At 69.6% G+C, this 457,184-nt stretch carries 414 protein-coding genes, 8 tRNA genes, 2 pseudogenes and 2 riboswitches (2 of these 426 cut by a window edge); of the genes and pseudogenes, 242 read left to right on the top strand and 182 right to left on the bottom strand.

Features of this window, described 5'->3' with window-relative positions:
• The 9 genes from guaB to MRB58_RS02350 form a co-directional block, all read left to right on the top strand.
• Positions 1-1,043, top strand: partial view of an IMP dehydrogenase gene (guaB, locus tag MRB58_RS02390; protein WP_244780056.1) — the 3' portion only. 457 nt of this gene lie to the left of the window's left edge; the window shows 1,043 of its 1,500 coding nt (coding positions 458-1,500); its start codon lies beyond the left edge, outside the window; the stop codon is at positions 1,041-1,043.
• Complete coding sequence (locus MRB58_RS02385; RefSeq protein ID WP_244780054.1) at positions 1,043-1,552, top strand: hypothetical protein; 510 nt, start codon at positions 1,043-1,045, stop codon at positions 1,550-1,552. The genes guaB and MRB58_RS02385 overlap by 1 nt, the downstream gene beginning before the upstream one ends.
• A 4-nt stretch (positions 1,553-1,556) precedes the next feature.
• Positions 1,557-2,843, top strand: coding sequence for an RsmB/NOP family class I SAM-dependent RNA methyltransferase (locus MRB58_RS02380; RefSeq protein ID WP_244780053.1), 1,287 nt, complete (start codon positions 1,557-1,559; stop codon positions 2,841-2,843).
• Positions 2,840-3,028 carry a DUF1289 domain-containing protein gene (locus MRB58_RS02375; protein ID WP_244780051.1) on the top strand — a complete coding sequence of 63 codons (189 nt, stop codon included), beginning with the start codon at positions 2,840-2,842 and terminating at the stop codon, positions 3,026-3,028. The genes MRB58_RS02380 and MRB58_RS02375 overlap by 4 nt, the downstream gene beginning before the upstream one ends.
• Positions 3,029-3,083: 55 nt before the next feature.
• Positions 3,084-3,713, top strand: a complete 630-nt coding sequence (locus MRB58_RS02370; protein WP_244780049.1) for a 2-dehydro-3-deoxy-6-phosphogalactonate aldolase — start codon at positions 3,084-3,086, stop codon at positions 3,711-3,713.
• Positions 3,713-4,624, top strand: a complete 912-nt coding sequence (locus tag MRB58_RS02365) for a sugar kinase (RefSeq protein ID WP_244780047.1) — start codon at positions 3,713-3,715, stop codon at positions 4,622-4,624. Before MRB58_RS02370 ends, MRB58_RS02365 begins: the two co-directional genes overlap by 1 nt.
• A gap of 136 nt (positions 4,625-4,760) precedes the next feature.
• Positions 4,761-4,994: a DUF2798 domain-containing protein gene (locus tag MRB58_RS02360; protein ID WP_244781871.1), complete on the top strand. Its 234-nt coding sequence runs from the start codon at positions 4,761-4,763 to the stop codon at positions 4,992-4,994.
• Positions 4,991-6,076: an S-methyl-5-thioribose-1-phosphate isomerase gene (gene mtnA, locus MRB58_RS02355; protein ID WP_244780045.1), complete on the top strand. Its 1,086-nt coding sequence runs from the start codon at positions 4,991-4,993 to the stop codon at positions 6,074-6,076. The genes MRB58_RS02360 and mtnA overlap by 4 nt, the downstream gene beginning before the upstream one ends.
• A gap of 148 nt (positions 6,077-6,224) precedes the next feature.
• Positions 6,225-7,550, top strand: a complete 1,326-nt coding sequence (locus MRB58_RS02350) for an aminotransferase class III-fold pyridoxal phosphate-dependent enzyme (protein ID WP_244780043.1) — start codon at positions 6,225-6,227, stop codon at positions 7,548-7,550.
• Positions 7,551-7,584: 34 nt separating this feature from the next.
• On the opposite strand, the gene MRB58_RS02345 is transcribed toward MRB58_RS02350, so the two are convergent.
• Positions 7,585-8,733 carry a fumarylacetoacetate hydrolase family protein gene (locus MRB58_RS02345; RefSeq protein ID WP_244780042.1) on the bottom strand — a complete coding sequence of 383 codons (1,149 nt, stop codon included), beginning with the start codon at positions 8,731-8,733 and terminating at the stop codon, positions 7,585-7,587.
• A 356-nt stretch (positions 8,734-9,089) separates the two neighbouring features.
• Between MRB58_RS02345 and MRB58_RS02340 the strand changes: the two genes are divergently transcribed.
• From MRB58_RS02340 to MRB58_RS02310, 7 genes are all read left to right on the top strand, one after another.
• Positions 9,090-9,179: transfer RNA gene (locus tag MRB58_RS02340), tRNA-Ser, on the top strand.
• A 374-nt stretch (positions 9,180-9,553) separates the two neighbouring features.
• Entirely contained in the window at positions 9,554-10,492 is a 939-nt protein-coding gene (locus tag MRB58_RS02335) for an ABC transporter permease (RefSeq protein WP_244780040.1), read from the top strand.
• On the top strand, positions 10,492-11,364 hold the full coding sequence (locus MRB58_RS02330) for an ABC transporter permease (RefSeq protein ID WP_244780039.1): 873 nt from the start codon (positions 10,492-10,494) through the stop codon (positions 11,362-11,364). Before MRB58_RS02335 ends, MRB58_RS02330 begins: the two co-directional genes overlap by 1 nt.
• On the top strand, positions 11,361-12,911 hold the full coding sequence (locus tag MRB58_RS02325) for an ABC transporter substrate-binding protein (protein WP_244780037.1): 1,551 nt from the start codon (positions 11,361-11,363) through the stop codon (positions 12,909-12,911). The genes MRB58_RS02330 and MRB58_RS02325 overlap by 4 nt, the downstream gene beginning before the upstream one ends.
• Before the next feature lie 56 nt (positions 12,912-12,967).
• The gene (locus tag MRB58_RS02320) at positions 12,968-13,588 is read left to right on the top strand and encodes a hypothetical protein (protein WP_244780035.1); all 621 of its coding nucleotides are present in this window, start codon (positions 12,968-12,970) and stop codon (positions 13,586-13,588) included.
• Positions 13,585-14,205, top strand: coding sequence for a hypothetical protein (locus MRB58_RS02315; protein ID WP_244780033.1), 621 nt, complete (start codon positions 13,585-13,587; stop codon positions 14,203-14,205). Before MRB58_RS02320 ends, MRB58_RS02315 begins: the two co-directional genes overlap by 4 nt.
• 99 nt (positions 14,206-14,304) lie before the next feature.
• Positions 14,305-15,207: an O-methyltransferase gene (locus MRB58_RS02310; RefSeq protein WP_244780032.1), complete on the top strand. Its 903-nt coding sequence runs from the start codon at positions 14,305-14,307 to the stop codon at positions 15,205-15,207.
• A 13-nt stretch (positions 15,208-15,220) separates the two neighbouring features.
• On the opposite strand, the gene MRB58_RS02305 is transcribed toward MRB58_RS02310, so the two are convergent.
• The 3 genes from MRB58_RS02305 to MRB58_RS02295 are packed head-to-tail and all read right to left on the bottom strand — an operon-like array spanning position 15,221 to position 19,704.
• Positions 15,221-16,561 carry a lyase family protein gene (locus MRB58_RS02305; protein ID WP_244780030.1) on the bottom strand — a complete coding sequence of 447 codons (1,341 nt, stop codon included), beginning with the start codon at positions 16,559-16,561 and terminating at the stop codon, positions 15,221-15,223.
• A 9-nt stretch (positions 16,562-16,570) separates the two neighbouring features.
• Entirely contained in the window at positions 16,571-17,554 is a 984-nt protein-coding gene (locus MRB58_RS02300) for a TAXI family TRAP transporter solute-binding subunit (protein WP_244780029.1), read from the bottom strand.
• Between the two features lie 38 nt (positions 17,555-17,592).
• On the bottom strand, positions 17,593-19,704 hold the full coding sequence (locus MRB58_RS02295) for a TRAP transporter fused permease subunit (protein ID WP_244780028.1): 2,112 nt from the start codon (positions 19,702-19,704) through the stop codon (positions 17,593-17,595).
• A 134-nt stretch (positions 19,705-19,838) separates the two neighbouring features.
• Between MRB58_RS02295 and MRB58_RS02290 the strand changes: the two genes are divergently transcribed.
• From MRB58_RS02290 to MRB58_RS02265, 6 genes are all read left to right on the top strand, one after another.
• On the top strand, positions 19,839-20,555 hold the full coding sequence (locus MRB58_RS02290) for a GntR family transcriptional regulator (protein WP_244780026.1): 717 nt from the start codon (positions 19,839-19,841) through the stop codon (positions 20,553-20,555).
• A gap of 450 nt (positions 20,556-21,005) precedes the next feature.
• On the top strand, positions 21,006-21,470 hold the full coding sequence (locus tag MRB58_RS02285; RefSeq protein WP_244780024.1) for a ubiquinol-cytochrome c reductase iron-sulfur subunit: 465 nt from the start codon (positions 21,006-21,008) through the stop codon (positions 21,468-21,470).
• 105 nt (positions 21,471-21,575) lie between these two features.
• Entirely contained in the window at positions 21,576-23,315 is a 1,740-nt protein-coding gene (locus MRB58_RS02280; protein WP_244780023.1) for a PQQ-dependent dehydrogenase, methanol/ethanol family, read from the top strand.
• Entirely contained in the window at positions 23,312-23,800 is a 489-nt protein-coding gene (locus MRB58_RS02275) for a hypothetical protein (protein WP_244780021.1), read from the top strand. Before MRB58_RS02280 ends, MRB58_RS02275 begins: the two co-directional genes overlap by 4 nt.
• A 67-nt stretch (positions 23,801-23,867) precedes the next feature.
• Positions 23,868-24,320, top strand: a complete 453-nt coding sequence (locus MRB58_RS02270) for a (2Fe-2S)-binding protein (RefSeq protein WP_244780019.1) — start codon at positions 23,868-23,870, stop codon at positions 24,318-24,320.
• A 3-nt stretch (positions 24,321-24,323) separates the two neighbouring features.
• Positions 24,324-26,657: a xanthine dehydrogenase family protein molybdopterin-binding subunit gene (locus MRB58_RS02265; protein ID WP_244780018.1), complete on the top strand. Its 2,334-nt coding sequence runs from the start codon at positions 24,324-24,326 to the stop codon at positions 26,655-26,657.
• A gap of 72 nt (positions 26,658-26,729) precedes the next feature.
• On the opposite strand, the gene MRB58_RS02260 is transcribed toward MRB58_RS02265, so the two are convergent.
• Positions 26,730-27,377 carry a TetR/AcrR family transcriptional regulator gene (locus tag MRB58_RS02260; RefSeq protein WP_244780017.1) on the bottom strand — a complete coding sequence of 216 codons (648 nt, stop codon included), beginning with the start codon at positions 27,375-27,377 and terminating at the stop codon, positions 26,730-26,732.
• A gap of 132 nt (positions 27,378-27,509) precedes the next feature.
• Between MRB58_RS02260 and MRB58_RS02255 the strand changes: the two genes are divergently transcribed.
• Positions 27,510-28,079 carry a carboxymuconolactone decarboxylase family protein gene (locus MRB58_RS02255; RefSeq protein ID WP_244780016.1) on the top strand — a complete coding sequence of 190 codons (570 nt, stop codon included), beginning with the start codon at positions 27,510-27,512 and terminating at the stop codon, positions 28,077-28,079.
• Between the two features lie 50 nt (positions 28,080-28,129).
• Here the strand turns inward: MRB58_RS02255 and MRB58_RS02250 are convergent, their stop codons facing one another.
• The 4 genes from MRB58_RS02250 to MRB58_RS02235 form a co-directional block, all read right to left on the bottom strand.
• Positions 28,130-29,410 carry a TRAP transporter large permease gene (locus tag MRB58_RS02250; protein WP_244780015.1) on the bottom strand — a complete coding sequence of 427 codons (1,281 nt, stop codon included), beginning with the start codon at positions 29,408-29,410 and terminating at the stop codon, positions 28,130-28,132.
• A gap of 2 nt (positions 29,411-29,412) precedes the next feature.
• Positions 29,413-29,943, bottom strand: a complete 531-nt coding sequence (locus MRB58_RS02245; protein ID WP_244780014.1) for a TRAP transporter small permease — start codon at positions 29,941-29,943, stop codon at positions 29,413-29,415.
• Between the two features lie 75 nt (positions 29,944-30,018).
• Positions 30,019-31,014 (bottom strand): TRAP transporter substrate-binding protein, encoded by a 996-nt coding sequence (locus MRB58_RS02240; protein ID WP_244780013.1) that lies wholly within the window; start codon positions 31,012-31,014, stop codon positions 30,019-30,021.
• Positions 31,015-31,164: 150 nt separating this feature from the next.
• The gene (locus MRB58_RS02235; RefSeq protein WP_244780012.1) at positions 31,165-31,890 is read right to left on the bottom strand and encodes a GntR family transcriptional regulator; all 726 of its coding nucleotides are present in this window, start codon (positions 31,888-31,890) and stop codon (positions 31,165-31,167) included.
• 216 nt (positions 31,891-32,106) lie between these two features.
• Here MRB58_RS02235 and MRB58_RS02230 point away from each other — a divergent pair, with 216 nt between their 5' ends.
• Together MRB58_RS02230 and MRB58_RS02225 are read left to right on the top strand one after the other, a co-directional pair.
• Positions 32,107-32,850 carry an SDR family NAD(P)-dependent oxidoreductase gene (locus MRB58_RS02230; RefSeq protein WP_244780011.1) on the top strand — a complete coding sequence of 248 codons (744 nt, stop codon included), beginning with the start codon at positions 32,107-32,109 and terminating at the stop codon, positions 32,848-32,850.
• A 149-nt stretch (positions 32,851-32,999) separates the two neighbouring features.
• Positions 33,000-33,158 carry a hypothetical protein gene (locus tag MRB58_RS02225; protein WP_244780010.1) on the top strand — a complete coding sequence of 53 codons (159 nt, stop codon included), beginning with the start codon at positions 33,000-33,002 and terminating at the stop codon, positions 33,156-33,158.
• A gap of 13 nt (positions 33,159-33,171) precedes the next feature.
• Here MRB58_RS02225 and MRB58_RS02220 read toward each other — a convergent pair whose 3' ends face one another.
• From MRB58_RS02220 to MRB58_RS02195, 6 genes and pseudogenes are all read right to left on the bottom strand, one after another.
• Complete coding sequence (locus MRB58_RS02220; protein ID WP_244780009.1) at positions 33,172-33,543, bottom strand: DUF1850 domain-containing protein; 372 nt, start codon at positions 33,541-33,543, stop codon at positions 33,172-33,174.
• A 10-nt stretch (positions 33,544-33,553) separates the two neighbouring features.
• Positions 33,554-35,848, bottom strand: coding sequence for a TRAP transporter permease (locus tag MRB58_RS02215; protein WP_244780008.1), 2,295 nt, complete (start codon positions 35,846-35,848; stop codon positions 33,554-33,556).
• 98 nt (positions 35,849-35,946) lie between these two features.
• On the bottom strand, positions 35,947-36,903 hold the full coding sequence (locus MRB58_RS02210; protein ID WP_244780007.1) for a TAXI family TRAP transporter solute-binding subunit: 957 nt from the start codon (positions 36,901-36,903) through the stop codon (positions 35,947-35,949).
• A gap of 139 nt (positions 36,904-37,042) precedes the next feature.
• Complete coding sequence (locus MRB58_RS02205; RefSeq protein ID WP_244780006.1) at positions 37,043-37,747, bottom strand: DUF4405 domain-containing protein; 705 nt, start codon at positions 37,745-37,747, stop codon at positions 37,043-37,045.
• Positions 37,740-38,201, bottom strand: coding sequence for a cytochrome P460 family protein (locus MRB58_RS02200; protein ID WP_244780005.1), 462 nt, complete (start codon positions 38,199-38,201; stop codon positions 37,740-37,742). Before MRB58_RS02200 ends, MRB58_RS02205 begins: the two co-directional genes overlap by 8 nt.
• A 163-nt stretch (positions 38,202-38,364) precedes the next feature.
• A pseudogene (locus MRB58_RS02195) lies at positions 38,365-38,469 on the bottom strand (aldo/keto reductase); the annotation flags it as partial.
• Positions 38,470-38,602: 133 nt separating this feature from the next.
• On the opposite strand from MRB58_RS02195, the gene MRB58_RS02190 reads away from it, so the two are divergent.
• Positions 38,603-39,493 carry a LysR family transcriptional regulator gene (locus MRB58_RS02190; protein WP_244780004.1) on the top strand — a complete coding sequence of 297 codons (891 nt, stop codon included), beginning with the start codon at positions 38,603-38,605 and terminating at the stop codon, positions 39,491-39,493.
• Positions 39,494-39,647: 154 nt separating this feature from the next.
• Here MRB58_RS02190 and MRB58_RS02185 read toward each other — a convergent pair whose 3' ends face one another.
• The gene (locus MRB58_RS02185; RefSeq protein WP_244782091.1) at positions 39,648-39,815 is read right to left on the bottom strand and encodes a hypothetical protein; all 168 of its coding nucleotides are present in this window, start codon (positions 39,813-39,815) and stop codon (positions 39,648-39,650) included.
• Between the two features lie 272 nt (positions 39,816-40,087).
• Here MRB58_RS02185 and MRB58_RS02180 point away from each other — a divergent pair, with 272 nt between their 5' ends.
• The 7 genes from MRB58_RS02180 (at position 40,088) to MRB58_RS02150 (ending at position 47,627) form a co-directional block, all read left to right on the top strand.
• Positions 40,088-41,233 (top strand): transporter substrate-binding domain-containing protein, encoded by a 1,146-nt coding sequence (locus MRB58_RS02180; protein WP_244780003.1) that lies wholly within the window; start codon positions 40,088-40,090, stop codon positions 41,231-41,233.
• A gap of 94 nt (positions 41,234-41,327) precedes the next feature.
• On the top strand, positions 41,328-41,981 hold the full coding sequence (locus tag MRB58_RS02175) for an ANTAR domain-containing response regulator (RefSeq protein ID WP_244780002.1): 654 nt from the start codon (positions 41,328-41,330) through the stop codon (positions 41,979-41,981).
• A gap of 172 nt (positions 41,982-42,153) precedes the next feature.
• Positions 42,154-43,008 carry a nitrilase family protein gene (locus MRB58_RS02170; protein ID WP_244780001.1) on the top strand — a complete coding sequence of 285 codons (855 nt, stop codon included), beginning with the start codon at positions 42,154-42,156 and terminating at the stop codon, positions 43,006-43,008.
• A gap of 88 nt (positions 43,009-43,096) precedes the next feature.
• Entirely contained in the window at positions 43,097-44,239 is a 1,143-nt protein-coding gene (locus tag MRB58_RS02165; RefSeq protein ID WP_244780000.1) for a substrate-binding protein, read from the top strand.
• A 77-nt stretch (positions 44,240-44,316) separates the two neighbouring features.
• Positions 44,317-45,150 carry a branched-chain amino acid ABC transporter permease gene (locus MRB58_RS02160; RefSeq protein ID WP_244779999.1) on the top strand — a complete coding sequence of 278 codons (834 nt, stop codon included), beginning with the start codon at positions 44,317-44,319 and terminating at the stop codon, positions 45,148-45,150.
• A gap of 85 nt (positions 45,151-45,235) precedes the next feature.
• Positions 45,236-46,924, top strand: a complete 1,689-nt coding sequence (locus MRB58_RS02155) for an ATP-binding cassette domain-containing protein (protein ID WP_244781870.1) — start codon at positions 45,236-45,238, stop codon at positions 46,922-46,924.
• Positions 46,917-47,627, top strand: a complete 711-nt coding sequence (locus MRB58_RS02150) for an ABC transporter ATP-binding protein (protein ID WP_244779998.1) — start codon at positions 46,917-46,919, stop codon at positions 47,625-47,627. The genes MRB58_RS02155 and MRB58_RS02150 overlap by 8 nt, the downstream gene beginning before the upstream one ends.
• Before the next feature lie 57 nt (positions 47,628-47,684).
• Here the strand turns inward: MRB58_RS02150 and MRB58_RS02145 are convergent, their stop codons facing one another.
• Together MRB58_RS02145 and MRB58_RS02140 are read right to left on the bottom strand one after the other, a co-directional pair.
• Entirely contained in the window at positions 47,685-48,302 is a 618-nt protein-coding gene (locus MRB58_RS02145; protein ID WP_244779997.1) for a response regulator transcription factor, read from the bottom strand.
• Complete coding sequence (locus MRB58_RS02140) at positions 48,299-49,864, bottom strand: ATP-binding protein (RefSeq protein WP_244779996.1); 1,566 nt, start codon at positions 49,862-49,864, stop codon at positions 48,299-48,301. Before MRB58_RS02140 ends, MRB58_RS02145 begins: the two co-directional genes overlap by 4 nt.
• Before the next feature lie 273 nt (positions 49,865-50,137).
• Here MRB58_RS02140 and MRB58_RS02135 point away from each other — a divergent pair, with 273 nt between their 5' ends.
• The 6 genes from MRB58_RS02135 (at position 50,138) to MRB58_RS02110 (ending at position 54,685) form a co-directional block, all read left to right on the top strand.
• A complete protein-coding gene (locus MRB58_RS02135) occupies positions 50,138-51,094 on the top strand; it encodes an acetamidase/formamidase family protein (RefSeq protein ID WP_244779995.1) in 957 nt (318 codons plus the stop codon).
• A 231-nt stretch (positions 51,095-51,325) separates the two neighbouring features.
• Positions 51,326-52,099, top strand: a complete 774-nt coding sequence (locus MRB58_RS02130; RefSeq protein ID WP_244779994.1) for an L-iditol 2-dehydrogenase — start codon at positions 51,326-51,328, stop codon at positions 52,097-52,099.
• Between the two features lie 103 nt (positions 52,100-52,202).
• A complete protein-coding gene (locus MRB58_RS02125) occupies positions 52,203-52,379 on the top strand; it encodes a hypothetical protein (protein ID WP_244779993.1) in 177 nt (58 codons plus the stop codon).
• Positions 52,380-52,433: 54 nt separating this feature from the next.
• Complete coding sequence (locus tag MRB58_RS02120) at positions 52,434-53,012, top strand: peroxidase-related enzyme (protein ID WP_244779992.1); 579 nt, start codon at positions 52,434-52,436, stop codon at positions 53,010-53,012.
• 12 nt (positions 53,013-53,024) lie between these two features.
• A complete protein-coding gene (locus MRB58_RS02115; protein WP_244779991.1) occupies positions 53,025-53,954 on the top strand; it encodes an AEC family transporter in 930 nt (309 codons plus the stop codon).
• On the top strand, positions 53,951-54,685 hold the full coding sequence (locus tag MRB58_RS02110) for a TetR/AcrR family transcriptional regulator (protein ID WP_244779990.1): 735 nt from the start codon (positions 53,951-53,953) through the stop codon (positions 54,683-54,685). The genes MRB58_RS02115 and MRB58_RS02110 overlap by 4 nt, the downstream gene beginning before the upstream one ends.
• On the opposite strand, the gene MRB58_RS02105 is transcribed toward MRB58_RS02110, so the two are convergent.
• Positions 54,673-55,068: a cupin domain-containing protein gene (locus MRB58_RS02105; RefSeq protein WP_244779989.1), complete on the bottom strand. Its 396-nt coding sequence runs from the start codon at positions 55,066-55,068 to the stop codon at positions 54,673-54,675. The genes MRB58_RS02110 and MRB58_RS02105 overlap by 13 nt on opposite strands.
• Before the next feature lie 203 nt (positions 55,069-55,271).
• Here MRB58_RS02105 and MRB58_RS02100 point away from each other — a divergent pair, with 203 nt between their 5' ends.
• The gene (locus tag MRB58_RS02100) at positions 55,272-56,165 is read left to right on the top strand and encodes a LysR family transcriptional regulator (protein WP_244779988.1); all 894 of its coding nucleotides are present in this window, start codon (positions 55,272-55,274) and stop codon (positions 56,163-56,165) included.
• Positions 56,166-56,189: 24 nt separating this feature from the next.
• Here the strand turns inward: MRB58_RS02100 and MRB58_RS02095 are convergent, their stop codons facing one another.
• Entirely contained in the window at positions 56,190-56,918 is a 729-nt protein-coding gene (locus MRB58_RS02095) for an IclR family transcriptional regulator (protein ID WP_244779987.1), read from the bottom strand.
• 481 nt (positions 56,919-57,399) lie between these two features.
• Here MRB58_RS02095 and MRB58_RS02090 point away from each other — a divergent pair, with 481 nt between their 5' ends.
• The 5 genes from MRB58_RS02090 (at position 57,400) to MRB58_RS02070 (ending at position 62,506) form a co-directional block, all read left to right on the top strand.
• Entirely contained in the window at positions 57,400-58,170 is a 771-nt protein-coding gene (locus MRB58_RS02090; protein WP_244779986.1) for an SDR family NAD(P)-dependent oxidoreductase, read from the top strand.
• Positions 58,171-58,235: 65 nt separating this feature from the next.
• The gene (locus MRB58_RS02085; RefSeq protein WP_244779985.1) at positions 58,236-59,372 is read left to right on the top strand and encodes a C4-dicarboxylate TRAP transporter substrate-binding protein; all 1,137 of its coding nucleotides are present in this window, start codon (positions 58,236-58,238) and stop codon (positions 59,370-59,372) included.
• A 93-nt stretch (positions 59,373-59,465) separates the two neighbouring features.
• Positions 59,466-59,975, top strand: a complete 510-nt coding sequence (locus MRB58_RS02080; RefSeq protein ID WP_244779984.1) for a TRAP transporter small permease — start codon at positions 59,466-59,468, stop codon at positions 59,973-59,975.
• A 16-nt stretch (positions 59,976-59,991) separates the two neighbouring features.
• A complete protein-coding gene (locus MRB58_RS02075; RefSeq protein ID WP_244779983.1) occupies positions 59,992-61,299 on the top strand; it encodes a TRAP transporter large permease in 1,308 nt (435 codons plus the stop codon).
• A 25-nt stretch (positions 61,300-61,324) separates the two neighbouring features.
• A complete protein-coding gene (locus MRB58_RS02070) occupies positions 61,325-62,506 on the top strand; it encodes a CaiB/BaiF CoA-transferase family protein (RefSeq protein WP_244779982.1) in 1,182 nt (393 codons plus the stop codon).
• Between the two features lies 1 nt (position 62,507).
• Here MRB58_RS02070 and MRB58_RS02065 read toward each other — a convergent pair whose 3' ends face one another.
• From MRB58_RS02065 to MRB58_RS02050, 4 genes and pseudogenes are all read right to left on the bottom strand, one after another.
• On the bottom strand, positions 62,508-63,614 hold the full coding sequence (locus MRB58_RS02065; RefSeq protein WP_244779981.1) for a 4-oxalomesaconate tautomerase: 1,107 nt from the start codon (positions 63,612-63,614) through the stop codon (positions 62,508-62,510).
• A 2-nt stretch (positions 63,615-63,616) separates the two neighbouring features.
• Positions 63,617-64,588: a VOC family protein gene (locus MRB58_RS02060; protein WP_244779980.1), complete on the bottom strand. Its 972-nt coding sequence runs from the start codon at positions 64,586-64,588 to the stop codon at positions 63,617-63,619.
• Between the two features lie 58 nt (positions 64,589-64,646).
• Positions 64,647-65,039: a DoxX family protein gene (locus MRB58_RS02055; RefSeq protein ID WP_371747224.1), complete on the bottom strand. Its 393-nt coding sequence runs from the start codon at positions 65,037-65,039 to the stop codon at positions 64,647-64,649.
• 112 nt (positions 65,040-65,151) lie between these two features.
• Positions 65,152-65,892 (bottom strand): annotated as a pseudogene (locus MRB58_RS02050) (PIG-L deacetylase family protein).
• Between the two features lie 501 nt (positions 65,893-66,393).
• Here MRB58_RS02050 and MRB58_RS02045 point away from each other — a divergent pair.
• Positions 66,394-66,954, top strand: a complete 561-nt coding sequence (locus MRB58_RS02045) for a TRAP transporter large permease subunit (protein ID WP_244779979.1) — start codon at positions 66,394-66,396, stop codon at positions 66,952-66,954.
• A 74-nt stretch (positions 66,955-67,028) separates the two neighbouring features.
• Here MRB58_RS02045 and MRB58_RS02040 read toward each other — a convergent pair whose 3' ends face one another.
• Together MRB58_RS02040 and MRB58_RS02035 are read right to left on the bottom strand one after the other, a co-directional pair.
• A complete protein-coding gene (locus tag MRB58_RS02040; RefSeq protein ID WP_244779978.1) occupies positions 67,029-68,390 on the bottom strand; it encodes a formimidoylglutamate deiminase in 1,362 nt (453 codons plus the stop codon).
• A 67-nt stretch (positions 68,391-68,457) separates the two neighbouring features.
• Complete coding sequence (locus MRB58_RS02035) at positions 68,458-68,976, bottom strand: invasion associated locus B family protein (RefSeq protein ID WP_244779977.1); 519 nt, start codon at positions 68,974-68,976, stop codon at positions 68,458-68,460.
• Positions 68,977-69,335: 359 nt separating this feature from the next.
• Here MRB58_RS02035 and MRB58_RS02030 point away from each other — a divergent pair, with 359 nt between their 5' ends.
• From MRB58_RS02030 to MRB58_RS01970, 13 genes are all read left to right on the top strand, one after another.
• Positions 69,336-70,037, top strand: a complete 702-nt coding sequence (locus MRB58_RS02030; RefSeq protein ID WP_244779976.1) for a GntR family transcriptional regulator — start codon at positions 69,336-69,338, stop codon at positions 70,035-70,037.
• Between the two features lie 129 nt (positions 70,038-70,166).
• Positions 70,167-71,072: an NAD(P)-dependent oxidoreductase gene (locus MRB58_RS02025; RefSeq protein ID WP_244779975.1), complete on the top strand. Its 906-nt coding sequence runs from the start codon at positions 70,167-70,169 to the stop codon at positions 71,070-71,072.
• Between the two features lie 57 nt (positions 71,073-71,129).
• Complete coding sequence (locus MRB58_RS02020) at positions 71,130-71,525, top strand: cupin domain-containing protein (protein ID WP_244779974.1); 396 nt, start codon at positions 71,130-71,132, stop codon at positions 71,523-71,525.
• A 17-nt stretch (positions 71,526-71,542) separates the two neighbouring features.
• A complete protein-coding gene (locus MRB58_RS02015) occupies positions 71,543-72,340 on the top strand; it encodes an N-acyl homoserine lactonase family protein (protein WP_244779973.1) in 798 nt (265 codons plus the stop codon).
• Positions 72,341-72,721: 381 nt separating this feature from the next.
• Positions 72,722-73,471 (top strand): SDR family NAD(P)-dependent oxidoreductase, encoded by a 750-nt coding sequence (locus MRB58_RS02010; RefSeq protein ID WP_244779972.1) that lies wholly within the window; start codon positions 72,722-72,724, stop codon positions 73,469-73,471.
• A gap of 85 nt (positions 73,472-73,556) precedes the next feature.
• On the top strand, positions 73,557-74,519 hold the full coding sequence (locus MRB58_RS02005) for a branched-chain amino acid ABC transporter permease (protein WP_244779971.1): 963 nt from the start codon (positions 73,557-73,559) through the stop codon (positions 74,517-74,519).
• Positions 74,519-76,282 carry an ATP-binding cassette domain-containing protein gene (locus tag MRB58_RS02000; protein ID WP_244781868.1) on the top strand — a complete coding sequence of 588 codons (1,764 nt, stop codon included), beginning with the start codon at positions 74,519-74,521 and terminating at the stop codon, positions 76,280-76,282. The genes MRB58_RS02005 and MRB58_RS02000 overlap by 1 nt, the downstream gene beginning before the upstream one ends.
• Positions 76,275-76,982, top strand: coding sequence for an ABC transporter ATP-binding protein (locus tag MRB58_RS01995; RefSeq protein ID WP_244779970.1), 708 nt, complete (start codon positions 76,275-76,277; stop codon positions 76,980-76,982). Before MRB58_RS02000 ends, MRB58_RS01995 begins: the two co-directional genes overlap by 8 nt.
• A 65-nt stretch (positions 76,983-77,047) precedes the next feature.
• The gene (locus tag MRB58_RS01990; protein ID WP_244781867.1) at positions 77,048-78,253 is read left to right on the top strand and encodes an ABC transporter substrate-binding protein; all 1,206 of its coding nucleotides are present in this window, start codon (positions 77,048-77,050) and stop codon (positions 78,251-78,253) included.
• A 133-nt stretch (positions 78,254-78,386) separates the two neighbouring features.
• Positions 78,387-78,767: a carboxymuconolactone decarboxylase family protein gene (locus MRB58_RS01985; protein ID WP_244779969.1), complete on the top strand. Its 381-nt coding sequence runs from the start codon at positions 78,387-78,389 to the stop codon at positions 78,765-78,767.
• 163 nt (positions 78,768-78,930) lie between these two features.
• Positions 78,931-80,268 (top strand): MmgE/PrpD family protein, encoded by a 1,338-nt coding sequence (locus MRB58_RS01980; RefSeq protein ID WP_244779968.1) that lies wholly within the window; start codon positions 78,931-78,933, stop codon positions 80,266-80,268.
• Between the two features lie 12 nt (positions 80,269-80,280).
• A complete protein-coding gene (locus tag MRB58_RS01975; protein WP_244779967.1) occupies positions 80,281-81,621 on the top strand; it encodes an MmgE/PrpD family protein in 1,341 nt (446 codons plus the stop codon).
• A gap of 11 nt (positions 81,622-81,632) precedes the next feature.
• On the top strand, positions 81,633-82,421 hold the full coding sequence (locus MRB58_RS01970) for an SDR family oxidoreductase (RefSeq protein ID WP_244779966.1): 789 nt from the start codon (positions 81,633-81,635) through the stop codon (positions 82,419-82,421).
• Positions 82,422-82,463: 42 nt separating this feature from the next.
• Here MRB58_RS01970 and MRB58_RS01965 read toward each other — a convergent pair whose 3' ends face one another.
• Together MRB58_RS01965 and MRB58_RS01960 are read right to left on the bottom strand one after the other, a co-directional pair.
• Positions 82,464-83,366, bottom strand: coding sequence for an NAD(P)-dependent oxidoreductase (locus MRB58_RS01965; protein ID WP_244779965.1), 903 nt, complete (start codon positions 83,364-83,366; stop codon positions 82,464-82,466).
• Positions 83,367-83,415: 49 nt separating this feature from the next.
• Positions 83,416-85,470, bottom strand: a complete 2,055-nt coding sequence (locus tag MRB58_RS01960; RefSeq protein ID WP_244779964.1) for a TRAP transporter large permease subunit — start codon at positions 85,468-85,470, stop codon at positions 83,416-83,418.
• 274 nt (positions 85,471-85,744) lie between these two features.
• On the opposite strand from MRB58_RS01960, the gene dctP (MRB58_RS01955) reads away from it, so the two are divergent.
• Entirely contained in the window at positions 85,745-86,752 is a 1,008-nt protein-coding gene (gene dctP / locus MRB58_RS01955) for a TRAP transporter substrate-binding protein DctP (RefSeq protein WP_244779963.1), read from the top strand.
• A 171-nt stretch (positions 86,753-86,923) separates the two neighbouring features.
• Here dctP (MRB58_RS01955) and MRB58_RS01950 read toward each other — a convergent pair.
• Together MRB58_RS01950 and MRB58_RS01945 are read right to left on the bottom strand one after the other, a co-directional pair.
• Positions 86,924-86,999: transfer RNA gene (locus MRB58_RS01950), tRNA-Phe, on the bottom strand.
• A gap of 43 nt (positions 87,000-87,042) precedes the next feature.
• On the bottom strand, positions 87,043-89,562 hold the full coding sequence (locus tag MRB58_RS01945) for a cation:proton antiporter (RefSeq protein WP_244779962.1): 2,520 nt from the start codon (positions 89,560-89,562) through the stop codon (positions 87,043-87,045).
• 669 nt (positions 89,563-90,231) lie between these two features.
• Between MRB58_RS01945 and MRB58_RS01940 the strand changes: the two genes are divergently transcribed.
• Entirely contained in the window at positions 90,232-91,356 is a 1,125-nt protein-coding gene (locus MRB58_RS01940; protein ID WP_244779961.1) for a type III PLP-dependent enzyme, read from the top strand.
• A 100-nt stretch (positions 91,357-91,456) separates the two neighbouring features.
• Here MRB58_RS01940 and MRB58_RS01935 read toward each other — a convergent pair whose 3' ends face one another.
• From MRB58_RS01935 to MRB58_RS01910, 6 genes are all read right to left on the bottom strand, one after another.
• Positions 91,457-92,755 carry a serine hydrolase gene (locus tag MRB58_RS01935; protein ID WP_244779960.1) on the bottom strand — a complete coding sequence of 433 codons (1,299 nt, stop codon included), beginning with the start codon at positions 92,753-92,755 and terminating at the stop codon, positions 91,457-91,459.
• Between the two features lie 77 nt (positions 92,756-92,832).
• Positions 92,833-93,984 carry an extensin family protein gene (locus MRB58_RS01930; RefSeq protein WP_244779959.1) on the bottom strand — a complete coding sequence of 384 codons (1,152 nt, stop codon included), beginning with the start codon at positions 93,982-93,984 and terminating at the stop codon, positions 92,833-92,835.
• A 142-nt stretch (positions 93,985-94,126) separates the two neighbouring features.
• Positions 94,127-94,630 carry a sarcosine oxidase subunit gamma gene (locus MRB58_RS01925; RefSeq protein ID WP_244779958.1) on the bottom strand — a complete coding sequence of 168 codons (504 nt, stop codon included), beginning with the start codon at positions 94,628-94,630 and terminating at the stop codon, positions 94,127-94,129.
• The gene (locus MRB58_RS01920) at positions 94,623-97,658 is read right to left on the bottom strand and encodes a sarcosine oxidase subunit alpha family protein (RefSeq protein ID WP_244779957.1); all 3,036 of its coding nucleotides are present in this window, start codon (positions 97,656-97,658) and stop codon (positions 94,623-94,625) included. Before MRB58_RS01920 ends, MRB58_RS01925 begins: the two co-directional genes overlap by 8 nt.
• Positions 97,655-97,945: a sarcosine oxidase subunit delta gene (locus MRB58_RS01915; protein WP_244779956.1), complete on the bottom strand. Its 291-nt coding sequence runs from the start codon at positions 97,943-97,945 to the stop codon at positions 97,655-97,657. Before MRB58_RS01915 ends, MRB58_RS01920 begins: the two co-directional genes overlap by 4 nt.
• A gap of 12 nt (positions 97,946-97,957) precedes the next feature.
• On the bottom strand, positions 97,958-99,211 hold the full coding sequence (locus tag MRB58_RS01910) for a sarcosine oxidase subunit beta family protein (protein WP_244779955.1): 1,254 nt from the start codon (positions 99,209-99,211) through the stop codon (positions 97,958-97,960).
• Positions 99,212-99,399: 188 nt separating this feature from the next.
• On the opposite strand from MRB58_RS01910, the gene MRB58_RS01905 reads away from it, so the two are divergent.
• Positions 99,400-100,380, top strand: a complete 981-nt coding sequence (locus MRB58_RS01905) for a GlxA family transcriptional regulator (protein ID WP_244779954.1) — start codon at positions 99,400-99,402, stop codon at positions 100,378-100,380.
• Position 100,381: 1 nt separating this feature from the next.
• Here MRB58_RS01905 and MRB58_RS01900 read toward each other — a convergent pair whose 3' ends face one another.
• Complete coding sequence (locus MRB58_RS01900; RefSeq protein WP_244779953.1) at positions 100,382-101,293, bottom strand: LysR substrate-binding domain-containing protein; 912 nt, start codon at positions 101,291-101,293, stop codon at positions 100,382-100,384.
• Between the two features lie 144 nt (positions 101,294-101,437).
• On the opposite strand from MRB58_RS01900, the gene MRB58_RS01895 reads away from it, so the two are divergent.
• The 6 genes from MRB58_RS01895 (at position 101,438) to pcaF (ending at position 110,302) form a co-directional block, all read left to right on the top strand.
• Positions 101,438-102,724: an SRPBCC family protein gene (locus MRB58_RS01895; protein ID WP_244779952.1), complete on the top strand. Its 1,287-nt coding sequence runs from the start codon at positions 101,438-101,440 to the stop codon at positions 102,722-102,724.
• A 56-nt stretch (positions 102,725-102,780) separates the two neighbouring features.
• Positions 102,781-103,773 (top strand): hybrid-cluster NAD(P)-dependent oxidoreductase, encoded by a 993-nt coding sequence (locus MRB58_RS01890; protein ID WP_244779951.1) that lies wholly within the window; start codon positions 102,781-102,783, stop codon positions 103,771-103,773.
• Positions 103,774-103,802: 29 nt separating this feature from the next.
• The gene (locus tag MRB58_RS01885) at positions 103,803-105,848 is read left to right on the top strand and encodes an NADH:flavin oxidoreductase (RefSeq protein WP_244779950.1); all 2,046 of its coding nucleotides are present in this window, start codon (positions 103,803-103,805) and stop codon (positions 105,846-105,848) included.
• Between the two features lie 293 nt (positions 105,849-106,141).
• Positions 106,142-107,860 carry an iron ABC transporter permease gene (locus MRB58_RS01880; protein WP_244779949.1) on the top strand — a complete coding sequence of 573 codons (1,719 nt, stop codon included), beginning with the start codon at positions 106,142-106,144 and terminating at the stop codon, positions 107,858-107,860.
• Between the two features lie 106 nt (positions 107,861-107,966).
• Positions 107,967-109,022, top strand: a complete 1,056-nt coding sequence (locus tag MRB58_RS01875; protein ID WP_244779948.1) for an AbrB family transcriptional regulator — start codon at positions 107,967-107,969, stop codon at positions 109,020-109,022.
• 77 nt (positions 109,023-109,099) lie between these two features.
• Positions 109,100-110,302, top strand: coding sequence for a 3-oxoadipyl-CoA thiolase (gene pcaF / locus MRB58_RS01870; protein ID WP_244779947.1), 1,203 nt, complete (start codon positions 109,100-109,102; stop codon positions 110,300-110,302).
• A 52-nt stretch (positions 110,303-110,354) separates the two neighbouring features.
• On the opposite strand, the gene MRB58_RS01865 is transcribed toward pcaF, so the two are convergent.
• Positions 110,355-111,047, bottom strand: coding sequence for a CoxG family protein (locus tag MRB58_RS01865; RefSeq protein ID WP_244779946.1), 693 nt, complete (start codon positions 111,045-111,047; stop codon positions 110,355-110,357).
• A gap of 232 nt (positions 111,048-111,279) precedes the next feature.
• On the opposite strand from MRB58_RS01865, the gene MRB58_RS01860 reads away from it, so the two are divergent.
• The 25 genes from MRB58_RS01860 to MRB58_RS01740 all read left to right on the top strand — a co-directional run bounded on the left by MRB58_RS01860 (position 111,280) and on the right by MRB58_RS01740 (position 136,180).
• Positions 111,280-112,116, top strand: coding sequence for an AraC family transcriptional regulator (locus MRB58_RS01860; protein ID WP_244779945.1), 837 nt, complete (start codon positions 111,280-111,282; stop codon positions 112,114-112,116).
• Between the two features lie 118 nt (positions 112,117-112,234).
• The gene (locus tag MRB58_RS01855) at positions 112,235-113,251 is read left to right on the top strand and encodes a branched-chain amino acid ABC transporter permease (protein WP_244779944.1); all 1,017 of its coding nucleotides are present in this window, start codon (positions 112,235-112,237) and stop codon (positions 113,249-113,251) included.
• The gene (locus MRB58_RS01850) at positions 113,251-114,324 is read left to right on the top strand and encodes a branched-chain amino acid ABC transporter permease (protein WP_244779943.1); all 1,074 of its coding nucleotides are present in this window, start codon (positions 113,251-113,253) and stop codon (positions 114,322-114,324) included. The genes MRB58_RS01855 and MRB58_RS01850 overlap by 1 nt, the downstream gene beginning before the upstream one ends.
• Positions 114,317-115,108 (top strand): ABC transporter ATP-binding protein, encoded by a 792-nt coding sequence (locus MRB58_RS01845; protein ID WP_244779942.1) that lies wholly within the window; start codon positions 114,317-114,319, stop codon positions 115,106-115,108. The genes MRB58_RS01850 and MRB58_RS01845 overlap by 8 nt, the downstream gene beginning before the upstream one ends.
• Positions 115,109-115,122: 14 nt before the next feature.
• A complete protein-coding gene (locus MRB58_RS01840; RefSeq protein WP_244779941.1) occupies positions 115,123-117,267 on the top strand; it encodes an ABC transporter permease in 2,145 nt (714 codons plus the stop codon).
• A complete protein-coding gene (locus MRB58_RS01835) occupies positions 117,264-118,094 on the top strand; it encodes a phosphoenolpyruvate hydrolase family protein (RefSeq protein WP_244779940.1) in 831 nt (276 codons plus the stop codon). The genes MRB58_RS01840 and MRB58_RS01835 overlap by 4 nt, the downstream gene beginning before the upstream one ends.
• A 49-nt stretch (positions 118,095-118,143) precedes the next feature.
• Entirely contained in the window at positions 118,144-118,806 is a 663-nt protein-coding gene (locus MRB58_RS01830; RefSeq protein ID WP_244779939.1) for a phosphoribosylanthranilate isomerase, read from the top strand.
• Between the two features lie 126 nt (positions 118,807-118,932).
• Positions 118,933-121,974, top strand: a complete 3,042-nt coding sequence (locus tag MRB58_RS01825) for a flotillin family protein (protein WP_244779938.1) — start codon at positions 118,933-118,935, stop codon at positions 121,972-121,974.
• A gap of 1 nt (position 121,975) precedes the next feature.
• Positions 121,976-122,413 carry an SRPBCC family protein gene (locus MRB58_RS01820; protein WP_244779937.1) on the top strand — a complete coding sequence of 146 codons (438 nt, stop codon included), beginning with the start codon at positions 121,976-121,978 and terminating at the stop codon, positions 122,411-122,413.
• Positions 122,414-122,424: 11 nt separating this feature from the next.
• Positions 122,425-122,724 (top strand): hypothetical protein, encoded by a 300-nt coding sequence (locus tag MRB58_RS01815; protein WP_244779936.1) that lies wholly within the window; start codon positions 122,425-122,427, stop codon positions 122,722-122,724.
• A 110-nt stretch (positions 122,725-122,834) separates the two neighbouring features.
• On the top strand, positions 122,835-123,632 hold the full coding sequence (locus MRB58_RS01810; protein ID WP_244779935.1) for a trans-aconitate 2-methyltransferase: 798 nt from the start codon (positions 122,835-122,837) through the stop codon (positions 123,630-123,632).
• A 2-nt stretch (positions 123,633-123,634) separates the two neighbouring features.
• Positions 123,635-124,081: an SRPBCC family protein gene (locus tag MRB58_RS01805; RefSeq protein WP_244779934.1), complete on the top strand. Its 447-nt coding sequence runs from the start codon at positions 123,635-123,637 to the stop codon at positions 124,079-124,081.
• 141 nt (positions 124,082-124,222) lie between these two features.
• Entirely contained in the window at positions 124,223-125,005 is a 783-nt protein-coding gene (locus MRB58_RS01800) for a xanthine dehydrogenase family protein subunit M (RefSeq protein WP_244779933.1), read from the top strand.
• The gene (locus MRB58_RS01795; RefSeq protein ID WP_244779932.1) at positions 125,005-125,487 is read left to right on the top strand and encodes a (2Fe-2S)-binding protein; all 483 of its coding nucleotides are present in this window, start codon (positions 125,005-125,007) and stop codon (positions 125,485-125,487) included. Before MRB58_RS01800 ends, MRB58_RS01795 begins: the two co-directional genes overlap by 1 nt.
• Positions 125,484-125,702 (top strand): hypothetical protein, encoded by a 219-nt coding sequence (locus MRB58_RS01790; protein WP_244779931.1) that lies wholly within the window; start codon positions 125,484-125,486, stop codon positions 125,700-125,702. The genes MRB58_RS01795 and MRB58_RS01790 overlap by 4 nt, the downstream gene beginning before the upstream one ends.
• 4 nt (positions 125,703-125,706) lie before the next feature.
• Entirely contained in the window at positions 125,707-127,464 is a 1,758-nt protein-coding gene (locus tag MRB58_RS01785; RefSeq protein ID WP_244779930.1) for a xanthine dehydrogenase family protein molybdopterin-binding subunit, read from the top strand.
• Between the two features lie 22 nt (positions 127,465-127,486).
• Positions 127,487-128,467, top strand: a complete 981-nt coding sequence (locus MRB58_RS01780; RefSeq protein WP_244779929.1) for a DMT family transporter — start codon at positions 127,487-127,489, stop codon at positions 128,465-128,467.
• A 13-nt stretch (positions 128,468-128,480) separates the two neighbouring features.
• Entirely contained in the window at positions 128,481-129,557 is a 1,077-nt protein-coding gene (locus MRB58_RS01775) for a xanthine dehydrogenase family protein molybdopterin-binding subunit (protein ID WP_244779928.1), read from the top strand.
• Between the two features lie 69 nt (positions 129,558-129,626).
• A complete protein-coding gene (locus MRB58_RS01770; protein ID WP_244779927.1) occupies positions 129,627-130,508 on the top strand; it encodes a MoxR family ATPase in 882 nt (293 codons plus the stop codon).
• Positions 130,505-130,783, top strand: a complete 279-nt coding sequence (locus MRB58_RS01765) for a hypothetical protein (RefSeq protein WP_244779926.1) — start codon at positions 130,505-130,507, stop codon at positions 130,781-130,783. Before MRB58_RS01770 ends, MRB58_RS01765 begins: the two co-directional genes overlap by 4 nt.
• Positions 130,776-131,882: a VWA domain-containing protein gene (locus MRB58_RS01760; RefSeq protein WP_244779925.1), complete on the top strand. Its 1,107-nt coding sequence runs from the start codon at positions 130,776-130,778 to the stop codon at positions 131,880-131,882. The genes MRB58_RS01765 and MRB58_RS01760 overlap by 8 nt, the downstream gene beginning before the upstream one ends.
• Positions 131,879-132,760: an amidohydrolase gene (locus tag MRB58_RS01755; protein ID WP_244779924.1), complete on the top strand. Its 882-nt coding sequence runs from the start codon at positions 131,879-131,881 to the stop codon at positions 132,758-132,760. Before MRB58_RS01760 ends, MRB58_RS01755 begins: the two co-directional genes overlap by 4 nt.
• A 129-nt stretch (positions 132,761-132,889) precedes the next feature.
• Positions 132,890-133,642, top strand: a complete 753-nt coding sequence (locus tag MRB58_RS01750; protein WP_244779923.1) for a sulfotransferase domain-containing protein — start codon at positions 132,890-132,892, stop codon at positions 133,640-133,642.
• Between the two features lie 125 nt (positions 133,643-133,767).
• Positions 133,768-134,616, top strand: a complete 849-nt coding sequence (locus tag MRB58_RS01745) for an N-acyl homoserine lactonase family protein (RefSeq protein WP_244779922.1) — start codon at positions 133,768-133,770, stop codon at positions 134,614-134,616.
• Positions 134,617-134,638: 22 nt separating this feature from the next.
• Positions 134,639-136,180 (top strand): isochorismatase family protein, encoded by a 1,542-nt coding sequence (locus tag MRB58_RS01740; RefSeq protein WP_244779921.1) that lies wholly within the window; start codon positions 134,639-134,641, stop codon positions 136,178-136,180.
• Here MRB58_RS01740 and MRB58_RS01735 read toward each other — a convergent pair.
• Positions 136,177-137,085, bottom strand: coding sequence for an AEC family transporter (locus MRB58_RS01735; protein ID WP_244779920.1), 909 nt, complete (start codon positions 137,083-137,085; stop codon positions 136,177-136,179). The two genes, MRB58_RS01740 and MRB58_RS01735, sit on opposite strands and share 4 nt — an antisense overlap.
• A 220-nt stretch (positions 137,086-137,305) precedes the next feature.
• Between MRB58_RS01735 and MRB58_RS01730 the strand changes: the two genes are divergently transcribed.
• Both MRB58_RS01730 and MRB58_RS01725 read left to right on the top strand, forming a co-directional pair.
• Positions 137,306-138,553 carry an ABC transporter substrate-binding protein gene (locus tag MRB58_RS01730; protein WP_244779919.1) on the top strand — a complete coding sequence of 416 codons (1,248 nt, stop codon included), beginning with the start codon at positions 137,306-137,308 and terminating at the stop codon, positions 138,551-138,553.
• A 233-nt stretch (positions 138,554-138,786) separates the two neighbouring features.
• On the top strand, positions 138,787-139,773 hold the full coding sequence (locus MRB58_RS01725; RefSeq protein WP_244779918.1) for a glycosyltransferase family 32 protein: 987 nt from the start codon (positions 138,787-138,789) through the stop codon (positions 139,771-139,773).
• Positions 139,774-139,792: 19 nt separating this feature from the next.
• Here MRB58_RS01725 and MRB58_RS01720 read toward each other — a convergent pair whose 3' ends face one another.
• The 7 genes from MRB58_RS01720 to MRB58_RS01690 all read right to left on the bottom strand — a co-directional run bounded on the left by MRB58_RS01720 (position 139,793) and on the right by MRB58_RS01690 (position 147,534).
• Entirely contained in the window at positions 139,793-140,686 is an 894-nt protein-coding gene (locus MRB58_RS01720) for a PfkB family carbohydrate kinase (RefSeq protein WP_244779917.1), read from the bottom strand.
• Positions 140,687-140,850: 164 nt separating this feature from the next.
• Positions 140,851-141,138: a DUF1294 domain-containing protein gene (locus tag MRB58_RS01715; protein WP_244779916.1), complete on the bottom strand. Its 288-nt coding sequence runs from the start codon at positions 141,136-141,138 to the stop codon at positions 140,851-140,853.
• The gene (locus tag MRB58_RS01710; protein ID WP_244779915.1) at positions 141,135-142,367 is read right to left on the bottom strand and encodes an alpha/beta fold hydrolase; all 1,233 of its coding nucleotides are present in this window, start codon (positions 142,365-142,367) and stop codon (positions 141,135-141,137) included. The genes MRB58_RS01715 and MRB58_RS01710 overlap by 4 nt, the downstream gene beginning before the upstream one ends.
• 302 nt (positions 142,368-142,669) lie before the next feature.
• The gene (locus MRB58_RS01705; RefSeq protein WP_244779914.1) at positions 142,670-144,703 is read right to left on the bottom strand and encodes a hypothetical protein; all 2,034 of its coding nucleotides are present in this window, start codon (positions 144,701-144,703) and stop codon (positions 142,670-142,672) included.
• A gap of 227 nt (positions 144,704-144,930) precedes the next feature.
• Positions 144,931-146,127 (bottom strand): VWA domain-containing protein, encoded by a 1,197-nt coding sequence (locus MRB58_RS01700; protein WP_244779913.1) that lies wholly within the window; start codon positions 146,125-146,127, stop codon positions 144,931-144,933.
• A gap of 40 nt (positions 146,128-146,167) precedes the next feature.
• Positions 146,168-146,401, bottom strand: coding sequence for a DUF333 domain-containing protein (locus MRB58_RS01695; protein ID WP_244779912.1), 234 nt, complete (start codon positions 146,399-146,401; stop codon positions 146,168-146,170).
• 224 nt (positions 146,402-146,625) lie between these two features.
• On the bottom strand, positions 146,626-147,534 hold the full coding sequence (locus MRB58_RS01690) for a MoxR family ATPase (RefSeq protein WP_244779911.1): 909 nt from the start codon (positions 147,532-147,534) through the stop codon (positions 146,626-146,628).
• Positions 147,535-147,868: 334 nt separating this feature from the next.
• Between MRB58_RS01690 and MRB58_RS01685 the strand changes: the two genes are divergently transcribed.
• From MRB58_RS01685 to MRB58_RS01625, 13 genes are all read left to right on the top strand, one after another.
• Positions 147,869-148,801: a hypothetical protein gene (locus MRB58_RS01685; RefSeq protein WP_244779910.1), complete on the top strand. Its 933-nt coding sequence runs from the start codon at positions 147,869-147,871 to the stop codon at positions 148,799-148,801.
• A gap of 203 nt (positions 148,802-149,004) precedes the next feature.
• Positions 149,005-149,433, top strand: a complete 429-nt coding sequence (locus MRB58_RS01680; protein WP_244779909.1) for a DUF2141 domain-containing protein — start codon at positions 149,005-149,007, stop codon at positions 149,431-149,433.
• 127 nt (positions 149,434-149,560) lie between these two features.
• Positions 149,561-151,675, top strand: a complete 2,115-nt coding sequence (locus tag MRB58_RS01675; RefSeq protein ID WP_244779908.1) for a molybdopterin-dependent oxidoreductase — start codon at positions 149,561-149,563, stop codon at positions 151,673-151,675.
• A 197-nt stretch (positions 151,676-151,872) separates the two neighbouring features.
• The gene (locus MRB58_RS01670) at positions 151,873-154,185 is read left to right on the top strand and encodes a methyl-accepting chemotaxis protein (protein ID WP_244779907.1); all 2,313 of its coding nucleotides are present in this window, start codon (positions 151,873-151,875) and stop codon (positions 154,183-154,185) included.
• Between the two features lie 128 nt (positions 154,186-154,313).
• Positions 154,314-155,165 carry an NmrA family NAD(P)-binding protein gene (locus MRB58_RS01665; RefSeq protein ID WP_244779906.1) on the top strand — a complete coding sequence of 284 codons (852 nt, stop codon included), beginning with the start codon at positions 154,314-154,316 and terminating at the stop codon, positions 155,163-155,165.
• A 130-nt stretch (positions 155,166-155,295) separates the two neighbouring features.
• Positions 155,296-156,642, top strand: a complete 1,347-nt coding sequence (locus MRB58_RS01660; RefSeq protein ID WP_244779905.1) for a FliI/YscN family ATPase — start codon at positions 155,296-155,298, stop codon at positions 156,640-156,642.
• Between the two features lie 121 nt (positions 156,643-156,763).
• Complete coding sequence (locus MRB58_RS01655) at positions 156,764-158,197, top strand: flagellar hook protein FlgE (RefSeq protein ID WP_244779904.1); 1,434 nt, start codon at positions 156,764-156,766, stop codon at positions 158,195-158,197.
• 16 nt (positions 158,198-158,213) lie between these two features.
• Positions 158,214-159,599, top strand: coding sequence for a flagellar hook-associated protein FlgK (flgK, locus tag MRB58_RS01650; protein WP_244779903.1), 1,386 nt, complete (start codon positions 158,214-158,216; stop codon positions 159,597-159,599).
• A complete protein-coding gene (locus MRB58_RS01645) occupies positions 159,599-160,636 on the top strand; it encodes a flagellar hook-associated family protein (protein ID WP_244779902.1) in 1,038 nt (345 codons plus the stop codon). Before flgK ends, MRB58_RS01645 begins: the two co-directional genes overlap by 1 nt.
• Positions 160,637-160,648: 12 nt before the next feature.
• Positions 160,649-160,999: a flagellar biosynthesis regulator FlaF gene (gene flaF, locus MRB58_RS01640; protein WP_244779901.1), complete on the top strand. Its 351-nt coding sequence runs from the start codon at positions 160,649-160,651 to the stop codon at positions 160,997-160,999.
• Between the two features lie 62 nt (positions 161,000-161,061).
• Positions 161,062-161,577 (top strand): flagellar biosynthesis repressor FlbT, encoded by a 516-nt coding sequence (flbT, locus tag MRB58_RS01635; protein WP_244779900.1) that lies wholly within the window; start codon positions 161,062-161,064, stop codon positions 161,575-161,577.
• 24 nt (positions 161,578-161,601) lie between these two features.
• A complete protein-coding gene (gene flgD, locus MRB58_RS01630) occupies positions 161,602-162,018 on the top strand; it encodes a flagellar hook assembly protein FlgD (protein WP_244779899.1) in 417 nt (138 codons plus the stop codon).
• Positions 162,018-162,284: a flagellar biosynthetic protein FliQ gene (locus MRB58_RS01625; RefSeq protein ID WP_244779898.1), complete on the top strand. Its 267-nt coding sequence runs from the start codon at positions 162,018-162,020 to the stop codon at positions 162,282-162,284. The genes flgD and MRB58_RS01625 overlap by 1 nt, the downstream gene beginning before the upstream one ends.
• 18 nt (positions 162,285-162,302) lie before the next feature.
• On the opposite strand, the gene MRB58_RS01620 is transcribed toward MRB58_RS01625, so the two are convergent.
• Positions 162,303-163,169, bottom strand: a complete 867-nt coding sequence (locus MRB58_RS01620; protein WP_244779897.1) for a LysR substrate-binding domain-containing protein — start codon at positions 163,167-163,169, stop codon at positions 162,303-162,305.
• A gap of 145 nt (positions 163,170-163,314) precedes the next feature.
• Between MRB58_RS01620 and MRB58_RS01615 the strand changes: the two genes are divergently transcribed.
• Positions 163,315-163,572, top strand: a complete 258-nt coding sequence (locus MRB58_RS01615) for a DUF1127 domain-containing protein (protein WP_244779896.1) — start codon at positions 163,315-163,317, stop codon at positions 163,570-163,572.
• Positions 163,573-163,606: 34 nt separating this feature from the next.
• On the opposite strand, the gene MRB58_RS01610 is transcribed toward MRB58_RS01615, so the two are convergent.
• The 5 genes from MRB58_RS01610 to MRB58_RS01590 form a co-directional block, all read right to left on the bottom strand.
• Positions 163,607-164,398 (bottom strand): enoyl-CoA hydratase/isomerase family protein, encoded by a 792-nt coding sequence (locus MRB58_RS01610; protein WP_244779895.1) that lies wholly within the window; start codon positions 164,396-164,398, stop codon positions 163,607-163,609.
• 185 nt (positions 164,399-164,583) lie between these two features.
• Entirely contained in the window at positions 164,584-165,456 is an 873-nt protein-coding gene (locus MRB58_RS01605; protein WP_244779894.1) for an NlpC/P60 family protein, read from the bottom strand.
• Positions 165,453-166,814 (bottom strand): M17 family metallopeptidase, encoded by a 1,362-nt coding sequence (locus MRB58_RS01600; protein WP_244779893.1) that lies wholly within the window; start codon positions 166,812-166,814, stop codon positions 165,453-165,455. Before MRB58_RS01600 ends, MRB58_RS01605 begins: the two co-directional genes overlap by 4 nt.
• 15 nt (positions 166,815-166,829) lie before the next feature.
• A complete protein-coding gene (locus MRB58_RS01595; protein WP_244779892.1) occupies positions 166,830-167,036 on the bottom strand; it encodes a hypothetical protein in 207 nt (68 codons plus the stop codon).
• Positions 167,037-167,236: 200 nt separating this feature from the next.
• Positions 167,237-169,099: a feruloyl-CoA synthase gene (locus MRB58_RS01590; protein ID WP_244779891.1), complete on the bottom strand. Its 1,863-nt coding sequence runs from the start codon at positions 169,097-169,099 to the stop codon at positions 167,237-167,239.
• 295 nt (positions 169,100-169,394) lie between these two features.
• Here MRB58_RS01590 and MRB58_RS01585 point away from each other — a divergent pair, with 295 nt between their 5' ends.
• From MRB58_RS01585 to MRB58_RS01570, 4 genes are all read left to right on the top strand, one after another.
• Positions 169,395-170,411 carry a TRAP transporter substrate-binding protein gene (locus MRB58_RS01585; protein WP_244779890.1) on the top strand — a complete coding sequence of 339 codons (1,017 nt, stop codon included), beginning with the start codon at positions 169,395-169,397 and terminating at the stop codon, positions 170,409-170,411.
• Positions 170,412-170,518: 107 nt separating this feature from the next.
• Positions 170,519-171,040, top strand: a complete 522-nt coding sequence (locus MRB58_RS01580) for a TRAP transporter small permease (protein ID WP_244779889.1) — start codon at positions 170,519-170,521, stop codon at positions 171,038-171,040.
• Positions 171,040-172,332, top strand: coding sequence for a TRAP transporter large permease (locus MRB58_RS01575; protein WP_244779888.1), 1,293 nt, complete (start codon positions 171,040-171,042; stop codon positions 172,330-172,332). The genes MRB58_RS01580 and MRB58_RS01575 overlap by 1 nt, the downstream gene beginning before the upstream one ends.
• A 5-nt stretch (positions 172,333-172,337) precedes the next feature.
• Positions 172,338-172,796, top strand: coding sequence for a DUF3237 domain-containing protein (locus MRB58_RS01570; RefSeq protein ID WP_244779887.1), 459 nt, complete (start codon positions 172,338-172,340; stop codon positions 172,794-172,796).
• A 23-nt stretch (positions 172,797-172,819) separates the two neighbouring features.
• Here the strand turns inward: MRB58_RS01570 and MRB58_RS01565 are convergent, their stop codons facing one another.
• The 9 genes from MRB58_RS01565 to MRB58_RS01525 form a co-directional block, all read right to left on the bottom strand.
• Positions 172,820-172,984 (bottom strand): hypothetical protein, encoded by a 165-nt coding sequence (locus MRB58_RS01565; protein WP_244779886.1) that lies wholly within the window; start codon positions 172,982-172,984, stop codon positions 172,820-172,822.
• Positions 172,985-173,175: 191 nt separating this feature from the next.
• Positions 173,176-174,060 carry an amidohydrolase family protein gene (locus tag MRB58_RS01560; RefSeq protein WP_244779885.1) on the bottom strand — a complete coding sequence of 295 codons (885 nt, stop codon included), beginning with the start codon at positions 174,058-174,060 and terminating at the stop codon, positions 173,176-173,178.
• A gap of 11 nt (positions 174,061-174,071) precedes the next feature.
• Positions 174,072-174,854 carry a crotonase/enoyl-CoA hydratase family protein gene (locus tag MRB58_RS01555; RefSeq protein WP_244779884.1) on the bottom strand — a complete coding sequence of 261 codons (783 nt, stop codon included), beginning with the start codon at positions 174,852-174,854 and terminating at the stop codon, positions 174,072-174,074.
• Complete coding sequence (locus MRB58_RS01550) at positions 174,851-175,801, bottom strand: 3-hydroxyacyl-CoA dehydrogenase NAD-binding domain-containing protein (RefSeq protein WP_244779883.1); 951 nt, start codon at positions 175,799-175,801, stop codon at positions 174,851-174,853. Before MRB58_RS01550 ends, MRB58_RS01555 begins: the two co-directional genes overlap by 4 nt.
• Positions 175,802-175,936: 135 nt before the next feature.
• The gene (locus tag MRB58_RS01545) at positions 175,937-176,965 is read right to left on the bottom strand and encodes an SMP-30/gluconolactonase/LRE family protein (RefSeq protein ID WP_244779882.1); all 1,029 of its coding nucleotides are present in this window, start codon (positions 176,963-176,965) and stop codon (positions 175,937-175,939) included.
• 108 nt (positions 176,966-177,073) lie between these two features.
• A complete protein-coding gene (locus MRB58_RS01540; protein ID WP_244779881.1) occupies positions 177,074-178,387 on the bottom strand; it encodes a TRAP transporter large permease subunit in 1,314 nt (437 codons plus the stop codon).
• On the bottom strand, positions 178,384-178,920 hold the full coding sequence (locus MRB58_RS01535; RefSeq protein WP_244779880.1) for a TRAP transporter small permease subunit: 537 nt from the start codon (positions 178,918-178,920) through the stop codon (positions 178,384-178,386). The genes MRB58_RS01540 and MRB58_RS01535 overlap by 4 nt, the downstream gene beginning before the upstream one ends.
• A 27-nt stretch (positions 178,921-178,947) precedes the next feature.
• Positions 178,948-179,994, bottom strand: a complete 1,047-nt coding sequence (dctP, locus tag MRB58_RS01530; protein ID WP_244779879.1) for a TRAP transporter substrate-binding protein DctP — start codon at positions 179,992-179,994, stop codon at positions 178,948-178,950.
• Between the two features lie 106 nt (positions 179,995-180,100).
• On the bottom strand, positions 180,101-181,393 hold the full coding sequence (locus MRB58_RS01525; protein ID WP_244779878.1) for a hydroxymethylglutaryl-CoA reductase, degradative: 1,293 nt from the start codon (positions 181,391-181,393) through the stop codon (positions 180,101-180,103).
• 126 nt (positions 181,394-181,519) lie between these two features.
• On the opposite strand from MRB58_RS01525, the gene MRB58_RS01520 reads away from it, so the two are divergent.
• Positions 181,520-182,911, top strand: coding sequence for a PLP-dependent aminotransferase family protein (locus MRB58_RS01520; protein ID WP_244779877.1), 1,392 nt, complete (start codon positions 181,520-181,522; stop codon positions 182,909-182,911).
• Between the two features lie 9 nt (positions 182,912-182,920).
• The gene (locus tag MRB58_RS01515; protein WP_244779876.1) at positions 182,921-183,820 is read left to right on the top strand and encodes a hydroxymethylglutaryl-CoA lyase; all 900 of its coding nucleotides are present in this window, start codon (positions 182,921-182,923) and stop codon (positions 183,818-183,820) included.
• A 29-nt stretch (positions 183,821-183,849) separates the two neighbouring features.
• Here the strand turns inward: MRB58_RS01515 and MRB58_RS01510 are convergent, their stop codons facing one another.
• The 10 genes from MRB58_RS01510 to MRB58_RS01470 form a co-directional block, all read right to left on the bottom strand.
• A complete protein-coding gene (locus MRB58_RS01510; protein WP_244779875.1) occupies positions 183,850-185,004 on the bottom strand; it encodes a DUF6492 family protein in 1,155 nt (384 codons plus the stop codon).
• A gap of 150 nt (positions 185,005-185,154) precedes the next feature.
• Positions 185,155-186,471: an NADH-quinone oxidoreductase subunit NuoF gene (gene nuoF, locus MRB58_RS01505; RefSeq protein ID WP_244779874.1), complete on the bottom strand. Its 1,317-nt coding sequence runs from the start codon at positions 186,469-186,471 to the stop codon at positions 185,155-185,157.
• Positions 186,472-186,522: 51 nt separating this feature from the next.
• Positions 186,523-187,938 (bottom strand): NADH-quinone oxidoreductase subunit NuoE, encoded by a 1,416-nt coding sequence (gene nuoE / locus MRB58_RS01500; RefSeq protein WP_244779873.1) that lies wholly within the window; start codon positions 187,936-187,938, stop codon positions 186,523-186,525.
• Positions 187,939-188,133: 195 nt separating this feature from the next.
• The gene (locus MRB58_RS01495) at positions 188,134-189,318 is read right to left on the bottom strand and encodes an NADH-quinone oxidoreductase subunit D (RefSeq protein ID WP_244779872.1); all 1,185 of its coding nucleotides are present in this window, start codon (positions 189,316-189,318) and stop codon (positions 188,134-188,136) included.
• A gap of 1 nt (position 189,319) precedes the next feature.
• Positions 189,320-189,733 carry a GFA family protein gene (locus MRB58_RS01490; RefSeq protein WP_244779871.1) on the bottom strand — a complete coding sequence of 138 codons (414 nt, stop codon included), beginning with the start codon at positions 189,731-189,733 and terminating at the stop codon, positions 189,320-189,322.
• Positions 189,733-190,350, bottom strand: a complete 618-nt coding sequence (locus tag MRB58_RS01485; protein ID WP_256461699.1) for an NADH-quinone oxidoreductase subunit C — start codon at positions 190,348-190,350, stop codon at positions 189,733-189,735. The genes MRB58_RS01490 and MRB58_RS01485 overlap by 1 nt, the downstream gene beginning before the upstream one ends.
• 1 nt (position 190,351) lies before the next feature.
• Positions 190,352-190,942: an NADH-quinone oxidoreductase subunit B family protein gene (locus tag MRB58_RS01480; RefSeq protein WP_244779870.1), complete on the bottom strand. Its 591-nt coding sequence runs from the start codon at positions 190,940-190,942 to the stop codon at positions 190,352-190,354.
• Positions 190,933-191,298 (bottom strand): NADH-quinone oxidoreductase subunit A, encoded by a 366-nt coding sequence (locus MRB58_RS01475; protein WP_244779869.1) that lies wholly within the window; start codon positions 191,296-191,298, stop codon positions 190,933-190,935. The genes MRB58_RS01480 and MRB58_RS01475 overlap by 10 nt, the downstream gene beginning before the upstream one ends.
• A 178-nt stretch (positions 191,299-191,476) precedes the next feature.
• The gene (locus MRB58_RS24905) at positions 191,477-191,728 is read right to left on the bottom strand and encodes a VOC family protein (protein ID WP_371747270.1); all 252 of its coding nucleotides are present in this window, start codon (positions 191,726-191,728) and stop codon (positions 191,477-191,479) included.
• 71 nt (positions 191,729-191,799) lie between these two features.
• Positions 191,800-191,876 (bottom strand) — tRNA-Asp (locus MRB58_RS01470).
• Between the two features lie 138 nt (positions 191,877-192,014).
• Between MRB58_RS01470 and MRB58_RS01465 the strand changes: the two genes are divergently transcribed.
• The 3 genes from MRB58_RS01465 to MRB58_RS01455 all read left to right on the top strand — a co-directional run bounded on the left by MRB58_RS01465 (position 192,015) and on the right by MRB58_RS01455 (position 194,560).
• Positions 192,015-192,091: transfer RNA gene (locus tag MRB58_RS01465), tRNA-Val, on the top strand.
• Between the two features lie 295 nt (positions 192,092-192,386).
• A complete protein-coding gene (locus MRB58_RS01460; RefSeq protein WP_244779868.1) occupies positions 192,387-193,031 on the top strand; it encodes a phosphatidylcholine/phosphatidylserine synthase in 645 nt (214 codons plus the stop codon).
• Between the two features lie 305 nt (positions 193,032-193,336).
• Positions 193,337-194,560 carry an MFS transporter gene (locus MRB58_RS01455; RefSeq protein WP_244779867.1) on the top strand — a complete coding sequence of 408 codons (1,224 nt, stop codon included), beginning with the start codon at positions 193,337-193,339 and terminating at the stop codon, positions 194,558-194,560.
• Here the strand turns inward: MRB58_RS01455 and MRB58_RS01450 are convergent.
• Positions 194,557-195,195 carry an alpha/beta fold hydrolase gene (locus tag MRB58_RS01450; protein ID WP_244779866.1) on the bottom strand — a complete coding sequence of 213 codons (639 nt, stop codon included), beginning with the start codon at positions 195,193-195,195 and terminating at the stop codon, positions 194,557-194,559. The genes MRB58_RS01455 and MRB58_RS01450 overlap by 4 nt on opposite strands.
• The gene (locus MRB58_RS01445) at positions 195,192-197,549 is read right to left on the bottom strand and encodes a Tex family protein (RefSeq protein ID WP_244779865.1); all 2,358 of its coding nucleotides are present in this window, start codon (positions 197,547-197,549) and stop codon (positions 195,192-195,194) included. Before MRB58_RS01445 ends, MRB58_RS01450 begins: the two co-directional genes overlap by 4 nt.
• A 135-nt stretch (positions 197,550-197,684) precedes the next feature.
• On the opposite strand from MRB58_RS01445, the gene MRB58_RS01440 reads away from it, so the two are divergent.
• Entirely contained in the window at positions 197,685-198,071 is a 387-nt protein-coding gene (locus tag MRB58_RS01440) for an ester cyclase (RefSeq protein ID WP_244779864.1), read from the top strand.
• Positions 198,072-198,074: 3 nt separating this feature from the next.
• Here the strand turns inward: MRB58_RS01440 and MRB58_RS01435 are convergent, their stop codons facing one another.
• The 3 genes from MRB58_RS01435 to MRB58_RS01425 all read right to left on the bottom strand — a co-directional run bounded on the left by MRB58_RS01435 (position 198,075) and on the right by MRB58_RS01425 (position 201,852).
• Positions 198,075-199,280 (bottom strand): FAD-binding oxidoreductase, encoded by a 1,206-nt coding sequence (locus tag MRB58_RS01435; protein WP_244779863.1) that lies wholly within the window; start codon positions 199,278-199,280, stop codon positions 198,075-198,077.
• Positions 199,277-200,092: an NAD(P)-dependent oxidoreductase gene (locus MRB58_RS01430; protein WP_244779862.1), complete on the bottom strand. Its 816-nt coding sequence runs from the start codon at positions 200,090-200,092 to the stop codon at positions 199,277-199,279. The genes MRB58_RS01435 and MRB58_RS01430 overlap by 4 nt, the downstream gene beginning before the upstream one ends.
• Before the next feature lie 134 nt (positions 200,093-200,226).
• Positions 200,227-201,852 carry an AMP-binding protein gene (locus MRB58_RS01425; protein WP_244779861.1) on the bottom strand — a complete coding sequence of 542 codons (1,626 nt, stop codon included), beginning with the start codon at positions 201,850-201,852 and terminating at the stop codon, positions 200,227-200,229.
• Positions 201,853-202,188: 336 nt separating this feature from the next.
• Between MRB58_RS01425 and MRB58_RS01420 the strand changes: the two genes are divergently transcribed.
• On the top strand, positions 202,189-202,911 hold the full coding sequence (locus MRB58_RS01420) for an SDR family NAD(P)-dependent oxidoreductase (protein ID WP_244779860.1): 723 nt from the start codon (positions 202,189-202,191) through the stop codon (positions 202,909-202,911).
• 50 nt (positions 202,912-202,961) lie between these two features.
• Positions 202,962-203,900 carry an acetamidase/formamidase family protein gene (locus MRB58_RS01415; RefSeq protein ID WP_244779859.1) on the top strand — a complete coding sequence of 313 codons (939 nt, stop codon included), beginning with the start codon at positions 202,962-202,964 and terminating at the stop codon, positions 203,898-203,900.
• 145 nt (positions 203,901-204,045) lie between these two features.
• Here the strand turns inward: MRB58_RS01415 and MRB58_RS01410 are convergent, their stop codons facing one another.
• From MRB58_RS01410 to MRB58_RS01400, 3 genes are all read right to left on the bottom strand, one after another.
• Positions 204,046-206,559: an SH3 domain-containing protein gene (locus tag MRB58_RS01410; RefSeq protein WP_244779858.1), complete on the bottom strand. Its 2,514-nt coding sequence runs from the start codon at positions 206,557-206,559 to the stop codon at positions 204,046-204,048.
• Between the two features lie 229 nt (positions 206,560-206,788).
• Positions 206,789-207,367 (bottom strand): OmpA family protein, encoded by a 579-nt coding sequence (locus MRB58_RS01405; RefSeq protein ID WP_244779857.1) that lies wholly within the window; start codon positions 207,365-207,367, stop codon positions 206,789-206,791.
• Between the two features lie 20 nt (positions 207,368-207,387).
• Positions 207,388-207,804: a hypothetical protein gene (locus MRB58_RS01400; RefSeq protein ID WP_244779856.1), complete on the bottom strand. Its 417-nt coding sequence runs from the start codon at positions 207,802-207,804 to the stop codon at positions 207,388-207,390.
• Between the two features lie 439 nt (positions 207,805-208,243).
• Between MRB58_RS01400 and MRB58_RS01395 the strand changes: the two genes are divergently transcribed.
• The 6 genes from MRB58_RS01395 (at position 208,244) to MRB58_RS01370 (ending at position 216,826) form a co-directional block, all read left to right on the top strand.
• Entirely contained in the window at positions 208,244-209,500 is a 1,257-nt protein-coding gene (locus MRB58_RS01395) for an HlyD family efflux transporter periplasmic adaptor subunit (protein ID WP_244779855.1), read from the top strand.
• Positions 209,497-211,629, top strand: a complete 2,133-nt coding sequence (locus MRB58_RS01390; RefSeq protein ID WP_244779854.1) for a peptidase domain-containing ABC transporter — start codon at positions 209,497-209,499, stop codon at positions 211,627-211,629. Before MRB58_RS01395 ends, MRB58_RS01390 begins: the two co-directional genes overlap by 4 nt.
• A gap of 117 nt (positions 211,630-211,746) precedes the next feature.
• Positions 211,747-211,947 (top strand): hypothetical protein, encoded by a 201-nt coding sequence (locus tag MRB58_RS01385; protein ID WP_244779853.1) that lies wholly within the window; start codon positions 211,747-211,749, stop codon positions 211,945-211,947.
• A gap of 115 nt (positions 211,948-212,062) precedes the next feature.
• Positions 212,063-213,169, top strand: coding sequence for a phosphotransferase family protein (locus MRB58_RS01380; protein ID WP_244779852.1), 1,107 nt, complete (start codon positions 212,063-212,065; stop codon positions 213,167-213,169).
• A 15-nt stretch (positions 213,170-213,184) separates the two neighbouring features.
• Positions 213,185-215,569 carry a lanthionine synthetase LanC family protein gene (locus MRB58_RS01375; RefSeq protein ID WP_244779851.1) on the top strand — a complete coding sequence of 795 codons (2,385 nt, stop codon included), beginning with the start codon at positions 213,185-213,187 and terminating at the stop codon, positions 215,567-215,569.
• Positions 215,570-215,740: 171 nt separating this feature from the next.
• Positions 215,741-216,826, top strand: coding sequence for an AI-2E family transporter (locus MRB58_RS01370; protein ID WP_244779850.1), 1,086 nt, complete (start codon positions 215,741-215,743; stop codon positions 216,824-216,826).
• 11 nt (positions 216,827-216,837) lie between these two features.
• On the opposite strand, the gene gltS is transcribed toward MRB58_RS01370, so the two are convergent.
• Positions 216,838-218,049 (bottom strand): sodium/glutamate symporter, encoded by a 1,212-nt coding sequence (gene gltS, locus MRB58_RS01365; protein ID WP_244779849.1) that lies wholly within the window; start codon positions 218,047-218,049, stop codon positions 216,838-216,840.
• Positions 218,050-218,346: 297 nt separating this feature from the next.
• Here gltS and MRB58_RS01360 point away from each other — a divergent pair, with 297 nt between their 5' ends.
• Positions 218,347-219,282: a transporter gene (locus tag MRB58_RS01360; RefSeq protein WP_244779848.1), complete on the top strand. Its 936-nt coding sequence runs from the start codon at positions 218,347-218,349 to the stop codon at positions 219,280-219,282.
• A 6-nt stretch (positions 219,283-219,288) separates the two neighbouring features.
• Here the strand turns inward: MRB58_RS01360 and MRB58_RS01355 are convergent, their stop codons facing one another.
• From MRB58_RS01355 to MRB58_RS01340, 4 genes are read right to left on the bottom strand one after another with little or no spacing between them, the layout of a single operon-like run.
• Positions 219,289-220,341 carry an ABC transporter ATP-binding protein gene (locus MRB58_RS01355; protein ID WP_244779847.1) on the bottom strand — a complete coding sequence of 351 codons (1,053 nt, stop codon included), beginning with the start codon at positions 220,339-220,341 and terminating at the stop codon, positions 219,289-219,291.
• 12 nt (positions 220,342-220,353) lie between these two features.
• Positions 220,354-221,613: a carbohydrate ABC transporter permease gene (locus tag MRB58_RS01350; RefSeq protein ID WP_244779846.1), complete on the bottom strand. Its 1,260-nt coding sequence runs from the start codon at positions 221,611-221,613 to the stop codon at positions 220,354-220,356.
• Between the two features lies 1 nt (position 221,614).
• Positions 221,615-222,901 carry a carbohydrate ABC transporter permease gene (locus MRB58_RS01345; protein WP_244779845.1) on the bottom strand — a complete coding sequence of 429 codons (1,287 nt, stop codon included), beginning with the start codon at positions 222,899-222,901 and terminating at the stop codon, positions 221,615-221,617.
• A 57-nt stretch (positions 222,902-222,958) separates the two neighbouring features.
• Entirely contained in the window at positions 222,959-224,296 is a 1,338-nt protein-coding gene (locus tag MRB58_RS01340; protein WP_244779844.1) for an ABC transporter substrate-binding protein, read from the bottom strand.
• A gap of 349 nt (positions 224,297-224,645) precedes the next feature.
• Between MRB58_RS01340 and MRB58_RS01335 the strand changes: the two genes are divergently transcribed.
• Positions 224,646-226,376 carry an alpha-amylase family glycosyl hydrolase gene (locus MRB58_RS01335; RefSeq protein ID WP_244779843.1) on the top strand — a complete coding sequence of 577 codons (1,731 nt, stop codon included), beginning with the start codon at positions 224,646-224,648 and terminating at the stop codon, positions 226,374-226,376.
• Positions 226,377-226,407: 31 nt separating this feature from the next.
• On the opposite strand, the gene MRB58_RS01330 is transcribed toward MRB58_RS01335, so the two are convergent.
• The 4 genes from MRB58_RS01330 to MRB58_RS01315 all read right to left on the bottom strand — a co-directional run bounded on the left by MRB58_RS01330 (position 226,408) and on the right by MRB58_RS01315 (position 230,566).
• A complete protein-coding gene (locus MRB58_RS01330; protein WP_244779842.1) occupies positions 226,408-227,226 on the bottom strand; it encodes an ABC transporter permease in 819 nt (272 codons plus the stop codon).
• A gap of 15 nt (positions 227,227-227,241) precedes the next feature.
• Positions 227,242-228,123 carry an ABC transporter permease gene (locus MRB58_RS01325; RefSeq protein ID WP_244779841.1) on the bottom strand — a complete coding sequence of 294 codons (882 nt, stop codon included), beginning with the start codon at positions 228,121-228,123 and terminating at the stop codon, positions 227,242-227,244.
• Positions 228,120-229,157: an extracellular solute-binding protein gene (locus MRB58_RS01320; protein WP_244779840.1), complete on the bottom strand. Its 1,038-nt coding sequence runs from the start codon at positions 229,155-229,157 to the stop codon at positions 228,120-228,122. Before MRB58_RS01320 ends, MRB58_RS01325 begins: the two co-directional genes overlap by 4 nt.
• Before the next feature lie 272 nt (positions 229,158-229,429).
• Positions 229,430-230,566, bottom strand: a complete 1,137-nt coding sequence (locus MRB58_RS01315; protein WP_244779839.1) for an ABC transporter ATP-binding protein — start codon at positions 230,564-230,566, stop codon at positions 229,430-229,432.
• 250 nt (positions 230,567-230,816) lie between these two features.
• Here MRB58_RS01315 and MRB58_RS01310 point away from each other — a divergent pair, with 250 nt between their 5' ends.
• The 6 genes from MRB58_RS01310 to MRB58_RS01285 all read left to right on the top strand — a co-directional run bounded on the left by MRB58_RS01310 (position 230,817) and on the right by MRB58_RS01285 (position 237,115).
• Positions 230,817-231,299: an ureidoglycolate lyase gene (locus MRB58_RS01310; protein ID WP_244779838.1), complete on the top strand. Its 483-nt coding sequence runs from the start codon at positions 230,817-230,819 to the stop codon at positions 231,297-231,299.
• Positions 231,296-232,198 (top strand): allantoinase PuuE, encoded by a 903-nt coding sequence (locus MRB58_RS01305; RefSeq protein WP_244779837.1) that lies wholly within the window; start codon positions 231,296-231,298, stop codon positions 232,196-232,198. The genes MRB58_RS01310 and MRB58_RS01305 overlap by 4 nt, the downstream gene beginning before the upstream one ends.
• A 110-nt stretch (positions 232,199-232,308) precedes the next feature.
• Positions 232,309-233,028 (top strand): GntR family transcriptional regulator, encoded by a 720-nt coding sequence (locus MRB58_RS01300; RefSeq protein ID WP_244779836.1) that lies wholly within the window; start codon positions 232,309-232,311, stop codon positions 233,026-233,028.
• A gap of 111 nt (positions 233,029-233,139) precedes the next feature.
• On the top strand, positions 233,140-234,816 hold the full coding sequence (locus MRB58_RS01295) for a formate--tetrahydrofolate ligase (protein ID WP_244779835.1): 1,677 nt from the start codon (positions 233,140-233,142) through the stop codon (positions 234,814-234,816).
• Positions 234,817-234,887: 71 nt separating this feature from the next.
• Positions 234,888-235,640, top strand: coding sequence for a YrhK family protein (locus tag MRB58_RS01290; protein ID WP_244779834.1), 753 nt, complete (start codon positions 234,888-234,890; stop codon positions 235,638-235,640).
• A 95-nt stretch (positions 235,641-235,735) separates the two neighbouring features.
• Positions 235,736-237,115, top strand: coding sequence for an aldehyde dehydrogenase family protein (locus MRB58_RS01285; RefSeq protein WP_244779833.1), 1,380 nt, complete (start codon positions 235,736-235,738; stop codon positions 237,113-237,115).
• A gap of 59 nt (positions 237,116-237,174) precedes the next feature.
• Here the strand turns inward: MRB58_RS01285 and MRB58_RS01280 are convergent.
• Positions 237,175-237,265, bottom strand: a tRNA-Ser gene (locus tag MRB58_RS01280).
• A gap of 140 nt (positions 237,266-237,405) precedes the next feature.
• Between MRB58_RS01280 and MRB58_RS01275 the strand changes: the two genes are divergently transcribed.
• From MRB58_RS01275 to MRB58_RS01245, 7 genes are read left to right on the top strand one after another with little or no spacing between them, the layout of a single operon-like run.
• Complete coding sequence (locus tag MRB58_RS01275; protein WP_244779832.1) at positions 237,406-238,497, top strand: site-specific integrase; 1,092 nt, start codon at positions 237,406-237,408, stop codon at positions 238,495-238,497.
• Complete coding sequence (locus MRB58_RS01270; protein WP_244779831.1) at positions 238,494-239,111, top strand: hypothetical protein; 618 nt, start codon at positions 238,494-238,496, stop codon at positions 239,109-239,111. Before MRB58_RS01275 ends, MRB58_RS01270 begins: the two co-directional genes overlap by 4 nt.
• Positions 239,112-239,150: 39 nt before the next feature.
• Positions 239,151-239,426, top strand: coding sequence for an AlpA family transcriptional regulator (locus MRB58_RS01265; RefSeq protein ID WP_244779830.1), 276 nt, complete (start codon positions 239,151-239,153; stop codon positions 239,424-239,426).
• Positions 239,426-239,668: a hypothetical protein gene (locus MRB58_RS01260; protein WP_244779829.1), complete on the top strand. Its 243-nt coding sequence runs from the start codon at positions 239,426-239,428 to the stop codon at positions 239,666-239,668. Before MRB58_RS01265 ends, MRB58_RS01260 begins: the two co-directional genes overlap by 1 nt.
• Entirely contained in the window at positions 239,665-239,892 is a 228-nt protein-coding gene (locus MRB58_RS01255; RefSeq protein WP_244779828.1) for a hypothetical protein, read from the top strand. The genes MRB58_RS01260 and MRB58_RS01255 overlap by 4 nt, the downstream gene beginning before the upstream one ends.
• On the top strand, positions 239,885-240,043 hold the full coding sequence (locus MRB58_RS01250; RefSeq protein ID WP_244779827.1) for a hypothetical protein: 159 nt from the start codon (positions 239,885-239,887) through the stop codon (positions 240,041-240,043). Before MRB58_RS01255 ends, MRB58_RS01250 begins: the two co-directional genes overlap by 8 nt.
• 47 nt (positions 240,044-240,090) lie before the next feature.
• A complete protein-coding gene (locus MRB58_RS01245; protein ID WP_244779826.1) occupies positions 240,091-240,540 on the top strand; it encodes a helix-turn-helix domain-containing protein in 450 nt (149 codons plus the stop codon).
• A 203-nt stretch (positions 240,541-240,743) separates the two neighbouring features.
• On the opposite strand, the gene MRB58_RS01240 is transcribed toward MRB58_RS01245, so the two are convergent.
• Complete coding sequence (locus tag MRB58_RS01240; RefSeq protein ID WP_244779825.1) at positions 240,744-241,151, bottom strand: helix-turn-helix domain-containing protein; 408 nt, start codon at positions 241,149-241,151, stop codon at positions 240,744-240,746.
• Between the two features lie 374 nt (positions 241,152-241,525).
• Between MRB58_RS01240 and MRB58_RS01235 the strand changes: the two genes are divergently transcribed.
• From MRB58_RS01235 to MRB58_RS01200, 8 genes are read left to right on the top strand one after another with little or no spacing between them, the layout of a single operon-like run.
• The gene (locus MRB58_RS01235) at positions 241,526-243,055 is read left to right on the top strand and encodes a terminase large subunit domain-containing protein (RefSeq protein WP_244779824.1); all 1,530 of its coding nucleotides are present in this window, start codon (positions 241,526-241,528) and stop codon (positions 243,053-243,055) included.
• Complete coding sequence (locus tag MRB58_RS01230; RefSeq protein ID WP_244779823.1) at positions 243,046-243,411, top strand: hypothetical protein; 366 nt, start codon at positions 243,046-243,048, stop codon at positions 243,409-243,411. The genes MRB58_RS01235 and MRB58_RS01230 overlap by 10 nt, the downstream gene beginning before the upstream one ends.
• On the top strand, positions 243,408-243,722 hold the full coding sequence (locus tag MRB58_RS01225; protein WP_244779822.1) for an HNH endonuclease: 315 nt from the start codon (positions 243,408-243,410) through the stop codon (positions 243,720-243,722). Before MRB58_RS01230 ends, MRB58_RS01225 begins: the two co-directional genes overlap by 4 nt.
• Positions 243,715-244,929, top strand: a complete 1,215-nt coding sequence (locus tag MRB58_RS01220) for a phage major capsid protein (RefSeq protein ID WP_244779821.1) — start codon at positions 243,715-243,717, stop codon at positions 244,927-244,929. The genes MRB58_RS01225 and MRB58_RS01220 overlap by 8 nt, the downstream gene beginning before the upstream one ends.
• Position 244,930: 1 nt before the next feature.
• Positions 244,931-245,473 (top strand): HK97 family phage prohead protease, encoded by a 543-nt coding sequence (locus tag MRB58_RS01215; protein ID WP_244779820.1) that lies wholly within the window; start codon positions 244,931-244,933, stop codon positions 245,471-245,473.
• Positions 245,473-246,003: a hypothetical protein gene (locus MRB58_RS01210; protein WP_244779819.1), complete on the top strand. Its 531-nt coding sequence runs from the start codon at positions 245,473-245,475 to the stop codon at positions 246,001-246,003. Before MRB58_RS01215 ends, MRB58_RS01210 begins: the two co-directional genes overlap by 1 nt.
• Positions 245,984-247,033: a phage portal protein gene (locus MRB58_RS01205; protein WP_244779818.1), complete on the top strand. Its 1,050-nt coding sequence runs from the start codon at positions 245,984-245,986 to the stop codon at positions 247,031-247,033. Before MRB58_RS01210 ends, MRB58_RS01205 begins: the two co-directional genes overlap by 20 nt.
• A 1-nt stretch (position 247,034) precedes the next feature.
• Positions 247,035-247,514, top strand: coding sequence for a hypothetical protein (locus MRB58_RS01200; RefSeq protein ID WP_244779817.1), 480 nt, complete (start codon positions 247,035-247,037; stop codon positions 247,512-247,514).
• 435 nt (positions 247,515-247,949) lie between these two features.
• Here the strand turns inward: MRB58_RS01200 and MRB58_RS01195 are convergent.
• The 7 genes from MRB58_RS01195 to MRB58_RS01165 form a co-directional block, all read right to left on the bottom strand.
• Positions 247,950-248,026, bottom strand: a tRNA-Arg gene (locus MRB58_RS01195).
• Between the two features lie 16 nt (positions 248,027-248,042).
• The gene (locus MRB58_RS01190) at positions 248,043-248,348 is read right to left on the bottom strand and encodes an ETC complex I subunit (RefSeq protein ID WP_244779816.1); all 306 of its coding nucleotides are present in this window, start codon (positions 248,346-248,348) and stop codon (positions 248,043-248,045) included.
• Positions 248,349-248,387: 39 nt separating this feature from the next.
• Positions 248,388-248,464, bottom strand: a tRNA-Pro gene (locus tag MRB58_RS01185).
• A gap of 62 nt (positions 248,465-248,526) precedes the next feature.
• Positions 248,527-249,039: a DUF192 domain-containing protein gene (locus MRB58_RS01180; RefSeq protein WP_244779815.1), complete on the bottom strand. Its 513-nt coding sequence runs from the start codon at positions 249,037-249,039 to the stop codon at positions 248,527-248,529.
• Position 249,040: 1 nt separating this feature from the next.
• Entirely contained in the window at positions 249,041-249,610 is a 570-nt protein-coding gene (locus MRB58_RS01175) for a cold-shock protein (RefSeq protein WP_305853225.1), read from the bottom strand.
• Between the two features lie 160 nt (positions 249,611-249,770).
• Positions 249,771-250,550 (bottom strand): Sir2 family NAD-dependent protein deacetylase, encoded by a 780-nt coding sequence (locus MRB58_RS01170; RefSeq protein ID WP_244779814.1) that lies wholly within the window; start codon positions 250,548-250,550, stop codon positions 249,771-249,773.
• A gap of 131 nt (positions 250,551-250,681) precedes the next feature.
• The gene (locus tag MRB58_RS01165) at positions 250,682-252,184 is read right to left on the bottom strand and encodes a YifB family Mg chelatase-like AAA ATPase (protein ID WP_244779813.1); all 1,503 of its coding nucleotides are present in this window, start codon (positions 252,182-252,184) and stop codon (positions 250,682-250,684) included.
• A gap of 254 nt (positions 252,185-252,438) precedes the next feature.
• On the opposite strand from MRB58_RS01165, the gene MRB58_RS01160 reads away from it, so the two are divergent.
• The 4 genes from MRB58_RS01160 to MRB58_RS01145 all read left to right on the top strand — a co-directional run bounded on the left by MRB58_RS01160 (position 252,439) and on the right by MRB58_RS01145 (position 258,402).
• A complete protein-coding gene (locus tag MRB58_RS01160) occupies positions 252,439-253,449 on the top strand; it encodes a GNAT family N-acetyltransferase (protein WP_244779812.1) in 1,011 nt (336 codons plus the stop codon).
• Positions 253,450-253,501: 52 nt separating this feature from the next.
• The gene (locus tag MRB58_RS01155) at positions 253,502-254,455 is read left to right on the top strand and encodes an NAD(P)/FAD-dependent oxidoreductase (protein WP_244779811.1); all 954 of its coding nucleotides are present in this window, start codon (positions 253,502-253,504) and stop codon (positions 254,453-254,455) included.
• Positions 254,456-254,579: 124 nt separating this feature from the next.
• On the top strand, positions 254,580-256,190 hold the full coding sequence (locus MRB58_RS01150) for a peptide chain release factor 3 (protein ID WP_244779810.1): 1,611 nt from the start codon (positions 254,580-254,582) through the stop codon (positions 256,188-256,190).
• Between the two features lie 337 nt (positions 256,191-256,527).
• Positions 256,528-258,402 carry an ABC transporter ATP-binding protein/permease gene (locus MRB58_RS01145; protein ID WP_244781864.1) on the top strand — a complete coding sequence of 625 codons (1,875 nt, stop codon included), beginning with the start codon at positions 256,528-256,530 and terminating at the stop codon, positions 258,400-258,402.
• A gap of 7 nt (positions 258,403-258,409) precedes the next feature.
• On the opposite strand, the gene MRB58_RS01140 is transcribed toward MRB58_RS01145, so the two are convergent.
• Entirely contained in the window at positions 258,410-258,766 is a 357-nt protein-coding gene (locus MRB58_RS01140) for a hypothetical protein (RefSeq protein WP_244779809.1), read from the bottom strand.
• A 283-nt stretch (positions 258,767-259,049) separates the two neighbouring features.
• Between MRB58_RS01140 and MRB58_RS01135 the strand changes: the two genes are divergently transcribed.
• Entirely contained in the window at positions 259,050-259,919 is an 870-nt protein-coding gene (locus MRB58_RS01135; protein ID WP_244779808.1) for a 2-keto-4-pentenoate hydratase, read from the top strand.
• A 29-nt stretch (positions 259,920-259,948) separates the two neighbouring features.
• Here MRB58_RS01135 and MRB58_RS01130 read toward each other — a convergent pair whose 3' ends face one another.
• Genes MRB58_RS01130 through MRB58_RS01120 form a run of 3 tightly spaced genes read right to left on the bottom strand, consistent with a single transcriptional unit; the run spans position 259,949 to position 265,345 of the window.
• Positions 259,949-263,677, bottom strand: coding sequence for an efflux RND transporter permease subunit (locus MRB58_RS01130; RefSeq protein ID WP_244779807.1), 3,729 nt, complete (start codon positions 263,675-263,677; stop codon positions 259,949-259,951).
• The gene (locus tag MRB58_RS01125) at positions 263,674-264,759 is read right to left on the bottom strand and encodes an efflux RND transporter periplasmic adaptor subunit (protein ID WP_244779806.1); all 1,086 of its coding nucleotides are present in this window, start codon (positions 264,757-264,759) and stop codon (positions 263,674-263,676) included. Before MRB58_RS01125 ends, MRB58_RS01130 begins: the two co-directional genes overlap by 4 nt.
• A 7-nt stretch (positions 264,760-264,766) precedes the next feature.
• Positions 264,767-265,345, bottom strand: coding sequence for a PadR family transcriptional regulator (locus MRB58_RS01120; protein WP_244779805.1), 579 nt, complete (start codon positions 265,343-265,345; stop codon positions 264,767-264,769).
• A gap of 205 nt (positions 265,346-265,550) precedes the next feature.
• Here MRB58_RS01120 and speD point away from each other — a divergent pair, with 205 nt between their 5' ends.
• Together speD and speE are read left to right on the top strand one after the other, a co-directional pair.
• Positions 265,551-266,012, top strand: coding sequence for an adenosylmethionine decarboxylase (gene speD / locus MRB58_RS01115; RefSeq protein WP_244779804.1), 462 nt, complete (start codon positions 265,551-265,553; stop codon positions 266,010-266,012).
• Positions 266,013-266,014: 2 nt separating this feature from the next.
• The gene (gene speE, locus MRB58_RS01110; protein WP_244779803.1) at positions 266,015-266,878 is read left to right on the top strand and encodes a polyamine aminopropyltransferase; all 864 of its coding nucleotides are present in this window, start codon (positions 266,015-266,017) and stop codon (positions 266,876-266,878) included.
• Positions 266,879-266,900: 22 nt separating this feature from the next.
• Here the strand turns inward: speE and radC are convergent, their stop codons facing one another.
• From radC to MRB58_RS01030, 16 genes are all read right to left on the bottom strand, one after another.
• The gene (gene radC, locus MRB58_RS01105; protein WP_244779802.1) at positions 266,901-267,668 is read right to left on the bottom strand and encodes a DNA repair protein RadC; all 768 of its coding nucleotides are present in this window, start codon (positions 267,666-267,668) and stop codon (positions 266,901-266,903) included.
• Between the two features lie 400 nt (positions 267,669-268,068).
• Entirely contained in the window at positions 268,069-268,884 is an 816-nt protein-coding gene (gene map, locus MRB58_RS01100) for a type I methionyl aminopeptidase (protein WP_244779801.1), read from the bottom strand.
• 59 nt (positions 268,885-268,943) lie between these two features.
• Entirely contained in the window at positions 268,944-269,684 is a 741-nt protein-coding gene (sfsA, locus tag MRB58_RS01095) for a DNA/RNA nuclease SfsA (protein ID WP_244779800.1), read from the bottom strand.
• Between the two features lie 80 nt (positions 269,685-269,764).
• The gene (locus MRB58_RS01090; RefSeq protein WP_244779799.1) at positions 269,765-270,262 is read right to left on the bottom strand and encodes an NfeD family protein; all 498 of its coding nucleotides are present in this window, start codon (positions 270,260-270,262) and stop codon (positions 269,765-269,767) included.
• Positions 270,259-271,452 carry an SPFH domain-containing protein gene (locus MRB58_RS01085; RefSeq protein WP_244781863.1) on the bottom strand — a complete coding sequence of 398 codons (1,194 nt, stop codon included), beginning with the start codon at positions 271,450-271,452 and terminating at the stop codon, positions 270,259-270,261. Before MRB58_RS01085 ends, MRB58_RS01090 begins: the two co-directional genes overlap by 4 nt.
• Before the next feature lie 144 nt (positions 271,453-271,596).
• Positions 271,597-272,493 carry a c-type cytochrome gene (locus tag MRB58_RS01080; protein WP_244779798.1) on the bottom strand — a complete coding sequence of 299 codons (897 nt, stop codon included), beginning with the start codon at positions 272,491-272,493 and terminating at the stop codon, positions 271,597-271,599.
• 95 nt (positions 272,494-272,588) lie between these two features.
• Complete coding sequence (locus MRB58_RS01075; RefSeq protein WP_244779797.1) at positions 272,589-273,047, bottom strand: cytochrome c; 459 nt, start codon at positions 273,045-273,047, stop codon at positions 272,589-272,591.
• A gap of 155 nt (positions 273,048-273,202) precedes the next feature.
• Positions 273,203-273,868: an FkbM family methyltransferase gene (locus MRB58_RS01070; RefSeq protein WP_244779796.1), complete on the bottom strand. Its 666-nt coding sequence runs from the start codon at positions 273,866-273,868 to the stop codon at positions 273,203-273,205.
• Positions 273,869-273,906: 38 nt separating this feature from the next.
• Positions 273,907-274,797 carry a 30S ribosomal protein S2 gene (rpsB, locus tag MRB58_RS01065; RefSeq protein ID WP_244779795.1) on the bottom strand — a complete coding sequence of 297 codons (891 nt, stop codon included), beginning with the start codon at positions 274,795-274,797 and terminating at the stop codon, positions 273,907-273,909.
• A gap of 203 nt (positions 274,798-275,000) precedes the next feature.
• Positions 275,001-275,165: a hypothetical protein gene (locus tag MRB58_RS01060; RefSeq protein WP_244779794.1), complete on the bottom strand. Its 165-nt coding sequence runs from the start codon at positions 275,163-275,165 to the stop codon at positions 275,001-275,003.
• Complete coding sequence (locus MRB58_RS01055) at positions 275,165-276,445, bottom strand: amidase family protein (RefSeq protein ID WP_244779793.1); 1,281 nt, start codon at positions 276,443-276,445, stop codon at positions 275,165-275,167. The genes MRB58_RS01060 and MRB58_RS01055 overlap by 1 nt, the downstream gene beginning before the upstream one ends.
• Positions 276,435-277,853: a TRAP transporter large permease subunit gene (locus MRB58_RS01050; RefSeq protein ID WP_244779792.1), complete on the bottom strand. Its 1,419-nt coding sequence runs from the start codon at positions 277,851-277,853 to the stop codon at positions 276,435-276,437. The genes MRB58_RS01055 and MRB58_RS01050 overlap by 11 nt, the downstream gene beginning before the upstream one ends.
• Positions 277,850-278,434, bottom strand: a complete 585-nt coding sequence (locus tag MRB58_RS01045; RefSeq protein ID WP_244779791.1) for a TRAP transporter small permease subunit — start codon at positions 278,432-278,434, stop codon at positions 277,850-277,852. Before MRB58_RS01045 ends, MRB58_RS01050 begins: the two co-directional genes overlap by 4 nt.
• Before the next feature lie 135 nt (positions 278,435-278,569).
• A complete protein-coding gene (locus MRB58_RS01040) occupies positions 278,570-279,703 on the bottom strand; it encodes a TRAP transporter substrate-binding protein (RefSeq protein WP_244779790.1) in 1,134 nt (377 codons plus the stop codon).
• 402 nt (positions 279,704-280,105) lie between these two features.
• The gene (locus tag MRB58_RS01035) at positions 280,106-281,683 is read right to left on the bottom strand and encodes a hydantoinase B/oxoprolinase family protein (protein WP_256461698.1); all 1,578 of its coding nucleotides are present in this window, start codon (positions 281,681-281,683) and stop codon (positions 280,106-280,108) included.
• Positions 281,680-283,755, bottom strand: coding sequence for a hydantoinase/oxoprolinase family protein (locus MRB58_RS01030; protein WP_244779789.1), 2,076 nt, complete (start codon positions 283,753-283,755; stop codon positions 281,680-281,682). The genes MRB58_RS01035 and MRB58_RS01030 overlap by 4 nt, the downstream gene beginning before the upstream one ends.
• A gap of 303 nt (positions 283,756-284,058) precedes the next feature.
• Between MRB58_RS01030 and MRB58_RS01025 the strand changes: the two genes are divergently transcribed.
• Positions 284,059-285,303, top strand: a complete 1,245-nt coding sequence (locus MRB58_RS01025) for a CaiB/BaiF CoA-transferase family protein (protein ID WP_244779788.1) — start codon at positions 284,059-284,061, stop codon at positions 285,301-285,303.
• A 20-nt stretch (positions 285,304-285,323) separates the two neighbouring features.
• On the opposite strand, the gene MRB58_RS01020 is transcribed toward MRB58_RS01025, so the two are convergent.
• Positions 285,324-286,565 (bottom strand): FAD-binding oxidoreductase, encoded by a 1,242-nt coding sequence (locus tag MRB58_RS01020; protein WP_244779787.1) that lies wholly within the window; start codon positions 286,563-286,565, stop codon positions 285,324-285,326.
• Between the two features lie 118 nt (positions 286,566-286,683).
• On the opposite strand from MRB58_RS01020, the gene MRB58_RS01015 reads away from it, so the two are divergent.
• The 3 genes from MRB58_RS01015 (at position 286,684) to MRB58_RS01005 (ending at position 289,013) form a co-directional block, all read left to right on the top strand.
• The gene (locus MRB58_RS01015) at positions 286,684-287,211 is read left to right on the top strand and encodes a GNAT family N-acetyltransferase (RefSeq protein WP_244779786.1); all 528 of its coding nucleotides are present in this window, start codon (positions 286,684-286,686) and stop codon (positions 287,209-287,211) included.
• Positions 287,212-287,302: 91 nt separating this feature from the next.
• The gene (gene purU / locus MRB58_RS01010; RefSeq protein ID WP_244779785.1) at positions 287,303-288,151 is read left to right on the top strand and encodes a formyltetrahydrofolate deformylase; all 849 of its coding nucleotides are present in this window, start codon (positions 287,303-287,305) and stop codon (positions 288,149-288,151) included.
• Positions 288,138-289,013 carry a bifunctional 5,10-methylenetetrahydrofolate dehydrogenase/5,10-methenyltetrahydrofolate cyclohydrolase gene (locus MRB58_RS01005; RefSeq protein WP_371747223.1) on the top strand — a complete coding sequence of 292 codons (876 nt, stop codon included), beginning with the start codon at positions 288,138-288,140 and terminating at the stop codon, positions 289,011-289,013. Before purU ends, MRB58_RS01005 begins: the two co-directional genes overlap by 14 nt.
• A gap of 94 nt (positions 289,014-289,107) precedes the next feature.
• Here MRB58_RS01005 and MRB58_RS01000 read toward each other — a convergent pair whose 3' ends face one another.
• From MRB58_RS01000 to MRB58_RS00980, 5 genes are all read right to left on the bottom strand, one after another.
• Positions 289,108-289,779 carry a DNA-3-methyladenine glycosylase I gene (locus MRB58_RS01000; protein ID WP_244779783.1) on the bottom strand — a complete coding sequence of 224 codons (672 nt, stop codon included), beginning with the start codon at positions 289,777-289,779 and terminating at the stop codon, positions 289,108-289,110.
• Positions 289,780-290,009: 230 nt separating this feature from the next.
• Positions 290,010-292,337 (bottom strand): xanthine dehydrogenase family protein molybdopterin-binding subunit, encoded by a 2,328-nt coding sequence (locus MRB58_RS00995; protein WP_244779782.1) that lies wholly within the window; start codon positions 292,335-292,337, stop codon positions 290,010-290,012.
• Entirely contained in the window at positions 292,334-292,819 is a 486-nt protein-coding gene (locus tag MRB58_RS00990) for a (2Fe-2S)-binding protein (protein ID WP_244779781.1), read from the bottom strand. Before MRB58_RS00990 ends, MRB58_RS00995 begins: the two co-directional genes overlap by 4 nt.
• The gene (locus tag MRB58_RS00985) at positions 292,816-293,700 is read right to left on the bottom strand and encodes a xanthine dehydrogenase family protein subunit M (protein ID WP_244779780.1); all 885 of its coding nucleotides are present in this window, start codon (positions 293,698-293,700) and stop codon (positions 292,816-292,818) included. Before MRB58_RS00985 ends, MRB58_RS00990 begins: the two co-directional genes overlap by 4 nt.
• A gap of 141 nt (positions 293,701-293,841) precedes the next feature.
• Positions 293,842-294,876 (bottom strand): GTP cyclohydrolase II, encoded by a 1,035-nt coding sequence (locus MRB58_RS00980; RefSeq protein WP_244779779.1) that lies wholly within the window; start codon positions 294,874-294,876, stop codon positions 293,842-293,844.
• A gap of 179 nt (positions 294,877-295,055) precedes the next feature.
• On the opposite strand from MRB58_RS00980, the gene MRB58_RS00975 reads away from it, so the two are divergent.
• From MRB58_RS00975 to MRB58_RS00900, 16 genes are all read left to right on the top strand, one after another.
• The gene (locus tag MRB58_RS00975; RefSeq protein ID WP_244779778.1) at positions 295,056-296,309 is read left to right on the top strand and encodes a CaiB/BaiF CoA-transferase family protein; all 1,254 of its coding nucleotides are present in this window, start codon (positions 295,056-295,058) and stop codon (positions 296,307-296,309) included.
• Positions 296,306-297,919: a thiamine pyrophosphate-binding protein gene (locus tag MRB58_RS00970; RefSeq protein ID WP_244779777.1), complete on the top strand. Its 1,614-nt coding sequence runs from the start codon at positions 296,306-296,308 to the stop codon at positions 297,917-297,919. Before MRB58_RS00975 ends, MRB58_RS00970 begins: the two co-directional genes overlap by 4 nt.
• 149 nt (positions 297,920-298,068) lie before the next feature.
• The gene (gene can, locus MRB58_RS00965) at positions 298,069-298,686 is read left to right on the top strand and encodes a carbonate dehydratase (RefSeq protein WP_244779776.1); all 618 of its coding nucleotides are present in this window, start codon (positions 298,069-298,071) and stop codon (positions 298,684-298,686) included.
• Between the two features lie 195 nt (positions 298,687-298,881).
• Positions 298,882-299,805, top strand: a complete 924-nt coding sequence (tsf, locus tag MRB58_RS00960; RefSeq protein WP_244779775.1) for a translation elongation factor Ts — start codon at positions 298,882-298,884, stop codon at positions 299,803-299,805.
• Between the two features lie 2 nt (positions 299,806-299,807).
• Entirely contained in the window at positions 299,808-300,542 is a 735-nt protein-coding gene (gene pyrH, locus MRB58_RS00955) for a UMP kinase (protein WP_256461697.1), read from the top strand.
• Positions 300,543-300,842: 300 nt separating this feature from the next.
• Positions 300,843-301,394 carry a ribosome recycling factor gene (frr, locus tag MRB58_RS00950; protein ID WP_244779774.1) on the top strand — a complete coding sequence of 184 codons (552 nt, stop codon included), beginning with the start codon at positions 300,843-300,845 and terminating at the stop codon, positions 301,392-301,394.
• A gap of 26 nt (positions 301,395-301,420) precedes the next feature.
• A complete protein-coding gene (locus tag MRB58_RS00945; RefSeq protein ID WP_256461728.1) occupies positions 301,421-302,185 on the top strand; it encodes an isoprenyl transferase in 765 nt (254 codons plus the stop codon).
• A 71-nt stretch (positions 302,186-302,256) separates the two neighbouring features.
• The gene (locus MRB58_RS00940; protein ID WP_244779773.1) at positions 302,257-303,162 is read left to right on the top strand and encodes a phosphatidate cytidylyltransferase; all 906 of its coding nucleotides are present in this window, start codon (positions 302,257-302,259) and stop codon (positions 303,160-303,162) included.
• Positions 303,159-304,319, top strand: a complete 1,161-nt coding sequence (gene dxr / locus MRB58_RS00935) for a 1-deoxy-D-xylulose-5-phosphate reductoisomerase (RefSeq protein WP_244779772.1) — start codon at positions 303,159-303,161, stop codon at positions 304,317-304,319. The genes MRB58_RS00940 and dxr overlap by 4 nt, the downstream gene beginning before the upstream one ends.
• A 102-nt stretch (positions 304,320-304,421) precedes the next feature.
• The gene (gene rseP / locus MRB58_RS00930; protein WP_244779771.1) at positions 304,422-305,552 is read left to right on the top strand and encodes an RIP metalloprotease RseP; all 1,131 of its coding nucleotides are present in this window, start codon (positions 304,422-304,424) and stop codon (positions 305,550-305,552) included.
• A 168-nt stretch (positions 305,553-305,720) separates the two neighbouring features.
• Positions 305,721-308,063: an outer membrane protein assembly factor BamA gene (gene bamA, locus MRB58_RS00925; protein WP_244779770.1), complete on the top strand. Its 2,343-nt coding sequence runs from the start codon at positions 305,721-305,723 to the stop codon at positions 308,061-308,063.
• 125 nt (positions 308,064-308,188) lie between these two features.
• Positions 308,189-309,235: a UDP-3-O-(3-hydroxymyristoyl)glucosamine N-acyltransferase gene (lpxD, locus tag MRB58_RS00920; protein WP_244779769.1), complete on the top strand. Its 1,047-nt coding sequence runs from the start codon at positions 308,189-308,191 to the stop codon at positions 309,233-309,235.
• 50 nt (positions 309,236-309,285) lie between these two features.
• Entirely contained in the window at positions 309,286-309,762 is a 477-nt protein-coding gene (gene fabZ / locus MRB58_RS00915; protein ID WP_244779768.1) for a 3-hydroxyacyl-ACP dehydratase FabZ, read from the top strand.
• 6 nt (positions 309,763-309,768) lie between these two features.
• A complete protein-coding gene (lpxA, locus tag MRB58_RS00910; RefSeq protein ID WP_244779767.1) occupies positions 309,769-310,617 on the top strand; it encodes an acyl-ACP--UDP-N-acetylglucosamine O-acyltransferase in 849 nt (282 codons plus the stop codon).
• On the top strand, positions 310,614-311,453 hold the full coding sequence (locus MRB58_RS00905; RefSeq protein ID WP_244779766.1) for an LpxI family protein: 840 nt from the start codon (positions 310,614-310,616) through the stop codon (positions 311,451-311,453). The genes lpxA and MRB58_RS00905 overlap by 4 nt, the downstream gene beginning before the upstream one ends.
• A 20-nt stretch (positions 311,454-311,473) precedes the next feature.
• Positions 311,474-312,604: a lipid-A-disaccharide synthase gene (locus MRB58_RS00900; RefSeq protein ID WP_244779765.1), complete on the top strand. Its 1,131-nt coding sequence runs from the start codon at positions 311,474-311,476 to the stop codon at positions 312,602-312,604.
• A 48-nt stretch (positions 312,605-312,652) separates the two neighbouring features.
• Here the strand turns inward: MRB58_RS00900 and MRB58_RS00895 are convergent, their stop codons facing one another.
• Positions 312,653-314,740: a ComEC/Rec2 family competence protein gene (locus MRB58_RS00895; RefSeq protein WP_244779764.1), complete on the bottom strand. Its 2,088-nt coding sequence runs from the start codon at positions 314,738-314,740 to the stop codon at positions 312,653-312,655.
• Between the two features lie 174 nt (positions 314,741-314,914).
• On the opposite strand from MRB58_RS00895, the gene gltX reads away from it, so the two are divergent.
• Positions 314,915-316,354 carry a glutamate--tRNA ligase gene (gene gltX / locus MRB58_RS00890; RefSeq protein WP_244779763.1) on the top strand — a complete coding sequence of 480 codons (1,440 nt, stop codon included), beginning with the start codon at positions 314,915-314,917 and terminating at the stop codon, positions 316,352-316,354.
• A 36-nt stretch (positions 316,355-316,390) separates the two neighbouring features.
• Here the strand turns inward: gltX and MRB58_RS00885 are convergent, their stop codons facing one another.
• Positions 316,391-317,629 carry an MFS transporter gene (locus MRB58_RS00885; RefSeq protein ID WP_244779762.1) on the bottom strand — a complete coding sequence of 413 codons (1,239 nt, stop codon included), beginning with the start codon at positions 317,627-317,629 and terminating at the stop codon, positions 316,391-316,393.
• Between the two features lie 193 nt (positions 317,630-317,822).
• Between MRB58_RS00885 and gltA the strand changes: the two genes are divergently transcribed.
• From gltA to MRB58_RS00810, 15 genes are all read left to right on the top strand, one after another.
• Positions 317,823-319,115 (top strand): citrate synthase, encoded by a 1,293-nt coding sequence (gene gltA / locus MRB58_RS00880; RefSeq protein ID WP_244779761.1) that lies wholly within the window; start codon positions 317,823-317,825, stop codon positions 319,113-319,115.
• Positions 319,116-319,272: 157 nt separating this feature from the next.
• A complete protein-coding gene (locus tag MRB58_RS00875; protein WP_244779760.1) occupies positions 319,273-320,082 on the top strand; it encodes an SDR family oxidoreductase in 810 nt (269 codons plus the stop codon).
• Positions 320,083-320,328: 246 nt separating this feature from the next.
• Positions 320,329-320,955, top strand: coding sequence for a glutathione peroxidase (locus MRB58_RS00870; RefSeq protein ID WP_244779759.1), 627 nt, complete (start codon positions 320,329-320,331; stop codon positions 320,953-320,955).
• The gene (locus tag MRB58_RS00865; RefSeq protein WP_244779758.1) at positions 320,952-321,485 is read left to right on the top strand and encodes an RNA pyrophosphohydrolase; all 534 of its coding nucleotides are present in this window, start codon (positions 320,952-320,954) and stop codon (positions 321,483-321,485) included. The genes MRB58_RS00870 and MRB58_RS00865 overlap by 4 nt, the downstream gene beginning before the upstream one ends.
• Before the next feature lie 154 nt (positions 321,486-321,639).
• Positions 321,640-322,176, top strand: a complete 537-nt coding sequence (gene rimP / locus MRB58_RS00860; protein ID WP_256461696.1) for a ribosome maturation factor RimP — start codon at positions 321,640-321,642, stop codon at positions 322,174-322,176.
• 209 nt (positions 322,177-322,385) lie between these two features.
• Complete coding sequence (gene nusA / locus MRB58_RS00855) at positions 322,386-324,008, top strand: transcription termination factor NusA (protein ID WP_244779757.1); 1,623 nt, start codon at positions 322,386-322,388, stop codon at positions 324,006-324,008.
• A gap of 35 nt (positions 324,009-324,043) precedes the next feature.
• A complete protein-coding gene (locus MRB58_RS00850) occupies positions 324,044-324,673 on the top strand; it encodes an RNA-binding protein (protein ID WP_244779756.1) in 630 nt (209 codons plus the stop codon).
• Complete coding sequence (infB, locus tag MRB58_RS00845) at positions 324,670-327,729, top strand: translation initiation factor IF-2 (protein ID WP_244779755.1); 3,060 nt, start codon at positions 324,670-324,672, stop codon at positions 327,727-327,729. Before MRB58_RS00850 ends, infB begins: the two co-directional genes overlap by 4 nt.
• 205 nt (positions 327,730-327,934) lie before the next feature.
• Positions 327,935-328,411, top strand: a complete 477-nt coding sequence (rbfA, locus tag MRB58_RS00840) for a 30S ribosome-binding factor RbfA (RefSeq protein WP_371747222.1) — start codon at positions 327,935-327,937, stop codon at positions 328,409-328,411.
• A 32-nt stretch (positions 328,412-328,443) separates the two neighbouring features.
• A complete protein-coding gene (truB, locus tag MRB58_RS00835; protein ID WP_244779754.1) occupies positions 328,444-329,472 on the top strand; it encodes a tRNA pseudouridine(55) synthase TruB in 1,029 nt (342 codons plus the stop codon).
• Positions 329,472-329,783, top strand: a complete 312-nt coding sequence (locus MRB58_RS00830) for a hypothetical protein (protein WP_244779753.1) — start codon at positions 329,472-329,474, stop codon at positions 329,781-329,783. Before truB ends, MRB58_RS00830 begins: the two co-directional genes overlap by 1 nt.
• Before the next feature lie 199 nt (positions 329,784-329,982).
• Positions 329,983-330,252, top strand: a complete 270-nt coding sequence (gene rpsO / locus MRB58_RS00825; protein ID WP_244779752.1) for a 30S ribosomal protein S15 — start codon at positions 329,983-329,985, stop codon at positions 330,250-330,252.
• Positions 330,253-330,626: 374 nt separating this feature from the next.
• Entirely contained in the window at positions 330,627-332,747 is a 2,121-nt protein-coding gene (gene pnp / locus MRB58_RS00820; protein WP_244779751.1) for a polyribonucleotide nucleotidyltransferase, read from the top strand.
• Between the two features lie 684 nt (positions 332,748-333,431).
• Entirely contained in the window at positions 333,432-335,135 is a 1,704-nt protein-coding gene (locus tag MRB58_RS00815; protein WP_244779750.1) for a class I SAM-dependent methyltransferase, read from the top strand.
• 135 nt (positions 335,136-335,270) lie between these two features.
• Positions 335,271-336,191 carry a DMT family transporter gene (locus MRB58_RS00810; protein ID WP_244779749.1) on the top strand — a complete coding sequence of 307 codons (921 nt, stop codon included), beginning with the start codon at positions 335,271-335,273 and terminating at the stop codon, positions 336,189-336,191.
• Positions 336,192-336,226: 35 nt separating this feature from the next.
• Here MRB58_RS00810 and MRB58_RS00805 read toward each other — a convergent pair.
• From MRB58_RS00805 to MRB58_RS00790, 4 genes are all read right to left on the bottom strand, one after another.
• A protein-coding gene (locus MRB58_RS00805; protein ID WP_244781858.1) for an IS630 family transposase occupies positions 336,227-337,173 on the bottom strand; the annotation gives its coding sequence in 2 pieces (ribosomal slippage) (positions 336,227-336,837 and positions 336,837-337,173; 948 coding nt in all).
• Between the two features lie 92 nt (positions 337,174-337,265).
• On the bottom strand, positions 337,266-338,471 hold the full coding sequence (locus MRB58_RS00800) for a CoA transferase (protein ID WP_244779748.1): 1,206 nt from the start codon (positions 338,469-338,471) through the stop codon (positions 337,266-337,268).
• 1 nt (position 338,472) lies between these two features.
• Complete coding sequence (locus MRB58_RS00795; RefSeq protein WP_244779747.1) at positions 338,473-340,155, bottom strand: acyl-CoA dehydrogenase family protein; 1,683 nt, start codon at positions 340,153-340,155, stop codon at positions 338,473-338,475.
• A gap of 33 nt (positions 340,156-340,188) precedes the next feature.
• Positions 340,189-340,965 carry an SDR family oxidoreductase gene (locus MRB58_RS00790; RefSeq protein ID WP_244779746.1) on the bottom strand — a complete coding sequence of 259 codons (777 nt, stop codon included), beginning with the start codon at positions 340,963-340,965 and terminating at the stop codon, positions 340,189-340,191.
• A gap of 128 nt (positions 340,966-341,093) precedes the next feature.
• Here MRB58_RS00790 and MRB58_RS00785 point away from each other — a divergent pair, with 128 nt between their 5' ends.
• The 6 genes from MRB58_RS00785 to MRB58_RS00760 all read left to right on the top strand — a co-directional run bounded on the left by MRB58_RS00785 (position 341,094) and on the right by MRB58_RS00760 (position 348,989).
• Positions 341,094-343,565: a 2-oxoglutarate dehydrogenase E1 component gene (locus tag MRB58_RS00785; RefSeq protein WP_244779745.1), complete on the top strand. Its 2,472-nt coding sequence runs from the start codon at positions 341,094-341,096 to the stop codon at positions 343,563-343,565.
• Positions 343,562-344,233 (top strand): RraA family protein, encoded by a 672-nt coding sequence (locus tag MRB58_RS00780; RefSeq protein ID WP_244779744.1) that lies wholly within the window; start codon positions 343,562-343,564, stop codon positions 344,231-344,233. The genes MRB58_RS00785 and MRB58_RS00780 overlap by 4 nt, the downstream gene beginning before the upstream one ends.
• On the top strand, positions 344,230-345,654 hold the full coding sequence (locus tag MRB58_RS00775; protein WP_244779743.1) for an FAD-binding oxidoreductase: 1,425 nt from the start codon (positions 344,230-344,232) through the stop codon (positions 345,652-345,654). Before MRB58_RS00780 ends, MRB58_RS00775 begins: the two co-directional genes overlap by 4 nt.
• A gap of 110 nt (positions 345,655-345,764) precedes the next feature.
• Positions 345,765-346,811, top strand: coding sequence for a TRAP transporter substrate-binding protein DctP (gene dctP / locus MRB58_RS00770; protein WP_244779742.1), 1,047 nt, complete (start codon positions 345,765-345,767; stop codon positions 346,809-346,811).
• A gap of 157 nt (positions 346,812-346,968) precedes the next feature.
• Positions 346,969-347,586 carry a TRAP transporter small permease gene (locus MRB58_RS00765; RefSeq protein ID WP_244779741.1) on the top strand — a complete coding sequence of 206 codons (618 nt, stop codon included), beginning with the start codon at positions 346,969-346,971 and terminating at the stop codon, positions 347,584-347,586.
• Positions 347,583-348,989, top strand: a complete 1,407-nt coding sequence (locus MRB58_RS00760; RefSeq protein ID WP_244779740.1) for a TRAP transporter large permease — start codon at positions 347,583-347,585, stop codon at positions 348,987-348,989. The genes MRB58_RS00765 and MRB58_RS00760 overlap by 4 nt, the downstream gene beginning before the upstream one ends.
• Before the next feature lie 45 nt (positions 348,990-349,034).
• Here MRB58_RS00760 and MRB58_RS00755 read toward each other — a convergent pair whose 3' ends face one another.
• Complete coding sequence (locus tag MRB58_RS00755; RefSeq protein WP_244779739.1) at positions 349,035-350,189, bottom strand: CaiB/BaiF CoA-transferase family protein; 1,155 nt, start codon at positions 350,187-350,189, stop codon at positions 349,035-349,037.
• Positions 350,190-350,447: 258 nt separating this feature from the next.
• Between MRB58_RS00755 and MRB58_RS00750 the strand changes: the two genes are divergently transcribed.
• The 8 genes from MRB58_RS00750 to gcvPB all read left to right on the top strand — a co-directional run bounded on the left by MRB58_RS00750 (position 350,448) and on the right by gcvPB (position 357,913).
• Positions 350,448-351,305 (top strand): MaoC/PaaZ C-terminal domain-containing protein, encoded by an 858-nt coding sequence (locus MRB58_RS00750; RefSeq protein ID WP_244779738.1) that lies wholly within the window; start codon positions 350,448-350,450, stop codon positions 351,303-351,305.
• Positions 351,306-351,396: 91 nt separating this feature from the next.
• A complete protein-coding gene (locus MRB58_RS00745; RefSeq protein WP_244779737.1) occupies positions 351,397-352,398 on the top strand; it encodes a nitronate monooxygenase family protein in 1,002 nt (333 codons plus the stop codon).
• 79 nt (positions 352,399-352,477) lie between these two features.
• Positions 352,478-352,574: riboswitch (glycine riboswitch) on the top strand.
• 1 nt (position 352,575) lies between these two features.
• Positions 352,576-352,671, top strand: a riboswitch (glycine riboswitch).
• Between the two features lie 54 nt (positions 352,672-352,725).
• Positions 352,726-353,847, top strand: coding sequence for a glycine cleavage system aminomethyltransferase GcvT (gcvT, locus tag MRB58_RS00740; protein WP_244779736.1), 1,122 nt, complete (start codon positions 352,726-352,728; stop codon positions 353,845-353,847).
• Position 353,848: 1 nt separating this feature from the next.
• Positions 353,849-354,217 carry a glycine cleavage system protein GcvH gene (gene gcvH / locus MRB58_RS00735; RefSeq protein ID WP_244779735.1) on the top strand — a complete coding sequence of 123 codons (369 nt, stop codon included), beginning with the start codon at positions 353,849-353,851 and terminating at the stop codon, positions 354,215-354,217.
• Positions 354,214-354,660: an NUDIX hydrolase gene (locus MRB58_RS00730; RefSeq protein WP_244779734.1), complete on the top strand. Its 447-nt coding sequence runs from the start codon at positions 354,214-354,216 to the stop codon at positions 354,658-354,660. Before gcvH ends, MRB58_RS00730 begins: the two co-directional genes overlap by 4 nt.
• Positions 354,657-355,085, top strand: a complete 429-nt coding sequence (locus MRB58_RS00725) for a nuclear transport factor 2 family protein (protein ID WP_244779733.1) — start codon at positions 354,657-354,659, stop codon at positions 355,083-355,085. Before MRB58_RS00730 ends, MRB58_RS00725 begins: the two co-directional genes overlap by 4 nt.
• A gap of 2 nt (positions 355,086-355,087) precedes the next feature.
• Positions 355,088-356,410 (top strand): aminomethyl-transferring glycine dehydrogenase subunit GcvPA, encoded by a 1,323-nt coding sequence (gcvPA, locus tag MRB58_RS00720; RefSeq protein WP_244779732.1) that lies wholly within the window; start codon positions 355,088-355,090, stop codon positions 356,408-356,410.
• 3 nt (positions 356,411-356,413) lie between these two features.
• Complete coding sequence (gene gcvPB / locus MRB58_RS00715; RefSeq protein ID WP_244779731.1) at positions 356,414-357,913, top strand: aminomethyl-transferring glycine dehydrogenase subunit GcvPB; 1,500 nt, start codon at positions 356,414-356,416, stop codon at positions 357,911-357,913.
• A 432-nt stretch (positions 357,914-358,345) separates the two neighbouring features.
• On the opposite strand, the gene MRB58_RS00710 is transcribed toward gcvPB, so the two are convergent.
• The 5 genes from MRB58_RS00710 to MRB58_RS00690 form a co-directional block, all read right to left on the bottom strand.
• Positions 358,346-359,770, bottom strand: a complete 1,425-nt coding sequence (locus MRB58_RS00710) for an amidohydrolase family protein (protein ID WP_244779730.1) — start codon at positions 359,768-359,770, stop codon at positions 358,346-358,348.
• A gap of 14 nt (positions 359,771-359,784) precedes the next feature.
• Complete coding sequence (locus MRB58_RS00705; RefSeq protein WP_244779729.1) at positions 359,785-361,104, bottom strand: TRAP transporter large permease; 1,320 nt, start codon at positions 361,102-361,104, stop codon at positions 359,785-359,787.
• Positions 361,105-361,109: 5 nt separating this feature from the next.
• Positions 361,110-361,601: a TRAP transporter small permease subunit gene (locus MRB58_RS00700; protein ID WP_244779728.1), complete on the bottom strand. Its 492-nt coding sequence runs from the start codon at positions 361,599-361,601 to the stop codon at positions 361,110-361,112.
• Positions 361,602-361,664: 63 nt separating this feature from the next.
• Positions 361,665-362,738, bottom strand: a complete 1,074-nt coding sequence (locus MRB58_RS00695; protein ID WP_244779727.1) for a TRAP transporter substrate-binding protein — start codon at positions 362,736-362,738, stop codon at positions 361,665-361,667.
• A 345-nt stretch (positions 362,739-363,083) separates the two neighbouring features.
• A tRNA-Glu gene (locus MRB58_RS00690) sits at positions 363,084-363,159 on the bottom strand.
• 121 nt (positions 363,160-363,280) lie between these two features.
• On the opposite strand from MRB58_RS00690, the gene MRB58_RS00685 reads away from it, so the two are divergent.
• On the top strand, positions 363,281-363,661 hold the full coding sequence (locus tag MRB58_RS00685; protein WP_244779726.1) for a DUF6152 family protein: 381 nt from the start codon (positions 363,281-363,283) through the stop codon (positions 363,659-363,661).
• A gap of 12 nt (positions 363,662-363,673) precedes the next feature.
• Positions 363,674-364,150 carry a DUF2214 domain-containing protein gene (locus tag MRB58_RS00680; protein ID WP_244779725.1) on the top strand — a complete coding sequence of 159 codons (477 nt, stop codon included), beginning with the start codon at positions 363,674-363,676 and terminating at the stop codon, positions 364,148-364,150.
• A gap of 111 nt (positions 364,151-364,261) precedes the next feature.
• Here the strand turns inward: MRB58_RS00680 and MRB58_RS00675 are convergent, their stop codons facing one another.
• A complete protein-coding gene (locus MRB58_RS00675; RefSeq protein ID WP_244779724.1) occupies positions 364,262-365,716 on the bottom strand; it encodes an efflux RND transporter periplasmic adaptor subunit in 1,455 nt (484 codons plus the stop codon).
• Positions 365,717-365,899: 183 nt separating this feature from the next.
• Between MRB58_RS00675 and gpmI the strand changes: the two genes are divergently transcribed.
• Entirely contained in the window at positions 365,900-367,405 is a 1,506-nt protein-coding gene (gene gpmI / locus MRB58_RS00670; RefSeq protein ID WP_371747221.1) for a 2,3-bisphosphoglycerate-independent phosphoglycerate mutase, read from the top strand.
• 45 nt (positions 367,406-367,450) lie between these two features.
• Here gpmI and MRB58_RS00665 read toward each other — a convergent pair whose 3' ends face one another.
• From MRB58_RS00665 to MRB58_RS00605, 13 genes are all read right to left on the bottom strand, one after another.
• Complete coding sequence (locus tag MRB58_RS00665) at positions 367,451-369,268, bottom strand: response regulator (protein ID WP_244779722.1); 1,818 nt, start codon at positions 369,266-369,268, stop codon at positions 367,451-367,453.
• Positions 369,269-369,283: 15 nt separating this feature from the next.
• A complete protein-coding gene (gene kaiC / locus MRB58_RS00660; RefSeq protein WP_244779721.1) occupies positions 369,284-370,807 on the bottom strand; it encodes a circadian clock protein KaiC in 1,524 nt (507 codons plus the stop codon).
• Positions 370,808-370,812: 5 nt separating this feature from the next.
• Positions 370,813-371,106, bottom strand: coding sequence for a circadian clock protein KaiB (gene kaiB, locus MRB58_RS00655; RefSeq protein ID WP_244779720.1), 294 nt, complete (start codon positions 371,104-371,106; stop codon positions 370,813-370,815).
• The gene (locus tag MRB58_RS00650) at positions 371,106-371,915 is read right to left on the bottom strand and encodes a response regulator (protein ID WP_244779719.1); all 810 of its coding nucleotides are present in this window, start codon (positions 371,913-371,915) and stop codon (positions 371,106-371,108) included. Before MRB58_RS00650 ends, kaiB begins: the two co-directional genes overlap by 1 nt.
• Positions 371,915-372,367 (bottom strand): response regulator, encoded by a 453-nt coding sequence (locus tag MRB58_RS00645; RefSeq protein ID WP_244779718.1) that lies wholly within the window; start codon positions 372,365-372,367, stop codon positions 371,915-371,917. Before MRB58_RS00645 ends, MRB58_RS00650 begins: the two co-directional genes overlap by 1 nt.
• Positions 372,364-374,967, bottom strand: a complete 2,604-nt coding sequence (locus tag MRB58_RS00640; RefSeq protein WP_244779717.1) for a PAS domain S-box protein — start codon at positions 374,965-374,967, stop codon at positions 372,364-372,366. Before MRB58_RS00640 ends, MRB58_RS00645 begins: the two co-directional genes overlap by 4 nt.
• 491 nt (positions 374,968-375,458) lie before the next feature.
• The gene (locus tag MRB58_RS00635) at positions 375,459-376,694 is read right to left on the bottom strand and encodes a phenylacetate--CoA ligase family protein (protein ID WP_244779716.1); all 1,236 of its coding nucleotides are present in this window, start codon (positions 376,692-376,694) and stop codon (positions 375,459-375,461) included.
• 11 nt (positions 376,695-376,705) lie between these two features.
• Positions 376,706-377,536, bottom strand: a complete 831-nt coding sequence (locus MRB58_RS00630) for an ABC transporter ATP-binding protein (protein ID WP_244779715.1) — start codon at positions 377,534-377,536, stop codon at positions 376,706-376,708.
• A gap of 51 nt (positions 377,537-377,587) precedes the next feature.
• A complete protein-coding gene (locus MRB58_RS00625) occupies positions 377,588-378,817 on the bottom strand; it encodes an ABC transporter substrate-binding protein (protein WP_244779714.1) in 1,230 nt (409 codons plus the stop codon).
• A gap of 70 nt (positions 378,818-378,887) precedes the next feature.
• Entirely contained in the window at positions 378,888-379,949 is a 1,062-nt protein-coding gene (locus MRB58_RS00620; protein WP_244779713.1) for a branched-chain amino acid ABC transporter permease, read from the bottom strand.
• Between the two features lies 1 nt (position 379,950).
• A complete protein-coding gene (locus tag MRB58_RS00615) occupies positions 379,951-380,844 on the bottom strand; it encodes a branched-chain amino acid ABC transporter permease (RefSeq protein ID WP_244779712.1) in 894 nt (297 codons plus the stop codon).
• On the bottom strand, positions 380,841-382,826 hold the full coding sequence (locus tag MRB58_RS00610) for an AMP-binding protein (RefSeq protein WP_244779711.1): 1,986 nt from the start codon (positions 382,824-382,826) through the stop codon (positions 380,841-380,843). Before MRB58_RS00610 ends, MRB58_RS00615 begins: the two co-directional genes overlap by 4 nt.
• Positions 382,826-383,638, bottom strand: coding sequence for an ABC transporter ATP-binding protein (locus MRB58_RS00605; protein ID WP_244779710.1), 813 nt, complete (start codon positions 383,636-383,638; stop codon positions 382,826-382,828). Before MRB58_RS00605 ends, MRB58_RS00610 begins: the two co-directional genes overlap by 1 nt.
• A 273-nt stretch (positions 383,639-383,911) precedes the next feature.
• Here MRB58_RS00605 and MRB58_RS00600 point away from each other — a divergent pair, with 273 nt between their 5' ends.
• From MRB58_RS00600 to MRB58_RS00575, 6 genes are all read left to right on the top strand, one after another.
• A complete protein-coding gene (locus tag MRB58_RS00600) occupies positions 383,912-384,556 on the top strand; it encodes a TetR/AcrR family transcriptional regulator (protein WP_244779709.1) in 645 nt (214 codons plus the stop codon).
• A complete protein-coding gene (locus MRB58_RS00595; protein WP_305853224.1) occupies positions 384,553-385,701 on the top strand; it encodes an isovaleryl-CoA dehydrogenase in 1,149 nt (382 codons plus the stop codon). The genes MRB58_RS00600 and MRB58_RS00595 overlap by 4 nt, the downstream gene beginning before the upstream one ends.
• 62 nt (positions 385,702-385,763) lie before the next feature.
• Positions 385,764-387,371, top strand: a complete 1,608-nt coding sequence (locus tag MRB58_RS00590) for a carboxyl transferase domain-containing protein (RefSeq protein WP_244779707.1) — start codon at positions 385,764-385,766, stop codon at positions 387,369-387,371.
• 5 nt (positions 387,372-387,376) lie between these two features.
• On the top strand, positions 387,377-389,356 hold the full coding sequence (locus tag MRB58_RS00585; RefSeq protein ID WP_244779706.1) for an acetyl/propionyl/methylcrotonyl-CoA carboxylase subunit alpha: 1,980 nt from the start codon (positions 387,377-387,379) through the stop codon (positions 389,354-389,356).
• Complete coding sequence (locus MRB58_RS00580; protein WP_244779705.1) at positions 389,356-391,005, top strand: AMP-binding protein; 1,650 nt, start codon at positions 389,356-389,358, stop codon at positions 391,003-391,005. The genes MRB58_RS00585 and MRB58_RS00580 overlap by 1 nt, the downstream gene beginning before the upstream one ends.
• Positions 391,006-391,631: 626 nt before the next feature.
• On the top strand, positions 391,632-391,823 hold the full coding sequence (locus MRB58_RS00575) for a hypothetical protein (RefSeq protein ID WP_244779704.1): 192 nt from the start codon (positions 391,632-391,634) through the stop codon (positions 391,821-391,823).
• Between the two features lie 121 nt (positions 391,824-391,944).
• Here the strand turns inward: MRB58_RS00575 and MRB58_RS00570 are convergent, their stop codons facing one another.
• A complete protein-coding gene (locus tag MRB58_RS00570; protein WP_244779703.1) occupies positions 391,945-393,546 on the bottom strand; it encodes a class I adenylate-forming enzyme family protein in 1,602 nt (533 codons plus the stop codon).
• Positions 393,547-394,110: 564 nt separating this feature from the next.
• Here MRB58_RS00570 and MRB58_RS00565 point away from each other — a divergent pair.
• The 5 genes from MRB58_RS00565 to MRB58_RS00545 all read left to right on the top strand — a co-directional run bounded on the left by MRB58_RS00565 (position 394,111) and on the right by MRB58_RS00545 (position 399,740).
• Positions 394,111-394,797, top strand: a complete 687-nt coding sequence (locus tag MRB58_RS00565; RefSeq protein ID WP_244779702.1) for a TetR family transcriptional regulator — start codon at positions 394,111-394,113, stop codon at positions 394,795-394,797.
• Positions 394,798-394,838: 41 nt separating this feature from the next.
• Positions 394,839-395,981, top strand: coding sequence for an acyl-CoA dehydrogenase family protein (locus MRB58_RS00560; protein ID WP_244779701.1), 1,143 nt, complete (start codon positions 394,839-394,841; stop codon positions 395,979-395,981).
• A 76-nt stretch (positions 395,982-396,057) separates the two neighbouring features.
• A complete protein-coding gene (locus MRB58_RS00555; protein WP_244779700.1) occupies positions 396,058-397,626 on the top strand; it encodes a long-chain-fatty-acid--CoA ligase in 1,569 nt (522 codons plus the stop codon).
• Positions 397,627-397,710: 84 nt separating this feature from the next.
• Positions 397,711-398,502: an enoyl-CoA hydratase-related protein gene (locus tag MRB58_RS00550; protein WP_244779699.1), complete on the top strand. Its 792-nt coding sequence runs from the start codon at positions 397,711-397,713 to the stop codon at positions 398,500-398,502.
• A gap of 65 nt (positions 398,503-398,567) precedes the next feature.
• Positions 398,568-399,740 (top strand): acetyl-CoA C-acetyltransferase, encoded by a 1,173-nt coding sequence (locus MRB58_RS00545; RefSeq protein WP_244779698.1) that lies wholly within the window; start codon positions 398,568-398,570, stop codon positions 399,738-399,740.
• Positions 399,741-399,785: 45 nt separating this feature from the next.
• Here the strand turns inward: MRB58_RS00545 and MRB58_RS00540 are convergent, their stop codons facing one another.
• Positions 399,786-400,946, bottom strand: a complete 1,161-nt coding sequence (locus MRB58_RS00540; protein WP_244779697.1) for an NAD-dependent epimerase/dehydratase family protein — start codon at positions 400,944-400,946, stop codon at positions 399,786-399,788.
• A 214-nt stretch (positions 400,947-401,160) separates the two neighbouring features.
• Between MRB58_RS00540 and MRB58_RS00535 the strand changes: the two genes are divergently transcribed.
• Entirely contained in the window at positions 401,161-402,573 is a 1,413-nt protein-coding gene (locus MRB58_RS00535; protein ID WP_244779696.1) for a mannose-1-phosphate guanylyltransferase/mannose-6-phosphate isomerase, read from the top strand.
• Between the two features lie 55 nt (positions 402,574-402,628).
• Here the strand turns inward: MRB58_RS00535 and MRB58_RS00530 are convergent, their stop codons facing one another.
• The gene (locus MRB58_RS00530) at positions 402,629-403,957 is read right to left on the bottom strand and encodes a glycosyltransferase (protein WP_244779695.1); all 1,329 of its coding nucleotides are present in this window, start codon (positions 403,955-403,957) and stop codon (positions 402,629-402,631) included.
• A 531-nt stretch (positions 403,958-404,488) separates the two neighbouring features.
• Here MRB58_RS00530 and MRB58_RS00525 point away from each other — a divergent pair.
• On the top strand, positions 404,489-405,571 hold the full coding sequence (locus MRB58_RS00525) for a hypothetical protein (protein WP_244779694.1): 1,083 nt from the start codon (positions 404,489-404,491) through the stop codon (positions 405,569-405,571).
• A 104-nt stretch (positions 405,572-405,675) separates the two neighbouring features.
• On the opposite strand, the gene MRB58_RS00520 is transcribed toward MRB58_RS00525, so the two are convergent.
• From MRB58_RS00520 to MRB58_RS00505, 4 genes are all read right to left on the bottom strand, one after another.
• Complete coding sequence (locus MRB58_RS00520) at positions 405,676-406,467, bottom strand: amino acid ABC transporter ATP-binding protein (protein WP_305853215.1); 792 nt, start codon at positions 406,465-406,467, stop codon at positions 405,676-405,678.
• A 12-nt stretch (positions 406,468-406,479) separates the two neighbouring features.
• Positions 406,480-407,790, bottom strand: coding sequence for an amino acid ABC transporter permease (locus tag MRB58_RS00515; protein ID WP_244779693.1), 1,311 nt, complete (start codon positions 407,788-407,790; stop codon positions 406,480-406,482).
• A gap of 1 nt (position 407,791) precedes the next feature.
• A complete protein-coding gene (locus MRB58_RS00510; RefSeq protein ID WP_244779692.1) occupies positions 407,792-408,892 on the bottom strand; it encodes an amino acid ABC transporter permease in 1,101 nt (366 codons plus the stop codon).
• Positions 408,893-409,048: 156 nt separating this feature from the next.
• Positions 409,049-410,074, bottom strand: a complete 1,026-nt coding sequence (locus MRB58_RS00505) for an amino acid ABC transporter substrate-binding protein (protein WP_244779691.1) — start codon at positions 410,072-410,074, stop codon at positions 409,049-409,051.
• A 68-nt stretch (positions 410,075-410,142) separates the two neighbouring features.
• On the opposite strand from MRB58_RS00505, the gene metC reads away from it, so the two are divergent.
• On the top strand, positions 410,143-411,414 hold the full coding sequence (gene metC / locus MRB58_RS00500; RefSeq protein WP_371747220.1) for a cystathionine beta-lyase: 1,272 nt from the start codon (positions 410,143-410,145) through the stop codon (positions 411,412-411,414).
• Positions 411,415-411,447: 33 nt separating this feature from the next.
• Here metC and MRB58_RS00495 read toward each other — a convergent pair whose 3' ends face one another.
• Genes MRB58_RS00495 through MRB58_RS00485 form a run of 3 tightly spaced genes read right to left on the bottom strand, consistent with a single transcriptional unit; the run spans position 411,448 to position 414,189 of the window.
• Positions 411,448-411,780, bottom strand: a complete 333-nt coding sequence (locus tag MRB58_RS00495) for a lipid-A-disaccharide synthase N-terminal domain-containing protein (protein WP_244779690.1) — start codon at positions 411,778-411,780, stop codon at positions 411,448-411,450.
• Positions 411,773-412,510: a glycosyltransferase family 2 protein gene (locus tag MRB58_RS00490; RefSeq protein ID WP_244779689.1), complete on the bottom strand. Its 738-nt coding sequence runs from the start codon at positions 412,508-412,510 to the stop codon at positions 411,773-411,775. The genes MRB58_RS00495 and MRB58_RS00490 overlap by 8 nt, the downstream gene beginning before the upstream one ends.
• Positions 412,507-414,189 carry a glycosyltransferase family 39 protein gene (locus MRB58_RS00485; RefSeq protein WP_244779687.1) on the bottom strand — a complete coding sequence of 561 codons (1,683 nt, stop codon included), beginning with the start codon at positions 414,187-414,189 and terminating at the stop codon, positions 412,507-412,509. The genes MRB58_RS00490 and MRB58_RS00485 overlap by 4 nt, the downstream gene beginning before the upstream one ends.
• Before the next feature lie 112 nt (positions 414,190-414,301).
• On the opposite strand from MRB58_RS00485, the gene MRB58_RS00480 reads away from it, so the two are divergent.
• Together MRB58_RS00480 and MRB58_RS00475 are read left to right on the top strand one after the other, a co-directional pair.
• Positions 414,302-415,126, top strand: coding sequence for a phosphodiesterase (locus tag MRB58_RS00480; protein WP_244779685.1), 825 nt, complete (start codon positions 414,302-414,304; stop codon positions 415,124-415,126).
• Positions 415,126-416,115, top strand: coding sequence for a threonine/serine dehydratase (locus MRB58_RS00475; protein ID WP_244779683.1), 990 nt, complete (start codon positions 415,126-415,128; stop codon positions 416,113-416,115). Before MRB58_RS00480 ends, MRB58_RS00475 begins: the two co-directional genes overlap by 1 nt.
• 90 nt (positions 416,116-416,205) lie before the next feature.
• On the opposite strand, the gene dgcA is transcribed toward MRB58_RS00475, so the two are convergent.
• Entirely contained in the window at positions 416,206-417,186 is a 981-nt protein-coding gene (gene dgcA, locus MRB58_RS00470) for an N-acetyl-D-Glu racemase DgcA (RefSeq protein ID WP_244779681.1), read from the bottom strand.
• Positions 417,183-418,193, bottom strand: a complete 1,011-nt coding sequence (gene dgcN, locus MRB58_RS00465) for an N-acetyltransferase DgcN (RefSeq protein ID WP_244779678.1) — start codon at positions 418,191-418,193, stop codon at positions 417,183-417,185. The genes dgcA and dgcN overlap by 4 nt, the downstream gene beginning before the upstream one ends.
• Positions 418,194-418,353: 160 nt before the next feature.
• On the opposite strand from dgcN, the gene MRB58_RS00460 reads away from it, so the two are divergent.
• From MRB58_RS00460 to MRB58_RS00440, 5 genes are all read left to right on the top strand, one after another.
• Entirely contained in the window at positions 418,354-419,523 is a 1,170-nt protein-coding gene (locus MRB58_RS00460) for an MlaE family lipid ABC transporter permease subunit (protein WP_244779676.1), read from the top strand.
• The gene (locus tag MRB58_RS00455; RefSeq protein ID WP_244779674.1) at positions 419,523-420,410 is read left to right on the top strand and encodes an ABC transporter ATP-binding protein; all 888 of its coding nucleotides are present in this window, start codon (positions 419,523-419,525) and stop codon (positions 420,408-420,410) included. The genes MRB58_RS00460 and MRB58_RS00455 overlap by 1 nt, the downstream gene beginning before the upstream one ends.
• Positions 420,411-420,460: 50 nt before the next feature.
• The gene (locus MRB58_RS00450; RefSeq protein ID WP_244779672.1) at positions 420,461-424,453 is read left to right on the top strand and encodes an MlaD family protein; all 3,993 of its coding nucleotides are present in this window, start codon (positions 420,461-420,463) and stop codon (positions 424,451-424,453) included.
• Entirely contained in the window at positions 424,450-425,034 is a 585-nt protein-coding gene (locus MRB58_RS00445; protein ID WP_244779670.1) for an ABC-type transport auxiliary lipoprotein family protein, read from the top strand. The genes MRB58_RS00450 and MRB58_RS00445 overlap by 4 nt, the downstream gene beginning before the upstream one ends.
• Before the next feature lie 222 nt (positions 425,035-425,256).
• Positions 425,257-425,724, top strand: coding sequence for a hypothetical protein (locus MRB58_RS00440; protein ID WP_244779668.1), 468 nt, complete (start codon positions 425,257-425,259; stop codon positions 425,722-425,724).
• 54 nt (positions 425,725-425,778) lie between these two features.
• Here MRB58_RS00440 and MRB58_RS00435 read toward each other — a convergent pair whose 3' ends face one another.
• The 6 genes from MRB58_RS00435 to MRB58_RS00410 form a co-directional block, all read right to left on the bottom strand.
• Positions 425,779-426,537: an ABC transporter ATP-binding protein gene (locus MRB58_RS00435; protein WP_244779666.1), complete on the bottom strand. Its 759-nt coding sequence runs from the start codon at positions 426,535-426,537 to the stop codon at positions 425,779-425,781.
• Entirely contained in the window at positions 426,534-427,388 is an 855-nt protein-coding gene (locus MRB58_RS00430; protein ID WP_244779664.1) for an ABC transporter ATP-binding protein, read from the bottom strand. Before MRB58_RS00430 ends, MRB58_RS00435 begins: the two co-directional genes overlap by 4 nt.
• A complete protein-coding gene (locus MRB58_RS00425; protein ID WP_244779662.1) occupies positions 427,385-428,296 on the bottom strand; it encodes an ABC transporter permease in 912 nt (303 codons plus the stop codon). Before MRB58_RS00425 ends, MRB58_RS00430 begins: the two co-directional genes overlap by 4 nt.
• Positions 428,296-429,336, bottom strand: coding sequence for an ABC transporter permease (locus MRB58_RS00420; RefSeq protein ID WP_371747219.1), 1,041 nt, complete (start codon positions 429,334-429,336; stop codon positions 428,296-428,298). Before MRB58_RS00420 ends, MRB58_RS00425 begins: the two co-directional genes overlap by 1 nt.
• Positions 429,337-429,408: 72 nt before the next feature.
• Entirely contained in the window at positions 429,409-431,001 is a 1,593-nt protein-coding gene (locus tag MRB58_RS00415; RefSeq protein ID WP_244779660.1) for an ABC transporter substrate-binding protein, read from the bottom strand.
• 347 nt (positions 431,002-431,348) lie between these two features.
• The gene (locus MRB58_RS00410; RefSeq protein ID WP_244779658.1) at positions 431,349-432,404 is read right to left on the bottom strand and encodes a dipeptidase; all 1,056 of its coding nucleotides are present in this window, start codon (positions 432,402-432,404) and stop codon (positions 431,349-431,351) included.
• A gap of 281 nt (positions 432,405-432,685) precedes the next feature.
• Here MRB58_RS00410 and serS point away from each other — a divergent pair, with 281 nt between their 5' ends.
• From serS to MRB58_RS00395, 3 genes are all read left to right on the top strand, one after another.
• A complete protein-coding gene (gene serS, locus MRB58_RS00405; RefSeq protein ID WP_244779655.1) occupies positions 432,686-433,966 on the top strand; it encodes a serine--tRNA ligase in 1,281 nt (426 codons plus the stop codon).
• Between the two features lie 30 nt (positions 433,967-433,996).
• A complete protein-coding gene (locus tag MRB58_RS00400; RefSeq protein ID WP_244779653.1) occupies positions 433,997-434,647 on the top strand; it encodes a protein-L-isoaspartate(D-aspartate) O-methyltransferase in 651 nt (216 codons plus the stop codon).
• A 246-nt stretch (positions 434,648-434,893) separates the two neighbouring features.
• Positions 434,894-436,066: a peptidoglycan DD-metalloendopeptidase family protein gene (locus MRB58_RS00395; protein ID WP_244779651.1), complete on the top strand. Its 1,173-nt coding sequence runs from the start codon at positions 434,894-434,896 to the stop codon at positions 436,064-436,066.
• A 70-nt stretch (positions 436,067-436,136) separates the two neighbouring features.
• Here MRB58_RS00395 and MRB58_RS00390 read toward each other — a convergent pair whose 3' ends face one another.
• From MRB58_RS00390 to purM, 8 genes are all read right to left on the bottom strand, one after another.
• A complete protein-coding gene (locus MRB58_RS00390; RefSeq protein WP_244779649.1) occupies positions 436,137-436,799 on the bottom strand; it encodes a flavin reductase family protein in 663 nt (220 codons plus the stop codon).
• Positions 436,796-437,725, bottom strand: coding sequence for an N-carbamoyl-D-amino-acid hydrolase (locus MRB58_RS00385; RefSeq protein WP_244779646.1), 930 nt, complete (start codon positions 437,723-437,725; stop codon positions 436,796-436,798). The genes MRB58_RS00390 and MRB58_RS00385 overlap by 4 nt, the downstream gene beginning before the upstream one ends.
• Positions 437,726-437,744: 19 nt before the next feature.
• Positions 437,745-438,410, bottom strand: a complete 666-nt coding sequence (locus MRB58_RS00380; RefSeq protein WP_244779644.1) for an amino acid ABC transporter permease — start codon at positions 438,408-438,410, stop codon at positions 437,745-437,747.
• Positions 438,410-439,099, bottom strand: a complete 690-nt coding sequence (locus tag MRB58_RS00375; protein ID WP_244779642.1) for an amino acid ABC transporter permease — start codon at positions 439,097-439,099, stop codon at positions 438,410-438,412. Before MRB58_RS00375 ends, MRB58_RS00380 begins: the two co-directional genes overlap by 1 nt.
• A 36-nt stretch (positions 439,100-439,135) precedes the next feature.
• Complete coding sequence (locus MRB58_RS00370) at positions 439,136-439,879, bottom strand: amino acid ABC transporter ATP-binding protein (RefSeq protein WP_371747218.1); 744 nt, start codon at positions 439,877-439,879, stop codon at positions 439,136-439,138.
• An 81-nt stretch (positions 439,880-439,960) separates the two neighbouring features.
• Positions 439,961-440,809, bottom strand: coding sequence for a transporter substrate-binding domain-containing protein (locus MRB58_RS00365; protein WP_244779640.1), 849 nt, complete (start codon positions 440,807-440,809; stop codon positions 439,961-439,963).
• A gap of 267 nt (positions 440,810-441,076) precedes the next feature.
• On the bottom strand, positions 441,077-441,694 hold the full coding sequence (gene purN / locus MRB58_RS00360; RefSeq protein ID WP_244779638.1) for a phosphoribosylglycinamide formyltransferase: 618 nt from the start codon (positions 441,692-441,694) through the stop codon (positions 441,077-441,079).
• Positions 441,679-442,713, bottom strand: coding sequence for a phosphoribosylformylglycinamidine cyclo-ligase (gene purM / locus MRB58_RS00355; RefSeq protein ID WP_244779636.1), 1,035 nt, complete (start codon positions 442,711-442,713; stop codon positions 441,679-441,681). The genes purN and purM overlap by 16 nt, the downstream gene beginning before the upstream one ends.
• A 204-nt stretch (positions 442,714-442,917) precedes the next feature.
• Between purM and MRB58_RS00350 the strand changes: the two genes are divergently transcribed.
• The 6 genes from MRB58_RS00350 to MRB58_RS00325 all read left to right on the top strand — a co-directional run bounded on the left by MRB58_RS00350 (position 442,918) and on the right by MRB58_RS00325 (position 450,543).
• Positions 442,918-443,580: a chromosomal replication initiator DnaA gene (locus MRB58_RS00350; protein ID WP_244779634.1), complete on the top strand. Its 663-nt coding sequence runs from the start codon at positions 442,918-442,920 to the stop codon at positions 443,578-443,580.
• Between the two features lie 35 nt (positions 443,581-443,615).
• A complete protein-coding gene (locus MRB58_RS00345; protein WP_244779633.1) occupies positions 443,616-445,880 on the top strand; it encodes an RNA degradosome polyphosphate kinase in 2,265 nt (754 codons plus the stop codon).
• Complete coding sequence (locus MRB58_RS00340) at positions 445,881-447,407, top strand: Ppx/GppA phosphatase family protein (RefSeq protein WP_244779631.1); 1,527 nt, start codon at positions 445,881-445,883, stop codon at positions 447,405-447,407. It begins immediately after the preceding gene.
• A gap of 101 nt (positions 447,408-447,508) precedes the next feature.
• Complete coding sequence (kynU, locus tag MRB58_RS00335) at positions 447,509-448,729, top strand: kynureninase (RefSeq protein ID WP_244779629.1); 1,221 nt, start codon at positions 447,509-447,511, stop codon at positions 448,727-448,729.
• 35 nt (positions 448,730-448,764) lie between these two features.
• Entirely contained in the window at positions 448,765-449,562 is a 798-nt protein-coding gene (kynA, locus tag MRB58_RS00330; protein ID WP_244781853.1) for a tryptophan 2,3-dioxygenase, read from the top strand.
• A 132-nt stretch (positions 449,563-449,694) separates the two neighbouring features.
• Positions 449,695-450,543 carry a fumarylacetoacetate hydrolase family protein gene (locus MRB58_RS00325; RefSeq protein WP_244779627.1) on the top strand — a complete coding sequence of 283 codons (849 nt, stop codon included), beginning with the start codon at positions 449,695-449,697 and terminating at the stop codon, positions 450,541-450,543.
• A gap of 115 nt (positions 450,544-450,658) precedes the next feature.
• Here MRB58_RS00325 and MRB58_RS00320 read toward each other — a convergent pair whose 3' ends face one another.
• From MRB58_RS00320 to MRB58_RS00300, 5 genes are read right to left on the bottom strand one after another with little or no spacing between them, the layout of a single operon-like run.
• Positions 450,659-451,366: a phosphoadenylyl-sulfate reductase gene (locus MRB58_RS00320; RefSeq protein ID WP_244779625.1), complete on the bottom strand. Its 708-nt coding sequence runs from the start codon at positions 451,364-451,366 to the stop codon at positions 450,659-450,661.
• A 36-nt stretch (positions 451,367-451,402) separates the two neighbouring features.
• Positions 451,403-452,182: a ferredoxin--NADP reductase gene (locus MRB58_RS00315; RefSeq protein WP_244779623.1), complete on the bottom strand. Its 780-nt coding sequence runs from the start codon at positions 452,180-452,182 to the stop codon at positions 451,403-451,405.
• Positions 452,183-452,200: 18 nt separating this feature from the next.
• On the bottom strand, positions 452,201-452,605 hold the full coding sequence (locus MRB58_RS00310) for a DUF934 domain-containing protein (protein ID WP_244779621.1): 405 nt from the start codon (positions 452,603-452,605) through the stop codon (positions 452,201-452,203).
• Entirely contained in the window at positions 452,592-454,265 is a 1,674-nt protein-coding gene (locus MRB58_RS00305; RefSeq protein WP_244779620.1) for a nitrite/sulfite reductase, read from the bottom strand. The genes MRB58_RS00310 and MRB58_RS00305 overlap by 14 nt, the downstream gene beginning before the upstream one ends.
• A gap of 8 nt (positions 454,266-454,273) precedes the next feature.
• A complete protein-coding gene (locus MRB58_RS00300) occupies positions 454,274-454,576 on the bottom strand; it encodes a DUF2849 domain-containing protein (RefSeq protein WP_244779618.1) in 303 nt (100 codons plus the stop codon).
• A 226-nt stretch (positions 454,577-454,802) separates the two neighbouring features.
• On the opposite strand from MRB58_RS00300, the gene MRB58_RS00295 reads away from it, so the two are divergent.
• Both MRB58_RS00295 and MRB58_RS00290 read left to right on the top strand, forming a co-directional pair.
• Positions 454,803-455,276: an Lrp/AsnC family transcriptional regulator gene (locus tag MRB58_RS00295; protein WP_244779616.1), complete on the top strand. Its 474-nt coding sequence runs from the start codon at positions 454,803-454,805 to the stop codon at positions 455,274-455,276.
• A gap of 71 nt (positions 455,277-455,347) precedes the next feature.
• Positions 455,348-455,641 (top strand): hypothetical protein, encoded by a 294-nt coding sequence (locus MRB58_RS00290; RefSeq protein ID WP_244779614.1) that lies wholly within the window; start codon positions 455,348-455,350, stop codon positions 455,639-455,641.
• Between the two features lie 16 nt (positions 455,642-455,657).
• Here MRB58_RS00290 and MRB58_RS00285 read toward each other — a convergent pair whose 3' ends face one another.
• Both MRB58_RS00285 and MRB58_RS00280 read right to left on the bottom strand, forming a co-directional pair.
• Positions 455,658-456,653 (bottom strand): GGDEF domain-containing protein, encoded by a 996-nt coding sequence (locus MRB58_RS00285; protein ID WP_256461695.1) that lies wholly within the window; start codon positions 456,651-456,653, stop codon positions 455,658-455,660.
• Positions 456,654-456,895: 242 nt separating this feature from the next.
• Positions 456,896-457,184 carry the 3' portion of a Fur family transcriptional regulator gene (locus MRB58_RS00280; RefSeq protein WP_244779611.1) on the bottom strand. It continues 137 nt past the right edge of the window, so 289 of the gene's 426 nt are visible here — the last part of the coding sequence; the start codon falls outside the window, past its right edge — the gene reads right to left on this strand; the stop codon is at positions 456,896-456,898.

Genomic DNA, 457,184 nt, shown 5'->3' with positions numbered 1-457,184 from the left:
CCAACGACATGAAGCAGCCCGTGCGCGAGCTGATGACGGCGAAGAACCTCGTCACCGTGCGCGACGAGGTGGGCCAGGACGAGGCCAAGCGCCTGCTGCATCAACACCGGATCGAGAAGCTGCTGGTGGTGGACGAAACGGGCAACTGCACCGGTCTCATTACCGTGAAGGACATGGAGAAGGCGCGCGCCTATCCGAACGCGGTGAAGGACGGCAAGGGGCGCCTGCGCGTCGCCGCGGCGACCAACGTCGGCGACACCGGCATGGAGCGCGTCGAGGCGCTGATCGACGCCGAGGTCGACCTCATCGTCGTCGACACCGCGCACGGTCACTCGCAAAAGGTGCTCAACACCGTCGCGCAGGTGAAGCGGCTGTCCAACCAGGTGCAGGTGCTGGCCGGCAACGTCGCCACACCCGAGGGCACCAAGGCGCTGATCGACGCCGGCGCCGACGCGGTGAAGGTCGGCATCGGGCCGGGCTCCATCTGCACCACGCGCGTCGTCGCGGGGGTGGGGATGCCGCAGCTCACCGCCGTCATGGAGGCGTGCAAGGCCGCGTCCGGCTCCGACACGCCGGTCGTCGCCGACGGTGGCATCAAGTTCTCCGGCGACCTCGCCAAGGCGCTGGCCGCCGGCGCCTCGTGCGCCATGGTCGGCTCGCTGCTGGCCGGCACGGAGGAGGCGCCGGGCGAGGTCTATCTCCACCAGGGCCGCTCCTACAAGGCGTATCGCGGCATGGGCTCGCTGGGGGCGATGGCCCGCGGCTCGGCCGACCGCTACTTCCAGGAGGAGGTCCGCGACACCATGAAGATGGTGCCGGAAGGGATCGAGGGGCAGGTGCCCTACAAGGGCCCCGCCGCCAACGTGATCCACCAGCTGATCGGCGGCCTGCGCTCGGCGATGGGCTACGTCGGCGCCCACACGCTGCAGGAGCTGCGCGACAAGGCGCGCTTCGTGCGCATCACCAACGCGGGCCTCGCCGAGAGCCACGTTCACGACGTCGCCATCGTGCGCGAGAGCCCGAACTACCCGTCGGGCCGGTAGTGGCGGACCAGGATCCGGACCCCGGCGCCCGCCGGCTCAGAGAGGCGCTGTTCGCCTACTTCGCGGGATCCTCGCGCGCGGCGGCGATCGGGCTCGAATGCCCGGCGCTGCGCGAACACTACGGCGCGGATGAGAATTGGGAGCGCTTCGAGGCGGCGGACGTCGCGCCGTGCGCGTTCCGCTATCGCCTCCACTGCGAAGCGAGCGGACCGTTCGGAGCGGCCCAGTTGTTGATCGGCCTGCCCGCCGGGGCCGAAGCGGCACAGGATGCGGCGCTCGACGCGGTGCGCCGCTCGGTGTGGTCGTGGGCGAGCGCTGCGCCCTACGGGGCCACCGGCCTCGGGGTTGCGCTGCCCGTGCCGTTGATGACGGTGCTTGGCGGCTTCGATGCGCATGCGGCCGAGCTGGCGCTGCGCTGGTTCCGGATGCTCGCCGACTGGTGGGATCGCGACGGGCGCGCGCTGATACCGGATGCCACGGTCCCGGCACGCGGCGAGACTAGGATCTGAGACGATGAAGCCGGCAGGCCGGATCGCGGCGGCGATCGAAGTTCTTGAGGATATCGAGGCACGTCACCGCCCGGTGGCGGACGCGTTGAAGGACTGGGGCCTGTCGCACCGCTTCGCCGGGTCCGGCGACCGCGGCGCCATCGCCAATCTCGTCTACGACGCGCTGCGCTGGCGCCGCTCGTCCGCCTGGCGGGCGGGCGCCGATACGCCGCGCGCCGTCACCCTCGCCACCTTGCGCTACCGCTGGGGCGTCGGCCTCGCCGACCTCACCGCGCTCGCCACCGAGCATCACGGCCCCGGCGACCTCACCGACGCCGAGCGCGCCGCCTTCACCGCCGACCGCCTCGCCGAGGCACCGGCCGACGTCGCCGCCGACGTGCCGGCGTGGGTGGCTCCCGCTTTCGAGGACAACTTCGCCGACGAGTGGGTGGCCGAGGCGGCCGCGCTCGCCGCCCGCGCCCCGGTGGATCTGCGTGTCAACACGCTGAAGGCCGATCGGGCCAAGGTGCTTTCGGCCCTCAAGCGCTTCGGCGCGACGGCGGGGGCGATCAGCCCGGCCGCGGTGCGGCTGCCGGCGCGCGACGGGTGGGACCGCTCGGCCAACATCGTGCGCGAGGAGGTCTACCAGCGCGGCCACGTCGAGGTGCAGGACGAGGGGAGCCAGGCGGCGGCGCTGATGGTGCTCGCCCACCCCGGCGAGCAGATCCTCGACCTGTGCGCCGGCGCCGGCGGCAAGACCCTGGCGCTCGCCGCGCAGATGGACAACCGCGGCCAACTCCACGCCACGGACGTCGACCAGAACCAGCTCGCCCCCATTTTCGAGCGAATCAAGCGCGCTGGCGTGCGCAATGTGCAGGTCCACCGCGCCGGCGCCGACCTCTCGGCGCTCGAAGGCAAAATGGACAAGGTCCTCGTCGACGCGCCGTGCTCCGGATCCGGCACCTGGCGCCGCAGGCCCGACACCAAGTGGCGCCTCACCGAGGAGGCGCTGGAACGCCGCCTCGACGAACAGGCCGCGGTGCTGGACGAGGCGCGCGCCTTCGTGCGTCCCGGCGGGGTGCTGATCTACGTGACGTGCTCGGTCCTGCCGCAGGAGAACGAGGCGCAGATCGCCGACTTCCTGGACCGCGCGTCCGACTTCACCCTGACCTCGATGGCCGATGCCTGGGTCGACATCGCCGGCGAGACCGCGCCCAGACCCTGGAGCGCGGAGGGGCTGATGATGACGATGACGCCCGCCGCCACGGGCACCGACGGGTTCTTCGTCGCCGCGCTGAAACGGACCGGATGACGGACGCCGCGGTGAGCCCCTGCAACAAGGTCTGCCGGATCGCGCCGGCGACGGGTCTGTGCCTCGGCTGCGCCCGCACGATCGACGAGATCGCCGGCTGGGCGAGGATGAGCGAGGCGCAGCGCCGCGCCGTGCTCGCCGAGCTTCCGGGGCGCGACCCCGGCGCCGTGCCGCCGCGGCGTTGACGCCCGCCGGCCCGGCATGCAGGAAGTCTCCAGGACACAAGAGGTGGATGGGCCGATGACGCTCGACGACGCGCTCAAATCGATGCCGGTGGTGGCGGTGCTGCGCGGGATTTCGCCGGACGAGGCGGAGGGCGTCGGCCAGGCGCTCGCCGATGCGGCGATCCCGGTGATGGAAGTCCCGCTCAACTCGCCGGACCCCTTCATGTCGATCCGCATCCAGGCCGACCGCTTCGGCGCGACGTCCATCGTCGGCGCCGGTACCGTGCTGGTCCCGGAGGACGTCTCGCGCGTCGCCGACGCGGGCGGGACCATCGTCGTGTCGCCCAACTTCAACCCCGAGGTGGTGAAGGCCACCAAGCGGTGCGGGCTGATCTCGGTGCCGGGTGTCTTCACCCCGTCCGAGGCGTTCCAGGCGCTGGACGCAGGGGCGGACGCGCTGAAGCTCTTCCCCGGCGACGGGCTGAGCCCCAAGGTGGTGAAGGCGATGCGCGCGGTGCTGCCGAAGGGCACGCGCCTCGTCGTCACCGGCGGCGTCGACGCCGGCAATATCGGCGAGTGGATGGCCGGCGGGGCGGACGGCGTCGGCATCGGCTCGGCGCTCTACAAGCCCGGCAAGGCCCTCGCCGACGTCGTCACCGACGCGCGGGCGTTCGCCGCCGCCGCGCGCGCCGCCATGGGCCGCTGATGGATATCGTCTGCCTCGGGGAGCCGATGATCGAGTTCAACCGCCAGGACGACGGGCGGTGGCTCGAAGGGTTCGGCGGGGACGTCTCCAACGTCGCCATCGCGGCGGCCCGGCAGGGGGCGAAGGTCGCGATGCTGACCGCGCTGGGTACCGACCAGTTCGGCGACATGATCATGGACCTGTGGCACACCGAGGGCGTCGACACCCGCTACGTGACGCGCCATCCGGATGCGCCGACGGGCATCTACTTCGTCGACCACGACGAGCGGGGGCACAGCTTCTCCTACCGGCGCGCCGGGTCCGCGGCGGCGCTGATGCGCCCGGCCGACCTCGACGCGGCGGCGATCACCGGCGCGCGGCTGCTGCACCTCTCGGGCATCAGTCAAGCGATCTCCCCCACCGCCTGCGATACCTGCTTCGCGGCGATGGACACGGCCAAAGACGTCGGGGTGCCGGTCTCCTACGACCTCAACTACCGCGCCCGGCTGTGGCCGCTGGCCCGGGCGCGCGCGGTGATCCACGAAGCCGTGGCGATGGCGACCATCGCGCTGCCGGGGTTCGACGACGCCTCGGCGCTCTCCGGCCTCACCGACCCCGCCGCGATCCTCGACTTCTACGCCGGTCTCGGCCCGCGCGTCGTCGCCCTCACGCTGGGGGCCGACGGGGCGATGGTGCGCGAGGGGGAGAGAACCCACGCGGTGCCGCCGTTCCCGACCGAGGCGGTCGACGCATCAGGCGCGGGCGACTGCTTCGACGGCGCGTTCCTCGTCAAGTGGCTGGAGGCGGGGGATGCGGCGGCGGCGGCGCGCACCGCGGCCTGCGCGGCCGCGCTCTCGGTGCGCGGCTACGGCGCGGTCGCCCCGATCCCGACCGCCGAGGCTGTCGCCGCCGCACTCGCCGCCGAGGCCTGACGCGCGGCGGAACGGCGCCGTCACCCGTACCGGCACCCGCGCGGGACGGGCCCGCGGGGTAAGGTGGTCGCCCGGTGCCCCGCCCGGCCGCGACCGGATCCGACGCGGGGCGGACATGAGAGACTGAGTGAGCGTGATGCACCCTCGATTCGCCCCTTACCTGTTCTCCCTCTTCTTGTCGGGGTTCATGTCGTTCATCGTGTCGGGCATCGCGACGGTTCGGGCGGCCGGGCTTGTGCCGCACCTTCCGTGGGTGTGGCTGGAGGCCTGGCTCACCTCTTGGGCGGTCGCGTGCCCGGTGGTGTTCGTCGTGGCGCCGATGGTCCGGCGGCTCGTGGCGTCAATGGTGCGGCAGGAAACGGGACGATGAACAACAGCCAGGACGGTTCGGCGCGGCGCACCATCTGGGCCGCGGGACACGGCACGGTCGAGATCATCGACCAGACGCTGCTGCCGCACGAATACACCACCCGCCGCCTCGCGACCGTGGAGGAGGTGGCCGAGGCGATCGCGGTGATGCGCGTGCGCGGTGCCCCGCTGATCGGCGCGACCGCCGCCTACGGCATGGCCATCGCCGCGGACGTCGACCCCTCGGACGCCGCGTTGGCGCTCGCACGGCAGATCCTCTTCGCCACGCGGCCGACGGCGGTGAACCTCGGCTGGGCGCTGGCGCGGATGGCCGCCGCGCTCGCCCCGCTACCCCCTGCCGAGCGACCCGCCGCCGCCTGGGCCGAGGCCGAGGCGATCGCCACCGAGGACGTCGCCCTCAACGGCGCCATCGGCGACCATGGGCTGGCGCTCATCGAGGCGGCGCAAAAGGCGCGCCCGCGCGGCGGCCCGGTGAACATCTTGACCCACTGCAACGCCGGCTGGCTGGCGACCGTCGGCTGGGGCACGGCGACGGCGCCGATCTACAAGGCGCACGCCGCCGGCATCCCCGTCCACGTGTGGGTGGACGAGACGCGGCCGCGCAACCAGGGCGCCTCCCTGACCGCGTGGGAGCTCGCCGAGGCGGGCGTGCCGCACACGCTGATCGCCGACAATGCCGGCGGCCACCTGATGCGGCAGGGCAGGGTGGATCTTTGCATCGTCGGCACCGACCGGACCGCCGCCAACGGCGACGTCTGCAACAAGATCGGCACCTACCTGAAAGCGCTCGCCGCCTACGACAATCGCGTCCCCTTCTACGTCGCGCTTCCGTCGCCCACGCTCGACCTCTCGCTGGAACGGGGCGACGACGTGCCGATCGAGGAACGTGCCGCGGCGGAGGTGACCGACGTGACCGGCCGGACCGCGGACGGCCGTATCGAGACGGTCTGCATCACCACCCCCGCGACCGGTGCCTCCAACCCCGCCTTCGACGTAACGCCCGCCCGCCTCGTCACCGCGCTGGTGACGGAGCGGGGCATCGTCGAGCCGATGCGTCTGCGCGAGGTGTTCGGCGGCGCCTGAGGGGCGGGCCGCGGGAACGCCCGCGGCGCAAAGGGTGCGATCGCAAAGCCGCGGTGCTATGAGGGCGCGATGAAGGTAGACGGCGCCCGACCCATGGGGCGCCGCCAGCGCGACCGGCACCGGACCATGGTGCCGGAGGGGAAACACCATGGACGCCATCGCCGACCGGCCGAACGACCTCTCCAGCTTCTGGATGCCGTACACGGCCAACCGGGACTTCAAGGGGCACCCGCGCCTGTGCGTCTCGGCCAAAGGCATGTACTACACCGCCGCCGACGGCCGGCAGATCCTCGACGGGACGGCGGGCCTGTGGTGCGTCAACGCCGGTCACGGCGATCCGCGCATCGTCGCCGCGATCCAGGAGCAGGCCGCCCGGCTCGATTATGCGCCGAGCTTCCAGTTCGGCCACCCCGCCGCCTTCACGCTGGCCTCGCGGCTGACGGAAATGTTCCCTTCGTCGCTGAAGCACGTCTTCTTCGCCAACTCGGGGTCCGAGGCGGTCGATTCGGCGCTCAAGATCGCACTCGCCTATCACCGCGCCAACGGGGAGGGGGAGCGCACGCTGCTGATCGGCCGCGACCGGGGCTACCACGGCTCGGGCTTCGGCGGCATGTCGGTCGGCGGGATCGCGCGCAACAAGCTGGGCTTCGGCGAGGGGCTTCGACCGGTCGATCACTTGGTCTCCACCCATCGGCCGGAGAACGCCTTCAGCAAGGGCGCGCCGGAGCACGGCGGCGTCGAACTCGCCGACGACCTGGAGCGGCTGATCGAGATCCACGGCGCGCACGCCATCGCCGCGGTCATCGTCGAGCCGATCGCCGGGTCGACGGGGGTCCTCGTGCCGCCGAAGGGCTACATCCATCGCCTGCGCCAGATCTGCGACCGGCACGGCATCCTCCTCGTCTTCGACGAGGTGATCACCGCGTTCGGCCGCCTGGGCGCCTCGTCCGCCGCGGACTTTTACGGCAACGTTCCCGATATCATGACGCTGGCGAAGGGCCTGACCAACGCTGCGGTGCCGATGGGCGCGGTGATGACGTCGGCCAGGATCCACGACACGATCGTGGAACGCTCCGAGACGCCGATCGAGCTGTTCCACGGCTACACCTATTCGGCGCATCCGCTGGCGTGCGCGGCGGCGCTCGCCACACTCTCGGTCTACCGCGAGGACTTCCTCTTCGAGCATGCCGGGATGCTGGCGCCGATCTGGGAGGAGCGCTTGCACATGCTCGCGGACCGGCCCCATGTGGTCGACATCCGCAATCTCGGCCTGATCGGCGCCATCGAGCTGGCCCCGCGCGAGGGGGCGCCCGGCGCCCGCGGCATGGAGGCGATGCAGGCCGCGTTCGACGCCGGGCTGATGATCCGCGTCACCGGCGACATCATCGCCCTGTCGCCGCCCCTCGTCATCACCGAGGCTCAGATCGAGGCGCTGTTCTCGACCCTGGAGAGCGTGCTCGACACGATCCGCTGAGGCGTCCGGCGCGCGCCGCGCCGGACGCTCGCGATCACAGCAGCCCGCGGCCGGCGAGGTTGGCCATCAGCTCGCGCAGACCGAAGGTCCAGGGCGGTGCCTCGGTGGAGTAGGCGACGGTGTTGGTCAGCGCACCCAGCGCCGCCGTCTCGATCGTCACGACGTCGCCCACGTGGTGGGTGAAGCCCTGGCCGGGCGCGTCGCGATCCTCCACCGGCGCGAACATCGTGCCGAGGTAGAGCACCAGGCCGTCCGGGTACTGGTGGTGCCGGCCGATGGTGGCGGCGGCCAGCTCCTCCGGCGACCGGCTGATCTTGCGCATGGACGACGAGCCGGAGAGCGTGAACCCGTCCGTCCCCTCGACCGTGAGCGCCACCTCGGCGGCGGCGACGTCCTGCGGCCCGAAGCCGTCGTCGTAGAGGCGGATGAAGGGGCCGAGGGAGGCCGAGGCGTTGTTGTCCTTCGCCTTGCCGAGCAACAGACCGGACCGCCCCTCGACGTCGCGCAGGTTGACGTCGTTGCCGAGCGTGGCGCCGACGATCGCCCCGTCCGAGCGGATCACGACGACGATCTCCGGTTCCGGATTGTTCCACGACGAGATCGGGTGGAGGCCGACGAAGGCGCCCGGCCCCACGGCGCTCATCGGCTGCGCCTTGGTGAAGATCTCCGCGTCCGGCCCGATGCCGACCTCGAGGTACTGCGACCACGCGTTCTTGGCGATCAGCGCCTCCTTGAGGGCCATCGCCTGATCCGAGCCGGGCTTGAGTGCCGAGAGATCCGTGCCGATGACCGCGGTGATCTCCGTGCGCAGCGCCGCGGCCTTGGAGAGGTCGCCGCGCGCCTGCTCCTCGATGACGCGCTCCATGAGACTGGCCACGAACGTCACCCCGGAGGCCTTGATGGCGTGGAGGTCGACCGGCGCGAGGAGCCATGGCGCCGACGGATCGCGCTCGGCCTCGACGTGGGCGAGGAGGGTGGCGAGATCGCCGATCGGCTCGCCGGCCGCCGCCTTGACGACGCCGGCCGGGTCGTCCGCCTCGGTGATGTCGCGCACGGTGGGGGTGGCTTTGCTGGTGATGTCGATCACGACGCCATCGCGCACGGTGACGACGGAGGGACCGATCCCGGGGCGGAAGGCGCGCCCCAGGAGGGTGGCGCGCGGGTCTCGAGGCGCGTGCGACATGGTTGGGATCTCCCTTGAACGTTTCGGTATCGAGCTTTTGCCGCAAGCTGCACCGAATGAGGAGCTTTGGTAACCCCGTCGCCCTTGCAAGCCACAGCGTGTCCGCCGCCCGCGTCGGCAATGCCGCCCGGCGGCGCGCCACGGGGGCAATTCGGGTCTCCTGTCATCGCCGGATGGGAGGCCCCGACGCGGCGCGAACCGGCCGGGCGGCCCGGATCGGCGGCTGTCTCGCGGGCGGCTTTCCCGCCCGGCGGGCCACGGCGACAGGCCGGGGAGAGGGTGAGGCAAAATCGGTCTGTGAACCGATCAAAAGCACCTTGCCGAAGCCGATCGGGATGATTAGGTTGCGCCGCACTGGAGAGGTGCCGGAGCGGTCGAACGGGGCGGTCTCGAAAACCGTTGACCCCTCACGGGGTCCCAGGGTTCGAATCCCTGTCTCTCCGCCATTCAGCCTTCCGCACACATCCCAACCCGTCGAACCTGCCGCGAATACCGCCGACGGGCGATGCCGCCGTCCGGCCTCGGCCGGTCGATGACCGAGCCCCGAAGTGATCGAGCCCAGAAGTGGACGGGCGTAATCTCCCAGCTGGAACGCCGTCCGGACCGCCCGTAGGGCGCGTCGGCGACGCCGCACGACCGGTTCGGCGCGGTCTCGCACGGCTTCAGCGGGGAGTGCTGCGGCAATTAGAACTATACAATGTAGAATTATCGACCTGTTCTAAGTTATTGGTCGCGGATTTTCCCGATTTTCTCGGGCCGTGACAAACGATCTGCGATCCTGTAGCGGACGTTTGGTGATCAATATTTCCGCTCTCGGCACATGATTGCGTCCATTCTCCGTCGGATCTTGTTTGCGGCCGGGTTACTGGCGGCCGTCTCCGTCTGCGGGTTCGCGCTGTTGCAGCTCATGCCGGGCGACTTCGCCGAGACGCTGCTGATGGCGCAGATGGACGGCGAGGTGCCGAGCGCGGCCGCGCTCGCCCGCTTCTCGGCGGAGCACGGGTTCGACGATCCGCTGCCGATGCAGTATCTGCGCTGGCTGGGCGGGATGGTGACCGGCGATGTCGGCGTCTCGCTGATGACCGGCGAGCCGGTCGGCCGCGAGGTCGTGCTTCGCCTTGGCAACTCGCTGATCCTCGCGGTGGGCGCGCTCGTCCTGTCCTTCGCCGTCGCGGTGCCGGTGGCGCTGTTGTCGGCCCGCTATCCGGGCAGCATCGTCGACCGGGTGAGCCGCATCCTCGCCGTGCTCGGCATGTCTATTCCGAATTTCTGGTTTGCGCTCCTCCTCGCGCTCGTCTTCTCGCTGGCGCTCGGCTGGCTGCCTTCGTCCGGCTACGGCACGTTCCAGCACGCGATTCTGCCGACGGTCGTCATCGGCACCTCGATCTGCGGCGTCACCACACGATACATCCGCAGCCTGCTCCTCGACGAAAACGGCAAGCCCTACATGCGCACCGCGCTCGCCAAGGGCCTGTCGCCGATGGGCGCGCTCGTCCACCATGCCGGGCCCAACGTCCTGCCGGCCGTCCTCACCTTGGCCGGTTTGCAGTTCGCGCGCATCTTCGACGGCGTGATCATCGTCGAGACGATGTTCGCCTGGCCCGGAATCGGCCGGCTCCTGGTCGAGTCCATCCTCAACCGCGACTTCCCGCTGATCCAGGCGACCTTCCTCGTCATCGCCGTCGCCTATGTCGTGACGAACCTCCTCGTCGATTGCGCGATCGCGGCGGCCGATCCGCGCGTGCGGGAGATCGTCTGATGCGCGCTGGTCTCCGCGGCGGCGCTCGGCCTGCGTGGCGGGGCGGACGGCCGGGCGCGCTCGCTCTCACGCTCGCCGCGGCGGTGTTGCTCGTGGCGGCGGCGCCGCTCCTCGCGCCGCACGACCCGAACTCGACCGATATCCTGAACCGCCTCGCCCCGCCGAGCCTCGACTTCCCCCTCGGCACCGACGCCATGGGACGCTGCCTGCTGAGCCGTCTCCTCTACGGGGCGAGGCTGACGATCACGGTCGCGTTCGTCGTCGTCGCCGCCGCCGCCGCCGTCGGCACGCTGGTCGGCCTCGCGGCAGGCTATCTCGGCGGGACACTGGACCGCGCCGCGATGCGCATCGTCGAGGGGGTCTCGGTCTTTCCCGTCCTCGCGGTCGCACTCGTGCTCGCCGGGACGCTCGGCATCGGTCTCACCGCCGTCATGATCGCACTCGCGGCGGTGCACTGGACCGAGTACGCCCGCGTGGTGCGCAACATGACGATGGTGGAGCGTGCCAAGCCCTACGTCTTGGCGGCCCACGCCATCGGCGCGCCGGGCCGTCACATCGTCTTTCGCCATCTCCTGCCGAACGTTTGTGGGCCGCTTCTCGTCCTCGGCGCCTACTCGCTCTCCTTCGTCATCCTCGCGGTCGCCGGGCTGTCCTTCCTCGGCCTCGGTGTCGAGCCCGGCACGGCGGAGTGGGGGCGCATGATCGCCGAAGCGCGCAACCACATGCGCTCCTATCCCCGGCTCGTCATCGTGCCGGGCTTCTCGATCATGGCGTTCGTCATCCTCGTGAACCTGTTCGGCGACGCGCTCGGCGATCGCTGGCGCGTCGACCGCGTCCTTCGACCCGGTCCCAGCATAGGAAATTCCGCATGACCCTTTGGCGACGCACGCTGTTTGCCCTGTTGGCAGGCACGACGCTGTTCTGCGCTCCCGCCCACGCCCAGGAGGCGACCGGCGATGGCGAAACCCTGGTGGTCGGCACCATGTGGGAATCGCTCCCCCTGGCGATGGCGCCCCGCCGCAGCCGCTTCTTCAACGAGAGCGAGATCCTCGATACGCTGGTCAAGCTCGACTACGACATGAACCTCGTGCCGGGCCTCGCGACCGCGTGGGAGCACGTGTCGCCGACCGTGTGGCGCTTCACGCTGCGCGAAGGCGTCGTCTTCCATGACGGCACGGCGCTCGACGCCGCCGCGGTGAAGGCCTCGCTGGAGCATGTCGTGGCGCTCCTGCCCTATGCCGCCGATCTCCTCAATATCGAGCGCATGGAGGCCATCGACCCGCTGACGCTCGAGATCGAGACCACCGAGCCATTCGCGGCGCTCCCGAACCAGCTCACCGATGCGATCACCGTGATCTATGCCGCATCCTCGTTCGATGCGGACGGCAAGTTCGTGAAGCCCGTCGGCACCGGGCCGTGGGTGTTCGTCGACTACGTGAAGCAGGATCGCACGGTCGTCGAGCGCTTCGACGACTATTGGGGGGAGCCGCCGGCGCTGGAGCGGATCGTCTATCGCTACATCCCCGACCACAACGCCCGCACGCTGGCGCTGGAGACCGGCGAGATCGACTTTGCGACCAACCTGCCCCCCGCGGAAGCGGTGCGCCTGCGGCAAGAGGCCGAGTTCGAGGTCTTTGCCGAACCGACGTCCGGTCTCTTCTACGGCGCGTTCAACACCGCGGGCGACACGCCGCTGGCCGACCGCCGGGTGCGCCTGGCGCTCAACGCCCTGGTCGACCGTGAGATCCTGGTCAAGGGTGCGCTCGACGGGATCGGCGAGCCGGCATGGCAGTTCTTTGGCCCGCAGTTCGCCTGGGTGCCGGACGGCGTGACACCCTACGAGGTGGACCGCGAAGCCGCTGCCGCACTCCTCGAAGAGGCGGGCTATCGCAAAGAGGACGGTCGATGGATGAAGGACGGCGAGCCGCTGACGCTCCGCATCCTCTCCTATACGAGCCGCACCGAAATGGCCTCGATCACCGAGGCTCTGGCGGCCCTTCTCGCCAGGGAGGGCATCGGCAGCGAGATGCAGCTCTTCACCTGGGAAGGCATGCTCGACCTCGTGCGCAAGGGGGAATACGACATCTCCGTCGTGTTCTGGACCCCGGAGATGACCGGTCATCCGGACCTGCACCTGAAGTCGCAGTTCCACTCCGCTGCGGAGATGAACTACCAGGGCTGGGCCAATGGGCGCTTCGATGCGCTGGTCGACGAGGGCCGCACCCTCGACCCCGGACCGGCGTGGGACGACACCTACCGTGAGGCGTTGCAGATCCTCCAGGACGACGCGCCGATCATCCCGCTGGTGCACAACGTCTACCTCGTCGCGACGAGCGACGACGTGACCGGGTACCGCGTCCACCCGTCCGGCTTCTTCTTCGACTTCAAGAACGTCGCGAAGGCGCCGAGCGCCGACTGACCGCGACCAGCGGGGGCGCCGCCGTCCCCGCTCCGCCGCGCCAATGGGGAGACGAGATGATGGGCCGCTGCCTCTTCCTGAGGCCGATCAAGGGGGCCGGCGGAGACCTGCCGAGCATCCTGGGCTTCGTCGACGACGCCGACGAAGTGCCGCACTATGAGCTGCATGAGGTCGCGCTCGGACGGTACGCCGCGCTGCTGCTGCCGGCGCATCTCGACCAGCGCTATTTCGGCGAGATCCGGCCGCACATCGAGGCATTCCTCGACGGCGGCGGCACGCTCGTCTTCAACGGCCACGTCGCCCGGCCGATGCTGCCGGAGTTGGAGACCTTCGTGCCGCTGGCGCGGGTCGACCTCGCGCACCTCGAGGTGCACCGCCTCGTGCCCCACCCCGTGTTCGACGGGGTCGACATGACGGACCTCACCTTTCGCCGCGGCGTCGCAGGGTTCTACGCGCGCGGTCACAACCCGCCGCCGGCCGGGGCGGTCGCGCTCCTCGGCCTCGGTCCCGACCGCGTGCCGTGCGACTGGGTCTACGAGCGTCCCGCCGGCGGCCGCATCCTGATGCACGCCGGCAACGATCTGTGGATGTACGCCGGCGCGGACACCTCCGCCGCCCGGATCGTCCCGCAGCTGTGCGCCTGGGCGAGCGGCAGGCCGGCGGGAGCGACGGCATGAACCGGATTGCGGCGCTTGACGCCGGAACCTACTACCACCACCGCACCCTCTACGAAGACCGCTACCGCACCGCCTTCGACGAGATCATCTACGCGCCGCGGCTCGATGAAGCCGATTTGTCTGCGCTCGACGTCCTCATCGTCTCGTGCCGGACCGATCCGGCGGTGCTCGTGCCGCAGCGGCGGACCATCGCGGACTTCCTCGCCGCAGGCGGCACGGTCGTCGCGATGGGCTCGACCGGGCCGCACCAGTGGCTTCCGGGCGTGGTCTGGCACGACACGGAGACGAACTTCTGGTGGTGGAAGGAGGGCGGGTCGCTGGGTCTCGCGATCGCGGCGCCGGACCATCCCCTCTTTCGCGCGATCTCGCTGGACGACGCCACGTGGCACTATCACGGCTACTTCGAGCCGCCTGCCGGTGCCGTGCCGCTGATCTCGGCGGAGGGGCGCGGTCCGATCCTGTACGAGGACCGGGTGACGACGGCCGGCGCGATGATCGTGACCTCGCTCGATCCGATGTACCATCACGGCAGCCACTTCATGCCGGCGACGACGCGCTTCCTCGACGGCTTCCTGCCCTTCCTGAGAACGTACGAGGGTCGCACCCGGCGGGCCTAGGTCGCGCCGCGCGTCGGCGCCCGTCCGCCCGCACGCCTTGTCCATCGAGCGAGAGCCGCGCTTAATGGGGCGCCTGATCAACATGCGCCGCGAGACGACATGATGCTGAAGGCGTGGAAGCGCATCGGAACGCACCTCGATCGGCGGAAGAAGGCGGCTTTTCTCGGCGATCTGCAACGACGCGGCTTCCCGGCGGCGCTGGTTTGTCCGACGACCTACCTCGTGACGCGACGCGCCGACGCCCAGACCGTGCGCGTCTCGGCGGCGGCGGAAGCACGCCGCGCGGAGATCGCCGCGACCCCCGGAGAGCCGATCGAGATCATATATTCCCCCAAGCCCGGATCGGCGCGGAACTGCGAGCGTCCCGCCGAAGGCGCGAGGCTCCTGTTCAGCTACGACCGCGTCGCGCACACTGGCAAGGACGCCAAATGGTGCACGTTCTTGTTGCTGTGCGCGCGAGAAAGCCGGGCGAGAACCGTGGTCGAGTTGGGCGCGTGCGCCGGGATTTCGGCCTACTATCTCGCCTCGGCGCCCTCCGTCGAGCGATTGGTCACGGTCGAAGGGTCGGCGGCCTTGGCCGCCATCGCGAGGGAGACGTTGCGTCCGGTCGCGGATCGAGCCGACGTCCACAACGGCCTCTTCGACGATGCGCTCGACCGGCTACTGCCCGGTCTCGGAGAGGTCGATTTCGCATATATCGACGGTCACCATGAGAGCGTCGCGACCATGCACTATTTTCGGCGGATGAAACCCCGTCTCGCAAAGGGCGCGTGGGTTCTCTTCGACGATATTTCGTGGTCGAGCGACATGCGCGACGGTTGGAATGCGATCGTCGCCATGCCCGGATTCTCGCACTGCGTCGACTACGGGACCGTCGGGGTCTGTCTCTGGAGCGGCGAAGACACGGTCGGCCGGGTCTGGGATCTTCGTTCGATCTCCGGGCACACGGCGATCGGGTCTCCCCACGGGTGGGGCCTCGACGCCGGATCCGTCGCCGACTGACGCCGCGTGCCGGTCAGGCCGCCGGCGCGAGCGGGGTGACGCGGGCGAGGACGGCGTCGATCATCGCGTCCTGCGCGCCGAGGCTGGCTTCGGTGTCGAAGACGGCGGCGGGGAGGGGGTGACCGCCGGCGGCGGCGACCTCGGCGAGGGCGCGGCCCGTGGTGCTCGCCTCGTGGCACAGGGTATGGAGGATGGTGTGGGCGCGGACGCGACCATGCTCGGCGGAGAGCGCCATCATCGCCGCCTCGGCATGGATCAGCCCGCCGGTGACATCGAGGTTGGCGGCCATTCGCGCGGTGTCGACCTCCAGCCCGGTGAGCAGCTCCGCGGCCAGCGTGGCCGCCCCCGCCGTCAGCCGTGCGGCGTCGACGATCGCGGCGCGCTCCATGTAGGAGGTGGCGATGCCGCGATCCTGGTCTTGCGTCATCGCCTCGAGCCCGGCGGCGGGGAGGGCGCGCGTGCGCCGCGCCGCCTCGACGATCGCCTCGGACATCACCGGGTTTCGCTTCTGCGGCATGGTCGACGAGCTGCCGCGTCCGTCGGAATAGGGCTCGCGCAGCTCGGCGACCTCGCTTGCCATCAGGAAGGTGATGTCACCCGCCAGCTTGGCGAGTGCGGCGCCGGCGGCGGCGAAGGCGTAGAGCGCATCGGCGTAGCGGTCGCGGCTGACGTGCCAGGTGATGGCGGGCTCGGCGAGACCGAGCCGGCGGGCGAGGCCGTGGCGCACCGCCGGCCCCTGCGCCCCGAGCGCCGACAGGGTGCCGACCGCGCCGCCGAACTGCAACGTCGCGCACGCGCCGAGCGCGGCGGAGAGCCGCTCGATGCGGCGCAGAAGCTGATCGAGCCACACCGCGCAGCGGTAGCCGAAGGTGATCGGCGCGGCGTGTTGCAGCTTGGAGCGCCCGGCCATCGGCGTGCGCCGGTGCGTGTCGGCGTGGCGCGCGAGGGTGGCGCACACCCCGTCCAGCGGGGCGAGCACGTCCGGCGCGGCGGCCTTCAGCTGCAACGAGAGGGCGGTGTCCATGGCGTCCTGCGAGGTGGTGCCATAGTGCAGCCACTCGCCCGCCGCGCCGGCCTTGTGCGCCAGCATGGCGACCAGCGGGACGATGGCGTAGCCGACCCGCGCCGCACCTTCCCGCAACGCCTCCCGGTCGACGTTTTCCAGCCGGCAGACGGCGACCAGCGTCGCCGCCGCCTCGGACGGGATGACGCCGAGCGCCCCCTGGACCTCGGCCAGGGCGCGCTCGAACATCAGATAGGCCTCGATCGTCGAGGGTTCGTCGAACCGGGTCGCCACGCACTCGTGCCCGGACGTGGCCGCGATCAGGCCCTCGGCGATCGTCGTCGCAACCATGGACGGGCCTTAATCGGCCGGCTTGATGGCGGCGGGGACGTCGAGGCCGATCTCTTCGTAATATTTCGCCGCTCCCGGGTGCAGCGGGATGAACGTGTTCTGCGTGATGTTCTCGGCGGTGGTGTCCTTCGCCGCGGCGTGGGTCGCCTTCAGCGTCGCGTTGTTCTCGAGGATCGCCTTGGTGATGTCGTAGGCGAGGGAGTCGGGCATGGAATCGTCGACGACGACGAAGTTCCACATCGCCGCCGTCTCGAGCGGCGTGTCGACCGACTTGTAGGTACTCGCCGGAATCGTGAAGGCGACGGCCGACGGGTTGGCCTCCAGGATCTTGTCGCGCGTCGCCTCGTCCATCCCGAAGATCGTCACGTCCTGGGTCGTCTCCAGTTCGGAGAAGGAGGGATGCGGAATGCCGCCGGCGAGGATGAAGGCGTCGAGGCGCCCGTCGGCGAGCTGGCTCGACTGGTCGCTGGAGCTGCCGTACTGCAGGTTGGCGTCGATCCCCATCGATTCCAGCCAACGCACCCAGTAGGTGCCGCCGGTCCCGGCGCGCGGTCCGGAGCCGACGCGCTTGCCGTCGAGGTCTTCCAGAGCGCCGATGCCGCTCGACTTCAGCGCAATCATCTGGAACGGGGTCGGATACATGGCGACGAGCGCGCGCAGCCCCTCGTACTCGACGCCGGGCGCCAGCTCTGAGGTGCCCTCCATCGCCTCGAAGGCGGGGCCGGAGGTGGTGAGGCCGATCTCGGTCTGCCCGCCGTTGAGCAGGATGAGGTTCTGCGGCGGTCCCTGCGTCTGGCGGGTGGAGGTCGGAATTCCGACCGCGTCGGTGATGATCTTGGCGAGACCCTCGCCGTAGACCGCGTAGACGCCGCCGGGGGAGGCGGTGCCGATGGTCATGGAGCTGGGCCGGTCCTGCGCACTTGCCGGAACGGCGAGGGCGAGCAGGGCGGCGGCCGCGGCACCGATGGTGAGACGCCGTTTCAGTGTGGTCATGGGTGTCCTCCTTCTCGTGGGTTGGTCTTGGCTCTTGATCAGGCCAATCGGGCGGCGCCGGCGCGATGGCGGCACCAGACGACGAGGCCGGCCGCGAGGGCGAGGCCGGCGGCGTCGGTGGCAAGGTTCGCCGTCAGCAGCAGGACGCCGGCCGCGAGTGCGATCGCCCGCTCCACCGGGCCGATCGGCCCGAACAGGTACGCCTCGCTGGCGGTGGCGAAGAGGTAGACGGCGACGAGCGCCAAAGCGAACACGGCGAGGGTGCCGCCCCACCCGCCGAGGAGCAGGATCTCGGGGCTGGTGTAGAACATGTAGGGCAGCAGGAAGGCCGCGAGACCGAAGCGCATCGCCCGCACCGACGTCGCCCACGGTTTGCCGCCGGAGAGCGCGGAAGCCGCGAATGCCGCGATCGCTACCGGTGGCGTGATCGCCGAGATCACCGCGCAGTAGAAGACGAACATGTGCGCCGCCAGCGGGGCGACGCCCATCTGCTGCAACGCCGGCGCGACGACGGACGCGGCGATCGCATAGGCCGCCGTCGTCGGCATGCCCATCCCCAGGATGATGGAGATGAGCATCGCCAGGATGAAGGCGACGAAGGTGCTTTCGCCGGCGATATCCAACAGTACGGAGGAGAAGCGGCCGCTGAGCCCCGTCAGCCCGAGCACGCCGACCACGATGCCCGCGCACGCCATCACCGCGATGAGCTGCAGCGACTTGCGCGTCGTGTCGGACAGGCCGGTGACGCAGGTGCGCGCCAGCACCGGCGCGACCCGCCACGAGCCCCGCCCCGTCGCCACCGCCGCGACCACCATCACCGCCGCGCTGACGAGACTGGCGAAGAGGCTCGCCATGTTGACCGCGACCCCGGAGAGCGGCGCCACCGTGTAGAGCACCAGCGGCACGACGAGGACGGCCGAGTGCAGCCGCAGCTCCCGCCCCAGCATCACCAGCACGGTCGACACCAGGCCCCAAGTGCCGGCGGCGATGATGGAGTAGCCGGTGAGCAGGAGGTACAGCAGGACGTAGAGCGGCAGCAGCAGGAAGACGTCGCCCCGAAGCGAGGCGAAGCGGGGCAGGTCCCGGCGGGCCATGCCGTGGATGGCGTTGCGCTGGGCGTGCTTGTCCACGTTGACGAACACCGCGGCGTAGAAGAGGAGGCACGGCAGCGCCGCGGCGAGGATGATCTCGGCATAGGGGATGCCCGTGATCTCGGCCATGATGAAGGCGCCGGCGCCCATCACCGGCGGGACGAGCTGGCCACCGGAGGACGAGGTCGCCTCGATGGCGCCGGCGTCCTCCTTGCTGTAGCCGAGGCGGCGCATCAGCGGGATCGTGAACGTGCCGGACGCGACGACGTTGGCGACGGCCGAACCCGAGATCGTTCCGAAGAAGAGGCCGGAGAAGACGGAGACCTTGCCGGGCCCGCCGCGCATCTGCCCGAAGCAGGCCATGGCCACGCGCATGAAATACTCGCCCACGCCCGAGGCCTGGAGGAACACCGCGAACGCCACGAAGATGATGATGTAGCGCGACGAGGCGGCCACCGTCAGGCCGAAGATCGCGTCCTGGCTGTAGAGGAAGGAGAAGGCGTTCGCCGTCTGAAACCCGCTATGGTGCAGGATGCCTGGGAGCAGCGGGCCGAGGAAGATGTAGGAAATGAAGACCAGCGCGATCAGCGGCAGGATCAGTCCCGACGTGCGCCGCGCGAACTCCAGGACGACGATCGTGCCGATCACACCGCAGGCGAAGTCGCCCGGTGTGGTGATCACCCCGGCGCGCATCAGCAGCATGTCGAGGTTGACGCCGACGTAGATCGTGCACCCCAGGGCGGCGAGCGCGAGGAGGATGTCCCAGGGGTAGATCCGGTCGATCCGCTCGAAGCGAAAGCCGCGCAGGGTGACGAAGGCGATGATCGCGCCGAGATTGACGTGCAGGACGCGGTACATCCACTCGTCGATCGCCCAGAAGTTCAGCACCGCGAGGTGGAACAGCGCGTAGAGGCACGAGGCGACGACGACGAGGCGCGTCAGCGTGCGACCGAGCCGGCGGTCGTCTCCCTCCGAATCGTACTGGCTCGCCTGTTCGACGGCGCCGCCCGCCGTGGCGTCTCCGGCGACGGAGTCCGAGCCGTGACGAGTGGTCTGCATCTCCCCTCCCAGGGTCGTACCGATGGCGTGGCGCCGGAACTTGTTCGAACAAGTTTTCTTGTTCGGACACTAGAGGCCGCCGCGCTCCTATGTCAAGACTGGTGGCGACGAGCTCGGGAGGCACGGGAACCAAGATGAGGCGGTCGGACCAGGTCGCGCAGGACATGATCGAGGCCTTCCGGCGCGGTGCGTATGCCATCGGCGACGCGCTGCCGCCCGAGGCGGAGCTGTGCCGTCGGTTCAAGGTCAGCCGGGCGACCGTCCGCACGGCGTTGTCGCAGCTCCAGGGGCTGGGCCTGGTCCACCGTCACCAGGGCGCGGCGACGCGGGTGATGGCGACGGAGATCGCCCCGATCTACGTCCACTCGATGCACGCCGCGGGCGACCTGATGAACTTCGCCGGCCCGACGGTGCGCAAGGTCCACCACATCGAGCCGATGATCGCCGACGAGGAGTTCGCCGCCGAGCTGGACAACCGGCCGGGCCGGCGCTGGGTTCGCGTCGGTCAGACGCGCCACGTGCTGGGTCAGGACGTGCCGGTCGCGTGGACCGACGTCTACATCGCGCACGAATACGGCGACATCGCCGACGAGGTGCCCGCCTACGGCAACCTCGTCTACACGCTCCTGGAGAAGCGCCACGGGGTGATCACCAAGGAGATCCGCCAGAGCATCGTGGCGACGAACCTGTCGCAGGCGATGGCCACCGTGCTGTGCGCCGAACCGGGCGAGAGCGCGCTGAAGCTGACACGCCGCTACATCGACATGCAGGACACCTGCTCGCTGGTGGCGATCAGCACGCTGCCGTCGCCGTCCTTCTGCTACGAAATCACGCTGCGACGGCAGGCCTAGCGGTCTCCGCCGGCGAACGGTGGGCGGTGGAGGCGTGCCTCCGGGCCATAGGATCGCGCTATGGCCGGTCGGCGATCGCGCGTCCGGGAGCGGGCGGCGAAGGTGAAGTCCGGCGGGTCAGTAAACCTTTGGGTCAAGCACGGCTTGCGACCAAAGTGCTGCACGGAACCTGACTAATAATAAGAATAATGTGCCTTCGAGTTGCCATGGTGCAGGTTTAACCTCTGAGCCAATAACAAAAGGCACCGGCGGAACGACGCCGGACGCGGCACCGGCGCGCCGCGGCCTGATAAACGCGTGGAGGAGAGGCCTGTGGTTGAAAAGCCCGACCGGGGACCTGGATCCCACGGTCCGACGAGGCGCACCCTCGTCGTCGGCGGTACGGCACTTTCAGCGTCCGCCCTCATGCCCGGCGGGGCCGCTCTGGCGGCCGGCGGCAAGCCCGATCGAATGCCGCTCCAGGCCGGGGACCGCATCCTGCTGCGCGACGGCCCGGACAAGGGAAAGCTCCTGTCGGCGGACATGCTGACGCCCGGTGCGCAGGGGGTCGAGGCCTTCCCGTTCGACCCGGTGGCCGAGGTCGAGCGCAGCCGATACCGCCTCAACCGCATCGTCGTGGTGCGTCTCGACGAAGGCGAGATGTCCGAGGACACCCGCGCGATGTCGGCCGACGGCGTGCTCGTCTACTCGGCGATCTGCACCCACCAGGGGTGCACCATCGCCAACTGGGTCCCCGAGACCCGCCATTTCAAATGCTTCTGTCATTTGTCCGAATTCGCCGCGCTCGAGAGCGGCGAGGTTCGCGGCGGCCCCGCGCGCCGGCAACTGCCGATGGTGCCCGTCACCATCGACGCCGACGGCTACGTCGTCGCGACCGACGGTTTCACCGCCAAACCGGGCGGTGCCAAGACCTGAGGCCGGAGCCGCGTTTCATCGCCCCGACCCATTGGGCAACGCAATAGCGTTGCTCCCGATAACGCGCGCCGATCACGACGCGCGGCCAAGGATTTGGAGGAACGCATGAGGCGATTGCTTTCGATCGTCGCCGCCGCCGGATGGGCTCTGTCCGGCGCCGCGAGCGCACAGACCTACAATGCCGTCACCGACCAGCGGCTCAGCAACCCGGAGCCAGGCAACTGGTTGCAGTTCCGCGGCAACTACGCCGGGTGGGGCTACAGCCCGCTCGATGAGATCACGCCCGACAACGTCTCCCGCCTGCGCCCGGTCTGGACCTATTCCACCGGGGTCACCGAGGGGCACCAGGCCGCCCCGGTCGTCAACGACGGCATGATGTTCGTCTCCACCCCGCAGAACCAGATCCTCGCCTTCGAGGCGGCGACCGGCAAGGAGCTGTGGCGCTATGTGCGCGCGCTGCCGGACGACCTCTTCCAGCTGCACCCGACCAATCGCGGCGTCGGCCTCTACGGCGACAAGGTCTACATGGCGACGGTCGACGCCTATGTCGTCGCGCTGGACGCGACGACGGGCGAGGTCGTCTGGGAGACCGAGATCGGCGACTACACCGACGGCTACTACTCCACGCTGTCGCCGCTGGTGGCGGACGGCAAGGTGGTCGTCGGCGTCTCGGGCGGCGAGTTCGGCATCCGCGGCTACATCACCGCGCTCGACGCCGAGACCGGTGCCGAGGCGTGGAAGACCTACACCGTGCCCGAGCCTGGCGAGCCCGGCTCCGAGACCTGGAAGGGCGACGCCTGGAAGACCGGCGGCGGCTCGATCTGGATGCAGGGCAACTACGATCCGGAGGGCAAGATCGCCTACTTCGGCACCGGCAACGGCGGCCCGTGGATGCCCGACACCCGGCCCGGCGACAACCTCTATACGACCTCCGTCGTCGCCATCGACATGCAAAACGGCGAGATCATCGGCCACCACCAGTACCACTGGAACGACGCCTGGGACTGGGACGAAGTCTCCGCACCGCTCCTGATCGACTACGAGAAGGACGGCCAGCCGGTGAAGGGTCTCGTCCACGCCGGGCGCAACGGCTACCTGTGGGAGATGGCCCGCTCGCCGGAGGGGCCGATCAAGTTCGTCTCCGGCCAGCCGTTCGTGCGGCAGAACGTGTTCACCGGCCTCGACGAGAGCGGCCGGCCGAGCTACGACCCGTCCAAGACGCCGGGCACGGACAAGACGGTCACCTTCTGTCCCAGCCTGTGGGGCGGCAAGGATTGGCCGCCGGAGGCCTACAGCCCCGACACCGGCCTCTTCTACATCCCCTCGCACGAGAACCTGTGCTCCGAGCTGGGCGGCGCGCCGATGGAGGCCCGCGAGCCGGGCGAACTGTGGATCGGCGTCCCGCTCGACGTGATCCTCTCCTCGCTGCGCTTCCACGAGAGCGTCGACACCTCGCAGCCGGTGCCGATCGGCAAGTTGCAGGCGTGGGACCTCGCCAAGGGAGAGCTGGCCTGGGAGCACTCCTTCATGGATACGGCCTACTGGGGCCCGATCCTGACCACGAAGGGCGGGCTGGTCTTCACCGGCGGAACCCAGGACCGCAAGTTCCACGCCTTCGACGCCGAGACCGGTGACCTCGTCTGGGAATTCCCGACCAACTCCGGCATCACCGGCGTTCCGTCCTCGTTCGAGGTGGACGGCAAGCAATATATCGCGGTGCAGTCGGGCTGGGGCGTCGATTCGGAGCGGATGCGCGCGCTCCTCGAGGACATGTTGCCCGAGGGCCGCGTGCCGGAGGTGCCGCAGGGTGGCGTCGTGTGGGTCTTCGCGCTGGACGACGCGTGATGCGCCCCGTCGGCAGCCTCGCGGCCGGGATCGCTTTCGTCGCAGGGCTCATCGTGCTGTCCGCGACGCATGGAATTGCGGCCCCGGCGGACCTGCCACGGACGGAGGACGAGCTGGCGCGCACCGTGACGCGGGCCATCGAGGGGCGGGACTACGACACGTTCGAAGCGATGGTGTTCTGGAAGGACGCGGGCAAGATCAAGAAACGGATCGTCGCCTTCCAGATCCGCAGCGGCCTGGGCCGCAAGGTGCGCAGCGTCGCGATCGAGCCCTTCGACCCGCACAAGCTGGACGCTCTCCTCGCCGACGGCCGGCACGCGGTGAACCTCGACGTCACGCATCTCGTGCGGGTGGTCTACGACGAGCCCCGCTCGGCGGTGACGGGCAAGCCGCCGACGTCGGTCTTCCTCGCCGGGCGCAAGGACGACGCCTTCCGCATCGCGCTGGTGGTGCGAACCTTCGAGGACGACGACGACGACGATTGATCGAAGGCCGCGGCGCCGGCGCCGCGGCCTTTTTCGGGTCCCGACAACAACGACAGGGGGAAACCAGATGGCGACCATCACACTCAACGGCGTCGAGACCGAGATCGACGCGCCGCCGGACATGCCGCTGCTGTGGGCCATCCGCGACATCGTCGGCCTGACGGGGTCGAAGTATGGCTGCGGCGCGGGATTGTGCGGCGCCTGCACCGTCCACGTCGACGGGGTGGCGACCCGCAGCTGCGTGACCTCGCTGGAGGCGGTGGAGGGGGCCGCGGTCACCACCATCGAGGGCCTCTCGGAGGACGGCAGCCACCCGGTGCAGGTCGCCTGGCGCGAGCTGAACGTGCCGCAATGCGGCTTCTGCCAGGCCGGGCAGATCATGCAGGCGGTCAGCCTGTTGAACGAGACGCCGAACCCGTCCGACGAGGAGATCTACGCCTCGATGTCCGGGAACGTGTGCCGCTGCGGGTGCTACCAGCGCATCGTCGCGGCCGTGCGCCAAGCATCCACGGGGGCCTGAGTCATGCGCCATTTCCTCGACGACCCGAACGAGATCCCGGCGCGGCCGCGGATCTTCGACGTCAGCCGTCGCCGCTTCCTGGGTATCGCCGCCGGCGGTTTCGCGCTCGCCGCCTTCGCCGGGCCCGCGCGCGCCTTCGCCCCCTACAAGACCGGTGGCGAGGACATGCCGCACGGCCTCGTGACCGACCCGTCCGTGTTCGTCACCATCGACGCGGACGGTACCGTCACCATCGTCGCGCACCGCTCCGAGATGGGCACCGGCTCGCGCACCTCGCTGCCGATGGTCCTGGCCGACGAGATGGGCGCCGACTGGGAGAAGGTGAAGATCGTCCAGGCACCGGGCGACGAGCCCAAGTACGGCAACCAGGACACCGACGGGTCGCGCTCCATGCGCCACCACATCCAGTCGATGCGGCAGATGGGCGCCACGATGCGCTTCATGCTGGAGAAGGCCGCCGCCGCCACCTGGGACGTGCCGATGGCGGAGGTGAACACCGGCGTCCACGAGGTGACGCATGCGCCGAGCGGTCGCCGTGCGGGCTTCGGCGAGCTGGCCGAGCGGCTGACGCAAGAGCAGCAGCCGGACATGCCGTATGTCTCGGTTCCCTCGTTCGACGAGCTGACCTTCCGCGACGAGAGCGAGTTCCGCTACATCGGCAAGGGCAACGTGCCGATCGTCGACCTGTTCGACATCACCACCGGCAAGGCCGTCTACGGCGCCGACGTGACGCTGCCGGGTATGAAGTTCGCCGCGATCGCCCGCCCGCCCGTCGTCGGCGGTCGGCCGCTGCGCTACGACGACAGCGCCGCGCGCCAGGTGCCGGGGGTCGAGACGGTGCTGGGCCTCGAGGGCTCGACCCCGCCGGCCAAGTTCGCGCCGCTGGGCGGGATCGCGGTGATCGCCGGGAACACCTGGGCTGCGATCCAGGGCCGCGACCTCCTCGAGATCGAGTGGGACGACGGCAAGAACGGCGACTATGACAGCGCCGCCTTCACACAGGCCATGCGCGAGACCGCCGCCAAGCCCGGCAAGGTGATGCGCGAGAAAGGCGACGTCGACGCCGCCTTCGCCAACGCCGCCAAGACCTTCGCCGCCGAATATTCCCAGGCGCACATGGCGCATATTCCGATGGAGCCGCCGGTCGCCATCGCCTCGGTCAAGGACGGCAAGGTGGAGATCTGGGCGCCGGTCCAGAGCCCCTACGGCACCCGGACCGACGTTGCCGCCGCGCTCAAGATGAGCCCGGACGACGTCACCGTGCATGTGACGCTCCTGGGCGGCGGCTTCGGCCGCAAGTCCAAGTGCGACTTCGTCATCGAGGCGGCGCTGCTGTCGCGCATGGTGGGTGCGCCGGTGCGCGTGCAGTGGACCCGCGAGGACGACGTCAAGCACTCGTTCTACCACACCACCTCGGTGGAGCGGATCGAGGTGGCGCTCGATGCGGCCGGCAAGGTGACGGGGTGGAAGCACAACTCGGTCGCACCGTCGATCCTGTCGACCTTCGCGCCCGATTCGGGGCATCAGTTCCCCATCGAGGCGGGGATGGGCCACGTCGATATGCCGTTCGACATCGCCAACGTGCGGGCCGACAACGGCGAGGCCTTCGCCCACACCCGCATCGGCTGGTTCCGCTCGGTCTCGAACGTGCCGCGGGCGTTCGCGGTGCAATCCTTCGCCGCCGAGCTCGCCGACGAGCTGGGGCGGGACCAGAAGGAGGTGCTCCTGGAGCTGATCGGCCCGGCGCGCAAGCTCGATCCGAAGGCCGAAGGCTTCCCCGAGGACTTCTGGAACTACGGCGAGGTCTACGACAACTATCCGATCGACACCGGCCGGCTGTCCCATGCGCTGGAGGTCGCCGCCGACGCGATCGGTTGGGGCAGGGCGCTGCCGGAGGGGGAGGGCATCGGCCTCGCCGTCCACCGCAGCTTCGTGACCTACATCGGCTGCGCGGTGCGCACCAAGATCGTCGACGGGCGGATCACGGTGCCGGAGACGCACTTCGCGGTCGACTGCGGTTTCGCGGCCAATCCGGAGCGGATCCGCTCGCAGATGGAGGGCGCCGCGGTCATGGGCATGACGCTGGCGCTGTTCAGCGGCATCACCTACGAGAACGGTCGTGTGATGCAGAACAACTTCTACGACTACGACGTCGTGCGGGCCGACAACTTCCCCGCCGACGTGTCGGTCCACATCGTGGCGAACCCGTTCTCGGTGCATGCCGCGGGCGTGGGCGAGCCGGGGGTGCCACCGTTCGCCCCGGCGCTGGCGAACGCGGTGTTCAATGCCACCGGCAAGCGGCTGCGGGACATGCCCTTCGGCGACACGCTCGCCTGAGCCGGGAGCTGCGACCGGTTCCCCGCCTCCTCCCGCGAGACTGCCCGCGTACCTTCCGGTGCGCGGGCTTTTTCATGCGCCGCCGGCCCGGCCGGGCTGGCGCTCGCGCGGCGGCGGGCGGGAGGCGGGCGGCCCCTCGATCCGGCCCAGCTCGTCGGCGAGGTCCCGGCACAGCTCCGCCATGCGGGCGGGGTCGGTCTCGCGCTGCGCCTGCACCTTCAGGCCGAAAATATAGACCTGGAGGCGGCGTGCGATCCGCTCGGCGTCGGCATCGGGCGGGATCTCGCCGGCGGCCTGTGCCCGGCGGACCGCGTCGGCGAGGCGGGCCTGGATCGTGTCGAGGTGGTCCTTGACGGCCGCGCGAAGGTCCTCGTCCTGCGAGACCTCGAGCAGCGACTTCACCAGCATGCAGGCGCTCGACGGGCGATCGCCCGGTGCGAGGTTGGCGAGCGAGACGAGGTGGCCGCGCAGGGCCTCCAGCGGCGAGGCCGCCGCGTCCAGCAAGGCGTCGAGGTCCTTGGCCATGCGCGCGCAGTATCGCTCGAGCGTCGCCCGGAACAGCGCCTCCTTGCTCTGGAAGGCGGCGTAGATCGAGCCGGGCTTCATCTTCAGCGCGCCTTCGAGATCCTTCAGCGACGTCGCGTGATAGCCCTTGAGCCAGAACAGCGTCATCGCGGCGTCCAGCGCCTGGTCGCGGTCATAGGAAGCGGTGCGTGCCATGGGGCGAAGGTAGTCGATCGGACGCGGGCTCGACAGCCCCGTGGTGAAATTATTGAGCGATCACTCAACCGTGATTTGAGCGATCGCTCAATAATGGTGATGTCTCCCCCACCCAAGTTTCAGGAGACGACCATGACAAAGCTCGACCGATACGACGAGGCGACCGCGCCGGAGGGCTCGCTGCCGCTGATCGAGCGGTCCCGCAAGGCGTTCGGCCGGCTGCCGGGGCTGCACTCGGTGATGGCCGGCTCGCCCGCGCTGCTCGAAGGCTATCAGGTGCTGCACCGGCTCTTCGCCGAGGCGACGGCCTTCGACGCCGAGGAGAAGACCGTCGTGTGGCAGACCATCAACGTCTACCATTCCTGTCACTACTGCGTGCCGGCCCACACCGGGATCGCCAAGATGATGGGCGTGAGCGACGAGATCTCCACCGCGCTGCGCGACGAGACACCGCTGCCGAGCGAGAAGCTGGAGGCGCTGCGGACCTTCACGCTGGCGATGGTCGAGAGCCGCGGCAACCCGACCGACGAAGAGCTTCAGGCCTTCTACGATGCCGGCTACGGGCAGCGGCAGGTGCTCGACGTCATCCTCGGCATCGCACAGAAGGTGATGAGCAACTACACCAACCACATCGCCGAGACCCCGGTCGACGCGCCGATGCAGAAGTTCGCCTGGACCAAGGCGGGCGCGAAGGCCGCCTGAGACGCCGGAGCCGGGAGGCCGGTGACGGCCGGCCTCCCGATCCCGGCACGTCAGTCGTACAGCGACGGCAGCCAGAGCGAGATCGCCGGGACGTAGGTGACGAGGAACAGCGCCACGAGGATGGCGAGGTAGAACGGCCAGATCGTCTTCAGCGCGTCCTCGATCTTGATGCGGCCCACCGCGCAGCCGACGAAGAGGCAGGTTCCGACCGGCGGGGTACACAGGCCGAGGCCGAGGTTGATCAGCAGCATGATGCCGAACTGCGTCGGGTCCATGCCGAGACCCTTGGCGATCGGCAGGAAGATCGGCGTGCAGATCAGGATGAGCGCCGCCATGTCCATGATCATCCCCAGGATCAGCAGGATGACGTTGATCATGAGCAGGATGATGATGGGGTTGTCGGACACGGTCAGCAGCAGGTCGCTCAGCGCCGCCGGCACCTGGTAGAGGGCCAGCAGGTAGGCGAACGAGCTGGCGAAGGCGATGAGGATCATGACCATCGCGGTGGTGCGCACCGAGCCGACGACCGACGCCACGAAGCCCGAGACGGTGAGGCTGCGGTAGTAGAAGGTCGTCAGCACCAGCGCGTAGATCGCGCCGAAGGCCCCCGATTCGGTGACCGTGAAGACGCCCGACAGCGTCCCACCGACGATGATGACCGCGGTGAAGAAGCCGGGGAGCGCGTCCGCCGCCGCCCGCGCCACCGCCCGCCAGCCCGGAAAGGGCTCGGCCGGGTAGTTGTGCTTGATGGCGATGATCCACGCCGCCACCGCGAGGCTGACGCACATGAGGATGCCCGGCAGCACGCCGGCGAGAAAGAGCTTCGACACCGAGATCCCGCCGCCGGCCGCCACCGCGAAGATGATCATGTTGTGGCTGGGCGGGATCACGATCCCCGCGATCGACGACGTGACCGTGACGTTGACCGCATAGTCCGCCCGGTAGCCGCGCTCCTTCATCACCGGGACGAGGAGGGAGCCGAGGGCGGAAATGTCGGCGATGGCGGAGCCGGAGATGCCGCCGAACAGCATCGAGGAGAAGATGTTCACCATCGCCAGGCCGCCCTTCATGTGGCCGACGAGGGCGGACGCCAGGCGCACGAGGCGCTGCGCGATGCCGCCGCGCAGCATGATCTCGCCGGCGAAGATGAAGAAGGGGATCGCCAGCAGCGAGAACACCGTCACGCCGGAGGTGGCGCGCTGGAAGGTGATCAGCATGGGGAAGCCTTCGTAGAAGAAGGCCGTGGCGGCGGCGATGCCCATCGCGAAGGCGACCGGCATGCCGATGACGATGCCGAGGGCGAAGGTTCCGAGGAGGAGGAGAAGCCCCAAGGTCAGTGCTCCGTTGCCGGCGGAGCCGGGTCGAACGACCGGAACCGCACCAGGCGCTGCACCGCGCGCAGGCCCGCGAAGAGGAAGACGAGCGCGCCGCAGGAGGTGATCGCCAGCGTGCGTACGCTCTCGGGCAGGTTCAGCATGGGAAGGCGCGTATCCCAGCCGAAGATCATCAGCGTGATTCCGGCGCTCAGCATCACCGCGCCGAACGCCGCCATCACGACGTCGACGAGGATGATCAGCACCTTCTGCACCACCGGCGGGGTGAGATCGCGAAAGAGGGTGACGCCGATGTGGGTGTTCTCACGGACCCCCGCGGCGGCGCCGAGGAAGACGATGTAGCAGATCAGCAGGAGCGCCAGCTGCTCGACCCAGGTGGGCGTCGCGTTGAGGACATAGCGCCCGAAGACGAGCCAGCCGAAGGTGATGACGAGGGTGACGAGGGCGAGCGAGGCGAGGGCGAGGCACAGCCACCGCACGCCGTCCAGCGCGCGGTCGACAAGCCCGTCGGTCCGGGAAGAAGGGGACATGGTCGCGATATCCGGGTGGGCGACAGCGTGGGGCGCCCGGCCGGCCAGCGGCGGGCGCCCGGCGAAACGCGACGGTCAGTCGGCGCTGCGCATCATCTCGACGAGGTCCGACAGGTCGGGATTGGCGGCGAGGAAGGCCTCGTAGACCGGTGCCATCGCCTCCTGGAAGGGGGCCTTGTCGGCGATGGTGTTGACCTCGGTGCCGCCGGCTTTGACGGTTTCCATGCTGGCCGCCTCGCGCTCGGCCCACAGCCCGCGCTGCAACTCGGCGCTGGCGCGGCCGGCCTCCTTCAGGATGGTCTGCTGGTCCGGCGTCAGCTTGTCCCAGGTCTTCAGGCTCATGCACAGGCACTCGGGGATGATGAGGTGCTCGGTGAGCGAGTAATATTTCGCGACCTCGTAGTGGTTCGTCGATTCGTAGGACGGCGGGTTGTTCTCCGCCCCGTCGACGACGCCGGTCTTGATCGACTGGTAGACTTCGCCGAAGGCCATCGGCGTCGCGTTCCCGTCCATCGACTCGACCATCTTGACGAAGAGGTCGTTGCTCATGACGCGGATCTTCAGGCCGTCGACGTCGGCCGGCGTGTTGATCGGGCGGACCGAGTTGTAGAAGGAGCGGGCGCCCGCGTCGTACCAGCCGAGGGCGACGATGCCGCGTTCGCGCATCCCTTCGCCGATCGCCTCGCCGACCTCGCCGTCCATCAGGCGGTGCATCTGCGGGATGCTCTTGAAGATGAAGGGGAGCGAGACGACGTTGGTGGCGTTCACGGCCTGGCCCATGGGGCCGAGGCTGAAGACGCCGAAGTCGATCACGCCGAGGCGCACCTGCTCGATCGCGTCGGGCTGATCGCCGAGCACGCCGTTGTGGTAGACGCGGCCGGTGATGGCGCCGTCGGTGCGCTCTTCGACCTCGTCGACGAACGCTTCCATGGCGATCGACACCGGGTAGTCCTCGACGTGGATGTTCCAGCCGCGCATGTCGGCAGCGCTCGCGGACGCGGTGAGCGCGAGGAGCGCAGAGCCGGCGAGAGTGCCGAGGGTGTGCGCCTTGAAGCGGTGCAGCAAAGCCATTCCATTCCTCCGATTATGATTGTGTCGCCCGCCGGTGAAGCGGGCCGGATGGCCGTCATTCCGTCCATCACAATGGATTACTAGTATGCTAGTTCGGGCAGTTGTCAACTCGCGGCTGTATCGGCGACGCTCCGGCGTCCGGTCGCCGGATCAGTCTTCGTCCGCCTCGAAGAAGTCCGCATTGGTCTGGCGCACGGCCTCGATCGTCGTATCGAGCCGGGTCAGATGCAGCATACCGACCGCCACTGCCCAGTCGACGTTGCCGGCTTTGACCGCCTTGGCCATGTCTTCATGGTCGATGATTAACTGGGGCATCCGCGCCTCGTTGGTGAGGCTGAGGATGCACAAGCGATCGACCTTCGCCTTCTCGACCGAGATCACGTCGTAGGCGTATGAAACCTGACCGATTTCGCACAATATCTTATGGAATTCGTAGTCCAGCCGCGCGAACGACTCGTAGTCGGTGTGCCGGAGGGCATCGCGCTGCTGGGCGAGCGCCGCGTCGAGGCGCAAGCCGCCGGCCTCGTCGCACGCCGCGGCGGCGCGGCGCAGCACCTCCGCCTCGACCGCGGCGCGGATGAAGCGGGATTTCTGAATCGCCTTGGCGGAGAAGCGCTTCACCGTGGTCGCGCGCTGCGGCCGCACCTGGACCAGGTCGAGCAGCGCCAGCCGGTTGAACGCGTCCCGCACCGGCTGACGCGATACGCCGAACCGCTGCGCGATCTCCGCCTCGGAAATCTTGTCGCCGGGGAGCAGGCGCAGCTTGATGATCTCGCCGTAGAGGCTGTCGACGATGTGTTCCACGCTGGTGCGCCCCTGGAGAGCGGCCGTTTGCGTCATCAATGAATCCCTCGTCCCCTGTCGCGCGGCGCCCACCTCGTGCCGTCCGCTCCGGCGCGGGCGCCGTCGCGGCCCTCGGCATGTGCCAGACTCTGGCCGGCTGTCCAACTTGGAATGCCGACCGCCGCTTGTTGTACCTGCGCATCTGGAATACTAGTAGCCCGAACAGCCGCACGGCAAGCGGCGACAGCGGCGGCCGGCGCACGGACCGCCATCATCCGCCCGGCCCGGGCCCAAAAGGAGACCACCATCATGTCGTTGAACGGAAAAACCGCGATCGTCACGGGCGCCGGGCGAGACATCGGGCGTGCCTGCGCCGTGCGGCTGGCCGAGGCCGGCGTCAAAGTCGCCGTGAACTACTTCGCCAGCAGCCAGGGCGCCGACGAGACGGTGGCCGAGATCAAGGCCGCCGGCGGCGAGGCGTTCGCCCTCGCGGGCGACCTCACCCGCGCCGAAGACGCGGCCGAACTGGTGCGCCGTACCCACGAGACGTTCGGCGCGATCGACATTCTGGTCAACAACGCCGGCGGCCTGATCGCCCGCAAGACGATGGCCGAGATGACGCTCGACCATTGGAACGCGGTCATGGACCTCAACCTCACCAGCACCTTTCACATGATCAAGGCCGTCCTGCCGCACATGACGAGCGGCGCCATCATCAACATCGCCAGCCAGGCGGCGCGCGACGGCGGCGGACCGGGCGCGGTCGCCTACGCCACCTCCAAGGGCGCCGTCGCGACGATGACGCGCGGCCTCGCCAAGGAGCTCGGCCCCCGGATCCGCGTCAATGCCCTGTGTCCCGGCATGATCGACACCGACTTCCACAACATCCACACCCAGCCCGAAGTCCGCGTGAAGGTGGAGGCCGCGACACCGCTGAAGCGCCAGGGAACCTCGCGCGACGTCGCCAACGCGGTCGCCTACCTCGCGTCCGACGAGGCCGCCTTCATCACCGGCGCCAACATCGACATCAACGGCGGCACTCTCTTCAGCTGAGCCGGCCGGGCGCTGCGAGCCGGGGCGGCCTCGTCGCGCACGCATGGCAGTGCCGCGGTGTGCGGCGGGGCATTCTGCCCCTGTGCCCCCGCGCAATCGGGACGGGCCACCTAGATAGAGGTCTGTCGCGTTGGTTGCAGAGGCCCTCGATGCGTTGGGACCTGATCGGCAAGTTGCTCGGAATGTCGCTCGTCGGCGGCGCGGTGCTGGTGGGCGGCGCGCTGCTCGCCTTCATCGGCATGTTCGCCGTCACCAGCGCCCTCAGCGTCGACGCCATCGAGTGGGTGATCCGCTTCGCGAGCGGCTGAGAGCGCCGCGGGTTCAGCCCGCGGGGCAGGGCGCCAAGGTCACCGGGTCTGCCTCGGGCGGCAGGAGCGCGGCCATCGAGCGGCAGGCGCCGTCGTGGCACAACTCCCAGTCGGCCGTCGCGCCCGAGCGGCGCAGCACCACCTCGGCCAGCGGCGGGATCGCCGGCGTCCAGGCCCAGAACCCGTCCTCGAGGTGTGCCTCCGGGGGCGGGTCCATGCCCGCGCCCGAGCCCTTGACCCGCGCCTCGACGAGGACGAGACCCTCCGGCGTGTCGCGCCAGGTCTCCTCCCAGCGCACGTGCTCCACCGAGTGTGACCAGGCGAGCGTCACCGTGTCGCCCGTCAGCGGCACGGTGAGCGCCGCGGCGAGGAGACAAAGGCTCACGCGCCGGACCTCACGCCCGGGCCGGGGTCGCGCGTCCCGTGCGCCACCAATGGATCCCCACCACCAGCGCGACGAGGGCGAAGCCGATCGGGTCGGTCACCGGACTGGCGATCACGAGCGAGGCCGCCGCCGCCACCGCCAGCAGGCGCTCCCACGCTGCGAGCGGGCCGCGCAGGTAGCCGATCGCCGCCACGCCCCACATGCCCACCGCCAGCGCCGCCTTCAGCACCATGTAGGCGACGTCGAGCGCGAAGAAGGCGCCCGATGCGCCGCCGACGGCCTGCACCATCAGCGCCGGGTCGTAGACCGCCATGTAGGGGATCACGAAGCCCGGCAGCGCGATCTTCATCGCCTGGATCGAGATCTTGAAGCCCGACTCCTTGGCGATCGGCGAGGCGGCGAAGCAGGCGAGCGCCACCGGCGGCGTCAGGTCCGCCATGATGCCGAAGTAGAAGACGAACATGTGGGAGACGATCAGCGGCACCCCGAGGTCGAGCAGCGCGGGCGCGGCGAGCGAGGATGTGATGATGTAGTTCGGGATGGTCGGGATCCCCATGCCGAGGATCAGACTGACGATCATCGTCAGCACCAGCGACAGGATCAGCGAGCTTTCGCCGACCGACACCACCCACGAGCCGAAGATCGTGCCGATGCCCGTCAGCGTCATGGTGCCGATGACGATGCCGACCGAGGCGCAGGCGAGGCCGACCGGGAGCGCTTGGCGGGCGCCGTCCGCCAGCGCAGCGCGGCAGGTGATCAGCGTCTCGCGTCCGCCGCGGTAGAGGAGGCTGAGCGCAGCCGCGACGATGACGAGGCCGAGCACCAGCGTCACCCCCAGCCACAGTGCGGTCGCCGCCAGCAGCCCGATGGCGACCCAGAAGAGAAGACGCACCGCCTGCGCCGTGATCCCCAGCGCGGCCGATCCGGCGAGGATCAGCAGCGCCGTCAGCGCCAGGCCGACCGAGCCGGCGAAGAGCGGCGTGTAGCCCGAGAACAGGAGGTAGACGAGCGCGGCCAGCGGCAGGATGAGGTGCCACTTCTCGGCGATCGCGCGGCCGGCATTGGGGAGTTCGGCCTTGGGCAGGCCCGCGAGGCCACGCTTGCCGGCCTCCAGGTGCACCGCCAGGAAGGCGGAGGCGTAGTAGAGCACGGCCGGAATGATCGCCGCCTTGACGATCTCGACGTAGGCGACGTCCAGCGTCTCGGCCATGATGAAGGCGACCGCGCCCATCACCGGCGGCATGATCTGCCCGCCCATCGAGGCCGTGGCCTCGACACCGCCGGCGAACCCGGCACGGTAGCCGAACCGCTTCATCAGCGGGATGGTGAACTGCCCGGTCGACACCACGTTGGCGACGCCCGAGCCCGAGATCGTCCCCATCAGCGCCGAGGAGAACACCGCGACCTTCGCCGGCCCGCCGCGTGCGCCGCCGAACAGGCCCATCGCGATGTCGGTGAAGAGGCCGATCATGCCGGCGCGCTCCAGGAAGGCGCCGAACAGGATGAAGAGGAAGATGTACGTCGCCGACACGTAGGTCGCGACGCCGTAGATGCCTTCGGTGCCGTAGGCCATATGCTCGACCACCTGCTCGAACGGGTAGCCGCGGTGGTTGAACGGCGCCGGCAGATACTGGCCGAACAGGCAGTAGGCGAGGAAGATCCCCGCGACGATGACGAGCGCCGGCCCCATCACGCGCCACACGAAGGCGAAGAGGAGGACGATCGCCGCCGAGCCGACGACGAGGTCGAGCGTGGTCGGGTATCCGGCGCGGATCAGCAGCGGTTCGTAGAAGGCCCACTGATAGAGGCCGACGCCGAACGCCGCCGCGCCGAAGACCCAGCCGATCGTGCGGCCGAAGCCCGTCCGGGCGCGGTGGTTGGCGAGCATTCCGCCCGCCACCAGGCCGAGGAAGCCCACGTGCAGCGCCCGCACCACCTGGCTCGGCAGCGTGCCGGAAAAGGCGTCGATCAGCACCGCCACGGCGCCGAGCGCGAGGAGGGCGACGAGGCCCTCGGCGAACGGCCGCCCCCGCGCCGCCCGTACCGCCAGCCCCAGCCCGCCGAGCGCCAGCACCACCCAGGCGAGCCGCATCGGCGTCACCGCGACGCCCAGCGCGCCGTTCAGCAGCGGCCGGTCGAGCGGCACGCCGAACGCGGTCACGATCTGGAAGGTGGAGAAGGCGACGGCGATCCAGAAGAGGATGCGGCCGGGCCAGCCGGCGCCGAAGCTCTCCGGCAGACCATGCTCCGGATTTTGGAGTTCGGCTTGGCCGGCCAGCTCCGGGTGGGGGGTCCGGTCGTCCATTCGGGAGCCCTCTGTGCCCGCGCGGGTGCGGTTGAGGTCGCGTGTGAGGCGGCCCGGTTCGCCGGACCGCCGGTGGCTCTATCGGGGAGGCTGCGGCGTCAGTTTAGGACGCCGACCTCCTTCAGGTAGCGCTCCGCGCCCGGATGCATCGGCACGGGCATGCCCTCGGCCGCGCCTTCCAGCTTGATCGCCTTGGCGGCGGCATGCGCGGCGACGAGGTCGTCCAGGTTCTCGAACAGCGCCTTCGTCATCGCGTAGGCGAGGTCGTCCGACACGCCGTCGTGCGTGACGAGGTAGTTGAGCACCGCGGCGGTCTCGACGTCGGCGTCCTGGCCGTCGTAGGTGCCGGCCGGGATCGTCTGCTTCACGAACGGCGCGCCGGCCGCGTCCGTCACCTCGGCCGGGATCGGCACGACGGTGATCGGCAGGCTGGTGGCAAGGTCACGGATCGAGGCCACGCCGAGGCCGGCGGACTGGAGCGTCGCGTCCAGCTGGCGGTTCTTGATCAGCTCCACAGACTCGGCGAACGGCAGGTACTCGACCTTGGCGAGGTCGTCGTAGCTCATGCCCGCGGCCTCGAGGATCTTGCGCGCGTTCAGCTCGGTGCCCGACTTCGGCGCACCGACGGAGAGGCGCTTGCCCTTGAGATCCTCCAGCGTGGTGATGCCGGACTCCTCGGAGGCGACGATCTGCACGTAGTTGGGGTAGATCGCGGCGAGGCCACGCAGCTTGTCGAGCTTGCGCGGGAAGCCGGCATCGGCGTCACCTTCCCAGGCCAGCGCCAGGCTGTCGCCGAGGGTGAAGGCCAGTTCGCCGCGGCCCTGTTGCAAAAGGTTGAGGTTCTCGACCGAGGCCTTGGTCGACTGGACCGACGGGCGCGCCCCCTCGATCTCCTGCGAGTAGACGTTCGAGATCGCGACGCCGAGCGGGTAGTAGACGCCCGACGTGCCCCCCGTGAGAATGCCGATGAAGTCCTGGGCCTTGGCCGGTGCCGTGGCGCCGAACATGGCGAGTGTCGCCATGGCGACGAACGCGTGGCGGATGGTCTGACGCATAGTGAAGGGCCCTCTCGATGCGGCCGCTTAAGGGCGGCGCTATTTACTCCCTGGCGCATCTATTGGCCAAGTTTGCGCCGCTGTCACGCGCCCTGTGACAATGCGCCGGCAACGGCCGGCCGCGGTCCACCGCGGCGCCCTATTCCCGTCGCGCCGCGGCGGCCCCGGCGACCTCGACGAGGCGCATCGCCATGTGGCCCGCGACCGCGAACAGACCGACGACGGCGAGCCAATGGCCGAAGAAGGGCAGCAGCGCGGCGTTGAAGTCCCACATCACGAGCGAGTAGCGGAAGGCCAGGCGCGGCCACAGGCCGAGCGCCGACCCGCTGCCCACCCCCAGCACGGCGATACCGGCCGCCAGCACCATCCCCGCCACGCGCCACCCCCTTGCGGCGAGCGACAGGCCGGTCACCCGCTTGAGGAGGCGCGAGACCTTCGGCCAGTTGAGGCCGAGATGCAGGCCGACGAGGGCGACGACCCAGTAGGCGGCGAACCAGTGCGCCTCGCGCAGGCTGAATGCGTCCGGCAGCGGCAGGACGGCGAACACCGTGCGCGAAATGGCGAGGCTGGTCGCCAGCAGCACCGCCATCGCCACCGCGAGCAGGAGCGTCAGCACGAGGCTCGCGGTGCGGCGCGCGTCGTAGCGGCCGCGGCGGACGGCGCCCCACCATGCCCGGTTGTTGGCGACATGGCGCACCAGGACGAGGAAGAAGGTCGTGCCGAAGAGTTCGTGGGCGAGGTTGCCGAGCCACCAGTAGGCGAACGCCATCAGCAGGAAGGCGGCCGCCGCGAGGTCGAGGGAGAGGCGCGGCAGGGGCCTCAGCCGGGCCGCCCGCTCACTCATACCGCCGGGCATCGTTGTAGGTGAACATGAAGTCGCGGCCCTCGCGCGCGGCATGGCAGGCGCGGCAGCGGGCGGTGTTTTCGTCCATGTTGACCGACCCGTCCGGCCAGAACCACTGGAATTGCCAGTCGTCGGTGCGGGTGGCGGCGGCATAGTCCGCGCCCCAGCCGTCCCCCTTCTGCATCACGAAGAGACGGTAGACCTCGCCCTCGCGCCAGTCCTGCAGGATGATCTGCGTCCCGTCCGGGATCTCGCCGCCGGCCCGGATCGCGTCGAGCGCGGCGCGGGAGGTGTACATGAACTCGGTGACGTCGCGGCGCGTGACGGTGGTGTAGTGCTCCAATGCGTCGAGATCGTCGGGGAACTCGACGCGGTTGGGCTCGGCACGCGCGGCGGTGGCGAGGGTCAGGCCCACCAGCAGGGCGGCGAGCGGCAGGGGGCGAGGTGGGGTCATCGGGGGTCGATCCATCGTCGGGCGCGGCGGGCGCGCGGGGGTGGTGGGTCGATGCCGGGGGCGGGGTGGCCGCCGCCGGCGGCGCGGGTCAGAGCCCGGTCATCTCCAAGACGGCCTCGGGCAGGCGCTCGCCCACCAGCGGGATCCGCGCGGCGGTCGCGTCGATCATCTCGGCGTGATCGCCCGGCGGTCCGTAAAGCGCACTCATCGACATGCAACCGAGCCCGAGGGCCGAAACGTCGAGGGTGCCGAGCGTACGTGACTGCACGGATACTTCCTTTCGAACGGACTGCGCCTGCGCGCAGCGCCCCACGACACCGGGGCGCCGACCTCAGATGGACGCCGCGCCACTCAGCGATTACCCTTCAAAATGAGATTGGCTTTATCGAAATGCAGGCATAATGGACCGCCGCGTCTTCAACGACCTGTTCGCCTTCACCGTCGTCGCGCGGCACCGCAGCTTCACCAACGCGGCGGCGGAACTCGGAATGTCGCAGTCGGCGCTGAGCCAGACGATCCGCAACCTGGAGGAGGCGCTCGGCGTGCGTCTCCTGACCCGCTCCACCCGCAGCGTCGCGCCGACGGAGGCGGGGGCGCGCCTGCTCGCCCGCCTCGGCCCGCAGTTCGGGGAGATGCAGGACGCTCTCGACGAGCTGAACGAGATCCGCGACACCCCGCGCGGTACCATCCGCATCAGCGCCGGCGAGCATCCGGCCGTGCGGGTGCTGCAACCCCGCCTCGCCGCGTTCGCGCTGGAATATCCGGACGTGGAGGTTGAGATCATCGTCGACGGCGGCATGATCGACATCGTCGCCGACCGGTTCGACGCGGGGGTGCGCCTCGGCAATCAGGTTGCGCGGGACATGATCGCGGTGCGCATCAGCGCCGACGTGACGATGGCGGTGGTCGGCGCGCCGGCCTACTTCGAACGCTACCCGATGCCCACCGACCCGGACGCGCTGACCGTGCACCGCTGCGTGCGCTCGCGTCTGCCGACGCGCGGCGAGATTTTCACCTGGCCGCTGGAGAAGGACGGCGAGACGCGCCGCGTGCGGATCGAGGGGCCGGCGGTGTTCAACAGTCTCGCCCTGCGCGTGGCGTCCGCGCTCGATGGCATCGGCCTCGTCTTCGTGCCGCTCGATCAGGTGGAGGCGCACCTGACCGCCGGTCGGCTCCTGCCGGTGCTGGCGGACTGGTGGCCCACCTGGGAGGGCTATCACATCTATTATCCGAGCCGCCGGCAGCACGGCCTCGCCTTCCGCCTGCTGGTCGAGAACCTGCGCCACCGCTGACGGCGCAGCCCCCCGCGGCCGCAGAGCCTCTTCCCGGCCGACCCGTCCCAGTCTCGCTGACGTTGATCGGCGTGGACGACAAATCCGGACGCGTAGAGCCGATCGTCGACGGTAGCCTCGACACCCGAGCGGGCAGAAGGGGCCGGCGCCGGCCTTATCCGGGTCGCGTCGGCGGCCGGCCCGGTGCGCCGGCGGCGGACAAGTGCGCGTCCCAGGCGGCCATCGCCACTTCGGCGACCGCAACGAGATCCTCGCGGTTCGCCCCATCGCGCGCCAGGATCGACATGCCGCTCTGGATCGTCTGCACGAAGCGGGCGCTCACCGGATCGGCGTTCAGCGCGCGTCCGGATCGGCGACGGGCCCGCCCGGCGGCGCGCCCTTCGCCGTATGGTCGAAATTTTGCACCGAACGATAGCTATTCAATTCGATGCCCGGATCCACGGATGGCGTGCCATCTGCCCCCGACGGCGCGAACCGCGCGCGACGGCCGCTGCGAGCGGCGCGGCAGGTCGGCCCGGCGGGGGCCGTGCCTTGTCGCGGCGCAGGTGGGCCCATAGCATCGCGCGCTTCGTGGAGTGACGGTAGGGAGGGGACGTGAGCCCTGATTCGGATGGTTGGCGCGTCGGCGTCTTGTTCTCTAGGAGCGGCACCACCGTCGTCACCGAAACCGAGCACCTGCGCGGCACCGAGCTCGCCATCGCCGAGATCAACGCCGCCGGCGGCATTCTCGGCCGCCCCATCGTGCCGACCGTGTACGATCCCGGTGCCCGCAACGCCGACTATCTGGCACTCGCCCGCCGCATGCTCGCCGAAGACGATCTCGACATCATCTTCGGCTGCTCCATGTCGGCGAGCCGCAAGACGGTGCTGCCGATCGTCGAGCGGCACAACGGGCTGTTGTTCTACCCCTCGATGTACGAGGGGTTCGAGTATTGCGAGAACGTCCTCTACTGCGGCGCCACCGTGAACCAGACGTGCCTGCCGCTGGCCGATTACCTGATCCGCCATCACGGCGGACGCATCTACTTCGTCGGCTCGGACTACATCTTCCCGCGCGAGTCCAACCGCATCATGCAGGAGCTGATCGAGGCGCGCGGCGGCGAGGTCGTCGGCGAGACCTACGTGCCGTTGGAGGCGGGGGCGGACGCGCTGGAGGACATCATCCCGAAGATCCGCACCGCGGCGCCGGATGCGGTCTTCTCCACAATCATCGGCACCTCCGCGCAGGCGTTCTATCGCCTCTACGACGCGGCCGGGTTCGACCGCGCGCGCCAGCCGATCGCGAGCCTCACCATGGCCGAGACGGAGATCGCCACCATCGGCGCGGCGGCCTGTACCGGCCACATCCTCGCCGCGACCTACGTGCAGACGGTCGACAACGCCGCCAACCGCGCCTTCGTCGAAGCGTTCAAGGCACGCTTCGGAGCCGAGGCGACCACCAGCATCTGGTCCGAGGCGGCCTACATGCAGGTCCACATGTTCGCCCGCGCGCTCGCCCGCGTCGGTGCCGCCGACCCGCGCCGCATCGCGCTCGACCCCCTGGGCGACGAGTTCGACACGCCCGAGGGCCGCGTGCGCGTCGACGCCGACACGCGCCACCTGTGGCTCACCCCGCGCATCGGTGTGGCCAACGCGCAGGGCTTGTTCGATATCGTCTGGGAGAGCCGCGTCGCCGTCCGCCCGGACCCCTACCTTGCCGCGACCCGCATCGAAGAGCGCGCGCTGGAGTCCTGGGCGTGAGCGCGATGGACCCGACGACCCGCTCGCCGACCCGTGCCGCCGCGGCACGGCGGATGCCTCTGCGATACACGGGGCAGCCGGCGAGGGGAGCGGCATGAACGATAGCCAAGGGCGGGGCGCGCGGCGCATCCTCGACGAATTGCGCCGCGCCCGCGCGCTGCTGATCCACCCGCAAGACGAGGACGGCCAGCTGCTCGGCGCGCACCTGAAGCGCCTCGGCTGCGCGGTCGGCCATGCCTGGCCGCCGCCGCTGGTGCTGCCGGACGGGATCGACACCATCCTCGTCGGTGTCGACGAGGTGGCGGTGGGCGACATGGTGCAGCTCCTCGAGGGGCACGACGTCGCCGTCATCGCCATCGTCACGTACGAGAGCCCGACGACGCTGAAGTCGATCTACGACCTCAACGCCCACGGCGTGATGAGCAAGCCGCTGCGCCCGCTGGGGATCCTGACGCAGTTCACCCTGGCGCGGTACCGCCACCGCACCGAAGGGCGGCTCAACGGCAAGATCCGCAAGCTGGAGGACACGCTGAAGGGCCGGCGCATGGTCGACCGGGCGATCCGCGTCCTGATGGACGAGCAGGGGATGGCCGAGGACGCCGCCTACCGACTCCTGCGCGACCAGGCGACGGCCGAGCGCATCCCCCTCAGCGCCATCGCCGAAGAGATCGTCACCGCGTACGAGACGATGGCGCGGCTGGGCTTGCGCCGCGGTGCGGAGGTCAAAGCGGGCGCGCCGAAAGAATAGGCAGCGTTTGGTCGAAAGTTCGGCTTGAGCCTCAATTCGAGCCGTGCCAACTTTCGCGCCACAAGAGCAGCGATGCTCGGCGGCAAGGTTGCCGTCTTCACATCAAGGCTTCGTAGCCCCTGACCTGCGGTTCACGCCGCGTCAGGGGCTTTTTGCGTTTTGGAGACCCATCATGCCCTCCGACCCCGGTTCCGGGCCCCGGCCCGGCCGCTACACGGTCGCCTGCATCCAGTTCGAGCCGAAAATCGGCGAGGTGGACGCCAACCTGGCGACCATCGAAACGAACGTCGAGGCGGCGGCCGCGCGAGGGGCGAGCCTCGTCGTGCTGCCGGAGCTCGCCCCCAGCGGCTACGTCTTCGAGAGTGACGAGGAACTCGCCCGGCTCGCCGGCCCGGTGCCGGAGGGCAAGGCCGCGGCCTTCCTGGTGGCGCTGGCGCGGCGGCTCGGCATCCACATCGTCTCGGGCATCGCCGAGGCGGCGGAGGGGCGGGTCTACAACGGCGCGCTGCTGACCGGGCCGGACGGCTTCATCGGCCGCTACCGCAAGCTCCATTTGTGGGACAAGGAGACGCTGTTCTTTGCCCCCGGCGACGTGGGCCTCCCGGTGTTCGACACGCCGCTCGGCAAGATCGGCATCGCCGTCTGCTACGACGGCTGGTTCCCGGAGACCTTCCGCACGCTGGCCGATGCGGGGGCCCAGATCGTCTGCATTCCGACCAACTGGGTGCCGATGCCGAGCCAGGACCCCGCGGTGGAGGCGATGGCCAACACGCTGCACAAGGCGGCGGCCCACTCCAACGGCATCTACATCGCCTGCGCGGACAGGGTGGGAGTGGAGCGGGGGCAGCCGTTCATCGGCCAGAGCCTCATCCTCGGTCCCGACGGCTGGCCGCTCGCCGGCCCGGCTCACCGCAGCGAGGCGGAGACGCTTCTCGCCGAGGTGGATCTGACCAGCATCGCCACGGTCCGGCAGATCAACGCCCACAACCACGTCCACGCGGACAGACGTCGCGACGTCTACCGCTGACCCGGCGCCTCGGCGCCCTCGCGCGACCCCCGTCGATCGGGGCCTTCGTGGCCTCACCTTCGCTCGTCCTGAAGCAGGAGCTGACAATATGAACACCAAGATCGCCGCCGTCCTGGCGGCCACTCTCCTCGCCGGCGCGGCGCACGCCGAGGAGCCGATCAAGATCGGCGTGCCGGTGGGCCTGTCCGGCGCCAACAGCGTCGTCGCCCCGTCCGTGGTGCAGGCCGCCGAGCTGGCGGTCGAGGAGATCAACGCCGGCGGCGGCGTGCTCGGCCGGCCGCTGGAACTCGTCGTCGCGGACGACGGGTCGGGCGCGGTGGGGGCGCAGAAGGCGTTCGACGCGCTGGTCTTCCGCGACGAGGTGGACGTCCTCATCTCGATGGAGACGAGCGCGGCACGCAACGCGGGCCTGCCGATCGTGCAGCGCGGGCGCATCCCCTACATCTACACCTCGTTCTACGAGGGGCGCTCCTGCAACCCGTTCCTCTACGTCAACGCCTGGGTGCCCGAGCAGCAGGTGCCCCCGGTGGTCGACTACCTGATGGCGGACGGGGCGACGAAGTTCTTCCTCATCGGCAGCGACTACGCCTTCGGCCGCGGCATGCTCGATTTCGCGGAGGCCTATATCGGCGAGAACGGCGGCGAGGTCGTCGGCGAGGAGTACCTGCCGATGGACGGGACGGACTGGACCGCCATCATCTCGCAGCTCAAGAACTCCGGCGCCGACGCGCTGATCACCTCCACCGCCGGCGGCGCGCCCAACGTGACGCTTACCAAGCAGCTGCGCGGCGCGGGCGTGACGGTCCCCTACGCCAACCTCGCGGTCGACGAGGGGACGGCGAAATCGATGGGCGGAGACGCGGAGGGCATCCTCATCTCCGCGTCCTACATCACCGGCATCGCCTCGGACGAGAACAAGAGCTTCCTCGCCGCCATGGAAGAGAAGTTCGGCGAGGACCTGCGCACCCCCAACGACCTCTCGGTCCCGCAGTACGAAGGCGTCTACCTCTATAAGGAAGCCGTCGAGAAGGCCGGGTCGACCGATCCGCGCGCCGTGCTGGACGCGCTCGGCGAGGTCTCGTTCACCGGCCCGCGCGGGACGATCGCGATGTCCAAGCAGCACCACGCGCCGCTGACGATGTACCTCGGCGAGGTGCAGGCCGACGGCTCGGTGAAGGTCGTCTCCTCGTTCGAGAACGTCGACCCCGGCGAGCAGTGCCCGAACCTTTGACCTGAACCCGTCGCGGCGGGGCTCCGGTCCCGCCGTTTGCGCCCGCCACCCCGCTTTCCCGCCGCGTGGAGACTGCCATGACTCTCTTCCTCGACATGGTGACCAGCTCGGCCGTCCTGTTCATCGTCGCCACCGGCCTTCTGACGATCTTCGGCGTCCTCAAGATCATCAACTTCGCGCACGGTGCCTGGCTCACCGTCGGAGGCTACTGCGCGGTGGCGACGGCCGAGATGGGCCTCAGCCCGTGGGCGGCGCTCCCGATCGCGTTCGTCGTCGGCGGCGTCCTGGGCATCCTCACCGAGCGCTTCATCGTCCGCCCGCTCTACGCGCGCCCGCTCGATGCGATCCTCGCCACCTGGGGGCTCGGCATCGTCATCGGCCAGCTCATCACGCTCGTCTTCGGCCGCGACGTGCAGTTCACCGAGAGCCTCATTCCGGGGACGATGGACGTCTTCGGCACCTCCTATTCGGCCTATCGCCTCTTCGCGCTGGGGGCGGCGATCCTTCTGGGGCTCGGCTTCGCCTACCTCATGGAGGGCACGCGCCTCGGCCTGTCGGCCCGCGCGGTCATCATGAACGAGACGCTGGCGCGCATCCTGGGGCTCGACACCGCCAAGATCCGCACCGTGACATTCATGATCGGCACCGGGCTCGCCGGCCTCGCGGGGGTGCTGCTGACGCCGCTCACCAGTGTCGACCCCAACATGGGCGTCGCCTGGCTCGTCGGCTCGTTCATGCTGGTGATGGTGGCGGGGCAGTCGTTCGGGGCGCTGGCGCTGGCGTGCCTCGTCCTGGGCGGCATGCAGGTGATCGTCTCCACCTTCGTCAGCCCCATCCTCGGCGGCGTCACCATCGCCGTCCTCGCCGCGCTCATCCTGCGCCTCTCGCCGAAAGGGTTCTCCCGTGCCTGATGTCGCCATCTCCGGCGCCGCGCCCGCCCGGCGACGCGGCCGCGGCGCGCTGCTGATCGTCCTCGCGCTCGCCGCCGTCGCGGTGATGCTGCTCGGCCCCTCCATGCTCGACCGCTTCGCCCTCAACGTGCTGACGCGGGCGATGATCTTCGCCATGCTGGCGATCACGGTGGACCTCCTGTGGGGCTTTACCGGCATCCTGACGTTCGGTCAGGCGGCGTTCTTCGGCGTCGGCGCCTACGCCACGGCAATGATCCTCACCCACCTGGGCGATTCCGCGCCCTATCTCGCGCTGGGGCTGCTGGCGGCCATCGTCGTCCCGACGCTGGTCGGCGCGGCGGTCGGCTGGCTCACCTTCTACCCCGGCTCCTCGGCCTTCTACGCCACCATCATCTCGCTGGTGGTGCCGATCGTGATCACCCAGCTCATCTATTCGGGCGGCACGTGGACGGGTTCGTCCTCCGGCCTCGTCGGCTATTGGGGGATGGCGCTGTCGCTGGAGGGGTATTTCCGTCTCGTCGGTGTGGTCCTCGTCGTCATGACGGTCGCGGCCCTCGTCTTCGTGCGATCCGACGCCGGCCGGCTGCTGACGGCGATCCGCAACAACGAGATGCGCTGCGCCTATCTCGGCATCGGCACGCAGCGCATCAAGATCCTGCTGACGGCGGTGCTGGCGGGGGCCACCGGGCTCGCCGGCTTCCTCTACGCCAACGCCTCCGGGGTGGTAGCGCCGGAGAACGCCGGGTTCGTCTTCGGCACCGAGCTGGTGGTGTGGACCGCGCTCGGCGGGCGGGGCACCATCGTCGGCCCGGTCCTGGGGGCGGTCGGCATCGGCTACCTGTCGGCGGAGCTGTCGGGCGACCTGCCGTTCCTGTGGCAGCTCTTCATCGGCACGCTCTTCGTGCTCGTCATCATCGTCCTGCCCGGCGGTCTCGCGGCCGTGGTCGCGCCGCTGAAGGCCTGGCGCAAGGCCGCGCCTGCGCCGACCCTCGTGGCGGTGGAATCGGCGCGGCTCGCGCGGACCGGCACCGCGCCGCTCCTCGAGATGACCAAGGTCGAGAAGTCCTACGGCAGCCAGAAGGTGCTGGACGACGTCACCCTCACCGTGGAGCCGGGCGAACTGGTCTCCCTCGTCGGCCCCAACGGCGCGGGCAAGACGACGCTGATGCGCTGCATGACCGACGGCGCGGCCGCGAGCGGCGGTACGGTGCGGATCGACGGCACTTCCATCGCCGGGATGCTGCCGGACGAGATCGTCGCCCGCGGCATCGGCCGCAAGTTCCAGGTGGCGAGCGTCTTCGAGGATCTCGACGTCGCCGCGTGCCTCAGGATGGCGCGCGTCTCCCACCGGGCGCCGAGCCTCGTTGCGAGGGCCGACACGCTGGAGCTGCCGCAACCGGCGATCGACATTCTGCGCCTGACCGGGCTCGACCACATGCTGGCCACCCCGGTCTCGCTCCTGTCGCACGGGCAGAAGCAGAGCCTGGAGCTGGCCATGGTGGTCTCGCTCGAGCCGCAGCTCATCCTGCTCGACGAGCCGACCGCCGGGCTCACCAAGACCGAGCGTGCCACGATCGGCACCGTCCTCAAGACGCTGACGGCCGAGCGCGGCATGGCGGCGATCCTCGTCGAGCACGACCTCGACTTCGTGCGCGAGATTTCGAGCCGCATCGTCGTCCTGCACCAGGGGCGCCTGGTAGTGGACGGCACCGTGGAGGAGGCGGTCAACGCCGACATCGTCAAGCAGATCTATTCCGGAGGCGCCCATGGCTGAGGTCATCACCGCCAAGTTGGCGCTGGAGGGGGTCACCAGCGGCTACGGCAACGTCGACATCATCAACGACCTGTCGCTCGACGTGCGTCCCGGCGAGATCTTCGCCCTGATGGGCAAGAACGGCATGGGCAAGACGACGCTGCTGAAGACGATCGTCGGCCTGCGACCCGCCCGTCGCGGCCAGATCCTGCTGGACGGCGCCGAGGTCACGCGGCGCGGCCCGAAGGCGATGGCGGATACGCGCGTCGCCTATGCGCCGCAGGAACAGCCGCTCTTCCAGGACCTGACGATCCGCGACAACCTGCGCCTCGCGCTGCCGACCGACCGCGCGCTGGCGGCGGGGCTGGAGCGCGTCTACGGCCACTTCCCCTTCCTCGCCGACCGGCTGGCGCAGAAGGCGGGCACGCTCTCGGGCGGCGAGCAGAAGATGCTCGTCATCGCCCGCGCCATGATGACCGAGCCGGACCTCCTGTTGATCGACGAGATCTCCGAGGGCCTGCAGCCGACGGTGATCGAGCGCATCGCCGCCGCGCTGAAGGACGAGCGGGCGGAGGGGACGACGATCCTCATCGTCGAGCAGCACCTCGCCTTCGCCCTCGGCATCGCCGACCGCTGGGCGGTGATGAAGCTCGGCCGGATCGACGATGCGGGGGCCAACGGCCCGGGCACCGAGGCGCGCGTCCTGGAGCACCTGCGTATCTGAGCGCCGTCGAGAGGATCATCGACGGAGCGCGTGCGGACGGGGGCAGGCGGAACGGGGTCAGGCCGGCGGGTCGATATGGTCGGCCATGCGCACGAGGTCGGGCAGCGAGCGGGCCTTCATCTTGCGCATCATGTGCCCGCGGTGGACCTTGACCGTGATCTCGCTGAGGCCGAGGGCGAAGGCGATCTCCTTGTTCATCCGCCCCTGCGCGACGAGGCCCATCACCTCGCGTTCGCGCGGGGTCAGCGCGTCGTAGCGGGCGCGCAGGTCCGCGGACGTGGCGAGCCGTGCCCTGCGCTCGCGGTCGAGCGCGATGCCGCGGTTCACCGCGTCGATCAGGTCCTGGTCGCGGAACGGCTTGGTCAGGAACTCGATCGCCCCCTGCTTCATCGCCGCGACGGACATCGGGATGTCGCCGTGGCCGGTGATGAACACGACCGGCAGGTCTGGGCCGCGCTCGCGCAGCCGGCGTTGCAGCTCCAGGCCGCTGGTGCCGGGGAGGCGCACGTCGAGCACCAGGCAGCCCGCCGCGTCGCGCCACGGGGCGGCGAGGAAGTCCTCCGTCGAGGCGAACGGGGCGACGGTGTGGCCGACCGAGCGGAGCAGGCTGGCGAGCGCGTCGCGCAGCGAGGGGTCGTCGTCGACGATGCAGACCATGGTGCCGCCTGCGATCATGCCGCCCTCCCTTCCGCGCCGGGCACGGCCGCCGGCGGCAGCGCAAAGCGTACGACGGTGCCGTGTGGGCGATTGTCGTCGGCAGCGATCCACCCGCCCGCCGCTTCGACGATCGAGCGGCAGATCATCAGCCCCATCCCCATTCCGTCCGGCTTGGTGGTGACGAACGGGTCGAACATGCGCGCCCGGATGCCGGGCTCGATCCCCGGTCCGGTGTCGGCGACGGCGACCTCGACCTCTCCGGCGGTCGACAACGCGGTGGAGATCGTGATGCCGCCGCCGCGGCTCCCGCCCGAGGCGGCCGCGTCGATCGCGTTGGCGAGAAGGTTGCCGACGACGAGTTGCAGGTGGACGCGGTTTGCCCGCACCGGCGGCACCTCGCGAAGCTCGAGCGCGATGGCGATACGCGCCAGGTGCGCATCGTCGCCGCGCGCCGCCACCACGTCGCGGATGACGGCGTTGGGGGCGACGGGGCCGTCGTCGCCGGTGTCGTCCCGGAAGAGGGCACGGATGTTGCGCACCAGCGCGCCGGTGCGATGGCCGTCGGCGACGATGCGCTCCAGCGCCGCGGTGACCTCGGAATGATCGGGCGGGGTGCGGTGCAGCCACCGCAGGCCCGCGTTGGCATTGGTGACCATGCTCGCCAGCGGCTGGTTGACCTCGTGCGCGATCGCCGCCGACAGCGCTTCCATGGCGACGAGCCGGTTGGCGCGCGCGTGCCGCTCCTCGACGAGGGACCGGGCGAGGCGGGCGTAGAGCGCCGTGGTCGACGAGAGCAGCACCACCAGCACCGTGCTCGCGGAGGCGAGCCCACACAGCCGGCCGACCCACCAGCCGACGCTGAGCCGAACCCCGCCGCTGACATAGGAGAGGAGCGCGACCTCGAAGGCGAGGGTGACGACCACCACCATGAGCCAGAGGTCGAGGATCGTCGGCCGGCCGCGCCACAGGGCGGCGAACGCGCCCGCATAGAGGAGCAGCGCCGCCGCCGGCACCACCTGCCACAGCAGCGTGACGTGGCGCGTGTCGCGCATCAGCGGCGGCAGCGCGTGCTGTGCCCAGACGACGAGCGCCGTGATCGCCGCGACGGATGCCGCCACGACGGCGATCGCGGCGACGATCGACCGGCGTCCCCGGCCGGGCGGCGCCGACGCTCGCTCGCGCAGCAACGCGTAGGCGAGGACGAAGGCGGGGAAGCCGACCCGGCGGACGGCGGCAACGAGTGCCGTCCCCTGCAATCCCGCGTCGAGCCCGATGAGGGGGAACACGCCCGGAAAGGAGAGCACCCAGGGGACGATCGTCAGGCTGCCGAAGAGGTAGCCGGACGCCAGCACCAGAACCGCGCGCGACCGCTCGACGAGGAAGATGCCGGCCAGCAGGGTGAAGGTGATGAGCTCATTGATGAAGAGGGCGGCGGCGTAGGCGGGCAGGAGCGGCTCGCTCCCCACCAGGACGGTGCGCGAGTGGGGCGCCGCGAGGGCGACGGCGAGCGCGAACCCGGCAACGACCAGGACGGCGATGCGGGCGTGCGCACCGCGCGCCGGCGCAGTGGTCAACGACACCGGCCGATCCTCGACTGGGCCCATGCGAAACCTCGTTCCCGGGCACCGCGACCCGGTAATATACCGCATCGCTACCACGCTTGTGCGACCGCGCGCGACAGCGTCGCGCACCGGGCGGCCCGCGCGCCGGTGCCGCGGCCGCCGGTGCCCACATCCTTCACAGGAACCGCCTACAATTCGGGCGCCGGCGGGCGGCGAGCGCGTGGCCGGACGCGGCCTCGGCGCTCATAGTGAGGCCGAGCGTCCGGCGCCCGTCGCGGCGTCGGGCCGAGCATGACGAAAGAGGATGACGCGATGGCGAGCCACGAGATCCCCGGCACCTATGACGCCATGTCATGGGGCTATTTCGACGCGACGACGCCGCCGGTGGCCACGGTCGCCTCCGGCGACGAGGTGACGATCCATTCCTTCCCCGCCGGCGGACCGGAATCCCTCCCCGCCGACCGCTCGATCGTGCCGCCGGCCTACCTCGAGGCGATGGAGAAGCTGACCCAGGGCTCCGGGCCGCACTTCGTCACCGGGCCGGTCTACGTGGACGGCGCGATGCCGGGCGACGTCCTGCAGGTGGACATCCTGGCGACGGAGGTGACGATGGACTGGGGGTTCATGGCGATCCTGCCGCTGCTGGGCACCGCGCCCGAGGCGTTCACCGAATACGAGACGATCCATCCGGCGATCGACCGTGCGCGGCAGGTGATGGTGATGCCGTGGGGGACCGAGATCCCGCTCGATCCCTTCTGCGGTATCATCGGCGTGGCGCCGCCGCCGGCCTGGGGGCGTTGCGGCTCGCCGGTACCCCGCGCGTTCGGCGGCAACATGGACAACAAGGAGCTGAAGCCGGGGACGACGCTCTACCTGCCCGTCTTCAACGAGGGGGCGCTGTTCTACGCCGGAGACGGGCACGGGGTGCAGGGCGACGGCGAGGTCTGCATCACCGCGCTGGAGACCGGCGTGACGGCCACGTTCCGGCTGAGCGTGCGCAAGGACCTCGGCTACGCCACGCCGTTCGCCGAGAACGCGACGCACCTCATTTCGATCGGCCTCGACGAAGACCTCGACGATGCCGCCAAGGAGGCCGTGCTGCAGATGGTGGAGCGCATCTGCGAGCGCACCTCGCTGACGCGCAACCAGGCCTACATGCTGTGCTCCGTCGCGGCGGACGTGCGCGTCACCCAGCTGGTCGACGGCAACAAGGGCATCCACGTCATGCTGCCGAAGACCGTGCTCTAAGCCGTGACGGGCCGTCGCCGGCCGCCGCGCAACGGGATGCGGCGACGGGACCTGCCGGTGCCGGCGGGACGATAATCGCGGCGCCTTTCGGATGATGCTGCTACTGTCGCGTGTCGTCATGCCGCCGGACATCGTCGGCCGCCGCGCCGGCGCGGCGTGCCCGCCGGGCCACGCGAGCGATGGCGACACGGCCGCGACCGCCGGACGTCGCGCCCAGCACGGGGGAGTGAGATGACACGTCTTGCGGGTCGATCCGCGTTGATCACGGGCGCCGCGCGCGGCATCGGCCGCGGCTTCGCCGAAGCCTATGCCCGCGAGGGGGCGACCGTCGCGATCGGCGACGTCGACCTCGACGCCGCCGCCGAGGCCGCCGCAGCGATCGGCCCGGCCGCATACGCCGTCGCGCTCGACGTGACGGACCAGGCGAGCATCGACGCCGCGATCGCGGAGGTGGTGGCGCGGGCGGGTCGGCTGGACATCCTCGTCAACAACGCCGCCCTGTTCGACCTCGCCCCCATCGTCGACATCACGCGCGAGAGCTACGAGCGGCTCTATGCGGTGAACGTGGCGGGGGTGCTCTTCACCATGCAGGCGGCGGCGCGGCAGATGATCGCCCAGGGGCGGGGCGGCAAGATCATCAACATGGCGAGCCAGGCGGGCCGGCGCGGGGAGGCGCTCGTCGCGGTCTACTGCTCGACCAAGGCGGCCGTGATCTCGCTCACCCAGTCGGCCGGGCTGAACCTCATCGCGCACGGCATCAACGTGAACGCCATCGCACCCGGGGTGGTCGACGGGGCGCATTGGGACCATGTCGACGGCCTCTTCGCCCGCTACGAAGGCAAGGCGCCCGGCCAGAAGAAGGCCGAAGTGGCCGCCGGTGTCCCCTTCGGCCGCTTCGCCACCCCCGCGGACCTGACGGGAATGGCCGTCTTCCTCGCCTCCGAAGAGGCCGACTACATCGTCGCCCAGACCTACAACGTCGACGGCGGTCAGTGGATGAGCTGACTCCCGTCACGCGGCCTTTGCTTTTAGTAGACGCTTGGTCTATTTCCGAGCGGCAGCGATCCGGCGCCGCGACCGGCGCCCGCGCGGCGTCGAAGGAGGCCCCATGTTCGACGCGATTCTGATCGACAAGGGCGAGGCCGGGCAGACGGCCTGGGGCGGCCTCGCCGGCGACATCGTCGAGCGGATCACGCTCGCCGAGGCGATCCCCGCCGCCGAGCGCCCGCTTGCCGGCAAGGTGCGCGGCCGGCTCGTCGTCCCGATCGACGACACCGTCGACTGACCGCCGTCCCACCATCCGCGCGCGCCGAGAGCCGCCGAACCGAAGAGCCCCGCCATGAGCGCCGACGACCTGCCGATCAGCCGCTTCCCCGTCCCCAGCCTCGCGCAGATGCCGGAGGATATCCGCACGCGCATCGAGGCGGTGCAGGAGAAGTCCGGCTTCATCCCCAACGTTTTCCTCGTGCTGGCGCATCGGCCGGACGAGTTCCGCGCCTTCTTCGCCTACCACGATGCGCTGATGGACAAGCCCGGCAACCTCACCAAGGCCGAGCGCGAGATGATCGTGGTCGCGACCTCGAATCTCAACCAGTGCCAATATTGCGTGATCGCCCACGGCGCGATCCTGCGCATCCGCGCCAAGAACCCGCTGATCGCCGACCAGATCGCCATCAACTACCGCAAGGCCGACATCACCCCCCGGCAGACGGCGATGCTCGACTTCGCGGTGAAGGTGAGCCGGAGCGCCGAAGCGGTGAGCGAGGCCGACATCGACGCGCTGAAGGCGCACGGGTTCGACGAGGAGGACGTGTGGGACATCGCCGCCATCGCGGCCTTCTTCGCGCTGTCGAACCGGATGGCGAACGTGTCCGGCATGCGGCCGAACGCCGAGTTCTACACCCTCGGCCGCGGCTGAGGCGGGCGGGCGGTGATCGGTGCGCTCCTCGTCGCGCTGACGCCGACGGCGCTGCTGATCGGCCTGGGGCATGTACTGCGCTGGCGCACGACGCTGCTGCCGGAGGGCTTCTGGACCCCGGCCGAGCGGCTGGCGTACTTCGTGCTCCTGCCGGCGCTGATCGTCCACAGCCTGGCGATGGCCGACTTCTCGGGCGTGCCGGTGGGGGCGATGGTCGTGGCGCTGGCGGTGCCGCTCCTCGTGGTGGGGGCGGGGCTGGTCGTGTCGCGGCGGGCGGTGGAGTTGCCGGGGCCGGCCTTCACCTCGGTCTTCCAAGGGGCGATCCGGTTCAACACCTACGTCGGCGTCACGGCGGCTATCGCGCTCTACGGCAGCGAAGGGGCGGCGCTGGCGGCGATCGCGATCGCGACCATCGTGCCGACGGTGAACGTCCTGTGCGTCCTGGTCTTCGCCCACTACGCCTCGACGGGGGCGGGCTTGCGCACGGCCATGCGCTCGATCGTGACCAACCCGCTCATCATCGCCTGCGCCGTCGGCATCGCGCTGCATGTGGCCGGGCTGCCGCTGCCGCCGGGGATCGAGGGCTTCGTGAAGTCGCTCGGCCAGTCGGCGCTGCCGCTGGGCCTGTTGTGCGTAGGGGCGGCGCTGGACCGTCGCACGCTGGGCGCCTCGCCGCGGGCGGCGCTGATCGCGTCCGGCGCCAAGTTCGCGGCGATGCCGACGCTGACCGCGATGGCCTGCCTGGCGCTGGGGCTGACGGGCGTCCCGGCGCTGATCGCGGTGCTTTTCAATGCCTTGCCAACCGCGTCCTCGTCCTATGTGATGGCGCGGCAGCTGGGGGGCGACGCACCACTGATGGCAAGCCTTGTCGCCACACAGACCGTCGCCGCGGCGGTGACGCTGCCGGTGGCGATGATCCTCGCCGAGGCGATTTTCACATGAGCGACGGCCCGGGTGACGGCGGCGGCCCGGCGGCCTGCGCCCCGTCCGGCGCCCGGCCGGCGGAGACCTCCGGCGGGGCCGCACCGCCCGCGCGTCGGCGCGGCCGCCCGCCACGCGACGCGGCGCGATTGGAGGAGGCACGCGACAGGCTGCTGCGCGCAGGTGTCGCGATGCTGACCGAACGCGGCTTCGGGGCGGTGGGGCTGGAGGAGGTGCTGGGCACGGTGGGGGTGCCGAAGGGGTCCTTCTACCATTATTTCGGCTCCAAGTCGGAGTTCGGCCTGGCGCTGATCGACTCCTACGCGGCCTACTTCGCCGCCAAGCTGGACCGCTGGTTCCTGGACGAGAGCCGCGCCCCGCTCGACCGGCTGCGCGCCTTCGTCGCCGACGCGCGGGCCGGGATGGAGCGCTTCGGCTTCGCGCGGGGATGCCTGGTGGGCAACCTTGGACAGGAGATCGGCGCGCTGCCGGAGCCGTTCCGCGCCCGCCTCTCGGCCGTCTTCGCCGACTGGGAAAGCCGCACCGCCCGCTGCCTGGAGGCCGCGCGGGCCGCCGGCGAGATCGCGCCCGAGGCCGATTGCCGGCATCTGGCGCGGGCCTTCTGGATCGGCTGGGAGGGGGCCGTGCTGCGTGCCAAGCTGGAACGCAGCGCCGCCCCGCTCGACCTCTATGCCGAGACCTTCTTCGCGCTCCTCGCCGCCGGGCGGGCGGCGGCGGATCAGCCCTCGTAGTCGGCGTCCGCCACCTTCTCCAGCCAGTTCACCGTGGATCCGTCCCGGCTTTCCTGGATGGCGATGTGCGTCATCGCGACGTGCGGCGAGGCGCCGTGCCAGTGCTTCTCGCCGGCCGGAAACCGGACGACGTCGCCGGGGCGGATCTCCTCCACCGGGCCGCCGTCGCGCTGCACGCGGCCGAGGCCGTGGGTGACGATCAGCGTCTGGCCGAGGGGGTGGGTGTGCCACGCGGTGCGTGCGCCGGGCTCGAAGGTGACGGCGGCGCCGGAGGTGCGGCCCGGCGCCTCCGCCGAGAACAGCGGGTCGACGCGCACGCGGCCGGTGAACCAGTCCGCCGGCCCCTCGGCCGAGGGCTGCATTCCGAGGCGGGTGATCTTCATGGAAAGGCCTTTCTCAAACGACGTTCGATCGGGATGTAGGCGCCGCGCGACCCGGACTAAGGCCGCGCCCGCACTACCACTCATGAACGCGGCTCATGAAACGGAGGCGGCGGCGGGGGCACCCGGCACCCGAAAATATGTCGCGGCTGGCGATGGCGGCGGGAGCGCTATAATCGACCCGGTCTCATGACGTGGGCTCATTAATGCTGCGCGAAAATATTGCCGACCTGATGTCGTTCGTGGTGGTGGCGCGGGAAGGGAGTTTTACCCGCGCGGCGGCGCAGATCGGCGTCTCCCAATCCGCGCTGAGCCATGCGATGCGCGGGCTCGAGGCGCGCCTCGGCCTGCGCCTCCTTACGCGCACCACGCGCCGAGTGACACCGACCGCGGAGGGGACGATCGTGCTCGAGCGCATCGCCCCGCGCCTCGCCGAGATCGAGGAGGAGCTGGCCGCCATCCTCGATCGCAAGGATCGTCCCGCCGGCACGATCCGCATCACCACCAGCGACTATGCCGCCGACACCGTGCTGTGGCCCAAGCTCGCCCCGGTGCTGCGCGAGTACCCCGACCTCAAGGTCGAGATCGTGGCCGACTACGGGTTGACCGACATCGTTGCCGAGAAGTTCGACGCCGGGGTGCGCCTGGGCGAATCGATCGCCGAGGGGATGATCGCGGTGCGGATCGGGCCGGACTTCCGCATGCTGGTGGTCGGCGCGCCGGACTACGTCGCCCAGCGGGGCCGGCCGGAGACGCCGCAGGACCTGACACGGCACGCCTGCATCAACCTTCGCCTGCCCACCCACGGGGGCCTGTACGCCTGGGAGTTCGAGAAGGACTCCCGCGAATTCCGCGTGCGGGTGGACGGGCAGCTCACCTTCAACTCCATCGGCCCGGTGGTCGAAGCGGCGATCGCCGGCTACGGCCTCGGCTACGTGCCGGACGGCTTGGTCGAAGGGCATATCCGCGAGGGCCGGCTCGTCTCGGTGCTGGAGGATTGGAGCCCGCCATTCCCCGGCTACTACCTCTATTATCCGCACCGGCGGCAGGCCTCGCCCGCCTTCGCGGTCATCCTGGAGGCGCTGCGCTACCGCGAGTAGGCGGGCCGCACGGCCCCCACGGGGTCAGGCGGCGGGAGCCTCGGCGCGGGTGAGACCGCGGGACTGGAGCGCGGCGTGCATGATCCGCGCGGTCTCGGGCCGGCGGTCGAGGCAGCGGGTGGTCGGACCGGCGACCACGAGCGACAGCTTCTTGTTCTGCCCCGGCACCTCCATCGCGACGCCGGCGAGGTCGGGGATGTATTCCGAATCGCTCTGGTGGTAGCCGCGCTCCCTCGCGGCGGCGAGGTCGCTCTCGATCCGTTCGATGCTGAGCGGGGTCGTGGTGGTGAACTTGTCGAACACGATCTTGCGGTAGAGGAGGTTGCGCTCCTTGGCCGTGAGCTGGGAGAGCAGGGCGCGGCCGGCGGAGCTCGCATGGATCGGCACCTTGGTGCCGACCTGTGCGAAATAGCGCACCGGATGCCGCGATTCGCACACATGCAGAAAGATCGCGTCGAGGCCCGAGATGGAGCCGATCGCCGTCGTCTCGCCGGTCTGGCGGCCCACGTCGTCGACCAGGTCGCGCATCGTCTGCGGTAGGGGATCACTGTCGCTGATGAGCTGCGTGACGGTGTGCCACCGTGGGCTGGGGTAGTAGCTGCCGCGCTGGCGGGGCTCGTAAAGGTAGCCCTTCTTGGCGAGCGTGCCGACGATGTTGAACGTGCTGGACCGCGGCCAGCTCAACTCGTCGGCGATCTCGGCGAGCGTGGCGGGGCGGCCGCGCCGCGCGAAATATTCAAGCAGATCGACCACGTTTGAAACCTGCTTGACGTCCATTGCTCGCCCCTCGCTCCCCCGCACCTGCCAAGCCGTAACGCTGCCGAGCGGGACGGTCGAGTGGTGCGGAGGAAATCGTTCAACATTTTGAATTGCGCGCGGCGGATTCGGCGTCGATTGTGCGAATTTCCACCGGAAAGCCAAGAGCGCGCCGGATTTATCCGGCAATCACCGGCCGGAGTCGCTCATCAGGCGGTTGACCGAAATTCTCACTCGTGTCTTTCTTGTTCAAAATAACGAATTGGGGAGGGGGCGCGATGATCACCGTCGTTGCGAACCCGAGGGGGAAGCCGCTGCGCCGCGGCGCCCGGGACAAGGCCACGGCCGCGCGGGGCGACCTGCCGGACGCGTCTCGACGCGCAACCTGCGGGCACGGCGCTCGCGGCAGGACGTAGGGCTCGGCCACTCTCCACTCTTCGTGTCATCGACCTGCGCTACCAGCCCTGGAGACCCGGCTTTGCGACTTCAATCCAAACTTGCAGTGATCACGGCGGCGGCGTCCGGCATGGGCCGCGCCGGCTGCGAGGCGTTCCTGCGCGAGGGCGCCGACGTGTGCGCCATCGACATCAACGCCGCCGGGCTCGATGCGCTGAAGCGCGACCTCGACCCGTCCGGCGGCCGGCTCCACACCATCGTCGCCGACTGCGGCGACGCCACCGGTTCGCGCGACAGCATCAACGAGGCGGCCGACAAGCTGGGCGGGCTCGACATCTTGTGGGCGCACGCGGGCATTCCCGGCCCCTCCGGCGTCGAGAACCTCGACGTCGCCGAGTACCAGCAGGCGCTGACGCTCAACATCCAGTCGGCGACCTTCGCCGCCGGCGAGGCGATCGGCCATATGCGCAAGCGCGGCGGCGGGGCGGTGGTCTTCACCGCATCGGTCTCGGGTCTCGTCGGGTCGATGTTCAGCCCGGTCTATTCGAGCTGCAAGTTCGCCGTCGTCGGCCTCACCAAGTCGCTGGCGCAGACCTTCGCGCCGGACGGCGTGCGCGTGAACGCCGTCTGCCCCGGCCTCGCCGAGACGCCGATGAAGGCCGGCTTCGTCGGTCGCAACAACGACGCCGCCGAGGCCAAGGCCAACGAGGAGAAGTACATCGCCCTTGTGCCGCTGAAGCGCCTGTGCCGCGCCGAGGAGGCCGCCAACGCCGTCCTGTGGCTCGCCTCGGACGAAGCCTCGTACGTGACCGGCGTGGCGCTGCCGGTCGACGGCGGCTTCAGCTGCAAATAAGGACCCCCGGCACGCGCGCGCGCCGGGGCCCGCCCCACAACAAAAACGACGTTCGGAGGAACACCATGAAGCTCGCGACACTCTCCCTGGCGGCGCTCCTCGCCGCGACCGCGCTCGGCACCGCCGAGGCGCAGACCCTGCGCTACGCCTCCGGCTTCCCGCCCGGAGGCCCGGTCAACGAGGGGCTGAAGGACTTCGTCCAGTACGTCGAGGACAACTCGGACATGAGCGTGAAGCTCTACGAGCTGTCGCTCCTCGACCTGAAGGAGACGCCTCCGGGGATCCGCGACGGTGTCGCCGACATGGGCTACGTGCTGATGCCCTATTTCCCGGCCGAGTACGCCGAGGCGAACCTCGCGGCCGACCTTTCGATGCTCTCCACCACGGGCGAAAAGGGCGCTGCGCCCGCCGTCGCCATGGCCGGCGCGCTGACCGAATATGCGATGCTCCACTGCGAGGACTGCCAGGCCCAGTTCGCGCAGGAGAACCAAGTCTACCTCGGCAGCGCCTCGACGCCGGACTACGTGCTCCTGTGCGGCCAGCCGGTGCGTGACGTCGCGGACCTGAAGGGTAAGACCTTCCGCTCCGGCGCCTCCAACTTCGGCCGCTGGGCCGAGGAGTTCGGCGGCACCAAGGTGTCGATCCCCGGCAACGAGATCTACGAGGCGATGAGCCAGGGCGTCGTCGACTGCACGATGATCTCCGCGCCGGAGCTGATCAACCTGCAGCTCATCGACGTGACGAAGGCGATCACGGTCGGCGTTCCGGGCGGCGTCTTCGCCGGGTCGGGGGCCGCCAGCATGAACAAGGACACCTGGACGAGCCTGTCGGACGAGCAGCGCGCCTTCATGCTGAAGGCCGCGGCCCACGCCGTCGCCACCATCACGCTGAAGTACAACGACGCCGCCAACGAGGCGCTCGACGCCTCGCGCGAGAAGGGCATCGAGGTGATCGAGCCGTCGGCCGAGCTGTTGCAGGCCTCCGCCGACTTCGTGAAGAAGGACGTCGACGTCATCGCCGAGGAGTTCGTGTCGACCTACGGTCTCGACGGCGTCGCGGAGAAGATCGAGACGATCTCGGGCCTGGTGACGAAGTGGAAGGAACTGGGCAAGGGCCTCGACACCGACCGCGACGCGTTTGCCGAGACGCTGTGGAACGAGGTCTACTCCAAGGTCGACGCCTCGACCTACGGGGCGATGTAGTCGCACCACGAGGGAGGACGAGCGCGTGGCCCATTTCGACCTGACGAGCCCGGCGGGCCGCGACGCTCCCTCTGCGACCGGGGAGGGGCGGCGATGATCGGGCGCCTCCTCGGCGGCACCATCGGCATGGCGACGCTGATCGGCGCCACCGCCATCGCGCTGATGATGCTGCACATCACCGCCGACGTGGTCGCCAAATTCGTCTTCTCCTCGCCGTTGCCGGGGACGATCGCCATCGTGTCGCAATATTACATGGTGGCGATCGTCTTCATCCCGCTCGCCTTCGCCGAGCGGCGCAACGCGCACATCTCGGTCGAGGTGCTGGTGGAGCATATGCCGATCGTCGTCCAGCGGCGGCTGAACTTCGCCTCGGCGGCGTTCTCGGCGACCGTCTTCGGGCTGCTCGCCTGGCGCGGGTTCGAGGAGGCGATGCGCAAATACAATGTCGGCAGCTTCATCATCGAGCAGGGCGTGCGGATCGATTCCTGGCCCGCCTACTACCTCCTGCCGCTCGGCGCCGGCCTCATGGTGCTGACGCTCCTCTACAAGATGGGGCGCGCGCTGCACGGCGGGCCCGCGTCCGACTTCACCGCACCCTTCTGACCCGGCGGACGACCCTGTGAGTGACATTCAAGTCGGCTTTGCCGGCATCGCGATCCTCCTGTTTCTGATCGTCCTGCGCTTTCCCATCGGCCCGGCGCTGATCGGCGTGTCGTTCGGCGGGATCTGGATGCTCGTCGGCGAGCGGGCGGCGTGGGGCGCGCTCGGCGTCATCCCGTGGAGCTTCGCGGCGACGTGGCAGCTCTCCTCGGTGCCGATGTTCCTGCTGATGGGCTTCCTGTGCTTCCACGCCGGGCTCACCAAGGGCCTCTTCGACGCCGCGCGCGTGTGGCTGGCGCGATTGCCGGGCGGCCTCGCGGTTGCCTCGATCTTCGGCGCGGCGGGGTTCGCGGCAGTCACCGGCTCGTCGGTCGCGTGTGCGGCGGCGATGGGCAAGATCGCCGTGCCGGAGATGATGCGCCAGCGCTATCAGGCGGGGTTCGCCACCGGCACCGTCGCGGCGGCCGGGACCATCGGCGCGCTGATCCCGCCGTCGATCCTGATGATCCTCTACGGCATCATCGCGCAGGTGCCCGTCAGCTCGCTCTTCCTGGGCGGGGTCGGCGCGGGGCTTCTGACGGTGTTCGGCTACGTCGCCGTCGTGGTGCTGCGCGCGGTGCTGGACCCGAAGGTCGCCGCACCGGTCGACACCACCACCACCTGGGGCGAGCGGTTCGCCGCGCTCGCCGAGACGTGGCCGGTGCTCCTCTTGATGTTCGGCGTCTTCGGCGGGCTCTTCGCCGGTATCTTCACGCCGACGGAGGCGGGGGCCGTCGGCTCGGCGCTGGCGATCATCATCGCGCTGGTGAAGCGCACGCTGTCCTGGCGCGGCGTGCGAGAGTCGCTGATCGAGACGCTGGTGAACTCCGCCGCGCTCTTCATCATCGCCATCGGCGCCAGCATGCTGACGCGCTTCCTCGCCTACAGCGGGGCGGGCGACGCGATCGCCGACTTCGTCAGCGGGCTCGGCACGTCGCACGGGGTGCTGCTCCTCGGGATCGCGCTCATCTACCTGGTGCTCGGCATGTTCCTGGAGCCGATCGGCGCGATGCTGCTGACGCTCCCCATCCTCCTGCCGATCATCGGCGAGGCGGGGTTCGACCTTATCTGGTTCGGTGTCCTCCTGGCGAAGTTCCTGGAGATCGGCATGATCACGCCGCCCATCGGGCTCAACGTCTTCGTCATCAAGGGGGTGGTGGGGGATCTCGCCTCCACCAGTACGATCTTCCGCGGGGTGATGTGGTTCCTGGTGGCCGACCTCTTCATCGTCCTGGCGCTTGTCCTGATGCCGCAGATCATCCTGTGGCTGCCCTCGCTCGCCCAGTAGGCGCCACACCACCACGGAGGGCGGCATGAAGGCGCTACTGAACGGCATCCGCATCGTCGACGTGACGACCATCGTCATGGGGCCGATGGCGAGCCAGACGCTGGCCGACCTCGGCGCCGAGGTCGTCAAGATCGAGGCGCCGGACGGGGACCTCGCCCGCCATTCCGGCGCGCCGGGGCCGGACGGGATGGGCGCGCTCTTCGCCAACAACAACCGCAACAAGAAGAGCCTGGCGCTGGACCTGCGCCGGCCGGCGGGCCGCGCGGTGCTGACCAAGCTGATCGCCGGGGCGGACGTGGTGATGCACAACATGCGTCCCAAGGCGGCGGAGCGGCTGGGCCTCGGCCCGGCGGCGGCGCGGGCGGCGAACCCGGCGGTGATCCACTGCGCGGCGGTCGGCTTCGGGAGCGGCGGGCCGTATGCGGGGACGGCGGCCTACGACGACGTCATCCAGGCGGCCGCGGGGCTCGCGGCACTGCCGCTGAAGGTGGGCCGCGCGCCGGACTATGTGCCGTCCATCGCGGCCGACAAGATCGCCGCGCTCCATGTGGTCTATGCGATCCTCGCCGCGCTGATGCGGCGCGAGCGCACCGGCGAGGGCTGCGACATCGAGGTGCCGATGTTCGAGGTGCTGGCCGCTTTCCTCTTCAACGAGCATCTCGACGCGGCGACCTTCGCGGCCGATGGTGCGCCCGGCTACAGCCGCCTCCTCAACCCCAACCGCCGCCCGTATGCGACCAAGGACGGGTGGATCGCGGCGATGCCCTACAGCGGCGGGCAGTGGACCCGCACGCTCGCCGAGCTCGGCCGCGGCGAGGTGGCGGACGAGGCGTGGTTCGCCACCGCCGCCGGCCGCAACGCCAACTCGCACACGCTCTACGGCATCCTCGCCGCCGCGCTACCGGCCCGCACCACGGACGAGTGGATCGAGGTCTTCCATCGGCTCGACGTGCCGCATGCGCGGGTGAACACGCTGGAGGATCTGGTGGCCGACCCGCACCTCGCGGCGGTCGATTTCTTCCGCCCGACGGACGGGCTCGCGGGGCGCCTGCGCTCGGTTGCCCAGCCGGTCGCGTTCGCCGGCCTCGCCGATGCGCCGGACCGGGCGCCGCCGGCACTCGGCGCGGATGCCGACGAGATCCTCGCCGGCCTCGGCTACGCGGCGGACGAGATCGCCGCGCTGCGGGCCGATCGGGCGCTCGCCTGAGCTATTCGGGGGGCGGTGCCGGAAACACCAGCCCGTCCATCAGCTTACGGGCGGTGCGCAGGAGGCCGGCGCCGCCGACACGCCCGTCCGCGCCGATTTCGACCAGGACCTCGAGGGCGCCGGTGGGATGCTCGATCAGGTAGCGCCCGTCGTCCGGCGGCACGGCGAGGCCGGCGGCGGGCGTGCCGGGGAGGGTGCAGGCCGTCGCCACCGAGACGCCGGCGAAGACGCCGATGGTCGCGTGGCAGCGGTGCGGGATGAAGCTGCGCGTCGCGATTGCCCCGCCGTCGCGGGGGGGCGAGACGAGCGTCATCTTCGGTACCGACTTCTGCGCGACGTCGCCGAGGTTCATCATCGGCCCCGCCCGGAGGCGAATCGCCTCGAGCCGGGCCTTGAGCGCGGTGTCGGCGTCGAGCGTCTCGCGCGTCTCGGTGCCGGCGATGCCGAGGTCGGCGGCACGCATGACGACGATGGGCATGCCGTTGTCGATCAGAGTCGCCTCGATCCCGTCGATCACGTCGACCGCGTGGCCGGTCGGCAGCAGCGCGCCGGTCATCGCGCCGGCGATGTCGGCGAACATCAGCGGCACCGCGGCGTGGCGACCGGGGACCCCGTCGATCCGTGCCGCGCCGGTGTAGCTCACCCGCCCGCCGGGGGTCGCGACGGTGGCGACGGCGACCTCGCCGGTGTTGACCATGTGGATGCGCACCGGGGTCGTATCGCCGGCGGGCGCGACGAGGCCGCGCTCGATCGCCGCCGGACCGACGCCGGCGAGGATGTTGCCGCACCCCTGCGCGTCCGACACCACCGCCTCGTCGACGAAGACCTGCAGGAAGAGGTAGTCGATATCCGCGTCCCCCCGTGTCGAGGGGGAGAGGACCGCGACCTTGGAGGTCAGCGGATCCGCCCCGCCGATGCCGTCGATCTGCCGCGGGTCGGGCGAGCCCATGACGCGCAGGAGCAGCGCATCGCGCGCCGCCGGGTCGGCGGGGAGGTCGCCGGCGAGGAAATAGGCGCCCTTGGAGGTGCCGCCGCGCATCCACAGGCAGGGGATCGCGTCGCTCACGCCGCCCTCCCGCGCGGCGAGGGGCGCCGGATCGAGGCTCATCGTCAGGCTTCCATGGTCTGGGCGGGGTCGACGGGCGGGGTGCCGTGGGTGTGGAAGGTGTCGATCGTCTTCAGGCCCCAGGCCTGGCCCTTCTTCCGGTCGGCCTCGGTCCACACCACCGGCTCCCAATCGGGTGCTAGGATCAGCCGTGCCCCGGCGTTGGCGAGTTCGATGCGGTTGCCCGCCGGCTCCCACACGTAGAGGAAGAAGGTGCCCTGGATGGCGTGCTTGTGCGGGCCGGTCTCGATATGGACGCCGTTCTGCAGGAAGAGGTCGGCGGCGCGCAGGATGTCCTCGCGCTGGTCGGCGGCGTAGGTCACGTGGTGCAGCCGGCCGTGGCCCTTGCCGTGCTCCTCGGTGCAGGCGAGGTCGTAGGTCTTGTTGTTGACGGTGAACCAGCAGCCGCCGATGCGCCCGTTGTCGAGCTGGATCATCTCGGTGACGCGGCTGCCGAGGCAGGTCTCCATGAAGAGGCGAAACTCGGCGACGTCATCGGCGAGGAGGTTGAGGTGGTCGAGCCGGCGGGGCGCGGCGCCGCGGAAGGCGGAGGCGGTGTTCTTCAGCGCCGCGCGCTCCGCCTCTGCCTTCGGGCGGAACCAGCGCGTCTCGTAATAGATCTCGAAGACGTGGCCGAACGGATCCTCGAAGCGGAAGGCGGGGCCGTGGCCGGCATCGCCGTCGACCCAGCCGATGATGGTGTAGCCCGACGCCTCGATCGCGGCGACGCGTCGCCGAAGCGCCTCCGGCGAGGCGGTGCGGTAGCCGATATGGCCGACGCCGGTGGTCGTGTGGCGCGTCAGCTTCAAGGTGGCGAACTCGTAGTCGTCCCAGGCGCGCAGATAGGCCGAGCCGTCGGCCTCCGCCGACAGCGTCAGACCGTAGACGTCGGTGAAGAAGGCGAGGCTCTCCTCGTAGCGGTCGGTGTACATCTCGACGTGGCCGAGATGGGCGATGTCATGGCAGTGTTCGCGCATGGGACCTCCGCGTGTCGGTGTGGGGGCGGTGCCGCCGCGCGGCGGCACCGCCGTCGTCTCAGGCCCGCCGCCCGACGATCCGCTCCAGCGCGATCGGCCCGCCGCCGGCGACCGCGAGGTAGAGGAAGGTGAAGGCGTAGAGCGCGGTCAGCTCGCCGCCGTTGAGCAGCGGGAAGAAGTTCTGCGGCGCGTGGACCATGAAATAGGCGACCGCGCACATGCCCGACAGCAGGAACGCCGCCGGCCGCGTGAACAGGCCGACCACCACCAACGCGCCGCACACCAGCTCGATGATGCCGGCGATGCCGCTCATGCTCGTCAACGCGGTCTCGTTCATGGGGCTGGTGGGGAAGTTCAACACCTTGGCGGTGCCGTGCTGCAGCACCAGCAGCCCGGCCATGACGCGCAGCAGTGACAGGACGAGACTCTGGACGAAGACGGGTATCATCATCGAGTGAACTCCGAATGGTTCGAGAAGCGACGCGCGGGATAGGGCGCGTCAGCATCGACCATACTGCTGCAAGCGGGCGAACCCATGACAAAGTGCGGGGGCAACCGCCGGGTCACAGCTCGTCGACGGTCCGCGGGAAGATTGACTGGAAGCCCTCGGCGTACTTCGCCGCGCGACCGCCGGACTGGCCGCCGGAGTTGCGGCGGAAGTGGTTGGCGCGGTTCTCGGCGACGCGGGTGTAGTAGTCCCAGAGGTGCTCCTGGCCTTCCATGCACTCGATGGCGGCGCGTTTGCGATCCCACACAGGGGTGATGTCGAGGAAGGTGTCGGGCTTCCAGCCCATCTGCTCGGTCTGGTGCGGCTCGAACAGGTAGAGCTGCGGCGCGCCCAGCACCGTCTGCCCCGGATTGTGGCCCCAGGCCTGGGCGACCATGCGGCACTCGAGGACGACCTCGGTGGTGTACATATGGTCGGTGTTGTACGGATCGTACTTCGAGTGGGACAGCATGAACGCCGGCTGCACGGCCCGGATGATGTCGACCAGGCGGTTCTTGTCGTCGTCGCCGAGGCGTAGCGGATAGTCGCCGAGGTCCATCGCGACGAGGTCGTGGACGCCGAGCGCCTCGGCTGCGCGCTCGGCCTCGGCCCGGCGCACGTCCTTGACGCGCTACAACGTCATCCCCGGCTCCTTCCACAGCTTGGCCGACTCGCCGCGCTCGCCGAACGACAGGCACACCACCGTCACCCGGTAACCCTTCGCGGCATGCAGGGCGATGGCGCCGCCGCAGCGCCAGACGAAGTCGGCCGCGTGCGCGCTGACGACGAGGGCGGACTTGGTGGGAGCGTCTGACATCGGGCGTCTCCGGTGCGTGGTTTGCGATCAGATGCCGTCCGCCGCGGCGCAAGCCAATTCAGAAGCGCACGAGGCGTCATAAGATCGAGCTATAGCATGCGGCGAAGCCGGCGCCGCGACGCTATCCTCGGCGGGGCACGGGGAGAGCGCGGATGGACACGGACAATCGGGACACCGGCGCATCGGGCGCGATCGGCGACCGGGCGGCCGACATGCGCGCAGACAGGGGCGGGCGCCATGTGGACGTCGCGATCATGGCGCCGGTGCGTCCCAAACGGCACCGCGTCCCGCTCCTCCTCGCCGGCGCCGACGCCGAGGAGGCCGCGGCACGCCTCTTCGCGCGGGACATGCGGCCGGCCGTGGCGGGATCGGCGGTCGGCGACGCGTCGACCGTGAAGATGCTGCGCCCGGTGTCGGTGAAGGGAATCGAGCCGTTGACGGCCGAGTGCATGCCGGCGGCGCATGAGGCGGGTGCCGCGAAGGCGGTGTTCGGGCCGGGCCATGCCGCTGATCGGGGTGATCGTCCTTTCCATCGGCGGCATCTACGTCGGCGCGTTCACGCCGGTGGAGGCCGCGGGGGTCGGGGCGGCGCTCGTCGTCGTCTTCGCGCTGATCGGCGGGGTGCTGGCCTGGGCGGCCTTCCGCAAGGCGATGCTGGAGACCGTGCGCACCACGGCGATGCTCTATGCGATCGTCATCGGTGCTAGCGTGTTGAACCCGTTCTTCGCGATCACGCACATCCCGGCCGCGCTCGGCGAAGGTCTGGCGGGGCTGGGCCTCGGAGCCTACGGCACGCTGTTCGCCATCGTCGCGGCATACGTGGTCCTGGGGATGTTCCTCGACGGGTTGTCGGTGCTGGTGGTGACGATCCCGATCGTCTTCCCGATGACCAAGGCGCTGGGCTTCGATCCGATCTGGTTCGGCGCTCTCGCCGTCATCGTCATCGAGATGGGGATGATCACCCCGCCGGTCGGGCTCAACGTCTTCGTGGTGAAGGGCGTGGCGGGGGCGTTCCGCTCGCGACGGTCTTTCGCGGTGTGTGGCCGTTCCTGGTGGCGATGATCGTCTGCCTGGTGCTGATCGTGCTCTTTCCGCAGATCGCGCTGTTCATCCCGAATACGATGTTCGGCTGAGCTTCAGACCGCCTCGCGCAAGTCGGTGAGGGCACGGCGGTAGGCGGTCGTGATCGCCTCCCGGCGGACGTGGCGTCCCTCGGTGACCATGTGGCGGCCGGCGGACCACACGTCGGCGACGCAGCGGTCCATGGCGGCGAAGACGAAGGCGTCGATGCGCATGTCGCCGGAGAGGCCGGCGAGGTCGACGCCGGAGCCGTCGAGCGCGACGAGGTCGGCGAGGGCGCCCGGGGCGATGCGGCCGCAGTCGCGCCCGGCGGCCTGGGCGCCCCCCGCGGCGACCTCCTCCCAGAGACGGCGCCCGGTGGAGCGGGACGGCTCGGCCAACATGGCGCGGCCGCGATGCTTCAGCCGCTGCGAGTGCTCCAGCGTGCGCAGTTCCTCGGCGAGCGCGATGCGGATATTGCTGTCGGAGCCGACGCCGATGCGCCCGCCGGCGGCCAGGTAGCGCACGCCATCGAAGATGCCGTCGCCCAGGTTGCTCTCGGTGATGGGGCAGAGCCCGGCGACGGCGCCGGTCGCGGCGAGGCCGAGGGTCTCGGCCGGCTCCATCTGCGTGCAGTGGATGAGGCACCAGCGCGGGTCGAGCGGCAGGTTGTCGAGCGCCCAGCGCACCGGACGGGCGCCGAGGGCGGCCTCCACCTCCACCACCTCGGGCACCTGCTCGGCAAGGTGCATGTGGATGGGGCCGTCGCCGAAGCGCTCCAGCACCTGGCGCATCGGGTCCGGCGCCACGGCGCGCAGGGAGTGGACGGCAAGCCCGAGGCGCGCATCGGGCGGCAGTGCGGCGACCGAGGTGCCGGCGGCTTCCATGAGTGCGGCGAACGCGTCGATCGCGTTGCCGAAACGGATCTGGCCGGGGGCCAGCGGCCGGCCGTCGCAGCCGCCTTGCTGGTAGAGTACCGGCAGGAGCGTCAGGCCGATGCCGGAGGTCGTCGCCGCGGCGGCGATGCGCGCGCTCATCTCGCCGAGGTTCGCGTAGGGCGTGCCGCCGGGGGCGTGGTGGAGATAGTGGAACTCGACACCGGCGCCGTAGCCGGCCTCGAGCATCTCCATCTGCACGAACGCCGCGATGGCCTCGACGTGGTCGGGAGTGAGGCGGTCGAGGAAGCGGAACATGAGCTGCCGCCACGTCCAGAAACTGTCGGACGGGTCGGGACCGCGAAACTCGGTGAGCCCGGCCATGGCGCGCTGGAAGGCGTGGCTGTGCAGGTTGGTCGGCGCAGGCAGCAGGACCTCGACGCGGCGCCCCGTCTCCGGAACGCCGCGTTCGACCGCGGTGATTCGTCCGCCGTCGAGGGTGAGGGCGACGCCGCGTGCCCAGCCGTCGTCGAGGAGGGCGTCGCCGGCCCAGATGGTTTCCATGTGCTCGCCCCGGTTCGCCGCATGAGGGATATGGCGCGGCCCGGCCGGCGGCAAGCGGGGGCGGGCGTCAGTTCGAGGCGAAGCCTTCGAGGCGCTTGTGGGCGGCGGAGAAACCGTTGAGCGAAAGCTCCAGCGCCAGCGACTCTCCCGATTGGGCGACCTGGAAAGTGGCGGTCAGAGTATCGCCCCGGCGCAGCGCGTCGAGCAGGGGCTGGGGCGGCTCGAACTGGACGAGGCATCCGGCCGGCAGGCAGGTGTGGAAGGGGAAGGTGCCGAGGTCGGTTCCGTCGGCCGCCAGGACGGCACCTTTGGCGACGTCGAGGCCGAAGGGGGTGAGGAAGACGGCGCGGATCACGCCGTCCACCTCGGTCAGCTCGAGCTGGAGGACGCGTTCCCCGCCCGGCTGGCGGGTCAGCGTCTGTTGCATCCAGCAGCGGCGGTTCTCCTCGGCGCTCTCGCACCGCACGACCCAGTCGCCGTAGGTCTCGCTGAGCGAGCTCGGCGTCTGGGCCGTGGCGGCCGGCGCGGCGGCCCCCAGCGCGAGACCTGCCGCGAAGGCGATGCGGCAGAACGTTCCTGGACCCATTCGTTTCGCTCCTGAAGCTTGGGCGTGGCAAGGCAGAGAGGTTTGGCCTCAGACGACAGCATCGGCACGAACGATGCAACGCATCGCGACGCCGGGCGCGGGCTTTTGCACCGCGGCGCGCCGCCGTGTGTGGCCGCGGTGCGGCGCACCGAGGCCGAGGGGCGAGACCGGGACGATGGTCATATCGCGACCCCACGCAGGGGCGGCTAACATGCCGACTGTCATATCGTCATTCAATCGTCCTTGCTGGACTTGGCGCGGCGGCTGGCGGATAAAACCAAGGACCAACTTCAGGATGTCGCATCCCGGCGTGCCGCTCGCGCGGCGACCCGCGCGGCAGTGACGCGAGGATTGTCGACATGAGCGAAGCCGAGGTGAGCGATCAGGCCTTTCTGGTTCCGCGCTCGGCCGCCACGCTGCGCCACAGCGTGACCGAGAGCATCCGCCAGTCGATCGCGATGGGGAAATTCCGGCCGGGCGAGCGTATGCCCGAGCGGGATCTGTGCGAGATGACCGGCGTCAGCCGCACCCTGGTGCGCGAGGCGCTGCGCCAGCTGGAATCGGAGGGGCTGATCGAGGTGATCGCCCACAAGGGCCCGGTGGTCGCGCGCATCACCGCCGCCCAGGCGATCAGCGTCTACCAGGTGCGCGAGGTGCTGGAGGGGCTCGCCGCCGAACTCTTCGCCGAGCATGCCTCCGACCGCGACCGCAAGGCGCTGCGGACCGCGCTGGAAGAGCTGCGCGGCTACGAGGGGACCGCCAAGCGCGTGATGCTGAAGAACAATTTCTACGGCTGCCTGATCGCCGGCACCGGCAACGAGGCCCTCGGCAAGGCGCTCTTCATGATGAACTCGCGCACGATGCTGCTGCGCGCCCAATCGCTCCAGGCCCCGAACCGCTGGGACGACAGCATGTCCGAGCTGGCCGCACTCGTCGACGCCCTGGAGGCGCGCGACGCGGAGAAGGCCAAGTCCCTGGCCAAGCACCACGTCCGCCGGGCCGCCGCCGCCGCGATGCACACCTTCTCGATCGACACGCGCGAGAGCAAGCGCAAATCCTGACGCGACGCCGTTTGTTGTGATTGTATTACGGCTCGCGCTTCGCTAAGCTTCCGGCAAAACAAGCGGGGGGCGCGGCAACGGACCTCCCCCGAGAACGCGACGGCGCCGAGCGCCCTCCGGGAGGACATCGTGAGCGAAACATTTGGCTTCATCGGCCTCGGCAACATGGGCCTTCCCATGGCTGGGCGGCTCATCGACGCCGGCACGCCGCTCATCGTCTACGACCAGCGCGAGGCGGCGATCGCGCCGTTCCTCGCCCGCGGCGCCGCGGGTGCGACCTCCGCCAAGGACGTCGCCGACCGGGCGACCACCGTCTTCCTGTCGCTCCCCACGCCGCCGATCGTCGAGCGTGTGGCGATGGGCGAGGACGGGCTCGCCGGCGGCACCGCGGTGAAACGCGTCGTCGACCTCTCCACCACGGGCCCGAAGATGGCGGCCGACCTCGGCACGCGGATGGCCGAGCGCGGCGTCGACTGGCTGGATTCGCCCGTTTCCGGCGGTGTCGGCGGCGCCGCGGCCGGGACGCTGGCGGTGATGTTCTCCGGCCCGGCGGCGGACTTCGAGGCGCTGCAACCGCAGCTGAAGGCGATCGGCAAGCCCTTCTACATCGGCGAGGCTCCGGGGCTGGCGCAGGTGATGAAGCTCGTCAACAACTGCCTCTCCGCCGCCGCGATGGCCCTCAGCTGCGAGGCGGTGGCGATGGGGGCCAAGGCCGGCATCGCGCCGGACGTGATGATCGACGTCATCAACGCCGGCAGCGGTCGCAATACGGCGACCATGCAGAAGTTCCCGCAGTCGATCCTGCCGCGGACCTTCGATTACGGCTTCTCCACCGGGCTGATGAACAAGGATGTGCAGCTCTTCATCAAGGAGGCGCGCGCCATGGGCCTGTCGCTCGCAGGCTGCGAGGTGGTGGCCGACCTCTGGCAGCAGGCCGAGGACACGCTGGGGGCCGATAGCGACTTCACCCGCGTGGTGACGTTGCAGGAGGCCGCCGCCGGCGTGGAGCTGAAGGGCGCGGCCGCCAAGGCCTGACCCACCCCTGACGCACGACAACGCCGGAGAAACCGGCGGACAACACGGGAGGATCCCATGGAAATTCGACGCTGCGGCGCGCTGCCGACGCGCAAGGCCCCGGCGCACGCCTTCACCGGCAACGTCTGGCAGGACCCGATCATCGAGACGCCGGAACCGGCGCTCTTGAAGTCGAACCTGGTGCAGTTCGAGCCCGGCTCGCGCACCGCCTGGCACACCCACCCGATGGGCCAGACGCTGTACGTCACCTCCGGCACGGGCCGCATCCAGAAGTGGGGCGAGGCGATCGAGGAGATCCGCGCCGGCGATGTGGTGTGGATCGCGCCGGGCGAAAAGCACTGGCACGGTGCCGGCCCCAACTCGATGATGACGCACATCTCGATGCAGGAGGGGGTGGGCGGCAACGTCGTCGAATGGCTGGAGCATGTGACCGACGAGGAGTACGGCGCCTAGCGCCGGCGAGGGACACGATGAGCATCGAGCCATATGAGGTCTTCGCCGTCCGCTACGGGCACAATGCGGCAGCGACGCGGGCGCACAACTTCTTCGGCGGGGACGCCCACGACGGGCCGATGCCGCTGGATTATTTCGTCTGGGTGATCCGCGGCAACGGGCGCACCTTCGTGGTCGACACCGGCTACGACGAGGCGATGGGGGCCAAGCGCAGCCGTGAGTTCCTGCGCTCGCCGGGCGAGGGGCTGAAGGCGATCGGCGTCGACCCGTCGGCGGTGAAGGACGTCATCGTCTCGCACATGCACTTCGACCACTGCGGCAACTACAACCTGTTCCCGGCCGCGCAGTACCATCTGCAGGACATCGAGATGGGCTACGCGACGGGGCGCTGCATGTGCCACCAGGCACTGCGCGTCCCGTTCGAGGAAGAGGACGTGGTGGCGATGGTGCGCAAGGTCTTCGCCGGGCGCGTCACCTTCCACGACGGGGAGGGCGAGGTCGCGCCCGGCATCACGGTTCACCACGTCGGCGGGCACAGCAAGGGCCTGCAGGTGGTGCGGGTGTTCACGCGGCGGGGGTGGATGGTGATCGCGTCCGACGCCAGCCACTTCTACGCCAACATGGAACAGGCGCGCGCTTTCCCGATCATGCACAGCCTCGAGGATACGCTGGAGGGGTACAACCGGCTCTACGCGTTGGCGAGCGACGCGTCGGCGGTGATTCCGGGGCATGACCCCCTGATCCTGGAGCGCTATCCGGCGGCCGCACCGGGCCTCGAAGGCATCGTGGTCCGGCTCGACGCCGACCCGACGTAGCGCGGCGGCCCGCCGGCGCCGGGCCCACGGCGCGGGGCCACCGGCGGGCACGGCAGAGAACGGTGTCGCGTCGCGGTCAGGTCTGCGGCGCGTCCGACAGGGCACCCGCGCAGCGCGCCGATCGTCCGAAAAAATGACCGGCAGCCGTGCGGGAACAGGCACGCGTCTATCCGGGCACCTCTTGCAGGCTAACTGGCTGAAATACTGGCGACCGCATATCTCGCCGGATCGAGATCACGCGAAGAATTGTGCCGAATCTTTGCCCGCTTGATGCAAATCGTTTGCACGATCATTGCTATGATTGTATGATCGACTGTGAATTCGGATGGGTCGCAACCCACCGACGAGACGCCGAAAACGGCGCGATACAGGGGAGGAACTATGGCCCGGCTCGAGGGAAAGGTGGCGTTCGTCACCGGCGCCGCCGGCGGCATCGGGCGGGAGATCGCGCTCGCGATGGCCCGTGAGGGCGCCACCGTCGCCATGTCCGACATCAACGCCGACCTGTTGGAACAGAGCGTCGCCGAGGCGGGGCTGGACACCGTCCGCGCGGTTCCGCTGGACGTTGCCGACCGCGCCGCCGTCATGACTGCGATCGACGCGCACGCCGAACGGTGCGGGGGGCTCGACATCCTCGTCAACAACGCCGTGCGCTTCCACTACGCGCCCATGGTCGACTTCCCGCCCGATATCGCCGCCCACATGCTCGATGTCGGGATCAAGGGCGTTTACTGGTGCTTGCAGGCGGCGACGCCGCATCTCGTCGCGCGCGGCGGCGGGGCGATCATCAACCTGTCGTCCATCGCGGTGTCGATGGCGATCAAGAACGGCGGCGTCTACAGCTCCATCAAGGGCGCCATCGACGCTCTCACGCGCCAGCAGGCGGACGAGCTGGGCCCCCACGACATCCGCGTCAACGCACTGGCGCCCGGCCCGGTGCCGACCCCCGGCGCCAGCGCGGTGATCGACGAAGCCGGCTGGGCCGCGCGGGCGCAGAAGTCGATGCTCGGGCGCCTGCCCACCGCGGGCGAGATCGGCGAGGCGGCGGTCTTCCTCGCCTCGGACGCCGCCCGCAGCATCACCGGCGTCACGCTGAAGGTCGACGCGGGCGTCACCATCAAGGCTGCCTGAGCCCTCCGCGCCGCACCGCCGGCGCCCCGCTAGGCCACCGGCGCCCTGCACGCTTCCCGACAAGTCCCTGACGCCGCGAGGTGCGATGACCGACACGCAAATCCTGATCGAGAGTGTGCTGCAGGCCTTGGTCGCCGGGCTTCTCATCGGCGCCATCTACGGGCTGATGTGCGTCGGCCTGGCGCTGATCTTCGGCATCATGCGCGTCATCAACTTCGCTCAGGGCGATTTCATGATGCTGGGCATGTACGCCGCCTTCTTCATATTCGGCAGCTTCGGCGTGCAGAGCCTCTTCGGCGGCATCGTCGGCCCCTATGTGGCGGTCGCGCTCGCCGGGCCGCTGCTCTTCTGCTTCGGCTGGGCGGTGCACAAGGTGCTGATCCGCCAGGTGACCGGCATCCGCACCTCCGACATGGAGGCCGAGGGCCATTACGCGCAGCTCATCCTGACGCTCGGCATCGCCCTCGTCCTGCAGAACGGCGCGATGATCCTCTTCGGCGCGCAGCTGATGTCGCTGCGCACGCCGCTCGCCAGCGAAGCGTTCATGGTGGCGCCGCTCTGGGCGGACCCCGTGGCGATCTTCCTCAACAAGGCGCGGGTCGTCTCGGCGGTGGTCTCGGTCGGCGTCATCGTCGCGCTGTGGCTGGCGATCACGCGCACGCGGCTCGGCAAATCGCTGCGCGCGGCGGCCGACAATCCGGAAGCCTCCACCTACATGGGCATCAACGTCGACCGCTCGCACCGCATCGCCTTCGCGCTCGGGACCGCGATCACCGCGGTCGCCGGCGGGCTCCTCGCCACCAACTACCCGTTCCATCCGTTCGTCGGGCTCGAATACGTCATCGTCATGTATGCCGGCGTGGTGCTGGGCGGCATCGGCAGCGTCATCGGCGCCTTCTGGGGCGGGATGACCATCGGCCTGGTGCAGCAGCTCTCGGTGCTCGTCCTGCCGACACAGCTGCAGAACGCGACGATCTTCGTCTTCTTCCTGCTGATCGTGATCCTGCGGCCGCAGGGCTTCTTCGGCCGGGTGTGGGAGCGCACGTGATGGGGTTCTGGCGCTCTCTCCTGCCGTTCTTCGTCTTCGCGGCGGTCTATCTGGCGATCTCGCTGGTCGTCACCAACTCCTATTACCAGCTCATCATCACGCTGGTCCTGGTGTGGGCGAGCTTCGGTCTCTCGTGGAACATGCTGTCGGGCTACACCGGGCTCGTCTCCTTCGGTCATGCGGCGTTCTTCGGCCTCGGCTCGTTCGCGACCGTGCTGGCACAGCGTGAACTCGGCCTCTCGCCGTGGATCATGCTGCCGGTGTCGGCGCTGATCGGCGCGGCGGCGGGCGTCCTCATCGGGCTGCCGACCTTCCGCCTGCGCGGCCACTACTTCGCGCTTTCCATGCTCGCCTACCCGCTGGCGATGCTCTACGTCTTCCAGTGGCTCGGCTACCCGGAGCTGACGGTTCCGCGGGTGCTCGACCGTCCCGCCCTCTACATGCAGTTCTCCGACGGGCGGGTGTACACCGCGCTGGCGCTGGCGCTCCTCGCCATCGTGGTGATCGTCAGCCGCTGTGTGGAGCGCACGCGCTTCGGCATGTCGTTGCAGGCGATCAAGCAGAACGAGGCGGCGGCGGACGCGGCCGGCGTCAACGTGCTGGCGTGGAAGCTGCGCGCCATCGCCGTCTCCGGCGCGATCGCGGGTGCGGTCGGCTCGTTCTACGCGGTGGTCATCCTCGTCATCACGCCTAACTCGGCGTTCGGCATGCTCGTCTCTGCGCAGGCGCTCACCGTGGCGATGTTCGGCGGGGTGGGGACCGTGTGGGGGCCGATCATCGGCGCCGCCTTCCTCATCCCCATCGCCGAGACGCTGCATGCGGAGCTGGGCTCGGTGCTGCCGGGGATCCAGGGCGTGGTCTACGGCGTGGCGATCATCGTCCTCATCATCGTGGCGCCCGAGGGGGTGTTCTGGAAGGCGCGGGACCTTTTCGGCGGGCGCCGGCGGCGCGTGGAGGCGCCGTCCGCACCGCCCGCGCCCGCGCCCGAGGTCGCGCGCGTTCCGCCCGCGCGCAGCGGACACATGGTGTCCGAGGAGGTGGTGCTCGAGGTTCGCAACATCTCCAAGAGCTTCGGCGGGCTGAAGGCGGTGGAGGACGTCTCGTTCACCGTGCGCAAGGGCGAGATCCTCGGCATCATCGGCCCCAACGGCGCCGGAAAGACGACGCTCTTCAACCTTCTCAACGGCTTCCAGAAGCCGACGCGCGGCGAAGTCCTGTTCCATGGCCGGGACGTGACCGGCGTGGCGCCGCACACCGCCTGCGAGGCCGGCATCGGGCGCACCTTCCAGATCATGCGCCCGTTCAAACGCTGGACGGTGGCGCAGAACGTGAAGGTCGGCGCCTACGTGCGCGCCGCCGGTGAGGAGGATGCCGAGCGCATCGCCCGTGAGGCGGTGGCACGAGTGGGCCTCACCCCCATCGCCGGCCGTCTCGCCTCGGCGCTCACCACCAAGGAGCTGCGGCTGATGGAGCTGGCCCGCGCCGTCGCCGGGCAGCCGGAGCTGGTGCTCCTCGACGAGACGCTGGCGGGCCTCGGCGCGGACGAGGCCAAGGAGGTCGTCGACGTCATCCGCGATCTCGCCGCCGGCGGCCTCACGGTGGTGATCATCGAGCACACGATGCAGGCGATGGTGCAGCTCGTCGACCGCTTCCTGGTCCTCGACCATGGCGAGCTGCTGACCGAGGGCCTCCCGGCCGAGATCACCAAGGACCCTCGCGTCATCGAAGCCTATCTCGGAGCCAAGTGGGCCGCCCATGCTTGAGATCGAGAACCTGCGCTCCGGCTACACTCAGGTCGACGTCCTGACCGACGTGTCGATTACCGTGCGCGCCGGCGAGTTCGTCTCCATCGTCGGCCCCAACGGGGCGGGTAAGACGACGCTGTTCAAGACGCTCTCGGGGGTGCTCACCCCGCGCGGCGGCGCCATCCGCTTCGAGGGGCGCGACCTCCTCACCGTCGCCCCCCACGACCGCCCGCACCTCGGCATCGCGCACGTTCCGGAGGGGCGACAGGTGTTCGCGTCCCTGACCGTGCTCGAAAACCTCGAGATGGGTGCCTACACCGAGGCCGGCCACAAGGCGTGGAAGGAGACGATCGAGCGCATCTTCACATGGCTGCCGATCCTGAAGGATCGGTCCGGCCAGCTCGCCGGCACCCTGTCGGGCGGCGAGCAGCAGATGCTGGCGATCGGGCGGGGCCTCGCCTCCGCGCCCAAGCTTCTCATGCTCGACGAACCGTCGATGGGCCTCGCCCCGACGATCGCCGATTTCGTCTTCGACAAGCTGATGGAGATCCGCCGCGACACCGGCCTCACCATCCTGCTCGTCGAGCAACGGGTCGCCGAGGCGCTGCAGCTCGCCGACCACGGCTACGTGCTGGAGACCGGCAAGGTCGTGCTGGAGGGCACGCACGAGACGCTGCAGGCCGACGACCGAATACGCCAGGCATATCTGGGCATGTAAACCGGGCCCGAGACCCGGTCGCCCAGTCCGAGCGAACAACGAAACGGGAGGACGACATGACGAACATGATGCAACGAGCCGGTGCGGGTCTCGCACTGGGGCTGCTGGCCGCCGCGCCGGGGGCGATGGCGCAGGACGCGGCGCCGGTGCAGATCGGGCTGATCGCGCCCGTCTCCGGCATCTACGCCCGTCCGGGGCAGGTGATGCAGATGGGGGCCGAATTGGGCGTCCAGGACGTCAATGCCGCCGGCGGCGTCGAGTGCCTGGACGGCGCGCCGCTGGAGCTGGTGCTGATCGACAGCGGCGATTCGGTCGAGAAGGCGGCCAACGCCGCGCAGCGCATGGTGGCGGACTATCCGGACCTCGTCGGCGCGACGGGCTCCTATCTCAGCTCCTTCACGCTCGCCGTGACCGAGGTGACGGAGCGCGCCAAGCTCCCCATCCTGACGCTCTCTTATTCCGACCTCATCACCGAGCGCGGGTTCGAGAACGTGTTCCAGACCTCGGCGACGGCGGGGGCGCAGGCCTCCATCGCGCTGCCGATCATCATGGATCTGGCCGAGGCGGAGACCGGCACGCGGCCCAAGACGGTGGCGATCATCACCGACAATACCGCCGCCTCGCTCTCCTCCGTGGAGCGCATGAAGGGCGGCCTGCTGGACGATCTCGGCCTCGAAGTCGTCATGGAGGAGACGTTCACGCCGCCGCTGGCCGACGCCTCGTCGCTGGTGCAGCGGGTGCGGACCAGCCGGCCGGACCTCCTGTTCTTCCTGCCGACCGTCATCTCCGACGCCAACCTGATCCTGCAGAAGATGCAGGAGTTCCGCGTCAAGGTGCCGACCATCTCGTTCGGCATCGCGATTGCAGAGCCCGAGGTGCTGAACGTCATGGACGCCTCGCTGCTGGAGGGGGTGATGTCGGCGGTCGCCAACTGGGGCGCCAAGGGGCAGGAGGAGCTGATCGCACGGCTCGAGGACACGTATGGCGAGCCGTGGATGACGCAGAACGCGATCTCCACCTACGGTGACATGTGGATCTTCAAGGCCGCGCTGGAGGAGGCGTGCAGCCGCGACCGCGAGGCGCTCGGCGAGGCGCTGCGCAACCTCGACGGCGGGCCCTCGCGATATTATCCCGGTGGCACCCTCAGCTTCGACGAGAAGGGCCGTCGCGAGGGGGCGAGCCTGACGATCATCCAGTGGCAGGACGGCGTTCCGGTGACGATCTTCCCCGATGATCTGGCGGTCGCGCAGCCGCATTGGCCGAGCAACTGACGCGAGCGCCGGGTCGGCGGGGCCTTCGTCCGCCGACCCGGGTCATTTCGGTTGCCAACACTCAGTATGATTGTATGATCGTTCGAAGTGGTCCGACGATCCGTCGGGCAAGGTTCGTGCAAGGTGGTTAAAGATGGACCAGACAATGTTCGAGAGGGGCCTGGCGAAACGCAAGGGCACACTCGGCGCGGAATACGTCGAGAAGAACCTGGCGGCGGCTGACGAATTCAGCCGGCCTTTCCAGGAGGCGATGACGGCGTGGTGCTGGGGCTTCGGCTGGGGCGACGAGACGATCGAGCCTAAGACGCGCAGCATGATGAACCTTGCGATGCTCGGCGCCCTCGGCCGCTGGCACGAGTGGGAGACCCACTGCAAGGGCGCCCTCTCCAACGGCGTCACGAAAGAGGAGATCCGCGCGATCATCCACGTCATCGCCATCTACGGCGGCGTGCCGTGCGGGGTGGAATGCTTCCGCATCGCCCGCCGCGTGCTGGAGGCCGCGGGCGAACTCTGATCGCGCGTCCGCCGCCGCGCCCCGGCGACGCGGCGGCGCGGCGCTGCGGTGGCGCGGGGGTACGGCGGTCGCATCGCGCCGTCTTGCCCGCCGGCGGCCGGCGCGCCCGTGCAGGAGAGCCGGCCCCGCCGGGGCCGACCGACGTTCAAAGGAGAGCGGCGCTGTGAGCGTGACACGAGAGCTTGCCCGCTACGTCGTCGAGAGCCGGGCGGAGGACATCCCCGCCGACGTCCGGCGCGAGGCGCGCCGGGCGGTGGTCAACATCGTCGGCTGTATGCTGGGCGGGGCGCCGGAGGCGGGCACCGGCATCGCCGCGGGCGTGTTCGCGCCGCTGTCGGGCCCGGGGACGGCCGGGATCGTCGGCCGCCGCGAGCGGATGGACATTGCGCGGGCCGCCCTCATCAACGGCATCACCAGCCACTATCACGACTTCGACGACACGCTGCCGAAGAACTACATCCACGCCAGCCCGCCCGTCGCGGCGGCGCTGCTCGCCTATGCCAGCGCGCTCCCGGTGAGCGGGGCGGACGTCCTGCACGCCTTCATCCTGGGCTTCGAGGTCACCTCTCGCATCGGCAACGCGACCTATCCGGCGCACTACGACGCCGGCTGGCACAGCACCGGGACGTGCGGCGTGTTCGGCGCGGCGGCCGCCATCGGCAAGCTCGCCGGCCTCTCGGTGGACGAGATGGTCGGCGCGTTCGGCCTCGCAGCGACCCAGGCTTCCGGCATCCGCGAGATGTTCGGCTCCATGGCGAAGCCCTTCCACGCCGGGCACGCCGCCCGGAACGGCTACGAATCGGCCCTCCTGGCGAAGGCCGGGTTCACCAGCGGCCCGCGCGCGCTGGAAGGGCCGCGCGGCTTCGCCCACGTTCTCGCCGCCGCACGCGACCTCTCCAAGGTCACCGACCGGCTCGGCGCGGCGTACGATCTGCGCCACAACACCTACAAGCCGTTTCCGTGCGGGATCGTGAACCATCCCGCCATCGACGCCGCGATCCAGCTGCACGACGAGCACGCGATCGACCACGCCGCGATCCGCGCGGTGCGCCTCGAGGTCGCCCCGCTGGTGATCGACCTGTGCGGAAAGACGGCGATCTCGACCGGGTTGGAGGGCAAGTTCTCGGTCGTCCACGGCGCCGCCGTCGGTTTGGTCCGCGGCCGCGCCGGGCTCGCGGAATACACCGACGACGCGGTCGCCGACCCGGCCGTGAAGCGCGTGCGTGAGCTGGCGGTGCGCGAGAGCGACCCGGCGATCGGCGAGGACGGCGTCCACCTCGTGGTGGAACTGGCCGACGGGACGCGTCTGGAGAAGCGCCTCGAGCATTCGCTGGGCAACCTGGAGCGGCCGCTCAGCGACGCCCAGCTCTCCGCCAAGTTCACCGACCAGGCGCTGCGGGTCCTCTCAACCGACGCCGCCGAGCGGGCGCTCGCCATGGCCTGGACGGTGGACGACCTGCCAAACGTCGCCGACCTTGTCGCCGCGACGGTCCCCGCCTGAACGAAAGAGACGATGTCCGACCACCCCGAGACCGAGCTCGCCCGGTTCGCCGCCGAGCTGACCATCGATGCCATCCCCGAGGCGGTGCGCCACGAGGCGCGGCGTTCCCTCGTCAACGTCTTCGCCACGATGCTGGCCGGTTGCCGCGAGGGGGCGATCGACATCACCCTCGGCGTGATGCGGGAGACTGCCGGCGCGCCCACCGCCGGCATCGTCGGCCGGCCGGAGCGGACCGACGCGGCGACCGCGGCGTTCATCAACGCGATGGCCGCCAACATCTTCGACTTCGACGACACGCACGAGGCGACGATCATCCACCCCGCCGCGATCCCCGCCGCCGGCCTCTTCGCCGAAGCCGAGACGCGCGGCCACTCCGGCGCGCGGCTGCTAACGGCCTTCGTCGCGGGCGGGGAGGTGGAGTGCCGGCTCGGCAACGCGGTGTCGCCGAGCCACTATGCGCGGGGGTGGCACATCACCTCCACCTGCGGCGTCTTCGGCGCGGCGGCGGGCGTCGGCTCGCTGCTGGGCCTCTCGCCCGAGCGCATGCGCCACGCCTTCAGCGCCGCCGCGGTGCAGTCGTCGGGGCTCGTCGAGATGCTGGGGACGATGGCCAAGAGCATCGGCGTCGGCGGTGCGGCACGGGGCGGGATGATGGCGGCGCGGCTGGCGGGGCAGGGGCTGACCGGCCCGCGCCACCCGCTCACCGGCCCGCGCGGCTATCTCGGCGTCGTCGCCGACCCGCCGCACCCCGAGGCGCTGACCGACGGGCTCGGCAGCCGTTGGGAGATCGCCCGCAACGCCTTCAAGCCCTATCCGACTGGCGTGGTGCTGAACCCGGTGCTCGACGCCATCCTCGCCCTCGGCGCCGAGGGGTTGCGGCTCGACGAGATCGCGGCGATCACCCTCACCGGGCACCCGCTGCTGCGCGAGCGGACCGACCGGGCGGACGTCGCCACCGGACGCGAGGGCCAGGTCTCGGCCCACCACGCCATCGCCATCGCGCTGCTCGAAGGCCGCGCCGGGTTGGGCGAGTTCACCGACGCGGCGGCGGCGCGCACCCTCGCCGCCGGCCGCCCGCCGATATCCTTCCATGACGATCCGGCGCGCGAGATCGCTTCGGCGGGCATCGTGGTTCGCCTCGCGGACGGTACCGAGCTGCGGCGCGAAGTGACGGCGGCGCGCGGCTCGGCCGTCAACCCGCTCAGCGACGCGGCGCTGGAGGACAAGCTCGCCGATTGCGCCCGCTACGGCGGCTATCGCGGCGACGTGCGAGCGCTCGCCGATGCGCTCTGGACGATCGACGAGGCGCCGGACGTCGGCGCGATCATGCGCCTCGCCACGGCGGCGGCGTGACGGGGGTGAGCGTGACCGATCTCAAAGGAAGAACCGCGCTGGTGACGGGCTCGGTCGGCGGCCTGGGCTACGCGCTCGCCGAGGCGTTGGCGGGGGCGGGGGCGAACGTCGTCCTCAATGGGCTCGCCGATCCGGCCGAGGGTGCGGCGGTCGCCGAGAAGCTCGCCGCCGAAAGGGGAGTGGCGGCCGCCTTCGACCCTACGGACCTGCGCGACGTCGGCGCCATCGAGCGGATGGTGGCCGGCACCGTGGAGCGCTTCGGCTCGCTCGACGTCCTCGTCAACAACGCGGTCGTGCGCCATTTCGCGCCGATCGAGGCGTTCACCGCCGAGGCGTGGGATAGGTCCGTCTCGGTCAACCTCTCGGCCGCCTTCCACGCCGTGCGCTGCGCGCTGCCGCACATGAAGCGGGCCGGGTGGGGGCGCATCGTCAATCTGTCATCCTACTACGGCTTCCGCGGCGCGCAGAACCGGGTGGACTACGTGACGACCAAGACCGCGTTGATCGGCCTGACGCGGGCGATCGCCATCGAGTGCGCGCGCGACGGGGTGACCGCCAACGCGATCATGCCCGGATCGGTGCCGACCGAGCCGATCCTGACGCGCATCGAGGGCATCGCCGAAGAGCGCGGCGAACCGTTCGAGGACGTCGCCCGCGCCTACGCCGAGGAGCGCAGCCCCGTCGGCCGGTTCATCGCCATGGAGAACATCGGCGCGCTGCTGGTCTTCCTGTGTGGCCCGGCGGCGGCGGACATCACCGGCACCGTGATGCCGATCGACGGCGGCTGGCTCGCCGCCTGAGCCGCCGGAAGACGGCCGGCGCGGGGGCGCCGGCCGAAAGGGTCAGTCTTCGCCGCCGACCGTGACGCCGGCCCATTCCTCGATGGGCTGGATGATCTGCGTCAGGTCCGCGTCGCCGCCGAGCTTGGCGTTGGCGATCTTCAGGAGCTCCAGCACCGAGCTTCCCACCACCATCGGCACGCCCAGCGCGTTGGCCGACTCCAGGCACAGGCGGATGTCCTTGTTGGAGAGGCCGATGGCGAAGCCGAAGTCGAACGAGCGCGTCAGCACGAACTTCGGGATCTTGGTCATCGAGGCGTTGCTCTGCCCGCTCGACACGTTGATGACGTCGACCAGAACCTTGGGGTCGAGCCCCGCCTTCTGCCCCAGCACCAGCGCCTCGGACGTGACCGCCAGCGCCGCCACGGAGAGGAGATTGTTCATGACCTTCGTCATCTGACCCATGCCGGGGTCGGGACCGACGAGGAAGGGTTTGCCCAGCACCTCGAACATCGGCATCAGCGCCTCGTAGGCGGCCGCGTCGCCCGAGGCCATCAGCGCGAGCGTTCCTTTCTCGGCCCCGCCGACGCCGCCGGAAACCGGACAGTCGACCACGGTGAAGCCCTCGGCCGAGAGGCCGGCGGCGAGCGCCTTGGCGCCCTCCGGGCCGGTGGTGGAGAGGTCGACCACCGTCTTGCCGGCGCCGGCGACGGTGCCGATCCCGTCCGCGCCGAACGCGACCGCGTCGACGATGTCGGGCGTCGGCAGCGAGAGGAGGACGACGTCGGCCGCCTCGGTGACGGCGGCGGGGGTCGGCGCGCTGGCGGCCCCGGCGGCGACGAGCTTGGCGACCGCGTCCGCGTTGCGGTCGGTGACGGTGAGCGAGTAGCCCGCCTCCATGAGGCGGCGGGACATGGGCGCGCCCATGCGCCCAATGCCGATGATCCCGAGGCGGGGAAGTGCCATTGCGGGGCTCCGTTGTTGTGGTGGGGGCGAAGGGGTGGGGACCGGCGCGCTATTCGATCTGCGCCGGCAGCCACGTCACCAGCGCCGGGTAGAAGTAGAAGAGGACCTGGAAGGCGAGGAGGATCGCCACGAACGGCATCACGCCGAAGACGATCTCGCGCAGCGGCACCGTGCCGCTGACCCCGCGCAGGATGAAGAGGATGATCCCCACCGGCGGCGTCACCAGGCCGATCTCGATCATGATCACCAGGGCGACGCCGAACCAGATCGGGTCGAGCCCCAGCGACATTATGATCGGGAAGGTGACGGGCAGCGTCATCAGCATCATCGAGATGGATTCGATGAACATGCCCAGGACGATGTAGATCGCCGCGATGATGAGGACGATGAGCCAGGGCGCCAGCTCCGCCGCCTCGACGGTGGAGACCAGCGTGCGCGGGATGCGCAGGAAGTCGAACGCCCAGCTCATGATCGCCGCGCCGGCCACGATGAGGAGCAGGAACGAGGTGACGCGCACGGTCTCGAGCGCGATGTCGAGGAGGGCGCGGGGCGTCAGCATGCCGCGCACCAGGCAGATGAGGAGCGAGGCCGCCGCGCCGACGCCGCCCGCCTCGGTCGGGGTGGCGACGCCCATGTAGAGCGAGCCCAGCACCACCGCGATGACGACGATGAAGGGGAGCACCGAGAGCGTGCCGGCGAGCTTCTCCTTCAGCGGGTAGTGCTGGCCGGCCGGCGTCGCCGCGGGGCGCAGGACCGTCCACAGCGCCACCCCGGCCATGAAGCCCAGCGAGATCAGCACGCCGGGGATGATGCCGGCGATGAAGAGCTGCGTCACCGGCACGCCCACCGTGGTGCCGTAGATGATCATGGCGATGGACGGCGGGATGAGGATGCCGAGCGTCGCGCCGGCGGCGACGACGCCGTAGGTGAGGCGCGGGGAGTAGCCGCGGTTCGTCATCTCGGGACAGGCGACCTGGCCCATGGTGGCGGCGGTGGCGAGGCTGGAACCGGAGACGGCGGCGAAGACGGCCGAGGCGCCGATGGTCGCGTGGGCGACGCCGCCGCGGGTGCGGCCGAACCAGCGGGTCAGCGCGTCGAACATCTGCGTCGTCACGCCCGAGCGGATGAGGAGCGCCCCCATCAGCACGAACATCGGCACCGCGGTGAGGGTGAAGGTGTTGACCGAGTTCCAGGAGCGTTCGGCCAGCACCGAAGGCTGCGGCATCGGCAAGAGGAACATCAGCCCCAGCAGGCCGACGAGGCCGAGCGTCAGCCCCACGCGCACGCCGAGGACCAGGAGCACCAGGAGCGTTCCCACCAGCAGCGCGCTGACGAGGGTCAGCGGTGCGCCTTTGCTGGCCCAGTAGAGTGCGCCCAGGCCCAACACGGCGGCGCCGACGGCGAGGAACATGCGCCCGCCGTTCACCAGCAGCACACCCGCCAGGAAGACCGCGACGACCGCGATGGAGCCGACGTCGAGCCGCAGTCCGGGGATCTTCATCGGCCGATCGCCGAGATAGAGGAGGCCGGCGGCGAGCCCCACGACGAGGACCGGCCCGAGGATCCGGGAGAGGCGCGGCGCGCGGCTGTCACGCAGGATGTCGGCGAGGATCGCCAGCGCGAACGCGGCATATCCGATGCTGACGGGGAGCTCCGGGATCCACTGCGGCGTGGAGAGCAGGCCCCAGTCGCGCGTGTCGTTGGCGAATTCCTGGTAGTTGAAGATCGCCATCTGCCAGCCGGTGAACAGCACGAACAGAAGGCCCAGCCAGTTGGCGTAGAGGCCAAGGCGCCGCTGCCAGTCCTTCGACAGCGAGGCGACCAGGATCTCGACCTGGACGTGAGTGCCGGCCTTCTGCGCCTGGGCGAGGCCCATGAACGTCATGCCGACGAGGATGTAGGTGGCGACGTCCGTGCCCCAGTAGGTGGGCTCGTTGAGGACGTAGCGCGAGAACACCTCGAAGCATACAATCGACGTCATGGCGATCAGCGCGAGGGCGCTGAGGACGCCGGTGGCATCGCTGAGGGCGTCGATGGCGCGCACGGTGGTGGAAGGGTGGCGTAAAGGCGCCGCTGCTGGGGCGCTCTCCCGCGGATCCTGCATGGGTTCGTCTCTCCTGCACGCGGCCGCTCGGCGAGAAACCTCGCAAAATCAGCTTCGTGAAATGCGGGAGTTTTGAGCGGTATCGTGACGTGACGAACCGTAGCATCGCGCCCCAGCCGTTGCAATCGATCAATCAGATTGTATGATTGGCAGAACGGTCGCGGCCCGGTCCGTCCGGCGCGACCTGCAAAGACGAAATCCAGGGAGGATTGGAATGCTCGGGCACGTCGCCAAAACCAATACGCGCGCAGCCGGTTCACCGGCGCGGCGGCTCATGCGTGCGCTCGCGGCGCCGGTGCTGGCGCTCGCCGCCGGCTTCGCCATCGCCACGCCCGCCAGCGCGCAGGACTTCGACCTGACGATGGGCGTCCTGCCGTCGCCCAACTCGCTCTACACCGCCATGATGGAACAGGTGCCGGAGCGGATCGCCAAGGCGACCGACGGCAAGGTGCAGGTCACGCTGAACGATTCGCTCGTCGGCGGCACGCAGATCACCGCCGCAGTGCGCGACGGGCGGGTGCCGATGTCGGGCGCGCTGCACACCTACCTCGCCGGCGAAGACCCCCGCATGGGCCTCTTCAACCTGCCCGGCCTCGTCGACAACATGGCCGAGTACGCCTACCTGTGCGAATCGTTCTGGTGCGACGATGTCGCCCAGCTGTGGGAAGAGAACTGGAACTCGGTAGTGCTGGCCGAGGGCGCCTGGTGCAGCCAGGCGCTGTTCTCCAAGGAGCCGATCCGCACGTTGGAGGACTTCAAGGGCAAGAAGCTGCGCGTGCACAACCCACAGACGGCCGCGCTGATGGAGGCGATCGGCGCCAAGCCCGCGCCGCTTCCCCTGTCCGAGGTGCCGCCGGCGCTGGAGCGCGGCGTGATCGACGGTGTCTTCACCTCGACCTGCTACGGCAACGGGCAGGAATACTGGCGCCTCGCCAAGAACGTACAGAACTGGAAGATCGGCCCGATCACCGGCTGGGTCATTCTCATCAACAAGGACACCTGGGAAGAGATCCCGCAGGACCTGCGCGCGGCGATCCGCGTGGAGATGGACGACCTGCAGCACGAGGCGCTGTACGACTTCTACACGTACGTGAACGCCGCGGTCGACGAGATGGCCGAGAACGGCGTCGAGCTGTGGACCGCGCCGGCGAGCGAGATCGCCCGCGTCACCGCCCCGGAATATTCCGAGGCCGCCTACAAGGCCTTCTACGACCGCGCCGCCGAACTCGGCTTCGACGGTGAGGCCTATGTCGCCAAGGCCCGCGGCGTCCTGGGCAAGTAAACCCGCTCGGCCGGCGAGCGGCCGCGAGGACACCTCGCGGTCGCTCGAAACATTAAGTCCGACCGCACGACGTCGCGGCCGCGACGACTCCGACCGGAAGCAGTGCGCCGAGGACGACGGCCGGATGCGGGATCGGGCCTTGGAAGGGGCGGGCTAGGGCCTTGAAAGCAATGGTGCCCAGGGGCGGGTTCGAACCACCGACACTGCGATTTTCAGTCGCATGCTCTACCAACTGAGCTACCTGGGCGGCGACGCAAATCAATGCGTCGAGGCCGGCGTTATAGTGGGGCTCAGACGGCCTGTCCAGCGCCCACCGACGATTGATTCAACGCCGATTGCAGATTTTCCGGTTTCGCCGTTCCGCGGTCGGTCTCCGCCCGCCTCCGGCGTGCCACGGCGACGATCTCGCGGCGCAGATCGTCGTTGCCGCTCAACAGGTTGCGAAAGACGCGGCCCGGCAGGACGAGGAGCTCGCCGAAGCCCAGCATCGTCACGTCGGCGCTGCGCGGGACCCCCAGAACGGCCGAGATCTCGCCCACGCAACTGCCGCGGCCGAGTGTCACCTTCAGCGTCCCGGTGTCGACCTCCACCGCGCCGGAGGCGATGAAATAGACCTCGTCGTCGGTGTCGCCGCGGCGGATGATCCGCTCCCCCGGCACCACGAAGCGCGTGCGCAGGCTGCGAACCAGCGTCGACAGCGTCGCGTCCGGCACCTTGGCGAACATCGGCACCGCCGCCACCATCGCCCGCTTGTCCACCGACAGGTCCAGCGTCAACGCGCCGGTGAAGCGCCGGTTCGCCGCGACCATCTCGTCGGCCAACGCGCTCGACACGTCCGCGGCGAGGATCCCTTCCTCGCGCAGGACCTGGTAGGCCTGATGCTCCTCGGTGAGCGCCACGCGCTCCAGGAAGCGCTGCTCCAGCCGGCGCGCGAAATGCGGATACTGCAAGGTCAGCGCGTCGAGCGCACTGGCGACGTTGGTCCGCCGCCGTTCGAGGATACGTGCGCACACCTCCGCGACGCGCTCGCCCATCACCGGGGCGATGCGGTCGGCACAGAAGGTGACCAGCTCCGACAGCACCAGGCGGTGGACGATGAGCTTCTCGAACCGGTCCGACACCACCGCCGCCAGCGGCCGCCGCACGCCGAACCACCGCTGTGCCAGGAGCGCGCCGCGGAAGGCGAGGGTGTAGCGGGTGGCCCGCTCGGCCGTCGCCAGGTAGCCGCGTCGTCCGTTCACCCGCGCCGCCTCCCGCACCCGCTGAACCTCGCGGTTCAACAATTCGGCGACGCGCGGCGAGATCACCGCGTTCTCGGCGTGGCGGGAGAGGGCGGCCCGCTCGGCCTGCGCCAGCACGACCAGTGCCAGATGCGAGCGCGCCGTCGCCGGCACGGCCTCGTGCGAACTCGCGGCGTCGCGGTAGGCCTCCAGCGCATTGTCGGCGATGTCGGCCTCAATGCCGTATTGCTCGGCGGTTGCGCCGATGCGTTCGGCGGCCCGCTGCCGGGCGAAGGCGCGGGCGCCGGCGCCCAGATGGCGCTCGAACGGTGAGAGCCGCGTCAGCCCCACGAGGCTCGTCAGCGGGCGCAGGGTCAAGCCGTTGACGAAGATGGTGAACAGCGTGAAGGCGGTCGCGAGCACCGCCACGAACTCCTGGTCCGCGGGCGCGATGGCGTCGATCTCGGTCACCGAGAGCGCCAGCAGCAGTGTCAGTCCGCCGCGCATGCCGCCCCACCACAGCAGCGCCTTGGCGCGGTGCTCGATGCTCTGCGCGAGCGCCAGACGCTCCAGGATGGGCAGGAAGCCCCACAGGATGAGGGCCCGCGCCCCGAACGCGGCGAGGACGACCACCCCGGTCGCCAGCGCCATCGCCAGATCGAAGCGCGACAGGAGCGTCGGCACTAGGAAGGCGGCGAGGACGAAGATCAGGCTGTTGGACCAGAAGGAGAGCTGCTCCCAGATCTGGTGCACGTGGCGCCAGGAGGCGACGGCCCGGCCCGACTGCGCCCGCCGCGCCGCCCACAGCCCGGAGACGACCACCGCCATCGCGCCGGAGATCCCGAGCTGCTCCTCGCACAGCACCCATGTCAGATAAGGGAGGGCGACGGTGATGGAGGTGAGCGCCGCGGCGTGCCCGCGCGTCATGGCGATGAAGAGGCTGGCGACGATCCCGGTCCCCACGCCCACCGCCGCACCGCCGATGCCGCTCACCAGGAAGACGACCACGCCGTCCGCGAAGGTCACGTTCTGCGCCGAGGACGCGGCGACGAGGATGGTGAAGAGGGCGATCGCCGCCGCGTCGTTGAAGAGGCTCTCGCCCTCGACGATTCGCACCAGGCGCGCCGGCGCGCCGACGTCGCGGAAGATGGAGAGCACTGCCAGCGGATCGGTGGTCGACACGATCGCCCCCAGGAGCAGGCAGACCGACAGCGCCATCCCGGTGACCGGCGCCAGCGCGAAGCCGATCGCGAAGGTCGACACCGCGACGGCCACCACGGCGAGGAGGACGATGGAGGCGCCGTCGTCCAGCATCCGCCGGGCGTCGATTCGGAAGGCGGCGTCGAACAGGAGCGGCGGCAGGAGAATCAGCGTCAGCGCGTCGGCCGACAGGGGGAGCTCGCGGAAGAGCTCGGCGAGCGGTGCCAGCGGTTCGGGCGCATGGCCGGCCGTGGCGAGAAGCCCCAGCACGATGCCGAGGGCGGCCAACGCCACCGACTGCGGCAGCGCAAGCCGGCTCGAAGCCGCCTGAACGAGGGCGATCAGCGCGACCAGAACGACGACGGCGGTGAGAACGAGAGCCAACGGCATGGGCGCCCATGTGCCTCATGAAGGGGCTGAAGTGGAAGCGAAATTGCGCGAGCCAGTTTTGCGCGATCGCGTGTCGATCCCCCCCTTGCAAAATGGACGCGGGTCAAGCATATACGGCCTGCCCAATTTCGCACGTGCCTGTGGTCGCGTGCCGGTCATCGCTGGGTCTGGTTGCTCTTTCGCTTCAGGAAGATCAGCCAAGTTCAGCGGGGCAATGACCGGTCTTCCGGATTGAACCGGACCCTGCGGTGAGTGTTTGGCGGCGAGGAGCCGCTTTCCCCGACCCGCAGCGCGACTTGAAGCAACGACGTAGAGGGCTTCCTTGGTCTCTTCCGGCTGTCCAAAAGCCGGGGTCACTGAAGAGGCGACTACATCCTTGCCAGGCGTGCGGGTCGCGGGGGCCTTACCCCAACTCCCAAAGCGCTAGCATCACTGGACGAAAACCCTCTGCCTTTCACGGCAGGTCACGTTTCCGTCCCCAATCGCCCCGCCGGGCCGAACTTCCTTCGGGAGGCGACGTTCGTGCGGATCGTGTGACGCGACGCGCCCCCGCCTTACAACAGGCCAGTGCGGGGGCCATTCGGTTCGAAGGACGACGGACGGCGCCTCCACAGCGTCTCCGGCGAACGACGCGCCGACGCAAACCTTCAACGCTTTGGGGTTGCGCCAATGACCGACCGCATCATGAACTTCCTCCGCGAGCGACGTCCCGAGGGCCCTTGCCTCGTCGTGGACCTCGAAGTCGTGCGCGAGAATTATCTCCGCTTCGCCAAGGCGATGCCGGACAGCCGTATCTTCTATGCGGTCAAAGCCAACCCGGCGCCCGAGATCCTGGCGCTGCTGGCCGAGCTCGGCTCCAACTTCGACTGCGCCTCGGTGCAGGAGATCGACATGGCGCTCGCCGCCGGCGCCACGCCGAACCGCGTCTCCTTCGGCAACACCATCAAGAAAGAGCGTGACGTCGCCGCAGCACACGCCCGCGGCGTGACCATGTTCGCCGTCGACTGCGAGGCCGAGGTCGACAAGGTCGCGCGTGCCGCGCCGGGCGCGCGCGTCTACTGCCGCATCCTGTGCGACGGCGAGGGCGCCGAGTGGGCCCTGTCGCGAAAGTTCGGCTGCGAGCCGCAGATGGCGATCGACGTTCTGGACCACGCTCACCGTTCGGGCCTCGTCGCCTACGGCGTGTCCTTCCACGTCGGCTCGCAGCAGAAGAACCCGCGCGCCTGGGACCAGGCGCTCGAGTCCTCGGCCGAGATCTTCCGCACGCTCGGCAACCGCGGCATCGAGCTGAAGATGGTCAACCTGGGCGGCGGCTTCGCCACCCGCTACCTCGAGGATATCCCCGAGGAGGGCGAGTACGGCCACGAGATCAACGCCTCGATCCGCGCGCACTTCGGCAACCGCCTGCCGGAGACGATCATCGAGCCGGGACGCGGCATGGTGGGCAACGCCGGCATTCTGAAGGCCGAGGTCGTCCTCGTGTCGCAGAAGGCCGAGAGCGACATCCGCTGGGTCTACATCGACGCCGGCAAGTTCAACGGTCTCGCCGAAACCATGGACGAGGCGATTCGCTACCCGATCCAGTCGTCGCGCCATGGCGAGGCGATCCCGTGCATCCTCGCCGGCCCGACCTGCGACTCGGTCGACGTGATGTACGAGAAGACCCCGTATCCGCTCCCGGTGAACCTGGAGATCGGCGACGAGCTCTTCATCGGCGGCACCGGCGCCTACACGACGACCTACGCCTCGGTCGCCTTCAACGGCTTCCCGCCGCTGGCGTCCTACGTCATCTGACGGGGCGCTTCGGCTCCGAACGAAAAAGCCCCGGCGGGATCCCGCCGGGGCTTTTTTCGTGCGCCGTGCGCTCGGCCGGGCCGCGGGCCGGGCCGTGCGCTCAGTCCGGCGCCGCTCTCAGAGGCAGCAACGCGCCGTAGACCATGCTCCGCAGCAGCTCGCGGTAGGCCGGGCCCATCCGCGGCGCCTGCATCATGAACACGACGGCGAGGTCCTCGGCCGGGTCGACCCAGAAGTAGGTTCCCGCATAGCCGCCCCAGAAATAGTCGCCGACCGAGCCGGGGAAGGGCGCCAGCCCCGCATCGGTCCGCACCGCGACGCCAAGGCCGAAGCCGTAGCCGGGGCCGGGCAGATAGCCGATCGAGGGGACGCCCTCGGGCGCGCCGTGGGGTATGGCGCCGAGGTGGTCGGACGTCATGAAGGCGAGCGTCCGAGGGCCGATGATGCGCCGCCCTTCCAGTTCACCTCCGTTCAGCAGCGCCGTCACGAAGCGCGCATAGTCCGGCGCGGTCGACATCAGGCCCCCGCCGCCGGAGAGCAGCGTCGGCTTCGTCGTCGGGTCGGCGAAGAATTCACGGCCGCCGAATGCGGTGTCCGGCGGCTGGGCGAGGCGGGTCCACTTCGCCTCGTCCTCAACCCAGAACGCCGTATCCGTCATCCCCAGCGGACCCAGGACGCGCGCCTGGAAAACCTCGTCGAGCGGCTTATCCTCGACCACTTCGATGATCGCGCCGAGGATATCGGTCGAGCGGCCGTACTCCCAGCCCGCGCCCGGCGCGAAGGCCAGGGGCGCCTCGCCGATCGCCTGCGCCTGCTCGAACGCGGTCATGTCCTCGCGGCCGGTGAGGCTGTCGCGATAGGCCTGGCGCACGGCACCGCTGCCGAAGATGCCGTAGACCACGCCCGAGGTATGGCGCAGCAGGTCCTGCACCGTGGGGGCGCGGGGGGCGAGGGTCTCGTCGAGGATGACCGGCTTGCCGTCCTCGTCCTTTCCCTCGCGGGCGACGACTGCGTTGATGAAGGAGGGGATATATTTCATCACCGGGTCGGAGAGCTTCAACCGTCCCTCTTCGACGAGTTGCATCACGACGATGCTCGTGATCGGCTTGGTCATCGAATAGATGCGGAAGATCGAATCGGGCGCCATCGCGGTGTGGCTGCGGGTGTCGCTCTCGCCGAACGCCTCCAGGTAGGCGACCTTCCCGTCCCGCAGCACCAGGAGCACCGCGCCGGGAATGCTCCCCGCCGCGATGTCCTCCTCGATGCGCGGGCCGATCGCCGCCAGGCGGTCCGCCAGCAGGCCGACGTCTACGGGAGCTGCCGTGGGAAGCGGATCGGCGGCGGCGGGGCCGGCGAGACACATGGCGGCGAGCGCCAGCGCTCCGATCGATCGGATCATCGTGGGGTCCTCGCGAAGCGATGCGCCTGGAGACCTATGCCCCGATCCCACCGCCGGCAAGTCACGATCGGCGGCGGCTACTTGCAGTAGGTCGAGCCGTTGCCGCGCGGGGCGGAATCGAGGTGCAGGTGGTCGTCGTGGAGCGGTGTGGTGCGCGGTCCGAGCACGGTCTTGAAGGTTCCGCACGCCCCCTGGCGCACCTCCGCCTGGAACGCCTTCGCGGCGCCGCCGTGGTGGGGCTCGACCATGACCACCGTCCCGTCCTTCAACCGGAATCCTGCGATATCGACCGCGTTGGCGAAGGCGTGCTCGGAGAGGCGCGTGGTGCGCGAGCCGTTGCGCCGCCGCCGACAGGCGTAGGTCGGGCCGAGGAGGTAGGCGGCGATATCCTGCTTGAAGTGCTTCTTCGCGGCCGGGTGAACGACGTCCTTCGTCCAGTCGGCGAGGGCGGTGGCGACGGGGCAGCGCAACGTGGTGCTTCCCGACAGTTGCACCCCCTCGACCGCCGAGACGGCGAGCGGCCGCGGCGCACCGCAGCTGTTGTCGCGAACCGCCGTCTTGAGCGTATAGGTCGCGCGCTTGGACAGGGCGGCCTCGCACGCCGCCCCCTCGCCGGGGTCGAGCTGCGCGGCGCGGATGCTGGTGTGGACGCTGGAGTTGGTCGGCGTCCGCTCGCGCTGTGGCGCACGGGCGGCGACGCGGGTGATCTTCGGTTTCGGGCGGGGCGTCTCGGTCTCTACCGGGTCCGCGGTCGCCGTGTCGGCGGTCGCCGGCTTCGCCTCGTCCGCCTTCTTGACGGCGGGCGCCTCGTCGGCGGGCCTCGGTGCCTTCGTGCCGGCGAGGGGGGGGAGCGGCGGGGCCGCGGCGCCGGGGGGCCCATCGGGGCTCACGTCGGGCTTCAGCTCCGGCATGGGGACGGCGAAGGCGCCGGCCACGCGCTCGTTGACGCTGGTGGGGGCGAACGCCAGCGGCCCGGTCGCGGGCGGCGGCGCGGGGATGGCCGCGCCGGGCAACGCGGCCGCAGCGGCGCTTTGCGGGGCGTGCGCCGTCTCCGGGCTCGCCGAGGCAGGCGCCGGGCTCTCCGGGGCGGAGGGCGGGCTCGCCGGGGCAGGCGGCGGGGACGGCGCGGCGGCGGCGTGCAGCACCGGCTTGGGGCGCGGCACCTGCGCAAACGCCGGCCACGCCACCGCCAGCAGCGCCAGACACCCGATCAGTACCCGTCTACCCATGCCGATCTCCGCGCCCGGCGTGGACCTTGCGCCCGTGGGCGACGAGGTCATGCGCGAGGTGCGCACTCGATTTACCGCATGGATACTTAAACGTTTAGGGTCAACGCTCGGTTACCGGATCGTGCACAATTTTCCCGGCCGGTCAGCCTGCGGCGGCCATCTCGCGGGTGGCCGCGCGCAGCAGCGCCTCGACGAAGGGGGCGAACGAGGGCCAAAGGTCCATCTCGAACCGGTCCTCGAAGCGCCACAGCACCACGTCGACGCCGTCGAAGACCGTCCGCGCGCCGCGGCCGGGCGCCATCGCCGACAGGTCGCGCGGACAGCCGTGCGCCAAGACGTCTTCCGCCACCGGCTCGGCGATCGCGAACGATACTTCGCGGTTGGTGATCTCCACCAGGCTGCCGACGATGCCGGCGCCCGCCCACGCGTCGGCGACGGAGGTGACGTCCTGCAGCGGCACGGCGAGGAACCACTCGTCCGGCGCCAGGCGCAGCGATCGCCGCGCACCGGCCTCGGCGATGGTACCGATGCGCCCGCCCAGCGGCACCGCGATCGCGGCAGCGGCCGCCTCGCGATCCGCCTCGTCGAGGCGCAGGCTGAAGCGGCCCAGCGGGGCGAGCCTGCGCACGATCTCCATCTCAGCCATCGAGGCGGGCTCCCTGCGGGTCGAAGAACACGGTGCCGGTGATGGTCACGGCATGGGTGGCGTCCGGCATGGGCACATAGAGCGTCTCGCCCGTCCGGGCATGGCCGCCGCGCACCAGCGCCAGCGCGATGGAGCGGCCGAGCGTGGCGCTCCGGTAGGAGGAGGTGACGTGCCCCAGCATGGTCATCGGCAGCGCCTGCGCCGGATCGGCGACGAGCTGGGCGCCTTCCTCCAGCACCACCGCCGGATCCTCGGTAAGAAGGCCGACGAGCTGCTTGCGGTCGTCCTTCGCCATGTCCGGCCGCGCCAGCGCCCGCATGCCGACGAAGTCCGCCTTCTTGCGTCCGAGCGCCCAGGAGAGCCCGGCGTCCACCGGCGTCACCGTACCGTCCGTCTCCTGGCCGACGATGATGTAGCCCTTCTCGGCGCGCAGGACGTGCATCGTCTCGGTACCGTAGACGCAGGCCCCGTGGGCCTTGCCGGTGGCGACGATCGCCTCCCACACGCGCCGCCCTTCGGCCGCCCCGACGTTCACCTCGAACCCCACCTCGCCGGTGAACGACACGCGCCAGAGCCGGCACGGCACACCCGCGAAGGTGCACGTCGCGACCGACATGTGCGGGAACGCCTCGGCCGACAGGTCCAGCCCGGCGACGTGCGGGGCGATGATGTCGCGCGCCTTCGGGCCGTTGACGGCGATGGTGGCCCACTCCTCGGTGGTGGAGGTGAGCCATACCTTGAGATCCGGCCACTCGGTCTGCCGATAGTCTTCCATCATGGCGAGCACGCGCGGGGCGCCGCCGGTGGTGGTGGTGACGTGGAAGCGGTCCTCGGCGATGCGGGCGATGACGCCGTCGTCGCGGATGAAGCCGTCGTCGCCCAGGAGCAACGCATAGCGGCATTTGCCGACGCCGAGTTTGAGCATCGGGTTGGTGTACATGCGGTTCAGGAACTCGGCCGCGTCCGGGCCGACGACCTCGATCTTGCCCAGCGTCGACGCGTCGAAGATGCCCGCGGCGTTGCGCGTGGTGCGGCACTCGCGCGCCACCGCCTCGTCCATCGTCTCGACGCCTTGCGGGAAGTAGCGGGCGCGTCGCCACAGGGCGACCGGCTCGAAGACCGCGCCGTTCGCCTCGGCCCACGGGTCGATCGCGGTCTTGCGCGTCACCTCGAAGGTGGCGCCGCGGCGCGCGCCGGCGAAGGCGCCGAACGTGGTCGGCGTATATGGCGGGCGGAAGGTGGTGAGGCCCACTTCGGGCGGCGTCTTGCCGAGCGCCTCCGCGGCGATCATCAGGCCGTTGATATTGGACAGCTTGCCCTGGTCGGTCGCCATACCGGTCGTGGTGTAGCGCTTGATGTGCTCGATCGAGGACATCCCCTCCGTCACCGCCAGGCGGATGTCCTTGGCGGTGACGTCGTTCTGGAAGTCGACGAAGGCTTTGCGCGCTGTGTGGTCGGCGGGGAGCGCGCCCTCCGGTGCGCCGGTCCCGGTGTGGTCGCGGGTCACGGTGTAGGCGGCCGGCGTGTCGGCGCCGACGGCCTCGGCGCCGGCGGCCGCGCCGCTGGAGAGCGCCTCGGCGAGGCCCCAGGCGCCGTTGCCGGCCCCCGCCACGAGGCAGGCTTCGAGCGTGGTATCGGGGAGGAAGCGTCCGGTCTTGGCGTCCCAGGCGAGCTTGCCCTTGGTGTGGGAGAAGAGGCTCACCGCCGGCGTCCACCCGCCCGACATGAGGAGCGCGTCGCACGCCACGTAGAACGCCTCGCCGACGCCGGCGCCGCGTCGCTCCGCGAGCCAGACGCCTTTCACGCGCTTTTCGCCATGCGTGGCGACGGGGACCGCGCCGCCGGTGACGTCGATGCCGCGGCCGGCGGCGCCGTCGCGCAGCTCGCGCGGCAGCGTGCTGCGAGTGTCGGCGATCCAGGCGACGGGGACGCCCGCGTCGGCGAGGTCGAACGCGGCGTACCAGGCGCTGTCGTGCGAGGTGACGACCGCGACGCGCCGGCCGACGGCGACGCCGTAGCGGTTGAGGTAGGTCTGCGCCGCGCCCGCGAGCATGACGCCCGGACGGTCGTTTCCGTCGAATACCAGCGGCTTTTCGACGGCGCCCTGGGCGAGCACGACGTGTCCGGCGCGGACGCGCCACAGCCGCTCGCGCGGGGCGCCTTCGGGCGGCACGGCGAGATGGTCGCTCACGCGTTGCACCAGGCCGACCATGTTCTCGTGGTCGTAGGCGATCGCCGTGGTGCGGGTGAGGATCGTCACGCCTGCCTCGGCCAGCTCGGCGAGCGTCGCCGCCAGGAAGGCCCAGGCGGCGCGGCCGTCCACCTCGGCGCCGGGCGTCGTCAGCAGGCTGCCGCCCGGCTCGCTCCCTTCGTCGACGAGGATCACGCGTCCGCCCGCCTTGGCCGCTTCTCGCGCGGCCGCCAGACCGGCGGGGCCGGCGCCGACCACCAGCACCTCGCAATGGGCGTAGCGGGCGGCGTAGTGGTCCGGATCGGGCTCGGTCGGCGCGCGGCCGAGGCCGGCGGCGGCGCGGATCACCGGCTCGTAGAGGCCGTCCCAGAAGGCACGCGGCCACTTGAACGTCTTGTAGTAGAAGCCCGCGCCCAGCAGGCGGGACAGCCGGTCGTTGACGGCGCCGACGTCGAAGGCGAGGGAAGGCCAGCGGTTCTGGCTCTCGACCTTCAGTCCGGCGACCGCCTCCTGCATGGTGGCGCGCGTGTTGGGCTCCGCTCGGCCGGGCCCGCGAACCACGTTGATCAGCGCGTTCGGCTCCTCCGATCCCGCCGTCACCACGCCGCGCGGGCGATGATACTTGAACGAGCGGCCGACGAGGTGGATCCCGTGCGCCAGCAGCGCCGAGGCGACGGTGTCACCCTCGGCGGCGACGATCTCGCGCCCGTCGAACGTGAAGCGCACGGCGGTCACGTCGTCGACGCGGCCCTTGCCGGGGATGCGGAAGGGCGCGGGGGCGACGTGATCGTAGGTGGCGGCGGAGAAGGGGGTCGTGCCCAGCGCGGCGTCGCTCATCGCCCGTCCTCCGTGCCGAGCGCCGGGCGAGGCTCGCCGGCCTTGTAGGTCGCCAGCACGCGGTCGGTCACGGTGTCGCGAATGGCGTTGAAGTAGCGCGCGCAACCGTGGGCGTGGCGCCAGCGCTCGGCGTGCGGCCCCTTCGGATTGGCACGGATATAGAGGAAATCACGCCAGGCTTCGTCCGACACGGACGGATCCGGGCGCGCTATGTGCGCCTCACCGGCATAGGCGAACTCCGCCTCGGGGAGGGTCTCGTCGCAGTAGGGGCAGTGGATCAGGATCATCGTGCGGCGCCTTCAGTGCGCGACGGCTGCGGCGGCGGCCTCGTCGATGAGGCGGCCGGTGGTGAAGCGTTCCAGGGTGAAGGGGGCGTTGATCGGATGCGGCTCGCCGGTGGCGACGGTGTGGGCGAGCACATGCGCCGCGCCCGGCGTCGCCTTGAAGCCGCCGGTGCCCCACCCGCAATTCACGAACAGGCCCGGCACCGGCGTCTTGCCGAGGATCGCCGAGCGGTCCGGCGTCACGTCGACGATGCCGCCCCACAGGCGCAGCATCCGCATGCGCGAGAACTGCGGGAACATCTCGACGATCGCGGCCAGCGTGTGCTCGATCAGCGCCATGCCGCCGCGCTGCGAGTAGGAGGTGTACTGGTCGGTGCCCGAACCGATCACCAATTCGCCCTTGTCCGACTGGGAGATGTAGGCGTGGACCGTGTTGGACATGACGACGCACGGGAAGACCGGCTTCACCGGCTCCGAGACGAGGGCCTGCAGCGGGAACGATTCCAGCGGCATGCGCACGCCGGCGGTGTCCATCAGGACCGAAGTGTGCCCGGCGGCCGATACCGCGACCTTCTTGGCCTTGATGAAGCCCTTCACCGTCTCGACGCCCGTCACCGCACCGTCCGGCCCGCGGCGGATCGCGGTGACGGGGCAGTTCTGGATGATGTCGACCCCGCGCGAGGCGGCCGAGCGGGCGTAGCCCCAGGCGACCGCGTCATGTCGTGCGGTGCCGGCGCGGGCCTGCCACGCGGCGCCCAGCACCGGGTAGCGCGCGTCCGGCCGGATGTTCAGCGGCGGGCAGATCTCCTTCGCCTCCCTGGCCGAAATCCAGCGATTGTCGACCCCGTTGAGGCGGTTCGAATGGATGTGGCGCTTGAAGGACTGCACGTCGTGGACGTTGTGGGCGAGCATCATCACGCCGCGCCGCGAGAACATGACGTTGTAGTTGAGGTCCTGCGACAGCCCCTCCCACAGGTCCACGGCGTGGTCGTAGAGCCGGGCGCTCTCGTCGTAGAGGTAGTTGGAGCGGATGATGGTCGTGTTGCGGCCGGTGTTGCCGCCGCCGAGCCAGCCTTTGTCGATCACGGCGACGTTGGTGATGCCGTGCTCCTTGGCGAGATAGTGCGCCGCGCCCAGGCCATGGCCGCCGGCGCCGACGATGACGACGTCGTACTCGGCCTTGGGCTCGGCTTCGGGCCACTGTCTGGTCCAGTGCCGGTCGCCGGTGAAGGCGCTCTTCAGGAGTTCGATGGCGGAGAAATGCGTCATGGCGGCCCTCGTCGACCGGATCGCGGAACGTGGGACCATTGCGCCGAGACGGCGTGGCGGTACAGAATATACGCGTCGCCGGCGTGGTCGAATTGCGACACGCGGACGATCGCCACGCCGCCGTCTGGCCGCTGCGCCCGGCCGCCCCGCTCCACCCCGCCGCAAGGCGTCCGAGAGAGGCTCGTCCGATGACCGCGCCCCGCCTTTCCGTCGGCTTCCTGCTGACACGCCGTTTCACGCTGTGCGCCTTCGCCAACTTCGTCGACGTCCTGCGCCTGGCGGCCGACGAGGGGGATCGCTCGCGCCCGATCCTGTGCCGCTGGTCGATCCTGTCGGCCACGATGGAGCCGGTGCGCTCCTCCTGCGGCCTCGCCGTGCAGCCGGACGCCCGCCTCGGCGACCCGGCACGGTTCGACTACATCGTCGTCGTCGGCGGCCTGATCGACGAGATGGACGGCCTCGACGCCGCCGCCATCGCCTTCCTGCGCGAGGCGGCGGGGGCGGGGGTGCCGCTGGTCGGGGTGTGCACCGGCGCCTTCGTCCTGCATGCGGCGGGGCTGATGCAGGGTTACCGCTGCTGCGTCTCCTGGTTCCACCGCGACGATTTCCTCGACCGGTTCGACGGGCTGGAGCCGGTCGCGGACCGCATATTCGTGGTCGACCGCGACCGGTTGACGTGCTCGGGCGGGGTCTCGGCCGCGCACCTCGCCGCCTATCTGGTGGATATGCACGTCGGACGGGCGGCGGCGCGCAAGAGCCTGTCGATCATGATCATCGACGAGGCTCTGCCGGCCGACCGCGCCCAGCCCTCGGCGACGGTGGATCTCAAGACCAGCGATCAGCTCGTCCGCCGGGCGCTGGGGCTGATGCGCGAGACGATGGCCGCGCCGATCCCGGTCACGGTCCTGGCCGACCGGCTGGGCGTGTCACGCCGCCGGCTGGAGCGGCATTTTCAGGCGACGCTCGGCCTCACGCCGCATGAGGCGGCCCGCAAGGTGCGCCTCGGCCAGGCCAAGGCGCTGCTCGCCTCGACCGATCGTTCGATCACTGCGATCGCCGCCGAGACGGGCTTTTGCGACGCCTCCCACCTGATCCGCGTCTTCCGCGCCGAGGAGGCGACGACGCCGGAGGCGTGGCGCCGCCAGGCGGTCGCCGGCGTCGCGAGCTAGCCTAGCTGCAACTGGCGAAGCCCTCGGTGATCCAGTCGACGAAGGCGCCGACGGTGGGAAGGTCCAGCTTGTCGCTGGCGACGACGACATGGTGCCCTTCCTCGGGCTTGACCGAGGTGGTGCCGACCCGCGCCAGCCGCCCGTCCGCCAGCGGCCGCTCGAGGAGTTGGTGCCAGCCGACGATCACCCCCTCGCCGGTGATCGCGGCGTACACGGCGTCGGAATAGTGGTTGAACGTCATCACCCCGCGGCGCGGCGTGGCGTCGATCCCGGCGAGGGCGAACCACTTGGGCCAGCTCAGCCACTGCCGCTCGCGCGGCTCGGCCTCGATCAGGGGCAGGGTGGTCAGCGCCTCCTTGCCGACCGGCGTCGGCAGCCGCTCCACCAGGGACGGACTGGCGACGGGGTAGGCCATCTCCGACAGCGAGGCGACACTGTAGCCGTCGCGGAAGGGGGGCGTGCCGTAGCGGATGGCGACGTCCGCCTCGCCCAGACGCAGGTCCACCGCGAAATCCGAGGAGAGCACCGAGAGCTTCACGTCCGGATGCGCGACGCGGAACGAGGGAAGGCGGGGCAGGAGCCAGAAGTGCGAAAAGGCGAGGGAGGTCGACACCGTCAGCGTCGTGACGTCGCGCCCCTCGCGCACCTCGTCGATGGCGGCGGCCATGCGGGTGAACGATTCGGAGACGGCCTCGGCCAGCACCCGGCCGGACGCGGTCAGCTCCACCTGCCGGTTGCCGCGCACGAACAACGGCTTTCCCAGATCCGTCTCGAGCGCGCGGATCTGGCGGGAGATCGCCGCCTGTGTGACCCCCAGCTCGCCGGCCGCTTTCGTGAACCCGCCCAAGCGCGCCGCGGCCTCGAACGCCGCGAGGGCGCCGAGCGAGGGAACGCTTCGCCTCAACCGTGACATGGCACCAACCCCGTCGAGACCCATAACCCCACATCATGAGTCGGACGAGTTTTTATCGGATTGCGGATGGCGTTTGTCGAGCCAAAATACTTCCAGGCTCGGCGCTGGACATGGACCAGCAAGAATATTCGAAGGTGCTTGTTAATGCAGCAAGTCGTGCGTCAATGGCGGGCAGTAGACCCCGCCGTCGATGACCTTGGGACGCTGATCGCCGCGCGGCGTCCGGGGTATTCGCTGCCCGCCGCGCTGTACACCGGCACCGCGGCCTTCGAGGCCGACGTCGACGTCGTCTTCCACCGCCACTGGATCGTCGTCGGCGTCGAGGCGGACGTGCCCGAGCCGGGCGACGTCTACGCCGTGGACATCGGCCCCACACCGATCGTCCTGGTGCGTGACGACGCGGGCGAAATCCGGGCCTTTCACAACACGTGCAGTCACCGCGGGGCGAAGATCGTGCCGTCGGGCCGGGCAATCGTCGGCAAGCTGGTGTGCCCCTATCACCAGTGGACCTACGAGCTGACGGGCGAGCTGACCGGCGCCCCGCACATGGGCCTCGACTTCGACAAGGCGCTTCATCACCTGCAACCGATTCACCTGCGCAACGTGGCCGGCATCATCTACGTGTGCCTGTCCAACGACCCGCCGCAGGACATGGACGATTTCGTCGCCGCGATGACCCCGCGCATCGCGCCCTACGACCTCGCCAACACCAAGATCGCCTACGAGACGGACATCGTCGAGGACGGCAACTGGAAGCTCACGATGGAGAACAATCGTGAGTGCTACCACTGCGCCGGCAACCATCCCGAGCTCGCCCTCTCGTTCCACTCGTCCGACTTCGGCTTCGACCCGACCGACCTTTCGGACGACGAACGCGCCGACGCCGAGCATCTGGCCGCCACCTACGCCGAGCGCACCGCGCAGTGGGAGGCCTGCGGGCTGCCGTCCGAGGCGATCGATCACGTCGCCGGCCACGCGACGCAGTTCCGCTCGCAGCGGCTGATCATCGCCGGCGCCGGCGAATCGCAGACGCTCGACACCCGTGCCGCCGTGCGCGTCCCGCTGTCGGAGGCGGTCGCCACCGGCACCGGCGACATGCACCTGTGGACCGTCAACGGCTGGAACCACTTCATGGGCGACCATGCGGTCGTCTTCATGGTGCTGCCGCTGGGGACGGACAAGACGCTGGTGCGGACCAAGTGGCTCGTCCACAAGGACGCCGAGGAGGGGGAGGACTACGACCTCGCCAACCTCATCTCGGTCTGGACCGACACCAACCGCGAGGATGCCGCCCTCGTGAAGATCGCCCACGAGGGCGCGATGTCCGCCGGCTATCGCCCCGGCCCCTATTCGCGCTTCACCGAGCGCACGCTGGACGACTGGTGCACCTGGTACATCGAGCGCATGCAGGCGAGCGGTTACGGGGTTTGAGGTCCTTCGTCCTGCCAGCCACGCGGGCCGAGTGGCGTACCGACCGATGGGCCCGGATGCGGTGTCTCGCCGCGTGGGACGAGACCCACGACGTGCGCTCCTTCCTGCTGGCCCCCGAAGACGGGGGCCGCATCGCCTATAGTCCCGGCCAGTTCATCACGCTGCGCGTGCCGGGGCCTGACGGGGAGCCGGTGGAGCGGTGCTACACGCTGTCGTCTTCGGCGGCGGGCGAGCGCACGGCGACGATCACGGTCAAGAAGAAGCCGGGCGGCGTTCTCTCGGGCCACCTTCATGCGACGCTGACCCCGGGCACCTCGATCGAGGTGTTCGGTCCGTCCGGCCAGTTCGGTCCCGCGGCGGTGGACGAGAAGTATCTGCTCCTGTCCGCCGGCAGCGGGGTGACGCCGATGCTGTCGGTGATCCGAACCGCGGCGGACCTCGGGATCGACCTCGACGCGACGTTCCTCCACGCGGCCCGGACCGAGCACGACCTCATCGCGCGGGACGACCTGGCGGCCTTCGCGCGCCGGCTGCCGCGGCTGCGTCTACTCACCGTCGCCAGCCGCGCCAACGGCACGTGGGCGGGCGAGCGAGGGCGGCTCGACACGGGCGTGCTCGGCCGGCTCGTCTCGGACCTCGCCTCGCGCACGGTGCTGTGCTGCGGACCGGAGGGGTTCATGGCGGCGATGCGCGAGGCGTGCCTGGCACTCGGCGTCGCGCCGAACCGCTATTTCGAGGAATCGTTCGACTTCGGCGAGGTCGAGGTCGAGGTGCCGGCGGACGGGCCGCTGCACCGCATCACCTTCGCCAAGTCCGGCAAGACGTTCGATTGCCCGGAGAACCTCACCATTCTCCAGGCCGCCCGGCTCGCCGGGGTGCCGATGCCCTCGTCCTGCGCCAAGGGCGTGTGCGGGACGTGCAAGTGCATGAAGACCTCCGGCTCCGTGGACATGAACCACGGCGGCGGAATCCGCGATCGAGAGGTGGCGCGGGGCTTCATCCTGCCCTGCTCAAGCCGCCCTCTGTCTGATATAGTTCTGGACCGCTGAGCGATGCGCTGCTCGCGAGGGAAATCGTCATGTTGAAGCGTGCCGACCCGCTTCTAGACCCGTACACGTTCAAGAACGTGACGCTGAAGAACCGCATCATCTCGACCGCGCACGAGCCGGCCTACACCGAAGGCGGACTGCCCAAGGAGCGCTACCGCCTCTACCATACCGAGAAGGCGAAGGGCGGCATCGGCCTGACGATGATCGGCGGGTCGACGTGCGTCGCGCCCGATTCGCCGCAGTCCTTCGGCAACATAGAGCTGTGGCGGGACGAGGCGGTGCGCTGGCTCGCCGAGCTGGCGGACGAGAGCCACGGCTACGGCACCGCGGTCATGATCCAGATCACCCACCTCGGCCGGCGCTCCTACTGGTCGCGCGGCAACTGGCTGCCGCTGATCGCCCCGTCCTCGGTGCGCGAGGCGGCCCACCGCGGCTACCCCAAGGCGATGGAGGACTGGGACATCGCCCGCGTCCTGAAAGCCTACGCCGACGGTGCCGAGAAGGTGCAGGCCGCCGGGCTCGACGGGATCGAGATCACCGCCTACGGCCACCTCTTCGACCAGTTCCTGTCGCCCCTCACCAACAAGCGCGACGACGCCTACGGCGGCAGCCTCGAAAACCGCATGCGCTTCGGCTTCGAGGTGCTGCAGGCGATCCGCGATCGCGTCGGCCCGGAGATGATCCTCGGCCTGCGCCTGGTGTGCGACGAGGACGTCAAGAACGGCATCTCCCGCGACGAGGGGCTAACGATCGCGCGGACCTACACCGACTCCGGCCTGATCGACTTCATCAACGTCATCCGCGGCCACCTCGACACGGAGGCCGGCCTCGCCAAGGTCATCCCCGGCATGGGTGCCCGCTCGGCTCCGCATCTCGACTTCGCGGGCGAGGTGAAGAAGGCGACCCGCAAGGTCACCATCATGCACGCGGCCCGCATCCAGGACGTCGCGACGGCGCGGCATGCGATCGAATCCGGCAAGCTCGACCTCGTGGGAATGACGCGGGCGCACATCGCCGACCCGCACATCGTCGAGAAGATCAAGGCCGGCATCGAGGAGCGGATCCGCCCGTGCGTCGGCATGGGCTACTGCATCGATTCCATCTACGCCGGCGAGGCGTCCTGCGTGCACAACGCGGCGACGGGCCGCGAGGCGAAGATGCCGCACCACGCGGACCCGACCGCGGGCGCCAAGAAGAAAGTGGTGGTCATCGGCGCGGGGCCGGGTGGCCTGGAAGCTGCACGAGTCGCTGCCGAGCGGGGACACGATGTGGTCGTGTTCGAGGCGCAGGATCAGCCCGGTGGGCAGGTCCGGCTGACGGCGGGCCTGCAACGCAGGAAAGAAATCCTCGGAATCGTCGATTGGCGGGTCTCCGAGTGCGAACGAATGGGTGTCGAGTTTCGTTACAATAGCTGGGCCGAGCACGACGACGTCGTGTCGGAGAGCCCTGACGTGGTGGTGGTCGCCACCGGGGGAATGCCCGACTTCTCCTTCCTCGAGGAGGGAGAGGATCTTGCGACTTCATCCTGGGATGTTCTGTCCGGTGCGACCAAACCGGCAAAGGAGGTAATCCTATATGATGACAATGGCGCACACCCTGGCCTCACGACGGCCGAATTTCTCGCCCGTAGCGGTTCATCCGTACGTATTGTCACCCCGGAGAGAACCTTGGGTCCGGAGGTCGGAGGCACCTCCTTCCCTCCTTATTTCAAGGCTTTCTCGGATCATGGTGTCGAGACTTCGCTGAACCTGAAGCTGACCGGGCTGCGCCGCGCCGGGAACCGCCTCACCGCCGTCTTCTGGGACGAGTACGGGGAGCGGGAGGTCACGCGTGAGGCCGACCAGGTCGTGATCGAGAACGGCACGCAGCCGCTCGAGCAGCTCTATTTCGACCTCAAGGACGGGTCGACCAATTACGGCGAGATCGACCTCGACGAGGCGATCGCGGGCACCGCGCAGACGGTGGCCCGCAACGCCGAGGGCCGCTACACGCTGTGGCGCGTCGGCGATGCGGTGGCGAGCCGCAACATCCACGCGGCGATCTACGACGCCCTGCGCCTCGTCAAGTCGATCTGAAAGCTCCACCGGGCGGCCGAAGCGCCGCCCGGCTTACCGCGCCCCGCGGCCGCAGCGCCGCCCGGCTTACCGCGCCCCGCGGCCGCAGCGCCGCCCGGCTTACCGCGCCCCGCGGCCGCAGCGCCGCCCGGTCCAGCGCGCCCGGCGGCCGCCGTGCCGCCCAGCCCAACGCGGCCCCGGCCCGAGCCGGACGGCCGCGGCTGGCTCGCCGCCTTGGCAAATCGCGCGCCGGTCCAGTATGGATCGGGGCTCATGCGGTACGGGGCCGGGGCCCTGTGAGGGCGGAGGGTCCGGTGAGAGGCGCGCGCGGTACAGGCACGTCCGTTCTCGTCGGTGTGGCGGGTGTCCTGTGCGTGGCGACGCTGCTGCCGCTCGGTGCGCTCGTCGTCTCGGCCTTCGCCGGCAGCACCGACGCCGTCGCCCACTACGCGGCGACCGTCCTGCCGCAGTACATCTTCAACACCGTCACCCTCGTCGTCATCGTCGCGGTCCTGGCCTCGACGGCCGGGGTCAGCGCGGCGTGGCTCGTCACCATGTGCCGCTTTCCGGGGCGGGAGGTGTTCGCCTGGGCCCTGGTGCTGCCGCTGGCCATGCCCGCCTACGTCAGCGCCTACGCCTACACCTATCTCCTGTCCCACCCCGGTCCGGTGCAGACCGCGCTGCGCGACGCCACCGGCTGGGGCCCGCACGCCTACTGGTTCCCCGACATCCGCAGCCTCGGCGGGGCGGCGTTCGTCATCTCGATGGTCCTCTTCCCGTACGTCTACCTCATGGCGCGCACGGCATTCCTGCAGCAGTCGTCGACGGCGTTCGAGTCGGCGCGGATCATGGGGCGGTCGCCGTGGCGGGCGTTCATCGGCGTGGCGGTGCCGCTGGCCCGGCCGGCGATCGTCGCCGGACTGGCGCTGGTGTGCATGGAGACGCTGGCCGACTATGGCGCGGTCTCCTACTTCGGCGTGCAGACCTTCACCACCGCGATCTACCGCACCTGGTTCTCGCTGGGGGATCGGACGGCGGCGGTGCAGCTGGCGCTCGCCTTGGTGACCCTGGTGCTGCTCGTCATCGCGCTGGAGCGGCTGGGGCGGCGGGGACGGCGGTTCTCGGAGGCGGGTCGCCCGTTCCGGGGCCTGCCGCTATCGGGCTGGCGCGCGGGCCTGGCGATCGCCGCCTGTACGCTGCCGGTGGCGTTCGGCTTCCTGGTGCCGGGCCTGACGCTGGTATGGCTCGGCGTCTCGCTCGACGTCGCCTGGCTCGACGCGCGCACCACGCGGCTCATCTCCAACTCGCTGACGCTCGCCTTCGTGGGCGGCGTCGCGACGGTGAGCGTCGCGGTGGTGATCGCCTACGCGCGTCGCCTGTCGGCCGGGCGGATGACGCAGGCGCTCGGCCAACTCGCGACGTTCGGCTACGCGGTGCCCGGTGCGGTGATCGCGGTGGGGCTCCTGATCCCCTTCGGCGCATTCGACCGGTGGCTGCACAAATTGATGACGGCGACGTTCGGCGTCGGCACCGGCCTGCTCCTGACGGGGACCATCGCCGCGGTCGTCTTCGCCTACGTGGTGCGGTTCCTCGCGGTGTCGCTCAACGGGGTGGAGGCGGGGATGGCGCGGATCTCGCCCTCGCTCGATTCGGCCTCGCGCACGCTGGGGGCGGGGCAGGGGCGCACATTCTTCCGGATCCACGCGCCGCTCTTGTCGGGCGGGCTGCTGACGGCCTTCCTCATCACCTTCGTGGACATCATGAAGGAGCTGCCGGCGACCCTCATCCTGCGCCCCTTCAACTTCGACACGCTGGCGATCCGCGCCAACCGCCTCGCCTCCGACGAGCGGCTCGCCGAAGCGTCGGTCCCGTCGCTGATGATCGTCGCGGTGGGGCTGATCCCGGTCGTGCTGCTGTCCCGGCAGATTGCGCGCTCCAGCCGTCGGCGCGGCGAGGTGACCGCAGTGCAGGCCGAGGTCGTGGTCGCCACGGCCGGCGAGGGCGAAGAGGTCGCGCCGCGGGCGCCCACGTGATAGCACGGGGTATCCCCACCCTGCGACGGCCTCGCCGGGGCAGGGCGGGACCCCCCTCCCGCGACCGGCGCCGCCGAAGCCGTCGTCCTTAGGACCGATCTGCCTGATGGCGTATTTCACGCGCGCCCGTTTCGTCACGCTCGCCGTCGCCGCGGTCGGCGCGGGTCTCTTCTGGGCGCTCGGGCTGCCGCTGCCGTTCCTGTTCGGGCCGATGTGCGCCTGCCTCGTCGCCGCGCTCCTGGGGGCGCGCATGCAGGGCGCGGGGCAGCTCGGCGTCGCGGCGCGCACGGTGCTGGGCCTCGCGGTCGGCGCCTCGATCACCCCGGAGGTGGTCGACCGGCTGCCGTCGATGGCGGCGTCGCTGGCGCTGGTGCCGCTCTACGTCTTCCTGATCGGCGCGATCGGCGTCCCGTACTTCCGCCACGTCGCCAAGTTCGACCTGCCGACCTCCTACTACAGCGCCATGCCCGGCGGCATGCAGGACATGATCGTCTTCGGCGAGGTGGCCGGCGCCAACGTGCGCGCACTGTCGCTGGTGCAGGCGACGCGCGTGCTCACCATCGTCACCGTCGCCCCGTTCCTGCTCATCAACTACTACGGCATCGCGTTCGTGAACCCGGTCGGCGCACGGGCGGCGGACCTGCCGGTGAGCGAGATCCTCATCATGATCGCGGCGGCCCTCGTCGGCTGGAAGGGGGGCGAGCGCATCGGCCTCTTCGGCGCGGCGATCATCGGGCCGATGGTGGTGGCGGCGGTGCTGTCGCTCACCGGCATCCTGGTCGACCGGCCGCCGCGCGAGGCGGTGCTCGCATCGCAGTTCCTCATCGGCATGTCGGTCGGCGTCTACTACGTCGGCGTCACGCTCAAGGAGCTGCGGCACATCGTGATCGTCGGCATGGCGTTCGTCCTCCTCCTCGCGGTCCTGGCTGCCGCCTTCACCGAGGTGGTGGTGCTGACCGGGCTGGCGCCGGCGGTCGACGCGTTCCTCGCCTTCGCGCCGGGCGGGCAGGCGGAGATGGCGATCATCGCCATCGTCGCCGGCGCCGACCTCGGCTACGTCGTAACGCACCACCTGGCGCGCATGGTCCTGGTGATCGTCGCGGCGCCGGCGGTGGCGGCGCTCGCGAAGATCCGCCCGCGCAAGATCTCCGAGGAGCCGTAGGCCGCGCGAAAGACGTTTTCGCGGCGCGGAACGGCTGCTACCTTCGCCCCCGACCAAGAACGACAAGGACGTCGACTATGACCCATGCGCTGCTGTGCGAGGGCGTTCGGACCCCCATCGGGCGCTATGGCGGGGCGCTCAGCTCCGTACGGCCGGACGACATGCTCGCCCACGTGATCGGCGCGCTGATGGCGCGGGTGCCGGGGCTCGACCCGGCCGCGGTGGACGACGTCGTCGTCGGCTGCGCCAACCAGGCGGGGGAGGACAACCGCAACGTGGCGCGCATGGCGGTGCTGCTGGCGGGCCTGCCGGACACCGTCTCCGGCGCCACGATCAACCGCCTGTGCGGCTCGGGGCTCGACGCGCTGGGGACCGCGGCGCGGCTCGTCCAGGCGGGCGACGCGGAGGTGGCGATCGCCGGCGGGGTCGAGAGCATGTCGCGCGCGCCGTTCGTGATGGGCAAGGCCGAGACGCCGTTCTCCCGCAACGCCGAGATCTACGACACGACCATCGGCTGGCGCTTCGTCAACAAGGCGATGCAGAAGCGGTACGGCATCGATTCGATGCCCGAGACGGCCGAGAACGTCGCCGAGGAGTTCCAGGTGAGCCGCGAGGATCAGGACGCGTTCGCCGCCCGCTCGCAGGCGCGGGCCATCGCGGCGCGCGCATCCGGCCGGCTCGCCAAGGAGATCGTCCCGGTCGAGGTCCGCCAGCGCAAGGGCGATCCGATCGTCGTGGCGGACGACGAGCACCCGCGCGAGACCTCGGCCGAGAAGCTCGCCAAGCTGCCGACGCCGTTCCGCGACGGCGGCACGGTGACCGCCGGCAACGCGTCCGGCGTCAACGACGGGGCGGCGGCGCTCCTCGTCGCCTCGCCCGCGGCGGCCGAGCGCTACGGGCTGACGCCGATCGCGCGGATCACCGGCACGGCGACGGCGGGCGTGCCGCCGCGCATCATGGGCATCGGCCCCGCGCCGGCGACGGCCAAGCTCCTGGAGCGCAAGGGCCTGAAGATTTCGGACGTCGACGTGATCGAGCTGAACGAGGCGTTCGCGGCGCAGGCGCTGGCGACGTTGCGCCAGCTCGGGCTGCCGGACGACGCGGAGCACGTGAACCCCAACGGCGGGGCGATCGCGCTCGGCCACCCGCTCGGCATGTCGGGCGCGCGGCTGGCGCTGACGGCGGCGATCGAGATGCGCGAGCGGGGGGCGAAGCGGGCCGTCTGCACCATGTGCATCGGCGTCGGCCAGGGCATCGCGCTGATGCTGGAGCGCCCGTGAGCGCTCCGCGGGTCGCCCCGAAGGGCGGCCCGCTTCGTCGGCGCCCGCCGGGTCAGGCGTAGAAGTAGGCGAGGGCGCCGACGACCACGGCGGCGAGGATCACCGCGGCCCACAGGAAGTTCGAGTTCTGCCCCTGCGCCGCGGCGGCTTCCATCTGGGCGACTTCCGGCGCGGACGTCGGCGCGATCGGGGCCGCCGCCGGCGTCGCGCCGGGCACCGGTGCCTCGGCCGGGGCGGGCGCGGCGCTCGGCATCACCGGCTCGGCGCCGGCGTCCGTCGCATCGGCACCGCTCTCGGCCGCCGCCCCGGCGCCGACCTTCTCGGACAGGCACGAGAAGAAGTCGGACGCGTACTTCTTGGCGGTCGAATCCACCAGGCGCGAGCCGAGCTGAGCCAGTTTGCCGCCGATCTTGGCCTCGGCGGCATAGGTCAGGATCGTGTCCGCCCCGTCCTCGGCGAGGGTCACGTCAGCCTTGCCTTTGGCGAAGCCGGCGACGCCGCCTTTGCCCTCGCCCTGCAGCGTGTAGCCGACCGGGGCGTTCTCGTTGACGATCTCCACGTCCGCGTCGAACGTCGCCTTCACCGGGCCGACCTTGGCCGTCACCTTGGCTTTCATCGTGCCGTCGTCGGCCATCTCGAGCGACTGGCACCCGGTGATGCACGCGCGCAGGATCTCGGGGTCGTGCAGCGCTTCCCAGACGACCTGCCTGGGGGCGGGGATGCGGTGTTCGCCGGTAAGCTCCATCGGATGTCCTCGTCACTCGGAGTCTGGGATCGGCCCGGATGGGTCCGACTGTCGAGTGGCAAATTGAGCACTCAACTGCTCCACGGCAAGCGTCCGAACGTCGATCCCGACGCGAACCCCCGGCCATGATGGCAAACGTTTGATTGCATGCCGGCTTTACAGCGCCGGAAACTGCTGACCTAATCAGAATTAGAGAGAGCAAAAAATGCTCCGAAAATTAGGGAGGGTGGTAATGAGTACGGCTATCGCCGTGTTTCATGGTGCCTTCGGTCGTGCGGCGCTCTATCGGCTGAACCGGCCGCTGGCGCCGCATGCGCATCGCGAAGGGCACCTGATTTTCCTTGTCCGTGGGGCGGCCGGCAGTGTCGCGGTCGACGGGGTGCGCCACGTGGTTCACCCCGGCCAGAGCATCGCCATCAGCCCATGGCAGCCGCACGACTTCCAGCCGGGCGACTTCGGCGAGGGCGCCCTGTTCCTCACGCTCTACATCAAGCCGCGGTGGTTCGAGGAACTGTCGCGGGCGATGAACCAGGCCATGCGCTTCGGCGCGCCGACGCTGAAGCTCGATGCCGAGATGCGCGGCCGCGTGGAGCGCATCGCCGAGATCCTCGCCTCCGGCCACCAGTCCACGGCGCTCGCCGAGGTGACGGGGCTGACCCGCGCCGCGTTCGACCGGACCTGGATGCCGCGCTTCGGCGGGATCGCCGCCGGTTTGGGCCCGGCCCCCAGCGTGCGCGACTTTCGCATCCGCAACGCGCTGGCGCTGATGAACGAGCGCGTCGCCGACGTGTGTGCGCTGGACCGCATCGCGCGCGACGCGGGCATGTCGCGCCCGCACTTCTACAAGCTGTTCCGCCAGAACCTCGGCGTGACGCCCAACATGTACCTCAACACGTTGCGCCTGGAGCGCTCGATCGACCGCCTGGTGTGGTCGAGCGATGCGGTCACCTCCATCGGCCTCGACCTCGGCTTCGCGAGCCAGGCGAGTTTCACGCGCTTCTTCTCCAACAATGTCGGCATCGCGCCGACGGACTTCCGGCGCTGCTCGATGGTGTCCGCCGCGGCGTAAGCCGGCCGAGCGAGGCCGCTGAAAACAAGAGACTTTGGGGTACGGTGGCAAACGGGCCCCAAACTTAAGCTGCTCACCCGGTCAGATCGGCCGGCGCAGCAATCTTGGAGGCGCCCCGTTGGTTCGCTTCGCCGAACGCTACCCCATCCGGACCGCCGTCATCGTGCTGGCGGTGGCGGTGTTGCTGTGGGCGGTCTTCGCGCCGTGGCCGGAGGCCCTGGAGGATGCGATCGGCCGCAAGAAGATCTTTTTGAATGCCTTCTTCAACGGCATCACGTTGGGCGCGCTCTACTTCCTCGTCGCCTCCGGCTTCACGCTCATCTTCGGGCTGATGAAGAACGTGAACCTCGCCCACGGCTCGCTCTACATGCTGGGCGGCTACCTCGGCTACGAAGCGGCGGAGGCGACCGGGTGGTGGCTGTCGGCCTTCGTCGTGGCGTTCATCGTGGTGGGGGCGATCGGCATCGTGTTGCAGGTCGCCGTCTTCCGCCGCATGGAGGGGGACGACCTCAAGCAGACCCTCGTCACCATCGGCATCTCCATCGTCATCGCCGACCTGATGATGTGGATCTGGGGCGGCGACTTCTATCAGATCCTGCCGCCGGACTGGCTCTCAGGGCCGATCGACCTGCCGCTCATCACCGGCATCAGCCGCCGCTCGGGCGAGTACATCTACCTGACCTATCCGGTGGTGCGGCTCGCCATCCTGCTGGCGGCGATCGCCATCGGCATCGGCATGTGGCTGGCGCTCAACCGCACGCGCATCGGCATGCTGGTGCGCGCCGGGGTCGACGACCGCGACATGCTCTCGGCGACCGGCGTGCGCATTCAACGGGTCTTCGTCCTGGTGTTCGCCTTCGGCGCGGGCCTGGCGGGGATCGCCGGGGTGATCGGCGGCACCTTCCAGTCGATGGCGCCGGGGGAGGACACGCGCTTCCTCCTCGCCTCGCTGGTGGTGGTCATCGTCGGCGGCATGGGCTCCATTCCGGGGGCGGCGCTGGGGGCGCTCCTCATCGGCCTCGCCGAGCAGTTCGGCTCGGTCTATGCGCCCACCTATGCGGTGGTTCTGACCTTCCTCATCATGGTCGTCGTCCTGGCCTTCCGCCCGCAGGGCCTCGTCGCAGTGCGCCGCTGATGGCCGTCGTCGACGCGCCCTCCGAGACACCCTCCGGGACGCCGCCTCGTGCCGAGCGGCGCTGGTGGCAGCTCACCGGAATCCCGGTGCCCTATTGGATCGTCGGCCTGGTCCTGCTCTTCATGCCGGTCGTCGCGTCCGGCTTCGTGCTGTCGCAGCTTCTCGCCTGGTCGTTCATCCTCGGCATGGTCGCGCTGTCGCTGATGTTCCTCGCCGGCTACGGCAACATGGTGAGCCTCGTGCAAATGACAGTGGCCGGCGTCGCGGCCTATATGGTCGCGATCTTCGGCACTTCGGCGGTGGACACGATCTCGCTGGGCTGGCCCTTGTGGCTGGCGGTGCCGGTGGCGATCGGCATCGCGACGCTGTTCGGAACGCTCTCCGGCGCCCTCGCGGTGCGTACCGAGGGCATCTACACCATCATGATCACGCTCGCGATCGCGGCGGCGATGTTCTACCTGGTGCGCCAGAACTACGGCCTGTTCAACGGCTTCTCCGGCATCAACCAGGTGGCCGCGCCGGTGTTCTGGGGCGTCAACTGGCGCGCTCCGGTGCCGTTCTACTACATGAGCCTCGTGTGTGCGGTGGCGAGCTACTTCGCGGTCGTCTACGTCAAGCGCTCGCCGTTCGGGCTGGCGTTGCAGGGGGTGCGCGACAACCCGCGGCGCATGGCGGCGCTGGGCTTCAACGTCACCGCGCACCGCATCGCCGCCTATGCCTTCGCCAGCCTCATCGCCGGTGTCGCGGGGGTGCTGCTGGTGTGGCTCAACGGGCAGGTGTCGCCCGGCACGATCGGGGTGGGGCCGGCGATCGACATCCTCATCATCGCCGTCGTCGGCGGGCTGGCGCACCCCATCGGCCCGTTCCTGGGAGCACTGCTCTACGTGCTCCTGCGAACCTTCGCGCTCGACCTCCTGGTCTCCGTCGGCCTCGCGGGGGAGCGCTTCCAGCTGCTCATCGGCCTCGGCTTCCTCGTCGTGGTGTTCTTCTCGTCCGACGGGCTCCTCGGCATCTGGAAGCGGGTGCGCGAGCGGTCCCGGCGCGATCCTCTGACCGGAGAGGCCGATGGCTGAGACCGTAGCGCAGCGCCTCTCGACCACCGGCACCGCCAACGCGCTGGAGCTGCGCGGCGTCTCGCGGCTCTTCGGCGCGCTGGCGGCCCTGACCGACATCACGATGACCGTGCGCCCCGGCGAGCGGCGCGCGGTGCTGGGCTCCAACGGCGCCGGCAAGACGACGCTGTTCAACTGCATCACCGGCGATTTCGCTCCGTCGGGCGGTACGATCCGCCTCTTCGGCGAGGACGTGACCGCCTTTCCGCCCTACGAGCGGATCCGCCGCGGACTGCGGCGCACCTACCAGATCTCGCTGCTCTTCACCGGCCTCACGGTGATCGACAACGTCTACCTCGCGTGCCGCGGCGTCTCGCGCGGGCGCTTCTCGCTGCTGCGGCCGCGCCGCGGCGACCCGCTGCTCGCCTCCGCGCGCGACCTCGTCGACGCCGTGCACCTGAGCCACGTGCGTGACACGCAGGTCGCCAACCTCGCCTACGGCCAGCAGCGGCAGCTCGAAATCGCCCTGGCGCTCGCCGGTGCGCCGCGCTTCGTCCTCTTCGACGAGCCGGCCGCCGGCCTCTCGCCCACCGAGCGGCGCGAGCTGATCGAAATCCTGACCGGCCTGCCGGATCACATCGGCTACATGATCATCGAGCACGACATGGACGTCGCCCTGCGCGTTGCCGAGCGGGTGACGATGATGCACAACGGCCGCATCTTCAAAGAAGGGCTCCCTCACGAGATCGAGGACGATCCGGAGGTCCAGGAACTCTACCTCGGAGGCGGCCATGGCGGCCACTGACCAGGGGGTCGCCGATGGCGCCTAAAGCCGGTCCTCCCATCCTCGAGGTCAGGGGCCTCAACGTCTACTATGGCGCCTCGCACGCGTTGCAGGGGGTGGACGTCACGCTCGCGTCGGGGGTGCTGTCGGTCGTCGGGCGCAACGGGATGGGCAAGACCACCCTGTGCAAGGCGATCATGGGAATGGTGCCGTCGTCGGGCTCGATCCGCCTCGCCGGGGAGGAGATCCGCGGGCGCACGTCGACCGAGATCGCGCGCATGGGCGTCGGCTACGTGCCGCAGGGGCGGCGGCTGTGGCGCTCGCTCACCGTCGACGAGCACCTGCGCCTCATGGCCAAGCCCGGCGGCGCGTGGTCGCCGGAGCGCGTCTACGCGACGTTCCCGCGCCTGGCGGAGCGCAAGAACAACGGGGGCGGCCAGCTCTCGGGCGGCGAAAGCCAGATGCTGGCGATCTCCCGCGCGCTGCTCCTCAACCCGCGCCTGCTGGTGATGGACGAGCCGACGGAGGGCCTTGCCCCCGTCATCGTCGCCCATGTCGAAGACATGCTGCACAAGCTCGCGGAGGAGGGGGTCGACGTCCTCGTCATCGAGCAGAACATCGGCGTCGCGTGCGAGGTGGCGCCGAACGTCGCCATCATGGTCAACGGGCGGGTCGACCGGGTGCTCGACGCCGGCCAGCTCGCCGCCGACCGGGAGCTGCAGCAGCGCCTCCTCGGCGTCGGCCGTCACGCCCAGGACGAGACGCCGCAGCCCGACGCCGCCCCCGCCGAAGCAGCCGCCCCGGCGGCGCCGGGCGTGGCCAAGGTCTATGTCTCGAACCCGGTGGTGCCGACGCGCTGGTCCAAGCCCGTCCCGGTGCGCGTCCTCGAGCAGGCCGCCCGCACGCAGTCGACCAGCTCGGCCCGCTCCACGGTGGAGGAGGAGCTGCGCCCGCTGGCGGGGCCTGGCGAAGAGGTCGTCATCGTCGCCGGCACGCTCGACACCAAGGGCGAGGAACTGCGCTTCATCCGCGACGTCATCCGCGCCCGCGGCCACCCGGTGCGCCTGGCCGACCTCTCCACCGCGCCCGCCCATTCCGGCGCCGAGATTCCGGCGCACCAGATCGCCGCCTTCCATCCGCGCGGCGCGTCCGGCGTCTTCGTGTCCGACCGGGGCGAGGCGGTGGCCGGCATGACGCTCGCCTTCGAGCGGTGGATCGCCCGGCAGTCGGGCATCGCCGGCATCGTCTCGGCCGGCGGGTCGGGTGGCACGGCGATGGTCGCCCCGGCGATGCGCCGCCTTCCGGTGGGCGTGCCGAAGCTCATCGTCTCGACCATGGCCTCGGGCAACATCGCCCAATATGTCGGCGCGTCCGACATCACGATCATGCACGCGGTGGCCGACATCGCCGGCCTCAACGCCATCACCCGGCGCGTCCTCGCCAACGCCGCCAACGCGATGGCCGGCATGGTGGAGAGCCGCACCGCGATCCCCGCCGGCCTGCCGCCCGTGGCGATCACCATGTTCGGCGTCACCACCGCGTGCGTACGGCTGATGACCGACGCGCTCAAGCGCGACCACGAGTGCCTCGTCTTCCATGCCACCGGCACCGGCGGGCAGGCGATGGAGGCGCTGGTCGACCAGGGTCTCGTCAAAGCCGTCATCGACCTGACCACGACCGAGGTCGCCGACATGCTGTGCGGCGGCAGCCTCGCCGCCACGGACGACCGGTTCGGGGCCGTGATCCGGCGCAAGGTGCCGTGGGTCGGCTCGGTCGGCGCGCTGGACATGGTGAATTTCGGCCCGCCGGAGACCGTGCCGGAGCGCTTCGCCGGCCGCCGCCTGCACCGCCATAACCCGCAGATCACGCTGATGCGCACGACGCCCGAGGAGAACGGGCGCATCGGCCGCTGGATCGGCGAGCGGCTGAACCGGATGGACATCGCCCATCTCCTCATCCCCGAGGGCGGCATCTCCGCGATCGACGCGCCGGGCGAGCCCTTCTGGGACCCCGCCGCCGACCGCGCCCTCTTCGACGCCCTGGAGGGCACCGTGCGCCAGACCGCCTCACGCCGCATCGAGCGCGTGCCCCATCACATCAACGATCCGGCCTTCGCGGCCGCGGTCGTCGCCGCCTTCCGCGCGCTTTCGGGCGGCGATCGCAAGCGGCGCGCCTCGTGAGCGTGCCGCCTCGCGCCGAACTCGTCGCCCGCTTCCAGGACATGAAGCGCCGCGGCGTGCCCATCGTCGGCGGCGGGGCCGGCACCGGGCTCTCGGCCAAGTGCGAGGAGGCCGGCGGGATCGACCTCATCGTCATCTACAATTCCGGCCGCTTCCGCATGGCCGGCCGCGGCTCGCTCGCAGGGATGATGCCCTATGGCGACGCCAACGCCATCGTCATGGACATGGCGCGCGAGGTGCTGCCGGTGGTGCGCCACACGCCGGTATTGGCGGGCGTGTGCGGCACCGACCCGTTCCGCCGGATGGACGTCTTCCTCGACGAGGTGAAGCGCATCGGCTTTTCCGGGGTGCAGAACTTCCCCACCGTGGGCCTGATCGACGGCACCTACCGCAAGGGCCTAGAGGAGACCGGCATGGGTTACGCGCTGGAGGTGGAGATGATCCGCCTGGCGCGCGAGCGGGACCTCCTGACGACGCCGTACGTCTTCAGCGAGGCGGAGGCGGCGGCGATGGCCGGCGCGGGGGCCGACATCATCGTCGCCCACTTCGGCCTGACGACCGGCGGCACCATCGGCGCCGAGACGGCGGTGCGCCTGGAGGACTGCCCGGCGCGGGCCGACGCCTGGGCCGCCGCCGCGCTCGACGTCAATCCCGACATCCTGGTGCTCGTCCACGGCGGCCCGATCGCCGAGCCGAAGGATGCGACCTACGTCCTCGCCAATTCCCGCAACTGTCACGGCTTCTACGGCGCATCGTCGATGGAGCGGCTGCCGACCGAGCGCTCGCTGACGGCGCAGGTGCGCGCCTTCAAGTCCTCCGTCGCCTGAGCCTGGCGGCCCGCTTGCCGGGGGGAGCGGCGCGCACTACTCGTGCGCCATGCGCACCCGGATCAAAATCTGCGGCATCGGCTCGGCCGAGGAGGCACGTCTGGCGGTCGCCGCCGGGGCGGACGCGCTGGGCTTCGTGTCGGAGATGCCGATGGGGCGGGGGACGCTGCCGGACGGGAAAATCCGCGCTCTGGCGGCGAGCGTCGCGGTGGAAAGCGTGCTCCTCACCGCCCGGCGCACCGCCGCCGCGATCGCCGACCACGTGCGCGCGACGCGCCCGTCGGCGGTGCAGATCGTCGCCCATATCGATCCCGCCGAATCGGCCCGCCTCGCCGTCCTCCTGCCGGATGTGAAGCGCCTTCAGGCGGTCCACGTGGAGGGGCCGGAGGCGGTCGACCTCGTCGCCGGCTACGCGCCGCACGTCGATGCTCTGGTGCTCGATTCCGGCCGCCCCAGCACCGATCCCGACGCGCTCGGCGGCACCGGCACCACGCACGACTGGACGATCAGCGCGCAGTGCGTGGCCGCGTCGCCCCGCCCGGTCTACCTCGCCGGCGGCCTCGACGCGCACAACGTCGCCGCCGCGATCGCGGCCGTACGCCCCTACGGCGTCGACCTCTTCAGCGGCGTGCGGTCGGGTCCGGCGCTCGACGCCGCCAAACTCGCCGCCTTCGTGCGTGCCGTCGCCGAGGCCGACGCCGCCCGCGGCTGACCGCCCCCCTGGCGTACGCGGCCCCGGCCGGTTCGTCGCCGCTCCAAAATCAGACCCACCGCAACGCGCTGCGGCGCAAAGCGCGTCACCATACCGGCAAAACACGAACCGGGAGCGACGCGCACCATGACAGGGGAACTCATCGGCGAGCTCATCTTGTGGCTCGTCCTGGCGGTCATCGTCATCTTCGTCGTCTACTGGGTGATGAACTGGCTGTACCGTCGGTCCACCAAGGAACACGCGTTCGTCCGGACCGGCTTCCTGGGCGAAAAGGTGGTGATCGACGGGGGCGCCTTCGTCTGGCCCATCATCCACGACATCACCCCCGTCGCGATGCACACCCTCCCGCTCGACGTGACCCGCGAGCGCGAGCATGCCCTCATCACCAAGGACCGCATGCGCGTCGACGTGGAGGCCGAATTCTACGTCCGCGTCCGGCCGGAGCACGACGCGGTGTCGCGCGCGGCATCGACGCTCGGCCGGCGCACGATGGACCCCGAGCGGCTCCACCCGCTGCTTGCCGGCAAGTTCGAATCGGCGCTGCGGATCGCCGCGGCCGAGATGCCGATGGGCGACATCCACGAGCAGCGCGGCACCTACGTCAAGCGCGTCAAGGAGCTGGCGCAGGAGGCGCTGGAGCAGAACGGCCTGGAGCTGGAATCGGTCGCCATCAAGGACATCGACCAGACCGCGCTCGAATTCTTCAACCCCTCCAACCGCTTCGACGCCGAAGGCCTGACGGCGCTGATCCGCGAGATCGAAGAGCGGCGCACCTTGCGCAACGAGATCGAGCAGGCCTCGATGACGCGCATCCGCACCCGCAACCTGGAGGCCGAGAAGGACGCGCTCATGATCGAGCGCGACTCCGAGCAGGCGCGCCTCGACCAGGAACGCGAGATCGAGTTCCGCCGCGCCCAGCAGCGCGCCGAGATCGCCCGCGAGCGGGCCGAGCGGCAGACCGACGCCGAGCGCGCCGAGATCACCGCGCGCGAGAACATCGAGCTGGCGCGGATCGCCAACGACCAGTCGATCGCCGAGGTCCGCATCCAATCCGAGCGTGAGATCCGCCAGCGCGAGATCGACCGTCAGCGCGCGCTGGATGCGGCCGAGATCTCCGCCCGGCGCGAGACCGACACCGCCCGCATCGAGCAGGAGCGGGCCGTCTCCGAGGCGCGCATCACCAACGAGCAGGACGTCGAGGCGCGCGAGATCGCCCGCCGCCGCCTGATCGACGAGACCGAGATCGCCGCCCGCGAGGCGACCGACCGCGCCCGCGCCGAGCAGGAGCGCGCCGTCGCCGAGGCTCGCATCGCCAGCGAGGAGGCTGTCCGCGCCCGCGAGATCGCCCGCCAGAAGACCCTCGAGGCGGCCGAGATCGCCGCCCGCGAGGAGACCGAGAAGGCGCGCATCCTGCAGGACCAGGCCATCGTCGACGCGCGCATCGCGTCCGAGGAAGAGACCCGCCGGCGCGAGATCGCCCGCTCGCGCGCCGTCGAGGAGGCCGAGATCGAGGCCCGCGAGGCGACCGAGAAGATGCGTATCGCCGAGGCCGCGGCCACCAGCGAGGAGCGCATCGCCACCGACCGCCGCGTGCGTGAGTTGGAGATCGCGCGCCAGGAGGCCATCGAGGCCGCCGAAATCGCGATGAGCCGGGCGATCGAGGCCGCGCGCATCGCCCGCGAGAAGGCCGTCGCCGCCGAGCGCATCGCCATGGAGCAGGACGTGCGCGAGCGCGAGATCGCCCGCGCCCGCGTGGTCGACGAGGCGGACATCACCGCCCGCCAGGCCGTCGAGCAGGCGCGCATCACCACCGACGCCAAGATCGACGAGGCCCGTATCACCGCCCGCGAGGAGGTCGCCCTCAACGAGACGCAGTCGGAAGAGCGCACCGAGGCCGCGCGCATCGCGGTGGAGAAGATCCTGCGCGCCGAGCGCATCGCCGCCGAGCAGGACAGCCGCGAGCGGGAGATCAGCCGCGAGGGCGCGGTCGACGCCGCCGACATCCGCCGCCGCGACGCCATCGAACGCCAGCGCATCGACATGGAGCTGGGCCTGGAGATGGAGCGCATCGCCGCCAGCCAGGAGCGCGAGGTCTCCGATATCGACCGCAAGCGTGCGGTGGAGGAGGCCGAAGAGGCCCGCATCATCGAGCTGGCCGCCAAGCGGACCGAGCGTGCCGCGGCGGACGCCCGCGTGAAGCGCGCCGAGATCGAGGCCGGCCGCGACGTGGAGAAGGTCGGCATCGAGCGCGAGCGGGTGCTCGACGCGGCCAAGCTGGAGCGTCGCCGCGCCAACGAGCAGCTCGAGATCGCCCGCGTCCAGGCGCTGCGCGAAGCCGAGATCGCCTCGACGGAGGACATCGAGCGCGCCCGCATCGCCTCCGAGCGGGGCCTCGACGAGGCGCGCATCGGCCACGAGACGGAGCGCCGTCGCCGCGAGGTCGCGCGCGAGCGTGAGGTGGAGCTGGCGCAGATGGAGAAGGCCATCACGCTCTACGCCAAGTCGCTGGAGGAGAGCGCGGCGCGCATCTCCGCCGACACCGAGCGCGCCCGCGCGGCCGAGGCCGAGGAGCGCGTCAAGACCGTGCGCGAAACCGAGGAGGCGCAGCGCCGCAAGACCATCGACGTGCTGATGGCCGAGAAGGCCGCCGAGGAGGCGCGCCACGCCGCCGACGCGGAGAAGCTGCGCACCGCGGTCGAGGCGGAGGCGCAAAAGCTCATCAACGAAGCCGAGAACGTCCTCTCCGATTCGGCGCGCGTGTCGGTCTTCCGTCGCCGCCTGCTGGAGCGGATCGAGGGGATCGTCGCCGCGTCCGTCAAGCCGATGGAGAAGATCTCCGACATCCGCATCGTCCAGCTCGACGGGGCGCACAACGGGGGCTACGGCGGCGAAGGCCGGCAGAACGCGACGGACGAGGTCATCAACTCGGCGCTGCGCTACCGCATGCAGGCGCCGCTGGTCGACAGCCTGCTCGCCGACATCGGCATCGAGGGCGGCTCGCTCTCCAAGATGCCGGGCCTGATCCGCGAGGCGTCCGACATGCAGCGCATCGCCCGCGAGAACGGCGGCTCGGGCGGCGGCTCGGGCGGTGGCAAGTCCGGCTCGGGCGGCGAGAAAGCCGAGAGCAAGAGCGCCGGCGGGGCGACCAAAGAAACGAAGGGCTCGTAACGTGCCACGTGTCTACGTCTCGACGGTGATCAACGCGCCTGCGTCCGAAGTCTGGGCGCGGGTGCGGGACTTCAACGCCCTGCCGCGCTGGCATCCGCGCATCCGCGAGAGCCGCATCGAGGACGGCCTGCCGTCCGACAAGATCGGCTGCGTGCGCGCCTTCCGCCTGCAGAACGGCGATGCCCTGCGCGAGAAGCTGCTCGGCCTCTCCGACTACGACATGTTCTGCACCTACGCGATCCTCGAAAGCCCGATGCCGCTGACCGACTACGTCGCGACGCTGCGCATCACCCCGATTACCGACGGCGACCGCACCTTCGCCGAGTGGTCGGCCGACTTCGTGTGCGCGGAGGCGGACGCGGACGATCTCGTCGCCGGCGTCGGCGGCAACGTCTTCCAGGGCGGTTTCGACGCCCTGAAGCGCCACTTCACCCGGTGATCCGATGGCGCATGCGGGCCCTCCTAGCAGCCACGTTGGTGGCGATCGCGGCGGGGCCCGCCGTGCCGTCGGCGGCCCAGACGCTGGCGCCCTATCGTCTGACGCCGGACGCGCCGCCGGGCGGCCCGCGCTATTGCAAGCACTTTCCCTCCTACCGGGACGCGGCCGCCTACTGCCTCGCCACGTTCGGGACGACGGTGGGCTGCGGCGGGCTCGACCGGGACCGCGACGGCTTGCCGTGCGAGTGCAACGCCGGCGGGGCGGAAGCGGACACGCGCGCCTGCCAGCGCTGGCGGCGGGACAACCAGTGAGACCCGCCGCGGCGAAGGGGGCGACAGGCGCCGCCCCGTCGGTTCACCGTGGCGCCGGCCGTGACCCGCTGGGGCTCGCGGCCGCCCGACACAACTCGCGGAGTGCGCCGATGCCCGATCCCTTCTCCGACCCCGCCGCCGCGGACGACGCTCTCGTCGCCATCATGATCGACACGCTGGAGGCGCGCGGCGTCGACCCGGCAATGGTCCCGATCGTCGATGCCTACCTGGAGCTTCTCGCCGCACACGCGCCGCGCCGCATCGTCGAGATCGGCGCCGGCACCGGAGCGGTCGCCCGGCGCATCGCCGCGCGTTTCCCGCAGGCGGAGGTGCACGGGGTCGACCCCTCGCCGCAGTTCATCGCCGTGGCCGAGAGCCAGCCGGGTCCCAACCTCAGCTTCGCCGTGGGCGATGGCCGATCGCTCGCCGAGCCGGACGGCAGCGCCGACGTCGCGCTCCTCCATACGGTGCTCACCCATGTGCCCGATCCGGCGCCGCTGGTGGCCGAGGCGGTGCGCATCCTGCGGCCCGGCGGCGCGCTGGTGGTGTGCGATGCGGACTTCTCCAAGCTCACCATGGCCGCGTTCGAGGGCGATCCGCTGGGCGCCTGCTCCAGGGTGTTCGTGGAGAACTACGTCACCGACCCCTACCTCGTCGCCAAGCTCCCGGCACTCGCGGCCGCGGCAGGGCTGACGGTCGCCCACTTCAGCCTCGCCAACCGGCTGGACCGGGGCCACGGCGCGGGCGTGGGGCAGCTTCGCATGGCCAACTCGGTGATGGTGGCGCAGGGACTGATCGGCCAGCCGTTCGCCGACGCGCTGGTCGCCGAATACGAGCGCCGCTCCGACGCGGGCACGATGTACGGCTTCATGCCCTTCGCCACCCTCGTCGCGACGAAGGACGGCTGACGATGGTCAAGATCGTCACCTCCACCATCATCGACGCGCCGGTCGAGGCGGTGTGGGAGGTCGTGCGCGACTTCAACGGCCACGACCGCTGGCATCCCGCCGTCGCCGACTCGGTGATGGAGCGCGGCGCGCCGACGGACAAGGTCGGCGGTGTGCGGCGCTTCCATCTCGCCGACGGCTCCGAGCTGCGCGAGCAGCTACTGGCGCTGGACGACGCCGAGATGACCATGAGCTACTGCCTGCTCGACACGCCGGTGCCGCTCCTGAACTATGTCGCCCACTGCCGGCTGCTGCCGGTGACGGACGGCGACATGACCTTCTGGCACTGGGAGTCGCGGTTCGACACGCCGAAAGGCCGCGAGACCGAGCTGAAGACCACGGTGACGAACGACATCTACCTCGCCGGCATGAACGCCGTGCGGGCCTATGTCGGCGAGCGTGGGTCGTGACCCGTGGCCGTGCGGGGCGGAGCGATCCGCAACGGGCGGCGACATGACGGTCCGGACCACGGGAAAAGGGCGCCGTTCCGAGCGCCCACGGAATGAAAAAGGGCGCCGGTCCGCATCGGGCGCCTGCATGGGGAGGACGAGATGCCGGTAAGCGTTGCCACCTACGACTCGCTCAGCGAGGCGGGCCGGGCGTTCGCCGAACATCGCGGCGCGCGCGTCTATTCCGGCGGCACCCTCGTCATGCGCGCCGTGAACGAGGGGGACGTCACGTTCGACCGCCTCATCCGCATCACCGATCGCGCCTATGGCGACATCGCCGTCGGCAGCGACGTGCGGCTCGGTGGCGGGGTGACGATGGCGCAGATCGTGGCCCACCGCGACCTCGGCTTCCTCGCCCCGGTGGCCCGCGTCATCGGCGGCCCGCAGGTGCGCCAGGTGGCGACGGTCGCCGGCAACCTCTTCGCCCCCGCACCCTACGGCGACCTCGCCGGCGCGCTCGTCGCGCTGGGGGCGCAGGCCGAGATGGTGGGCGGCAGCCGCACCCCGGTGGAGGAGCTGGTGAAGGGGGGCGGGAGCCGCGCCCTGGTCGCCGCGGTGATCTTCCCGCGCCCGCAGGGGGAGCTGAAGTTCGTCAAGGTGAGCCGGGTGAAGCCCAAGGGCGTCGCGCTGATGTCGATCTCGGCATCGATACCGCGCGGCTCGGGCGAGGCACGCATCGTCTTCAACGGCATGGGGCCGCACCCGATGCGCGCGGTCGCCGCCGAGCGGGCGCTCTCCGGCCGCGCCGGCGATCGTGACGCCATCGCCCGCGCCGCCTCGCAGGCCGCCGAAGGGCTCGACCCGTCCGACGACGGCCTCGCCACCGCCTGGTACCGGCGCGAGGTCGCCGGCGTTCACCTGAAGCGCCTGCTGGAGGCCCGCTGATGGCCAAGACCCCGATCGCGTTCACCCACAACGGCGACGAGCGCGCCGTCTTCGTCGACGACGGCCAGAACCTCCTCGACATGCTGCGCCGCACCGCCGGCGACCTGACGCCCAAATATGGCTGCGGGCAGGGGACCTGCGGCGCCTGCACGGTGCTCGTCGACGGGGCGCCGCAACTCGCCTGCCTGACGCTGGCCGAGACGGTGAACGGCCGCGCGATCGACACGGTCGCCGGTTTGGGAGACGGCCGCCTCACCGCGCTGCAGAAGGCGTTCATGGACAATTTCGCCGCCCAGTGCGGCTATTGCACGGACGGGATGCTGATGTCGGCCTCCGCGCTCCTGAAGCGCAATCCACGGCCGACGCGCGAGGAAGTGGTGGAGGCGATCTCGGGCAACCTGTGCCGGTGCACCGGCTACGAGGCGATCATCGACGCCGTGCTGGCGGCCGCGCACGGCCCCTCGACGGCGGCCCGCCGGTGAGAGCGCCCGCGCCGGATCCGCGCAGCGCCGCGTGGTCGGTCCCCGTCGCGCTCTCTTGCGCCGGGGCCGGCGGTGTCGACGATGCCGCGACCGACCCGAATTGCGAGGACGATCTCGCCCTCGCCGTGCTCACGAACCATCCCGGTCGCACCGCCGAAGCGGCCATGACGGGGGTCGTGCAGCGCCTCTACGCCACCTACGGCCACGGGGGTTGAGACCATGCCCATCGAATTCCGCAAAGAATACTTCGCCGACGAGCGCGACGACAACCTGAACGAGATCGGCAAGCCGACGCAGCGTCAGGACATGCTCGGCCACGTCACCGGCCGCTCGCCCTACTACGACGACCACCTCTTCGACGGCCTGTTGCACATTCGCTGCGTGCGTTCGCCGCATCACCACGCGCGCGTGCGCCGGATCGACGTGTCGGAGGCCGAGCGGGTGCCGGGGGTCAAGCGGGTGATCCTCGCCAAGGATGTGCCGCACAACCTCAACACGCTGCTCTCGCTGATGGATTTCGGCCTCGACGATGAGCCGATGATCGCCGCCGAGGGGGCCGAGGTGCGCTACAGGGGCGAGCCGGTCGCGGCCGTCGTCGCCGATACCGAGCGCATCGCCCGCGAGGCCGTCGCCAAGGTTCGCGTCGACTACGAGGTGCTGCCGCACGTCCTCGACGTCGAGGAGGCGATCAAGCCGGGCGCGGTGGCGGTCAATCCGGCCTACCCGGCCAACAAGTTCGTCTATCACGGCAAATACGATCACCAGAAGCTGCGCTACGGCGACGTCGAGGCCGCGTTTCGCCAGTGCGACCGGGTGATCGAGGGGCGCTACCAGATGAGCCCGATCGAGCAGGCGCCGATCGAGACCTGCGGTGCCATCGCCGCGCCCGAAACGAACGACCGCTGGGTCTGCTACACGTCGACGCAGGCGCTGTTCTTCTCGCTCGGCACCGCGGCGAAGCTCCTCGACATCTCCTCGGCGCGGCTGCACCTCATCGGCGGCACGGTGGGCGGCGGCTTCGGCGGCAAGGTGGATTCCATCCACGAGCCGCTGGCGATCCTCGGCGCGGTGCTGACCGGGCGGCCCTGCAAGGCGATGTTCGACCGCGAGGAGGAGATGCAGGTCGGTGCCCCGCGCGGCGCCGAGCGCTGGTACATCACCGACGGCGTGATGAACGACGGCCGCATCATGGCCCGCAAATTCACCGGCTATTTCGATGCCGGTGCCTACACGCGGCTGTCCTCCTACGCGATCATCAAGGGCGTCGGCCATCTTCCGGGGCCGTATACGATCCCCAACGTCTATGCCGACGTCTACTGCGTCTTCACCAACCGCACGCCGGCGACGGCGATGCGCGGCTTCGGCGTCACCGGCGTCGACTTCGCGATCGAGAGCCACATGGACGTGGTGGCGGACGAGCTGGACCTCGACCCGATCGAGATGCGCATCCTCAACGCCTACCGCGACGGGGACATGAAGGCGCACCGCCGCCTTGCCAAGAACACCGCCCTCATCGAATGCTGTCACGTCGCTGCGGAGAAGGCCGGATGGCCGCTTTCGGCAGAGGCGCGCGCGGCGTCGTCGCTGACCGGTGGCGGGGGAGTGCGGGGCGAATTGCCGGCGTTCACGGCGGAGGACCAGCACGGGCGCGTGTCCGGCTACGACTCCGGCTCGTATGCGCAAGGCGACCGTCCCCGCCAGCCGGCCGAGGTGGGGCGCGACGCGCCGCCGCCGCGCCCGGCGCCTCAGCCGCCGCGTGCCCCTCAGCCGAACCGCGCCGAGCCGCCTCGCACCGGGCCGGCCCGTCCCGAGCCTGCCATGGCCGGTCCGGAGCGCGGGCCCGCCGGTGCCGGGTCGTCCGGCGCACCGTCCACCTCCTCGCCGCGGCCGGAGCGTGCCCCCGCGCCGGCCCCAGACGGGTCCGCTCCGCGCCGGGGGCCGCGCTTCGCTTCGATTTCCGGCCTGAGAAGGCGGTAAACGCGGAAGGGCGTCGGTGAGCGTGGCAGTATCATACGAGAATGGAGACGACCGCTCCGGACAGGGCCTGGCGCTGTACGCCGGCGCCATGCTGTTCATCCCCGTGCTGGACGCGATGGGCAAGGTGCTGGTGCAGACGATCTCGCCGTTCGAGATCCACTTCGTGCGCAACCTGGTGCAGACGGTCATCCTCCTCGTCGCGCTCCCGCTCATGGGGCGGGTCATCTTCACCCCGCAGGTACGGGCCCATTGGCTGAAGATCGCCGGGGTCGGCTTCTTCCTCGCCAACACCGGGTGTTTCCTCTTCTGGTCGCTGCAATCGCTGCCGCTCGCCAACGCCATCGCCATCTTCTTCGTCGAGCCGCTCATTCTGACGATGTTCTGCGTCGTCTTCCTGGGCGAGCGGGTGGGGATCCATCGCACCTCGGCGGTGCTGGTGGGGCTGCTGGGGGCCATCGTCGTCATCCGGCCCAACTTCGCCGCGTTCGGGATCGCCGCCATCATGCCGCTCGTCGCCGCCACCGCCTTCGCGGCGGGGATGACGGTGCTGCGCCGCGTCTCCGGCCGGGTCGACGCCGTGCGGATCCAGGCGGTCGCCGGCATCTTCGGCTCGACCTACCTGGGGCTGGTGCTGCTGGTCGGCGGGGTGTTGGGTGTGGAGATCATGGAGTTCACCATGCCCTCGCCGGATCTGTGGCACCTGCTGCTGGCGCTCGGCCTCGGCGCCACCGCGGCGCAGCTCGCCATCACCGTCGCCCTGCGTTTCACCGAGGCGAGCGCGGTGGCACCGTTCCAATACCTCGAGATCGTCGCCGCGACGGCGATCGGCTACCTCTGGTTCGGTGATTTTCCCGACGCGCTGACCTGGGTCGGCACCGGCCTCATCCTCGCCTCCGGGCTCTACGTCGCGCACCGCGAGCGGCGCCTCGCGGCCGACCGCCGCCGTGCCGGCCGCGACGCCCGGTCCGTCGCCCTGTCCGCTCCGCAAGAGCCGTTACCATGATGGAGACACCGCAATGACCGTCCACAAGGGGCGCGGCTTCGCCTGCATCAACTACCCGATCGGCATGAACCTGGGCGGGGACCCGTCCCAGGCGCTGGTTCACTCCAATCCCGACGGCAAGTTCATGGTGGCGTTGTCCTCCATCGACCTCGGCCAGGGGATGAAGTCCGTCACGCGCCAGATCGCCGCCGAGACGCTCGGCGTCCCGGTCGAGGACGTCTACGTCGACACCGCCGATTCTGACACCGGGCCCCACTGCATGGGCTCCTTCGCCTCGCGCGGGACGCACCGGGTGGGCAACGCCGTCATCCAGGCGGCGAAGGAAGCGCGCGCCGTCATGATGGAGGCGGCCGCCGAGGAGCTGGAGGTCAACGCCGAGGATCTCGTCACCGACGGGCGCGGCAACATCCACGTCGACGGCGCCCCGTCGCGCTCGATCACCACGGCCGAGGCCAGTGCCGCGGCGCAGTTCAAGCACGGCAAGACGGTGTCCGGGCGGGGGATCTTCCTCATCCCCCTGTCGGAGGTGAGCGCCGAGACCGGCGAGATGACCCCGGTGTCCTGCTTCGCCCACGCCGCCGTGATCCTCGACGTCGAGGTCGACGACGAGACCGGCGAGGTGCGCGTCCTCGAGGTCAACTCGGCCTACGAGCTGGGGCGCGCGCTGAACCCCCGCCTCGTCGAGCAGCAGCTCATCGGCGGGGCGTGGATGGGGCTCTCGCACGCCCTCTACGAGACGACCGAGCCCTATTACCCCGAGCGGGAGCATCTCCCGACCGACTTCAACCATTACCTGATGCCCGGCCCCGGCGACATCGCCCCCCACAATGTCGCCGTGCTGGAGCGCCCGGCGCCCGACGGCCCCTACGGCGGCAAGGGTCCGGGTGAGATGTGCGCCAACCCGCTGCTGCCGGCCGCCGCCAACGCCGTCTACGACGCGGTCGGCGTGCGGGTGACGGATCTGCCGATCACCCCGGAGAAGATCCTGCGCGGGATCCTCGAGAACGGCGGCGTGCGCCCCGGCCGGCATGCCCGCGCGATGCAGGCCGCCGGTTCGGCCGGCCGGCCGCAATGGGAGGCGCGCCGGTGACGACCGAGGCCGGCAACGGCGCGCGCGCCGCCATGGCGGCGGTGTTCCGGCGGCGCAGGCGCTCCTAGCGTGGCCGTCCGCCCCTCGATCGTCGGCATCGATACGCCGGAGCGTCTCGCCACCGCGCTGCGCGACGCGCAGTACCTCGCCGGCGACGACCTCGCCACCGCGACCTACCTCGCCCTCGCACTCGGCAAGCCGCTGCTGCTGGAGGGCGCGCCCGGCGTCGGCAAGACGGAGGCCGCCAAGGCAATCGCGTCGATCCTCGGCCGCGAGCTGTTGCGCTTGCAGTGTTACGAGGGGATCGATTCGGCCGCGGCGCTCTACGAGTGGAATTATCCCAGGCAGATGCTGGCGATCCGTCAGGCGGGCGAGGCGTACGTCAACATCTATGCCGACGACTATCTGGTCTCGCGGCCGATGCTGGAGGCGCTGCGCCACCCTCGCGACACCGTCCTCCTGATCGACGAGATCGACCGCGCCGACCACGAGTTCGAAGCCTTCCTCCTGGAGTTTCTCTCCGACTTCTCGATCTCGATCCCCGAGCGCGGCACCGTGCGGGCCGAGGAGCACCCCGTCGTCGTCCTCACGTCCAACCGCACGCGCGAGCTGCACGAAGCGCTCCGCCGCCGCTGCATCTACCATTGGATCGACTATCCCGACGCTCGCCGCGAGGCCGACATCGTCATGATGCGTGCCTCCACCGTGGCCCGCGACACCGCCGAGCGGGTGGTCGCCGCCGTCACGGCGCTGCGTGCCGAGCCGCTGGCCAAGGCCCCCGGCATCGCCGAGACCGTCGAGTGGGCGGAGGCCGCCACGCTCCTCCACGCGCAGGGCAACCCCTGGCCGTCGGCCTTTCGCCGCGCCATCGGCGTGGCGCTCAAGGATCAGGACGACATGACCTTCCTCGCCGAGCGTCTCGACGGGATGATCGAGGAGGCGGTCGCGTGAACAGGGCGCGGTGCCCGATGGGCGGGCCGCTGCCGGGCGGCGCCGCCGAAGCGAGGGGAGTTCCCCCCTCGCGCTCCCTCCATCTCGCCGATGGGCAGCCGTTCAGGCAGATGTCCGCCGAAGGGGCGGACCTCCGTCCGAACGGCAGCATCGAGGCTGGGTCGGGCCACGACGGCGTCGAGCGCCCGTCCTCGCCATGCTCGCTCTTCGAGCTGCGCGTGGCTCCGGGCGAGCGCTCGACCCCGCCGTGGCCCTCGGTGGTGCGTCGTGGCTGAGATCGAAGCGTTACCGCAGGCGGCGCGGCCCCTGGTCGGCTTCGCGACGCGGCTGCGGCGGCACGGCTTCCCCGTCGCGCCCGAGCAGACGCAGACCTTCGTCGCCGCCGTCGGCCTCCTGGGGCCGCGTGCCATGAGCGATATCCACGGCGCCGCGCTGGCGACCTTCGCCCCGCCGCCGGACCGCCGCGCGGAGTTCGACGCGCTCTACCGCGCCCACTTCCTCGGCCAGACCATCGCTGCCCAGGCCACCTCCGACGAGGAGCCCGAGGTCGTCGAGCCGGAGGAGGGCGAGGCCGAGGCGTTCGAGCCCGAGGAGGAGAACCGTTCCGGCGCCGAGGCGACGGCCGCCGAGGCCCTCTCCGGCCGCGCCTTCGCCTCCCTGGCCGAGGCCGAGGCATTGCGCCGCTTTCGCCGTGCCGCGCCCGCCGCGCTGCCGCGCCGGACCTCCCGCCGCCTCGCCAGCCGGCGCAAGGGCGACCGGCCCGACATGCGCCGCGCCCTCAAGGATGCCGTGCGCCGCGATGGCGAGGTGGTGCGTCTGCCGGCCCTCAAGCGGCGCACCCGCCAGCGCCGCGTCCTCCTGCTGATCGACGTCTCCGGCTCGATGTCGGCCCAGACCGACGCCGCCCTGCGCTTCGCCCACGCGCTCGCCCGCAGCGCCGAGCAGGTGGAGATCTTCACCGTCGGCACCCGCCTGACGCGCATCACGCGGCCGATCGGCCGGCGCCGGCAGGAGGCGGCGCTCGCCGCCGCCTCCGCCGCCGTGTCCGACTGGGACGGCGGCACTCGCCTCGGCGACGCGCTGGCCGCCTTCCTCGCCGTGCCGCGCTACGCCGGCTTTGCGCGGGGCGCGGCGGTGGTGGTGCTGTCGGACGGGCTGGAGCGGGGCGACCCGGCGGCGCTGATCGCCGCGATGGAGCGCCTGTCGCGCCTCGCGTGGGGTGTCGTGTGGCTCTCGCCGCTCGCGGCCGATCCGAACTACGAGCCGCGCACGGCGGCCATGGCTGCGATCCGCCCCATGCTGGCGCGCCTGGGCGACGGGTCTTCGCCCACCGCGATCGCGGCCGAAATTCTGGGACTTGCGAGGGCTGCATGAGGATCGTCGACGCTCATCATCACATCTGGCGGCGCGCCGACCTGCCGTGGCTGCTGGGGCCGACCGTCCCGCGCATCTTCGGTGCCTACGATGCCCTCAAGCGCGACTATCCGATCGACGAGTACCTCGAGGATATCGCCCAGACGGGCGTCGAGAAGTCGGTCTATGTGCAGGCCAACTGGGCGCCCAACTGGTTCGTCGACGAGGTTGCCTGGGTGTCGCGCGTGGCCGAGCGGAGCGGCTGGCCGCACGCGATCTCCGGCTACGTCGACATGACCCGGGACGATGCCCGGCGCGACCTCGACCGGCTGTCCGACTATCCGTTGATGCGCGGCATCCGGCACCAGATGCACCACCATTCCAACCCGCTCTACCGCTTCGCCTCGGATGCGCAGGTGGTGGGCTCCGACGCCGTGATCGCCAATGTGCGGCGCCTGGCCGGTTACGAATGGGTCTTCGAGCTCCAGGTCTTCGCCCACCAGGTGGATCCGGCCCTGAGCCTGGTGGACGCCGCGCCCGACGTGACCTTCGTGCTCCAGCACGCCGGCATGCCGGAGGACCTGTCGGTCGAGGGAAAGGCCGCCTGGAAGACGCGCATCGCGCAGCTCGCCGAGCGGCCGAACGTCGTCGCCAAGGTATCCGGATTCGGTACTTTTCTGCGGTGCAACGATCCGGACCACGTGCGCTGGGCCGTGCTGGAGACGGTCGAGCTGTTCGGCGCCGAGCGCTGCCTGTTCGGCTCGAACTTCCCCATCGAGAAGCTCTGGACCGACTATGCGTCCCTCGTCTCCGCCTTCAAGGACGCGGTGGAGACGCTCTCCAAAGGAGAGCGCGCCGCGGTGTTTCGCGCCACGGCGGAGCGCGTCTATCGCATCTAGCGGATCGACCCGTCGGATGGTCCGAGCGGTCGATCCATCGGTGGGAATGTGGCTCGGGGCGAGGCGGCGCGCGGGCTGGTGCCGGGCCGGCGGGTGTGGTCTGGTCGGTCGCACGCGGCGGAGAGACCCATGGCGACAGCGCACATCGTCACGTTTCACAAGTGCGGCTCGAACTGGTTTCGCCGCCTCTTTCGCGAGGCGGCGACGCGCAACGGCCTCAACATCGCCGTCGCCAAGCCGAACGACGCGGCCATCAACCAGCCCGTCCACACCGGCGCCGCCGACACGGTGATGCTGCATCGCAACGTGCGCGCCCGCGCGGTGCTCGCCGTGGCGGCGGAGGACGATCCGGTCGTCCTGTGCGTGCGCGACCCCAAGGATGTCGTCGTCTCGCAATACTGGTCCTGGCGGGGCACGCACGCCAACAACACACCGGCCATTCTGGAGGCGCGCGAGGTGCTCAACGCCCGCCCGCTCGCCGAGGGGCTCGCCTATCTCGTCACCGAGCGCGAGGTGCCCTTCCTCGCCGCGATCGCCGGCTGGGAGGCGGCGATCGCCTCCGGCCGCGCCCGCCTCCTGAAATACGAGGACCTGCTGGCGGACTTCGACGCGGCGCTCGCCCCGGTGCTGGACGAGGTCCGCACGCCGCTCGACCCCGCGGGTCTCGATGCGCTGCGGCAGAAGTACTCCTTCGCGGCGATGACGGCGCGCGACGCGGGGGTGGAGGACCGGACGAGCCACTATCGCAAGGGCGTCGCGGGCGACTGGGCCAACTACTTCGACGCCGATCTCGCCGCCGCGTTCGATGCCCGCTTCGGCGGCCTGACCGCGATGCTGGGCTACGCCCCCGCCGCCACGCCGGCGGCCGATCCGGCGCACTGAGGGGCGCGGGCGGCCTTACCCGGTCGTCTGATTTTGCGCCACGCGGCGGTGCGTGGGCGGGGCCCGCTTGCTAGCCTTTCCGCAACGGGGCGCTCGACCCCGGCGAGAGACGGAAGGGGGGCGACATGGCGCTCGAAATCAAGGTGCTCGACTATGGCGATATCGAGCTGGAATCGTCCTTCCTGGTCCTCGGACGCGACTGCGGGCGTACCCGCCGCGTCTACACCTACGGCTTTCTGATCCTCGGCGGCGAATACCCGGTGCTGGTCGATACCGGCTTCCGCGACAACGCGATCATGGAAATCCTGGGCATGCGGGGGCTGTGCTTCCACGAGAACCAGATCGAGAACCAGCTCGCCCGCCACGGGCTGAAGCCGGGCGACATCCGCTACCTGTGCCACACCCACCTCCACATCGACCATGCGGGCAAGGACGACCACTTCCCCATGACGACGACGGTGGTGCTCAACCGGCGCGAGATGGAACACTCGGTCTCCGGCCTCATGCATCCGCAATATCCCAAGCCCGATGTCCAGCACCTGGTGGAGCGGCTGCACACGCCCGGCGCACTGCGCTTCGAGGATACGGAGCTGACCGGCGAGGTGGAGCTGATCCCCGGCGTCACGCTCGACTGGGCGGGGGCGCACACCGAGGGGTCGATGAACATCCACGTCGAGACGGCGGAGGGGCGCGCCACCATCTGCGGCGACGTCATCTACGACATCAACGACCAGATCGTGCGGCCGTTCAACGAGATCCACGCCAACGAGCCGCGCGTGACCGGCAACCACTCGACCACCAAGCGGCAGGAGAAGGCGGCGGTCAAGAAGCTGCTCTCCGGCTCGAAGTTCCTGCTGCCGGTCCACGACAAGCCGGCCAAGGTCGAGCGCGGCCAGATCGTCGGCCGGCTCGACATGGAAGTGCCCGGCCCGCTGCGGGAAAGCGTCCCCCAGCGCTCCTGGTTCCCGGCCTGAAGCGGCGCGGAGGATCGATGCGATGGCACATGACGCGCTGACCCCCGCCTTCCGCGCCCTGGTCGACGAGCACGCCCCGGTGCGTCAGGTCGGCTCCGGGTTCGGGTTCACCGAGGGGCCCGTCTGGCACCCGGACGGCCACCTCCTCTTCTCCGACATGCCGGGCGACGTGCGCCGACGGGCCGACGCGTCGGGGGTGACGGAGGTCAAACGCGGCACCAACAAGGGCAACGGGCAGACCTTCGACGGCGATCTCAATCTCGTGGTCTGCGAGCACGCGACGTCGTCGCTGGTGCGAATCCGGCCGGACGGGACGCGCGAGGTGCTGGCGAGCCACTTCGAGGGGCGCGAACTGAACAGCCCCAACGACGTCGTGGTGTCGGCCAAAGGGTGGATCTACTTCACCGATCCCTGGTACGGGCGCATGCCGGGCTTCGGCGTCGAGCGGCCGCGCGAGCTGGGCTTTCAGGGTGTCTACCGGGTGAAGCCGGGGATGGCCGAGCCGGAGCTGGTGGTCGACCGCTATCAGTTCACCCAGCCCAACGGCCTCTGCTTTTCGCCCGACGAAACCCGGTTCTACGTCAACGACACCGAGCAGGCCAACATCCGCGTCTACGATGTCGACGGGGACGGTCGGCCGAAGAACGGGCGCATCTTCGCCTCCGGGATCAAGGATACGCTCAAGGCCGGCGTGCCGGACGGCATGAAGTGCGACTTCGAGGGCAACGTCTGGGTCACGGCGCCGGGCGGCCTCTGGGTCTATGCGCCGGACGGACGGCACATCGGCCGGGTCGCCATCCCGGAGCCGGTCGCCAACTTCCACTGGGGCGGGGCGGACTGGCGCACGCTCTACGTCACCGCCTCCACCTCGCTTTATGCGCTTCCCGTGAAGGTCGGGCCGCGGGGCGAGCCCTACATGCGCGCACGGCCGGCGCGCGCCTCGGCGACGCCGGTGTCGGGCGGGCTCGATCCGTCGCGCTGTGCCCTCATAATCCAGGACATGCAGAACGACGTGGTGATGGATGGCGGCGCGTTCGCCTCCTCCGGCGCGCCGGACCACTGCCGCGAGCAGGACGCCGTCGCCAACGCCGCCCGTCTCGCCGAACGCTGCCGCGCGCTGGGGGTCCCGGTGATCTTCGTGTGGTTCGTGGTCGAGCCGGGCGCCAACGGGCTGACGATGAACGCGCCGCTGTTCGAGGGGACGATCGAGGCCGGCGCCCTGGTGCGCGGCACATGGGGCGTCGCCCCGGTGCCGGGGCTGGAGCCGGCCGGCGGCGACCATGTGGTCGAGAAATGTCGCATGAGCGCCTGGGAGGGGACGCGGCTGGAGACGATCCTCAAGGCGGAGGGGCGCGATACGCTGATCTCCTGCGGTGCCTGGACCAACATGAGCGTGGAGCACACCGCCCGCACCGGCGCCGACAAAGGCTACCTGATGATCGTGCCCGAGGACGCCTGTTCGACCATGAACGCCGACTGGCACCGCGCCTCGATCGACTATGCGCTGCAGAACGTCTCCGCCGTGACCACCACCGGCGCGGTCCTGGAGGCGCTGGGCGGTTAGGCCAGCAGCGCCAGCGAGAACATCGTCAGGATGTTGGTGTAGATGATGACCTGGGTCACACGGTCGGTCTTCACGTCGTAGAGGATGCCGAGGCTGAAGGCCATCGTGCCCGCGGGCGCGGCGGCGCCCAGCACGAAGCGGTCCGCCCCGATCGAACCCGGTGCGAAGCCCTTCACCGCCAGCCACACCGCCAGCGGGAAGATCACCACCTTGATCGCGGAGAAGGTCAGCACCGGGGCCTCGAACGTCATTTTCGTCTGTGCCAGGAAGACGCCGAGCGACAGGAGCGCCAGCGGTGGCGCCGCCGCGCCGTTAAACTCGATGAACGTCACGAACGGGTGCGGCATCGGCAGGCGCGCGAGGTTGACCACCAGTCCCGCCGCGATGGCGATCAGGATCGGCGAGCGCGCGACCCGGCTCAACACCGCCAGCGGCGTCACCCGTCCCAGCTTCATGATCTGCAGGGCGATGATCGCCAGCGCGAAGGTGATCGTCGAATCCAGCGTCACGATCGCCGTGATCGGCAGGATGTCGCCGGTGCCGTAGAGCAGGATGGCGATCGGCAGCACGATCAGCACCGTGTTGGAGAAGATGCTGCCGAACGCCAGGAGCACCGACTCGCCCGGCCCCAGGCGGAACACCTTCAGCGCCAGAACGAGGCCCAGCGTGAAGACGATGACCTCGATCGCGAAATAGAGGACGACCGGGGAGGGGTCGAACGTGCGGATCGGCGCCTCGATGATGAGGCCGAAGAGGAGCAGCGGCAGGAACAGCGACAGCGCAATACGGTTGAGCGTGCGCGCCTCCTCCGCCGAGACGGTACCGCGCCGTCCCAGCAGGTAGCCGACGAAGATGATCGCGTAGACGGGCAGGACAGGGTCGCCGAGGACCTCGAAAATTGCCAAGAGAATCCCCGCAGTTAAACCGTAGCCGACGATTAGTTCGCTCCCCGTCGGCCGGCAAGGGGCGGACGAACGTCCCCGGTCAAGAAAGCTGAAATCGCCCGGCGCGCGCGCATTCGCAGTCAATTTTGAGACTGCGGGGCATGACGATCTGCATTTGCGGACCGCACACTGCGATATCGGCCGCCGTGAAGAGCGGCAACAACGATCAGGGAGTGAACGAATGCTACGAACGCTCATGACGACGGTCGCCGCCTCGGCGATCCTCGTGTCCGGCGCGGCGCTCGCGCAGGACGGCGATCCCATCAAGGTCGGCGTGACGGCCGTGCTCGAAGGCACCTACACCGTCCTCGGCGAGGACGGCATGCGCGGCTTCAAGCTCGCCATGAAGCAGCACGACGAGACCGCGGGCGGCCGCAAGATCGAGTATGTGCTCGCGCCGACCGATGCCAGCCCCGATTCGGCCGTGCGCGCCGTGCGCAAGCTGATCGAGCAGGACAAGGTCGATTTCGTCATCGGCCCGCTCTCCGGCTCGGAAGGCATCGCCGTGCGCGACCTCGCCAAGCAGTATCCGGACGTGACGATCATCGACGCCGCCTCCGGCGCGCAGGAGACGACCTACGTCAACCCGTCCGAGAACTACTTCCGCTTCAACATGGATGGCGCGCAGTGGGGCGTCGGCCTGGGCGATTACGTCGCCAATGAGAAGGGGTGGAAGTTCGTCGCCTCGGTCGCCGAGGACTACTCCTTCAGCCACACCAACTTCCTCGGCTTCGCCAAAGAGTTCTGCGATGCGGGCGGCGAGATCGTCGAGCGCTTCTGGGTGCCGCTGGGCACCAAGGACTTCGCCTCGGTGATCGCCGCGCTGCCGGACGACGTCGACGCGATCTACCTCGGCCTCGGCGGGGGTGACGCGGTCAACTTCCTCAACCAGTACCAGCAGGCCGGCGGCGACGCGAACCTGATCGGCGGCACCATCATGGTGGACGGCACGGTGCTGAATTCGCGCGGCTCGGCCAAGGACGCGCTCGTCGGCACCCCGGCCTCCTCCGGCCAGGCCGACACGTGGGACGACCCGGACTGGCAGGCCTACGTGAAGGCCTATCAGGACGCCTATCCGCCCGAGGAGCGTTTCGCGAGCCCCTCGCTGCTGGCGACCAACTACTATAACGCCACCACCGCGGCGCTGACCTGCCTCGACAATGTCGACGGAAAGCTCGGCGGCGGCGATCCCGAGTTCCGCCAGTGCCTCTCGACGCTGGAGCTGGACGCGCCCAACGGCCCGATCAAGCTGGACGAGAACCGCCAGGCGATCGGCACCAACTTCGTGATCGAGGTGGTGGAGCAGGACGACGGCAGCCTCGCCACCCAGGTGGTCAAGAAGGTCGACGGCGTGAACCAGACGCTCGGCATGTCGAAGGAAGACTTCGACAAGATGGGCCGCCCGGGCCGCGACGTGCCCGACTGCTGATGGCCGCGCCCCGGTTCGCCGGGGGGTGACGAGACCTGCGGCCGCGGTGCCTCCGGGCGTCGCGGCCGCGCCCGTTCGGGCAGCGCCGTCGGCGCGGAGCGATGCGACGCGAGGGGCGGTGGCATTTGCTTCACGGGGCGGCTAACGTCCGCCGGCCCGCGGCCGCGCACGGCGGCCGGTCGGGCGGCCTGAGGTCGCAGGGAGCGACCGCGTACGGTTGGGATACGAGTATCATGGGACGGCTGCGCCGCGACAATGACGGCGATGGAACCGAGACCCCCGGCGCCGGGCCGGGCGAGGGCAGGAGCCGGACGCGGGCCGGCAAGGCCGGACCGGGGCGGGGCCAGCGCAACGGCGCGGCGCGTTCAGGGGAGCCCGGCGGCCGGGTGAAGCCCAAGGCCGCGGACCCCGCCGCCGTCGAAGCCGCGCAGAACCGCTGGCCGCACACCAACCGCATCCGCGCCTACACGGTCGCCCTCGCCACCGGCACGCGCGAGAAGGAACTCGACATTTCCGGTCTCGACTGGGCCGCCCACTTCGGCGCCGCGGGGGAGACGCCCCGCCGCGTCGTCCAGTTCTGGGACAAGGCGCCACCGGCCGAGGTGCGCCGCCTCCTGGACCAGGTCGCCAAGATCTGCCGCGCCAGCGGGTACGAGCACGTCGTCTACGACCTCGCCACCGCCCGCGCGCGCATCGCCGAGGCGGCCGGCCCCCTCTGGACCCGGCACTTCGACGACGCGTTCCATCCCTCGATGCAGGCCGACATCTTCCGCGTCCTGGAACTCTACCACCACGGCGGCCTCTACATCGATGCCGACATGACGCTGGTGCGCGCGATCCCCTACGCCCCGCCGACCGTGCCGCTGTTCGCGCAGTGGACCGGCGAGATGCGCACCAACGTCGCCAACTGGTTCCTCTCCTCGCCGGCGGGGCACCCGGTGTTCGCCTTCGTCATCGAATATATCGGCCGACAGCTCGCGACCGCCGAGCGCGAGCCGGACGGGTCCTTCACCAAAACCAACCTCTTGAAGCTCACCGGGCCGGCGATCGTCGCCCGCGCGGTCGAGGACTATCTCGCCGTCCATGACGGGGAGCCGGTGGCGGCCGTCATGCCGGTCGCCTGGTGCCACACCTTCGTCGCCCCCGCGCGGCGCTTCCTGCCCAATCCGCCGCAGTACAAGCGCGAGGGGCTGCACTGGAAGCGCGAGGCGACGTCCTGACGGACGCCGCCGCGACGCGTCAGGCGGCTTCGGCGTAGGTGGCGCGCATCGCCTCGACGTCGTCCAGGGAGGGGAGCGACTCCTCGTTGCCGAGGTGTTGTACGGCGAACGCCGAGGCGGAACGGCCGAAGTCGAAATGGTCGGCCCAGCTCATCTCGGGTCGCTCCAGCGCCGAGTAGAAATAGGCACCGTGGAAGACGTCGCCCGCTCCGGACGTGTCGACCACCGCGGAGTGAGGCACGTTCAGGGCCGGCATGGTCTTCGCCTCGCCGCCGTTCTCGTAGTAGACGAGGCCGCGCTCGCCGAGCGTGACCGCACCGGTCTTGACCCCGTGCGCGCGCAGATAGTCCAGCATCGCCAGCGGGTTGAGGTGCATCTGCTCGCACATGCGCTCGGAGATCGCCGCGACGTCGATGTAGTGCAGCAGCTCGTCCGTCCCCTCGCGGGCGGACCCGCCGTCGAGCGAGGTCAGCACGCCCTTCTCGCGGCACGCCTTGGCGTAGTGCAGCGCCGCGTCGTGCATGTGCCCGTCGATATGGAGGCCGCGGATCCCGTCGAGATTGAGGGTCGGGAAGGGGTGCAGGAAGTTGGAATCGCGGCAGCGCACGATGGCGCGCTTGCCGTCGTTCGGCATGATGAAGGAGAGCGAGGATTCCGCCACCTTCCGCCCATGCACCGAGATCCTGTAGCGGGACGCCATGTCGAGGAACATGCGCGCCAGCCAGTCGTCCGCCTGCTGGCACAGGAGGTCGCATTTGAGCCCCAGCTTGGCCGCGCAGAACGCCGCCGTGGTGGCGTTGCCGCCGAAGGCGACGGCATAGTCGTCGGCGATGGTCTTGTCGTCGCCGGTGGGGATCGTATCGGCCAGGAAGGTGATGTCGATGTAGGCGTGGCCGATGAAAAGGGCCTCCATACGAAACTCCATGGTGCGCCGGAATGCGCGGGATCGAGGCGGCGAGGCACGCTCGATGCCAGGTCGCGCGTTGCGCTAGAGTTGCCGAGTGTGCGCCGCCGCGCAAGGCGTGCGGACAGCGGGGCAGGTCCGCCGCCGCGGTGCCGGCGGCCGCGCCGTGCAGGCTACGGGACGAGGGTGAACCAGGTCACGATCGCGGCGAACTGCAGCGCGATGATGGTGTAGAGGATCGCGCGAAAGGGCTGCTTGCGGGTCTTGTGGCGCAGGATCTCGGCGCCGCCGAGGATCGCCGGCCATGCTCCCAGCGCGGCGAATGTAAACAGCACCCGCTCCGGCACGCGCCAGCGCCCGGCGATCGCGGCCCGCTTGTCGCGCCAGAAGACGACGAACCCCGCGACGTTGACGACCGCGAGCCAGCCGGCGACGAGCCAGGCGACGACCGACGCGCTCAAGTGGCGGGCTTCGTCGGACCGCGCTTGGCGGTCTGCCGCCGGGCCGGGGAGCGTTTGCCGCCGCCGCCCTTCGCCTTGGCGGGGGAGCGCTTGGGCGCGGCGCGCTCGGCGGTCGCGGACCGGCTCGGCGCGGCGGGCGGGGGCGCGGACGGGGCGGGGGGCGCGGACGGGGCGGGAGCTCGCGGGGTCATGGTGTCCTTTGCGCCGGGGGGCGCGGCGGCGAGGGCGCGAGGCGCCGTCGCCGTGTCGATGATGGCGGCCGCGACGCGCGAGGGCGCCGAGTGGTGCACCATATGGCCCGCCGCCGGGACGACGATCAAGCGCGCATGGCCGATCGTCCGCGCCAGGCGCCGGGCCTGCGCGTCGGGGTCGACGATGGCGTCGCCGCTGCCGGCCACCACCGTCACGGGGATATCGAGGTCAGAATAGCGTTGGGAGAGGCGTGTCGCGGCGGCGTCGATCGCAGTGGCGTCCTGTGCGCTCGCGCTCAGCTGGGCGGGGCGGGTGACGAGGCCGGCGGGGAAGGCCGCGGCATATGTGGCCGGCACGGGTTGCGGCTCGAAGCTGGCGCGGAAAAGCGCAGGGAGGCCGGAGCGGGCCAGGGAAGGCAGCGCCGTCGCCCGCGCCACCGGGGCGAGGAGCGGGATCCCCGGCACCGGTGCCGCGGCGCTGGCCGGCGCGCCGCCGGGGAAGGCGATCGGGTTCAGGAGCGTCAGCGCGCGGGCGAAGCCCGGATAGGCGAGCGCCAGCGCGATCGCCGGCAACGCGGCGTCGGCATGGGCGACGAGGGTCGCGCGGTAGACGCCGAGGCGGTGCATCAGGTGGGCGAGGGCGCGCCCCTGCCGCTCGGGCGACCAGTCCGTGCCCGCGGGGCGGGACGAATAGCCGTAGCCCGGCCGGTCCACCAGGACGAGGCGGTGGTGCGGCACGAGTTCGTCGGCCAGCGAAGAGATGAACCAGTCTTCCAGTGTCGTGCCGCCGCTGTGGATCAGCACCACCGGCGGCCCGGCGCCGATGTCGACATAGTGGAGGCGCGTGCCGCCGACGTCGAGGAAACGGCCGCTCGGGGGATGTTCGTGTTCGGCGCGGACGCGGGCGCGGGTCTGGAACAGGTAGGCGCCGAGGAGGGCGGCACCGCCGTAGACGGCGGCCGCGCCCAGCCATCCGCCGCCGGGCGAGGTCGGCAGCGCCGCGTGCTGCGGGGCGCGGGACCGCTCGCGCGTCGGCACGGGCGGCGCGGCCTGCGGCCAGGGCACGGCGGGGGAAGGAGGCGGGGCGTGCGGCGCGCTGCGGCGCAAGGCGGAGCGTGCGGGCTCCGCTCCCGCGCCTGATTCTGCGGTGTCGTGCGGGCCGTCGTCGGCCATTCTCCGGTCCCCCGTTGCGCGTGTCCGGGCCGGCCGCGGACACGCGGGCCGGTCGCCGAACCAACAGCGCCGCGTGCACCCTCAGGTGAACGCGGCGCCGCGAAAGCAACTCGGCCGGGGCCGGGATGGTTCCCCGCGCGGCACCCGGCCGGCGCGGGGCGGGGCCCTTATTGGGCGCCGTTGGCCTCGATCGACAGGCCCAGAAGCTCGGGGATCGCCTGCGGCGCGGTCATCGCCGCGCCCATGACCTGGGCGAGCGGAACGGGGCTGGCCGGCGTCGCCGCGATCGCCAGCGACTGCGGGTCGCCGAGGAAGGTGCTGAGCGCGCCGGACACCTGTTCGGCGAGGTCGCTGTTGCCGGTCATCGCGGCGACCTGCATCTGCACCTGCTGCGAGATGATCGACGGGAACTCGCTCGCCGGCATGCCCGCCTGCTGCGACATCATGTTGATGCCGAAGGCGGTGATGCCCTCATCCTCGAAGCGGGCGGACACGCCGTCGATCGCCGCCGTCACCAGCGCCTCCTGAATCCGCTGCGGCTCGGAGAAGACGAAGCGCGGAATGCCGGACATCTGCGCGCTCAGTTGCAGGCGGCCGATGTTGTTCACCGCGATGTCCTCGTCGAGCGAGACCTGCTTGGAGGCTTCGTCCCAGCCCAGCGTGATGTTGCCGTCGGCCTGGATCGGATCGGCGCCGACCGCGGTGAAGACGCCCTGCGCCATCGGGTTGGAGATCAGCGACGCCGGCATCGAGAAGCCCTCGAGCGCCAGCGACAGCTGCGTCGGGATCGACTCGATGAAGTTGGTGGCCCGCGTCTCGAACAGGCCGAGCGCGATGTCGCCGAAGGGGGCGCCGGTGACGCTGAGATCGGACACCGTGGTGCGGCCGATATAGGGCACCGCCTTGAGCACCGTCTGCGGATCCGGCTCGATACCGGCCATCGAGGCCATGATGGCGTTCATGAAGTCGCCGCGCTCGGGGAAGACCACGTCCGCGATCTCGACCTTGCCGAGCTGGCCGTCGACGCCCGGCCCCTCGATCGTCGCGTCGTTGAACGACAGGAGGCCGAGGCCGCCGGCGCCGAGGCTCTCGATCGCCACCTTGCCGAGGGTCGCGGCGCCGCCGGCGAAGGTCAGGTCCATGCCGTCGATCACGTAGGAGCCGACGCCGAACGCGCCGTAGGTGTCGAGCATGAAGCCGATCAGCGTGGCGGGGTCCGGCTCCTCGCCGTCGGCGACGCTGGTGTAGAGGTTGTCGGCCTGGGTCAGGATCGGGCCGCGGCTGGGATCGACGGTGATGTCGGTCGTGGTGACCTTGCCGAGCTTGAACGAGGCCATCTGGCCGGCGGCGAAGCCCATTCCGTCGAACGTCATGGAGCCGACGACGGTCTGCGCCCCGCTGCCGGCGCCGGTGCCGGTGAGGAAGGCGACCAGCGGCTTCAGGTCGACGTTTTCGCCGGCGGCCTCGCCGTAGTTGATGGTGATGGTGGAGGGGACCGGCGGGGCGTTCGGATCGGTCGGCTGGGAAATCGTCTGCGACGTGGTGCCGGCGCCGATCTTGAACGACGCGAGGCGCCCGTTCGCGAGCTTGCCGTAGGAACTGGGGCCGTAGTCGAAGGTCTGCGTCTCGTCGCCGGTCTTCAGCGTGCCGCTCATGCCGGAGACGCGGGCACTGTCGTAGCCTTGCGTCAGCATCGCGTCGATGAGCGGGGCGAAGCGCGAGATCGGGGCGGCCGCGTTCTCCTGCACCTCGGGGAAGGGGGCCCAGGTCGCGTTGGTGATGCGGTAATCCTTGACCGTAAACGCGTAGTCGAGGTCCTGCTCGCCGCCTTCGGCCGTGAGCGACAGGTGGCTCTCGGGCATGTTGATGAGGTCGGCGGCGTAGGTTTCGTCGAAGGTGAGGTCGGTCACCTCGAGGGTCGGCGCCGAGACGGTGAGGTTGATCGCGACGGTCTCCGTCTCACCGCCGCCGACCGAGAACTCCCAGGTGAGCGCGACGTCGTTGGCGATCACCTTCTCGCCGTCCGTCGTGACGGAACCGACGCTGCTCGACGTGGTGCCGAGGAAATCGGGGTTGCCGAAGAAAGACTCGATCGCGCTCTGCGCGTCGAAACTGCCCGCATCGGCGGCATCTTGCGCGTAGGCGCCGGCTGAGCTGAGGGTGACGGCCAGGGTGGCCGTTGCAATCGTGCGGAGCCGCATAAGAGTCCCTTTTTATTTTCGGACAGTGTGTCTTAGGTGACACGGTCCGCCAGTCTTCTGGCACACGCGCGGACCTTTACCAAGCCCGTAAACCGGTCCGTGATTTCGCAACAGAATGAACAACTTCGTGACCTGCGCGCGAGCATGCGCGGGCACTCCGCGGCAAAATCGCGCGTGCTCCGGGGCGGTCGACGATCACGGATCGGTGCGGCGTCGGGCGGCCGGCACTAGCGCTGCGCTGTCAGCGCCGCGGCAAGGTCTGCGACGCTCTCAACCGAATGGATCGGGCGCATGGCGTCGACGTGCGGCAAAAGGGTGCGGATGCCTTGAGCACGCGGCTCGAACGCGTCGAAGCGTAGCAGCGGGTTGAGGAAGACGAGTTGCCGGCACGAGCGGTGGAGCCGGTCCGCCTCACGAGCCAGCCGGGCGAGGTCGCCGTCGCGCTCCAGCCCGTCGGTCACGAGGAGGACGATCGGGCCGCCCGACAGGACCCGGCGTGACCATTCGCGGTTGAACCGCTCCAGCGCCTCGCCGATGCGCGTCCCGCCGGACCAGTCGGCCACCTGACCGGTGCACATGGACAGCGCCTCGTCCGGATCGCGCCGGGTGAGGGCGCGCGTGACGTTGGTGAGGCGCGTGCCGAAGAGGAAAGTGGAGACACGCCGCCGCTCGCCGAGGGCATGCAGGAAATGCAGCATCACGCGCGAGTAGTCGGCCATCGAGCCGGAAATGTCGCACAGGGCGACGATCGGGGGCGGTTTGACGGCGCGGGTGGTGAGGCGCGGGGTGATCAGCTCGCCACCGGTGCGCATCGCCGAGCGCATCGAGCGGCGCGGGTCGAACCGGCCGCGCGAGGCGGCGACGCGGCGGCGGGTCGTGACGCGGTCGGCATCGAAGGCGAGGCGGGCGATGACGCGGCGCGCGACCTCCAGTTCCGCCGCGCTCATCTGCGCGAAGTCCTTGGTGCGCAGGATCTCGCGGTTGGAGGAGGTGAGCCGGGCGTCGACCTCCATCTCCTGCGGCCGCTCGCGTTGCTCGTTGCGTTGCGGCGGCTTCAGCGCCTGGGCGACGCGGGCGGCGGCGGCGCGCGGCTTCTCGGCGGCCCTGCGTTCGTCGACGACCGGGGACAGCAGCTCCATCATCTTGTCGAGCATGTTGCGGCCGCGGAAGAAGGCGTCGAACGCGGCGTCGAACACGGCGATCTCGTCCCGCTTGTGGACGAAGACGGCGCGCAGCGCGGCGTAGACGTCGGTCCGCGAGGCGATGCCGGCGGCCTCCACCGCGCGCACCGCGTCGACCGCGTGCGCCGGGCCGACGGGGAGCCCGGAATCGCGCAAGACCCTTGCGAACACGGCGATGTTCTCGGCAAGGCGGCCGGCGGCCGGTTCGGCGGGGGCGGTGGGCGCTGGTGCGGTGTCGTTCATGCGGGGCGGCGCGCGGCCGCTCGGTCCTTCGCGGTTCGGCTCATCGATGCTCGGCGCGGTAGAGGTCCCACTCTTCCACCACCCGTCCGTCCGGCAGGTGGCAATAGCCGACCTGGCCGTCCGCCTCGTCTTCGATCACGACCGTGCCGCCGCGGCTGGCACAATATTCCGAGGCCGGGTTGGCGAGGCCCGTCGCGCCCGGGACGGGAGCGTCTCCCTCCGCGGCGTGGGCGGCGAGCGGCAGCAGCGCGACGAGGACGAGGAGGCGGCTCACGAGGGGATCAAAGGCTCGACGCGAAGGCGAAATATTTGAACAGGGCGACCTGGCCGACGATGCTGGCGAGAAGGGCGATCGCAAGAACCTCGCGCGGGATGTTGTGAAGCATTGGCCCGGACCTGGATGCAACTGACGTGACAGGAATTATGTCACGAGCGCCGGAGAGCGGCAAGTTGCGGCGCCGGCGCCGGGCCGGCCCGCGCCGCGTCGCCCCGAGGGCTTTACAGCGTCACCGCGCTGCCGGCGGAATGGGTGCGCAATTCCTCGATGATGCGCTGCACCTCCGACCCGCGCAGCTTGGCGATATCGTCCTGGTACTTCAGCAGGACGCCCAGCGTGTCGTCGGCGACGCCCGGCTCCAGGACCAGCTGGTCCAGCTCGGCGAGCGCCTGCGCCCAGTCCAGCGTCTCGGCGACGCCCGGCGGCTTGAAAAGGTCGCCCGCGCGCAGCTGCTGCACGAAGCCGACGACCTCGTCCGCCAGCCGCTCGCCCGCGCCCGGCACCTTGCGCCGCACGATCTCCCGCTCGCGCGCCAGCGAGGGGTAGTCGACCCAGTGGTAGAGGCAGCGGCGCTTCAGCGCATCGTGGATCTCGCGCGTGCGGTTGGTGGTGACGATGACGATCGGCGCCTCGGCCGCCTTCACCGTGCCCAGCTCCGGGATCGTCACCTGGAAGTCCGACAGGATCTCCAGAAGGAAGGCCTCGAAGGCTTCGTCGGCGCGGTCCAGCTCGTCGATCAGCAGGATGGGCGCGCCCTCCGGCGGGGTCTCCAGCGCTTCGAGGAGGGGGCGCTTGATGAGGAAGCGCTCGGCGAAGACGTCCTCGCGCGCGCCGTCGGTCGCCTCGGCCTGGCGGATCGCGATCATCTGCGCGGCGTAGTTCCACTCGTAGAGCGCGGCGGCCTGGTCGAGTCCCTCGTAGCACTGCAGGCGGATCAGCTTGCGCCCGAGCGCCGCCGACAGGACCTTGGCGATCTCCGTCTTGCCGACGCCGGCCTCGCCTTCGAGGAAGAGCGGGCGGTTGAGGCGCAGCGCCAGGAAAAGGACGGTGGCGAGCGAGCGGTCGGCGATATAGTCCGCTTGCGCGAGCAGCGCCTCGGTCTCGTCGATGGATTGGGGCAGAGCTGTCACGAACGGCCTAAGAGTTGGAAACGGACGACGAGGCGTAGCCCATGGGGTCGGATGAGGACAACCACCCGCCGCTCTCGCCGCGGCGGATCCGGGCCGAGACCGCCGGCGATGTCGCAGCGGCGCGACGCCTGCTCACGGCCGCCGCACCTGATGGCGCGGGCGCTGCGACCCGGAGCGCTGGCCGCCGGCGGGCCCTCGATTGCGACGCCGCGTTCGATGCGTGATCGGGACAATTGTCCGGCCCCTCCCTATCGCTCCTTTACCGAGTGGCTTGAGCCGCCGGTAAGCCGCCCCTGCGCAATGTCCCGGCCGACAGATACGGGAGACCACGACGATGAACGGCATGATGCAGCACTTCACGGTTCTGCGCTCGGAAGAGCGGCCGCTCGATTTCGCGTCGGTGCTGGACATCGTCACCCGCGAGCTCGTCTTCCGCAACGCCGAGGCGCACGTCGGCGAGGATACGCTGGCGATCACGGTGGGGGGCACGCGCGTCCTGATGATGGCCCGCCGCACGCGCTACGAGGCCCCCGACGACGGCCTCGCTCCGCTGCGTGTGTGGGAGCCGTCCGCCGCGCTGGGCGCCCACGTGGCGCACGTGGCGATGACGGTGACCCCGCGCGACGCCAGCGAGCTTGCCGCACTGCTGGCGATGAAGGTCGGCCTGACGCTGGCCGCCGCGGTGTCGAAGGCGAGCGGGGACGTGCTCGCGGTGCACAGCCGTCCCAACGACGTCTACATGCCGCCTGACGTGGTCGGCACGGTGCTGGCCGCCTTCGCCGCCGGCGAGGTGCCGCACGAGATCCTGGTGCAGTACGCGCCCTACCACCCGCAGAACGACGGCCTCGCCGGCACCGTCGGCATGATGACGAAGGGCCTCACCCCGCTCACAGGGTTCGAGATCGCCGTGGCGCCGACGCTGACCGGCCGTTCCGCCGACGCCTACCACGTCGCGGCTGCGGCGGTGCGCCGGCAGCTGGTCGAAGGGGTGGCGCTGCGCGACGGCGAGACGATGCAGACCGCGACCGGCGCCGTTCGGGTCCGCCTCGTCGCCGAGTGGCTGATTCCGGGGGTGCCGATGGCGGTGCTGCTGCCCGCCGGCGCGTTGGTGGAGGAGGAGACGCTGTGCGTGCGGGCCGAGCTTGTGGAGGCGATGGCGGCCGACGTGGCACCGGGCCCGGCGCCCCGCCGGCGCGGGCTGTTGACGCGCCTTCTCCAGGCCGGGCTGCGGCGCGACCGGCGCCTGGGTGGCGGCGCGGCCGTCTGACCCACCGTCCCACCGCCCCCGTCCCACCGCCCCCGTCCCACCGCCCCACTCCGGAGTCCCACCGTCGCACCGTCCCGCCCTCCCGCCGTGCGAGGCGGCGGGTGCGGCCCTCTGTCAGGCCGGGCGCGCCGATTGGCGCTGGCACCTTTCGCCCACCTGGCGCATTCCTTCTGACGGGCACCGCCCGGACCAGGGGGACTGACATGATACGCCTGCGAACCCGACTGACTGCGATCTTCGCCGTGACGGCGGTGTGCGCATCGAGCGCGGCGATGGCCGCGGACGTCACCATCACCGTCGACGGCATTCAGCCCGGAACCGGGAACATCCTCGTCGCGCTCCAGACCGAGGACGATTTCCTGACGAGCGGCGGCGCTTATTCGGTGGTCGTTCCCGCCGAGGCCGACACGATGACCACCGTGCTCGAAGGCGTGGAGCCCGGCTTCTACGCCGTCGCCGTGGTGCACGACGAGAACGGCGACGGGACCTTCACGCTGGGCGACGATGCGCCGAGCGAGGCGTGGGGGGTCTCCGGCAGTCCGATCTCCGAGCCCAGCTTCGACAACGCCAAGATCGAGGTGAGCGACGGCGCCGAGAATGCCGCCACCGTGACCATCTCCTACCCGATGTAGGCGCTCGCCGGCGCAGGCCGGGCGGGGCGACCGGGAATCCGGCGAACCATTCTTGCGGACCGGCCCGCCGTTTGCACGGCGGACGCGTTCGCGTAGGTTCGTCCAGTTCCAAGTTGGGGTCCCCGCAATGAATGCACCTGTCCGCCTGCGCTCCACCTGCCCGCACGATTGCCCGTCGTGCTGCGCGCTCGAGGTCGAGGTGGCCGACGGACGGATCGGGCGGATCCGCGGGTCGGTCGCCAACAGCTACACCGCGGGCGTGATCTGCGCGAAGGTCGCCCGCTACGCGGAGCGTTCGCACAACGAGAACCGCGTCCTGCATCCGCTGATGCGCACCGGGCCGAAGGGCTCGGGCCAGTTCGCGCAGATCTCGTGGGACGAGGCGCTGGACCGCATCGCCGAACGCTTCCTCGACGTCGAGGCGCGGCTGGGGTCGCAGGCGGTGTGGCCCTACAACTATGCCGGCACGATGGGCCAGGTGCAGCGCGACGGGCTGCACCGGCTGCGCAACACCAAGCGCTACTCGCGCCAGTACGACACGATCTGCACGGCGATGTCCTACACCGGCTTCGTGGCCGGCACGGGGCGCCTTTCCGGGCCGGACCCGCGCGAGATGCGCGTGTCGGACTGTATCGTCATCTGGGGCACCAACGCGGTGTCGACCCAGGTCAACGTGATGACCCACGCCATGGCCGCCCGCAAGGCGCGCGGCGCCAAGGTCGTCGTGATCGACGTCTATGCCAACGACACCGTCGCCAAGGCGGACATGGGCCTCGTGCTGCGCCCCGGAACGGATGCGGCGTTGGCCTGCGCGGCGATGCATGTCGCCTTCCGCGACGGCTACGCCGACCGCGAGTTCATGGCCGCCCATGCCGACGATCCGGCCGGCCTGGAGGCCCACCTCGCCACCCGCACGCCGCAATGGGCCGCCGCGATCACCGGCCTCTCGGTCGACGAGATCGAGGCCTTCGCCAAGCTGATCGGCAGAACGCCGCGAACCTATTTCCGCCTCGGATACGGCTTCACGCGCCAGCGCAACGGCACCGCGGCGATGCACGCGGCGACATCGATCGCGACGGTCCTCGGATCGTGGAAGCACGAGGGCGGCGGCGCATTCCACATCAACGGCGCGCTCTACAAGCTCGACAAATCGCTCATCGAGGGCGCCGACGCCCTGGATCCGACGACACGCCGGCTCGACCAGTCGCAGATCGGCCGCATCCTCACCGGCGACGCCGAGGCGCTGCAGCACGGCCCGCCGGTCGCCGCGATGCTGATCCAGAACACCAACCCGATGGTCGTCGCCCCCGAGCAGGCGCTGGTGCGCCAGGGATTCGCACGGGACGACCTCTTCACCGTGGTCCACGAGCAGATGATGACCGAGACGGCGACGATGGCCGACATCGTCCTGCCCGCGACGATGTTCACCGAGCACGACGACATCTACAAAGGCGGCGGCCATACGCACCTGATGCTGGGGCCGAAGCTGGTCGACGCACCGGGCGAGGCGCGCGAGAACCACGTCGTCGTCTGCGAGATCGCCAAGCGCGTCGGCGCCACCCATCGGGGCTTCGAGATGAGCGCGCGCGAGCACATCGAGTGGATGGTGGCAGCGTCCGGCTACGACCTCGCCACACTCGACGCGGAAGGCTTCGTCGACCTCAACCCCGATTTCGAGACTGCGCATTATCTCAACGGCTTCGGCTACCCGGACGGCAAGTTCCGCTTCAGCCCGGCCTGGTCGGAGATCCCGCACAACAACAACGGACCGATGGGGCCGGTCGCCGAAATGCCGCGCTTCCCGGACCATTGGGAGGTGATCGAGGCGGCGACGGCGCGTGAGCCGTTCCGCCTGGTGACCGCCCCGGCGCGCTCCTTCCTCAACTCCACCTTCAACGACACGCCCGGCTCGCTCACCAAGGAAGGCGAGCCGGTGGTGATGGTCCACCCGCAGGACGCGGCGGCGGCCGGAGTGGCCGAAGGCGGGCCGGTCCGCCTCGTCAACGCCCGCGGCGCGGTCCGGCTGACGGCGAAGCTGTTCGACGGGGTGCAGCGCGGGACGCTGATCTGCGAAGGACTCCACCGCAACAAGGCTTTCCGTGACGGGGTGGGCATCAACATGCTCACCGGCGCCGACCAGGTGGCCCCCTACGGCGGCGCCGCGTTCCACGACGTGCGCGTCGCGATGGAGGCGGTCGCCGAGCCTGCGGCGAACGTGCGCGCGGTGGCCGAGCCGGTCTGACGCGAGGCGCACACGCGAGGCGCTGAGGCGGCCGCGCCCGAGGGCGGGGGTCTTCGCGCCGTCGCATCGGCGGCCGCGGCGGATGCCACCGACCTTTCGCCGGCCTTGCGGGGCCGGTGTCGCAGCCCCGCGGCGCAAGCCCCACGGCTAGGCCGTCCGCATAGCCTGTCCCCCACTCTTGGTCAGTGGAGAGAGACGTGGAACAGGTATTCGGGCGGGCCGCGAACCCGATCAACAATGTGGGACTGCCGATCAAGCTCGTCTCGGCGATCGTCTTGATCCTCGCCTTCCTCGGCGGTGTCTTCTTCGCCGGCAACCGGGGCATCGACCAGATCGAGCGGCTGTTCCACGACTACCGCGACGTCACCGCGCGCGACATCCTGCTGTCCGATCTGCGCCGGCGGGTGCTGGGCGGGCGGCTGGCCGTGTCCAACTTCGTCGCGGCCGACGGGGATTATCCGCTGGAGCCGGCGGCCGAGGGGGTGGCCGCGATGGTCGCTTCCGCCGACCGTGCCGCCGGGACGACCACCGGAGACGTCGACCTCGACGTCGATCTCGCCAGGGTTCGCGGCCTCACCGGCGAATACGCCGCCCTGTTCGACGATCTGGCCCAGAGCGAGGCACGCTACCGCGCGCTCATCGCCGAGCTCGACGCCAACGCGGAGGCGTTCCGCGTGGAGATGGAAGCGGTGTTGAAGTGGGCCTTCTCGCAAGGTGGGGCGGAGGGCAACCTCGACGTCGCCACCTTCGAGGAGCACGCGCTCCTGGGGGAGGCGGCGACGCTGCGCTTCCTCCTCGGCAACGACCCCGCCCACGCCGACGCCGCCCGCGGCGAGTTCGAGGAGGCGCGCGCAGCCATCGAGCGCTACAGCGCCGCGAACTTCCAGCGAGAGCGCGAGACGAAAGCCTCGGTCGCGGCGCTGGCGACCTTCGAGGCGACCTTCGAGCGGATGGTCCCGGTGCTCACCGAGCGGACCCGGATCCTCAATGCGATGGTCGAGATGGGCCAGTCGATCGTCGCCGACGTGCAGCGCCTCGCCGACCTCCAGGAGGAGGCGCAGAAGGAGATCGACGCGGCCTCGCCCGCCGCCATCGAGGCGGCGAAGAGCATGACGCTGTGGCTCTCCGCCTTGGGGCTGCTCGCCAGCATCGTCGTGGCGGGCGTTCTCGTCGTGTCGCTGGTGCCGCCGATCCGGCGGGTGACGGCCGTGATGAACCGCGTCGCCGCCGGGGACACCGACTTCGAGGTGCGCGAGCGCAACAGCCGCGACGAGCTGGGCCAGATCTGGACCGCCATCGGCAAGCTGCGCATCACCGCACACGAGGCGCTGATGCGCGCGCAGATGATCGAGCAGGTGCCGACCCCGGTCATGATCGCCGATCCCAACGACGACTTCCGCATCACGTTCATGAACACGGCGACGCGCCAGCAGCTGAAGCGGATCGAGCATCTCCTGCCGATCAACGTGGAGGAGATGGACGGCCAGTCGATCGACATCTTCCACAAGAGCGGCCAGCATCAGCGCAAGCTGCTGTCGGATCCGTCGCGGCTGCCCTACACGGCGACGATCAACCTGGGCGGCGAGGAATATCTGACGCTGACGTGCTCGGCCGTGCGCGACAACCAGGACCGGTATGTCGCCACCATGCTCTCGTGGCAGATCATCACCAAGACGGTGAAGAGCACCTCGGTGTTCGAGACCTCGGTGAAGGCCACCATGGAGCAGATGACGTCGACCTTCGGCGGCATGCGCGACCGGGTCCATACCATCGTCGGCGGCGTGGAGGTGACGCAGTCGGAGCTGACGGCGGGGGCGGCGGCCGTCTCCCAGGCGGCGGGCAACGTGCAGATGGTCGCCGCGGCGGCGGAGGAGCTGGCCTCCACCATCACCGAGATCGCCTCGCGCACCACGCGCTCGTCCGACCATGTGGCGCTGGCCGCCAAGAGCACGCGCGAGGTCGCCCTCCAAGCCGAGCGGCTGGCCGAGGCGAGCGCACGCATCGGCGAGGTGGTGGACGCCATCTCCGAGATCGCCGGCAAGACCAACCTTCTGGCGCTCAACGCCACCATCGAGGCGGCGAGCGCCGGCGAGGCGGGCAAGGGCTTCGCCGTCGTGGCGCAGGAGGTGAAGAGCCTCGCCACGCAGACCGCCAAGGCCACCCAGGAGGTCGCCGAGCAGATCGCCGAGATCCAGAGCCAGGTGACGGTCGTCGTAAACGGCATTTCCGGCGCGACCGAGGTGATCGAGGAGATGCGCGACACGTTCTCCAGCGTCGCCGCGGCGGTGGAGGAGCAGCAGACGGCCACGCACGAGATTACGGTCAACGCGCAGCACGCGGCCGTCGGAGTGGAGGCGGCGTCGAAGACGATCGCCAAGGTGGAGCAGCTCTCGGCCGACAACCTCGACGCCGCCAATCGCCTCGCCAGCGCCACCACCGAACTCAGCGAGGCTAACGACAACCTGGGCCGCGAGTCGGATTCCTTCCTCCAGGTGATGAAGGCCGTGTAGCCCCGCGCGCCGGACCGGCGGCCCCCGTAGGCGCGGGGGCTTGAAGCCGGCGCGCGCTTGCGTCACTGCCTCACCATCGCGCCCGGCGTCCTCGGCGGAGTGGGCGGCAGGCGTGAAGAGGCGGGGCGATGATCCTTGTTACGGCGGCGACGGGCCAGGTCGGGAACGCGGCCCTCGTGGGCGTCGCGGCGGCGGGTGTGCCGGTGCGGGCCCTGGTGCGCGAGCCATCGCGGCATGCCTTTCCCGCCGGGGTCGAGATTGCCGCCGGCAGCTTCGAGGACGAGGCCGCGCTGGCGGTCGCCTGCGAGGGGGTCGACGTTCTGCTCCTGGCCGGCAGGGACGGCCCGGACGCCGTCGAGCAGCACCGGCGCGTCCTCGACCACGCGGCGCGGGCGGGCGTTCGGCACATCGTCAAGCTGTCGGCGATCGGTGCCACGGCGGCTTCGCCCGTCGCGCTGATGCGCGAACACCACGCGGTGGACGAGCTGGTGCAGGCCGGTGGCTTCGCCTGGACGTTCCTCGAGCCGCATCTCTTCATGCAGAACCTCCTGCGCATGGCCGAGGCGATGCGCACCGAGGGCCGCCTCGCCGCGCCGATGGGCGAGGGGCGCTACCCATTGGTCGACACTTCGGACGTCGGCACGGCGGCGGCGTCGGTCCTCGTTGATCCCGCCGCGCATGCCGGAAAGGTCTACAGGCTGACCGGCCCCGCCGCCGTCGACTATGCCGAGGTGGCGGCGACGTTCGCCGCGGCCGTGGGACGCGACGTCACCTACGAGGCGGTCTCGCCCCGAGCGTTCGAGGCGCGCCTCCTGGCGGCCGGCGCGCCCGGCTGGCGCGCGTATGACCTTGCCCACATCGCGCAGGCCTATGCCCCGGCCCACAATGCGGTGAGCGACGACCTGCCGTCGCTCCTGGGACGCCCGGCGACGTCGCTCGCGGCCTTCGTCGACAGGCATCGCGCCGCCCTGCGCAACTGACCGGGCGGCGCTCCGGCCGCACCCGGTGGGAGGGCCCCGACGGCTGCGGCCCCGCCTCATCACAGCCTCGGACCACCTTCGCGGTGCAAACCTGTTTTCATGCAAGGTTTGCGACCATGGAGGTCCCGCGATGGGGGCGCTTGAACAGCTCGCCGACGCGCTCGCCGAGTACACCGAACCGGCCGTGCGCCTCTCCGGGGTCGTCAGCGAGGCGACCTCGACCGACCGCTACATGCGCGGCCTCTCCGCGCACGCCGCCCTCGGCGATCAGCTCCTCATCCAGCACCACGACGGCACCGCGCTCGCAGAGGTCGTGCGCATCGACCGGGAGATCGTCACCGCCTCGCCCTACGAGCGGCGCGCGGCGGCCTTCCTGGGCGCGGAGGCGGCCCTCATGGGGCGCTTCGAGCTGCGCCCGGGAGAGGCCTGGCTCGGCCGCGTCGTCGACGCGCTCGGCCGCCCGCTCGACGACGCCGGCCCGCTCGCCAAGGGACCCAAGCGCGCGGTCGACGCCGACCCGCCGAAGGCATTGAAGCGCGCGCCGCTTAACCGTGCCCTGCGCACCGGGGTCAAGGTGCTCGACATCTTCGCCCCCCTCGTCGAGGGCCAGCGGGTGGGCATCTTCGCCGGCTCCGGCGTCGGCAAGTCGACCTTGCTGGGGATGATCGGCGCTGCGGCCAGGTTCGACGTCGTCGTCGCCGCGATGGTCGGCGAGCGGGGGCGGGAGGTGAGCGAGCTGCTCGACGGGCCGCTCGCCACCCATCGCGACCGCACCGTCGCCGTCGTCTCCACCGGCGACGAGACGCCCATGATGCGCCGACTCGCGCCGATGACGGCGATGTCCGTCGCCGAGCATTTCCGCGAACAGGGCCGGCGCGTCCTCCTGGTGGTCGACAGCCTGACGCGCTACGCCCACGCCGCGCGCGACGTGGCGCTGGCGGCCGGCGAGGCGCCGGTCTCGCGCGGCTACCCGCCGTCCGTCTTCGCCGACATGACGCGCCTGGTGGAGCGGGCGGGTCGCACGGCGGGGCAGGGGTCGATCACCGCCGTCTTCGCCGTCCTCGTCGACGGGGACGACATGGACGAGCCCGTCGCCGACACCGCCCGTGGCACGCTGGACGGCCACATCGTCCTCTCCCGCGCGATCTCCGAGCAGGGCCGCTGGCCGGCGGTCGACCCTCTGGGATCGCTCTCGCGCCTCGCCGACAAGGCCTTCCGTCCCGACGAGTGGGAGCTGTCGCGCCGCCTGCGCACGCTGATCTCGCGCTTCGAGGACACGCGCGATCTGCGGCTCCTGGGGGGCTACAAGTCCGGCTCGGACCCGGAACTCGACAAGGCGGTGCAACTGGTGCCGCACGTCTACGACGCTCTGGTGCAGATCCCGACAGACGCTCCATCGGAAGACGCTTTCGCCGAGCTTGCCGCGCTCCTGGCCGCCCGCAACGGCGGCAGCACAGCCGACGCACCATCAGCCTGACACAAGCAGGAACACGCAAAACAGAATGCGTGTCGAGTGGACGGGCATGTCGGCCCGCGAGCGCTAATCGGATCGGCGTGGCGCCAATACGACAAGTCGGGCGCCGATAAAAGGAAAGTCCATGAGCCTCTACAACATTCTTCGCACCGGCGTGTCCGGTATGAATGCCCATTCCTACAAACTGGCCGCCGTGGCGGACAACATCGCCAACGCGAATACGGTCGGATACAAGCGAGCCGATGCGGAATTCTCGTCCCTGATCCTCGAGTCGGGGCCGTCGAACTACCAGTCTGGCGCGGTCACGGCCAACATCCACCACGAAGTGTCGCGCCAGGGGGCGCTGACCTACACGCTCTCCTCGACCGATGTCGCGGTGCAGGGCAACGGCTTCTTCGTGGTCGAAGATCCGAAGGGGGGCCACTACCTCACCCGCGCCGGCTCCTTCGTGGTCGACGGCCAGTCGGGCGATCTCGTCAACGCCGCCGGCTTCGCGCTGATGGGCTTCCCGTCGGTGGACGGGCAGGAGCCGGTCATCACGCTGAACGATACCGCCGGCCTCGAGGTGGTGAACCTCGACTACATGAACATGCGTGCCACCCCCTCGACCACCGGTACCTTCCGCGTGAACCTCGACGAGGGCTCCGACACGATCGACACCGGCACGATGACCACGCCGGGTACCGCCGCCGCCGGCGCCACCACGAGCGACCCGGTGGTCGACGTCGCCTACACGGTCAAGAGCTCGATCATCGCCTACGACGACCTGGGCCGGGCCAAGACGCTCGACGTCTACATGACCAAGATCCAGGACTACGACCCGCTGGCGCCGACCGATCCGCAGTGGGAAGTGGTGATCTACGACCAGTCGACCCGCAACACCGCCTTCGAGGGTGACTTCCCCTACGCCGTGCCGAACCCGCCGCTGGGCGAGCCGGCCGCCAGCGAGGCCTGGGTCGGCAAGGCGATCATGACGTTCGACCCGACCAACGGCTCGATCTCCGCCATCGAGACGTTCGACGAGCAGACCGGCGCGTCCAACGGCGTCACCGTGGTCGACCCCAACAACCCGGACGAGCAGGCGATCCTCTCGCTGGCCCTGCCCGACGCGGAAGACCGCCTCGAGCTGAATTTCTCCGGCACCACCCAGCTCGCCGCCGACTACGAGCCGCTGGAAGTGGAAGTGAACGGCAACGCCCCGGCGACCGTGCAGCAGGTCGGTATCTCCAACGACGGCCGTGTCTTCGCCGTCTACGAGGACGGCTCGGAGGTCGAGTTCTACCGACTGCCGCTCGCCAATGTCCCCTCGCCGGACCAGATGGAGCCGCTCCCCGGCAACGTCTACCGCATCACCCCGCAGTCCGGTGACGTGCGGATCGGCCTGCCGAACGACGCCGGCAACGGGGCGCTGGTGGTCGGTGCCGTCGAGCAGTCGAACGTCGACCTGGCGTCCGAGCTGACCGACATGATCATCGCGCAGCGCGCCTACACCGCCAATTCCAAGAGCTTCATGACGGGCAACGAGCTTCTCGAAGTCCTCATGAACCTCAAGCGCTAAACCGAAAGGGTAGGCCATGAGCCTCGACGTTGCAGCCAACGTTGCGCGACAGGCGATGATCGTCGCGCAGCAGCAGATCTCGATCTCGGGCCGCAACATCGCGGCCGCCGGCGACCCGACCCGTTCGCGGGCCAGCGTCGGCCTGACGACGACCATCGACGGCGGGGTGCACGTCACCAGCGTGCGCCGCGCCGAGGATGCCGCGCTGTTCACCCGCATGATCGCCGCGACCAGCAACACGGCCGAGGCGGACGCGGTGCTGGAGCACATGCTGGTGCTGGCCGACACCGTGGGCGACCCGGAAGACGGAACCTCCGTCGCCGCCCTGATCGGCGAACTGGAAGCCTCCATCGCCGACTACGCCAACGCGCCCGACGATCCCCTCTTCGGGCAGACGGTGATCGAGGACGCGCGCGACCTCGCCGACACGCTGAACCGCGCGGCGAGCGAACTGAACCTGTTGCGCGAGCAGGCCGACCGGGAACTCGCCAACTCGGTCGACGAGGTGAACCGCCTGCTCCTCGAGTTCCAGGCCGCCAACAAGGCCGTCACGAAGGCCTATTCCACCGGGCAGGACCCGACGATGGACCTCGACCGTCGCGACGCCATCGTCGCCGAGCTGTCGATCTACATGGGCATCTCGGTCCTGCAGCGCGAAGGCGGCGACATGGCCCTCTTCACCGACAGCGGCATCACCCTGTTCGACAAGTCCCCGCGCTCGGTCGAGTTCGTGCGGACCCCGGTCTACACGGTCGACACCCAGGGCGGCGTCGTCATGATCGACGGCATGCAGGTCACCGGCCCCGACGCGCCGATGCCGCTGCGCTCGGGCCTCATCGTCGGCCAATCGAAGGTGCGCGACGAGGTGGCGCCGACCTACCGCCTGCAACTCGACGAGATCGCCCGTGCGCTGGAGACGATGTTCCAAGACGGCATCGGCAGCCTCTTCGTCACCGGCGGCGGGCCCGATTATGCCGGCACGATCCGCGTGGCGGCCGGCGTCGACCCGTTCCAGGGCGGCTCGGTGGAGAACCTGCGCGACGGGACCGGCAATCCCAACGGCTACGCCGCCTACTCCGACCGCCTCATGGCGCTGGGCCTCACCTTCACCGACATCCAGGCCTGGGACACCGACGCCGAGCTTTCGGGCTCCTCGACGTTGCAGGAGTTCGCCACCGAATCGGTCGGCTGGATCGAGAAGGTCCGCCTGGCGGCGACCGAGCTGGCCGGTCGCGAGCGGGCGATCCTGGACGGCGCCTCGGATGCGCTCTCGCGCGTCACCGGTGTCAACATGGATGACGAGTACGCCCAGCAACTCGCCATCGAGCGCAACTTCGCCGCCTCGGCGCGGCTGATCACGCTGATCGACGAAATGTTCGATGAGCTTCTGAGGATCTTCTGATGCATACGAACTACGTGTCGACGGCGGCGCTTCGCAATGCGCCGCGCTCGGAGATCGTCCGCCTGCAGTCCGAACTCGCGGACCGGACGATCGAGATTGCGACGCAGCGGCACGCCGACGTCGGCCTCGCGCTGGGGGCGGACACCGGCCGCACCGTGCACACCCGCATGGACCTGTCGCTGATCGAGACTTTGCTGATCTCGAACGGCTCGGCCACCGCCCGCCTCGAGCAGACGCAGACCGCGCTCGCCGACCTCGAGACCATCGCCTCGGAGATGCTGGCCTCGCTGACGGCGCTACCGCCGGGGAACGCCGCCGCCACGACCTTGGCGATCCAGGCCGATTCCTCGCTCGACCGTTTCGCCGATCGGCTGAACGCCTCCGATGGCGGCTCCTACATCTTCGGTGGCCAGCGGACCGACGAGCGCCCCCTGGAGCGGTTCGACAACGGCCCGCAGGCCGCCATCGAGGCCGCCTTCCTGGCGAAGTTCGGCTTCCCCGTCGGCGACCCGTCCGCCGCCACCATCAGCGTGAGCGACATGCAGGACTTCCTCGCCAACGAGTTCGCGGCGGAGTTCGACATGGCGGCCTGGACGGCCAACTGGTCGAACGCGGCGTCCGACAGGATCGTCAGCCGCATCTCGCCGTCCGAGCGGCTGGTCTCCAGCGTGACCGCCAACGAGGACGCGATGCGCACCGTCGCGATGGGCTTTGCGATGATCGCGGGGCTGGGCTTCGAATCGTTGAACCAGGAGGTGCGCAACGCCGTCGTCGCCGAGGCGCGCCTCGTCATGGGCGAGGCGATCACCCAGGTCGTCAGCCTGAAGTCGATGCTGGGCTTCGCCGAGAACGCCATCGGCCACGCCAACGAACGCATGAGCCTGGCGCGCGATATCCTCACCCAGAAGATCGCGGATCTGGAGGGGGCGGACCCGGTCGAGGCCAAGGTGCGCATCGACCTCGTCACGACGCAGATCGAGATGAGCTACGCGCTCACCAACCAGCTCTCGCGTCTGTCCATCCTCAACTACGCGTAAGGAGGGCCTGCTTTGACGGCGAGTATCTATGCGGACGTCTCCCAGGGCTGCAGCGTCCTGGGTCGCGAGCAGGAGTGCGAGGCCTTCGACACGGGCATTGCACTCATGCAGGCGGCTCAGGCCGACCCTGGCAACTTCGACCGCAAGCGAGACGCCGCCCGCCATGTGCAGACCCTCTGGGGTTACCTCATCAAGGACCTGTCACGGCCCGCGAACGATCTCTCCGACGACCTCAAGGGCAACCTGATCTCCATCGGCCTGTGGGTCATCCGCGAGGCCGACGCCATCCTCGGGGACCGAAAGGACGACTGGGCCCCTCTGATCGAAATCAACAAAACCGTGCGCGAAGGACTGGCCACATGAACGCCTCGACCTCCCGACGCTCCCCGCCGGCCGACGAGGGCCGCCGAGAGAGCCCCCGTCCCATGCACATCTCGCTGCGCGCGGGCGAGCGTCTGTTCCTGAACGGCGCGGTCCTGCGCGTCGACCGGAAGGTGACGCTCGAACTGCTGAACGACGCGACGTTCCTGCTCGAAAACCACGTCCTTCAGGTGGAGGACACCAAGACGCCGATCCGGCAGCTCTACTTCGCCGTCCAAGCGATGCTGATGGACCCGGCCAACGCCGCCGCCAGCCGTGCCTTGTTCGAGGCGATGGCGCGGGATGTCGCCGGTATCTTCCGTTCGCAGACACTGAAGAGCGGGATCGAGGAGGCTCTGCGCCAGGTGGCGGCCGAGCGGCCCTTCCATGCGCTCAAGACCCTGCGCAGCCTGTTCGCCGAGGAAGCGGAGGTGCTCGCCGGCGCCTCGGCCTTCGAGGAGCTGCCCCAGCCGGTCGCCGCCCCCGCCGCGCCCGCCAAGAGCGAGACGGAGGAGGACACCGCCTTCGCCGCCGTCGGCGAGCCGCGACGCGCGATCGCCGCCAACCTGCCGTCCCACTGACACCCGACGCGAAGGAGCGACCCTATGGACCCCGTGACCTCGGTGAGTGCGGCCACCAACACCCAGCAGACACAGACCAGCGCCGCGGCCCTCGGCCAGGCCGCCGGTCCGTCCTCGCTCGACTACGAGGCCTTCCTGCGCCTCCTGGTGACGCAGATGCAGAACCAGGATCCGCTCAACCCGATGGACGACACCGAGTACATCGCCCAGCTCGCGACCTTCTCCAACGTCGAGCAGAACATCATCACCAACCAGCGGCTGGAGGCGGTGCTGACCGCGCAGGCGCTGGGTGATGCCGGCGCGCTGATCGGGCGGACGGTGACGATGCCGAGCGGTGAATCGGGCGTGGTGCAGCAGGTGCAGGTCACCGCCAACGGCACGATCGCCGTGATGGAGGACGGCACGAAGGTCACCCTCGGTCAGGGCGCGACGATCAGCTGATGACCGAGGTCGACGCCATCGACATCGTCCAGCAGGCGATCTTCACCGTCATCATCGCCTCATCGCCCGTGGTGGCGGTGGCGATGGTGGTGGGCGTCGCCATTTCGCTGTTGCAGGCGCTGACGCAGGTTCAGGAGATGACGCTGACCTTCATTCCGAAGATCATCGCCATCCTGGTGGTCGCCGCGCTCTCGGCGAGCTTCATCGGCGCGCACATCTATGCGCTGACCGAAGAGGTCTATAACCACATCGTCGTCGGCTTCTGAGACGGTGCCGCGGGGCGCTCAGGCCTCGCGGTAGGCGTGCAGGCTCTCGCGCAGCGCCTCGGCCAGCGCCTGCGTCGCCCGCGAGGCGTTGGGGACCATGCACATGCGGTCCTGGAAGCGGCCGAGCGGGGGTAGGGCGCCGTCGACCCGCTCCAGCCCCGGGTCGACCAGCGCGACCGGCAGCGGGGCGATGGCGAGGTCGGCCTCCACCGCGGCGAGCTGGCCCCAGGCATGGCCCGACGTGACGGCGATGCGGTAGGCGATGCCCGCCGACTCCAGCGCCTCGACCGCGATGTGGCGCCATTGGCACCCCGCGTCGGCGACCGCGAGCGGCACGGGGCGCTTGTCGCGTGCCCGGCCACCTTCCAACCCCACCCAGACGAGCTCTTCGGAATAGACCACCTCGCCCCCGGCCTCGACCGCGCCGGGCGTGTTGGAGACGACGATGAGGTCGACGGTGCGCTTTTCCAGCCGCTCCAGGAGCTGCTTGCTGGGGGCGAGCAGCACCTCCACCTCGACGTTGGGATAACTGCGCGCGAAACGCGACAGGACGCCCGGCAGCAGCCGCGCCCCCCGGTCGTCCGGCACCCCGAAGCAGACATAGCCGCCGATCTCGCGCCCGCGCAGGCGCTCCATGGCCTCCTCGCTGAGATCGAGGATGCGGCGGGCATAGGTGAGAAGCTCTTCGCCCGCGGCGGAAAGCGCCGTGGTCCGGCCGGTTTTCACGAACAGCGGCGTGCCGATGTCTTCTTCCAGCTTGGCCATCTGCATCGAGATCGCGGACGGCGTGCGATGGACGCGCGAGGCGGCGGCGCGGAAACCGCCGAGGTCCGCCACGGCGACGAAGGTGCGCATCAGATCCGTGTTCAGGCCGGCGGCGGGCATCGATCCTCCGAACGGTGAAATTTCAGGCGCGACCAAAGTTTGAGCGTTCAGTTTTCTTGTTCGGACGCATCAAAACTATTCGTTCGACTGAACAGTAGGTCGCGCCCATCTAGCCTGCAACACCCACCATGAATCGGAGGCCATCATGGCAACCAACACGACCTACGCCGGCGCGCGCGGCGGCTCCCTTCTCTCCGCGGTCGCACAGAAGGTGCGTCACGCCTACGCCATCCGTCGGCGCCGGGCCGCGTTCGCGCGTATGCTCGACCTCGACCAGGCGGTCCTCGACGACATCGGCCTGAGCCGTGCCGACATCTACTGGGGCCTGTCCCTTCCGCTCGAGGAGAATGCCGCGGTCGTCGTCCGCAACAAGCGGGCGACCGAGCGTCGGGCCTCCCACTGAGCCCCCGGTGCGGGACGGCCGCGCAGTGAGCCGATCAGCGGCCCTCGAAGTGAGGGGTCCGCTTTTCGGCGAATGCTGCGCGGCCTTCCACGTAGTCGTCGCTGGCATCGGCCGCGTCGACCAGGCGCCAGGCCTCTTCCATCAAGGTCGGCTCGGTGCCGTCCGCCACGGCGCGGACTGAGACCTTCGCCGCCGCCAGGCTGAGCGGCGCATTCTCCGCCAAACGCGCCACAAGGCGCTCCAGCCCCTCGTCGATATCCTCATCCGACAGGACCTCGTGAACGGCGCCCATGACGAAGGCGCGCTGCACGGGAAGCCGTCCCGCCGTCAGCATGACCCAGCGGGCCATCGATTCGCCGAACATGCGGATGAGCCGCGCCACCCCGCGCGGATCGTAGCCGAGCCCCAGCCGCGCGGCCGGCACCATGAAGAAGGCGTCCTCCGTCGCCACCCGAATGTCACACGAGAGCGCCAGCGCCGCACCGGCACCGACCACCGGACCCTCGAGGCGTGCGACCGTCGGCTGGCGGATCGCCTCGATGGCGCGGCAGGACAGCTCCAGCTGATCGTCGTAGACGCGCGCGTTGGTGGCGTCGGACCGGTCGTCGGCGAAACCGGTAATGTCGGCTCCGGCCGAAAACACCTCGCCCCGGCCGCGGAAGACGACGGCGCGCACGTCCGGGTCCGCGCTCACCGACACCGCGAAGTCCTCCAGCTCGCGCCACATCCCCAGCGAGATGGCGTTGCGCCGCGCCGGGTTCACCAGGGTCGCGGTCGCCACCGCGCCATCGCGCGACACGTCGACGTGGGGCATCTCGTCGGACATCTTCTGCCTTTCGCAATTGTTGGCCGAGTGACATCGGCGCTCGGCCGGGAGTAGGGCAAGCGGCGCACTGTGCGCAACTGTGCCGTGTGGGCGGGACCGGCCGCTCGCGGCCCGCCGTGCAACAGCCGCCGGCCCGTGCAGGGTTCGCGGCCGCATGAGGAAGGTGTGCCGGGCGGCAGGGCCGGTCAGGGGATGCGGCGGTAGGCCGTCGGCAGCAGGCCGAGCGCGTTGAGACGGGCGATGGTCTCCGCCAGCGGCTCGATCGCGGTGCGATGATGATAGCCGTTCGCGTGGAGCAGGCGGCTGGGGTCGAGCATGATGCCGACATGGCCGCGCCAGAAGACGAGATCACCGCGCTCCAGGTCCGGCAGCGGATCGTGCGGCAGCCCCTCTCCCAGCTCGCGCGCCTGCATGTCGCTGTCGCGCGGAGCGGTGCGGCCGGCCATCTGCAACGCGAGTTGGACGAGGCCCGAGCAGTCGATCCCCAGCCACGACTTGCCGCCCCACAGGTAGGGCGTGCCGACGAAGGTCTCCGCCACCGCCACCCAGTCCTTCGCCGCGCGTGTGGCGAGGGTGCAGTGCTGTGTCAGCACGTAGCCGCCGGGGGTCTTGTGGAAGTGCTCGTTGCCGTGGCGCTCCATGTCGCCGGCGGCGATCACCGCGCCCATCGGCAGGCGCAGCACCGGAGACACCTTGATCGACGGCTCCGGGAAGACCAACGCCAGCGGCACCGAGATGCGATGCAGCGCCAGGCCCGGCTCCAACGCCACCTCCGGCTCCAACGCCGTATGCTCGACGTAGCCGACATATCGGTCGACGTCGCTCTGCACCCAGCACCAGCCGCCGTCGCGGTCGAACACGGTGACGCGCTCGCCGTAGAGGAACTCGGTGTCGACCGGAGCGTCCGGCGCAGGGTGGCGGCGCAGCGCGACGCACGGCTCGCGGATGCGGCGGACGTCGCCGGTGACGAACCGCTCCGCCTCGACCTTGCCCTTCAGCGCCGCGTCGGCGAGGTCGGGACGGATGGCGTTGCGGCGCGCGTCGAGGGTGCCGCTCACGCGCCGTACCGGACGCCGAGCCAGTGGTAGAGGGCGCGGATCGACTGGGCCTCGCCGCCCTTGGGCCGGCCCGGCCGCGCCTCGCTGTTCCAGGCGTAGAGGTCGAAGTGGACGTGGGCGTGCGCGTCGGCGACGAAACGGTTGAGGAACAGCGCTGCCGTGATCGACCCGGCGAAGGCCTGGCTGGAAATGTGGTTCACGTCCGCCACGTCCGACTTCAGCCACTTGTCGTAGCGCGGCCACAGCGGCAGGCGCCAGACCGGATCGTGGATGTCCTCGCCGGCGACGCTCAGTTCGCGCGCCAGTGCGTCGTCGTGGGTGAACATCGCCGGCATGTCCGGCCCCAGTGCCACGCGGGCGGCGCCGGTGAGGGTGGCGAAGTCGACCAAGAGCTCGGGCGCCTCGGCGTCGGCGTAGGCGAGGGCGTCCGCCAGCACCAGCCGGCCTTCCGCGTCGGTGTTGCCGATCTCCACCGTCAGGCCCTTGCGCGAGCGCAGCACGTCGCCCGGCCGGAAGGCGGCGCCGCCGATGGCGTTCTCCGCCGCGCCGATCAGCACGCGCAGACGGATGGGAAGCTCGGCGTCCATGATCATCTGCGCCAAGCCCAGCGCCTGGGCCGCGCCGCCCATGTCCTTCTTCATCAGTAGCATCGCGCTGGCGGGCTTGATGTCGAGCCCGCCGGTGTCGAACACCACGCCCTTGCCCACCAGCGTCACCTTGGGGGCCGATTCGTCGCCCCATGTCAGGTCGATCAGGAGAGGCGGGCGGCTCGACGCGGCGCCCACCGCGGCGATCATCGGGAACCCGGTCTCGAGGTCCTCGCCGTCGGTGATCTCGACATGGGCGGCGTACTCGCGGGCGAGCGCCTGCGCGGCGTCGGCGAGCTCCGCGGGGCCGAGGTCGTTGGCGGGGGTGTTGATGAGGTCGCGCGTCAGCCCCACGGCCCTGGCGATGCGGCGCACGTCCACCGCGTCGACCCCCTCCGGCGCGACCAGCTTGGCGGTGCGCTCGGGCACGGACTTGTAGCTGTCGTAGCGGTAGAGGCCGAGGAGGAAGCCCAGCGTCGCCGCGGTCGGATCCTTCCAGCCCTCGCCGAGCGCGAAGGTGGCGTCCGGGAACCGCGCGAGGCTGGCGGCGGCGAAGGGGTCCGAATCGTCCCCGGTGCCGACCAGCACCATGGCGAGGCGCCCGGCGACGTCCGGCAGGGCGAGCACCTGGCCTGCGGCGCCGTCAAACCCGTTGGCGGCGGCGAAGGCCGCGTGCTCGCGCGACAGGCGGGCGAGAAATTCTGCGGCGTTGGCTTTGGGGACGGAATGGACCGGTGCCGGCCGCTCCGCTTCATGTCGACCGACGATCATAGGGCGTGTGTTACTTCAGGAGGTCCATCCAAAACCTGATAACATGTCGAGAACCGGGCCTCCAGCCGCCATGATCGCAATCACGACGGCGGCCACCAGCAGCGCGGCGACCATGGGCAGCTCGGTCAAGGCCTCGGCGCGCGGCGGCTTCGCACCACGACGCACTCTCGGCATGTCGGCCCCATTTGCCATGTCCTTGCGACCCTCGTCCGCCGGTTCCATTGCCCACGAACCTCACTGGCTCGTCTTGTTGCCGGGTTAACGTCGGCATTGCAGCGAATTTGACGAGGGTCTTTATCGCGATACGGTAAACCAGTGGTATTCGCGGCCGATCAAGTCGCCTCCGGTCGCGTTCGGGAAGCGTTAGGATTTGCCGCGTCTGCCGCGCCGCCGCGGCCGATCACCCCCGGGAACCGGGCCGATCAGGCCTGCGCAGCCTCGCCCATCACGCGGACGTCGGCCCCGATCACGCGCGGATCGTCGGTGAAGAGGGCGGCGACGTCGCCCGCCCGGTGGGCGAGCACGGCGCGCTGGTTGATGGAGCCTTTGTCGGTCACTTCACCGCGATCGAACGAGAGGTCGACGTCGAGGAACATCGCCGCCATGACCCGCGTCGCCGACCCGGTCGCCTTCGCCGCGAACCGCGTCAGCCGGGCGCCGGCCTCGGCGCGAACCGCCGGATGGGCGATCAGCGCGGCGCGGGAAAGGTCGGCGCCGTCCGGCACCAGCTCGCGCAGCGCGGCGATGTGCGGCACCATCAACGCGGCCAGCCGATCGCGGTCCTCCCCGGCGATCACCACGTCGCTGACGAGGCCGCCCATCGCGTCGACGAACGCGGCCCGCAGCGCGCCGACCGCGACCCAGGTGCCGGTGGCGAGCTTGAAGTTCTCGGCGATGCGCCCGTCGAACAGGAAGCCGCGTGCCGGCTCGCCCGGCACCGCGTAGCGCAGCGCGTCGCCGACCAGGTAGAAGCCCTCCTCGTCGAACGCGCGCGCGCTCATCGCCGGATTGCGCCAGTAGCCGGGCGCGATGTTGGGGCCCTTCAACCGCGCCTCGAGCTTGTCGCCGTGCGGGACGAGCTTCAACGTCACCCCCTGCGCCGGGATGCCGACGTTGCCGGGCCCCGGTTGCGGCTCCATCGAGGAGAGGGCGAACGGGCCGGTCTCCGTCGCACCATAGCCGGCGGAGAGGAGGAGCGGGGCGCCGCGCGTCTCGGCGGCCATCCGGTGCAGGCGGTCCCAGGTGTGCTGCGCCATGCTGGCGGCGGCGTAGACCATCATCTGCAGCCGCGCGAAGAAGGTGCGCCGCAGCGCCGCGTCGCTCTCCATGGCGCCCAGCAACATCTCGTACCCCGCCGGCACGTTGAAGTACCAGGTGGGCGAGATCTCGCGCAGGTTGCGGATGGTTTCGCCGATCCCTTGCGGCGTGGGCTTGCCGGCGTCGAGGTAGTAGGTGCCGCCGTTGTTGAGGACGAGGTAGAAGTTCTTGTTCCCCGCCGCGGTGTGGTTCCAGGGCGCCCAGTCGACGATCACCGGCGGCTCGTCGCGCATGAAGGCGTAGCAGTCGAGCACCATTGCCTGATTGGCGCAGATCACCCGCTGCGTCTGGATCGAGGCCTTGGGCGAGCCCGTGGTGCCGGACGTGAACAGGAACTTCGCCACCGTGTCCGGCCCGACCGCGGCGTGCGCGGCGTCGACCGCGGGCGTTGCCGGCGTGGCGGCGAGCGCGGCGACGTCGAGCGCGGGGCGGTCGGGCACCTCGCCGCGTGTCAGCGCGAGCGGCGTGTCGGGGAAGGCGGCGTCGATGGCGCGGGCGAAGCGGCGCCCGTCGGCGGCGAAGACCAGGCCGGGGGTGAGCTGGCGGGCGATGTCTCGCAGCTTGGCGAAGTCGTCCGAAAGCAGCGAGTAGGCCGGCGACAGGGCCGCCGACGGCACGCCCACATATTGTGCCCCCAGCGCCATCAGCGCGTGCTCGATGTCGTTGCCGGACAGGATCGCCAGCGGCCGCCCCGGCGACAGGCCGAGGGCGAGGAAGGCGGCCCCCAGCGCGCGCACCTTCGCCAGACCGTCGGCATAGGTGAGGACGCGCCAGCCCTCGCCATCGCGCTCGGCGATGAAGGGGCGGTCCGGGGCGAGGGCTGCCCAGTGCTCCAGCCGCTCGGTCATCTTGGCGGGGTAGGGGCCGAGCGGGTCGGCGCGCCAGACGAGCGTGGTGCCGTCGGACCGGGTCTCGTGCCGCACGTCGGGCGACCATGTCCTGAGCGGTGCGGTCGTTGCTGCGGCCATGGCTCTCCCCCTGCGACGTGCCGGTTGCCCCGGCATCGTGGCGGCGCGCCCGTTCGCGGCCGGGGCGCCGGGCGAACGATAATTCGTTATGGGGCGAATACAATGGCGCCTATGGCCGTTCACCCCCTGTGCCGCCGCACCGCGGACGCGCGGTGCGGAGGCGCCAAAATCCTTGTAGATCGGCGTTGCAGTGCGCGAAAATCCCCGCCACCCTGACGCCCACATCGGCGCCGCCGGGCGCCGCATCGACAAGGCCCGCGACTATGGATCGCCGGCCGTTGGAGGAGAGACGACCATGTTGAGAACCGTGCTGGCGGCCGCCCTGTGCCTCGGCCTCCCGGCGAGCGTCGCCGCGCAGGAGGTGACGCTCTCGTTCGCCCACTGGCTGCCGCCGACCCACCCGCTGCAGCCCACCGGCTTCGAGCCGTGGATCCAGTCGATCGAGGACGCCTCCGACGGGCGCATCAAGATCGACATCTACCCCGCCCAGCAGCTCGGCGCCGCAGGCGACCATTACGACATGGCCCGCGACGGCATCGCCGACATCACCTGGATCAACCCCGGCTACCAGCCCGGCCGCTTCCCGCTGCACGCCATCGGCGAGCTGCCGCTCATGATGTCCGACGCCAAGGCCGGCTCGCGCGCGTTCGACGCGTGGTACCGCCAGTATGCGCCGCAGGAGATGAGCGACGTCTACTACTGCATGACGCACAGCCACGACCCCGGCACCTTCCACTCCAAGGATCCGGTGCGGACCCCGGCCGACATCGAGGGCAAGAACGTCCGCCCCGCGCACGCCACGATGGCGCGCTGGGTCTCGCTGATGGGCGGCGCCTCGGTGCAGGTCCCGGCGCCCGAAGCGCGCGAGGCGATCGCCAAGGGCGCGGCCGACATGATCACCTTCCCGTGGGGCTCGATCTTCATCTTCGGCATCGACAAGGAGGTGTCCAACCACCTCGACACGCCGCTCTACGTTTCCAGCCAGGCGATCGTGATGAACAAGGACATGGTCGAGGGGCTGCCGGACGACCTGCGCCAGATCATCGACGACCACTGCACGCCGGAGTGGACCGAGACGGTGGTTTCCGGCTGGGTGGACGCCGAGGCGGCCGGGCGCGACCGCATGATCGAAGAGGGCCACACCCTCTATAAGCCCACCGCCGAGGACCTCGCCAAGTGGCGCGAATCGGCCGCCCCGCTCACGCAGGAGTGGATGGAGGCCGTCAACGCCCGCGGGGTCGACGCGCAAGCCGCCTACGACGGCTACGTCGCCGCGCTGCAGGAGGCCGGGGCGCTGATGGGCGACGACTGACCCGAACGACGCGACACGAACGACGCTGGGGGGCCTCGCCGCGCAGGCGGCCGGCTCCCCGGCGCTCCGTCATGGAACGAAAGGCGGGCCGCGGCCCGAAACCCCTTGTGGCACGCTTGCTTGAACGCTTCTGCGCCGGGACCGAGGCCGTCGCCGGCCTGCTCCTGGCGCTCGTGACCGTCCTCATCGTCGTCTCGGCGGTCGGGCGCTATCTCTTCGCCTTCCCCGTGCCGGACAGCTTCGACCTTTCCCGCCTCCTCATCGGCGCCGCCGTGATGTGGGGTTTCGCCGCGCTCGGCTATCGCGGCTCGCACATCAAGGTGGAACTCTTCGCCGACGCGCTGCCGCGGCCGCTGAAGCGCGTGGTCGACGCGCTCGCCTGGGCGCTCGTCCTCCTCTTCGTCGTGCTGCTGGCGTGGAAGATGTTCGGCCGCGTCGAGAGCGCGTTCCGGTCCGGCGAGGCGACGTTCGACCTGCGCATCGTGGTGTGGCCGCTGATGGGCGTCATCTGGCTCGGCACCGCGGCGGCGGTGGTGACCGTGGGGGCGCGCCTCGGCCTCATCATCGTGCGCGGCGACACGCTCGACCATGCCGAGCGGATCCAGGCGGACGATGAGGCGGTGCGCTGATGGCGAACTCCGACCTCGTCGCCGGCGCCGGGTTCGTCGCGCTCTTCGTCATGATGGCGCTGCGCGTGCCGATCGGCATCGCGATGGGCCTCGTCGGCGTCTTCGGCTTCGGCGCGGTGCGCGGCATGAAGCCGGCCCTCAACCTCCTGACGACATCGCCCATCCGCGTGATCGCCGACTTCAACCTCTCGCTCATCCCGTTCTTCATCCTGATGGGCGTGCTCGCCACCAATTCGGGCATGAGCCGGGAGATGTTCCGGGCGGGTCAGGCGTGGCTCGGACGCTTCCGCGGCGGCCTGGCGCTCTCCACCATCGCCGCCTGCGCGGGATTCGCCGCCATCTGCGGCTCGTCCGTCGCCACCGCCGCGACCATGACGAAGATCGCGCTCCCGGAGATGCGCCGCTTCGGCTACCCGGAGGACGTCTCGTCCGGCGTGGTCGCGGCCGGGGGCACGCTGGGGATCCTGATCCCGCCCTCGGTGGTGCTGGCGGTCTACGCCTACATCACCGAGCAGGACGTCGGCGTCCTCTTCGTGGCCGGCATCATCCCCGGCCTCATCGCGATCCTCTTCTACATGGGCGCGGTGCGGCTCGCCTACCGCAACAAGCTGCCCGAGGGGACGCCCTTCCAGATGCGCGAGGCGGTGGCGTCGCTCTCGGGCATCTGGGCGGTGCTGCTCCTCTTCGTGATGGTGATCGGCGCGATGTACTTCGGCGTCGTGACGCCGACGGAGGCGGCCGCCACGGGGGCGCTGCTGACGATGCTGATCGGCATCGTGCGGCGCCGGCTGGGGCCGCGGCTCATCATGGCGAGCCTCGTCGAGGCGTTGCGCACGTCGGTCGCGATCTACACCATCCTCATCGGCGCGGTGCTGTTCGGCTATTTCCTGGCGATCACCCGCACGCCGCAGAAGATCACGATGTTCCTCACCGACCTCGACGTCGGCGCTTACGGCACGCTCGCGCTGATCCTCGGCTTCTTCCTGCTGGCCGGCTGCATCCTCGACGCGATGGCGATGATCATCCTCCTGGTGCCGATCGTCTTTCCCGTGATCCAGGGGCTGGGGTTCGACCCGATCTGGTTCGGCGTCATCATCGTCGTCACGGTGGAACTGGGGATGATCACGCCGCCGGTGGGGATGAACGTCTTCGTCATCAACACCATCGCACGCGACGTGCCGCTGACGACGATCTTCCGGGGCATCCTGCCCTTCGTCGCGGCGGATATCCTGCGGCTGATCCTCTACGTCGCCTTCCCGGCGATCATCCTCTTCCTACCGTCGACGATGTGAATGTCATGATCGATCCGCCCCGCCTCGCCCATCTCGTCGACCTGCGGGTCGAGCTGGGACCGCCGATGGAGCTGGGGAGCGGGCGGGCGGGCCGGCGACGCATCATCCCCATCCTCGGCGGTACGGTGACGGGGCGCATCACCGGCCGAATCGCGAACCATGGCGCCGACTGGCAGACGGTGTTCGACGACGGCCTCGCCGAACTCGACACGCGCTACCTCGTCGAGACCGACGACGGCGCGCTGATCGAGATCCGCAACTTCGGCTACCGGCACGGGTCGCCGGAGGTGCTGGCACGTCTCGCTGCGGGCGAAAACGTCGACGCCGCGCAATACTACATGCGCACCCATCCGCGGTTCGAGACCGGCGCACCGCGTTATGCCTGGCTCAACCGCACGATCTGCATCGGCACCGGGGCGCGTGAAGCCGCGGCCGTGCGAATGCACGTCTTCGAGGTTCTGTAGGGCGGTCGCCGCCGCGCGGGCCGTCAGTTCACCCAGGTCATCGTCGCGCTGACCTCGCCGAGGGCCGCGGCCGGCTCGTCGTCGACGAGGCCTTCGGCGAAATCGCCCAGATCGCCTGCCATTTCGACATATCCCAGCTCGTCGGCCGCCTTGCGCGCCGAGATGAGCAGCGCCATGAGAAGCTGCATTCGATGCACGTCACTCACAATTGCCTCGCCAGTTGTACGCCATCCTCCATGAGATAGCACCGAAACGTCGGATTGTTTGTGATCTTATGTGTTCGATTGTCGGTTCGGCGAGAGGATTTATGTTGCTGGTTGCTTGGGCGCGCCGGAGTTCATCGGATTCATCCAAGATTTCGGTGGGATGAACGTCAGCATTATTGGGGTGGGGGCGAGTTTTGGCGGATCCCGAGGGCGCGGACGGCATTATCCTTCAGGATCAGCGGGTGTACCTCCTCGCGGAAGCCCGCGTCCTTGAAGTCCGCGATCCACGCATCCGGGGTGATGAGCGGGTAGTCCGTCCCGAACAGCATCTTGCGCTTGAGCTGCGTGTTGGCGAATTGGACGAGCTGCGGCGGAAAGTATTTCGGCCGCCAGCCCGACAGGTCGATGTAGACATTCGGCTTGTGCAGGCACACCGACAGCGCCTCGTCCTGCCACGGCCACGACGGGTGGGCGATGATGACCGTCATGTCGGGAAAGTCGGCCGCGACGTCGTCGAGGTGCATGGGGTTGGAGTACTTCAGCCGCAGCCCCCCGCCGCCCGGCATGCCGGTGCCGATCCCCGAGTGGCCGGAGTGGAAGAGCGCCGGCAGCTTGTGCTCGGCGATCACCTCGTAGAGCTTGTAGGCGAGCGGGTCGTTGGGAAAGAAGCCCTGAAGGGTGGGGTGGAACTTGAAGCCCCGGATGAGCCCGGCCTCGATCAGCTCGCGCGCCTCGCGCACGCCCATCATCCCCTTGTGCGGGTCGATGGAGGCGAAGGCCATCATCATGTCCGCGTTCGCCGCCGCGGCCTCGGCCACCTCGAGGTTGGAGATGCGGCGGTTGCCGATGGTCGATTCGCTGTCGACGCAGAACATCACCAGCCCGATCTTCCGCGCGCGGTAATGCGCGATCGTGTCGGCGATGGTCGGCCGCTCGCCGACCTTGAAATATTGCGTCGCCGCGTCCTCGTAGGGCTGCCAGAAGGTGTCCGCCGGCTGGCGGCAGGAGCGCTCGGCGTGGGTGTGCACGTCGATGGCGACGAGATCGTCGATGTTCATGGGCTCCGCCTTCAGTCCCGCGTCACCTTGTCGGCGCGCTTTTCGAGGAAGTCCTTCAGCCGCTGCCGGGTCTCCGGTGCGCCTTCCGCGAAGGCGGCCGTCAGCGATTCGGTCATCAGCCCCGCCTCCGGGGCGCTGGCGGCGATGCGGGGGAGGGCGTTGATGATCGCGTAGTTGCTGCCCGAAGCGTTGCCGGCGATCTTGCGCGCCAGCGCGATGCCCTTGGCCCGCCCCTCGCCGGGCTCGACGAGATAGTGCGTGAGGCCGAGACCCAGCGCCTCCTCGGCGGCGAGCGTGCGCCCGGTGAGCATCATCTCCATCACCCGGTGCGCGCCGATCATCCGGCTGATCCGCACCGAGCCGCCGCCGCCCAGGAAGAGCCCGCGCTGCCCTTCGGGCAGGCCGTAGTAGGCCGTGCGCTCGGCCACGCGCACGTGCGTCGCCGCCGCCAGCTCCAACCCGCCGCCGATCACCGCGCCGTGCATCACCGAGACCACCGGGATGACGCCGAACTCGATCTCCTGGAAGGCCCGGTGCCAGGCGCGCGAGTGGGTGACCGAGGCCATCGGCGTCGTCACCGCGACCATCTCCGACAGGTCGAGCCCGGCACAGAAATGCGGCCCCTCGCCGACGAGGACGGCGGCTTTCACCCCCTGTGGCGGGCCGGAGAAGAAGGCGGCGAGGCCGTTCACCGTCGCCATGTCGAGAGCGTTGCGCTTGGCCGGGCGCGTCAGGGCGACGACCGCGATCTCCCCCTCGATGGTGACGGAGAGCGAGTCGGGCAGCGCGGTCATGGCAGAACCCTCGCGGCGGCCTTGTCGCGCACCAGCTCGACGAGGAGGCGGTTGCGCGTTTCGATCATGGCCTCGACGTCGTGCGCGGCAAGCTCCTCGGCGACACCCTCCGAGAGCTGGTCGATCAGCGCCTGGTCCATCGTCGGCTGGCCGAGCTCGCCGAACATCCCCGTCGTCGCGGCGCCGAGCGGCCCTTCCAGCAGCCCACGGATGCCGCCGGGCCCGCCCGACAGGTGGATGTTGAGGAACGGCCCCAGCAGCGCCCAGCGCAGCCCCGGCCCGTGCGCGATCGCCGCGTCGACGTCCTCCACGCTGGCGATGCCGGACTGGACGATGTGGAAGGCTTCCTTCCACAAGGCGATCTGCAGGCGGTTGGAGACGTGCCCGCGTGCCTCTCGTTTGAGGTGGATCGGGTGCTTGCCGATGGCGCGGTAGAACTCGATCGCCCGCGCCACGACCTCTGGCGCGGTCGCGCTGCCGCCGCCGACCTCCACCAGCGGGATCAGGTGCGGCGGGTTGAACGGGTGCGCCAGGACGACCCGCTCGGGATGGCGCGTGCAGGCGTCCTGAAACTCGCTGACCATGATGGTCGAGGTGCTGGTGGCGACGATCGCGTCGGCCGGCGCCGCCTCGTCGAGCGCGGCGAACAGGGTGCGCTTGGTCGCCACCCGCTCCGGCCCGTTCTCCTGGACGAGGTCGACCCCCTCGGCGGCGGCTTCGGGCGTGGGGTGGAAGGTGAGGCGGCCGCGGTCCGCCCCCGGCGCGAGGCCGATTTCGGTGAGCGCCGGCCAGTGCGCGTCGACCGCCGCCCGCAGGCGCGCCTCGGCACCGTCGGCCGGGTCCGTGGCGCCGACGCTGAGGCCCTGGGCGAGGAAGTTGCTCACCCAGCTCGCCCCGATCACGCCGGTGCCGATCACCGCCACCTTGGAAATCGCCCGCTCGGTCATGCCGTTCCTCTCCCCGTCCTTTTGCGAAACCCCATACCACCCCGCGGCGCGGCGCAAGCGATCTCCGCGCGCGGGAAACGAAAACGGGCCCCCGCGAAGGAGGGCCCGTCCGCTCGGTCGTTGGCGCGTGGCGGGTCAGTCCTGCCAGGCGTAGGGGGTGGAGGCCGGGGCGAGCGCCTTGGCGTGGAAGATCGTCGAGCCCTCGCCGCCGTCCCAGTCGTTGGTGAAGATGTACATGTCGTCCGTGCCCGGCTTGATCACCATCGACGTGGTGCGCAGGTTGTGCCCCTCGTCGCGCCCCGGCACCAGGATCTGGCCGACGGGGAAGCCGTTCTTGTTGAACACCATGATGCGACCTTGCGTGTACATCGCCACGTAGACGTTGCCTTCCGCGTCGGTGCGCAGCGAATCGGGCGCCGGACCGGTGAACTGGTAGGCGACCACGGCGCCGAACGGGGCGACGGTGGTGGCGTCGGCGAGGCTCACCTTGTGGAGCCGGCCGGCGGCCAGCTCGGTGAACCACAGCGTCTTGCCGTCCGGGCTGAGGCCGATGCCGTTGCCGATGGCGACGTTCGGCACCACCTGCACCGGCTCGCCCCGCTCGGGGCCGACGTAGTAGACGCCGCCGTCCGGCCGCGTCGAGCCGCCCTTGAAGTCGGTGAAGTAGAACCCGCCGTCACGGTCGAAGACGAGATCGTCGGCGAGGTAGCCGGCGCTGCGCGGGACGATCTCCTCCACGGACGAGCCGTCCGCGGCGACCTTCACCACCGAGCCCTCGTCGTCGAAGTTGCCGAGCTCGGCGACGTAGAGGTTGCCCTCCTTGTCGGACTCGATGCCGGCCGGGCGCAGCTCGTTCTTGCCCAGCACCTCGGAGAGTTCGCCTTCCGGCGTCAGACGGAAGATGCGGCCCTCGAACACTTCGCAGAAGATCAGGTCGCCGTTGGGGGTGAACACCGGCCCCTCGAGCTGCATTCCCTCGTCGGAGACCTTGAACCATTCCTTGGCGGTGATGGTCGGCAGGCTCTTCTCGGCGGGCGGGATGGGGACCGGGCTCGCCATGTCGGCGGTGCGCGGCAGGGCCGGGACGTCGCCGTCGGCGGATTGGGCGAGAGCGAGGCCGGGCGCCAGGCACAGGGCCGCGATCGCACAGAGTGTGCGTTTCATGAATTTCCTCCATGAGCTTCTTGTTGGCGTTGGTGGCGGTCGCATCCGAGCGGACGCGGCCACCGTTCGCAGCAACGAACGTCCCCCGCCCCTCGGGCGGGGCGGCGGTCAGTTGATCATCATCGCCGGCAGGAAGGTCGCGAGCTTCGGCACGGCGACGAGGATGAGAAGGCCGACGAGCTGCAGCAGGAAAAAGGGCAGGATGCCGCGATAGACCGTCGACATCGAGAGCTGCGGCGGGAGCGTCGCCTTGATGTAGAAGAGCGTGTAGCCGAAGGGCGGCGAGATGTAGCCCATCTGGATCGTCATCGCGAAGAGGACGCCGAACCACACCTCGTCGAAGCCGAGCGTGCGCACCACCGGCAGGAAGACCGGCACGGTGAGGAGGATGATGCCGATCTCGTCGAGCACGGTGCCGAGGAAGACCAGGATCAGCATCATCGCCGCCAGCACCAGGTAGGGGCTGACCTCGAGGCTCTCGATGGCGCCGAGCAGCGCGTCCGCCCCGCCGAGCGAGGTGAAGATCGCGACGTAGGCCTTCGCGCCGACCGTGATCCACAGGATCATCGCCGTCGCCTTCAGTGTCTCCGCCGACGCGTCGAGCAGCAGCGTCAGCGACAGGTTGCGGCGCGTCGCGGCGGCGAGCGCGGCACCGGCGACGCCCACCGCGGCGGCCTCCGTCGGCGTCGCGATGCCGAAGAAGATCGACCCCAGAACCATGACGATGATCGCCGTCGGCAGGATCAGCGTCGGCAGCGCCGCCAACTTGTCGCGCAGCGACACGTCCGGCAGGTCCTCGGGCGCGGGCGCCTTCTCGGGGTTCAGCCACGCGGTGACGAGGATGTAGCCGGTATAGAGCGTCGCCAGGAGGATACCGGGCACGATGCCGGCGATCAGCATGGTGCCGATCGAGACCTGCGCCGTCACCGCGTAGACGATGGTGAGGATCGACGGCGGGATCAGGATCCCGAGCGTGCCCGAGGCGCAGATGGTGCCGGTGGCGAGCTTCGGGTCGTAGCCGCGGCGCAGCATCTCGGGGAGCGCCAGGATGCCCATCGCCGTCACCGCCGCGCCGACGACGCCCGTCATCGCCGCCATGACGACGCAGATGAGGACGGTCCCCACCGCGAGCCCGCCGCGCAGCTTCCCGAACCACAGCTCCATCGCGCGGTAGAGATCCTCGATCACCCCCGAGCGTTGCAACAACAGCGCCATGAAGATGTAGAGCGGGATCGCCAGCAGCGACTCCGACCGCATGGTGTCGAAGATCTGCAGGACGACGATGATGAGGGCGTTCGGGTCCCAGAAGAGGACCGTGAAGAGGATCGACAGGCCGCCCAGGACGAAGGCGACGGGAAGCCCGGTGAGGAGGAAGACGGCGAGTCCTGCGAACATCGCCACCAGGATGACGTTGGCGCTCACAGGGCCTCCGGCGCGTTGGTTTCGTTCTCCAGCGCGTCGGGATCGCCGAAGAGCACGCGCAGCCACTCGACCAGCGCTTGAAGGAAGAGGAGGGCCAGGGCGAGGGGGATCACGAACTTGATCGGCCAGATCGGCGGGTTCCAGGTCGTGAAGGAGGTCTCGCCCAACTCCCACGACTGCACCGCGAACGGCCAGGCGTAATAGAGCAGGATCAGCGCGAACGCCCCGATGATGGGGAAGTTCACGATGTCGAAGGCCCGGTTGAGCCAGGGGGGCGCCGAGTGGCGCACCAGATCGAGGTTCACGTGGCCCTTGATGTGGAGGAGGTAGGGCCCGCCCAGGAGGAAGAACGGGCCGAACAGGAGCGTCGCCAGCTCCAGCCCCCAGCTCGACGGTGCGCCGAACCCGTAGCGGGCCACCACGGCGTAGAGCATCACCGGGACGATCACGAGCATCAATAGGCTCGCGAGCTTGTAGAACAGCCGGTTGATCGTCGTCACGGCGGTGGCGAAAGCGTTGAGTGCGCGGGGCATCGTCGAGCCTTGTTCGGGGACCAGCGGTTAGCTGATGAGCCCGAGCTCTTTCATCAGCGCCACCTGCGACTCGAGGATCTTCTCGGCGAGCGCGTTGCCCTTTGTGGCCTGCTGCCACAGCTCCTGCGCCTTCGGACGCGCCGCGACGACGTCGTCCTGCGCCAGCTCGATCACCTCGACACCCTGCTCCTGGAAGGCGGCGAGGGCGGACTTGTCGCTCTCGATCTTGTTCGCCTCGTAGGCCTCGGCGGTCTCCTTGGCGGCCTCGGCGAGCGCCTCGGCGAAGCCGTCCGGCAGCTGCTTCATCGCCGCGGTGTTGGCGACGTACGAGGTCGACGTCGTCGGCTGGTGCACGCCCGGCAGGATGATGAACTTGGCCACCTCACCCAGGCCGGCGTCGAGGTTGGCCTGCAGGTCGCCCCGGTCGGCGATATCGATCAGGCCCTTGTCGAGCGCGGAGTACACCTCGGAGGTCGGCAGCGGCGATACCTTCACGCCGAAGCCGGACATGACGGCCGAGGCGAGCCCGACGAAGCGCCCGTTCTTGCCGGCGAACTCGGCGATCTCGGTGATGCGGACCTTCGAGTGGATCGGCTCCTGGCCGTAGACGGACGGGGCGATGTAGGAGAGGCCGGCCGGGGCGTAGGCCTCCTTCGCCATCTCGATGCCGCCGTTCTCGTAGAACCAGGCATTGTACTGCGCGGCCTCGGGGAAGCCGAACGGGATCGTCGAGGTGAAGGCGAGCGCAGGGATCTTGCCGGCCTCGTAGCCGTCGAAGGTCTTCATCAGCTGGAAGGCGCCGCCGCGGACCGCGTCGAACGCCTGCGCCGGGGGCACGATCTGGCCGGCCGAGAAGAGCTGAATCTCGAAGTCGCCGCCGGTCTTCTCGCCGACCAGGGTGACGAAGTCCTCTTCGAACTGGAGCGGGGTGGTGCCGCCGTCCCACAGCGCCTGCATGCGCCACTTCACCTTCTGCCCCTGCGCGATGGCGGGGGCGGCGAGCGAGCCGGCCGCGGCGAATGCGGCCGCGCCACCGGCGAGTTTGCCGAACGTGCGGCGGGAAATCTTGGTCATCAACGTCCTCCCTGTGGGATCTCTTCTGGCGCGGCTTTCGAGGGCCGCATTGGGGAAAGGGGGCACGAGGGCCGGGGCCCTCGCAAGCGCATGGCGGCCGGAGCCGTCAGCGCATCTTCTCCAGGAGTTCGCGCGCCTTGTCGGTGCGCACGTCGTGAAGGCGGGCAAGCTCGGCCGCGACCTTCTCGATCTCTTCGCCGACCGCGCCGGCGACGATGGCGATGTTGCGGGCGTGCAGCGCCATGTGGCCGCGCTGGATGCCCTCGGTGGCGAGCGCCCGCAGCGCCGCCATGTTCTGCGCCAGGCCGACCGCCACGATGATCTCGCCCAGGTGCGACGCGCTGTCGACGTTCATCACCTTCAGCGCGGCCTGCGCGGCGGGGTGCGTCTTGGTCGCACCGCCGACGAGGCCCACCGCCATCGGCATCTCAAGGGTGCCGACGAGCCGGCCCTGGTTGTCCTCCTCCCAGGTCGTCAGGGAGGTGTAGCGGCCCGCGCGCGCGGCGTAGGCGTGGGCACCCGCTTCGATCGCGCGCCAGTCGTTGCCGGTGGCGACGACCACGGGGTCGATCCCGTTCATGATGCCCTTGTTGTGCGTCGCGGCGCGGTAGGGGTCGATGGCGGCGAACTCGTAGGCGTCGAGTATGCCGTCCATGATGCGCCGGCCGGAGAATTCCTTGGAGGCGAGCGAGGCCTCGGTCAGCGTCACCGTGGCGCGCGACAGGCGCAGGTCCGCAAGATTGGAGAGGATGCGCAGCCGCACCGACCCGCCGGTCACCTCTTCGACGATCGGGGCGACCGCCTCGGCCATGGTGTTGACCGCGTTGGCGCCCATCGCATCGCGCACGTCGACGAGGAGGTGCATCACCACCATCGGCCCGCGCCGCGTCTGCGGGAAGACGTGAACCTCGATGTCCTTGCAGCCGCCGCCGAGCTCGACGAGGAAGGCGTCCTTGGCGTTCGCCGCCTCGATGATGCGCGCCTTCGCGCCCATGATGCGCGAGCGGGCGCCGTAGGGGTCGGTCACGCCGATCACCTGCACCTGCGCGCGCATGATCGGCAGCGTCGAGGAGGTGACGAAGCCCCCGTTGTCGCGCGCGATGCGGGCCATGTAGGAGGCCGCGGCCACCACCGACGGCTCTTCGACCGCCATCGGGATGAGGATGTCGCGCCCATTGATGGTGAAGTTGGTGGCGACGCCCATCGGCATCTCGAACACGCCGATGACGTTTTCGATCATGCCGTTGGCGCGCTCGACAGAGAGCGCGCCCTGTCCGGCGAGCGCGGCGCTGTCGCCCTGCGACAGGCTGGTGGCGGCGGCGAGCTGCTCGAGCCGCGCCTGCGGCGCCTTGTTGCGGTAGCCCTCCAACCGCGAGCTTACTTTTTGGGCCTGATCCATTGCGCCACTCCCGACCTTGTCTTGCGCGCTTCTTCCATTTGTTGTCTGCTTACCTAACGGGACAATCAAGGGACAGATGGCCGGTTAACTGGCGCGACTGTCCCAACAATTAAATGGGACAATCTAGTGAGGGGACGGCCAGCATCACGCGTCGATGCCGTGGTGGAGGCAGTGAGCGCGCGGCTTCACGCCGATTCGTGGGCCGTGGGGCAGCGCCTGCCGTCGATCCGCAAGGCGGCGGACGAGTATGGTGTGTCAAAAAATACCATGGCCGAAGCGTATGACAGGTTGGTCGCCGCCGGCCTCCTCGAGGTTCGGGCCGGGTCGGGCTATTATGTGGTGCGGCGGGACCGGATGCCCGTCGCGACGGCACCGCAGCCTCATGTCAGTGCAGCGGTGGACCTCGTTTCATTGCTCCGTGAACAGCTCGACAAGAGCTACGCCGTGCGCCCCGGCGACGGGCGCCCGCCGGCCACATGGATGGAAGGCTCGGAGCTGCGCCGCTGGTTCACCGCCAGCCGCAACATCGAGGGGGCGGACACCTTCGGCTACGGCTCGTCCTACGGCCTGGCGGCGCTGCGCGAGCGGCTGCGCGTCATGCTGCTGGAGCGGTCCATCTCGGCCGCCGAGGATGGGATCCTCCTGACCCATGGCGCCAATCACGCGCTGGACCTCATCATCCGCCACTTCCTTCGCCCCGGCGACACGGTGCTCGTCGACGATCCCGGCTATTATCCGCTCTTCGGCAAGCTGGCGCTGGCCGGGATCCGCATGGAGGGCGTCAAGCGGGGTGACGACGGGCCCGACATCGAGGAGCTGAACGCCAAGCTGGCGCTGAACCCCAAGGCGTTCTTCACCCAGAGCCAGGCGCACAATCCGACCGGGTCGTCGCTCTCCCCCTCGGTCGCGTTCGCGATCCTGCAGGCGGCGGAGCGCTCCGGCATGATCGTCGTCGAGAACGACGCCTTCGCCGACATCGTCCCGCCGACGCTGACGCGCCTCGCCGCGCTCGACCAGCTCCAGCGCGTCCTCTACGTGGGCACCTTCTCCAAGACGCTGTCGGCGAGCCTGCGCTGCGGCTTCGTCGCCGGGTCGCCCGCCGTCGTCGCCGCGCTGCGCGACATCAAGATGCTCACCTCGGTCGCCAGCTCGGACTATGTCGAGGCGTTCGTGCTCGGCCTCATCGAGCGCGGCCACTACTTGCGGCACCTGCGCCGCCTGCGCACGCGCGTCGAGAAGGCGCACCTCAAGACGTTGAGCGCGCTGGAGGGCGTGGGCCTGACGATCCGTCCGCCGAAGGTGCCGGGCTTCTACGTCTGGGCCGAGCTGCCGGCGCATGTCGACGAGATGGCGATGGTGCAGGCCGCCGCCGAGCGCAGCATCTTCCTCGCCCCCGGCAGCATCTTCCGCCCCAACCGAGCCGCCCTGAACCCGGCCGAGCGGGGCGCCATCCGCGTGAACGTCGCCTACGGTGCCGACGCGCGGCTCATCGACTTCTTCAAGACCGCACTTCGCTGAGGATCCGCCATGTCTCTTCCCGCCCGCGTCACCATCGTGGAGGTCGGCCCGCGCGACGGGCTGCAAAACGAGAAGGCCGTCGTCCCGCCCGCCGTCAAAGCCGAGCTGATCGACCGTCTGGCCGCCGCCGGCTGCCCGGTGATCGAGGCGGGGGCGTTCGTGTCACCCAAATGGGTGCCGCAGATGGCCGGCACGCCCGAGGTCCTGGCCGCGATGCACCGCAAACCGGGCGTGCGCTATCCCGTCCTGGTGCCGAACCTCAAGGGTCTGGACGCGGCGATCGCCTCGGGCTGCGACGAGGTCGCCGTCTTCGCCAGCGCTTCGGAGGCGTTCAGCGAGAAGAACATCAACTGTTCGATTAACGAGAGCCTGGAGCGGTTTGCGCCGGTGATGGAGCGCGCCGCCGAGGAGGGCGTGCGCGTGCGCGGCTACGTCTCGTGTGTGCTCGGCTGCCCCTACCAGGGGGCCGTGCCGCTGGAGGCGGTCGTCGCGGTCTCCGAGCGGCTGCACGCGATGGGCTGCTTCGAGGTCTCGCTCGGAGACACCATCGGCCGCGGCACCCCGGCGGCCGCGCGCCGCATGACCGAGCGTGTCGCCGAGCGGGTGCCGATCGAGCGTATCGCGCTGCATTTCCACGACACCTACGGCCAGGCGCTCGCCAACATCCACGCGTGCCTCGACCTCGGCGTGGCGGTGCTGGATGCGGCGGTCGGCGGCGTGGGCGGCTGCCCCTACGCCGAGGGCGCGACCGGCAACGTCGCCACCGAGGACCTCGTCTACATGTTGCACGGCATGGGGATCGAGACGGGGATCGACCTCGACGCGCTCGTCGGCGTCGCCCGCTTCGTCGGCGAGGCGATCGGCCGGCCGGTGCCTTCCCACCTCGCCGCCGTCACCGCGGCGGCGTAGGCCGGCAAATCCACGGCCGCCAGCCTGCGCTACGCGAGGATCGCGGCGATTTCGGCGAGGTGCGCCTCGGTCAGCGGCTCCGTCGACTGGAACTTGCGAATCGGCGGCCGGTTCTCGTGAAACGGCACGCCGACATAGCCGTGGCTCTCCACATGCGTGACGAATGTGCCGAAGAACTCGAACTCAGACAGCCGCAGCCCTTCCGGGTCGCGCAGGAAGACGTCCATCGCGTCGGTCCCCAGGTGCGCGCGGATATAGTCGTCCAGCGCGGTGGTGGCCTTGCGGGTGAGGATCGCGCCGGGCCAGACCATGTGCTGCCGCGTTGTCGGCGCACCGAGGAGGTAGTCCGCCGACAGCTTCCACACCGGGCCGGGATGGGGTGTCTTCAGGGCGCCCCAGGGACGATGCGGCACCATCGGCGCGCCGTCGCGCAGGAAGGAGCGCGGCGTCATCTCACCCGTGACGACGACATCCGAATCGAGCGTGATCACCGCGTCGCAGTTGCAGTAGCGCGGCCAGGTCAGTTTCACGCCCTGCTGAAACCAATAGCCCGACCTGCGGCGCGGCTTGCACCATTCGAGCTGCGGCACCCGTTCATAGGCGACGCTGACGGGCAGGCTGGTCGGCAACGGTCCCGGCTCGAAGCCTTCGTCGCTGACGATGACGAGCTGCGAGAATCCACGGCAATATTTGTCGATCGACCGTAGCAGATATGCGAGCTGCTCGGCGTCGCCGGGGAAGGTTTTGATGAAGAGGCCGATTCGCTCCAACGGTCCGGCGTCGCTCTCGACCCGTGCGGGGACGGGCGCGGTGCGCCAGTAGACCTTGCGCTGGACCCGTTCGATCTCTGCGATCAGCGCCGCGTCGCCCGCATTGCGCGCCGCTTCCAGCGCGGTGCCGACCTCGCCGAGCTTGCACTCGTTGGCGGCGTGCCGCGCCCACAAGGCGGGGCTGACGGCACCGTCCGCGATCGCCCTCTCGGCGACTTCCCGCGCGCTGAGGAAGCGGCGCGACAGAATCTCGAGCGCGAAACGAAGCTCGTGATACGCCGCGGGAGACAGATCGGCGTCGGCCAGATCGCCGAGTGCGGTCGACGCTCGCTGGTGGCCGACCGGCTTCCATGTCGTACCGTCGGTGGATTCGATCGGATCGCCGTTCGCCGCCACCGAAACGTGGCAGTTCATCGTCGTAGCCCAGAACGACGGGGCAGGGGTTCGTCCGTCGATGTCGCTCTCCCTGTGCAACCGCCGCCTTCAGGCGCGCGCGCCTGCTCCGTGCCGGGACCGGGCGATCCGCTCAGCCCGATCGCCGCCCGATCGCCGCCCGCGGGCGGGTTACTCGGCGGCGATGGCCGGGGCGTGGGCGGCCGTCGGCGCCGCGTGCGTCGCCTGATATTCCTTGATGCGGCGCTCCATCTCCGGGCGGAAGTGGCGGATGAGGCCCTGGATCGGCCACGCCGCCGCGTCGCCCAGCGCGCAGATGGTGTGCCCCTCGACGCGCTTGGTGACGTCGAGCAGGTTGTCGATCTCGCGCAGCTCCGCCTTGCCCTCGACCATGCGCTTCATCACGCGCCACATCCACCCGGTGCCCTCGCGGCAGGGGGTGCACTGGCCGCAGCTCTCGTGGCGGTAGAAGTAGGAGAGGCGGGTGATGGCGTTCACGATGTCGGTGGATTTATCCATCACGATCACCGCGGCGGTGCCGAGGCCGGATTTCTTGTCGCGCAGCGTGTCGAAATCCATGTTGAGGTCGTCGCATTCCCAGTGCGGGATCAGCGGCACCGAAGAGCCGCCGGGGATGACCGCCAGCAGATTGTCCCACCCGCCGCGCACGCCGCCGCAATGGCGCTCGACCAGCTCGCGGAAGGTGATCCCCATCTCCTCCTCCACGGTACACGGATTCTCGACGTGCCCGGAGATGCAGAAGAGCTTGGTGCCGGTGTTGTTGGGGCGGCCGAGGTCGGCGAACCAGGTGGCGCCGCGGCGCAGGATCTCCGGCACCACGGCGATGGTCTCGACGTTGTGGACGGTCGTCGGCGCGCCGTAGAGGCCCATGTTGGCGGGGAAGGGCGGCTTCAGGCGCGGCATGCCCTTCTTGCCCTCAAGGCTCTCCAGCAGCGCCGTCTCCTCGCCGCAGATGTAGGCGCCCGCCCCGTGGTGGACGACGATGTCGCAGTCCCATCCGTGGACGTTGTTCTTGCCGATGAGGTTCGCCTCATAGGCCTGGATCACCGCCCGCTCCAGCTGCTCGCGCTCGCGGATATATTCGCCGCGCACGTAGATGTAGCAGTAGTGCGCGTCCATCGCACGGCAGGCGAGCAGGCAGCCCTCGATGAGGAGCTGCGGGTCGTGCCGCATGATCTCGCGGTCCTTGCAGGTGCCGGGCTCGGACTCGTCGGCGTTGACGACGAGATAATGCGGGCGGCCGTCGTCCGACGCCTTGGGCATGAAGCTCATCTTGAGGCCCGACGGAAAACCTGCACCGCCGCGGCCGCGCAGCCCCGAGCCCTTGAGCTGCTCGATGATCCAGTCACGCCCCTGGTCGACGAAGCCCTTGGTGCCAGACCACTGACCGCGCTTGCGCGCCCCCTCGAGGCTCCAGTCCTCGAAGCCGTAGAGGTTGGTGAAGATGCGGTCCTGATCGCTCAGCATGGTCGGGCTCCGTGACGGGGTCGGTCGAATGACGGGTCGTGCGACCCCGTCTTACTTTTCTTTCAAGATGTCCTGAGCCTGTTCGACCCAGCGCTCGCGGTCGATGCGGCCCTTGAACGCGAGGTAGGCGTTCACCCATTCCTTGTTGGCGTCGTTCCAGGCGGCCATCTGCTCGAACGTGAAGACGCCCAGCTCGCGCAAGGTCTTCTCGATGACCGGGCCGATGCCGGAGATGCGCTGCAACCGATCCGGCTCGCCGACCTCCTCGCGCGTGCGGGCCTCGGGCCGCTCGCCGGCGGCGTCGGCGCGCTCGGCGGCCATGGGGTCCGGTGCGGGCGGGAAGGCCTTGGCCGGCGTTGCCGCTTCCACGGGCGCCGGAGACCCGGCTTCGTCCGGCGTGTCGGCGGTTTCGGCGACGGGCTCCTCGGCCGGTGGCGCTTCGGGCGCCGGCTCCGGTGCGGCGGGGGTCTCCCCCGCGGGCGGCTCGTCGGACGCCTCTGGCGCGGGGGCCTCTTCCGTCTCGGGTGTGGCGGGCTCGGATGCGGCGGATTCCGGCGCTGCGGGTTCCTCGGCGCGGGTGTCGAGCGAGGGGGTGATCTCGGCCTCTTGCGCGGACGGGCTGGTCTGCGCGTTGTCGCCACTCGGTGCGGCGCGGTCGGCCTCCTCGGCGCTCACCGGCTCGCCGTCGCTCTCGACCTTGTCCGATGCGGCACCGCCTTCGGAGCGCGCGGCCTCGACCTCGACACGGTTGTCACCGTCCGGTCGGCCGATGTTCTCGCCCGCCGCCGCCGGAGACGTGGGGTCGACGTTGCTGTCGGGCGCGCCATCGCCCGGTGAGTCGGGATCCTTGGCGTGGACGTGGCGGTTCGGGTCGGTCAGCGTCGTCGCGCCGGTAATCGGCTCGGAGCCCTTGCGGGAGGATTGCGGACCGGGGGTCGGCGTGCCGCCGTTCGCCAGCGTGTCGATCAGGGCGTTGAAGCTGTCGGCTGTCAGGTCCTCGTAGGTGTCCGACCCGATCTGCACCATCGGCGCGTTCACGCACGCGCCGGCGCACTCCACCTCTTCCCACGAGAAGCGGCCGTCTTCGGAGAGCTCGAACGCGTGCGGCGCGATCCGGCTCTTGCACACCGCCATCAGGTCGTCCGATCCGCGCAGCATGCACGGCGTCGTGCCGCACACGCCGATATGCGCCACCGTGCCGACCGGCTGAAGCTGGAACATCGTATAGAAGGTCGCGATCTCGAAGACACGGATATACGGCATCTCGAGCATGTCGGCGACGAGGCGGATGGCGGGCTCGGGCAGCCAGCCGTTGTGCTGCTCCTGCGCCTTCCAAAGGATCGGGATGACCGCGCTCGCCTGGCGGCCCTGCGGGTAGTCCTGGATCTTCGCCTTGGCCCATTCGAGGTTCTGCGGCGTGAACTCGAACGAGGGCGGCTGTTGTTCGGCGAGGCGCCTTACGGCCATGGGTCAGCTCCGAAAGTCGGCGGTCGCGACTGTCCTAGCAGGCAGGCGCGGGAAAGAAAGTCCAGTAGGCATCACGGCAGGGCGCGCCACGGCGCATCCCCTTCCACGGTGAAGGCCCGGCGGGGCGAGCGACAGGGTGCCGACGTCGACCTCGGTCATGACGTTGCCGTCGGCGGTCTGCTGCATCGGGCCCTCTTACCGGTCGACCTCGCCGAACACGATGTCGAGCGAGCCGAGGATGGCCGCCACGTCGGCCAGCATGTGACCCTCGCACATCGTGTCCATGGCCTGCAGGTGCGCAAAGCCCGGCGCCTTGATCTTGCAGCGGTACGGCTTGTTGGTGCCGTCCGACACCAGGTAGACGCCGAACTCGCCCTTGGGCGCCTCCACCGCGGCATACACCTCGCCCTCGGGGACGTGGTAGCCCTCGGTGTAGAGCTTGAAGTGGTGGATGAGCGCCTCCATCGAGCGCTTCATCTCGCGGCGCTTGGGCGGGGCGACCTTGCCGTCCAGCGTGTGGACCGGGCCGGGCGTGACGCGCAGCTTGTCGATGCACTGACGCATGATCGAGACCGACTGGCGCATCTCCTCCATGCGGATGAGATAGCGGTCGAAACAGTCCCCGTTCTTGCCGATGGGGATGTCGAATTCCATCTCGTCGTAGCACTCGTAGGGCTGCGACTTCCTGAGGTCCCACGCCGCGCCCGAGCCGCGCACCATCACGCCCGAGAAACCCCAGGCCCAACACTCGTCCAGGGTGACGACGCCGATCTCGGCGTTGCGCTGGCGGAAGATGCGGTTGTCGGTGATCAACCGGTCGAGATCGTCCACCACCGACAGGAAGGGGTCGCAGAAGGCCTCGATATCGTCGATCAGGTCGGGCGGCAGGTCCTGGTGGACGCCGCCGGGACGCACGTAGTTGGAATGCATCCGAGCGCCGCACGCCCGCTCGTAGAACATCATCAGCTTCTCGCGCTCCTCGAAGCCCCACAGCGGCGGGGTCAGGGCGCCGACGTCCATCGCCTGCGTGGTGACGTTGAGAAGGTGCGACAGGAGCCGCCCGATCTCGCAATAGAGGACGCGGATGAGCTGGGCGCGCTTGGGGATCTCGATGCCGAGGAGCTGCTCGGTCGCCAGCGCGAAGGCGTGCTCCTGGTTCATCGGCGCGACATAGTCGAGGCGGTCGAAGTAGGGGACCGCCTGCATGTAGGTCTTGTGCTCGATCAGCTTCTCGGTGCCGCGGTGCAGCAGGCCGATGTGCGGGTCGACGCGGGTGACGATCTCGCCGTCGAGTTCCAGCACCAGGCGCAGCACGCCGTGCGCGGCCGGGTGCTGCGGGCCGAAGTTGATGTTGAAGTTGCGGACGGATTGCTCGGCCATCTCACTCGTTCCCCGCGAAAGCGGCCATGACCTCAGCCCCGGTCATATGATTCTCGACGTGCGCGAAGGCGTAGACGTCGGGCTTCTCGTCGATGAAGACCTCGGTCTTCAGCGGCAGGTCGAGCGGCGGGTCGAACACGAACGCCGCCATGCCGACGAACTTGCCGTCGTTCGACTGGTAGGCGAGCGTCGTGCCGCAGGTGCCGCAGAAAGAACGCGTCGCCCATTCGGACGAGGCGTAGGTGGCCGGCGCCGCGCCGGTGTAGACGAGGTCCTGGACCGGGACGACCATCGTCGGCCCGGCGTTCATCCGCCGGCAGGTGCCGCAATGGCATGCGTCGATCTCGTCGCCGGGGACGGTCGCCGTGAAGCTGACCGCGCCGCACTGGCAGTGACCGTGCTTCTCCTCGGCCATCAGTTCGTCGCCTTCTCGTCGCCGGGCAGGATGTAGTCCGTTCCCTCCCAGGGGGAGAGGAAGTCGAAGTCGCGGAACTGCTGGGCCAGCTTCACCGGCTCGTACACCACGCGCTTGGCCTCGTCGTCGTAGCGCACCTCGACGAACCCGGTCAGGGGGAAGTCCTTGCGCAGCGGATACCCGTCGAAGCCGTAGTCGGTGAGGATGCGCCTCAGGTCCGGGTGGTTGGTGAAGAGGATGCCGTAGAGGTCGTAGGCCTCGCGCTCGTACCAGTCGGCGGCCGGGAAGAGCGACGTGATCGACGCGACGGGGGTCACTTCGTCGGTCAGGACCTTGAGGCGCACGCGCTGGTTCTGCACCGGCGAGAGGAAGTGGTAGACCACCTCGAACCGCTCCGGCCGCGAGGGCCAGTCCACGCCGCAGATGTCGACCAGGTTGACGAAGGCCGCGCGGGGGTCGTCGCGCAGGAAGCGCACGACGTCGACGATCGCCTCGCGCGTCACCGTGATGGTGAGCTGCTTGAAGCTGATTTCGGAGGAGACCACGCCCTCGCCCGCCTGCGTGCGGACCATCTCGGCGAGGTCTTCCAGGGCGCTGATGTCGGGTTCGAAGGCCATCTTAACGCTCGATCGTGCCGGTGCGCCGGATTTTGCGCTGCAACAGGAGGATCCCGTAGAGCAGCGCCTCCGCCGTCGGCGGGCAGCCGGGGACATAGACGTCGACCGGGACCACGCGGTCGCAGCCGCGCACCACCGAGTAGGAATAGTGGTAGTAGCCGCCGCCGTTGGCGCACGAGCCCATCGAGATGACGTAGCGCGGCTCCGGCATCTGATCGTACACCTTGCGCAGCGCCGGGGCCATCTTGTTGGTCAGCGTGCCGGCGACGATCATCACGTCCGACTGACGCGGCGAGGCGCGCGGGGCGACGCCGAAGCGCTCGACGTCGTAGCGCGGCATCGACATCTGCATCATCTCGACGGCGCAGCAGGCGAGGCCGAACGTCATCCACATCAGCGAACCGGTGCGGGCCCACTGGATGAGCGCCTCGGTCGAGGTGACGACGAAGCCCTTGTCGGACAGCTCGTCCGACACGGACTTGAAGAACGCGTCGTCCGGCTGGTTGCCGGGGACGGGCTGCGCGATCGCCGGAGCGCCGCCGGTGCCCAGACCACGCTGGTCGAGGATCGGCTTGTCCTTGGTCAATTCCATTCCAGCGCTCCCTTCTTCCACTCATACACGAAACCGATGGTGAGGATCCCGAGGAAGAGCATCACCGAGCCGAACCCGAACCAGCCGATATGGTCGAACGACAGCACCCACGGGAACAGGAACGCCACCTCCAGGTCGAAGATGATGAACAGGATCGCGACCAGGTAGAACCGGATGTCGAACTTCATGCGGGCATCGTCGAACGCGTTGAAGCCGCACTCGTAGGCGGACAGCTTCTCGCTGTCGGGCGACTTGTACGCGACGAGGAACGGCACGACGAGCAGCGCGAGGCCGATGACGGTGGCGATCCCGGCGAAAATGATCACCGGAAGGTAGCTGGTGAGGAGGTCTTCCATTCATACCCCTTCGAGGCGCGGGCGGACGCGTCAGCGCCGTCACGTCGCCTCATTCCATGTATGGCGTCCTTGGAATGACTCAAACCGCTGATCGCCGCAACCTGACGCGCGAATTTGGCTCGCTTGCATCGACGGTTGGATGTGCACTGCGTTGCCGATCGCCTCTCCCGCCGGCACCTTAGCGCCGCTCCGTGTCCCGTGCGTGGCCTGCGCGCGGGTCGGATCGGGCCGACAGGAGGACCCAGCGGTCGCCGTACGGGTCGCGACAGACCGCGACCGTCCCATAGGTCTCGTGCCGAGGCGTCACCTCGAATTCGACCCCCGCGGCGACGAGCCGGCGATGCTCCGCGGCGAAGTGGTCCGCGCGGGGCAGGTATGCGGGACGCGAGGGGGACGAGCCACGGCACGGCGGCGGGCGAGTGCCCGCGATCCGCCGACCCTGGCGAGGGCGCCGTGTGAGGGAGCCGTGTGCGGACTGCGATGTGGGAGAGGGGATATGAATGGCGAGAGTGACGGGACTCGAACCCGCGACCTCCGGCGTGACAGGCCGGCGCTCTAACCAACTGAGCTACACCCCCGCATCCGGGCTTTGCGTTGCCGCTGTGCCCGCGAGAGCTGCTGAACTAAGGCCCCCCCGCTCAGGTGTCAAGCGACTTTCAGACGACTTTGTGGACGACCTTTCCAGAACGCCGGCTGCACGCTATTCCTGCCGCCACGGGCGGTTAGCTCAGCTGGTTAGAGCGGCTGGTTTACACCCAGTAGGTCGGGGGTTCGAATCCCTCACCGCCCACCAGAAATCCCCGAAGCACTGCGGCATGTGGAATTTGGTGGCGTCCGCTCACCCGAGCGACGCGGGACGAACGCTCGTCGTGAGTGCGGTCCGTATGCCGCGTTATCGTCCGATGCGCGGCCACCTCGGCCGCTCTCCTGTGACTGCGAAAGCTCTATCGGGACGCTGTCGACGGCCGCGAAACGGCCATCCGATACGATCCGCTTTTCTCCATCGGCGGAAAAAGGGTATCCATTGTCGAATGCGATTAAAAGCCTACGCTGTCCACCTATTCACCGCCGCGGGCGCATCGCTTGCCATGCTCGCACTGCTGGAGGCCGCGCGGCAGGATTGGGCCATGATGGCGATCTGGCTGGCCGTCGCCTTCGTCGTCGACGGGATCGATGGCCCCTTGGCCCGCCGCTACGACGTTCACACCAACGCGCTCGTGTTCGACGGGGCGCTGCTGGACCTGATCATCGATTTTCTGACCTATGTGATGATCCCCGCCTACGCCCTTTATGGATCGGGCTTGCTTCCAGGGTGGACGGGCTGGTTCGTGGTGCTTCTCATCCCGTTTGCCTCATCCCTATACTTCGCCGATACACGGATGAAGACGGACGATGCGTCGTTTCGTGGCTTTCCCGCATGCTGGAATATGGTGGTGTTGGCATTGCTGGTGATCCAGCCGGGGTGGGGAGTGATCCTCGGGCTGGTCCTGCTGCTGTCCGCCGCTCAGTTCCTCATGCTGCGGTTTATTCATCCGGTGCGGACTTCGCGCTGGCGGATCGTGTCGTTGCCCGTGGCGGTGATCTGGACAGGCTGCATTGCATATTCCGCGTGGTTCGATTTCGCCCCGATGTCCGCGTTGACCGGGATCGTGGCCGTGACGTCCGCCTATTTGCTGCTCGCGGGTATCGCGCAGCAGATGATTTACAAGTCACGGAGTGCTTCACTGATATGAAGCGGTAGCGGACGGGAGGTCGGCCTCGTGTCTCCCAACCCGTCGATTCTGCCTTAACCGCGCACGCTCTCGCGTCCTATTCGGGGATTCTGCCCTCCGAATCGAGCTGCCGATCGGCGGCGCCAGCCATCCCGCGGATCCTCGCCTTCGGCCTCTCGCGGTGTGCGGCGAACCAGCGGCGGGTGATCGCCCGCGCCTCCCGTTAGGTGCTATAGCTCGCACGAACCCCCGGCCGGCCGCCCGACGGCCCCATGCGACCGGGGGACGAACAAGGCGGACCGCGCGGCCGCCAGCGGGAGCGAACCATGAGTGCCGAAGACATTCTCGATAGCCGCTATTCCTGGGTGCGGCTGGTTCTCACGCTGATCGTGGCGGCGGTGGGCAATGTCGGGATCTGGGCGGTCGTCGTCATCATGCCCGCGCTACAGGCCGATTTCGCCATCGACCGCGCCGACGCCTCGATCCCCTATACGATGACCATGGTCGGCTTCGCCGCCGGCAATCTGCTGATCGGCCGCATCGTCGACCGGTTCGGCATCACCACGGCGCTGCTCATCGCCACCGCGACGCTGTGTCTGGCCTACTCGTTGACGGCGGTTTCCGAAAACCTCTTCGTCATCTATGGGCTGCACGTCCTCGTCGGGCTCGGGACCGGGTCGTGCTTCGGCCCGCTCCTGGCCGATATTTCGCACTGGTTCTCGCGGCGCCGGGGGATCGCCGTGGCGCTGGTGGCGAGCGGCAACTACATCGCCGGCGCCTTCTGGCCGATGGTGCTGAGCGGCATTCTCGCCGAGGCCGGCTGGCGCGGGGTCTACTCCACGCTCGCAGTCATCGTCGTCGTCTCGCTGGTGCCGCTGGCACTGCTGCTGAAGCGGCGCGTACCGGCCGAGGCGATGGCCCATTCCGAAGCGCTGTCGGCCGTGCGCCGCCGCTCGGTGGACCTCTCGCTCGGTACGCTGCGCCTGCTGCTGGCGGTGGCCGGCGTCGGCTGCTGCGTGGCGATGGCGATGCCGCAGGTGCACGTCGTCTCGCTGGCGGTGGACCTCGGCTGCGCCCCGGTGGTGGGGGCGCAGATCCTGTCGCTGATGCTCGTCGGCGGGGTGGTCTCGCGCATCGCCTTCGGCGCGGTCGCGGATCGGCTGGGCGGGGTGAAGACGCTCCTCATCGGCGCCACCTTGCAGTGCTTCGCCCTGTCGCTCTACCTGCCGTTCGACGGGGTGGTCTCCGGCCTCTTCATCGTCAGCTTCGTCTTCGGCCTGTCGCAGGGGGGGATCGTGCCGTCCTATGCGGTGATCGTGCGCGAATATTTCCCGGCGCGGGAGGCAGGCACGGTGATCGGCTTCGTGCTGATGGCGACGATCATCGGCATGGGCGTCGGCGGCTGGCTGTCGGGCTATATCCGCGACGTGACCGGGTCGTACGACATGGCCTTCGTCAACGGCATCGCCTTCAACGTGTTGAACATGGGCATCATGCTGCTGATCCTCGCCAAGACGCGCACCCCGCGCGTCCGGCCGGCCATCGCCTAAAGCCGGGCGGCCCAGGCGGCGACCGTCTGCGCCATGGTGGCGAGGTGGTCGGCGAGGGTGCGCCCGGTGAGCCGCTTGCGCGGCTTCAGGTCGTGGTCGCCATCTTCCAGCCACGACAGTTCGATCGCGCCCGAGAGCGTGTAGGTGGCGACCTCCTCGCGAGTGCCGAGGGGGTCGCGCGTGCCCTGGCAGACGAGCGTGGGGGTCGCGAGCGTCGCGAGGTGCGCGGTGCGCAGCGCGTCCGGCTTGCCCGGCGGGTGAAACGGGTAGCCGAGGCAGACGAGGCCGGCGATACGCCCCGCCGCGTGCATCTCGTCGGCGATCATGGAGGCGACCCGCCCGCCCATCGACTTGCCGCCGATGACGACGCGGCCCGTCCCCGCCAGCGCGTCGAGCGCGGCGCGGTACTCGCCCAGCAGGGTCTCGGCGCGCGGCGGGGGCTTTCGCACGCCCTCGCGCCGGGCCGCCATGTAGGCGAACTCGAAGCGGGCGACGCGCAGGCCCTGGGCGGCGAGCGCCGCCGCGATGGCGGTCATCGCCGCGGAGTCCATCGGCGCGCCGGCGCCGTGGGCGAGGAGGAGGGTGGTGGCGGCGCCCTCCGGCCCGTCGAACAGGAAGGGCGCCGCCGACGTCACGAGGACTTCTTCATCGCCTCGAGGAGCGCGGCGCCGAGCGCGCTGTTGCCCTCGTCCCGCTGCGGGCGCTGGTCGGCGCCGCCCCGCGAACCGCCGCCTTTGCCGCCACGCTCGGGCCGGCCGCGACCGCCGCCCGCCGGCTGTGCCTCTCGCGCCGTGCGGCGCGCGGGCTGTGCTTCGCCGGGGGCGACGTCCTTGCGCATGGTGAGCCCGATGCGCTTGCGCGCGATGTCGACCTCGACGACGCGCACGCTCACCACGTCGCCGGCCTTCACCACCTCGTGCGGATCCTTCACGAAACGGTCGGCGAGCTGCGAGATGTGCACCAGCCCGTCCTGGTGCACGCCGACGTCCACGAACGCGCCGAACGCTGCGACGTTGGTGACCGTCCCCTCCAGCACCATGCCGGGCTTCAGGTCGGAGATCTGGTCGACACCCTCGGCGAAGCTGGCGGTGCGGAAGTCGGGCCGCGGGTCACGGCCGGGCTTTTCCAGCTCGGCGAGGATGTCGCGCACGGTGGGCAGGCCGAACGTGTCGTCGACGAAGTCGTGCGGCCTCACCCCCTTCAGCACATCCGAGTTGCCCAGGATGTCGCGGATATCGCGCCCGCAGGCCTCGACGATGCGCCGCGCCAGGCCGTAGGCCTCCGGGTGCACGGCCGAGCCGTCCAGCGGCTCCTTGCCACCCTGGATCCGCAGGAAGCCGGCGCACTGCTCGAACGCCTTGGGGCCGAGGCCCGTCACCTTCATCAGCGCCTTGCGGGTCGCGAACGCGCCGTGCGTGTCGCGGTGGGTGACGATCGCCTGCGCCAACGAGGGCCCGAGGCCCGCGACCTGGGCCAGCAGCGGCGCCGAGGCGGTGTTGAGGTCGACGCCGACCGCGTTCACCGCGTCCTCGACCACGGCGTCCAGCGCCTTGGCGAGGCGGTTCTGGTCGACGTCGTGCTGATACTGGCCGACGCCGATCGACTTGGGCTCGATCTTCACCAGCTCCGCCAGCGGGTCCTGCAGCCGCCGCGCGATGGAGACCGCCCCGCGCAGCGACACGTCGAGGTCCGGGAACTCCTTGGAGGCGAGCTCGGAGGCCGAGTAGACCGACGCGCCCGCCTCGGAGACGATCACCTTGGTGGGCTTGGGCGTCGCGTCGGGGATCAGGCGGATCGTATCGGCGACGAGCTTCTCGGTCTCGCGGCTGGCGGTGCCGTTGCCGATCGCGATCAGCTCCACGCCGTGCCGCTTCACCAGCTCGACGATCGTGTCCTGCGCGCCGCGCACGTCGTTCCTCGGCTGGAACGGGTAGAGCGTCGCCGTGGCGACGAGCTTGCCGGTGGCGTCGACCACGGCGGCCTTCACCCCGGTGCGGATGCCGGGGTCGAGCCCCAGCGTCGCCCGCGGTCCGGCGGGGGCGGCGTGCAGCAGATCCTTGAGGTTGCGGGCGAACACCGCGATCGCGTCCTCGTGCGCGCGCCGGCGCAGCTCGCCCAGGAGATCGAGGTACATCGAGAGTTTCAGCTTCACGCGCCAGGTCCACCCGGCGACCTGCCGCAGCCACTGGTCGCCCGGTGCCTCGCCCTGGATGCCGAGCGCGGCCGCGACGATACCCTCCGCGCGCGCCGTCCCGGTCTCCGGCTCCGGCGCGATGTCGAGCGTCACCACCTCCTCGTTGGCCGCGCGCATGACGGCGAGCGCGCGGTGGGCGGGAATGTCGGCCCACTTCTCGCGATGGTCGAAATAGTCGGAGAACTTGGCGCCGGCCTCTTCCTTGCCGGGGATCACGGTCGCCGAGATGAGCGCCTCGCGCTGCATGAAGGCGCGCAGCTTGCCGATGAGCGCGGCGTTCTCGGTCAGCGCCTCGGCCTGAATGTCGCGCGCGCCCTCCAGAGCGGCCTTCACCGTCGCCACCTTGTCGTTCACGAACGCCTCGGCGAGGGTCTCCGGCTTGGCGGCGCGGTTCTCGTGGATCGCGGCGAGCAGCGGCTCAAGGCCGTTCTCGCGGGCGATCATCGCCTTGGTGCGGCGCTTGGGCTTGTAGGGGAGGTAGAGGTCCTCCAGCGTCGCCTTGGTGGTGGCGCCGGCGACCGCGCGGTGGAGGTCGTCGGTCAGCTTGCCCTGCTCGCGGATCGACTGCAGGATCGTCGCGCGCCGGGCCTCCAGCTCGCGCAGATAGACGAGACGCTCGCCCAGGGTGCGCAGCTGCGTGTCGTCGAGCCCTCCGGTCGCCTCCTTGCGATAGCGCGCGACGAACGGGACGGTGGCGCCCCCGTCGAGCAGCTCGACCGCGGCGGTGACCTGCGCCGGCCGCGCGCCGATGTCCTCGGCGATGATGCGTGCGATAGTCTCGGCGGTCTTGTCCAAGATCGGCTCCTCTCGCTGCGGAGCGGAGGGGATAACGCCGCCCCGCGCGTCTTCCAAGTGACACGCGCCCGGTGCACACAGAAGCGCGCCCAACCGTCGCGCCACCCGATGCCGGATCGAAAGGTCGACTGCCCCATGACCCGCGATGAACTGAGCCGGGCCTACCGGCATTATATCGACTGTCTGAACCGCCGGGACTGGGACCATCTGGGCGACTTCGTCGGGACCGACGTCGCCTACAACGGCGCCACCATCGGCCTCGCCGGCTACCGGGCGATGCTGGAGGGGGACGTTCGCGCCATCCCCGACCTGCACTTTGAGATCGAGCGTCTGACTGCCGACCCGCCGTGGGTCGCGAGCCGCCTTCAGTTCGACTGCACGCCCGTCGGCACGCTGTTCGGTCTCGCCGTGAACGGCCGGCGTGTCCGGTTCGCCGAGAACATCTTCTACGAGTTCGCGGACGGGCGCATCCGCACCGTGTGGTCGATCATCGACAAGGACGCCATCGCCCGCCAGATCTGAGGCTCAGATGACCGCCTGTTCGACGAAGGGACGGTTGGCGACCACCCGCTCGTAGCCGACCTCGGTGAGGTCCAGCGTGCGAAAGCCGCCGTAGGTGATCAGTTCCGACACCGCGCGCCCGGCCGCCGGCCCCTGTTGCAGGCCGTGCCCGGAGAAGCCGTTGGCGAAGACGAAGTTCGTCACCTCCGGATGCCGGCCGACGATGAGGTTGTGGTCGAGCACGTTGAAATCGTAGTGGCCGGCCCACTGGTTGACGACCTTGATCGCCTCGAACGCCTCGCATCGTTCCGCCAGCGCCGGCCAGACGATCTCCTCGAACTCCTCGTAGCGCGGCTCGAAGTCGTCGAACGGGACGGCGGGATCCTCCACCGGCGCGCAGCCGGACAGGAAGTAGCGCCCCTCGGGCCGGCAGAAGACGCCGGTATGGTCGATCATCAGCGGCAGCCGCCCGCCGTTGACGGTGGCGCTCCCCTGCGGCGAACGGGCGGCGTCGAACACGAAGAGCGTGCGCTTGCGTGGCTCCACCGGGACCGCGAGCCCCGCCATCCGCGCCGTCAGCGAGGCGCGGGCACCCGATGCGTTGACCACGGTGCCGGCCTTCACCGTGGCGCCGGACTTCAGCGTCACGGTGGTGACGGCGTTGCCGGTGCGGCCGATGGCGACCACCTCGTCGGCGATCACCTCCGCGCCCAGCGCGCGGGCCTTGTTGCGGCAGCCGTCCATCAGCCCGGTGTTGGAGAACCAGCCTTCGTTGGCGCGCCCGTAGGACGCCAGCGCCAGGTCGCCGGTGCGAAGGTGCGGGAAGGCGGCGCCGAGCTCGGCCGGGTCCCACAGGACGATGTCGGCGCCGTTCGCGGTCTGCACCACATGATTGCCCCGCAAGGTCGCCACCTGTTCGGGCGTTTTGGCGAGGAAGAGGTAGCCGCCCTCCTGGAAGCCGAGATCGGGCCGGTCGCCGTCGACCTCCATCGTCTCGGTGAAGGCCTTGATGAAGGCGACGCCGAAGAGGCCGATCTTGACGTTGATCGGATTGGAGAACTGCGTGCGGATACCCGCCACCGACAGAGAGGTTGAGGCCGTGCGGTAGGTCGGGTCGCGTTCCACCAGCAGGATGGTGCCGGCAAAATCCGGATTGGCGGCGAGGAAGTAGGCGACCGACGAGCCGATCACCGCCCCGCCGACGATGACGACGTCGTAGCCGTCTCTCATCGGGCGGGATCGTCCGGGTGCGGGTAGGTGACGAAGGCACCGCCGTAGCACAGCGTTTCCGGTGCGTAGGGGTCGAGCGGGGGCGTGCGTGCCTCGAGCGCCGCGCGGTAGGGCTCGGTGGTGTCCTGCGGGGCATAGCCGAGGTGGCCGGCGCGCGAGTTGTCGACCGGTTTCACCCGATTGTCGGAGATGCCGAAGGTGATCGTGTGGCCGACGTGCGGCGCGGTGAGGCAGGCCGAGAAGAGGCGCACGAGGTCGGCATAAGAGAGCCAGGACCACAGGTGCCGCCGGTCCGCCGGCTCCGGGAACGACGAGAAGATCCGCACGCACGCGGTCTCGATCCCGAACTTGTCCCAGTAGAGCGACGACAGGGATTCCACGAAGCACTTCGACACGCCGTACAGCGTGTCGGGCCGCGTCGGCGTCGTGGTGTCGATATGGTCGCTCAGCCGGTGGAAGCCGATGGCGTGCACCGATGAGGCGTACGCGATGCGCTTCACCCCGTGCTTCCGCGCCCCTTCGTAGAGGTGGTAGGTGCCGCGAATGGTCGAGTCGAGGATCTCCTGCCACGGCTTCTCGACCGGCGCGCCGCCCATATGGACGATCGCGTCGACGCCCTCGGTGGCGGCCATCGTGGCGGCTTCGTCGGCGAGGTCGAAGGTGACGGCCTCCTCGTGGGGAGCGAGGTCGGCGATGGGCATGCGGTCGGCGAGGCGGAGCGTCTCGGCGAGCGGGGCGAGGCCGCGGCGCAGCTCGGTGCCGAGCGCCCCGGCGGCGCCGGTGATGAGGATGGTGTCGTAGGGCGTGGTCATCGCGTCGGCTCCGTCGGTTCGTGTCCGCAGGAGGCCCGAGACGGGCAGGAAATGCAATGCATTGCACCCCCATCCGCCCCGCCCCTCGCCCCGCTGTCGCACCGCCCCTCGCTCCCGCTGTTGCACCGCCCCCGCTACAGCTTGGCGCGGCGGATGCGGATGCCGGCGGCCTCCCGGTCGAACGTGTCGTCCGTCAGGCCGGCGGTGCGCAGCTCGTGCTTCTGCAGCTTACCCGACGCGGTCTTGGGCAGCGCGTCGACGATGCGCACGTAGCGCGGCACCATGTGGTGCGGCAGCCGCTCGGCGAGATGCTCGATCAGCCCCGCCGGGTCGATCGTGCCGCCGGGCACCGCGACCACCACGGCCAGCACCTCGTCCTCGGTGACGTCGCTCGGTACCGCGACGGCGACCGCCTCCTGCACGGCGGGGTGGGTCAGGATCTCGCTCTCCAGCTCGAACGAGGAGATGTTCTCGCCGCGGCGGCGGATCACGTCCTTCAGCCGGTCGACGAAGGTGAACGTGCCGTCCGCCTCGCGCCGGAAGGCGTCGCCGGTGTGGAACCAGCCGTTGCGCAGGGCCGCCGCCGTCGCCTCCGGGTTCTTGTAGTAGCCCGAGAAGAGTGCCCACGGCCGGTGCGAGCGCACCAGAAGCTCGCCCACCGTGCCGTCGGGCTGGGGCAGGTCGTCGGCATCGGCGATGCGCAGCTCGAACGGCGGACGGGCCGTGCCGGCGAGGCCCGGCGTCTCGATGCCGGGGCCGGCGACGAGGGGGCTCGCGATCTCGGTCATGTTGAAGACAGTGTAGAGGCTCACGCCGAAACGGTCGCGGAAGCGCGGCGCATCCTCGCCGAAGGGGACGATGTAGACCTTGGCCAGCGGGTGGTCCTTGTCGCCTGCCGTCTCGGGCGCCTTGAGGAGGAAGCTCGCCATCACGCCCAGCAGCAGAACGGCGGTGGAGCCGGTTTCGCGCACCGCGTCCCAGAAGTCGGCGGTGCGGAACTCGGGCACCATGGCGATGGTCCCGGCGCGGGCGAGCATGGTGTTGACGTAGAGCGTCGAGCCGCAGTGGAAGATCGGCCCGCAGATCATCGTCACGTCGTCTTCGGTGATGGCATGCATCGCCTCGGGCCCCATCGTCCAGTGCTGGACGTAGGAGAAGACGACGCCCTTGGCGTTCCCGGTGGTGCCGGAGGTGTACATGATCGCTTGTGCGTCCCACGGCATGATCGGCCGCTGCGGGGCGACGTCGCCCACCGCTCCCTCCGGCTCGGCGAGCGGGCGCACCACGAGGCCCGGAACCGGCGCCGCCTCACCCTCTCCCGCGAAGCCGGGCGGGACGAGGACGGTGCCGAGCGCGCCGGTCTCGATCCCTTCCAGCCGGGCGAGGGCGCCGGGGTGGGCGATCATCACCTCGGCGTCGGCGTTGGTGAGGATGTGCGCCAGCGGACGGCCCCGCGCGGCGGTGTTCACCGGGACGTAGACCGCACCCAGCCAGTTGATCGCATACCAGGTGACGAGCAGCTCCGGGCCGTTGTTCATGAACGTCAGCACATGATCGCCCTGGGCGACGCCGGCCTCGCGCAGGGCCGCGGCGCGGCGCGTGACGCGCTCACGCAGCGCACGATATGTCCACGTCTCGCCGCGCCAGAACCGCACGGCGTCACGCTCGGGGTGGCGGTCGGCCGCATGGGTCAGCATCTCGCGAAGGACGCACTGCGCGGGGGTGGGGATGGAGGACGGCGAGACGCTGTCGTTCGGCATGGGGGACGGTCCGGTATCGGTCGAGGAGGGTCGAGGGTGCGAGCGTGGCGACATCGCGCCCGGTTTGGCAACAGCGCGTTCGCGCGGCGGGCCGATGGGCATGGCACCAAAGTCTTTTTCGGAAGGCCGGAACTGGAATCTCGACAGTGCCCCTTTGCCGTCACATTTCCCGCAGGGGTTCCGCGGCACGGGTCGGCACGCGGTCTCAACTACGGCCGTTTCAAGGCGTATCACCAACATAATTCAGCAAGATTTGACTATCATCGTACAAAAAAGTGCGAACGATAGCCCGGTGGTACCGTTGGTGGTTTATAATACTATTATGTGGAGGCAACCATGCAGCGCACGGCACTGATCACGGGCGGCTCCGGCGGGATCGGGGCCGCCATTGCACGGTGCTTCGGCTACGACGGGATCCGGGTCCTGGTTCATTATCGCAACGGCGGCGAGGAAGCGGCGGCCCACGTCGTCGCCGATATCAAAGCCGCCGGCGGGGATGCCTTCGCGGTGCAGGCGAACGTCGCCGACAGCCGCTCGGCCCCCGACCTCTTCGATTTCGCCGAATCGCGCTTCGGCTCGGTGGACATCCTCGTCAACTGCGCCGGCATCATGCACGAGGCGCCGCTCGCCGAGGTGAGCGACGAGATGTTCGAGATGGTCCTGGCGGTCAATCTGTTCGGCTGCTTCCACACCATGCGCGAGGCGGCGCGGCGGATGAAGACCGGCGGGCGGATCGTCAACGTGTCGAGCAGCGCGCTGTCGCAGAGTGCGCCCGGCTATTCGAGCTACAACGCCACCAAGGGCGCCGTCGAGGCGATCACGCGCGTCCTCGCCAACGAACTCGCCCCCAAGGGGATCACGGTGAACGCCGTCGCCGTGTCGCCCGGGGAGGCGGAGACCGAGATCTACAGCCACGGCCGCTACGACGAGATCAGCCCGATGGCGGGCCAGGGCAACAACCGCTCGGCCGACATCGTCGGGCTGGTGAAGTTCCTCGCCTCGGAAAAGGCCAACTGGATCCACGGCCAGGTGCTGCGTGCGCGCGAAGATCTGATGTAGCGGCGGCGATTTCGTGTAGGGACGAGGGGATCGACCGGAGAGGAGAGGCGATGCCCCGCCACCACGAGCTGCCCGCGCTGCCGCAGAATATCCACTGGGGGCATCACGATGCCGCCCTCCCGCCCGTGCTTCACATCGCATCCGGCGACACGGTGACGCTCACGGCCTGGGCCGCCGGCGGTCCCGAGGCGCTCCCCGCCGACCGCTCCCTGGTGCAGCCGGGCCATCTCGACGCCATCGCACGCTGCCAGCGCGAAGGCACCAGCCACATGCTGACCGGTCCGGTCCACGTCGACGGCGCGATGCCCGGCGACGTCTTGGAGATCGAGATCGTCGACGTTTCGTTGAACGAGCGCTGGGGCTTCGTGCAGATCGTGCCGCTGAAGGGAACGCTGCCCGACGAATTCGACGCGCTCACCCGCATCCATCCCGAGATCGACATCGCGGCCGGGACGGCACGACTTCCGTGGGGGACCGACATCGACCTGGCGCCATTCTTCGGCATCATGGCCGTGGCGCCGCCGCCGCACTGGGGGCGCATCCCCTCCATGCAGCCGCGCAAGTTCGGCGGCAACATGGACAACAAGGAACTCGGCGCGGGCACGACGCTCTACCTGCCGGTCTTCACCGAGGGGGCGTTGTTCTCCGCCGGCGACGGGCACGGCGTGCAGGGCGACGGCGAGGTCTGCATCACGGCGCTGGAGACGGGGCTGAAGGGCACCTTCCGGCTCACTGTGCGCAAGGATCTCGGCTACGACTACCCGTTCGCCGAGAATGCCACCCACCTCATCTCGATCGGCATGCACGAGGACCTCGACGAGGCGGCCCGCATCGCGCTGCGCCAGATGATCCGGCACGTGTGCGCCCGCACCACGCTGACGCGCGAGCAGGCCTACATGCTGTGCTCGCTCCAGGGCGACCTGCGCGTGACGCAGACGGTCGACGGCGAGAAGGGCTGCCACATGATGATGCCGAAGGCCGTTCTCTGACCGACGGGCGACGGCGCGCCCGGCTCTGACGGCGCCGCTCCGTCCCGCGCGGCACTGCTGACGAAGCGCATACTGAGGGCTGCGAACTTCCCCCCGCCCGTGCGGCCCCGCCATGGGGTCGCACTTTTGATCCGGTGTGGCGGTGTCAGCGGCGGAAGCCGCCGCCGCCCTCCCGGAAGCCGCCGCCGCCGTGGAAGCCACCACCGCCGCCGCCGCGGAAGCCGCCGCCCCCGCGGAACTCGCCGCCGCCGCCGCCGAAGCCACCGCCGGCCCGCGTGAAGTTGCGTTGGCGCATGGCGTCCATGTTGCCCATCTCGCGGCCGATGCGGTCGTTGGAGAGGTGGCTGGGGACCTCGGCGCGCGGCCGCGCGGCCTGGGGCTGGCGCGACGGCGCGTTGCCGGCGCGCGGCCGTTCCGCTGCGGGCCGGTTGGCCGGGCGGTCGCCGGCGGGCCGGTTGGCCAGCGCCCCGTCGCCTGCGGGCCGGTTGGCGAGCGCGCCGTCGCCGCCGGGGCGTGTCACCTTCTGCCAGCCGTCGTCGCCGTGGTGGTAGACGTTTCCGTCGCGCCCGGCGAAGAGGTTGCCGTCGCGCCCGCCGACGAACCCCTGGTTGCCGGCCGAGGTGTTCCACCGCAGCCCACCGGCGTTGCCGTTCTCCGCCCCGGAGACGTGCGCCCAGGACGTCCCGCGCCGCACGCCCGCGGAACCCCAGGAGCCGTAGACGTCATGCCCCCCGCGCGCGAAGGCGCCGGTGTCGGTCCGCGGGTTGTAGGCGGAGACGAAGCCGCGCTCGCCCCAGGGGCCGGAGACGCCGCCGCCGCGCACATAGGTCCCGGTGCGCGGGTTGTAGGCCGCCCCGTAGGCGATGCCGCGATAGGGGCCGTAGGCGTAGCCGTAGCGCCCGTAGGTGCCGCGGGCCGGGTTGTAGTAGGCGCCGATGCCGTAGGTCACCGGGCGCGGGAAATAGCCCGGATAGGGCCGCCCGCCGCCGTACCAATAAGGCGGGTAGTACCAGCCGGTGCCGTACACATAGGTGCCCCAGGCGAGATAGCCGGTGAGGTAGCCCATCGTGTATCCGAACCAGACGGCGCCGGGTTCGGTGTCGTAGACGCGCACGTAGGTCGCGCGGTAGACCGGCGAGGAGGGCGGGATGGTGTAGATCACCTCGGGCACCGCGGTCGCGACCACCCACGGCCCGTTCGGCGTGTCGCCCACGAACCAGACGCCGTCCTGCAGCACGAAGTACTTGCCCTCGACCTCGATCACCTCGGTGTTGGTGTTGGTCGCGTACGACATCGATGTGCCCTCGATGGTGGCGAACTGCGGGTCGCCGTCGTAGTCGACGTCCGCCTTGACCTTGTCGGTCTCGACGCGCGCGGTGTTGGGGATGCTCGCCTTCAGCCGAGCCTCCTCGCTCTCGGAGGTGCCGGGCACCGCGTAGCGGACGCTGTAGTAGGGCGTGTCGGACGGGAGCTTGGAGAAGTCGTCCGGCAGGTCGGGCGTCGCGAAGGTCCACGGCCCGTCGAGCGAGGCGGCGCTGAACCACCGGCCGGACATCAGCACGTACCAGGTCGAATTGGCGGTATCGAAGAAGACGTCGGACTGCGTGTTGGAGATCCACTCGAGGTTGGTGTTCGGGACCGCCTCCTTCCGGGGCGGGCCGTCGAACAGGATCAGCTCGGCCGGCGTGTCGGAATAGAAGACCTTCGGCGCCCCGTCCTTGAAGGGCTGCGGCGGCATCGCGGCGCGCGCGTCCTTCCAGTTGTCGTCGTCCGGCAGGCCGGAGAGGGCGTCCGGCAGCGTGGTGACGGCGCTCCAGGTGCCGTCGAGGGCGGATGCGGTCATCCACGAACTCTCGTCGCGCAGGTAGAGTGCTTTGTCGCCGGTGGTCTGCAACACGTCCCAGTTGGTGTTGACGACGAAATCGAGGTCCTTGGCATCCTGCACCGGGGCGAAGGTCGCCTTGCCGTCGGTCTGGAGGAGGATCGCGGGGGTCTCGGAGTGGAAGATCGGCGGCGGGTCGGATTTGAGGCCCGACACGTCCTCCACCCGCTTCTGCCCGGCGAGGCTGGAGACCAGCGTCTGCTGCGACACCGTGATCGGCCCGGTGGGGAGCACCCGGCCGACGTCGGTGTCGAGGGAGGCGAGGGCGTCACGCCCGAGAGCGGAGAAGTTCAGCTCGGTGACGGTGATGTTCGAGATCACCACCTCGCCGGTGCTGTTGTCCGCCTGGGTGGACCCACTGACGCCGATCACGCCGTAGACCGCGGCGGTGTCGGCGGTGGGGGCGTACTCGGCGGCGATGATCGCGTCGATCGTCTTGAAGTCGTCCCACCGGGTGACCTGCGGCTGGTAGAGGACGATCTTGCCGCCGTCGGCGACTTCGTAGGAGCGGGGCCAGCCGTTGGGATCGGCCGTATCCTTCAGGTACTGGCCGGACATGTAGCCCTGGGTTCCGTCGACGGTGACGGCGCACCAGGTGCCGCCGGCGTCGCAGTCGCCGAGGTCGACGCTGGTGCCGTCGGGGATCGTCGAGAGGACCCCGTAGTCGGTTCCCGGCCCGGAGCGCATGTTGACGTTGGCGGTGGTGGTCGCGGGGGTGGCGAGGGCTGGCGTGACCGCCATCACCGTGGCCAGAAGGGCGGCGATCGTCTTTCGCATGGTGGTACGTCCACTCATTATTCGAAGTCATGCTTATCGCGGGCGCGGCCCGGCGCCAAGCATCGTCGGCGCGGCGGGGGCGCCGGGTCGCACGATGGCCCGGCACGGTGGCGCGGCATGTACTGCCGGGCGCGGGCCGGCCGTCACGCGCCGCGGGTCGGACACGGCGCGAAGGGGCGCCGGCCGGCGTCGGGGCCGGGCGGAGCCCTGTCGTCGATCGGCTCGGCGGTCAGCCGCCGATGTTGATGAACTGCACCCGGCGGTTCACCCCGGAATCGGGGTTGGACGGGTCCTGGAGCTGCTCTTCGCCCAGGCCGATGCCGACGAGCTGGTTCGCGGGGACGTGGAACGTCGTCACCAGCGCCTCCATCACCGACTTGGCACGCTGCTGGCTGAGACGGAAGTTCAGCTCACGCCCGCCGGTCGCATCGGTGTGGCCGATGACGACGATCTTCTGGCCCATCAGGTAGGGCGTGTGCAGCGCGTCCGCGATAAGGCCGACCGAGTAGTAGCTCGACGGCTCGATGCGGGCCGAGCCGCGGGTGAAGTTGATCTGCACGCTGATCTGCGGCAGCCCGGCGAGCTTGTCCGACAGCGGGCCGGGGGCGTTGTCGCCACCGCTGGCGGCGGCGCGGGCGGCGGCCTGCTCCAGCGCGATCGGATCGAACGCGGCGACCGTCGCCTCGGTCTCGTAGAGACTGGTGACGATCTGGTTGCGGGTCAGCTGGTTCTGGGCGTGACCGGCGGTGTGGCTGGCGACGAGGCCGGCGGCGACAGTGGCGCAGAGCGCGAGGGTCTTCATGGTCATCTCGGTCGTTTCCTTCGCGCTCAGCGCCAGCCGGCGTTGGTGATGGCGGCGTTGCACTGGGCGCTGACGCTCGGCTCGGCCTTCAGGAGGCACTGCAGGAGGTGGCCCTGGCCGCCCTTGGTCAGCTTGCACAGACGCCGCGCGTCGGTGGCGCAGACCTTCGGCGCCGCGGCCTCGGCCGCCTCGCGCGCGTCGAGCGACTGGACGACCTGCACGACCGTGGTCGCGCACGCGTTGGAGATCTTGTCCTGGTTCTGGGCCAGACAGTTGGTGATGCCGTCGTTCGCCAGGGACGCCTTGCTGCAATACTTGGCGACGTCGCTGCCGCATTGCTTCGTCAGGATGGCGATGGCGTCCGCGTAGCCGATCGTCTGGGCATTCGCGGCACCGCTGGCGGCTAGAAGACCTAGCACCAGGCTCAAGAGGATTGTGCGCATTCCACTCTTCATCATGCTTCTCTTGTCGTTGGGCTCGAAAGTAGAGGGCCGGGCCGGCCTTCGATATCAACATTATTGAATAGACGCGTGGCAGCGTCCCGGATCATCGGAACCACATTCGCGATGCCACAGTCCATGGGAACTTTTGGCTTTCGTAAGATGAAACGGCTCTAAACCACCTTAATCCCCAGCCTGACGCATCGGTGCGCACGGTCCATCGGGCAGATCGCGGCGGCGGAGGTGGCCGGGGCGGCACCGGCGTGACCCCGATCACAGCGCCGCGCGCCGCCGCACGCCATGTTCACGGTCGACACGACACTTCCGAGCGCCGCGCTGATGGTGGCGGCGGTCGACGGTGGCCCGCACCTCCTGAACTTTTCGTGATGACCGGCGACGGGCCGCGCGACCACTTCCCCCCAGGCGGCGGAGGGCACGACTGATGCAGCACGCACCGCCGACCCTGTTCCGCGACGCCGCGCTCGAGCGCAAACGCCAGCGTCTGCACGGCGATGTGCGGCTCGACGTGCCGCTGCCGGCATGGGCGCTGACGGGGCTGATCCTCCTCGTCGCGGCCGGTGTCGCCGCCGTCCTCGTCTTCGGCTCCTATGCGCGCAGCGAGCCCGTCGTCGGCTGGCTGACGCCAGACACCGGGATCGTGCGCGTCACGGTCGGGGCGGCGGGGACGGTGGCCGCGGTGGCCGTCGGGGAGGGGGACCGGGTCGCCAAGGGCGCCTCGCTGCTCACCGTCTCGCACGACGTGGCGCTCCCGGCGCTGGGCGATGCGTCGCAACGGATGGCGCGCCAGCTCGCCAGCGAGCGCGGCGAGGTGGAGCGACGTCTGGCGCTGGTCGCGGACGACTTCGCCGGCGAGCGGCGGCGGATGGACGCCGAGCGCCGCGGGCTCCTCGCAGAGCGCGAGCACCTGGAGCGCGAGCTTGCCGTCCACGTCGAGCGCACGGCGCTGGCCGAGGCGCTGGTGGACCAGATCGAGGGTCTCGTCGAGCGGGGCACCGTCACCCGGATCGAGCGGCAGCGGCGCGAGGAGAACCTCCTCGCCAAGCGCGCCGAGGCGGAGCGGCTGGCCGCGCAGGTCTCCGCCGCCGCCCACCGCACCGCCGAGCTGGACGCCCGCCTCGCGGCGCTGCCGACCAAGGCCGCCATCGAGCGGGCGCAGCTGCGCGAGCGCCTCGCCGCGCTGGACCAGCGGGCGACCGAGGCGGCGCGGCGCGGCACGGTCGGCCTGCGTGCGCCGGTGGCGGGGCGCGTCGCGGCGGTGATGGCGCGGCCGGGCCAATCGGTCGAGGCGCAGGAGATGGTGGTCTCGATCCTGCCGGACGGGGGAACGCTGGAGGCCGAACTCTTCGTCCCGTCCCGCGCAGCGGGATTCCTGGCGCCCGGCCAGCGGGTCCGCCTGCGCTACGATGCCTTCCCCTATCAGACGTTCGGGGTCGGCGAGGCGACGGTGAAGATCGTCTCGCGCACCATCCTCACCCCGCGCGACTTGCCCGACGGCCCGCCCAGCCTCGGCGAGCCCTTCTTCCGCGTCGTCGCCACCCTCCACGCCGATCGTGTGGCAGCCGGCGGCGCCGACATCCCCCTCCAGGCCGGCATGACGCTCCGGGCCGATATCGTGCTCGAGGAGCGCCGGCTGTGGGAGGTGGTCTTCCGACCCATACTCGCGGCGGTGCAGCGATGAAGATGATCCACCAAGCCGAGGCCGCCGAATGCGGTCTCGCGTGCCTGGCGATGGTCGCGCGGGCGCACGGCGCCGCGGTCGACCTCAACGGCCTGCGCGTGCGGTTCGGCCTGTCGCTGAACGGTGCGAGCCTGCGCGACATGATGCAGGTCGCCGACAAGCTGTGCCTGGCGACGCGCGCGGTGCGGCTGGAGCTGGAGGAGCTGGGCCGCCTGAAGCTGCCCGCGATCCTGCACGTCGACCTCGATCATTTCGTGGTGCTGACGCGGGTGCGCCGGCGCGCCTTCGTCATCCTCGACCCCGCCCGCGGCGAGCGAAGCCTGTCGGCGGCGGAGATGGACGCCCGCTTCACCGGCGTCGCGCTGGAGTTGGAGCCGGCCGCGGCGTTCGACCCGCCGGCGATGGGCGGGCGCATGCGGCTCACCGATCTCTGGGGCCGGATCGCCGGATGGCGCCGCGCGGCGGTGCAGCTCGTCGTCCTGTCGCTGGTGTTGCAGCTGGTGGCGCTGCTCTTCCCCTTCTACCTGCAGCTGGCGGTCGACGAGGCGGTCACCCGGCTCGACCACCAGTTCCTCGTGGTGCTGGCGGTGGGGTTCGCGGCGCTGCACGTCGTCAACGCCGCGACCGAGGCGCTGCGGGCGTGGGTGATCCTCTCGCTCGGCCAGTCGCTGACCTTTCAGATGGTCGGCAACATCTTCCGCCACCTGATGCGCCTGCCGGCCGACTTCTTCGAGAAGCGGCACGTCGGCGACATCGTCTCGCGCATGGGCTCGACGCAGCCCATCGAGCGGGCGTTGACCGAAGCCGTGGTCGCGGCCTTCCTCGACGGGGCGATGCTGGTGCTGTTGACGTTGGCGATGCTGGCCTATGCGCCGACGCTCGCCCTCGTCGTGATCGCGACGTTGGCGCTCTACGTCTCTGTCTCGCTGATCGCTTTCCCGTTCCTGCGGGCGCGTGAGGAAGAGGAGATCGTCGCGCGGGCGGGCGAGCAGTCGCACATGATGGAGAGCATCCGCGCCTCGCGCACGATCAAGCTCTTCGGCCGGGAGGCGCAGCGCGAGACCGCGTGGCGCAACGCCTATGCCAAGGTCGTCAACGCCGGGATCCGGCGCGGACGGCTCGACATCCTCGTCGCCCTCGCCAAGACGGTGATCTTCGGCATGCAGACGGTGGTGATCGTCTATCTCGGGTCGCGCCTGGTGATCGAGGCGAGCGGCTTTTCCATCGGCATGCTGTTCGCCTTCATGAGCTACCGCCAGCAGATGGGCGACCGCGCCGCCACCCTGGTGCACCGCTACATCGAATTCCGCATGCTGGGCCTGCACCTGGAACGCCTCGGCGACATCGTGCTCACCGAGCGGGAGGCGGGCGCGCGGCCGACCCAGGCGATGACCAAGCGTCTTCGGGGGGCGGTCGCGCTGGAGGGGGTCTCCTTCCGCTACGCCCCGCAGGAGCCGCTCCTGTTCGAAGACCTCGATCTGGCGATCGCGCCGGGGGAGATGGTGGCGATCGTCGGCCCGTCGGGCGGGGGCAAGTCCAGCCTGTTGAAGGTGATGCTCGGCCTGCTGACGCCGAGCGGCGGGGAGGTGCGGGTCGACGGCGAGCCGCTGGCGCAATTCGGACTCGACAGTTGGCGTGCGCAGACCGGCGTGGTCGCGCAGGACGACCAGCTCCTGTCCGGCACGATCGCCGACAACATCGCCTTCTTCGACCCGGAGGTGGACATGGAGCGCGTCTTCCTCTGCGCCCACGCCGCGGCGGTGCACGACAGCATCATGCGCATGCCGATGCAGTATCTCAGCCTGGTGGGCGACATGGGAGCCGCGCTCTCCGGCGGACAGCGTCAGCGCATCGTCCTCGCCCGTGCGCTCTACCGCGACCCGCAGGTGCTGTTCCTCGACGAGGGCACCGCCAACCTCGACGAGGAGACCGAGCGGGCGATCGCGGACGTCATCGCGGCGATGCCGATCACGCGGATCGTCGTGGCGCACCGGCCCGAGCTGGTGCGCCGCGCCGACCGGGTCCTGGAAATGCGCGACGGCGTGCTGCGCGAGCTGACGCCGGCGGCGGAGCCCGCGCCGTGTCCGGGCACCATCGCGGCCGGCTCACACGCGATCAACTCTGCGTAACCACAAGAAATACTTACCGAACGCCTGGGCGTGACGCGAGTCACACCCAGAAGTTGCCATGGATTTTAGATACAGATCATCCGGATTGGACCGGATTTATTTCAAGGAACAAAGACTATGACCAAAAAAATCATCAAGACTCTGACCGCCGACGAGACCCGCCAGGTCACCGGCGGGGCGCTGTATTCCAGCCTCAATCGCAGAGGCCTGATGACGGTCGGCGGCGGCGGCCTGTCCGCGATCAAGACCGCCGACCTCAGCGACGACCCCAAGTGCTCGGTCGTCTCCAAGACGCCGTTCTGCAAAGTCACGACCTGACACGCATTCCGTGCGGGTCGCCCCTGGACCCCGGTCCCGGTGGGCGGCCCGTTTCCCCCGCCCTCGACGTGCGCCGCCACCCGCGCGCCGCTCGGGGCCAACGAGGCGACATCGCATGACGGACCTCTTCGAACCCGCAATGCCCGCTTCGGCCGATACCGGCCCCGCCGAGGTGCTGCTGCGCCAGGCGATGGCGATGGGCGTCGTGGACGTCGCCGGACTGGTGCGGCGCGGGGCACGATTGCAGTCGAGCGCCAGCCGCCACGCCAACACCCGCCTCGTCGATCGGGACGGCGGCGGGGTCTTCCTCAAGCGGGGGGACGGTGACACGGGGTTCGGCACCGTCGCCCACGAGGCGGCCGCCTACGAGACGCTCGCCGCGCTGATACCGGCCGGCGCGCCGCTCACCACCCCGCGCGCCATCGCCTACGATACGGCCGACGACCTCCTCGCCTTGACGCTGGTGCCGGGCGCGCGCCGGCTCGCCGACGTGGCGCTCGCCGGCGAGCCGCTGGGCGCGTATCCGGCCCGCCTCGGCGCGGCCCTCGGGGCGCTGCACGCGCTCGATCCGCAGGCCGCTCCGGCGCGCGGTCTTCCTGTCCATCGCGGCACGACGATCTTCCATCTCGACGCGCCCTCGGTGGAGACCTTCTGCCGGCTCAGCCGTGGGCAGATCGAGCTGATCGCCACGTTGCAGGCCCACCGCACGATCATCGCGCCGCTCGTCGCCATGGCCGCCGACTGGCGTGCCGACCGCGTCGTCCATTTCGACATTCGCCTCGCCAACGCGCTGGTGGTCGCCGACGAACTGACGCTGATCGACTTCGAGTACCTCGGGATAGGCGATCCGCGGTGGGACCTCGCCGGCCTGCTCGCCGCCTTCGTCGAGACGTGGCTCATGTCCGCGCCGCTCGGCGATCCGGCCGGGTTCGAGCGGCACCTCGATCGGGCGCGGTTCACCGAGCCGGCGGCCTGCGCGGCCATCCAATCCGCCTGGGGGGCCTACGCCGCCGCCCCGGGCGCGCCGCGTTTCGCGGTGGCGCAGGTCGCCCCGTACGTGGGCGCGCGGCTCATCCAGGCAGCCTACGAGCATGCCGCCGGGCTGGGCGAACCCAACGCCCGCGTCGCCACCTTGGCGGCGATGGGGGCCGAATTCCTGGAACACCCGGCAGAGGCCGCCGCGGCGCGCCTCGGCCTTTCCGATCAACCGCTCTCGCAATGAGGAGCTGAGCCGACGATGACGCAGCCTGTCGAGGCGGCGCTGGCCGCCATCACCGTGACATCGGACGTCGCCTTCACGTGGCTGGGCCGCAGTTTCAGCATCGCCGACGAGGCGACCGCGGCGCGCCTTTCGCACGAGGCGCGCCGCGCCGCCCTCGAGGCCGCGATCACGCATCGCCTCTATACCGACTTCTACTGCTGCGGCTGGCCACGGGCGGTCCGCCGCGTGCACCGCGAGGAAGCCGGCGGGGAGATCTCCGCCGCCCTCGGCGCCGCCGTCCCCGCGATGCGCTGGGAGAACGGTTGGCAGCCTCTGGGCGAGACGGCGCGCGGCGTCGTCGTCACCCGCGGCGGCATCACCCTGTGTGCCGATCGCGCGAGCGTGCGCGGCGCGGGCCCCGGCGAGGATGCGGCGAGCGGCGTCGCGGTGGCGATGCCGACCGCGCGCCCGGCGTTCTCGCCGGGGCACCATCTCGTCATCGGCCGTGCCCCGTTCGACACGCACGGCCGCGTGTGGCGCCTCTACTGGAACGTCACGGCCGCCGGGGCGCCGTGGCTGGCGGGCGAGCTGGCGCGCCGGCTGGACGAGGCGGGAATCGCGTTCCACTTCAAGGTGCTGACGCGCCCGGACCCCGCGTGGCGCTGCGACGGGGCCGTCCTCTATCTGCCGCACGCCGCGCTGGGCGGTGCCGCGCGCGCCATCCGCACCGTGGCCGAATTGGCCAAGCGGCACCTCGCCAGCGGGACGCCGGCGATGACGCGCCGCATCGGTCCGGGCCTCGCCTACGCGGAGAGCCCGCGCGGCGGGCAGAGCTTCGGCGAGCATCGCTGCGGCCTGCTGGCCGACGCCGTCCTCGCGGCCGCCGACGGAGAGGTGAAAAAACCGCGCGAGCGGCTGGCGCTGGCCGAGCTGGCGTTCGTGGGCGCGGGCATCTGCCTCGACGTGCCGCATCGCCTCGCCGGATCGCCCGACCCGCTGGCCGCCTGGACGATGCCGCTGGCGCGCCGTAGCGCGGTGACCGTCGGCGGCGGGGCCGCGGCCGCGCGCGAGACATCGGCCGAGCCGCCGCTCGCCACCGCGGGCCGCGTCGCCGAGCATCTGATGACCAGCGCCATCCACGACGGCGAGCGCTGCACCTGGCTGACGACCAGCCCCGGCTCGGGCGACTTCGGCGTCGGCGACGAGGGAAGCGCGTTCGGCACCCTCGGGCCCAACCTCTACGCGGGTCAGGCGGGCGTCGGGCTCTTCCTCGCGACTTATGCCGCGGCGACCGGGGACCGGCGTGCCGCCGCCACCGCGCTGGCCGCGCTGCGTCAGGCCGTCGCCGTCGCCATGCGGCATCCGGCGCCGGGCGACGGCGGCCTCTACACCGGCCTCACCGGGATCGCGCTGGCGCTTGCGACGGCCGGCCGCCACCTCGCCACCGACGCGCTCGACGCCGACGCGCGCCGTCTGCTGGAGTTGGCCGATGCGGCGCCGCCGGCCGGCTTCGACGTGCTGTCCGGGACGGCGGGCCGCGCGCTCGGCCGTCTCGCCGCGGCGGCGCTCCTCGGTGCGCGAGACCTCCTCGCCCAGGCGGTCGCCGATGCCGACACGCTGCTGGCGACCGCGCGCCGGCGCGAGGACGGCGGGAAGGCGATCTGGTCGTGGTCCGCGCCGGGGGCCGGTTGCTGCGGCGGCGACGGCGCGGTGGGCGACCTGCTGGGTTACAGCCACGGTGCGGCCGGCGCGGCGCACGCGCTCTTCGCGGTCTACGAGGCGACCGGGGTGAGCCGCTTCCTGCACGCCGCCCGCGCGGCCCACGCCTACGAGCGCCAGCGCTTCGATGCGCGCCACGGCTTGTGGCCGGACCTGCGCTCGCCGGAGGCCGCGTCGGCGCCGGAGCGGGGCGAGCCGGTGCTGTGCGGCTGGTGCAACGGCGCGGCGGGGATCGGCCTCGCGCGGCTGTTCGCGGCGCGGCTCGACGCGCCGGACGCCAACGCCGCCGACCGTGCCGCCGCCGCCCACGCCGTGCGCCACGAGGTCGACCGCCAGGCGGCCGCCGGCTTCCCCGACCTCTCGCTGTGCCACGGGCTCGCCGGCGCGCTGGAGACGCTCGCCGACCTCGACGACCACCCCGCCGACGGCGAGTTGGCGGGCTCGGCCTTCGCCGCTGCGCTGCACCGGCACGGCCCGCCGGCGCGGTGGCCGACGGCGGACGGCCCGGGCGCGCCGGGGCTGATGACGGGCCTCGCCGGGATCGGCTACGCCGCGTTGCGGCGGGCGCGCCCCGCCACCCCCTCGCTGCTCGCGATCGACCCGGCCGCGTTCGCCGCGCTGCGCCGCCGCTGCGCCCGGCCGCCCGCGCGGCACCCCTTCATCGCCCGGCAGGGCGAGGCGATGGGCCTCTCGATGGTCTGACCGCCGGGGAAGAGCGAGGCATATCGCCGGCGGGGCGTCGACACGTCACGCAATTGGGATAAGTTCGCCTCCGTTGGCACGGTGGTGCGCCTCTTGCTTCGTCCATCGCCCGGTCGCGGTGGCGCAGGCCGAGGGGCGGCGCCGCCGACGCGCCGCGCGCGGAGGGTTGAATTGCGCATCGCAGTAATGATCGCGGCGACGATCTGGATCCTGATGGTCGCCGAGAGCGTGCTTCGACCGCTCGCGACGGGTCTGCTCATCTGGCTGGTGCTCAGCGCCACCTCGAGCACGCTGGTGCGCCTGGTGCCGCTGCGCTGGCGCCACCGCCGAGCCACGGCGCACCTCGTCAGCATCTTCGGCATCACCGGCATCGTCGCCCTCATCTCGATCATGATGGTGGGCGCGGTCGCCGAGTTCCGCGCCAACCTGCCGCTCTATCAGCAGAACGTCGACCTCTTGCTGGCGGAGGTGCAGGACTATGTCGGCTCCGACGAGAAGCTCAGCGTCCTCGACCTGCTGCAACAGATCGACGTGCGCTCGCTGCTCATCAACCTCGCCGGGTCGACGGCGGCCTACACCTCGGCGATCTTCGTCGTCTTCCTCTACGTCGCCTTCATCTTCGTCGAGGCGCAGGCGTTCGATTCCAAGCTGTCGGCCATCGCCGGTCGGCCGGCCGAGGAAATTCGGCTGCGCCGCATGGCCGGAGAGATCAAGACCGCGATCGACGACGTCCTCTCCGTGCAGGTGCTGGTGGGTCTGGTGCAGGCGGTGCCGACGTTCATCGTGCTCCTGCTGGTGGGGGTGGACGCGGCCGTCTTCTGGGCGGTGCTGGTCTTCTTCTTCAGCTTCATCCCGACGATCGGCTCGCTCTTCGGCATCGTCCTGCCGACGTTGATGACGCTCTTGCAATATCTTGCCTTCTGGCCGGTGATCGCGGTGCTGGTACCGGTAGGGATCGTGCAGATCCTCGGTACCAACGTGCTGATGCCCCACCTCATGAGCCGCTCGCTCAATCTCAGCTCGCTGGTGGTGCTGATCGCGGTCTTCGCGGGCGGGGCGCTGTGGGGGGTCGTCGGCGCGCTCATCGCCGTGCCGGTGCTGACGGTCGCGATCATCATCTGCTCCAAGGTGCCGCAACTGCGCTGGATCGCGGTGCTCGTCTCGGCCAACGGCGACATCCCGGAGGCGACGCCGACCGAGGCGCCGGACGCGCTCGCCGATCCCTCCCGGCCCGCGCGGGCGACCGTCGACACCTGAGCGGCCTGCCCTCAGAACGACAGGATCGCCTGGATCATCAGCGCGTTGGTGATGTCGACGAAGAAGGCCGAGACCAGCGGCAGGACGATGAAGGCCAGCGAGCAGGCGCCGTATCGCTTTGTGACCGCGCCCATGTTGGCGACCGCCGTCGGCGTCGCGCCCAGCGTGAAGCCGGCAAAGCCGGCCGCCAGCACCGCGGCGAAGTAGTCCCGCCCCATGACGCGGAAAAACACCAGGAGGATGAAGGCGACCGCCGCGGCGGTCTGCGCCACGGCCGTCAGCGCCAGGACGCCGGCGGCCTGCGAAAGGGTCCAAAGGTCCATACTCATCAGCGACATGGCGAGGAAGACCGAGAGGCTGAAATCGGACAGGACGGTGGTGGCCGGCGTGCGGGCGGGCCACGACAGCCGCGGCGCGATCCGCGGCACGGTGTTGGACAGGACGATCGCCGACAGGAGGCACGGCACGAACCGTGGCAGCATCACGCCCAGCTCTTCCAACAGCTCGTATGCGGCGATGCCGATGACGATGGCGAGGTGGACCGCCAGCAGCGAACGCATCAGGTCGACATGGTCGAACCGCAGCGCGCGCGGCTCCTGCGGCAGCACGAAGACGTCGCGCGGCGGGGCGTCCGGCGTCAGCCGGTTGCGCTCGATCAGCCGCTTGGCGATGGGCCCGCCGACGAGGCTGGCGAGGATGAGGCCGATGGTCGCCGCCGCGATTCCGAGCTCGGTGCCGCCGGCGACCGCAAACTCCGCGTCCACGACCGGTCCCCAGGCGATCGCCGTGCCGTGCCCGCCGATGAAGGAGGCCGTTCCGAGGAGGACGCCGGCCTGCGGCGGCAATCCGCCGACGACCGCCGCACCGATACCGACGACGTTCTGCACGACCATGAACGCCACCGTCATCACCAACAGCAGCGCCAGCGGTCGTCCGCCGGCGACGAGGTCGCTCAGCCGCGCGTTGAGGCCGACGATGGTGAAGAAGTAGATCAGCAACGCGTCGCGGGCGGCGAGGTCGAACGTCACCGGCCGCCCGGTGGCGAGGTGGACCGCCAACGTGGCGATCGCCACCAGCAGCCCGCCGCTCACCGGCTCGGGGATGGAGTATTCGCGCAGGACAGAGACCGCCTGCGTCAGCCGCTGCCCGAGGAAGAAGACGACGATGCCGAGATTGAGTGCGATGAACGCGCTGATCTCGATGGGTGGGGCGCCGGCGTTCATGCCGGCCTCCGACGGGCAGGAAGGCTCACGGTGCGGGGGGCGTTCTCGGCCATAGCGGTTCCATTGCCGGCGGCGCTTGCGGGTATGGCGAGGCCTAGCACATCGCGCCGCGCGAAACGTCATCGCCCGAGACGACAGGAAAACTGCAGAAATCATGCATGCCAAAGATCAAAAATAGAACAAATATGTTGTATAAGTGGCACGCATCATTACGGAGCCTCAAATCTGGCCGGAAAGATGCTCGCCGCGTTTTTGAGCCTCTGCTAGGGTCGTCGCGTGACGGGGGCGGAGACGGTTGTGCTGCGAATTTGGCTTGGTATCGCTGCCGTTTTGGCCGCGCACTCGGTCGCTTGGGGCGAAGAAGGCGGTTACGGGCACTACGTCCCTGGAATTTCGGGCACTCTGGTCGACCGTCCGTCGACCGAGCCCGGCTGGGCCGGCCACGTCGACGGCCTCTACTTCGACGGCGGATCGAAGGGACCGGTGCAGGTCCTCGGCCCCTTCACGCCGAACGACATGGAGGCGGACCTGGGTGCCGTGACGCTGGGGGCCGCCTACACGTTTGACGAACGGATCGCGAACGCGTTCTTCTCCGTCGGCCTCGTGGTGCCGTTCATCGACCTCGAGGTGTCGGCCAATGTCGCGACGCCGCTCGGCAACGTGCCGGTGACCCATACCGACAGCGGCATCGGCGATATCGCGATCATCCCGGCGATGCTGGCGTGGCAGCGCGGGAACATGCAGTTCGGGGTGTCGGTGCCGGTGTACCTGCCCACCGGCGGATACGAAGTCGGCCGGCTCGCCAACGTCGGCAAGAACTATCTGACCGTCGACCCCACCGTGTCGCTGTCCTACACCAACCCGGCGACCGGGTTCAGCGCGTCCGGCTTCATGGGCCTCACGCTGAACACCAAGAACACCGCGACGCAGTACCAGAGCGGCTCGCTCTTCCACCTCGAGGCGAGCGCGCAGCAGCTCTTTCCTGTGGGGCCGGGCTACCTCGGGATCGGCGCGGAGGCCTTCTACCTGCAACAGATCAGCGACGATAGCGGGCCGGGCGCACTGCTGGGCGGCTTCCGCGGCCGATCCATCGGCATCGGTCCGGTGCTGACCTACGTGCTGCCGCTGGACAACGTCACCGGTGCGATCGAGGCGAAGTGGCTGCCCGAGATCGACACGGAGAACCGCATCGCCGGCGACTATTTCTGGGTCAAGGGCGTGCTGCAGTTCTGAGCGGGCTCAGCGCAGCGCCTCGCCCGCCTCGTCGAAGTAGTAGCGCCGCTCCGGCGGGAAGGTGAGCCCGACGCGCTCGCCCGGCCGCAGGCCGACGTCGCCCACGTGGCGCACGTTGATGACGCCCAGCGCGCCGCAGTCGACGAAGAGCATCACATCCGCGCCGAGATATTCGGCCACCTCCACCGCGCCGGCGACGTCGCCCGAATCGGGGTCCGTCAGGACGATGTGCTCCGGCCGCACGCCGACCTTGGTGGTGCCCGCCGGAGCGCCCGCCGCATCGGCGCCCGCGTGGTCGGCGAGGGTCAGCCGCCCGCCCTCCACCGTCGCGGGCATGACGTTCATCTTCGGGCTGCCGATGAACTGGGCGACGAAGAGGTTGGCCGGCCGCTCGTAGAGCTCGCGCGGGGTGCCGACCTGCTCGATCACGCCGGCCTGGAGCACGACGATCTTGTCGGCCAGCGTCATCGCCTCGACCTGATCGTGGGTGACGTAGATCATCGTCGCGTCGAGGCGCTGGTGCAGCTTGGCGATCTCGAACCGCATCTCCACGCGCAGCGCCGCATCGAGGTTGGAGAGCGGCTCGTCGAACAGGAACGCGGTCGGGTCGCGCACGATGGAGCGGCCGATGGCGACGCGCTGGCGCTGCCCGCCGGAGAGGTCCTTCGGCCGCCGGTCGAGCAGCGGCTCGAGTTGCAGGACGCGGGCCGCCTCGTCGACCTTGGCCTTGATCTCCTTCTTCGGCGCCCCCGCGGTCTTGAGGCCGAAGCCCATGTTCTCGCGCACCGTCATGTGCGGGTAGAGCGCGTAGGACTGGAACACCATGGCGAGGCCCCGTCCGGAGGGCGGCTCGGCGGTAACGTCCCGGCCGTCGATCAGGAGGCGTCCGCGGGAGATGTCCTCCAGCCCCGAGATCAGGCGCAGCAGCGTGGACTTGCCGCAACCCGACGGGCCGACGAAGATGACGAACTCACCGTCCGCGATCTCCAGGTCGACACCCTTGATGACCTGCACGGAGCCGAACCACTTTTCGACCCCTTCGAGCGTAATCGCGCCCATGAAACTCTCTCCTTACCCTTTGACGGCGCCAGCCGCGAGGCCGCGCACCATGAAGCGCTCGAGCCAAAGGAAGATCACCATGATCGGAACGGTCGCGACGACGGCGCCGGCCATCATCAATTCACGCGGCAGCTCCGACGAATTCAGCGAGACCACACCGCGCGGCAGCGTGAACTTGGCGGGGTCGTCCAGGAACATGAACGCGAACAGGAACTCGTTCCACGCGATCATGAAAACGTAGAGCGACACCGAGGCGAGGGCCGGCAGGCTGAGCGGCAGCGTGATCTTGGCGATCACGCCGAGACGCGTCAGGCCGTCCATCAGGCCGGCTTCCTCCATCTCGCCCGGCAATCCCTTGAAGTAGCCCTGAAGCATGTAGAGGGCGACCGGGATCGTCGTCGCCGGGTAGACGATGAGGAGGCCGAAGATCGAGTTTCGCAGTCCGAGCTGGCTGAACACCGTGTAGAGCGGCAGCACCAGGACGATCGCCGGCACCATGTAGATGAGGAGCACGGAGTTGGCGAAGGTGTCGCGCCCGCGGAAGCGCAGCCGCGCGATGGTGTAGGCGCCCGGAACCGCGAAGATCAGCGTGATGACCACCGTCGCGACGGAGACGATCGCCGAGTTCAGAATGTAGGTGCCGAAGTTGAATTCGGTGAAGAGCTGGGTATAGGCGGAGAAGAGATCGTCACGCGTCAGATCGACGGAGAAGTCGAGCGGGTTGGCGAGGAGATCCGCCTGGCTTTTGAAGCTCGTCATCACCATGACGTAGAACGGCAGGATGACGAAGACGGTGAAGACGACGAAGCCGAGCGCCTTCAGGATGCGGATGATCAGGACCTCGAAGTCGTAGCGGCGGACGCCGCCGGCCGGCGCGTCGCCGAGGCACATCCACACCGTCTGCGTCGTCATCGCGATCACCGCGACGAGGCCGATCAGCTGCCACGCCGTGGCGGTGCCGAGCGGCAGGCCGAACGGGGCGCCGAGGCTGGCGAGGATCAGCACCGCGAACATCGCCCCGGCGAAGATGGCCCGCCGCAGCCACGCGCCGCGCCTCTCGCGCAGCAGCATGAAGGCGGCCGCGGCGACGAGGCCTGAGAGCGCGGCGGCGCCGACGGCGGGGCTCGCCGGCGCGCCGGAGAACAGCGCGATCAGGACGCCGAAGACGATCATGTAGACCGCGCCGAACAGCGGCCCGGCGACGACGGCGGCCGTCATCCCGGAGCGCAGCGCGAAGCCGTGGGGGGCGGAGTGGCCTGCCATCGACGTCATCTCAGCTCTCCTTCGGCGCGAAACGGAAGAAGACGAGGGCGAACGCCAGGAGCGCCACGAAGACCACGACCGCGACCGCCGCGCCCGCGCCGATGTTGCCGAGCCCGATCGCCTGTTCGTAGACGTTGACGGTCAGCGTGCGCGTGCCCGCGGCGCCGCCGGTAAGCAGGAAGATGTCGTCGAATTTGTTGAACGTCCAAATGTAGCGCAGCAGGAAGAGGATCGCGAGGATCGTCGCCAGCTGCGGCAGCGACAGGTACCAGAACTGCTGGAACGGGGAGGCGCCGTCGATCTCCGCCGCCTCGTACATGTCGGTGTTGATCGACTGCATGCGCGCCAGGATGAAGAGGAACGACAGCGGGAAGTAGCGCCACGCCTCGAAGACGATCACCGTCGTCAGCGCCAACGGGATCTCGATCGTGTAGCCGAACAGCGAGAACGACCCGGCCGTGCGCTGGCCGAGGAAATTGATCGGCCCGTCGGTGACGCCCATCTGCATGAGGATCGCGTTGAGCGTTCCCGAGGACGGGTCCAGCAGCGTCACCCACGTGTAGGCGACCGCGATCACCGGCGCGACGTAGGGGAAGAGGAAGAGCCCGCGCAGCACCGCCCGCCCGCGGAACGCGTTGTTGAGGAGGAGCGCGGCGAAGAGGCCGAGGAGCAGCGCGCCCCCGGTGCCGAACACGGCATAGACGATCGACGTCCACAGCACGGTCCAGAACTCGCGCGCGTCGAACACCTTCTGGAAGTTCTCGAAGCTGAAGTTGAGGCTCAGCAGCGCGTTTTCGCCGCGGCCCGTCGCGGTCGGCTCGGTGCCCTCGAAGAGCTCCTCCACGTCGGCGATCGCCTCGGTCGCGCTCGCGACGATCTTGAAGCGCTCGCGGCCGCGCGGCTCCAGCTCGCCCACCTTACAGGTGAGGCGCCGGCCGTCCATGGTGCAGCGGTCGTCGTCGATGGCGAGGGTGGCGCCGGCGGGGATCTCGTCGGAGAAGCCGGCTCCGGAGACCGGCAGGTTCGGCGAGGTGTTGCGCAGCGTGTAGGTGATGTCGAACGTGTCGCCCGCGGCCACGTCCTCGCCGGACACGCGCTCGTTGATGTTGGCCTCCGGCGGGCGCAGGTCCGCCAGCATGACCGGCTTGGCGCTGATCCAGAAGTTCATGATCAGCGGCAGGGCCACCACCAGGGCGACGATGGCGAAGGTCGGGGCCAGCAGGACGAGCGCCAGCCGCGCTTCGCGCTTTTCCAGCGCACCCGCCCCGCGCGGCGGTCCTTGCGTCGGCTCGGTCATGGGAGGTCTCCGGACGGTGGCGGGACGGGCGACGAAATATGCCCGCCCCGGAGGGAGTTAGAGGTTCTTGATCCCCTCGTTGATCTGCGTGACCGCGTCGTCCACGGAGATCTCGCCATCAATGTACCGGCGCACGATCTGGTTCAGCACCTGGCTGGTGACGATGCGCGAGGCCTCGGCGAGCTTGCCCTCCTCGTTGCCCCAGCGCTGCGCGGTGTCGAGGCCGGTGACCATCTCCTCGACCGTTTCGGCCGGGTAGACGTCGGACATCGGCGCCTTGCGGTCGACGCCCATGGGGAGCGTCGCCCACATCTCGTTGAACGCCTCGGGCTCGTCCTCGGTGCCGCGGCGGACGGGGAACTTGCCCTCCGGCGCGATGGCGAGCGTCGCCTCGTAGCCATCCGACAGCGAGTACTTAATGAAGTCGATCGCCGCGTCCGGATCGTCGGCCGAGGTGGAGACGCCGAGGTAGTTGATGTTGGCGTACGCCGCGCCGTCGGGGTTGGAGGGGCCGGCGAGGGTGGTGACGATGCCGGTCTTCTCGGCGAGCGCGGTCGAGGTCGGGTCGTCGTTGATGGTGGGCGGGGCGCTGTCGCGCAGGCCCGCCAGCTCGTCGAGGATGAAGGGCGACCAGATGATCATCGCCGCCTTGCCCGCGAAGTAGAGTTCGCGCGACTGGGCCCAGTAGAGTTCACCCTTGGGCGAGTTGTCGGCCAGCGTCTTGTAGAATTCCAGGCTCTCCTTCAGCGCCGCGGGGTCGAACCCGTCCTCGGTGGCGAACGGCGTGGCGCCGTTGGCGAGGAGGACGTGCTCCAGCACCTGGCTCATGAAGTCTTCGTCGATCTTGGTGGCGGCGACGAAGCCGTACATCTCCGGCGGGTTGTTGAGCGCCGCGGCCGCCTCGGCGATCGCCTCGTAGGTGGTCGGCGCGGCGAGGCCGGCCTCCTCGAAGAGATCCTTGCGGTAGAGCAGCATCTGCGTCCACCCGTCGAGCGGGACGGCGGCATAATCGCCGTCGATGTCGGCCATCGCCAGCGCGCCGGGGGCGAACGTGTCGGGCCCCAGCTCCTCGACCGCCTCGGTGTTGGCGTCGATGTCGAGGATGCCGGCCTCGGCCCACGGCTGCATGTATTGCAGCGAGAAGTAGATCACGTCGGGCAGATCGTCGGCGGCGAAGGCGGCGGTGGCGCGCTTGCCGAGGTCGCTCTCGCTGACGGGGATGATCTCGACCTCGATGCCGGTCTCGTCGGTGAAGGCCTTGGCCATCGCCTCCTGGCGGGCGAGGCGCTCGGGCTGCTCTTCCATGGTCCAGAAGCTGAGCGACTGGGCCTGAGCGCCGGCGGCGGCGAGCGATAGGGGAACCGCTAGCGCGGCGATCTTCGCAAGGGCGTTCACGTGGGTCTCCATGTTCAGGGCTCTGCGCTCAGGCGTCCGGCGCGGACGCATGCGGGCAGGGCCACGCCAAAATGCGGGGTCGTGAAGAGGCTCGGCTGCGCCATGGCATGCGGTGAGGCGGCGCGGTCCGGAACGCGGATCGGACCAGCGTTCCGCCGGATGGGCGAACGCACGTTTCCTCCTCCGCGGGGGTGTCGAAAAATACGGGGGGGGCGACCCCGATACATTCTGACGTCCCGCTCTATTCTTCATTCCGGAAATGGTAGGGCCTAACTCCCCCTACGGCAATGAAACTTTTACACCTTTTCCCTAGCGGCTAAGATCCCGTGGGACCGGGAAGGAGACCAGCGTGGCAAATCAAGACGATACCTATAAGTCCGCGCTGCGTCAGTACCTCTCCGTTTCTTATGATCCGGAGACGGTGACTGCACTGATCGCGAGGATCGTCCCGCTGGTCGACGCGGCGCGCGCAAAGGTCGATCACGGCGTCGCACGATGGCTCGACGAGCGCGATGTGATGCTGATCACCTACGGCGATTCGGTCCGGGCGTCCGGCGAGGCGCCGCTCGCCACGCTGCGCCGGTTCCTGGCCGCGCACACCGCCGACGTCATCACCAACGTGCATATCCTGCCGTTCTACCCGTGGACGTCGGACGACGGCTTCTCGGTGACGGACTACCGCGCGATCGACCCCGCGCTGGGCGACTGGTCCGACGTGGCGGCGCTCGCCGAAGACGTCGGCCTCATGTTCGACGGGGTGATCAACCACATCTCGGCCGAGAGCGCCTGGTTCGAGGCCTTCCTGGCCGGCGACGCGGACTATGCCGACTTCTTCACGGTGATGGACCCGGCGACGGACCTGTCCCAGGTGACGCGCCCGCGGGCGACGCCGGTGTTGACCGCGTTCGAGACCGCGCACGGCACCCGGCACGTGTGGACGACCTTCAGCGCCGACCAGATCGACCTCGACTACGCCAATCCCGACGTTCTGGTCGAGATCCTGGACCTCCTGATCACCTACGCGAAGAAGGGCGCGCGGTTCATCCGGCTCGACGCGATCGGGTTCCTGTGGAAGGAGGTCGGCACCACCTGCATGCACCTGCCGCAGACGCACGCCGTCATCAAGGCGATGCGCACGGTGCTCGACGCGGCGGTCCCCGGCACACTCATCGTCACCGAGACGAACGTGCCGCATGCCGACAACATCAGCTACTTCGGCAACGGGAGCGACGAGGCGCAGCTCGTCTACCAGTTCCCGCTGCCGCCGCTGACCTTGCACGCCTTCCTGACGGGCGATGCCTCGCGCCTCACCGGCTGGGCGGCCTCGCTGGAGCCGACGACACCGTCGACGACGTTCTTCAACTTCCTCGCCTCGCACGACGGGATCGGCGTGCGCCCGGCGGAGGGGATTCTCACCGCCGAAGAGGTCGGCGCGATGGCGGACGCGGTGGTGGCACGTGGCGGCCGCGTGTCGATGCGCAGCCTGCCGGGCGGCGGCGAGGCGCCGTACGAGCTCAACATCACCTACCTCGACGCGCTGTCGGCGCCGGGCGAAGACGAGGCGACGTCGCTCGCCAAATTCATGGCGGCGCAGACGATCCTCCTGTCGGTGGTCGGCATCCCCGGCATCTACATCCACAGCCTGCTCGGCTCGCACAACGACGTGGCGGGGCTGGAGCGGACCGGCCGCGCCCGCTCCATCAACCGCGAGAAGCTGGACCTCGCCAGGCTCGAGGCGGACCTCGCCGACCCGTCCTCGCTGCGCGCGCGCGTCCTCGAGGCGTTTCGCCAGCGGTTGGTGCTGCGGGCGTCGCGGCCGGCGTTCGCGCCCAACGCGCGCCAGCGTGTCCTGTCGCTCGACGAGCGCGTCTTCACCCTGGTGCGCGAGGGGGAGGGCGACCGTGTGTGGGTGGCCGTCAACGTCTGCGATGCGCCGGTCACGATCAGCGCCGCGGCCACGGAACTCGGCCTCGCGCCGGGGCCGCTGCACAGCCTCCTGGGCGGTGCCGCGCCGACCCGCGAGGGCGCGGCGGTGACGCTCACGCTCGCCCCCTACGAGGCGGCCTGGATCGCGGCGTAGCGCACCGCGGTCCCGGGGCCGGGCCGGCGCGCTACATCCGCCGGTTCAGCCCGACGAGCCGGTTCATGACGAGAAGCAGCAACGACGTGGCAAGGATCAATAGGCCGGACGCCGCCGCCACGCGCACGTCGAGCGTCGATTCCATCATGCCCCAGAGGCGGATCGGCAGCATGTCGGTCCGTGCGTTGGAGAGGAAAAGCGAGATGGGCACGTTGTCCATCGACGCGACGAAGGCGAGGAAGCCGCCGGCGAGGATGCCGGGCGCGATCACCGGCAGGACGATCCGCCGGAAGGTCATGAACGTCGAGGCGCCGAGGCTGCGCGAACTGTCGATCAGCGCGCGGTCCAGCTGGGAGAGGCTCGCCGTCACCGTGCGCAAGACGAACGGGACGACCACCACAAGGTGCCCGACGGTGAGCCACGAGAGCGACGGTCGCTGCCGCAGCATCGTGACGATGATGAGCGTCGCGAGGCCGAAGGAGAGCATCGGCAGCACCAGCGGCGACATGAACGCGGTGTCGAGCGCACGCGCGCCGAGGCCCCGGCGCCGGTCCAGCCACAGCGCGGCGAGGGTGCCGATCAGCATGGCGAGTCCGGCCGCCCAGGCGGCGACGGTGAGCGAGTTGAAGGCCGCCTCGTGGATATGGCCGGACTCGGCCGGGTCCAGCAGCGCCGCGTACCAGCGCAGCGACAGTCCCTGCGGCGGGAACTTCAGGCTCGCCTCGGCGGTCAGCGAGATCGCCAGCACCACCAGCACCGGCACGGTCAGGATGGCGATGGCGAGGCCGCCGATGCCCCACACCACGGCAGCGTAGGAGACGTCGGCGAGGGAGCGGGTGGTGCGACGCATCGAAGGTCCCCGGTGTCAGTTGCGGGCGAGACGGCCGAGCGCGCTGATGAGCGCCAGCACGCCGAGCACGGTGATGAGGAGGGCGAGGGAGACGACCGCGGCGAACGGCCAGTCGTAGACCACGAGCGCCTGCTGCCAGATCACCAGCGGCATGTAGATGAGCCGGCCACCGCCGATCACGCTCTGCGAGATGAACGCCGCGGTGGAGCTGGCGAAGACGAGAAGGCTCCCGGCGATCAGCCCCGGCACCGACAGCGGCAGGATCACCCGCGCCATGGTGCGCCAGCGCGAGGCACCGAGGGAGACCGACGCGTCGATCAGGTTGGGGTCGATCCGGCCCATTACCGAGAGGAGCGGCAGGAGCATCAGCGGCAGCTCGATCTGCGCCAGCGAGATGACGAGGCCGAGTTCGGTCTGCAGGAGCCGCAGCGGCGTAGCGCTGAGACCCAGCGACAGGATCGCCGAGTTGACGAGCCCCTCGTTGCCGAGGATGACGATCCACGCGAACGTGCGCACCACCACCGAGAGGAGGAGCGGCAGGACGATGACGAAGGTCAGCACCGAGCGCGCGCGCGGTCCGGCGGACAGGTAGATGAGCCCGGTCGCGAAGCCGAGGACCAGCGCCAGCGCGACGGTCTTGAAGCCGAGCATCAGCGTGTCGAAGACGACGTTCCAGTAGAACGGGTCGGAGAGGAAGCGCACCCACATCGCAGTGCCGAGGACGGTCATGTCCTGGTCGTTGTGGAGCGAGACCCAAACGAGCAGCACCAGCGGGCCGAGGAAGAAGCCCACGAACAGGAGCCCCATCGGCGCGATGAGCGGCCAATCGCCCGTCAGCCGGGCGAGGAGGGTGGGAAGGCGCCGCGGGGCGCCTTCCGTGTCGGCCGTCAGGCTCAAGCCGCGACTTCCTTGTTGAAGCGCTCGATCCAGCCCGGACGCAGCGGGTTGATCTCGGTCCAATCGTGGCGAACGAAGTCGTTCATCTCGTCGAGCGAGGCCATCGGCAGCGTGTCGATCAGCGGCACGTCACCGTTGACCGGGATGAAGTTGTAGGGCGCCTGCATCAACGTCTCCTGGACGCCCGCGGAGATCACCGCGTCGATGTACTTGTAGGCGTTGTCGACGTTCTCGGCGTCCTTGACGATGTGCATGGTCGTCACGAACGCGATGGCGCCGGTGTCGGGCACGGCGAACTCGATGTCGACGCCGCGGGCCTTCAGGTTCGCGACCGTCTGCGTGTTGGTGTACATCACGTCGATCTCGCCCTGCTGGAAGAGGCCGGCCATCGCCGAGGGCTGCGCCACGGCGGCGATCTTGGGCAGCGCCTCCTTGATCTTGGCCATCGCGGGATCGATGTCGGTCAGCGAGCCGCCGAACGCCTTGGCGATCTCGATCAGCGAGGTGGTGCCGAACGTCGTCTGGAAGCCGGTGAGGCCGAGGCTGGAGACGTAGGGCTCCTCGAAGAGCTGGGCCCAGCCGGTCGGCGGGGTTTCGAACTTCTTCGGATTGTAGGCGATGCCGACGACCTGAGCGGCGACGGGGACGCCGGTCTCGGTGACGAAGACCTGCGGCAGCTTCGAGCCGTTCTCCAGCTTGGAGACGTCGATCGGCGCGTAGAGGCCCATCTCCTGGCCGGTCGCGGCCGGGCCGGGGTCGAGCACGAAGACGTCGAACGGCGGCAGCCCGCGCGCGGCCCGGACCTTGGCGATCTGGTCGACCGCGTATGAGGCGTCGAACTCGACGTCGACGTCGGAGGCTTCCTTGAGGGCGGGGGCGACGATCTCGCGGAAGGCGTCTTCCCAGGTGCCGGGGTAGACGGCGGCGATCACCGAGCCGGCGGCGAAGGCGGGCGTGCCCCACAGTGCCGCGGTGGCGGCGGCGCCGCCGGAGGCGGCGAGGAAGGCGCGTCGGTCGAGCGTAAATTTCGTCATGGGGGTCTCCTGCTGACGGAAGGGAAGGGGCGGCGCGCGGGGACGAACGCCATCGTTGCCGGCCCCGCGGGCGGGGCAGGCCGGGACCCCGGGGGGCCGACGGGATGGGGCGAGCCGGGCGGACGCGGTGTCCGCATTCCCGGTGCCGGGCTGGTCGTGGGGCGCGCGTCCCGGCCGGCGCAGCGCGCGCGTACCGGGAAGCGCTCCGGGCCGGCCTGGCGGTCGGCGCGGGTCTCGCGTGTCGCCGCCGAGGCGGCCGCGCCGTCGGCGCGTCAGGTCGCGGCCGTGTCGGCCGGGAAGATCGCAACGCGCGCGTTGGGACCGAGGCCACAGAAAAGCGGCCCCACGGGCAGCGGCGGGGCGCCGGCGCGCATGCGCACCAGCTTGATCGCCGTGCCGTCCTCGGCGGCGAGATCGAGCACCGTCGTGCCGCCGACGGGCAGGTCCATGCGGCAGCGGACGGGGAAGCGGGCGGTGTCCGGCTCGCCGGAGATGACGAGCTCCTCGGGGCGCACGGAGGCCAGGATGCGCGTGCCGGCGGGGAGGGCGACCTCACCCGGCAGCGGCAGCCGCGCGCCGACGTCGAGCGCGGCGACGAGCCCGCCCGCCGCCGCCTCGAGGCGCCCCGGCAGGAGGTTCGACGAGCCGACGAACGAGTTGACGAAGAGCGACGCCGGCCGGTCGTAGACATCGACCGGGGTTCCGAGCTGCTCGATCCGGCCGCCGTTCATCACCGCGACGCGGTCGGCGACGCTCATCGCCTCCTCCTGATCGTGGGTGACGAGGATGGCGGTGAGGCCGAACTCGCGCTGCAGGCGCTTCACCTCGATCTGCATGTCGAGGCGCAGGTTCTTGTCGAGCGCGGCGAACGGCTCGTCGAGCAGCAGGATGCCGGGCTCGATGGCGAGCGCGCGGGCCAGCGCCACGCGCTGCTGCTGCCCGCCGGAAAGCTCGCGCGGGCGGCGCCGCGCAAAGCTCGACATCTGCACCACGCCGAGGAACCGCTCGACCGCATCGCGGATCTGGCGGCGCGAGCGGCCGCGGGCGGCGAGGCCGTAGCCGACGTTCTCGGCGACGCTCATGTGCGGGAAGAGGGCGTAGTTCTGGAACACGATGCCGACGCCGCGCCGACCGGGCGGCACCCGGTCCACGGGACTGCCGTCCACCCGCACGGTGCCGGACGTGTGGTTCAGGAACCCGGCGACGACGCGCAGAAGCGTGGTCTTGCCGCAGCCGGACGGTCCGAGCAGCGCCACCACTTCGCCCGCGCCGACATTGAGGCTGACGTCGTCGAGGGCGCGGAAGCCGCCATAGTCGTGGCTGACCCGCTCCACGTCCAACGTCACGCCGCCCGGAGTGGGGCGCGCTGCGGTCGCGGACGGCGGGTGGGATTGAGCGTGCGCGTTCATGGGTCTCCGTCAGCCGGGGCGACGGTGGGGCCGCCGACCCTGCCGAGTGTACCGACGTCGCCGACGAATGCGTGGGTAAAATTAAGTCATCGTCGCCCAAATTTTGCACGCAATCGTGCGTGCGTTCGTGACATCATGGCGATGATCGGTTGGGCGTGGGAAACCGTGACGCAGTGCGACACCTCGTCTCGTGACAGGGTCCGTTGTGTGCAATCTCTTCGTCCGATCATGTGACAGCAGCGAGACGAGCGTGAACGAAATCATCGTTGAACCCTTGACGGCCGAAGGTTTCGCGCCGTTCGGGACGGTGGTCCCCCCGCAGGCGGACCCCGGTCGAACCTACGTGGACGGATCGCTGGCGAACCTGCGCCCTGCCGCGCACCCCAGCCTCTCGATGTCGGCCCGGCTGGAGGCGGCCAGCCTGCCGCTGACGATCCGGCAGATGGAGCGGCACGCGTTCTCCTCGCAGACCTTCGTGCCGACCGAGCCGACGTCCGTCCTCGTCGTCGTCGCGCCGCACGCGGCCGACGGCGGGCCGGACATGGCCCGAGCCCGTGCGTTCGCCACCGAGGGGCAGACCGGTTTTACCTTCGGCGCGGACGTGTGGCACCACCCTTTGACGCTGCTCGAGGCGCCCGGCCGGTTCGCCATCTTCATGTGGCTCGACGGAACCACGGGAGACGAAGAATTCGTCGACATCGAGCCGATGCTCGTCACCGGAGGGACCTTGTGAGCACCGACCGCGACCTCATCGGCTACGCCGACACCCCGCCCGATCCGCGCTGGCCGAATGGCGCGCGCCTCGCGATCAACTTCGTCATGAACTACGAGGAGGGGTCCGAGCCCTCCGTCCAGGACGGCGAGGGCTACACCGAGACCGCGCTGACCGAGGCGCCGCTCGACCCCGGCGTCAACGGCCGCGACCTCGCCGGTGAAGGCATGTTCGCCTACGGCTCGCGCGTCGGCTTCTGGCGGCTGATGCGCCTCTTCCAGGAGCGCGACCTGCCGCTGACCATCTTCGGCTGCGCGCTGGCGCTGGAGCGTAACCCGCGCGCGGCCGCCGCCATCAAGGCCTCCGGGTTCGACGTGTGCTGCCACGGCTGGCGCTGGGTGCCGCACTACCATCTCGGCGAGGAGGAGGAGCGCGAGCACATCCGCAAGGCCGTCGCCTCGCTGAAGGAGACGGTCGGCGAGCGCCCGCTCGGCTGGTACTGCCGCTACGGCCCGAGCGTGAACACGCGCAAGCTCGTCATGGAGGAGGGCGGCTTCCTCTACGATTCGGACGCCTACGACGACGAGCTGCCCTACTGGATCACCCGCGAGGGCAAGCCGCACCTGGTGGTGCCATATTCGCTGACCCACAACGACGGCAAGTTCGGGCGCGGCGGCATCGCCACCGGCGGCCAGTTCTTCGAGTTTCTGAAGGACGGGTTCGACATGCTCTACAAGGAGGGGGCGAAGACGCCGAAGATGATGTCGGTCGGCCTGCACATGCGCCTCGTCGGCCATCCCGCGCGGGCCTCCGGCCTGGAGCGTTTCATCGACTATGTCAGCGGGTTCGAGGACGTGTGGATCACCCGCCGGCTCGACATCGCCCGTCACTGGCAGACCGAGCACCCCTTCCAGGGCTGACCGGGCGCCATTGATCCTTGCGCCGGGCGCGGGGTATGCGACACGCTGTCCGGCGCGGGCGGCCGGAGCGCCCCGATGCCGGCCGCACGACTCACCACCTGGGACTCTCGATGTCATCGCAATGGACTCGCCGGACGACGACCCTTCGGGGGAAGCACCCGACCGAAGACATCATCTACGGCCGGCTCGTCGACGCGATCATCGAGAAGCACCTGCGCCCCGGCGAGCACCTCAACGAGAACAAGCTCGCCGAGGCGCACGGCGTCCCGCGTTCGCGCGTGCGCCGCGTGCTGGAGCGGCTGCGCGACGAGAACGTCGTCACCTTCGAGCTGCACCGCGGCGCGTTCATCTCCCGCCCCACGGTGGAGGAGGCGCACCACGTCTACGAGGCGAGGCGGGAGACGGAGCTGACCGTCGTGCGCCTGGCCTGCGCCCGCGCCACGCCCGACGACGTCACCCGCCTGGAGACGCACCTTCAGCGTGAGGACGCCGCCTTCCGCAACGAGGACCCCAACTTCAACAAGGTCTCCGGCGACTTCCACTATCTGCTGGCCGAGATGGCGCGCAATCCGGTGTTCGAGAAGCTGCTCGGCAGCCTCATCCGCCAGTGGGTGCTGATCCAGTCGGTCTACGAACGCAAAGGCGGGGCGGCGCTGTGCCTGACGCACGAGCATCGCAGCATCGTCGCGGCCATCGCCGCCAACCGGCCGGAGGAGGCGGTCGCCGAGTTGGCCCACCACTTCGACCACATCCTCGCCGCGCTCGACCTCTCCGACGACCGTCGCTCCGAGATCGACATCTACGACGTCTCCGAACTCACCTCCGGATGACGCGCAACCCTCTTATTCGCACCTCGACGCGCGGCGCGGCCTGACGCCCGGCCGCATTTGTGCCATCACACCCCCTCGATCAACGGCAACGCGGGACGGACGACGGACGCAATGGCGCCAAAAAGTGATATCGAGATCGCCCGCGCGGCAAAGAAGCGTCCCATCATGGAGATCGGCGAGACGCTCGGCATTCCGGCCGACGGGCTGATCCCCTACGGGCACGACAAGGCCAAGATCGCCGCCGACTTCATCGCTTCGCTGGAGGGGCGGCCGGACGGCAAGCTGATCCTCGTCACCGCCATCAACCCGACCCCGGCGGGCGAGGGCAAGACCACCACCACGGTCGGCCTGGGCGACGGTCTCAATCGCATCGGCAAGCGCGCCATCACCTGCATCCGCGAGGCGTCCCTCGGCCCCAACTTCGGCCTCAAGGGCGGTGCGGCGGGCGGCGGTTACGCCCAGGTTGTGCCGATGGAGGACATGAACCTCCACTTCACCGGCGACTTCCACGCCATAGGCGCCGCGCACAACCTGCTCGCCGCGATGATCGACAATCACGTCTACTGGGGCAACGACCTCGGCATCGACGTGCGCCGCATCACCTGGCGCCGTGTGGTCGACATGAACGACCGCGCGCTGCGCACCGTGACCGCGGGCCTGGGCGGCGTCGCCAACGGCTTCCCGCGCGAGGCGGGGTTCGACATCACCGTCGCCTCCGAGGTGATGGCCATCTTGTGCCTCGCCGGCGACATCCGCGACCTGCAACGGCGCCTGGGCGACATGATCGTCGCCTACCGGCGCGACCGCTCGCCCGTCACCTGCCGCGACCTGAAGGCCGACGGCGCGATGGCGGTGCTCCTGAAGGACGCGATCCTGCCCAACCTGGTGCAGACGCTGGAGAACAACCCCGCCTTCGTCCACGGCGGGCCGTTCGCCAACATCGCGCACGGCTGCAACTCCGTCATCGCCACCCGAACGGCGCTGAAGATGGCCGACTTCGTGGTCACGGAAGCGGGTTTCGGCGCCGACCTCGGCGCGCAGAAGTTCTTCGACATCAAGTGCCGCAAGGCCGGGCTGAAGCCCGATGCGGTGGTGCTGGTCGCCACCGTGCGCGCGCTGAAGATGAACGGCGGCGTCGAGAAGGCGGACCTCGGCGAAGAGAACGTCGCCGCGGTGACGGCCGGTTGCGCCAACCTCAAGCGCCACATGGACAATATCCGCCGCTACAACGTCCCCGTCGTGGTCGCCATCAACCACTTCACCGGCGACACCGCGGGCGAGATCGAGGCGGTGAAGGCCTTCGTCGCCGGTGAGGCGGCGGAGGCGATCGTCTGCCGCCACTGGGCCGAGGGGAGCGCCGGGATCGAGCCGCTGGCGCACCGCGTCGCCGAACTCGCCACCTCCGGCGCAGCCGACTTCCAGCCGCTCTATCCCGACGCGATGCCGCTGTGGGAGAAGATCGAGGCGACGGCGCACAAGATCTATCACGCCGGCGAAGTGACGACGTCGCGCGCCGTGCGCGAGCAACTCGCCCAGTGGGAGGCGGCGGGCTACGGCGACCTGCCGATCTGCGTCGCCAAGACCCAATATTCCTTCAGTGCCGATCCGTCGCTGCGCGGTGCGCCGACCGGCCACACGCTGCCGGTGCGCGAGGTGCGGCTCTCGGCCGGCGCCGGCTTCGTGGTCGCGATCTGCGGTGACATCATGACGATGCCGGGCCTGCCCGCGTCGCCCGCCGCCGAACGCATCGGCCTCGACGCCGACGGCAACGTCGAAGGGCTCTTCTAGCTCGCCGCGCGGCCGCCGCGCGCGGCCGCGTTCCCCCAGCCCGACCCGAGCCCGCCGGAGGTCGCCCGCCGATGCCTCATCTCTTCGTCAACCGGCCGCGCGTCTACGATCTCCTGGCGAACGAACCGCAGCAGGTGCGCAAGCGCTATCGCTGGGAGGCGCTCAACGCCTTCCTCTACAAGCTCGGCGGGCTGCTCTTCATCGTCGGCAGCATCCTCTTCTTCCCCGCGCTCGCCGCCTGGGCCAACCTCGGCGCCTGGACCTTCTTCGCCGGCTCCATCCTCTACCTCGTCGTCACCGCGCACGACCTCGCCGAGGTCGTCCAGGACTGGCGGTCCGACATCGGCCCGCACACCATCTGGGAGCGGTTCGAGTTCTGGGCGGCGAGCGTCTACCTCGTCGGCACGTTGCTCTTCCTCGTCGGCAGCATCTTCTTCCTCTCCTGGGTGGACTGGGAGATCGCCGGGGCGTGGTGCTTCGTGGTCGGCAGCCTGCTCTTCGTGCTGGGCGCATCCATCAATGTATTGCAGATCACGCGCGCCACCGAGCTGGTGACCCTCCAACTCATGAATCTCACCGCGGTCACGTTCGTAACCGGCTCGGTGCTCTTCACCGTCGCCTCGATCCCCTATTTGTGGCAGGTCGAGAATGCGGCGGACCAGCGCCTGATCGACGGTTTCCTCGCCTGGCAATATCTCGTCGGCAGCGCGCTCTTCCTGCTGGGCGGGATCTTCAACTCATGGCGGGCCTACGTGGTGGTGCGCCGCGAGCTGGAGCAGCGGCGCCGGATGCACCATGGCGCCGCCCCCGAGGTCGCCGGCTGACGCTTGACGAACGGGCGCGCGCGCCGCATCGAGCCGGCGATGCCATCCACCGGCGCTCGGCCGATGCCGAGCGCGCCAACGCCCGAGCGCCCATCATGACTGTCCTGACGTGCATCTCTCCCATCGACGGCTCGGTCGTCGCGACCCGTGACACGCTGCCGGTCGACGCGGCGCGCGCCCTGGTCGCCCGCACCCGTGCCGCGCAGGCCGCCTGGGCCGCCCGCCCGCTTCAGGAGCGCGCCCGCCTGGTGATGGCCGGCGTCGCCGCGATCGGCGCCATGAACGACGAGATCGTCCCCGAGCTGGCGCGCATGATGGGCCGCCCCGTGCGCTACGGCGGCGAGTTTCGCGGGTTCGAGGAGCGCGCCGGCTACATGGCCGGCATCGCCGCCGACGCCCTCGCCGACATCGAAATCGGCGACGACGCTTCCTTCCGGCGCATCATCAAGCGTGTGCCGCACGGTGTCGTCCTCGTCGTCGCGCCGTGGAACTACCCCTATATGACCGCGATCAACGCGCTGGCCCCGGCGCTGATCGCCGGCAACGCGGTGGTCCTCAAGCACGCCACGCAGACGCTCCTGGTGGGCGAGCGCCTCGCCGCCGCCTTCCACGCCGCGGGCGTGCCGGAGGCGGTGTTCCAGAACGTCTTCGTCTCACACGACACGATCGGCACGCTGATCGGCGAGCGCGCGTTCGACTTCGTCAATTTCACCGGCTCCGTCGGCGGCGGCAAGGCGATCGAGACCGCGGCGGCGGGCACGTTCACCGCCCTGGGCCTGGAGCTGGGCGGCAAGGATCCCGGCTACGTGATGGAGGATGCCGATCTCGACGCCGCGGCCGACACGCTGATCGACGGTGCGATGTTCAACTCCGGCCAGTGCTGCTGCGGGATCGAGCGCATCTACGTCCACGAGAGCCGGTTCGACGCCTTCCTGGAAAAGGCCGTCGCCATTGTGCGCGGCACCCGTCTCGGCGACCCGCTCGACCCGGAGACGACGATCGGGCCGATGGCGCACGTGCGCTTCGCCCAGACCGTGCGTCAGCAGATCGACGCGGCGGTGGCCGCCGGCGCGACGGCGCACATCGAAACGCTTCCCGGCGACGACGGCGGCGCGTACCTGTCGCCGCAGATCCTGACCGACGTGACGCACGACATGGCGGTGATGCGCGAGGAATCCTTCGGCCCCGTCGTCGGCATCATGCCGGTGTCGGGCGACGAGGAGGCCATCCGCCTGATGAACGACAGCCGATATGGCCTGACGGCGTCGCTCTGGACCGCCGACATCGACCGCGCGACGCGCATCGGCGACCGGATCGAGACGGGCACGGTGTTCATGAACCGGGCCGACTATCTCGATCCGTCGCTGTGCTGGACCGGGTGCAAGGACACCGGCCGGGGCGGCTCGCTCTCCGCCATCGGCTACCACAACCTCACCCGCCCGAAGTCCTACCACCTGAAGAAGACGACGCGCTGACCGGCAACCCGAGCGCCGACTCGCAACAAAAAACCCCGCAGAACCTGCGGGGTTTGGGGTGGCGACCCCGGTAGGATTCGAACCTACGACCTACGGATTAGAAGTCCGTTGACAGTCTATTTCCATGCTTTCCCATGTCTTCCAAACGCCAGCGTTTCTGCCTACTTAGAAGCGGCGGATACGCGGCGGCAGAACGGTAGTACACGCACAATCGCACAATCCGCGCACAATTTTTGACCCGCGGACGCGGCGCTTGTGCATAAAGTCCGCTGGTCGCCGGAGGGCGACGGATGGCGGTTTTCACGAACAACTTTCTGAAGGGGCTGAAGCCGGGCGCACAGTCGTATGAGGAGCGCGACGGCGGCTGCCCCGGCCTTGTCATCCGCGTGGGGCAACGCGGAAAGAAGGTGTTCGAGGTTGTCGTCAGCGAGGGCAAGCGGCGTCGCCGCGTTCGGCTTGGCACATTCCCAGACACCAGTCTCGCTACGGCGCGCCGGCTCGCAGCCGATGCCAAGGCGGCGCCAACCGAGCATGTGGGCGGCCGGCGCGTGGCTGACCTATGGGACGCTTATGCGGCCGAGCGAAAGGACGTCCTGCGCTCATGGAAGGACGTCGAGATGGTTTGGCGCCAGTGGGCCGAGCCGCAGCTAGGCAATGTCCGCATCGAAGACCTAACCTTGCACCATGGCGCCCGGCTGGTTGAGCGCGTGGCGCGTGAAAGCTCGCCGAACCGAGCGCGCAAGGTGATCCGCTACATCTCGCCGATGCTGACGTTCGCGGCCGGGCGCGGCATGATCCCCGGCAATCCATGGGCGGGGCTAAGCCTGCCTGACGGCAGCGAGGCGCGCGACCGCGTGCTGACGCGCAAGGAGTGGGACGCGCTCGCCGAGTGGGCGAGGGAGGAGGCGTATCCGTGGGGGCCGTTCGTGCTCGCCCTCATGGCCACGGCGCAGCGCCTAAGCGACGTGTCCGAAATGCGCTGGTCGGAGATTGACGGCGACGTTTGGACGATCCCCGCCGGCCGACACAAATCGAAGCAGAAGCACGAGGTGCCGTTGCCGGCACCTGTCGCCTCGCTGCTGGACAATCTTACCCGCCACGACGACTTCGTGTTCTCGACGCATGCCGGCAAGTCGATATGGCCGGGCTCGAAACTTGTTGAACGCATTCAGGCTGCGACCGAAACAGCGGGTTGGCGCTATCACGACATTCGGCGGACGGGTGCCACCATGATGTCGGAGGCCGGCGTGCCTCGGTTCATCATCGAGCGCGTGCTGGGTCACACCGACCGGACTGTGACGGCCGTTTATGATCGGCACACCTACCGCGCCGAGAAGCGGGACGCGCTGGCGCGCCTCGCCGCAACCGTGACCCGGCCATGAGCGAGGCGCAAGAGACGGGGCTGGACCGTGTGGAGCGCGCAATCCGCGAACATTTGCCGGCACGCGCGATTTTCGGATCTGACGAGCGGCAGAGCAACAAATTCGAGGCTCTTGCGCTCTGCAATGCTGCAGCCACGGCCATAGGGGCGGACACCTTCGGGATTAGCAAGGAGGCGGAACGCGCGAAGCTCAATGAGCTACTTTGTGCAGCGCGTGCGATGGGTGATGCTTACCGATCGTTGAGTTCTGGCGTCCGCATGGCGCTATGGGACGGCGCTCGTCAGGCGGACCCCGCTGCCATGGGCACGCGGAACATTCCGTCGCCACTGGTGATCCCGCGTATCGCGGCGCTCGTCGAAGCGGGGCTGCCGGCGGCTCGCGAAGCGATCGAGTCGGCTCAAGAAAAGGGGCGCCGCAACACACGAGCGGCGGCCGTCGTCGGCGAGGCGCGCGCAATCTGGCAGCGCCGCACTGGGAAGGCACTGCCTGCGAAGCAATTAGACGAGGCAACGCCGTTCGCGCTGTTCCTCGCCGACGTTCTGGACGCATTGGATTGCGGGAAACCGCGTTCAGCATATCGGGCTTGGGCGGCGCTGCACAGTTCAGACGATTAAAGTCGCCAACTGTGCATTCCTTCCGCTAGTCGAGAAGGCATGAAGGCATCACGTCTTTACGAGGTGATGACCATGAAGAACACAGAAGACACGAACGGCTCGCGCGAGGTAGAGCCGGCCTATTTCACGGTTGACGAGGCGGGGCGCTACACTCGCACCAGTCGCCAGTTCCTCGATAAGCTTCGCCACACCGGCGGCGGGCCGGAATACCTCCGCCTCTCGCCCCGCGCCATCCGCTACGAAAAAGCTGCCCTCGACGCCTGGATGCAGGCGCGCCGCTGTTCGGCGGTGGCCGACTATCGCGAGGTGGCGTGATGGCCGCCGAGCACAACACCGAACCGGCGCCGACGTTGATGAGTGTCGTGGACGAGTTCGGCGCTCTGGAGAGCCGGGTGCTCTTCTACTGCGCGGCTGCGGAAAAAATCGCCGGCGAAGGGCTGAGTGCAGTGGAGCTGGATCCGCTGATCCGCGGCGGCGACGACCTCGCCGACTACATCTTCGGTTTCAGGGAAATGCTGGACGCCTACCACGCGGCCTCCAAGGAGGGTGCGAAATGAGTGCTGCGGAACGGTTCACCGACCCCGTCGTGATCACCGTGGCCCGGCTCTCGAATAAGCCTGGCACCTGGGTAGTGATTGACGATTGCTCGCTCGTCTACGCCGAGTTCGCCTCCCACCGCGAGGCGTTGGCCGGCGCCCACGCTGCCGCCGCGCAGCTTCGGCGAGACGACTTCCCCATCGTCACCGTTGAGGACCTTTGGGAGGGCCATTCGGGTGGCTGACACCAAGATCATCGAGGCCGCGGATTGGTACAGCGGTGCCGATCCGAAGCCACGCCCCGCGGTGCCGGAACTCCGGCGCCGCTTCGGGCTCACCGCGAACGAGGCGTGCGAGGTGGTTCGCCTCGCAATGAACGCTAGGTCCGTGAAATGAAGCGGCGGGGGCGGAGCAAGGACCAACGCGGTGAGCACTGGACCCAGATGGTGCGGACGATGATGGAGGAGCCTGCTTGGCGGGCTCTTTCCACGACAGCGCAGGCTCTCTACCCGTGGCTCAAGCTGGAGTGGAGGGGGAAAGACTACAACAACAACGGCAAGATCAGGCTATCGACCCGACAGGCGGCCGAACGGCTTGGCGTCACGCAGCAGACCGCACGGCTCGCCTTCCATGACCTTCAGGCGAAAGGCTTCGTTATCGTTACCGAACACGCGCGCCTGGGGGTAGAGGGTGTGGCGTGTTCACCCGCATTCGAACTCACCGAGCTGAAGATGCCGGCGAGCGAGAAGCAGGACGGGCGCAAGCTGTACCGCGACTGGCGAGAAGGCCGCGATTATCCGGTGCATGTGACAAACGCCAACAACCCGCAGGGGCGTAACGGCCGGAAGCGTGTCGGCAACGTCGTGAAGCTCAAGCCCAAGGAAAAACCCTGACATAGAAACTATGTCGCCCCTGACATAGAAACTATGTCGCCCCTGACATAGAAACTATGTCGGATTGGCCGCGGCTGACATAGAAATTAGCTCAGGCTGACATAGAAACTATGTCGGATCGGGCCGTTTTGGTGTGCGGCCTGACATAAAAACTAGCTCATCCTTAACTTACCACGTAGGGACGCCTCTCCTTGTGCCGCCCCTTACCCCTCATCCGATGCTTTCAACCCACGTTCGCCCGACTGCGCTCGCGCCTTGGCCCGCTGCCCGATGCGAGCGACCGTCATGGGCGACACCCCATGCCGGGCCGCCGCTTCACGCACGCTAAGCCCCTCGGCGAGTGACGCCTCGATGCGACGCACCGTCTGGTCCGGCGTCCGTGGCCGGCCACCCTTCGGCTTGCGCGTCGCAATCTGTGTCCGCAACAACTCAACTTCAGCCGTCAACTCACGGATCGCTGCCGACTGATGCTCTAGCAGCGACCACAGGTATTCGTTGCCGTCAGACATCGCCACCGCGTAAGCGCGCCACGCATCTTTGCCGCTACCCGGCCCCGATGAGGGTGGGCGCGACAGCATCGTGACATGTGTGTCGGCCAGTGGGTCCTGCATCATCGCCTCCTGCGTACCAATATCAATTGATACATATTTTGCGGGACAAGCGAAAGCTCCCTTACAGTAGCGATTGCCGCCCTTCCGGCTTGCTCTGAGTGGCGGCACCCCCACTCGCGCAGCAGTGCCCATCCCACCCTCACGATGGCGCTGTACGCGCTTCTGTGTGGCTCGCCACAAGATGGGGACAACTCGACAACAAGGTATGGGAATACCTTTTCGGCAATGGTATTTAGATACCGTATCGGAGGCAGCGCATTGCCCGTCATCGCAGGCACACTAGCGGTCCCAATGCTCGCGTTTCCGCTGAACGGCGGGACCGGCGGGGGGACTGTTCCTTTCTCGCTCCCGAAAAAAATCCGGGGGCTGGGCTGATGGTGCGCGCCTCCAAGGATGCCATGGCGGCGCTGCAGTTCCTGCCGACGCTCACGGTTCCCGAGGGACGCGCGGCTGGTAAGCGGCTGAAGCTGGCGAGCTACCAGAAGGACTTCGTGCGGGGCGCCTTCGCCAAAGACGTGGCGGTTGGCCTGCTGTCGATCGGTCGAGGCAATGCGAAAACGGCGCTCGCGGCCGGCCTCGCCCTAGGACACCTCGTCGGCGAGATCGCTCCACAGCCCAAGCGTGAAATCATCTTCGCAGCCCGAAACCGAGATCAGGCGCGGACCGCATTCAACTTCCTGGTCGGATTCATAGAGGGGCTACCCGAGGAGGATCAGGAACAGTTCACCATCCGCCGCGGCTCCAAGCTGGAGGTGGAGACGGCGGGGAACGGTGGCGGGCTGGCCCGCGTCATCGCGGCTGACGGCAAGTCGATCCTTGGCGGTGCTCCGACGCTGGCAATCCTCGATGAGCGCGCTGCCTGGGAGCGCGAGAAGGGCGACAATCTCGAAAACGCGATCCTGTCCGGCCTCGGCAAGCGCGACGGTCGGGCGCTAATCATCAGCACTAGCGCACCGGATGACACGAACACGTTTTCCCGCTGGCTGGATGAGCCTCCGCCGGGTTCATATGTTCAAGAACACCGCCCCGAGCCGGGTCTGCCGCCCGACGATCTCGAAAGCCTGCTGGTGGCGAACCCCGGCGCCCGCGAAGGCATCGGCTCTACACCCGACTGGCTCCAGGCACAGGCGTGGCGCGCTATCGCCCGCGGCGGCTCGGCGCTTTCATCATTCCGCAATCTGAACCGAAACGAGCGCGTCGCAAGCGATGACCGATCGGTGCTGGTCACGGTCGATGAATGGCTCGCTGCCGAAATAGCGCCGGCCGATCTTCCCAAGCGCGAGGGGCCTGTGGTGCTGGGTGTGGACCTTGGCGGCTCGCGTTCCATGAGTGCGGCGGCGCTGTTCTGGCCGACGACGGGCAGGCTCGAAACCCTCGCCGCGTTTCCGACGCAACCGGGCCTCTCGGATCGCGGCGCGTCGGATGGTGTGTCCGGGCGCTACGTCGAGATGGCCGACCGGGGCGAGCTGGTGACGATGGGCGCGACCACGGTGCCGGTGGGCCGGTTCCTGTCGGACGTGGTGGCGCGTCTCGACGGGCAGGCGCCGGCCGCGGTCGTGGGTGACAGGTTCCGACACGCCGAGTTCGTGGAGGCGCTACGGGCGGCCGGGCTGGAGCGTGTGCCGTGCGTCTGGCGTGGCATGGGTTGGCGGGATGGCTCTGAGGATGTGGAGCGGTTCCGGCGGGCGCTGTTCGAGGGGAAGGTTCGCTGCCTGCCCTCCCTGCTGCTGCGCTCGGCATTCGCAGACGCCATCACCGTCGTGGACCCGGCAGGCAATCACAAACTGGCCAAGGGCCGATCGACCGGCCGCATCGATGCGGCGGCGGCAGCCGTCATCGCCGTCGCCCAAGGGGTGCGAATGTCCGGGCACTCCAACGCCAAGGGGAGGTTCGCATGGTCGTAAACCCGGCATGGGAGCTGATCGCGCGCCGTCTGATCGCAAGGTTCGGGCAGGATGCGGTGATCATGCGCCCCGGTGAGCCGACCGACGACGGCTATGGGAACGAGATCCCCGGCGAGCCGACAGCGTATCCCGCTAGGGCGGCCGTGATCGACGCGAACGTCGTGCTGGCGCACCAGCAAACCGGTTCGCTTGAGCCGGGCGACGTTCGCGTCCTCATCTCGACAGAGGGACTACCGATCGAACCTGACACCGCCGACGCGCTGTGGATCGGCAGCGAGGACTGGATCATCACCAGCGTCGCCCGCCTCGCGACCGATGGCGAACCGCTGTTCTTCGACATGCGGGTGGGCCGATGACGCGCGATGCGGACTATCGGCGACACAGTAAAGCCGTGACTCGTGGCGCCCGGTGGGCGGCGCTGCGGCTGGAGGCGCTGCGGCGCGACGGCTTCGAGTGCGTCGCATGCGGCCACCGCGGCCGCCTTGAGGTGGATCACATCCTGCCGGTGCGGGACCGTCCCGACCTCGCCCACGACCTGACCAACCTTCAATCGCTCTGTGGCGGCTGCCACGCGAGCAAAACCGCAAGGGAGGTGGGATTCGCGCCCTTGCCGCCCGAACGCAAGGCATGGCGCGATCTTCTCACCAAGGGAGCAATCAATGCTTGAATCCGTCAAGATCTCGCGGCGTCAGAGCGAGATCCGTCAGAACCTCGCCGAGCTTGTGGGCAAGGAAACCACGAACGAGGCCGAGCTTCGGTCCATGGAAACGCTGGACACCGAATATCGCAACAACGAGGTGCGCTATCGCGCGGCGCTCGTCAGCGAAGACACCGAGCGTCGTGAGGCCGGCGCCGAGCTGGAGACCCGCGAGGGCCGACAGTTTGCCGACCTCGTGGGAGCATTCGAGGTGCGCCAGGTGGTGGCTGCTCTCGACCACGGGCATCAGATCAGCGGCCAGACGGCCGAGGTAATCCAGGAGATGCGAGCTCAGGGTGCCTACACCGGCATGCCGATCCCGCTGGAAGCCCTGGAGGTGCGTAACACCGTCTCCGGCGACCTTGTGGAGCCGAAGCAGACCCGAGGCATCTTCGACAGACTGTTTCCGACTTCGGTGGCCTCCCGCCTCGGCGTGTCGTCGGTGAATATCGACCACGGCACCGTCGAGTATCCGATCGCCACGCAGGGGGCCGTGGCCGGCTGGGCGGCTTCGGAAGGCGCAGACGTCACCGGGCCGACCGCGTTCCAGACGACCGAGGCGACGCTTTCGCCCGACCACACCCTCGGCGCTCGCATGGCGGTTTCGCGCAAGTCGCTGAAACAGGTGGGCGGCGGTCTCGAAACAGCCATCCGCCGGGACATGGCAGCGGCAATCGGCGCCGAGCTGGACCGCGCTATTCTGGTGGGTTCCGGCGCCTCCGGCCAGCCGACCGGCATCGTCACCGCCGCGCTCAATACCGGAACGTGGGCTGACTACTGGAGCACGGTCAAAGCCGAGATCGTCGAGTTCATGGATGCCAACGCGATCAGCGATCCGGGGCAGGTGCGGATGGCGATGACCCCGGCCATGTGGTCCGCGCTGGATGATGCCGTGTGGGACGCCGGTTCAGGCATTACCGAGTGGGACCGGTTGGCCCGCCACATTGGGGCAGGCAACATCGCCCGCGCGACGCAACTGACCGCCGGAACGGCTGTTCTGACCGTCACCGCCGGTGGCCTCGCTCCGGCCTACCTCGGCATGTGGGGTGGCGTGGACCTGATCCGCGATCCCTACAGCGACGCGGCGTCCGGTGGCCTGCGCCTCACCGGCCTGCTCACGGTTGATCTCGCCGTGCCGCGCCAGGAGCAGGTGCGCGTGCTCGAACCGGGCTCCTAAGATGCTTTGGGGGGCGTCTCTCGGCGCGCTGGAACTGCGCAGCGAGGGCGGGGCAACCCGGCTTCGGGCGACGTTCCCCTATGACACGCAAACCGAGCTGGCACCGGGGCGGCATGAAGTTGTCGCCTCGCGGGCCTTCGCGGAACGGATTGAGGCGGGTGAGGACGTTCACCTTCTCTCGCAGCATGACTATTCGCATCCGCTGGCCTCACGGTCAGCGGGCACGCTTCACCTGACAGACGGCGACGACGCGTTGCGGATCGAAGCGACGCTGGACGATGGCACGAGCTGGGCGCGTGACTTCCTCGCTGCTCATCGCTCCGGCCTCATTCGGGGCCTGTCGCCCGGCTTCCGTGTCGCGCGGGACGGGGAGCGGATCGAGCGGCGCGGTTCGGACGTGCTGCGGACGATCACCCGAGCGGCACTGTTCGAGATCAGCGCCGTCACCCGCCCGGCCTACCCGGCGGCACAGATCGAAGCGCGGGCCTGGAACGCAACTGCCCCCGCCAAGGGCGTTTCAGCCGCCTACCGGTGGAGGGCGTGATGCTGGCGATGACTATCTCCGAGGACGAGGCGATCCCGGCAACCTATCCGACGACCGATGGAACGGATTGGGCTTGGCAGCGGATCGAGCACTACGTCGCCCACCGCTGGACCACTCGTGATGTGGTGTGGGTGGTCGAGGGGCCCGGCGAATGGGTGCCGCGTCTTTGCCCCGCCACGGTCGAGACCGTCGAGGAATGGGACGGCTCAACCTACAACACGGTGTCCGTCTCGACTGGCCGGCTCGGCGGGCTGATCCTGCCTCGCTGCGGTACGTGGCGCATCACCTGTGAAGTCGGCGGCGGCACTGTCCCCGATGCCGTCATGCAGGCTCACAGCCGCCTTGTCGCCTACCTCGCCGATCAAGAGGACCGCGCGGGCGTGACCCGATACGACGCCGACCTCGGCGGGGCTATCCGCGAATCCTATGACCGGCCGGCAGCGTGGGTTGCCAAGGCGCTCCAGTACAGCGGCGCGGCTGACCTTCTCAGACCTTACCGGAGGGCGAAGCATGCGTTGGCCATGGCGTAAACCCGAGACCGAAAAGCGGGCGACCGGCTACACCGCCCACGTGATCCAGGCGCGCGAGGCGTACATCTCCGGGACACGCGGCCTCGCCGAGCTGACGGGCACCGTGCAGTCCTGTGTGTCCATGTGGGAGCACGGGCTTTCACTGGCTGATGTGGAAGGGACGACGTTCCTCACTACCCGCAACCTCGCTCGCATCGGTCGTTCCCTCGCGCTGAAGGGGGAGGCTGTGATGGTCGTCGATGCCGAGGGCCTGTTGCCTGTCTCCGACTGGGACGTGTCCACCCGAAACGGCCGGCCGCGCGCCTACCGGGTCAGCATCCCCGACGTTGGCGGAGCGACGAGCCGAACCGCGCTGGCGTCCGAGGTGCTGCACGTCATCATCGGTTCTGACCCGGTGAACCCCTGGTTCGGTAGCGCGCCGCTGAAGCGTGCGAGCCTCACGAGCGACCTGTTGCACGCGCTCGAATCTGCGTTGGCCGAGACCTACAGCAACGCCCCGGTGGGCTCGCTGATCGTCCCGTTTCCCGAGGCGCCCGAAACCGACATGACTGCCATTGCACGGGAGTTCCGAGGCATCCGGGGCAAGGTGATGGTGCGGGAGAGTGTGAACGTCCATGCGGCTGGCGGACCGGCTCCGCAGGCGGACTGGCGACCGAACGACCTAACCCCGGATCTTCAGCGGGCGATGACGGCCGAAAGCCTTGCCGCCGCACGTGAGAGCGTGTGCGCGGTCTACGGCGTGTTGCCGGCGATGTGGGGAGCGGCGGCACAGGGGCCGCTGATCCGGGAGGCGCAACGGCACCTTGCGCAATGGGTGCTCCAGCCGATCGCCGCGGCCATTGCCGAGGAGGCGACCGACAAGCTGGGCGCGACGGTGACGCTTGATGTGATTCGTCCGCTCCAGGCGTTTGACGCGGGCGGACGGGCGCGTGCATTCTCCACCATGGTTCAGGCATTGGCACAGGCAAAAGAAGCGGGGTTGGACCCGCAGGCGGTAGAGGACGGCCTCAAGTTCATCGACTGGGCATGAGATGCTTGCCCGCACCGGATGGACGGCTCCGCAGATCGACAAGCCCCATAGGCTGAACGACCGCGGCCGGCGCATGCTGGCCGAGTCCGTCGCGGAGATCATGAAGGAGGCGATGGACCGCGGCGCGCCGTCAAAATTCGCGATGGAGGCGCCCATCCGACACGCACTACGGGCCAGGCTGTGCCTTCAAGGGAAAGCCTGGCCCGTGGCAGACGCGATCGCCGCTGACGTCGTATCTCGCGCATTGGCGATGATCGGCGCGGTTCGGCCGACGTGGCCGGAAGGCCAACCCGATTTCGTGCAGCTAGGAGCTGGTGCGCATATCGAGCGGACCCGGTGCGTGAGGTGCCACAAGCCGCTGCCAGGCGAGCATACCAAGTTTTGCGGAACGCTGTGCGCCACGGCCAATCACATGCGCCTCGCACGCCTTCACCAGTTCAACGACCAACGCGCCTATGACACAGCCGCTCGACTTCCGTGACTATTGCCCTCGCTGTGGCGGGGCGATCGACCGAGCCAAGCCGCACGCGGTAAAGCGCGTCTACTGCTCAAAGCGATGTCAGGTGGAGTACCTGCACCAGTTGGAGAAGGACGCCGTCCTAGAGGCGAAAAAGGATCGTCCGCCTTGTGAGCGGTGTGGCGACCCGGTTTCTCCGAGCATGGATGCCCGCGCACGGTTCTGCTCTCACGCCTGTCAGAACGCGGGCGGGCTCGACCATCAGTGTGAGAATTGCGAGGCCGCGTTCAAGGGTAGCGCGAGGCGAAATACTGTTCGCGGCGGTGTGCAGCGCTGGGGCGGGAAAGGGCGCGTGCGAGGGGCGCTGCCAGCGAAAAGTAGCGGACACACTACGCACAATCTGGCGCACAATCTTAGCTTTTCCGTCGCCCGACTTTCCCTCTAACCTGTTGAAAATATTGGCGACCCCGCCAGGATTCGAACCTGGGACCTACGGATTAGAAGTCCGTTGCTCTATCCAACTGAGCTACGGGGCCGGGCAGGGTGGTGGCGTCAGTGTGTCCAGGGGGCGGCGCGGTCGGTGCGGAAATTGTCCGAGTAGGCCATCGTGCGCCGCTCGTGTTCCTTCTCTTCTTCCACCCAGAAGTCCAGGCCGTGCTTTTCGGCGTAGGCGACGGCGGCTTCGCGGGTCGGGAAATCCAGGCGGACCTGACGGCGGGTGTCGGTGCCGGAGGTCCAGCCCATCAAGGGCTCGATCTCGGGCTCGCCCAGATCCTCCAGCTCGATACGCCAGCGCTTTGTGCGCCGCGTTCCCGATTGCATGGCGGTCCGGGCCGGTTTGAAGATACGTGCGCGCATACGCTCCTCGGATCGGCCTTCCGCGGCCGGCTCTGTCAATGGTCGGGGCAGCAAGATTCGAACTTACGACCCCCGGTTCCCAAAACCGGTGCTCTACCAGGCTGAGCTATGCCCCGACTGTGTCATCTCCTAGCGAACAACGCGCCGTTCGGCAACGCGAACCGCGGTCGCCGCACCGTCAAGGCGCGACGATCCGGCGGTGGACCAGGCGGTCGCCCGGCTTCAGGCCGATCTGGTCGGCGACGCCGGCGTTGAGCTCCAGCACGAATTGCGCCGGTCCGTCCGAGGGGATGCTCTCGGTCGAGAAGGGTGTGGTGGCCTTGGCGATCGAGACGACGGTGCCGGACGCATCGGCGTAGACGATGTCGAGCGGGAGGATGGTGTTCTTCATCCAGAAGGCCCGCTCGCTCTCGTCGGCGAAGATGAAGAGCATGCCGGCATCGTGCGCCATCTGTTGGCGAAACATCAGCCCGCGCGCGCGCTCGATCGGGTCGTCGGCGATCTCGATGGTGAAGGTGTGCGCGCCGCTGCCGGTCTCGGCGACGAGCATGTTGGCGGCGACGGCCGGCGTTGCAGCAGCGGTCGACGCGTTGGCAGCGGGCGCGCCGGTCTCGGCCGCGACCGGCGCCGCGCTGGCGACGCCGACGAGGAGCGCGAGGAGGACGCCGGCCGCCCCCTTGGGGGCGCGCACCTTAATGCGACTGCGGAACGTTGTGGCCGCTTTCCGGCAGGATCTCCGCCGCCATCAGTCCCTTGGGACCGTTGCCGAAGCGCACCTTCACGACCTGGTTGGGCCGCAGTTCCGTCACGCCGAAGCGACGCAGCGTCTCCATGTGGACGAAGATGTCGGGCGTACCGTCTCCGCGGGTGAGGAAGCCGTAGCCCTTGGAGCGGTTGAACCACTTGACGCGCGCCAGCTCGGCCGGGCCCTCGGGCGAGACCTGGATGTTGGTCCGCGACGGGGGGAGCTGCGAGGGGTGGGCGGCCTGCGACTCGTCCATCGACAGGATACGGAAGGCCTGAAGGCCTTTCGAACCTGTGACAACTTCGCACACGACACGAGCGCCTTCGTAAGCACTCTGGTAACCATCTCGGCGTAAGCAGGTGACGTGCAACAGAACGTCCGCTCCACCGTCATCCGGGACGATGAAACCGTAACCCTTACCAACGTCGAACCACTTGATGCTGCCGGAGACTTCCGTGAGGTCGTTGAGGCCATCGAATGGCTTCTCGACGCGGTCCTCGACAGAGTATTGTTCGATAAATCGCACCAGCTTGTTGTCGCTCACCACTATACCCGTCGGTTACCTACTACCGTAGCCACTTTGCGCATCCGTGAATCGGACGTTACCATTCATTCACCGATTAGGCGACAGGTTTTCGCATCTTCGCGAGACCGTGTTGCGCCTAAGACACACGATTTTAAGCAAATTTCATCTGTTTGAGTGGACCCATCGTTTCCGCGAGCGGCGTGCGCACGAGGAGATCGGCCTCCTGATCCTGATCCGTGGGGTCGCGTGAGCAGATGATCAGCCGTGCGCCGGCCTCTTTCGCCATCTGCGGCAGCGCGGCCGCCGGGTAGACCACCAGCGACGTTCCCGCCGCCACGAACAGATCCGCCATCACCGATTCCTTCATCGCGCGCTCCAGGTCGTCTTCGGGCATGGCCTGGCCGAACGAGATGATCGCCGCCTTGAGGAGCCCGCCGCACACGGTGCAACGTGGCGACATGCCTGTTTTCGCAATCTGATCTTGCGCAAAGCTGATTTCGTGGCGCGTGCCGCATTCCAGGCAGGTCGCGTGGTCGCCCGCGCCATGCAGTTCGACCAGTTTTTCGGGTGGGACCCCGGCGCGGGAATGCAGTCCGTCGATGTTCTGCGTGACCACCAGGGACACGGGGCCGGCCGTGGCGAGGTGGGCGATCGCCTCGTGCGCGCCGTTGGGCCGGGCGGCGGCGAAGCGCTCGGCCATGTCGAAGCGGCGGCGCCAGTCTTCCAGGCGCGCCTCCTCGGACGTGACGAAGGTGTCGTAGAGGATCGGCTCCATCCGGCTCCAGATCCCGCCGGCGGAACGGAAGTCGGGGATGCCGGATTCGGTGGAGATGCCCGCGCCGGTGAAGACGACGGCCCGCGTTGCTTGCGCGAACGCCTCGGCGAGGGCGTTCCGGGCTTTCTCGGCATTGTCGAAAATCGCGTGGACCATGCGGGGAAGGTGCCTCCCTCGGCGGGGCATTGACAAGCCGTCTCGCACGTATGCCGCGAAACTTGGTTACGAAGTCGCGTTCGAGCGGGCCGCGGCGTGCCGGATCGTACGAACCGGCCGCGGGCGGGCGGTCAGAGCGCGGCATGGCGGTAGGCCAGCGCCTCGGCCATGTGGACGCGGCGCACGACCGCGCTGGCGGCAAGGTCGGCGATGGTGCGCGCGACCTTCAGCGTGCGGTGGTAGCCGCGCGCGGAGAGGCGCTGTTCGCCGGATACGCGGTCCAGCAGGGTGCGGGCGTCCTCGTCGGCGTCCACCGTCGCCTCGATCATGTCGCCGCTGCATTCGGCGTTGAGTTCGCCCGCTTCGCCAGTCAGCCGCACGGCTTGCCGCTCGCGCGCGGCCCGCACCCGCTCGGCGACGGCGCTGGAGGCCTCGCCGCGTGGCGCCCGCAGGTCCATCGGCGAGACAGCGTCGAGGTGGATCGTCATGTCGATCCGGTCGAGGAAGGGGCCGGAGACGCGGGCCTGATAGTCCTGCGCGCAGGACTTGCCGCGCTTGCAGGTGTGGCCGAGGTCGCCGGCGTGACCGCAGCGGCAGGGGTTCATGGCGGCCAGAAGCTGGAACCTCGCCGGATAGCTGACGCGTGCGTTGGCCCGGGCGATGTTGGCGCGGCGCGTCTCCAACGGCTCGCGCAGCGCATCGAGCACGTTGGACGCGAACTCCGGCAGCTCGTCCAGGAAGAGGACGCCGCCGTGGCACAGCGACACCTCGCCGGGCCGGCCCCGCGGCCCGCCGCCGATGAGCGCGGCCATCGATGCGGAGTGGTGCGGCGCGCGGTAGGGGGCGTTGAGCTCGAGTCGCCCGCCGGCCAGATCGCCGGCCACGGAGCGGATCATCGCGCTCTCGAGCAACGTCGCCGGCGTCATCGGCGGCAGGATCGAGGGCATCCGTTCGGCCAGCATCGATTTACCCGAGCCGGGTGGGCCGACCATGAGGAGGTTGTGCCCCCCGGCGGCGGCGATCTCCAACGCACGCTTGGCGCTCTCCTGTCCCTTCACCTCGGCGAGGTCGGCGACGAAGGGGTCGATCTGCCGGGTCTGCGGTCGGGGGCGGGAGAGGGCCTGGCGTCCGGCGACGTGGTTCATGAAGGCGGTGATGCTCGCCGGCGCCACGATCGTCATGTCGGCCGAGGCCCAGGCCGCTTCACCGCCGTCGCACGACGGGCAGATCAGCCACAGGCCGAGGGCGTTGGCGCTCACCGCGGCCGGCAGGACCCCCGCGACGCCGACGATGCGCCCGTCGAGCCCCAATTCGCCCAGCACCAGCGCATCCTCGACCGCCTCCTGCGGCAGGGCGCCGAGTGCCACCATCAGCGCCAGGGCGATGGGGAGGTCATAGTGGCTGCCCGCCTTGGGCAGGTCCGCCGGGGCGAGGTTCACCGTGATCCGGCGCGGCGGTAGTGACAGGCCGCACGCCGCCAACGCCGCGCGCACCCGCTCACGGCTCTCGGCGACCGCCTTGTCCCCCAGCCCGACGATCATGAAGCCGACGGAGCCGGTGACGATCTGCACCTCGACCGTCACCGGGACGGCCTCGATGCCGCGGAAGGCGATGGTTGTGACCCGACCCTGCACGTTTTGGCATATCCGCAATAACAATCTAGGATAGCATGTCGCGTGAGGTCTCTGCAATCCAAGGGGGAAGTTTTCCGCCTCGGCGCGATCCGGGTCCATTTGCGCGTTGAATCTGCGTCAAAGCGACAACACGTTTCATTCAGACACCGGAACGGCGACCGGCGCCGTTGCGTCGGCCGAACGCTGACAATAACGTCAACCGCGTCCGCCACGGCGAAGGCCACGGCGAACGGGGAGGGAACCGAAGTCGATGAATGACGCTCAGCGTCCGCTGGGGAACGGGTGACGTGACACTCGAACCTTATCAAGGCCGCCGCCGCCGCAGGGTCGCCAGGCTGAAATCCCTGCCGCCTGTGGTACGTCGCTTCGTTCCCAAGGGCCGCGTCGTCTACCCGGCGACGACCGGGGGAAAACCGCGCATTCCCGGCACCCGCATCTCACCGCTCGACCGCAAGACGCCCACCTTCGGGCAGCTCGGCACGCTCGAAGTGCGTCTGGCGCGCACGATGAGCGAGGTGCGCCGCGCCCAGCAGGTCCGCTACGAGGTGTTCTACGAGGAAATGGCCGCCCAGGCCGATCCGTTCACCATGGCCACCCGCCGCGACCGCGACCAGTTCGACGGCCTGTGCGACCACCTCCTGGTGCTCGACCATAATGTCGCCGCGCGCCGCTTCCGCAAGGCTCGGCCGCGCATCGTCGGAACCTACCGCCTGCTGCGTCAGGAGATCGCCGAGCACAACGGCGGCTTCTACTCGACCTCCGAGTTCGACATCGCGCCCGTTCTGAAGCGCCATCCGGAGCTGAATTTCCTCGAGCTGGGCCGCTCCTGCGTCCTGAAGCCCTACCGCGACAAGCGCACGGTGGAGCTTCTGTGGCACGGCGCCTGGTCCTACACGCTGCGCCACAACATCGACGTGCTGTTCGGCTGCGCCTCGCTCACCGGCACCAATCCGGACGAGCTCGCCGTCGCGCTCTCCTACCTCTATCACAACCACCTCGCGCCCGAGGAATGGCGGGCGCGCGCGCTCGACAAGCGTCACGTTGATATGAACCGCCTGCCGGCCTCCGATATCGACATCAAGACCGCACTGCGTGCCCTGCCGCCGCTCATCAAGGGCTACCTGCGCCTGGGGGCCTACGTGGCCGACGGCGCCGTCGTCGACCACCAGTTCGGGACGACCGACGTGATGATCGTGCTGCCCGTGTCCGGCATCTCGCATCGCTACATCAACTACTACGGCGCCAACGCCACGCGGCACGCCTGAGCGGCTGGCGCGCCCTCTGCATCGGGCGCGTCGGGTTGCGTCGGGAGGTCCCATGACGATCGCCATCATCGGCGCCGGCATCGCCGGGGCCGCGGCCGCGCGCCACCTCGTCCAGCACGGGCTGGATGCGGTGCTGTTCGACAAGGGCCGCGGCGCCGGCGGACGGCTGGCCACGCGTCGCAGCGAAGGCCGCGCGTTCGACCATGGCGCTCCCTTCGTCACCGCGTCCGGCGGCACCTTCGCCCGCTTCCTCCACGAGTGCATTCAGAACGGGACCGCCACGACCTGGGGCGACCGGGGCGTGGAAGCGCGCACCGTTGGACTGCCGGGCATGAGCGGCCTCGTCCATGCCGCGCTCGTCGGATCGGAGGTGCGCACCGGGTTCGAGGTCGCTGCCCTGGAGCGCCGGGCCGACGGCTGGACGCTGACATCCACCGCCGGCACGCGCGCCGAAGGCTTCGACGCGGTCGTCCTGACGCTGCCGGCCCCGCAGGCCGGCCGCCTTCTGGCGCCGGTGCACGAGACCTTCGCCACCGCCGCGGCCGACGCGCGCTACACGCCGTGCTGGACCTTGATGTTGGCGGGCGAGGGGATCGACGCGGCGATGGCCTCGGTGGCGGAAGATGCGCTCGCCGGGGAAGGGATCGCGGCCCTGGTCCACAACGCCGCCAAGCCCGGCCGGACCGCGGACACCCTCGTCGCCCACGCCGCACCCACCTGGTCGAGCGCGCGGCTGGAGGACACCGCCGAGGCGGTCGGCGCCGATCTCGGCGCCCTCGTCGCGCGCCATCTCGGCCTGACCGCCCCGTTCGCGGCGTCGAGCGCGCATCGCTGGCGCTTCGCCCGTCTCGCCCGCGTCGCGGCGCGGGGGCCGGACTACGATCCGGACGCGGCCCTCGGCATCGCCGGCGACTGGTGCCTCGGTCCCGACGCCGAGGACGCGTTCCATTCCGGCATCGCCACCGCCCAGGCCCTCCTGCTGACGGTCGTCCGAGCGCGCCCCTGAGTGAGGAACGGCCCATGGCAACGGCCCGGGCGAGCGCCGTCTGTGCCCTTGCACGTGCGAGAGTTGCCCGCCGGTCGCGCAAGCCGCTGGCGAGACGCGGGCCGGATTGCTACATGCAAGCGCCATGAACACCATTGCCGCCTTTCCCTCCGAAGCCGCGCTGAAGCCCCAGATCGCGCGCCGGCGCACGTTTGCGATCATCTCGCACCCGGACGCCGGTAAGACGACGCTGACCGAGAAGCTGCTGCTCTTCGGCGGCGCCATCCACCTCGCCGGCGAGGTCGCCGCCCGCGGCGAGCGCCGCCGCACCCGGTCGGACTGGATGGAGATCGAAAAGAAGCGCGGCATCTCGGTCTCGTCGTCGGTCATGATGTTCGAGCGCGGCGGCCACGTCTTCAACCTCCTCGACACGCCGGGCCACGAAGACTTCTCCGAGGACACCTACCGCACGCTCACCGCGGTCGATTCGGCCGTCATGGTGGTGGACGCGGCGAAGGGCATCGAGAGCCAGACCCTCAAGCTCTTCGAGGTCTGCCGCCTGCGCGACATCCCGATCATCACCTTCGTCAACAAGGTCGACCGCGAAGGCGTCGACCCGTTCGAGCTGATGGACGAAATCGCCGACAAGCTGGCGCTGGAGCTGTCGCCCGTCACCTGGCCGATCGGCATGGGCGGTCAGTTCCACGGCGTCTACAACCTCACCACCAACGACTGGCACAAGCTCGCCGGGGACGGCTCCACCAAGTACGGGTCGACCGAAAAGCTCTCCGGCATCCACGACGAGAAGTTGGATGCCGCCGTGCGCGCCGACATCCTGGAGGAGTTCCGCAGCCAGGCCGAACTCGCCTCCGAGGCGATGCCCCCGGTGGACATGAACGCCTACCGCGAGGGGCACCTGTCGCCGGTGATCTTCGGCTCGGCGCTGCGCGATTTCTGCGTCGGCGACCTGCTGGACAGCCTCGCCGCATGGGCCCCGCCGCCACGCCCGCAGCCGGCGGGCGAGATGAAGATCGACCCCAACCGTGACGATGTCTCGGCGCTGATCTTCAAGGTCCAGGCCAACATGGACCCCAACCACCGCGACCGCATCGCCTTCGCACGCATCTGCTCGGGCAAATTCTCGCGCGGGATGAAGCTCAATCAGGTCGGCACCGGCAAGTCGCTGGCCGTCACCGCGCCCATCTTCTTCCTCGCAGAGGAGAGGGAGCTGGCCGAGGAGGCCTGGGCCGGCGACATCATCGGCATCCCCAACCACGGCGCGCTCCGCGTGGGCGACACGCTGGCCGAGAAGGGGGACTTCCGCTTCACCGGTCTGCCGCGCTTCGCGCCGGAAATCCTGCGCCGCGTGCGCCTCGGCGACCCGATGAAGACCAAGCAGATGCGCCGCGCGTTGCAGGATCTCTCGGAGGAGGGGCTCGCCCAGGTCTTCCGCACCCACCTCGGCGGTGACCACATCGTCGGCGTCGTCGGCGCCTTGCAGCTCGACGTGATGGCCGCGCGCGTGGAGGCCGAGTACAAGGTCAAGATCGACTTCGAGCCTGCCCCGTTCGCCACCGCCCGCTGGCTCGCCGGCCCCCCCGCGACGGTGAAGACCTTCGTCGAGAGCAACAAGTCCGTGGTGGCCGACGACGTGGACGGCGACCCGGTTTATCTGGCGCGCAACGCGTGGGAGCTGAACTACACGCGCGAGAAGCATCCCGACATCCGCTTCGTCGAGGTCAAGGAGATGCAGTAGCCGGCGGCGTCGTCACGACGACGCCGCCCGCCCGCCCCCGGCCGGCGCCCGGCGGACGCCACGAAGCGGCGGCGTCCGCCGCGCGCGGCGGCCCCTCCCGCGCCGGCGCAGGCTTGGTGAAGCGGCCCGCTCAACATGCGCAAAGTGCGGCGAGCCGCGCCCGCACCGCCGAGGCGCCATAGCTGCCACTCACCCGAATCGGTCGCCACGTCTCACGCTCGCGCGCCAACCGCACTATCTAGAGTGAGATGAATTCCGAACTGCGCGCCCGCCGCGCTTCCGACACCACCCGCCGAACGAGACGCCCGTGAAACCCGTAAGTGCCGATCGCGGCGAGATGTTCGGCGCCTTGCGCGGCCTGTGGCCCTACATGTGGCCCAGCGACCGCGCCGACCTGAAGCTGCGCGTCGCCGTCGCGATCCTCGCCCTCGTCGCGGCCAAGGTCGTCACCGTCCTCATTCCCTACACCTACAAGTGGGCGACCGACGCGCTGACCGCCGGCGAGTTCGGCCCCGCCGCCGCCGAGCGGATCACCGACACGCCGGGCTGGAACCTCCCCGCCTTCCTCGTCGGGCCGATCATGCTGGTGGTCGCCTACGGGGTGGGGCGCTTGCTCAGCATGGGTTTCAACCAGCTGCGCGATGCGCTGTTCGCCCGTGTCGGCCAGCATGCGGTTCGCCAGCTCGCCCGGCGCACGTTCATGCACCTGCACGCCCTGTCGCTGCGCTACCACCTGCAGCGGCGCACCGGCGGCCTGTCGCGCGTCATCGAGCGCGGCATCAAGGGCATCGAGACCCTGGTGCGCTTCACCATCCTCAACGCGATCCCCACCATCCTGGAATTCGCGCTGATGGCGGCGGTCATCGCCTACCAGTTCTCGCTCTCCTACCTCGGCGTGATCGTGGTGATGGTCATCGCCTACGTGTGGTTCACGGTGATCGCCTCGCAATGGCGCATCTCGATCCGGCGCGAGATGAACGATTCCGACACCGACGCCAACTCCAAGGCGATCGACAGTCTGATCAACTACGAGACGGTCAAATACTTCAACAACGAGACGATGGAGACCGACCGCTTCGACCGCTCGATGGCGAGCTACGAGGACGCGGCGGTGCGCACCTGGACCTCGCTCGCCTGGCTCAACATGGGCCAGACGGTGATCTTCACTATCGGCATGACGGCCCTGATGATCATGTCCGCGCGCGCGGTGATGGCCGGCGAGCAGACGCTGGGCGACTTCGTGATGGTCAACGCACTGCTGATGCAGCTCTCCATCCCATTGAATTTCATAGGCTTCGTCTACCGCGAGATCAAGCTGGCGCTGGCCGACGTGGAGGACATGTTCGCCGTCCTCAATATCCCGCAGGAGGTGGTCGACCGGCCGGGCGCCACGCCCATCGCCGTCTCAGGCGGCACCGTGCGGTTCGACGACGTCCGCTTCCATTACGACCCGGAGCGGCCGATCCTGCGCGGCATCTCGTTCGAGGTGCCGGCGGGGACGACGCTCGCCATCGTCGGTCCGTCGGGCGCCGGCAAGTCGACCATCTCGCGGCTCCTCTACCGCTTCTACGACATCTCCAGCGGCGCCATCACCGTCGACGGCCAGGACATCCGGGACGTGACGCAGGATTCGCTGCGCCGGCAGATCGGCATCGTCCCGCAGGACACGGTGCTCTTCAACGACACGATCGCCTACAACATCGCCTACGGCCGGCCGGCAGCCGGCCGCGAGGACGTGGAACGGGCCGCCGAGATGGCCCAGATCGGCGACTTCATCCGCAGCCTGCCGCAGGGGTTCGATACCGAGGTCGGCGAGCGGGGACTGAAGCTGTCGGGCGGCGAGAAGCAGCGTGTCGCCATCGCCCGCACGATCCTGAAGGCGCCCCCGGTGCTGATCCTCGACGAGGCGACCTCCGCGCTCGACACCCGCACCGAGGAGGACATCCAGTCCGCGCTGGACAAGGTGTCGGCCGGCCGCACGACCTTGATGATCGCGCACCGCCTGTCCACCGTGGTGCAGGCCGACCAGATCATCGTGGTGGATGCCGGCGCGATCGTCGAGCGCGGTACCCACGCCGAGCTGATGGCCCTCGACGGCCTTTATGCCGAGATGTGGACGCGCCAGAGCCAACAGGCCGAGATCCCGCCCGAGGAGGACCTGCAGCAGGCGCGCGAGCCCTCCGTGCGCGAGCGCGAGGAGACCTTCGAGTAGCCCGCCCTCAGCCTTCGCTGGCGCCGAACAGCTCCACCCCCAGCAGATAGACCGTGGTGTCGCTGGATCCCCAATAGAGCGTCGTCAGGCCGAAGAAGATGTCGATCGTGTCGGGCGGGGTGTCGTAGGTGACGGTGTCCTCGCCCGGCCCGCCGAAGATATAGGCCGACAGCGGGCGGAAGCTGGTGCTGCCGTCGGTGATGGCCTCCGACAGGGTGAAGTCGTCGTCGCCGGGGCCACCGTAGGCCCGGTCGTTGGCGCCGATACCGGCGAACGTGTCGTCGCCGCCCAGGCCGAAGATCGTCTCGCGCCGCGAATCGTCGAAGAAGAATTCGTTACCGTTCGGAGTTCCGAAGCGAATCATAGCTGTCCTCCTGCCGCGCGGCGGGCCGGACGACGGCCGCGGGCGGCGTTCGCTCTGGCGGTCCACGCCGGCGGGCGAAGACCAGGCCGCGCAAGGGTAAGACCGGGGAGCGCCTCTTTCCAAGTCGATCCGGCGCAGCGGCGAACAATTGATGTCGCCGTTCCGGCGGAGGCCGGCGGGCGCGGGGGGCCGCGCCCGCCGCCGGGCCCTTTGCGCCGGACGCGATGCTGCTAATCTGGCGCCGCCCGCCGGCGACAAGGCGGGATAATCCAGGGGGATGACCATGCGGCGACTTGCGACTGTCTGCGGCGCACTGCTGACCGCGCAGCTCATCATCGCGCAGCCCTTCGTGGCCGACCGCGCGATGGCGGCGTGCGTCCAGGATGCGGCGATCGACGCCTTCGTCGGCGACTTCCATTCCAGGACACCCACCCAGGCGCTCGGCGTCGACGCGAGTCCGGCGGATGCACGCTGCGTGCAGGACGCGCTGGTGGGCGAGCTGACGGAGACGCTCGGCCCGGTGATCGGCTACAAGGCGGGCCTCACCAGCGCCGGCGCGCAGCAGCACTTCGGCGTCGACGAGCCGGTGATGGGCACGCTCCTCGAAAAGATGATGCTGGACGACGGCGCCACCGTTCCGGCCGCCTTCGGGGCCCGCCCGCTCTTCGAGGCGGACCTGCTTCTGGTGGTGGGCGACGCCGGGATCAACGACGCCACGACGCCGGAGGAGGTGCTGGCCCACATCAGCGCCGTGCACCCCTTCATCGAGTTGCCGGACCTGATGTTGGCCGAGGGTCAGCCGATGACGGGGGCGACGATCACGGCCATGAACGTCGGCGCGCGGATGGGCGTCGTCGGCGAGGCGATCCCCGCCGACCCCTCGCTCATCGAGGCGCTCCAGGCGATGACGGTCCGGGTCACGGCCGCGGACGGCGAGGTGCTGGCGGAGGCGCCGGGCGCCTCGGTGCTCGGCAACCCGCTCAACAGCGCGCTCTGGTTGATGGAGAAGGGCGTGACCTTCGAGCCGGGGCAGGTGATCAGCGTCGGATCGATCGGCCCGCTGCTGCCGCCGGCCAAGGCGAAAGGGATGGCGACGGTCACCTACCAGGGCCTACCAGGCGATCCGGCGGTGACCGTCCACTTCGAGCAATGACTGCGGCGCCGGGGGGCGCGGGGCGCCGACTACTCGGCGGCCTCTGAGGAGTGGCGCGGCGAGGTCGTGGTGCCGTCCCGCTCCTCGCCGCGGCGGTGCTGACGCGCCAGCACGGGGGCGTAGACGTCCGGGGCGGGCGTGTCCGCCGCTTCGGCCGTGCCGCTCGTGTGGCCATCTTCGGTGTCGCGCCCATCGTCGGTGCCGGTCCTGCCGCCGGTTTCGGGGGGCGCGGCGGTGGCGGGCTCGGCGGACGGCGTCTCGGCGGCCACATCGCGCGAACCTGAGCGCGCGCGGGCAACGACCGGGGCGTAGACGTCCGGCGGCAGAGCCTCGTCGGGCGTCCCCGGCGCCGGGCGCGGTTCCGGCGGGGCGGCGGGGAGGCGGTAGACCTGCGGCTCGGCCGGCTCCACTTCGGCCAGGGGCGCGCCGCCGGCAGGCATCGGCGCCACGCCGCGGCCCCGCAGGCGCGCTGCCGTACGCGACACGGTCTCCGGCATGGCCAGCATCACCGGGATCACCACCAGCGTCAGGATAGTGGAGAAGGCGAGGCCGGCGATGATCGCGGTCGACAGCTGCACCCACCAGATCGACGTGATGCCACCCACCGCGATGGTCCGGGTGAAGAAGTCGAGATTGACCTGCGTCGCCATCGGAATGAGGCCGGCGATGGTGGTGATCGTCGTCAGCAGGATCGGCCGCACGCGCTGCGCCGCGGTCGCAAGCGTCGCCGTCAGCAGATCCGGCTGCTCCAGCCGCTCGCGGTTGAACGTGTCGATCAGCACGATTGCGTTGTTCACCACGATGCCCGCCAGCGCGATGATGCCCGTTCCCGTCATGATGACGGAGAACTTCTGCCCCGTGATCGCCATGCCCAGAAGCACGCCGAACGCCGACAGGACGATGGTCAGGAGCGTCAGCGCCGTCTGGTAGAACGAGTTGAACTGCGTCACCAGCACCAGGAACATCATCACCAGCGAGGCGATCATCGCCTGCATCAGGAACGACATCGCCTCGGCCTGATCCTCGTTGGCGCCGCGGAAGCTGAAGGTCACGCCCTGGGGCCAGCTCTCGCTCTTCACCCACTGGTCGATCTCGGCGATCTTGGCGTTGAGGTCGTAGCCGAGCTGGTCGAGCACGTCCGCTTTCACCGTCATCGCGAACTGCCCGTCGACGCGCTGGATGGACGAGACGCGCTGCTGCGGGTTGACGTCGATGAAGTTGATGATCGGCACCTGGCCGTTGTCGGTCTTCAGGCGCAGATCGCCGAACTGCTGCAGGGTGCGCTCCGCCTCCGGGTAACGCACGCGAATGTCGATCTGGTCCTCCGAATCGTCCGGCTGATACTGCGTCAACAGCACGCCGTTGGTGACGAGCTGGATGATCTGCCCGACGGTGGTGACGTCTGCGCCGAAGCGTCCGGCCTCCTCGCGGTCGACGTCGAGTTGCCACTCGATGCCCGGCAGCGGCCGGTCGTCCTCCACGTCGCGCAGCCCCTCGACCGTCTCGACGTGGTCGCGCACGCGCGCGGTGGCGGCGACGACGTCGTCGTAGAGCTCGGAGGTGATCTGGAGCTGGATGTCCTTGCCGGTCGGGGGGCCGCCCTCGATCTTGCGGACCTCCACCTTGATGCCGGCGAAGTCGGTCTGGTTGCGGATGTCCTCGAAGATCGCGGCGGCCGGCCGGCGGCAGCAATAGTCCACCAGCTCGATCTGCAACTGGCCGATGATGTCGGCCGGCTTGTCCTGCACGCCGTCGATCTTGGCGCCGCCGCCGGTATCGCCGCCGGAGGGGAAGGCGTTGGTGACGACGTTGTCCACGCCGTCGACACCGAGGACGACCTTCTCCACCTCGCGCACCAGCCCCAGCGCCTCGCGCGCGCTCATGTTGCCGCGCGCCGAGATCATCGCCACCGCGACGTCCGGCTCCTCCTCGACGAAGAACTCGACGCCGTTGGAATTGGCTGCGAACACCTGCATCACGGCGAACGCCATGCCGCTGACGACGACGACGGTGAGGATGATGCCGAGCGTGTTGCCCGCGAGGAGCCGCAGGCCGCTTACATAAAGCCGCCCGGCGCCGGTGAGCTTGGTGATGTCGAACGGGCCGTGCGCGCTGGCGACCGGCGGCTTGGCGCGGCCGCGGCCCCAGCGACCGGCGAGCCGTGTCGCGATTGTCGTCGCCAGGACGAAGCCGGCGAGCGCGGCGAGCACCGCCAGCGGCATCGGCGCGGCCGCCAGCGCCATCATCGCCACCGCCGCGACGACGATGCCGGCGAAGAGGCCGACGATGAGCGCGTTCGAGAGGATCGCGCCGACCACCGGCAGGAACACCATCGCCGTGACGAGCGCGACGGTCAGCACGATGATGACCATCACCGGCAGATAGCTCATGAACTCGCCCGCAACGCCCGGCCACAGCAGCATCGGCAGGAAGGCGATGAGCGTCGTCGCGGTGGACGAGATCAGCGGCCACACCATCAGGTGCGCCGCCTCGCGGAACGCCTGCGGCCGGTCCGCGCCTTCCGCGATGCGCCGGTCGGCGTACTCCACGACCACGATCGCGCCGTCGACGAGGAGGCCGACGCACAGGACCAGGCCGAACATCACCATCATGTTGACGGTCATGCCGAGGCCGGCCAGCACCGCGAAGCCGAGCAGGATCGAGGTCGGGATGGCGATACCGACGAGCAGCGCCGAACGGAAGCCGAGTGCGGCGACGATCACGATCATGACGAGCACGATGGCGGTCGAGATCGAGGCCTCCAGCCCGCCCAGCACCTCGTAGATGAAGGACGACTGGTCGAGGAGATAGTCGACCTTGATCGCCCCCGGCCAGCTCGCGGTCGCCTTTTCGACGACGTCCTTAACCGCCTGGTTGTTCTCGATAATGTTCTCGCCCAGGCGCTTGACCACGTCGATGGTGATCGCCGGGCGCCCGTTGACGCGGGTGAAGGTGGTCGGATCCTTGAACGAGCGGCGCACCTCGGCGATGTCGCCGACGGTGACGATCCCGCCCGCCTGGGACTTGATCACCATGTTGTAGACGTCCTCGGCGTCCTCGATCAGGCCCGGCACCTTGACCGAGAAGCGGCCCTCGCCGGTGTCGAGGAAGCCGGCGGGGACCAGCGCGTTGTTGTTCTGCAACGCCTGCAGCAGCTCCACCGGCTGGACCTGGTAGGATTCCATCGCGGTGCGGTCGATCAGCACCTCGAGCTGCTCTTCGCGCGAGCCGGAGAGACTGGCCGACAGGACGGTCGGGATCGCCTCCACCGCGTCCTTCAGCCGGCGCGCGTGCTGGTAGAGCGTGCGCTCCGGCACGTCGCCCGAGAGCGCGACGATGATCGTCGGCACCAGTGAGAAGTTGGTCTCGGTGATGGTCGGCTCTTCGGCGTCGTCCGGCAGCTCGGCCTGCGCGCGGTCGACCTTGTCGCGCACGTCCGCCAGCGCCTCGTCCTTGTCGAAGTCGGCGTTGAACTCGAGGATGATGCCGGCGTGCCCCTCGGAGGCGGTCGCCTTGATCTCCTTCAGCCCGTCGAGCCCGCGCAGCTCGGTCTCCATGGGCTTCACCAGGAGGCGGTTGGCGTCCTCCGGCGAGATCCCCTGCTGGACGACCGAGACGTAGAAGATCGGAACGTCGATGTCCGGGTTCGCCTCCTTCGGGATCGTGGCGTAGATGAACGCGCCCGCGCCCAGCAGGAAGATCAGGAGGGTGAGGATCGTGCGCGGCCGATTGAGCAGGCCGTCGAGGATGCTGATCATACGTCGTCGGACTCCGCGACGGGATCCACCGTCTGGCCTTCGATCACGTACTCCTGGCCGACGGTGATGATGGTGACGGTGTCCGGCAGCCCCGTGACCCAGAAGCCGGCGGTATCCTGCATCGCGATCTTCACCGGCATGAAGGCCACCCGGTTCTCTTCGTCGACCGTGCGCACGCCGATCCGGCCCCGGTCGTCCAGCGTCAGTACGCCGGGCGAGAGGCGATGGGCGCGCACCGTGGCGAGGGGGATGTGCGCTTCGGCGGTGACGCCGTCGCGCAGTGCATGGTCGGGGTTGGGGACCGAAAGCTCCACCGTGAAGGTGCGCGTGTCGGCGTCGGCGGTGGCGGAGACGTAGTTGATCGTACCGGTGACGCTCTCGCCGGTGACGAGGTCGACCGGGGCGCTCGCGCCGAAGTCGATCGCGGCGATGTCCCGTTCGGAGACCTGACCGGTGACGATGATCGGATCCGCGTCGAGAATGGTGGCGCAGATGCCGCCGACGCCCAAGGTGGCGCCGATCTCGCCGAGGGGCTCCTGCACGACGCCGGAGATCGGGGCGAGGATGGTGGTGCGCGCCAGCTCCTCCTTCGCCTCGGCGACGGAGGCTTGGGCGGCGTCGAGGGCGGCCTTGGTGGTGGCGACGCGGGTCTGCGATTCGAAGCCGCGGCCGCGCAGCTTGGTGGCGGCGTCGAACTCCAGCTGCGCCTTCTCCATCTCGGCGTTGGCGCGGGCGAGCTGGGCGGCGCGCACGCCCTTGTCGAGCTCGCACAGGACGTCGCCCGCCGCGACCTCCCAGCCGCGCTCGACGGGGCGCTCGGCGATCCGCGCGGTGGTCTCGGCGGCGACGTTGACGAGCGCGTCGGCACGGGTTCGGCCGCGCATGGTGAGGGTTCGGCCGCGATCCTCGGCGGAGATCTTGCGGGTGCGCACGCGGAAGGCCGCCGCGTTGGCGTCGGCACGCTCGGCGGGTGGGCGGGGGGTCGCCTCCTGGGCGCTCCCCGCGACGATGACCGATCCGCTCGCCATCCATGCCGCGATCCCCGCGGTCATCAGTCCGGCCAGAATGTACTTCGCGTTCATGGCAATCTTACTCCGCGGCGTCCGCGATATCGGTCTGGGCCATGGCGATCAGGCGATCCCCATGCGTCTCGAGGAATTCAAGATGCGCGCCGAGACAGTTCTCCCCGTACGCGGCCGCCCATTCGAGCGCCTCGCAGTGCGGGTCGCCGTCCCGGTCGGCGTCGGCCATGGCGGCCCGGATGGAGGCGATCTCATAGCGCAGCCCGGCCTTGCGCTCGTTGATCGCCTCCTCGATCACGTGGCGCGGCAGGCGCGGGGCGAAGGTGGAGAGCAGCAGGAAGCGCGAGCGGTAGACGTCCGGTCCGGCCGGTTGCGCCAGCGAATCGAGCAGCGTGGCGCGCCCGGTGGCGGTGATGGAATAGACCTTGCGCGAGGGGCGGCCCGACTGGACCTCCTCGCGCACGGTCACGAGTTCTCCGTGGGCGAGGCGGGCGAGGGCGGGGTAGATGGAGCCGTAGCTGGCGTCGACGAACCAGCGGTGGCGCCCTTCGAGCGACTCTTTCTTGATCTCATAGCCCGTGCGCTCGCCGTTGAAGAGAATGGCAAGGCACAGCATGGCGACGGGGCTTAGAGTGTCGGCGCTCAAAGTGTCCTCGGTTCGTGATATGTCGGCCCGATATATCTCGTAACGGGATATAGTTTTGCGATAGGTTGATGCAATCAAAAATCGCGTTTGTTGAGGGGCTTGTGATATGCGCGCTCAGTGCGCTTCGTGACTTGATTGTCTCGCCCGCTCAGCCTACGTTCCCGGCCGGACATAACCCCGAGAGACTACGAGGTGCGACCCGCGGATGGCTCAACACCGCCCCCTGACCCGAACGATTGACGGCGTCGTCGACGAGGACTTCATCGCTGACCTGCCGGAGGCGGAAGCGTCCGGCGACGAACACATGATGCTGCGGGACGGCGTTCGCTGTGCCGGCGCCCACATCATTGTCGACGTCTATGGCGGGGAGCGTCTCGACGATCTGCAGCACATCGAAGAGACGCTGAAGGAGTGCGTCGACGTCGCAGGGGCCACGCTCTTGCACGTGCATTTGCACCACTTTGACGAGAATGGCGGTGTGTCGGGCGTCGCCGTGCTGGCCGAAAGCCACATCTCCATCCACTCCTGGCCCGAGCACAAGTATGCCGCGCTGGACATCTTCATGTGCGGCGAGACCCAGCCCGACGCCTGCATCGACGTGCTGCGCAAGGCCTTCACCCCGAAGAATATCGCGGTGAGCGAGTTCCTGCGCGGCCGCGGGCTTTGACATTGCCCGACTGGGCAAACTGGGTCACCGAGACGGTCAACGACGAGGCGGGCTTCCGCACGTCGTTGCGTGTCGACAAGCCGGTGCGCACGGTCGACGGCGAGCAGGCCCTGGCGGTGTTCGACAACCCCAGCTTCGGCCGTGTCCTGACGCTCGACGGCACCATCCAGGTCACCACCGGCGACGAGTTCGTCTATCATGAGATGATGTCGCACGTGGCGCTCTTCGCTCATGGCGGGGCGCGCGACGTGCTGATCCTGGGCGGTGGCGACGGCGGCGTGGCCCGCGAGGTGCTGCGCCATCCCGTCGCCAGCCTGACCTTGGTGGAGATCGACCGCGCGGTGGTCGACCTCATGGTCGCCGAGGTGCCGTCGGTGTCGGCCGGCGCGTTCGATGACCCGCGTCTGTCCCTGGTGATCGAGGACGGAGCCGCGTTCGTGCGCGACACGAAGGCCACCTACGATATCATCGTCGTCGACGCGCCGGACCCGATCGGACCTGGCGCCGCTCTCTTCACCGACGTGTTCTACACCCGCTGCCGTCGTGTCCTGCGGCCCGGCGGAGTGATGGTGTGCCAGTCCGGCATGCCGTTCCTGGCCGGCGACTGGCTTCGCGGCCATGCCGCCACCCTGCGCCATGTGTTCGACGACGTGAGCTTCTTCCTGTCCACCGTGCCCAGCTATACCGGCGGGCCGATGGCGCACGCCTTCGCAACCTCCGACCCGGCGCTGAAGGCGGTCAAGCAGCAGGCGTTGGAGGAGCGGGCGCTCTCGCTCGACCTCGCCATGCGCTACTGGACGCCGGCCGTTCACCGCGCCGCTTTCGCGCTTCCGCCCTACATCGCCGAGCGCGTCGCCCCGTCCTGACCGCTTCCGCCATGACCTTTCGTCAGAGGTAGCCCTCGCCGCGCAGCGAGGTGTGCGTGTTGGCGCCGACGATGATGTGGTCGTGCACCGTCAGGCCCAGCGGGGCGGCTCCCTCGATGACCTTTTCGGTCATCGTGATGTCGGCCCGCGACGGGGTCGGGTCGCCGGAGGGGTGGTTGTGCACCAGCACGAGCGCGCTCGCCCCCAGTTCCAGCGCCCGCTTCAGCACCTCGCGAGGGTAGACCGGCGTGTGGTCCACCGTGCCCGCGCCGGCGCACTCGGACGCCAGCATCTTGTTCTTCTTGTCGAGATAGACGACGTGGAATTCCTCCCGCGGCAGGCCGCGCAGCTTGGCGCGAAAGTAGTCGACCACGGCGTCGGTCGAGGTCAGGAGCGGGCGATCGGCGAGGGCGTCGTGGGTGAGACGCTCGGCGGCGGCGCGGATCAGGCGAAAGTCGCTCGCAACGCGTTCGCCGACGCCGCTGACCGCCATCAGCCGGGACGAGGAGGCCGACAGCACCGCCGCGAACGAGCCGAACTCGGCGATCAGTGCTTTGGCGGTCGGCTTGGTGTCGCGCCGGGGGATCGACTGAAACAGGAGAAGTTCGAGCAGCTCGTAGTCCGGCAGGGTCTCACCGCGGTCGAACCGGTCGCGCAGACGCTCGCGGTGCCCGGCGGCGAGGTCGGGCGAGCTTTGCCGGTGCCCGGCACGTGCGGCGGCGGTGGTGGCGTGCGCCGGCCAACCCTGCGCCTGCGGTCGCGCGCCGACCTCGAACAACACGGGTTGCACGGCGGACGTGCGGGACGTGACGGCCGCTCTCGGCCCGGTCCGGACGCACTGAGAGCCCGGCCCCCGTGCCGTGTCGCACGCCAGCCCGTCTGGCGGCGTGTCGTGCGCCGGGGGGTGACCGGGCAAAGGCAGGCCGGCCGGGCTCGGGGTTCTCGCGGTGAGTGGTGGTTCGTCGCCCTGCGCGGGGCGGTCGCGCTCGGCGGGGGGCCTCGCGTCGCCGGCGGGTCGAACGCTCGCTCCGTCGGCGTGCGCGGCCGCGTGGGCCGCGACGGCGGCGCGCAAGAGGCTCAGCGCCGAATTCGAGAGGCGAGACTGTTCCCGCTCTGGTCCGGACATAGATCATCCCCATCCCTGGGGAGACGCTACCTCAGATTGGTTTGATCATGCAATCTGAAATTGATCAGTCGACCGGCAGCATGTGGGGCGAGAACGTGAAGATCTCGCAGCCGTCCTCGGTGATGCCGACGGTGTGCTCGTACTGGGCCGAGAGGGAACGGTCGCGCGTCACGGCGGTCCATCCGTCGGACAGGACCTTCACGTGCGGGCGTCCGAGGTTCACCATCGGCTCGATCGTGAAGATCATGCCGGGTTGCAGCCGCACCCCGTCGCCGGGGCGGCCATAGTGCAGGATGTTCGGCATGTCGTGGAAGATGCGGCCGACGCCGTGGCCGCAGAACTCGCGCACGACGGAGCAGCGCTCACCCTCGACGTAGGTTTGGATGGCGTGGCCGATGTCGCCGGTGGTGCTGCCGGGACGGGCGGCGGCGACCCCCAGCTCCAGCGCTTTCAGCGTCACCTTCAACAGGCGGTCGGCCGCGCGGCGCACCTGGCCGACGCGGTACATGCGCGACGAGTCGCCGTGCCACCCGTCGAGGATGAAGGTGACGTCGACGTTGAGGACGTCGCCCTCCTTCAGCGGCTTCGGCACCGGGATGCCGTGGCACACGACATGATTGACCGACGTGCACGAGGCCTTGCGGAAGCCGCGATAATAGAGGGTCGCGGGGATGACGTCGTGCTTCTCGGCGAAGGCCATGACATATTCGTCGATGGCTTCGGTGGTGGTGCCGGGGACGATGAAGTCCTCCAGCTCGTCGAGGCATCGGGCGGTCAGCGCGCCGGCCGCGTGCATCGCCGCGAACGCGTCCTGGCCGTAGATGCGCACCTGACCCGTGTTGCGGGCAGGTGCCACGTCTGCATCGATGAATTCTACCATGGTCGCCGGCCTCCCTCCGCTGACGTTATGTCGGCGTTTTGGCCGCGAAAGGCAAGATCTCAGGCGGCTTCGGAGGCAGCTTCGCTCAGCTCCTCGCGCCCCAGGATCGGGATCAGGCCGGCCGCCCGGATGCCCTCCGGCGATATCGCGCAGCGCAGCGCCGCCATCCGCACGCCCGCCGCGCAGGCCCGGTCGAACGCCTCGCCGTACGCGGCGTCGATGTGGCGGGCGAGACGGAAGGTCTCGGCGTCGCCGCGTTGGATGAGGAAGAGCATCAGCGCGTCGTCGCCCGCCGCCACCACGTCGGCCAGCGCGTCGAGGTGCTTGGCGCCGCGGGCGGTGACGCTGTCGGGGAAGGACGCCTCGCCGGGGCGCTCCATGAGGTGCACGTTCTTGATCTCGATGAACGTGCGCCGCCCGCTCTCGGCGGTCACCAGGATGTCGATCCGTTCGGCCTTGCCGTAGCGCACCTCGGGTCGAACCTCGCCGGCGGCGGGGAAAGGGGCGAGCCGCGCTCGCGCCAGGGCCAGTGCCACGCGGTTGGGGTTCTGCGTGTTGACGCCGACCCACACGCCGTCCGCCTCCACCGCCTCCAGCGTGTGCCGATAGCGCCGCTTGGGGTTGTCCGAGACCGACAGCAGCACCCGCGAGCCAGGGTTGACGAGCCCCGTCATCGCGCCGGTGTTGGGGCAGTGGGCGGTGATCGTGCTGCCGTCACCGAGCGTCACATCCAGCATGAAGCGCTTGCGCCGCTCCACCCAGATGCCGTCCACGAGGGGTCCGAAGGAATGTGCCAACATGGCGCCAGTGTGCCGTCCGCGGCGCCGGTACGGAAGCGCCGCCCGGCACGCGATCCCCGCTATGCACGCCTTCCTGGCCCTCAGGCGGGGTGGGCGACCGCGGTGCCGGCGGCCAGCGGCTCGACCCTGAGCGTCGACCCGTCGACGCCGACGACGCGCACCCTCAGGCCCGCCGGCAGATCCGGGCCGGTGACGCGCCACAAGCTGTCGCCCCACACCGCGCGGCCGGTGCCGGCGACGATCGGCTCGGCCAGAACCAGTTCGCGGCCGATGTGCACCGACGGGTCGCGGTTGACGCGATCGATCCCGTCGTCGAACCGGCGGGCGGCGAGGAAGCGCGCGCCGATCACGCTGATGGCGGCGAAGGCGATGAAGGCCGCCATCTGCCCCTCCCAGCCCAGGACCGCCGCGAAGAGCGGCGGCCAGGCGAGCGCCACCAGCCCCGTCGCCGAGGCCGCCGCGCCGAACCAGATGAGGTTGATCCCCGGCAAGACCACTTCGGCGATGAGGAACAGCGCGCCGACGATGAACCACGCATAGGGTCCGAGGTCGCGCAGCACGGCCAGCAGGACCATCATGGCCGCCGCCCCCATGGGTCGTGCACCGAGAGCCGTTCGGCCAGCGCCTCGGTCGCGGCGCTGATGCGCTGGAAGCGGTCCGAGCGGCTCGCCTGCGCCGACGATGCCGGGGCCTCGCGACGCGGCTCCGGCTCCGGCGCCGGAGCGGGTGGGACGGACGCGGCGGAGGCCTCGCCCCTCGTTTCCCAGGGATGATAATCGTCCTCGGCATCGCGGCGGGGGCGGTCGGGGCGCGGCGGCTCGGGCGATGTGGCCGGCGCGCCACCGGCGGGGTGGGGGCCGAACGCCTCGCGTGCGATCTCGGCGATGCCGGCCAGTGAGCCGAGCGTCGCCACCGCGTCGATCGGCAGGATCAGGGTGCGCTGGTTGGGCGCGGCTGCGAGATCGCGCAGCGCTCCCACATATTTGTCCGCCACGAAGTAGTTGATGGCCTGCACCGAGCCGGCCTCGATCGCGGCCGAGACGGAGGCGGTGGCGTTCGCCTCGGCCTGGGCGGAGCGCTCGCGCGCCTCCGCGTCACGCATCGCGGCCTCGAGGCGCCCTTCGGCGGCGAGGATGAGCGACTGCTTCTCCCCCTCAGCCCGTGCGATGGCGGCCAGGCGCGCGCCGTCCGCCTCCAGCACCAGCGCCCGCTTCTCGCGCTCGGCCTTCATCTGCCGCGCCATCGCCTGGGTGAGGTCGGGCGGCGGGTTGATGTCCTTGATCTCGATCCGGGTGATCTTCACACCCCACGGATCCACCGCCGCGTCGACCACCCGCAGCACCCGGCTGTTGATCTCGTCGCGGTTGGAGAGCAGCTCGTCGAGGTCCATCGAGCCCATCACCGAGCGGATGTTGGTCATGGTGAGGTTGAGGATGCCCTGCTCCAGGTCGGTCACCTCGTAGGCGGCCTTGGCGGCGTCGAGCACCTGGAAGAAGGTGACGCCGTTGGCGCTCACGGTGGCGTTGTCGCGGGTGATGACCTCCTGGCTGGGGACGTCCAGCACCTGCTCGCGCATGTTGATCTTGTCGCCGATGCGCTCGACGAACGGGGTGAGGATGGACAGTCCCGGCCGCAGCGTGCGCGTGTAGCGGCCGAACCGCTCGACCGTGTAGTGCATGCCTTGTGGCACGGTCTTCACCGCCGCGAGGATGACGACGAAGACCAGGACCGCTGCCGCGATCAAGTAGAGATTGATCCCGAGATCCAGATCGAACACCAGTCGTACCCTCCCGCTGCCACCTTGAAACATGGTGCCGCCCGCGATGAACCACAACGCATCGGCCCGCGGTCTTGCGCCTGCCCGCGGGCGAGATCACGACATCTCGAAAGGTCTCACAGTCCGGTGCGCGTCCTATTCGGCGGGGACCGGCGCGATCGCCTTCAGGTAGGCGGCGACCGCCGCGCGGTCCGCGCCGTCGACGTGGGACCAGTTGTCGACCACGGGCGCCATCGACCCGCCGACCGAATCGAAGTCCGGCGTGAAGCCCGACTCGAGGAGATAGGCGATGTCGGCCGCCGGCCAGTCGGCGAGGCCGGCGCGCGCGGGCGTGATGTTGGGGACCGTGCCGTCACCGTCCGGATTGGGGGCGCCGGCCAGCCAGCGGGACGGATCCATCGCCATGAGCACGGTGCGCGGCGTGTGGCACTCGCCGCAATGGCCGAGCGCGACGGTGAGGTAGTGGCCCCGCGTCACCGCCTCGTCGGCGCCTTGCGGGACGGGCGGTGGGTCGGTGAGGGCGAAGCGCTTCCACAGGCCGATCGGGCGGCGCCAGCCGAAGGGGAAGGGGAGCCCGGCGGCGTCCGGCCGGTCGTCGGACGGGGGGAGGGTGGCGAGGTAGGCGCGGAGGTCGGCGACATCGCCGGGACGCATGTTGCGGTAGGAGGTCCACGGGAAGGCGGGGGTGTAGTGTGTGCCGTCCGGAGAGATACCGCGCAGGACGGCGTTGGCGAAGTCGGCGTCCGACCAGTCGCCGATGCCTGCCGGGGACGGGGAGATATTGGGGGCGACGATCGGGCCGAGCGGTGTGTGCAGCGTGAGGCCGCCGGCCAGCGTGAGCTTGGCCTCGCCGGTGGCGCCGGGTGCGGCGTGGCAGGCGGCGCAGCCACCGGCCCAGAACACCGCCTCGCCGCGCGCGGCATCCCCGCCGGTGGGAACGGCGGAGGCGGCGAGCGGCTGCGGCGCGCTGAGGAACCAGGCGGCCGCGCCGCCCGCGGCGAGGACGACGAGGAGGACGAGGAGCGTGCGCATCGGGCGGCGAATCCGGTTGAAGGTGGTCGCGGCGGGGGACGCCGCGGCCGATTGTCGGGGCCGGTCGAGGGCCGGGGCGCCGGCGGTGCGCGCGGCTAGTTCTTCGGCGCGCGGTAGGCCTCGTGGCAGGCGCGGCAGGACTGGCCGACGGGGCCGAGCGCGGTGCGCAACCCCTCGAGGCTCTCGCCGGCGGGGCCCTTGGCCGATTCGGCGGCGGCGACCAGCGCCTCGCCCTTCTCGTGGAAGTCGGCCGGGTCCTCCCAGATCGCCGGCTTGGCGCGGGTGTCGTGCCCGGTCTCGCTTCCCTCGGGGAAGAGCTCCAGGAACAGCGGGGTCTGCACGATGAAGACGTCCAGCGCCTCGGTGGCGGCGGCCGCGTCGTAGGGGCGCTCGCCCTTGGCCATGCCGCCCAGCACCCCCATCGCGTCGCCGACCTCCTCCATGATCTCGTGACGCTCGACCTGGGGGGCGGCGTCCTGCGCGGCGGCGGCGGAGGTGAAGGCGAGCGGCGCCAGAAGCGCGGCGGCGCTGGCGAAAGCGAGGGCGTATCTCATGGGAGGCTCCGGGGCGACGTGGCGCAGTGCGAGGTCATCCCGGCCGCAGCACGCGCCGGGTTCCGACCAAGGCTACTTGCGAGCTATTCAAAATCAACGCTGCGGCGTTCTCGATTGCGTGATCACGCCCCGGCACTTGGTCGCGACGGGCGAGATCAGCCCGGCGCGTAGAGCCAGTCGATCTCCTTCGCGCCGATCTTGCGCAGCAGCCGGTAGCCGAGCGATTCGACCAGCGTGTGCGCGGCCATCGCGCGCCCGTAACGGGCATCGGTCTGCACTTTCACCTCCATCATGATGACGGGGCGGTCGCGCAGGATGGTCTGGCGGGCACCGTGCAGCGCACGCTCCTCGTAGCCCTCGACGTCGAGCTTGAGGAAGGCGACGTCGCAAACGGCGAGACGATCGATCGGCAGGGCGGGGATGTCGCCGCCGGGGGTCACATGGCGGGTGAGGGTGCGGCGGCCGGGCTCGGCCTCCATGGCGACGCGCTCGTCACGGTCGGAGGCGGCGATCTCGTGCACCGTGACACGCTCGGCAACGCCCCAGTCGGCGATGTTGCGGCGCAGGCACGCGGCGGCGTCCGCGGCAGGCTCGATGGCGACGACATGGTCGAACGCCTCGGCCAGGAGGCGGACATAGGCGCCGATGTTGGCGCCGACGTCGATCGCGGTGGTGCGGCGTGGGACGGAGGCGAGCGCATCCTCCAGGTGGTGGATCTGCTCGCCGCGGCCGCCGTGAGCGTAGGCGGCCTTGGATTTGCGCCGGTTCGAGCCCCAGCGCATGTCCTGATCCGGGAGCCAGTAGTCGCCGACCTTCTTCATGTCGCCGCCCGAAATGGCTCCCTTATGGGATCGGCAGGTTAGGCGGTCTGCGTCTCGGACTCGGCCGGGGCGTCGCCGGTGTCTTCCGGGGTCGGCTCCATCAGCTCGGCGACCGGGGTCTCCTCGACGGTGGTCGAAACCTCGGCGGCGGCGGCTTCCTCGGTCGCGGCGGGCTCCTCGGTGAGTTCCGGCTCGACCGGCAGCTCCTCGGCCTCGCCCAGGTCGTAACCCGAATCGCCCTGCGAGCGGAGCAGGCCGTCGAGCGCGGCACGGGCCATCAGGTCGCAGTAGAGCGTGATGGCGCGGGCGGCATCGTCGTTGCCCGGGATCGGGTAGGTGATGCCCTCGGGGTCGCAGTTGGTGTCGAGGATGGCGACGATGGGGATGCCCAGCCGGCGGGCTTCCTGGATGGCGATCGCCTCGCGGTTCGTGTCGATCACGAACACGATGTCCGGCACGCCGCCCATCGACTTGATGCCGCCGAGGTTGCGCTCGAGCTTCTCGCGCTCACGGTCGAGGTTGAGGCGCTCTTTCTTGGTGAAGCCCTGGGCTTCACCCTGGAGCATCTCTTCCAGATTGTTGAGGCGGCGGATCGAGTTGGAGATCGTCTTCCAGTTGGTCATCATGCCGCCGAGCCAGCGGGCATTGACGTAGTACTGGGCGCACTCGGTGGCGGACGTGGCGACGGCTTCCTGCGCCTGGCGCTTGGTGCCGACCATCATCAGGCGACCGCCCTTGGCGACCGTATCGGACACGGCCTTCAGCGCCTGGTGCAGCAGCGGCACGGTCTGCGCGAGGTCGAGGATGTGGATGTTGTTGCGCGCGCCGAAGATGTAATCCTGCATCTTCGGGTTCCAGCGGTGCGTCTGGTGGCCGAAGTGGACGCCGGCCTCGAGGAGCTGACGCATCGTGAAGTCGGGAAGAGCCATATATTCTCTACTTTCCGGTTGAACCTCCGCGAGCGCTGGCCCCGTTCATCGGGGCACCGGAGAACAGCTCGCGTGTGGGATGGGCGGGCATATACGCGACCGGGTGGCCGAGTGCAACCGGCAATGGCGCCCTGGGGGCGCGGTGCGCCACGGGCGCGTGCGGAATCGGCCGGCCGACGGCGCGCTCCGGGCGCCGCGCCGGGCTACTTGGCGCCGGGCGGGCGGTGGATCAGGATATCGTAGCCGCTCAGGAGCACCGTGGCGATGAGCACCACCGTCAGGTCGATCCGCGGGACGTGCCACGTCAGGATGAAGAGGAAGCCGCACAGGACGGCGAAGGCGATCACGGACAGAATGCGTTCCAGCACTAGTTCGACTCCCCCTGGCGGACGACGAGCGCCTGCAGCCAGGCCGCGGTGCGCAGGAGGCGCGCGTCGTCGCCCTTGCGCGAGATGAGTTGCAGGCCGATGGCGCGCCCGTCCTCGCTCCCCAGCAACGGCAGGGTGACCGAGGGCACGCCGAGGAAGGCCCAGGTGAGGTTGGCGTCCGCCGGCCCCGCCTCGCCGACCCGCGGCGACACCGCCGTCAGGACCGCGTCGCAGCGGTCGAGGACGGCGTCGAGGCCGGCGGCGAGCACGGTCCGCCAATCGAGCGCGGTGAGGTAGTCGCGCGCGCTCACCCCCTCGCCGGCCGCCACGAGCGCGGCGACCCCGGCGGGGAGGTCGTCGCCGTGCCGCTCGACGGTGCCGTGCAGCGTCTTGGCGCTCTCGGCGGCGATGATGCGGTGTGCCTGCGTCGTCGCCTCGTGGAAGATCTCCGGCAGCGTCGCTCCGAAGGCCCGCGGCGTCAGCGCCTCGGCGAGTTCCTCGAAGGCGGCGACGATGTCGGCGTCGGCATCGTCCCACCACAGCGGCGGCACCACGGCGATGGTCGGCGGCACGGGGGGCGTGGCGGCCGTCGCGGCCTTCAGGCCGGGGGGCGGTGCGGGCATGGCGAAGGCGGCGTCGTCGCCCGGCGCGAACAGCGCCTCGGCAACGCTCGCCGCGCCGACGAGATCGGTCGCCAGCACGGTCGCCGTCGCCAGTGTCGGCGCCGCGGCGAAGACGCCGCGCATGGGGATGGAGCCTGCGGTCGGCCGGTACCCGACCACCCCGCGTGCGGCGGCCTCGGCGATCGCCCCGCCGTCGGCCGAGGTGATGACCGCAGCCGGCGCATAGCGCGCCGCGACCGGCGTGGCGGCTCCGTCCGAGCCGCCGGTGCCGAACGGCGAGACGACGCCCTTGCCGGCGATCAGCGCCCCGGCGCCGCGCAGCCGCTCCACCAACGCGGCGTCGCGCTCGGGCACGCGCGCGTCGTGGACGGCGGTGCCGAGGCGGGTGGGGATGCGCGCGGTGTCGGCGAGGTCGCCCACCGTCACCGGCAGGCCGTGAAGGGCGCCCAGCGGCCGGCCGCGACCGCGCCACACGTCCATCCCCGCACCCTGCCGGCGCAGGTAGTCGCCGTCGAACCAGGCCAGGCCGTCGCCGTCGGCGGCCTCCACCTTGGCGGCCGCGGCGGCGGCGAGATCGGCGGCGCGCATCGCCCCGCTCGCGATCCGCTCCTGCAGGATCGGCACCGGCAGCTCCATGAGCCGCGGATCAGCGCCCATAGAAGACCTCCGGCAGGTAGTAGACCGCGCCCGGCACCATGTAGACCACCGCCATCGCCACGAAGACCATCAGCAGGAACGGCATGATGCCGGCGAAGATGTGCGTCAGCTTCACCTCCGGCGGGGCGATGCCCTTGAGATAATAGGCCGACATCGCCATCGGCGGCGTCAGGAACGAGGTTTGCAGGTTGAGGGCGACCAGGATGCCGAAGAACAGCGGGTCGATTCCGAACAGCTCCAGCAGCGGCAGGAAGATCGGCACGAAGATGATGATGATCTCCGACCACTCCAGCGGCCAGCCCAGAAGGAAGATGATGAGCTGCGCCAGGAGCAGGAACTGCAGCGGCGTGATGTCGAGCCCGGAGACGAACTCGGAGATGATCTGCTCGCCGCCCAGGTAGGAGAAGACCGCCGAGAAGACGTAGGAGCCGACGAACAGCCAACACACCATCGCCGTGGTCCGAACGGTCAGGTAGACGCTCTCGCGCAGCCGCTGGAAGGTGAGCGCCCGGTAGCCGATCGCCAGCAGGATGCCGCCCAGCGCGCCGATCGCGGCCGCCTCGGTCGGCGTCGCGAGGCCGAAGAGGATCGAACCCAGCACCGCCAGGATGAGGAAGGCGAGCGGCACGAACGAGCTGACGATCATCACCACGAGCTGGCCGACCGGAATGTCCGGCACCTCCTCCTTGGTGGGGCGAGGCGCCGCCGATGGCTGCACGATCGACCGCCCGACGACGTAGACGAGGTAGAGCCCCACCAGGATGAGCCCCGGAATGAGGGCGCCGGCATAGAGCCGCACGATCGAAACGCCGGACGCCGCCGCATAGACGATCAGCATGATCGACGGCGGAATCAGGATGCCCAGCGTGCCGCCGGCGCAGATGATCCCCGACGCGAACGACGGGTCGTAGCGCGCCTTCAGCATCGCCGGCAGCGCCAGGAGGCCCATCAGCGTCACGACGGCGCCGACGATGCCGGTCGCGGTCGCGAAGAGGGCGCAGGTGATCAGCGCCGCGACGCCCATGGAGCCAGGGATGCGCTTGGAGGCGATGTTGAGGGTGGAGAACAGCCGGTCGACGATGTTCGCCCGCTCGACGATGTAGCCCATGAAGAGGAACAGCGGCACCGCCGTCAGCACCTCGTTGCTCATCACCGTATAGGTCTGGTTGATGAAGAGGTCGAAGATGCGGTTGTTCAGGAACCCGTCGAACCATGAGGACCAGGAGTCCCAACCGGTCGCCGTCTCGTCGAGCCGCAGGTACGAGCGCCACTGTCGCGAGGGATCCCAGTAGGCGTAGTAGCCGAAGCCGATCCCCATCGCCATCAAGGTAAAGGCGATCGGAAAGCCCAGGAAGACCAGGACGATGAAGAGCCCCAGCATGGTGAGGGCGAGCTGGGGATCGGTCATGGGTGGTTGCCCGCTTCGGCCTCGGCGGCCTTGTTCATCAGTTCGTCTTCGGTTTCGTGCACGTCCTCGTGCGCGCGCATCCACTCACCGGTCTGGATGCATTTGATCGCCCGGAAGATCTCCGCGATCCCCTGGATGAAGAGGAGGATGCCGGCAGCCACGATCACCGTCTTGAACTGGAAGATCGGCACGCCCGCGGGAGAGTTCACACTCACCTCGCCATAGCGCCAGGAGCGGGCCGCGTATTTCCAGCCCGACACGATCAGCGCCGTCACGCCGGGGAAGAAGAAGAAGACGTAGAGGACGAGGTCGACGGTCGCCTGCGTGCGCGGCTTCCACAGCCGGTACAGGAAGTCGCCGCGCACGTGGCCGCCGCGCGACAGCGTGTAGGCGCCGCCCATCATGAAGAGCGTGCCGTACATGATGAACGAGACGTCGAAGGCCCACGGCGTCGGGTCGTTCAGCACGTAGCGCACGAAGACTTCGTAACTGGTGCCGAGCGTCATCAGGAGGATCAGCCAGGCGAACGCCTTGCCGAAGGCCGCCGACAACGCGTCGGCGAAGCGGATGAAGCTGGTCATGTGGTGTGCGCGGCTCCCCGGCTAACGTGTTTTGTCATCTGCGCGATCTGGCAAAATGCGGGCCGGCTCTCCCTGCGGCCCGCAAGACGAAGCGGCCCGGCACGCCGTGCCGGGCCGCCGCGGCCTGGGCCTTCGTCAGGCGGGAAGCTTGCCCGGGAAGAAGTGGTTGTAGGCCATCCGGTAATCGGGCGAGTTCAGGATCTCGTAGTAGGTGACCCGCTCCACCCAGGCACGCTGGCTGTCGAGCACCTTCTTGATGAACGGATCGCTCTCGAGCGTCGTGATCATCTCCGACCAGGCGTCGAGCTGCGCGGCCTGGATCGACTCGGGCGTTTGCTGCACGTTGACGCCGCCTTCCAGCAGCTTCTGCAGGTCGGACGAGTAGTTGTCGAGCGCGAAGGCGGTATTTGCCGTCGACGCGGCCTCGACGCCGTACTCCATGATGGCCCGCAGATCGTCGTCGAGGTCTTCCATGAAGTCCCGGTTGAACAGGAACTCGAAGGCCTCGGACGCCTGGTGGTAGGAGCCCAGATAGTAGTTCGTCGCCACGTCCTGGGCGCCGAAGCGCATGTCGGACGAGGGATTGTTGAACTCGAACGCGTCGATCACGCCGCGCTCCATCGCGGGCACGATTTCGCCGCCCGGAAGCTGCGCGACCGACATGCCCATCGACTGCATGAGGTCCGCGGCGAGGCCGACGGTGCGGTACTTGAGACCCTTGATGTCGTCCGCGCTGGCGACCGGGTTGGTGAACCAGCCGAAGGGCTGAGCCGGCATCGGGAAGCCGAGCAGGCCGACGACGTTGAGGCCCATCATGTCCTGCGTCAGCTCGGTGTAGAGCTCGCGCCCGCCGCCCTGGTAGAACCAGGAGAGCATCGTGGTCGGATTGCCGCCGAACACCGGGCCGGTGCCGAACAGCGAGGCGGCCTTGTTCTTGCCGTACCAGTAGGCCGAGACGGAGTGCGCGGCGTCAAGCACGCCGTCGTTGACCGCGTCGAGCACCTGGAAGGCGGCGACGACGGCGCCGGCCGGCAGGAGGTCGATCTTCAGTCGCCCGCCGGACATCTTCTCCACGCGCTCGACATACTGGCCGGCCATCTCCATCCAGATGTCGGACGCGGGCCAGGAGGTCTGCATCTTTACAACGATCGGTGCCTGACCCAGCACCGCGGGCGCGGCGAGGGTCGACGCCGCGGCTGCACCGCCGGCGACGGCGCCGGTCCGCAGGAACGAGCGACGGCTGAGCGGGCTACGCTTTTGTTCTGTCATATTGTCTCCTCCAATCTGCCGGCTGACGGGCAGTAGAGGGATCAATAACTAAAATGTAGGGTACGTAAACCGTCCGAAGGCCTCTCCCCCACATTCAGACGTGAAACATCAGCCTTGGCGATCGTTTCAACTCCGGGCATCGGACAAAGTAAGACTTTGGTTGGGCTCCGAGGCGGTGCCGGCACCGGCGGCAGGGTGCGGCGTTCGACCGCGCCGCAGCCGCGCGCCGGCCTTGTCCCTCCGCCGCGTGTCACACCCTGCGCCGGCGGCCTGCGCGCCGTCCGTGGCGCGGGTCCGGCCGGGCGCCGGGCGCGGTCCGGCGGCACGCCGCGGACGGTGGCCGGCACCGCGGTCTTGCCGCGATGCTGCGCCGGCGGACTTAGGCGGGGCCGGCGACGGCCGCTACTCGCCGGCTTCGGCGGCAGGCGTGCCGTAGCCGCCGCCGCCGGGGGTCTCGAGGCACAGCCGCTTGCCGGCGGGGATCTCCTGCGTTCCCTTGCCCTTCAGCTTCGTGCCGTCCGACAGCGCCACCGAGCCGCAGGCGCCGTTGCCGCCGCCGGCCCGGCCGCGCGGCGGATGGTCGATCCGGTCGAACGCCGCCAGAAGCTCCATCGACTGGCCGAACCGGTTCTCGATCTCGATCGACTGCCCGTCGCCGCCGCGGAACCGTCCGGCGCCGCCCGACCCGTCGCGCAGCTCCTTCTTCCACACGACCACCGGCGCGGCCTGCTCCATGATCTCCACCGGCGAGCCCTTCACGCCCGAGGGGAAGGCGGTCGCCGAGAGGCCGTCCTTGTCCGGCCGCGCGCCGGTGCCGCCGTTGGTGGTGATCGTCACCGCGAAGCCGTGCCGGCCGAGGCTGTTGGCCTCCGCCTGTCCGCGCAGCGTCACGTTCCACAGGCACGAGGTGCCCTCCGCCGGGACCACCTCGGGGATCATGTCGGCGAGGCAGCCGAACATCACGTCCGGCAGCATCTGGCCGATGATGTGGCGCGAGGAGACCGGCAGCCCCCGCGGTGCGTTGAGGATGCAGCCCACCGGCGCCTCGATATGCCAGACCGACAGCGAGCCGGCGTTGTTGGGGATCCCCTTGGCGATCGCCGCCATCAGCCCGAACGCGGTATAGGCCCGGGTGTAGGCGAGCGGCACGTTGATGCCCTTCTTCGCCGTGCCGGACGTGCCGTCATAGTCGACGTGGATGCCGTCCTCGGCGACCGTCAGCGCGGCGACGAGGTCGATCGGCTTGTCCAGCCCGTCGATCGTCATCGAATTGCGCGTCGTTCCCCTCGGCAGCGCCGCGATCCGCTCCAGCGCCGCGGCGCGCGAGGCGCCGATGATGTGGCCCGCGAGCGCGTCCAGCGAGGTGAGGCCGTACTCGCCCATCATCTCCGAGAGCCGCTTGGCGCCGATCTCGTTGCACGAGATGAGCGAGTAGACGTCGCCCTCGGTCTCCACCGGCAGGCGCGTGTTGGCGCGGATCATCGCCATCAAGTTGGCGTCCATCCGCCCCTGATCGCATATCTTCAGGAACGGAATGTTGATCCCTTCGGCGAAGACGTCATGCCCGTCCGGCCCGAAGCCGATCCCGCCGATGTCGATCAGGTGGGAGGTGCAGGAGAAGAGCCCCACCATCTTCCCGTCGTGGAAGGCCGGCGTCGTCACCACGAAGTCGTTGAGGTGGCCGGTGCCGCGCCAGGGGTCGTTGGTGATGTAGTGGTCGCCTTCCTTCATCGTCTCGACGGGGAAGACGTCGATGAAATGCTTCACCGATTCGGCCATGGAGTTGACGTGGCCCGGCGTGCCGGTGACCGCCTGGGCGAGCATCCGCCCCTCCAGGTCGAAGACGCCGGCGGAAAGGTCGCCCGCCTCGCGCACGATGGTGGAGAAGGCGGTGCGCAGGAGCGCCTGCGCCTGCTCCTCGACGACTGCGATCAGGCGATCCCACATCACCTGGTTGCGGATGGCATCGGCTGCGCTCACGCGGCGATCTCCTGCGCTTGGGGCTGGCGGGTGAGGATCAGGTGGCCGTCGCCGTCGAGGGCGGCGGTGTAGCCTTTCGGGACGACGGTCGTCGTGGCCGCTTCGGTGACGAGCGCGGGGCCGGGGACCTCGGTCCCGTCGGCGAGCGCGGCGCGCGGGAAGGCCCGCACCTCGACGGTGGTCTCACCGTCGGGATCGAACAGCGTGCGGGTCTGCGGCTCGATCGTGCCGGTGGCCCGCTCGGTCATCCGCTCGGCCTTCGCCGGGGCGGCGAGCGCCAGCGACCAGCTCATCGCCTCGACCGCGGCGCCGGCGATGGTGCGGCCGAAGAGAGCGCGGTAGGCGGCCTCGAACGCGGTCTTCAGCGCCTCGGGGTCGAAGTCGGCCGGCACCTCGACCGGGACTTCGTGGCCCTGGCCCATGTAGCGCAGGTACGCCGTGCGGGTCGGCGTCACCTCGCTCTCGGCGACCGCGGCGGTCACCACCGGGCGCACCACCGCGTCCATCTCGGCGTACATCGCGGCGACCGCCTCGCGGTCCATCCCGTCGAGCGGGACGAACGCGCTGCGCACCACCTCGAACGACACCGGCGCGTAGAGGAAGCCGACCGCCGAGCCGACGCCGGCGTGCGCCGGGACGATCACCTTGTCGATGCCGAGCTTCTGCGCCAGCCGTCCGGCGTGGAGCGGTGCCGCACCGCCGAAGGCGATCAGCGTGCGGCTGGCGACGTCCGCCCCGTTCTCGACCGCATGCACGCGCGCCGCGTTGGCCATGTTCTCGTCGACGATCTCGGCGATACCGAAGGCGGCGAAGCGCGGGGAAAGGCCCATAGGCTCACCCACCGCCTTGGCGATCGCGGCCGCGCTCGCCGCCGCGTCGAGCTTGATGCGCCCGCCGGCGAAGTCGTCCGGGTCGAGCCGGCCGAGCGTCAGGTCGCCGTCGGTCACCGTCGGCGCGGTGCCGCCGCGGCCGTAGGCCACCGGGCCGGGATCGGAGCCGGCCGACTGCGGGCCGACCGCGATGCGCTTCATCGCGTCCACCTTGGCGATGGACCCGCCGCCGGCGCCGATCTCGATCATCTCGATCACCGGGATGCGGATTGGCAGGCCCGAGCCCTTGGTGAAGCGGGACTGCCGGTCGACCTCGAAGACGCGCGCGGTGTTGGGCGTGCCGGCGTCGATCAGGCAGATCTTGGCCGTCGTGCCGCCCATGTCGAACGAGAGGACCTTGTCCTCGCCGCACGCCCGCGCCACCTCGGCCGCTAGGATCGCCCCGCCCGCCGGGCCGGACTCCACCAGCCGCACCGGGAACTGGCGCGCCGTCTCGATGGTGGTGAGGCCGCCGCCGGACGTCATCAGGAGCACCGGCGCGGCGAACCCTTCCTCGGCGAGGCGCGTCTGGAACCGGCCGAGATAGCCCGCCATCAGCGGCTGCACGTAGGCGTTGACCGCGGTGGTCATCGTCCGCTCGAACTCGCGCGCTTCCGGCGAGACGGCGCTGGAGAGGCTGACCGAGACGCCCGGCAGCGCCTCGGCGAGGATCGCGCCGATGCGCTCCTCGTGCGCCGGCGCCGCGTAGGCGTGGATCAGCGCCACCGCGACCGCTTCGACGCCCGCCGCCTCGATCTGCGGCACCAGCGCGGCCACCGCCGCCTCGTCGAGCGGCTTCAGCACCGCCCCGTCGACCGCCACGCGCTCCGGCACGGTGAAGCGCAGGGCCCGGTCGATCAGCGGGGCCGGCTTGACGATGCCGATGTCGTACTGGTCGTAGCGGTCCTCGTAGCCGATCGCGAGGACGTCGCGGAAACCCTCGGTGGCGATCAGCGCCGTCTTGGCGCCTTTGCGCTCGATCAGCGCGTTGGTGGCGAGCGTCGTGCCGTGCAGGATCAGGTCGACGTCGGCCGGCTTCAGCCCGGCGGCCTGCAGCACCACCATCATCCCCGTCAGCGCGCCGTCCTCGGGCGCCTTGGGCGTCGTGAGCACCTTGGTGGTGTCGACGCGCCCGTCGCCTGTGTCGAGCACGACGTCGGTGAAGGTGCCGCCGATATCAATTGCTAGCCGAACCTGAGCCATTGTCTCTCCTGGAGCCGTGCCGGGATGCGGCTCGCCGCCGCCGATGCACGGACCGCCTCGTGATTGCGCGCAATCTAGCCGATCGGCCCCCGAGCCGTCAGGCGGTCATTGCACAGCGCAGTCCCCCGCGGGACGCATCCGTGGGACGCAAATGGCATGCCATCATCGCCCCGGTCCACATCTGCCGGACGGTGTTCGCGGCCGGCACTTCGGTCGAGGCTCCGGCGGGCATCGTCGCGGGCCGGTCGTCTGGCGCGCGCCGGCGGTGTATGCGGAGAGATCGACAGCCGAGGGAGGACAGACATGGACGGCAGCGGGCCACGCCACACCGGCGCCCTCGAGGGGCTGACGGTGCTCGACCTGACGCAGATGCTATCCGGCCCGTTCGCCTCCATGCTGCTGGCCGACCAGGGCGCCCGCGTCATCAAGATCGAGCCGCCCGGCGGCGAGACCACCCGCCGCGTCGGCCCCTTCCTCGAAGGGCAGACGCGCATGGAGGAGGGCGGCTACGGCAGCTACTTCGCGTCCATCAACCGCAACAAGGAATCGATCGTCGTCGATCTGAAGTCGCCGGACGGCATCGCGCTGTTCAAGCGCCTCACCGCGCGGGCCGACGTCGTCATCGAGAATTTTCGCGCCGGCGTCACCCACCGCCTCGGCCTCGACTACGAAACCCTCGCCAGGGACAACCCGCGCCTCGTCGTGGCGGCGTTGCGCGGCTTCGGCGACCCGGCGAGCGGGGAGAGCCCCTACGCCGCCTGGCCCGCCTACGACCCCGTCGCCCAGGCGATGGGCGGCATCATGGGCATCACCGGACCGGTGCCGGGCGGGGCGCCCACCAAGATCGGCCCCGGCGTCGGCGATCTCGTTCCGGCGCTCTTCATGGCCTTCGGCATCGTCTCCGCGGTCCTCAGCGCCCGCGCCTCGGGGCGCGGCCAGTTCGTCGATGTCGCGATGGTCGACGGTGTGCTCGCGGTGTGCGAGCGGCTCGTCTACCAGCATTCCGCCACCGGTGACGTGCCGGGCCCGGAGGGCGACGGGCACCCCCTCCTGTGTCCCTTCGGCCTCTTCAAGGCCAAGGACGGCTACGTCAGCCTGGGGATTCCGAAGGACGAGTTCTGGGGGCCGTTCTGTGCGGTGATCGGCGCGCCGCACCTGGGGGACGACCCGCGCTACCGCCTCAACGCCGACCGCGTCGCCCGCCGCGACGAGGTGAACGGCATCGTCACCGCGTTCACCACCCGCCACACCAAGGCCGAGCTCCTGGAGATCTTCGGCGGCCGCATCCCCTTCGGCCCGGTCCTGCGGGCCGACGAGATCTTCGCCGACCCCCACTTCGCCGCCCGCGGCATGCTGCCGGAGGTCGAGGTTCCGGGCGCGTCGCGGCCGCTGACCGTCGCCGGCACGCCGGTGCACATGTCCCGCACACCGGGCGGCGTGCGCCGCCGCGCGCCGCTGACCGGCGAGGACACGGATCGCATCCTCGCCGACTTCGGGTTCGACGAGGCCGAGCGACAGGCGCTTCAGGCGGCCGGCGCGGTCGCCTGAAGCCGCGACGCCGTCCGAGGTCAGAAGCGGTCGATCCGGTAGGGGGCGGGGTCGGTGAACGGGGTCTCGCCGGTCATCGTCTCGGCCAGCAGCCGGCCCGTCGTCGGACCCATCGTGAAGCCGAGATGGTGATGGCCGAAGTTCACGAAGAGGCCCGGTTTGCCCGGCACCGGGCCAATCGCCGGCAGCATGTCCGGAAGACAGGGGCGGGCCCCGCGCCAGGGCGTCTCCTCCACCCGTTCCTCCAGCGGGAAGATCGTACGCGCCTGCGTCTCGGCCGCGTTGATCTGCGCGAAGTTGGAGGCGTCGTCCCGATGCGCGAACTCCACGCCCGACGTCAGCCGCAATCCGCGTTTCATCGGCGCCAGCACGTAGCCGTTGTCGCTGTCGAACATCAGGTGGTTGAGCCGAGCGTTGCCGGAGGGGCGGTAGTGGAGGTGGTAGCCCCGCTTCACCCCCAGCGGCGGGCGCACCCCCAGCGGCGCCAGCACATCCGCCGACCATGCGCCCAGCGCGACGACGACCTCGCGCGCCTCCACCACGCCGGCCTCGGTCGTCACCCGCCAGCCGCCGTCCGTCGCGTTGAGCGTGCGTGCGTCGCCGTTTCGCAAGGTGCCGCCGCCGCTTTCGAAGAGCCGGGCATAGGCCGCGCCGACCTCGCCCGGATCGTCGACCCGGCCCGGCGAGGCGTGGTGCACCGCGCCGGCGAGCGGGCGCGTCAGGTTCGGCTCCTCCTCGGCCAGGCGCTTGGTGTCCCACAGCTCGAACTCGACGCCGAACTCGTCGCGTACCGCCTCGTCCACCTTGCTGGCCGCTTCCAGGTCGCGCGCCTCGCGGTAGACGCGGATGTAGCCGCCGTCGATCATGTGGTGGCGGGCCTCGGCGCGATCCATCAGCGCCTCGTGCTCGGCGCGCACGCGGGCGAGCAGCGGCACGTTGGCGAGCGCGGTGCGGCGGGCGCTCGTCACCGACCCGGCGCGCGCATAGGCGAACACGAACGGGGCGATCTTCGGCAACGCGCTCCAGCGCACGCGCGCATCGGTGCGCAACCCGAAGAGCGCCTGCAACACCACGCTCGGATCGCGCGGGAAGACATACGGCATCACCGCCTCGGACTGGATCAGCCCGGCGTTGCCGTAGGACGTCTCCTGCGCCGGCCCCCGCCGATCGACCAGCGCCACCGACCGGCCGCGATCCTGCAGGTGGATCGCACTCGAGATACCGACCATGCCGGCACCCAACACCAAAACGTCGACTTTCATACGTCCCCTTCCACGGCGCTGAGCCGCGCGCCGTTTGGTGATATGATGCATATCGTGGACCGTCGCGGCGAGGGCGGGCGTGCGACGGTGTCACGATTGGCGTGGGTGGGAGGCGTCGATGCACACCATCGAGGAGGCCCGGCGCGGGGACGCGCCGGCGATTGCGGCGGTGCTCGTCGCCTCGATCCGCGAGCTCTGCGGCGAGGACCATCACCACGATCCGGCCCGGATCGCCGCCTGGACCGGCAACAAGACCCGCGAGACCGTGCTGCGCTGGATCCTCGATCCCGAGTTCTGCGTCCTCGTCTCTCGCGCCGGGGGCGACGTCGCGCGCGAGGGGGGCGAGACGGCCGGCGTCGGCATGGTGCGGGGCGACGAGATCCTGCTCAACTACGTCGCACCGGCGCACCGCTTCGCCGGCCACGGCAAGGCGCTGCTGGCGGCGATGGAGGCTCGCATCCACGCCGCCGGCTACACGGCCGCGCGCCTCACCTCCACCCGCACCGCGCACCGCTTCTACGAAGGGCACGGCTGGCACGAGACCGGCCCGCCGAAGGTGGAAGATGGCCTCGCGGGCCAGCCGATGGCCAAGCGCCTCGCCCCGCCGGACCCTGCGCACCCGCGCGAGATCGAGGTCGGCGACTGAGGGGGGCGGTCCTTTCGTGGGTGAGCGGGGCGGGTTGCCGGGGACGTGCATTCGGCCTAAGCCCAACCGCCCGCACCGAGATCCGCCCACCGTGACCGAACTCGTCCTCACCCTGTCTTGTATCGACCGCAAAGGCATCGTCGGCGCGGTCGGCTCGTCCATCGCCGCGCAGGACTGCAACATCCTGGAGAGCGCGCAATACTTCGACCGCGCCTCCGGCCGCTTCTTCATGCGCGTCCACTTCGCCGCGCCCGAGGGAATGACGCCGGCGCGGTTCCGCGACGGGTTCCGCCCGACGCTCCTCGCCTACGACATGGACGCCGAGATCACCGACACCGCGGTCAAGCCGCGTGTCATGCTGATGGTCTCGAAGGCCGGCCACTGCCTCAACGACCTGCTCTACCGCTGGCGCTTCGGCCGGCTGCCGATGACGCTGGTCAGCGTCGTCTCCAACCACGAGACGTGGCGCGCGCGGGTGGAGGGGGAGGGCCTTGCCTTCCACCACATCCCCGTCACCGCCGACACCAAGGCCCAGCAGGAGGCCGCGCTGCTGGCGCTGGTCGATGCGGAGAAGGTCGAGCTGATCGTCCTGGCGCGCTACATGCAGGTGCTGTCGGACGAGCTGTCGCGGCGGCTGGAGGGGCGGGTCATCAACATCCACCACTCCTTCCTGCCCAGCTTCAAGGGCGCGCAGCCCTACCATCAGGCGCACGCGCGCGGCGTGAAGCTGATCGGCGCCACCGCGCACTACGTCACCGCCGACCTCGACGAGGGGCCGATCATCGAGCAGGACGTCGAGCGGATCGACCACACCATGACCGCCGACGACATGGCCGCCGCGGGGCGCGACATCGAGAGCCGCGTGCTGGCGCGGGCCGTCGGCTACCACCTGGAGCGCCGCATCCTGCTCAATGGAGATCGCACGATTGTCTTCCGCTAGCTCGCCACGCCTGATCGACGGGAAGGCCATCGCCGCGGCGGTGACCGAGGACGTCGCCCGCCGTACCGCCGCGCTCACCGTCAAACCGGGGCTCGCCGTGGTGCTGGTGGGCGAGGACCCGGCCAGCGGCGTCTACGTCTCGATGAAGTCGAAGAAGGCCGAATCGCTGGGCTTTCATTCGGTCCAGCATACGCTGCCCGCCGGCACCGGCGCGGCGGATCTGCTGGCGGTGGTGGCGGCGCTCAACGCCGACCCGGCCATCCACGGTATCCTGGTGCAGCTCCCCCTCCCCAAGCACCTCGACGCCGCGGCGGTGATCGCCGCGATCGATCCGGACAAGGACGTCGACGGCCTGTCGGTCATCAACGCGGGGCGGCTCACGGTGGGCGACCGGTCCGCCATCGTGCCCTGCACGCCGCTCGGCTGCATGACGCTGATCGGCGAGGTGCACGGCGCGGACCTGTCGGGTCTCCATGCGGTGGTGATCGGCCGTTCCCGGCTGGTGGGTCTGCCGATGGCGCTGTTGCTGCAGCAGGCCAACGCCACGGTGACGATCGCGCACAGCCGCACGCCGGACCTGCCGGGCCTCGCGCGCGGGGCCGACATCCTCGTCGCCGCCGCGGGCCGGGCCGAGATGGTCAGGGGCGACTGGATCAAGCCGGGCGCGACGGTGATCGACGTCGGCACCAGCCGCGTGCCGGATGCCACCAGGACGTCCGGTCAGCGCCTCGTGGGTGACGTGGCGTTCGACGAGGCGGGTGCGGCGGGGGCGATCACCCCGGTCCCGGGCGGCGTCGGCCCGATGACGATCGCGATGCTGATGAAAAACACCCTGGAGGCTGCGGAAAAGGCCGCGCGCTGAGCCGAGCCGCGGCAGCCCTGCCGGGACGGGCGCGGCGCGGCGCCGTGCGCCCAAGGGCACTCCTCGACCGAGCCACGGCCCGGCCGCACGCATCCTACTCGATCGACAGGGCGAGGATCTGGCTGAGCTGGGTGAGCGGCCGACCGCTCTCGGCCCGCCACTGGTTGAACGCCGTCTGGACCTTCGCCATCGCGGTGCGGGACGTGGCGGCGCCGGTGACGATACCTTCGGCGCGCAGCCGCTTCATGACGTCGCCGGAGAGGATGTAGGTGTCGCGGCCGACCATCCGGCACACCCGTTGCGCGGTGGTCCCGCCGAGGCGTGTGCCGCGGGTGGTCAAGAGCGCGAGGAGCCCGGCCTGGTCCTCCACCGGCCACGCGGCGATCGTGCGGCAGGCGCCGCCCTGCGTCTCGCCGTCCCAGGCGACGAGGAAGCGGGCGTTGTCGATCACCGCCTGCACTTTGGCGCCGTTGCGGATGATGCGGGCGTCCTTCAGCAGCGCGTCGACGTGGGCGTCGTGCCAGTGCGCCAGCGTCTCCGGCACGAACCCGTCGAACGCGTCGCGCATGGCCGGCCACTTGGCGTTGATGACGGACCAGCTGAAGCCGGCCTGAAAGACCGCCTTGGCCATGGCCTCCAGCCAGGCGGCGAGCGGGACGGACGCGAGCGCATCCTGTGCGAGGGGGGCGGCGAGGCGGGCGTCCAGCGCCTCCGGGCCGCCGTGGCGCGCGGCGGCGAGGTCCTCGATCTCGGCGAAGGGTCGCATGCGGTCGGTCTCCAAGGCGTCCGGTCGTTGTCGTCGGCGCGCAATGAATAGCGCATCCTGGGCGCCGGTGCTGTGCCGGCCGCGACCGGTCGTGTCTCGGCCGATTGGTTCCCGCAGCGAGGACTGAATATTTCGCCGCCATTCGCGGAACACGCGCAGAATTCACTACGCACCCGTCCCGCAACGCACCCGGCCGGACCGCTGTCCGCGCCGGGTGGCCGCGTGGGGGCTCAGGCGGCGCCGACCTTCTGGTAGTGGATGGGTTCGCTGGTGCGCAGCTGGGCCAGGATGTCGGCCGCCGTCACCGGCAGCCGCTCGACGAAGCCGGGGATGCCGAGCGCGTCGTCCACCGCGGCGGCGATCGCCGGGGCCATGCCGGTCAGCCCGCCGTCGCCCACGCCCTTGATGCCCAGCGCATTGGCGGGGCTGGGCGAATCCTCGATGAGCAGCACCTCCACCTGCGGCGCCTCGCGGGCCGTCGGCATCGCATAGTCGGCAAGGTTCACGCGCAGCGGATCACCGGTCTCGGAGACGCCCAGCGTCGTGAACAGCGCACTCGACATGCCCTGCACGACGCCGCCGACGATCTGCGCCTCGACCAGCGCCGGGTTGATCGCGTTGCCGACGTCGTAGCCGACATAGACCGTCGGGACACGCACCAGACCGGTGTCCTTGTCGATCTCCACCACGGCGACGTGGAGGCCGTAGGGGAAGGTCATCATGTTGGTGGACACGAAGCCGTCGGCGGTCAGGCCGATGCCGCGCGGCGCGCGCAGCGAGCGGCCGGGCTCCATCGCCTTGGCGAGTTCGCCGATATCGAGCACGGTGCCGAAGTGGCGGTCGGCCTGCTTGATGCGACCGGCCTGGATGGTCAGCTTGTCGGACGGGATCGACAGCATCGAGGCCGCCGCCGCGAGGATCTTCTCGCGCAGCGCCTCGGCCGCGTGCTGCGCCGCCGTGCCCACCATGACCGACGAGCGCGACAGCAGCGTCCCGGCCGAGAACGGGACGCTGACGGTGTCCCCGGCGGCGACCCGGACCATCTGGTAGTCGACGCCGATGATGTCGGCGACGATCTGCGCCAGCAGGGTCTTCATGCCCTGACCCTGCTCGGCGGCCGCGGTGATCGCGTCGACATGGCCGCTACGGTCGACCGAGAGTTTGACGTGCTCGTAGCTGCAAGGGGCCGCCGCATCGACCACGAACGCCGCGCCGACGCCGACGAGTTCGCCGTGGGCGCGGCGGTGCTGGGCGCGGCGCCGCACGACGTCGAGCGAGAAGCGGCGCGTGGTCGCGTCGACGAGGCTCTGATAGCGGCCCGAATCATAGGTGACATGGCTGCCGAGCGCTTCGACCTGCCGGTCGGCGGGCATCGCCTCGGGGTCGATCAGGTTGCGGCGGCGAACCTCCATCGGGTCGATCCCGGTGCGGTCGGCGATCGCGTCCATCAGCCGCTCGCGGATGAAGGCGGCCTCGGCGCGGCCGGCGCCGCGGAACGAGCCGGCGGGGGTCTTGTTGCTGACCTTCAGGTGCCCGCAGGCACGATAGGCGCCGAGCGCGTAGGGGCCCGGCGCCATCGCCGCGACGAGATCGGCGACCATGGTGCCCTCGGTGCGCACGTAGGCGCCCTGGTCGATGGTGAAGTCGATGTCGAGGCCCAGGAGCACGCCGCTGGCGTCGATCCCGGCGCGGGCGGTGGCGCGGATGTCGCGGGCCTGGTTGGCGGCGACGAGGTGCTCGCGCCGGTCCTCGATCCAGCGCACCGGCCGCTCCAGGAGCTTGGCCGCGTAGGCGACGAGCATGTCCTCGGGGTAGAGTTCGCCGCGCACGCCGAAGCTGCCGCCGACGTCGGTCGTGTGCCAGAGGACGGCGCTGCGCGGCAGGTCCAGCACCTCGGCGATGACGTCGCGGTTCCAGTGCGCGGCCCGGCCGGCCCCCCAGATCTCCAGCCCCGAGCGCGCCTTGTCCCACCGTGCCACGAGGCCGCGCGTCTCCAGCGGCATCGCCGCGTCGCGCTCCCAGGCGAGGTCGATCTGGACGATCTTGTCGGCCTGGTGGAAGGCGGCGTTGAGGTCGCCGAACGCCTTGTGAACGGTGATCGCCTCGTTGGGGCGCTGCGTGTCGGCGGGGTTGAGGTCGTCGTCGGAGGGCGCGACCAGCGGTTCCAGCGGCGACAGGTCGAGACCGACCAGCTCGGCGGCATCCTCGGCGACGGCCGGGCTGTCGGCCAGCACCACCGCCACCGGCTCGCCGACATAGCGCACCAGGCTCGACGCGAGCACGGGCTGGAGATAGCGTTCCAGCGGCCCCGTCGCGGTCAGCCGCACGGCGATCGGCGGCAGCCCCTTCACGTCCTCGGCCGTCAGGACCGAGACGACGCCCGCAAGCTGGTAGGCGGGCGCCGTGTTCACGTTGATGAGCTTGGCGCAGGCCACCGGTGAGCGCACCACGCGCATGTGCAACTGGCGCGGGAAGGCGATGTCGGCGACGAAGGCGCCGCGCCCTTCGAGGTGGACGGCGTCGTCGGGCCTGGTGAGGGGGCGGCCGACGTGTTTCATTCGGCGGCGACGCGCATCACCGCCTGCGCCTCCTTCATCGCCTTGATGATCGGCTGGTATCCGGTGCAGCGGCACAGGTTGGCCGAGACGAGGTCGGTCATGGCCGCCTCGTCCATGTCGGGCTGGCGGGTGAGGGCACCGGCGGCCAGCATCAAGAACCCGGAGGTGCAGAAGCCGCACTGCACGGCGAAGTTTTGGGACATCGCGTCTTGCAGCGCCTTCATGGTGTGGAGCGTCCTGAGGCCCTCCACGGTGGTGATCTCGCGACCGTGGGCCTGCACGGCGAACTGAAGGCAGGCGCGGACCGGCTCGCCGTCGACGAGGACGGTGCAGGCGCCGCAGACCCCTTCCTCGCAGCCCGTGCGGGTGCCGGTGAGGCCGCACTCGTCGCGCAGCGCGTCGGCGAGCGTGGTGCGCGGCTCGACGATCAGCGTGTGAGCCTCGCCGTTGACCTCCATCGACATCTGCATCTTCTGGGTCATGGCCTCTCCGCGGGATCGACGGGGCGATGGAGGGAGCGTTCGAGGGCGCGCGCGACGGCGGTGCGGGTCAGCTCGCGGCGCCATGCGGCATCGGCGAACTGGTCGCTCATCGGATCCACGAACTCGGCGACCGCCTCCGCCACCTCGCGGAAGAGGCGCTTGGAGGGCGGGCGATGGTTCAGCATCGTCTCGGCCTCGCGGATGCGGCGCGGCACCGCCTCCACCGCGCCGACCCCGAGGCGAACGTTGGACATCTCGTCCTCGTCCTGGTCGTAGACGACGAGCGCCATCGCCAGCGCGTAGGTGCCGGCGCGCGGGTTGACCTCGTAGAAGCCGTGACGCGCCTCGTCGGCGAGGATCGGGAGTTGCACCTCGACCAGCATCTCGTCGTCGGCGAGCGTGGTGGTCATGATCGTCTCGAAGAACTCGGCCGCGGGGACGACGCGGGCACCGCGGCGGGCGGAGCGGGCGATCATCTCGGCGCCGAGGACGACGCTGGCGAGGCACCATTCCGAGGCCGGTTCAGCCTGGGCGAGGGCACCGCAGAATGTGCCGCGCAGCCGCACCGGCAGCGATGAGACGTGACGCGACAGGTCGGCCAGCAGGAGGCCGAGCGGGCCGTCGATGGCGCCGGGCGAAAAGTCGATGTGGCGCATCAGCGGCGGGATGCGCAGCCGGCCGCCGGAGGTCGACGGGCGTTCGGCCTGGGAGATGCGGTTGATGTCGATCACGTGGCCGGGGCGCGAATGGCGCGCCGTCATCGCCGGTACGAGGCTCTGGCCGCCGGCCAGGATGCGTGAATCGACGCCATGCTCGGCGAGGAGCTTCAGCGCCTCGTCGATCGTGTGGGGTGCATGATAGTCGAATGCCGCCGCCCTCACAGCGCTTCCTCCAGCCCTTGGATCGGCAAACCTTGCCCATCGCGGCGGAAGCGGTGCAAGCGCGGGCCGGGCCGCGGACGGACGGAAGGCGAGTTATCAAAGCCTTTCTGTCGACAAAGCGGCAATCAACGTATGATTGGTCTAGAGATGATGCCCGCTGCGGCTCTTCTTGGTGGCGAGATAGCGCTCGTTGTCGGGAGTGACCGGGCCGATCAGGGGGACCGGCTCGCAGATGATTCCCTGCGATTCGAGGCCGGCCGCCTTGGTGGGGTTGTTGGTCATCAGCCGGACGGATTTGAGGCCGAGCTGTGTCAGCACGTTGCCGGCGGCGGCGTAGTCGCGCTCGTCGTCGTGGAAGCCGAGGGCGATGTTGGCGTCGACCGTGTCGAGCCCTTTGTCCTGCAGCGCGTAGGCGCGCAGCTTGTTGGCGAGGCCGATGCCGCGCCCCTCCTGCGCGGTGTAGAGCAGGATGCCGCCTTCCGAGGCGATGCGCCCCAGCGCCAGGCGGAGCTGCGCGCCGCAGTCGCACTTCAGCGATCCCAGGATGTCGCCCGTGACGCACGCCGAGTGGACGCGCACCAGCGCGCCACGGTCGACGTCGCCCACCACGACCGCCGTCACCGTGCCGCCGATGGCGTTGCGGAAGGCGGTGACGTTCGCGGTGGCGCCCGCGGCGAGGGGGACGGGGGCGCTGGCGATCGGGCGCTGCGTGAACGCGAGCGCGCTGCGGAAGGCGAGGACGTCGCCGGCGTGGCAGGCGAGGGTGCCGGGGGCGGCATGGTCGGCGTCGCCGAGCGTCATCGCCGGCACGCGCTCGGCCATCTTGGCGAGCTCGGCCGCGGCGCTGGCGATGGAGCCGCCGCGCATGTGGCTGGCGATCTGCGCCCGGTCGGCCATGGCGATGGCGGCGAGCGTCGCGCGGTCGGGCTCGGCCTCGACCACCGTGGGTGCCGCGTCGAGGCCGAGATATCCGGCCCGCGCCCCGGTGATGGCGAGGCGGCCGGACAGCACCGGGCCGCCGTCGATCGGCGAGGCGAGGAGAGCCTGCAACCCGTCGCGGATGACGACCGGCCGCCCCGCCGCGATCTCGCCGATCGCCCGGTGCACCGCGATGAAGCCCGGATCGCTGGGGCTGAGGCGCGGCACGCTGGCGGATGGGGCGAGGGGTCGGGTCATGGCAGCCTTCGGGATCACGCGTGGACGCCGGCCGGTCCGCGGGCGTCGTCAACGGAATGTGTCATGGCACATCTGGCGCGGCCGGCGCGCCTGCGCAAGAAGAACGGGCCGGACCGGCCGGCCTTGCGGGTAAGGTCCGCGCCGATAGGATGCCGTCTTCGTCAGTGAGGAGTTGCCTCTTGAATACCCCCACCGGCCCGCTCGCGGGTCTCCTCGTCCTCGACATGAGCCGCATTCTGGCCGGCCCCACCGCGACGCAGCTCCTGGGCGACCTGGGGGCCGACGTCATCAAGATCGAGCGCGCCGGGGCGGGGGACGACACGCGCCGCTGGGGCCCCCCGTTCGTGCCGGACGCGCAGGGCGCGCCGACCACCGAGAGCGCCTACTACCTCGCCGCCAATCGCAACAAGCGCTCCCTCGCGCTCGACCTCGCCGCGCCCGAGGGGCAGGCGATCATCCACCGTATCGCCGCGCGGGCGGACTTCGCGCTGGAGAACTTCAAGGTCGGCGACGCGGCGCGCTACGGCGTCGACTATGCCGCGCTGGCGGCGATCAATCCGGGCATCATCTTCGCCTCGATCACCGGCTACGGGCAGACCGGGCCGCTCTCCAAGCTCGCCGGCTACGACGTGCTGGCACAGGCGCGCGGCGGCATCATGAGCGTGACGGGCGAGCCTGACGAGAAGGGCGGCTCGCCGCAGAAGGTCGGCGTCGGCATCGCCGACATCATGACCGGGATGTACACCACCGTCGCGCTGCTGGCCGCGCTGGAGGAGCGGCGGCGCACCGGCAAGGGCCAGTCGATCGACCTGTCGCTCTTCGACTGCCAGCTCGCCTGGCTCGCCAATCTCGGCACCGCCCATCTCCTGACGGGCAAGACCCCGCAGCGCATGGGCAACGGCCACCCGACGATCGTGCCCTACAACGCGTTCGACGCGGCGGACGGGTCGTTCATGCTCGCCGTCGGCAACGACCGGCAGTTCGCCCGGTTCTGCGAGATCGGCGGCGCGCCGGAGGTCGCGGCCGACCCGCGCTTCACCACCAACGCCGCCCGCATCGCCAACCGCGACGCCTGCGAGGCGGCCGTCGCGCGCATCGCCGCCACCAAGACCAAGGCCGAGTGGGCCGCGCTGCTCGACCCGGCGGGCGTGCCGGCCGGGCCGATCAACACCGTCGCCGAGGCGTTTGCCGAGCCGCAGGCGATCGCCCGCGGCGCGCGCGTCTCGCAGCCCTACACCCATTCGCCGAGCGGCACGGTGGAGACCATCGGCAACCCCATCAAGATGTCGGGCGTCGGCGTCACCTATCGCCGCCCGCCGCCGATCCGCGGCGAGCACTCGGCCGAGATCCTCGCCGACCTCGGCTACTCGGCGAGCGAGATCGACGACCTCGCCGCCCGTGGCGTCGTCGAGCTGACCGGGGTGCCCGCGTGACGACCCGCAACGCGGACATCATCGCCCGCAAGCTCGCCGCGCTCGGCTGCGCCCACGCCTTCGGCATCCCCGGCGGCGAGACGCTGGCGCTGATGGATGCGCTGGAGCGGGCCGGCATCGCCTTCACCCTCACCAAACACGAGAACTTCGCCGGCTTCATGGCCGAAGGGACGTGGCATGCGACCGGCGCGCCCGGCATCCTGGTGGCGACCATCGGGCCGGGGCTCGCCAACGCGGTCAACGTCATCGTCAACGCGCACCAGGACCGGGTGCCGCTGATCGTGCTGACGGGGTGCGTCGCCGCCCACGAGGCGGACACCTACACCCACCAGGTCTACGACCACGGGGCGATGCTGGCGCCGATCGTCAAGGGCACCTTCATGGCCTCCGGCGAGAGCCTCAACCGGGTGGTCGACAAGGCGATCATGCTGGCGATGACCGGCCAACCGGGCCCGGTCCACATCGACGTGCCCGTCCCGGTCGCCGAGGCGGAAGCGACCGCGGAGGCGTTTTCGCCGGCCGGCATCGGCTCGCGCTTCCAGCCGGTGGACGGGCCGGAGATCGAGCGGGCGCGCAAGTGGATCGCCGACGCGGAGCGGCCGATCGCCATCGCCGGGGTCGACGCCGTCAACGACGACGCGGGCGCGGCGGTCGGGGACTTCGTCAAGGCGATCGGCGCGCCGCTGATCACCACCTACAAGGGCAAGGGCCTGATCGACGAGGCCGGCCCGCAGGCGCTCGGCGGCGCCGGCCTGTCGCCACTCGCCGATGGCCATATCCTGCCGCTGGTGGCCGAGGCGGACTGCGTCGTCCTCATCGGCTACGACCCGATCGAGATGCGCGCCCCCTGGCGCGACCCGTGGCCGGACGACGCGCGCGTGATCGACGTGACCCCGGTGGTGCGCCAGCACGGCATGCACACCGCCGGGGCGACGCTCTACGGCTCGGTCTCGGCGGCGCTGAAGCTGTTGCAGTGGAGCGGCCACAACCACCCGACCTGGTCGTGCGGCACGCCGCGCCGGGTGCGCCTGGCGCTGGCCGACGCGTTCGCGCCGGAACCCTCGGGCTGGGGACCCGCGGCCGCGTTCCACGCCATGCGCGAGGCGGTGCCGGAGGGGACGGTGGCGACGGTCGACTCCGGCGCCCACCGCATCCTCTTCAGCCAGATCTGGCGTTGCTCGCGCCCGCGGACGCTGCTCCAGTCCTCGGCCCTCTGCACCATGGGATGCGCCGTTCCGCTGGCGGCGGGCCACAAGCTCGCCGCGCCGCACCGGCCCGTCCTCGCCGTGGTGGGCGACGCGGGGCTGGAGATGACGCTGGGCGACCTCGCGACGGTCCGGGACATGAAATGCCCCGTCCCCATCCTGGTGCTGGTCGACGAGAGCCTGGCACTGATCGAGATGAAGCAGCGCGCGGGCCAGCTCCCCAACGTCGGCGTCGACTTTCCCGCGACCGACTTCGTCGCCCTGGCGGGGGCGATGGGCGGCCACGGCGTATGGATCGACGACGTCGCCACGCTGCACCGCGAGACCGCCGCGGCCTTCCAGCGCGACACGTTCACGCTGCTGTGCGCCCGGATCGGCCGCCGCGCCTATGACGGGCGCATCTGAGCGGTGCCTATCCATGCCCACTTCGGGCGCGGTGCGGCGGGCGCAACCGGGAGTGTCCCGGTGAATGCATGGTTGTCGAACGCCGTTCCCATGTTGCGCCGGCCACAACCGCTGGGTACTGAGCAGGGATCCGCGACAGGTCACCTTCCATGAACGACATCGACAAGCTCTGCGACCGCAACCAGGCGTGGGCCGATCGCGTCACCGCCGACGATCCCGACTTCTTCGTGCGCCTGTCGCGCCAGCAGTCGCCCGACTGGTTCTGGATCGGCTGTTCCGACAGCCGCGTCCCGGCCAACCAGCTGATGGACCTGCCGCCGGGCGAGGTCTTCGTGCACCGCAACATCGCCAACGTGGTCTCGCCGGCGGACCTCAACTTCCTCTCCGTGCTGCAATATGCGGTGGAGGTCCTGCGGGTGAAGCACGTCATCGTGTGCGGGCACTACGGTTGCGGCGGCATCAAGGCCTCTCTGTCGGACAAGGACCACGGCCTGATCGACAACTGGCTCAACCACATCCGCTTGGTGAAGCGCCTCCACGCCGAGGAGCTGGAAAAGGTGCCGGACGACGACCGCTTCGACCGGCTGTGCGAGCTGAACGTCATCGAGCAGGTGCGCAACGTCGCCAACACGACGATCGTGCGCAACGCCTGGGCCCGCGGCCAGGGCCTCCTGGTCCACGGCGTCGTCTACTCGCTGGAGAAGGGGATCCTGCGGCGCCTCGTGCAACGCGCGGGCGAGGACGATGTGGAGATCGTGGACCGCTGAACGGCGCGGCGCGGGAGGAAAACCTTTTCCTCGGCGCCTCGCGTCACTACGTAACGGCGATGCGCGGGCCGGTTGCACGGCGACCGTCGGCGCATCGTTTCCGAAAAATTGGCTCGAGGGGTCGACACCGGCCGCTCGATCGAACATGAGGGTGCGAATTTCCGCACCACTCCGAGCACCCAGGACCAGAATACAATGACGATCACGGCGCAGCAGGTAAAGGCGCTCCGCGAGAAAACCGGCGTCGGCATGATGGACTGCAAGACGGCGCTGAACGAGACCGGCGGCGACATGGAAGCAGCAGTCGACTGGCTGCGCAAGAAGGGCCTGTCGAAGGCGGCCAAGAAGGCGGACCGTGTGGCCGCCGAAGGCCTCATCGGCGCCTATGCGCAGGGCACCAAGGCCGCCCTCGTGGAAGTCAACTCCGAGACCGACTTCGTCGGCCGCAACGAGATCTTCCAGAAGCTCGTCAGCACCATCGCCGCCGAGGCGCTGGCCTCCGGAGGCGACATCGACGCTCTGAAGGCGCAGCCCTTCCCCGGCTCGTCCCGCAACGTCGGCGACGAAGTGACCGAGTCCATCGCCACCATCGGCGAGAACCTCACCCTTCGCCGCACCGCCATGCTGGAAGTCGCCGAAGGCACCGTCGCGACCTACATCCACAATGCCGTCGCCCCCGGCCTCGGCAAGCTGGGCGTTCTCGTCGCCATGTCGTCCTCGGGCGACAAGGACAAGCTCGACGAGCTCGGCCGCAAGATCGCGATGCACATCGCCGCCGTCGGCCCGCTGGCGCTGACGCCGGACGAGGTCCCGGCCGAGGCCGCCGAGCGTGAGCGCGCGGTCTACTCCGAGCAGGCGCGCGCCTCCGGCAAGCCCGAATCGATCATCGAGAAGATGGTCGAGGGGCGGATGCGCAAGTTCTACGAGGAGGTCGTCCTCCTGAAGCAGGCCTTCGTCGTCAATCCCGACCAGACGGTCGAGCAGGCGGTGAAGGAAGCCGAGGGCGACATCGGCGGCCCGATCCAGGTCACTGGCTTTGTGCGCTTCGTGCTGGGCGAGGGCATCGAGAAGGAGGAGAGCGACTTCGCAGCCGAGGTCGCCGCAGCGGCAGGCCACTGACCGTGGCCCCGTCCACCCTCAAGCCGCCGTCCGAGTGGCGGCGGCTCCTCCTCAAGGTGTCGGGCGAGGCGCTGATGGGCGATTCGGCCTTCGGCATCTCGCAGCCCACCCTCCAGAGGATCTCGCAGGAGATCGTCGAGGTGGTGAACTCCGGTCGCGAGGTCGGCCTCGTGATCGGCGGCGGCAACTTCCTGCGCGGGGCCAACCTCGCGCTGACGGCGGTGGATCGTGTCGCCGGCGACCAGATGGGGATGCTGGCGACCGTGATGAACGCGGTCGCCGTCGCCGCCCAGCTGCGTGCGCTCGGGACCGAGGCGGTCGTCCTCTCAGCGATCGACGTGCCGGTGATCTGCGACCGCTTCACCCACCGCGGCGCGATTCAGCACATGGCCGAGGGCCGGGTCGTCCTGTTCGCGGCCGGCACCGGGCACCCGTTCTTCACCACCGACACCGCCGCCGTTCTACGTGCGGTGGAAATGGGTTGCGATGCATTGCTGAAAGGCACGCAGGTGGACGGCGTCTACACCGCCGATCCCAATCGCGATCCGACCGCCACACGCTATGAGCGCGTCGGCCACCAGGAAGCGCTGTCGAAGAACCTGGGCGTGATGGATGCGGCGGCCATCGCTTTGGCGCGTGACAACGGGTTGCCGATCGTGGTGTTCTCCATCCAGGACGCCGGCGCTCTTCCTAGGGTTGCGCGCGGCGAGGGCACCAGCACCATCGTCGCCGACTGACGGGGAGCCGGCGGCCGCGTCGTTCGCGACTTGCCGGCCGCCTCGAACGCGTGCATGGACTTCGGCGCCGGTTCGCCGCAGAAGAGCCGGTGAATGGACGCGACAGGCGAGCGCGGACGGGGCGTCGGACGCCCCGGACGGCACGCCGGTGATTTGGCGTCGGCAGCGGCGCGGGAGCATGGCGTGCGCAGGCGGGTGAACCGCCCGTGCCCGCTGAACGAAGCGAAACCGGAGCGACGCCGTGATCCGGTCACGGCGGGCTGCGGGCATGCCAGCCCTCGGTCGGCAGGCTGAAGAGGAATGAACGGAATGAGTGTGGACCTTGACGACCTCAAGCGGAGGATGGACGGCGCGATCGGGGTTCTGAAGACCGAGTTGTCGGGCCTGCGCACCGGCCGTGCCAGTGCCTCCATGCTCGAGCCGGTCCAGGTTCAGGCCTACGGCACTCACATGCCGCTCAACCAGGTGGCGACCGTTTCGGTCCCCGAGGCGCGCATGATCACCGTGCAGGTGTGGGACCGTGGCATGGCGCAGGCGGTGGAGAAGGCGATCCGCGAATCGAGCCTCGGGCTCAACCCGGTCGTCGAGGGGCAGGTCATGCGCATCCCCATCCCGGAGCTGAACGCCGAGCGCCGCAAGGAACTCATCAAGGTGGCGCACAAGTATGCCGAGGCGGCGCGCGTCGCCGTGCGCCATGTCCGTCGCGACGGTATGGAATCCATCAAGAAGTCGGACCTCAGCGAAGACGAGCAGCGCGCCCAGTCCGACAAGGTGCAGAAGCTGACGGACGACAAGATCGCCGAGCTGGACTCGATCGTGTCGCAGAAAGAGCAAGAGATTACTCAGATCTGAGGCGCGCACGCGTGAGATCCGATCCCTTGTCCAACGCGGCGCTTCCCGAGCCGGACGGCGTCGAACCGGCGGCTGGCGTGCCGCGGCATGTCGCCATCATCATGGACGGCAACGGCCGCTGGGCGGGCAAGCGGGGGCTGCCGCGCACGCTCGGCCACCGCAAGGGCGTCGAGACGGTGCGCCGCGTGGTGCGCCATGCGGGCGAGCGGGGCATCGCCGTGCTGACCCTGTTCGCGTTCTCGCGCGAGAACTGGAACCGGCCGCGTTCGGAGGTGAGCGAGCTGATGGCGCTGCTGCGTCACTTCATCCGCTCCGACCTCGACGACCTGGTGAAGAACAACGTCAAGATCACCGTCATCGGCGGCCGCGCCGACCTTGCCGACGATCTCCTCCAGATGATCGAGGACGCGGAGGGGCGAACCGCCGGCAACGATGGGCTGGAGCTGGTGCTGGCCTTCAACTACGGCGGGCGCGACGAGCTGGTGCGTGCCGCGCGCCGCGCCGCGGAAGCCGTCGCCGCCGGCACCCTGGCGCCGCAGGACCTGACCGAGGAGACCTTCACCCGCTTCCTCGACACTGCCCGGTTTCCCGATCCGGACCTCGTCATTCGCACCAGTGGGGAGCTTCGCATCTCCAATTTCCTGCTGTGGCAGTCGGCCTATGCGGAATATTGCTTCCCCGCGACGCTTTGGCCGGATTTCGACGCCTCCCACTTCGACGAGGCGCTGGCAGACTATGCCACGCGGCAGCGCCGCTTCGGTGCGGTGCCGGTGTCTATCGCCAAGCCATGATTCGACGCCGGCGTCCCGGCCGTTCGGGTGACGACAGCGTGGGACGCGACCGGCGCCGGACGGCTCCGCAGGTGGCACCGCCACCGCCACCGCCACCGCCGCCGAGCATCCGCGCGCGGGCTCGCCGCCTGCGCCAGCGCTTCGTCTTCCAGCGCGAGATGCGCCTGCGGCTGATCTCCGCCGCCATTCTCATTCCCGTCGTCATCTTCGCCCTCTGGGTCGGTGAAATCGCGTTCGCCGGTATCGTCTTGGTCACCGCGCTGCTGGTGCAGGAGGAGTGGCTGCGGATGGTCGGCGCCGGCCATCTGCGCCGCGTGGTCCTCGCCGCCTTCGCGGTGCTGGGCATCCTCACCGTGGTCGCGGTGACGCAACCGTTGTGGGCCGCGGCGGCGGTGCTGGCGGCCGGTTGCCTCGGCGTCGGCGCGACGGTGCTATTGAGCACGCGGGCCGCCTCGCCGTGGTGGGTCGCGGCGGGCGTGCTCTATGCCGGTCTCGCCGTCATCGCGCTGGTCGAGCTGCGCAAGGGCGGCGACGGGTTCGGCGCCGTCGTCTTCGTCTTCCTGATCGCCTGGACCACCGACACGGCCGCCTTCTTCGTCGGCCGCAAGGTGGGCGGACCGCGCCTGTGGCGCAGCGTCTCGCCGTCGAAGACCTGGTCGGGCGCGATCGGCGGGGTTCTCGCGGGCGCGCTGTGCGGGGCATTCGTCCTCAGCCTTCTCGAGGCGCCGCCGTCGGCGCTGGGGTTCGCCGTCGCCGCGCTTGTGGCGGTGGCGTCGGTGGGGGGCGACCTCCTCGAATCGGCGGCCAAGCGGCGGTTCCACATCAAGGACGCCGGCACGCTCATCCCCGGCCACGGCGGGGTGATGGACCGGGTGGACGGGCTGATCACCGCCAGCGTGGTGACGATGCTGATCGGCAGCCTCGCCGCGGCGCACACGCCCGCCGCGGGCCTGCTGCTGCTGATGGGGCGCCCATGACGCGCGTCGTGCTCCTGGGGGCGACGGGGTCGGTCGGCCAGTCGGCGTTGCAGGCGATCGAGGCGGGCGGGTTCGAGCTGGTCGGCCTCGCCGGTGGGCGGGACGCGGCCGGCCTCGCCGCGATCGCCGAGCGGTTCCGTCCCGAGATGACCGTGCTCGCCGACCCGGCCGGTGGCGCCGCGCTGGCCGAGCGCCTCGCCCCGCTCGGCCTCGCGAGTGACGCGGGGCCGGACGCCGTGACCGCGCTCGCTGCGATGGACGCCGAGCGCGTGGTGGTGGCGATCCCCGGCTTCGCCGCGCTGCGGCCGACGCTGGCGGCGGTCGACCGGGGGCGGATCATCTGCCTCGCCAACAAGGAATGCCTGGTGGCGGCGGGCGACGTGGTGATGCCGCGCGCCAAGGCGGCGGGGGCGACGGTGCTGCCGGTCGATTCGGAACACAACGCGATCTTCCAGGTGTTCGAGAACGAGGCGCTGGGGGCGATTCGCAGGATCGTGCTGACGGCCTCCGGCGGCCCGTTCCGGACCTGGACGCTCGACGCCATGGCGCGGGCCACGCGCCGGGACGCGCTGAAGCACCCCAACTGGTCGATGGGGGCGAAGATCTCCATCGATTCGGCCACCATGATGAACAAGGGCCTGGAGGTGATCGAGGCGCATCACCTCTTCCCCGTGGGGATCGCGCGAATCGGTGTCGTGGTGCACCCGCAGTCGATCGTCCACGGCATGGTCGAATATGCGGACGGCTCGGTCCTGGCGCACCTGTCCAACCCGTCGATGGTCACGCCGGTCGCCCACTGCCTTCACTATCCCGCGCGGGGCGCGGCACCGGTGTCGCCGCTGGACCTCGTCGCGTCGAGCCCGCTCACCTTCGAGGCGCCCGACGAGACGCGGTTCCCAGCGCTGCGCCTGACGCGCGAGGCGCTTGCCGCCGGCAGCCACGCGACCAACATATTGAACGCGGCCAACGAGGTCGCAGTCGGCGCGTTCCTGCGGGATAGGATCGGTTTCCTGGACATTTCGCGCATCGTGAGCGATACGCTGGACGCGCTGGCGCATCTCGAGACGGCGAGTGCCAGTGTCGATGATGTGGAAACGACGGATCGTGAAGCGCGCCGGGTGGCCGAGCGCCTAACTTGTACCTGCAGCACCGCCTGAAGTCTGGCATTTTGACGGCCGGCACTGCCGAAGGTGGTGGGTTTGGCGCTGTGCCTTCCGAGGAGGAGGGCGCGGAGCCGGTGGCATTGGAGTGGAACCAACGTGCAAATTCTGAGCTGGCTCTGGGACGTCGCGGCTTACATTCCGCCGTTCTTGTTCGTCCTCGGGATCATCATCTTCATCCACGAGCTCGGCCATTTTCTGGTCGCGCGCTGGTGCAACGTGGCGATCGACGCCTTCTCGCTGGGCTTCGGGCCCGAGCTGCTGGGGTGGAACGACCGCCGGGGCACCCGTTGGCGGATCGCCGCCATTCCCCTCGGTGGTTACGTGAAGTTCGCCGGTGACGACAACGCCGCCAGCGTTCCCGACCACGACGCCATCGAGCAGATGACCGACGAGGAGCGGCGCACCAGCTTCTACCTGAAGCCGGTGTGGCAGCGCGCGGCGATCGTCGCGGCGGGCCCGGCGGCCAATTTCCTCCTCGCCATCATGATTTTCGCGACCGCCTTCCTCCTCGTCGGACGGCCGACGGTGGACGCGGCCGTCACCGGCGTCCGGGCGGACAGTCCTGCCGCCGCGGCCGGCTTCGAGCCCGGCGACGTGATCGTCGCGATCGACGGGCGCACGGTGAACGCCTTCATCGACGTTCTGCGCACCGTCTCCAGTGCCGCCGGCCAGGACCTCGCCTTCACCGTGGAGCGGGGCGGGGAGGAGGTCGTCCTGCACGCCACGCCCGAGCAACGCGACCTGACGGACGACTTCGGCACGCCGTACTCGGCCGGCTTCCTCGGCATCGAGAATCGCACCAGCCCGGAGGACGTGCGCCGCGAGACGTTCGGTCCGCTGGGCGCGCTCGTCGCCGGGGCGCAGGAAACCGCCTACATCACCAAGCGCACGGTGGAAGTGATCGCCGGCGTGATCACGCTGGAGCAGTCGCCCAAGCAGTTCGGCGGGCCGCTGCGGGTCGCCAAGATCTCCGGCGACATGGCCTCGCTCGGCTTTACGGCGCTGTTCGGCCTCGCGGCGATGCTGTCGATCTCGATCGGCCTCATCAATCTCCTGCCGATTCCCATGCTCGACGGGGGGCACCTCCTCTTTTACGGCATCGAGGCGGTGCGTGGGCGGCCGCTCTCGCTGCGCGCGCAGGACGTCGGCTTTCGCATCGGACTGGGGCTGGTGCTGCTCCTGATGTTCTTCGCGACGTTCAACGACCTGTTGTACTTAACGTCCTAACCGAGCCCTTCGGGGGCCCCTCGGACCGTTGCTCCAACGCAACGGTCAGGGTGCAAAGGGGTTTACGGACCCGTCCTTGCCTTGTTTGGAAACATCGGTCGGATCATAGCTTGGCGTGGGTCGCCAGCCGTTCGGCGACCTCGAGAAACGCGAGGCTCCGTCCCGTCCATGTTCCTTCGTCCGGGCACCATGATGCAAAACCTCCTCCGCGCCATCGTTCTGACCGTCGTAATGGCGGCAGGCTTGGTCTCCGCTGGAGCGCCGGCGCTCGCCGCCGTCGCCTCGAGTATCGTGGTCCAGGGCAACGAGGGGGTCTCCGACGAGACCGTCCGTGCCTACGTCACCATCGAACCGGGTCAGTCCTACGGTCCGCGCCAGATCGACGAGAGCATCGACGCGCTCTTCGCGACCGGCCTCTTCGCCAACGTCACCATCCGTCAGCAGGGCAACACCGTCGTCGTCACGGTCGTCGAGAACGCCACCATCAACCGGGTGTCGTTCGAGGGGAACCGGAAGGTGAAGGACGAGCAGCTCGAGACGATCGTGCAGAGCCGCTCCCGCTCGGTGTTCAGCCGCGGCCAGGTCCAGAGCGACACGCAGCGCATCCTCGAGGTGTACCGGCGCCGCGGCAACTACCGCGCCTCGGTCGAGCCGCAGACGATCGACCGCGGCCAGGGCCGTGTCGACCTAATCTTCATGATCGACGAGGGGCAGAAGGCCAACGTCGCCCGCATCACCTTCGTCGGCAACAACTCCTTCTCGGACTCGCGGCTGCGTGACGTGATCGGCACCAAGGAGAGCGGTCTCCTCGGCTTCCTGCGCACGACCGACAATTACGACCCGGACCGCCTGCAGGCCGACCAGGAGCTGATCCGCCGCTTCTATTTCAACCACGGCTTCGCCGACTTCCGTCTCCTCTCGGCGACGGCGGACTACGACCGTGAGCGCAACGCCTTCTACATCACCTTCACCGTGGACGAGGGCGAGCGCTACGAGTTCGGCACCGTGCGGGTCGACACCACGCTCGCCGACCTCAGCCCCGAGGAGCTGGAGCGCAAGGTCGACAGCCGCCCGGGTCGCCGCTACTCGGCCGAGAAGATCGAGAAGTCGATCGAGGACCTGACGCTGGCCGCCAACAAGCAGGGCTATCCCTTCGCCGATGTGACCCCGGTGGGTGAGCGCAACTTCGAGACCAACAAGATCGACGTCGTCTACCGGGTCGACCAGGGCGTGCGCGCCTACATCGAGCGGATCGACATCGTCGGCAACACGACGACGCGCGACTACGTCATCCGCCGCGAGTTCGACATCGCCGAGGGCGACGCCTACAACCGCGTCCTGCTCGACCGCGCCGAGCGGCGGCTGCGGGCGCTGGGCTTCTTCGAATCGGTCCGCATCGCCACCACGCAAGGCTCCGAGCCCGACCGCGTCGTCGTCACGGTCTTCGTGGCCGAGCAGGCGACGGGCAAGATCTCGGTCGGCTTCGGCTACTCCACGGACGAGGGCGTCGTCGGCGAGATCTCGATCGAGGAGCGCAACTTCCTCGGCCGCGGCCAGTACCTGAAGGGCGCGCTGTCGGGCAGCTTCGAGAAGCAGTCGGCCGAGGTCTCGTTCACCGAGCCCTACCTCTTCGGCTACCGCGTCTCGGGCGGTGTGGACCTCTTCACCCGGCTGTCTGAAGATGCCGACGATCAGGACTACGACACCAACGAGACCGGCGGCACGATCCGCTTCGGTGTGCCGCTGACGGAAGAGACGTCGGTGCAGGTGTTCTACTCGCTCTTCAACCGCGACGTGTCGGTGGACGAGCAGGACTGCGCCAACGGCGACATCTCCCTGGCGGTCTGCGACTCGCAGGGTGGCCGAATCACCTCGCTGATCGGCACCTCGCTGACCTACAACTCGCTCGACGACCAGTTTAACCCGCGCGAAGGCCTCTACGGCCAGATCAAGGGTGAGGTCGCGGGCCTGGGCGGCGACACCTACTTCGTCCGCGGCACCGCCAAGCTGCGTGGCTACCACGAGGTGTTCCCGGCCGCCGGCGTCGTCGGCATGGGCTCCCTCGAGGGTGGTGCGATGGCCGCTCTGAACGACGACCTGCGCATCCAGGACCAGTTCTTCCTGGGCGGCAGCAAGGTGCGCGGCTTCTCCAGCGCCGGTATCGGTCCGCGCGACAGGGCGACGGGCGAGGCGCTGGGCGGCCGGTACTACGTTGCCGGCACGGTCGAGGCGACCTTCCCGGTGCCGTTCCTGCCGCCGGAGGTGGGCCTCGCGGCCTCCGCCTTTGCCGATGCCGGTTCGCTCTGGGGCGTCGATCCGGACATCATCGCCCGCAACGGCGGCTCCGGGACGATCAACTCGGACGACTTCGCCCTTCGCGCCTCGGTGGGTGTGGGTCTGACCTGGAAGTCGCCGTTCGGCCCGATCCGCGCCGACGTGGCCTTGCCGATCCTCGAAGAGGACTCGGACGAGACCCAGCTCTTCCGTCTGTCGGGCGGCACGCGCTTCTAAGCCGGGCAAATTTGGTCACAAGGCGCCGTCGGGTCTCCCGGCGGCGCCTTTTGCGTGGCATGGAGTTGCCGAAGGGCGCCTTGGCGGTCTAACACCTGCGCCATTCTGCCGATCAGCGAAGTGCCATGAACCGATTCTTCCCGCCCGCCGAACCACAGCAACTCGGCAACGTCGCCGACGCCGTTGGGGCGACGGTGGACCCGGCCGCGCGCGAACGCATCATGTCGGACGTGATGCCGCTGGACACGGCCGGCCCCGAACACATCTCGTTCCTGCGTGACGCCAAGCGCCGCAAGGACCTCGCCGGCACCAAGGCCGGCGCCGTCTTCCTGGACGAGCGATTCGTCTCGAGTCTGCCGGAAGGTTGCGTCGCGCTGGTGACGAAGCACGCGGCCAACGCGTTCGGCATCGCGGCGGGCCTGTTCCACTCGTCGGCGATGCGCCCGCGCCCGCTCACTTCGCGCTCCGGCGGAGAGATCGCCGCCACCGCGATCATCGAGGATCCCGACGCGCTGGAGGCCAACGTCATCGTCGAGGCCTTCGCGGTGATCTCGCGCGGGGTCGAGATCGGCCGCGGTACGGTGATCGGCCCGAACGTCGTCATCGGGCCGGGCTGCACCATCGGCCGCAACTCGGTCATCGGCGCCAACACGACGATCCAGTGCGCCCACATCGGCGACCGGGTGATCGTCCATCCGGGCTGCCGCATCGGCCAGGACGGCTTCGGCCTGGTGCGCACCCCGCAGGGTTACCGCAAAGTGCCGCAGGTCGGCGCGGTGGTCATCCAGGACGATGTCGAGATCGGCGCCAACTGCTGCATCGACCGCGGCTCCAAGCGCGACACCGTGATCGGCAAGGGCTCCAAGATCGACAACCTGGTGCAGATCGCCCACAACGTGACCCTCGGTTGTCATTGCGTGGTCGCCGGTACGACCGGGATTGCCGGATCGGTGACGCTGGGGGACTATGTCACCCTGGGCGGCGGCGTCGGCATCCGGGACGGTGTGACGATCGGCCAGGGGGCGCAGATCGCCGGATACTCGGCCGTGAGCGAGGATGTGCCGGAGAACGCCACCTGGGGCGGCACACCGGCGATGGACGCGATGGAGTGGATCCGCGAGCGCAAGGCGATCCTGCGGCTCATTCGCAACGCGACAACTTCAAATTCGTAACAACGCCTTTTATGGTGGACGGACCTTTCGTGGATAGTGCGGACGACGTGATGGATAGTGGGGGGACCCCGGAGGGGACGACGACGACGCTGGCGGCCGCCGAAATCGGCGAGATCCTGAAGTTGCTGCCGCACCGTTATCCGTTCCTGATGATCGACCGGGTGATCGAGATCGATGGCGACCGGTCCGGGATCGGGATCAAGAACGTCACCTTCAACGAGCCGCACTTTCAGGGCCACTTTCCGGGCGAGCCGGTGATGCCGGGCGTCCTGATGATCGAGGGAATGGCGCAGACCGCGGGCGTCCTGTGCATGTTCGCCGAGGAGCGTGAGCGACCCAAGCTCGTCTACCTCATGACGGTCGACAAGGCGAAGTTCCGCAAACCCGTCCGCCCGGGCGATGTGATCGAGTACCACATGAAGAAAGAGCGCCAACGCGGCAACATCTGGAAGTTCCACGGCGAAGCCATGGTCGGCGACACGCTGGTGGCCGAGGCGGACGTGTCCGCCATGATCGTCCAAGAGTAAGCGGACTTGGCCCTCAACACGGCGGCGACGCGCCATCCCACGGCATGGGTCGAGGATGGCGCCACCATCGCGGACGGCGTCCAGATCGGCCCCAACGCGATCATCGGTGCGGACGTCAAGCTCGGCGAGGGCGTCAGGGTGGGCGCCAACGTGGTGGTCACCGGACGCACCACCGTGGGGGCCGGGACGCGGCTTTTCCCGGGCGTCGTGCTCGGCGAGCCGCCGCAGGACTTCAGCTACAAGGACGAGCCGACCGAGTTGGAGATCGGCGCCGGATGCACGCTGCGCGAGCATGTCACCATGCACATCGGTACCGCGCGCGGACGCGGCCGCACCACCGTCGGCGAGGGCTGCTACTTCATGGTCGGCTCGCACGTCGGGCATGACTGCGTGGTCGGCAACGGCGTCACGCTGTCCAACAACGTGCTGCTGGGCGGTCATGTCCAACTGGGCGACAATGTGCTGATCGGCGGTGGGACGGCGGTGCTGCAGCGTGCCCGTGTCGGAGCCTACGCGTTCATCTCCGGCCTCGCCGGGGTCACGCGCGACGTGGTGCCCTACGCCTACGTCACCGGCCGCGTGGCGTGGATCGAAGGCTTGAATCTGGTGGGCCTGAAGCGCCGCGGGTTCGATCGGGACGCGATCCGCACCATCCGTGCGGCGTTCGAGATCCTGTTCCACGGCCCCGGCGTCTTCCAGGACCGCAAGGCGGCGCTGCGCGAGGCGATGGGCACCGATCCGCAAGCCGCCTCCATCCTCGCCTTCATCGACGCGGCCCCCGCTCGCCCCTACATGCAGGGCCGCCGCGGCGGACTGGACGAGGTCTCGGTCGACCTTCTCGAATCGGGGCGATGAGCGACGGGCCGCTCGCCATCGTCGCGGGCGCCGGCTCCTTGCCCTGGGAAGCGGCGGCGGCCATCGCCCCCCGCCGCGAGGTGGTGGTCTTCGCGATCGACGGGGAGGCGGACGCCGCGCCCTCCGCCGGCCCCCGGATCGAGACCCATCGGCTCGGCTACGGCCAGCTCGGCCGCGCCCGCCGGCTCGCCATGGAGCGGCGATGCCGCGACGTGCTGATGCTCGGCGCCATCCGCTCGCGGCCCGATTTCGCGTCCCTCGTGCCCGACATGGACACGCTGCGCCTGCTGCCGCGCATCGTGCGCGCGGCGGTCGGCGGGGACGACACCATCGTGCGCAACGTCATCGCGCTGTTCGAGGACGAGGGGTTCCGCGTCGTCTCGGTGGCGGAGGCGGCGCCGGAGCTGCTCGCTCCGTCCGGCCTCCTGGGCGCCCATCGGCCGAGCGCCGCCCAGCAGGCCGACATCGACCTCGGCGCCGCCTACCTCACCGCCTCGGCGCCGTTCGACGTGGGGCAGGCGGTGGTGGTGGTGGAGGGGCGGGTGATCGCCGTGGAGGGAGCGGAGGGGACGGACGCGATGCTGGCGCGCTGCGCCGAGCTGCGCCGCGCCCGCCGGTTCCGCAGCGAGAAGGGCGCCGGCGCCCTGGTGAAGCGTGCCAAATCCGGTCAGGACATGCGCTCCGACGTTCCCGTCGTCGGTCTCGGCACGCTGCGCGGCGCGCTGGCGGCCGGTCTGGGCGGCATCGCGGTGGAGTCGGGGCGCACCATCCTCGCCGAACGCGCGGCGCTGCGCACCGAGGCCGACCGCGCCCGCGCCTTCCTGGTGGCGCTGTGACGGCCGCGTCGCGAGACCCCTTGCGCATCGCCATCATCGCGGGCGAGCCGTCCGGCGACCGGCTCGGCGGGGCACTGATGGAGGCGCTCGCGGCCCGCCGTGAGATCGTCTGGTGCGGCATCGGCGCCGAAGACATGACCGCCGCCGGGCTGCAACCGATCTTTCCGCAGGACGAGATCTCGGTGATGGGGATCGACGCGATCATCCGCCAGCTGCCGCGCCTGCTGGGCCGGATCCGCGAGGCGGCCGCGGCCGTGATCGCCTTCCGCCCGGACGTTCTCGTCATCGTCGATTCGCCGGAGTTCACCCACCGCGTCGCCAAGCGGGTGCGGCGGCGGCTGCCGCACGTGCCGATCGTCAACTACGTCAGTCCCACGGTGTGGGCGTGGCGGCCGGGACGGGCACGCGCGATGGTCCCATACGTCGACCTGGTGATGGCGCTGTTCCCGTTCGAGCCGGAGGTGCATGCCCGGCTCGGCGGGCCGCGTTGCGTCTACGTCGGCCATCCGCTGTTCGAGCGGATGCGCCGGCCGGCCGTGGCGGGGGAGTCGCTGCTGGTGCTCCCCGGCAGCCGGAGGGCCGAGATCGAGCGGCTGATGCCGGTCTTCGGGGAGGCATTGGCGCGAGTGGCGCCGCGCGAGCCGGTGGAGATCTTGGCAGTGCCGCGACTGCGCGAGCGGATCGAGGCGCTGGCGGCGGCGTGGTCGGTCCCCGTGACGATCCGGCCGGGGGCGGACAAACAGGCCGTGTTCGACCGCGCGAAGGCGGCGCTCGCGGCCTCCGGGACGGTGACGATGGAACTGGCCGCGGCGCGGGTGCCGATGGTCGTCGCCTACAAGCTCGACATCGCGGGCCGTATCGTCAAACGCATCAACCACATCGTGCGCATCGTGACCGCGCCGTCGATGGTGCTGGCCAACATCGTGGTGGGCCGCAACGATATCCCCGCCTTCCTCGAGGAGGAGGTGACGGCGGAGGCGCTGGCCGCGGCGCTGGCCCCGCTGCTGGTCGACGGGACGCCCGAGCGCGCGACCCAGGAACGCGTGTTCGACGAGTTCGCCGCCGCGATGCAGGTGGACGGGTCGCCGGCGGAGACGGCGGCGGACGCGGTTCTGTCGATCCTGCCGCCGGCCGACGGCGTGCGGCTATAGTGTCTGGTCCTCTGTCCTAACCGGTCGGTCCCGCACGGGGGCGGGCGCTCAGTCGTGGGCGACGTCCGGCGGCACCTGCCAACGGCGCGTCGGCCCGAACGGCCGGGCGGTGCGGATCTGCCACTGCGCGCCGTGCCGCCAGGCGACGGCGGCACCGTGGCGCTTCAGGTCGCGGCGGTCGATCACGAGGCCGGCGGCGCATCGGTCGAGGCGGACGCGCATCGGCGCCACCACCGCGGCGGCGAGGGCGCAATCGTCGGCCAGGGCGCGGGCCGAGGACGGGCGGGCGAGGCGCTCGCCGCCGAGGGGGATGGTGCACCCGAGCGGGTCGCAGGCGGCCGGCACCGCACCGTCGGCGCGCGGGTCGGCATCTCCCTTGAGCCACAAGCTGGCGACGAAGCCGTCGCTGTCGCCCAGCAGGCCGAGGCGGCCGTCCGGTCCGCGCGCGGCGATCGTCTCGCCGTCCTCGGCGACCATGACGTCGAATCGCGGGGCGGTCGGCGCGATGGCGAGGCCGGCCGCAACGAACAGCGCGCCGGCGACACGCCAGGGCGCCGTGAAGATCGCGAGCCACAGGAGGCCCAGCGCGGCGAGAATCGCCGACGCCGCCGGGATCCGCCCGGTGAGCCCGCTGTCGCCCGTGGCGTCCGCCGCGGCGTGCGAGATCACCAGGATCAGGTCGAGGCCCCAGCGCATCACCGCGAGGGGGGCGTCCTCCAGCCCGAGCGGCATCAGCGCAAGCGCGATCACCCCGGAGGGCATCACCAGAAGCGTGAAGATCGGCATCGCGGTGAGGTTGGCGGGGAGGCCGTAGGGCGCGAGGCGGTGGAAATGGTAGGCGGCGGCGGGTGCTGTCGCCAGCCCGGCGATGAGCGAGGTCATCGCGAGGCCGAGGACGAACGCCGTCACCGGCCGGGACCAGCCGACGCCGAACCGCAGTCGCCGGAACGACCACCACTCGTAGGCGCCGACGAGTGCCACCACCGCGAGGAACGACATCTGGAACGACGGCTCGGTGACGCACACCGGGTCCAGCGCGATGACGACGACGGCCGCGACCGCGATGGTGCGCATGGTGAGCGCGGGCCGGTCCACCAGGATGGCGACCAGGCCGACGATGAGCATCACGTAGGCCCGCAACGTGGCGACCGAGCCGCCGGAGAGGGCGAGGTAGAAGGTGGCCGCGAGGAGACCGGCGATCGCGGCCCACTTGCGGATCGGCGCCCCCAGCGCCAGGCGCGGCGACAGGGCGAGCGCGAACCGCACCGCGGCGAAGATGGAGCCGGCGACGAGCGCCATGTGCAGGCCGGAGATCGCCAATAGATGGCCGAGGCCGGAGACGCGCAGCGCCTCGACGTCCTCGGGCGCCATGTCGCCCCGGTGACCGACGAGGAGGGCCGTGGCGAACGCCGCGCCGCGCGTCTCGCCGAGGCTGGAGGTGATGTTTTCGGCGACGGCGGTGCGCACCCGGTCGATCGTCGCCGCGAGGCCGGGCGCCGGCGGCGCCGTGACGGCCGGCGGGCCGTAGGTGAAGCCGCTGGCGCCGATTCCGTCGAAGAAGAGGCGGCGGCTGGAATCGTAGCCACCGGGATAGACCGGGCCCTGGAGCGGGAAGAGCCGCGCCTTGGCGGCGATGCGCGCGCCGACCGGGAAGGGACCGTCGCCGCGGACCGAGAGGCGCACCCGGCGCGGTACGGCGCCGCGGAAGCTGCCGCCGGTCACCGCGACGACGATGCTGGCGCGGCCCGCCCCGCGCGCCTCCGCCGCGACGACGCGTCCGGTGAGGTCCACCGTTCCCGCCCGCTCGACCACCGGGGTGCCGCTCATGTGTTCCTGGAGGCCGACGGCGAGGATCCCGACGAGCACCGCCGCCAGCGCCAGGAGCACCGGGCCCGCGCGGGCAAGGCGGGTCGAGCGGCCGGCCGCGACCCGCGCGCCGAGGACGAGCGCCGCCGCGCCGCCGCTCCACCAGGGCGCCACGGCGAACGGCAGCTCGACGCCGAGGAAGATCCCCACGACGGCCAGCACCGGCAGCCAGAGCTGGAACCGGCCGAAGGCCGCGTCGTGCGCCACCCAGCCGGCGAGCCGCGCACCGAGGTCGAGCCGCGGGCGGGCGCGTGGGAGGACCAGCGTCACCGTGGCGCGGCCGGGCTCGGTGGCGCGCGGTGTGCGCCGCGGCGGTGGCCGGGCGGGGCCCGCGGCGGACGGCTGAGGCGAATCTTCTCTCCCATCGGCGCTCTCCAAGGGTCGACGCGGGCGGGCTGATCCCGCTACACACCACGCCGACAGCCTCAATCTAGCGTGTATCAGATGACGTCTCAATCCAAGGTGGTGACGCGGTTCGCGCCCTCGCCGACCGGCTTCCTTCACATCGGCGGCGCCCGCACCGCTCTGTTCAACTGGCTGTTCGCGCGCGCCCACGGCGGCGAAATGCGCCTGAGGATCGAGGATACCGACCGCGCCCGCTCCACGACCGAGGCGATCGACGCGATCCTCGACGGGCTCTCCTGGCTGGGGCTGGACGGGGACGGCGAGGTCGTCTATCAGTCCACCCGCGCCGAACGGCACGCGGAGGTTGCGAAAACCCTGCTCGACAAGGGCATGGCCTATCGCTGCTACACCTCGGCCGAAGAGCTCGTCGCCATGCGCGAGAAGGCTGCCGCCGAAGGTCGCCCGCCGAAATATGACGGCACCTGGCGCGACAAGGACCCCGCCGAGGCGCCTCCCGGCGTCGATCCCGTGATCCGTCTCAAGGCCCCGTCGACGGGGGAGACGGTGATCCCCGACCTCGTCCAGGGGGAGGTGACGTTCGCCAACGAGAACCTCGACGATCTGGTCATCCTGCGCTCGGACGGGTCGCCGACCTACATGCTCGCCGTCGTGGTCGACGACCACGACATGGGCGTTACCCACATCATTCGCGGCGACGACCATCTGACCAACGCCGCCCGCCAGGCGCTGATCTACGAGGCGATGGAATGGGACGTGCCGCAGATGGCGCACATCCCGCTGATCCACGGTCCGGACGGTGCCAAGCTGTCCAAACGGCACGGGGCACTGGGCGTCGACGCCTACCGCGCGATGGGGTACCTGCCCGAGGCGCTGCGCAACTATCTGGTGCGCCTCGGCTGGGCGCACGGCGACGAGGAGTTCTTCTCCACGCGCGAGATGGTCGAGAAGTTCGGGCTGGAGGCCGTCGGCCGTTCGCCGGCGCGGTTCGACTTCGTGAAGCTGGAGAACATGAACGGCCACTACATGCGCGAGGCGACGCCCGACCGCATCATGGCCGCGCTGGAGCCGGTGATCGCCGCGCAGGACGACGCCGCGGCGATCGGCGCCGCGCTGGACGCGGGCGCACGCGCCAAGCTCGAGAAGCTGGCCCCCTCGCTCGCCGAGCGTGCCAAGACGCTGGTGGAACTACTCGACAATGCCCGCTTCATCTGGGCCGCCCGTCCGCTGACGATGGACGAAAAGGCCGAGAAACTCCTCGCCGGCGAGGCGCGCGGGCACCTTGCGGCGCTCTACGAGCGGCTGCGCTTCGTCGACCCCTGGGTGGCGGACGGGATCGAGGCCGAAGTGCGCCGCTACGCCGACGAGGCCGGCGTCAAGCTGGGCAAGGTCGCCCAGCCGCTGCGCGCAGCGCTGGTCGGCGCGGCGACGTCGCCGGGTATCTTCGACGTGCTTGTCGCTTTGGGGCGGGCCGAATCGCTGGGTCGCATCCAGGATCAGGCCGCGGCGGCCGGCGACTGATTCGCGGACCGGCGGCGGGCGCGGCCGCGCCGCCGGTCAGGCCGGGACCGCGGATCGGGGCGCGACCAGCATGGCGTTGATCTTGGGCGCGACGGCGGTGAAAAGCGCCGTCATCGCAAGGCAGTAGGCGGACAGAAAGAGCGCCTGCTCGGGGAACGGCACGCCCATGTCGATGATCGCCCCCGTCAGCCCCGGACCCGCCGCGGTCGACATCACCGCACCCGACGTCGCCAGCGCCTTGATCGAGCCGATCCAACGCGTGCCGTAGAGCGTCGGCCAGATCGCGCCGATGAGCGTGATGACGAGGCCGTGGCTGATGCCGATGCCGGCGAGGGTCAGGAACCAGATCTCCACGCCGGCCGGGATGGCGAGAATCGCGATCGCCACCGCCAGCGGCAGCAGGAGCACGGGAAGCACCCGCGCCGGGCCGATTCGGTCGACGATCGGCCCGCACGCCAGCGAGCTCGCCACCGAGATCCCGGCATACATCGCAAATCCCAACGCCATCACCGAGAGGTCGTAGCCGCGCACGGTGGCGATGTGGACCTGATGGAAGAAGACGCAGGTGCCGATGAACGGCGGCGCCAGAAGCCCGGGCAGGATCGTCCAGAACGTCCAGTGCCGCAGCACCTCGCCGCGGGTCCACTGGCGGCCCAGCATGCCGGGCGCCTCGGTATTGTCGCCCTCGCCCTGCGGGGTGCGGCCCTTGCGGGTCATCAGCGTCAGGGCCGGCAGGAAAACCGCCAGGATCAGCCCGGCGATGACGAGCCACGTCTCGCGCCAGCCCATCACGTCGAGCACCACGACGCCGAGCGGCGGCCACAGCGCCTCGCTGATGGGAAAGCCCAGGACCGCCACCGCGATCGCCTTGGCACGGTTGGCGCGAAACCAGCGCGCCATCGCCGTCATCGAGATGTGCGTCATCATCCCCTGGCCGCAGAACCGGAGGCCGAACACCGCCAGGCACAGCACGACGATGTTGGGCGCCAGCGCCATCGTCGTCGCCGAGAGCGCGTAGAGGACGAGGACGCCGGCGGCCAGGCGTGTCACGGTCATCGTGTCGGCGAGGCGGCCGAAGTGGATGAGGCAGGTGGCGGAGGCGAGCGTCGCGACGGTGTAGATGCCGCCCCACTGGCCGTTCGACAGGCCGAACTCGGCGCGAATGGCGCCGGCGAACAGGGCGATGAAATAGGTCTGCCCGAACGAGGAACCGAACATGAAGACCGCGCCGGTGAAGAGCCACCAGGCATTGCGGACGTAGAAGCTCTTTGCCATCCTTTCTCCCCTACGCCTCCGTCAAGCGCTCGAAAAGAGGCAATGAACTGCCGATCGGCGAGGCGTGTCAGGGGCCTGCGCTCACGTCAGGCTTGAAGGGGAGGGCGGCTTCGGATAGTGGGCTTCAGACGATTTTTGCGCTCGTCGGCGTGCCCGGCGGGCACCCCTGGCTTGGCCAACACTGGAGCCGACGATGACCACAGAACAAGCAGCCCAATTCGCCGTCGGCTCGGAAACGGTGGACTACGAGGTGATGAACGGGACCGAGGGCCCGTCCGTCGTCAACATTGCGTCCTTCTACAAGGACACCGGGATGTTCACTTACGACCCCGGTTTCACCTCCACCGCCTCCTGCGAATCGAAGATCACGTATATCGACGGCGACAAGGGCGTTCTTCTCTACCGCGGCTATCCGATCGAGCAGTTGGCCGAACACGGCGACTTCTTAGAGACCTGCTACCTGCTTCTCTACGGCGAATTGCCGACGATGGCGGAGAAACAGGAATTCGTGAACCGTGTGACCTATCACACGATGATCCACGATCAGATGAACCGCTTCTACTCCGGCTTCCGCCGGGACGCGCACCCCATGGCCATCATGGTCGGCTGTGTCGGCGCGTTGTCGGCCTTCTACCACGACTCGACCGACATCACCGACCCGCAGCAGCGCATGATCGCCTCCGTGCGGATGATCGCCAAGATGCCGACGATCGCGGCCTGGGCGTACAAGTACTCGGTGGGGCAACCCTTCGTGTACCCGCGCAACGACCTCGACTATTCGTCGAACTTCCTGCGCATGTGCTTCTCGGTTCCGGCCGAGGACTATAAGGTGAACCCGGTTCTGGCCCGCGCCATGGATCGGATCTTCATCCTCCACGCCGACCATGAGCAGAACGCCTCGACGTCGACCGTCCGGCTCGCAGGCTCGTCGGGCGCCAACCCGTTCGCCTGCATCGCGGCCGGCATCGCCTGCCTCTGGGGCCCCGCTCACGGCGGCGCCAACGAGGCCGCGCTCAACATGCTCGAGCAGATCGGCACCGCCGACAAGATCCCCGAGTATATCGACCGCGCGAAGGACAAGAACGATCCGTTCCGCCTGATGGGCTTCGGTCACCGGGTCTACAAGAACTACGACCCGCGCGCCCGGATCATGCAGAAAACCTGCCACGAGGTTCTCTCCGAACTGGGCATCAAGGACGATCCGCTCCTCGAGGTCGCGATGGAGCTCGAAAAGATCGCCCTGAACGACGAGTACTTCGTCGAGAAGAAGCTGTACCCGAACATCGACTTCTACTCGGGCATCACGCTGCGCGCGCTCGGCTTCCCGACCACCATGTTCACCGTCCTCTTCGCGCTCGCCCGCACCGTCGGCTGGATCGCGCAGTGGAAGGAGATGGTGGAGGATCCCTCGCAGCGCATCGGCCGCCCGCGTCAGCTCTACACCGGCGCCCCGAAGCGCGATTACCTGCCGATCGCCCAGCGCTGACCGGCCCGGACTTCGGCAGATGAAAGCGCGTCACCTCCGGGTGGCGCGCTTTTTTCGTGCCGGGCAGTGCGCCCGGCGGACCCGCACGCCTGCGACGAATGACGGCTCGACAGCGGCCGGCGGAGAGGATCAGTATCGCCCGATGATGCACGAGCGATTGAAAGACAGACTGCGGCCGCATCGCGAGCCGCCCCGATGCGCCCTCGTCACCGGTGCCACCGGCGGCATCGGCGAGGCCTTCGTGCGCGAGATGCCGCTCGCCACCGACCTCGTCCTCACCGGCCGCGACGCCGCCAGGCTCGCCGAATACGAGGCCGAGTTCGGGACGCGCGTGCGCACCGTCGTCGCCGATCTCGCCACGCCCGACGGGATCGACGCCGTCGCCCGGGCGGCGGAGGAGGCGGGGTGCGACCTCCTCGTCAACAACGCCGGGGTCGGGGCGGTCGGCAACTTCCTGGACGTCGACTGGGCGCGCCACCAGGCGACCATACGGGTCGACGTCGAGGCGGTTCTGGCGCTGACCCACCGCCTGCTGCCCGGCATGATCGGGCGTGCGCAGGAGAGTGGGACCCGTGCCGGGCTCATCAACGTCGCCTCGTCGACCGCGTTCGTCCCCGTGCCGACCTTCGCGACCTACGCCGCGGCCAAGGCGATGATCCTCTCCTTCACCGAGGCGCTCGTCGCCGAGCTGGACGGCCGGCCGGTCGACGTGCTCGCCGCATGTCCGGGGGCGGTGCGCACCGGGTTCGGCACCCGCGCGGGCTATACCGGAACCGCGATCCCCGGTGCGATGAGCCCGGAGAAGGTGGCGCGCCAGTCCCTCGCCGCGCTCGGCCGCCAGTCCACGGTGATGATCGGCCCGGTCTCCGCCGCGGCGCTCGCCCCGGTGGCGCTGGCCCGCTCCATGGTGGGCCAGGCCTTCATGCGTGCCGGCCGCGTCATGGACCGCGTCCAGAACCGGGACTGATGCCCCCCGCAGCTCCCGCGCCGCGGCGTGACGGCAAGGGTGCCGCCGGCCGACCTCGGCGCCGTCGAGGACCGGCCGGCGCACCTGACCTGGCGCAAAGTTTTGCAAACTTCGTTGCGGTAACGGTTCACATCACCAGCATGGATTGGCTATTCCTATCCCCCGATGGGCACCGGCGGGCCGTGATATGCTACAAGCCCTCCGTGAGCCGGACTTGGCTCGCCCCCTGATTCTCGAGGAGCGCCCATGAGGGGTCCGATCGCCGCAGCGCCGGCAACCGTATTCAAGGTGGCCGCCATCGCCGCGGCGGCGTCCGCCTTCGGGATCGCCATGGCTGCCCGGACCGTCACCGCGCAGACCAGCCAGATCTCCACCACCCAGATCGACTGGCACGCCCTGACGCTGAACGACATCCACGGCCGGCCGCTCGCCGCCGATCGCTTCGCCGGCCGCGTCGTGCTGCTGGTCAACACCGCCTCGCGCTGCGCCTTCACGCCGCAATACGAGGGGCTGGAGGCGCTGAACGACATGTACGGCGCGCGCGGCCTCACCGTCCTCGGCGTCCCGTCGAACGACTTCGCCGGCCAGGAGCCGGGCAGCAACAGTGAGATCGCCGGCTTCTGCTCGGCCCGCTACGACGTGTCGTTCCCGATGCTGGAGAAGGCCGTCGTCACCGGGCGCGGGGCGCATCCGCTCTACGCCTGGGCGCGCCGCAGCGCCGGGCGGCAGGCGGTGCCGGCGTGGAACTTCCACAAGATCGTGATCGGGCGGGACGGGCGCGTCATCGCCACCTTCCCGTCCTACATGTCGCCGCGATCGCCACAGGTGATGGACGCGGTCGAGCGCGCGCTCTCGGCGCCGGGGCCGCGATGAGCCTTCTGGCCGCATCGCCCCGCAAGGGCTACCGCCTGTGCGTCGGCATCGCCTTGTTCGCGGCCGACGGGCAGATCTTCCTCGGCAAGCGCGCCTCGCGCGGTGTCGTCCCCAGCTATTCCTGGCAGATGCCGCAAGGCGGGATCGACCCCGGCGAAGCCCCGCTCGAGGCCGCCCACCGCGAGCTCTACGAGGAGACCAGCGTGCGCTCGGTCGAGCTGATCGGCGAGGTCGACGGCTGGCTCCACTACGACCTTCCCAAGGACGTCGCCTCCTGGCGCGGCCGCTACAAGGGTCAGGCGCAGCGCTGGTTCGCCTTCCGCTTCCTGGGGCAAGAGGGCGAAATCAACGTCACCGAACCGCCGGACGGGCACAGCGTGGAGTTTTCGCGCTGGAAGTGGGAGTCGCTGGCGGCGGTGCCGTCGCTGGTGGTGCCGTTCAAGCGCGACGTCTACGAGCATGTGGTCGAGGCGTTCGCGCCGCTGAGCGGACCGCAGGACTTGCACCCCGCGCAGCGCCGGGCTATCTAACCGCCACACTCAGGTTCTCAGTTTAAACCGGGTTGGCGCCTTCGGGGGCCGGCCCATTCGGCGTTTGTGCTGTCCCTCCTGCCGCGACGCGACATGCCCCCGCATGGCCCGCGGCACCCCACAGCCACAACCGCCGGGATGAACGAGGTTTTTTTTGGACGACGACCGGATCATCACCGAAACCGGGCTCGAGGCGCGAATCGCGCGGGTCGTGATGCCGAGCCTGGAAGGGTTGGGCTACCGCCTCGTGCGCATCCGCGTCACGGCGCAGAACGGCTGTACGCTGCAGATCATGGCCGAGCGCCCGGACGGCACGCTCACCGTCGAGGATTGCGAGGCGATCAGCCACGCGGTGTCGCCGGCGCTCGATGTCGACGATCCGATCTCGAAGGCGTATCATCTGGAAATCTCGTCCCCCGGAATCGATCGTCCGTTGGTCCGCCGGGAGGATTTCGAGCGCTGGTCGGGTCACGAAGCCAAGCTGGAGACGGCGATTCCGATCGACGGCCGCCGCCGGTGGCGCGGCGTGATTCTCGGCCTCGAAGGTGACGCCGTGCATGTGCGCATGGCCGAGATCGGGGGCGAAAAGGTCCATGTGCCGCTGGGCGAACTCTCCGACGCGCGTCTGGTCCTGACCGACGCGCTGGTCGAGCAGTCGCTCAAAGCCGGCAAGAAGGCGGCGATGAACTAGGCCCGGCGGGGCCGATCGGGAGCGTCCCGCGGGGCGCGGCCGAGACGGTCCGCCGGGACGTTTCGAGACGGCCCGCCGGGGCCGGTGTGAGTACGGCCCGCGGGCCGATGCGGATGTCCAGGGCCGGTAGGCGACGGACGAGTGGGGCTATCCCCGAACGGACAAGGCCGGCGCGGCGCGCGTGCGGCCTGGAGTGGGACGGAAACCTTATGGCAGTCAGCGCGAACAAGCTGGAGTTGTTGCAGATCGCCGATGCGGTGGCGCGGGAGAAGCAGATCGACCGAGCCATCGTCATCGAGGCGATGGAAGACGCGATCCAGAAGGCCGCCCGCGCCCGCTACGGTCAGGAGACCGAGATCCGCGCCGAGATCAATCCGAAGTCCGGCGAAACGCGCCTGCAGCGCCTGCTCCTGGTGGTGGACGAGGTGGAGAACCCCGCCACGCAGATCTCGCTCGCCGATGCGCTGGCCAAGAATCCCGACGCGCACGTGGGCGACTTCATCGCCGACCCGCTGCCGCCGATCGAGTTCGGCCGCGTCGCCACGCAGTCGGCCAAGCAGGTGATCGTGCAGAAGGTGCGCGAGGCCGAGCGTGACCGCCAATACGACGAGTACAAGGACCGCGTCGGCGACATCATCAACGGCATCGTCAAGCGCGCCGAGTACGGCAACGTCATCGTCGACCTGGGCCGCGGCGAGGCGATCTGCCGGCGCGACCAGCTCATCCCGCGCGAGGTCTTCCGCCCCGGCGACCGTATCCGCGCCTACGTCATGGACGTGCGCCGCGAGCCGCGCGGGCCGCAGATCTTCCTCAGCCGCACGCACCCGCAGTTCACCGCGATGCTGTTCCGCCAGGAGGTCCCGGAGATCTACGACGGCGTCATCGAGGTCAAATCGGTCGCCCGCGATCCGGGCTCGCGCGCCAAGATCGCCGTCATCTCCAACGATTCGTCGATCGACCCGGTGGGCGCCTGCGTCGGTATGCGCGGCTCTCGCGTGCAGGCCGTCGTGCAGGAGCAGCAGGGCGAGAAGATCGACATCATCCCCTGGTCGCCGGATGCGGCCACCTTCATCGTCAACGCGTTGCAGCCGGCCGAGGTCGCCAAGGTCGTCCTCGACGAAGACACCGAGCGCATCGAGGTCGTCGTGCCGGACGAGCAGCTCTCGCTCGCCATCGGCCGCCGCGGCCAGAACGTGCGCCTCGCCTCGCAGCTCACCGGCTGGGATATCGACATCCTGACAGAGGCCGAGGAGTCCGAGCGCCGTCAGAAGGAATTCCAGGAGCGCACGCAGCTCTTCGTCGACGGTCTCAACGTCGACGAAGTGGTCGGCCAGCTGCTGGCGTCCGAGGGCTTCACCTCCATGGAGGAGGTCGCCTACGTCGAGGTGGACGAGATCGCCTCCATCGAAGGCTTCGACGAGGAGACCGCCGAGGAGATCCAGGCCCGCGCCCGCGAGAACCTCGAGGAGATGGAGCGGCAGGCCGACGAGACCCGGCGCGAGCTGGGCGTCGACGACGATCTGCGCGAGGTCCCCGGCATCACCACCGCGATGATGGTGGCGCTCGGCAACGACGATGTGAAGAATTTGGAAGATTTCGCCGGTTCGGTCCCGGACGATCTCGTCGGCTGGGTCGAGAAGCGCGGCTCGGAGACGGTGCGTCACACCGGCCCGCTCTCCGAATTCGGCATCTCGCGCGGTGACGCGGAGCAGATGATCATGACGGCGCGCGTTCTCGCCGGCTGGATCACCGAGGAAGACCTCGCCGGTGAGTCCGAGCCGGAGGAAGAGGACCTCGCCGAGGGCGAAGAGCCGCTGGAGAACGCAAACTGACGGCGCGCCGCGAAAAGCCGTCCACGCGCACCTGCGTGGTGACGCGCCGCGTCGGCGCGCCCGAGACGATGATTCGTTTCGTGCTGTCGCCGGACGACGGCGTCGTGCCGGACATCCGCCGCAAGCTCCCCGGTCGGGGCGTGTGGGTGGACGGGACGGCGGCGAGCATCGCGGCTGCGGTGAAAAAGCGCGCCTTCGCCCGTGGATTCAAGGCTCAGGTCGTCGTATCTGAGACCTTGCCGGAGCAGGTCGAAGCCCTGTTGCGGCAGGCGGCGCTGCAGCGTTTGGCGTTCGCCCACAAGGCCGGTCTGGTGACCCGAGGCTTCGAAAAGGTGAAGGCCGCCCTGGCGACAGGACAGGTATGCGGCCTGATCTGCGCGGCGGATGGGGCTCCGGACGGGCGACGTAAGGTCGAGGCGCTTGCCAAAAACGCCTTCGATCTCCATAACAAGATGACAGTGGTCGACGTGTTCGATTCAGCCGAGCTGGAACGCACTCTGGGTCGTGAGCGTGTGGTTCATGCCGCACTGGCGATTGGTCGACTAAGCGAACTCTTTATCCTGGATGCGGCGCGCTTGCGCGTGTACCTGTTTGGCGGCACGCACGACGAGACGCATCCTGATCAACCCGACGAACTTCGGTTCGCAGGACCTATTGCTATATGAGCGAAACGAACGACACCGGCGAACAGGCTGGCGGCCGTAAGCAGACGTTGTCGCTGCGCCGCGGCGGCGTGGAGAAGGGCACTGTACGCCAGAGCTTTTCCCATGGCCGTACGAAGTCGGTCGTTGTCGAAAAGAAGAAGCAGCGCCGTGTGATGGTACCTGGGCAGGACGCCCCGGCACCTGCCGCGGAGCCGCGTCGCCAGCCTGCGGCCCCAGCCGCGGAAGCGCCGCGCCGGTCTCCGGCGCAGGCGACCGAGGCTTCCGCGCCGACGCCAGCGTCCGAGACGCCCGCCGCCGCCGCTCAGTCCGACGCTCCGGCTCCCACCGCCGCGGCCTCCGCTCCGGCGCCCGCCGCCGAGAGCTCGGCGGCCCCCGCACCGGGTGCCGACGTCGGGTCCGACGCGCCGGCGGAGACCACGGCGCGCGATCAGAAGCCGACCGCCGACGAACTGGCCGCGCAGGCCCTCAACATGTCCGCGCGTCCCAGGATCATCGGCAAGGCCGAGGTGCGCACCGCGCCGCCGGCGCCCGCCCCCGCGTCCGACGACAATCCGCGCCGCCGCTCCGCCCACGCCTCCACCCCGGGTCCCCGCGGTGCCGGCGCCCGTGGCGAAGTGCGCAGCGAGCGTCCGGAAGCGCGCGGCGGTCGCGACCGCAACGCCGGTGCCCCCAGCCGGACGGACCGCAACGATCGGAACGATCGTGCCGGCGACCGCGGCGGCCAGCGCCGTCAAGGCGGCGGCCAGGTGCATCGCACCCTCTCGCGTGCCGAGCAGGAGGCCCGCGCCCGCGCCCTCGCCATGGCCCGTTCCCAGGAGAGCGAGCAGAAGCTGCGCGCCCAGGAAGAGGCCGTACGCGAGCGTGAGGCGATCGACGCGGCCAAGCGCCAGCTCGCCGAGGAGGAGCTGCGCAAGGAGCGTGAGGAGGCCCGCCGCCAGGCCGAGGCCGAGCTCGCCGCACGCCGCGCCGCCAAGGAAGCCGAGGAGGCCGCCAACAAGGCCGCCGACGCGTCCGCCGCGACGGCGGAGACGACGGAAACCCGCAGCACCCGTGGCGCTGCTCCGGTGCGCCGCAAGGACGCGCTGGAGGAGGACGAGGCGGCATCGGCCAAGGCCAAGAAGGCCCGCGCCACGCCGACCAAGACCGCCACGAAGGGCGACGATCGCCGCAAGACGAAGCTGACGATCACCACCGCGCTCGAGGACGATACCGAGCGCGGCCGGTCGCTGGCCGCTCTGCGCCGTCGCCGTGAAAAGGAAAAGCGCGGCGGATCGCGTTCTGGTCCGCGCGAGAAGATTATGCGTGAAGTGACCATCCCCGACGCGATTTCCATCCAGGACCTCGCGGCCCGTATGTCCGAACGTGGCGTGGACGTCATCAAGCTCCTCATGAAAGAGGGGCAGATGCACAAGATCACCGACATCATCGACGCCGAGACGGCGGAGCTGGTGGTGACGGAGTTCGGCCATACCGTGAAGCGTGTGTCCGAGGCCGACGTCGAGACCGGCCTCTTCGAGGAGCGCGACATCGACACCGAGCACGCCGTCTCACGGCCTCCGGTCGTCACGATCATGGGTCACGTCGACCACGGCAAGACGAGCCTGCTCGACGCGATCCGCAAGGCCAACGTCGTCCAGGGTGAGGCCGGCGGCATCACCCAGCACATCGGCGCCTACCAGGTGGAAGTCGAAGGCGGCAGGGTGACCTTCCTCGACACGCCCGGCCACGCCGCGTTCACCGCGATGCGCGCCCGCGGCGCCAAGGCGACCGACATCGTCATCCTGGTCGTGGCGGCGGACGATGGCGTCATGCCGCAGACCCAGGAGGCGATCAGCCACGCCAAGGCGGCCGGCGTGCCGATGATCGTGGCGATCAACAAGATCGACAAGCCGGGCGCCGATCCGACGCGCGTGCGCACCGATCTCCTGCAATACGACGTCGTCGTCGAGAGCCTCTCGGGCGACGTGCAGGACGTCGAGGTGTCGGCGCTGACCGGCAAGGGGCTGCCCGAGCTGCTCAACGCCTGTCTGCTGCAGGCCGAGTTCCTGGAACTCAAGGCCAACCCCGACCGCGAGGCCCAGGGCGTCGTCGTCGAGGCGCAGCTCGACAAGGGCCGCGGCGCGGTCGCGACCTGCCTCGTGCAGCAGGGCACCCTCAAGGTCGGCGACATCCTCGTCGCCGGCACCGAGTGGGGCAAGGTGCGCGCGCTGGTGACCGACCAGGGCGAGCGGGTCAAGGAAGCCGGTCCGTCCATGCCGGTGGAGGTCCTCGGCCTCAACGGCACGCCGGAAGCCGGTGACCAGTTCGTGGTGGTCGAGAGCGAGCAGCGTGCCCGCGAGATCACCGAGTATCGCGACCGCCTGAAGCGTGAGGCCTCCGCGGCCCCGTCGACCGCCATGTCGCTCGAGCAGATGATGACGAACCTGCAGGCGCAGGGTCTGTCGGAGTTCCCGATCGTCCTCAAGGCGGACGTGCAGGGCTCGGCGGAAGCCATCGTCGGCGCGCTCGAGAAGCTCAATACCGACGAGGTGGCGGCCCGCATCCTGCACCAGGGCGTCGGCGCGATCACCGAGTCGGACGTGACCCTGGCGGCCGCGACCGGCGGCATCATCGTCGGCTTCAACGTGCGCGCCAACAAGCAGGCGCGCGAAGCGGCCGAGCGCGCGGGCGTCGAGATCCGTTACTACTCGATCATCTACAACCTGATCGACGACGTGAAGGAGGCGATGTCCGGCATGCTGGCGCCGGAACGCCGCGAGACGTTCATCGGCTACGCGCAGATCCTGCAGGTCTTCAACATCACGAAGGTCGGCAAGGTCGCCGGTTGCCGCGTCACCGAGGGCATCGTCGAGCGCGGCTCGGGCGTGCGCCTGCTGCGCGACAACGTCGTGATCCACGAAGGCACCTTGAAGACGCTCAAGCGCTTCAAGGACGAGGTGAAGGACGTCCAGGCCGGCCAGGAGTGCGGTATGGCGTTCGAGAAGTACGAGGACATTCGCGAAGGCGACGTGATCGAGTGCTTCCGTGTCGAAGAGGTGGAGCGCACGCTCGCGTAACCTCCACGCACCGCGCCGGCCCGAGGTCGGCGCGGGTCACGGTCGCCCGCCGGGCGGGCCGACCGCGCGAGAGGACAACGGACGCCCGCGGGACTCCTGCGGGCGCCGTCCATTTCCGTTAGAGTGACAATTCACCCGTGCGGCCTGGCCGCGCGCGAGAGAATCTTGCCGGTCCGACTCCGGCTTGGAAAAGTGACCGATCAACATGCAATCACAACGCCAGCTGCGCGTGGGCGAGCTCGTCCGCCACGCTCTGTCCGATATTCTGATGCGCGGCGGGAGCTATGATCCCGACCTCGACCGGCAGCCGATCACGGTGCCCGAGGTGCGCATGTCGCCCGACCTGAAGATCGCCACCGTCTTCGTCATGCCGCTCGGCGGAGAGAACGCGGACGCGATCGTCAAGGCGCTGGCGCGGCAGGCCAAGCCGCTGCGCGGGCAGCTCTCGCGCCAGATCCGGCAGATGAAGTTCATGCCCGAGCTGCGCTTCCGGCTCGACACCCGGTTCGACGACGACGACCGCATGCGCGACGTCCTGTCCGAACCGACCGTCGCCGCCGACATCCAGCACGACGACACGGCCGCCGCGGCGCCCGAGGGCGAGGCGCCGCGCGCCGCCCCCGGCACGTTCGCCGGCGAGGGGACATCCGCCGCCGACCCCAACGGCGAGACGAAAGAGTGAGCGACTTCGAGATGAGATGGGAGACGAACCGCGTGAGGACATTCGACCTGGAACGCGAGCAGGTTCCGGCGCCGCATAAGCCCCGCGGGAAGGGTCAACGCCGCCGCGGCAAGCCGAAGAACCAGCTCGACGGGTGGATCGTCCTCGACAAGCCCTCGGGCCTGACCTCGACGCAGGCGCTGAGCGCGGTGAAGCGGCTGTTCAACCCCGAGAAGGCCGGGCACGCCGGAACGCTCGACCCGATCGCCACCGGCATGCTGCCGCTCGCGTTCGGCGAGGCGACGAAGACGGTGCCCTACGTCGTCGACGGCGCCAAGAGCTACGAGTTCACCGTGCGCTGGGGCGAGGCGACAGCCACGGACGACACCGAGGGCGAGGTGATCGCCACCTCCGACGTGCGTCCGACGCGCGGCGAGATCGAGGCGATGCTGCCCCGCTTCGTCGGCGAGATCACGCAGATCCCGCCGCGCTACTCGGCGGTGAAGATCGACGGCCAGCGCGCCTACGACCTCGCCCGCGAGGGCGCGGTGATGGAGCTGAAGCCGCGAGTGGTCACCGTGACGCGGCTCGAGATCGTCGGTGAGCCGGCGACGGACGAAGTGACGCTCGTCGCCGATTGCGGCAAGGGCACCTACGTGCGCTCGATCGCGCGCGACCTCGGCGAGGCGCTGGGCACGCACGCGCACGTCAAGGCGCTGCGGCGCACGTGGGTCAGTCCCTTTGCCGAGGCTGACATGATCACGCTGGAGGACTTGCGTGCGCTGGCGGTCGACCCGCAGGCGGCGATCGAGGCGGTGCTGCGCAACCCGTCCGACGCGCTGCTGGCGTTGCCGCAAATCGAGGTGGATCGCAACGCGGCCGGGCGTTTGCGGCGCGGGCAGGGGTCCTTGCTGCGCCCCGGTGACCCGATGCTGGTGGAAGACGCAGAGATTCGCGCGATGGAGGCGGGCAACCTCGTCGCGCTCTGCCGGGCACAGGCGGGGGAGTTAAGACCGGTTCGTGTGTTCCGAGCGCCGCGGCGCCGGATCACCGTTCCCGTCACCCCGCCTGGAGTGGATTGATGCGCCTTGCCTTCTTCGCTGCGGTCCTCGCCGGCCTCGTGCCGGCGGCGGCATTCGCGGCGGATCTCGATCGTGTGATTGTGCCGGTGCCCGAACCGGTGATAAGCCCCTACGCGTGCATTCTCGGTGCGCCCATCCAGTACAGCCGTGCCCCCCGCACGACCACGGAAGGGACGCTGCCGAGCGGCATCGCCGTCGAGATTCTCGACGTGCCCTACGACCCGATCGCGGACCTTTGGGTGCGGCTTGCCGCGCCCGGTTCCAGCATCTACTACGGGTGGGTGCGCACGAGCGGGCTGAGCTGCCTCTAAAAAAGGCGGATCGCCGCCTTATCTAGAGGCGTAGACCGGGCGGCCCGCCCTCATGGGCCGCACGGCGAGACGACCGCGCATGGGTGTGCCGGCCACGAGGTGGCCGGTGGGCCCCGCGTACACTATGGACGACCCGTTTCGCGCGCCTGCTGGACGACATCCCGGCTCGCCGCGCATCCCTCGAATGTAGGAGACACCGATGTCGATTACTGCCGAGCGCCGTCAGGCGCTGATCAAAGAGTATGGCGCGAAGGAGGGCGACACGGGCTCTCCGGAAGTGCAGATCGCGCTGCTGACCGAGCGCATCATCAATCTGACCGAGCACTTCAAGACCCACGCGAAGGACAACCACTCGCGTCGCGGCCTTCTGAAGCTCGTCTCGCAGCGCCGCCACCTGCTCGACTATGTGAAGGGCAAGGACGTCGAGCGCTACCAGTCGATCATTCAGCGCCTGGGTCTGCGCCGCTAGGCCTGCGGCCTGGCACAAGGCCGCCTCCGGGCGGCCTTTCGCGTCCGGCGCGGCGATGCCGGCGCGGACGAGCGGGGCGAACACCCCACCGGGCGGCGCGTCGAACGCGCCGTCACCCCGCGCGGGACCGATCTCGCGCACGACGACGCCGCGGCATACCGGCCGCGACACCGAAGACCGCGGCAACTCCGTGCCGCGTGACACCCGGCGGCATGTGAGCCGCCAGCAGGCCATTGGCCTCCGGCTCTGACGTGGGGCAGGATTGCCGGCCGCTGTGCATCCCTTGCGGGTCCCCTCGCAGGGGATCGGACTCGTGTCCGAGCAGCGTCCCGCCGTCTTGCCCGCCAGCGCCGGTCCGCATGAAAGGCAAGAATATGTTCGACGTCCAGAAAGAGACCATCGAGTGGGGCGGCCGCACGCTGACCCTCGAGACCGGCAAGGTCGCCCGTCAGGCCGACGGCGCCGTCCTCGCCACCTACGGCGAGACCACCGTGCTCGCCACCGTCGTCTCCGAGCAGCAGCCCAAGGCCGGCTTCGACTTCTTCCCGCTGACCGTGAACTACCAGGAGAAGGCGTTCGCGGCCGGTAAGATCCCCGGCGGCTTCTTCAAGCGTGAGGGCCGTCCGTCCGAGCACGAGACCCTGACCTCGCGCCTGATCGACCGTCCGATCCGCCCGCTGTTCGTGGAAGGCTACAAGAACGACACCCAGGTCATCATCACGACCCTGGCGCACGACCTTGAGACCCAGCCCGACATTCTCGCCATGGTCGCAGCTTCGGCTGCCCTGACGCTGTCGGGCGTGCCGTTCATGGGCCCCATCGGTGGCGCCCGCGTCGGCTACATTGACGGTGAGTACGTCCTCAACCCGACCCTCGACCAGATGGAAGACAGCGCGCTCGACCTCATCGTCGCGGGCACGGACGAGGCGGTCCTGATGGTCGAGTCGGAGGCCAAGGAGCTCTCCGAGGAGATCATGCTCGGCGCCGTGATGTTCGGCCACACCGAGTTCCAGCCGGTGATCGACGCGATCATCCGCCTCGCCGAGAAGGCCGCCAAGGAGCCGCGCGACTTCCAGCCGGCCGACTATTCCGACCTCGCCGCCAAAGTCACCTCCTTCGCCAAGGCGGACCTGGTGAAGGCCTACGCCATCAAGGAGAAGACCGAGCGCCGCGCCGCGATCGACGAGGTCAAGGCCCGCGTGATGGCCGAGTTCGTCACCGAGGCCGAGGGCGCGCCGACCAAGCAGCAGGCCGGCGAGGTCTTCAAGAAGGTCGAGGCGTCGATCGTCCGCGGCCAGATCCTGGACGCCGGCACCCGCATCGACGGCCGCGACCTGAAGACGGTGCGTCCGATCGTGGCCGAGGTCGGCATCCTGCCGCGCGCGCACGGCTCGGCGCTCTTCACCCGCGGCGAGACGCAGGCCCTCGTGGTCGCCACCCTCGGCACCGGCGACGACGAGCAGTTCGTCGACCTGCTGGAGGGGACGCGCAAAGAGAGCTTCATGCTCCACTACAACTTCCCGCCCTACTCGGTGGGCGAGACCGGCCGCATGGGCTCGCCCGGCCGCCGCGAGATCGGCCACGGCAAGCTCGCCTGGCGCGCGATCCATCCGATGCTGCCCGCCCAGCACGACTTCCCCTACACCAAGCGCGTCGTGTCCGAGATCACCGAGTCCAACGGCTCGTCGTCGATGGCGACGGTCTGCGGCACCTCGCTGGCGCTGATGGATGCGGGCGTGCCGCTGTCGGCCCCGGTCGCGGGCATCGCCATGGGCCTCATCAAGGAAGGCGACAAGTTCGCCGTCCTGTCCGACATTCTCGGCGATGAGGACCACCTCGGCGACATGGACTTCAAGGTCGCCGGCTCGATGAACGGTGTCACGTCGCTGCAGATGGACATCAAGATCGACGGCATCACCGAGGAGATCATGAAGGTCGCCCTCGAGCAGGCCAAGGACGGCCGCGTGCATATCCTGGGCGAGATGGGCAAGGCCATCGGCGAGGCGCGCGCGGAGCTGGGCGAGTACGCCCCCCGCATCGAGGTCATCAACATCCCGGTCGACAAGATCCGCGAAGTCATCGGCTCGGGCGGCAAGGTGATCCGCGAGATCGTCGAGAAGACCGGCGCCAAGGTCGACATCTCCGACGACGGCACCGTCAAGATCGCCTCCGCCGACGGCAAGGCCATCAAGGCCGCGCTCAACTGGATCCGTGGCATCACCGCCGAGCCGGAAGTGGGCCACATCTACGAGGGCACGGTCGTCAAGGTCGTCGACTTCGGCGCCTTCGTGAACTTCTTCGGCCCGCGCGACGGCCTGGTCCACATCTCCCAGATGACCAACGGTCGCCCGGAGAAGTCGTCCGACGTCGTCAAGGAAGGCCAGAAGGTCTGGGTCAAGCTCATGGGCTTCGACGAGCGCGGCAAGGTCCGCCTGTCCATGAAGGTGGTCGACCAGGAGACCGGCGAAGAGATCCCGAAGGAAGCCGCGGAGTAATCCACCGGCTCCCATCAGCCTCGTCCGATCGAAGCCCCCCAGGACCGGCGATCCGCCGGCCCCCTGGGGGGCTTTTTTTGTGCGTGCGAGCCGCCGCCTCACGCACCATCGCCGCAGCGAATGTCGCATCCGGCGGTAATCCACCCGGTCCGGCAGGTAGAGGCGGCGAGAGGCGGCCCGGCCCGCCGGGCTTTCCCTGATGATTCAGGGATGTATTGGTCCGGCGGAGAATTGCATCCGAATTGTCAACGGCGATGGCCGAAAAATCTTCCTGAATTCGATGCAGATGACAGAACGATATCACGGTCTCAGTCTTGGATTTTTCTGAATATTGGTCGCCGGCCTGAGCCCGGGATAGCCACGAAGGCCGCCGTAGCTGGGCAAAAATTGCCAAGGTGTGGGCGATGCGCGCTAGGCGTCGGCAATTTATTGTTCCTATCGCTCCTCTAATTCATTGAAATCCTATACAACGCGGCTACAACACCCTCACCCGGAGGATGATGACGCGACTGGGCGCCCCCATGCCCGTCGCTCGGCCGTTCGTCACCCGTGCCGCCGCCCTGGCGGTCCTGCCGCAGCGCGCGTCCTCGTCCGAAAACCAAGCCGGTGTCAGCCGACGCGCGTGCAACGCAGCGCGCACGTCATCGCGGCGCGCCGGCAATATGCGACGGAAGGAATATGCGAATGAACGAGGCCATGACGGCTCAGGCCAACATGACGGCTCCCGACAACGCCGATCTCGAACTCGACGAGCAGCGTTACGGCGAGGACCCCCTCGGAGACCGCGACACCGACCACTACCGCAACGAATACGTGATGGCGTTCGTCAACAAGTGGGACGAGCTCATCGACTGGGACGGCCGCGCCAGCAGCGAAGGCCAGTTCTTCATCGACATCCTGCGCGCGCGCGGCAAGGAGAGCGTGCTGGACGTCGCCACCGGCACGGGCTTCCACTCGGTGCGCCTGGGCGAGGCAGGATTCCAGGTCACCTCGGCCGACGGGTCGGCCGCCATGCTCAGCAAAGCGTTCGAGAATGCCTCCGCGCGCGGGCGCATCCTGAAGACCGTGCAGGCCGACTGGCGCTGGCTCAATCGCGACATCAACGGCAAGTTCGACGCCATCATCTGCCTCGGCAACTCGTTCACCCACCTCTACGAGGAGGCCGACCGGCGCCGCGCGCTCGCCGAGTTCTATGCCGCGCTGAAGCACGACGGGGTGCTGATCCTCGACCAGCGCAACTATGACGCCATGCTGGACCACGGCTTCTCGTCCAAGCACAAGTTCTATTATTGCGGCGACAAGGTGACCGCCGAGCCCGAGTATATCGACGACGGTCTCTGTCGTATGAAGTACGACTTCGACGACGGGCAGAGCTATACTCTGAACCTGTGTCCGATCCGCAAGAACTACATGCGCCGCCTGCTGCTGGAGGCCGGCTTCCAGCGGGTCCGCACCTACGGCGACTTCCAGGAGACCTACCAGGAGAACGAGCCGGACTTCTTCGTGCACGTGGCCGAGAAGTCGGCGATGCGGATCGGCAAGTGGGGCGGGGCCCTCGCGGACGGCGAGGTCGACACCCGGGCGGCGACCGAGGATTATTACGACTCGGACGACGCCGACACCTTCTACTCCACCATCTGGGGCGGCGAGGACCTCCACATCGGCCTCTACGGCGACACCCGCGACATCCGCGCCGCCAGCGACCTGACGGTCGACCGGATGATCGACAAGCTCTCCCTCGGCGAGGGGCAGCGGGTGATCGACTTCGGCGCCGGTTATGGCGGGGCGATGCGCCGGCTGGTGAAGCGCACCGGGGCGGAGGCGCTGTGCCTCAACATCTCGGCGACGCAGAACGACCGCAATCGCCATCTCGTGCGTCAGGCCGGCCTCGCCGACAAGATCACCGTCAAGCACGGCGTGTTCGAGGAAGTGCCGGAGACGGACGCCAGCGCGGACGTGGTGTGGAGCCAGGACGCGATCCTGCACTCGTCCGACCGCGCCAAGGTGATGGCGGAGGCCTACCGCGTGCTGAAGCCGGGGGGCACGCTGATCTTCACCGATCCGTGCCAGGCGGACGACGTGGCGCCGGGCGTGCTGCAGCCGGTGTACAACCGCCTCAGCCTGCCGGATCTCGGCTCGTTCCGGTTCTACCGCGAGGCGGCGGAGGCGGCCGGCTTCCAACTCGTCGAGCAGGAGGACCTCACCGGGGACCTGCGCACGCACTATGCCCGTGTCCTGGAAGAGCTGACCGCGAATGCCGACCGGCTGCGCGATCTCGGCGTGTCGGCGCAGTACATCGATTCGATGAGCACCGGCCTGCAGCACTGGGTCGACGCGGCGGACGCCGGCAACCTCGCCTGGGGCATCCAGATCTTCCGCAAACCTTGAGGACACCGCCGGCCGCGACACGAACGCGGCCGGTGCGCCCGGTCCGCCGGCGCCATGCCGGATCGGTGGTCAGGGGTGCGGCGATCTTGTGCACGCGCCCTTGCGTCCGGTTGGGCGCCGGGCGATACCGGCGCCATGGCAAATACCCTAGCCGCCACGACCTCCGCAGGTGCGACCAACACCTTGCGCGGGGTCGCCTTCATGGTGGCCGCAATGATCATTTTCGCAGCCCAGGACGGTCTCTCGAAGGCTCTGGCGGACAATCACTCCGCCATCTTCGTGACGATGTGGCGCTACTGGGCGTTCGGCGGCGTGTGCCTCGTCCTGTTGTGGCGCAAGGGATTTCGCGCCGGTCTCACCTCCGGCCAGCCACGGCTGCAGATGCTGCGCGGGGTGCTGCTGGCGCTGGAGATCTGTGTCGCGATCGCCGCCTTCGCCCTCTTGGGTCTGGCGCCGAGCCACGCCATCTTCGCCTTCATGCCGCTCCTCGTCGTCGCGCTGTCCGGGCCGGTGCTCGGCGAGAAGGTCGGATGGCGGCGCTGGTCGGCGGTCGGCGTCGGGCTGATCGGGATGATGCTCATCATTCGGCCGGGGACGCGGGCGCTGACGCCGGAACTGGGCGTGGCGATCCTCGGCATGTTCATGTTCGCGGCCTATCAGCTCATGACCCGGCGCGTCGCCCGCACCGACGCGGCGATGACGAGCTTTTACTATACCGGCGTCTTCGGCGCGGTGACGATGACGTTGATCGGCCCCTGGTTCTGGTCCTCGATGAGCGGCTTGGAGATGGCGATGCTCGCCGTCCTGTGCGTCACCGGGATGTCGGGCCACTTCCTTCTGATCAAGGCGTTCGAGGCGGCGGAGGCCTCCGCCATCCAGCCCTTCAGCTACCTTCAGACCGTCATGGCCTCGGCCATCGGCGTGGTGATCTTCGGCGAAGTGATGAGCGCGTGGACCGTCCTGGGTGGCGCGATCATCATCGGCGCCGGCCTCTTCGCGTTCTGGCGCGAGCGGGTGCGTGCCAAGGCTTCCGGCCACCCGACCGTCGGGACATGAGCGGACGGGGGCGCCGCGCCTAGAGCACTTCGCGCTCAGTCCGGGTCATAGCCGGCGGCTCGGAAGTAGGCTCGGGCTTCGTCTGGCGTGACGAGGTCGAGGACCGCGCCGATGCGGTCCCACAGGTCATCGACGGTTCGCTCCGCCGCCTTTCGAAGGAGCGCCTTGATCTTGGCGAAGGCCATCTCGATCGGGTTGAAGTCGGGGCTGTAGGGCGGGAGGAACACGAGCCTCGCCCCGGCGCTCTCGATCAGGTCGCGAACGCGCCAACCCTTGTGACTGCCGAGGTTGTCCATCACGACGACGTCGCCCGGCGACAGGCATGGTGCGAGAACCTGCTCCACGTAGGTCTCGAACCATACGCCGTTGATCGCCCGGTCGAGCACCATAGGCGCGACGATCCCGGACAGCGAGAGCCCGGCGACCAGCGTGGTCGTCTTCCAATGGCCGAACGGCAGCGGCATGCGCAGCCTTGTCCCCCGGGCGCAGCGGCCGTGGGTGCGGGCCATCTTCGTGTTGGCCCAGGTCTCGTCGATGAAGATCAGGCGCTCGGCGTCGAGCTCGTCCTGCCCGTCGAACCAGGCGTGCCGCCGGGCAAGGACATCCGCGCGGTCCTGCTCGGCCGCGTGGCCGGTCTTTTTTTGCGCGTGATCCCGTGGCGACGGAAGAAGCGCGACAGCGCCGAGATGGAGACCGTGCCGCCGCTCTCACCGAGCCTTGCCTTCAGCTCGACCAGGGTGATGTCGCCGGTGCCGTCCAGGATCGCGAGGATGCGCTCGGCGTGGGCTTCGGTGACGTGGGACCAGCGGTCGCCGCCCTGGCGCTTGGCGCGGCATGAGCCGGTGCGTTGCCAAGCCTCGTACCATCGGATCGCCGTGGACGGGGCGACCTCGAACCGCGCCGCGGCCTGCCGGCGGGACATTCCATCGTCGATGGCGCGAACCACGCGAAGGCGAAGATCCTCAGAGAGCAGCTTGGGCATCATGACTGGCCCCCCATCGCCAGCCATGATGCTGAATCAGACTTCCGCTGATTCGGGAATCCCACAGCGATTCATTCCGAGCGCGAACCGCTCTAAAGCGCGACGACGCCCTTGTCGGCGAGGCGGGCGATCTCGCCCGACGGCAGGCCCAGCACCTCGGTGAGCACCGCCTCCGTCGCACTGCCGAGCCGGGGAGCGGCCCCCGGCGCGCCGCGCGCCACGGCGCCGAAGGCGAGCGGGGTGCCCGGCGTCAGCGTGGCACCGATGCCGTGGTGCTCGGCGCGCCCGAACATCGGGTTCGCCTCGGAGTGCCACTTGTCCTCGGCGACGAGCTGGCCGAAATCCTGATACGGCCCCCACAGGACGCCCGTCCCGTCGAACGCCTCGCGGATCTCGGCGAGCGTGCGCGCCGCCACCCACGGCTCGAGCACCGCGGAGATGGCATGGCGCGCGGCGAAGCGCCCGCCCTCGTCGTCGAGGTCGACGTCCATGAGCGGGCCGATCATGGCGAACCTGTCGGCGAGCCCCGTCGCCTTGCCGACGGCGCGGAATTGGCGGTTGGAGATCGCCACGATCATGATCCGGCGCCCGTCACGGGTGGCGAAGTCGCGGCCGTAGGCGCCGTAGAGGTCGTTGCCGATCGGCTGGCGCACCGTGCCGTTGACCTCCACTTCCATCGAGAAGCCGAGGTTGGAGACGGTCGCGTGCATCACGTCCGCGAGCGACAGCGTCACCTTCTGCCCCGTGCCGGTGCGGGCCCGGTGCCGCTCCGCCGCCATGACCCCGGTTGCGATCGTGAGCCCCGCCGCCACGTCCCACGCGGGCAGCACGTGGTTGACCGGAGCGCCGCCGCTGCCGGTCGCGTCGGGGAAGCCGCCGGCGCAGTTCACGGTGTAGTCGACCGCGCCGGAGCCGTCCGGATTGCCGATCAGCGTCACCATCACGAGGTCGGCGCGCGCTTCGGCCAGGGTCTCGTAGGCGAGCCAGCCGCGGGCGGGGAGGTTGGTGGTGACGATGCCGCGACCTTCGCCGGCGGCGGTGCAGATGGCGGCGGCGATCTCCTGCCCCTCGGGCGACTTCAGGTCCAGCGCGACGGAGCGCTTCCCCTTGTTCAGCCCCGCCCAATAAATGCTGTGCCCGTCCTTGTTCAGCGGCCAGCGCGTGAAGTCGATGTTGCCGCCGATGGGGTCGATGCGGATCACCTCCGCGCCGAGTTGCGACAGGGTGAGCCCGCCCAACGGCGCGGCGACGAAGGCGGCCACCTCGACGATGGTGAGGTCGGTCAGGATCGGTGTCATGTCAGTTGCGTCCCTCGATGAGGCCGCGCGCGACGACCTGGGCTTGGATCTCGGCCGCACCCTCGAAGATGTTGAGGATGCGCGCGTCGCATAGGATTCGGCTGATCTCGTATTCCAGGCTGAAGCCGTTGCCGCCGTGGATCTGCAGCGCGTTGTCGGCGTTGGCCCAGGCGGTGCGGGCGCCCAGCAGCTTGGCCATGCCGGCCTCGATGTCGCAGCGGCGGCCGGAGTCCTTCTGCCGCGCGGCGAAGTAGGTGAGCTGGCGGGCGACCATCGTGTCGACCACCATCTTGCCGATCTTCGAGGCGACGCGCGGGAAGGCGCCGATGGGCCGGCCGAACTGCTCGCGCTCGCCGGCGTAGCGCACGGCGGTCTCCATCGCGTTCTGCGCGACGCCGACGGCGCGGGCCGCGGTCTGGATGCGGGCGGCCTCGAACGTCGCCATCAGCTGCTTGAAGCCTTCGCCCTCGCGTCCGCCCAGCAGCGCGCCCGTCGGGACACGGAAGCCGTCGAACGAGAGCTCGTACTCCTTCATGCCGCGGTAGCCGAGCACCGCGATCTCGCCGCCCGTCATCCCGCTGGCGGGGAAGGGGTCGGCGTCGGTGCCGCGGGGCTTCTCGGCCAGCAGCATCGAGAGGCCGCGGTAGCCGGGCTGGTCCGGGTCGGTGCGGACCATCATCGTCATCAGGTCGGTGCGGGCGGCGTGGGTGATCCACGTCTTGGCGCCCGTCACCACGTAGTCCTCGCCGTCCTTCACCGCGCGCGTCTTCAGCGAGGCGAGGTCGGAGCCGGCGTTCGGCTCGGTGAAGACGGCGGTCGGCAGGATCTCGCCGGAGGCGAGCTTGGGGAGGTAGTGCGCCTTCTGCGCGTCGGTGCCGGCGGAGGCGATCAGTTCGCCGGCGATCTCCGAGCGCGTCCCCAGCGAGCCGGTGCCGATGTAGCCGCGCGACAGCTCCTCGGTCACGACGCACATGGCGAGCTTGCCGAGGCCGAGGCCGCCGAAGTCCTCCGGGATCGTCAGTCCGAAGACGCCGAGCTCGGCCATCTCCTCGATCAGCGGCAGCGGGATCAGCTCGTCGGCGAGGTGCCAGCCGTGGGCGTGCGGGGCGATCTTGGCGTCGGCGAAGCGGCGGAACTCGCCGCGCATCATCTCCAGCGTCTCGTCCTCGAGGCCGAGGGCGCCGTAGGCGTCGGCTTCGGCTGCCGACGCTCCGATCTCGGCGGCGAGGGCGGCGGCGGTGCCGTCCGCCATCAGCGCAGCGGCGGGGGCGAGGGTCGCCGCGACCGCGTCGTCGGCGAGGCCGAAGTCGCGCGGGCGCACGATCTCGCCCTGGCTCATCCACACCCCGCCGGCGAGCTGGGCGAGGCTTTCGCCCGCCGCCGCCAGCAGGATCTTCTGCTCCAGCGGGCCGAACGCGCCCGCCGCGGCGAGACGGCCGCCCCAGGCCGTGATCTGCCGCACCGCCTCCACCGTGGTCGCGAACCAGGCGAAGCCGTGCAGCAGCACCTGATGCTCGTCGGCGAGCGTCCGGTCGATGCGCCCCTCGGGCGCGACGAGCGTTTCCAGGCGGGCGCGCACGTCGCCGAGCAGACGGTCGGCGGCGGCGACCGCGGCGCCGGCCTCGCTCAGCAGGGCATCGGGGCTTCGGGCGGGCGGGGCGGCGGGGGGAGGGGCGGCACTCATCGGACTACCTTAGGGATGGGCGGCATCGTGCGCTCAGATGGACCGGATCATGCCGCCGTCGACACGGACCATCGAGCCCGTGATGTACGACGCGCGCCCGCTGACGAGGAAGACGGCAACATCTGCGAACTCTTTGGGGGCTCCGTACCGCCCCGCCGGGATGCTCGCGACCGACGCCGCGGCGACCTCCGCCGGGCTCTTGCCCTGCCGCTCCGCGTTGGCGGCGTCGAGCGCGTCGACCCGGTCGGTGTGGATGCGGCCGGGGAGGATGATGTTGACCGTCACCCCGTGCGGCGTCAGCTCGCCGGCGAGCGTCTTGGACCACCCGGCGATCGCGCCGCGCACGCCGTTGGAGAGGGCGAGGTTGGGGACCGGCTGCTCGATCGCCGAGGAGCCGATGGTGAGGATGCGGCCCCATCCGCGCGCGATCATCCCCGGCGCGAGGGCACTGGCGATATGGAAGAGGCTCGCCGCCATCCCGTTGAAAGCCTTCGCCCAATCCTCGCGCCCGAAGGCCGTGGCGGGCCCCGGCGGCGGCCCGCCCGCATTGCCGACGAGGATGTCGACCGCGCCGACCTCGGCGAGCATCCCGTCGACCGATGCGGGGTCGCCGAGGTCGCACCGCAGCGGTGTGACGCGGGCGGCGGCGTCGGCGGGGAGGGCGTCGCGCCAGGCCTCGATCCGCTCCACCCGGCGGGCGGCGGCGACCACGCTCGCGCCCTCCCGCGCCAGCCCCTCGGCGATGGCGGCGCCGAGGCCGCTGCTCGCGCCCAGCACCAGGGCGCGCTTGTCGGTCAGTTGCAAGTCCATGGGTCGTCCTCCGGTCGTGTCTGTTATTGCCCGAGCCTATAGCGTGTTGCGCGCCGCGTTGACCGGTTTGCATTCCGGATGCATCCATAGCGTCCACAAGAACCGAAAAAAGCCGGGTGGGAACAACAATGTCGCGCGATACGAGCCATCTCGCCGCCGGAGACCCCGGCGCGATCGAGGCCCTTGTGCGTGCGCAGCTCCCCGGACCCGCGGACCTCCTGGTCGATCGCTATCGCCGCACGGGATGGCTCGCCGCCCATCTCGACCCGCTGGCGCCCGTGCCGCCGCTCCCCGCCGCGCTCGACCCCGCCGCCTGGCCGAGCGTCGAGGATCTCGCCGAGGCGCTCGGCGCGGTCTATTGCGGCACGCTCGGCTGGGAGTTCGGTCACGTTCAGGACCCGGTGCGGTTCGCCTGGCTCGCGGCCGAGGCCGAGCGCGCCGAACCGCCCAGCGACGCCGACCGCGCCCGCGCCGCGTACCTCACCGCCGCCGGCGAGGCGTTCGAGGCCGCGACGCTGAAGCGCCTGCCGACGGTGAAGACGTTCGGCATGTCGGGCGCGGAGAGCTTCCTCGCCGCGATTGACGGCGTGATCCGCCACAGCGATGCGCGCGAGGTCGTCGTCGGCGGCATGCACCGCGGACGGCTGACGCAGCTCGGCCTCGTCTTCGGCAAGCCGCTCGCCCGCCTCGTCGCCGAGGCGAAGGGGACGCCGGACATCGACCCCGCCCGCGGCGCCGCGTCGGACGTTCCCTACCACCTCGGCCACCGGGGCCAGCGGGAGGACGGCGTGGCGGTGTGGGTCGCGCCGCATCCCTCGCACCTGTCCATCGTGGCGCCGGTGGCGACCGGGTACGCCCGCGGCCGGCCGGGCGCACTGGCGTTGATGCTCCACACCGACGCGGCGTTCGCCGGGCAGGGCGTCAACATGGAGCTGATGCAGCTCGGCGCGCTGGCGGGGTACGACGTCGGCGGCACGGTGCATCTGGTGTTGAACAACCAGGTCGGCTTTACCACCGCCGCCGCCGAGGCGCGCACCGCCCGCACATCGGCCGACATCGCCAAGCTGGTCGAGGCGCCGATCCTGCACGTCAACGGCGACGATCCGGACGCGCTGCTCGTGGCCGCGCGCACCGCCGCCCGCTACCGTGCCGCGTTCGCGCGCGACATCGTCGTCGAGGTGGTGACCTACCGCCGCCGCGGCCACAACGAGATGGAAGAGTCGCGCTTCACACAGCCGCTGCAGCAGGCCGCGATCGACGCACTGCCGCCGGTCTCGGAGCGCTACGTCGCCGCCGGTGCGCCTGAGCCGGACCTCGCCGCCTTCCGCCGCGACCTCGACGCCGCCTTCGCCGCCACGCCCGCGATCCCCAACGACGACCGCGACGCCGCGGGCCTCGCCGCCGACATCGAGGCGCGGATGGCCGAGCCCGTCGCGACCGGCGTCGCCGAGCTCTCCCTCGCCGAGATGCTGGCGACCCTCGCCGCGCCTCCCGCCGGGTTCGACGTCCACCCCCGCGTGACCCAGTTCCTCGACCGGCGCGGCGAGATGGCCCGCGGCGAGCGCCCCATCGACTGGGCCACCGCCGAGGCGCTCGCCTTCGCCTCGCTCGTCGCGGACGGCCACGCGGTGCGCCTCTCCGGGCAGGACACCGCCCGCGGCGCCTTCGCCCAGCGCCATCTCGTGATCGCCGACCAGAGCGACGGGCGCACCGAGGCGATCCTGGCGCGCTTCGGCCCCGCCGAGACGTTCAACTCGCCGCTGATCGAGAACGCGGCGCTCGGCTTCGAGTACGGGCTTTCGGTCGCGCGGCCGGACCAGCTCACCGTGTGGGAGGCGCAGTTCGGTGATTTCCTCAACGTCTGCCAGCCGATCTTCGACCAGTACGTCACCGGCGGGGAGGATCGCTGGCTCTTCCGTTCGTCGCTCGTCATGATGCTGCCGCACGGGTGGGACGGCGGCGGGCCGGACCATTCCACCGGGCACCTCGAGCGCGTGCTCGCCCGCTGCGCCCGCGGCAACATCACGGTCGCGATGCCGACGACGCCGGCCAACCTCTTCCACATCCTGCGCCGCCAGGTCTCCTGGCGCTGGCGCAAACCCCTCGTCCTGATGACGCCGAAGAAGATGCTGCGAGCCGCGCAGTGCGTCAGCATCCCGGCCGAATTCGCCGCCGGGACGCACTTCCGCCCGGTGATCGCCGAGGATGTCTCCGCGCCGTCCCGCGTGATCGTGTGCGCCGGCAAGGTGGCACTGACGCTCGCCGAGGCGCGCAAGGACGCCGGGTGCGAGGGGGACGTCGCCATCGTCCGCGTCGAGCAGCTCTACCCGTTCCCCGAGGCCGAGCTTGCCGCCGCGCTCGCCCGCTGGCCCGCGGCCGAGATCGTCTGGGTGCAGGAGGAGCCGGAGAACCTCGGCGCCTTCACCTGGGCCGACCGCCGGCTGGAGCGTGCCGCGGGCCGGCGGGTCCGCGGCATCTGCCGCCCGGCCGCCGCCTCGCCCGCGGTCGGCTGGGGCGCCTGGCACGCCAAGGAGGAGGAGGCGCTGCTGCGAGCCGCCGTCGACCTCGCCCGTCCCGGCTCGCTGGAGGCCGCGCAATGACCGCTGCCGACACCCCGCCCGTCGCCGACGACGTGCTCGCCGCCCTGCGCGCCATCGCGACGCCGACCCTCGCCAATGCGCTCGACGTCGTCGGGGCCGGCGGCATCATGGCGCCGGAGATCCAGGGCGTCGGGCCGGGCCTCAAGTGCGTCGGTCGCGCCATCACCGTCGCCGAGACGACCGGCCCCTACGGCTCCTTCCCCGAGAGCGATTTCCGCGTCGGCGACTTCCTCGACATCGCCGGCCCCGGCGACGTGATCGTCGTCGCCAACGGCGGCGCGCCGGTCTCCACCTGGGGCGGCATGGCCTCCTACGCGGCGACCGTGCGCGGAATCGAGGGGCTGATCGTCGACGGCGGCGTGCGCGACCGCGAAGAGATCCTCGAGTTCGGCTTCCCGGTCTTCTCGCGCCACGTGGTGCCGACGCCGGGCAAGCGGCGCCTCAAGGTGGAGGCGATCGGCGAGCCGATCATCTGCGCCGGGGTGCGCGTCGCGCCGGGCGACGTCATCGTCGCCGACGGGTCGGGCGTCGTGGTGCTGCCGGCTGAAAAGGCTGCCGAGATCGCGGCCCTTGCGGCCGGATACGCCGCGGACGATGCTCGCGCCATCGAGGACCTGAAAAACGGCCTCTCCTTCCGCGACGCGCTTAAGAAATTCGCCAAGATATGACCATCCACGCCACCGTCTCCGCCGATATCCTCGCCCGCCTCAAGGAGGCCGCGGGGCCGGGCGGGTCCATCGAGGGGGCCGAGACCGAGCCCTACACCGTCTCCTGGCGCGACAACTGGACCGGCAAGACCCCCCTCGTGCTGCGGCCCGACACGACCGCCCGCGTCGCCGAAATCGTCAAGATCTGCGCCGCGACGGGGACGCCGATCGTGCCGCAGGGCGGTAACACCGGCCTCACCGGCGGCGGCCAGCCCCGCCCCGTCGGCAACGAGATCGTCCTTTGCACCACCCGCATGAAGGCGGTGCGCGAGATCGACGAGCTGAACGACACCATCACCGTCGACGCCGGGGTGACCCTCGTCGAAGTGCAGAACCTCGCCGCCGAGGCGGGGCGGTACTTCCCGCTGTCGCTGGCGGCGGAGGGGACGTGCCAGATCGGCGGCAACCTCGCCACCAACGCGGGCGGCGTGCAGGTGCTGCGCTACGGCAACGCGCGCGCGCTGTGCCTGGGACTGGAGGTCGTCACGGCCGACGGCGAGGTCTGGGACGGTCTGCGCGGCCTCAGGAAGGACAACGCCGGCTACGACATGAAGCAGGTCTTCATCGGCTCGGAGGGGACGCTCGGGATCATCACCGCGGCGACCCTGCGCCTCTTCCCGCGCCCGGTGGACCGGGGTGTGGCGCTCGTCGCGGTCCCGTCGCCGGCGGCGGCGGTGGAGCTCTTGGCGCGGCTGCGCGGGTCGCTGGGCGAGCTGCTCTCGGCGTTCGAGCTGATCCACGAGAACTGCTTCCACTTCGCCGCCGCCACCATGGGCCATGCCGACCCGCTGCCGGGCGCCGGCTGGCGCGTCCTCATCCAGGCCGACGGGCCGGACGGCGACCCGTCGCTCACCGGGCGGGTGGAGACGGCGCTGGGGTCGCTCCTGGAGGAGGGGCTGATCACCGACGCCGTCATCGCCACGTCCGGCGCGCAGGCGGCGGCGCTGTGGCGCATCCGCGAGGATCAGGCCGAGGTGCAGCAGAAGACCGGCGCCGGCATCAAGCACGACGTCTCGGTCCCGGTCTCGGCCATCGACGCCTTCGTGACCGAGGCGGACGCCGCGCTCGATGCGCGCTATCCGGGCGTGCGGCACTGCACCTTCGGCCACGCCGGCGACGGCAACCTGCACTACAACCCCATCGGCCCCGCCGACTGGACCGGCGCCGCCTGGAAGGCCGAGACCGACGCCGTCAACCGCATCGTCCACGACATCGTGTTGAAGCACCGCGGCTCGATCACGGCCGAGCACGGAGTGGGGCGGCTGCGGCGCGAGGAGCTGACGCGGGCACGATCTGCGGTCGAGCTGAAGTTGATGCGGGCGATGAAGGCGGCGCTCGACCCGCGCGGGATCCTCAATCCCGGCAAGGTTTTGCCCGACTGAATGCCTTCCCTTGATTCCTGAGGGCGGACAACGCACGATTGGATCAAAGGCCGGCCAACGGCCCAACAATCGAGCTGGACAGGTCCATGTCCGCAATTTGGGAGGAATTGATGACCGAGAGACTCGGAACCCGAGCGGCTGCGCTGATGATGGGTGCGGCGATGGTGTTCGGCGCCTCGCAGGCCGCGCTGGCGCAGAACGTCGACGGCCCGTCGCTGTTTTGGAAGATCTCCACCTGGGGCAACCCGCGCGCCTTCACCGCGGGCCTGGAGCACATGGCGGAGCGCGTCGCCGAGGAGACCGGCGGCAAGTGGCAGATGCGTGTCTTCTACGGCGAGCAGCTCTCCAAGGCGAAGGAGAACCTCGACGGGTTGAAGGCCAACGCGTTCGAGGCGGCGACGTTCTGCAACTTCTACCACCCCGGCAAGAACCCGGCGAACATGGTCACCACCATGCCGTTCCTGCCGGTGACGACGTGGGACGACATGGCCCGCGTCCGCGCCGGCCTCTACGAACATCAGATCCTCAAGGACGAGATGGATCAGTGGAACGCCATGTACTATGCGTCCACCAACCTGCCGCAATACAATGCGCTCGGCCGCGGCGAGCCGCCGCTCGATCCGAGCGATTTCAAGGGCCTGCGCGTGCGGGCCGGCGGCGGTATCGGCGACGCGATGGCGAAGCTCGGCGCCGTGGAGCAGACGATGCCCGCGACCGAGACCTATACCGCGTTGCAGCGCGGCACGGTCGACGCGATCTTCCTGCCCTACACCTACGCCCACGCCTCCTATAAGCTCGACGAAGTGGCCGACTGGTTCACCGCCAACCTGTCGCCCGGCACGTCCGATTGCCCGATCGTGATCAACAAGACCGCGTACGACGCGCTGCCCGAGCAGTACAAGGCGCTGCTGGCCGAGATCCAGCCCGAGCTGCTGGGCGTCTACCGCGCCGCCTACGAGGAGGCGGACGCCAAGTTCCTGCCGCGCTTCCAAGAGCGGCTTGAGGAGATCACCTACACCGACGAGCAACTCGCCAAGTTCCGCGAGGCGGCGGGCGAGCCGGTGTGGAACGCCTGGGTCGAGGTCAACAAGGACAACTTCGACGCCCAGGCCATCCTCGACGAGACGCTGCGTCTCGCCAACGAGGGCGGCAGCTGAGCGGCGGCGTCGCCTGACGGAGCCGAGAACGCCCGGTGCCGCCGCGCGCCGGGCGTTTGCGCCTGAAACCAAGGGCTCCGCGCCCTCAACTCGCGCTCACCCATGACGTTCAAAACAGTCTGCACCCGCACGGCCCTCGCCGCGCGCGGTTCCGCCCATGACACACGCTGACACCTCGGTCGGGGGCGGGCCCCTCGGCGTCCTCGACCGCGCGCTCGCGGTGGTCGAGGATCTGTTCAACATCCTCGCCGCCATCACGATCTTCCTGGTGATGATCGTGACGGTCGTGGGGATCGTCGCCCGCCTGTCGGGCTCGCCGATCCCAGGCGCGCTGGATCTGACGGAACTGTCGATCGCCGTCTTCGCCTTCCTCGGCGTCGCTTACGCGCAACGTCTCGCCGCGCATATCCGCATGGACATCGTCATCATGCGCTTCCGCGGCCGCCTGCGCGCCTTCGTCGAGGCGCTGGCGACCTTGGCGGGGCTGCTGCTGGTGCTGGTCCTCATCCGCTACAGCTGGGACTTCTTCCTCAATGCCTACAACATCGGCGACACCACGCCCGACGCCGAGATCCCGACCTGGCCGGCCAAGCTCGTGGTGCCGGTCGCCTTCACGATGTGGGCCATCCGCCTCACGCTGGAGTTCATCGGCTTCGTGCGACTGACGATCTGGCCGTCGGCCGCGCCGGTCGCCGTGCCCAAGGTGCTCACCCCGGCCGAGGAGGCCGCGCACGAGGTCGAGAGCCTGCGCGAACACCAGGAGGGCGGGCGATGAACCTCTCGGCGCTCATCGCCGGCCAGCCCTCGGCGATCTTCGGCATCGGCTACCAGGACCCGACCGCGGTCGGCATCTACTGCATCATCCTCCTGATGGTGCTGGTGGTGTGCGGCGTGCGGGTGGTGTTCGCCGCCGGCATCGCCGGGCTCGTCGGCCTGGTGGAGCTCATCGGGTGGGGGCCGGCCGCCTCCACCGTGGGGTCGATCCCGTACTCCAAATCGGTGAGCTTCGTGCTGGGGCTGCTGCCGATGTTCATCCTCATCGGCTACCTCGCCTTCCACGCCGGCATGACGAAGAGCCTCTTCCACGCGGCGAAAGTGTGGATCGGCTGGGTGCCGGGGGGGCTCGCGGTGGCGTCCGTGTTCGCCGCGGCCGGGTTCGCGGCGGTCTCCGGCGCCTCGGTCGCGACGGCCGCGGTGTTCTCGCGCGTCGCCATCCCGGAGATGCTGGAGGCCAAGTACGACCGGCGCCTCGCGGCCGGCGTCGTCGCCGCCGGCGGCACGCTCGCCTCGCTGATCCCGCCGTCGGCCATCCTCGTCATCTACGCCATCATCGTCGAGGAATCGGTCGGCGCGCTCCTCCTCGCGGGGTTCCTGCCGGGCATCTTCTCGGCAGTGATCTATGCGCTCATCATCATCGTCTGGTCGTCGACGCACGAGGGGATCGGCCCGCCGGTCCGCGGCTTCGGCTGGGGCGAGCGGCTGCGCTCCACCTGGGGCCTCCTGCCGATCGTCTCGGTCGTGGTCATCATCGTCTCGGCGATCTACGGCGGCTGGGCGACGCCCACGGAGGCCGGCGCGCTGGGCGCGTTCGTGGTGCTCGTCGTCGCGGTCATCAACGGGATGCGCATCAAGCACCTGAAGGACGCTCTGATGGAGACGTCCAAGCTGGTGGTGATGATCTTCTCGCTGATCTGGGGCGTCCTGATCTTCGGCCGCTTCCTCGGCTTTTCGGGACTGCCGGAGACGTTCGCCAACTGGATCCTGGCGTTCGACACCGACCCCTACATCATCCTCGCCTGCATCCTCATGGGATACGTGGTGCTGGGGATGTTCATGGACGCGATCGGCCTCCTGCTGTTGACGCTCCCGGTGGTCTACCCGGCGATGATGGCGCTCAACGGCGGGCCGGACGTGACGGCGGCGGAATCCGCGTTCGGTCTCTCCGGCGGGCAGGCGTCGGTGTGGTTTGGGATCATCGTGGTGAAGATGGCGGAGGTGTGCCTCATCACGCCGCCCATCGGCCTCAACTGCTTCGTCGTGGCGGGCGTGCGGCCGGACATTCCGCTCGCCGACGTTTTCCGCGGCGTGGCACTGTTCTTCGTGGCCGATATCCTGACCCTGGTGCTCCTCATCATGTTCCCGCAGATCATCACTTGGCTGCCGGACCTGATGCGTTGAACCAGGACCCGGCCACCGAGCCGGTGGCCGGGTCCTGGCGAGGCGTCAGCCCGTGACCTTGGCGTAGCGCGAGAGCACTTCGTTCGTGTGCTCGCCCAGGCGCGGCGGGGCGAGCGGCGTGCGCGGCGGCGTCTCTGACAGGCGCAGCGGCGAGGCGACGAGGCGCAAGGTGCCGTGCTTCTCGTCCGGGATCTCCAGCACCACGTTGCGCGCGGCGATCTCCGGCGCGTCGAACACCTGCTCCACCGAGCGCACCTCGCCGCAGGGGACACCGGCCGTCTTCAGCGCGGCGATCCAGTGGGCGGTGGGCTTGGTGGTGAAGATCGCGGCGAGCGGCGGGATGAGGTCGCGCCGGTTTTCGACCCGGTCGCGGTTGCGGACGAAACGCGGATCCTCGGCCATGTCCGGCCGGTCGATCACCTGACGGCACAGCTTGGCGAACTGCCCGTCGTTGCCGACCGCGAGGCACAGCGAGCCGTCCGCGGTGTCGAACGTCTGGTAGGGGACCACGGTGGGGTGCGCGTTGCCGAAGCGCTTGAAGCCGCCGCCGGTCTGCAGGTGGCCGGTCGCGACGTTGGCGAGCGCGGCGACCGCGCAGTCGAACAACGAGATGTCGATATGCTGGCCGCGGCCGGTGCGCTCGCGCGCGATCAGCGCCGCCAGCACGCCCTGCACCGCGTTCATGCCGGCGACGAGGTCGGTGATGGCGACGCCGAGCTTCATCGGGTCGCCGTCCGGCTCGCCGGTGATCGACATCAGCCCGCTCTCGGCCTGGATGACGAAGTCGTAGCCCGGTTCGGCGGCGCGCGGCCCGGTGCGGCCATAGCCGGAGATCGAGCAGTAGATCAGCCGCGGATTGACCCGGTGGACCGCCTCGTAGCCGAGGCCCATGCGGTCGAGCGCGCCGAGGCGGAAATTCTCCACCAGCACGTCCGCCTGCGCCGCCAGCGCCAGCACCTGGGCGAGGCCCTCCGGGCTCTTCAAGTCGATGGTGACGGACTTCTTGGAGCGGTTGGCGGCCATGAAGTAGGTGGACTCGCCGCCGATCTGCGGCGGCATCCAGCCGCGCGTGTCGTCACCGTTGCCGGGCGCCTCGATCTTCCACACCTCGGCACCGAGGTCGGCGAGGGTCTGCGTCGAGGAGGGGCCGGCGAGCACCCGCGACAGGTCGAGCACCTTGATGCCTTCGAGCGGGTACATCCTAGGCGGCCTCTCGCATACGCGGGGGAGCGAGGGGGCGCGCGGGTGCGGCACGGGTGGAAGCGGGTAACACAGCGATTGTCCTCCCTGTCCGGCGCGATATGGCCGAACGTTGATGTTGACCGAGGCTGCGGGCCTTCGTGGGGGGGCAAGCGCCCGCCGCGGCCCGTCATCCGGCCTAGCGGCGCCCGGCGAGACGCGCTAGCTAATCCCTCGATTAACACATCTCTTCCGTGATCGACCGGGACCTTCCAAACAATGCTCAATCCGGACGTGCTCATCGGCATCGACCTGCCTGAGGTGACGCAAGACCTCGACTGGCGCGACTGCATCATCTACGCGCTCGGCCTGGGCTACGGCGCCGACCCGATGGACGAGGCGGAACTGAAGTTCGTCGACGAGACCAAGCTCGTCGCCATGCCGGCGATGGCGAACGTCCTGGCGATGGCGCCGCACTGGATGAGCCGGCCCGGCACCAGCGTCGACTATTCCAAGATCGTCCACGGCGAGCAGTCCGTGCGCTTGGCGCGGCCGCTGCCGACCGAGGGGCGGGTGAGGGCCAAGACCACCGTGACTGACGTCGTCGACAAGGGCAGAGGCGGGCTCATCGTCACCGAGCGGACCATCGTCGACGCGGCGACGGGCGCGCCCTACGCCACGGTGCGTCAGTCGGCGTTCGCGCGCGGGCAAGGGGGCTTCGGCCGGGCGCAGACGACGGCGCCGCTCGCCGCGGCGCAGATGCCGGAGCGCGCGCCGGACCGCACGGTGACGATCGCCACGCAGCCGGGGCAGGCGCTGATCTACCGCCTGTCTGGCGACTACAACCCGCTCCACTCGGACCCCGCCAGCGCTCGCCGCTCCGGCTTCGACCGGCCCATCCTGCACGGCATGGCGACCTTCGGCATCGCCTGCCGCGCGCTGCTTCTGACCCTGTGCGACAACGACCCGGCGCGCGTGCGCGGACAGGACGGCCGCTTCTCCTCGCCGGTCTTCCCCGGCGAGGCGATCGCGGTCGATATGTGGGTCGTGGCGCCGGGGGTGGCGAACTACACCGCCCGGGTGCCGGCACGCGAGGTGACCGTCCTGACCAACGGGCGGTTCGAGTTCGACGCCTGAAGAGGGTGACCGCCGGATAAGTGCTACGGCACGGGTCTTGTCCCGGAGCCTGGAACGGTCGAGTATCGGGGAAAACAGGAGCGAGACGCCCGTGTCATTGCGCGAAACGATCAAGTCGCTGCGGATCCCCGTCGTGGGGTCGCCGCTCTTCATCATCTCCAATCCGGACCTCGTGCTGGCACAGTGCAAGGCCGGCATCATCGGCTCCTTCCCCGCGCTCAATGCGCGCGAGACGGACGGCGAGCCGATCATGCTGGAGGCCTGGCTGAAGCGCATCACCGAGGAGCTGGATCGCTACAACCAGGCCAATCCCGACCGGCCGGCGGCGCCCTTCGCGGTCAACCAGATCGTCCACCGCACCAACAAGCGCCTGGAGCGCGACATCGAGATCTGCGTGAAGTGGAAAGTGCCGGTGTGGATCACCTCGCTCGGTGCGCGGGTGGAGGTGAACGAGGCGGCGCACTCGGTCGGCGCCAGCGTGCTGCACGACGTCATCAACGACCGCTTCGCCAGGAAGGCGATCGAGAAGGGGGCGGACGGTCTCGTCGCCGTCGCCGCCGGCGCAGGCGGGCATGCCGGCACGCTCTCGCCGTTCGCGCTCGTCCAGGAGATCCGCCGGTGGTTCGACGGGCCGCTGGTGCTCTCGGGCGCGATCGCCCGCGGCGACGCCGTCTTGTCGGCCGAGGCAATGGGCGCGGACGCGGCCTACATCGGCTCGGCCTTCATTGCCACCGAAGAGGCCAACGCGGTCGAGGCCTACAAGGCGATGATCGTCGCCGGCGGGGCGGACGACATCGTCTATTCGGATCTCTTCACCGGCGTCTGGGGCAATTATCTGAAGCCGTCCGTGGCGGCCGCCGGGATGGATCCGGACAACCTGCCCACCAGCGATCCGTCGGCGATGAACTTCGGCTCCGGCTCGTCCAAGCCCAAGTCGTGGTCGCAGATCTGGGGTTCGGGGCAGGGGATCGGCGCGGTCGACGCGGTCCTGCCGGCCGCCGCGCTGGTCGACCGTCTGGCCCGTGAATACGCCGCCGCACGTCGCCGGTTGTTGGGCGCCGACACCGAAGCGGCCTCGCTCGCCGCGCAGTAGCGGCGGGCGTGCGTCACCACCTTGGTCGGGGGTGACAGGGGCGCTCACCTTGACTTTCGCGCCCGGGCAATCATTGTTGGCACAGCGCGCGGGAGAGACCGCAACCCGACGAACGGTTGCGGCGCCGAAGGAGCAACGGCCCGGAAACTCTCAGGCAAAAGGACCGCGCGTCAAAGACATTCTGGAAAGCGGCGGCGGCAGCCGTCCACCGAAGGAGTAGCCGTCTCGGCCGCGAGGCCCGGCGGGAAATCTCTCAGGTGCCATGACAGAAGGGCTCGAGAGTTCGGCAATCGCCGGGCGACCTTTGTCATGGGCTAGGAGAATGGTTTGGCCGAAGTTCCGACCGATGCGCTGAAGCACACCCCGCTGGTGGAGGTCCACAAGGCGGCCGGCGCCCGCATGGTCCCGTTCGCGGGTTACCTGATGCCGCTGCAATATAGCGGAATCATGGCCGAGCATACCGCCTGCCGCGAGGGTGCTGGCCTGTTCGACGTGTCCCACATGGGCCAGCTCCGCCTCGACGAGAGCGAGCCGGGCGCGGCCGCCGCGTGGCTGGAGCGCCTGACCCCGTCCAACATCACCGGGCTGAAGGAGGGAGCCGCGCGCTACAGCGTGCTCACCAACGAGGCCGGCGGCGTGGTCGACGATCTCATCATCACCAACATGGGCGACCACCTGCGCGTCGTCGTCAACGGCGCGCGGCGTGAGGCGGTCGCCACCCACTTCGCCGCCCACGCCGACGCCAAGGTCACCGTCACCCCGCTGGACCGCGCGCTGATCGCCATCCAGGGCCCCGCGGCGGAGGCGGCGCTGGCGCCGCACGTCGACGTCGACCTGTCCGCGCTCACCTTCATGACCGCCGCCTACGGCACCGCCTTCGGCGCCGACGCGATGATCTCGCGCTGCGGCTATACCGGCGAGGACGGGTTCGAGATCTCCGTGCCGAACGCGGTCGCCGCCACCGCCTGGACGACGCTTTGCGAGGACGCGCGCGTGGCGCCGGTCGGCCTCGGCGCGCGCGACACGCTGCGCCTGGAGGCGGGGCTGTGCCTCTACGGGCAGGACCTGTCGGAGGAGATCAGCCCGGTGGAGGCCGACCTCGGCTTCGTCATGCCCAAGCGGCGGCGCGAGGAGGGCGGCTTTCTCGGCCAAGAGCGCATCCTGGCCGAGCTGGCGGACGGACCGAACCGCAAGCGCGTGGGTCTTGCCGTCGGCGGCCGCGTGCCGGCTCGCGCGGGCGCCGTGCTGCAGCTCGACGGCCGGGACGTCGGCCTCGTCACCTCGGGCGGCGTCGGCCCCACCGTGGGCGCACCGATCGCCATGGGCTTCGTCGCCGGCCAGCACGCCGAAATCGGCACGGAGCTTGCCGCAATCGTGCGCGGGAAGTCGGTCCCGGTGACCGTCGCCCCGCTCCCCTTCGTGCCATCGCGAGCCAAACGAAAGACGTAAGATGAAGCGCTTCACCAAGGACCACGAGTGGATCGAAGACACCGACGGTGTCCTCACCGTGGGCATCTCCGACCACGCCCAGGAGCAACTCGGCGACATCACTTTCGTCGAGCTGCCCGACGTCGGCAAGACGCTGGCCAAGGGCGACGCCTTCGCCGTGGTCGAAAGCGTCAAGGCCGCGTCCGACGTCTACGCCCCGGTCGACGGCGAGGTCGTCGAGGTCAACGCCGCGCTCGACGAGAAGCCCGAGCTCGTCAACGAGGCACCGGAGTCGGACGGCTGGTTCGTGAAGTTCAAGGCCGAGGGCGTGGACCTCTCCGACCTCATGGATCAGGCCGGCTACGACGAGTATCTGAAGACGATATCGTGAGTTCACCCCGCCTCGCCGTCCGCGCGCTCGTCGTCGAGGAGGGCCGCCTCCTCCTCGTCAACGCGTATCCCGACGGGCAGAGCGACCTCTGGTGCGCCCCCGGCGGCGGCGTCGAGGCGGGGACCGACCTCACCACCAACCTGAGGCGCGAGGTCCACGAGGAGACCGGCCTCACCGTCGAGGTCGGCGGGCTCGCCCTCGTCAACGAGTTCCACAATCCGCAGACGGGCTTCCACCAGGTGGAGCTGTTCTTCCGTGCGCGGGTGACCGGCGGGAGCATCGACCCCGCCTGGCGCGATCCGGATGCGATCGTCACCGAGCGGCGCTTCTTCGCCCCGGACGAACTCGTCGGCGTGCGTTTCAAACCCGACAGTCTGCCGACGATCGCCTTCGGCGAGCCCCCGCTCGCCCGCTACGACCCGCTGGAGCGCATGGTCCGATGAGTGGACGGATCGTGTCTCCCAGCAACGTATTCTTCGCCTGCTTCACCGCCTACCGGGAGCGGGACTACGACAAGGCGCTGACCTACGTCGCGCCGGACGTGCGGGTCGAGGTGCACACTCGCGGGGCGCAGGACCCCAGCTGCGGCATCTACGAGGGGCACGCCGGGGTGCGCCTGTGGTTCGCACGCGTGGACGAGACCTGGGCCATCGACGAGCGGGAGGATCTCTCGGCGGTGGTCACCGACGGGGACAACGTCGCCGCGAGCACCACGGCCTACGGGATCGAGCGGGCGACGGGTGTGAAGGTCGCCATTCGGACCGCCATGTTTCTGACCGTTCGCGACTTGCAGATCGTCGAGCTGGTCGAATTCCACAACCTGGACCGCATCTCGCGTGCGGTGCAACTCATGACCTCTGAGGAGTAACGATGCGTTACCATCCGCTGACGGCTGACGACCGGGCGCTGATGCTGAAGAAGATCGGCGTCGGCGCGATCGACGACCTGTTCGTCGACGTGCCCGCCGGCAAGCTCTTCACCGAGCCGATGAACCTGCCCGCGGGACAATCCGAGATCGCGGTGGAGCGGGCGCTGTCGGCGATGGCGCGCAAGAACCACGCGGCGGGCGACGGCCCCTTCTTCCTGGGCGCGGGCGCCTACCGCCACCACGTGCCGGCGACGGTGGACCACCTCATCCAGCGGTCCGAGTTCCTGACCTCCTACACGCCCTATCAGGCCGAGATCAGCCAGGGCACGCTCCAGGTCCTGTTCGAGTTTCAGACCCAGGTCGCGCGCCTCACCGGCATGGAGGTCGCCAACGCGTCGATGTACGACGGGTCGACCGCGGCGGCCGAGGCGGTGATGATGGCCGCGCGCCTGACCAAGCGTGGCAAGGCGGTGGTCTCCGGCGGTGTCCACCCGCAGTATCGCGACGTCATCGCGACGGTGGCGACCGGCGTCGAGATCGACGCGTTGCCGAGCGATCCGACCGCCGGCGAGGACATCCTCGCCCGGATCGACAAGGACGTCGCCTGTGTCGTCGTCCAGTCGCCGTCCTTCTACGGCCACCTGATCGACCTGGCGCCGATCGCCGAGGCCGCGCACGAGGCGGGGGCGCTGCTGGTCTCGGTGTTCACCGAGCCGGTGGCGCTGGGGGCGATCGAGCCGCCGGGTGCCCAGGGCGCCGACATCGTCGTCGGCGAGGGGCAGGGGATCGGCAATCCGCTGACCTTCGGCGGCCCCTACGTCGGCCTCTTCGCGACGCAGAAGAAGCATGTGCGGCAGATGCCGGGGCGCCTCTCGGGCGAGACGGTCGACGCCGACGGCAAGCGCGGCTACGCGCTGACCCTGTCGACCCGCGAGCAGCACATCCGCCGCGACAAGGCGACGTCGAACATCTGCACCAACTCCGGCCTCTGCGCGCTGGCGTTCACCATCCACATGACGCTGCTGGGCGAAAAGGGCCTGACGCGCCTCGCCGCGCTCAACCACGAGCGCGCCTGCGCGACGGCCGACGCGCTGACGGCGGCGGGCGTCGAGGTGCTCAACGAGACCTTCTTCAACGAGTTCACCGTCCGCGTTCCGGGCGACGCGGCCGCCGTCGTCGAGAGGGCGGCGGGTGAGGGGATCATCGCGGGGCTTCCCGTCTCGCGGCTCGACGCCGCGGCGCCGGGCGATCTCATCGTGGTGGCCGCCACGGAGCTGACGACGGACGAGGATATTGCGGCGCTCGCGGGCGCTCTGGGGGCGTAAATCATGACCTTCACCGGAAACCAGGCACTGCGGATCCACGAGCCGCTGATCTTCGAGGTCGGCCACACCGAGCAGACCGGCGTGGACCTGCCCGATCCCGCGCCGCACGCCTCGCGGCTCGGCCGCCACGCGCGCAAGACGCCGGTGGGCCTGCCGGGCCTCACCGAGCCGGAGACGATGCGCCATTATGTGCGCCTGTCGCGGCAGAACTACGCGATCGACCTCGGCCTCTATCCGCTCGGCTCGTGCACGATGAAGCATAACCCGCGGCTGAACGAGAAGGCGGCGCGGATGCCCGGCTTCGGCGACATCCACCCGCTGCAACCGCTCTCCACGGTGCCGGGCGCGCTGGAGCTGATGAAGACGCTCTCGCACTGGCTCCTCGAGATGACGGACATGAAGGCGGTCGCGCTGTCGCCCAAGGCGGGCGCGCAGGGCGAGCTTGCCGGCATGATGGCGATCCGCGCGGCGCTGAAGGACCGCGGCGAGGACCGCAAGACGGTGCTGGTGCCCGAATCGGCGCACGGCACCAACCCGGCGACCGCCGCCGCGCTCGGCTACAGGGTCGAGGGCGTGAAGGCGCGCGAGGACGGGACGGTCAGCGTCGAGGCGGTGCGCGAGAAGCTGTCGGACGACGTTGCGGCGATCATGCTCACCAACCCCAACACCTGCGGCCTGTTCGAGCCGGAGGTGGCGGCCATCGCCGAGGTGATCCACGAGGCGGGCGCCTACTTCTACGGCGACGGGGCGAACTTCAACGCCATCGTCGGCAAGGCCAAGCCCGGCGCGCTCGGCGTCGACGCGATGCACATCAACCTGCACAAGACGTTCTCGACGCCGCACGGCGGCGGCGGGCCGGGTTCGGGCCCGGTCGTCCTGTCGGAGCGGCTGGCGCCTTATGCGCCGGTGCCGTATTTCCGCGGTGACACGCTGGTGGAGCGCACCGGCGACGCCGAGGGCGAAGAGATGCCGTTCGGCCGCCTCACCGCCTTCCACGGGCAGATGGGCATGTACGTGCGCGCGATGGCCTACATGATGAGCCACGGCGCCGACGGGCTGAAGCAGGCGTCCGAGGACGCGGTGCTGGCGGCGAACTACATCAAGGCCTCGCTCGCCGACCTCATGAGCGTGTCCTTCCCGGACCGCCCGGCGATGCACGAGGTGCTGTTCGACGAGCGCTTCCTGAAGGGCACCGGCGTCACCACGCTCGATTTCGCCAAGGCGATGATCGACGAGGGTTTCCACCCGATGACGATGTACTTCCCGCTGGTGGTGCCCGGCGCGATGCTGATCGAGCCGACCGAGTCCGAATCGCTCGCCTCGCTGGATCTCTTCATCGGTTCCCTGCGCGACCTCGCGATGGCGGCCAAGCGCGGCGACACCGAGCGCTTCACCGAGGCGCCGCGCTACTCGCCGCGCCGCCGGCTGGACGAGACGCGCGGCGCCCGCAAGCCCGTGCTGGTCTACGAAGCGCCGGAGCCGGCGCGTGAGGCGGCCGAGTAGCCGCACCGCACATTACGGCCGGCACACGGTGTCGGCCGTAACGACGCGCACCTTCGCAAGGTCGGCGGTGGCTGCCGCTCGGTAGCGGGATCGAGAAGAACGCGAGGCTGGGGCGCCGATGCGCCAGAGGCCGAAATCGCATCGATTCGTCTGCAAGAATCGTGCCAATGGCCTGTTTTTGCGATTTTCGGGCGTACAGCATGATCGACCACCCACCATCGATCACCCGAGGGGCGGGAGCGATTGCGACGGCGCAGCGTGGGGATCGCGCCTCGACGGCGATCGGTACCGCCTATCATAGGGGAACGGTCCGGCGGGTGACACCTACCAGAAATTGCGGGGCAGCCATCCGCCCCGCGCACCCGCGCCACCGCACCGGCGGGGCGAGACCGGGGCGCAGCGTGGGGCGAGACCGGCGCGGGCTCGCGGCGGTCAGTGGCGCGGGGCCATCGCCTCGGCGCGGGGCGGCAGCATGGCGCCGGGCTCCACCGTCAGCGTGTCGAGGCCCGCATCGCGGCAGGTCCTCTCGCCGGCGGCGGTGACGATCATGCGCGAGCCGGCGCCGAACACCGCACCGTCGCGCATCACCAGGCGGCCGTTGGCGTAGCTCATCGTCGGCTTCAGCTCGGCCATGTCGAGCACGGTCACGTCGCCGTCCGCACCGAGCCCGAGGTGGCCTTTCTGCGCGCCGATGCCGAGCGCCACCGCCGGCGCCCAGCTCGCCTTGGTGACGAACCCGTCGAGCGTCAGCGCGTCGAGCCGGACCAGCGGCAGGCCGCGCGCGACGATGTCGTTGCGCGGAATGCCGCCGCCGTCGGTCGCCAGGCAGTCGACCGAGAAGCGCCCGTCCGCCTCCGTCGCGGTGACGAGGCGGATGCGCGGCTCGGGCGGGTTGGAGATGAAGCTGGCGCCGATGTTGGTGTCGCGCGCGCGCCAGAGCGCCAGCGCCTCGTCGCCGGAGACGAGCACGATGGCGCCGTCCTTGGTGGCGTGGATCATCGCCCAGCCGCCGGCGATCGCCGCCGCCATGCCGTCCTCGGTGGGCGCGTAGCCGCCGCGCTCCAGGCTGCGGCGGGTGGCGAGGCTCTCCGGCGCGCCGCCGGCACACTTGGCGCTGACCCCGTTGAACGGGGCGAGGTAGGATTCGGACCAGATGGCCGGGTTGGCGCGCAGATGCGCCATCGCCTCCTCACCCTCGACGATCGCCTCGCGCACCTGGCCGCGGCAGTAGGAGTTGATGTGCGCCATGTGGAGGCGGCCGCCGGCGGTCAGCTCGCACGCCTCGGCGACCCCGTCGATGGTGGAATGATGCGCCAAAGTGCCGACGTGGAAGGCGACATAGGCGCCGCGGTCGTTGGCGACCTTGATGGCCGCGGCCGAGGCCTCCGGCGTCAGCGGAAAGTGCCCGCCCAGGAGCTTCAGGCCGATGGCGCCGGCCTTCTGGGCGCGGGTGAGCGTATCGGCCAGCTCCGCCTCGCCGGGGTCCTCGCCGGCGACGGTGTGGCCGGGGCGCAGATAGTCGATGCAGGCGATGTTGAGGCCGGCCCCGTGCGAGGCGGCGAGGGAGACCACGCCCTCCACCGGGCCGGCCATGTCGAGCGCCGTGGTGACGCCGGCCAGCGCCAGCATGCGGTGCCCCTCCGCCCCGCCCAGCCACGGCGACAGGTGGACGTGCAGGTCGACGATCCCCGGCATCACGACACGCCCGGCGACGTCGTGCTCGGCGGTCGCATCGCCCGAGACGCTGCCGACGGCCGCCACCTTGCCGTCCTTCAGCGCGACGTCGGCCACCCGATGGACGCCGTTGGCGGGGTCGACCACCAGGCCGTCGCGCAGGATCGCATCGTAGGTCGCCATGGGGGTCTCCGAGGTCAGCCGAGCATCGTGTCGGGCAGGAAGAGGACGAGCTGCGGGATCGCGATCAGCAGCGCCAGCACGACGATGTCGCACACGATGAAGGGCCACACGCCGGCGAAGACCTCGCCCACCTTTACGTCGTCCCCCGCCGCGCCGGCGAGCGAGAAGGCGTTGAGGCCCACCGGCGGGGTCACGCCGGCGATCTCGTTCATCTTCATCGCCACCACGCAGAACCACACCGGCTCGTAGCCCAGCTCGACGACGATGGGAAAGAGGATCGGCAAGGTCAGCGCGAAGACGGCCGACTGCACCACCAGCATGCCCAACACGAACCAGGTCGCGAGGATCAAAGCCAGGATCACCCACGGCGCGACATCCCACGTGGTGAGGAAGTTGGAGAGTTCGTACGGAATGCGCGTCAGCCCCAGGAAGCGGCTGAAGAAGAGCGCGCCGACGATGATGAAGAACAGCGTCGCGGTGATCGACGCCGATTCGCGCAGCGCCCCGGCGAACACCTTGAATCGCCGCAGCGGCCCGTTGAGCATCCCGAAGAGGAGCGTGCCGAACGCGCCGATGGCGCCGGCTTCCGTGGCGGTGAAGAGCCCCCCGTAAAGGCCGCCGATGACGAGGCCGCCGAGGATCGCGATCTGCCACAGCCCTCCGAGCGCGGTGATGCGTTGGCGCGGCGTCACCTCGCGCTCCTCCTCGGAGATGGGGGCGAGCGCGGGGTCGGCCTTGGCGCGCAGGTACATCGACGCGGCGTAGACGCACGCCGTCAGCACCCCCGGCACGATGCCCGCCATGAAGAGCCGCCCGACCGACACCTCGGTGAAGATCGAGAACAGGATGAACATGCCCGACGGCGGGATCATCGACGCGAAGGTGCCCGAGCAGGCGATCGACCCCAGCGCGAACTTCTTGTCGTAGCGGTAGCGGCGCATCTCCGGGTAGGCGACGCGGCCGAACACCGACGCGGTCGCCAGCGAGGAGCCGCAGATGGTGGCGAACGCGGCCGAGCCGAACGAGGTGGCGATGGCGAGCGAGCCGGGGATGCGGGCCGCGGCGCGGTTGATCGCCCGGTAGGCCCGCTCGGCGAACCCGCTGGCGGCGGCGAACGCGCCCATCAGCACGAAGAGCGGCAGCACGGTGAAGGTGGGCGAGGCGATGGCGGTGTACATCGTCTCGCCCAGCAGCGAGAGGCCCGCGTTGGTGTTGAGGAGTACTACGGTGCCGGTGAAGCCCACCAGGATGAAGGCCAGCGCGATGTGCAGGCCGATGAAGAGGAGCGTCAGAAACGCGGCGATGCCGATGATGCCGACCATCACGAAGTCCATGGCGGTCAGTCCCGGTCGCGCGTGAGGATGTCCTGCGCGGCGATCACCGTGTGCAGGATGAGCTGGACGAGGTAGAGCACCAGCGCCAGCACCATGATGAACTTGACCGGCCACACCACCAGCGGCACCGGACCGGCGACCGCCTGGCTGCGCTCGAACGCGATCAGCGCGTTCTTGCCGACGGCGAACACCAGGATGGCCACCGTGATGCTGGCGAGGATGTGGACGATCAGCTCGAGTGCCGCGTGGATGCGCTTGGGCAGGTGCTCGACGATGAAGTCCACCCGCACATGGCTGCGCATCTCCTGCGCATGCGGCAGGCCGAGGTAGACGATGGCGATCATGGTGAACATCGCCATCTCCGCGACCCCGTAAACGGGCTTGGAGAGCCCGCGGCTGATGAGGTCGACGATCAGGAAGCCCATGACGAGGATCAGGAGCCACCCGCACAGCTCGGCGAGGAAGCCGGTGATGGGGGACAGGACGCGTTGCAACATAGGCCTCTCGAACGGCGCGCGGTCGGGTGGACGGGCGCGGCTCGCCCGTCCGCGGAAGGAGCCTCAGCTATCGTTGCCGATGGCGTCGTCGATCAGCGTCCGGAGCTTCGTCAGCGTCGCCTCGGGGTCGGTGGCGCCGGCGTCCTTGGCCTCGCCGATCCACGTCTCCCGGTTGGTGGCGACCTGCGGCAGCGAGGCGAACGCGTCGGCCTCCTCGTCGGTCGCGAAGGTGACGGTGTAGCCGGCCTCTTTCTGGGCGGCGACGACGTCGTCGAACATGGCGCCGTACTGCTCCGCGAACTTCGCCTCGGCCGAGTCCCAGGCCTTGGCGAAGGCCTCCTTCTCGGCGTCCGACAGGCTCTCCCACTTGGCCTCGTTGATGGTGATGAGGAACGGCGTGGGCAGCCACAGCTGGTTCATGATGAAGACGTTGGGGGCGACTTCGTCGAGGCTGGAGCGGTGGATGCCGTCGAGGTTGGTGAAGACCGAGTCGATCGCGCCGGTCTGCAGCGCCTGGTAGCACTCGCTCCAGGGCACCGAGACGGGCGTCGCCCCGGCCGCGTCGAGAAGGTTGAGGTACCAGCGGCTGGAGGCGCGAATGCGCTTGCCGGCGAACTCTTCGAGCGAGGAGATCTCGGACGTGAATGTCCCCGCGAACGGCATCACGCCGTAGAGGTAGACGATCTTGACGCCTTCCTCGGACATCTCGTCGGCAAGCTCGGGGATGTCCTCGTAGGCCGAGCGGAAGACGGTCATGCGGTCCTCGTAGGAGACCGGGCCGCGCGGGAAGAGCATGAACGAGGAGTTCAGAAGGAGGCGGTTGGGGTAGTAGTTGATGTTGACGAAGCCCATGTCCGCGACCCCGTCGCGCACGCCGCCGAGGATCTCGCGCCCGTCCATCAGCGAAGAGCCCCAGTAGGGGATGACCTCGATCTCGCCGTCCGACTGCGCGGCGAGCTCTTCCAGGAAAATCGTCTCGGCGATACCGCGCAGGTTGTTGGGCGCGGTGTTGGTGGCGAACGTCAGCGTGGTGGCTTGAGCCTGGCCGGCGAGCGCGGCCGACGCCATCATCATCATCGCGGCGGTGCCGAACGAGCGGGCGGCTCGCTGGGCGCGTTGGATCGGGTGAAGGAACATCGGCAGGTCTCCGTTGTGTGGGTATCCGGTCGGATCTTTCTGGACGCGCCGACGCGGGGAGGCGCCGGCATGGGTTGCCCAAGGCGTGGATATGCCGCAGCGGAGAGCAGCAAATTGCATGCCATCATTTTCGTTTATCGAGCCGAGTAGCCGCGCATTCGGCCGACGTGCGGGGCGGGCGGGCTCTCGCCGGCGGTCGGCTCAGCCGACGGCGGGGTCGCACGGCGAGGCACCCCGTGGGGCTGAGGCCGGCACGTTGAGCAGCGCGAGGAGGGGCCGGCGAACGCGACAACCCGCCCGCGGTGGCGCGGTGGTACGATGCGATGCTGTGCAGTGGGGAGACCGTGGCACGCCCTAGGGGACTCGAACCCCTGTTTCCGCCGTGAGAGGGCGGCGTCCTGGACCACTAGACGAAGGGCGCGTGCTGTGGAGGCGTCGATGTAGTCGGTTTTGGCGCGCTCGCCAAGAGGAAATTTTGCCCCGTTGGCAGAATTTCTCCGATCGCTAGCCTCATGTGGATCAACGAGGATGGGAGATACGCCATGTCACGCCTGACACGCCGCACGGTCACCGCCCTTTTGGCCGCCGCCGTGCCCGCCTGCATCCTGTCGCCCGCGTTCGCGCATCACGGCTGGAGTTGGACCTCCGACGGCAATATCGAGCTGACCGGGGTCATCCGCACGGCCAAGCTCGGCAACCCGCATGGGGTGCTGACGGTGGAGGCCGACGGCGAGATCTGGACCGTGGAGGTCGGCCAGCCCTGGCGCAACGCGCGTGCGGGGCTGAAGGACGGCGACCTCGCCGCGGGGGTCGAGATCATCGTGCAGGGGCAGCCGGCCGCCGACGTGCGGCAGAAGCTGATGAAGGCCGAGCGGATCATCCTCGCCGGCGAGGTCTACGACCTCTATCCCGACCGGAGCTGACGGGCGCGGGCCGTGGACGAGCTGTGGGCGGCGCTACAGGCCAGCCCCGTCGCGGCATGGGCCCGCAGCGCCCGCTGGGGCTATGCGGCGCTGAACGGGGCGCACATCGTCGGCATCGCGTTGCTGGTGGGGGCGATGGTGCCGCTGAACCTCGTGCGGATCGGCGCCGCGCTCGGCGTGGGGCGCATTCCGGCCGAGACGGCGGCGCGGCTCCTGGTGCCCTTCGCGGGTGCGGGGCTGGTGCTGGCGGTGGGGACTGGGGCGGTGATGTTCGCGGCGCGGGCGGGGGAATATGCCGCGCTCGGCGTCGTCCAGGCCAAGCTCGCGCTGGTGGGGGCGGGGACGCTGATCGCCCTCGCTCTGCACGCGCGCCACGGCCGCGATATGCAGCGCGCCGGCCCCCGGCGCACCGCGGCGCACGCGGCACTGTCGCTCGTCATGTGGCTGACCGTTCTGGGGCTGGGGCGCCTCATCGCCTTCGTGGGGTGACCGGCAGGCGCGGCCGTGCGGCGCAAACGAAAACGCCCGGCGCTCCCCCTCGCGGGGGTGGGCCGGGCGTCGTCGCGACGCGAGGGTGGCGGCGTCCTCAGTTCGGCGCCCTCAGTTCGGCGTGGTCTGCCGGCCTTCGGGGGTGGCCTGCTCGGCGGCCGCGGTGGTCGCGGGCTTGGCCGTGGGCATGGCTTGGGTTGTCGTGCCGTCGGTCTTGTCGGTGCTCTCGGCCTGCTCCGCTGCGGCGGGCTCGTCGGCGGCGGGCTGCGCGGCGGCGGGTGCGGCGGGCGCGGCGGCGGGCGGTGCGGCCGCCGGGGGCTGCCGCTCCTCCGGGCGCACCTTGGCGCCGGCGCGGATGCGCTGCAGGCCGGCCACCACCATTCGCTCGCCGTCGTTCAGGCCCGACGTCACGATCCAGTTGGCGCCGCGCGTCCCCTGCGTGGTCAGCTCGCGCTCCTCGATCGTGTCCGCATCGTTCACCACGTAGGCGATCGGCAGGCCGCGGCGGTTGCGCGTCACGCCTTCCTGCGGCGCCAGGATGATACCCTTGGCGGTCCCCTGCGGCATCTGCACCTGGACGTACATGCCCGGCAGCAGGAACTCATCCGGATTGGGGAACTCCAGGCGCAGCGTGACCACGCCGGTGCGCTCGTTGACGTAGGGCTCGGCCGCGGTCAGCTCGCCGCGGGCCTCGAACTCCGTTCCGTCCGCCAGTGTCAGCGCCACCGAGGTGTCGACGTCGGCAAGCTCGTGTTCCAGGCTGCCGCGGCGGAAGGCCAGCAGCTCCGCGGCCGACTGGGTGACGTCCACCAGCACCGGGTCGATGGCGCGGATGACGGCGAGCGGGGCGGCCTGCCCGGCCGTGACCAGCGCGCCCTGCGTCGTCAGCGAGCGGCCGACGACGCCGGTGAGCTGTGCGCGGATGGTCGTCCGGTCGAGGTCGATCTCGGCGGTCTGGAGCTGCGCCTGGGCGACCTGGAGGGCGGCGTTGGCGGTCTCGCGCGCGGCGATCGCGGTCTCCAGCGTCTGCTCGCTGGTGACGCCGCGCTGGTTCAGCCGCTCGTTGCGCGTGGCGTCGCTCTGGGCGGCGTTGAAGGTCGCCTGGGCCTGTGCCACGGCGGCTTTCGCCGCGTTGACCTGGGCCTCGTAGGTCGCCGGGTCGATCCGGTACATCGGGTCGCCGATGGTCACGTGGGCGCCCTCCTCGAAGAGGCGCTCGATGATGATCCCGTCGACCTGGGGGCGGACTTCGGCGACGCCGGAGGCGACCACGCGGCCCGGCAGCAGGCTGGTGAGCGTGATGTCCTGCGTCTCCAGCGTCACATATGTGACGGCGGGGGGCGGCGGGCCCTGCGGCGCCGGTTCGGCGGCCGCCTGCTTCTGTTCCGGCTCGGCGGGGGCGGCCGCCGCCTTCTCGGCGGGAGCTTCGGCCGCGGGGGACGCCTCGGCGGACTCTTGCGACGGCTTGTTCCTGTCGCGTGTGCCGCGCTGGGCATCGGCTGCCCCGGTCGCGACCAGCGATACCGCCATGACCAGCGTGAGAATCCGCGAGGCAGACCTCAACATATGCGTCTCCGTGAACTGGGAAATTGCGCCGAACGGCGCCAACATCATGCGTAGGTAGGCGTGAAAGCGGAATCCTCCAAACGCGCGACCCTGCCATGCCCACCTGAAACGGGTGGAAGAGCGGCTGCATATGCCCTAATCGCAACGAGAACAACGGGTGGAGGACCGATGCCGACTCCGGTGATGCTCATGATTCTCGACGGTTGGGGCTGGCGCGAGGCGCGCGAGGCCAATGCCGTCCTGCTCGCCAACACGCCCAATTTCGACCGGCTCTTCGCCGATCATCCCCACGCCTTTCTCACCACCTGTGGCCCGGATGTCGGTCTCCCCGAGGGCCAGATGGGCAACTCCGAGGTGGGGCACCTCAACATCGGCGCCGGCCGGGTGGTGATGCAGGAGTTGCCGCGGATCGACGATGCCATCGCCACCGGCGACCTGGCCGCCCGCCTCGCCGCGACGGGCCTCGCCGAGGCGCTGAAGGCGAGCGGCGGGCGCTGCCACATCCTCGGCCTCGTCTCCGACGGCGGCGTCCACAGTCACCAGCGGCACGCCGTCGCGGTGGCGAGGGCGCTGGCCGAGGCGGGGGTGCCGTGCGTCCTGCACGCCTTCACCGACGGGCGCGACACCGCCCCCGATTCGGCCGTGCGCCAACTGCGCGAGACCGAAGCCGCGCTCCCCGAGGGGGCCACGATCGCGACGGTGAGCGGCCGCTATTATGCGATGGACCGCGACCACCGCTGGGAGCGCGTGGAGAAGGCCTACAAGGCGATCGCGCAGGGCGAGGGCGTCGCGGCAAAGAGCGCGGTCGGCGCGGTGGAGGCCGCGCACGCGGCGGGCACCACGGACGAGTTCGTGCTGCCGAGCGTGGTGGGCGATTATGCCGGCATCGCCGACGGTGACGCGCTGCTGTGCTTCAACTTCCGCTCCGATCGCGCGCGCGAGATCCTCACGGCGTTGACCGACCCGGCGTTCGACGGCTTCGACCGCGGTACGCCGCCGGCGTTCGCCGCCACCGTCGGCATGGTCTCCTACTCGAAGGAGCTGGACGCGCGGTTGACGACCCTGTTCGAGGCGCAGGACCTGGCCGACGGGCTCGCCGAGACGGTGTCGGCTGCCGGCAAGGCGCAGATCCACCTCGCCGAGACCGAGAAATATCCGCACGTGACCTACTTCCTCAATGGTGGCCGCGAGGCCCCCTTCGAGGGCGAGGTGCACAAGATGGTCCCCTCGCCGAAGGTCGCCACCTACGACCTCCAGCCGGAGATGTCCGCCCCGGAGCTGACCGCCGAGGTGCTGAAGGCGATCGACAGCGACGGCTACGACTTCATCGTCGTCAATTTCGCCAACCCGGACATGGTCGGACACACCGGCGTGCTGGAGGCGGCGATCAAGGCGGTGGAGACGGTCGACGGCGCGCTCGGCCGGATTGCGGAGGCCATCACCGCGAAGGGCGGCTCGCTGCTGTTCACCGCCGATCACGGCAATTGCGAGACGATGGTCGACCCGCAGACAGGCGGCCCGCACACCGCCCACACGCTCAACAAGGTGCCGGTGGTGCTGGTGACGCCGCGCAAGGCGACGCTGCACGACGGCCGCCTCGCCGACCTGGCGCCGACGGTGCTGGCGTTGATGGGGCTCGAGCAGCCCGCGGCGATGACCGGGCGATGCCTGGCGACGTTCTCGGACTGAGGCACCGCACCGTCGCCGCGGCCGGCCGCGCGTCACGAGGCCGGCTCAGCGGTCGAGCATCATCCGCACGGTGGCGATGAGGTCGGTCGGGGCGAAGGGCTTGAACAGGAATTCGTGCTGCGGATTGTTCTCGGCCCGCAGGGCGTCGACATTGTCGGCATAGCCGGTCGCCAGGACCACCTTCATCTCCGGGCGGTGCTTGGCCAGCCACCGGGCCAGCTCCACGCCCCCCATCCGCGGCATCACCACGTCGCTGAGGACGATGTCGACCGTTTCGCCGCCCTCGCTGAGAACGCGTGTCGCCTTCTCGCCATCGTCGACATGGATCGTGCGGAAGCCGCGCATCTGCAGGGCCTGCATGATGGAGCCGGCCACGGCGGCGTCGTCCTCCACCACCAGCACGGTCTCGTCGCCGACGATCTGCGGCAGTTCCGGCTTGGTATCGATCTCGGTCACGGCGTCGTAGCAGCGCGGGACCAGGACCGAGAAGGTGCTGCCGACGCCGATTTCGCTGGAGACGACGATGTCGCCCCCCGCCTTGCGGGCGATGCCCTGGCAGATGGCGAGGCCGAGGCCGGTGCCGGTGCCGGCGGTCTTGGTGGAGAAGAACGGCTCGAAGATCTTGGTCAGGTGGTCGGGCGCGATGCCGGTGCCGTTGTCCGACACCTGCACGCGCACATATTGCCCCGGCGTCAGGTCGTTGACGGTGCGCTCCAGCGTCGTGTTGGCGAGGTCCACCTGAAGCCGACCGCCGTGCGGCAAGGCGTGCTTGGCGTTGAAGGCGAGGTTCATCAGGATCTGGTCGAACTCGCTGGGGTCGATCCGGATGTTCCAGATCTCCTCGGCGGGGATGAAGACGAGCTCGATGTCCTTCGGGAAGCTCGGCCGAAGCATCGTGTAGCTTTTGATGATGAGGTCGTTGGGGCGCACCACGACGGGGCGCGAGGGCTGCCGGCGCGACATGGCGAGGAGCTGGCGGGTGAGGGTGCGGGCGCGCTCCGTGGCGGTCTCGATCCGCGAGAGCATCACCTGGTGGTCCTCGTCCTCGATGTCCTCGCGCAGGAACTCCAGGTTGCCCATGATGACGACCAGCAGGTTGTTGAAGTCGTGCGCGACGCCGCCGGCGAGGACGCCGATCGCCTCCATCTTCTGCGCCGCGCGGACCTGCTCGGCGAGGAGGCGGTTCTCGGTCACGTCGCGGATGGCGGCGAGGGTGGCGCGCTGGCCGCTCCACTCGATCTCGGCGACCTTCATCTCGCAGGTGCGCGGCTTGCCGCCGGTGAGGATCTCGATCTCGGTCAGCCGCTCGCCGGAGGAGAATCCGAGCCACTCGCCGATGAGGTTAGACCCGTCGTGCAGCAGCTCCTCCGCGGCCTTGTTGATGTAGCGCACGATGCCACCGCCATCGACGACGATCATCGCGTCGGGGTTGGCGTCGAGCAGCTGGCGGACGCTGCGGTGCGCCTCCTGCGCCCGGTGCCGCTCGACCGCGTAGAGAATGCAGCGGGCGAGGAAGTTGGAGTCGGGCTCGTTCTTCCAGATGAAGTCCTGTGCGCCCTCGCTGAGGACGTCGCCGCGCAGGCCCGGCGGGTTGGCGCCGGAGACGACCACGATGGCGACGTCGTGGTGCTGCTCGCGCATGCGGCGCAGGGTCTCGATGCCGCGCGAGTCCGGGAGATTGAGATCGAGCACGACGGCATCGATCGGCTCGTCGTTCAAGAGCCTGAGGGCGGTGCCGAGCGAAGCGGCGGTCAAAATCTCGAAGGTGACATCGGCCCCTTCGAGAACGGCGGCCGTCAGCTCCGCGTCGGCGGGGTTGTCCTCGACGAGAAGGAGTTTGGTATTCGCATCAGTCGGATACACGTTCCCGTCGTGGCGCTATTTCGCGCGGTCGCTGGGTGTGAACATGGTCTCCATCCGCTCGGCCTCCGTCGTGAAACTATACGTCGGCATACCGGAAAGGATGCCGTGAACCCCCTTGAAGGGTCCTTTGATCGACATGCCGTTGCCGTCGATCACGTACTCGCGGATCTCCTTTTCGTGCCATGTGCCGCGCATCTTGAGCACGGTGAGACCGCGGCGCATTTCGCCGAACAACTCCACGTAGCGCAAGAGGATAATGGAGTCTGTGATTGTGGAGATGTGCGTTTCCGTCACCGACTCGCCGCCGATCAGCATCGACGTCGTGTTGGTGAACAGGCCGGTCATCTGCTGGTCTTTGATGAAGCCGGTGATCCCGATCACGAACTCGCGGAAGGATTTCGTCGACGAGACGCGCTCGAAGGCGGAGAGCGAGTCGACCGCGATGCGGGTCGGCTGGAACTCGCGGATATCGCGCTTGATCTGCAGCAGGTGATCCTCGAGGCCCATGACCTCGGGATAGCGGCAGATGATCTTGAGGAGGCCGTCCGCCTCGGCCTTGTCGAAGTCAGCGCCCCAGGCCTTGGCGTTGCGGCCGAGCTGGTCGCGGCTCTCCTCCGCGCCGATGAGGAGGACGCGCTGACCGGCGGTGATGGCGGCCTTGACGTACTCGGTCACCATCAGCGTCTTGCCGGTGCCGGTGGCGCCGGAGACGAGGATGATCGAGTCGCGATAGATGCCGCCCCCGCACATGTCGTCCAGCTCCTTCACGCCCGACGACAGGCGCGTGTCCGACGAGGACTGTTGCAGGCTGGTGGCCGACAGCGGCAGCACGGTGACGCCGTCCTGATCGTCGATGGTGAAGGGGTATTCGCCCTTTTGATGGGTGGCGCCGCGGAACTTGAGGATCTCGATGGTGCGCCGGCGCTTCTCCATGTCGAGCCGGTTGCGCATCAGAAGGACGTTGTCGGCGACGAACTCCTCGATGCCGAAGCGGCCGACGGCGCCTTCGTCGTCGGTGCGCTCCAGGTTGATGATGGTGGTGACGCCCAGCTCGCGCAGGCCCGCCAGGATGCGTTGCAGCTCGCGCCGCACCAGCAGCGAGTCGCTGAACTGCGGGAAGAGAGCGCCGACGGCGTCGAGGATGACGCGGTCGGCCTTGACGCGCCGCACCGCGCCTTCGATGCGGGCCATGAGTGCGGCGAGGTCGTGCCCGCCGGCCTCGACGACGTTCTCCGACGGGTCGGGCGCGGCGTCGACGATGGCGATCTTGTTGGCCTCGACCATCTCCTCCAGGCCCCAGCCGAAGGAGGCGACGTTGGCCATCATGTCCACCGGGGTCTCTTCGAAGGTGACCAGCACGCCGTTCTGCTCGAAGAAGTGGACGCCGCAATAGAGGAATTGCAGCGCGAGGACGGTCTTGCCGCTACCGGCCGTGCCGGCGATCAGGGTCGATCGTCCGCGCGGGAGCCCGCCGTTGGAGATTTCGTCGAGACCGGCGATCCCGGTCGACAGTTTGGGGAGTTCCTTCACGGGGGCCACGTTGTTTATTCGCCTGAGACGCTGATATCGATCGGGGACACGTCCAGACCGATGTAGACTTTTTCGCGGTCGCTCAGATCGCCGATGATCTTGCGCACCGGTTCGGGCAGTTTTCGCACGAGGGTCGGCGTGGCGAGGATGCGATCTTCCTCCGCCGCCGACGGATCCTCCAGCACGTCGATGATCTCGACGTCGCAGCGGCCCTTCAGCTCGCGATCGCAGATTTCATGCAGGTTGGCGATTGCCCTTTGCGAGTAAGGCGTCCGACCGGTGATGTATAGGCGAAGTCTGTACCGCACTACACCCCCCACGTTAAGCGTCGGTGACCGATGCGGTAGTAATTGACGAGCAAACCCATGATCTCGAGCGCGAACAATCGGCCTTCTACTATCATCATGCCGGCCTCTCTTTGCTTTTGTGTCAAGGCGGCCTCTTCGAGAGCGGCCGCGTGCAGATCGATCATGTCTTTCGGCCCCGCCCCCAGATCGCCCAATCGCGTGACCAGCCGCTCCATCGCGTCGCGTGGCTCGTCCTGGTCCCGTACGGGCGCCATAATATACCGCTTCATCAACCGTGCGTAGTTGCCAACGCATTCGTCGAACACTTCCGGCGCGCTGGTCTTGAGCGGGCCGACGCCGAGAGCGCGGGCGGTGACCGATGTGGCCGACCCCTCCGACGCCAAGAGCTTGAGGCGAGAGAGGGTTTCGTTGAGCGCACGGATCTCCGCCTCACGCTTGCGGCTGATGGCGAAGCCGATCGAACGGCGCAGGCTCCGCTGGCTGAGGTCGTTCTTGAAGAGATAGTCCTGCGCGCCGGCAGCGATCGCCTCCAGCGCGAGGGTCTCGTCCTCGTAGCCGGTGATGACGATCACCGGCACCCTTTGAGCCGCGCGGCGGATGGACTGGACCCCGTCCGTCGCGAGGCGAACGTGAAGCAGCAGCGCGTCGAACGCCTCGTCGCCGATCAGATCGAGACCGTCTTCTACGCTGGTCACCTGGACGACGACGTACTGCTCGGGTTCTTCGATCGACAGGTATTCCCGGACCAACGCGACATCCGCCGGGTTCTGCTCGACATGCAGGATTCGGAGAGCGGCTTCGCCCGACACTACTCCGTCGCCTCCTCGATCGTGGGTAGCCTTACTACTGTGAACCAGAAAGATTCCAGCGCCACCACGATATCTTCAAACGACGAGAAGTCCAAGGGCTTGTTGACATAGCAATTCGCGCCCAAGTCGTAACTCTCGATCACGTCGGTTTCCGCTGACGATGATGTGAGAACAACGATGGGAAGACGTTTCAGCAGCTCGGTTGATTTGATTTCTGCAATGACGGATTTGCCCGATACCCGTGGAACATTGAGGTCGAGGATGACGAGGTCCGGCAGCGTCCGGCCGACATAGACGCCGCGCCGATGCAAGTAGTCCAGCGCCTCGTTGCCGTCATGCACGACGTCGAGCGTCAGTCGGAGCTTTCGGTTCAGGAACGCCTCGCGCGTCAGCTCGACGTCGGCGGGATTGTCCTCTAGAAGCAGGATCTTGATCGGTTCCGTCATGTTCATCCGGTCGTCGCGGCGCGTAGCGTGAAGTAGAACGTGGTGCCATGGCCGGGCGCGCTCTCGGCCCAGATCTGCCCCCCATGCTGATCGACGATGCGCTTGGCGATGGCAAGACCCAGCCCCGTGCCGTCGTAGCGGCCGCGCTCGTTGAGGCGCTGGAACATCTCGAAGATCCGTTCCGCGTCGCGCGCGTCGAAGCCGATGCCGTTGTCGCTGAGGCTCAGGCACCAGAACGCGCCTTGGCGCTCGGCCCGCAGCACCACGCGGGGCGGCTCCTCGCTGCGGAACTTGATCGCGTTGCTGAGGAGGTTCTGGAGCAGGCGCGAGAGCTGCTCGGGATCGGCCATCACGGAGGGAAGCGCTTCGCCCTCGATCGTCGCCTCGTTGGTGCGGATCATCGACTGCAACATGCGCTGGACCTGGGCCCAGACGGCACCGACGTCGGTCGGCTCCAGCGGCTGCATGGTCGACCCGACGCGCGAATATTCCAGGAGGTCGTTGATGAGCCCCTGCATGCGCCGCGCGCCGTCGACGGCGAAGTGGATGTACTTGTCGGCCCGCTCGTCGAGCTGGCCCTTGTAACGGTCGGACAGGAGCTGGGTGAAGCTTGCCACCATCCGCAGCGGCTCCTGCAGGTCGTGCGAGGCGACGTAGGCGAACTGCATCAGATCCTTGTTGGAGCGCTCCAGCTCCTCGGTGCGCGCGATCAGGTCACGCTTGGCGGCGCGCTCGGCCGACACGTCCACCACCGCCGCCAGCACCAGCGTTCCGTTGCGCGAGGGGACCGGCGTCAGGCCCACCTCGATGGGGAAGACGCCGCCGTCCTTGCGCTGGCCGAAGATCTCGCGATCCTCGCCCATCGCCCGGCGCTGCGGGTCGGCCAGGAAGTCGCGCACGAACGTCTCGTGCCGCCGTTTGATCGCCGAGGGCACCAGGGTCTCCACCGATTGGCCGATCAGTTCGTCGCGCGAGTAGCCGAAGGCACTCTCGATCTGGGCGTTGACGAGGATGATCTTGCCTTCCGCGTCGGTGAGCACCTTGCCGGCGGGGGAATGCTCGACCGAGAGACGGAAGGTCTCCTGCGCGTATCGCTCGGCGGTCATGTCGCGCGCGATGATCGAGATGCCCATCATCGACCCGTCCGGGGCCAGCACCGGCGAGGTGCGCAGCGAAATGTCGACCTTCGACCCGTCTCGCCGGGTGCGGGTGATGTCGAGGTGGCGGCTCTCTTTGCCGTCGAGCTGGTCGTCGATGGTCTGGTGCAGCGAGGCGGTGCCGCCGGGCAAGACGACATTGTCGACGTCGCGCCCGATCGCGTCCTCGACCGCGACGCCGAACAGGGCCGCCGCGGCGGGGTTCCAGCGGGTGATGTGGCCGGAGGGGTCGGTGGTCAGGATCGCGTCGTTGGAGCCGCCGATGATCGCGCTGTCGAACCGTTCGCGCTCGATATATTCGGCGAGCGCGCGCGCCAGCAGGCCGATCTCGCCGCCGCGGCCGATCGGCAGCATGACCGGCCGTCCGGCGCTGGCATCGGCCAGTCCGTCGGTCATGGCGATGATGGGGCGCACGATCGCCCGGCCGGCCACCACCACCGCGATCGTGGCGAGAAGGGCGGCGATGGTCCCGACGATCATCGCCGAGTTGCGGATCGCCGGGGCCGCGCGGGCGGCCCGCGCCGGCAGCGCGACGACGACGGTCAGGTCGGCGCCGGCGGCGTCGAGCGGGACGTCGGCCCAGGCGAGCGCGATCGACCGGCCGTCCTCGTGAACCACGGTGCTCCCGCTGGACGAGGCGCCGACGGCGGCGGCGAGATCCGGGCGGTCATCGCCGAACCGGACCGGAGGACCACGCTCGAAGGCGAACTCCTTGGTCTGGTCGGGATGGAGCAGGAAGTCGCCGCTGGCGTTGACGACGAAGAGTTCGCCCAGCGAGCCGAGGCCGGCGCGCAGATTGTCGAACGTGTCGCGCAGGTCGATGTTGATGATCAGCAGGCCGTACCGCTCGCCGTTCGCGGCGTCCATCGGCGTGGCGATGCGCAGGACCGGCGTCGGCGGCTGGACGATCTCGCCGAACTCGCGATTGAGATCGATCGGGGAAATGTAGGTCTCGCCCGTCGCCAGCGCCAACGTCTCGTCGACGTAGGGGCGCGCGTTTTTTTCCTGCATCTCGTCAGGGGGGACGACGCGGGGAGGCTCGCCGCTGGCGGTGCGGTCGACGCGGATCACCTCGTCGCCCGCCGCGTTGATCAGGCGCATCTGCAGGTAGCTGGGCTTGGCCGCCAGCTCGGCGACGAACAGGTTCTCGACGATCTGGCGCCACACGTCGATCTCGAGGTCGATGCGGTTGGCGCTATCCTGGTTCATCGCCGAATTGATGAACGAGGCGATGGCTCCGGAATGGGCGCGCGCGTCGAGGTTGAGGCGGTCGTTGTTGGCCTGCACCTTGATCTGCGTGGCGAGCTGGCTGGCCGAGGCCTCGACCCGCACGACGCCTTGCGGCAGCAACGCACGCTCGACCGCGAAGTAGACCGCCACGCCCACCCCCGCCGAGGTGAGGAGCACGAGGGTGACCATCGTGATGATGAGCTGTCTGGTGATCGGCATAGATTTGAAGACCGCCAGCAACCACGTTTCAGATGACCCCGATGCAGGGGGGCCGGGACTGGATCCACCATGACCGGGACGGCTCGTGCGAATCCACTCGAAGGTCTTCTTTTCCGACCTCGTCGCGGACTCGATCATCATCGCCTGCTCCGCTCTGCACCGACCGGTAGGCTGCGTGACTCCTTGCGAGAGGACGCACTCCCCAGAGATATTCACCCCGTATAGCATCGACACGGGGCCGGCGACCAGATGAAGAACATCCTATGGTTGCGTGCCCCGGTCAAGGGGAGATTCCGAGGTTGGCCTCGACGGAGAGGCAAATTTTCCCCGATTCTCGCGCCGCCCGCGGGAAGTGGTCCGCCGAAAAGGCCGGCCGCTTCCGCTCCGACCGGCCGCGTTGGACGACGGTGCGGCTGGAGTTGCCCATCTGGTAGCGAGAGCGGGCATGGTCGGGCGAGGCGCGGCGGCGTGCCGCGCCGTCGTCCACGCGACTACACCTCGAGCTTGCGCACGTCGTCGATGACCTTGCCGTCGTTCGGCAGGCTGGCGCGCGCCACGAAGGCCACGTCGCCCCGCACCCGGCACTCGGCCCGGATCGCCTCGGCGAGCGCGGCGGCGAGGCTCTCGTCGCCGGCGTCCACCTCGGCCTTCAGGAGCAGCGTGTCGGCGCCGTCGACCTCGTCGACCACCAGCCGGGCGCGGTGGACCGCGTCGAAGCGGCGGACGATCGCCATCACCTGGCGCGGGTGCACGAACATGCCGCGGACCTTGGTGGTCTGGTCGGCGCGGCCCATCCAGCCCTTCAGCCGCCGCGCCGTGCGCCCGCACGGGCTCGGACCCTCGACTTCGGCGGAAAGGTCGCCGGTGGCGAAGCGGACGAGGGGGTAGGCGGCGTTGAAGGTGGTGACCACGACCTCGCCGACCTCGCCGGGGGCGACCGGGTCGCCGCTGCCGGGGGTGACGATCTCCACCAGCGCGTCCTCGTCCAGCACGAGCCCGGCGCCGGGCTCGGTCTCGTAGCCGATGAGGCCCAGCTCGGCCGTGCCGTAGCACTGGCGGACCGCGATGCCGCGCGCGGCGTAGAACTCGCGCAGCGAGGGGAACAGCGGCCCGCCCGTCACCAGCGCCTTGGTGAGGGTGCCGGTCGCCAGGCCGCTCTCGTCGGCCTTCTCGAGGATGGTCTTCAGGAAATCCGGCGTGCCGATATAGCCCGTGACGCCGAGCCGGCCGATCGCCTCGGCCTGCGCCGCCGTGTTGCCGACGCCGGAGGGAAACACCGTCGCCCCGAGGGCGGCGAGCGCATGGTCGAACATGAAGCCGGCCGGGGTGAGGTGATAGGCGAAGGTGTTCATCACCACGTCGCTGTCGCGCAGACCGGCGGCCCAGAGCGCGCGCTCCATGCGCCAGTGGGGCTGCTCGGCCTCGGGCTCGGCGATCGGCCCCGGCGACAGATAGAGGCGCTTGAAGGCGGCGGCCGGGCGCGTCGCGATCCCACCCAGCGGCGGGAATTTCGCCTGCAGGTCGACGAGGTCGGACTTGTAGAGGACGGGGAGCCGGGCGAGCGCGGCGCGATCGACCAGCGCGTCGGGGTCGACGTCGGCGAGGGTGGCGCGATAGTGCGGCGAGTGGGTCTTGGCGTGGCGCACCTGAGCGCGCAGCGCGTCCATCAGGGCGCCTTCGCGGGCCGCGGGGTCACGCGTCTCGCGGGTGTCGAAGAAGTCGGCCATCAGCGGTCTCCTCAGAGCCAGCGCTTGCGCCGGCGGAAGCTCTTCACCGCCTTGAACGAGCGCCGCTCGCCGCCGCCGAGATAGAACTCTTTCACGTCCTCGTTCTGCGACAGCGCCTCGCCGGTGCCGTCCAGCACGATCTTGCCGTTTTCCATGATGTAGCCGTAGTCCGCGGCCTTCAACGCCATGTTGGCGTTCTGCTCCACCAGCAGGATCGACAGGCCCAGCTCGCGGTTCAGCCGCCGGATGATGCCGAAGACCTCCTTCACCAGCAGCGGTGACAGACCCATCGACGGCTCGTCCATCAACACCAGCTTGGGACGGGCCATCAGCGCGCGGCCGATCGCCAGCATCTGCTGCTCGCCGCCCGACAGATACCCGGCCAGACCCTTGCGCTCGCGCAGGCGCGGAAAATACTCGAACACCTTCTCGATGTCGTGCTTCACGTCCGCCTGCGGCTGCGTGAAGGCGCCCAGGCGCAGGTTCTCGGTGATCGTCATGTCCTGGACGATCCCGCGCCCCTCCATCACCAGGAAGAGCCCGTCCTTCACCTTGCGGTCGGGCGCGGTGCGGGTGACGTCGCGCCCGCCGTAGTGGATCGTGCCGCGCGTCACCTCGCCGTCCTCGGTGGCGAGCAGACCGGCGATCGCCTTCAAGGTGGTCGACTTGCCGGCCCCGTTGGCGCCCAGAAGCGCCGTGATCTTGCCCCTCTGAGCCGACATCGACATGCCGCGCAGCACGAGGATCACGTCGTTGAAGATCACCTCGACGTTGTTGAGCGTCAGAATGTCGTCGGTGGCGGTCGGCGCTGCTTCGATCGGCTCGGCGAGGGTCATCGTCATCTCCGGAGCGGGGAGGGACCCCGCGGCCTCGGTGGCCGCGGGGTGGCGGCCTTACTGGCCGAGCCAGTCGTCGCGGCGCGGCAGCTCGATGTGGTCGATCGTCTCGATCACCGCCTTGCCGTCCACGAAGGAGCCGGAGTTGATCGTGACGTTCATCAGCCCGCGGTGGTCGTCGGCGGTCCAGGTGACCGGGCCGCACACGCCCTCCAGGCCCTCCGGCACCCAGTCGGTCTTCTGGTAGAAGCCGTCACGGATGTTCTGGCCGGTGATGCCGCCGTTCTCCTTCGCCCAGGCCATCGCCTCCTTCATGTAGTAGGCGGCGCACACGGCGCGGACGTAGTGGTGCGTCGGCCGCTCGCCGACCTGACCGTCGCCGTTCTCGAGGATCTTCGTCACCAGCGCCATGCCCGGCACGTCCGCGCCGTAGAAGGGGGTGGAGGACGGGAAGATCAGGTTCTGCGCCTCGGCCGCTTCCACCGTGTGGTAGTCGCCCGCCCAGGGGTTGCCCATGTACGTCGCCTCGACGCCGACGGTGTTGCAGCTCTTGATCAGCGAGACGACCGAGCCGCCGAGGTTGCCCATGTAGACGTACTGGGCGCCCGAGTTCTTGATGGTGAGGCACTGCGCCTTGAAGTCACCCGGCGCCAGCGGCACCACGACCGGCGGCGCCACCGTGAAGCCCACCTCCTCGGCGTGCGCGGCGCAGGCTTCCTTGGGGGCGTTGGGGTAGGGGTGGTTGTCGCCGGTATGAATGAAGGTCGGCGTCTCGACGCCCTTCGCCTCGGCGTCCTTCATCGCCCAGTCGACCAGCGCGCGGCAGGCGTCCGAGTAAGAGGGGCCGTAGAAGAAGTTGTAGGGCGCCGGCAGCTTGGTGTTGGGGTTGGCGCCCTTGGGGTCGGTCAGGTGGGCCGAGTAGGAGCCCGACATGTTGGGGATCTCGTCGCGCGTCACGAACGAGATCAGCGCCTCGGTATCGGCCGTGCCCCAGCCCTGGAGGGCGACCATGCCGTTGCCTACCCAGCGCTTGTAGAGGGCGATGGCCTCGGGGACCTTGTAGCCGTAGTCGACCGTGTCGAGCTCGACCATCGTGCCGTCGATGCCGCCGTCGGCGTTGATCTGCTTGAAGGCGTCCGACACGCCGGGGCCGAACTGCTTGCCCACGAACGAGGTGGCGCCGGTGTAGTCGGCCAAATGGCCGACGAGCACCGAGTCCTGCGCCGCCGCCGCACCTGCGGAAGTGGCGAGGAGGGCGGCGGCGAGCGCCGTCTGAATGGCTTTCATGCGTTCTCCCAAACCTGCGGCTTGTTGCTTGGAACCGGACGGTGGCCGCGCGCCGCCCGGCTTTTGGGGGTCAGTGCGAGAAGGGGAAGAGCTTCCACGAGGCGCGCATCAGCCGCCAGCGGTGGATGAGCCCTTCCGGCTCCAGCACGAGGAAGAGGATGATCGCCGCGCCGACCGACATCTGCTTGATGTAGGCCGTCCCTTGCGCGATCGCGGGGAAGACGTCGGCCATGCCGTTGGCGAACACTTCCATCGCCTGCGGCAGCAGCAGGATGAAGATCGCGCCCAGCAGAGACCCGGCGACCGAGCCGAGCCCGCCGATGATGATCATCGCCAGGAACTCGATCGACAACAAGATGGTGAACCCCTCGCCGGACACGAAGCCGAGATAGTGCCCGTAGAGCGCCCCAGCGATGCCGGCGAAGAAGGACGAGATGCCGAACGACATGATGCGGTAGCGGGTGAGGTTGATTCCCATCATCTCGGCCGAGAGGTAGTGGTCGCGCACCGCCACCAGCGCCCGCCCGTCGCGCGTGCGGGTGAGGTTGGAGACCGCCAGGAACGACACCACCACCCAGAAGAGCACGAGGTAGAAGTAGCGCGCGTCGTTGTTGATCATGAAGCCGAACAGCGAGGCCGTCTCGGCGAGTGCGCCGTAGGGGCCGCCGGTGAACCACGCCGCGCGGGCGAAGAAGTCCTGCAGGATGAACTGCGAGGCGAGGGTGGCGATCGCGAGGTAGAGGCCCTTGAGGCGCGCCGCGGGGATCCCGAAGATCATCCCCACCGCGGTCGTCAAAAGCCCGGCCAGCGGCATCGCGAGGAGGACCGGGATCCCCTTGGACGCGAAGTAGGCCGAGGCGAAGGCGCCGAAGCCGAAGAAGGCCCCGTGACCGAGCGAGATCTGCCCCGTCATGCCGGTGAGGACGTTGAGCCCCAGCGCGGCGATCCCGTAGATGCCGATGAGGATCATCTGGCTGAGCAGGTAGTTCGACCCCCACAGCGGCACGGTGAGCGCGCCGAGGACGAGAAGCAGCGTCAGCCGGCTTTCGAGATGCGTGCGGAAGAGCGACGTGTCGGCCGCGTAGGAGGTGCGGAAGTCGCCGGCCGGCCGGGGATTGGGGACGTGCGCCATCTCAGACCCGCTCGATGTCCGGAGTGCCGAAGAGGCCGTAGGGGCGGATCATCAGAATGACGATCAGCACGTAGAACGGCGCGACCTGGTACATGTTGCCCCAGTGGAGGTATTGCCCGTCGGCGAACTCGGCCATGTTCTCGAGGAGGCCGATGGTGAGCCCGCCGACGATGGCGCCGACGATGGAATCGAGCCCGCCGACGATCACCGCCGGGAACACCTTGATGCCGATGATGGCGAGCGAGTTGGAGACCGCCGAGACGAGGCCGATGACGACCCCCGCGATCCCCGAGACGACCGCCGAGATCGCCCACGCCATCGCGAACACCTGGCCGACCGAGACGCCGAGCGACTGGGCCACCTGCTGGTTGTAGGCGGTGGCGCGCATGGCGAGCCCCCAGCGCGAGTAGCGGAAGAACCAGAAGAAGAGTCCCATCACGATCAGCGACAGGACGAGGCTCATCAGGTAGGCGGTCTCGACGTTGAGGCCGCCGATCGACACCGTGCCCTGGTCGAACACCTGCGGGAAGCGGACCGCGTTGTTGCCCCAGATCCAGTTCATCAGCGCCTGCATGAAGATGGAGAGGCCGATGGTCGCCATGATGATGGAGATGATCGGCTCGCCCACCAGCGGGCGCAGCAGCACCACCTGCACGAGGATGCCGAAGAGCATCATGAAGACGAGGCTGAAGATGAAGGCGAGCCAGAAGGGCAGCCCCATCTGGATGACGAGCGACAGGCACACCCAGGCGCCCAGCACCACGAACTCGCCCTGCGCGAAGTTCACCACCTGCGTCGACTTGTAGATGAGGACGAAGCACATCGCGACGACGCCGTAGAGCATCCCCACGATCACCCCGTTGACGAGGAGCTGGACCAAGAGCTCGGTGTTCATGCCGCGGCCTCCCCGTGGGCGCTTCGTGCTTCGGGCTCGGGCGCGCTCTTCAGCGTCTCGATGGCGAGGGTCGTCACCACGCGCTGCTTCGAGCCGTCCTGGAAGTGGATCACCGTGTCGATGTCGACGTGGGGCGCGCCCGAGTAGATGGTTTCGATGATGGTCTCGTACTTCTCGGCGATGACGCCGCGGCGCACCTTCTTGGTGCGCGTCAGCTCGCCGTCGTCCGCGTCCAGCTCTTTGTAGAGGAGGAGGAATTTGGCGATCCGCTGGTGCTCGGGAAGCGTGGCGTTCACCCGCTCCACCTCCTCGCGCAGGACGTCGTAGACCTCGCGGCGCGAGGCGAGGTCGGAGTAGGTGGTGAAGGAGATCTTCCGCTCCTCCGCCCACTTGGCGAGGATCGGGAAGCGGATGCAGATCATCGCCGCGAGGTAGGGCCGGTCCTTGCCGAGGATCACCGCCTCGGCGATGTAGGTCGAGAACTTCAACTTGTTCTCGATGAACTGGGGCGAGAAGCGCACGCCCTTGGAGGTCGTCGACAGGTCCTTGATGCGGTCGATGACGACGAGCTGGCGCGCCTCGGTGAGGTAGCCGGCGTCACCGGTCTGGAACCAGCCGTCGTCGGTGAAGCTCCCGGCCGAGTCCGCCTCGTTGCGATAGTAGCCCGACATCATGTGCGGGTGCTTCACCAGGATCTCGCCGAGGCCCTCCGGATCGGGATCGCGGATCGTCAGCGTGACGCCGGGCATGGGGAAGCCGACCGTCTCGTTGTCGACCTCGCCGGCCTTGTGGATGGTGTGCGCGCCGAGCGCCTCGGTCTGGCCGTAGAGCTGTTTCAGCGGCACGCCCATCGCCTCGAAGAAGCGGAAGGTGTCGGGTCCCATCGCCGCGCCCCCGGTCGCGGCCGACTTCAGCCGCGAGAAGCCGAGCCGGTCGCGCAGGTGGCGGAAGAGGACCACGTCGGCGGCGGCCGAGCGGCGGCCGATCTCGGCGGCGGACATGCCCTTCTTCACGCCCCAGTCGTAGATCGCCCGCTTCCAGCGCGAGGTGTCCATGATGCGGGCGCGAATGTCGGCCGCGACCTGCTCCCACACGCGCGGCGAGAAGAGGACGAAGTGGGGGCCGATCTCGCGCAGATCCGCCATCGTGGTCGCTTCGTCCTCGACGAAGTTGACCGTCATGCGGGCGAGGAAATTCCAACCGACGGAGTACATCTGCTCCATCACCCACGACAGCGGCAGCACCGCCACGTACTCGTCCCCCGGCTGGCGCGGGTCGGACCTGAGGTACGTCTCGGCGTGGCCGACGAGCGCGGCCGAGGTCCACATCGCGAGCTTCGGATTGGAGGTGGTGCCGGAGGTGGTGCACAGGATCGCGACGTCCTCGGCACGTGTCGCCGCCACCATCTCGGCCCAGCGGCCGGGGTGGGCGGTGAGCGCCTCGCGCCCGGAATGCTCGAGCGTCCGAATGTCGACGAGGCGCGGGTCGTCGTATTTTCGCATGCCGCGATCGTCGGTGTAGACGATCGCTTTCACGGAAGGGATGGCGTCGCCCAGCTCCAAGAGCTTGTCGACCTGCTCTTCGTCCTCGGCGACGACGATCTTGGGCTCGGCATGGCCGAAGAGGTGGCGGATCTCATCTTCCAGCGCATCGCGGTAGACACCCAGCGACATGGCCCGGCAGGCGTGCGCGGCGACCTCGCCCCACACCCACTCCGGCCTGTTGTCGCCGATGAGGGCGACCACGTCGCCGGCGCCCAGACCGAGATTGGCGAACCCGGCCGCCATCGCCGAGACGTGGTCCTCGACCGCGGCCCAGTCGTAGGCGATCCAGATGCCGAATTCCTTTTCCCGTTGGGCGATCTCGCGCGGGTGGGCGGCGGCGTTGCGGGCGAGCAGCTTGGGCAGCGTGTCCGCTTCGGCGGCGACGGCGGGGGCGGGTCCCCAGGCGATCTCCTCGCCCTTGATCGTCAGAGCGGCCATCAGGCGGTCTCCTCGGCCAGCGCGTCGAGGACCTCGTCTTCTTCGCCGAGGTACGCCTTCTTGACGTGCTCGTCGGCGAGGACCTCGGCCGGGGTGCCGCCGGCGATCTTCTTGCCGAAGTCGAGGACGATGACCCGGTCGGAAAGGTCCATCACGACGCCCATGTCGTGCTCGATCATCATCGTCGTCATGCCGAACTCTTCCGACAGCGCGATGATGTAGCGGGCCATGTCCTCTTTCTCTTCGAGGTTCATGCCCGCCATCGGCTCGTCGAGCAGGATCAGCTCCGGCTCGATCGCCATCGCCCGCGCCAGCTCCACCCGCTTGCGCAGGCCGTAGGAGAGGGTGCCGGCCGGCTCGCCGCGCACGTGCTGGATCTCCAGGAAGTCGATGATCTCTTCCACGCGCCGCCGCTCGGCCAGCTCCTCGCGCCGCGCGCCGCCGACCCAGTAGACCATGCCCGTCAGCACGTTGTTCTTCAGGCGGTGGTGGCGGCCGACGAGGATGTTGTCGAGCACCGACATGTGGCCGAAGAGGGCGAGGTTCTGGAACGTGCGGCCGATGCCGAGCTTGGCGCGGTCGTTGATCGAACGCTTCAGCAGCGAGGCGCCCTTGTAGAGGACGTCGCCCTCCGTCGGCCGATAGCGGCCGGAGATGCAGTTCAACATCGACGTCTTCCCCGCGCCGTTCGGCCCGATGATCGAGAAGACCTCGCCCTTCGTCACCGTGAACGACACGTTCGACAGCGCCTTCACGCCGCCGAAGCGCAGGGACACGTCACGCACGTCGAGCAGCTCAGCGCCTGCCGTCAAATTCGTCCCTCCCTGCCGCGACCCTCTTTGCGGGGCTCTCGGCGTTGTGGTGCCCGTGTCGGGCGCTGGGCGAGGAGCGGCCGAAGGCCGTTTCGCCCGAATTCGAAAGGTGGCGTTCGGCACGCGCTGGCGCGCTGTCGCAAGGGGCGATGGCTGACGCTCGCCGCATGTCCGTAACGCCGCACTCGTCGGCCGGCGCGGCGCCGATCCGCCTTGCCGAGCCATTCGAGCCGCGCAACCCTGCCATGCTTGACAGCGAGGTTCAAGAGGTGAATGAACGATCGTTCACTGGATGCGAACATGCTCGACCGAAGCCAAGGCACCCGCGAGACCATCCGCCAGGCGGCCGAGCGTCTGATCGCGCGCAAGAGCTACGGCGCGGTCTCCATGCGCGATATCGCCGGGGCCGTCGGCATTCGTCAGAGCGCCATCTACAACCACTTTCCGTCCAAGCAGGCGATCCTGGCGGAGCTGATGCTCACGCACATGGAGAGCCTCCTGGAGGCCTGGGAGGAGGCGCGGCTCGACGATGCGCCCCCGGCCGAGCGGCTCGCCCAGTTCGCCCGCTTCCACATCGCCCACCACTTCGACCAGGCGACCGCGGTCTTCATCGCGTACATGGAGCTCCGCAGCCTGGAGGGCGACAACTTCGCCGCCGTCAACGCGCTGCGCCGCCGCTACGAGCTGGAGGTGCGCGCCATCCTCGCCGACGGTGTCGTCGCGGGCGCCTTCCATGTGCCGGACGTCAACGTCGGCGCGCGTGCGATCATCGCCATGCTGACGGGCGTCACCACCTGGTACCGCGAGGGCGGGCGCCTCTCGCGCGAGACCATCGGCGAGATCTATGTTGATATGACCCTGAAGAGCGTCGGCCTCGAGACCGGCGCCGGGAGGAGCCTGTGTTCGACAAATCCATGAACTTCGCCCTCGGCGAGGACATCGACGCGCTGCGCGAGATGGTGCACCGCTTCGCCCGCGAGCGCATCGCCCCGCGCGCGGCCGAGATCGACGCCACCAACGAGTTCCCGATGGAGCTGTGGCGCGAGATGGGCGAGCTGGGGCTCCTCGGCATCACGGTCGAGGAGGAGCTGGGCGGCACGGGGATGGGCTACCTCGCGCACTGCGTCGCGATCGAGGAGATTTCCCGCGCCTCGGCCTCGGTCGGCCTCTCCTACGGCGCGCACTCCAACCTTTGCGTCAACCAGATCCGTCGCAACGGCACGCCCGAGCAGAAGGAGAAGTACCTCCCCAAGCTGATGACGGGCGAGCATGTCGGCAGCCTGGCGATGTCCGAATCGGGCGCCGGCTCGGATGTCGTGTCGATGAAGCTGCGTGCCGAGAAGCGCAACGACCGCTTCATCCTCAACGGCACCAAGATGTGGATCACCAACGGGCCGGACGCGTCCACATTGGTCGTTTACGCCAAGACCGACCCGGACAAGGGGCCGAAGGGGATCACCGCCTTCCTGATCGAGAAGGGCATGGCCGGGTTCTCGACCGCGCAGAAGCTCGACAAGCTCGGCATGCGCGGCTCCAACACCTGCGAATTGGTGTTCGAGAACTGCGAGGTGCCGTACGAGAACATCCTCGGCGAGGAGGGCGGCGGGGTGCGCGTCCTGATGTCGGGCCTCGACTATGAGCGCGTGGTGCTGGCGGCCGGGCCGCTCGGCATCATGGCCGCGTGTCTCGACGTCGTCGTCCCGTACATCCACGAGCGCGAGCAGTTCGGCAAAGCGATCGGCGAGTTCCAGCTGATGCAGGGCAAGGTGGCGGACATGTATGTCGGCCTCAACGCGTGCCGCGCCTACGTCTACGCGGTCGCCGCGGCGTGCGACCGGGGTGAGACGAGCCGCAAGGATTCGGCCGGCTGCATCCTCTACGCGGCTGAAAAGGCGACGCAGATGGCGCTGGAGGCGATCCAGGCGCTCGGCGGCAACGGCTACATCAACGAGTACCCCACCGGCCGCCTCCTACGCGACGCCAAGCTCTACGAGATCGGCGCCGGCACCTCGGAAATCCGCCGCATGCTGATCGGCCGCGAGCTCTTCGCCGAGACGGCCTGAGCCACAATAGAAACGCTGCGGCACCGGCGCGAACTCCGCGCGGCGCCGCCTCCGGAGGCCCCATGTCGGTCCTGACCTCGTCCATCTCCACCCGCTCGGAAGCGTTCGCGGCCAACCGCGACGCGATGCTGGCGCAACTCGAGACCGCCCGCGCGGTCGCCGAGACGGCTATCGAGGGGGGCGGCGCGGCGTCGCGCGAGCGGCACCTGAAGCGCGGCAAGCTCCTGCCGCGCGACCGGGTGCAGGGGCTGCTCGACCCCGGCTCGCCGTTCCTCGAGATCGGGCTCTTCGCCGCCAACGGCATGTACAAGGACGAGGTGCCGGCCGCGGGTGCCATCGCCGGCATCGGCCGCGTCATGGGGCGCGAGGTGATGGTGCTCGCCAACGACGCCACGGTGAAAGGCGGCACCTATTTCCCCGTCACGGTGAAGAAGCACCTGCGCGCGCAGGAGATCGCCGAGGAGAACCGCCTGCCGTGCGTCTACCTGGTGGACTCGGGCGGCGCGAACCTTCCCAACCAGGACGAGGTCTTCCCCGACCGCGACCACTTCGGCCGCATCTTCTACAATCAGGCGCGCATGTCGGCGAAGGGGATCGCGCAGATCGCCGTCGTCATGGGCTCGTGCACCGCGGGCGGCGCCTACGTCCCGGCGATGAGTGACGAGACGATCATCGTCAAGGAGCAGGGCACCATATTCCTCGCCGGTCCGCCGCTGGTGCGCGCGGCGACGGGCGAGGTGGTGACGGCCGAGGACCTCGGCGGCGGCGACGTACACACGCGCCTGTCCGGCGTCGCCGACCATCTGGCGACCGACGATCTCCACGCGCTGGAGCTCGCCCGCCGCGCCATCGCCAACCGCACCGAGCCGCGCCCGCAGTCGGTCGTGCTCGCGGCGCCCGAGGCGCCCGCCTACGATCCGGCCGAGATCATGGGCCTCGTCCCCGCCGACCCGAAGGTGCCCTACGATGTGCGCGAGGTGATCGCCCGCGTCGTCGACGGCTCGCGCTTCGACGAATTCAAGGCCCGCTACGGCACGACGCTGGTGTGCGGGTTCGCGCATATCTGGGGCATCCCGGTGGGGATCATCGCCAACAACGGCGTGCTCTTCGCGGAAAGCTCCATGAAGGGGGCGCACTTCGTCGAGCTGTGTTCGCAGCAGAAGATCCCGCTGGTCTTCCTGCAAAACATCACCGGCTTCATGGTCGGCCGCGCCTACGAGGCGGGCGGCATCGCCAAGCACGGCGCCAAGCTGGTGACGGCGGTGTCGACGACGGCTGTCCCCAAGATCACCATGCTGATCGGCGGCTCCTACGGGGCGGGCAACTACGGCATGGCCGGCCGCGCCTACCAGCCGCGTTTCCTGTGGACCTGGCCCAACAGCCGCATCGCGGTGATGGGCGGCGAGCAGGCGGCGCGGGTGCTCGCCATCGTCCGGCGCGAGGGGATCGAGCGCAAGGGCGGCACCTGGTCCGAAGAGGAGGAGGCCGCCTTCAAGCAGCCGACCATCGACATGTTCGAGCGTCAGTCGCACCCGCTCTACGCCTCGGCGCGCCTGTGGGACGACGGCATCGTCGACCCGGTCAAGACGCGCGACACCCTCGGCCTCTCGCTCGCCGCCACCCTCAACGCGCCGATCTCCGAGACGCGCTTCGGCCTCTTCCGGATGTGAGCGCCATGAAAAAGCTCCTGATTGCCAACCGCGGCGAGATCGCCTGCCGCGTCATCCGCACCGCCCGCCGCATGGGGATCGCCACCGTCTCGGTGTTCTCCGAGGCCGACCGCGACGCGCTGCACGTCGCGATGGCCGACGAGGCGGTGCCGATCGGCCCGCCCCCCGTCGCCCAGAGCTACCTGAAGGGAGAGCGGATCATCGCGGCCGCCCGGTCGACCGGCGCCGACGCGATCCATCCCGGCTACGGCTTCCTCTCCGAGAACCCGGACTTCGTCGACGCGGTCGCGGCGGCCGGCCTCACCTTCGTCGGCCCGCCGGCCTCGGCGATCCGGGCGATGGGCCTGAAGGACGCGGCCAAGGCGTTGATGGAGAAGGCCGGCGTCGCGGTGGTGCCGGGCTACCATGGCGCCGCGCAGGACGCCGCGACGCTCGCCGCGGAGGCCGAGCGCATCGGCTACCCCGTGCTGATCAAGGCGCGCGCGGGCGGCGGCGGCAAGGGGATGCGCCGGGTGGAGCGCGCGGCCGACTTCGCCGCGGCGCTCGAAGGGGCGCAGCGCGAGGGGCAGTCCTCGTTCGGCGATCCGCACTGCCTCATCGAGAAGTACATCGAGAAGCCGCGGCACATCGAGATCCAGGTGTTCGGCGACGCGCACGGCCACGCCGTCCACCTCAACGAGCGCGACTGCTCGCTGCAACGGCGCCACCAGAAGGTGATCGAGGAGGCCCCCGCGCCGGGGATGCCGGCCGAGATGCGCGCCGCGATGGGCGAGGCGGCGGTGAAGGCGGCGAAGGCAATCGGCTACGTCGGCGCCGGCACCATCGAGTTCATCGTCGACGCCTCCGAGGGGCTGCGGCCGGACCGCTTCTGGTTCATGGAGATGAACACGCGGCTTCAGGTCGAGCACCCGGTGACGGAGCTGATCACCGGGCTCGACCTCGTCGAATTGCAGCTGCGCGTCGCGGGCGGCGAACCATTGCCGTTCGACCAGGCGGGCGTGCGCCTCGACGGGCACGCGTTCGAGGCGCGCATCTACGCCGAGGACGCCAGCCGCGACTTCCTCCCCGCCACCGGCACGCTCACCACCTTGCGCCTGCCGCAGGGCGAGGGCGTGCGGGTCGACACCGGCGTCGTCGAAGGCGACCGCATCACCCCGCATTACGACCCGATGATCGCCAAGCTGATCGTTTGGGGTCCGGACCGGGCGAGCGCGCTGGCGCGCCTGTCGCGGGCGCTGGGGCAGACGCGGGTGGCGGGGTCGGTCACTAACGTCGCCTTCCTGGCGAGGCTCGCGGCCCATCCCGGATTCGCGGCGGGCGACGTGGACACCGGGCTCATCGGGCGCGATCAGGCGGCGCTGACGGCGACCCCGGCGGCTCCGGCCGAGGCGATCGCCGTCGCGGCGCTGGCCCAGCTGGGGCGTCTCGCGCCGCGGCCGGAGAGCGGCCCGTTCACCGCGCTGGGCGGCTTCCGGAGCTGGGGCGAGGCGCGCCAGGCCGCCCGGTTCGAGGGCGCCGAGGGGCGGGTCGACATCATCGTCACCGACCGCGACGACGGTTTCGTCGTGACGACGCCGGCGGCCACCGTCCCCGTCGCGGTGATCGACGGGCGGGACCCGGACCGGCTGCGGCTCGCCTTCGTCGACCGCATCGCCACCGCCGGTATCGCGACCGAGCCGGGCGCCGTCACCGTCTTCATGGATGCCGCGGCCCACCGCTTCGTGCACTACAGCGCCGAGGCACACGCCGAGGAGGGGGCCGGGGGCGACACGGTGGCCGCGCCGATGCCCGGTCTGGTGCGTGCCGTGCGGATCGCCGCGGGAGACTCCGTCGAGGCCGGGCAGGCGCTCGTCATCCTGGAGGCGATGAAGATGGAGCACACCATGACCGCCCCGCGCGACGGCATCGTCGCCGAGGTGATGGTGGCCGAGGGGGATCAAGTCGAGGAGGGCACGCTCCTCCTCGCGCTGGAAACGGAGGCGTGATGCTGCCGCACGCCGACACCTATGCAGCCCTCGAGGCGGCGTTCCGCTGGGACATCCCGGCGCGCTACAACATCGGCGTCGACGTCTGCGACCGCTGGGCGGCGACGACGCCGGACGCACCGGCGATCATCGACGTCAAGCCGGGCGGGGCGGCGTCCATCACCACGTTCGCCGATCTGAAGGCACGCTCCAACCAGCTCGCCAACGCGCTGGCGGCGCGCGGCATCGGGCTGCGCGGCTCGCTCGGCGACCGCATCGGCGTGCTGCTGCCGCAGGGGGTGGAGACGGCCGTGGCGCACATCGCGTCGGCCAAGATGGGCTGCGTGTCGATCCCGCTGTTCACGCTCTTCGGGGTCGACGCGCTGGGCTACCGGCTGCGCGACTCGCAGGCCCGCGCCGTCGTCACCAACCGCGCCGGTGCGGCCCGGATCGCCGAGATCCGCGGAACGCTGCCCGATCTCGACGTCGTGCTGTGCATCGACGGTGCGGTGGACGGCGCGGAGGACTTCGCCGCCGCCTGCGCGGCCGAGAGCCGGGCTTACACCCCCGCCGACACGCGCGCCGACGATCCGGCGGTCCTCATCTATACCTCCGGGACCACCGGTGACCCCAAGGGAGCGCTGCATGCGCACCGGGTGCTCCTGGGCCATCTGCCGGGCGTCGAGGCCAGTCACAACCTGTTGCCCCAGCCGGGCGACCGGATCTGGACGCCGGCGGACTGGGCGTGGATCGGCGGTCTGTTGGACGTGCTGATGCCGGCCCTGCACCACGGTCTCGCGGTGGTGGCATGCCGGTTCGAGAAGTTCACCGGCGAGGCGGCGCTGGAGTTGATGGCGACGCAGGGCGTGCGCAACGCCTTCCTGCCGCCGACGGCGCTGAAGATGATGCGCCTCGTGCCGGACGCGGAGCGCTTCGGCCTGCGCCTGCGCTCCGTGGCGAGCGGCGGTGAGACGCTGAGCCCGGAACTGATCGCGTGGGGCGAGCGCGTCTTCGGCACCACGATCAACGAGTTCTACGGCCAGACCGAGTGCAACATGGTCGTGTCCTCCTGTTCGTCGCTGGAGCCGGTGGTGCCGGGCGTCATGGGCCGCGCGGCGCCGGGGCACCGGGTGGCGATCGTCGACGCTGCGACCGGCGAGAGGCTGCCGGACGGCGAGGAAGGCGCCATCGCCGTGCTGTCACCGGATCCGGTGATGTTCCTGCGCTATTGGAACAACCCCGCGGCCACGGCGGAGAAGTTCGTCAGCGGTCTCGAGGGGCGCTGGCTGCTGACCGGCGATCGCGGCCGGTGCGAGGAGGGGCGCTTCACCTTCATCGGCCGCGATGACGACGTCATCAGCTCGGCCGGTTACAGGATCGGGCCGGCCGAGGTGGAAAATTGCCTCATCTCCCACCCCGCGGTGCAACTTGCCGGCGTGGTGGGCAAGCCGGATGCGCTGCGCGGCGCGGTCGTCGCCGCCTACGTCACGCTGGCGGACGGCTATGTCCCGTCGGACGACCTCGCCAGGGAGATCGCCGAGCACGTCAAGGTGCGGCTGGCCGCGCACGAGTACCCGCGCGTCGTGCGCTTCCTGTCCGAGATGCCGCTGACCACCACGGGCAAAATCATCCGCGGCCGGTTGCGTGAGATGGCCGCCGGCGAGCCATGAGCGCGCACGCCGGCCGCTGCGCGTCGGTGTAGGACCACCCTCGGGATTTTGCGGCAGCGTCCTCCCGCCACGCATGTCGGGCCTCGGCCGGCGCGCCGCAGTCGGCGGTACAATCACACGCAGCCGTGCCGGCGCTCTGAAATATCACAATATTCACAATGATCTCGGCAAGAACGCTCAGGCGTCGACCCTTGCAGTCCCCGTTCGATTGCCACTATGTTCTTCATTGTTGAACGGATGTGACTAGTTTTTGTCGGTACGGCGTGAGCGTTACAGAGCCGGAGCGGGTCCTGCGAACGTCGGCCATGGCCCGATTCCGCGCGGGAATTCTCGGTTTCGTCTGAAAGTCGCCGCGCTCGTACCATGATTGGATCGACGGACCCTGCGGTTAGACGCGCGCGGGGCCGAGGTCTCTTGCGTTTTGTGCAGCGGGGATGTCGGTGCGCCCATATCGGCCTGTCACCGAGATATAACTAAAGCTGATATTTCTTCGTCACTCTGCTGCAAATAATATGGTATGACCTGATAACTTTAGATAGCGTGCAGAAACTATTGAAGGCTTCAGGCGTGCGGCGGCTCTCGGCGGCGCGCGTGAGGGGGCCATGGACACTCCAGGGAGGTTGCCCGTGTCCGACTTTGGCCCGTTCCAGACGGGATTGGACGATGACGGGAAGATCATCTTTCTGCCCCAACGGCGTATGCTGGATCTTTCCGCGGTGAACGGGCTGCCCTGCCCCTTCTGCCACCGCCCGGTGGGCAAGCCCGACGACGATTGCGACGGGGGCGGCTCCGCCCCGGACGGTTCCACCCTGCAATGAGGCGGGTGGGGCGCACCACGCTGTGCCTCTTCCTCGTCGCGCCCCGGGCCGACGAGCCCCCCGATGCGGCGCCGCGCGCCCCTGTCGGCGCAAGCGCCTGACGCGGCCGATCCGCCGCCGTCTATCCGCCGACGAACCCCAGATCTTCGCGCAATCGCCGCTTGAGCACCTTGCCGTTGGCGTTGCGCGGCAGCGGCGCGGCGTCGAACGAATAGCTCTCGGGCCGCTGATAGTCGGTCAGGACGGCGCAGGCGGCGGCGAGCGCCTCCGCGGTGACGCCGGCGTCGGCGTGCACCACCGCGTGGACCCGCTCGCCCAGGACCGGGCACGGCTTGGCGATCACCGCCGCCTCCCGCACTCCCGGAACGGCGAGGAGCACACCCTCCACCTCGGCGGTGTAGATCTTGTAGCCGCCGCGGTTGATCATGTCCTTCTTGCGGTCGTGAACGTAGACGAAGCCGTCCGCGTCCTTGGAGCCGATGTCGCCCGACTTCCAGTAGCGCCCGGCGAATTCGCGCGCCGTCGCCTCGGGGTTGTTCCAGTATCCGGGCGCGATCATCGGCCCGGCGTGCCACAGCTCGCCGCTCTCTCCGGCCGGCACCTCGCGCCCGTCGTCGTCCATCACCAAAATGTCGGCGCCGGGGGTGGCGAGGCCGACGCTGAGGCGCCGGCGGGCGGTCTCGGCCGGGTCCATGACGGTCATCGGCGAGGTGGTCTCGGTCGCGCCGTAGGCGTTGACGAGTTGCAGCCGCGGCAGGGCTCGGCCGAGCCGCTCGATGGTGGGGGCGGGCATCGGCGCGCCGCCGTAGCCGCCGATGCGCCAGGCGCCGAGGTCGTAGTCCTCGAGCCGGGCGCGCAGGAGGCACAGGTTGTACATCGCCGGCACCAGCACCGCGAAGCTGAGCCGCTCGCGCGCTGCGGTCTCGAGGAAATCGATCGCCTCGAACGCGCGCATCGCCACCATGCGGCCGGCGCAGGCGATGGTGGCGTGGATGCCGGCCATCAAACCGGTCACATGGCTCATCGGGACGACGAGAATGGTGCAGTCCCGCGCCGTGAGGGCGAAGAGGTCGCGGTAGGTCGTCGCCTGATGGACGATGCCGAGGTGGGTGAGGAGCGCACCCTTCGAGCGGCCGGTGGTGCCGGAGGTGTAGAGGATCGCGGCGGTCTCGTCCTCGTCGACCGGGACCGCCGCCGTGATGGGCGCGCCCGATTCCAACTCGGCGAACGGGCGGAAGCCCGGCGCGGTGCCGAGCGTGAAGCGGTGGCGGCAGGCCGGGGTCTCGTGCGCGGGCGGGACGGCGGCGGCGAACTCGTCCTCGGTGACGAGCAGGAAGGCGGCGCAGTCGTTGAGGAGGTGGCGCATCGCCTCGCGTTCTTCACGCACATTGATCGGCACGAAGATCGCGCCGAGCCGGGCGACGGCGAAGGCGAGCGCCACGAACGGCACTCCGTTGCCGAGCCGCACCGCGACGCGCGCGCCGCGGTCCACGCCCGCCGCCGCGAGCCCGCCCGCCAGCGCCGCGATGCGCACCTCCAGCATGGCGTAGGTGAGGCGCTCGGCGCCGGCGATGACGACCTCGCCGTCCGGGTTCGCCGCCAACGCGGCCGACCACAGCGCGTGGACATTGGGAAGGCGGTTGGGCCGACAGGCGACGACGCGGCCGTGGTGCAACTCCATCCGCAACGGAGGAGAGGCGGGGTGAGAGGACGGCTCGCTCATGGGTGGCTCCGGACGCGCCCGCGCGCAGCTCGCCCCGGCCAGGGTCCGCCGGACGGGGCGCCCTGCAACATGACGCATCGCCGCGAGAGGCGAATCGGCAGTGAGACGGAGATACGGAAGGTGGGATGATCGAGGTGGGCGTGGTGCGCCTCGACCGATCGTCGCGGCCGAGGCGCAGCCATGGGACGCTTTCCGTCCGTCACGCGCGCGGCTGGACCAGGTCCAGCCCGTCGCGGTTGGGTGCCACCCCTCGAGCCTGCGTCTGAGCGTGGCCGGCGCGGCGCCGTTGGCACCGGACCCGACCTCTCACCGCAGCCCCAACCCTAGACACGGCCGTTTCCCTTAAGAGCGCCGGCCCCTCCCGGCCGGTTCGTCCGCAGCGATCTAATGTCGCCGTTGAGGAGACTCTTCACCATGTTGATGCGCATCTGTCAATCCATCAATTAACGCCTTCGTCGATCGGTTAGGGGGATGGCCGGGCACGCATTTTTGGGGACGCAGGCCTGCGTCCGCCGGGCGGGCGGGTGCGTTGCGGACAGGCGGCCGGCGTGCCACTTTAAAGGCGTGGAGAGTTACGATCATACGGCGACCGACGAGTTCGGCAGCACGGGGGCCGTCGGTGAAGACGGTGCGCCCGTCACGACGCGCGACAAGCTGCTGGAGGCGGCCAGCTCGCTCATGCGCACCCGCGACACGATCGACGTTTCGCTGAGCGACATCGCGCAGACGGCGAAGGTCAACGCGGCGCTGGTGAAGTATTACTTCGGCAACAAGCGGGGCATGGTCCTGGCGCTGCTGGAGCGGGACCTGACCAATGCGGTCACGCAGCTGCGCGAACTGGTCGACATGGACCTGCGGCCGACCCTGAAGATGAAATATCATCTCTCGGCGCTGATCAAGATGTACTTCTATCGCCCCTATCTCAACCGCCTGCTCACCGCCGTCATGCGCGACGGAAACGAGCCTGCCGCGCGCGAGATCGCGCTTTCCTATTGCGCGCCGATCATCGAGGCCTACCAGCGCATGGTCGAGGACGGGGTCGCGAAGGGCGAGTTCAAGCACGTCGATGCCAAGTTTCTGTACTTTACAATCATAGGTGCGTGCGATCAGATCTTTTCCGCCCGCTACGTGCTGCGCTACGTCCACGGCATCGAGGAGGTCGACGACGATCTGCGCCGCGCCTACGCCCGCCAGGTGATCGACCTCATCATGTGCGGCCTGGTCGTCGAGGGCACGCCTTTACCGGATTGACTTAATCGGGTAATTAATCCGCCCTGTATTGGGAGGATGCGATGCTCGATACCGCGGAACGTGGGGTCTTCGAGGCCGAGCACGACGCCTTCCGCGACACCGTCCGCAAAGTCTTCGCGCGGCATCTGACCCCCAACCTGGAGCGCTGGGAACGGGACGGCATCGTCGACCGCGCCTTCTGGCGGGAGGCGGGGGCGGCCGGGCTGTTGTGCCCCACGGTGCCCGAGGCCCATGGCGGGCCGGGACTCGACTTCAGGTATAATGCCGTCGTCGCCGAGGAACTGGCCTATGCCGGATCCAGCGCCGGTATCGGCCTCCAGTCCGACATCGTCGCCGACTATCTCGTCGCCTACGGCTCGCCCGAGCAGAAGGCGCGGTGGCTTCCGGGCATGGTCTCCGGCGAGGTGATCACCGCGATCGCGATGACGGAGCCCGGCGCGGGGTCGGACCTCAAGGGCGTGACGACCGTGGCGCGCCGCGACGGCAACCACTACGACGTGTCCGGCGCCAAGACCTACATCACCAACGGGCAAAATGCCGACCTCGTGGTCGTCGTCGCCAAGACCGACCCCGACAAGGGCGCCAAGGGCATCAGCCTCATCCTGGTCGAGGCCGACCGCGACGGGTTCGCCCGTGGCCGCAACCTCGACAAGATCGGCCAGCATTCGGCCGACACGTCCGAGCTTTTCTTCGACAAGGTGCGGGTGCCGATCACCAACTGTCTCGGCGCCGAGGGCGAGGGGTTCGCGCAGCTGATGAACCAGCTGCCGCAGGAGCGCCTGTCGATCGCCGTCATGGCGCAGGCCCGGGCGCAGCGCGCGTTCGACGAGGCGGTCGCCTTCACCAAGGGCCGCGCGGCCTTCGGCGGCACGGTGTTCGACCTGCAGAACACCCGCTTCACCCTGGCGGACCTCAAGACGCGCCTTCAGGTGGGCTGGTCGCACCTCGACTGGGCGTTGGCGCGGCACGTCGCCGGCAGGCTCGATGCGGCGCAGGCCTCTGCGGCGAAGCTGTGGCACACCGAGACGCTTTGGGCGATCTGCGATGCCGCGCTGCAGCTTCACGGCGGCGCCGGCTACATGAACGAATATCCCATCGCCCGGATCTGGCGCGACGCGCGTGTCGAGCGGATCTACGGCGGCACGTCCGAGATCATGAAGGAGGTCGTCGCGCGCAGCATCTGAGCGTGCATCGAGGGGGCGGAGGGGCATCCGCCGCCGGCCGACCGGCTGACGAGAACATGCCCCGGGGGGAGAGGCCATGTTCGATCACGACGCGCTGTCGACCATCGGCACGCTGGCGCGCGAGAATGCGCGGCGGGCGCCCGGGCGCGCCTGCAACGTCTTCGAGGGGCGCACCACGACGTTCGCCGCGTTCGACGCGCACTGCGACCGGATCGCCAACGCGTTCACCGACCTTGCGGCGCGCCGGGTCGCTTATCTCGGCAAGAATTGCGACACGGTGTTCGAGGTGCTGGTCGGCGCGGCGCGGGCCGGTGTCCTGTTCGCGCCGGTGAACTGGCGCCTCGCCCCGCCCGAGGTCGCCGCGATTCTGGCGGACTTCGCGCCGCAGGTGCTCTTCGTCGGGCCGGAATGCGCCGAGGCCGTCGCCGCGATCCGCGGCCGCCTGCCCCCCGGCCTCACGCTGATCGCCATGGAAGGGGGCCACCCGCAATGGCCCGCCTTCGATGCCTGGCGCGACGCGTCACGCGCCGAGGCGCACCCGGACAGAGGCCGCGCGGGCGAGCCGGTTCTCGTCCTCTTCACGTCCGGCACCACGGGGCTACCGAAGGGGGCGATGCTGTCGCACGACAACCTGTTCGGCCAGCGGCGGCACACCCCGGCGACGCTGACCTACGACCACTGGAACGACGACGACGTCAGTCTCACGTCGATGCCGGTGGCGCACATCGCCGGGTCCGGGTGGTGGATGCTGGGCTTCGTCAACGCCTGCACCAACATCATCACCCGCGAGTTTGATCCCGGCGCGATCATCGCCATCATCGCCCGCGAGCGGGTGTCGAAGCTCTTCCTGGTGCCGGCGGCGTTGCAGCTCATCGTGCGGCACCCGGAGGCCATCGGCACGGATTTTCGCTGCGTCGACCTCATCTGCTACGGCGCGGCGCCGATGCCGCTGGCGCTCCTGCGCGAGGCGATCACCCTCATCGGCTGCGACTTCCTGCAGTGCTACGGGTTGACCGAGACCACGGGCACGGTCGCGATGCTGCTGCCGGCCGAGCATACCGCCGACGGCGCCCCGCGTATGCGATCCGCCGGGCGCGCGGCGCCGGGGTCGCAGATCAGGATCGTCGGCCCGCACGGCGAGACGCTGCCGCCGGGCGCCATCGGCGAGGTGGCGATCCGCGGGACGGCGGTGATGCTGGGCTACCTCGACAAGCCGGACGCGACGGCGCAGGTGCTGGGGCGCGACGGCTGGTTCCGCTCCGGCGACGCCGGCTACCTCGACGAGGACGGCTTCCTCTACATCCACGACCGCATCAAGGACATGATCATCACCGGAGGCGAGAACGTCTATCCGGCGGAGGTGGAGAACGCGATCTTCGGCCACCCGGACGTCGACGAGGTGGCGGTGATCGGCGTGCCGGACGAGGTCTGGGGCGAGGCGGTGAAGGCGATCGTCGCGCCGCGGCCGGGCCACGTGGTGGACCGCGAGGCCGTTCTCGCCTGGACGCGCGAACGCCTCGCCGCCTTCAAGTGCCCCAAGACGATCGACATCGTCGACGCGCTGCCGCGCAACGCCGCCGGCAAGGTCCTGCGGCGCGAGCTTCGCCGACCTTATTGGGCCGTCCAAGAGCGGCAGGTGCATTGAAATCGCCGAATGTTTCACGCGTATTGGCAGTCGGCGTGAAACGACTTATGCCTTAATCGGGCAATTAAGAAGCGAGGCATTGCGGTGGCGGAAGCGACAAGCGGGGACGCGGTCCTGATCGAGCAGCAGGGCGATGTCACGGTGCTGCGGCTCAACGACCCGAAGACGATGAACGCGGTGACCGAGGAGGTCGGCCAGACGCTGCGGCGCGCGCTGGAGGCGGCGGGGCAGTCGTCGCGCGCGGTGGTGCTGGCGGGCGGCGAGCGCGCGTTCTCTTCCGGCGCCAAGCTTTCGGCCGACTCGGGGATGGTCGAGCGCGGGGGCGACATCGGCGCCTCGCTGGAGCGCACCTTCAACCCGCTGATGCGTGCCATCCGCGACCTGCCCATCCCGGTCGTGACGGCCGTGCGGGGCGCGGCGGCGGGCGTCGGCGCGTCGCTCGCGATGGCGGGGGACATCATCGTCGCGGGCCGGTCGGCCTACTTCCTGGAGGCGTTCGCGCGGATCGGCCTGGTGCCGGACGGGGGGGCGACGTGGATGTTGACGCGCGCCGTCGGCCGGGTGCGGGCGATGGAGATGATGCTGCTCGCCGAGAAGATCCCGGCCGAGACCGCGCACCAGTGGGGCCTGGTGACTCGCGTGGTGGAGGACGACACGGTCGACGAGGTGGCGGTGGCGCTGGCGACGCGCCTCGCCGCCGGACCCTCGACCGCGCTCGGCCTGATCCGCCGCGCGGCGTGGGCGGCGTGCGAGACGACGTTCGACGAGGCGCTGGCCCGCGAGCGGGCCAACCAGCGCGAGGCCGGCCATCACCCGGATTTCGCCGAGGGTCTCGCCGCCTTCCAGGCGAAGCGCGCGGCGAAATTCGGGGCCTGACCGGACGCCGACGGAACAATCGCCGACCCCCTCGCGGAGCGGGCGGCCCAACAAGGACGAGCGCCATGGCACAGGCTTACATCGTCAGCGCGGTGCGGACCGCCGGCGGACGGCGCGGCGGCAAGCTCGCCGGCTGGCACCCGGTGGACCTCGCCGCCCGCACCATCGACTCCGCCGTCGCCCGCGCAGGGGTCGACCCGGCCGCGCTCGACGACGTCATCATGGGCTGCGTCAGTCAGACCGGCGAGCAGGGGCTCCATGTCGCCCGCAACGCCGTCCTCGCGTCGGGCCTGCCCGAGAGCGTGCCGGCGGTGACGATCGACCGGCAGTGCGGCTCCTCGCAGCAGGCGCTGCAATTCGCCGCACAGGCGGTGATGTCGGGGACGCAGGAGATCGTGCTGGCGGCGGGCGTCGAATCGATGAGCCGGGTGCCGATGGGGGCCACCGGCCGCTTCGGTCCGGCGCCCGAGCCCAATTCGCCCAAGAGCCCGAGCCTCGACGCGAAGTATCCCGGCATCGCCTTCAGCCAATTCATGGGCGCCGAGATGATCGCCCGCAAGCACGGCCTCGACCGCGAGGCGCTCGACGCCTACGCGCTGGACAGCCACCGGCGCGCCACCGCGGCGACCCGGGCCGGCGCCTTCCGCGAGGAGATCGTCCCCATCGACGTCCCCGACGGCGAGGGTGGCACCGCCCCTCACACCATCGACGAGGGGATCCGCCCCGACGCCTCCGCCGCGGCGCTCGCCGGCCTCCGGACACTGGCCGAGGACGGCGTCGTCACCGCCGGCAACGCCTCGCAGATCTGCGACGGGGCCTCGGCCGTGATGGTCGTCTCCGAGCGAGCGCTGGCGGACCACGGGCTGACGCCGCTGGCGCGCATCCACTCCTTCACGGTGACGGCCGGCGACCCGGTGATCATGCTGGAGGAGCCGTTGTTCGCGACCGGAAAGGCGTTGAAGCGGGCCGGCCTGCGGATCGACGATATCGACCTCTACGAGGTCAACGAGGCGTTCGCGCCGGTGCCTTTGGCATGGCTCGCCCACACCGGGGCGGACCCGGCGCGGCTCAACGTCAACGGCGGTGCGATCGCCCTCGGCCACCCGCTGGGCGCCTCCGGCACCAAGCTGATGGCGACGCTGGTGCACGCGTTGCGGGCCCGCGGCGAGCGCTTCGGCCTGCAGACGATGTGCGAGGGAGGCGGGCTCGCCAACGTCATGATCGTCGAGGCGGCCTGAGCCGATGCGAAGAGGCGGCGAGCGGCGCCGCCCCCCGGTCCTGGATCAGCGCCAGAGGGAGACGCAGGGGATCTTGCTGCGGTCGCAGCGGTCGGCGTACCTGCGCGCGATATCCGTGACCTCGGCCATCAGCCCGTTGGCGAGCGTGATCGGTTCCAGGCCGAGGTTCAGGAACCGGTCGTGCTCGACGTGCAGCTCGTTCTCCGGCGCCTCGTTGCGCGGGTTGTCGAGGTAGGCGATCTCGACGCCGGTCTGGTCGGCGATCATCTGCGCCAGGTCCCGGATGCGGTGCGTCTCGGTCATCTGGTTGAGGATGTTGACGCGCTCGCCGGCCTGCGGCGGGTTCTCGATCGCCAGTTCCACGCAGCGGCAGGTGTCGCGGATATGGATGAAGGCGCGTGTCTGGCCGCCGGTCCCGTGGACGGTGAGGGGATAGTCCACCGCCGCCTGCATCAGGAAGCGATTGAGGACGGTTCCGTAGTCCCCGTCATAGTCGAAGCGGTTGATGAGACGGTCGTCCGATGAGGTCTCGTCGGTTTGCGTGCCCCAGACGATGCCCTGGTGAAGGTCGGTGATCTTCACCTTGTCGTTCTTGTTGTAGTAGAAGAAGAAGAGCTGATCCTGGGTCTTCGTCATGTGGTAGATCGAACCCGGATTGGCCGGGTACAGGATCTCCTGATCGGTCAGGCCGTGGTCGGTGTCCACCTTGATGCGCAGATACCCTTCCGGGATCTTCATGCCGGCGGTGCCGTAACCGTAGACGCCCATCGTCCCGAGGTGGACGAGGTGCACGTCGATGCCCGACTCCACGATGGCGCACAGGACATCGTGCGTGGCGGTCAGGTTGTTGCGCACGGTATAGCGCTTGTGCATGGCCGACTTCATCGAGTAGGGCGCGGCGCGCTGCTCGGCGAAGTGGACGATGGCGTCCGGCTTCTCCTCGATGATGAGCGACAGCAGCCGGTGGTAGTTCTCGCCGACCGTGAAGTTGACGTGACGGATCGTCTGTCCGCTGACGTCTTTCCACGCCGCCAACCGTTCCGACAGGTGGCAGATCGGTGTCAGCGATTCGACCTCGAGCTCGACGTCGATCTTCCGGCGGGAGAGATTGTCGACGATGATGACCTCGTGACCCCGCTTTGACAGGTGCAGACTTGTGGGCCAGCCACAGAATCCGTCACCGCCGAGGACGATGATCTTCGCCATGAAGAAGTGCTCCGAACAAGGGTCAGGCGACCTGGTGGGGAGGAGGCGGCGCCGTGAGGCAGCGTGCGCCGCGAGGTGATGGCCTTACACGCAAACGATAGGAAAGTTAAAGGGGTGGAATGGCCGCCATGCAAAGGTGCCTCGGCCGCGCCTCGCTGTTGGCCGGGAGCAAGACCTTTGCTACGGGAACTCGGGTCTGAGGAAGGTTGATGGCATGACGGTCTACCCCGTGATCTTGGCCGGCGGAAAAGGGACGCGTCTGTGGCCGCTGTCCCGCGCCGACAAGCCCAAGCAGTTTCTCCCGATGCACGGGGAGCATAGTCTCTTCCAGCGCACGGTCGAGCGGCACCGGGGGATGGACGGGGTCGGTCATCCGGTGATCGTCTGCGGCGCCAACGACCGCTTCCAGGTCGACGACGGGCTCACCGCCCTCGGCGTGACCGACGCCACCGTGATCATCGAGCCGGCGCCGCGCAACACCGCTCCCGCCATCGCCGCCGCCGCCGAGGTGCTGCTGCGCGAGGATCCCGAGGCGATCCTCTTCGTGCTGCCGTCCGACCACCTCATCACCACCGACGATGCCTATTTCCGCTCGGTCGAGGCCGCGTTCGCCGCCGCGCGCGCCGGCAAGATGGTGACCTTCGGCATCCATCCGACGCACCCGGAGACCGGATACGGCTACGTGCAGTCGGGCGAGGGGAGCGAGCTGGTGCGCCCGGTGAAGTCGTTCGTCGAGAAGCCGCCCGCGGCCGAGGCGGCGCGGATGGTGGCGGACGGGTCGTATTTCTGGAACGCCGGCTTCTTCGCCTTCGGCGCGCGCGCGCTCCTGGACGAGCTGACCACCCACACCCCCGCCGTGGTCGCGGCGGCAACGGCCGCGGTCGACGCGGCGCAGGGCGAGCCCGGCTGCATCGACCTGGCGGCCGGCGCCTGGTCGCAGGCGCCCGACATCTCGATCGACTACGCCCTCTTCGAGCTGACCGACAAGGCGGTGATCGCGCCGATCTCGTGCCGCTGGTCCGACGTCGGCTCCTGGCACGCCTACTGGGAGAGCCTGGAGAAGGACGGCGACGGCAATGCCGTGCGCGGCAAGGCGGTCACGGTCGACACCAAGGACTCGCTGATCGTCTCGCAGCGGGCCGACGTGGTGGCGTTGGGGCTGGAGAAGATCGCCATCATCGCCGCCGAGGACGCCATTCTGGTCTGTCCGCTGGACCGCTCGCAGGACGTGAAGTCGGTCGTGACGCTCCTGAAGGAGCGCAAGCGCAACGAGCTGCTCGACGTATCGCCGACGGTGAACCGCCCCTGGGGCGGCTACACGTCGATCATGAACGGGCCCCGCTTCCAGGTGAAGCACCTGTTCGTGTCGCCGGGCAAGCGGCTGTCGCTGCAGAAGCACCATCACCGCGCGGAGCACTGGGTCGTGGTCCGCGGCACGGCCGAGGTCACGATCGACGACAAGGTGATCACCCTGTCGGAGAACCAGTCGACCTACCTGCCGCTCGGTTGCGTGCACCGGCTCGCCAATCCCGGCCGCATCATGCTCGAGGTGATCGAGGTGCAGACCGGCTCGTACCTGGGCGAGGACGACATCGTGCGCCTTCAGGACGAATGGGGCCGCACCTGAGGCCGGCGGCGCCCCACCCAGGGCGCCAGTTGGAGGGGCGCCGGATGGAGGGGCGTCAGATGGAGCTGCTCCCCTCCGCCCCGCCGATGATGAGCGGGCCGTAGAGCAGCTGCGCGAACATGCGCGAGGGACGGACCGTGGACCAGAAGGTCGAGCGGGCGAGGCGGGCCGCCTGGCGGATCGCCTTGGGGTCCTCCGCGGCGTGACGGATCAGCTCGGCGAGCGCCTCCACGCTGGGCGCGGCGACGACGCGGTTCTTGACCGTCCCCGCAAATGAGGTTCCGTCCAGCGTCAGCACCAGCTTGCCGGCGGCCATCGCGTGGAGCGCCGCGACGGAGTGGTGCTCGGTCATGCCGCGCACCGGGATCAGCAGCGCGTCGATCTGCTGCATCGCGGCGAAGTAGATCGGGCGGTCCAGCACCTCGTCGATCATGGACACGTTGCGGTCCGGCAGGGCGGCAAGCTCCGCACGGGTGGTCAGGATGTCGTCCGACGCGGGGCCGCTGCCGGTGCCGGGGCGCACCTGCACCACGAAGCGCACCTGGCGCGGGTTGGGGAGCGCGGCGTTCACCGTGCGGATCACGTGCGGCAGGTTCTCGAACCCGTTCACAGTCGTCGGCGCGCTGAGGAAGCCGACCGTCAGTCGGCCGGGGGCACTGTCGCCCGGTGCGGCGAGGGAAATCTCGGGAGGCGTCTCCAGCGGGACGACGGGGATGCCGAACGCGCTCGACATGCGCTGCGCCAGCGGCCGCGTCCAAGCATAGAGGAAGGTGGAGACACGCTCGTTGTTGAGCTGCTGGATCGCCGACCCAAGCCGCTCCAGCGAGGGAAAGCGCTCGCGGTTGGGCAGCCGCTCCGGGTCCCACCACGTCGCCAGGTGGACGAACGGACGCGAGGCGGCCGGTTGCTGCGCCAGCAGCTCCATGACGATGGCGTAGAGCGACGCGTCGCACACCGGAAAGAAGAGATGCCGCTTGCGGCTGAACCGGGTGGCGGAGATGATCCAGCCGATCCGCTCACGCACCGCGGCGAACGCCTCGGCCTGCTGGGCCTCCGGCAGCCGCCCGATGTCCGACAGCGAGGTGGAGAAGCCGCCGCCGCCGAACTGGCGGCTGTTGCGGTGGCCGATGACGACCGTGCGCAGGCTCAGCCGCCGCGCACACTCTGTCAGCCGGGTGGCGAGGTCGTCGTGGGCGGGATTGTCGGGATCGGTGGAGGGGTCGACGATGACGATCTCGTGATCGAGCCCGTTGGTGCGGGCGATCTCCGGCAGCGCGGCGTTGCGCAGGAGCGCGAACTCGATGTCGGTGATCGGCGGCTGCGACCAAACCGGGTCGAGCGAGAGGTTCTTCGTGCCGATCGACAGCTGGCCGGGCTTCTTCACCGCTGCGGCGCTCTCTCCTGCCGCGGGCCGTGCGGGTGCGGCCTGCGCCGTCTCGCCCGGGCCGGACCTTTCCGCAGGCGTCCCGGCGGGGGATGCCGGCATGGTGAAGGGCCGATTGTCCTCACGTCCATGCACGGGCGGTGGCCTCCGGCTCGTTGCGGGTGTCGTCTCGGTCCCGGCTCCGACGTGGTGGCGCAGCATTGATGCTGCCACCCCGGCACGGATGCCGCCCTTCGCTCGCGGGCCCGAGGATCACATAGCGGGCGTGTGCCCCAGCTTCTTTCGACGACATCGGCAATGGTTCTACTAAAAATGGAACCTGCACTCTCTACCTGGGCGTGGCGTAAAAGCAACAGCGGCATATCCTTCCGGTCCGGAGCGCGAATGTTCGCGCGCGGCGCGCCGTGTCTTGCGTTTGATGGTGGACAGTGCCCGCGATCAGGGTAAGCCGGACGAGCCCGCGTTGTTTGACGACAAGGCAGGGAGTAAGCATTCCAATTGGGTGCACAATGTTGATGAGGCAGGAGCGAGATGGCCCGCAACCGCAGCGATCGCCGTGAGAGTTTCCAGGGGCTGTGGCCGTGGCCCGGAAATATTTTCCTCGTCCTGTTCGGCGCCTGGGCGTTCTACATGGGTTATCTTGCCGAGGCGCGCGACGTTCAGCTCGCGTTCTACGGCCTGACCGGCGTCACCGCGCTGGTGCTGCTGCTGGGCCTGCGCGCCATCGGCCGCAAGGCGCCGGCGCCGGCCGAGCGTCCGGCGATGCGCTCCATCCCGCGCACCGAGGAGGTGACCTTCTCCTCGCGCGATCGGGCGACCCCCAGCGGCGGCACTCTGCGCACCGAGAGCGCCGCCTCCACCCGTGCCGCCCCGCCGTTTCCCGAGAGCCGGCCGTTCGGCCCCAGCGTCGACGCGCTGATCAACCGCGAGAAGGCCGCCCGCGGCGCGCAGATCGCCAAGCTCGAAAGCAACCTCAACGAACGGCTGAGCCAGATGGAGGCGCGCCTGGGCGAGGGGGGCGGTAGCGGCGCTGGCCCTGGCCCGGCGCTCGACGAGTACCTGCGCATCGAGACGTTCAACTCCGCCGTCAACGAGCGACTGCTGCCGCGCATCAAGGACATGATCGGCGCCGCGATCGACGAGCGGATGGCCGGGGGCGCCGCGCCGCAGGGCCTTGCCGAAGAGGTCGCCAAGCTGCGCTCCGCCCGCGACGTCGACCACCGCGAGATGACCGAGCTGCGCGCCGCGCTGGAGGCTGCACGCGGCGCCGAAGGCGGCGCGCCGATCGACACCGCGGCCCTGACGGCCCGTATCCAGACGGTCGAGAAGGGGGTGGAGGCGCGCAAGGCCGAGCTGGAGCGCCTCAGCGCCAACGTGCGCGACACGGTGACCGACATGGGCCGCCACCTGAAGCGGGTGGACGAGGTCGCCGCCGACATCGTGCGCCGCCTGGAACGGATGGGGGCCGACGGCGACGGCGAGCGCACGCCCGCGGACGTCGCCCAGCTACGCGACGCCCTGGCGACGATCATCGAGCAGAACCGCGACATCAAGGCCCGGCAAGAGATGCTGTCGGCCCGCTTCGAGGTGCCGACCGGCAAATCCGAGGGGTAGGGTCCCCGCACCTCGGCGCCACAATGCAATAACGGCGGCCGGTGAGGCCGCCGTTTTTCGTCGGGGGCCGCCGCGGCTCGGCGCGGCGGGTGGCCGGGCGGCGGTCAGTGCGCCAGGATCTGGCTCAGGAAGAGCTTGGTCCGCTCGTGCTGCGGGTCGGTGAAGAACGGCTCCGGCGCGTTGCTCTCCACGATCTGCCCCTGGTCCATGAACACCACGCGGTTCGCGACCTGACGGGCGAAGCCCATCTCGTGGGTCACGCAGATCATCGTCATGCCGGTCTGCGCCAGGTCCACCATCACGTCGAGCACCTCCTTGATCATCTCCGGATCGAGGGCGGAGGTGGGCTCGTCGAACAGCATCACGTGCGGGTTCATGCAGAGCGAGCGGGCGATCGCCACGCGCTGCTGCTGGCCGCCGGAGAGCTGGCCGGGGTACTTGTTCGCCTGCTCGGGGATCTTCACCCGCGTCAGGTACTCCATGGCGATCTCGCTGGCCTGCTTCTTGGGCATCTTCTTCACCCAGATCGGGGCGAGGGTGCAGTTCTCGAGGATCGTCAGATGCGGGAACAGGTTGAAGTGTTGGAACACCATGCCGACGTCGCGTCGGATCTCGTCGATCTTCTTGAGATCCGACGTCAGCTCGATCCCGTCGACCACGATCCTGCCGGACTGATGCTTCTCCAGCGCGTTGATGCAGCGGATCAGCGTCGACTTGCCGGAACCGGACGGGCCGCAGACCACGATCCGCTCCCCTTTGTGAACCGTGAGGTCGATGTTCTTCAGGACGTGGAACTCGCCGTACCACTTGTTCATCCCGGCGATCTCGATGGCGATCTCCTTGGAGACGGTCATCGGCGCGACGGGGGCGCCCGCCTCAGGCGTTTGCAAAGACATGGTCAGGCTCCTTTAGCGAGCGTCGGCGGCGCGCAGCCGGTTCTCAAGGTAGATCGAGTAACGCGACATGGACCAGCAGCAGATGAAGAAGACGAAGGCGATGAAGCCGTAGAGCTCCCAGACGATGCCGTTCCAGTCGGAATCGGCGCGGATCGGGTTGATGATGCCGATCGGGTCGAACAGGGCGATGATCGACACCAAGGTCGTGTCCTTGAAGAGGCCGATGAAGGTGTTGACGATGCCCGGGATCGAGATCTTCAGCGCCTGGGGGAGGATGATGAGACGCATGGATTGCCAGTAGGTCAGCCCCATGGCGTCCGCCGCCTCGTACTGCCCGCGCGGGAGCGCGGCGAGGCCACCGCGGACCACCTCGGCCATGTAGGCCGACGCGAACAGCGTCACCATGATGATGACGCGCAGGATCTTGTCGAAGTTGGTGCCGGGCGGCAGGAAGTAGTTGAGCAGCACCGACGCGACGAAGAGCAGCGTGATCAAGGGCACGCCGCGTACGAACTCGATGAACGTCACGCAGACGATCTTCAGGATCGGCAGGTTGGACTGGCGCCCGAGGGCGAGGAGGATGCCGATCGGGAAGGAAGCGGCGATGCCGGTGATGCCGATGACCAGCGTCAGCAGGAAGCCGCCGAACTGGTCGGTCGTCACCGGCCGCAGCAGCACGCCGCCGACGAGCAGCACGTAGCAGATCACCGGATAGGCGAGGCTGAACCACAGCCAGTAGCGCTTCTGGTGGGCGTGGCCGAAGAAGTACGCCAGCGGGGCGATGACGATCGCCACGAACGTCGTCGGCCCGACGAGGATCTCCGGGTCGCCGGCGCCGAACAGGACGGCGATCAGCGTGATCGCCACCTTGGCGGCGAGGAAGCCGGCGAGGCCCAGCGCCAGCGGCCGCAGCGTCTGGAACAGGACCGGCGCGATGGCGATGAAGAGGAGCAGCAGCGCCAGATTGGGCCGCCAGCGGTAGCTGATCGGGTAAAACCCGTACATCAGCTGCCCGAAGCGCTCGTTGATGACGGCCCAGCAGGCCCCGCTCTCCCCTTCGCCCAGCGTGTTGGCGATGATCTCGCGGCATTCCGACAGGCTGCCGGCGTTCCAGACCGAGTTGAACAGCGCCCATTCCAGGATGCTAGGAAGCAGCCAGGCGACGAAGGCCAGGCACGCGATCGTCAGCGCGCTGTTGAGCCAGGAGGAGAAGAGGTTCTCCCGCAGCCAGCCCACGACGCCGCTGGTGCTGACGGGGGCGGGCTGCGGCGCGAACTGCGTGTCGGCGACGTAGGCAACGGTTTCGGCGTGCGTTCCGCTCATATCAACGCTCCACCAGTCGAACGCGCGAATTGTAGAAGTTCATCACCGCCGAGATGACCAGCGAGATGAAGAGGTAGACCGCCATCAGGAGCAGGATGCACTCCATCTCGCGCCCGGTCTGGTTCAGCGTGATGCCGCCGAGCGTGCCCGTCACGTCGAGGTAGCCGATGGCGATCGCCAGCGAGGAATTCTTGGTCAGGTTCAAAAACTGGCTGATCAGCGGCGGAATGATCACGCGCAGCGCCTGCGGCAGGATGATGAGGTTCATCGTGCGGCCGGGCGGCAGGCCGAGCGCGAAGGCCGCTTCCGTCTGCCCCCGGCTGACCGACAGGATGCCCGCGCGCACGATCTCGGCGATGAACGCGCCGGTATAGACCGAGAGCGCCAGCCACAGCGCGATGAGGCTGTCACGGATATTGATGCCGCCGCGGAAGTTGAAGCCTTTCAGCTCCGGATATTCCAGCGAGATCGGCATGCCGAGGACGAAGTAGACGAGCGCCGTCGGCACGATGAGGATGGCGAGACCGATCCAGAACATCGGCAGCTGCTCGCCGGTCTCCATCTGCCGCTTGCGCGCCCAGGACCGGACCAGGAAGAGCGCGGCGACCGAGAGCAGGAACACCGCGATGACGATGTTGGCCCCCGCCTCGAGGATCGGCGCGGGGATGTAGATGCCGCGGTTGGTGACGACGACGGCGCCGGTCTCGACCTCCCGCAGTGCGCGCGGCGAGGGGGCGATCTCGTTCACGATGGTCATCGTGAGGAGGATCCACAGGAGCACCGGCACGTTGCGGAACATCTCCACGTAGATCAGCGCGATCTTGGCGACGATCCAGTTCTTGGAGAGGCGCAGGACGCCGAAGACGATGCCCAGGATCGTGGCCGTCAGGCAGCCGAGGGCGGCGACGAGGAGGGTGTTGAGGATCCCGACGAGCGCGGCGCGCGCGTGGGTGTCCTGATTGTCGTAGGGGATGAGCGTCTGGTTGATGTCGTAGTTGGCGCTTTGCCAGAGAAAGCGGAAATCGAAGTCCTTGCCGACGGCCGACAGGTTGACCACCGCGTTGTTGACGAGCCAGCCCACGCCCAGCATCAGTAAGATCAAGGTGATCGCTTGGATGAATGCGGACCTGTAGCGTTCGTCTCGCCACAGCATGTCCAATCGAAATACAGGTTGCCGCTCAGCCGCAACGCTCATGCCGTCCTCCAAAAATAAGAGGGGCGCGAACCCGATGGATTCGCGCCCCAATCATCATCTGCGTCAGCGGATCGGCGGAGCGTACATAATGCCGCCGTCGGTGTAGAGCGCGTTGAGGCCACGCTCCAGGCCGACCGCGGTGTCCGGACCGAGGTATTCGTCGAACACTTCGCCGTAGTTGCCGACGGCCTTGATGGCGCTGATGGCCCACTCGTTCGGCAGGCCGAGCATGGAGCCCATTTCGCCCTCGACGCCCAGGAGGCGGGCGACGTCCGGGTTGATGTCCTCGGCCGCGGCCATCTCTTCGACGTTCTCGGCGGTGACGCCCTTCTCTTCGGCGATGATGAGCGCGTTCAGCACCCAGCGCACCACGTCGCCCCAGGGCTCGTCGCCCTCACGCACGGCCGGGCCGAGCGGTTCTTTGGAGATGATCTCCGGCAGGATCACGTGATCGTCCGGATTGTCGAACGAGGCGCGGGTCGCGGCGAGGCCCGACGCGTCGGTCGTGTAGACGTCGCAGGCCTCGGCCAGATAGCGCTGCTGCGCCTCGGCGTTGGTCTCGATCGGCACCGGCTCGTAATCCATGTTGTTGGCACGGAAATAGTCGGCGAGGTTCAGCTCGGTGGTGGTGCCGGTCTGAATGCAGACGGTGGCGCCGTCCAGCTCGGACGCGGAGGACACGCCGAGCGCCTTCGGGACCATGAAGCCCTGGCCGTCGTAGTAGTTGACGCCGGTGAAGGTGAGGCCGAGGTCGGCATCCCGCGACAGCGTCCACGTGGTGTTGCGCGACAGCATGTCCACTTCGCCGGAGGCCAGCGCGGTGAAGCGCGTCTTGCCGGTGAGCGAGGTGTACTGGACCTTGGACGGATCGCCGAAGATCGCAGCCGCCACGGCCTTGCAGAGCGCGACGTCGAAGCCTTGCCAATTGCCGGCTTCGTCGGTGAACGCGAAGCCGACGAGGCCGGTGTTGATGCCGCAGATGAGCTGGCCGCGTTCCTTGATCTGGTCCAGCATCGAGCTTTGCGCATGAGCCTGGCCGGCGAAGGCAAGCCCCGCAGCGGCGGCGATCGCCAGTTTGGTGAATTTCATGTGTCTTGCTCTCTCCTTTGAAGGCGACGGAAGTCTCGTGTTCCGTTGGCCCGCCATAAGCAATTGCCATGCCGTTCGAAAACATACCGAACTCGTCAGGCTTGCATGGCTGTTCGGAGCATAGTCAGACGCCAATCAACCTGCCAACGCCTCGAAGGGAAAATAGTATGGACGATGCGTCCGCCGCCCGCCCCAAGCGCCGCGTCGCAACGACGCTGGCCCACGCGGGCCGCGATCCGACGGCGTACCACGGGTTCATCAACCCGCCGGTCGTTCACGCCTCCACCGTCCTCTTCCCGGACGTGCAGGCGACGCGCACCCGGACCCAGAAATATACCTACGGAATCAATGGGACGCCGACGACCGACGCGCTCGCATCGATCATGAACGAGCTGGAGGGGGCGGAACATACGGCGCTGGTTTCGAGCGGTCTCGCCGCTTGCACGATCGCCTTCGCGTCGGCGCTGAAAGCGGGCGACAGGGCCCTCGTGACCGACAACGTCTATATGCCGACGCGCCGCTTCTCGAACGGATTTTTGTCCCGATTCGGTGTGGAGATCGTCTATTTCGATCCGCTCGATCATGCCGCATACGAAACCGAGCTCGAAAAAGGCGCCGCCGCGGTCTTCCTCGAGGCGCCCGGATCGCTCACCTTCGAGATGTGCGACATTCCGTACCTGGCGGCGCGCGCCAAGGCCGCCGGCGCCGTCACCATGATGGACAACACCTGGGCGACGCCGCTCTTTTTCCGCCCGCTCGAGCATGGCGTGGACCTGTCGATCCATGCGGCGACGAAATATCTGTCCGGCCACTCCGATCTGCTCTTCGGCACGATCTCCGGACGGGGCGAGGCCATCGCCAACGTGCGGAACACCGTTCAGGAGTTCGGCGAAAATGTAGGCCCGGATGACGTTTATTCGGTCATGCGCGGCATCCGTACGTTGCAGCCGCGCATGGCGCAGTTCCAGCACAATACGCGCAAGGTGGCCGAGTGGCTGAGCGCCGACGCGCGGGTCGGCAAGGTGCTTTATCCGGCGTTGCCGGGTGCGCCGGGGCACGCGCTGTGGAAGCGCGACTTCGAGGGCGCGACGTCGCTCTTCGCAGTCACCTTCAAGGGGCGGACCGAGGCGGAGATCATGAAGATGGTCGACAGCCTGACTCTCTTCGGCATCGGAGCCTCCTGGGGCGGCTTCGAGAGCCTGGCGACGATGCCCGTCGTCAACGCCACCCGCTCGGCGACGCGCTGGCCGGACGACGAGCCGCTGGTGCGCATCAATATCGGCCTGGAGGACCCGGCCGATCTGATCGCGGACCTAGACCAGGCGATGGCGCATCTTTGAGCGCCGGCCGGCCGGGCGGCGTCGACACGCCGCCTAGCTGGCGTTGGTCAGCGCCGTCTTGCGCTCACGGAAGATGAGCCAGAGGTTGCGCGCATAGATCAGCAGCCCCGCACCCTGTCCGGCGATGAACACCGGATCCTTGCGCGACAGGGCATAGACGAAGAGCATCCCGCCGCCGGCGATCGAGAAGAACCAGAACGCCACCGGCACCACCGAGCGGCCCGCCCGCTCGGACGCGATCCACTGGATGATGAAGCGCGCCGAGAACATCGCCTGGGCGAAGAAGCCGATCGCGATCCACACGTCGAACTGCTCGACGAACACCTGATGGAACCAGGTGCCCAGACCCGACCACACGTCACCCATCGCTCGACTCCCGTCTCACTTCGACCGCGGTGGGGCGGGAGGCCGCCCGCCGCCGCAACCACCACATGCCCAGAAGGTCGGGCAGACCCACCAGCGCGCGGTCCCATACGCCGTATTTCGAGGTGCCGCTGGTGCGTGCCCGGTCGGCCACGTCCACATGCGCCACGCGCCAGCCCTCCCGCATGAAGAGGGCCGGATAGAAGCGGTGGTTGTTATCGAAGAACGGCAGGGTGAGATAGACCTCCCGGCGCATGGCTTTCAGACCGCAGGCGGTGTCGCGCGTGTTGTCGGCGAGAAAGGCCCGGCGGGTGCGGTTGGCGATCTTCGAGACGAGCTTCTTGCGCCAGCCGTCGTGCCGCCGCGTGCGCTGCCCGGCGACGATGCCGACGGCGGGGTCGGCGAGGAGCGGTGCGACCAGAGCGGCGAGGAATTGCGGATCGTTCTGCCCGTCTCCGTCGACGGTGACCAGGATGTCGCCGCGGGCGGCCTGCGCCCCGGCCCGGATCGCGCGCGACTTGCCGCCCGACGCCTCGTGCCGCAGCACGCGCAGGTTGGCAAGGCCGGTCGCGAGGGCGGCCGCGGCGGTGCCGTCCGTCGAGCCGTCGTCGACGACGATCAACTCGTAGGGGACGGCGAGCGAGGAGGCGGTGATCTCGGCCAGGAGGTCCGCGATCGCCCCGGCCTCGTCCTTCGCCGGGATCAGGACCGAGACGACGGGTGCGGCGCTCACGGGTCCTCCCGCACGAAGAGGGTGAGGCGCACCGGGTCGCCCTTGGAGATGTTGAAGCCCTCGACGACGGCGGCCTCGGCGAGCGTCACGCCGGCGTCGGCCGCGGCGGCCCGCACCTCCTCGACCGCCCGCTCCCGCGCGACGATGACGAGGCATTCGCTGCGTGCCAGCGCGACGGCGCTCGCCGGGCTCGTCAGCGCCGTGTCGGTGCCGGCGAGGAAGATGAGGCTCGGCTCGTTGAATCCGCCGACACTGGCGATGCGCGGGTCGGGGCAGGGCGACACCGCGCGCGCTTGGGCCACCAGCGCCGGGCTCACCCACAGCGGCGTCATGTTGGGCAGGACGAGGCCCCACACCATCGCCTGCGCCAGAACCGCCGACAGCACCGCCGATCCCGCGACCGGCATCGAGAGCGCCGCCCGCCCGCGCCACAACGAGACGCCCGCGACGATGCCGAATGCGATCGCCACCAGTCCGATGAGGGTCGCCGGGCGCAGCAGCGAACCGGCGATGTCGAGCGGGGCACCGACGTTGTCGTTGATCACCGAGGGCGCCGCGAGGCCGGCGGCGACGAGGCCGAGCGGCGTCAGCACCAGGCCGACGACCGCGAGGATGCGCAGGATCTTGGGCGGCTGGACCGTCTGCAGGACGGCGACCGCCGCCAGCGCGATCGCCGGGAAGAGGGGGAGGGTGTAGTGCGGCAGCTTGGTCGGCGTCGCCTCGAAGACGATCCAGCTCGGGATCGCCCAGGCGGCGGCGAAGAGGAGGGCGGCGCTGCGCTCGGTCCAGAAGCCCCGGAGGCTCGCCAGCACGAACGGCGCCAGCGGCCACGCCACCACGAAGAAGAAGGCGAGGTGGGTGAGCGGAGGCGCCCAGTGCCCCTCCTGTCCGGTCGCCGCCTTGCCCAGGAAGTCGGTCCCGAGGGCGGTGGTGAAGAAGGCACCGTCGGTCGCGCGCCAGATCGCCACGAACCACGGCAGGCAGATCGCCGCCAGGATGACGAGGCCGGCGAGCGGCCTCAGCCGGGGCAGCAGGCCGCGGCCCGAGCGCCACGCGAGCACCGCGACGGTCAGGACCGCCACCATCGGCGCGATCGGCCCCTTGACGAGGATGCCGAGCGCCAGTCCCACCCAGAACGTGACCGGCGCCGCCCACGTCCGCGCCTGCGACAGCCACACCCGCGCCAGCGCGCCCTGCATCAGGACGACGGTCGCCAGCAGCATGGCGTCCGTCTTCGCCAGCCGCGCCTCGACGCCGACGATCACCGTCGCGCCCAGCAGCGCCCCGGCCAGCACCGCATGGGTCGGCGACAGGAAGGCCCGCGCCATCCATATCGTCAGCAGGACCGCCGCGATGGCACCGATCAGCGATGGGATGCGGTAGACCCACAGCGGCGCCTGGTTGCCCTCGCCGCTGACCCAGACGGAGGCCGCCTGCAACCAGTGAATGCCGATCGGCTTCTTGTGCCGCGGCGCATCCTGGAAGCGGATCCGGACATAGTCGCCGGTCTCCACCATCTGCTTGGTCGCCTGCGTGTAGCGCGGCTCGTCACGGTCGAGCGGCGGCACGGTGCTGAATCCGGGCACGAAGGCCAGGAAAACGAGCAGCACCAGCGCGAGCGGGCTCCAGGCACCGATCAAGGACCCGTCGTGCGGGCGCGCGGTTCGTGGGGTCGACATGAGATGGCCTTAGGGGATAGGGAGGCCGCGGTCAGCGGCCGGGATGCAACACTCCACAGCGTTACGCTCGGGGCAGTAGCATCCGCCGGGCGGCCCTGCTAGAGGCGCGCATATGGCGGTCTTCGTACATCTCACCGATCTGCACCTGCGCCCCCCGGGCGTTCTCACGCTGGGCCGGATCGATACCGATCGATACGTCGTGCAGGCGATCGATGCCATCAACGCACGCCATCCCGACATCGACGCGGTCATCGTCTCGGGCGACATCACCGACCTGGGCGAGGACGAGGCCTACAACCGGGCCGCGATGTTGCTGTCGCGCTTTCCCGTCCCGGTGATCGTCGTTCCGGGCAACCACGACCAGACCGCGGCGCTGCGCGAGGCCTTCCGTGCCTTCCCCGGCCTCGGCGAGGAGACGGTCCCCGGCAAGGCCTGTCACGCCCACCGCGTGGCGGGCGTGACGCTCGTCGCGCTCGACACCTCGATCGACCAGCTGGCCACCAACGGGCACCACGGCGAACTGGGCGCGGCGCAGCTCGAGTGGCTCGACGCCACGTTGTCGCAGGCGGGCCCGGCGCTGATCGCGATGCATCACCCGCCGTTCGGCGTCGGCATCGGCTTCATGGACAAGATCGGCCTGGCCGACGCCCGCGGATTCGCCAAGGTCCTGGCGCGTCATGAGAATGTCCTGCGCATCGTCTGCGGCCACGTCCACCGCACGATCGTCTCGGAAGTCGGCGGCGTTCCGGCAATCGCCATCCCGGGCGTCGCCCACCAGGTGGTGATGGCGCTCGACGATGCGACCCCGGCCGCACTCGTCATGGAGCCGCCGGCCTACGGTGTGCATATGGTCGACAACGGGCGCGCCATCTCGCATATCGGCTATGTGGAGAGCTACGGTACGCCCGTCCTGTTCGACAACCCGGTCCCTGCCTGATGGATGAGCCAGCAGTCGCGATCACCGATGCGGATATCGAGGCGGCCGTCGGCCGATTGAGTGGCCGCGTGGTCCGCACGCAGCTGATCTCCTCGCCCGTGCTCGACATGAAGGTCGGCGCCCGCGTCTTCATCAAGCCCGAGTGCCTGCAACGCACGGGCTCCTTCAAGTTCCGCGGCGCGACCAACGCCATCGGCCGCATCCCGGACGGTGCCCGGCAGCGCGGCGTCGTCGCCTGTTCTTCGGGCAACCACGCGCAAGGCGTCGCCGAGGCGGCCCGCGTCGCCGGCATCCCGGCGACGATCGTCATGCCGCATGATGCGCCGTCGATCAAAAAGGCGCGCACGGTGCGTTCCGGCGCGACCGTCGTCGGCTACGACCGCGAGAACGAGGACCGCGTCAAGATCGCGACCGACATCGCGGCCGAGACCGGCGCCACCTTCGTCTCCCCCTATGACGACCCCGGCGTCATGGCCGGGCAGGGCACCGTCGGCACCGAGATCGCCGAGGATCTCGCCGCGATCGGGGTGACGCCGGACCGTGTGCTGGTGCCGGTCAGCGGCGGCGGGCTCCTCTCGGGCGTGGCGACCGCGATCAAGACGCGGATGCCGACGACGATCTGCCAGCCGGTCGAGCCCGAGGGTTTCGACGACACGACACGGTCCCTGCGCAGCGGCCAGCGCGAGACGAACACGCAGAAGGCCGGCTCGATCGCCGACGCGCTGATGTCGCAGGCGCCGGGCGAATTGACCTTCCCGGTGATGGCCCGCCTCGCCGAGCCCGGCGTCGCCGTGCCGGATGCGCTGATCTACAAGGCCATGGCCTTCGCTTTCCACGAGCTGAAGCTCGTCACCGAGCCGGGCGGCGCCATCGCCCTCGCCGCGCTCCTGGGCGGCCTGCTCGACGTCGACGGAGAGACCGTGGTCGTGGTGCTGTCGGGCGGCAATGTCGACCCGTCGATGCTGATGCGCGCCCTCGACGACGCCTGACGGCGCGTCCGCCCCGCACGGCCATATCGCGCGGCGGGGCGGGGGCTCGACCCGCGCCGCAGCGGCCCCGGGGCCGATCCGGGTGCCGGGTCAGCCCCAGAGTTCGGCGGACGGTGGGTAGACCGTCGAGCCGTCGAACGTGAGGCCCTCGTCGCGGTCGCGGGCGAGCATCAGCGGGCCGTCGATGTCCACGTAGGCGGCGCCCTGGGTCAGCAGCATCGCCGGTGCGATCCCCAGCGACGTCGTCACCATGCAGCCGACCATCACCATCAGGTCGAGCCGGCGCGCCTCTTCGACGGCCTTGAGGGCCTCGGTCAGGCCGCCGGTCTTGTCGAGCTTGATGTTCACCGCGTCGTAGCGGCCCTTCAGCGCGGCGAGGTCCGTCGAGGCGTGGACGCTCTCGTCGGCGCAGATCGGCACCGGGTGCGAGACCGTCGCCAGCGCGCCGTCGCGGTTGGCCGGGAGCGGCTGCTCGATCAGCGCGACCTTCGCCGCCTTGCAGGCCGACATGTTGATCAGGAGGTTGTTGTCGCTCCAACCCTCGTTGGCGTCGACGATCAGGGTCGCGTTCGGCACCGCCGCGCGGATCGCCTGGATGCGCACGTCGTCCCCCAGCGGGCGCCCGAGCTTGATCTTCAGCAGCGGGCGGTCGCCGGCGTTGCGGGCCGCCTCCGCCATCTCCTCCGCTTCGCCCAGGCCGATGGTGTAGGCCGTCGTCACCGGCGCCATCGTCTGGCCCAGCATGTCGGCGACGCGTGTGCCGGAGCGCTTGGCCTCCAGGTCCCACATCGCAAGGTCGATGGCGTTGCGGGCCGCGCCGGCGGGCATCGCCGCTTGCAACTCCTCGCGCGTCAGGCCAGCGGCGATCCGGTCGGACATTGCCAGTATGTCCGCCAGCACGCCCTCGACCGATTCGCCGTAGCGCGGATAGGGCACGGCCTCGCCCCGGCCGACGTGCGGCCCGTCGGTCAGCGTCGCGACCACCATCCGCGCGATGGTGCGCCGCTCGCGCGAGATCGAGAAGACGCCCGCGATCGGATATTCTTCCGCGACGGCGGTCAGCGCGGTCACGACAGGTACTCCGTCGCCAGCGCGTCGACGATGGGATCCACGCCGAACCGCACCGGGTCGATGGTGGGCAGGTTGTATTCCGTGGCGATCTCGTAGAGGAGCGCGCGCGCGGCCCCCTCGTCGAGGGCGGCGGTGTTGACCGCGACGCCGACCGGCTTGATCGCGGGATTGGTGAGCCGGCCGAGGGCGATGTTCATCTCGATCACCTCGCCGATCGACGGCAGCGGCGTCTCCACGCCGCGCATCCTGGTGCGCGTCGGCTCGTGGCAGACGACGAACGCGTCCGGCTGCGCTCCATGCAGAAGCCCCAGCGAGACGCCCGCGAACGACGGGTGGAACAGCGACCCCTGGCCCTCGACGATCTGCCACGCGTCCGGCGCGGTCTCCGGGGTCAGCCACTCGGCGGCGCCGGAGATGAAGTCGGCCACCACCGCGTCGATGGCGACGCCGCGGCCGGAGATGAAGACGCCCGTCTGCCCCGTGGCGCAGAAGGTGGCGTCGAAGCCCTTGGCGTTCATGCCGGCTTCCAGCGCCAGCGCGGTGTATTTCTTGCCGACCGAGCAGTCGGTGCCGACGGTGAGGAGGCGCTTGCCGGGACGCTTGGTGCCCTTGCCGGTGGCGAAGGACTGCTTGGAGAGGCGCACGTCGAGGAGGCGCTGGCCGGTCTTGGCCGCGGCCTCTGCGATCGCCGGAACGCTGGCGAGCGGCTTGTGCAGGCCGCTGGCGACGTCGAGCCCCGCCTCCAGCGCTTCCACGATCGAGGCGATCCAATGGTCCGGCAGCACCCCGCCGGCGTTCACGACGCCGACGATCATCGTCTTGGCGCCCTGCGCGGCGGCGTCCGTCGCGTTCATCTCGGGGAGCTTCGCATCCGCCTTGCAGCCCGGCAGGCGCCACTGACCCACGCACCAATCGCGTCGCCAATCGACGATTCCGAGGCTGGTTTTCGCGGCCAAGGCGTCAGGAACGTCGCCGAGAAACAACAGATAGGGGCGTTCGAGTTCCATAGGCGCCAATCCCTCTTTGATCGTAGCGGACTGTTTAGGCAATCCGGACATGATGCCATTGTGCAGCACTCGGTGGGCCACGTGCAGTGGCACGGCCCGTCAGCTGGTGACGAAACAGCCTTGTGGAGCTACCACCTAAAACGAGCATGCAAAAGACGAGATGATGGACGCGCAGGCACCATCCCCGACACCGGCGGTGAAGACGCACCGCGAGGGCGAGACGTTCTCGGCAACGTTCAGCGGCAGCTGGACGGTGAGCGCGGCCGATATGGCCGAATGCTCCGTCGCCGCGCTCGACGCGCTGTCGGAGGCGGGGCGCGGCACCAAGCCGTGCGACGTGGTCTTCCAGCTCGCCGGCATCGCCACCGTCGACACCGCGGGCGCTTGGATCATCCACCGCGAACGGGCGCGGGCCGAGTTCGCCGGCCACCGCGTGCGCCTGGAGGGGGCGAGCCCGCGGCTGCAATTCCTCCTCAAGGAGATCGAGAACCACATCCCGCAGCTGCTCGACCGTCCGCGCCAGCCGTGGGCGGTGATCCGCTGGGTCAACTCCATCGGCGCCACCACCGTCGGCGTCTTCCAGGACTTCGTGGCGCTCCTGTCGATGCTGGGGGTGTTCGGCTTCCGCCTGACGACCCTCTTCACCCACTTCCGCCGGCTGCGCGTCACCTCGATCCTCTCCAACTTCGACCGCAGCTGCCGCGGCGCGGTGCCGATCGTGATGCTGATGAGCTTCCTCGTCGGCCTCATCGTGGCGCAGCAGGGCGGGTTCTACCTCTCCTCTTTCGGCGCCACGATCTTCGTGGTGGACATGTCCGGCATCCTCATCCTGCGCGAGCTGGGCGTGCTCCTGGCGGCGATCCTGGTGGCGGGCCGCTCCGGGTCGGCGTTCACCGCCGAAATCGGCGCCATGCGCATGCGTGAAGAGGTGGACGCGTTGGACGTCCTCGGCCTCGACCCGGTCGAGGTGCTGGTGGTGCCGCGGCTGATGGCGCTGATCCTGGCCATGCCGCTCCTCGCCTTCCTGTCCGACATCGCGGCCATCCTGGGGGCGATGCTCATCTCGTGGAGTTCGCTGGGCATCTCGCCGGACGTCTTCCTGCGCCGCCTCAACGAGGTCGTGACGCCGCTCGAATTCTGGATCGGCATCGCCAAGGCGCCGTTCATGGCGCTCATCATCGGCCTGGTGGGCTGCTCGGAGGGGCTGAAAGTGGGGGGGTCGTCCGAGTCGCTGGGCCGGCAGACGACCAGCTCGGTGGTGAAGGCCATCTTCCTGGTGATCGTCGTCGACGGCCTCTTCGCAATCTTCTTCGCAGCGGTGGGGATCTAGTGAGCGACGAAGACGACACCGCCCCGATGGAGGAGACGCTGCCGGACGGGACCTTCAAGGTCCATCCCGCGCCCGCCCATCACCGCGCCGGCCACGACTCCACGCTGGACGAGAAACCGAACGACGACGAGCACGTCATCGAGGCGCGCGACGTCGAGGTCCGCTTCGGCTCGTTCACGGTGTTCAAGAACCTCAACCTCGATGTGCGCCGCGGCGAGATCCTCGGCTTCGTCGGCGGGTCGGGGCAGGGCAAGTCCGTGCTGATGCGCACCATCCTCGACCTGGTGCCGAAGTGTTCGGGCACGATCCGCCTGTTCGACAAGGACGTGGACGCGCTGAGCGCATCGCAGCGCTCGCTGCTCAACCGCCGCTATGGCGTGCTCTTCCAGATGGGCGCGCTGTTCTCCTCGCTGACGGTCAAGGAGAACATCCAGGTTCCGATGAAGGAGCAGGGCGGCACCATGAGCAAGCAGCTCATGGACGAGCTGGCGTTGATGAAGATCGACATGGTGGGTCTGGCGCGCAACTCGGCCGACAAGCTTCCGTCCGAACTGTCCGGCGGCATGATCAAGCGTGCCGGTCTGGCGCGCGCGCTGGCGCTCGACCCGGACCTCCTCTTCGTCGACGAGCCGACCTCCGGCCTCGACCCGATCGGCGCCGCCAACTTCGACGATCTCATCGCGGGCCTGCGCGATACGCTGGGCCTCACCGTCTACATGGTGACGCACGACCTCGATTCGCTCTGGAACGTGTGCGACCGCGTGGCGGTGCTGGCGGACAAGCGGGTCATCGTCAACGGCCCGGTGCAGGACCTCGTCGACTACGATCACCCGTGGGTTCAGGAATACTTCCGCGGTGTGCGCGGCGGTCGGTTCGTGAGCACTTAGATGTTTCAGTTCCTCGCGGCCCGTCGCCGCACAACGTGTAGGGCTTACTGATGGAAACGCGTGCCAACTACGTTGCGATCGGCATCTTCGTGCTTGTCGTGCTCGCAGGGGCGTTCGGTTCGCTGTGGTGGCTCTATCGCGCGTCCGGCACCGGGGCGACGGAACGGCTGCGCATCATCTTTCCGGAGGCGGTGACCGGCCTGTCCACCGGCGCGGGGGTGTACTTCAACGGCATCCGCGTCGGCGAGGTGACGTCGCTGGAGTTCCCGCCGGAAGGGGGCGACAACGTCATCGCCATCACGAGGGTGAACCCCTCGGCGCCGATCAAGGTCAACACGCAGGCCCAGCTCGCCTCCCAGGGGCTGACGGGCGTCGCCTACGTGTCGCTGGTCGGCGGCTCGGGCGAGTCGCTGTTCGAGGCGGCCGACAAGGAAGACAAGATCCCCACCCTGGAGGCCGCCACCAGCGCCTTCACCAACGTTCTCGACACGTTGCAGAGCGTCCTGGGCCGGCTCGATTCCACGCTGGGCGTGGTGCGACAGCTCGTCGACGAGAACCAGGGGAACCTCTCCGGCGTCGTCCAGAACGTGCGCACGATCACCGACAACCTCGCCCAGGCCTCGCCGCAGGTGCCGGGGATGGTGACCGACTTCTCCAACGCCGCCAACGCCATCGCCCAGGCGGCGCCGCAGATCACCGGCGTGGTCGAGAACGCCAACGGCATCCTGGCGGCGATCGACCCGTCGCGCGTCGGCACCATCGTCGGCAATATCGAGACCTTCTCAGGCGACCTGCCGAAGATCGGCCAGCAGGCCGACACGTTGATGGCGAGCGCCAACGGCATCGTCACTCGCGTCGGCGACGCCGCCGACACCCTCAACGAGGCGCTCAACTCGGCCGACACGCTGGTGAAGTCGATCGACGCGACGGCGGTCAATCAGATCATCACCAACGTCGACACCGTCAGCAAGGCGGTGTCCGATCGCTCCAGCGAGATCGGCAGCCTGATCGACAACGCCTCCCGCATCAGCGTCAACCTGACGCAAATCACCGACACGGTCGCCGCCCGGCGCGACGACGTCGGCAAGACGCTGGACGACGTTTCCGCTCTGGTGGGCGACATCCGCACCGCGGTGAAGGCCGCCGGCCCCGCGATCCAGAACATCAGCCGCGCCAGCGCCGCGATCACGCCCGAGAAGGTCACCGGCATCGTCGACGACGTCCAAAGCGTGACGAACACGCTCGCCGGCCAGGCCGAGAACGTCGCCAGCCTCGTCGGCGCGGCGACCGAAGCGGCCAAGGGGATCGACAGCGTGACCCGTGTGCTCTCGGCCCGCAGCGAGGCGATCGGGACGACCATCGACCAGGCCTCGGCGCTGGTGACCAACCTGCGTCAGGCGTCGGACGGCGCGCCGCAGCTCGTGGCGACGGCCGAGAAGCTGCTGGAAGACGCCTCGGCGACGGTCGCCGCCGTCGACGCGACGCGCATCGACGCCGTGGTCGCCAACGTCGAGCGACTGTCGCAGACGGTGGCCGACAAAGGCCCGGCCATCGCCGATCTGATCGAGGCCGCCCGCGGCACCGCGATGCGCGCCGAGACGATCACGTCGTCGATCGCACAGCGCATGCCGGCCATCGGGACCGCCATCGACGATGCGACCGCCACGATGGCGAACGTGCGCACCGCCAGCAACGATCTGCCGCGGATCGTGGCCTCGCTGGAGCCGGGCATCGCCAACGTGACGGACGTCCTGAACAGCATCGACCCGGCCGCCATCGAGGCCATCGTCTCCAACGTCGAGGCTCTGTCCACGGCGCTGGGAGGACAGGCACCGGCGGTGGAGCGCATCGTCGAGCGTGTCGAGGGCGTCGTCGCCGACGCCTCGTCGGTCGCGGCCGATGCGCGCGTGGTGGTCCAGGAGGTGGCGACCCGCTCGGCCGAGATCGGCACGGCGATCGACGACGCCTCCGCCGCGATCGCCAGCGCCCGGCAGGCCGCCGACGCCGCGCCGCGGCTCGTCGCCTCGCTCGAGCCGGGCATCGCCAACCTCTCCAACGTGTTGAGCGCGGTCGACCCGGCCGCCATCGAGGCGATCGTCGCCAACGTTCGTGGCGTGACCGACGCGGTCAACGCGCAGACCCCGGCGATCGACGACATCGTCACCGCGGTGCGCGGCGCGTCGCTGCGGGTCGAGGCGATCACCTCCGGGGTGGCCCAGCGCATGCCGCGGATCGGCACCGCGATCGACGACGTGACCGCGTCCGCCGCCGACATCCGCCGCACGACCGAAGCGCTGCCGGGGCTGGTCGCCTCGCTGGAGCCGGGCGTGCAGAACGTCTCCGACGTGCTGGCGGCGATCGACCCGACCGCCGTGGAGGCGATCTTCCAGAACGTGCACGACATCTCCGGCGTCCTCAGCAACCGGGCGCCGGCGATCGACGGGATCATCACCTCCGCCGAGCAGTCGATCCAGAACGCTCGCGAGGTGACCGACCGGCTCGTCGCGCGCATCCCGGCGATCGAGGGTGTGATCGACAACGTCGCCGCATCCGTCGCCGACGCGCGCGTCTTCGCCGCGTCGCTGCCGGACATGGCGACGGCGCTGCAGCCGGGGATCGAGAACGTCTCGGCCGCCCTGTCGGCCATCGACCCGGCGGCGCTCGACGGGATCGTCGACGACGTGCGCGGGCTGACGACGATGCTTTCGGGCGAGAGCGAGCGGGTGCAGGCGATCATCGCGGGGGTGGACACAACCGTGGCGAGCGCCCGCGACATCGCCGCAGGCCTGCAGGCCAAGCTGCCGCAGGTGACGACCGCGATCGACGATGCGGGCGCGGCCGTCGCCTCGGCCCGCACCTTCGCCGACGCCTTGCCGGGCTACGGCGAGACGCTGCGTCCGGGGATCGAGAACGTCTCGGCGGTGTTGCAGGCGGTGGACCCGGCGGCGATTGGCGAGATCGTCGCCAGCGTGAAGGCGCTGACCGACACGCTGGGCGCCGCCGCGCCGCAGGTGCAGCACTTCATCGCCACTGCCGGCGTGGCGGCGGACGACGTCGCCGACATCACCGGCCGCGTCCGGGGCGAGTTGGGCACGATCAGCGCGATCATCGACAACGCGAACGGGGCGGTGGCCGACGTGAAGACGTTCACCGCGACCTTGCCGGCCCTGCGCCGGCAGATCGACCCGGTGGTGGACGCGGTGACCGAGGTAGTGACCGCCGTCGACCCGGTGATGGTGCGCGCGATCATGACGAACGTGCGCGACGTCTCGCTCACCCTGTCGGACTCGCGCGAGAACGTGCAGCAGATCATCTCCACGGCGAGCGAGGCCTCGCGGCGGATCGACCAGGTCGCCGCGGCGGTTTCGGCCCGCACCGACCAGATTGGCTCGACGATCGACTCGGTGTCGAGTTTCGCGGGCAACCTGCGCGACGCCGGGCCCAGCATCGACGACATCGTCGCCAGCGTGAAACGGGCGGCCGACGACGTCGCCGTCGCCGTCAGCTCGATCGACACGTCGGCGATCAACACGATCCTCGACAACGCGCGGCAGGTGGCGACCGCCATCGGCTCGCGCACCGGCGAGATCGGCACCGCGATCGACGAGGTGGTGGCGACCGCGCGGCGCATCACCGACAGCCTGAGCAACGCGAGCGGCGAGGGCGGCATGGTCCAGGACCTGATCGACCGGGTGAAGGTCATCGCGGCCAACGTGGAGGGCGCGTCCAACAAGCTGGGCGTCTTCATGGATCGCGCCAACGCGGTGCTGGGCGGCGAGGTGCAGACGGTGTTCGCCGGGGTCAACGGCGCGACGGCCTCGATCCGGGACGTTGCTGCTGCATTTGCGCCACGCGCCGGTACAATCGCGAACGGTCTTTCACGGTTTAGCCAGAGCGGTCTTGACGATCTTCGGGCACTCATCAATCAAGGACGTAGTACCTTGCGAGCGATCGAGAGTGCCGTGTCGAGTTTTGACCGCGACCCCAGCCGCGTGATCTTCGGGGGTGACAGTGCGCCTCGATATACCCCGCAGCGCCGATGAGTAGATTGCGCGCCTTTGCTTCACTGCTTCTCGCGTTGGCCCTGGTGGGCTGCGCGGGAGGCGACAAGATCGAAGCGATCTACGAACTGACCGCGCTCGACAACCCGGCGGTCGCGAGCGGCACGACGGCGCAGATCCTGGTGCCGGAGCCGCGGGCGTTGGAATCGCTCTCCACGTCGAAGATCGCCGTGAAGCCCACGGCGATGACGCTCTCCTACTACCCTCAGGTGGTCTACCAGGACGCCGCGCCGAAGGTGTTGCAGCGCATGCTGCTCGACACGTTCGAGAACACCGGCCGCGTCCACGCCGTGGGCCTGCCGGGGCAGAGCCTGTTGATCAACTACCAGGTCGTGACCGAGGTCCGCGCCTTCCAGGTGGAGACCTATGCGGGCACACGCGCGCGGGTGCAGGTTGCGGTCAAGATCCTCGACGATTCCAATGGTCGCGTGGTCCGGACCCGCGTGTTCGACACCATCGTCCCGCTCGCCAGCGATCAGGTCGACACCGCGGCCGAGGGAATGAACAACGCCGCGCGCCAGGCCGCGTTGGAGATCGTGGAGTGGACGTTGGCGTCGATCTGACGACGTTTATATCTGTTCGAAGTACTATAGATCACGAAATGGCCACAGTGATGTTAACCAACGGCAGCGTTCGCTAACGTTGTGTGCTCGTGCTATGGCGTTTTTTGAGTAATCGTTATTGCCATCGCTTCGATTGACAGCTTATGGTCGCGCCGACCCGCGCAATGTTCATGCGCCGCCGGTGCGTTTTTCCGGTATTGTTGAAATAGAGGGATTGCACCGATGCCGATGTTCTCGCGACTTCGCGACCGCGCGCCGACCTTCCAGGAAACCGACACATCGCTCGAGCCGACGAGCGAAGGCTCGTCCGAGCATACCGGCGACACCTTCTATCCCGTCGACGAGCAGATGTCCGGCGAGGGACTGTTCGGCTCCGGGGAGGGGCTGTTCGGGTCCATCGCGGTGGGCTTCGCCGCGCGCCTGACCGGCGGCGCCGCCATCTCCACCGCATTGACCGGCGACGAGGACCCGTCCGTCGAGGCGTCGACCTCGGCCGACGTCGGTGGGGCGGACATCATCTTCAAGTTCGACTTCGCGTTCGCCGAGGACTTCGAGTTCCAGGGCGGGCGCGGGGCGGTGGCGGTCAGCGCCTCGGCGGCGTTCGGGATCGATCTCGAAGGCTGGAACCCCGAGACCCCCTACGTCTTCGAATTCGGCCCCGGCGCGCCCGAGCCCGAACTCCTGGGCTGATCGCGCACCGCCGACCTTGCCTCGCCGCCGGCCGCCGTGCGCGGCCGGCGCACTTCAACCCGCCCGCTTGTAGCCGAGCGAGGCGTCGAGGAGGTGGCGCGTGTAGGCGTGCCGGGGCGTCATCGCGCGCATGTCGTCGACGCTCATGATCTCGACGATCTCGCCGCCGCGCATCACCGCGATCCGCTCGGCGACGTGGCCGACCACCGCCAGGTCGTGGCTCACCATGACGTAGGTGAGGTTGCGCTGCGCCCTGAGGTCGGTCAGCAGGTTGAGGATCTCCGCCTGCACCGAGACGTCGAGCGCCGATGTCGGCTCGTCGAGCAGCAGCACCGAGGGTTCGGGCGCCAGCGCCCGCGCGATGGCGACACGCTGCCGCTGTCCGCCCGAGAGCTGGTGCGGATAGCGGAAGCGGAATGAGGGGCCGAGACCGACCTGCTCCAGCAGCTCGGGGATGCGCCGGTTGGTGTCGCGGATGCCGTGCAACCGCAACGTCTCGTCCAGCACCTTGTCCACCGAGTGGCGCGGGTGGAGCGACGCGTACGGGTCCTGGAACACCATCTGCACCGTGCCGTAGAAGGCCCGGTCGCGCCGCGTCCCCAGCGCGACCCCGTCGACGACGATGCTGCCCGACCATGTCGGCACCAGTCCGGTGATCGCCCGAAGCACCGTGGACTTGCCCGACCCCGATTCGCCGACGAGGCCGAACGAACCCCCCGCCGGCACCTCGAAGCTCGCGCCCTTCACCGCGTCGACCCGGTCCTCGCCGCTGGCGAACCACACGTCGAGGTCGCGCACGCTCAGCGCGCTCATGCCCGCCCCTCCACCGACGGCATGTCGCGCCAGAGCGGGTCGCGCTCGAGCACCGTCAGCCGGTCCGTCGGCGCGTCGAGCCGCGGGAGCGAGCCCAGGAGGCCGCGGGTGTAGGGGTGCTCGGCCTCGCCGAGGCGGTCGGCCCGCAGCGTCTCGACGATGCGGCCGGCATACATGATGAGCACCCGATCGCAGAACGAGGCGACGAGGTTGAGGTCGTGGCTGATGAAGATCAGCCCCATTCCGCGGTCGCGCACCAGGCGGTCCATGATCCCCAGCACCTCCTGCTGCACCGACACGTCGAGCGCGGAGGTCGGCTCGTCGGCGATGAGGATCTCGGGATTGGGGATCAGCATCATCGCGATCATGATCCGCTGGCCCATGCCGCCCGACACCTCGTGCGGGTAGGCGCGGAACACGCGCTCCGGGTCGCGGATCTGGACCGCCTCCAGCATCTCCAGCGCACGCCGGCGGGCGTCTTTGGCGCTGCCGCGTTCATGCAGGCGGTAGGCCTCCATGATCTGATGGCCGACGCTGCGCACCGGGTTCAGCGAATATTTCGGATCCTGCATCACCATCGAGATGCGTTCGCCGCGGACCTTGCGCATCGCCCGCTCGGACTTGGCGAGGAGGTCCTCGCCGCCGAGGCGGATATGGTTGGCGCGGACCTCGCCCGGCGGCCGGACGAGGCGCAGGATCGCGCGCCCGGTCATCGATTTGCCCGATCCCGATTCGCCGACGATGCCGAGCCGTTCGCGTTCCAGCGAGAAGGTCGTCCCGCGCACCGCCTCGAACGTGCCGGTGCGGGTGGGGAAGGTGACGGTGAGGTTTTCGACGTCGAGAAGGGTCATTTGGCGTCCTTCGGGTCGAGAACGTCGCGCAGGCCGTCGCCCAGGAGGTTGAAGCCGAGCGAGACGAAGAAGATCGCGAACCCCGGCACCGCCGCCACCCACCAGTAGTCGAGGATGAAGCGCCGCCCCTCGGAGATCATCGCGCCCCACTCCGGCGCCGGCGGCTGCGCGCCCATGCCGAGGAAGCCCAGCCCCGCCGCAGCGAGGATGATGCCCGCCATGTCGAGCGTGACGCGCACGATCAGCGACGAGATGCACAGGGGCCAAATGTGGCGCGTGATGATGCGGATCGGCCCCGCGCCCTGCAGACGGATCGCGGAGATGAAGTCCTGGTTGCGGATCGTCAGCGTCTCGGCGCGGGCGATGCGGGCGTAGGGCGGCCAGGCGGTGATCGAGATCGCGATGATGGCGTTCTCGATCCCCGTCCCCAGCGCTGCGACGAAGGCGAGCGCCAGCACGAGGCGCGGGAAGGCGAGGAAGATGTCGGTGATGCGCATCAGCACCGCGTCGAGCCAGCCGCCGAAGTAGCCGGCGACCGTGCCGACGAGGAGTCCGATGGGGGCCGCGATCACGGCCACTAGCGCCACGATGACGAGCGTGATGCGCGAGCCCCAGATGATGCGCGAGAGGATGTCGCGCCCCAGCGAGTCGGTGCCGAGGAGGTGGCCCGACGCGCCGAGCGGCTGGAGGCGGTTGGGCAGATCCTGCGCATACGGGCTGGCCGGCGCGACGTAGGGCGCGAACGCGGCCACCAGCACCAGAAGGACCAGGATTGCCAGGCCCACCATGGCCAGCCGATTGGCACGGAAGGCGAGCCACCCGGTGTAGAGGTTGGACAGCCGCGCCTGCAACCGGGAGGCCGGCGCATCGGAGAAGAGCCAGGCGCGGCGGGCGGTTGGATCGGCCATCAGCGCGCCCTCGGGTCGAAGAAGCGGTAGAGGAAATCGGCGAAGAGGTTGAGGCCGACGAAGACGCAGCCGACGACCACCGTTCCGCCCATGACCGCGTTGAGATCGGCCGAGAGGAGGGCGGTGGCGATGTAGTTGCCGAGGCCCGGCCAGGCGAAGATGATCTCGGTGAGCACCGAGCCCTCCAGCAGCTGCGCGTAGGACAGCGCGATCACGGTGACGAGCTGCACGCGGATGTTGGCGAAGGCGTGCCCCCAGACGACGAGCCACTCCGGCGCGCCCTTGACGCGGGCGGTGGTGATGTACTCGGCCGAGAGCTGCTCCAGCATGAAGGAGCGCGTCATGCGGCTGATGTAAGCGAGCGAGTAGTAACCCAGCAGCGAAGCCGGCAGGATGATGTGGCTGAGCGCGTCCCAGAAGACGTCCCAATTGTCGTCCAGGATGGAATCCACCAGGATGAGCCCCGTCACCGACGGCACCATGTCCATGTAGAAAATCGACACGCGCCCCGGCCCCGCGACCCAGCCGAGCTGCCCGTAGAACACGTTGAGCGCCAGCAGGCCGAGCCAGAAGATCGGCGCCGAGTAGCCCACCAGCGCCAGCACGCGGGCGATCTGGTCGATCAGCGAGCCGCGTTTGACCGCCGCCAGCACGCCGAGCGGCACACCGGCGAGGACGCCGATGAGGGTGCCGAGCGTCGCCAGCTCCAACGTCGCCGGGAAGACGCGGGCGATGTCCTGGATGACGGGGTGGGCGGTGGTGGTGGAGGTGCCGAAATCCCCGGTCAGGACGTCGCCGAGGTAGTAGATGAACTGGACGAAGATGGGCTGGTCGAGGCCCATCTCCCGGTGGACCTGATCATAGGTCGACTGCGAGGCCCGCTCGCCGACGACGGCCAGCACCGGGTCGATCGGCATCAGGCGGCCGATGACGAAGGTCACGAACAGCAGCCCCAGCAGCGTCACCGCGATCGTGCCGACCCCGGAGGCGAGGCTGACGATCCAGCGGGGTACGATGCGGCGCCGCTCCGGTTTGGCCACGCGAGGCGGCGGACCGCCCGGTGACGAGGCGGGGGAGGTCGCCCCCCCGCCCGCACGGTCGGAGATCGACACCTACTTGGAGACTTTCCAGTACGCCGCCGCGGTGATCGCCTGGCCGAGGGAAAGTCCCTCCACGTTGTCGCGCATCGCCGCCTGCTCGATCTTCTGGAACATGATCACGAACGGCGCGGTCTCGAGGAAGGTCTGCTGGATCTCCTCGTACATCTTGCGGCGCGTCTCGGTGTCCTTCTCCAGCACCGCGTCCTTGGTTTTCTGCGTCAGCGCGCCCGGATCGTAGGCGTTGCGCCAGGCGAGGATGCCGGTCGCCTGCGCTGCGTCCGAGTTGTCCGGGTTGGAGGAGAAGGTCGCGGCGTTGGTGTTCGGATCCGGATAATCCGGCCCCCACTCGCCGACGTAGACGTCGAGTTCGCGGGCGCGGTACTTGCCGAGCGTCTGCGCCCCGGTACCGACGGTGATGTCGAGGTCGATGCCCAGTTCGCCGAGCGTGTTCTGCATCGACTGCGCGATCTCGATGCGCTCCTGCGCGTCACGTACGCCGAGGCCGAGGGTGATCGGCGTCTCGACGCCGGCTTCCACGATCAGCGCCTTCGCCTTGTCGAGGTCGAAGGTGTAGGGCGTCTCGTCCAGCGCGCCGAAGTAGGTCTGCGGCAGGAAGGTCTGGTGGATGGTCCACTGGCCCTTGAGGAACGAGTTGGCCATGCCCTCGTAGTCGACGGCGTACTTCAGCGCCTCGATCACCTTCGGATTGGCGGAGAACTCGTTCTTCTGGTTGAAGCTGGCGTACATGATGCGCCCGCGCAGCTCGTCCACCACCTTCACGCCCTCGGCGCTCTCGATGCCGGCGACATCCTCGGGGTTGAGGTTGCGGGCGACGTCGATGTCGCCGCGCTCCAGCAGCAGGCGCTGGTTGGCGCTCTCGGAGATGTGGCGCACGATGACGCGCTTCATCGCCGGCTCGCCGAGGTAGAAGTCCGGGTTGGCTTCCAGGGTGACGGCCTCGGCGGGGCGCCAGCTGGTCAGCTTGTAGGCGTAGGAGCCGGCCGAGTTGGTCTTCAGCCAGTCGTGGCCGAAGTCGCCGTCGCTCTCGTGCTCCATCGCCAGTTCCTTGTCGACGATCGAGCCGACGCCGGCGGTGAGGCAGTTGAGGACGAAGGATTCGGCGTACGGCGCGTCGAAGTTCAACGTCACCGTGGTGTCGTCGAAGGTGATCTTCTCGTCGACGTTCTCGGGCGTGAAGCCGAACTGGCTGAAGATGAACGACGGGGTGAGGTTCAGCTTGATGACGCGGCGCAGCGAGAAGGCGGCGTCCTCGGCGCGGACCGGGTTGCCGGAGTGGAAGGTCATCCCGTCCCGGATCTTGAAGGTGATCGACGTGCCGTCCTCGGAGACCTCCCAGCTCTCGGCGATGTCGGGCTGGTAGCCGGCCTCGAGGTCGGCCGGGTCGAAGTTCACCAGGCGACCATAGACGTTTCGATTGACGTCGTTGCCGGCGAATTCGAACGTCTCGGCCGGGTCGAGCGAGACGATGTCGTCGATGCGGTTGGCGATGACGAGCATGTTGTCCGGCGTGGCGGCGAGCGCCGGGGTGGCGGCGCTCAGCGCAGCGAGACCGGCAGCGGCCAGGAGCGCGCGAAGATGTGTCATGTGCTTCCCTCGTTGTGCGCTGCCGCGGCAGCGCGAGCCCATGGTTGTGCGACCGAAGCCCCGTGAGCATGGCGCACCGATCGGCATAAGTTAAACGAACCGGACGCCGGCACCGCAAGCCCATCCGAAAACGGCCGGAACATGCGAGGCCTGGGCGCTCGAACCCATTCGCGTGCAAGCGATGTTCCAGCCGGCCATAAGAGAGGAAAGCGTTCGTTTGGGGCGCGGTTCGGGCGCGCGCCGCGTCCGACCGGCGGCGCCCCTGCGGTGCCGCGCGCCGCCGTCCCGAGGGTGGCGCCGGGCACGCACTGCGACGGCGCGCCGCAGGTGGGGCCGGTCTCTGGCGGTCAGGCGCCCCAGGTGCGGCGCAGCACGTTCACCCAGTTGCCGTGGCAAATCTTCGTGATCAGCGCCTCGCCATAGCCGTGCGCGCTCATCGCCCGGCGCAGATTCGGCAGGCGCTCGACCCCGTCGACCTCGTGCGGCACCAAGGCGCCGTCGTAGTCCGAGCCCAGCGCCACCCCGTCCTCGCCGAGGATCGCCAGGAGGTGGTCGAGGTGGCGCAGCATGGTGGCGAGCGGCACGTCGCCCAGCATGCGCCCGTCTTCGCGCAGGAAGGCCGAGGCGAAGTTGAGCCCCACGACGCCTCCCGATTCGGCGACCGCGGCGAGCTGCTTGTCGGTCAGGTTGCGTGCGGTCGGCGTGATGGCGTGCGCGTTGGAGTGGGTGGCGACGATCGGCTTCGTGGTGCGCCGGGCGATGTCCCAGAAGCCGGCCTCCGTCAGGTGCGACACGTCCAGCATGATTCCCAGCTCCAGGCACCGGTCGACGAGGCGCAGTCCGTCCTCGGTGAGGCCGGGGCCGGTGTCGGGCGAGGAGGGGAAGCGGAACGGCACGCCGTGGCCGAAGCGGTTCGGGCGGCTCCACACCGGCCCCAGCGAGCGCAGGCCCGCCGCATGGAGCACGTCGAGGGCCGCCAGCTCGCGGTCGATCGCCTCCGCACCCTCGACGTGGAAGACCGCGGCGAGGCGCTCGCCGCCCAGCGTTGCCTCGATCTCGCCGGCGGTGCGGCAGATCTTCAGCGCCCCGGCCTCCTCCAGGTTGGCGAGGAGCGCGGCCTGGCGCATCGCACCGGCGAGCGCGTCCGGCTGGGGCACCTGGGGGGGCAGGGGCACGCTGTAGCGCGGCTGGGCCATCGCGTCGAAGTCGATCGTGCCGCCGCCGGGCGAGGGGATCCACACCGCGAAGAAGCCGCCGCCGAAGCCGCCGGCACGGGCTCGCTCGTGGTTGATGTGGCCCGGTCCGGTGGCGAAGGTCTCGGCCGCGTCGGCCCGGCCGGCCGCGGCGAGACGGGAGAGAACATCGTTGTGACCGTCGAAGATCGTTGGGACGGTGAGGTCCATGAAAGCGCTTCTCTATCCGGGCCGCTCGGCCCGGGAGCCGGTCGGTCATGGCGGTGGTGGCTGGCGATCGGGCGATCGGTCCGGGCCGGGGGTGGCGAGGTGGGCGAGCGTCCCCGCCGGGGGGCGGGAGACGTGCAAGGGTGGCCCCGCGGGGCGGTGTCGTCAACGCATCGGTACGGCGCCGGAGCGGTGTCCGTGCGGCGTCGGTGCGCCCTGCCACTGGAGCCATCCCGCCGCACTCGTTAAGAGGGGCGCAAGACTTAAGGAACCGAGCCTCGATCATGTTCGACATTCGCGCCGTTCGGGATGCGCCCGACGCCTTCGACGCCGCCCTCGCCAAACGCGGGGCCCCGCCCGCTGCCTCCCGGCTGCTGCAGCTGGACGACGAGCGCCGCGCGATCGTCACCCGCCTGCAGGAGGCCCAGACCGCCCGCAACGCCGCCTCCAAGGCCATCGGCAAGGCCAAGGCCACCAAGAACGAGGAGGAGGCGCAGCGCCTCATCGGCGAGGTGGCGGACCTGAAGGCCACCATCCAGTCCGGCGAGGAGCAGGAGCGCGAGGTCAACGCCAAGCTGCACGACGAGCTGGCCGCGCTCCCCAACATGGTGCTCGACGAGGTGCCCGTCGGCGCGGACGAGAGCGACAATGTCGAGCTGCGCCGCGTCGGCGAGCCGCCGGTGTTCGACTTCGAGGTCAAGGAGCACGACGCCATCGGCGAGGCGCTCGGCCTGATGGACGTGGAGACCGCCGGGCGCATCGCCGGCTCGCGCTTCACGGTGCTGACCGGCAAGCTCGCCCGCCTGGAGCGCGCGCTCGGCCAGTTCATGATCGACACGCACACCGAGGTGAACGGCTACACCGAGGTCTCGCCGCCGCTCCTGGTGCGCGACGAGGCCGTCTTCGGAACCGCGCAGCTCCCCAAGTTCGCCGACGACCTCTTCCGGACCACCGACGGGCGCTGGCTGATTCCGACCGCCGAAGTGCCGCTCACCAACCTCGTCGCCGGCCAGATCCTCGACGGGCGCCGGCTGCCGCTGCGCGTGACGGCGCTGACCCCGTGCTTCCGCTCCGAGGCGGGCTCGGCCGGGCGGGACGTGCGCGGCATGCTGCGCCAGCACCAGTTCACCAAGTGCGAGCTGGTCTCGATCACCACCGCGGAGGCGGCGCTGGAGGAGCAGGAGCGGATGACGGCCTGCGCCGAAGGCATCCTGAAGGCGCTGGGGCTGGCCTATCGCGTGGTCACGCTGTCCACCGGCGACCTGGGCTTCGGTGCCCGCCGCACCTATGACATCGAGGTGTGGCTGCCGGGACAGGCGACTTACCGCGAGATCTCGTCCTGCTCGGTCTGCGGCGACTTCCAGGCGCGGCGCATGAACGCGCGCTACCGGCCGGAACCGGACGCGGCGCCGCAGTTCGTCCACACGTTGAACGGCTCGGGCGTCGCCGTCGGCCGCGCGTTGATCGCGGTGATGGAGAACTACCAGGAGGCGGACGGCGCGATCCGTGTGCCGGAGGTGCTGGTGCCCTATACCGGGTTCGAGCGGATCGAGGCCGAGGGCTGACCAGGGCGGCATGAGGACGGGGGCGCGGCGATGACACCGGAGGAAGAGGCGATCGCGCGTGCCGAGCTGGCGATGAGCCTGCGCCGGCAGAACGTCGCCGGCCACAAGGTGCTCGCCGCGCTCGAATCGGTGCCGCGCTCGCTCTTCCTGGGCGCGGCCCACAAGGCGCTCGCCTACGCCGATCGCGCCGCGCCGATCGACTGCGGGCAGACCGTCTCCCAACCCGCCATCGTCGCGCGCATGACCGAGGCGTTGGAGCTGACACCGGACGTCACCGTCCTCGAGATCGGCACCGGGTCGGGCTACCAGACCGCGATCCTCGCTCGCCTCGCCGGGCACGTCTATTCGGTCGAGCGCTTCCGCCTGCTGTCGGATCTGGCGCGTGAGCGGCTGGCCGTCCTCAAGGTCGCCAACGTCGCCATCCGCGTCGGCGACGGGCACGACGGGTGGGCCGAGCACGCGCCCTACGACCGGATCATCGTCACCGCCGCCGCCCCCGCGGTTCCCGAGGCGCTGGTCGAGCAGCTGGCACCGGAGGGCATCCTGGTGGCTCCGGTCGGCGAGGACGGGGCAGTGCAGGAGCTGATGAAGTGCCGCAAGGCGGACGGCGGCCTCGTCGGCGAGCGGATCGCCGACGTGCGGTTCGTGCCGCTGGTGCCGGGTCCGGCGGGCCGGTTGTGACACCATCGCAACAACCCCACGCTTCATCGCATGAGTGAAGCCCAAACCACTCGAACCTGAAGCATTCTGCCGAGCACCTTAAGATCTCGGTAAGCCCGTCAGCCCCTAAGTGGACGCGTATTTTCTAGGCGCGGAAGGGTGCGAGTCATGCGCGGACGGCATACGGGCGGCTTGGGCAAAACTGCAATCAATCTCAGTGCGGTACTCGGAGTTTGCGCACTGGCGGCGGGGTGCTCGGGCGGCGGAGTGAACGTGCCGGGAGCCTCGCTGTTCGCCGCCAACAACCCGCCCGAGTCGACCGGCGCCATGCCGATCGAGTCGCGGGATCTCGCCCCGCTGAGCAGCCAGCAGGGCATGGCCTCGCAGCCCATCACCACCCCCGCCTCGCTGCGCCAGCGGGGCTGGACGGTCGAGGGGGCGCCGATCGTCGAAGTGTCTCCCGGCGACACCGCCGAGACCCTTTCGCAGGGCTTCAACGTCCCGGTCGACGTAATCCTGGAGGCCAATCGGCTCTCCAACCCGCTCGACATTCGCCCCGGCTCGCGCGTCATCATTCCGACCTACGTGCGGGTCGACGAGCCGACCGTCACCCCCGCGATGGGGCCGGCCTCCATCCCCGAGACGCCCTCGCAGCTCAGTGCGCAGGAGATGGCGCTCGGCTCGCCGCCCCGGACGCTGAACCAGCAGGCGGCCGAGCAGCGTCACACCGTGCAGCCCGGCGAGACGCTCTATTCTCTCGCCCGCACGTACAACGTGTCCCACATCTCGATCGCCACGCTGAACGGCATCAGCCCGGACACGCAGGTCCAGGCCGGCCAGTCGCTGCGAATCCCCGGCACGGGCGGCACGCAGGTCGCCGCGCAGCCGGCCGCGACCGCCCCCCAGGGCGACACGCAGCTCGCCATGCTGGACCCGCAACCGAGCGCCCCGGCCGAGGCCGCTCCGAGCGCTCCGGTGTCGCAGCAGCCCGCCGCCGGCGCCGCGCCGCAGGCCGGTGCGACCCCGCCGGCCGCCGCCCAGCCCCAGGCCGACCAGTCGAGCGGGTTCGGCTGGCCGCTGCGTGGCGCCATCCTCGTCGGCTTCGGCAAGCAGGCGTCCGGCGACCGCAACGACGGCATCAACCTCGCCGCGCCGGTGGGGACGCCGGTGCACGCGGCGGGCAACGGCAAAGTCATCTACGCCGGCAACGAACTCGAGGGATACGGCAACCTCGTCCTCATCCAGCATGACGGGGACTGGGTCTCGGCCTACGCCCACAACTCGGAGCTGAAGGTGTCGCGCGGCGATACGGTGAAGAAGGGGCAGGCGATCGCGGCCGTCGGCAGCACCGGCTCCGTCGACAAGCCGCAGCTCCACTTCGAGCTGCGCCGCAGCTCAACCCCGGTCGATCCGCTGCCGCACCTGGGCACCGGCGCCTGACGGGGCGCCGCCCAGCGCCTCCAAGACGAAACCCGGCGCCCCGGCCGAGCCGTCTCGGCCGGGGCGTTCGTCATCGCGACCCGGTGCCGTGGATGGCGGGGTCGTAGGCCTCGCGTGTCATCGAGTAGGGCTCGCCCAGCGTCGCATAGGAGCTGCCGAACAGGCGGGCGACGGGCTTGTAGGCGTCGACGTCGACGTAGAGCGTCTCGGGGTCGATCAGGCCGGGGCGTGCGCGCACGCGGGTGACTTCTCCCACCAGCAGGTCGCGCTCCTGCGAGACGTTGACCATCATGAACCGCCGGCACTCCAGCGCGACCGGCGCCTCGGCGATCGCCGGCGGGGCGACGTCGCGCGACGGGGACGGCGTGAGGCCGGCGTAGGCCAGCTCGCCGACGTCCGCCGGGAAATCGACCGCGCAACGGTTCATCGCCTCGGCGATGTCCTCCGAGACGAGGTTGACCACGAACTCGCCCGTGCGGCGCACGTTGGCGGTGGTGTCCTTCATCGCCCCCTCGCGCGACTGCAGACCCAGCACCACCAGCGGCGGCGCCTCGGAGAAGACGTTGAAGAACGAGAAGGGGGCGGCGTTCACCGCGCCGTTCTGCGCGAGCGTCGTCACCAGCGCGATCGGGCGCGGGATGACGACGCTGCACAGCACCTTGTAGCGGTCGCGCTGCGCGAGATCGGCGAGGGCGACGTCGAGGCCTCCGTCCAGCGTGGGGCGGGCGCTCATCGGGCGGGCGGCTCGGCGCCGGTGCGGCTGGTGATCAGGCCGTAGTGCTCGATCCGGCGGTGACGCGCAAAGTCGAAGATCGTCTCCTTGCCGAAGCGCGTGTCGTCGAGGTCGCAGGGGTGGACGATCAGCTCGTCCGCCTCGCTCGTCGCCTCGGCGACGATCTGGCCGTTGGGATCGACGATCACCGTCCCCCCCATCAGATGGTGCCCGTCCTCGTCGCCCGCCTTGGCCACGGCGATCACCCAGGTGGAGTTCTGGTAGGCGCCGGCCTGCAGCGAGAGCTTGTGGTGGAACATGCGCTGCTCCAGCCCCTCGCCGGGCTTCTGGCTGTTCACCGACGGCGTGTTGAAGCCGAGCATCACCATCTCGACGCCTTGCAGGCCCATCACCCGGTAGACCTCCGGCCACCGGCGATCGTTGCAGATGCACATGCCCATGATCCCGTCCAGCACGCGCCAGACCGGGAAGCCCGTGTCGCCCGGTTCGAAGTATCGCTTTTCGAGGTGCTGGAACGCGCGCTCCTCGTCGTACTCGGCGTGGCCGGGGAGGTGGGTCTTGCGGTACTTGCCGACGATCGTTCCCGCCTTGTCGGTGAGGATCGAGGTGTTGAAGTGGTGCCCGTCCGGCGTCTTCTCCGCGTAGCCGAAGGAGATAGCGACGCCGTGCTCCGCGGCACGGTCGAACAGCGGCTGCGTCGCCGCGTTCGGCATCTCGGTCTCGAACCAGGCGTCGGCCTCGGTCTCGTCGGTCATGTACCAGCGGGGGAAGAAGGTCGTCAGCGCCAGCTCCGGAAAGACGACGAGATCGCAGCCCTTGGCGGCCGCATCGTCCAGGAGGGCGATCATGCGGGCGACGACTTCCTGCCGGCCCTCCGCTTTCTGGATGGGGCCGAGCTGCGCGGCTCCGACGGTCACGGTACGCAATGAAGGTCTCCTTGGGCGATCAGCCTGCGACACGGCGTTCCAGGCGGCTCAGAAGCCGCACCACCGGCCACAGCAGGACGAGGTAGAAGCACGCCGCCAGAACCAGCGGCGAGGCGTTGAAGGTAATAGACCGTGCCATGTCCGCCGAATAGAGCAGCTCCGGCAAGGCCACGACGCTGGCGAGCGAGGTCAGCTTCACGACCTCGATCGTATTGGAGAGCAGATCCGGCAGCACGTTGCGCACCGCCTGCGGGATGACGACGTAGAGGTTGGTCTGGAACACCGTCAGCCCGGTGGAGCGCGCCGCCTCCCGCTGGCCCGCGCCGATGCTCTCCAGTCCCGCCCGGTAGATCTCCCCGTAAAAGGCCGAGTTGTTGAGGAGGAACGCCAAGGTCACCGACTGGAACGGCGTCAGGTTCACCCCCGCGAACGGCAGCCCCGAGTGGATGAAGATGAGGAGCACCAGCGGCGGCACGGCGCGAAAGAGGTCGACATAGGGCACGGTGAGGACGCGCAGCCAGCGGCGCTGGCTGGTGGCCGCGAGCGCGACGAGCAGTCCCGCGACCAGCCCGACCGGCACCACGATGGCGCAGACCGACAGCGTCATCCACAGTCCCTTCACCAGGAGCGGGAAGGTCTTCAGCATGATCGGCACGTTGAAGAACTGATCGAGAAGCTGGTCCATCAGGCGCGCTTCCAGGCAAAGCGCGTCTCGAGCCAGCGCCCGAAGATCACGACCGGAATGAAGAGGACGAGGTAGGCGACAGCGCCCATCATCAACGGCGTCGCGCTGCCGGCGAACGAGGTCGCCGTCGTCGCCTGGTTGAGGATCTCCGGCACGCCGATCACCGTCCCGAGCGCGGTGTTCTTGGTGATCGCGATGGTGCGGTTGGTCAGCGGCGGGATGGTGATGCGCGCCGCCTGCGGCATCACCACGAACACCAGCGTCTGCGTGAAGCCGAGGCCGGTGGAGCGGGCCGCCTCCCATTGCCCCTTCGGCGTCGCGGTGATGCCGGCCCAGAAGATCTCTTCCGCGAACGCCGCCAGCACCAGCATCAGCACCAGCCACAAGACGACGAAATTGGGCAGCGCGATGCCGACGTTCGGCAGGCCGAAGTAGATGACGAGGATCAGCACCAGCGGCGGCAGTGCGCGGAACATGTCCACCAGCACCACGATCAGCACGTTGATCGCCCGGATCCGGTAGGCGCGGACCAGCGCCAGCAGGAGGCCGAGGCCGATCCCGGTGACCACGACCAGCCCCGCGATCTGGATCGTGATGATGACGCCCGACGCGATCGACGGAAGGTACTTGTCGATCACCGAGGCTTTGAAGAACGTGTCGAGGAAGATCGACCAGCGGTCAGGCTGCATGGCGTGTCTCCGCGCGCCTCGCTGCGAAACGCCGCGTCAATTCAGAACCCGCGCCAGGAAGGCCTGGGTTCGCTCGTGCGCCGGGGCGGTGAAGATCTGCGCCGGCGGCCCCTGCTCGACGATCACCCCGCCGTCCATGAACACCACTCGGTCGGCCGCGTCCTGGGCGAAGCGCATCTCGTGGCTGACGACCATCATCGTCATCCCGTCCGCCTTCAGGTCGCGCATCACCGCCAGAACCGAGCCGACCAGTTCCGGGTCGAGCGCCGACGTCGGTTCGTCGAACAGCATCACCTCCGGCTTGAGCGCCAGCGCGCGGGCGATGGCGACGCGCTGCTGCTGCCCGCCCGACAGCGCGTTGGGGTGATGGTCGGCACGGTCGGCGAGGCCGACGCGGTCCAGCGCCGCGTCCGCCTCCGCCCGTGCCTGCTCGCGCGGAAGCTTCAGCACCTTGCGCAGCGCCAGCATGACGTTCCCGCGCGCCGTCATGTGCGGGTAGAGGTTGAAGGACTGGAACACCATGCCGATGCGGCGCCGCATGGCGTTGATGTCCACGTCATGGGCGAGGAGCTCCTGCCCGGCGAAGCGGATCGAGCCGTCGGTCGGTTCCTCCAGCCGGTTGCAGCACCGCAAGAGGGTCGACTTGCCGGACCCCGACGGGCCGATCACGAAGACGAGTTCCTGCGCGTGCACCGCGAGGTCGATGCCCTTGAGCACTTCCGTCGTGCCGAAGCGCTTGATGAGACCGCGCACGTCGAGAATGGGTTGCTGGGTGGCCAACTGAACGATCCACTGTGACACAAAAAGCGGGCCGGCCGCGCGGGCCGGCTCCGGGGGTGCCCGGTACACCGGGCGCGAGGCTCAGGAGCAGGACAGCTCGTGCTCGGTGGCGTCGTAGCCCGGCATGTCCGGGATGCCGACGCCGGGGTAGATCGTCGCCGTCGCCGAATCGGCCGCCGGCGCGTAGCCGAACCACTTCTCGTGCAGCTCGGCGAGCTTGCCGCTCTCCTTCAGGCACTCCAGCGCCATGTCGAGCTTGGCGCGCAGCTCGGTGTTGTCGGTCCGCAGCGGGATCGAGAACACCTTGCCCGTGGAGTAGAGATACGAGAGCTGGAGCTGCGGGTTGGTCTTCACCGCCCAGGCCGAGTTGGTGTTGCCCGCCACGTTGGCGAACGCCCGGCCCGACATCACCGCCTGCAACGCATCGAGGTTGGTGCCGTAGGACTCCACCGTCCAGCCGATGTCGCCGGCGATGTCGCGCGCCCACTGGTCGTAGGCCGAGCCCTTGTTGACGGCGATCACCTTGCCGTCGAACTCCTTCAGATCGGTGATCTCCGGCGCGCCCTTCTTCGTCACGAACTGGAAGTCGGTGTTGAGGTAGGGCTCGGTGAAGATCATGTTGCCGGCCCGCTCCTCCGTCACCGTCGTCGGCGCCAGGACGAAGTCGTAGGTGCCAGCCTGCATGCCCGGCAAGAGGCCGGACCACTGCGTGACGTCGATCTCCACCTCGGTGCCGAGCGCCTCGCCCAGCGCGGCGCCGAGGTCCATGTTGAAGCCCTCGGTCTTGCCGTCGAGCGTGGGGAAGGCGTGCGGCGCGAACGTGCCGTCGACGCCGGTCTTGAGCGACTGGGCCGAGGCGGCAAGGGGCGCGGCGATGAGCGGCACGGCGAGGCCGGCGGCAATGAGCGTCGCCTTGAGGGCAGGTGTCATCGGAGTTCTCCTCTCCCGTTCGTCCGGCGCGGGTGCGGAGGGCGCCGCCGCGGCGGGTCCTCGGGCCGGAACCAATCGGAGAGCCCCTTGCATTTTGCGTGCCGATGGCATGCCAATCCCCGGCCGCGACGCGATTATCCCGGGTGGGAACGCCGCGGGGGCTCGGGTTTCACCATGAAACAGGCGAGGGGACCGCCGTGCCATGGTGCCCGAGGAGGGGGCGCCGTGCCTGCGGAGGTGATTGGAGGTCGGCGTGCCGTGCGCGCGTCAGCCCTGGGGGCGGGGTTCGGCGCCGCGGACGTAGGCGGCGAGCGCGTCGGGGTAGAGCGTGTGCTCTTCGGCGAGAACGCGGGCGGCCAGCGTCTCGGCGGTGTCGTCCGCCAGCACCGGGACGCGCGCCTGGGCGAGGATCGGCCCCTCGTCGAGGCCGGGGGTCACGAGGTGGACCGTCACGCCGTGCTCGCGCGCCCCGTCGGCGAGGGCGCGGGCGTGCGTGTCGAGCCCGCGGTAGGCCGGCAGCAGCGAGGGGTGGATGTTCAGCATCCGGCCCTCCCAGCGCTCCACGAACGCCCGCCCCAAGATGCGCATGAACCCGGCGAGGCAGATGAGCTGCGCCCCGGCGGCCACGACCTCGGCCTCCATCGCGGCGTCGAACGCGTCGCGGCTCTCGTAGTCGGCCCGCGTCGGCGTGGCGACGGCAATCCCCCGCTGTCGCGCGATGTCGAGGCCCTTGGCGTCCGGCTTGTCGGACAGGCAGAGGACGATGCGGGCCGGGAATGCCGCGTCGTCCGCCGCCTCGGCGAGCGCGGCGAAGTTGCTGCCGCGGCCCGAGATGAAGACCGCGATCGGAACGCGCCCGTCCGCGTCCGTCACGAAATCAGGCATTGCGGCCCATCGCCCTCGCGCGCCACCACCGTTCCGATCCGCGCGGCCGTCTCGCCGGCGGCTTCCAGGTCGGCGATCACGCCGTCCGCCGCCTCCGGAGCCACCGCCATCACGAGGCCCGTGCCGCAGTTGAAGGTCGCCTCCATCTCGTCCGGCGACAGGCCGCCCTGCTCGGCGAGGAAGGCCATCAGCTTGCTCGGCGGCAGCGCCGTGCGGTCGATCGCGGCGGCGAGGTCCGCCGTCAGCATGCGCGGGACGTTGCCGGTGATGCCGCCGCCAGTGATGTGGGCGATGCCATGCACCGGATGTGCCGCCACCGCCGCCAGCACCGGCTTCACGTAGATCCGCGTCGGCGTCATCAGTGTTTCGGCGAGGGTCTGGTCCTCGAACGGGGCGGAGAGGTCCCACCCCTTGTCGGCGGCGAGGCGGCGGATCAGCGAGTAGCCGTTGGAGTGCGCGCCCGATGCGGCGAGGCCGATCAGCGCGTCACCCGCCGCGACGCCCTGGGGCAGCACCCGGTCGCGCGGCACGGCGCCGACGACGAAGCCGGCGAGGTCGTAATCGCCCGGCGCGTAGTGGCCGGGCATCTCCGCAGTTTCGCCGCCCACCAGGGCGCACCCGGCCTGCCGGCAGCCCTCGGCGATGCCCTCCACGATCTCGGCCGCGGCCTCGACCTCGAGTTTGCCGGTGGCGTAGTAGTCGAGGAACATCAGCGGCTCGGCCCCCTGGGCGAGCACGTCGTTGACGCACATCGCGACGAGGTCGATCCCGACGCCGCGGTGCATCCCGGTCTCCACCGCGAGGCGCAGCTTGGTGCCGACCCCGTCGGTCGAGGCGACGAGGAGCGAATCGCCGTGGCCGGCGGCGCCGAGGTCGAAGAGGCCCGCGAAGCCGCCCAGCGCCGGGGCGCAGCCGGGCCGCGCGGTGGACTTGGCGGCCGGCTTGATCCGCTCGACCAGCGAATCGCCGGCCTCGACGTTCACGCCGGCGGCGGCGTAGCGTGCACGGGGGTCGTTCATCGATGCCTTCCGAAATGTCGCCCGCGACCTGCCACGGTTCGCGCCGAGAGGAAAGGGCGAACGGGCCAAGTGCCGCACAGGTTGTCAACAGGCAATCGGGCAAACGGTGTTGAAAGCGGTGAGCCTATCGTTCAGCCAATCGCGAAGCGCCCGCCGGCGGCTAGGGTATCCGCGCCTAAGTCGCAGCGTCACCGTGGGGCATTGATGGAACAGCTCGCGCTCGATCTCGGATCGCAAGACGCACCGCACGCCACGATCGTGGCGCCCTGCAACGCGGCCGCCTTCGCGCTCGTGGAGGAGTGGCCGCGCTGGGCGCACCCGGTGGCGATGGTGCGCGGCGGCGAGGGGAGCGGCAAGTCCCACCTCGCCCGCGTCTTCGCCGAGCACGCCGGCGCCACGCTGGTCGCCGGCGAGGCGTTGGCCGCGGTCGACGTGCTCCGGCTCGCCCGCGGCCCCGTCGTGGTGGACGACGCGGACCGGGCGGACGAGCGCGCGCTCTTCCACCTCATCAACGCCGTGCGCGCCGCCGGCACCACGCTGCTGCTGACGGCCCGCTCGCGCGCCGGGATCGCTCTGCCCGATCTCGAGTCCCGCCTGCGCGCCACGCCCGAGACGGTGCTGCAGCCGCCCGACGACGCGATGTTGCGCCGCGTCCTCGTGGAGGCCTTCCACGCCCGCCAGTTGCCGGCGGATCCGGCCGTCGTCGCCTTCCTCATGGCGCGGCTGGAGCGCACCTTGCACGCCGCCGTGCGCATGGTCGGCCAGATCGACCGTGTGGCCCTGGCGGAGCAGCGGGGACCCACTCGGCCGCTTGCTGCACGAGTCTTGAAAACAGGCGGTTCAAACGCCGACGACATTGTGCCATAGGCCCGCTGACAGCCACACCGAGGCCGAGGGCGAACATGGCGATCTCTGACACGGAGGAGGCGCCGCGCGCGCCTTCGGACACGAGCGCGACGACCTTCGTCGACACCCCCGAGGGTGCCGACGGCGGCGAGGCGAGCGGGTCCCACCATCACCCCACCCCCCACGACTTGGACGCGGCCCTGACCGGCAGTCCGGACCGCTTCACCAACCGCGAGCTTTCCTGGCTCGGCTTCAACGAGCGCGTCCTCGAGGAGTCGGCCAACACCAATCATCCGCTCCTGGAGCGGCTGCGCTTCCTCTCCATCTCCGACAACAACCTCGACGAGTTCCTGATGGTGCGCGTCGCCGGCCTGATCGCGCAGCAGCGCGCCGGGGTGGACGCGGTCAGCGCCGACGGGCTCAGCCCGTCCGGCCAGCTCAACAAGATCAACGAGGCCGTCGCCAAGTTGCAGAGCGAGCAACAACGCCAGTTCGCGGAGCTGCGCGGCGACCTCGTCAAGGAAGGCATCGAGATCGTCGAGCCCGGCGACCTCACCGAGCGCGAGCGGGACCACCTCGAGCAGACCTTCCTGACACACATTTTCCCGGTGCTCACGCCGCTCGCGATCGATCCGGCGCACCCGTTTCCCTTCATCCCCAACCTCAACCTCTCGCTCGCCCTCTCGCTGAAGGCGCCGGAGGGGGACGCGCGCGTCGCCATCGTGCGTATCCCGGCGCAGGTGGACCGCTTCGTGCGCGTCTCGGGCACCGCGGAGGGAGAGCCGCAGCGCTTCATCCTGCTCGCCAACGCCATCCGCGTGCACCTTCACCGCCTGTTCCCGGCGCACGAGATCCTGGAGACCGGCGTCTTCCGCGTCGTGCGCGACAGCGACCTCGAAATCGAGGAAGAGGCGGAGGACCTCGTTCGCACCTTCGAGAGTGCGCTGAAGCGGCGCCGCCGCGGCGACGTCATCCGCATCCAGATCGAGAGCGCGATGCCGGAGGACCTGCGGGCCTTCATCCGCGAGCGCCTCGGTGTCGGCGAGAGCGCGCAGATGATGGTCGACGGCATGTTGGCGATGAAGGACCTCGGCCAGCTCGTCGGCCTCGACCGGCCGGACCTGAAGTTCCAGCCCTACACCCCGCGCTTCCCCGAGCGCGTGCGCGACGCGGGCGGGGACGTCTTCGCCGCGATCCGCACCAAGGACATGGTGATCCACCACCCGTACGAATCGTTCGACGTGGTGGTCCAGTTCGTGCGCCAGGCCGCACAGGACCCGGACGTCGTCGCCATCAAGCAGACGTTCTATCGTACCTCCTCCAACTCGCCCATCGTCGCGGCGCTGATCGAGGCGGCGGAGGCCGGCAAGTCGGTCACGGCGCTGGTCGAGATCAAGGCGCGGTTCGACGAGGAGGCCAACATCCGCTGGGCCAAGGACATGGAGCGCGCCGGCGTCCAGGTCGTGTTCGGCTTCCTCGAGCTGAAGACGCACGCCAAGCTCTCCATGGTCGTGCGCCGCGAGGGCGGCAGGCTCGCCACCTACACTCACATCGGCACCGGCAACTACCACCCCATCACGGCGAAGATTTATACGGACCTCTCGTTCTTCACCGCGGATCCGGAGATCGGTCACGACGCGGCGCGGATCTTCAACTTCATCACCGGCTATGCGGAGCCGGCGGAGCTGAACCGCCTCGCCGTCTCGCCGATCACGCTGCGCAAGCGCATCCTCGACCATATCGACGCCGAGATCGCCCATGCGCGGGCCGGCCGGCCGGGCGCGGTGTGGATGAAGATGAACTCGCTGGTCGACCCGGCGGTCATCGACAAGCTCTACGAGGCGTCCTCCGCCGGGGTGGAGGTGGACCTCGTCGTGCGCGGCATATGCTGCTTGCGTCCGGGCGTTTCGGGGCTCTCGGAGAATGTGAGGGTGAAATCGATCGTGGGTCGATTTCTCGAACATTCTCGCATCTTTTGCTTCGGCAACGGTTCGGCGCTGCCGTCGCGCGATGCGGTGGTTTACATCGGGTCCGCGGACCTGATGCCCCGCAACCTCGACCGCCGTGTCGAGACCCTCGCCCCGATCGACAACGACACGGTGCACCAACAAATTCTCGACCAAATTATGGTTGCGTCGCTGCGCGATAATGAGCAGAGCTGGACGATCTATCCCGACGGCAGCCACCGCCGCGTGCGGCCCGTGGACGACGAGGAGCGTGTGAACGCGCACAAATACTTCATGACCAACCCGTCCCTGTCCGGTCGTGGCAAGGCGGGCGAACTCCAGAAACCCAAGGCGTTCGCGCCGTTCATGGACTAGATGGTGGTCGATCTGTCTCGCGCCCTCGCGGTTTCGCGGGGGACCCGCCTGGGCGAAGGGATCGCCGTCATCGACGTCGGTTCCAACTCCGTCCGCCTCGTGATCTACGAGCGCGCTTCCCGCGCGCCGACGGTCCTGTTCAACGAGAAGGTGCTGGCCGCGCTCGGGGAGGGGCTCGTCGACAACGGGCGCCTGACCGAGGAATCGATGGGCCGCGCGCTTATCGCCGTGCGCCGCTTCATCGCCGTCACCAAGGCGGCGGACGTGTCGGACGTGACTATCCTCGCCACGGCCGCGGCGCGCGTCGCCTCCAACGGCGCCGCCTTCATCCGCGACATCGAGGCGATCTCCGGCATCAAGGTGCGCGTGCTCGAGGGCGCGGAGGAAGCGCAGATGGCCGCCTCCGGCGTCCTGTGCGGCTTCTGGCGGCCGGACGGCGTGGTCGGCGACCTCGGCGGCGGGTCGCTGGAGCTGATCGACGTGACGGCCGAAGGGGTCGGCGACGGGGACAGCTACCCGCTCGGCACGCTGCGCCTGCGCGGCGACGCCAAGAGCCAGCTCGCCACCGGCGCGTCGATCTCGCGCGATATCCTCTCCCGTTCCGAGCCGCTCCTCGCCTGCCAGGGCCGCAACTTCTACGCGGTCGGCGGAACGTGGCGCTCGCTCGTCAAGCTGCACATGGCGATGACGGGCTACCCCATCTCGATCATGCATCAGTATGCCGTCGACGCGAACGAGATGGCCGACTTCTGCGACGAGGTGCTCAAGCACGGCCTCGACGCGATGGACAAGGGCAACGTCGTCTCCAAGGGTCGGCGGGCGCTGGTGCCGTGGGGCGCCGTCGTCATGCGCGCGCTCATCGCGCTGGGCCAGCCCAAGACGATCGTCGCCTCCTCGCTGGGTGTGCGCGAGGGGATGATCTACGAGGCGCTGCCCGAGGCCGAACGCAACCGCGATCCGCTGGTGCTGGCGGCCGAGGAACTCGCCATCCTGCGCAACCGCTCGCCCCGCCATTCGGCCGAGCTGGTCGACTTCTCCAAGGCCTGCCTCGACGCGATGGGCTTCGAGGAGAGCGATACCGACGAGCGGCTTCGCATCGGGGCCTGCCTGCTGTCGGACATCTCCTGGCGCTCGCACCCGGACTACCGGGCCGACCAGGCGCTGGCGGTGATCTCTAACGTGGCGCTCTACGGGGTGGACCACCCGGGCCGCGGCTTCCTCGCCCAGGTGCTGAACGACCGCTACGGCGGGCCGGAGAACCCCGGCGCCAGCCCGGACGCCACCACGCTGTGCTCCGGCCGGCTGCTGGAGCGCGCGAAGGTGATCGCCGCCATCCTGCGGGTCGCCTACGTGCTGGCGCCCGGCATCGCCGACGTGCTGCCCAAGACCACCATCGTGCAGGAGGAGGGCAACCTCGTCCTGCGGCTGCCGGCCGAGATGGCGGTGTTCGACGGCGAGCGCCCGCTGCGGCGCATGCGCCAGCTGGGCAAGCTGGCCGGCCTGGAGGGGCGCATCCACGCCGGCTGACGGCGCTCGGCGATAAGGGCTTGATCGGCGGCACGTTTGGGCGTGTCGTCGCGCGGGGCGGCGTGTGCGCCGCCTCGTCGGTAGCCGGCGCGGGAGGGGCGATGTTGCGTGGCACGGTGATGGACGCCGGGACGGACTTTTCGGCGACCAAGGCTCAGTTCGACCTGCCCGCCGGGGTGATCTACCTCGACGGCAACTCGCTCGGTCCGCTCCCCGAGGGCGCCGCCGAACGTGTCGCCACGATGATGCGCGAGGAGTGGGGCCAGCGCCTCATCCGCGGCTGGAACGATGCCGGCTGGATGGCCGCGCCCGAGCGGATCGGCGACCGCATCGCGCCACTCGTCGGCGCCGCCGCCGGCACGGTGACGATGGGCGACACGCTCTCCATCAAGATGTTCCAGGCGCTCGCTGCCGCGCTCGACCTGCGGCCGGAGCGCAAGGTGGTCCTGTCCGACGACGGCAACTTCCCGACCGATCTCTACATGGCGCGCGGCCTGATCGACACGCTGGGCCGCGGGCACGAGCTGCGCATCGTCGCGCCGGAGGCGGTGGAGGAGGCCATCGACGACAGCGTCGCGGTCCTGATGCTGACGGAAGTCGACTACCGGACCGGCCGCCTGCACGACATGGCGCGGCTGACCGCCAAGGCACACGCCGCCGGCGCGCTCGCCGTGTGGGACCTCGCCCACTCGGCGGGCGCGCTGCCGATCGACCTCGCCGGTGCGGGGGCCGACTTCGCCGCCGGCTGCACCTACAAGTACCTCAACGGCGGCCCCGGCGCGCCGGCCTTCATCTACGTGGCGCCGCGGTGGGCGGACGTCGCGCGCCCGGCGCTCTCCGGCTGGCTCGGCCACGCGGCGCCCTTCGCCTTCGACCTCGACTACCGCCCCGGCGCGGGCGTCTCGCGCATGCGCGTCGGCACCCCGCCGATCATCGGCCTCGCCGCGCTCGACGCCGCGCTCGACGTCTGGGACGGCGTCCGCCTCGCCGACATTCGCCGCGCCTCGATCGCGCTGTGCGAACGCTTCATCGCCGAGGTGGAGGCGCGCTGCCCGGCGCTGACGCTCGCCTCGCCGCGCGATCCGGCACAGCGCGGCAGCCAGGTCTCCTTCCGTCATCCGCAGGGTTACGCCATCTGCCAGGCGCTGATCGCCCGCGGCGTGATCGGCGATTTCCGCGCTCCCGACGCCCTCCGCTTCGGCTTCGCACCCCTTTATATCGACGAGGCGGACGTGCTCGCCGCGGTCGTCGTTCTGGAGGCCGTCATGTCCGAGGCGCTGTGGGACCGGCCGGAGTACCGCACCCGGGCGCGCGTCACGTGACGGGGCCCTACGATCCGGCGGGCGAGGGGGCGGAGATGTCCTTCGCCGAGCGCATGTCCTACGGCGACTATCTGAAGCTCGACCAGGTGCTCGGTGCGCAATCGCCGCTGTCGGACGCGCACGACGAGCTGCTCTTCATCGTCCAGCACCAGACGAGCGAGCTGTGGATGAAGCTCGCGGTACACGAGATCCGCTCCGCCAGCGCCGCGATCCACCGCGGTGACGTGCAGCCGGCGTTCAAGATGCTGACGCGCGTCGCCCGGATCTTCGAGCAGCTCAACTCGGCCTGGGACGTCCTGCGCACGATGACCCCGAGCGAGTACACCGAGTTCCGCGGCGCGCTCGGTCAGTCGTCCGGGTTCCAGTCCTACCAGTACCGCGCGATCGAGTTCCTGCTGGGCAATCGCAACCACGCGATGCTGCGCCCCCACGCCCACCGGCCGGAGATCGTCGCCAAGCTGGAGGCGATCCTCGCCGCTCCCAGCCTCTACGACGAGGCGCTGCTGCTTCTCGCGCGCCACGGCTTTGCCGTCGGCGCCGACGCCGCGCGGACCGAGTGGCGCACTCCGCGCGAGGCGAACCCAGCGGTGCTGGAGGCGTGGCGGACGATCTACGCCGCGCCCGCGACCTATTGGGAACTCTACGAGCTGGCCGAGAAGCTGGTCGATCTGGAGGATTATTTCCGCCGCTGGCGCTTCAACCACGTCACCACCGTGGAGCGCATCATCGGCCTGAAGCGCGGAACGGGGGGGACGGGGGGCGTGTCGTACCTGCGCAAGATGCTCGACGTGGTGCTCTTCCCGGAGCTGTGGGAGGTGCGCACCGCGATGTAGCGGCGCAATCTTTCTCCGCCGCCGCCCGCAGAGGTCGCGCTCGGCGCATTTGCGCGCTAGAGCCTTCGAGCGGTCCGCCATCCGGCACGCCACGCCGGACGCGGCCACGCCATCACGCTCGAGGAGATCCCCATGCGCTTCGTCTCTTATGTTCGGCTCGGCCGGCCGTCCTTCGGTGCCCTCGTGGACGGCGGGATCGTCGATCTCGCGCGCCTCATTCCCGGTATCGACACGCTGCGCGAGGCGATCGCGGAGGACCTCCTCGACGAAGCGGCGCGCGCCATCGTCGGCCGCAAGGCGGAGTTCGCGCTGTCGGACGTGACGCTGCTGCCGGTGATCCCGGAGCCGGGCAAGGTCCTGTGCGTGGGCGTCAACTACGTGGCGCACCGCGAGGAGACCGGGCGCAAGGAGGTCGGCCACCCAACGATCTTCACCCGCTTCGCCGATTCGCTGGTGGCCGACGGTGCGCCGATCATCAAGCCGGCCGTGTCCGACAATCTCGACTACGAGGGCGAGCTGGCGCTGGTCATCGGCCGCGGCGGGCGCAACATCAAGCCGGAGGACGCGCTCGACCACGTCGCCGGCTATGCCCCGTTCATGGACGGCTCGGTGCGCGACTTCCAGCGCCACACCGCGCAGTTCACGCCGGGCAAGAACTTCCCCGGCACCGGCGGCTTCGGCCCCGCGCTGGTGACGCCCGACGAGATCGGCGACCTGGCGGCGTTGCCGATCGAGACCCGCCTCAACGGCGAGACGATGCAGAAGGCCTCGCTCGCCGACCTCATCTTCTCGATCCCCGACGTGATCGCCTACTGCTCCCAGTTCACCCCGCTGGCGCCGGGCGACGTGATCGCCACCGGCACGCCCGGCGGCGTCGGCGAGCGGCGCACCCCGTCGGTGTGGCTGAAGGATGGGGACGTGGTCGAGGTCATGGTCGGCGCGGCCGGCACGCTCACCAATCGCATCGTCGCCGAGCGTTGAGCGACAAGGGCCGGCTCGCGGGCCGCCCGGCGGCCCGGTCCGGCTCATCCGCGAGGCGGAAGGACCGCCTCGCATCCCAGCGACGACCGGCGCCGAGGGGGCCGGCAGGCGGCGCTCAGCGCATCCAGTGGATGCCGCACTCGGTCTTACCGGCTTCGCTCCAGCGGCCGGCGCGCGCGTCCTCGCCGGCGGCGGGGCGGGCGGTGCAGGGGGCGCAGCCGATCGACGGGTAACCCTCGGCCACAAGCGGGTGCCGCGGCAGGTCGTGTTCGTCGATATATTGGTCGACGTCGTCCTGGCTCCAGGTGGCGATCGGGTTCAGCTTGATGTGCGTGCCGTCCGCCTCGACGATCGGCAGCTGACGCCGTGCGAACGTCTGGTGGCGGCGGCGGCCGGTGATCCACGCGTCGTAGGGCTTCAGCGCGCGGTTCAGCGGGTGCACCTTGCGGATCGCGCAGCAGGCGTCGGGATCGCGCTTGTGCAGCATCCCGTCGGGGTCGTCCTGCGCGAGCGCCAGCGGCTCGGGGTAGAGGTCGACCACGTTCGTCAATCCGAGGCGCTTCACCACCTCGTCGCGGTAGCGCAGCGTCTCGTCGAAGTGCTTGCCGGTCTGCAGGAAGAGCACCGGCAGGTCCGGCACCACTTCGGCGACGATGGACAGCATCGTGATGGAATCCGCCCCGAACGACGAGACCAGCGCCAACCGGTCGGGGAAGAAGTGATAGGCCATGGTCCCGATCAGCTCGGCCGGGGCGAGGTCGCCGTAGCGAGCGTCGAGGTCGGCGGCGCGAGCCTCGACCGAGCGCTGGGGAATGTCGAGCATGGCGCTCTCCTGAAAAGTCCGGAAGACGGCGGGCGGTCAGCCCACGAACGCCTTCTCGACGACGAATCGTCCAGGTTGTGAGTTCGACCCCTCGTCGAGCCCGGCCGCCTCGCACAGTTCGCGCGTGTCGGTCAGCATCGCGGTGGAGCCGCAGATCATGACGCGGTCGTCTTCGGGCGACCACGGACTGGTCCCGGTGACTTCGAAGAGATCGCCGGACCGGATGAGGTCGGTACAGCGGCCTTCCAGAGTGTTGGGGCCGGGGGATTCGCGCGTGACGGTGGCCACGTGCTTCAGCCGGTCGCCCACGAGTTCGGACAGCATCTCGTCGCTGCGGATCTCGTCGACGATGTCGATTCCGTATTGCAGCTCGGCCATCTGCCGGCACGTCTGCACCAGGATGACCTGCTCGAAGCGCTCGTAGGTCTCCGGGTCGCGCGCCACCGAGGTGAACGGGGCGATACCGGTGCCCGAGGAGACGAGCCACAGGTTCTTGCCCGGCACCAGCGCGTCGTGGACGAGGGTGCCGGTGGCCTTCGGCTTCAACAGGATCTCGTCGCCCGGCTTGATGTGCTGGAGGCGCGAGGTCAGCGGGCCGTTCGGCACCTTGATGGAGTAGAACTCCAACTCGTCCGCCCAGTTGGGGGAGGCGATCGAGTAGGCGCGCAGGAGCGGCTTGCCGTCCGCCATCAGCCCCAGCATCGCGAACTCGCCGGAGCGGAAGCGGAACGAGGACGGCCGGGTGGTTTTGAACGAGAACAGGTCGTCCGTGTAATGGTGGGTCGAGAGGACGGTTTCCGTCGGGATCGCTGCCATCTGATGTCTTTTTCCGTGTTACTGACCGTGACGCGCGGCCCAGATGCCGTGCTCTGGTCCACGGCTGCCGCGCCTAGGCATATACAACTCGCGGACCGTCAGTGACATTGCGTTGGCCCAAGCCGCTTCGCCCTGACGCTCCATCTCCGAATCCTCGATCGCGACCGCGTCGAACCCGGACTGGAAGGCATGGCGCGCCTGGTCGGGGACGAGGGGGCCGGCGGCGATCAGGCGCCCCTGGTAGCCCTTCGCCCGCAAGCTGTTACCGACCGAGAATCCCCGCCCGTCCGCATAGCCGCCGAGCCGCACGGTCACCGTCGGCTCGATCGGCAGGGTCTGCGGCACGTCGTCTCCGGCCAGCTCGAGGCCCAGCTCGATGGTGTCGTGGCGGGCCAGCCCGCCCTCGTGATCAAGCAGCCACATTGAGAGGCTCCTCGTAGACGGCGGTCTTGAAGACGGCCTTGCCGACGCGTCGGTAGGTGTCGGAGAAGGACTCGCCCGCGTCGCGGTTGGCCTTCCAGGTGGCGATGATGCGGTCGACCACCGCCGGCACTTCCTCGGCGGAGAAGCCGGGGCCCAGGATCTCGCCCACGCTGGCGTGCTCGTCGGCCCGTCCGCCGAGGGTGATCTGGTAGCTCTCCTTCTCGGCCTTGTTGAGGCCGAGGATGCCGATGTTGGCCGCGTGGTGGTGGCCGCAGGCGTTGATGCAGCCGGAGATGTTGATCGTCGGCCCGGACGGGTCCTCGCCATTGGCGCGGGCCGCTGCCTCGACGGCCGAGATCTGCTCCGACAGTGCCTGCGCGACCGGGATCGAGCGGGCCGTCGCCAGGGCGCAATAGTCGAGCCCCGGACAGGCGATGATGTCGCTCGTCAGGCCGACATTGGCGGTGGCGAGGCCGGCCTCGACCAGCGCCTCGTAGACGGCCGCGAGGTCGGACTTGGCGACATAGGGCAGCACCACGTTCTGGCGGTGCGTGACGCGCAGCTCGGAGTGCGAGAAGCGCTCGGCTAGGTCGGCCAGCGTGCGCATGTCTTCGCCCGTCGCGTCGCCCGGGATCGCCCCGCGCGCCTTGAACGAGACCGAGACCGCCGCGTAGCCCGGCACCTTGTGCGCCATGACGTTCTGGCTCAGCCAATCGCCGAACGCGCCCGTCCCCTCGACCGTGAGGTCGGCCAGCGGGGCGACCTGGGCGAGGTCGAAGTGGGTGGCGATCCGGTCGTACTCCTCGGCGGCGACGTCGAAGATGGAGAGGTCGCGCAGCGCCATGTCGTCATAGACCTGCCGCTGGTACTCCTCGAGACCCATCTCGGCGACGAGGATCTTGATGCGAGCCTTGAACTTGTTGTCGCGCCGGCCGTGCAGATTGTAGACGCGCAGCATGGAATCGAGGGTCGGCAGGAGCCGCTCGAACGGCACGTCCGCCTCGAACAGCTGGGCGACGCGGGGCGTGCGTCCCTGCCCGCCGCCGACCCAGATGTCGTAGTCCGGGCGTGTGCCGCCGTCCGCCGGCAGCTTCGCCACCAGGCCGATGTCGTGGAACTTCATCGCCGCGCGGTCCTCGGCGGCGCCGATCACGGCGAACTTGAACTTGCGCGGCAGGTAGGCGAACTCGGGATGCGCGCTCGACCACTGGCGCAGCAGCTCGCACGTGGCGCGCGGGTCCAGCCACTCGTCGCCCGCCGCGCCGGCGTAGGCGTCGGTCGTGACGTTGCGGATGCAGTTGCCCGACGTCTGGATCGCGTGCATCCCGGCCTCGGCCAGAATGTCGAGCATGTCCGGCACGTCCTTCAGCTGCGTCCAGTTGTACTGGATGTTCTGGCGCGTGGTGAAGTGGCCGTAGCCGCGGTCATATTTGTCCGCCAGGTGGGCCAGCGTGCGCATCTGAGCGGCCGACAGCGTGCCGTAGGGGATCGCGACCCGCAGCATGTAGGCGTGGAGCTGCAGGTAGAGGCCGTTCTTCAGCCGCAGCGGCTTGAACTCGTCTTCCGAGAGCTGGCCGGCGATGCGGCGCGCCACCTGGTCGCGGAACTCGGCCGCGCGCGCGGCGACGAACGCCTGATCGTATCCGTCGTATTGGTACATGGTTCCTCTCAGGCCGCCTGGTGTGCGGTCGGGAGTGCAAAGGAGGGACCGGAGAGGCGGCGACGCTCGCGCAGGAGCACCGGTTCACCGGTGACCGGATCGAGCGCCATCAGATAGGCGCCGACGACGCGGTTGGCAGCCTCTTCGCGCCGCCCGACGTCCTCCAGCGGGGCGCGGGCGTCGGGCCCGGCGCGCTCGGCCGTTTCGATGTCGGTCGACCAGTCGCTGCCCGTCCAGTAGACGATGGCGCCGGTCAGGATCTCGTTCGCCGTGAGCACCGACGGGCCTGCGAGCCGCTTCTCTTTCGCCATCACGCCCTCTCCACTTGTGGCCGCGGCGGTCCGGATCCGGGTGCCGCGGCGGTGGCGCGGGACCGGGCCGATGCCCGATCGACGAGACGCGCCGTTTGTCTCATGCAAGATGTCGTTGTCCCTGGTCGGTGGCAACATCGGGGATGAAATAAGTCAGGGCGCGATGCTAGAGTGAGAGAAGCGGGAAAATTTCCCGAGACCGACCTGCGGAGGACGACAGCGCGCCATGGACGATCTCGATCGGAGAATCCTCGACATCCTGCAGAAGGACGCGACCCTGCCGGTCGAACGGGTGGCCGCCATGGTGAACTCGTCCAAATCGCCGGTCTGGAACCGAATCCGCAAATTGCGCGAGGCTGGTATCATCGACCGGCAAGTGGCGATCCTCGACCCGCAGAAGGTCGGCCGGGCGGAGGTCTTCTTCGTCATGGTGAAGACCTCCAGCCACTCGAAGGACTGGCTGGAGCGGTTCGCCAACGCCATCGCCGACATGGGCGAAGTGCAGGAGGCCCACCGCCTCGCCGGCGAGATCGACTACCTTTTGAAAGTCCGTGTGACCGACACGCGCGCCTTCGACACCTTCTACAAGCGCCTCGTGGGCGAGGTGGAGCTCTTCAGCGTGACGTCGCTCCTGTCGATGGAGACGCTGAAGGAGACCACCGAGATCCCGCTTCTGGAGGAGGAGGGCGAAACGTCGTGAGTGTGTGGCGCGGCGGACCTAGGCAGGGCCGCGCGCGGGCGATTAGGTGCGACGTGACATTAGGAGGCACCATGTTCCGCACATTCACCATCAGCGCCGCCCTGCTGGCGCTCACCCTCACCGGCGCCGCCGCCGGGGAGACGCGCGACGAAAAGATGGCCGAGGAGGCGGCGATCCAGGATCAGGCGCATGGCGTGGAATCGATCGCCGCCGAGGCCGCCGAGGACGCCGGCAACGAGCCCGGCGAGGCCGAGGCGGGCGGCATGGAGCGCGAGGTCGACGAGATGGAGCGCAGCGAGGATCAGGACGGGTGCGAGACCGACGATTCGATGGCCGGCTGCGGCGGCGAGATCAACCTCGACTGACGCCCCGGCGCCGCGGTCAGACGGCGACGGAGAGCCGCTTCCAGTCGCCGCCGCGGCGCTCGCGCGTGGCGGCGCCGGTCTTCGGGTCGCTCTGCCAGCCGACGCGGATCTGGTTGCGGCCGGATTGCTTGGCGGTGTAGAGCGCCGCGTCCGCCGTCTTGAACCAGGCGGAGACGTTGGCGAAGGCGTCGCTCAGCGGCGCCACCCCGAAGGAGGCGGTGACCGCGATCCGCTCGACCTCGGCGATGGTCATCGCGGCGATGGCCCGCCGCGCACGCTCCAGCAGCGGCAGCGCGGTATTCAGCGAATGGTCCGGCAGCGCCACGGCGAACTCTTCGCCGCCCAGGCGGCACAGCATCGCCTCCGCGCCCAGGACGTCGCTCATCACGTCGGCGACCGTGCGCAGCACCGCATCGCCGGTCGCGTGGCCATGGCTGTCGTTGATGCGCTTGAAGTGGTCGAGATCGATGATCGACAGAACCGCCGGTGCGGCGCTCTGGGCGTGGTCGGCGACGAGGCCGCTCAAGGTGGCGATGAACGGCTGGCGACGCATGAGACCGGTGAGATCGTCGGTCTCGGCCCGCTCGGTCAGTTCCAGCTCGCTGATGATGCAATTGGCGAACTGCGCCAGGATCCGCGTCTCGCGCTCGCTGAAGGCGCGGGGCGTGCCGTCGCCGGCGACGACCGCGCCCCAACCGTCGTGCGGGGTCACGAACGGGGCGGCGATCATCGCACGCAGGTGCGGTTCGGTGTCCGCGGCAGGGCAGTCGGCCAGCGCGAGCGGCTCGCCCAGCGCGATGGTGCGTTCCACCAGAGCGGCGATGGCGGGGTTCGGCGCACTCAGCCAGCGGGACACGCCGGCCGGGAAGACGACCGCGGCGAACGGGACGTCGAGCACCATGCGGATGGTATCGATGATGGGCGCGCTGATGCGATGGCATGCGGCGCGCTCCCTGCGGCTGGGCGCGTGTGGCTGACCGTCCGGGCCCGCCCTGGTCGTGTCGATCAACATACGCCCCCGTGCCAGCCCGGTTTCGTCGATGGTGGCGAGCCACGGGCCCGCCCTCGGCCGGCGACGCCCGGTGCGCCGCGATGGTGGCTGAGAGATAGGCCCTTAACCGTCACTTGCCTGCTTACAAATAAGTCATTTCAATGGCCGCATATAGCGCGGCGACGGGTACAATTGTTGCGTTGGTAAACGCTTCCTCGCAATTTTGGCTCGATCTGCACGGTTCGTGCCGAACGGCCCCGACGTCACGGCTTTTTGATGCGCCTGCAATAAAGTTCAAGGCGGTGCCTGACAACCTCGTATCCCAGCTCTTTGGCGATTTCTGCCTGCAGGCGCTCGATCTTGTCCGACGCGAACTCGATCACGTCGCCGGTTTCTATGTCGATAATGTGGTCGTGATGCGGCAGGTCGGCGGTTTCGAAGCGGGCCGGGGTCCCTTCGAACACGTGCCGGTGGACGATGCCCTGCGCCTCGAGCGCGGCGAGCGTGCGGTAGACCGTGGCGAGGGAGACGGTCTCCTCGATATCCTTGGCG

It is taken from the genome of Acuticoccus sp. I52.16.1 (genome assembly GCF_022865125.1).
In the GTDB taxonomy this organism is placed as follows: Bacteria; Pseudomonadota; Alphaproteobacteria; order Rhizobiales; family Amorphaceae; genus Acuticoccus.
The sequence above is the reverse complement of the archived record's forward strand: the minus strand, read 5'-3'. Positions and strand labels throughout refer to the sequence as shown.

What these genes read in the sequence shown, in the direction of transcription:
- MRB58_RS02380 (WP_244780053.1), top strand. Translation starts at nt 1,557, where the DNA reads ATGAAGCCGGCAGGCCGGATCGCGGCGGCGATCGAAGTTCTTGAGGAT.
- MRB58_RS02375 (WP_244780051.1), top strand. Translation starts at nt 2,840, where the DNA reads ATGACGGACGCCGCGGTGAGCCCCTGCAACAAGGTCTGCCGGATCGCG.
- MRB58_RS02370 (WP_244780049.1), top strand. Translation starts at nt 3,084, where the DNA reads ATGACGCTCGACGACGCGCTCAAATCGATGCCGGTGGTGGCGGTGCTG.
- MRB58_RS02365 (WP_244780047.1), top strand. Translation starts at nt 3,713, where the DNA reads ATGGATATCGTCTGCCTCGGGGAGCCGATGATCGAGTTCAACCGCCAG.
- MRB58_RS02360 (WP_244781871.1), top strand. Translation starts at nt 4,761, where the DNA reads ATGCACCCTCGATTCGCCCCTTACCTGTTCTCCCTCTTCTTGTCGGGG.
- mtnA (WP_244780045.1), top strand. Translation starts at nt 4,991, where the DNA reads ATGAACAACAGCCAGGACGGTTCGGCGCGGCGCACCATCTGGGCCGCG.
- MRB58_RS02350 (WP_244780043.1), top strand. Translation starts at nt 6,225, where the DNA reads ATGGACGCCATCGCCGACCGGCCGAACGACCTCTCCAGCTTCTGGATG.
- MRB58_RS02345 (WP_244780042.1), bottom strand. Translation starts at nt 8,733, where the DNA reads ATGTCGCACGCGCCTCGAGACCCGCGCGCCACCCTCCTGGGGCGCGCC.
- MRB58_RS02335 (WP_244780040.1), top strand. Translation starts at nt 9,554, where the DNA reads ATGATTGCGTCCATTCTCCGTCGGATCTTGTTTGCGGCCGGGTTACTG.
- MRB58_RS02330 (WP_244780039.1), top strand. Translation starts at nt 10,492, where the DNA reads ATGCGCGCTGGTCTCCGCGGCGGCGCTCGGCCTGCGTGGCGGGGCGGA.
- MRB58_RS02325 (WP_244780037.1), top strand. Translation starts at nt 11,361, where the DNA reads ATGACCCTTTGGCGACGCACGCTGTTTGCCCTGTTGGCAGGCACGACG.
- MRB58_RS02320 (WP_244780035.1), top strand. Translation starts at nt 12,968, where the DNA reads ATGATGGGCCGCTGCCTCTTCCTGAGGCCGATCAAGGGGGCCGGCGGA.
- MRB58_RS02315 (WP_244780033.1), top strand. Translation starts at nt 13,585, where the DNA reads ATGAACCGGATTGCGGCGCTTGACGCCGGAACCTACTACCACCACCGC.
- MRB58_RS02310 (WP_244780032.1), top strand. Translation starts at nt 14,305, where the DNA reads ATGATGCTGAAGGCGTGGAAGCGCATCGGAACGCACCTCGATCGGCGG.
- MRB58_RS02305 (WP_244780030.1), bottom strand. Translation starts at nt 16,561, where the DNA reads ATGGTTGCGACGACGATCGCCGAGGGCCTGATCGCGGCCACGTCCGGG.
- MRB58_RS02300 (WP_244780029.1), bottom strand. Translation starts at nt 17,554, where the DNA reads ATGACCACACTGAAACGGCGTCTCACCATCGGTGCCGCGGCCGCCGCC.
- MRB58_RS02295 (WP_244780028.1), bottom strand. Translation starts at nt 19,704, where the DNA reads ATGCAGACCACTCGTCACGGCTCGGACTCCGTCGCCGGAGACGCCACG.
- MRB58_RS02290 (WP_244780026.1), top strand. Translation starts at nt 19,839, where the DNA reads ATGAGGCGGTCGGACCAGGTCGCGCAGGACATGATCGAGGCCTTCCGG.
- MRB58_RS02285 (WP_244780024.1), top strand. Translation starts at nt 21,006, where the DNA reads ATGCCGCTCCAGGCCGGGGACCGCATCCTGCTGCGCGACGGCCCGGAC.
- MRB58_RS02280 (WP_244780023.1), top strand. Translation starts at nt 21,576, where the DNA reads ATGAGGCGATTGCTTTCGATCGTCGCCGCCGCCGGATGGGCTCTGTCC.
- MRB58_RS02270 (WP_244780019.1), top strand. Translation starts at nt 23,868, where the DNA reads ATGGCGACCATCACACTCAACGGCGTCGAGACCGAGATCGACGCGCCG.
- MRB58_RS02265 (WP_244780018.1), top strand. Translation starts at nt 24,324, where the DNA reads ATGCGCCATTTCCTCGACGACCCGAACGAGATCCCGGCGCGGCCGCGG.
- MRB58_RS02260 (WP_244780017.1), bottom strand. Translation starts at nt 27,377, where the DNA reads ATGGCACGCACCGCTTCCTATGACCGCGACCAGGCGCTGGACGCCGCG.
- MRB58_RS02255 (WP_244780016.1), top strand. Translation starts at nt 27,510, where the DNA reads ATGACAAAGCTCGACCGATACGACGAGGCGACCGCGCCGGAGGGCTCG.
- MRB58_RS02245 (WP_244780014.1), bottom strand. Translation starts at nt 29,943, where the DNA reads ATGTCCCCTTCTTCCCGGACCGACGGGCTTGTCGACCGCGCGCTGGAC.
- MRB58_RS02240 (WP_244780013.1), bottom strand. Translation starts at nt 31,014, where the DNA reads ATGGCTTTGCTGCACCGCTTCAAGGCGCACACCCTCGGCACTCTCGCC.
- MRB58_RS02230 (WP_244780011.1), top strand. Translation starts at nt 32,107, where the DNA reads ATGTCGTTGAACGGAAAAACCGCGATCGTCACGGGCGCCGGGCGAGAC.
- MRB58_RS02225 (WP_244780010.1), top strand. Translation starts at nt 33,000, where the DNA reads ATGCGTTGGGACCTGATCGGCAAGTTGCTCGGAATGTCGCTCGTCGGC.
- MRB58_RS02215 (WP_244780008.1), bottom strand. Translation starts at nt 35,848, where the DNA reads ATGGACGACCGGACCCCCCACCCGGAGCTGGCCGGCCAAGCCGAACTC.
- MRB58_RS02210 (WP_244780007.1), bottom strand. Translation starts at nt 36,903, where the DNA reads ATGCGTCAGACCATCCGCCACGCGTTCGTCGCCATGGCGACACTCGCC.
- MRB58_RS02205 (WP_244780006.1), bottom strand. Translation starts at nt 37,747, where the DNA reads ATGAGTGAGCGGGCGGCCCGGCTGAGGCCCCTGCCGCGCCTCTCCCTC.
- MRB58_RS02200 (WP_244780005.1), bottom strand. Translation starts at nt 38,201, where the DNA reads ATGACCCCACCTCGCCCCCTGCCGCTCGCCGCCCTGCTGGTGGGCCTG.
- MRB58_RS02190 (WP_244780004.1), top strand. Translation starts at nt 38,603, where the DNA reads ATGGACCGCCGCGTCTTCAACGACCTGTTCGCCTTCACCGTCGTCGCG.
- MRB58_RS02175 (WP_244780002.1), top strand. Translation starts at nt 41,328, where the DNA reads ATGAACGATAGCCAAGGGCGGGGCGCGCGGCGCATCCTCGACGAATTG.
- MRB58_RS02170 (WP_244780001.1), top strand. Translation starts at nt 42,154, where the DNA reads ATGCCCTCCGACCCCGGTTCCGGGCCCCGGCCCGGCCGCTACACGGTC.
- MRB58_RS02165 (WP_244780000.1), top strand. Translation starts at nt 43,097, where the DNA reads ATGAACACCAAGATCGCCGCCGTCCTGGCGGCCACTCTCCTCGCCGGC.
- MRB58_RS02160 (WP_244779999.1), top strand. Translation starts at nt 44,317, where the DNA reads ATGACTCTCTTCCTCGACATGGTGACCAGCTCGGCCGTCCTGTTCATC.
- MRB58_RS02155 (WP_244781870.1), top strand. Translation starts at nt 45,236, where the DNA reads ATGCTGCTCGGCCCCTCCATGCTCGACCGCTTCGCCCTCAACGTGCTG.
- MRB58_RS02150 (WP_244779998.1), top strand. Translation starts at nt 46,917, where the DNA reads ATGGCTGAGGTCATCACCGCCAAGTTGGCGCTGGAGGGGGTCACCAGC.
- MRB58_RS02145 (WP_244779997.1), bottom strand. Translation starts at nt 48,302, where the DNA reads ATGATCGCAGGCGGCACCATGGTCTGCATCGTCGACGACGACCCCTCG.
- MRB58_RS02135 (WP_244779995.1), top strand. Translation starts at nt 50,138, where the DNA reads ATGACGAAAGAGGATGACGCGATGGCGAGCCACGAGATCCCCGGCACC.
- MRB58_RS02130 (WP_244779994.1), top strand. Translation starts at nt 51,326, where the DNA reads ATGACACGTCTTGCGGGTCGATCCGCGTTGATCACGGGCGCCGCGCGC.
- MRB58_RS02125 (WP_244779993.1), top strand. Translation starts at nt 52,203, where the DNA reads ATGTTCGACGCGATTCTGATCGACAAGGGCGAGGCCGGGCAGACGGCC.
- MRB58_RS02120 (WP_244779992.1), top strand. Translation starts at nt 52,434, where the DNA reads ATGAGCGCCGACGACCTGCCGATCAGCCGCTTCCCCGTCCCCAGCCTC.
- MRB58_RS02110 (WP_244779990.1), top strand. Translation starts at nt 53,951, where the DNA reads ATGAGCGACGGCCCGGGTGACGGCGGCGGCCCGGCGGCCTGCGCCCCG.
- MRB58_RS02105 (WP_244779989.1), bottom strand. Translation starts at nt 55,068, where the DNA reads ATGAAGATCACCCGCCTCGGAATGCAGCCCTCGGCCGAGGGGCCGGCG.
- MRB58_RS02100 (WP_244779988.1), top strand. Translation starts at nt 55,272, where the DNA reads ATGCTGCGCGAAAATATTGCCGACCTGATGTCGTTCGTGGTGGTGGCG.
- MRB58_RS02085 (WP_244779985.1), top strand. Translation starts at nt 58,236, where the DNA reads ATGAAGCTCGCGACACTCTCCCTGGCGGCGCTCCTCGCCGCGACCGCG.
- MRB58_RS02080 (WP_244779984.1), top strand. Translation starts at nt 59,466, where the DNA reads ATGATCGGGCGCCTCCTCGGCGGCACCATCGGCATGGCGACGCTGATC.
- MRB58_RS02070 (WP_244779982.1), top strand. Translation starts at nt 61,325, where the DNA reads ATGAAGGCGCTACTGAACGGCATCCGCATCGTCGACGTGACGACCATC.
- MRB58_RS02065 (WP_244779981.1), bottom strand. Translation starts at nt 63,614, where the DNA reads ATGAGCCTCGATCCGGCGCCCCTCGCCGCGCGGGAGGGCGGCGTGAGC.
- MRB58_RS02060 (WP_244779980.1), bottom strand. Translation starts at nt 64,588, where the DNA reads ATGCGCGAACACTGCCATGACATCGCCCATCTCGGCCACGTCGAGATG.
- MRB58_RS02055 (WP_371747224.1), bottom strand. Translation starts at nt 65,039, where the DNA reads ATGATGATACCCGTCTTCGTCCAGAGTCTCGTCCTGTCACTGCTGCGC.
- MRB58_RS02045 (WP_244779979.1), top strand. Translation starts at nt 66,394, where the DNA reads ATGCCGCTGATCGGGGTGATCGTCCTTTCCATCGGCGGCATCTACGTC.
- MRB58_RS02040 (WP_244779978.1), bottom strand. Translation starts at nt 68,390, where the DNA reads ATGGAAACCATCTGGGCCGGCGACGCCCTCCTCGACGACGGCTGGGCA.
- MRB58_RS02035 (WP_244779977.1), bottom strand. Translation starts at nt 68,976, where the DNA reads ATGGGTCCAGGAACGTTCTGCCGCATCGCCTTCGCGGCAGGTCTCGCG.
- MRB58_RS02030 (WP_244779976.1), top strand. Translation starts at nt 69,336, where the DNA reads ATGAGCGAAGCCGAGGTGAGCGATCAGGCCTTTCTGGTTCCGCGCTCG.
- MRB58_RS02020 (WP_244779974.1), top strand. Translation starts at nt 71,130, where the DNA reads ATGGAAATTCGACGCTGCGGCGCGCTGCCGACGCGCAAGGCCCCGGCG.
- MRB58_RS02015 (WP_244779973.1), top strand. Translation starts at nt 71,543, where the DNA reads ATGAGCATCGAGCCATATGAGGTCTTCGCCGTCCGCTACGGGCACAAT.
- MRB58_RS02010 (WP_244779972.1), top strand. Translation starts at nt 72,722, where the DNA reads ATGGCCCGGCTCGAGGGAAAGGTGGCGTTCGTCACCGGCGCCGCCGGC.
- MRB58_RS02005 (WP_244779971.1), top strand. Translation starts at nt 73,557, where the DNA reads ATGACCGACACGCAAATCCTGATCGAGAGTGTGCTGCAGGCCTTGGTC.
- MRB58_RS02000 (WP_244781868.1), top strand. Translation starts at nt 74,519, where the DNA reads ATGGGGTTCTGGCGCTCTCTCCTGCCGTTCTTCGTCTTCGCGGCGGTC.
- MRB58_RS01995 (WP_244779970.1), top strand. Translation starts at nt 76,275, where the DNA reads ATGCTTGAGATCGAGAACCTGCGCTCCGGCTACACTCAGGTCGACGTC.
- MRB58_RS01990 (WP_244781867.1), top strand. Translation starts at nt 77,048, where the DNA reads ATGATGCAACGAGCCGGTGCGGGTCTCGCACTGGGGCTGCTGGCCGCC.
- MRB58_RS01985 (WP_244779969.1), top strand. Translation starts at nt 78,387, where the DNA reads ATGGACCAGACAATGTTCGAGAGGGGCCTGGCGAAACGCAAGGGCACA.
- MRB58_RS01975 (WP_244779967.1), top strand. Translation starts at nt 80,281, where the DNA reads ATGTCCGACCACCCCGAGACCGAGCTCGCCCGGTTCGCCGCCGAGCTG.
- MRB58_RS01965 (WP_244779965.1), bottom strand. Translation starts at nt 83,366, where the DNA reads ATGGCACTTCCCCGCCTCGGGATCATCGGCATTGGGCGCATGGGCGCG.
- MRB58_RS01960 (WP_244779964.1), bottom strand. Translation starts at nt 85,470, where the DNA reads ATGCAGGATCCGCGGGAGAGCGCCCCAGCAGCGGCGCCTTTACGCCAC.
- dctP (WP_244779963.1), top strand. Translation starts at nt 85,745, where the DNA reads ATGCGTGCGCTCGCGGCGCCGGTGCTGGCGCTCGCCGCCGGCTTCGCC.
- MRB58_RS01945 (WP_244779962.1), bottom strand. Translation starts at nt 89,562, where the DNA reads ATGCCGTTGGCTCTCGTTCTCACCGCCGTCGTCGTTCTGGTCGCGCTG.
- MRB58_RS01940 (WP_244779961.1), top strand. Translation starts at nt 90,232, where the DNA reads ATGACCGACCGCATCATGAACTTCCTCCGCGAGCGACGTCCCGAGGGC.
- MRB58_RS01935 (WP_244779960.1), bottom strand. Translation starts at nt 92,755, where the DNA reads ATGATCCGATCGATCGGAGCGCTGGCGCTCGCCGCCATGTGTCTCGCC.
- MRB58_RS01930 (WP_244779959.1), bottom strand. Translation starts at nt 93,984, where the DNA reads ATGGGTAGACGGGTACTGATCGGGTGTCTGGCGCTGCTGGCGGTGGCG.
- MRB58_RS01925 (WP_244779958.1), bottom strand. Translation starts at nt 94,630, where the DNA reads ATGGCTGAGATGGAGATCGTGCGCAGGCTCGCCCCGCTGGGCCGCTTC.
- MRB58_RS01920 (WP_244779957.1), bottom strand. Translation starts at nt 97,658, where the DNA reads ATGAGCGACGCCGCGCTGGGCACGACCCCCTTCTCCGCCGCCACCTAC.
- MRB58_RS01915 (WP_244779956.1), bottom strand. Translation starts at nt 97,945, where the DNA reads ATGATCCTGATCCACTGCCCCTACTGCGACGAGACCCTCCCCGAGGCG.
- MRB58_RS01910 (WP_244779955.1), bottom strand. Translation starts at nt 99,211, where the DNA reads ATGACGCATTTCTCCGCCATCGAACTCCTGAAGAGCGCCTTCACCGGC.
- MRB58_RS01905 (WP_244779954.1), top strand. Translation starts at nt 99,400, where the DNA reads ATGACCGCGCCCCGCCTTTCCGTCGGCTTCCTGCTGACACGCCGTTTC.
- MRB58_RS01900 (WP_244779953.1), bottom strand. Translation starts at nt 101,293, where the DNA reads ATGTCACGGTTGAGGCGAAGCGTTCCCTCGCTCGGCGCCCTCGCGGCG.
- MRB58_RS01895 (WP_244779952.1), top strand. Translation starts at nt 101,438, where the DNA reads ATGCAGCAAGTCGTGCGTCAATGGCGGGCAGTAGACCCCGCCGTCGAT.
- MRB58_RS01890 (WP_244779951.1), top strand. Translation starts at nt 102,781, where the DNA reads ATGCGGTGTCTCGCCGCGTGGGACGAGACCCACGACGTGCGCTCCTTC.
- MRB58_RS01885 (WP_244779950.1), top strand. Translation starts at nt 103,803, where the DNA reads ATGTTGAAGCGTGCCGACCCGCTTCTAGACCCGTACACGTTCAAGAAC.
- MRB58_RS01875 (WP_244779948.1), top strand. Translation starts at nt 107,967, where the DNA reads ATGGCGTATTTCACGCGCGCCCGTTTCGTCACGCTCGCCGTCGCCGCG.
- pcaF (WP_244779947.1), top strand. Translation starts at nt 109,100, where the DNA reads ATGACCCATGCGCTGCTGTGCGAGGGCGTTCGGACCCCCATCGGGCGC.
- MRB58_RS01865 (WP_244779946.1), bottom strand. Translation starts at nt 111,047, where the DNA reads ATGGAGCTTACCGGCGAACACCGCATCCCCGCCCCCAGGCAGGTCGTC.
- MRB58_RS01860 (WP_244779945.1), top strand. Translation starts at nt 111,280, where the DNA reads ATGAGTACGGCTATCGCCGTGTTTCATGGTGCCTTCGGTCGTGCGGCG.
- MRB58_RS01850 (WP_244779943.1), top strand. Translation starts at nt 113,251, where the DNA reads ATGGCCGTCGTCGACGCGCCCTCCGAGACACCCTCCGGGACGCCGCCT.
- MRB58_RS01845 (WP_244779942.1), top strand. Translation starts at nt 114,317, where the DNA reads ATGGCTGAGACCGTAGCGCAGCGCCTCTCGACCACCGGCACCGCCAAC.
- MRB58_RS01840 (WP_244779941.1), top strand. Translation starts at nt 115,123, where the DNA reads ATGGCGCCTAAAGCCGGTCCTCCCATCCTCGAGGTCAGGGGCCTCAAC.
- MRB58_RS01830 (WP_244779939.1), top strand. Translation starts at nt 118,144, where the DNA reads ATGCGCACCCGGATCAAAATCTGCGGCATCGGCTCGGCCGAGGAGGCA.
- MRB58_RS01825 (WP_244779938.1), top strand. Translation starts at nt 118,933, where the DNA reads ATGACAGGGGAACTCATCGGCGAGCTCATCTTGTGGCTCGTCCTGGCG.
- MRB58_RS01815 (WP_244779936.1), top strand. Translation starts at nt 122,425, where the DNA reads ATGCGGGCCCTCCTAGCAGCCACGTTGGTGGCGATCGCGGCGGGGCCC.
- MRB58_RS01810 (WP_244779935.1), top strand. Translation starts at nt 122,835, where the DNA reads ATGCCCGATCCCTTCTCCGACCCCGCCGCCGCGGACGACGCTCTCGTC.
- MRB58_RS01805 (WP_244779934.1), top strand. Translation starts at nt 123,635, where the DNA reads ATGGTCAAGATCGTCACCTCCACCATCATCGACGCGCCGGTCGAGGCG.
- MRB58_RS01800 (WP_244779933.1), top strand. Translation starts at nt 124,223, where the DNA reads ATGCCGGTAAGCGTTGCCACCTACGACTCGCTCAGCGAGGCGGGCCGG.
- MRB58_RS01795 (WP_244779932.1), top strand. Translation starts at nt 125,005, where the DNA reads ATGGCCAAGACCCCGATCGCGTTCACCCACAACGGCGACGAGCGCGCC.
- MRB58_RS01785 (WP_244779930.1), top strand. Translation starts at nt 125,707, where the DNA reads ATGCCCATCGAATTCCGCAAAGAATACTTCGCCGACGAGCGCGACGAC.
- MRB58_RS01775 (WP_244779928.1), top strand. Translation starts at nt 128,481, where the DNA reads ATGACCGTCCACAAGGGGCGCGGCTTCGCCTGCATCAACTACCCGATC.
- MRB58_RS01755 (WP_244779924.1), top strand. Translation starts at nt 131,879, where the DNA reads ATGAGGATCGTCGACGCTCATCATCACATCTGGCGGCGCGCCGACCTG.
- MRB58_RS01750 (WP_244779923.1), top strand. Translation starts at nt 132,890, where the DNA reads ATGGCGACAGCGCACATCGTCACGTTTCACAAGTGCGGCTCGAACTGG.
- MRB58_RS01745 (WP_244779922.1), top strand. Translation starts at nt 133,768, where the DNA reads ATGGCGCTCGAAATCAAGGTGCTCGACTATGGCGATATCGAGCTGGAA.
- MRB58_RS01740 (WP_244779921.1), top strand. Translation starts at nt 134,639, where the DNA reads ATGGCACATGACGCGCTGACCCCCGCCTTCCGCGCCCTGGTCGACGAG.
- MRB58_RS01730 (WP_244779919.1), top strand. Translation starts at nt 137,306, where the DNA reads ATGCTACGAACGCTCATGACGACGGTCGCCGCCTCGGCGATCCTCGTG.
- MRB58_RS01725 (WP_244779918.1), top strand. Translation starts at nt 138,787, where the DNA reads ATGGGACGGCTGCGCCGCGACAATGACGGCGATGGAACCGAGACCCCC.
- MRB58_RS01720 (WP_244779917.1), bottom strand. Translation starts at nt 140,686, where the DNA reads ATGGAGGCCCTTTTCATCGGCCACGCCTACATCGACATCACCTTCCTG.
- MRB58_RS01705 (WP_244779914.1), bottom strand. Translation starts at nt 144,703, where the DNA reads ATGCGGCTCCGCACGATTGCAACGGCCACCCTGGCCGTCACCCTCAGC.
- MRB58_RS01700 (WP_244779913.1), bottom strand. Translation starts at nt 146,127, where the DNA reads ATGAACGACACCGCACCAGCGCCCACCGCCCCCGCCGAACCGGCCGCC.
- MRB58_RS01685 (WP_244779910.1), top strand. Translation starts at nt 147,869, where the DNA reads ATGAACGGCATGATGCAGCACTTCACGGTTCTGCGCTCGGAAGAGCGG.
- MRB58_RS01680 (WP_244779909.1), top strand. Translation starts at nt 149,005, where the DNA reads ATGATACGCCTGCGAACCCGACTGACTGCGATCTTCGCCGTGACGGCG.
- MRB58_RS01675 (WP_244779908.1), top strand. Translation starts at nt 149,561, where the DNA reads ATGAATGCACCTGTCCGCCTGCGCTCCACCTGCCCGCACGATTGCCCG.
- MRB58_RS01665 (WP_244779906.1), top strand. Translation starts at nt 154,314, where the DNA reads ATGATCCTTGTTACGGCGGCGACGGGCCAGGTCGGGAACGCGGCCCTC.
- MRB58_RS01660 (WP_244779905.1), top strand. Translation starts at nt 155,296, where the DNA reads ATGGGGGCGCTTGAACAGCTCGCCGACGCGCTCGCCGAGTACACCGAA.
- MRB58_RS01655 (WP_244779904.1), top strand. Translation starts at nt 156,764, where the DNA reads ATGAGCCTCTACAACATTCTTCGCACCGGCGTGTCCGGTATGAATGCC.
- flgK (WP_244779903.1), top strand. Translation starts at nt 158,214, where the DNA reads ATGAGCCTCGACGTTGCAGCCAACGTTGCGCGACAGGCGATGATCGTC.
- MRB58_RS01645 (WP_244779902.1), top strand. Translation starts at nt 159,599, where the DNA reads ATGCATACGAACTACGTGTCGACGGCGGCGCTTCGCAATGCGCCGCGC.
- flbT (WP_244779900.1), top strand. Translation starts at nt 161,062, where the DNA reads ATGCACATCTCGCTGCGCGCGGGCGAGCGTCTGTTCCTGAACGGCGCG.
- flgD (WP_244779899.1), top strand. Translation starts at nt 161,602, where the DNA reads ATGGACCCCGTGACCTCGGTGAGTGCGGCCACCAACACCCAGCAGACA.
- MRB58_RS01625 (WP_244779898.1), top strand. Translation starts at nt 162,018, where the DNA reads ATGACCGAGGTCGACGCCATCGACATCGTCCAGCAGGCGATCTTCACC.
- MRB58_RS01620 (WP_244779897.1), bottom strand. Translation starts at nt 163,169, where the DNA reads ATGCCCGCCGCCGGCCTGAACACGGATCTGATGCGCACCTTCGTCGCC.
- MRB58_RS01615 (WP_244779896.1), top strand. Translation starts at nt 163,315, where the DNA reads ATGGCAACCAACACGACCTACGCCGGCGCGCGCGGCGGCTCCCTTCTC.
- MRB58_RS01610 (WP_244779895.1), bottom strand. Translation starts at nt 164,398, where the DNA reads ATGTCCGACGAGATGCCCCACGTCGACGTGTCGCGCGATGGCGCGGTG.
- MRB58_RS01600 (WP_244779893.1), bottom strand. Translation starts at nt 166,814, where the DNA reads ATGATCGTCGGTCGACATGAAGCGGAGCGGCCGGCACCGGTCCATTCC.
- MRB58_RS01595 (WP_244779892.1), bottom strand. Translation starts at nt 167,036, where the DNA reads ATGGAACCGGCGGACGAGGGTCGCAAGGACATGGCAAATGGGGCCGAC.
- MRB58_RS01590 (WP_244779891.1), bottom strand. Translation starts at nt 169,099, where the DNA reads ATGGCCGCAGCAACGACCGCACCGCTCAGGACATGGTCGCCCGACGTG.
- MRB58_RS01585 (WP_244779890.1), top strand. Translation starts at nt 169,395, where the DNA reads ATGTTGAGAACCGTGCTGGCGGCCGCCCTGTGCCTCGGCCTCCCGGCG.
- MRB58_RS01575 (WP_244779888.1), top strand. Translation starts at nt 171,040, where the DNA reads ATGGCGAACTCCGACCTCGTCGCCGGCGCCGGGTTCGTCGCGCTCTTC.
- MRB58_RS01570 (WP_244779887.1), top strand. Translation starts at nt 172,338, where the DNA reads ATGATCGATCCGCCCCGCCTCGCCCATCTCGTCGACCTGCGGGTCGAG.
- MRB58_RS01565 (WP_244779886.1), bottom strand. Translation starts at nt 172,984, where the DNA reads ATGCAGCTTCTCATGGCGCTGCTCATCTCGGCGCGCAAGGCGGCCGAC.
- MRB58_RS01560 (WP_244779885.1), bottom strand. Translation starts at nt 174,060, where the DNA reads ATGAACATCGACGATCTCGTCGCCATCGACGTGCACACCCACGCCGAG.
- MRB58_RS01555 (WP_244779884.1), bottom strand. Translation starts at nt 174,854, where the DNA reads ATGACCGCGCTGCCCGACTCGCTCTCCGTCACCATCGAGGGGGAGATC.
- MRB58_RS01550 (WP_244779883.1), bottom strand. Translation starts at nt 175,801, where the DNA reads ATGACCGAGCGGGCGATTTCCAAGGTGGCGGTGATCGGCACCGGCGTG.
- MRB58_RS01545 (WP_244779882.1), bottom strand. Translation starts at nt 176,965, where the DNA reads ATGAAACGCACACTCTGTGCGATCGCGGCCCTGTGCCTGGCGCCCGGC.
- MRB58_RS01535 (WP_244779880.1), bottom strand. Translation starts at nt 178,920, where the DNA reads ATGCCCCGCGCACTCAACGCTTTCGCCACCGCCGTGACGACGATCAAC.
- dctP (WP_244779879.1), bottom strand. Translation starts at nt 179,994, where the DNA reads ATGACCAAGATTTCCCGCCGCACGTTCGGCAAACTCGCCGGTGGCGCG.
- MRB58_RS01525 (WP_244779878.1), bottom strand. Translation starts at nt 181,393, where the DNA reads ATGGATCAGGCCCAAAAAGTAAGCTCGCGGTTGGAGGGCTACCGCAAC.
- MRB58_RS01515 (WP_244779876.1), top strand. Translation starts at nt 182,921, where the DNA reads ATGTCTCTTCCCGCCCGCGTCACCATCGTGGAGGTCGGCCCGCGCGAC.
- MRB58_RS01510 (WP_244779875.1), bottom strand. Translation starts at nt 185,004, where the DNA reads ATGAACTGCCACGTTTCGGTGGCGGCGAACGGCGATCCGATCGAATCC.
- nuoF (WP_244779874.1), bottom strand. Translation starts at nt 186,471, where the DNA reads ATGCTGAGCGATCAGGACCGCATCTTCACCAACCTCTACGGCTTCGAG.
- nuoE (WP_244779873.1), bottom strand. Translation starts at nt 187,938, where the DNA reads ATGGCCGTAAGGCGCCTCGCCGAACAACAGCCGCCCTCGTTCGAGTTC.
- MRB58_RS01495 (WP_244779872.1), bottom strand. Translation starts at nt 189,318, where the DNA reads ATGGCCGAGCAATCCGTCCGCAACTTCAACATCAACTTCGGCCCGCAG.
- MRB58_RS01490 (WP_244779871.1), bottom strand. Translation starts at nt 189,733, where the DNA reads ATGGCCGAGGAGAAGCACGGTCACTGCCAGTGCGGCGCGGTCAGCTTC.
- MRB58_RS01485 (WP_256461699.1), bottom strand. Translation starts at nt 190,350, where the DNA reads ATGGCCTTCGAACCCGACATCAGCGCCCTGGAAGACCTCGCCGAGATG.
- MRB58_RS01480 (WP_244779870.1), bottom strand. Translation starts at nt 190,942, where the DNA reads ATGGAATTGACCAAGGACAAGCCGATCCTCGACCAGCGTGGTCTGGGC.
- MRB58_RS01475 (WP_244779869.1), bottom strand. Translation starts at nt 191,298, where the DNA reads ATGGAAGACCTCCTCACCAGCTACCTTCCGGTGATCATTTTCGCCGGG.
- MRB58_RS01460 (WP_244779868.1), top strand. Translation starts at nt 192,387, where the DNA reads ATGCTCGCACTGCTGGAGGCCGCGCGGCAGGATTGGGCCATGATGGCG.
- MRB58_RS01455 (WP_244779867.1), top strand. Translation starts at nt 193,337, where the DNA reads ATGAGTGCCGAAGACATTCTCGATAGCCGCTATTCCTGGGTGCGGCTG.
- MRB58_RS01440 (WP_244779864.1), top strand. Translation starts at nt 197,685, where the DNA reads ATGACCCGCGATGAACTGAGCCGGGCCTACCGGCATTATATCGACTGT.
- MRB58_RS01435 (WP_244779863.1), bottom strand. Translation starts at nt 199,280, where the DNA reads ATGAGAGACGGCTACGACGTCGTCATCGTCGGCGGGGCGGTGATCGGC.
- MRB58_RS01430 (WP_244779862.1), bottom strand. Translation starts at nt 200,092, where the DNA reads ATGACCACGCCCTACGACACCATCCTCATCACCGGCGCCGCCGGGGCG.
- MRB58_RS01425 (WP_244779861.1), bottom strand. Translation starts at nt 201,852, where the DNA reads ATGCCGAACGACAGCGTCTCGCCGTCCTCCATCCCCACCCCCGCGCAG.
- MRB58_RS01420 (WP_244779860.1), top strand. Translation starts at nt 202,189, where the DNA reads ATGCAGCGCACGGCACTGATCACGGGCGGCTCCGGCGGGATCGGGGCC.
- MRB58_RS01415 (WP_244779859.1), top strand. Translation starts at nt 202,962, where the DNA reads ATGCCCCGCCACCACGAGCTGCCCGCGCTGCCGCAGAATATCCACTGG.
- MRB58_RS01410 (WP_244779858.1), bottom strand. Translation starts at nt 206,559, where the DNA reads ATGCGAAAGACGATCGCCGCCCTTCTGGCCACGGTGATGGCGGTCACG.
- MRB58_RS01405 (WP_244779857.1), bottom strand. Translation starts at nt 207,367, where the DNA reads ATGACCATGAAGACCCTCGCGCTCTGCGCCACTGTCGCCGCCGGCCTC.
- MRB58_RS01400 (WP_244779856.1), bottom strand. Translation starts at nt 207,804, where the DNA reads ATGCGCACAATCCTCTTGAGCCTGGTGCTAGGTCTTCTAGCCGCCAGC.
- MRB58_RS01395 (WP_244779855.1), top strand. Translation starts at nt 208,244, where the DNA reads ATGCAGCACGCACCGCCGACCCTGTTCCGCGACGCCGCGCTCGAGCGC.
- MRB58_RS01390 (WP_244779854.1), top strand. Translation starts at nt 209,497, where the DNA reads ATGAAGATGATCCACCAAGCCGAGGCCGCCGAATGCGGTCTCGCGTGC.
- MRB58_RS01385 (WP_244779853.1), top strand. Translation starts at nt 211,747, where the DNA reads ATGACCAAAAAAATCATCAAGACTCTGACCGCCGACGAGACCCGCCAG.
- MRB58_RS01380 (WP_244779852.1), top strand. Translation starts at nt 212,063, where the DNA reads ATGACGGACCTCTTCGAACCCGCAATGCCCGCTTCGGCCGATACCGGC.
- MRB58_RS01375 (WP_244779851.1), top strand. Translation starts at nt 213,185, where the DNA reads ATGACGCAGCCTGTCGAGGCGGCGCTGGCCGCCATCACCGTGACATCG.
- gltS (WP_244779849.1), bottom strand. Translation starts at nt 218,049, where the DNA reads ATGAACGCCGGCGCCCCACCCATCGAGATCAGCGCGTTCATCGCACTC.
- MRB58_RS01355 (WP_244779847.1), bottom strand. Translation starts at nt 220,341, where the DNA reads ATGGGCGCGATTACGCTCGAAGGGGTCGAAAAGTGGTTCGGCTCCGTG.
- MRB58_RS01350 (WP_244779846.1), bottom strand. Translation starts at nt 221,613, where the DNA reads ATGACGTCGATGGCAGGCCACTCCGCCCCCCACGGCTTCGCGCTGCGC.
- MRB58_RS01345 (WP_244779845.1), bottom strand. Translation starts at nt 222,901, where the DNA reads ATGACCGAGCCGACGCAAGGACCGCCGCGCGGGGCGGGTGCGCTGGAA.
- MRB58_RS01330 (WP_244779842.1), bottom strand. Translation starts at nt 227,226, where the DNA reads ATGCGTCGCACCACCCGCTCCCTCGCCGACGTCTCCTACGCTGCCGTG.
- MRB58_RS01320 (WP_244779840.1), bottom strand. Translation starts at nt 229,157, where the DNA reads ATGACGAAATTTACGCTCGACCGACGCGCCTTCCTCGCCGCCTCCGGC.
- MRB58_RS01315 (WP_244779839.1), bottom strand. Translation starts at nt 230,566, where the DNA reads ATGAACGCGCACGCTCAATCCCACCCGCCGTCCGCGACCGCAGCGCGC.
- MRB58_RS01300 (WP_244779836.1), top strand. Translation starts at nt 232,309, where the DNA reads ATGTCATCGCAATGGACTCGCCGGACGACGACCCTTCGGGGGAAGCAC.
- MRB58_RS01295 (WP_244779835.1), top strand. Translation starts at nt 233,140, where the DNA reads ATGGCGCCAAAAAGTGATATCGAGATCGCCCGCGCGGCAAAGAAGCGT.
- MRB58_RS01290 (WP_244779834.1), top strand. Translation starts at nt 234,888, where the DNA reads ATGCCTCATCTCTTCGTCAACCGGCCGCGCGTCTACGATCTCCTGGCG.
- MRB58_RS01285 (WP_244779833.1), top strand. Translation starts at nt 235,736, where the DNA reads ATGACTGTCCTGACGTGCATCTCTCCCATCGACGGCTCGGTCGTCGCG.
- MRB58_RS01275 (WP_244779832.1), top strand. Translation starts at nt 237,406, where the DNA reads ATGGCGGTTTTCACGAACAACTTTCTGAAGGGGCTGAAGCCGGGCGCA.
- MRB58_RS01270 (WP_244779831.1), top strand. Translation starts at nt 238,494, where the DNA reads ATGAGCGAGGCGCAAGAGACGGGGCTGGACCGTGTGGAGCGCGCAATC.
- MRB58_RS01265 (WP_244779830.1), top strand. Translation starts at nt 239,151, where the DNA reads ATGAAGGCATCACGTCTTTACGAGGTGATGACCATGAAGAACACAGAA.
- MRB58_RS01260 (WP_244779829.1), top strand. Translation starts at nt 239,426, where the DNA reads ATGGCCGCCGAGCACAACACCGAACCGGCGCCGACGTTGATGAGTGTC.
- MRB58_RS01255 (WP_244779828.1), top strand. Translation starts at nt 239,665, where the DNA reads ATGAGTGCTGCGGAACGGTTCACCGACCCCGTCGTGATCACCGTGGCC.
- MRB58_RS01245 (WP_244779826.1), top strand. Translation starts at nt 240,091, where the DNA reads ATGGTGCGGACGATGATGGAGGAGCCTGCTTGGCGGGCTCTTTCCACG.
- MRB58_RS01240 (WP_244779825.1), bottom strand. Translation starts at nt 241,151, where the DNA reads ATGCAGGACCCACTGGCCGACACACATGTCACGATGCTGTCGCGCCCA.
- MRB58_RS01235 (WP_244779824.1), top strand. Translation starts at nt 241,526, where the DNA reads ATGGTGCGCGCCTCCAAGGATGCCATGGCGGCGCTGCAGTTCCTGCCG.
- MRB58_RS01230 (WP_244779823.1), top strand. Translation starts at nt 243,046, where the DNA reads ATGGTCGTAAACCCGGCATGGGAGCTGATCGCGCGCCGTCTGATCGCA.
- MRB58_RS01225 (WP_244779822.1), top strand. Translation starts at nt 243,408, where the DNA reads ATGACGCGCGATGCGGACTATCGGCGACACAGTAAAGCCGTGACTCGT.
- MRB58_RS01220 (WP_244779821.1), top strand. Translation starts at nt 243,715, where the DNA reads ATGCTTGAATCCGTCAAGATCTCGCGGCGTCAGAGCGAGATCCGTCAG.
- MRB58_RS01215 (WP_244779820.1), top strand. Translation starts at nt 244,931, where the DNA reads ATGCTTTGGGGGGCGTCTCTCGGCGCGCTGGAACTGCGCAGCGAGGGC.
- MRB58_RS01210 (WP_244779819.1), top strand. Translation starts at nt 245,473, where the DNA reads ATGCTGGCGATGACTATCTCCGAGGACGAGGCGATCCCGGCAACCTAT.
- MRB58_RS01205 (WP_244779818.1), top strand. Translation starts at nt 245,984, where the DNA reads ATGCGTTGGCCATGGCGTAAACCCGAGACCGAAAAGCGGGCGACCGGC.
- MRB58_RS01200 (WP_244779817.1), top strand. Translation starts at nt 247,035, where the DNA reads ATGCTTGCCCGCACCGGATGGACGGCTCCGCAGATCGACAAGCCCCAT.
- MRB58_RS01190 (WP_244779816.1), bottom strand. Translation starts at nt 248,348, where the DNA reads ATGCGCGCACGTATCTTCAAACCGGCCCGGACCGCCATGCAATCGGGA.
- MRB58_RS01170 (WP_244779814.1), bottom strand. Translation starts at nt 250,550, where the DNA reads ATGGTCCACGCGATTTTCGACAATGCCGAGAAAGCCCGGAACGCCCTC.
- MRB58_RS01160 (WP_244779812.1), top strand. Translation starts at nt 252,439, where the DNA reads ATGACGCTCAGCGTCCGCTGGGGAACGGGTGACGTGACACTCGAACCT.
- MRB58_RS01155 (WP_244779811.1), top strand. Translation starts at nt 253,502, where the DNA reads ATGACGATCGCCATCATCGGCGCCGGCATCGCCGGGGCCGCGGCCGCG.
- MRB58_RS01150 (WP_244779810.1), top strand. Translation starts at nt 254,580, where the DNA reads ATGAACACCATTGCCGCCTTTCCCTCCGAAGCCGCGCTGAAGCCCCAG.
- MRB58_RS01145 (WP_244781864.1), top strand. Translation starts at nt 256,528, where the DNA reads ATGTTCGGCGCCTTGCGCGGCCTGTGGCCCTACATGTGGCCCAGCGAC.
- MRB58_RS01140 (WP_244779809.1), bottom strand. Translation starts at nt 258,766, where the DNA reads ATGATTCGCTTCGGAACTCCGAACGGTAACGAATTCTTCTTCGACGAT.
- MRB58_RS01135 (WP_244779808.1), top strand. Translation starts at nt 259,050, where the DNA reads ATGCGGCGACTTGCGACTGTCTGCGGCGCACTGCTGACCGCGCAGCTC.
- MRB58_RS01130 (WP_244779807.1), bottom strand. Translation starts at nt 263,677, where the DNA reads ATGATCAGCATCCTCGACGGCCTGCTCAATCGGCCGCGCACGATCCTC.
- MRB58_RS01125 (WP_244779806.1), bottom strand. Translation starts at nt 264,759, where the DNA reads ATGAACGCGAAGTACATTCTGGCCGGACTGATGACCGCGGGGATCGCG.
- speD (WP_244779804.1), top strand. Translation starts at nt 265,551, where the DNA reads ATGGCTCAACACCGCCCCCTGACCCGAACGATTGACGGCGTCGTCGAC.
- map (WP_244779801.1), bottom strand. Translation starts at nt 268,884, where the DNA reads ATGGTAGAATTCATCGATGCAGACGTGGCACCTGCCCGCAACACGGGT.
- sfsA (WP_244779800.1), bottom strand. Translation starts at nt 269,684, where the DNA reads ATGTTGGCACATTCCTTCGGACCCCTCGTGGACGGCATCTGGGTGGAG.
- MRB58_RS01090 (WP_244779799.1), bottom strand. Translation starts at nt 270,262, where the DNA reads ATGATGGTCCTGCTGGCCGTGCTGCGCGACCTCGGACCCTATGCGTGG.
- MRB58_RS01080 (WP_244779798.1), bottom strand. Translation starts at nt 272,493, where the DNA reads ATGCGCACGCTCCTCGTCCTCCTCGTCGTCCTCGCCGCGGGCGGCGCG.
- MRB58_RS01075 (WP_244779797.1), bottom strand. Translation starts at nt 273,047, where the DNA reads ATGAGATACGCCCTCGCTTTCGCCAGCGCCGCCGCGCTTCTGGCGCCG.
- MRB58_RS01070 (WP_244779796.1), bottom strand. Translation starts at nt 273,868, where the DNA reads ATGAAGAAGGTCGGCGACTACTGGCTCCCGGATCAGGACATGCGCTGG.
- rpsB (WP_244779795.1), bottom strand. Translation starts at nt 274,797, where the DNA reads ATGGCTCTTCCCGACTTCACGATGCGTCAGCTCCTCGAGGCCGGCGTC.
- MRB58_RS01055 (WP_244779793.1), bottom strand. Translation starts at nt 276,445, where the DNA reads ATGGGCGCTGATCCGCGGCTCATGGAGCTGCCGGTGCCGATCCTGCAG.
- MRB58_RS01050 (WP_244779792.1), bottom strand. Translation starts at nt 277,853, where the DNA reads ATGACCGATCCCCAGCTCGCCCTCACCATGCTGGGGCTCTTCATCGTC.
- MRB58_RS01045 (WP_244779791.1), bottom strand. Translation starts at nt 278,434, where the DNA reads ATGACCAGCTTCATCCGCTTCGCCGACGCGTTGTCGGCGGCCTTCGGC.
- MRB58_RS01040 (WP_244779790.1), bottom strand. Translation starts at nt 279,703, where the DNA reads ATGACAGAACAAAAGCGTAGCCCGCTCAGCCGTCGCTCGTTCCTGCGG.
- MRB58_RS01030 (WP_244779789.1), bottom strand. Translation starts at nt 283,755, where the DNA reads ATGGCTCAGGTTCGGCTAGCAATTGATATCGGCGGCACCTTCACCGAC.
- MRB58_RS01025 (WP_244779788.1), top strand. Translation starts at nt 284,059, where the DNA reads ATGGACGGCAGCGGGCCACGCCACACCGGCGCCCTCGAGGGGCTGACG.
- MRB58_RS01020 (WP_244779787.1), bottom strand. Translation starts at nt 286,565, where the DNA reads ATGAAAGTCGACGTTTTGGTGTTGGGTGCCGGCATGGTCGGTATCTCG.
- MRB58_RS01015 (WP_244779786.1), top strand. Translation starts at nt 286,684, where the DNA reads ATGCACACCATCGAGGAGGCCCGGCGCGGGGACGCGCCGGCGATTGCG.
- MRB58_RS01000 (WP_244779783.1), bottom strand. Translation starts at nt 289,779, where the DNA reads ATGCGACCCTTCGCCGAGATCGAGGACCTCGCCGCCGCGCGCCACGGC.
- MRB58_RS00995 (WP_244779782.1), bottom strand. Translation starts at nt 292,337, where the DNA reads ATGAAACACGTCGGCCGCCCCCTCACCAGGCCCGACGACGCCGTCCAC.
- MRB58_RS00990 (WP_244779781.1), bottom strand. Translation starts at nt 292,819, where the DNA reads ATGACCCAGAAGATGCAGATGTCGATGGAGGTCAACGGCGAGGCTCAC.
- MRB58_RS00980 (WP_244779779.1), bottom strand. Translation starts at nt 294,876, where the DNA reads ATGACCCGACCCCTCGCCCCATCCGCCAGCGTGCCGCGCCTCAGCCCC.
- can (WP_244779776.1), top strand. Translation starts at nt 298,069, where the DNA reads ATGAACGACATCGACAAGCTCTGCGACCGCAACCAGGCGTGGGCCGAT.
- tsf (WP_244779775.1), top strand. Translation starts at nt 298,882, where the DNA reads ATGACGATCACGGCGCAGCAGGTAAAGGCGCTCCGCGAGAAAACCGGC.
- frr (WP_244779774.1), top strand. Translation starts at nt 300,843, where the DNA reads ATGAACGGAATGAGTGTGGACCTTGACGACCTCAAGCGGAGGATGGAC.
- dxr (WP_244779772.1), top strand. Translation starts at nt 303,159, where the DNA reads ATGACGCGCGTCGTGCTCCTGGGGGCGACGGGGTCGGTCGGCCAGTCG.
- bamA (WP_244779770.1), top strand. Translation starts at nt 305,721, where the DNA reads ATGTTCCTTCGTCCGGGCACCATGATGCAAAACCTCCTCCGCGCCATC.
- lpxD (WP_244779769.1), top strand. Translation starts at nt 308,189, where the DNA reads ATGAACCGATTCTTCCCGCCCGCCGAACCACAGCAACTCGGCAACGTC.
- fabZ (WP_244779768.1), top strand. Translation starts at nt 309,286, where the DNA reads ATGGATAGTGGGGGGACCCCGGAGGGGACGACGACGACGCTGGCGGCC.
- MRB58_RS00905 (WP_244779766.1), top strand. Translation starts at nt 310,614, where the DNA reads ATGAGCGACGGGCCGCTCGCCATCGTCGCGGGCGCCGGCTCCTTGCCC.
- gltX (WP_244779763.1), top strand. Translation starts at nt 314,915, where the DNA reads ATGACGTCTCAATCCAAGGTGGTGACGCGGTTCGCGCCCTCGCCGACC.
- MRB58_RS00885 (WP_244779762.1), bottom strand. Translation starts at nt 317,629, where the DNA reads ATGGCAAAGAGCTTCTACGTCCGCAATGCCTGGTGGCTCTTCACCGGC.
- gltA (WP_244779761.1), top strand. Translation starts at nt 317,823, where the DNA reads ATGACCACAGAACAAGCAGCCCAATTCGCCGTCGGCTCGGAAACGGTG.
- MRB58_RS00870 (WP_244779759.1), top strand. Translation starts at nt 320,329, where the DNA reads ATGAGGGGTCCGATCGCCGCAGCGCCGGCAACCGTATTCAAGGTGGCC.
- MRB58_RS00865 (WP_244779758.1), top strand. Translation starts at nt 320,952, where the DNA reads ATGAGCCTTCTGGCCGCATCGCCCCGCAAGGGCTACCGCCTGTGCGTC.
- nusA (WP_244779757.1), top strand. Translation starts at nt 322,386, where the DNA reads ATGGCAGTCAGCGCGAACAAGCTGGAGTTGTTGCAGATCGCCGATGCG.
- infB (WP_244779755.1), top strand. Translation starts at nt 324,670, where the DNA reads ATGAGCGAAACGAACGACACCGGCGAACAGGCTGGCGGCCGTAAGCAG.
- rbfA (WP_371747222.1), top strand. Translation starts at nt 327,935, where the DNA reads ATGCAATCACAACGCCAGCTGCGCGTGGGCGAGCTCGTCCGCCACGCT.
- MRB58_RS00830 (WP_244779753.1), top strand. Translation starts at nt 329,472, where the DNA reads ATGCGCCTTGCCTTCTTCGCTGCGGTCCTCGCCGGCCTCGTGCCGGCG.
- rpsO (WP_244779752.1), top strand. Translation starts at nt 329,983, where the DNA reads ATGTCGATTACTGCCGAGCGCCGTCAGGCGCTGATCAAAGAGTATGGC.
- pnp (WP_244779751.1), top strand. Translation starts at nt 330,627, where the DNA reads ATGTTCGACGTCCAGAAAGAGACCATCGAGTGGGGCGGCCGCACGCTG.
- MRB58_RS00815 (WP_244779750.1), top strand. Translation starts at nt 333,432, where the DNA reads ATGAACGAGGCCATGACGGCTCAGGCCAACATGACGGCTCCCGACAAC.
- MRB58_RS00810 (WP_244779749.1), top strand. Translation starts at nt 335,271, where the DNA reads ATGGCAAATACCCTAGCCGCCACGACCTCCGCAGGTGCGACCAACACC.
- MRB58_RS00800 (WP_244779748.1), bottom strand. Translation starts at nt 338,471, where the DNA reads ATGACACCGATCCTGACCGACCTCACCATCGTCGAGGTGGCCGCCTTC.
- MRB58_RS00795 (WP_244779747.1), bottom strand. Translation starts at nt 340,155, where the DNA reads ATGAGTGCCGCCCCTCCCCCCGCCGCCCCGCCCGCCCGAAGCCCCGAT.
- MRB58_RS00790 (WP_244779746.1), bottom strand. Translation starts at nt 340,965, where the DNA reads ATGGACTTGCAACTGACCGACAAGCGCGCCCTGGTGCTGGGCGCGAGC.
- MRB58_RS00785 (WP_244779745.1), top strand. Translation starts at nt 341,094, where the DNA reads ATGTCGCGCGATACGAGCCATCTCGCCGCCGGAGACCCCGGCGCGATC.
- MRB58_RS00780 (WP_244779744.1), top strand. Translation starts at nt 343,562, where the DNA reads ATGACCGCTGCCGACACCCCGCCCGTCGCCGACGACGTGCTCGCCGCC.
- MRB58_RS00775 (WP_244779743.1), top strand. Translation starts at nt 344,230, where the DNA reads ATGACCATCCACGCCACCGTCTCCGCCGATATCCTCGCCCGCCTCAAG.
- dctP (WP_244779742.1), top strand. Translation starts at nt 345,765, where the DNA reads ATGACCGAGAGACTCGGAACCCGAGCGGCTGCGCTGATGATGGGTGCG.
- MRB58_RS00765 (WP_244779741.1), top strand. Translation starts at nt 346,969, where the DNA reads ATGACACACGCTGACACCTCGGTCGGGGGCGGGCCCCTCGGCGTCCTC.
- MRB58_RS00760 (WP_244779740.1), top strand. Translation starts at nt 347,583, where the DNA reads ATGAACCTCTCGGCGCTCATCGCCGGCCAGCCCTCGGCGATCTTCGGC.
- MRB58_RS00755 (WP_244779739.1), bottom strand. Translation starts at nt 350,189, where the DNA reads ATGTACCCGCTCGAAGGCATCAAGGTGCTCGACCTGTCGCGGGTGCTC.
- MRB58_RS00750 (WP_244779738.1), top strand. Translation starts at nt 350,448, where the DNA reads ATGCTCAATCCGGACGTGCTCATCGGCATCGACCTGCCTGAGGTGACG.
- gcvH (WP_244779735.1), top strand. Translation starts at nt 353,849, where the DNA reads ATGAAGCGCTTCACCAAGGACCACGAGTGGATCGAAGACACCGACGGT.
- MRB58_RS00725 (WP_244779733.1), top strand. Translation starts at nt 354,657, where the DNA reads ATGAGTGGACGGATCGTGTCTCCCAGCAACGTATTCTTCGCCTGCTTC.
- gcvPA (WP_244779732.1), top strand. Translation starts at nt 355,088, where the DNA reads ATGCGTTACCATCCGCTGACGGCTGACGACCGGGCGCTGATGCTGAAG.
- gcvPB (WP_244779731.1), top strand. Translation starts at nt 356,414, where the DNA reads ATGACCTTCACCGGAAACCAGGCACTGCGGATCCACGAGCCGCTGATC.
- MRB58_RS00710 (WP_244779730.1), bottom strand. Translation starts at nt 359,770, where the DNA reads ATGGCGACCTACGATGCGATCCTGCGCGACGGCCTGGTGGTCGACCCC.
- MRB58_RS00705 (WP_244779729.1), bottom strand. Translation starts at nt 361,104, where the DNA reads ATGGACTTCGTGATGGTCGGCATCATCGGCATCGCCGCGTTTCTGACG.
- MRB58_RS00700 (WP_244779728.1), bottom strand. Translation starts at nt 361,601, where the DNA reads ATGTTGCAACGCGTCCTGTCCCCCATCACCGGCTTCCTCGCCGAGCTG.
- MRB58_RS00695 (WP_244779727.1), bottom strand. Translation starts at nt 362,738, where the DNA reads ATGTTCCTTCACCCGATCCAACGCGCCCAGCGAGCCGCCCGCTCGTTC.
- MRB58_RS00685 (WP_244779726.1), top strand. Translation starts at nt 363,281, where the DNA reads ATGTCACGCCTGACACGCCGCACGGTCACCGCCCTTTTGGCCGCCGCC.
- MRB58_RS00675 (WP_244779724.1), bottom strand. Translation starts at nt 365,716, where the DNA reads ATGTTGAGGTCTGCCTCGCGGATTCTCACGCTGGTCATGGCGGTATCG.
- gpmI (WP_371747221.1), top strand. Translation starts at nt 365,900, where the DNA reads ATGCTCATGATTCTCGACGGTTGGGGCTGGCGCGAGGCGCGCGAGGCC.
- MRB58_RS00645 (WP_244779718.1), bottom strand. Translation starts at nt 372,367, where the DNA reads ATGAACATGACGGAACCGATCAAGATCCTGCTTCTAGAGGACAATCCC.
- MRB58_RS00640 (WP_244779717.1), bottom strand. Translation starts at nt 374,967, where the DNA reads ATGCCGATCACCAGACAGCTCATCATCACGATGGTCACCCTCGTGCTC.
- MRB58_RS00635 (WP_244779716.1), bottom strand. Translation starts at nt 376,694, where the DNA reads ATGGCCGACTTCTTCGACACCCGCGAGACGCGTGACCCCGCGGCCCGC.
- MRB58_RS00630 (WP_244779715.1), bottom strand. Translation starts at nt 377,536, where the DNA reads ATGACGATGACCCTCGCCGAGCCGATCGAAGCAGCGCCGACCGCCACC.
- MRB58_RS00625 (WP_244779714.1), bottom strand. Translation starts at nt 378,817, where the DNA reads ATGAAAGCCATTCAGACGGCGCTCGCCGCCGCCCTCCTCGCCACTTCC.
- MRB58_RS00620 (WP_244779713.1), bottom strand. Translation starts at nt 379,949, where the DNA reads ATGGCGCACGTCCCCAATCCCCGGCCGGCCGGCGACTTCCGCACCTCC.
- MRB58_RS00615 (WP_244779712.1), bottom strand. Translation starts at nt 380,844, where the DNA reads ATGAACACCGAGCTCTTGGTCCAGCTCCTCGTCAACGGGGTGATCGTG.
- MRB58_RS00610 (WP_244779711.1), bottom strand. Translation starts at nt 382,826, where the DNA reads ATGGCCGCTCTGACGATCAAGGGCGAGGAGATCGCCTGGGGACCCGCC.
- MRB58_RS00600 (WP_244779709.1), top strand. Translation starts at nt 383,912, where the DNA reads ATGAACGATCGTTCACTGGATGCGAACATGCTCGACCGAAGCCAAGGC.
- MRB58_RS00595 (WP_305853224.1), top strand. Translation starts at nt 384,553, where the DNA reads ATGAACTTCGCCCTCGGCGAGGACATCGACGCGCTGCGCGAGATGGTG.
- MRB58_RS00590 (WP_244779707.1), top strand. Translation starts at nt 385,764, where the DNA reads ATGTCGGTCCTGACCTCGTCCATCTCCACCCGCTCGGAAGCGTTCGCG.
- MRB58_RS00585 (WP_244779706.1), top strand. Translation starts at nt 387,377, where the DNA reads ATGAAAAAGCTCCTGATTGCCAACCGCGGCGAGATCGCCTGCCGCGTC.
- MRB58_RS00580 (WP_244779705.1), top strand. Translation starts at nt 389,356, where the DNA reads ATGCTGCCGCACGCCGACACCTATGCAGCCCTCGAGGCGGCGTTCCGC.
- MRB58_RS00570 (WP_244779703.1), bottom strand. Translation starts at nt 393,546, where the DNA reads ATGAGCGAGCCGTCCTCTCACCCCGCCTCTCCTCCGTTGCGGATGGAG.
- MRB58_RS00560 (WP_244779701.1), top strand. Translation starts at nt 394,839, where the DNA reads ATGCTCGATACCGCGGAACGTGGGGTCTTCGAGGCCGAGCACGACGCC.
- MRB58_RS00555 (WP_244779700.1), top strand. Translation starts at nt 396,058, where the DNA reads ATGTTCGATCACGACGCGCTGTCGACCATCGGCACGCTGGCGCGCGAG.
- MRB58_RS00545 (WP_244779698.1), top strand. Translation starts at nt 398,568, where the DNA reads ATGGCACAGGCTTACATCGTCAGCGCGGTGCGGACCGCCGGCGGACGG.
- MRB58_RS00540 (WP_244779697.1), bottom strand. Translation starts at nt 400,946, where the DNA reads ATGGCGAAGATCATCGTCCTCGGCGGTGACGGATTCTGTGGCTGGCCC.
- MRB58_RS00535 (WP_244779696.1), top strand. Translation starts at nt 401,161, where the DNA reads ATGACGGTCTACCCCGTGATCTTGGCCGGCGGAAAAGGGACGCGTCTG.
- MRB58_RS00525 (WP_244779694.1), top strand. Translation starts at nt 404,489, where the DNA reads ATGGCCCGCAACCGCAGCGATCGCCGTGAGAGTTTCCAGGGGCTGTGG.
- MRB58_RS00520 (WP_305853215.1), bottom strand. Translation starts at nt 406,467, where the DNA reads ATGTCTTTGCAAACGCCTGAGGCGGGCGCCCCCGTCGCGCCGATGACC.
- MRB58_RS00515 (WP_244779693.1), bottom strand. Translation starts at nt 407,790, where the DNA reads ATGAGCGGAACGCACGCCGAAACCGTTGCCTACGTCGCCGACACGCAG.
- MRB58_RS00505 (WP_244779691.1), bottom strand. Translation starts at nt 410,074, where the DNA reads ATGAAATTCACCAAACTGGCGATCGCCGCCGCTGCGGGGCTTGCCTTC.
- metC (WP_371747220.1), top strand. Translation starts at nt 410,143, where the DNA reads ATGCCGTTCGAAAACATACCGAACTCGTCAGGCTTGCATGGCTGTTCG.
- MRB58_RS00495 (WP_244779690.1), bottom strand. Translation starts at nt 411,780, where the DNA reads ATGGGTGACGTGTGGTCGGGTCTGGGCACCTGGTTCCATCAGGTGTTC.
- MRB58_RS00485 (WP_244779687.1), bottom strand. Translation starts at nt 414,189, where the DNA reads ATGTCGACCCCACGAACCGCGCGCCCGCACGACGGGTCCTTGATCGGT.
- MRB58_RS00480 (WP_244779685.1), top strand. Translation starts at nt 414,302, where the DNA reads ATGGCGGTCTTCGTACATCTCACCGATCTGCACCTGCGCCCCCCGGGC.
- MRB58_RS00475 (WP_244779683.1), top strand. Translation starts at nt 415,126, where the DNA reads ATGGATGAGCCAGCAGTCGCGATCACCGATGCGGATATCGAGGCGGCC.
- dgcN (WP_244779678.1), bottom strand. Translation starts at nt 418,193, where the DNA reads ATGGAACTCGAACGCCCCTATCTGTTGTTTCTCGGCGACGTTCCTGAC.
- MRB58_RS00460 (WP_244779676.1), top strand. Translation starts at nt 418,354, where the DNA reads ATGATGGACGCGCAGGCACCATCCCCGACACCGGCGGTGAAGACGCAC.
- MRB58_RS00450 (WP_244779672.1), top strand. Translation starts at nt 420,461, where the DNA reads ATGGAAACGCGTGCCAACTACGTTGCGATCGGCATCTTCGTGCTTGTC.
- MRB58_RS00445 (WP_244779670.1), top strand. Translation starts at nt 424,450, where the DNA reads ATGAGTAGATTGCGCGCCTTTGCTTCACTGCTTCTCGCGTTGGCCCTG.
- MRB58_RS00440 (WP_244779668.1), top strand. Translation starts at nt 425,257, where the DNA reads ATGCCGATGTTCTCGCGACTTCGCGACCGCGCGCCGACCTTCCAGGAA.
- MRB58_RS00435 (WP_244779666.1), bottom strand. Translation starts at nt 426,537, where the DNA reads ATGAGCGCGCTGAGCGTGCGCGACCTCGACGTGTGGTTCGCCAGCGGC.
- MRB58_RS00430 (WP_244779664.1), bottom strand. Translation starts at nt 427,388, where the DNA reads ATGACCCTTCTCGACGTCGAAAACCTCACCGTCACCTTCCCCACCCGC.
- MRB58_RS00425 (WP_244779662.1), bottom strand. Translation starts at nt 428,296, where the DNA reads ATGGCCGATCCAACCGCCCGCCGCGCCTGGCTCTTCTCCGATGCGCCG.
- MRB58_RS00415 (WP_244779660.1), bottom strand. Translation starts at nt 431,001, where the DNA reads ATGACACATCTTCGCGCGCTCCTGGCCGCTGCCGGTCTCGCTGCGCTG.
- MRB58_RS00410 (WP_244779658.1), bottom strand. Translation starts at nt 432,404, where the DNA reads ATGGACCTCACCGTCCCAACGATCTTCGACGGTCACAACGATGTTCTC.
- serS (WP_244779655.1), top strand. Translation starts at nt 432,686, where the DNA reads ATGTTCGACATTCGCGCCGTTCGGGATGCGCCCGACGCCTTCGACGCC.
- MRB58_RS00400 (WP_244779653.1), top strand. Translation starts at nt 433,997, where the DNA reads ATGACACCGGAGGAAGAGGCGATCGCGCGTGCCGAGCTGGCGATGAGC.
- MRB58_RS00390 (WP_244779649.1), bottom strand. Translation starts at nt 436,799, where the DNA reads ATGAGCGCCCGCCCCACGCTGGACGGAGGCCTCGACGTCGCCCTCGCC.
- MRB58_RS00380 (WP_244779644.1), bottom strand. Translation starts at nt 438,410, where the DNA reads ATGGACCAGCTTCTCGATCAGTTCTTCAACGTGCCGATCATGCTGAAG.
- MRB58_RS00375 (WP_244779642.1), bottom strand. Translation starts at nt 439,099, where the DNA reads ATGCAGCCTGACCGCTGGTCGATCTTCCTCGACACGTTCTTCAAAGCC.
- MRB58_RS00365 (WP_244779640.1), bottom strand. Translation starts at nt 440,809, where the DNA reads ATGACACCTGCCCTCAAGGCGACGCTCATTGCCGCCGGCCTCGCCGTG.
- purN (WP_244779638.1), bottom strand. Translation starts at nt 441,694, where the DNA reads ATGCCTGATTTCGTGACGGACGCGGACGGGCGCGTTCCGATCGCGGTC.
- purM (WP_244779636.1), bottom strand. Translation starts at nt 442,713, where the DNA reads ATGAACGACCCCCGTGCACGCTACGCCGCCGCCGGCGTGAACGTCGAG.
- MRB58_RS00350 (WP_244779634.1), top strand. Translation starts at nt 442,918, where the DNA reads ATGGAACAGCTCGCGCTCGATCTCGGATCGCAAGACGCACCGCACGCC.
- MRB58_RS00345 (WP_244779633.1), top strand. Translation starts at nt 443,616, where the DNA reads ATGGCGATCTCTGACACGGAGGAGGCGCCGCGCGCGCCTTCGGACACG.
- MRB58_RS00340 (WP_244779631.1), top strand. Translation starts at nt 445,881, where the DNA reads ATGGTGGTCGATCTGTCTCGCGCCCTCGCGGTTTCGCGGGGGACCCGC.
- kynU (WP_244779629.1), top strand. Translation starts at nt 447,509, where the DNA reads ATGTTGCGTGGCACGGTGATGGACGCCGGGACGGACTTTTCGGCGACC.
- kynA (WP_244781853.1), top strand. Translation starts at nt 448,765, where the DNA reads ATGTCCTTCGCCGAGCGCATGTCCTACGGCGACTATCTGAAGCTCGAC.
- MRB58_RS00325 (WP_244779627.1), top strand. Translation starts at nt 449,695, where the DNA reads ATGCGCTTCGTCTCTTATGTTCGGCTCGGCCGGCCGTCCTTCGGTGCC.
- MRB58_RS00320 (WP_244779625.1), bottom strand. Translation starts at nt 451,366, where the DNA reads ATGCTCGACATTCCCCAGCGCTCGGTCGAGGCTCGCGCCGCCGACCTC.
- MRB58_RS00315 (WP_244779623.1), bottom strand. Translation starts at nt 452,182, where the DNA reads ATGGCAGCGATCCCGACGGAAACCGTCCTCTCGACCCACCATTACACG.
- MRB58_RS00310 (WP_244779621.1), bottom strand. Translation starts at nt 452,605, where the DNA reads ATGTGGCTGCTTGATCACGAGGGCGGGCTGGCCCGCCACGACACCATC.
- MRB58_RS00305 (WP_244779620.1), bottom strand. Translation starts at nt 454,265, where the DNA reads ATGTACCAATACGACGGATACGATCAGGCGTTCGTCGCCGCGCGCGCG.
- MRB58_RS00300 (WP_244779618.1), bottom strand. Translation starts at nt 454,576, where the DNA reads ATGGCGAAAGAGAAGCGGCTCGCAGGCCCGTCGGTGCTCACGGCGAAC.
- MRB58_RS00295 (WP_244779616.1), top strand. Translation starts at nt 454,803, where the DNA reads ATGGACGATCTCGATCGGAGAATCCTCGACATCCTGCAGAAGGACGCG.
- MRB58_RS00290 (WP_244779614.1), top strand. Translation starts at nt 455,348, where the DNA reads ATGTTCCGCACATTCACCATCAGCGCCGCCCTGCTGGCGCTCACCCTC.
- MRB58_RS00285 (WP_256461695.1), bottom strand. Translation starts at nt 456,653, where the DNA reads ATGTTGATCGACACGACCAGGGCGGGCCCGGACGGTCAGCCACACGCG.